This window comes from Psychrobacter aestuarii (genome assembly GCF_904846035.1).
Lineage (GTDB): Bacteria > Pseudomonadota > Gammaproteobacteria > Pseudomonadales > Moraxellaceae > Psychrobacter > Psychrobacter aestuarii.
Window position 1 is genome coordinate 173,014 of sequence record NZ_CAJGYT010000001.1, and the last position, 461,373, is coordinate 634,386.

The 461,373-nt window shown below is 50.3% G+C and carries 365 protein-coding genes, 5 tRNA genes, 1 other RNA gene and 1 CRISPR repeat array (2 of these 372 cut by a window edge); of the genes, 185 read left to right on the forward strand and 186 right to left on the reverse strand.

Annotation, left to right across the window (positions count from 1 at the left end):
• The 7 genes from prpF to JMW05_RS00720 form a co-directional block, all read right to left on the reverse strand.
• Positions 1 to 381, reverse strand: the 5' portion of a protein-coding gene (prpF, locus tag JMW05_RS00690; RefSeq protein WP_201503514.1) for a 2-methylaconitate cis-trans isomerase PrpF. Its footprint begins 807 nt before the window's first position; the window shows 381 of its 1,188 coding nt (coding positions 1–381); the start codon lies at positions 379 to 381; its stop codon lies beyond the left edge, outside the window.
• Positions 382 to 525: 144 nt separating this feature from the next.
• Positions 526 to 3,183, reverse strand: coding sequence for a Fe/S-dependent 2-methylisocitrate dehydratase AcnD (gene acnD / locus JMW05_RS00695; protein ID WP_227691381.1), 2,658 nt, complete (start codon positions 3,181 to 3,183; stop codon positions 526 to 528).
• Between the two features lie 64 nt (positions 3,184 to 3,247).
• The gene (locus tag JMW05_RS00700) at positions 3,248 to 3,718 is read right to left on the reverse strand and encodes a SecDF P1 head subdomain-containing protein (RefSeq protein ID WP_201503515.1); all 471 of its coding nucleotides are present in this window, start codon (positions 3,716 to 3,718) and stop codon (positions 3,248 to 3,250) included.
• A gap of 87 nt (positions 3,719 to 3,805) precedes the next feature.
• The gene (prpC, locus tag JMW05_RS00705; protein WP_201503516.1) at positions 3,806 to 4,933 is read right to left on the reverse strand and encodes a bifunctional 2-methylcitrate synthase/citrate synthase; all 1,128 of its coding nucleotides are present in this window, start codon (positions 4,931 to 4,933) and stop codon (positions 3,806 to 3,808) included.
• A 46-nt stretch (positions 4,934 to 4,979) separates the two neighbouring features.
• Positions 4,980 to 5,882 (reverse strand): methylisocitrate lyase, encoded by a 903-nt coding sequence (prpB, locus tag JMW05_RS00710; RefSeq protein ID WP_201503517.1) that lies wholly within the window; start codon positions 5,880 to 5,882, stop codon positions 4,980 to 4,982.
• 390 nt (positions 5,883 to 6,272) lie between these two features.
• On the reverse strand, positions 6,273 to 7,547 hold the full coding sequence (locus JMW05_RS00715) for an NRAMP family divalent metal transporter (protein ID WP_201503518.1): 1,275 nt from the start codon (positions 7,545 to 7,547) through the stop codon (positions 6,273 to 6,275).
• Between the two features lie 268 nt (positions 7,548 to 7,815).
• On the reverse strand, positions 7,816 to 8,799 hold the full coding sequence (locus JMW05_RS00720) for a LysR family transcriptional regulator (RefSeq protein ID WP_201503519.1): 984 nt from the start codon (positions 8,797 to 8,799) through the stop codon (positions 7,816 to 7,818).
• A 257-nt stretch (positions 8,800 to 9,056) separates the two neighbouring features.
• On the opposite strand from JMW05_RS00720, the gene JMW05_RS00725 reads away from it, so the two are divergent.
• The 3 genes from JMW05_RS00725 to JMW05_RS00735 all read left to right on the forward strand — a co-directional run bounded on the left by JMW05_RS00725 (position 9,057) and on the right by JMW05_RS00735 (position 11,394).
• Positions 9,057 to 9,848, forward strand: coding sequence for a hypothetical protein (locus JMW05_RS00725; RefSeq protein WP_201503520.1), 792 nt, complete (start codon positions 9,057 to 9,059; stop codon positions 9,846 to 9,848).
• Positions 9,849 to 10,039: 191 nt separating this feature from the next.
• On the forward strand, positions 10,040 to 10,792 hold the full coding sequence (locus tag JMW05_RS00730; RefSeq protein ID WP_201503521.1) for a type 1 glutamine amidotransferase: 753 nt from the start codon (positions 10,040 to 10,042) through the stop codon (positions 10,790 to 10,792).
• A gap of 176 nt (positions 10,793 to 10,968) precedes the next feature.
• Positions 10,969 to 11,394, forward strand: a complete 426-nt coding sequence (locus JMW05_RS00735) for a tetratricopeptide repeat protein (RefSeq protein ID WP_201503522.1) — start codon at positions 10,969 to 10,971, stop codon at positions 11,392 to 11,394.
• A gap of 60 nt (positions 11,395 to 11,454) precedes the next feature.
• On the opposite strand, the gene JMW05_RS00740 is transcribed toward JMW05_RS00735, so the two are convergent.
• Complete coding sequence (locus JMW05_RS00740; protein WP_201503523.1) at positions 11,455 to 12,759, reverse strand: flavin-containing monooxygenase; 1,305 nt, start codon at positions 12,757 to 12,759, stop codon at positions 11,455 to 11,457.
• Between the two features lie 300 nt (positions 12,760 to 13,059).
• Here JMW05_RS00740 and JMW05_RS00745 point away from each other — a divergent pair, with 300 nt between their 5' ends.
• The 5 genes from JMW05_RS00745 to JMW05_RS12120 all read left to right on the forward strand — a co-directional run bounded on the left by JMW05_RS00745 (position 13,060) and on the right by JMW05_RS12120 (position 17,930).
• Positions 13,060 to 13,467 (forward strand): RidA family protein, encoded by a 408-nt coding sequence (locus JMW05_RS00745; protein WP_201503524.1) that lies wholly within the window; start codon positions 13,060 to 13,062, stop codon positions 13,465 to 13,467.
• Between the two features lie 98 nt (positions 13,468 to 13,565).
• The gene (locus tag JMW05_RS00750) at positions 13,566 to 14,237 is read left to right on the forward strand and encodes a DUF1028 domain-containing protein (RefSeq protein WP_201503525.1); all 672 of its coding nucleotides are present in this window, start codon (positions 13,566 to 13,568) and stop codon (positions 14,235 to 14,237) included.
• 28 nt (positions 14,238 to 14,265) lie between these two features.
• Positions 14,266 to 15,243, forward strand: a complete 978-nt coding sequence (locus tag JMW05_RS00755; RefSeq protein ID WP_201503526.1) for a LysR family transcriptional regulator — start codon at positions 14,266 to 14,268, stop codon at positions 15,241 to 15,243.
• A complete protein-coding gene (argE, locus tag JMW05_RS00760) occupies positions 15,243 to 16,385 on the forward strand; it encodes an acetylornithine deacetylase (protein ID WP_201503527.1) in 1,143 nt (380 codons plus the stop codon). Before JMW05_RS00755 ends, argE begins: the two co-directional genes overlap by 1 nt.
• 33 nt (positions 16,386 to 16,418) lie before the next feature.
• Entirely contained in the window at positions 16,419 to 17,930 is a 1,512-nt protein-coding gene (locus JMW05_RS12120; protein ID WP_201503528.1) for an amino acid ABC transporter permease/ATP-binding protein, read from the forward strand.
• A gap of 258 nt (positions 17,931 to 18,188) precedes the next feature.
• On the opposite strand, the gene JMW05_RS00770 is transcribed toward JMW05_RS12120, so the two are convergent.
• Complete coding sequence (locus JMW05_RS00770; RefSeq protein WP_227691382.1) at positions 18,189 to 18,938, reverse strand: class II aldolase/adducin family protein; 750 nt, start codon at positions 18,936 to 18,938, stop codon at positions 18,189 to 18,191.
• 223 nt (positions 18,939 to 19,161) lie between these two features.
• Here JMW05_RS00770 and JMW05_RS00775 point away from each other — a divergent pair, with 223 nt between their 5' ends.
• Positions 19,162 to 20,016, forward strand: a complete 855-nt coding sequence (locus JMW05_RS00775) for an ABC transporter substrate-binding protein (RefSeq protein ID WP_227691383.1) — start codon at positions 19,162 to 19,164, stop codon at positions 20,014 to 20,016.
• Positions 20,017 to 20,065: 49 nt separating this feature from the next.
• The gene (locus tag JMW05_RS00780; RefSeq protein ID WP_201503529.1) at positions 20,066 to 20,935 is read left to right on the forward strand and encodes a phytanoyl-CoA dioxygenase family protein; all 870 of its coding nucleotides are present in this window, start codon (positions 20,066 to 20,068) and stop codon (positions 20,933 to 20,935) included.
• Positions 20,936 to 21,160: 225 nt separating this feature from the next.
• Here the strand turns inward: JMW05_RS00780 and JMW05_RS00785 are convergent, their stop codons facing one another.
• Both JMW05_RS00785 and JMW05_RS00790 read right to left on the reverse strand, forming a co-directional pair.
• On the reverse strand, positions 21,161 to 22,288 hold the full coding sequence (locus tag JMW05_RS00785) for a zinc-binding dehydrogenase (protein WP_201503530.1): 1,128 nt from the start codon (positions 22,286 to 22,288) through the stop codon (positions 21,161 to 21,163).
• A 37-nt stretch (positions 22,289 to 22,325) separates the two neighbouring features.
• The gene (locus tag JMW05_RS00790; RefSeq protein ID WP_201503531.1) at positions 22,326 to 23,003 is read right to left on the reverse strand and encodes a glutathione S-transferase family protein; all 678 of its coding nucleotides are present in this window, start codon (positions 23,001 to 23,003) and stop codon (positions 22,326 to 22,328) included.
• Between the two features lie 176 nt (positions 23,004 to 23,179).
• Here JMW05_RS00790 and JMW05_RS00795 point away from each other — a divergent pair, with 176 nt between their 5' ends.
• Entirely contained in the window at positions 23,180 to 24,109 is a 930-nt protein-coding gene (locus JMW05_RS00795; protein ID WP_201503532.1) for a LysR family transcriptional regulator, read from the forward strand.
• A gap of 166 nt (positions 24,110 to 24,275) precedes the next feature.
• Positions 24,276 to 25,181: a LysR family transcriptional regulator gene (locus tag JMW05_RS00800; protein WP_201503533.1), complete on the forward strand. Its 906-nt coding sequence runs from the start codon at positions 24,276 to 24,278 to the stop codon at positions 25,179 to 25,181.
• An 89-nt stretch (positions 25,182 to 25,270) separates the two neighbouring features.
• Here the strand turns inward: JMW05_RS00800 and JMW05_RS00805 are convergent, their stop codons facing one another.
• From JMW05_RS00805 to JMW05_RS00820, 4 genes are read right to left on the reverse strand one after another with little or no spacing between them, the layout of a single operon-like run.
• On the reverse strand, positions 25,271 to 26,593 hold the full coding sequence (locus tag JMW05_RS00805) for a DUF3100 domain-containing protein (protein ID WP_227691384.1): 1,323 nt from the start codon (positions 26,591 to 26,593) through the stop codon (positions 25,271 to 25,273).
• A 52-nt stretch (positions 26,594 to 26,645) separates the two neighbouring features.
• Positions 26,646 to 27,818: a M20 aminoacylase family protein gene (locus JMW05_RS00810; protein ID WP_201503534.1), complete on the reverse strand. Its 1,173-nt coding sequence runs from the start codon at positions 27,816 to 27,818 to the stop codon at positions 26,646 to 26,648.
• An 18-nt stretch (positions 27,819 to 27,836) separates the two neighbouring features.
• A complete protein-coding gene (locus tag JMW05_RS00815) occupies positions 27,837 to 29,375 on the reverse strand; it encodes an aldehyde dehydrogenase family protein (protein WP_201503535.1) in 1,539 nt (512 codons plus the stop codon).
• A 3-nt stretch (positions 29,376 to 29,378) separates the two neighbouring features.
• Positions 29,379 to 30,257 (reverse strand): NAD(P)-dependent oxidoreductase, encoded by an 879-nt coding sequence (locus JMW05_RS00820; protein WP_201503536.1) that lies wholly within the window; start codon positions 30,255 to 30,257, stop codon positions 29,379 to 29,381.
• 337 nt (positions 30,258 to 30,594) lie between these two features.
• Between JMW05_RS00820 and JMW05_RS00825 the strand changes: the two genes are divergently transcribed.
• Positions 30,595 to 31,368 carry a DarT1-associated NADAR antitoxin family protein gene (locus JMW05_RS00825; protein WP_406947434.1) on the forward strand — a complete coding sequence of 258 codons (774 nt, stop codon included), beginning with the start codon at positions 30,595 to 30,597 and terminating at the stop codon, positions 31,366 to 31,368.
• Between the two features lie 321 nt (positions 31,369 to 31,689).
• On the forward strand, positions 31,690 to 32,289 hold the full coding sequence (locus JMW05_RS00830) for a hypothetical protein (RefSeq protein ID WP_201503537.1): 600 nt from the start codon (positions 31,690 to 31,692) through the stop codon (positions 32,287 to 32,289).
• Positions 32,290 to 32,300: 11 nt separating this feature from the next.
• Here the strand turns inward: JMW05_RS00830 and JMW05_RS00835 are convergent, their stop codons facing one another.
• Positions 32,301 to 33,044 (reverse strand): M90 family metallopeptidase, encoded by a 744-nt coding sequence (locus tag JMW05_RS00835; protein ID WP_201503538.1) that lies wholly within the window; start codon positions 33,042 to 33,044, stop codon positions 32,301 to 32,303.
• A gap of 781 nt (positions 33,045 to 33,825) precedes the next feature.
• On the opposite strand from JMW05_RS00835, the gene JMW05_RS00840 reads away from it, so the two are divergent.
• The 4 genes from JMW05_RS00840 to JMW05_RS00855 all read left to right on the forward strand — a co-directional run bounded on the left by JMW05_RS00840 (position 33,826) and on the right by JMW05_RS00855 (position 47,888).
• Positions 33,826 to 37,137, forward strand: coding sequence for a BRCT domain-containing protein (locus JMW05_RS00840; protein WP_201503539.1), 3,312 nt, complete (start codon positions 33,826 to 33,828; stop codon positions 37,135 to 37,137).
• A gap of 69 nt (positions 37,138 to 37,206) precedes the next feature.
• A complete protein-coding gene (locus JMW05_RS00845) occupies positions 37,207 to 44,487 on the forward strand; it encodes a HEAT repeat domain-containing protein (RefSeq protein WP_201503540.1) in 7,281 nt (2,426 codons plus the stop codon).
• Positions 44,488 to 44,489: 2 nt separating this feature from the next.
• Positions 44,490 to 46,547: a hypothetical protein gene (locus tag JMW05_RS00850; protein WP_201503541.1), complete on the forward strand. Its 2,058-nt coding sequence runs from the start codon at positions 44,490 to 44,492 to the stop codon at positions 46,545 to 46,547.
• A 3-nt stretch (positions 46,548 to 46,550) separates the two neighbouring features.
• Positions 46,551 to 47,888 carry a reverse transcriptase family protein gene (locus JMW05_RS00855; protein WP_201503542.1) on the forward strand — a complete coding sequence of 446 codons (1,338 nt, stop codon included), beginning with the start codon at positions 46,551 to 46,553 and terminating at the stop codon, positions 47,886 to 47,888.
• Positions 47,889 to 47,948: 60 nt separating this feature from the next.
• On the opposite strand, the gene JMW05_RS00860 is transcribed toward JMW05_RS00855, so the two are convergent.
• A complete protein-coding gene (locus JMW05_RS00860; protein ID WP_201503543.1) occupies positions 47,949 to 48,587 on the reverse strand; it encodes a GDSL-type esterase/lipase family protein in 639 nt (212 codons plus the stop codon).
• Between the two features lie 253 nt (positions 48,588 to 48,840).
• Here JMW05_RS00860 and JMW05_RS12130 point away from each other — a divergent pair, with 253 nt between their 5' ends.
• From JMW05_RS12130 to JMW05_RS00875, 3 genes are read left to right on the forward strand one after another with little or no spacing between them, the layout of a single operon-like run.
• A complete protein-coding gene (locus JMW05_RS12130; RefSeq protein ID WP_201503544.1) occupies positions 48,841 to 51,135 on the forward strand; it encodes a circularly permuted type 2 ATP-grasp protein in 2,295 nt (764 codons plus the stop codon).
• Between the two features lie 54 nt (positions 51,136 to 51,189).
• Positions 51,190 to 51,975 carry a transglutaminase family protein gene (locus JMW05_RS00870; protein WP_201503545.1) on the forward strand — a complete coding sequence of 262 codons (786 nt, stop codon included), beginning with the start codon at positions 51,190 to 51,192 and terminating at the stop codon, positions 51,973 to 51,975.
• A gap of 34 nt (positions 51,976 to 52,009) precedes the next feature.
• Entirely contained in the window at positions 52,010 to 52,750 is a 741-nt protein-coding gene (locus tag JMW05_RS00875; protein ID WP_201503546.1) for a peptidase, read from the forward strand.
• A gap of 33 nt (positions 52,751 to 52,783) precedes the next feature.
• On the opposite strand, the gene uvrA is transcribed toward JMW05_RS00875, so the two are convergent.
• Complete coding sequence (gene uvrA, locus JMW05_RS00880; RefSeq protein WP_201503547.1) at positions 52,784 to 55,351, reverse strand: excinuclease ABC subunit UvrA; 2,568 nt, start codon at positions 55,349 to 55,351, stop codon at positions 52,784 to 52,786.
• A 500-nt stretch (positions 55,352 to 55,851) separates the two neighbouring features.
• Here uvrA and JMW05_RS00885 point away from each other — a divergent pair, with 500 nt between their 5' ends.
• On the forward strand, positions 55,852 to 57,939 hold the full coding sequence (locus JMW05_RS00885; RefSeq protein ID WP_201503548.1) for a WG repeat-containing protein: 2,088 nt from the start codon (positions 55,852 to 55,854) through the stop codon (positions 57,937 to 57,939).
• Positions 57,940 to 57,996: 57 nt separating this feature from the next.
• Here the strand turns inward: JMW05_RS00885 and JMW05_RS00890 are convergent, their stop codons facing one another.
• The 4 genes from JMW05_RS00890 to yghU form a co-directional block, all read right to left on the reverse strand.
• Positions 57,997 to 59,250, reverse strand: coding sequence for a DUF819 family protein (locus JMW05_RS00890; protein ID WP_201503549.1), 1,254 nt, complete (start codon positions 59,248 to 59,250; stop codon positions 57,997 to 57,999).
• 175 nt (positions 59,251 to 59,425) lie between these two features.
• A complete protein-coding gene (locus JMW05_RS00895) occupies positions 59,426 to 61,027 on the reverse strand; it encodes a DEAD/DEAH box helicase (RefSeq protein ID WP_201503550.1) in 1,602 nt (533 codons plus the stop codon).
• Positions 61,028 to 61,472: 445 nt separating this feature from the next.
• Complete coding sequence (locus JMW05_RS00900) at positions 61,473 to 62,588, reverse strand: DUF1176 domain-containing protein (RefSeq protein WP_201503551.1); 1,116 nt, start codon at positions 62,586 to 62,588, stop codon at positions 61,473 to 61,475.
• Positions 62,589 to 62,822: 234 nt separating this feature from the next.
• Positions 62,823 to 63,635, reverse strand: coding sequence for a glutathione-dependent disulfide-bond oxidoreductase (gene yghU, locus JMW05_RS00905; RefSeq protein WP_201503552.1), 813 nt, complete (start codon positions 63,633 to 63,635; stop codon positions 62,823 to 62,825).
• A 192-nt stretch (positions 63,636 to 63,827) separates the two neighbouring features.
• Here yghU and JMW05_RS00910 point away from each other — a divergent pair, with 192 nt between their 5' ends.
• Positions 63,828 to 65,204: a DHA2 family efflux MFS transporter permease subunit gene (locus tag JMW05_RS00910; protein ID WP_201503553.1), complete on the forward strand. Its 1,377-nt coding sequence runs from the start codon at positions 63,828 to 63,830 to the stop codon at positions 65,202 to 65,204.
• An 88-nt stretch (positions 65,205 to 65,292) separates the two neighbouring features.
• Here JMW05_RS00910 and bfr (JMW05_RS00915) read toward each other — a convergent pair whose 3' ends face one another.
• The 8 genes from bfr (JMW05_RS00915) to JMW05_RS00950 form a co-directional block, all read right to left on the reverse strand.
• Positions 65,293 to 65,769, reverse strand: a complete 477-nt coding sequence (bfr, locus tag JMW05_RS00915) for a bacterioferritin (RefSeq protein WP_201503554.1) — start codon at positions 65,767 to 65,769, stop codon at positions 65,293 to 65,295.
• 90 nt (positions 65,770 to 65,859) lie between these two features.
• Positions 65,860 to 66,348 (reverse strand): bacterioferritin, encoded by a 489-nt coding sequence (bfr, locus tag JMW05_RS00920; protein ID WP_201503555.1) that lies wholly within the window; start codon positions 66,346 to 66,348, stop codon positions 65,860 to 65,862.
• Between the two features lie 375 nt (positions 66,349 to 66,723).
• Positions 66,724 to 66,915: a (2Fe-2S)-binding protein gene (locus JMW05_RS00925; RefSeq protein WP_201503556.1), complete on the reverse strand. Its 192-nt coding sequence runs from the start codon at positions 66,913 to 66,915 to the stop codon at positions 66,724 to 66,726.
• A gap of 259 nt (positions 66,916 to 67,174) precedes the next feature.
• Positions 67,175 to 67,894, reverse strand: a complete 720-nt coding sequence (locus JMW05_RS00930) for a sulfate/molybdate ABC transporter ATP-binding protein (RefSeq protein WP_201503557.1) — start codon at positions 67,892 to 67,894, stop codon at positions 67,175 to 67,177.
• A 27-nt stretch (positions 67,895 to 67,921) separates the two neighbouring features.
• Positions 67,922 to 68,878 (reverse strand): sulfate ABC transporter permease subunit CysW, encoded by a 957-nt coding sequence (cysW, locus tag JMW05_RS00935; RefSeq protein WP_201503558.1) that lies wholly within the window; start codon positions 68,876 to 68,878, stop codon positions 67,922 to 67,924.
• A 1-nt stretch (position 68,879) separates the two neighbouring features.
• Positions 68,880 to 69,752 carry a sulfate ABC transporter permease subunit CysT gene (cysT, locus tag JMW05_RS00940; RefSeq protein WP_201503559.1) on the reverse strand — a complete coding sequence of 291 codons (873 nt, stop codon included), beginning with the start codon at positions 69,750 to 69,752 and terminating at the stop codon, positions 68,880 to 68,882.
• A 127-nt stretch (positions 69,753 to 69,879) separates the two neighbouring features.
• Positions 69,880 to 70,971: a sulfate ABC transporter substrate-binding protein gene (locus tag JMW05_RS00945; RefSeq protein WP_201503560.1), complete on the reverse strand. Its 1,092-nt coding sequence runs from the start codon at positions 70,969 to 70,971 to the stop codon at positions 69,880 to 69,882.
• A gap of 182 nt (positions 70,972 to 71,153) precedes the next feature.
• Positions 71,154 to 72,260 carry a sulfate ABC transporter substrate-binding protein gene (locus JMW05_RS00950; protein WP_201503561.1) on the reverse strand — a complete coding sequence of 369 codons (1,107 nt, stop codon included), beginning with the start codon at positions 72,258 to 72,260 and terminating at the stop codon, positions 71,154 to 71,156.
• Between the two features lie 283 nt (positions 72,261 to 72,543).
• Here JMW05_RS00950 and JMW05_RS00955 point away from each other — a divergent pair, with 283 nt between their 5' ends.
• Entirely contained in the window at positions 72,544 to 73,047 is a 504-nt protein-coding gene (locus JMW05_RS00955; protein WP_201503562.1) for a hypothetical protein, read from the forward strand.
• Between the two features lie 156 nt (positions 73,048 to 73,203).
• Here JMW05_RS00955 and sat read toward each other — a convergent pair whose 3' ends face one another.
• Positions 73,204 to 74,442, reverse strand: coding sequence for a sulfate adenylyltransferase (sat, locus tag JMW05_RS00960; protein ID WP_201503563.1), 1,239 nt, complete (start codon positions 74,440 to 74,442; stop codon positions 73,204 to 73,206).
• A 408-nt stretch (positions 74,443 to 74,850) separates the two neighbouring features.
• Between sat and JMW05_RS00965 the strand changes: the two genes are divergently transcribed.
• From JMW05_RS00965 to JMW05_RS00995, 7 genes are all read left to right on the forward strand, one after another.
• Positions 74,851 to 76,536, forward strand: a complete 1,686-nt coding sequence (locus tag JMW05_RS00965) for a nitrite/sulfite reductase (RefSeq protein WP_201503564.1) — start codon at positions 74,851 to 74,853, stop codon at positions 76,534 to 76,536.
• Positions 76,529 to 77,116 (forward strand): DUF934 domain-containing protein, encoded by a 588-nt coding sequence (locus JMW05_RS00970; RefSeq protein WP_201503565.1) that lies wholly within the window; start codon positions 76,529 to 76,531, stop codon positions 77,114 to 77,116. The genes JMW05_RS00965 and JMW05_RS00970 overlap by 8 nt, the downstream gene beginning before the upstream one ends.
• Before the next feature lie 78 nt (positions 77,117 to 77,194).
• Positions 77,195 to 77,833 (forward strand): phosphoadenosine phosphosulfate reductase domain-containing protein, encoded by a 639-nt coding sequence (locus JMW05_RS00975; protein ID WP_201503566.1) that lies wholly within the window; start codon positions 77,195 to 77,197, stop codon positions 77,831 to 77,833.
• Between the two features lie 167 nt (positions 77,834 to 78,000).
• Complete coding sequence (locus JMW05_RS00980; protein ID WP_201503567.1) at positions 78,001 to 78,774, forward strand: hypothetical protein; 774 nt, start codon at positions 78,001 to 78,003, stop codon at positions 78,772 to 78,774.
• Positions 78,775 to 78,944: 170 nt separating this feature from the next.
• A complete protein-coding gene (cysG, locus tag JMW05_RS00985; RefSeq protein WP_201503568.1) occupies positions 78,945 to 80,456 on the forward strand; it encodes a siroheme synthase CysG in 1,512 nt (503 codons plus the stop codon).
• A gap of 197 nt (positions 80,457 to 80,653) precedes the next feature.
• Positions 80,654 to 82,153 (forward strand): exonuclease SbcCD subunit D C-terminal domain-containing protein, encoded by a 1,500-nt coding sequence (locus tag JMW05_RS00990; RefSeq protein WP_201503569.1) that lies wholly within the window; start codon positions 80,654 to 80,656, stop codon positions 82,151 to 82,153.
• A gap of 59 nt (positions 82,154 to 82,212) precedes the next feature.
• Positions 82,213 to 86,130, forward strand: coding sequence for an AAA family ATPase (locus tag JMW05_RS00995; RefSeq protein WP_201503570.1), 3,918 nt, complete (start codon positions 82,213 to 82,215; stop codon positions 86,128 to 86,130).
• Positions 86,131 to 86,257: 127 nt separating this feature from the next.
• Here JMW05_RS00995 and JMW05_RS01000 read toward each other — a convergent pair whose 3' ends face one another.
• On the reverse strand, positions 86,258 to 91,102 hold the full coding sequence (locus JMW05_RS01000) for an NAD-glutamate dehydrogenase (RefSeq protein ID WP_201503571.1): 4,845 nt from the start codon (positions 91,100 to 91,102) through the stop codon (positions 86,258 to 86,260).
• A gap of 632 nt (positions 91,103 to 91,734) precedes the next feature.
• Between JMW05_RS01000 and purD the strand changes: the two genes are divergently transcribed.
• Positions 91,735 to 93,030 carry a phosphoribosylamine--glycine ligase gene (gene purD, locus JMW05_RS01005; protein ID WP_201503572.1) on the forward strand — a complete coding sequence of 432 codons (1,296 nt, stop codon included), beginning with the start codon at positions 91,735 to 91,737 and terminating at the stop codon, positions 93,028 to 93,030.
• A 281-nt stretch (positions 93,031 to 93,311) separates the two neighbouring features.
• Positions 93,312 to 94,715 carry an ABC1 kinase family protein gene (locus JMW05_RS01010; protein ID WP_201503573.1) on the forward strand — a complete coding sequence of 468 codons (1,404 nt, stop codon included), beginning with the start codon at positions 93,312 to 93,314 and terminating at the stop codon, positions 94,713 to 94,715.
• Positions 94,716 to 94,849: 134 nt separating this feature from the next.
• On the opposite strand, the gene JMW05_RS01015 is transcribed toward JMW05_RS01010, so the two are convergent.
• Positions 94,850 to 95,512 (reverse strand): class I SAM-dependent methyltransferase, encoded by a 663-nt coding sequence (locus tag JMW05_RS01015; RefSeq protein WP_201505466.1) that lies wholly within the window; start codon positions 95,510 to 95,512, stop codon positions 94,850 to 94,852.
• A gap of 89 nt (positions 95,513 to 95,601) precedes the next feature.
• On the opposite strand from JMW05_RS01015, the gene JMW05_RS01020 reads away from it, so the two are divergent.
• Together JMW05_RS01020 and JMW05_RS01025 are read left to right on the forward strand one after the other, a co-directional pair.
• The gene (locus tag JMW05_RS01020; RefSeq protein ID WP_201503574.1) at positions 95,602 to 95,793 is read left to right on the forward strand and encodes a DNA gyrase inhibitor YacG; all 192 of its coding nucleotides are present in this window, start codon (positions 95,602 to 95,604) and stop codon (positions 95,791 to 95,793) included.
• Positions 95,794 to 95,883: 90 nt separating this feature from the next.
• Positions 95,884 to 97,071: an aspartate aminotransferase family protein gene (locus tag JMW05_RS01025; protein ID WP_201503575.1), complete on the forward strand. Its 1,188-nt coding sequence runs from the start codon at positions 95,884 to 95,886 to the stop codon at positions 97,069 to 97,071.
• A 107-nt stretch (positions 97,072 to 97,178) separates the two neighbouring features.
• On the opposite strand, the gene JMW05_RS01030 is transcribed toward JMW05_RS01025, so the two are convergent.
• The 5 genes from JMW05_RS01030 to JMW05_RS01050 all read right to left on the reverse strand — a co-directional run bounded on the left by JMW05_RS01030 (position 97,179) and on the right by JMW05_RS01050 (position 104,904).
• Positions 97,179 to 98,078, reverse strand: coding sequence for a LysR family transcriptional regulator (locus tag JMW05_RS01030; RefSeq protein WP_201503576.1), 900 nt, complete (start codon positions 98,076 to 98,078; stop codon positions 97,179 to 97,181).
• 122 nt (positions 98,079 to 98,200) lie between these two features.
• On the reverse strand, positions 98,201 to 100,342 hold the full coding sequence (dnaX, locus tag JMW05_RS01035) for a DNA polymerase III subunit gamma/tau (protein ID WP_201503577.1): 2,142 nt from the start codon (positions 100,340 to 100,342) through the stop codon (positions 98,201 to 98,203).
• A gap of 152 nt (positions 100,343 to 100,494) precedes the next feature.
• The gene (lysS, locus tag JMW05_RS01040; protein ID WP_201503578.1) at positions 100,495 to 102,018 is read right to left on the reverse strand and encodes a lysine--tRNA ligase; all 1,524 of its coding nucleotides are present in this window, start codon (positions 102,016 to 102,018) and stop codon (positions 100,495 to 100,497) included.
• Positions 102,019 to 102,218: 200 nt separating this feature from the next.
• The gene (gene prfA / locus JMW05_RS01045; protein WP_201503579.1) at positions 102,219 to 103,310 is read right to left on the reverse strand and encodes a peptide chain release factor 1; all 1,092 of its coding nucleotides are present in this window, start codon (positions 103,308 to 103,310) and stop codon (positions 102,219 to 102,221) included.
• A gap of 448 nt (positions 103,311 to 103,758) precedes the next feature.
• Positions 103,759 to 104,904 (reverse strand): beta-ketoacyl-ACP synthase III, encoded by a 1,146-nt coding sequence (locus JMW05_RS01050; RefSeq protein ID WP_201503580.1) that lies wholly within the window; start codon positions 104,902 to 104,904, stop codon positions 103,759 to 103,761.
• Positions 104,905 to 105,172: 268 nt separating this feature from the next.
• On the opposite strand from JMW05_RS01050, the gene pnuC reads away from it, so the two are divergent.
• Both pnuC and JMW05_RS01060 read left to right on the forward strand, forming a co-directional pair.
• Complete coding sequence (pnuC, locus tag JMW05_RS01055; RefSeq protein ID WP_201503581.1) at positions 105,173 to 105,862, forward strand: nicotinamide riboside transporter PnuC; 690 nt, start codon at positions 105,173 to 105,175, stop codon at positions 105,860 to 105,862.
• Positions 105,813 to 106,400, forward strand: a complete 588-nt coding sequence (locus JMW05_RS01060; protein ID WP_201503582.1) for an AAA family ATPase — start codon at positions 105,813 to 105,815, stop codon at positions 106,398 to 106,400. The genes pnuC and JMW05_RS01060 overlap by 50 nt, the downstream gene beginning before the upstream one ends.
• Positions 106,401 to 106,418: 18 nt before the next feature.
• On the opposite strand, the gene JMW05_RS12080 is transcribed toward JMW05_RS01060, so the two are convergent.
• Entirely contained in the window at positions 106,419 to 106,544 is a 126-nt protein-coding gene (locus JMW05_RS12080) for a hypothetical protein (protein ID WP_265090590.1), read from the reverse strand.
• Between the two features lie 55 nt (positions 106,545 to 106,599).
• Here JMW05_RS12080 and JMW05_RS01065 point away from each other — a divergent pair, with 55 nt between their 5' ends.
• Positions 106,600 to 107,133 (forward strand): DUF2058 domain-containing protein, encoded by a 534-nt coding sequence (locus tag JMW05_RS01065; RefSeq protein ID WP_201503583.1) that lies wholly within the window; start codon positions 106,600 to 106,602, stop codon positions 107,131 to 107,133.
• A gap of 142 nt (positions 107,134 to 107,275) precedes the next feature.
• Here the strand turns inward: JMW05_RS01065 and JMW05_RS01070 are convergent, their stop codons facing one another.
• The 4 genes from JMW05_RS01070 to JMW05_RS01085 form a co-directional block, all read right to left on the reverse strand.
• On the reverse strand, positions 107,276 to 107,932 hold the full coding sequence (locus tag JMW05_RS01070) for a glutathione S-transferase (RefSeq protein WP_201503584.1): 657 nt from the start codon (positions 107,930 to 107,932) through the stop codon (positions 107,276 to 107,278).
• Between the two features lie 78 nt (positions 107,933 to 108,010).
• A complete protein-coding gene (locus JMW05_RS01075) occupies positions 108,011 to 108,847 on the reverse strand; it encodes a hypothetical protein (RefSeq protein WP_201503585.1) in 837 nt (278 codons plus the stop codon).
• 77 nt (positions 108,848 to 108,924) lie between these two features.
• Complete coding sequence (locus tag JMW05_RS12135) at positions 108,925 to 109,404, reverse strand: phosphatase PAP2 family protein (protein ID WP_227691532.1); 480 nt, start codon at positions 109,402 to 109,404, stop codon at positions 108,925 to 108,927.
• A 659-nt stretch (positions 109,405 to 110,063) separates the two neighbouring features.
• Complete coding sequence (locus tag JMW05_RS01085; protein WP_201503587.1) at positions 110,064 to 111,296, reverse strand: MFS transporter; 1,233 nt, start codon at positions 111,294 to 111,296, stop codon at positions 110,064 to 110,066.
• A gap of 259 nt (positions 111,297 to 111,555) precedes the next feature.
• On the opposite strand from JMW05_RS01085, the gene JMW05_RS01090 reads away from it, so the two are divergent.
• Positions 111,556 to 112,932, forward strand: coding sequence for an aminotransferase-like domain-containing protein (locus tag JMW05_RS01090; protein ID WP_227691385.1), 1,377 nt, complete (start codon positions 111,556 to 111,558; stop codon positions 112,930 to 112,932).
• 103 nt (positions 112,933 to 113,035) lie between these two features.
• Here the strand turns inward: JMW05_RS01090 and JMW05_RS01095 are convergent, their stop codons facing one another.
• From JMW05_RS01095 to JMW05_RS01155, 13 genes are all read right to left on the reverse strand, one after another.
• Complete coding sequence (locus tag JMW05_RS01095; RefSeq protein WP_201503589.1) at positions 113,036 to 115,396, reverse strand: TonB-dependent receptor; 2,361 nt, start codon at positions 115,394 to 115,396, stop codon at positions 113,036 to 113,038.
• A gap of 352 nt (positions 115,397 to 115,748) precedes the next feature.
• On the reverse strand, positions 115,749 to 116,435 hold the full coding sequence (locus JMW05_RS01100; protein WP_201503590.1) for an RraA family protein: 687 nt from the start codon (positions 116,433 to 116,435) through the stop codon (positions 115,749 to 115,751).
• Positions 116,392 to 118,527, reverse strand: a complete 2,136-nt coding sequence (locus JMW05_RS01105; protein WP_201503591.1) for an IucA/IucC family protein — start codon at positions 118,525 to 118,527, stop codon at positions 116,392 to 116,394. The genes JMW05_RS01100 and JMW05_RS01105 overlap by 44 nt, the downstream gene beginning before the upstream one ends.
• Complete coding sequence (locus tag JMW05_RS01110; RefSeq protein WP_201503592.1) at positions 118,521 to 120,392, reverse strand: IucA/IucC family protein; 1,872 nt, start codon at positions 120,390 to 120,392, stop codon at positions 118,521 to 118,523. Before JMW05_RS01110 ends, JMW05_RS01105 begins: the two co-directional genes overlap by 7 nt.
• A gap of 162 nt (positions 120,393 to 120,554) precedes the next feature.
• On the reverse strand, positions 120,555 to 122,003 hold the full coding sequence (locus tag JMW05_RS01115; RefSeq protein WP_201503593.1) for an MFS transporter: 1,449 nt from the start codon (positions 122,001 to 122,003) through the stop codon (positions 120,555 to 120,557).
• A gap of 49 nt (positions 122,004 to 122,052) precedes the next feature.
• Positions 122,053 to 122,655 (reverse strand): GNAT family N-acetyltransferase, encoded by a 603-nt coding sequence (locus tag JMW05_RS01120; protein WP_201503594.1) that lies wholly within the window; start codon positions 122,653 to 122,655, stop codon positions 122,053 to 122,055.
• A gap of 241 nt (positions 122,656 to 122,896) precedes the next feature.
• Positions 122,897 to 124,240: a lysine N(6)-hydroxylase/L-ornithine N(5)-oxygenase family protein gene (locus JMW05_RS01125; protein WP_201503595.1), complete on the reverse strand. Its 1,344-nt coding sequence runs from the start codon at positions 124,238 to 124,240 to the stop codon at positions 122,897 to 122,899.
• Positions 124,241 to 124,393: 153 nt separating this feature from the next.
• Positions 124,394 to 126,175, reverse strand: a complete 1,782-nt coding sequence (locus JMW05_RS01130; RefSeq protein ID WP_201503596.1) for an IucA/IucC family protein — start codon at positions 126,173 to 126,175, stop codon at positions 124,394 to 124,396.
• 88 nt (positions 126,176 to 126,263) lie between these two features.
• On the reverse strand, positions 126,264 to 127,736 hold the full coding sequence (locus JMW05_RS01135) for a pyridoxal phosphate-dependent decarboxylase family protein (protein WP_201503597.1): 1,473 nt from the start codon (positions 127,734 to 127,736) through the stop codon (positions 126,264 to 126,266).
• Positions 127,737 to 127,830: 94 nt separating this feature from the next.
• Positions 127,831 to 129,183: a diaminobutyrate--2-oxoglutarate transaminase family protein gene (locus JMW05_RS01140; protein ID WP_227691386.1), complete on the reverse strand. Its 1,353-nt coding sequence runs from the start codon at positions 129,181 to 129,183 to the stop codon at positions 127,831 to 127,833.
• A gap of 394 nt (positions 129,184 to 129,577) precedes the next feature.
• Positions 129,578 to 131,689 carry a Fe(3+)-hydroxamate ABC transporter permease FhuB gene (gene fhuB / locus JMW05_RS01145; RefSeq protein ID WP_201503598.1) on the reverse strand — a complete coding sequence of 704 codons (2,112 nt, stop codon included), beginning with the start codon at positions 131,687 to 131,689 and terminating at the stop codon, positions 129,578 to 129,580.
• Complete coding sequence (locus JMW05_RS01150) at positions 131,686 to 132,738, reverse strand: ABC transporter substrate-binding protein (protein ID WP_227691387.1); 1,053 nt, start codon at positions 132,736 to 132,738, stop codon at positions 131,686 to 131,688. Before JMW05_RS01150 ends, fhuB begins: the two co-directional genes overlap by 4 nt.
• Positions 132,739 to 132,859: 121 nt before the next feature.
• The gene (locus JMW05_RS01155; RefSeq protein ID WP_201503599.1) at positions 132,860 to 133,624 is read right to left on the reverse strand and encodes an ABC transporter ATP-binding protein; all 765 of its coding nucleotides are present in this window, start codon (positions 133,622 to 133,624) and stop codon (positions 132,860 to 132,862) included.
• Between the two features lie 178 nt (positions 133,625 to 133,802).
• On the opposite strand from JMW05_RS01155, the gene JMW05_RS01160 reads away from it, so the two are divergent.
• Positions 133,803 to 134,978, forward strand: coding sequence for a siderophore-interacting protein (locus JMW05_RS01160; protein ID WP_201503600.1), 1,176 nt, complete (start codon positions 133,803 to 133,805; stop codon positions 134,976 to 134,978).
• An 11-nt stretch (positions 134,979 to 134,989) separates the two neighbouring features.
• Here the strand turns inward: JMW05_RS01160 and JMW05_RS01165 are convergent, their stop codons facing one another.
• The gene (locus JMW05_RS01165; RefSeq protein WP_201503601.1) at positions 134,990 to 136,411 is read right to left on the reverse strand and encodes an aminotransferase-like domain-containing protein; all 1,422 of its coding nucleotides are present in this window, start codon (positions 136,409 to 136,411) and stop codon (positions 134,990 to 134,992) included.
• Between the two features lie 184 nt (positions 136,412 to 136,595).
• Here JMW05_RS01165 and JMW05_RS01170 point away from each other — a divergent pair, with 184 nt between their 5' ends.
• From JMW05_RS01170 to cas2, 9 genes are all read left to right on the forward strand, one after another.
• Positions 136,596 to 137,264 carry a LysE family translocator gene (locus tag JMW05_RS01170; protein WP_201503602.1) on the forward strand — a complete coding sequence of 223 codons (669 nt, stop codon included), beginning with the start codon at positions 136,596 to 136,598 and terminating at the stop codon, positions 137,262 to 137,264.
• 53 nt (positions 137,265 to 137,317) lie between these two features.
• Positions 137,318 to 138,178, forward strand: coding sequence for an EamA family transporter (locus tag JMW05_RS01175; protein ID WP_201503603.1), 861 nt, complete (start codon positions 137,318 to 137,320; stop codon positions 138,176 to 138,178).
• Between the two features lie 257 nt (positions 138,179 to 138,435).
• Positions 138,436 to 141,051 carry a CRISPR-associated helicase Cas3' gene (cas3, locus tag JMW05_RS01180; protein ID WP_201503604.1) on the forward strand — a complete coding sequence of 872 codons (2,616 nt, stop codon included), beginning with the start codon at positions 138,436 to 138,438 and terminating at the stop codon, positions 141,049 to 141,051.
• Positions 141,052 to 141,108: 57 nt separating this feature from the next.
• Complete coding sequence (gene cas5c / locus JMW05_RS01185) at positions 141,109 to 141,840, forward strand: type I-C CRISPR-associated protein Cas5c (protein ID WP_201503605.1); 732 nt, start codon at positions 141,109 to 141,111, stop codon at positions 141,838 to 141,840.
• Positions 141,837 to 143,891, forward strand: coding sequence for a type I-C CRISPR-associated protein Cas8c/Csd1 (cas8c, locus tag JMW05_RS01190; protein WP_201503606.1), 2,055 nt, complete (start codon positions 141,837 to 141,839; stop codon positions 143,889 to 143,891). Before cas5c ends, cas8c begins: the two co-directional genes overlap by 4 nt.
• A 57-nt stretch (positions 143,892 to 143,948) precedes the next feature.
• The gene (gene cas7c / locus JMW05_RS01195) at positions 143,949 to 144,842 is read left to right on the forward strand and encodes a type I-C CRISPR-associated protein Cas7/Csd2 (protein WP_201503607.1); all 894 of its coding nucleotides are present in this window, start codon (positions 143,949 to 143,951) and stop codon (positions 144,840 to 144,842) included.
• An 87-nt stretch (positions 144,843 to 144,929) separates the two neighbouring features.
• Positions 144,930 to 145,562 carry a CRISPR-associated protein Cas4 gene (gene cas4 / locus JMW05_RS01200; protein ID WP_201503608.1) on the forward strand — a complete coding sequence of 211 codons (633 nt, stop codon included), beginning with the start codon at positions 144,930 to 144,932 and terminating at the stop codon, positions 145,560 to 145,562.
• A gap of 67 nt (positions 145,563 to 145,629) precedes the next feature.
• On the forward strand, positions 145,630 to 146,661 hold the full coding sequence (gene cas1c, locus JMW05_RS01205) for a type I-C CRISPR-associated endonuclease Cas1c (protein ID WP_201503609.1): 1,032 nt from the start codon (positions 145,630 to 145,632) through the stop codon (positions 146,659 to 146,661).
• A 31-nt stretch (positions 146,662 to 146,692) separates the two neighbouring features.
• Positions 146,693 to 146,983, forward strand: a complete 291-nt coding sequence (gene cas2 / locus JMW05_RS01210; RefSeq protein WP_201505469.1) for a CRISPR-associated endonuclease Cas2 — start codon at positions 146,693 to 146,695, stop codon at positions 146,981 to 146,983.
• A gap of 251 nt (positions 146,984 to 147,234) precedes the next feature.
• Positions 147,235 to 155,551: direct repeats of the CRISPR family, unit length 32 nt; unit sequence TTCGCACCCATCGCGGGTGCGTGGATTGAAAC.
• A gap of 132 nt (positions 155,552 to 155,683) precedes the next feature.
• Here the strand turns inward: cas2 and JMW05_RS01215 are convergent.
• Together JMW05_RS01215 and glnE are read right to left on the reverse strand one after the other, a co-directional pair.
• Positions 155,684 to 156,613: a branched-chain amino acid transaminase gene (locus JMW05_RS01215; protein WP_201503610.1), complete on the reverse strand. Its 930-nt coding sequence runs from the start codon at positions 156,611 to 156,613 to the stop codon at positions 155,684 to 155,686.
• Between the two features lie 205 nt (positions 156,614 to 156,818).
• Positions 156,819 to 159,671 (reverse strand): bifunctional [glutamate--ammonia ligase]-adenylyl-L-tyrosine phosphorylase/[glutamate--ammonia-ligase] adenylyltransferase, encoded by a 2,853-nt coding sequence (gene glnE / locus JMW05_RS01220; RefSeq protein ID WP_201503611.1) that lies wholly within the window; start codon positions 159,669 to 159,671, stop codon positions 156,819 to 156,821.
• A gap of 329 nt (positions 159,672 to 160,000) precedes the next feature.
• Between glnE and tusD the strand changes: the two genes are divergently transcribed.
• The 4 genes from tusD (at position 160,001) to JMW05_RS01240 (ending at position 161,553) form a co-directional block, all read left to right on the forward strand.
• Positions 160,001 to 160,393 (forward strand): sulfurtransferase complex subunit TusD, encoded by a 393-nt coding sequence (gene tusD, locus JMW05_RS01225; protein WP_201503612.1) that lies wholly within the window; start codon positions 160,001 to 160,003, stop codon positions 160,391 to 160,393.
• A 79-nt stretch (positions 160,394 to 160,472) separates the two neighbouring features.
• Positions 160,473 to 160,796: a hypothetical protein gene (locus JMW05_RS01230; RefSeq protein WP_201503613.1), complete on the forward strand. Its 324-nt coding sequence runs from the start codon at positions 160,473 to 160,475 to the stop codon at positions 160,794 to 160,796.
• A gap of 86 nt (positions 160,797 to 160,882) precedes the next feature.
• The gene (locus tag JMW05_RS01235; protein ID WP_201503614.1) at positions 160,883 to 161,212 is read left to right on the forward strand and encodes a hypothetical protein; all 330 of its coding nucleotides are present in this window, start codon (positions 160,883 to 160,885) and stop codon (positions 161,210 to 161,212) included.
• Positions 161,213 to 161,214: 2 nt separating this feature from the next.
• On the forward strand, positions 161,215 to 161,553 hold the full coding sequence (locus JMW05_RS01240) for a TusE/DsrC/DsvC family sulfur relay protein (RefSeq protein WP_406947438.1): 339 nt from the start codon (positions 161,215 to 161,217) through the stop codon (positions 161,551 to 161,553).
• Positions 161,554 to 161,611: 58 nt separating this feature from the next.
• Here JMW05_RS01240 and JMW05_RS01245 read toward each other — a convergent pair whose 3' ends face one another.
• Positions 161,612 to 162,160 carry a tRNA (cytidine(34)-2'-O)-methyltransferase gene (locus JMW05_RS01245; RefSeq protein ID WP_201503616.1) on the reverse strand — a complete coding sequence of 183 codons (549 nt, stop codon included), beginning with the start codon at positions 162,158 to 162,160 and terminating at the stop codon, positions 161,612 to 161,614.
• A gap of 386 nt (positions 162,161 to 162,546) precedes the next feature.
• Between JMW05_RS01245 and JMW05_RS01250 the strand changes: the two genes are divergently transcribed.
• On the forward strand, positions 162,547 to 162,687 hold the full coding sequence (locus JMW05_RS01250) for an entericidin A/B family lipoprotein (protein WP_201503617.1): 141 nt from the start codon (positions 162,547 to 162,549) through the stop codon (positions 162,685 to 162,687).
• Between the two features lie 110 nt (positions 162,688 to 162,797).
• On the opposite strand, the gene hemW is transcribed toward JMW05_RS01250, so the two are convergent.
• Positions 162,798 to 164,057 carry a radical SAM family heme chaperone HemW gene (hemW, locus tag JMW05_RS01255; RefSeq protein ID WP_201503618.1) on the reverse strand — a complete coding sequence of 420 codons (1,260 nt, stop codon included), beginning with the start codon at positions 164,055 to 164,057 and terminating at the stop codon, positions 162,798 to 162,800.
• A 137-nt stretch (positions 164,058 to 164,194) separates the two neighbouring features.
• Here hemW and JMW05_RS01260 point away from each other — a divergent pair, with 137 nt between their 5' ends.
• From JMW05_RS01260 to accC, 4 genes are all read left to right on the forward strand, one after another.
• The gene (locus tag JMW05_RS01260; protein ID WP_201503619.1) at positions 164,195 to 164,677 is read left to right on the forward strand and encodes an EVE domain-containing protein; all 483 of its coding nucleotides are present in this window, start codon (positions 164,195 to 164,197) and stop codon (positions 164,675 to 164,677) included.
• Positions 164,678 to 165,031: 354 nt separating this feature from the next.
• The gene (locus JMW05_RS01265) at positions 165,032 to 166,438 is read left to right on the forward strand and encodes an MATE family efflux transporter (RefSeq protein WP_201503620.1); all 1,407 of its coding nucleotides are present in this window, start codon (positions 165,032 to 165,034) and stop codon (positions 166,436 to 166,438) included.
• Positions 166,439 to 166,666: 228 nt separating this feature from the next.
• Positions 166,667 to 167,101 (forward strand): acetyl-CoA carboxylase biotin carboxyl carrier protein, encoded by a 435-nt coding sequence (gene accB / locus JMW05_RS01270; RefSeq protein ID WP_201503621.1) that lies wholly within the window; start codon positions 166,667 to 166,669, stop codon positions 167,099 to 167,101.
• A 98-nt stretch (positions 167,102 to 167,199) separates the two neighbouring features.
• On the forward strand, positions 167,200 to 168,558 hold the full coding sequence (gene accC, locus JMW05_RS01275) for an acetyl-CoA carboxylase biotin carboxylase subunit (RefSeq protein ID WP_201503622.1): 1,359 nt from the start codon (positions 167,200 to 167,202) through the stop codon (positions 168,556 to 168,558).
• 152 nt (positions 168,559 to 168,710) lie between these two features.
• Here accC and JMW05_RS01280 read toward each other — a convergent pair whose 3' ends face one another.
• The gene (locus tag JMW05_RS01280; RefSeq protein WP_201503623.1) at positions 168,711 to 169,292 is read right to left on the reverse strand and encodes a hypothetical protein; all 582 of its coding nucleotides are present in this window, start codon (positions 169,290 to 169,292) and stop codon (positions 168,711 to 168,713) included.
• Between the two features lie 289 nt (positions 169,293 to 169,581).
• Complete coding sequence (gene leuA / locus JMW05_RS01285) at positions 169,582 to 171,348, reverse strand: 2-isopropylmalate synthase (RefSeq protein ID WP_201503624.1); 1,767 nt, start codon at positions 171,346 to 171,348, stop codon at positions 169,582 to 169,584.
• Positions 171,349 to 171,538: 190 nt separating this feature from the next.
• Between leuA and JMW05_RS01290 the strand changes: the two genes are divergently transcribed.
• On the forward strand, positions 171,539 to 172,027 hold the full coding sequence (locus JMW05_RS01290) for an Lrp/AsnC family transcriptional regulator (protein ID WP_201503625.1): 489 nt from the start codon (positions 171,539 to 171,541) through the stop codon (positions 172,025 to 172,027).
• A 9-nt stretch (positions 172,028 to 172,036) separates the two neighbouring features.
• Here JMW05_RS01290 and JMW05_RS01295 read toward each other — a convergent pair whose 3' ends face one another.
• The 5 genes from JMW05_RS01295 to JMW05_RS01315 all read right to left on the reverse strand — a co-directional run bounded on the left by JMW05_RS01295 (position 172,037) and on the right by JMW05_RS01315 (position 178,202).
• Complete coding sequence (locus tag JMW05_RS01295; RefSeq protein ID WP_201503626.1) at positions 172,037 to 173,266, reverse strand: YbfB/YjiJ family MFS transporter; 1,230 nt, start codon at positions 173,264 to 173,266, stop codon at positions 172,037 to 172,039.
• 77 nt (positions 173,267 to 173,343) lie between these two features.
• Positions 173,344 to 174,669, reverse strand: coding sequence for an ABC1 kinase family protein (locus JMW05_RS01300; protein ID WP_201503627.1), 1,326 nt, complete (start codon positions 174,667 to 174,669; stop codon positions 173,344 to 173,346).
• A gap of 133 nt (positions 174,670 to 174,802) precedes the next feature.
• On the reverse strand, positions 174,803 to 175,576 hold the full coding sequence (locus tag JMW05_RS01305) for a HesA/MoeB/ThiF family protein (protein WP_227691388.1): 774 nt from the start codon (positions 175,574 to 175,576) through the stop codon (positions 174,803 to 174,805).
• Positions 175,577 to 175,644: 68 nt separating this feature from the next.
• Positions 175,645 to 176,514, reverse strand: coding sequence for a peptide chain release factor N(5)-glutamine methyltransferase (gene prmC / locus JMW05_RS01310; protein ID WP_201503629.1), 870 nt, complete (start codon positions 176,512 to 176,514; stop codon positions 175,645 to 175,647).
• Positions 176,515 to 176,591: 77 nt separating this feature from the next.
• A complete protein-coding gene (locus JMW05_RS01315; RefSeq protein ID WP_201503630.1) occupies positions 176,592 to 178,202 on the reverse strand; it encodes an AmpG family muropeptide MFS transporter in 1,611 nt (536 codons plus the stop codon).
• A 636-nt stretch (positions 178,203 to 178,838) separates the two neighbouring features.
• Here JMW05_RS01315 and katG point away from each other — a divergent pair.
• The 5 genes from katG (at position 178,839) to JMW05_RS01340 (ending at position 186,635) form a co-directional block, all read left to right on the forward strand.
• Positions 178,839 to 181,031 carry a catalase/peroxidase HPI gene (gene katG, locus JMW05_RS01320; protein WP_201505470.1) on the forward strand — a complete coding sequence of 731 codons (2,193 nt, stop codon included), beginning with the start codon at positions 178,839 to 178,841 and terminating at the stop codon, positions 181,029 to 181,031.
• A gap of 376 nt (positions 181,032 to 181,407) precedes the next feature.
• Complete coding sequence (locus tag JMW05_RS01325) at positions 181,408 to 182,337, forward strand: LysR substrate-binding domain-containing protein (protein ID WP_201503631.1); 930 nt, start codon at positions 181,408 to 181,410, stop codon at positions 182,335 to 182,337.
• 304 nt (positions 182,338 to 182,641) lie between these two features.
• Entirely contained in the window at positions 182,642 to 185,194 is a 2,553-nt protein-coding gene (locus JMW05_RS01330; protein ID WP_201503632.1) for a membrane-bound PQQ-dependent dehydrogenase, glucose/quinate/shikimate family, read from the forward strand.
• Between the two features lie 250 nt (positions 185,195 to 185,444).
• The gene (locus tag JMW05_RS01335) at positions 185,445 to 186,446 is read left to right on the forward strand and encodes an LLM class flavin-dependent oxidoreductase (RefSeq protein ID WP_201503633.1); all 1,002 of its coding nucleotides are present in this window, start codon (positions 185,445 to 185,447) and stop codon (positions 186,444 to 186,446) included.
• Between the two features lie 48 nt (positions 186,447 to 186,494).
• Positions 186,495 to 186,635: a hypothetical protein gene (locus JMW05_RS01340; protein ID WP_201503634.1), complete on the forward strand. Its 141-nt coding sequence runs from the start codon at positions 186,495 to 186,497 to the stop codon at positions 186,633 to 186,635.
• A 106-nt stretch (positions 186,636 to 186,741) separates the two neighbouring features.
• Here the strand turns inward: JMW05_RS01340 and JMW05_RS01345 are convergent, their stop codons facing one another.
• The 5 genes from JMW05_RS01345 to ispF all read right to left on the reverse strand — a co-directional run bounded on the left by JMW05_RS01345 (position 186,742) and on the right by ispF (position 191,944).
• Positions 186,742 to 187,701, reverse strand: a complete 960-nt coding sequence (locus tag JMW05_RS01345; RefSeq protein ID WP_201503635.1) for an AEC family transporter — start codon at positions 187,699 to 187,701, stop codon at positions 186,742 to 186,744.
• 387 nt (positions 187,702 to 188,088) lie between these two features.
• Positions 188,089 to 189,987 (reverse strand): tRNA uridine-5-carboxymethylaminomethyl(34) synthesis enzyme MnmG, encoded by a 1,899-nt coding sequence (mnmG, locus tag JMW05_RS01350; protein ID WP_201503636.1) that lies wholly within the window; start codon positions 189,985 to 189,987, stop codon positions 188,089 to 188,091.
• A gap of 202 nt (positions 189,988 to 190,189) precedes the next feature.
• On the reverse strand, positions 190,190 to 190,741 hold the full coding sequence (locus JMW05_RS01355) for a hypothetical protein (protein WP_227691389.1): 552 nt from the start codon (positions 190,739 to 190,741) through the stop codon (positions 190,190 to 190,192).
• 194 nt (positions 190,742 to 190,935) lie between these two features.
• Complete coding sequence (gene grxD, locus JMW05_RS01360; protein WP_199507946.1) at positions 190,936 to 191,277, reverse strand: Grx4 family monothiol glutaredoxin; 342 nt, start codon at positions 191,275 to 191,277, stop codon at positions 190,936 to 190,938.
• Between the two features lie 172 nt (positions 191,278 to 191,449).
• Positions 191,450 to 191,944, reverse strand: a complete 495-nt coding sequence (ispF, locus tag JMW05_RS01365; RefSeq protein WP_201503637.1) for a 2-C-methyl-D-erythritol 2,4-cyclodiphosphate synthase — start codon at positions 191,942 to 191,944, stop codon at positions 191,450 to 191,452.
• Between the two features lie 221 nt (positions 191,945 to 192,165).
• Here ispF and mnmA point away from each other — a divergent pair, with 221 nt between their 5' ends.
• The gene (mnmA, locus tag JMW05_RS01370) at positions 192,166 to 193,380 is read left to right on the forward strand and encodes a tRNA 2-thiouridine(34) synthase MnmA (RefSeq protein ID WP_201503638.1); all 1,215 of its coding nucleotides are present in this window, start codon (positions 192,166 to 192,168) and stop codon (positions 193,378 to 193,380) included.
• 158 nt (positions 193,381 to 193,538) lie between these two features.
• The gene (gene purB, locus JMW05_RS01375) at positions 193,539 to 194,936 is read left to right on the forward strand and encodes an adenylosuccinate lyase (RefSeq protein ID WP_201503639.1); all 1,398 of its coding nucleotides are present in this window, start codon (positions 193,539 to 193,541) and stop codon (positions 194,934 to 194,936) included.
• A gap of 151 nt (positions 194,937 to 195,087) precedes the next feature.
• Here purB and JMW05_RS01380 read toward each other — a convergent pair whose 3' ends face one another.
• On the reverse strand, positions 195,088 to 195,273 hold the full coding sequence (locus JMW05_RS01380) for an NF038104 family lipoprotein (protein WP_199507950.1): 186 nt from the start codon (positions 195,271 to 195,273) through the stop codon (positions 195,088 to 195,090).
• A gap of 178 nt (positions 195,274 to 195,451) precedes the next feature.
• On the opposite strand from JMW05_RS01380, the gene JMW05_RS01385 reads away from it, so the two are divergent.
• Complete coding sequence (locus tag JMW05_RS01385) at positions 195,452 to 196,618, forward strand: ribosomal protein uL16 3-hydroxylase (RefSeq protein WP_201503640.1); 1,167 nt, start codon at positions 195,452 to 195,454, stop codon at positions 196,616 to 196,618.
• Between the two features lie 95 nt (positions 196,619 to 196,713).
• Here the strand turns inward: JMW05_RS01385 and JMW05_RS01390 are convergent, their stop codons facing one another.
• On the reverse strand, positions 196,714 to 198,135 hold the full coding sequence (locus tag JMW05_RS01390) for an SLC13 family permease (protein WP_201503641.1): 1,422 nt from the start codon (positions 198,133 to 198,135) through the stop codon (positions 196,714 to 196,716).
• 432 nt (positions 198,136 to 198,567) lie between these two features.
• Here JMW05_RS01390 and JMW05_RS01395 point away from each other — a divergent pair, with 432 nt between their 5' ends.
• Positions 198,568 to 198,729 (forward strand): hypothetical protein, encoded by a 162-nt coding sequence (locus tag JMW05_RS01395; protein WP_201503642.1) that lies wholly within the window; start codon positions 198,568 to 198,570, stop codon positions 198,727 to 198,729.
• A gap of 191 nt (positions 198,730 to 198,920) precedes the next feature.
• On the opposite strand, the gene JMW05_RS01400 is transcribed toward JMW05_RS01395, so the two are convergent.
• On the reverse strand, positions 198,921 to 199,607 hold the full coding sequence (locus tag JMW05_RS01400; protein WP_201503643.1) for a YoaK family protein: 687 nt from the start codon (positions 199,605 to 199,607) through the stop codon (positions 198,921 to 198,923).
• 186 nt (positions 199,608 to 199,793) lie between these two features.
• Positions 199,794 to 200,612, reverse strand: coding sequence for an enoyl-ACP reductase FabI (locus JMW05_RS01405; RefSeq protein WP_201503644.1), 819 nt, complete (start codon positions 200,610 to 200,612; stop codon positions 199,794 to 199,796).
• A gap of 392 nt (positions 200,613 to 201,004) precedes the next feature.
• Between JMW05_RS01405 and folE the strand changes: the two genes are divergently transcribed.
• The gene (gene folE, locus JMW05_RS01410) at positions 201,005 to 201,601 is read left to right on the forward strand and encodes a GTP cyclohydrolase I FolE (protein WP_201503645.1); all 597 of its coding nucleotides are present in this window, start codon (positions 201,005 to 201,007) and stop codon (positions 201,599 to 201,601) included.
• A gap of 83 nt (positions 201,602 to 201,684) precedes the next feature.
• Here the strand turns inward: folE and JMW05_RS01415 are convergent, their stop codons facing one another.
• The 11 genes from JMW05_RS01415 to ffs form a co-directional block, all read right to left on the reverse strand.
• Complete coding sequence (locus JMW05_RS01415) at positions 201,685 to 203,325, reverse strand: dipeptide ABC transporter ATP-binding protein (protein WP_227691390.1); 1,641 nt, start codon at positions 203,323 to 203,325, stop codon at positions 201,685 to 201,687.
• 1 nt (position 203,326) lies between these two features.
• A complete protein-coding gene (locus JMW05_RS01420) occupies positions 203,327 to 204,343 on the reverse strand; it encodes an ABC transporter permease (protein ID WP_201503646.1) in 1,017 nt (338 codons plus the stop codon).
• Positions 204,343 to 205,404 carry a microcin C ABC transporter permease YejB gene (locus JMW05_RS01425; RefSeq protein WP_201503647.1) on the reverse strand — a complete coding sequence of 354 codons (1,062 nt, stop codon included), beginning with the start codon at positions 205,402 to 205,404 and terminating at the stop codon, positions 204,343 to 204,345. Before JMW05_RS01425 ends, JMW05_RS01420 begins: the two co-directional genes overlap by 1 nt.
• Positions 205,405 to 205,470: 66 nt before the next feature.
• On the reverse strand, positions 205,471 to 206,250 hold the full coding sequence (gloB, locus tag JMW05_RS01430; RefSeq protein WP_201503648.1) for a hydroxyacylglutathione hydrolase: 780 nt from the start codon (positions 206,248 to 206,250) through the stop codon (positions 205,471 to 205,473).
• Between the two features lie 142 nt (positions 206,251 to 206,392).
• The gene (locus JMW05_RS01435) at positions 206,393 to 208,195 is read right to left on the reverse strand and encodes an extracellular solute-binding protein (RefSeq protein ID WP_201505473.1); all 1,803 of its coding nucleotides are present in this window, start codon (positions 208,193 to 208,195) and stop codon (positions 206,393 to 206,395) included.
• Positions 208,196 to 208,634: 439 nt separating this feature from the next.
• Positions 208,635 to 209,153, reverse strand: a complete 519-nt coding sequence (locus tag JMW05_RS01440; protein WP_201503649.1) for a LysM peptidoglycan-binding domain-containing protein — start codon at positions 209,151 to 209,153, stop codon at positions 208,635 to 208,637.
• Between the two features lie 339 nt (positions 209,154 to 209,492).
• A complete protein-coding gene (locus JMW05_RS01445; protein ID WP_201503650.1) occupies positions 209,493 to 210,239 on the reverse strand; it encodes a lytic transglycosylase in 747 nt (248 codons plus the stop codon).
• Between the two features lie 247 nt (positions 210,240 to 210,486).
• The gene (locus JMW05_RS01450; RefSeq protein ID WP_201503651.1) at positions 210,487 to 211,410 is read right to left on the reverse strand and encodes a LysM peptidoglycan-binding domain-containing protein; all 924 of its coding nucleotides are present in this window, start codon (positions 211,408 to 211,410) and stop codon (positions 210,487 to 210,489) included.
• Positions 211,411 to 211,540: 130 nt separating this feature from the next.
• Positions 211,541 to 212,650 carry a 3-phosphoserine/phosphohydroxythreonine transaminase gene (gene serC, locus JMW05_RS01455; RefSeq protein WP_201503652.1) on the reverse strand — a complete coding sequence of 370 codons (1,110 nt, stop codon included), beginning with the start codon at positions 212,648 to 212,650 and terminating at the stop codon, positions 211,541 to 211,543.
• Positions 212,651 to 212,981: 331 nt separating this feature from the next.
• Entirely contained in the window at positions 212,982 to 213,917 is a 936-nt protein-coding gene (locus JMW05_RS01460) for a hypothetical protein (protein ID WP_201503653.1), read from the reverse strand.
• A gap of 437 nt (positions 213,918 to 214,354) precedes the next feature.
• An RNA gene (gene ffs, locus JMW05_RS01465) (signal recognition particle sRNA small type) lies at positions 214,355 to 214,451 on the reverse strand.
• 365 nt (positions 214,452 to 214,816) lie between these two features.
• On the opposite strand from ffs, the gene JMW05_RS01470 reads away from it, so the two are divergent.
• Positions 214,817 to 215,548 carry an SIMPL domain-containing protein gene (locus tag JMW05_RS01470; RefSeq protein WP_201503654.1) on the forward strand — a complete coding sequence of 244 codons (732 nt, stop codon included), beginning with the start codon at positions 214,817 to 214,819 and terminating at the stop codon, positions 215,546 to 215,548.
• Between the two features lie 114 nt (positions 215,549 to 215,662).
• Here the strand turns inward: JMW05_RS01470 and JMW05_RS01475 are convergent, their stop codons facing one another.
• Together JMW05_RS01475 and glnA are read right to left on the reverse strand one after the other, a co-directional pair.
• The gene (locus tag JMW05_RS01475; protein ID WP_201503655.1) at positions 215,663 to 216,379 is read right to left on the reverse strand and encodes a DUF4124 domain-containing protein; all 717 of its coding nucleotides are present in this window, start codon (positions 216,377 to 216,379) and stop codon (positions 215,663 to 215,665) included.
• A gap of 298 nt (positions 216,380 to 216,677) precedes the next feature.
• The gene (gene glnA, locus JMW05_RS01480; RefSeq protein ID WP_201503656.1) at positions 216,678 to 218,087 is read right to left on the reverse strand and encodes a type I glutamate--ammonia ligase; all 1,410 of its coding nucleotides are present in this window, start codon (positions 218,085 to 218,087) and stop codon (positions 216,678 to 216,680) included.
• Positions 218,088 to 218,626: 539 nt separating this feature from the next.
• Between glnA and JMW05_RS01485 the strand changes: the two genes are divergently transcribed.
• The 4 genes from JMW05_RS01485 (at position 218,627) to JMW05_RS01500 (ending at position 222,184) form a co-directional block, all read left to right on the forward strand.
• Positions 218,627 to 219,250 carry an anthranilate synthase component II gene (locus JMW05_RS01485; RefSeq protein ID WP_201503657.1) on the forward strand — a complete coding sequence of 208 codons (624 nt, stop codon included), beginning with the start codon at positions 218,627 to 218,629 and terminating at the stop codon, positions 219,248 to 219,250.
• Positions 219,251 to 219,316: 66 nt separating this feature from the next.
• Positions 219,317 to 220,426: an anthranilate phosphoribosyltransferase gene (gene trpD / locus JMW05_RS01490; RefSeq protein WP_201503658.1), complete on the forward strand. Its 1,110-nt coding sequence runs from the start codon at positions 219,317 to 219,319 to the stop codon at positions 220,424 to 220,426.
• 73 nt (positions 220,427 to 220,499) lie between these two features.
• Positions 220,500 to 221,360 (forward strand): indole-3-glycerol phosphate synthase TrpC, encoded by an 861-nt coding sequence (gene trpC, locus JMW05_RS01495; RefSeq protein WP_201503659.1) that lies wholly within the window; start codon positions 220,500 to 220,502, stop codon positions 221,358 to 221,360.
• 89 nt (positions 221,361 to 221,449) lie between these two features.
• Entirely contained in the window at positions 221,450 to 222,184 is a 735-nt protein-coding gene (locus JMW05_RS01500) for a Smr/MutS family protein (RefSeq protein WP_201503660.1), read from the forward strand.
• A gap of 95 nt (positions 222,185 to 222,279) precedes the next feature.
• Here the strand turns inward: JMW05_RS01500 and JMW05_RS01505 are convergent, their stop codons facing one another.
• A complete protein-coding gene (locus tag JMW05_RS01505; RefSeq protein ID WP_227691391.1) occupies positions 222,280 to 224,175 on the reverse strand; it encodes a mechanosensitive ion channel family protein in 1,896 nt (631 codons plus the stop codon).
• Between the two features lie 475 nt (positions 224,176 to 224,650).
• Between JMW05_RS01505 and JMW05_RS01510 the strand changes: the two genes are divergently transcribed.
• The 8 genes from JMW05_RS01510 to JMW05_RS01545 all read left to right on the forward strand — a co-directional run bounded on the left by JMW05_RS01510 (position 224,651) and on the right by JMW05_RS01545 (position 239,109).
• A complete protein-coding gene (locus JMW05_RS01510; protein WP_201503661.1) occupies positions 224,651 to 226,549 on the forward strand; it encodes a TonB-dependent receptor plug domain-containing protein in 1,899 nt (632 codons plus the stop codon).
• A 306-nt stretch (positions 226,550 to 226,855) separates the two neighbouring features.
• The gene (gene ahcY / locus JMW05_RS01515) at positions 226,856 to 228,280 is read left to right on the forward strand and encodes an adenosylhomocysteinase (protein ID WP_201503662.1); all 1,425 of its coding nucleotides are present in this window, start codon (positions 226,856 to 226,858) and stop codon (positions 228,278 to 228,280) included.
• Positions 228,281 to 228,297: 17 nt separating this feature from the next.
• The gene (gene metF, locus JMW05_RS01520) at positions 228,298 to 229,146 is read left to right on the forward strand and encodes a methylenetetrahydrofolate reductase [NAD(P)H] (RefSeq protein WP_201503663.1); all 849 of its coding nucleotides are present in this window, start codon (positions 228,298 to 228,300) and stop codon (positions 229,144 to 229,146) included.
• 316 nt (positions 229,147 to 229,462) lie between these two features.
• Positions 229,463 to 230,299: a 16S rRNA (uracil(1498)-N(3))-methyltransferase gene (locus tag JMW05_RS01525; RefSeq protein ID WP_201503664.1), complete on the forward strand. Its 837-nt coding sequence runs from the start codon at positions 229,463 to 229,465 to the stop codon at positions 230,297 to 230,299.
• Between the two features lie 261 nt (positions 230,300 to 230,560).
• On the forward strand, positions 230,561 to 232,273 hold the full coding sequence (locus tag JMW05_RS01530; protein WP_201503665.1) for a putative bifunctional diguanylate cyclase/phosphodiesterase: 1,713 nt from the start codon (positions 230,561 to 230,563) through the stop codon (positions 232,271 to 232,273).
• Between the two features lie 395 nt (positions 232,274 to 232,668).
• A complete protein-coding gene (locus tag JMW05_RS01535; protein WP_201503666.1) occupies positions 232,669 to 234,462 on the forward strand; it encodes an acyl-CoA dehydrogenase C-terminal domain-containing protein in 1,794 nt (597 codons plus the stop codon).
• A 230-nt stretch (positions 234,463 to 234,692) separates the two neighbouring features.
• Entirely contained in the window at positions 234,693 to 236,477 is a 1,785-nt protein-coding gene (locus JMW05_RS01540) for an acyl-CoA dehydrogenase C-terminal domain-containing protein (RefSeq protein ID WP_201503667.1), read from the forward strand.
• Between the two features lie 235 nt (positions 236,478 to 236,712).
• Complete coding sequence (locus JMW05_RS01545) at positions 236,713 to 239,109, forward strand: site-specific recombinase (RefSeq protein ID WP_201503668.1); 2,397 nt, start codon at positions 236,713 to 236,715, stop codon at positions 239,107 to 239,109.
• Between the two features lie 119 nt (positions 239,110 to 239,228).
• Here the strand turns inward: JMW05_RS01545 and JMW05_RS01550 are convergent, their stop codons facing one another.
• The 3 genes from JMW05_RS01550 to pdxA form a co-directional block, all read right to left on the reverse strand.
• Entirely contained in the window at positions 239,229 to 240,071 is an 843-nt protein-coding gene (locus JMW05_RS01550; protein WP_201503669.1) for a symmetrical bis(5'-nucleosyl)-tetraphosphatase, read from the reverse strand.
• Positions 240,072 to 240,115: 44 nt separating this feature from the next.
• Complete coding sequence (gene rsmA / locus JMW05_RS01555) at positions 240,116 to 240,994, reverse strand: 16S rRNA (adenine(1518)-N(6)/adenine(1519)-N(6))-dimethyltransferase RsmA (RefSeq protein WP_201503670.1); 879 nt, start codon at positions 240,992 to 240,994, stop codon at positions 240,116 to 240,118.
• Between the two features lie 151 nt (positions 240,995 to 241,145).
• Positions 241,146 to 242,225 carry a 4-hydroxythreonine-4-phosphate dehydrogenase PdxA gene (gene pdxA / locus JMW05_RS01560; protein WP_201503671.1) on the reverse strand — a complete coding sequence of 360 codons (1,080 nt, stop codon included), beginning with the start codon at positions 242,223 to 242,225 and terminating at the stop codon, positions 241,146 to 241,148.
• A 340-nt stretch (positions 242,226 to 242,565) separates the two neighbouring features.
• Here pdxA and dnaB point away from each other — a divergent pair, with 340 nt between their 5' ends.
• The 3 genes from dnaB (at position 242,566) to argF (ending at position 246,211) form a co-directional block, all read left to right on the forward strand.
• On the forward strand, positions 242,566 to 243,969 hold the full coding sequence (gene dnaB / locus JMW05_RS01565; RefSeq protein ID WP_201503672.1) for a replicative DNA helicase: 1,404 nt from the start codon (positions 242,566 to 242,568) through the stop codon (positions 243,967 to 243,969).
• Between the two features lie 69 nt (positions 243,970 to 244,038).
• Positions 244,039 to 245,139, forward strand: a complete 1,101-nt coding sequence (alr, locus tag JMW05_RS01570) for an alanine racemase (RefSeq protein WP_201503673.1) — start codon at positions 244,039 to 244,041, stop codon at positions 245,137 to 245,139.
• A 151-nt stretch (positions 245,140 to 245,290) separates the two neighbouring features.
• Positions 245,291 to 246,211: an ornithine carbamoyltransferase gene (gene argF, locus JMW05_RS01575; protein ID WP_201503674.1), complete on the forward strand. Its 921-nt coding sequence runs from the start codon at positions 245,291 to 245,293 to the stop codon at positions 246,209 to 246,211.
• Positions 246,212 to 246,295: 84 nt separating this feature from the next.
• Here the strand turns inward: argF and rpiA are convergent, their stop codons facing one another.
• Complete coding sequence (gene rpiA, locus JMW05_RS01580) at positions 246,296 to 246,961, reverse strand: ribose-5-phosphate isomerase RpiA (RefSeq protein ID WP_201503675.1); 666 nt, start codon at positions 246,959 to 246,961, stop codon at positions 246,296 to 246,298.
• Between the two features lie 234 nt (positions 246,962 to 247,195).
• On the opposite strand from rpiA, the gene ilvA reads away from it, so the two are divergent.
• From ilvA to JMW05_RS01615, 7 genes are all read left to right on the forward strand, one after another.
• Positions 247,196 to 248,749: a threonine ammonia-lyase, biosynthetic gene (gene ilvA / locus JMW05_RS01585; protein WP_201503676.1), complete on the forward strand. Its 1,554-nt coding sequence runs from the start codon at positions 247,196 to 247,198 to the stop codon at positions 248,747 to 248,749.
• 122 nt (positions 248,750 to 248,871) lie between these two features.
• Positions 248,872 to 249,288 carry an RNA-binding S4 domain-containing protein gene (locus JMW05_RS01590; protein WP_201503677.1) on the forward strand — a complete coding sequence of 139 codons (417 nt, stop codon included), beginning with the start codon at positions 248,872 to 248,874 and terminating at the stop codon, positions 249,286 to 249,288.
• A 271-nt stretch (positions 249,289 to 249,559) separates the two neighbouring features.
• Positions 249,560 to 250,057: a low molecular weight protein-tyrosine-phosphatase gene (locus tag JMW05_RS01595; protein ID WP_201503678.1), complete on the forward strand. Its 498-nt coding sequence runs from the start codon at positions 249,560 to 249,562 to the stop codon at positions 250,055 to 250,057.
• 114 nt (positions 250,058 to 250,171) lie between these two features.
• Entirely contained in the window at positions 250,172 to 251,263 is a 1,092-nt protein-coding gene (gene murB / locus JMW05_RS01600) for a UDP-N-acetylmuramate dehydrogenase (RefSeq protein WP_201503679.1), read from the forward strand.
• On the forward strand, positions 251,253 to 252,020 hold the full coding sequence (locus JMW05_RS01605) for a YdcF family protein (RefSeq protein WP_201503680.1): 768 nt from the start codon (positions 251,253 to 251,255) through the stop codon (positions 252,018 to 252,020). The genes murB and JMW05_RS01605 overlap by 11 nt, the downstream gene beginning before the upstream one ends.
• A gap of 202 nt (positions 252,021 to 252,222) precedes the next feature.
• Positions 252,223 to 252,438 carry a cbb3-type cytochrome oxidase assembly protein CcoS gene (gene ccoS / locus JMW05_RS01610; RefSeq protein ID WP_201503681.1) on the forward strand — a complete coding sequence of 72 codons (216 nt, stop codon included), beginning with the start codon at positions 252,223 to 252,225 and terminating at the stop codon, positions 252,436 to 252,438.
• Between the two features lie 48 nt (positions 252,439 to 252,486).
• Complete coding sequence (locus JMW05_RS01615) at positions 252,487 to 253,380, forward strand: sulfite exporter TauE/SafE family protein (protein WP_201503682.1); 894 nt, start codon at positions 252,487 to 252,489, stop codon at positions 253,378 to 253,380.
• A gap of 103 nt (positions 253,381 to 253,483) precedes the next feature.
• Here JMW05_RS01615 and JMW05_RS01620 read toward each other — a convergent pair whose 3' ends face one another.
• Positions 253,484 to 254,662, reverse strand: a complete 1,179-nt coding sequence (locus JMW05_RS01620) for a DEAD/DEAH box helicase (RefSeq protein WP_201503683.1) — start codon at positions 254,660 to 254,662, stop codon at positions 253,484 to 253,486.
• Between the two features lie 207 nt (positions 254,663 to 254,869).
• Positions 254,870 to 255,085, reverse strand: a complete 216-nt coding sequence (locus tag JMW05_RS01625; protein ID WP_201503684.1) for a cold-shock protein — start codon at positions 255,083 to 255,085, stop codon at positions 254,870 to 254,872.
• Between the two features lie 594 nt (positions 255,086 to 255,679).
• On the opposite strand from JMW05_RS01625, the gene aroQ reads away from it, so the two are divergent.
• Positions 255,680 to 256,153: a type II 3-dehydroquinate dehydratase gene (aroQ, locus tag JMW05_RS01630; RefSeq protein ID WP_201505475.1), complete on the forward strand. Its 474-nt coding sequence runs from the start codon at positions 255,680 to 255,682 to the stop codon at positions 256,151 to 256,153.
• 84 nt (positions 256,154 to 256,237) lie between these two features.
• Positions 256,238 to 257,533 carry an ABC1 kinase family protein gene (locus JMW05_RS01635; protein WP_201503685.1) on the forward strand — a complete coding sequence of 432 codons (1,296 nt, stop codon included), beginning with the start codon at positions 256,238 to 256,240 and terminating at the stop codon, positions 257,531 to 257,533.
• Between the two features lie 90 nt (positions 257,534 to 257,623).
• Here the strand turns inward: JMW05_RS01635 and JMW05_RS01640 are convergent, their stop codons facing one another.
• The gene (locus JMW05_RS01640) at positions 257,624 to 258,454 is read right to left on the reverse strand and encodes an ion transporter (protein WP_201503686.1); all 831 of its coding nucleotides are present in this window, start codon (positions 258,452 to 258,454) and stop codon (positions 257,624 to 257,626) included.
• Positions 258,455 to 258,798: 344 nt separating this feature from the next.
• On the opposite strand from JMW05_RS01640, the gene JMW05_RS01645 reads away from it, so the two are divergent.
• Positions 258,799 to 259,548: a YebC/PmpR family DNA-binding transcriptional regulator gene (locus JMW05_RS01645; protein ID WP_201503687.1), complete on the forward strand. Its 750-nt coding sequence runs from the start codon at positions 258,799 to 258,801 to the stop codon at positions 259,546 to 259,548.
• A 113-nt stretch (positions 259,549 to 259,661) separates the two neighbouring features.
• Here JMW05_RS01645 and JMW05_RS01650 read toward each other — a convergent pair whose 3' ends face one another.
• Together JMW05_RS01650 and ftsY are read right to left on the reverse strand one after the other, a co-directional pair.
• Positions 259,662 to 260,258, reverse strand: a complete 597-nt coding sequence (locus JMW05_RS01650) for a methylated-DNA--[protein]-cysteine S-methyltransferase (RefSeq protein WP_201503688.1) — start codon at positions 260,256 to 260,258, stop codon at positions 259,662 to 259,664.
• Between the two features lie 32 nt (positions 260,259 to 260,290).
• Positions 260,291 to 261,199, reverse strand: a complete 909-nt coding sequence (gene ftsY / locus JMW05_RS01655) for a signal recognition particle-docking protein FtsY (RefSeq protein ID WP_265090604.1) — start codon at positions 261,197 to 261,199, stop codon at positions 260,291 to 260,293.
• Positions 261,200 to 262,104: 905 nt separating this feature from the next.
• Here ftsY and JMW05_RS01660 point away from each other — a divergent pair.
• The 3 genes from JMW05_RS01660 (at position 262,105) to JMW05_RS01670 (ending at position 265,409) form a co-directional block, all read left to right on the forward strand.
• Positions 262,105 to 262,251, forward strand: a complete 147-nt coding sequence (locus tag JMW05_RS01660; protein ID WP_201503689.1) for a hypothetical protein — start codon at positions 262,105 to 262,107, stop codon at positions 262,249 to 262,251.
• A gap of 75 nt (positions 262,252 to 262,326) precedes the next feature.
• Positions 262,327 to 263,820, forward strand: coding sequence for a M16 family metallopeptidase (locus JMW05_RS01665; protein ID WP_201503690.1), 1,494 nt, complete (start codon positions 262,327 to 262,329; stop codon positions 263,818 to 263,820).
• Positions 263,821 to 263,906: 86 nt separating this feature from the next.
• Complete coding sequence (locus JMW05_RS01670) at positions 263,907 to 265,409, forward strand: M16 family metallopeptidase (RefSeq protein WP_201503691.1); 1,503 nt, start codon at positions 263,907 to 263,909, stop codon at positions 265,407 to 265,409.
• Positions 265,410 to 265,485: 76 nt separating this feature from the next.
• Here the strand turns inward: JMW05_RS01670 and JMW05_RS01675 are convergent, their stop codons facing one another.
• Both JMW05_RS01675 and JMW05_RS01680 read right to left on the reverse strand, forming a co-directional pair.
• Positions 265,486 to 266,001: a hypothetical protein gene (locus tag JMW05_RS01675; protein WP_201503692.1), complete on the reverse strand. Its 516-nt coding sequence runs from the start codon at positions 265,999 to 266,001 to the stop codon at positions 265,486 to 265,488.
• A gap of 230 nt (positions 266,002 to 266,231) precedes the next feature.
• Positions 266,232 to 267,107 (reverse strand): D-Ala-D-Ala carboxypeptidase family metallohydrolase, encoded by an 876-nt coding sequence (locus JMW05_RS01680; RefSeq protein WP_201503693.1) that lies wholly within the window; start codon positions 267,105 to 267,107, stop codon positions 266,232 to 266,234.
• 267 nt (positions 267,108 to 267,374) lie between these two features.
• Here JMW05_RS01680 and rodA point away from each other — a divergent pair, with 267 nt between their 5' ends.
• Together rodA and JMW05_RS01690 are read left to right on the forward strand one after the other, a co-directional pair.
• On the forward strand, positions 267,375 to 268,508 hold the full coding sequence (gene rodA, locus JMW05_RS01685) for a rod shape-determining protein RodA (protein WP_201503694.1): 1,134 nt from the start codon (positions 267,375 to 267,377) through the stop codon (positions 268,506 to 268,508).
• A gap of 532 nt (positions 268,509 to 269,040) precedes the next feature.
• Positions 269,041 to 269,652: a septal ring lytic transglycosylase RlpA family protein gene (locus JMW05_RS01690; protein WP_201503695.1), complete on the forward strand. Its 612-nt coding sequence runs from the start codon at positions 269,041 to 269,043 to the stop codon at positions 269,650 to 269,652.
• 147 nt (positions 269,653 to 269,799) lie between these two features.
• Here JMW05_RS01690 and radA read toward each other — a convergent pair whose 3' ends face one another.
• From radA to surE, 13 genes are all read right to left on the reverse strand, one after another.
• The gene (radA, locus tag JMW05_RS01695; RefSeq protein WP_201503696.1) at positions 269,800 to 271,230 is read right to left on the reverse strand and encodes a DNA repair protein RadA; all 1,431 of its coding nucleotides are present in this window, start codon (positions 271,228 to 271,230) and stop codon (positions 269,800 to 269,802) included.
• 183 nt (positions 271,231 to 271,413) lie between these two features.
• Positions 271,414 to 272,163 carry an LPS export ABC transporter ATP-binding protein gene (gene lptB / locus JMW05_RS01700; RefSeq protein WP_201503697.1) on the reverse strand — a complete coding sequence of 250 codons (750 nt, stop codon included), beginning with the start codon at positions 272,161 to 272,163 and terminating at the stop codon, positions 271,414 to 271,416.
• 104 nt (positions 272,164 to 272,267) lie between these two features.
• Positions 272,268 to 272,750, reverse strand: a complete 483-nt coding sequence (lptA, locus tag JMW05_RS01705) for a lipopolysaccharide transport periplasmic protein LptA (RefSeq protein ID WP_227691533.1) — start codon at positions 272,748 to 272,750, stop codon at positions 272,268 to 272,270.
• A gap of 105 nt (positions 272,751 to 272,855) precedes the next feature.
• Positions 272,856 to 273,428, reverse strand: coding sequence for an LPS export ABC transporter periplasmic protein LptC (gene lptC / locus JMW05_RS01710; protein ID WP_201503699.1), 573 nt, complete (start codon positions 273,426 to 273,428; stop codon positions 272,856 to 272,858).
• Positions 273,425 to 273,973 carry a KdsC family phosphatase gene (locus tag JMW05_RS01715; protein WP_201503700.1) on the reverse strand — a complete coding sequence of 183 codons (549 nt, stop codon included), beginning with the start codon at positions 273,971 to 273,973 and terminating at the stop codon, positions 273,425 to 273,427. The genes lptC and JMW05_RS01715 overlap by 4 nt, the downstream gene beginning before the upstream one ends.
• A 133-nt stretch (positions 273,974 to 274,106) precedes the next feature.
• Positions 274,107 to 275,099 carry a KpsF/GutQ family sugar-phosphate isomerase gene (locus JMW05_RS01720; RefSeq protein WP_201503701.1) on the reverse strand — a complete coding sequence of 331 codons (993 nt, stop codon included), beginning with the start codon at positions 275,097 to 275,099 and terminating at the stop codon, positions 274,107 to 274,109.
• Between the two features lie 247 nt (positions 275,100 to 275,346).
• Positions 275,347 to 275,877: an RNA chaperone Hfq gene (gene hfq, locus JMW05_RS01725; protein ID WP_201503702.1), complete on the reverse strand. Its 531-nt coding sequence runs from the start codon at positions 275,875 to 275,877 to the stop codon at positions 275,347 to 275,349.
• Between the two features lie 331 nt (positions 275,878 to 276,208).
• Positions 276,209 to 277,345, reverse strand: coding sequence for a tRNA (adenosine(37)-N6)-dimethylallyltransferase MiaA (miaA, locus tag JMW05_RS01730; RefSeq protein ID WP_201503703.1), 1,137 nt, complete (start codon positions 277,343 to 277,345; stop codon positions 276,209 to 276,211).
• 88 nt (positions 277,346 to 277,433) lie between these two features.
• Complete coding sequence (mutL, locus tag JMW05_RS01735; RefSeq protein ID WP_201503704.1) at positions 277,434 to 279,185, reverse strand: DNA mismatch repair endonuclease MutL; 1,752 nt, start codon at positions 279,183 to 279,185, stop codon at positions 277,434 to 277,436.
• Positions 279,186 to 279,262: 77 nt separating this feature from the next.
• Positions 279,263 to 279,772, reverse strand: coding sequence for a tRNA (adenosine(37)-N6)-threonylcarbamoyltransferase complex ATPase subunit type 1 TsaE (gene tsaE, locus JMW05_RS01740; protein ID WP_201503705.1), 510 nt, complete (start codon positions 279,770 to 279,772; stop codon positions 279,263 to 279,265).
• Positions 279,765 to 280,367, reverse strand: coding sequence for a 6-pyruvoyl trahydropterin synthase family protein (locus tag JMW05_RS01745; protein WP_201503706.1), 603 nt, complete (start codon positions 280,365 to 280,367; stop codon positions 279,765 to 279,767). Before JMW05_RS01745 ends, tsaE begins: the two co-directional genes overlap by 8 nt.
• 298 nt (positions 280,368 to 280,665) lie before the next feature.
• Entirely contained in the window at positions 280,666 to 281,439 is a 774-nt protein-coding gene (locus JMW05_RS01750; RefSeq protein ID WP_201503707.1) for a M23 family metallopeptidase, read from the reverse strand.
• Positions 281,440 to 281,536: 97 nt separating this feature from the next.
• Positions 281,537 to 282,352, reverse strand: a complete 816-nt coding sequence (gene surE, locus JMW05_RS01755) for a 5'/3'-nucleotidase SurE (protein WP_227691394.1) — start codon at positions 282,350 to 282,352, stop codon at positions 281,537 to 281,539.
• A gap of 328 nt (positions 282,353 to 282,680) precedes the next feature.
• On the opposite strand from surE, the gene JMW05_RS01760 reads away from it, so the two are divergent.
• Positions 282,681 to 283,115 (forward strand): MCR_0457 family protein, encoded by a 435-nt coding sequence (locus tag JMW05_RS01760; protein WP_201503708.1) that lies wholly within the window; start codon positions 282,681 to 282,683, stop codon positions 283,113 to 283,115.
• 374 nt (positions 283,116 to 283,489) lie between these two features.
• The gene (locus JMW05_RS01765) at positions 283,490 to 284,671 is read left to right on the forward strand and encodes a D-alanyl-D-alanine carboxypeptidase family protein (RefSeq protein ID WP_201505478.1); all 1,182 of its coding nucleotides are present in this window, start codon (positions 283,490 to 283,492) and stop codon (positions 284,669 to 284,671) included.
• 79 nt (positions 284,672 to 284,750) lie between these two features.
• On the opposite strand, the gene JMW05_RS01770 is transcribed toward JMW05_RS01765, so the two are convergent.
• The 12 genes from JMW05_RS01770 to JMW05_RS01825 form a co-directional block, all read right to left on the reverse strand.
• A complete protein-coding gene (locus JMW05_RS01770; protein ID WP_201503709.1) occupies positions 284,751 to 286,643 on the reverse strand; it encodes a sensor histidine kinase in 1,893 nt (630 codons plus the stop codon).
• Between the two features lie 152 nt (positions 286,644 to 286,795).
• Positions 286,796 to 288,220, reverse strand: a complete 1,425-nt coding sequence (gene der / locus JMW05_RS01775; protein ID WP_201503710.1) for a ribosome biogenesis GTPase Der — start codon at positions 288,218 to 288,220, stop codon at positions 286,796 to 286,798.
• A 243-nt stretch (positions 288,221 to 288,463) separates the two neighbouring features.
• Complete coding sequence (gene bamB / locus JMW05_RS01780; RefSeq protein WP_201503711.1) at positions 288,464 to 289,654, reverse strand: outer membrane protein assembly factor BamB; 1,191 nt, start codon at positions 289,652 to 289,654, stop codon at positions 288,464 to 288,466.
• Between the two features lie 106 nt (positions 289,655 to 289,760).
• The gene (locus JMW05_RS01785) at positions 289,761 to 290,552 is read right to left on the reverse strand and encodes a YfgM family protein (protein WP_201503712.1); all 792 of its coding nucleotides are present in this window, start codon (positions 290,550 to 290,552) and stop codon (positions 289,761 to 289,763) included.
• Positions 290,553 to 290,708: 156 nt separating this feature from the next.
• Positions 290,709 to 291,995, reverse strand: coding sequence for a histidine--tRNA ligase (gene hisS, locus JMW05_RS01790; protein WP_201503713.1), 1,287 nt, complete (start codon positions 291,993 to 291,995; stop codon positions 290,709 to 290,711).
• 107 nt (positions 291,996 to 292,102) lie between these two features.
• The gene (ispG, locus tag JMW05_RS01795; protein WP_201503714.1) at positions 292,103 to 293,221 is read right to left on the reverse strand and encodes a flavodoxin-dependent (E)-4-hydroxy-3-methylbut-2-enyl-diphosphate synthase; all 1,119 of its coding nucleotides are present in this window, start codon (positions 293,219 to 293,221) and stop codon (positions 292,103 to 292,105) included.
• Between the two features lie 74 nt (positions 293,222 to 293,295).
• A complete protein-coding gene (locus JMW05_RS01800) occupies positions 293,296 to 294,132 on the reverse strand; it encodes a helix-turn-helix domain-containing protein (RefSeq protein ID WP_201503715.1) in 837 nt (278 codons plus the stop codon).
• On the reverse strand, positions 294,123 to 295,031 hold the full coding sequence (locus JMW05_RS01805; RefSeq protein WP_227691396.1) for a type IV pilus biogenesis/stability protein PilW: 909 nt from the start codon (positions 295,029 to 295,031) through the stop codon (positions 294,123 to 294,125). Before JMW05_RS01805 ends, JMW05_RS01800 begins: the two co-directional genes overlap by 10 nt.
• 169 nt (positions 295,032 to 295,200) lie before the next feature.
• Positions 295,201 to 296,460 (reverse strand): 23S rRNA (adenine(2503)-C(2))-methyltransferase RlmN, encoded by a 1,260-nt coding sequence (gene rlmN / locus JMW05_RS01810; protein WP_201503717.1) that lies wholly within the window; start codon positions 296,458 to 296,460, stop codon positions 295,201 to 295,203.
• Between the two features lie 320 nt (positions 296,461 to 296,780).
• Complete coding sequence (gene ndk, locus JMW05_RS01815; RefSeq protein ID WP_201503718.1) at positions 296,781 to 297,212, reverse strand: nucleoside-diphosphate kinase; 432 nt, start codon at positions 297,210 to 297,212, stop codon at positions 296,781 to 296,783.
• 295 nt (positions 297,213 to 297,507) lie between these two features.
• A complete protein-coding gene (locus JMW05_RS01820; protein ID WP_201503719.1) occupies positions 297,508 to 298,797 on the reverse strand; it encodes an adenylosuccinate synthase in 1,290 nt (429 codons plus the stop codon).
• Positions 298,798 to 298,928: 131 nt separating this feature from the next.
• On the reverse strand, positions 298,929 to 300,203 hold the full coding sequence (locus JMW05_RS01825) for an ATP phosphoribosyltransferase regulatory subunit (protein WP_227691397.1): 1,275 nt from the start codon (positions 300,201 to 300,203) through the stop codon (positions 298,929 to 298,931).
• Positions 300,204 to 300,729: 526 nt separating this feature from the next.
• Here JMW05_RS01825 and JMW05_RS01830 point away from each other — a divergent pair.
• Together JMW05_RS01830 and corA are read left to right on the forward strand one after the other, a co-directional pair.
• Entirely contained in the window at positions 300,730 to 301,119 is a 390-nt protein-coding gene (locus tag JMW05_RS01830) for a DUF2237 family protein (RefSeq protein WP_201503720.1), read from the forward strand.
• A gap of 255 nt (positions 301,120 to 301,374) precedes the next feature.
• Positions 301,375 to 302,421, forward strand: a complete 1,047-nt coding sequence (gene corA, locus JMW05_RS01835) for a magnesium/cobalt transporter CorA (RefSeq protein ID WP_201505480.1) — start codon at positions 301,375 to 301,377, stop codon at positions 302,419 to 302,421.
• Between the two features lie 81 nt (positions 302,422 to 302,502).
• On the opposite strand, the gene JMW05_RS01840 is transcribed toward corA, so the two are convergent.
• A complete protein-coding gene (locus tag JMW05_RS01840; RefSeq protein WP_201503721.1) occupies positions 302,503 to 303,003 on the reverse strand; it encodes a phosphate-starvation-inducible protein PsiE in 501 nt (166 codons plus the stop codon).
• Between the two features lie 99 nt (positions 303,004 to 303,102).
• Complete coding sequence (gene folD, locus JMW05_RS01845) at positions 303,103 to 303,978, reverse strand: bifunctional methylenetetrahydrofolate dehydrogenase/methenyltetrahydrofolate cyclohydrolase FolD (RefSeq protein ID WP_201503722.1); 876 nt, start codon at positions 303,976 to 303,978, stop codon at positions 303,103 to 303,105.
• A gap of 208 nt (positions 303,979 to 304,186) precedes the next feature.
• On the opposite strand from folD, the gene JMW05_RS01850 reads away from it, so the two are divergent.
• A tRNA-Cys gene (locus JMW05_RS01850) sits at positions 304,187 to 304,260 on the forward strand.
• A 115-nt stretch (positions 304,261 to 304,375) separates the two neighbouring features.
• Positions 304,376 to 304,462: transfer RNA gene (locus JMW05_RS01855), tRNA-Leu, on the forward strand.
• 144 nt (positions 304,463 to 304,606) lie between these two features.
• On the opposite strand, the gene JMW05_RS01860 is transcribed toward JMW05_RS01855, so the two are convergent.
• Together JMW05_RS01860 and JMW05_RS01865 are read right to left on the reverse strand one after the other, a co-directional pair.
• The gene (locus tag JMW05_RS01860; RefSeq protein WP_201503723.1) at positions 304,607 to 305,083 is read right to left on the reverse strand and encodes a DMT family transporter; all 477 of its coding nucleotides are present in this window, start codon (positions 305,081 to 305,083) and stop codon (positions 304,607 to 304,609) included.
• Between the two features lie 5 nt (positions 305,084 to 305,088).
• Entirely contained in the window at positions 305,089 to 305,523 is a 435-nt protein-coding gene (locus JMW05_RS01865) for a DMT family transporter (protein ID WP_201503724.1), read from the reverse strand.
• 106 nt (positions 305,524 to 305,629) lie between these two features.
• Between JMW05_RS01865 and JMW05_RS01870 the strand changes: the two genes are divergently transcribed.
• The 7 genes from JMW05_RS01870 (at position 305,630) to JMW05_RS01900 (ending at position 315,220) form a co-directional block, all read left to right on the forward strand.
• A complete protein-coding gene (locus JMW05_RS01870) occupies positions 305,630 to 306,565 on the forward strand; it encodes a LysR family transcriptional regulator (RefSeq protein WP_201503725.1) in 936 nt (311 codons plus the stop codon).
• 363 nt (positions 306,566 to 306,928) lie between these two features.
• A complete protein-coding gene (locus tag JMW05_RS01875) occupies positions 306,929 to 307,678 on the forward strand; it encodes a nitrilase-related carbon-nitrogen hydrolase (protein ID WP_201503726.1) in 750 nt (249 codons plus the stop codon).
• A gap of 25 nt (positions 307,679 to 307,703) precedes the next feature.
• Positions 307,704 to 309,026 (forward strand): APC family permease, encoded by a 1,323-nt coding sequence (locus JMW05_RS01880; protein ID WP_201503727.1) that lies wholly within the window; start codon positions 307,704 to 307,706, stop codon positions 309,024 to 309,026.
• 324 nt (positions 309,027 to 309,350) lie between these two features.
• Positions 309,351 to 311,162, forward strand: a complete 1,812-nt coding sequence (locus JMW05_RS01885) for an NAD(P)/FAD-dependent oxidoreductase (RefSeq protein WP_201503728.1) — start codon at positions 309,351 to 309,353, stop codon at positions 311,160 to 311,162.
• Positions 311,163 to 311,543: 381 nt separating this feature from the next.
• Positions 311,544 to 312,242, forward strand: a complete 699-nt coding sequence (locus tag JMW05_RS01890; protein ID WP_201503729.1) for a M15 family metallopeptidase — start codon at positions 311,544 to 311,546, stop codon at positions 312,240 to 312,242.
• A gap of 46 nt (positions 312,243 to 312,288) precedes the next feature.
• Positions 312,289 to 313,509 carry a DUF819 family protein gene (locus JMW05_RS01895; RefSeq protein ID WP_201503730.1) on the forward strand — a complete coding sequence of 407 codons (1,221 nt, stop codon included), beginning with the start codon at positions 312,289 to 312,291 and terminating at the stop codon, positions 313,507 to 313,509.
• Between the two features lie 214 nt (positions 313,510 to 313,723).
• Entirely contained in the window at positions 313,724 to 315,220 is a 1,497-nt protein-coding gene (locus JMW05_RS01900; RefSeq protein ID WP_201503731.1) for a PepSY-associated TM helix domain-containing protein, read from the forward strand.
• Positions 315,221 to 315,321: 101 nt separating this feature from the next.
• On the opposite strand, the gene JMW05_RS01905 is transcribed toward JMW05_RS01900, so the two are convergent.
• The 3 genes from JMW05_RS01905 to JMW05_RS01915 all read right to left on the reverse strand — a co-directional run bounded on the left by JMW05_RS01905 (position 315,322) and on the right by JMW05_RS01915 (position 317,715).
• Positions 315,322 to 316,488, reverse strand: coding sequence for an LD-carboxypeptidase (locus JMW05_RS01905; RefSeq protein ID WP_201503732.1), 1,167 nt, complete (start codon positions 316,486 to 316,488; stop codon positions 315,322 to 315,324).
• Positions 316,489 to 316,655: 167 nt separating this feature from the next.
• Positions 316,656 to 316,958: a hypothetical protein gene (locus JMW05_RS01910; RefSeq protein WP_201503733.1), complete on the reverse strand. Its 303-nt coding sequence runs from the start codon at positions 316,956 to 316,958 to the stop codon at positions 316,656 to 316,658.
• Between the two features lie 103 nt (positions 316,959 to 317,061).
• The gene (locus tag JMW05_RS01915) at positions 317,062 to 317,715 is read right to left on the reverse strand and encodes a hypothetical protein (RefSeq protein ID WP_227691398.1); all 654 of its coding nucleotides are present in this window, start codon (positions 317,713 to 317,715) and stop codon (positions 317,062 to 317,064) included.
• Positions 317,716 to 317,911: 196 nt separating this feature from the next.
• Between JMW05_RS01915 and dnaQ the strand changes: the two genes are divergently transcribed.
• The 3 genes from dnaQ to nudC all read left to right on the forward strand — a co-directional run bounded on the left by dnaQ (position 317,912) and on the right by nudC (position 322,311).
• Positions 317,912 to 319,441 carry a DNA polymerase III subunit epsilon gene (gene dnaQ, locus JMW05_RS01920; RefSeq protein ID WP_201503734.1) on the forward strand — a complete coding sequence of 510 codons (1,530 nt, stop codon included), beginning with the start codon at positions 317,912 to 317,914 and terminating at the stop codon, positions 319,439 to 319,441.
• Positions 319,442 to 319,532: 91 nt separating this feature from the next.
• Entirely contained in the window at positions 319,533 to 321,215 is a 1,683-nt protein-coding gene (locus JMW05_RS01925) for a hypothetical protein (protein ID WP_201503735.1), read from the forward strand.
• A 172-nt stretch (positions 321,216 to 321,387) separates the two neighbouring features.
• Positions 321,388 to 322,311, forward strand: a complete 924-nt coding sequence (gene nudC, locus JMW05_RS01930; RefSeq protein WP_201503736.1) for an NAD(+) diphosphatase — start codon at positions 321,388 to 321,390, stop codon at positions 322,309 to 322,311.
• A gap of 53 nt (positions 322,312 to 322,364) precedes the next feature.
• On the opposite strand, the gene JMW05_RS01935 is transcribed toward nudC, so the two are convergent.
• A complete protein-coding gene (locus JMW05_RS01935; RefSeq protein ID WP_201503737.1) occupies positions 322,365 to 323,297 on the reverse strand; it encodes a DMT family transporter in 933 nt (310 codons plus the stop codon).
• A gap of 90 nt (positions 323,298 to 323,387) precedes the next feature.
• Here JMW05_RS01935 and JMW05_RS01940 point away from each other — a divergent pair, with 90 nt between their 5' ends.
• The 5 genes from JMW05_RS01940 (at position 323,388) to JMW05_RS01960 (ending at position 327,891) form a co-directional block, all read left to right on the forward strand.
• Positions 323,388 to 324,278: a LysR family transcriptional regulator gene (locus JMW05_RS01940; protein WP_227691399.1), complete on the forward strand. Its 891-nt coding sequence runs from the start codon at positions 323,388 to 323,390 to the stop codon at positions 324,276 to 324,278.
• A 135-nt stretch (positions 324,279 to 324,413) separates the two neighbouring features.
• Positions 324,414 to 325,277, forward strand: a complete 864-nt coding sequence (locus JMW05_RS01945; RefSeq protein ID WP_201503739.1) for an RnfABCDGE type electron transport complex subunit B — start codon at positions 324,414 to 324,416, stop codon at positions 325,275 to 325,277.
• A 114-nt stretch (positions 325,278 to 325,391) separates the two neighbouring features.
• Entirely contained in the window at positions 325,392 to 326,087 is a 696-nt protein-coding gene (gene nth, locus JMW05_RS01950) for an endonuclease III (RefSeq protein WP_201503740.1), read from the forward strand.
• Positions 326,088 to 326,365: 278 nt separating this feature from the next.
• Positions 326,366 to 327,532 (forward strand): methionine adenosyltransferase, encoded by a 1,167-nt coding sequence (metK, locus tag JMW05_RS01955; protein WP_201503741.1) that lies wholly within the window; start codon positions 326,366 to 326,368, stop codon positions 327,530 to 327,532.
• Between the two features lie 20 nt (positions 327,533 to 327,552).
• Positions 327,553 to 327,891: a DUF3144 domain-containing protein gene (locus JMW05_RS01960; protein ID WP_201503742.1), complete on the forward strand. Its 339-nt coding sequence runs from the start codon at positions 327,553 to 327,555 to the stop codon at positions 327,889 to 327,891.
• Positions 327,892 to 327,991: 100 nt separating this feature from the next.
• Here the strand turns inward: JMW05_RS01960 and JMW05_RS01965 are convergent, their stop codons facing one another.
• The 4 genes from JMW05_RS01965 to JMW05_RS01980 all read right to left on the reverse strand — a co-directional run bounded on the left by JMW05_RS01965 (position 327,992) and on the right by JMW05_RS01980 (position 335,384).
• Entirely contained in the window at positions 327,992 to 329,620 is a 1,629-nt protein-coding gene (locus JMW05_RS01965) for a BCCT family transporter (RefSeq protein WP_201503743.1), read from the reverse strand.
• Positions 329,621 to 329,722: 102 nt separating this feature from the next.
• Positions 329,723 to 330,958 carry a PQQ-dependent sugar dehydrogenase gene (locus JMW05_RS01970; RefSeq protein ID WP_406947465.1) on the reverse strand — a complete coding sequence of 412 codons (1,236 nt, stop codon included), beginning with the start codon at positions 330,956 to 330,958 and terminating at the stop codon, positions 329,723 to 329,725.
• Positions 330,959 to 331,296: 338 nt separating this feature from the next.
• Positions 331,297 to 333,891, reverse strand: coding sequence for an ATP-dependent chaperone ClpB (clpB, locus tag JMW05_RS01975; protein ID WP_201503744.1), 2,595 nt, complete (start codon positions 333,889 to 333,891; stop codon positions 331,297 to 331,299).
• Between the two features lie 335 nt (positions 333,892 to 334,226).
• Positions 334,227 to 335,384 carry a DNA topoisomerase IB gene (locus JMW05_RS01980; RefSeq protein ID WP_201503745.1) on the reverse strand — a complete coding sequence of 386 codons (1,158 nt, stop codon included), beginning with the start codon at positions 335,382 to 335,384 and terminating at the stop codon, positions 334,227 to 334,229.
• A 213-nt stretch (positions 335,385 to 335,597) separates the two neighbouring features.
• On the opposite strand from JMW05_RS01980, the gene JMW05_RS01985 reads away from it, so the two are divergent.
• A complete protein-coding gene (locus JMW05_RS01985) occupies positions 335,598 to 336,050 on the forward strand; it encodes a GNAT family N-acetyltransferase (RefSeq protein ID WP_201503746.1) in 453 nt (150 codons plus the stop codon).
• Positions 336,051 to 336,156: 106 nt separating this feature from the next.
• Here JMW05_RS01985 and ppnP read toward each other — a convergent pair whose 3' ends face one another.
• The 4 genes from ppnP to JMW05_RS02005 form a co-directional block, all read right to left on the reverse strand.
• Positions 336,157 to 336,447, reverse strand: a complete 291-nt coding sequence (gene ppnP / locus JMW05_RS01990; protein WP_201503747.1) for a pyrimidine/purine nucleoside phosphorylase — start codon at positions 336,445 to 336,447, stop codon at positions 336,157 to 336,159.
• A 117-nt stretch (positions 336,448 to 336,564) separates the two neighbouring features.
• Positions 336,565 to 337,660 (reverse strand): peptide chain release factor 2 gene (gene prfB / locus JMW05_RS01995; protein WP_201503748.1). Its coding sequence is split into 2 segments (ribosomal slippage): positions 336,565 to 337,587 and positions 337,589 to 337,660, totalling 1,095 coding nucleotides; the frame shifts between segments, so codons are not numbered across the junction.
• A gap of 109 nt (positions 337,661 to 337,769) precedes the next feature.
• Positions 337,770 to 338,471: an HAD family hydrolase gene (locus JMW05_RS02000; RefSeq protein WP_201503749.1), complete on the reverse strand. Its 702-nt coding sequence runs from the start codon at positions 338,469 to 338,471 to the stop codon at positions 337,770 to 337,772.
• Between the two features lie 94 nt (positions 338,472 to 338,565).
• Positions 338,566 to 339,105, reverse strand: coding sequence for a gamma carbonic anhydrase family protein (locus JMW05_RS02005; RefSeq protein WP_201503750.1), 540 nt, complete (start codon positions 339,103 to 339,105; stop codon positions 338,566 to 338,568).
• Between the two features lie 238 nt (positions 339,106 to 339,343).
• On the opposite strand from JMW05_RS02005, the gene JMW05_RS02010 reads away from it, so the two are divergent.
• The 11 genes from JMW05_RS02010 (at position 339,344) to JMW05_RS02060 (ending at position 352,255) form a co-directional block, all read left to right on the forward strand.
• Positions 339,344 to 339,892: a phosphatase PAP2 family protein gene (locus JMW05_RS02010; RefSeq protein WP_201503751.1), complete on the forward strand. Its 549-nt coding sequence runs from the start codon at positions 339,344 to 339,346 to the stop codon at positions 339,890 to 339,892.
• A 259-nt stretch (positions 339,893 to 340,151) separates the two neighbouring features.
• Positions 340,152 to 341,393: a glutamine-hydrolyzing carbamoyl-phosphate synthase small subunit gene (carA, locus tag JMW05_RS02015; protein ID WP_201503752.1), complete on the forward strand. Its 1,242-nt coding sequence runs from the start codon at positions 340,152 to 340,154 to the stop codon at positions 341,391 to 341,393.
• Positions 341,394 to 341,547: 154 nt separating this feature from the next.
• Positions 341,548 to 344,802, forward strand: a complete 3,255-nt coding sequence (carB, locus tag JMW05_RS02020) for a carbamoyl-phosphate synthase large subunit (protein ID WP_201503753.1) — start codon at positions 341,548 to 341,550, stop codon at positions 344,800 to 344,802.
• A 476-nt stretch (positions 344,803 to 345,278) separates the two neighbouring features.
• Positions 345,279 to 345,755, forward strand: a complete 477-nt coding sequence (gene greA, locus JMW05_RS02025; protein WP_201503754.1) for a transcription elongation factor GreA — start codon at positions 345,279 to 345,281, stop codon at positions 345,753 to 345,755.
• A gap of 250 nt (positions 345,756 to 346,005) precedes the next feature.
• Positions 346,006 to 346,860, forward strand: a complete 855-nt coding sequence (locus JMW05_RS02030; protein WP_227691401.1) for a hypothetical protein — start codon at positions 346,006 to 346,008, stop codon at positions 346,858 to 346,860.
• Positions 346,861 to 347,084: 224 nt separating this feature from the next.
• On the forward strand, positions 347,085 to 347,648 hold the full coding sequence (locus JMW05_RS02035) for a hypothetical protein (protein WP_201503755.1): 564 nt from the start codon (positions 347,085 to 347,087) through the stop codon (positions 347,646 to 347,648).
• Between the two features lie 36 nt (positions 347,649 to 347,684).
• Entirely contained in the window at positions 347,685 to 348,077 is a 393-nt protein-coding gene (locus JMW05_RS02040; RefSeq protein ID WP_201503756.1) for a hypothetical protein, read from the forward strand.
• A gap of 44 nt (positions 348,078 to 348,121) precedes the next feature.
• Complete coding sequence (locus JMW05_RS02045; RefSeq protein WP_201503757.1) at positions 348,122 to 348,550, forward strand: hypothetical protein; 429 nt, start codon at positions 348,122 to 348,124, stop codon at positions 348,548 to 348,550.
• A gap of 190 nt (positions 348,551 to 348,740) precedes the next feature.
• Positions 348,741 to 350,009 carry a putative DNA modification/repair radical SAM protein gene (locus JMW05_RS02050; RefSeq protein WP_201503758.1) on the forward strand — a complete coding sequence of 423 codons (1,269 nt, stop codon included), beginning with the start codon at positions 348,741 to 348,743 and terminating at the stop codon, positions 350,007 to 350,009.
• Positions 350,010 to 350,145: 136 nt separating this feature from the next.
• Positions 350,146 to 351,000, forward strand: coding sequence for a TIGR03915 family putative DNA repair protein (locus tag JMW05_RS02055; RefSeq protein WP_201503759.1), 855 nt, complete (start codon positions 350,146 to 350,148; stop codon positions 350,998 to 351,000).
• 67 nt (positions 351,001 to 351,067) lie between these two features.
• Complete coding sequence (locus JMW05_RS02060; protein ID WP_201503760.1) at positions 351,068 to 352,255, forward strand: glycosyltransferase; 1,188 nt, start codon at positions 351,068 to 351,070, stop codon at positions 352,253 to 352,255.
• A gap of 84 nt (positions 352,256 to 352,339) precedes the next feature.
• On the opposite strand, the gene puuR is transcribed toward JMW05_RS02060, so the two are convergent.
• Both puuR and JMW05_RS02070 read right to left on the reverse strand, forming a co-directional pair.
• The gene (puuR, locus tag JMW05_RS02065) at positions 352,340 to 352,972 is read right to left on the reverse strand and encodes an HTH-type transcriptional regulator PuuR (RefSeq protein ID WP_227691402.1); all 633 of its coding nucleotides are present in this window, start codon (positions 352,970 to 352,972) and stop codon (positions 352,340 to 352,342) included.
• The gene (locus tag JMW05_RS02070; RefSeq protein ID WP_201503762.1) at positions 352,920 to 353,687 is read right to left on the reverse strand and encodes a gamma-glutamyl-gamma-aminobutyrate hydrolase family protein; all 768 of its coding nucleotides are present in this window, start codon (positions 353,685 to 353,687) and stop codon (positions 352,920 to 352,922) included. The genes puuR and JMW05_RS02070 overlap by 53 nt, the downstream gene beginning before the upstream one ends.
• A gap of 330 nt (positions 353,688 to 354,017) precedes the next feature.
• On the opposite strand from JMW05_RS02070, the gene JMW05_RS02075 reads away from it, so the two are divergent.
• The 6 genes from JMW05_RS02075 (at position 354,018) to JMW05_RS02100 (ending at position 361,993) form a co-directional block, all read left to right on the forward strand.
• Complete coding sequence (locus JMW05_RS02075) at positions 354,018 to 355,361, forward strand: glutamine synthetase family protein (RefSeq protein WP_201503763.1); 1,344 nt, start codon at positions 354,018 to 354,020, stop codon at positions 355,359 to 355,361.
• Position 355,362: 1 nt separating this feature from the next.
• Positions 355,363 to 356,730, forward strand: coding sequence for an NAD(P)/FAD-dependent oxidoreductase (locus JMW05_RS02080; RefSeq protein WP_201503764.1), 1,368 nt, complete (start codon positions 355,363 to 355,365; stop codon positions 356,728 to 356,730).
• Between the two features lie 117 nt (positions 356,731 to 356,847).
• Positions 356,848 to 358,341, forward strand: coding sequence for a Na+/H+ antiporter NhaC family protein (locus JMW05_RS02085; protein ID WP_201503765.1), 1,494 nt, complete (start codon positions 356,848 to 356,850; stop codon positions 358,339 to 358,341).
• A gap of 81 nt (positions 358,342 to 358,422) precedes the next feature.
• The gene (aguB, locus tag JMW05_RS02090) at positions 358,423 to 359,292 is read left to right on the forward strand and encodes an N-carbamoylputrescine amidase (protein WP_227691403.1); all 870 of its coding nucleotides are present in this window, start codon (positions 358,423 to 358,425) and stop codon (positions 359,290 to 359,292) included.
• Positions 359,293 to 359,366: 74 nt separating this feature from the next.
• Positions 359,367 to 360,473 carry an agmatine deiminase gene (gene aguA / locus JMW05_RS02095; protein WP_201503766.1) on the forward strand — a complete coding sequence of 369 codons (1,107 nt, stop codon included), beginning with the start codon at positions 359,367 to 359,369 and terminating at the stop codon, positions 360,471 to 360,473.
• Positions 360,474 to 360,607: 134 nt separating this feature from the next.
• The gene (locus tag JMW05_RS02100) at positions 360,608 to 361,993 is read left to right on the forward strand and encodes an NAD-dependent succinate-semialdehyde dehydrogenase (RefSeq protein ID WP_201503767.1); all 1,386 of its coding nucleotides are present in this window, start codon (positions 360,608 to 360,610) and stop codon (positions 361,991 to 361,993) included.
• A gap of 234 nt (positions 361,994 to 362,227) precedes the next feature.
• Here the strand turns inward: JMW05_RS02100 and JMW05_RS02105 are convergent, their stop codons facing one another.
• The 3 genes from JMW05_RS02105 to JMW05_RS02115 all read right to left on the reverse strand — a co-directional run bounded on the left by JMW05_RS02105 (position 362,228) and on the right by JMW05_RS02115 (position 366,708).
• Positions 362,228 to 363,667 carry an APC family permease gene (locus tag JMW05_RS02105; protein WP_201503768.1) on the reverse strand — a complete coding sequence of 480 codons (1,440 nt, stop codon included), beginning with the start codon at positions 363,665 to 363,667 and terminating at the stop codon, positions 362,228 to 362,230.
• Between the two features lie 234 nt (positions 363,668 to 363,901).
• On the reverse strand, positions 363,902 to 365,161 hold the full coding sequence (gene gabT, locus JMW05_RS02110; protein ID WP_201503769.1) for a 4-aminobutyrate--2-oxoglutarate transaminase: 1,260 nt from the start codon (positions 365,159 to 365,161) through the stop codon (positions 363,902 to 363,904).
• 92 nt (positions 365,162 to 365,253) lie between these two features.
• Positions 365,254 to 366,708: an NAD-dependent succinate-semialdehyde dehydrogenase gene (locus tag JMW05_RS02115; protein WP_201503770.1), complete on the reverse strand. Its 1,455-nt coding sequence runs from the start codon at positions 366,706 to 366,708 to the stop codon at positions 365,254 to 365,256.
• 299 nt (positions 366,709 to 367,007) lie between these two features.
• Here JMW05_RS02115 and JMW05_RS02120 point away from each other — a divergent pair, with 299 nt between their 5' ends.
• Positions 367,008 to 367,772: an IclR family transcriptional regulator gene (locus JMW05_RS02120; RefSeq protein ID WP_201503771.1), complete on the forward strand. Its 765-nt coding sequence runs from the start codon at positions 367,008 to 367,010 to the stop codon at positions 367,770 to 367,772.
• A 99-nt stretch (positions 367,773 to 367,871) separates the two neighbouring features.
• Here the strand turns inward: JMW05_RS02120 and JMW05_RS02125 are convergent, their stop codons facing one another.
• The 3 genes from JMW05_RS02125 to JMW05_RS02135 form a co-directional block, all read right to left on the reverse strand.
• Positions 367,872 to 368,909: a histone deacetylase family protein gene (locus tag JMW05_RS02125; RefSeq protein WP_201503772.1), complete on the reverse strand. Its 1,038-nt coding sequence runs from the start codon at positions 368,907 to 368,909 to the stop codon at positions 367,872 to 367,874.
• A gap of 37 nt (positions 368,910 to 368,946) precedes the next feature.
• Complete coding sequence (locus tag JMW05_RS02130; RefSeq protein ID WP_201505484.1) at positions 368,947 to 370,203, reverse strand: CaiB/BaiF CoA transferase family protein; 1,257 nt, start codon at positions 370,201 to 370,203, stop codon at positions 368,947 to 368,949.
• Between the two features lie 130 nt (positions 370,204 to 370,333).
• A complete protein-coding gene (locus JMW05_RS02135; RefSeq protein ID WP_201503773.1) occupies positions 370,334 to 371,518 on the reverse strand; it encodes an acyl-CoA dehydrogenase in 1,185 nt (394 codons plus the stop codon).
• A gap of 302 nt (positions 371,519 to 371,820) precedes the next feature.
• Between JMW05_RS02135 and JMW05_RS02140 the strand changes: the two genes are divergently transcribed.
• Entirely contained in the window at positions 371,821 to 372,651 is an 831-nt protein-coding gene (locus JMW05_RS02140; protein WP_201503774.1) for an IclR family transcriptional regulator, read from the forward strand.
• Positions 372,652 to 372,669: 18 nt separating this feature from the next.
• Here JMW05_RS02140 and dld read toward each other — a convergent pair whose 3' ends face one another.
• Together dld and JMW05_RS02150 are read right to left on the reverse strand one after the other, a co-directional pair.
• Positions 372,670 to 374,400: a D-lactate dehydrogenase gene (dld, locus tag JMW05_RS02145; RefSeq protein WP_201505485.1), complete on the reverse strand. Its 1,731-nt coding sequence runs from the start codon at positions 374,398 to 374,400 to the stop codon at positions 372,670 to 372,672.
• A 47-nt stretch (positions 374,401 to 374,447) separates the two neighbouring features.
• Positions 374,448 to 376,151 carry an L-lactate permease gene (locus tag JMW05_RS02150; RefSeq protein ID WP_201503775.1) on the reverse strand — a complete coding sequence of 568 codons (1,704 nt, stop codon included), beginning with the start codon at positions 376,149 to 376,151 and terminating at the stop codon, positions 374,448 to 374,450.
• A 195-nt stretch (positions 376,152 to 376,346) separates the two neighbouring features.
• On the opposite strand from JMW05_RS02150, the gene JMW05_RS02155 reads away from it, so the two are divergent.
• Complete coding sequence (locus JMW05_RS02155; protein WP_201503776.1) at positions 376,347 to 377,252, forward strand: LysR family transcriptional regulator; 906 nt, start codon at positions 376,347 to 376,349, stop codon at positions 377,250 to 377,252.
• Positions 377,253 to 377,341: 89 nt separating this feature from the next.
• Here JMW05_RS02155 and JMW05_RS02160 read toward each other — a convergent pair whose 3' ends face one another.
• The 4 genes from JMW05_RS02160 to JMW05_RS02175 form a co-directional block, all read right to left on the reverse strand.
• Positions 377,342 to 378,037 (reverse strand): haloacid dehalogenase type II, encoded by a 696-nt coding sequence (locus JMW05_RS02160; protein WP_201503777.1) that lies wholly within the window; start codon positions 378,035 to 378,037, stop codon positions 377,342 to 377,344.
• Between the two features lie 118 nt (positions 378,038 to 378,155).
• Entirely contained in the window at positions 378,156 to 378,953 is a 798-nt protein-coding gene (locus JMW05_RS02165) for a Hint domain-containing protein (protein WP_201505670.1), read from the reverse strand.
• Between the two features lie 18 nt (positions 378,954 to 378,971).
• Positions 378,972 to 380,633: an RNA repair transcriptional activator RtcR gene (gene rtcR / locus JMW05_RS02170; RefSeq protein ID WP_201505486.1), complete on the reverse strand. Its 1,662-nt coding sequence runs from the start codon at positions 380,631 to 380,633 to the stop codon at positions 378,972 to 378,974.
• Between the two features lie 41 nt (positions 380,634 to 380,674).
• Positions 380,675 to 381,511, reverse strand: a complete 837-nt coding sequence (locus JMW05_RS02175; RefSeq protein ID WP_201503778.1) for an alpha/beta hydrolase family protein — start codon at positions 381,509 to 381,511, stop codon at positions 380,675 to 380,677.
• A gap of 329 nt (positions 381,512 to 381,840) precedes the next feature.
• Between JMW05_RS02175 and JMW05_RS02180 the strand changes: the two genes are divergently transcribed.
• From JMW05_RS02180 to JMW05_RS02225, 10 genes are all read left to right on the forward strand, one after another.
• Positions 381,841 to 383,073: an RtcB family protein gene (locus JMW05_RS02180; RefSeq protein ID WP_201503779.1), complete on the forward strand. Its 1,233-nt coding sequence runs from the start codon at positions 381,841 to 381,843 to the stop codon at positions 383,071 to 383,073.
• Positions 383,074 to 383,171: 98 nt separating this feature from the next.
• A complete protein-coding gene (locus tag JMW05_RS02185; RefSeq protein ID WP_201503780.1) occupies positions 383,172 to 383,630 on the forward strand; it encodes a DIP1984 family protein in 459 nt (152 codons plus the stop codon).
• A 316-nt stretch (positions 383,631 to 383,946) separates the two neighbouring features.
• The gene (locus tag JMW05_RS02190; RefSeq protein ID WP_201503781.1) at positions 383,947 to 385,092 is read left to right on the forward strand and encodes an AAA family ATPase; all 1,146 of its coding nucleotides are present in this window, start codon (positions 383,947 to 383,949) and stop codon (positions 385,090 to 385,092) included.
• A gap of 48 nt (positions 385,093 to 385,140) precedes the next feature.
• Positions 385,141 to 386,298, forward strand: a complete 1,158-nt coding sequence (rtcA, locus tag JMW05_RS02195) for an RNA 3'-terminal phosphate cyclase (RefSeq protein WP_201503782.1) — start codon at positions 385,141 to 385,143, stop codon at positions 386,296 to 386,298.
• Between the two features lie 274 nt (positions 386,299 to 386,572).
• On the forward strand, positions 386,573 to 388,303 hold the full coding sequence (locus JMW05_RS02200; protein ID WP_201503783.1) for an FMN-binding glutamate synthase family protein: 1,731 nt from the start codon (positions 386,573 to 386,575) through the stop codon (positions 388,301 to 388,303).
• 69 nt (positions 388,304 to 388,372) lie between these two features.
• Positions 388,373 to 389,176, forward strand: coding sequence for a phosphodiester glycosidase family protein (locus JMW05_RS02205; RefSeq protein WP_201503784.1), 804 nt, complete (start codon positions 388,373 to 388,375; stop codon positions 389,174 to 389,176).
• Between the two features lie 151 nt (positions 389,177 to 389,327).
• Entirely contained in the window at positions 389,328 to 390,419 is a 1,092-nt protein-coding gene (gene ychF / locus JMW05_RS02210) for a redox-regulated ATPase YchF (RefSeq protein ID WP_201503785.1), read from the forward strand.
• Between the two features lie 354 nt (positions 390,420 to 390,773).
• Positions 390,774 to 391,343, forward strand: coding sequence for a hypothetical protein (locus JMW05_RS02215; protein WP_201503786.1), 570 nt, complete (start codon positions 390,774 to 390,776; stop codon positions 391,341 to 391,343).
• Positions 391,344 to 391,542: 199 nt separating this feature from the next.
• Positions 391,543 to 393,000: a deoxyguanosinetriphosphate triphosphohydrolase gene (locus JMW05_RS02220; RefSeq protein WP_201503787.1), complete on the forward strand. Its 1,458-nt coding sequence runs from the start codon at positions 391,543 to 391,545 to the stop codon at positions 392,998 to 393,000.
• Between the two features lie 111 nt (positions 393,001 to 393,111).
• Positions 393,112 to 393,804, forward strand: coding sequence for a TetR family transcriptional regulator (locus JMW05_RS02225; RefSeq protein ID WP_201505487.1), 693 nt, complete (start codon positions 393,112 to 393,114; stop codon positions 393,802 to 393,804).
• Positions 393,805 to 393,822: 18 nt separating this feature from the next.
• Here JMW05_RS02225 and gspK read toward each other — a convergent pair whose 3' ends face one another.
• The 8 genes from gspK to tsaA form a co-directional block, all read right to left on the reverse strand.
• Entirely contained in the window at positions 393,823 to 394,866 is a 1,044-nt protein-coding gene (gene gspK, locus JMW05_RS02230) for a type II secretion system minor pseudopilin GspK (protein ID WP_227691406.1), read from the reverse strand.
• A complete protein-coding gene (gene gspJ, locus JMW05_RS02235; RefSeq protein WP_201503788.1) occupies positions 394,863 to 395,729 on the reverse strand; it encodes a type II secretion system minor pseudopilin GspJ in 867 nt (288 codons plus the stop codon). The genes gspK and gspJ overlap by 4 nt, the downstream gene beginning before the upstream one ends.
• Entirely contained in the window at positions 395,726 to 396,151 is a 426-nt protein-coding gene (gene gspI, locus JMW05_RS02240; protein ID WP_201503789.1) for a type II secretion system minor pseudopilin GspI, read from the reverse strand. Before gspI ends, gspJ begins: the two co-directional genes overlap by 4 nt.
• A 12-nt stretch (positions 396,152 to 396,163) precedes the next feature.
• Positions 396,164 to 396,817: a prepilin-type N-terminal cleavage/methylation domain-containing protein gene (locus JMW05_RS02245; RefSeq protein WP_227691407.1), complete on the reverse strand. Its 654-nt coding sequence runs from the start codon at positions 396,815 to 396,817 to the stop codon at positions 396,164 to 396,166.
• A 46-nt stretch (positions 396,818 to 396,863) separates the two neighbouring features.
• On the reverse strand, positions 396,864 to 397,553 hold the full coding sequence (locus JMW05_RS02250) for a TetR/AcrR family transcriptional regulator (RefSeq protein WP_201503791.1): 690 nt from the start codon (positions 397,551 to 397,553) through the stop codon (positions 396,864 to 396,866).
• Between the two features lie 114 nt (positions 397,554 to 397,667).
• Positions 397,668 to 398,456, reverse strand: a complete 789-nt coding sequence (locus JMW05_RS02255; RefSeq protein ID WP_201503792.1) for a TatD family hydrolase — start codon at positions 398,454 to 398,456, stop codon at positions 397,668 to 397,670.
• A gap of 384 nt (positions 398,457 to 398,840) precedes the next feature.
• On the reverse strand, positions 398,841 to 400,616 hold the full coding sequence (locus JMW05_RS02260) for a GspE/PulE family protein (RefSeq protein ID WP_201503793.1): 1,776 nt from the start codon (positions 400,614 to 400,616) through the stop codon (positions 398,841 to 398,843).
• Positions 400,617 to 400,755: 139 nt separating this feature from the next.
• Positions 400,756 to 401,505, reverse strand: coding sequence for a tRNA (N6-threonylcarbamoyladenosine(37)-N6)-methyltransferase TrmO (gene tsaA, locus JMW05_RS02265; RefSeq protein WP_201503794.1), 750 nt, complete (start codon positions 401,503 to 401,505; stop codon positions 400,756 to 400,758).
• Between the two features lie 349 nt (positions 401,506 to 401,854).
• Between tsaA and JMW05_RS02270 the strand changes: the two genes are divergently transcribed.
• Together JMW05_RS02270 and JMW05_RS02275 are read left to right on the forward strand one after the other, a co-directional pair.
• Positions 401,855 to 402,628 (forward strand): ferredoxin--NADP reductase, encoded by a 774-nt coding sequence (locus tag JMW05_RS02270; protein WP_201503795.1) that lies wholly within the window; start codon positions 401,855 to 401,857, stop codon positions 402,626 to 402,628.
• A gap of 169 nt (positions 402,629 to 402,797) precedes the next feature.
• A tRNA-Leu gene (locus JMW05_RS02275) sits at positions 402,798 to 402,884 on the forward strand.
• Between the two features lie 142 nt (positions 402,885 to 403,026).
• On the opposite strand, the gene JMW05_RS02280 is transcribed toward JMW05_RS02275, so the two are convergent.
• Positions 403,027 to 403,407, reverse strand: coding sequence for a VOC family protein (locus JMW05_RS02280; RefSeq protein ID WP_201503796.1), 381 nt, complete (start codon positions 403,405 to 403,407; stop codon positions 403,027 to 403,029).
• Between the two features lie 37 nt (positions 403,408 to 403,444).
• Entirely contained in the window at positions 403,445 to 405,184 is a 1,740-nt protein-coding gene (locus JMW05_RS02285) for a potassium/proton antiporter (RefSeq protein WP_201503797.1), read from the reverse strand.
• 303 nt (positions 405,185 to 405,487) lie between these two features.
• Here JMW05_RS02285 and JMW05_RS02290 point away from each other — a divergent pair, with 303 nt between their 5' ends.
• From JMW05_RS02290 to infA, 9 genes are all read left to right on the forward strand, one after another.
• The gene (locus JMW05_RS02290; protein ID WP_201503798.1) at positions 405,488 to 405,961 is read left to right on the forward strand and encodes a MarR family winged helix-turn-helix transcriptional regulator; all 474 of its coding nucleotides are present in this window, start codon (positions 405,488 to 405,490) and stop codon (positions 405,959 to 405,961) included.
• Positions 405,962 to 405,966: 5 nt separating this feature from the next.
• Positions 405,967 to 406,719, forward strand: coding sequence for a siderophore-interacting protein (locus tag JMW05_RS02295; protein ID WP_201503799.1), 753 nt, complete (start codon positions 405,967 to 405,969; stop codon positions 406,717 to 406,719).
• Entirely contained in the window at positions 406,716 to 407,801 is a 1,086-nt protein-coding gene (gene dinB / locus JMW05_RS02300) for a DNA polymerase IV (RefSeq protein ID WP_201503800.1), read from the forward strand. The genes JMW05_RS02295 and dinB overlap by 4 nt, the downstream gene beginning before the upstream one ends.
• Positions 407,802 to 407,952: 151 nt before the next feature.
• Positions 407,953 to 409,089, forward strand: coding sequence for a tRNA preQ1(34) S-adenosylmethionine ribosyltransferase-isomerase QueA (queA, locus tag JMW05_RS02305; protein WP_227691408.1), 1,137 nt, complete (start codon positions 407,953 to 407,955; stop codon positions 409,087 to 409,089).
• Between the two features lie 226 nt (positions 409,090 to 409,315).
• The gene (locus tag JMW05_RS02310; RefSeq protein WP_201503802.1) at positions 409,316 to 410,656 is read left to right on the forward strand and encodes a type IV pilus assembly protein FimV; all 1,341 of its coding nucleotides are present in this window, start codon (positions 409,316 to 409,318) and stop codon (positions 410,654 to 410,656) included.
• 57 nt (positions 410,657 to 410,713) lie between these two features.
• Positions 410,714 to 412,531: a FimV/HubP family polar landmark protein gene (locus JMW05_RS02315; protein ID WP_201503803.1), complete on the forward strand. Its 1,818-nt coding sequence runs from the start codon at positions 410,714 to 410,716 to the stop codon at positions 412,529 to 412,531.
• Positions 412,532 to 412,665: 134 nt separating this feature from the next.
• Positions 412,666 to 413,745, forward strand: a complete 1,080-nt coding sequence (locus tag JMW05_RS02320) for an asparaginase (RefSeq protein WP_201503804.1) — start codon at positions 412,666 to 412,668, stop codon at positions 413,743 to 413,745.
• Positions 413,746 to 413,784: 39 nt separating this feature from the next.
• Positions 413,785 to 414,627, forward strand: coding sequence for a tRNA pseudouridine(38-40) synthase TruA (truA, locus tag JMW05_RS02325; protein WP_227691409.1), 843 nt, complete (start codon positions 413,785 to 413,787; stop codon positions 414,625 to 414,627).
• Between the two features lie 106 nt (positions 414,628 to 414,733).
• Positions 414,734 to 414,958 (forward strand): translation initiation factor IF-1, encoded by a 225-nt coding sequence (infA, locus tag JMW05_RS02330; protein ID WP_169391838.1) that lies wholly within the window; start codon positions 414,734 to 414,736, stop codon positions 414,956 to 414,958.
• A 237-nt stretch (positions 414,959 to 415,195) separates the two neighbouring features.
• On the opposite strand, the gene JMW05_RS02335 is transcribed toward infA, so the two are convergent.
• The 5 genes from JMW05_RS02335 to leuC form a co-directional block, all read right to left on the reverse strand.
• A complete protein-coding gene (locus JMW05_RS02335) occupies positions 415,196 to 416,470 on the reverse strand; it encodes a L,D-transpeptidase family protein (protein WP_201503805.1) in 1,275 nt (424 codons plus the stop codon).
• A gap of 306 nt (positions 416,471 to 416,776) precedes the next feature.
• A complete protein-coding gene (leuB, locus tag JMW05_RS02340) occupies positions 416,777 to 417,877 on the reverse strand; it encodes a 3-isopropylmalate dehydrogenase (protein ID WP_201503806.1) in 1,101 nt (366 codons plus the stop codon).
• Positions 417,878 to 417,928: 51 nt separating this feature from the next.
• Positions 417,929 to 418,570, reverse strand: coding sequence for a hypothetical protein (locus tag JMW05_RS02345; RefSeq protein WP_227691410.1), 642 nt, complete (start codon positions 418,568 to 418,570; stop codon positions 417,929 to 417,931).
• Between the two features lie 272 nt (positions 418,571 to 418,842).
• On the reverse strand, positions 418,843 to 419,493 hold the full coding sequence (gene leuD, locus JMW05_RS02350; protein WP_201503808.1) for a 3-isopropylmalate dehydratase small subunit: 651 nt from the start codon (positions 419,491 to 419,493) through the stop codon (positions 418,843 to 418,845).
• Between the two features lie 82 nt (positions 419,494 to 419,575).
• The gene (gene leuC, locus JMW05_RS02355; RefSeq protein ID WP_201503809.1) at positions 419,576 to 420,994 is read right to left on the reverse strand and encodes a 3-isopropylmalate dehydratase large subunit; all 1,419 of its coding nucleotides are present in this window, start codon (positions 420,992 to 420,994) and stop codon (positions 419,576 to 419,578) included.
• 373 nt (positions 420,995 to 421,367) lie between these two features.
• Here leuC and JMW05_RS02360 point away from each other — a divergent pair, with 373 nt between their 5' ends.
• The gene (locus JMW05_RS02360) at positions 421,368 to 422,252 is read left to right on the forward strand and encodes a LysR family transcriptional regulator (RefSeq protein ID WP_201503810.1); all 885 of its coding nucleotides are present in this window, start codon (positions 421,368 to 421,370) and stop codon (positions 422,250 to 422,252) included.
• 540 nt (positions 422,253 to 422,792) lie between these two features.
• Positions 422,793 to 424,295 carry a sodium/proline symporter PutP gene (gene putP / locus JMW05_RS02365; RefSeq protein ID WP_201503811.1) on the forward strand — a complete coding sequence of 501 codons (1,503 nt, stop codon included), beginning with the start codon at positions 422,793 to 422,795 and terminating at the stop codon, positions 424,293 to 424,295.
• A gap of 509 nt (positions 424,296 to 424,804) precedes the next feature.
• Here the strand turns inward: putP and JMW05_RS02370 are convergent.
• The gene (locus JMW05_RS02370; RefSeq protein ID WP_201503812.1) at positions 424,805 to 426,220 is read right to left on the reverse strand and encodes an outer membrane protein transport protein; all 1,416 of its coding nucleotides are present in this window, start codon (positions 426,218 to 426,220) and stop codon (positions 424,805 to 424,807) included.
• Between the two features lie 345 nt (positions 426,221 to 426,565).
• Complete coding sequence (locus JMW05_RS02375) at positions 426,566 to 426,916, reverse strand: SlyX family protein (RefSeq protein ID WP_227691411.1); 351 nt, start codon at positions 426,914 to 426,916, stop codon at positions 426,566 to 426,568.
• A 268-nt stretch (positions 426,917 to 427,184) separates the two neighbouring features.
• Between JMW05_RS02375 and JMW05_RS02380 the strand changes: the two genes are divergently transcribed.
• The 6 genes from JMW05_RS02380 (at position 427,185) to JMW05_RS02405 (ending at position 433,348) form a co-directional block, all read left to right on the forward strand.
• Entirely contained in the window at positions 427,185 to 429,110 is a 1,926-nt protein-coding gene (locus JMW05_RS02380; protein ID WP_201503813.1) for an ATP-binding cassette domain-containing protein, read from the forward strand.
• Positions 429,111 to 429,578: 468 nt separating this feature from the next.
• Entirely contained in the window at positions 429,579 to 430,163 is a 585-nt protein-coding gene (gene petA, locus JMW05_RS02385) for a ubiquinol-cytochrome c reductase iron-sulfur subunit (RefSeq protein WP_201503814.1), read from the forward strand.
• 22 nt (positions 430,164 to 430,185) lie between these two features.
• Positions 430,186 to 431,391 carry a cytochrome b gene (locus JMW05_RS02390; protein ID WP_201505491.1) on the forward strand — a complete coding sequence of 402 codons (1,206 nt, stop codon included), beginning with the start codon at positions 430,186 to 430,188 and terminating at the stop codon, positions 431,389 to 431,391.
• A complete protein-coding gene (locus JMW05_RS02395; RefSeq protein ID WP_201503815.1) occupies positions 431,391 to 432,107 on the forward strand; it encodes a cytochrome c1 in 717 nt (238 codons plus the stop codon). Before JMW05_RS02390 ends, JMW05_RS02395 begins: the two co-directional genes overlap by 1 nt.
• Positions 432,108 to 432,269: 162 nt before the next feature.
• A complete protein-coding gene (locus tag JMW05_RS02400; protein ID WP_201503816.1) occupies positions 432,270 to 432,884 on the forward strand; it encodes a glutathione S-transferase N-terminal domain-containing protein in 615 nt (204 codons plus the stop codon).
• 44 nt (positions 432,885 to 432,928) lie between these two features.
• Positions 432,929 to 433,348 (forward strand): ClpXP protease specificity-enhancing factor, encoded by a 420-nt coding sequence (locus JMW05_RS02405; RefSeq protein WP_201503817.1) that lies wholly within the window; start codon positions 432,929 to 432,931, stop codon positions 433,346 to 433,348.
• Positions 433,349 to 433,607: 259 nt separating this feature from the next.
• Here JMW05_RS02405 and dcd read toward each other — a convergent pair whose 3' ends face one another.
• Both dcd and apbC read right to left on the reverse strand, forming a co-directional pair.
• Positions 433,608 to 434,183: a dCTP deaminase gene (dcd, locus tag JMW05_RS02410; protein ID WP_201503818.1), complete on the reverse strand. Its 576-nt coding sequence runs from the start codon at positions 434,181 to 434,183 to the stop codon at positions 433,608 to 433,610.
• A 76-nt stretch (positions 434,184 to 434,259) separates the two neighbouring features.
• Entirely contained in the window at positions 434,260 to 435,444 is a 1,185-nt protein-coding gene (gene apbC, locus JMW05_RS02415) for an iron-sulfur cluster carrier protein ApbC (protein WP_201503819.1), read from the reverse strand.
• A gap of 430 nt (positions 435,445 to 435,874) precedes the next feature.
• Between apbC and metG the strand changes: the two genes are divergently transcribed.
• From metG to JMW05_RS02440, 5 genes are all read left to right on the forward strand, one after another.
• Positions 435,875 to 437,983 carry a methionine--tRNA ligase gene (gene metG, locus JMW05_RS02420; protein WP_227691412.1) on the forward strand — a complete coding sequence of 703 codons (2,109 nt, stop codon included), beginning with the start codon at positions 435,875 to 435,877 and terminating at the stop codon, positions 437,981 to 437,983.
• 240 nt (positions 437,984 to 438,223) lie between these two features.
• On the forward strand, positions 438,224 to 439,282 hold the full coding sequence (locus JMW05_RS02425) for an ABC transporter substrate-binding protein (protein WP_201503821.1): 1,059 nt from the start codon (positions 438,224 to 438,226) through the stop codon (positions 439,280 to 439,282).
• A gap of 60 nt (positions 439,283 to 439,342) precedes the next feature.
• Positions 439,343 to 440,371, forward strand: a complete 1,029-nt coding sequence (locus JMW05_RS02430) for an ABC transporter substrate-binding protein (RefSeq protein ID WP_201503822.1) — start codon at positions 439,343 to 439,345, stop codon at positions 440,369 to 440,371.
• A gap of 235 nt (positions 440,372 to 440,606) precedes the next feature.
• On the forward strand, positions 440,607 to 441,506 hold the full coding sequence (locus JMW05_RS02435) for an ABC transporter permease (RefSeq protein ID WP_201503823.1): 900 nt from the start codon (positions 440,607 to 440,609) through the stop codon (positions 441,504 to 441,506).
• A gap of 44 nt (positions 441,507 to 441,550) precedes the next feature.
• On the forward strand, positions 441,551 to 442,345 hold the full coding sequence (locus tag JMW05_RS02440; RefSeq protein WP_201503824.1) for an ABC transporter ATP-binding protein: 795 nt from the start codon (positions 441,551 to 441,553) through the stop codon (positions 442,343 to 442,345).
• Positions 442,346 to 442,433: 88 nt separating this feature from the next.
• Here JMW05_RS02440 and JMW05_RS02445 read toward each other — a convergent pair whose 3' ends face one another.
• A complete protein-coding gene (locus JMW05_RS02445) occupies positions 442,434 to 443,354 on the reverse strand; it encodes a LysR family transcriptional regulator (RefSeq protein WP_201503825.1) in 921 nt (306 codons plus the stop codon).
• A 121-nt stretch (positions 443,355 to 443,475) separates the two neighbouring features.
• On the opposite strand from JMW05_RS02445, the gene JMW05_RS02450 reads away from it, so the two are divergent.
• From JMW05_RS02450 to JMW05_RS02470, 5 genes are all read left to right on the forward strand, one after another.
• Positions 443,476 to 443,862, forward strand: coding sequence for a DoxX family protein (locus JMW05_RS02450; RefSeq protein ID WP_201503826.1), 387 nt, complete (start codon positions 443,476 to 443,478; stop codon positions 443,860 to 443,862).
• A gap of 23 nt (positions 443,863 to 443,885) precedes the next feature.
• Positions 443,886 to 444,764 carry a pirin family protein gene (locus JMW05_RS02455; protein WP_201503827.1) on the forward strand — a complete coding sequence of 293 codons (879 nt, stop codon included), beginning with the start codon at positions 443,886 to 443,888 and terminating at the stop codon, positions 444,762 to 444,764.
• 66 nt (positions 444,765 to 444,830) lie between these two features.
• Positions 444,831 to 445,817 carry a glutathione S-transferase family protein gene (locus tag JMW05_RS02460; RefSeq protein ID WP_201503828.1) on the forward strand — a complete coding sequence of 329 codons (987 nt, stop codon included), beginning with the start codon at positions 444,831 to 444,833 and terminating at the stop codon, positions 445,815 to 445,817.
• A gap of 183 nt (positions 445,818 to 446,000) precedes the next feature.
• Positions 446,001 to 446,681: a class I SAM-dependent methyltransferase gene (locus tag JMW05_RS02465; RefSeq protein ID WP_201503829.1), complete on the forward strand. Its 681-nt coding sequence runs from the start codon at positions 446,001 to 446,003 to the stop codon at positions 446,679 to 446,681.
• A gap of 82 nt (positions 446,682 to 446,763) precedes the next feature.
• Positions 446,764 to 447,612 (forward strand): LysR family transcriptional regulator, encoded by an 849-nt coding sequence (locus JMW05_RS02470; RefSeq protein ID WP_201503830.1) that lies wholly within the window; start codon positions 446,764 to 446,766, stop codon positions 447,610 to 447,612.
• Positions 447,613 to 447,646: 34 nt separating this feature from the next.
• Here the strand turns inward: JMW05_RS02470 and JMW05_RS02475 are convergent, their stop codons facing one another.
• The 6 genes from JMW05_RS02475 to msrB all read right to left on the reverse strand — a co-directional run bounded on the left by JMW05_RS02475 (position 447,647) and on the right by msrB (position 450,939).
• Positions 447,647 to 448,027 (reverse strand): RidA family protein, encoded by a 381-nt coding sequence (locus JMW05_RS02475; RefSeq protein WP_201503831.1) that lies wholly within the window; start codon positions 448,025 to 448,027, stop codon positions 447,647 to 447,649.
• A gap of 9 nt (positions 448,028 to 448,036) precedes the next feature.
• The gene (locus JMW05_RS02480) at positions 448,037 to 449,173 is read right to left on the reverse strand and encodes a threonine synthase (protein ID WP_201503832.1); all 1,137 of its coding nucleotides are present in this window, start codon (positions 449,171 to 449,173) and stop codon (positions 448,037 to 448,039) included.
• Positions 449,174 to 449,417: 244 nt separating this feature from the next.
• A tRNA-Asp gene (locus JMW05_RS02485) sits at positions 449,418 to 449,494 on the reverse strand.
• Between the two features lie 36 nt (positions 449,495 to 449,530).
• Positions 449,531 to 449,606 (reverse strand) — tRNA-Val (locus JMW05_RS02490).
• A gap of 304 nt (positions 449,607 to 449,910) precedes the next feature.
• Positions 449,911 to 450,402, reverse strand: a complete 492-nt coding sequence (locus JMW05_RS02495) for a glutathione peroxidase (protein ID WP_201503833.1) — start codon at positions 450,400 to 450,402, stop codon at positions 449,911 to 449,913.
• Between the two features lie 111 nt (positions 450,403 to 450,513).
• A complete protein-coding gene (gene msrB, locus JMW05_RS02500) occupies positions 450,514 to 450,939 on the reverse strand; it encodes a peptide-methionine (R)-S-oxide reductase MsrB (protein ID WP_201503834.1) in 426 nt (141 codons plus the stop codon).
• A gap of 332 nt (positions 450,940 to 451,271) precedes the next feature.
• Between msrB and JMW05_RS02505 the strand changes: the two genes are divergently transcribed.
• Positions 451,272 to 452,852 (forward strand): aminotransferase class I/II-fold pyridoxal phosphate-dependent enzyme, encoded by a 1,581-nt coding sequence (locus JMW05_RS02505; RefSeq protein ID WP_201503835.1) that lies wholly within the window; start codon positions 451,272 to 451,274, stop codon positions 452,850 to 452,852.
• A gap of 94 nt (positions 452,853 to 452,946) precedes the next feature.
• Here JMW05_RS02505 and JMW05_RS02510 read toward each other — a convergent pair whose 3' ends face one another.
• Complete coding sequence (locus JMW05_RS02510) at positions 452,947 to 454,557, reverse strand: inorganic phosphate transporter (RefSeq protein ID WP_201503836.1); 1,611 nt, start codon at positions 454,555 to 454,557, stop codon at positions 452,947 to 452,949.
• A gap of 409 nt (positions 454,558 to 454,966) precedes the next feature.
• The gene (locus tag JMW05_RS02515; RefSeq protein ID WP_201503837.1) at positions 454,967 to 456,688 is read right to left on the reverse strand and encodes an ATPase; all 1,722 of its coding nucleotides are present in this window, start codon (positions 456,686 to 456,688) and stop codon (positions 454,967 to 454,969) included.
• A gap of 340 nt (positions 456,689 to 457,028) precedes the next feature.
• Here JMW05_RS02515 and JMW05_RS02520 point away from each other — a divergent pair, with 340 nt between their 5' ends.
• The 3 genes from JMW05_RS02520 to JMW05_RS02530 all read left to right on the forward strand — a co-directional run bounded on the left by JMW05_RS02520 (position 457,029) and on the right by JMW05_RS02530 (position 460,990).
• Complete coding sequence (locus tag JMW05_RS02520) at positions 457,029 to 457,739, forward strand: FFLEELY motif protein (RefSeq protein ID WP_201503838.1); 711 nt, start codon at positions 457,029 to 457,031, stop codon at positions 457,737 to 457,739.
• Positions 457,740 to 458,046: 307 nt separating this feature from the next.
• Positions 458,047 to 458,928 carry a bifunctional demethylmenaquinone methyltransferase/2-methoxy-6-polyprenyl-1,4-benzoquinol methylase UbiE gene (gene ubiE / locus JMW05_RS02525; RefSeq protein ID WP_455233752.1) on the forward strand — a complete coding sequence of 294 codons (882 nt, stop codon included), beginning with the start codon at positions 458,047 to 458,049 and terminating at the stop codon, positions 458,926 to 458,928.
• A 403-nt stretch (positions 458,929 to 459,331) separates the two neighbouring features.
• Positions 459,332 to 460,990, forward strand: coding sequence for an ABC1 kinase family protein (locus tag JMW05_RS02530; RefSeq protein WP_201503840.1), 1,659 nt, complete (start codon positions 459,332 to 459,334; stop codon positions 460,988 to 460,990).
• 108 nt (positions 460,991 to 461,098) lie between these two features.
• Here the strand turns inward: JMW05_RS02530 and ruvB are convergent, their stop codons facing one another.
• On the reverse strand, positions 461,099 to 461,373 hold the end of the coding sequence (gene ruvB, locus JMW05_RS02535; protein ID WP_201505492.1) for a Holliday junction branch migration DNA helicase RuvB. Its footprint extends 703 nt past the window's final position; the window shows 275 of its 978 coding nt (coding positions 704–978); its start codon lies beyond the right edge, outside the window — the gene reads right to left on this strand; the stop codon is at positions 461,099 to 461,101.

The following is a 461,373-nucleotide window of genomic DNA, read 5'->3' on the forward strand; positions in this document are numbered from 1 at the left end:
CTCGGGCGCGACCAGCCCCATGTGAATGGCGCACGCACCGACCGCCGCGCTTAGATTGCCACAATTACCACTCCAGTCAATCATGGGCTTGGTGATATTGACTTGCCCAAACAGATAATTGACATCGTGCGCACCGTCAGGGGCGGGGGATAGGATGACCGCCTTTGAGGTGCTGGAGCTGCCGTTGCCAAGACCGTCGATTTGCTTGCCATACGGATCAGGACTGCCGACCACACGCAGCAGCAGTTTGTCCCGCGCCGCGCCAGCGACTTGGCAACGCTTGGGCAGGTCAGCAAGGTTAAAAAACGTACCCTTTGACGTGCCGCCGCGCATATAAATGGCGGGGATAGATATTTGAGGGGCTGGCGTGGTTTGGGGCATGGTAAATTCCTTTTAATTGTTTTTATGATAAGACAATCGAGCGATTAGCGTTTCCGTTTCCATTTCTTTGGCAAAACATGAGCATCATGAATAAAGCACCGTCCAACGCTCAACTTTTTATACCAACCATCCACAATCAACACCCTACGCCGCATCCGCCGCCTCAATAAACTCCTTAGCAAAACGCTGGAGCATGCCGCCCGCTTGGTACATTTTTAGCTCATCGGCGGTATCTAAGCGGCAAATGACAGGCGTTTTATCGACACTGCCGTCAAGACGATGAATAATGAGCGTCATCTCGCCGCCTGCTGAGACGTCCCCTTTAACATCAAACACTTCACTACCATCAAGCGCTAAGGTATGGCGGTTAACGCCTTCAACGAACTGCAAGGGCAATGCACCCATGCCCACGAGGTTTTGGCGGTGGATGCGCTCAAAGTCTTCGGCGACCACGCATTCCACACCCGCCAGCCGTACGCCTTTGGCTGCCCAATCACGGCTCGAGCCTTGCCCGTAGCCATCACCTGCGATGATAATCAGCGGCTGTCCGCGCTCTATATAGGTTTCTATTGCTTCCCACATGCGCATAATTTGCCCTTCGGGTTCGACGCGCGTATATGCGCCTTGTATGACCGTGCCGCGTGGGTCGCACGCCATCTCATTAATCAGCTTAGGATTGGCAAAGGTCGCACGGATGGCGGTCAGGTGGTCGCCGCGATGGGTGGCGTACGAGTTGTAATCTTCCTCGGGCAGTCCCATGCTGCGCAGATACTCGCCAGCGGCAGAGTCGGGCATGATGGCGTTAGAGGGTGATAGGTGGTCGGTGGTGATGTTGTCGCCCAAGATGGCTAACGGACGCATGCCTGTCAGGCGGTTTTGCCGCGCCATTTTGCCTTCCCAATAAGGCGGACGGCGGATATAGGTGCTTTGACTGCGCCACGGATACAGCGGGCTGACGCTCTTGTCATGGCTGTTTTTTTCGGCATCAAACATCGGGATGTACACGGCGTTAAACTGCTCAGGCTTGACCGCCTCATTCACGATGGCATCGACTTCGGCATCATCGAACCAAATGTCTTTAAGATAAATCGGCGCGCCTGTATCGTCATAGCCAAGAGCATCTTTTTCAATATCAAAACGGATAGTGCCCGCAATGGCGTAAGCGATGACTAAGGGCGGCGACGCCAAAAAGGCTTGCTTAGCAAAGGGGTGAATGCGCCCATCAAAGTTACGGTTGCCTGAGAGTACAGCGGTGGTAAATAAGTCGCGGCGGATGATTTGCTGCTCGATATCAGGGTCGAGCGCACCACTCATGCCGTTACAGGTGGTACACGCAAAACCGACCACATCAAAGCCAAGCTTTTGTAACTCGGGCAATAGATTGGCATCTTCTAAGTACATTTTGACAGTTTTTGAGCCAGGGGCGAGCGAGGTTTTAACCCACGGCTGACGCAGCAAGCCTTTTTGGTTGGCATTACGCGCCACCAAGCCTGCGGCAATCATATTGCGCGGGTTGGAGGTGTTGGTACAGCTGGTAATGGCAGCAATGATGACCGCGCCATCAGGCATGCTGGCAGGGTGAGTGTCGTCTCTATGCCCCTCAGTGACGCTGTGCGCGATGCCTGTACTCACCAAATCGGTGGTCGAGACGCGAGCGTGAGGGCGCGAGGGTCCAGCGATGCTGCGCACCACTTGGGATAGGTCAAACTGTAGCGTGCTCGTGTAAACCGCCTCGGTCATGGCATCCGCCCACAGTCCCGCCGCCTTCGCGTACTGCTCGACCAGCTGCACTTGCTCGCTGCTGCGTCCTGTCAGGCGCAGATAATCGAGCGTCTGCTCGTCAATATAGAACATCGCCGCGCTCGCGCCATATTCGGGCGTCATATTCGACACCGAAGCACGGTCGCCCACGCTCAGACTGCGCGCCCCTGCACCAAAAAATTCTAGATAGCTGCCGACCACGCCTTGCTCGCGTAAAAAGGCGGTTAAAGATAAGACCAAATCCGTACCCGTCACGCCTTTTTGCAGCTTTCCTGTCAGCTCGACGCCGATAATATCAGGCACGCGCATATAGGACGGATTGCCCAGCATGACGCTTTCGGCTTCTAGCCCACCCACACCGAGCGAAATCACGCCGAGCGCATCGACCATCGGCGTGTGACTGTCCGTACCGACCAAGGTGTCAGGAAAGGCAACGACATCGCCCGCGCTGTCTTTTGCTTGCTGCACTACAGGCGACATTTTTTCAAGGTTAATCTGGTGCATGATGCCGTTACCGGGCGGCACGACATTGACATTATCAAAGGCGTCTTGGCACCAATTGATAAAGTCAAAACGGTCTTGGTTGCGCCGCGCTTCGATGGCGCGGTTTTTTTCTAAGGCATTGTCCTCAAAGCCCGCGTGCTCGACCGCTAATGAATGATCAACTATCAGTTGGGTGGGCACAATGGGATTGACCTTGGCAGGGTCGCCGCCTTTTTCGGCAATCGCTTCGCGCAGTCCCGCCAAATCGACAAACGCTGTCTGCCCCAAAATATCATGACAGACCACGCGCGCAGGATACCACGGCCAGTCCATATCTTGCTGGCGGTTGATGTGCTGGGATAGGGCAGCGCTCAAGTCCTCAGGCGGGCAGCGGCGCACCAGATTTTCGCAAAACACCTTGGAGCAAAAAGGCAGCTTGGCATACGCGCCCGCCTCGATAGCGTCCACCGCCGCACGGGTGTCAAAGTAATATAGGTCGGTGTCTGGCAGCTGGGTTTTGTATTGATGGTTCATCGGTTGTACTGGGGTCTTGTCCATAAGTCACCTGTAGCGGTTGGCGGGTTGGCATGGGGGTGTTTTTAATTTACTAAAGACGTTTTTATTATTTGATATTGCACTTAATTTTCGAATATATTTGCTCGGCTTCTTGATTAGAATTGAATCTACTAAGAATAAAGCTTGTGTTTATAGCAGCTTGGATTTGACTGACATTTACTATCCTATTATCTAAAACTAAAGCCATATATTCAGAAATATGGCGTTGTGTTATCCCACTTAGCTTTATGCCTGTTTCAAAATCAATAGTAAAATAAATACTAAGCTGGTTATCTTCATCGGGGTATAACTCGACGCTTTCGATGTCACCATATTTAACGAGTGGGTCACCCACAACAACGGCTGTATTCTCAGTTTGCTCATGTACGGTTGAGTCTATAAGATAAATACCATCATTCGCTATTTCGTCATACGGACTAACATTTCTGCAATCAGTGCTCGCTTGTAGACTGTTAGCGCCTGTGCATGCTGTTAAAGCTAAAAAACACACTATAGTTAATGATATGGTTCTTTTCATAAGCTGAAATTCGCGAGATAGAAGCTGGACTCACCTCAATCCACTTTTAGTTTTGGCAAATTGAAGTGAGTGTGAAGTAATCTTAACTTAACGCGCCCTAATCTCAGGCACGCTACGGGCGTCCTCGCCAATATAGTCCGCGCTTGGGCGAATGATGCGGTTGTCCGCACGCTGCTCAAACACATGCGCCGCCCAGCCTGTCACCCGCGAACACACAAAAATTGGCGTAAACAGTTGGGTGGGAATGCCCATAAAGTGATAGGCGGACGCATGGAAAAAGTCGGCATTGGCGAACATTTTTTTCTCGCGCCACATGACGTCCTCAACGCGTACCGAGATGGGATACAGACTGTCATCATTCACCTCTGCTGCCAGCTTTTCTGCCCATTGTTTAATGACCACATTGCGCGGGTCGCTGTCGCGGTAGATGGCGTGACCAAAGCCCATGATTTTTTCTTTATTATCCAGCATTGTGAGTAGTGAGTCTTCGGCATGCTCAGGACTGTCAAAGCGTTCAAGCATCGCCATTGCCGCCTCATTGGCGCCGCCGTGCAAGTGCCCGCGCAATGTGCCGATAGCGCCTGTGATGCACGAATGAATGTCCGATAAGGTCGAGGCGCACACCCGCGCGTTAAAGGTCGAGGCGTTAAACTCGTGCTCGGCATAGAGAATGAGTGAGACGTTCATCACTTTTTCGTGTAGGGCGCTGGGCGCTTTGCCATGTAATAAATGTAAGAAATGCCCACCAATGGTCGCCTCATCGGTCTGTGTATCAATACGCACGCCGTCTGTGCTGTAGCGATACCAATAGGTAATGATGGCGGGGAACAGCGCCAACATACGGTCGGTCTTGTCTTGCTGCTGGCTAAAGTCGGTCTCGGTCTCAAGGTTGCCCAGCATTGAGCAGCCTGTGCGCAGTACGTCCATGGGGTGCGCGTCCGCTGGTACGTTTTCGAGTACGGTTTTTAAGGCGTCGGGCAAGGCGCGCAGTCCGCGCAGCTTGTCTTGATAGGCAGCAAGCTCGCTTTGGGTGGGCAAATCGTCGTATAGCAGCAAATAAGCGACTTCTTCAAAGAGACACTTTTCAGCCAGCTCGCTGATGTCATAGCCGCGATAGGTCAGTCCTGAGCCTGATTTGCCCACGGTGGATAAGGCGGTCTTGCCAGCCACTTGCCCACGCAGTCCTGCGCCTGAGAGTTGTTTTGTCGTTGTCATGCATCACGTCCTTGTTCAATGCAAAAAAAGGGGTTTGATAAGAATTTTATTGGTCTTGGTTCGGTTTGTCTTTAAATAAGGTATCGAGCTTTTCTTCATACGCGTGATAACCCAAGAAGTCATACAGCGCCATCCGCGTCTGCATCGTATCGACCACCGCCGCTTGCGAGCCGTCGGCTAAGATATGCTGATAGACATTGAGCGCCGCTTGGCTCATCGCACGAAATGCTGAGAGCGGATAAAGCACCATCTCGACGCCGACATCAAACAGCGCCTCGGTGCTGTACAATTCGGTCTGCCCAAACTCGGTCATGTTGGCAAGCACGGGAATGTCCAAAACCTCGGTAAACTTGCGATACATCTCGATATCGGTCAGCGCTTCGGCAAATATCATATCCGCGCCCGCTTCAGCAAAGGCAACGGCACGCTCGACCGCCGCATCCAATCCTTCGACCGCGAGCGCATCGGTACGCGCCATCACCACAAAGTCGGCGTCCGTGCGCGCATCCAGCGCTGCTTTTAAACGATCTGTCATCTCTGCAATGCTGACAATGGACTTGTTGGGGCGATGTCCGCAGCGTTTTTGTGCCACTTGGTCTTCAATGTGCACCGCCGCCACGCCTGCTTTTTCCATTTTCTTGATAGTTTGCGCAATGTTGAACGCACCGCCAAATCCCGTGTCAATGTCTACAAGTAGCGGCGTGTCTACCGCGTCGGTAATACGGCGGGCGTCCTCTAACACATTGTCAAGGCTGGTCATACCCAAATCAGGCAAACCAAAGGACGCATTTGCCACGCCTGCACCCGACAGATACAGCGCCTGATGCCCGACTTGGCTCGCCAGCATGGCACTGTAGGCGTTAATCGCGCCGACAATCTGTAATGGCTTGCCAGCCTTGGTGTGCTCGGTGAGGGTATGATAAAAGCGTGCGCCTGCAGATGCGGTCATGACATGTCCTTATGCGATGTAATCAATAATCAATAACAATCAATAAATGTGCTGTTCGTCAAGCATACGCCCAAAATTCACGCAGTTCAAAGCCAGAAAACAGGCTAAAAATCCACATTTAGCCAATAACAAACGCTACTATTTGTTTTTTACATACTCTTATGTGCAGGCTAAGTATTTTTGCATTTACTATTCATATTTAAAAAATACCCAAAAAACTAGGCGGTACATCACTTACACTTTTTTACATTACTTTTGGCATTAATTTAAAAAAGGACAATTAACAAGGGCAGGGCATTTGCTGATTAGCGTTATTTTTGGCAATAAAAAACCCGCTGGCAGGACGCTGGCGGGTTTTTATTTATAGGATAAGTCGTTACCGCGATGCGCTTACGCAAGCAGTCCTGTCAAGTTGGCTAGGAACAGCAGCGCAAAACCTGCCAAGAAGATAAGACCTGCGATAGACAACGCGTTCATACCAAAGGACAGCTTTTGGCGGTTTTTGACCAAGGAGTAGTTTAACCAACCAAAAATCGGCGCAGAAACGAATGCCGAAATCATAGCGAATTTAAGCATGGAACCCAGCTGACCTGTGAAGAAAGTAATAATCACTAAGCCGCCACCGATAGCGTAGGTCGTCCAAAAGGCAATTTGTTTTTTATTAATCTCCTCTTGTCCGCGTATCAAGCGCCAGCATTCGGCATTGGCGCGACCGTAGCCGTCAGCACAAGTGATGGTCGTGCCGAACATACACATAAAGGCGATAAAGGCGACGAGCAGACGCGACCAATCGCCGATGGTATTGGTATACATACCAATCAGCTGCGCGATGTACGCCCCGCCAGCGGTCTCAATCGGCTGCCCCGAGCCGTACTGTACGAAGACGCCCAACGATAAGAAAAACAGCGCCAAAATGGCCGAAATCAAATAGCCAACATTAAAATCCAGCAAGCCTTGGCGGTGGTTGGTATGGTCGGCTTTCACCTTGGCTGACGTCCACATCGAGGTAATCGCGGCAAATTCTAGCGGCGCGGGCATCCAGCCCATCAGTGCTACGATAAAGCCTAGCGTCGCCAAGTTCCAAGGCGAAGCCGCCACAAAATCAGGCGTCATCACCGCAGGCTTGCCCGCCGCAATCATCACCGCAATCACGGTCGCGGCGGTGAGCGATATCATAATCCACTTGGTGACTTTATCCAGCAGGCGAAAGTGTCCGCCAATCAAAAACACCCAAGAGACCGCCGTCACGATAAAGGCGAGCGTCATCGTCGATAAGCCCAACGACTCAGGCAGCATAAAGCCGAGAATCACCGCCGCAATCAAGGACACTGCGCCCGTGCTGATGACCGCAGAGAGGATGGACAACACAAAATATACCCACAGATAAGCGGGTGAGCGCTTAGCGTAGCCTGCAATCAGACTTTCATTGGTGTCATAGACATAATCGGTGCCAAAGCGAAAAAACGGATACTTAAACAAATTGGCAAGGACAATCATAATCGCCAGCTGCCAGCCGTATAGCGCGCCCGCCTGCGTCGATGAAATCAGATGCGAGCCGCCAATCGCTGCTGTCGCCATTAGAATGCCTGGACCAAAGATACGCCAGCTAAAGCCCTGCGGCTGTGCGTTATCGGCTTGTGCCGTGTCGGGGTAGGATGTACTCATAGAACCTCATTAGACTCTCTATCGTGTCGCCATACCAAAGATAATAAACGCGCTGTCCGTGTTATCAATGACTGTCAGACGTGCCCCAGCTCAGTCACCATACCGCAAGCTATGATGACGTGAGACTCGGCGTCCATTATCTTTGGCGAAAGAAAAGAGAAGACTGTAGCATAAAGTGCATAGAAAGTGAGCAAAAGCAGATGGGCGCGTGGGTCATTGGGTCGCCTGACAGCACCATTCATCGGACCGCCCATCAGGCAGCTGGAGGCTAAACAGGCAGCACCGACTGCTTACGATAAGTGATGCCGCGCTGTTCATACACCTGATAGATGGCGGACAGCAAGTCAGGCACGCGCGGATGTGGGCGGTCTTTGAGCGTTTGTAAATAAATGGGCGAAGTCACATCCTCATGCCACAGCGGTCGATAGGCAATCTGCGCGCTGCGTACGCTCTGTAGGCTGGCGGGGACGAGCGTTATGCCTTCACCTGCGGCCACCAAACCGAGCGCCACCTGCAAATCGCTGACCTTGGTCGTGAGTAATGGCGTTATCCCATATTGGGCAAAGATATGCAGCAAGGGCTCGGTCACAGGCGGCTCACTCACCAGACGCTCAGCATCCGCCTGCTGCGCCTCCGTGACGATGGCCTGACGGGCAGGCAGGTGCGTATTGTGATACAAAATCAAGTGCTGCTGCGCCAAATCACTCAAGCGCTGATATGCCGCGTTTGCCGCAGGATGCGCCTTGGGTAGCGCCACCATATAGCGCTCATGCCGCAATAATACCTGCTGTGTCCATGCGTCTTGATAAAAAAAGCGCCCAAAGCCCACATCAATCTCGCCCGATTTGAGCGCCTTTAGCTGCTGATACGAGCTGATGTCACACAAGCGCACCTCAATATCGGCATGCGCTCGCTTGAGCGTGGCGATGACCTCGGGCAGCAGCCCATATAATACCGAGGGTACAAAACCAATACGCAGCTCAGGGCTGGGATTGGCAAGACGCTGGGTCATACTGGTGATGGTCTGCATCTCAATGAGCAGCGTGCGCATTTTTTTATAAAAAAACTCGCCCGCCTCGGTCAGTTGTAGCGGACGGTGCTGACGCTCAATGAGCAGCACCCCCATGGTCGTCTCAAGCTGTTTTAACAAGCGACTGAGGCTCGGCTGCGAGAGTTGTGTGCGCTCAGCGGCAAGGCTAAAGCTTTGCGCCTCAGCGATGGCCACAAACGCTTTGAGCTGTTTGATATCCATGATTGTCCATAGCGATAAGTTATCGAGCGATGCCGCAACAGTAGCAAAAAAGCAGCACTTGTTCGGTATCTTTTTGGCGTATTTTATGCAAGATTTATAAGGTAACCATAGGGGTTAAGATACCGTATATTGAAAGTCTATGACATACAGGTATCAAAGTATTTGCCCCATTTTTGCTAAAAGGGTGACGCCTTTTGCAACAGATTGCCCCTATATCACAGGCTAAACATAGCACAGCGCATACGGCTCGGTACATTATGAATAATAATAATGATGACGCTCAAAGACACCCTCCTGACTTGACGACTGACACAAATGGTCGACAAGGTGACATTTATGAGCGTTTTTTAGAAAGAATGCAACAAATTGAGGGGGGTAATGCCTCAAGCACACCGCAAGACAGCGTGCTGGATCACGACGCGTTTGAGCCGTTAAGTGATGAAGAATTACAAATGTTTGCTGAATTTAATGAGCAAACCGAAGTCATTGCCGCGCGTTATGATGCCGAGCATCCCGAAGAAGTCGCTGCCGAGCATCAGCCGCCGCCCACCTTTGATAGGGTAGAGGCTGGCGGGTTTGAGGACGAAAACGCCGCACTGTCTTGCCCGCTGATGACCGTAGAGCCGCCAGAGCCTGCGCCGCACACCTTGCAAAAGAAAAAACCTGTAACCAAAACGTCAAAGCATGTATTGCGTGGTCTGATGCTACTCATTATTGGTATTGTCAGCGGTGTCATTATCAGTGCTTTGGCTATCTTTGCGCTCGACCCTGATGTGCTGACTACGGTGATGGGCGATGACAACGCAAATACCGACACGCCAGCAGTCATGACCACCGATAGCGCATCGACGCCTGCACCAGCCACTACCGCCACTCAAGCAGTAGCGCCTGAGAACACGACCACTGCCTCGGATACGGATGCAAGCACTACTGCCGCCAGTGACAATGCAGCAGCGCCAACACCTGTGACGGCGGACAACGCGCCCATCACTTACGAAGACTTCCGCGAAGAAGCACAGACGACGTTGTATCGGGATACGTCGAAATAAACCTTGCCTGTCTTTTCTTTTCGATTCTTCAATTTAGTGGCTATTGGTTGTTCGCCAGATGCGTAACTATCTGCCAAAGATAAGCGGCTTGATGATAAACACGCCCGTCGCATAAGCCATTCTTTTTTACATTTGACCGTGCCGCGTCAGCACTTTATGCTAATACGTTTTTGGCACACAGCGGGCACATTATGACATTACGTATTCACGCATTACTACACGTCGACTTTGAAGATTTGGGCATCATTGCCGATTGGGCGGACACGCAAGGGCATACCGTCAGCTACACGCGCTTTTATCAGGGCGATAGCTTGCCCGAGCAAGCGGATTTTGATTGGCTGATTGTCATGGGTGGTCCAATGAGTATCCATGATGAGAGCGAATACCCATGGCTCGTGCAAGAAAAGCCCTTTATTCAGCAAAGTATTGACGCGGGCAAGACCGTGTTGGGGATTTGCCTCGGCTCACAGCTTATCGCGCACGTGCTGGGCGGGCAGGTCGCGCCATCAGGGGTGAAAGAAATCGGCTGGCTGCCAATTACCCTCACGCCAGCAGCTGCAGTACATCCGTTGTTAAACGGCTTACCCAGCGAGCCCTTTACCGTGTTTCACTGGCATGGTGATGGCTTTAGCGTACCAAAGGGCGCAATAGCGATTGCCGAATCAGATGCGTGGATGAATCAAGGCTTTATTTACCAAAGCAGCGCGCAGCAAGACGCGGGCGCATATACGCTGGCGTGGCAGTGTCATTTTGAAGTGACTACCGATAGTATGAATAACATGCTTGCGCACGGCGCAGCAGAAATCCAAAGCGAGCACGATAATTATCCTGATAGCGTACAGTCTGTGGACGTGATTAAAACTGCTGCGCCTGCGCATATTAATGACAACAACGCATGGCTGATGACGATATTGAACAGGCTTGCTGGCAAGTGGGGCGTCTAATGATATCGCTGCTTCCATGTTTAAGATGGCAAGCTGTCCAATAAGCCTTTAACGCGTGGTATCTATTTTTATCGCGATTCACTATGATGGTCGCCCGTTATCTTTATACACCAACACCTTTATACATAAACGCTTGCTTATTGCTGATGAGCAGCAGTAACGCAGGGGAGTCTGCCATGATTAATACCAAAATATATAAGTCCATCTATAGTTTGGCGGAAGAGCTATTGGATGCCGATAGACGCGGTGACCAAGCGGCTTTTGATGCCCATTACGCTGTATTGCAGACCATCTGCACCGCTAACGAAGATACGGACAAAGACCATCCAGAGCAGTGGGAGACATTAGCCGACTTTACAGAATCGCGTGAAGACGCCCTCGCGCTCTATGAAAAAGCGCTTAGCAAAGCGGTCGCTATCAATGCAAAAGACCATATGGCCTCTATTGCGTTTTCGATGGCGATGCTACAGCTTGAGCTGGGACAGAATGAGGCGGCGATTGTGAACCTACAAAATGCCAAAGCCAGCGCCAATAAGAGTGATGACAAAGTACTCAAAGCAGAAATAGAGGAACAGCTTGCTCAGCAGTTGGCTGCTCGTTAATGCTGGCTGCCTGTTGATGAACTGACAACCGACAGGCAGGTTGTTTGGGTATTGAGCGCGTTATAAGGGGGCAGGACTGGCGAGATTTACCTCAACTGTGCGGTTATCGCTTTTATCAGCCGCTTGATAACGATGATAATGTCTTTGAATATCGATATATTCCGCGATGCGTTTGGCATCGTGCCACACGCCCCAAATAAAGCTTGAGCCTTTACCCGACAAATACGGCAGACCGACAAAATAAATGCCTGGCTCACTGGTGACACCACGGTTGTGTATCGGTGCGCCATTGTCCGCAAAGATATCAAAATCCAGCCAATGATAATCGTAGCCAAAACCTGATGCCCAAATGACACTGGTGATGTTGTCTTTGTCAAAATCTAAAGACAAGGTCGGCGCGTTCAGACACTCAGGCATGTCCATAAAGACTTTGGCTTCAGGCTCTTCGGGCAAGTCCAAGCCATTGTCCTCGATATACTTATCCATCTCATCCAGACTGGTTAGATAGTTTTTCTCGGCACTCAGTACATTGTCCACCAAGTCGTCATTAAACGTCACCGCGCTGTCAGTAAAGGCTTTGGTCATGCCGACCAGCGTGATGCCATCATGTCCCAGTTTGCGAAAATCAACGCTTTGTCCGCCGTTCATACCGCTGACCGCAAAGCCTTTAATTGGGCGCTGTGGCGGTGTGCTTTCATGCCACGTTCCCAGCACCCCGAGCCACCAGACATTATCGCGACCGCGATAGCTGCGTGGTGGGCGCTCATGTGGACCGACGGAGAGATAAACTTTTTTGCCTGCGTTATTGAGCTCGGTGGCAATTTGTACGCCTGATGAGCCTGCACCCACCACCAGTACTGCGCCCTCTGGCAACTGCTCAGGGTTTTTGTATTGGTCAGAATGGATTTGATAAAAGCTTGGGTTTTGTGGCGCGATAGCAGGAATGATGGGCTGCTGAAATGGCCCTGTGGCGACAACGATATTATTCGCGGACAGCGTTCCTTGACTGGTGGTGACGCTAAAGCCTTTTTGGCGCTTATTTTTGACAATCTTTTGTACCTCAACACCTGTCTCAATAGGCGCAGCAATCATTTTGGCATAATCTTCAAAATACTGCGCCACCTCATTGTGCGGCACAAAGCTGTCTGGGTCATGCGGGAAGTCCATGCTCGGAAACTTGTCGTGCCAGCAAGGACCATTAGCGACCAATGAGTCCCAGCGGCGCGTGCGCCATGCTTCGGCGATTCTGTCTTTTTCTAAGACCAAATGCTCAATGCCCAACTGACTTAAATGCTCGCTCATCGCGATACCCGCTTGACCTGAACCCACCACCAGCGTATCCACGTTTTTGTTATCGATTGACATAGACTTATTCTCTCTACAGAAGTTAAGGTGTTCACTCACGACCATGACCTTCATCATAGTTTTTCTTTATTTTTAATGACAATCGTATGTCCTGAAGACCTGCCTCAAAAAAACCGAATCACTCTGATACGGATAAGCCTAATCACTGGAAAGGAATTCTTAATTTGCCTTGGTTTTGAATTCCGACATACTGAATGTAAGGCGCAAAACCACGCTTTGGGCATTAAGAATAAAGCACTCCTACTTTGTCTCGCGCCTACTACTTCACATTTATCATCCGTCTTTAGCAAGAGGCAGTCTATGAAACACACCCGTATCCGACCGTTTAACACCAAAGACACGTACCCTGAACAAAACATCGATAACGACTTGTGCCAAGCCGTCGTTGCCAAAGGCAGCACTGTGTTTTTGCGCGGACAGATTGGTCAAGATTTGGACACCAGCGAAAGCGTTTGTATCGGTAATGTCAAAGGTCAAGCCGAACAGGCAATGCACAATATCAATATGCTGCTGGCTGAGGCGGGCGGTGAGCTTGCCGATATCTGCAAAATTACCATCTACATCATCGACCCGCGCTACCGCGAAGAGGTGTACCGCGTGGTCGGGCGCTGGCTCAAAGGCGTACACCCTGTATCGACAGGTATTGTGGTATCAGCGCTGGCACGTCCTGAATGGTTGGTCGAAATCGACGCCATTGCGGTGATTTAGGCCGCAGGCTTAGCGTTATGTTTGCTTTAACGCCAACAACGCCAATCCAAACAAGTACACGGTATTGATACTTTTATAACTAAGAATAAGGACAAACGATGACATTTTCTATTATCGCGCGCTGTGAAAAGACAGGTCAGTTAGGGGCTGCCATCAGCTCGTCGTCACCCGCAGTCGCCTCGCGTTGTATCCGCGCTAAAGCAGGCGTTGGCGTAGTCGCCAGTCAAAACATCACCGACCCCAATTTATCGCAAGTGCTTATTGAGATGATGCAATACAATCTCACGCCGACCGATGCAGGTCATGAGCTGGTTAAGAGCACGGAGTTTATTGAATACCGTCAGCTGATGGCATTGAACGCGACCAATCAGCCCTTTGTGTTTAGTGGCGCGCATACCCTCGGCACCTTTGCGACCGCCGAAGGCAAGTATGCCGCCTGCGCAGGTAATTTGCTGGACAATCCTTCTGTACCTGCCGCGATGCTTGAAACCTTTGAAAAAAGCAAAGGCGCGCTTGCCAGCCGCTTGCTTGCAAGCTTAGTATCGGGCTACCACGCAGGCGGCGAAGCGGGTGACGTGCATTCTGCGGGGCTACTCGTGGTGGACAAAGCCGCATGGCCGATTGTGGATTTGCGAGTCGATTGGTCAGATACGCCCATCGAAGACTTGCAGCAGCTCTGGGGTATTTACGAACCACAGCTAGAAGACTATATCGTCAGGGCAATCAATCCCACCATCTCACCGAGTTACGGGGTGCCTGGGGACTTGTAATTACAGACAAACAAACAAAGGATCTATCGTGTTAAGTCGCATTACTTTACGTCAAATGGAATATTTTGTCACAACGGCAGAGAGCGGTAGCATCATTATTGCCGCTGAAAAAATCCATATCTCATCGCCGTCTATATCGGCCGCCATCGCGCATATGGAAGAAGAGCTGCATGTTCAGCTGTTCATTCGTCAACATGCCAAGGGATTGCTATTAACTGAGATTGGCGAGCAGGTAAAAGAGGCGTGTAAAGTGATTTTGGCGCAGTCTTCTGATTTGTATTCGATGTCAGCCGACTTTACAGGCGTCATGCGCGGCAAGCTAAAAGTAGGCTGTTTTTCAGCGTTTGCTCCGCATATCTATGCCGACATCATTCACGGGTTTTCAAGCCTGTATAAACAAGTCGATTTAGAAGCGGTGATAGACGACCATCACAACCTATTACAAGGGCTGATGAACAACACCTTGGATTTGGCACTTTTGTATGACCTGCATATTGATGAAAACTTAATTAACTTCACACCCCTTGCTGACTTACCGCCGTATGTATTGCTCGCTGAGACGCATCCACTCGCCAAAAGCAAGGCGATAACACTCGAGGAGCTGACCGAGTACCCGATGATATTGCTCGATATGCCATACAGCAATGAATACTTTTTGTCCTTATTTAGAAATAAAAACCTACAACCAAACATCATCGACACCTGCAAATATGTGGACGTCATCCGCTCGATGGTCGGCAACAATATCGGCTATACCATCCTAAACGTGCGCCCAAAGAGCAATTATTCCAATGATGGCAAAAAACTGGTCATGGTCAGAATCGCAGGCGACACGCGCCCGATGAAAATTGGCATCGCCGCGCCAAAAAATGCCCGCTTGACCAACGTACAGCAAGCCTTTTCTAGCCGCTGTCAGGCCTTTATCTCAAACCAATACATCCCAGGTATGAGTGTGTCTTACTTTGCAGAAGCCCACATGAAAAGTCCAAACGATAAGGAAAGCTGATGAACGCTGCGCGGGAATATATCGACGTATTAACCACACTCATCTCGTTTGATACCACCTCTTATAACAGCAACTTGCCGCTTATTGACTACGTCAAACGCTATTTAGAACACGACAATATCGACATTATCAGCAACTACAACGACGCGCAGAACAAAGCCAATTTGTTTATCAGTACAGGCCCCAAAGACACCGCTGGCGTGTTGCTGTCAGGGCATACCGATGTTGTGCCTGTTGAAGGGCAAGATTGGGATACCGACCCCTTTTGCGCGGTGATAAAAGAGGGCTGCGTGTATGGGCGCGGTGCGGCAGATATGAAAGGCTTTATTGCTTGCGCCTTGGTCGTTATCAAAGCCGCTGCTGATAAGCCGCTACGTTATCCGCTGCATCTGTGCTTGTCTTATGACGAAGAGATTGGCTGTGTGGGCGTCAGGCATATTTTGGATCAAATTAAAGAATTAATCGTCCCACCCAGAGTAGCCATTATCGGTGAGCCAACGTTGATGAACGTGGCGACCAGTCACAAAGGCAAAGCGGTGTTTCAAGTGTGTTTTCACGGCACAGAAGGGCATTCCGCCCTCGCGCCTAACTATACCAATGCCATTCATGGTGCCAGTCAATTTGTCCAAAGCTTAATCAGCGCACAGAAAACGGTGCAGGCGACAGGGTATATTGATACAGGCTATGACATTCCTTATTCCACCATCCATGTGGGCAAGATTCATGGCGGCACGGCGCTCAATGTCGTGCCCAATCTTTGCCAGCTCGATTACGAAATCCGTAACGTCGCCGAAGACAGCATCTCTTTTGTACAAGCTGAGATTTTAAAACAGTTTTCATGCAGCCATGCCGATACGCAGCTTCACTACGATATTCAAAGCATCAATCAATACCCTGGGCTGTCTACCGATGCGGTACATAGCGAGGTTGTCAATTTACAAAAGCTGCTACCCAATGCTAAAACGACCAAGCTGTCGTTCGGTACAGAGGCGGGCTTGTTTCAGCAGCATTTTGACACGCCTATTTTGGTGTGTGGCCCAGGCGCTATTGATGTGGCGCACAAACCCAACGAACACATTGCCATCCGTCAGCTCGACGCGTGCCATGACTTTTTAAACCGACTTGTAGAAACATTGGTGTAGCCACATGCCTTAACCACACATAGAGGACAGATTATGCAATTTGACTGGGTATATACGTTTAGTTTATTAAAAGACAAAAACTTTTGGCAAGCCACCTTAACCGTCATTGAGCTAAGTGTCTTGGTTTGGTTGTTGGGTATTGTCTTAGGATTCGTCCTCGCCCTTGGTAAAAAATCCAAAGTAAAGCCTGTCTCGCTAGTGAGCCGCGCTTATATTTGGCTGTTTCGCAGTATTCCGCTGTTGGTGCTGCTGATTTTTATTTATAGTATGCCGCAGGTCTTCCCATCAACGAGCGTTATTCTAGCGTCGTCATTCGCGTCAGGTTTGATTGCGCTGACCTTGTGTGAGTCGGCGTATATCGCGGAGATTCATCGCGGCGGTCTCAATGCGGTGAGTAAAGCGCAGTTTGAAGCGGGCAAAGCGCTGGGGCTCAAGCCTGTCGGCATTCAGCGATTGATTGTTGTCCCGCAGGCGCTACGCATTGCCTTACCAAGCCTCAGTAACGAGTTTATCGTGATTGTAAAGCTCACTTCTTTGGTGTCTGTCATCTCCTTGACTGAGATTTTATTGGTCGGTCAGAGATTGTATGCACAAAATTTCTTGGTACTTGAGACCATGCTGGCGGTTGCGTTTTACTACATCTTAATTGTCACCGTGTTTGGGTTTTTAATTCAGCGCTTTGAAAAGTTTATTGATATCACCCAAAAAAATCCTGCCATCTTAGCTGAGGGGGAGCTGGTCGATAATATGGTCAGCAACAAATCCTTGAATAACTATAAAGACATCAATCAGGTCAAAAAAGGCGAGTATGCGCTCGAAGCCATAGATATTCATAAATCCTACGGCGAGCACCACGTATTAAAAGGCATTGATTTGCACGTCAAATGGGGCGAGGTGGTTTCTATTATTGGTCCTTCAGGTTCAGGCAAAACCACCTTTATCCGCACTTTAAACAGTTTGGAGACGCTAAATAAAGGCACGGTGAATCTGATGGGCAATCCCTTCTTAAAAGACACCACATTGACGGACAAATCAAAAGCCTTTAAAGAACAAATTATCCATATCGGCATGGTGTTTCAGAACTTTAACTTGTTTCCGCACAAGACGGTACTTGAGAACATCATGCTCGCACCGCAGTACCACAAAATGTACGACAAAGGCATCAATCAGCTGACAGCGATTGCGATGCTCGATAAAGTGGGTATGAAAGCGCATGCAAAAAAATACCCGCACCAGCTCTCAGGCGGTCAGCAGCAGCGTGTGGCGATTGCACGTGCGCTCGCGATGGAGCCGTCTATCATCTTGTTTGATGAGCCGACCTCGGCGCTCGACCCTGAGCTGGTCAACGAAGTCTTAAAAGTGATGGAGCAGCTGGCAAAAGAGGGACTGACCATGATTATCGTCACTCACGAAATGAACTTTGCCTTTAACATCTCTGATCGCGTCATCTTTATGGAAGGCGGGCACATCGTCGAGCAAGGCTCGCCAGCAGAACTAAAAAACAGCACCAACGAGCGCTTTAATCAGTTTGTAAAAAAACATTGATACTGCATCAATGCCAAAAGGTTCATTACCAGTCATGAGCCACTAAGAAATAAGCCCTCATGGCATCTCACATGAGGGCTTATTTCTTAGTGGGTTTTTAACGATTAAAAATGATATATCGTCATAGATAGACTTGATTAAACGGTATTTTTCTTGCTTGCTGTGACTTCGTCTCCAGAGGCTACGAAAAATACAGTTTAATCTTGCCATACCAGTTTTGTAGAAGATTAATTATAGCTAAGGAAACTGTTTTACTTCTTATTCAGCAAAGTCAGGTTCTTCTATCAGGAGCACGCGCTTAGTCTCAGCAAAGTGGGCTTCGCTAAAATCTTCAATCGATTCCCAGTCCTGCGCGGTTTTTTCAGCCATTGCATCAGGGATGAGGTTTAAGTCCTGATTAGTGGCGTAGCCGGTCGCCAGCACTTGGCAGGCGCGTTCAATGGTATACATATCATCAAAGGCAACGCCAATGCTGTGCGAGCCAATAAGCACCCCGTGGTTGCCCATCATTAGGCGACTGTGCGCGCCCAACAGTTCTGCTAAGCGCTTGCCTTCCGCATCGCTGTCAGCCATACCTTGGTAGCAATCGTCATAACTGACGCGGTTAAAATAACGCGCCGTGTTTTGGTCAATTGGCTTAATCGTAGGGTCTTTGAGCGTCGATATCGCGGTGGTATAGATGGGATGCAGATGCAGCACGCATTTGACATCAGGGCGCAGTAAATGGATTTGACCATGTATCGCCCATGCGGTGGGGTCGATTTTGGCAAGTAGCGTTTCATCGGGATTGTTGGTGTCTAGCACAATAAGGTCGCTTGCCTTAATGGTCGAAAAGTGCTGCCACTTTGGATTGATTAAAAACTTGCTGCCATCATCCGATATAGACGCACTAAAATGATTGGCAACCGCCTCATGCATACCCAAACGCGCAAACCAGCGAAAACATGCCGCAAGATCAACACGGGCATCCGCTTCGGTCGCGCTCATTGTCTTTGTTAACTCACTCATCACTCACCTCTATCGCCATAAAATTATTACTATACCGAGCGTACGCAAGACTGTGCCTGTTTTTAAATAGGATTTGCATTAGTAGTGGGTCGGTTTTTCAAAATTGCTTTCAATGACGTGGGTTTAGTATAACTAAGTCAAGGGATACAAAGGTTGCCAGCTTACCAAATATGGCTATCCGATACGGTTGTCCACGCTCACCACTCATTTAGGAATCAAGACGATGAAGCAATTAAAACTGATACTCCTCTCTGCCACCGCAGGTTTCATGTTGAATGCTTGTTCAGGTGAAGCGCCTGTCAGTCAAGAAAGCAGCGTGACGACTGCGGATGCTGGCGGGGATAAAAAAGTGCTGGCGATTGGCTCGGATATGACCTTTCCGCCTTATGAATATTTGGATGAACAAGGCAAACCGCAAGGCGTCGATGTCGAGATTATGGCTAAGATGGCGGAGCTAAATGGCGACTTTACGCCAGAATGGGAAGACACCCGCTGGGCGAACCTGATTCCTGGATTAAAAGGCGGCAAGTTTGATGTGCTGTATTCCTCGATGTATATCACCAAAGACCGCCTTGAACAGATTGACATGATTCCATATTACAAAACAGACATTTCACTACTCGTGCGTGGTGACTCCGACCTTGCTCCTAGAGGCGCGAACGACTTGTGTGGTCATAACATCGGCGCGATGAAAGGCACTGAGTTTGCTAACCAGCTGCGCGAAATTTCCAAAAAATGCGAGTCAGAAAATAAAGGGGCGATTACGATTAAAGAATACGAAACCTCGCCACAAACCACCCAAGCTTTGATGTCAAAAGCGGTGGACATTCAATATGACGATGCGGCGGTAATGACTGCGGCTGAGAGCAAACTTGGTGACCGCGTGAAAATTACCTCAACCGAGGAATTTTATCCTATCGTTGGCGGTATTGGGGTCAGAAAAGGCGATACCGAAACTTATGACATCATTAATGGCGCTATCGAAAAAATGAAAGCCTCAGGCGATTTGGCAAAAATCTTGGGCACATATGGCCTGACCGTACCCAGCCAAGCCGATATCGATAATGTAATGAACTGATTTTTGATAAACAACGGATTTTTGACAGACACATAGGGAAGGGCGCAGCATGTTAACCAATGAACAAATTCAGCATTATCATGATCATGGCTATTTGGTTGTAGAAGATGCGATTGACACCCGTGAACTGACCGATTTACTCAGTCAAATCCAGTCTTGGGTGGATGAGAGCAAAACCCATACCGAGGCGTGGGGCACGACGGTCGATGGGCGCGCGCGCTTTGACATTGATCCAAAAGACCATAGCGCAGAAAACCCATCGCTCAGACGCATCACCTCACCGACAGAAATCTCGGACGCCTTTGCCAATGCGGCGCTACAGTCAACCATGTCTGAGATGGCGAGCCAGTTAATCGGCGGGAAGGGCACGCGTTTTCATCACAGCAAGGTCAATGCCAAGCTGCCGAATACCTCAACCTCAGTTAAGTGGCATCAGGACTTTCCATTTACGCCGCATACCAACGATGACATGCTGACCGCATTGCTGATGATTGGCGAGGTGACGATGGAAAACGGACCACTGCTGGTCGTGCCTGAGAGTCACAAAGGCGAGCTATTTTCCCATTGGGAAGATGGCAAGTTCGTGGGCAAAGTCAGTGGCGCTATTGAAGCCAAAAAGTGTCAAGAATTCGTGCCATGCATCGGTAAACCAGGCTCGATTTGTTTTATGCACAGTCGCTTGCTGCATTCCTCAGGGCCGAATACCAGCGATTTGCCACGTTACTTGTTTATCTCAGTGTATAACGCAGAAGACGCACAGCCGCTCTCGCCAAACCCACTGCCAAGTAAACACGAAGGCGTCTTGGTCAGCGGTGAGCTGACGGGCAATGTACGCCTCACACCCAACACCCTAAAACTGCCAGAAGTGCCTGACGGTGCGTCTTTCTTTACTCAGCAAGAGATGGCAGCGATGGCCTAACCCGCTTTATTGCCGTATATCAAGACAAATCCTAGGGCGATGATTTATTTTGGTATGCGGCGATAATCTTTATATTAAAAACGTACGGTTAATAGTTAATCAAATACGCTTTGAGTCTTTGTTAAATAATTATTGAGCGCGGCTGGCTTTTGACAATCAGGCGCAAAAAAAGCAGACATCATCGACATCTGCTTTTTTATTTTCAAATAGCATCTTAACTTATGGTTAGCTCTGAGGTGTAATCAAATACTTTTCACCCGTCGCTTGTTTGCCATACGCTTTGATGGACTCTAATTGTAGGGCTTCTTCTAGCGTGACTTCATGGGTATAGCTGCTAGCAAAGGTGGTGGTGATCTCTGCCGCCACACGCTGACGCATTGATTTCACGGTCTCACTGCCAAGCTTACCGAGCGCATTGAATAATAAGAAGCCATTGATACCCCACGCAAACCCAAAATTGCGATTGATGGTAATCGGGCCACGATCTAATGCGCCATAAATATAGGCTTGTTTAAAGGTGTTTGAGCCATAGACGCTGTATTCTTCCACATCACGGGGGATGGCTGCTTCCATACAGTTTAGAATGTCGCTGGTCAGTTTGCCGCCGCCCACAGGGTCAAACGAAATGGTCGCGCCCGTTTCAACGATGGCAGCGGTTAAATCCTTGGTGAACGTCTCACTGCTTGAGTTGACCACGTATTTTGCGCCCATATCGCGCAGTAGCTTTTCTTGCTCTTCTTTACGTACGATATTAATAAGATCAATGCCATCCGCCATACAGATGCGGTTAAGCATTTGCCCAAGGCTGGACGCCGCTGCCGCATGAATAATAGCTTTGTGGCCTTCAGCGCGCATGGTTTCGACCATGGCGAGTGAGGTTAGCGGGTTGACAAAAGAGGAGGCCGCCTCTTTTGCGGTGGTGCCTTTTGTCATCTCTATGCAGGCTTTGACATTGACGCAGTGATACTTACGATATGTGCCGCCGCCGATGATTGCGACCATTTTGCCCATGAGCGCTTGCGCGGCTTCTGACGAGCCTGCAGCAACGACCGTACCTGCGCCTTCATTGCCGACAGGCGTGTCTTTGTTGATGCGGGTTTTAAGGGCTGGCATGAACTTGGCAGGCACATCGGCGGTGATAAGGGGGCTGTCATCGGTGCCTGATTGTACTGCGGTTGACATATCAGCGGCGCTGAACATCACGCCAAAGTCAGAGGGGTTCAATGGCATGGCTTCCATGCGCACGACCACTTCATCAGCATTCGGCTTTGGCATGTCGATATCTTTTAGCGACAAGGTGAGTGTGTTGTCATCACTGATGGTGGATACCAGTTGACTATTTTTATCAGTCATTATTTTGCTCCTAATGGATTGTATTTTATTCTCAGAGTCATTTAGATTGCGCCGCCTGTACTAACGCTTTTATGTGCGTCTTAAATTCAGGCATATTGGCGCGGCGATCGGCTTCGATTTTTTGGGCAATGTCAGATTGACTCATGGTCTCATTCCATTGTTTCATGCCGGGTATCTCTGCCAGTATGTCCCAATCAAGCTGCGTGGAGGCGCAATTAATCACCACGACGTTGACATAGTGCATGTAGATGTCCGCCATGGTGAATGTCTCGCCTGCAATCCAAGGAGAGAACTGACACAGGCGGTTCAAAGCAGGGATGCCACGTTTAATGACTTGGCGCACCTCTTTTTTGATGGCATCAGGGGCGTCAACGCCTGAAAACACGTAAGGAATCAATCGGCGGCTGGGCAATTCAAAGTACAGCTCTGCTATTTTCATAATTTGGCGCACCATCGCGCGTTTGGTTGCTGACTCTGGATACAGCGGGGTATCAGGGTAGGCTTCTTCGAGAAAATCGCAAATGACACTCGATTCTGAAAGCGTCACACCGTCCTCGGTTGTGATTGCAGGTACTTTTCCTACTGGACTGACAGCGAGTAATTGATCATTACCAGTAAAGATAAGATGTTCTTCAAAAGGCACGTCTTTGTATAACAGCGCGTGCTTGACGATGTTGTAGTAGTTACTTGCGGGAAAACCATGCAGAGTAATCATAAATAAAGTGTCCATTGTGGCGGTGAGTGTTGTTTTTAGTTGTCGTATTCAAGCTTTTCCATTATTACTGTTTTTAATACGGTGATATATAGCATAAACCGTGAATCACTATTGCCTTTTTGACAAAAATAAACTCAAAATACATCGCCATTCATCATTGACTGAGGAGAGCGGGTTTGGATCAGCTACGGGCAATACGGTATTTTAGTAAAGTGGTCGAGACAGGAAGTTTTACCAAGGCGGCAAAAGCGTTTGGGATACCGCCATCGTCGTTATCAAGACGTGTGTCCGATTTAGAAAAGAGTTTGGGCGCTACACTGCTCAAGCGCTCAACGCGTTTGGTAAAACTGACGGAAGTCGGGCAAGTTTATTACAATGACATGCAGCTCGTATTAAACCAACTTGAGCAAAGCAAAGAGACGATTCGTAGTTATCAAACCACACCGATGGGGCGTTTACGTATCAGCTCGATGGTGGGTTTTGGTGAAAAAATACTGTTGCCGCTACTCGATGAGTTTGCGGCGCTGTATCCACAAATCGTACTCGATGTCAGTTTGAGCGATGAGCTATCGACCCTTGAGCGCGATGATGTCGATATTGCTATCAGAGGTGGTTATGCGCCAAATGAGCGCGTACTTGCCATACGTTTGATGGACAATAGCTTTATTCCTGTTGCCGCACCGCGCTATCTGGATACTCATGGAATACCAAGCCATCCATTCGAGCTAAGAGCGCATAAGGGGCTATATTTTAAGACGCCATTAGGACTGACGCCGTGGCTGTGTCATATCGATAATCAGTGGCACGATGTCTCAGGGCCCGCAGTCGCCATCTCAAACAATGGTGCGTGGCTGACCAAAAAAGTGTGCGCAGGTGATGGTATTTTGATGTCTACGCGCTGGGCGTTGGCGTCACATCTACAATCAGGCGCTTTACAAGAGCTTAAATTTGAGCACCCATTAACCATCACGCAACATGCGGATATGGCGGTGTATTTACTCTATCAAAAACAGCGCTACGCTGTGCCCAAAGTCAAAGCGGCCGTAGATTTTTTGGTAGAGCGATTAAAAGCCGCTGACGCGCGATACATTAAAAACGATTATTAGTAAATTCCAATTAACTGATACCTCTATATATACGGTGTGCGCAGGGCTTTGTATTTGACCACTATCTGAGTGATACGCCGTTGTTCGATTACTATTGCGACTATTACCAAGCAATCAAAACATAACCACACTATCTCATCAAAACAAGGATGGGTTGGAGAACGTAGTGACAGAAATTAATACAAAGCGGCTGGCTTATCTTTATGAAGCGGTGACGATGGGGACGATTCGCGCCGCCGCAGACAAGCTGAATATCGCGCCTTCAGCCATCAGTCGGCAGATATCTTTGTTAGAGGCAGAATTGGCCTGTACGCTTATTGAACGCCACCGAAAAGGCATCACGCCGACAGAGGCGGGAAGCGTGTTATTACAGTTTTATCGAGAGTCGCTTTCTGCCGAAGAGGCGTGCCTGTCCGAATTGCAGGCGCTGCTTGGATTACAGCGCGGTCATATCAAGCTTGCGGTCGGCGATGGCTTTATTGGTGGTTTGATGTCAGGCCCCTTATCTGAATTTGCCCGTCTTTACCCTGAATTAACCTTGTCCATCAGTACAGGCGGCTCTAACGAGGTCATTCGTCAGGTTGAGGAAGATGAGGCGCATATTGGGCTGGTCTTTCATGCCAGCAGCCATCCCCGTATTCGCTCGCAGGTGGTTAGTCGTCAACCGATGTACATTATCGTATCGCCCGAGCACTCATTGGCGCAGCAGACCCAACCCATGCCCTTAGAGGCGCTTTTAGAGTATCCTGTTGGGCTTGCTGAGAGTCGTTTTGGGGTACGTCAGCTACTCGCTATGGCTGAATTTCAACAAAAAATCCGCTTTAATCCTGTCCTGACCACCGATTCTTTTAATGTTCTCAAAAACTTTGCCCTCTCAAACATGGGCTTTACCTTTTTGCCTTATTTTGTGGTGTCCCAAGAAGTCAAAGACGGGCAGCTGATAGCGATACCGATAGACCATCCGCTGCTGGCAAGTGGCGAAGCGCATCTGATTACGAGGCTTGGGCGGCAGCTCTCTCAAGGCGCCAATGAATTATTACAGTATATGAAAGTGTGGATGAAAACCCTATAAAAAACCCGCCAGCAACACACGTTTGCTGGCGGGTTTTGTCTATTAATTGTCCAAAATTTAATCGCTTACCTTTTATCAATGACTATCAATTACAACAAAGCTTGCGCCACGATGGCAGACCCCAAAAACGTACCCGTAAAGGTGAGTAGGGCGACCACGGCAATTTTAAACCCAGATTTTTTGAACAAGTTGACTTCCATCTGAGAAATAGCAAAGCCTGCATAAGCCAGTACAGGGGTAATAAGCTGCAAGACGCCCAGTTTGTCCGTTTCTGCCAGCACATACGCGCTCATGGGGAACTGCGGCAGCGATATCACAATCGCCACGACCGATATCCAAGCAATCGCGGGTATATTTATTGGAATGATTTCTTTTATTAAGATGCCAACGACACAACACGCAAATAAAATCAGCATGGCAGGTAAGGCCGATAGGGGGTCAACGCCTTGTCCTACCCAGTTACTTAGCAATAGCACCACGCAAATGACCGCCAATAAAGACAAAGACTGCTTTACTGATAACACCGATTGCTCAGGTACTTTTAAATCAGGGTCAGCAAGTGCGGTGGCAGCGTTGCCGTTTTTCTTCTTAAATTTGCTGGTGACTTTATATAAAAACTCAGTAAACGGCAGCGCAATGAACAAGCTCACGAACAGACCTGTCGCATACGTCAGCAGGTTGGAAGTCGCGGCAAAAGCGGTGATGGTTTCTTCTTGCGCAGGTACGGTTTCTGCGAGCGCCGCAGAACATGCGCCCATCATACTGCCACTACCAATACCGCAGGCCATCGCTAGGGCGCGAATGTCCATAATATTCATCGAGGCAATAATACCTGCCATCAATGAAAAGTAAATCGCGCCAAACAAAGTGCCCATCACATAGACGCCCATGACGCCGATGCCCTCAGGGCTTTGCAGACCGTATTTATCCGCAATCAGCGCGATATTCGGCTCGCGCGCAATGGAGTGCGTCGCGCCGACCGCCTCTCTACCCATACCAAAGACCAACACCGCCACAGGTAGGGCAATCAACGCTGTGGTGATGTTGCCCAGCTCTTGTAGCAATAGGGCGGGGCCTGCGGCGATGATTTCCTCGACTTTTGGCCCAACGCCCACACCGAACTTGGCAATAAATGGCATGATGCTCAGCAGTACCGCATAGCTGGCAAATTTTGTCTTATCCTTAGAAATCACCGCCGCCATTGATGGGATGACGTTGGGGTTGAGCAGTAGGGTAAAGATAAATGCATAGAGTAACGGCAGCAAAACCAGCGTGCCGATACCGATGGGTATCTTGATGATGCCTATCCACTCTGCCAGCAGTGAGGCCAAAATCACTAATATATGCAGCTTCCAATCAAACAAGTGCTTTATCATGGTACTGGGCAGTACGTTGACGTTGGTGTTATTCATAGCAACTCCTTTTGCCTATCATGATGTTACGTAATGACTGCCGCCTATTTTCTTATTGGGTAGATACAGCGCTGACGGGCAGTTGCGACTCTACCAACGACACCCACACCTTAATCCCTGTCTCGATAGCATCGTCATTAAAGTCGTAAGCCGCATTGTGTAGCGGTTTAGACGGGCGGCTGCCATCAACGCCCAACCAAAAATAAGCGCCTTTGACGACTTGACTCATAAATGAAAAATCCTCGGACGCCATAGACGGTTCAACATCGGTATTCACCTTGTCCGCACCCAGCGCGTCAGTCGCCGCTGCTTTGATATTAAGATAAGCAGCGCTGTCGTTGGTGGTGACAGGATAGCGAATGTGATACTCCATCTCGCCAGTAACGCCGTATAAGGGCGGTAAGGTGTTGACCATGTCTGTGAGCATATCCTGCATGGACTGGCGCACGTCCATATTAAAACTGCGCACCGTACCTTTTAAGATGGCACAGTCAGGAATGACATTGGTCGTATCGCCGCTGTTCATTTGCGTGACGCTGATGACGCCTGACTGCAATGGTGATATGCGCCGAGAGACAATAGATTGAATATTGGTAATCAATGCCGCGCCCGCTGCTATGGGGTCAGCGCCCAAATGCGGCATGGCAGCATGTGTGCCTTTACCCGTTAAGGTAATCTCAAAGGTATCAAAAGAAGCCATCATTGGCCCGTCATTGACCGCAATCTCACCCACAGGCAAACCTGGCCAATTATGCAGACCGTAGACGGCGTCCATAGGAAAGATATCAAACAAGCCATCGTCAATCATGGTTTTTGCGCCGCCCAAAACCTCTTCAGCAGGCTGAAAAATAAAATGAATGGTGCCGTTAAAGTGTTTATGCGCGCTTAAATATTTTGCCGCTCCTAGCAGTACCGAGGTGTGACCGTCATGACCGCAGGCGTGCATACAGTTGTCATGCGTCGATTTGTGCGCAATGTCGTTTTGCTCTTTGATGGGCAGCGCGTCAATATCTGCGCGTATCCCGATGGTCGGGCCTTCGCCGTTTTTGAGCGTACCGACAATGCCTGTGCCGCCCAATCCTTGATGCACCTCGATGCCAAACGACTGCAATTTATCGACAATAAATGCTGAGGTTTTAAACTCTTTAAAGCCAAGCTCAGGCTGGCTGTGTATGTGCTGGCGCCATTGTTTGACGTCATCGAGTAAGGTGTCGTTAATTTGCATGTGTTTTTTCCTTATCGCTTATTGAATAGAATAACCAAATTGGATAGCGGCATCTTTTGCGGTCTCGACCCAAACGCTTTTGGTTTGTGTGTATTCAAGCAAGCCCTCATAGCCGCTTGAGCGACCGTAGCCGCTTTCGCCAAAGCCACCAAACGGCGACATGACGTTAATCGACTTGTAGCCATTGACCCAGAATGTGCCTGCATTGACCTCAGCCGCCATACGATGCCCGCGACCACTATCGGCCGTCCATACTGCACCCGCCAAACCAAAACGGCTGTCGTTTGCTAAGGCAATGGCTTCTTCTTCGTCATTAAATGAAATGACCGACACCACAGGTCCAAAGATTTCTTCTTGGGCAACACGCATGTTGTTCTTCACATTCGCCAGTACGGTTGGCTGATAAAAATAACCGTTTGCACCGCCAGCAATAGCGCCTGCCGTACCACCTGCGGCAACGGTTGCGCCGTCAGCGATACCGTCTGATACCAATGAGTGGACGTGATTGAACTGTTTTTGATTGTTAATGGGTCCGACCATCGTATCCTCATGCCATGGCAAGCCGACTGCCAATTTTCGGGTGGCTGAGGCTACGCGCTCAACAACTTCGTCATAAACGCTTTGGTGCACCAATAATCGCGAGCCTGAGACGCAGCTTTGCCCAGCGGCGGAGAATACGGCGGCTTGTGCGCCGACAACGGCACGGTCTAAATCCGCATCTGGAAAGACGATATTGGCAGATTTGCCGCCCAGCTCCAACACGCAAGGAATGACGCGCGCCGCCGCTGCTGAGGCAATCTGTGCGCCTGTTTTGGGCGAGCCGACAAAGACGACTTTTTTGGTCGCGGGGCTGTTAATCGCCGCAGTGCCTGTCGTCTGTCCCAAACCATTGATGACATTGACCAAGCCACGCGGAATGCCTGCTTGCTCAAGGAGTTTGGCGAGTACGGTTGTGCTGAGTGGCGTGAGTTCCGATGGCTTGAGCAGCACCGCATTGCCCGCGCAGATGGCTGGCGCGATTTGCCAGCCGCCTGTGAATATCGGCGCGTTCCAAGGGGTGATTTGCGTGACGACGCCATAAGGCTCATGGCGTGTGTAGTTTAAGTGACTGGTCGGCACAGGGATAACTTGCCCCATAATCTTGTCACACCAGCCCGCATAATAATCAAACATATCGGCGACTTTTGCGACCTCAACGCGGCAATCACGAATCGGCTTGCCCGCAGAAATGCACTCTAAGCGCGCCAAAGACTCTGCCGCCGCACGTATGTTTACGCCGCACTGCCACATGAGTTGACCGCGTGCGCTGGCAGTCATCGACCACCATACCTTTTGCGCGTTTATGGCGGCATCGGCGGCATCTGCCACGATGGCTTTACCCGCATCGCGATAGGTAAGAAAGGCTTGCCCTGTTGCTGGGTTAATCAGATTAATCTCGTCGCCGTGACCTGTTACTACCTCGCCATTCACAAAGCTGCCAAAGTCAGAAGTACCCAACAGCTCCTGCAATAAGGCGGCAACTTGCTGTTCCCCATTATTTTCTACCACAAAACTCATGATTCATTCTCCCAAGCCCGCATTTTTGACAATGCAGTTAAAGTCCTTTTCATCAGCGATAGTGGTTGCACTTTGCGCCCACATCTCGGCAATTTGCTCAGCCACAGGTAACGCCAATCCCATATCACGCATCATATCTTTGGCCAAACGCACGTCTTTACGCATCAGTCCCATGGTAAAGCCTGAGTCAAAACTGTCACTTAAAATCCAGTGCGGAAAGTTGACTTCGCTGACAGCGCTACGACCTGAGCCTGCATTTAAGCCCGCAATCAAGCTTTCAGGATTCAGTCCTGCTTTAGCGCCCAGTGCGATGGCTTCGGCAGTAGTGACTAGATGGGCAGCGCACAGTAAATTGTTAATCAATTTAGCGGCATGACCACTGCCAGACGCGCCCATATGAACCACTTTTGCGCTTAAAGCATCCAGATACACCTGAGCGCGCTCTAAAGCGTTGGGTTCACCGCCTACGAGCATGACCATCGTGCCCGCCTTAGCGCCCGCTGGACCACCGCTGACAGGGCAGTCGAGCAGCCCATGACCGAGCGGCGCTAATTCTGCAGACAGCGCACGCGTGACGTCAGGCTCTGAGGTGGAGGTGTCAATGATGAGGGTATTAGGCTGCGCATGGTCGATAAGACCATCTTTGCCTTCGATGACCGCTTGGACATGTTTTGCCATGGGCAGGGATAGGAGGATGACATTAGATTCAGCGCACAGTGCCTTGATGTCTGAGACGACATGAACGCCGATTTCTGTAGCGGCTTGGCGCTGGGTATCGCCGACATCCGTGCCAAACACCTTAAACCCTTCACGAAGCAAAGACTGCGCCATACCGTTACCCATACGGCCCAATCCGATGATACCTACGGTTTTTTGAGTCATAACTATTCCATTAGTCTTGTATTATCAGTCCGTTTTATTATGACCAATAAACCATGAAGAAGAATGACAACAAATCATCTTTTATGTTCTAAAAAAGGCAACATACCTATGATTAATAACGCTGATGGCGCGTATTGATTCTGATTTTATGCTGGCAAGTCTTATTATGGGGTAGGGCAGCACGCATTTGTGTAGCGTGCAACCGCAGAAAATAGGGCAGATAAATGAGGCGTAATCATATACACTGTCGCGCGTGTGTTGGCTGGATTCAGCGCTTATCGACTGAGTAGCGGCACCTGCAAATTTATACAAGACGATTGATATAAGGCATCCTATCATGGAACAAAAAAAGCACCCTATGGCGCACAGACAAAATGGGGTAGAGCATAAGCCTGTCTTTATGCCTAGAGTCAACAGCGACAATCTGGTAAAAACAGACATGGTTCGATTCGAGCGTCATGTGGGCTTTGCAACCAGACAAAAGAAAAAATCCATCAACGATATGCATCAAGTCATTCGTAAAAAATACGGTTTTAAGCATGTGTTGGAACTCTCCAGCAAATCAGGCGAGAAGTTGAGCTTTTTACTGAATCCATCAAGCTTACAGCTGGCTATTGATGATGAGCAGACATACAGCGTCGAAAATGCCTTTTACGCCAGCAAAGTGTTTAAGCACGGCGGTCCTTATACAGATTTGCTGACCTCAGCACCAAGACAGGCGAAGAAAGATGAGCGACTCAGCCATTCAGGCGCGCTGTTTGGTTATGATTATTTTGGTATGGAATGGAGCGTAGAGCCGCTGACCGCGTTTTATGACTGGTTATATATCACTGCGCTCAAACAAAATGAAGCGCTGCATGAACAGGTGATGCAATACCAAGCCTTTACGGATCTTACGTTCAATCCCAAAAAATCAATTCATAGTGCCGCGTATGCGCTCGCGATGTTTGTGGCGCTTAGCAAACGAGAATTGCTTGATGTGGTAGAAGATCCTGGTGCATTTTATGATCTCTATCATGACTTTAAAGTCAGTAACACCGCACAGCTTTTGGAAGATGGATGGGTTAATAGATGCGTGACGCTGGAGCAAAAAAGTAGGGGAGCTCAATAATGCTTAGCGTAATCGCATAAAATTTATGCGCATCCATGATGCTATGACATGGGTGTGCATAAGAGCAATTAATGCTATGAGAACAGCCTTGGAATATACCTTATTTAACATAATATACATTATGCGAAAACATACCAATGGCTTTAAAGGAAAGTATGGCATGGTTTATCACGCTTATTACTGATGGATTTATACCATTAGCCAATTAGCTTGGCACAAAAAATCCCACTGCAACTTATTCAAAAACGCAATCACAAAATCATCCAAAGCCCATAGTAATCTTGCTATGCTAAAGCCATAACTAAAATAAGGATGAGAACAATGACAAAATATCTTTACGGTATGATGCTCGCAATGAGCGCGGTGCTGGCGGGTTGCCAAGCTGCGCCAATAGATAATCAACCTACAACTGAAATACCAGCCACACAAAATATCACTCAACAAGCCACACAGATTATGACCGAGCTTGAGCGCTCAGATTTTTTAGCCATCAAGAATGACATTCATCCGACGCTGGGATTGCGCTTTTCGATGTACGGTCATGTGCAGCCAGCCGACAAAATCTTTTCGCGCGCGCAGTTTGTGCAGTATGTCCGCGATGAGCCGAGCATTCGCTTTACTTGGGGTGCGCTTGATGGTTCAGGCAATCCGTATATCGTGTCACTGCCTGCCTATCTGCGTGATTGGGTCGCTGCGGGTGATTTTAGTGCCTCTGCGCCGAGTCTCAACCGCATCACATCGCATGGCAACACACTGATTAATATTCAGGACACCTATTCTGATGCGGACATTGTGCAGTTTTACACCGCTGGCAGCGAACACTATGGCGGACTCGACTGGCACGATGTGTTTTTGGTATTTAAGACCTATCAAGGACAGCGCTATCTGGTCGCTATCGTCAACGACCGCTGGACGACCTAACCCTGTCGAATCTATAGCGGCGTCTGGCGGAAAAACTTGACCATGATGTCATAAATATCGGGATACGCATCGACAAGCTTTTGCGGGGTTTCAAAAAACACCTCGCTAAGCACGGCAAAGAATTCCGCTGGATTGGTCGCGCCATAACGGTCTAGCCCTGATTTGCGGTGCGTCTGAAAATCCTCAAAATCGCGGGCCATAATCTCTGTCCAGCGTGCCGCGTCCATATCAGGATGCATCGGCGGAAAGCCATTTGCCCGACCATTCATCATATCGAGCTTATGCACAAACTCATGTATCACCACATTGTGACCGTCGCGCTCACCTGAGTGCTGCGCGTCTTGCCATGACAGTATCACAGGACCGCGTAGCCACGCCTCGCCGCTGCGATGCTGGCTGCCCTCATGTACGATGCCATATTCGTCCATGCTGGTTTGCTGGCTTTTATATGACCCGCGATAAATAATGACCGATGACCAGCCCTCATACCATTCAAGACTTAGATTTAATATGGGCAGGCACGCTTGTAAGGCAATGGATTGCTTTACCGCGTCGGTAACTTCAAAGCCTTGCGCGCCTGTAATGGATTTTTCTGCCAAAAATAGCGTCGCTAAGTCAAACAAATGGCTTAATTCATCATCACCCAGCCTATCAAGAATAGCAATGCGCGCCGCTGCCTGCTGCCAGTCCTCATGCGTATAGTCGCTATTGTCCAATATGCGCTGCTCACGCCACTCTTTAATGATATCAAACACGATACGTTTTCCTTATTTTGTTGTTATTTAACTCATTACAGCACAATTTGCGCTGTGGTCTGCTGGATAATCGTATCGTGTATACATCCGCCCTACTCGATTTTTACCTATTTACCTGACACACGACCTGCCATGTTATTAGAATAAAAATTATATTAATCAACAAATTACGATATTTTAAAAAACAACAGCCCAAAAAAATCGGAGCCAACCTATATAAACAGGTCGACTCCGATTTGGTTTTTCTTGTGCCTACATGCTTGATATTAATACAAAAACGCCTCTACAAATATCAAGCATGGTGTTGTTCAATCTACCTCATAACTTGGTACATGGAAGACTCACTGGACTGCACCTAGATAGTGCCCCTAGTGCATTAGCTCAATCACGATTGCGTGATTGCGCCAGCGAGCTAATGACACTAGGGGCACTATCTAGGTATTAGCAGGACTGAAACAGTCTTCCTTGTGTTACGTGTAATGGCTTGTCTCGTGGATGACGCAACATCATCCCTCACCGAAATTCGGTGAAACGCTAAATCTCACAACAAGGCTATTGTGCCCTAGCCTTGTTTTTTTGGCAATACTTATACATAAAATTTAGTTGGTTTTATTGATGAAAACGACAACTGGTGTCGCCTAAATCTAACTATTAGATAGCACGACAATATATGTCGTATTCTTTGAATTTAATTGACAAAAGTTCTTGATAAGCGGTCAAAAATGCGCTTTTATAAGGACTTCTTTTATTGGCAGATACCGTGATAGCAAAGGCATAGCGTATGTATTTATCATTTTCTTATATCTATCAGGCGTGGCAAGCTGAAGACCCCAACCTTATTGAAAAGCTTGACCAGCTCGCCCGCCAGCCCGACGCGCCGCGTGATACGCCGCTACCTGATGATGTGCTGACCTTTGAGAGATTTTTGGCGACGATTTTTGCGCCTGAGTTTCGCGCTTTGCCGCCTGAGGTGCAGTTTGCCAAGCGTGTGGAGTTGATGGCGCAGCTGGAGTCTGCTGACGGGTCATACACCCTGCCACCGCGCTATCAGACGTATGTGATTTTATTGGCATTGTGGGGGGACAATCGCCCGTATGCTAGAGCGATGCTGATACAAGCGATTGATACCCTGCCCTTAACCTATGGCGTGTGGCGCGGTCTAAAATATATTTACAAGCAAGCTGAATACCGCCAAGACTATGAGATTTTTGCGCATATTGCCGCCAAGGTCGATTTGTACCGTTTTGACCAGCATCTAAAGAACGCCGTCAGTCTGCGTACCAAGACCTATATCAGTCTGCGGGCGTGGCGTTATTTGCGCCATTTGGGTACGCATCTTCCGATATGTTATACCGACGCGGCGGTGCGTGTACTTGCCAGCATTGACGCAGAGATGACGCTTGGCAGTAGCGCACGCGTCAATAGCTGGGTACTCAATCACATTTGCTTTCACCATGAGGTACATTACGGAGTCAATCGCTTTGTCCATAATGCCCCGCGTAAGCTGTTTTCTGCCGAAGGGCGTGCCTTTGCCAGTGCATGGCAGCGCGATGAGACGCCTTTATTTACCTTACTTGCCAATGCAAAAAACGAAGCTATCCGCCAATTTGCGACCGACAGCCTCAAGCACGATTTTAAAATAAAACTCAAAGACACCGATGCACCCACCATTCAATATCTGTCGGCAGGTACACGCAGCTGTGCCCGTGACGAGCTAGTGACATGGTTACTTGAGCGCTCATCATCGCTAGAAAAGTCGCAATTTATGACATTGGGGCTGCATGATGTGGTGCTGAGTCTATTGCACTCAGACTACAGTAAGGCATATCAATATGCCATCAGCTATGCCACAAGCTATGCCAAGGATATTGATCTAGACACGTTGTTATTGCTCGCGGTATCTCGGCATGCATCTATTCGTGATTTTGCCATGCAGATGATACTTAGTCGCCATCCTATCAAAGACATCGGCGTACAAGGTTGGGGTCAGCTATTAGAAACGCCCTATCATTTTAAGACGGCGAGCAATCAGTTAACCGCGCATTTTACCCGTAAAGAATTAACGCCCGAGTGGTTCCGCGCGCGTCTGTTGGGCAATAGTCCTGAAGCCGTTAGTTTTGCTATACAGCAACTGCCAAAGCTCTATAGCGCCAAGACTTTGGGCGCTGATTTTTTTATTGATATCGCTCGCACGCTACTGCCTACCTATAGCCAGAATCAAGCAGCTTGCATGGATTTTGTGCTCGAAGAATTGCGCAAAACAGACCTCAGCACCATCGACCCTTCGGTATGGCAATATCTATTATTGCACCCACTCGCCCAAGAGACGCTAAGCGATTGGATAGATACTGATGTCATTGCCGCCACCCGCCTGCCCATGGACTATTGGCACGCGCTTGCCTATGAACCTGACTGGCAAGCGGGCGTGCAGCCTAATGGTGTGATTTACAACGCTGTATTTGACCAAGTAGATACCGCGATTAAAACCACCGTCTATCAAGACTGGTTCAGCTATTTAAGTTTTGACGTGTATTTCGCCACAGAATGGGTGCATCATTGGTTGTCGGATGTGCGCCGCTTTGTCCCAACTGCACTTGGCTTTGATTGGCTGTTGATGCTTGCCCATAGCGACACGGCGATGTACCGCAAGTTTGCGATTGATTGTATGAATAAAGGCTTTTTGCCCGCAGACTTTGCTGAACCAGAGACCAACCCTGCTACAAATATCAATAGCAACCAAAGTGGGGATAAGAAAAGCAATATCGATTTTGAGCAGCAGCGCTTTTTATTTACAGGAAAAATGCAAAGCATGAGCCGCAGTGCTGCTGAAGCCGAGGTCAAGGCACATAACGGTCTCATCAGTAGCGGCGTGAATAACAGTTTGGATTATTTGGTCATTGGCGATGAAGGGTCGCCATTTTACGGTCATGGACGCAAAGGCAGCAAGCAGCTAAAGGCAGAAAAGCTGATTGAGGCAGGCGCGAGCATGCATATCATCTCAGAGACGGCATTTTTACAGATGCTTTCGGGGACGACGCGTGAGGCTTCGACAGATGCCACCTTAGCAGGAACAGAGCGTCTGTGGTCAATGGCAACCGATGACCCGACAGCCCCCATCAGTGAACTTGCCATCTATTACATGAGCCATCATCACGACAGCATTCACATGAGCTTGACCGACCGTCCTGTCGATAGTAATGCAGCCATTCCAAATGCCTTTTTTAGTGCCGAGCGCGTTGTACCGTTATTATCGAGCGGGCATAGCAATCTGCGTGAGTTTGGCTTACTGCTTGCCCGCCATGAGCTGGCACGTTGGCAGTTGACGCCCAAGCTTTGGCTGTCGTTGGCCGAGTCTACGCATCAAGAGGTGCAACACTTATTACAACAAGCCTTGTTCGACAAACCTAATATCAGCAATCGTCTTTACCACATCGATAGCAGCCGATACAGCACAGCGATGATCAATGCCTTAATTAGCAGTAAGCAGACCCATGCGCGGCGTATTGGCATTGCCTTATTAAAGCAACATCCGCAGTTCCAAGACGTGCGGTTACTTTACCTGTTAACCCAAAGCAGTCATCGCGATATCCGCTATGCCGCCGTGTCCATGCTATGGCAGCAGTATAAACACAAAGCCGTCATTCCCAGCCGTCACCAATACACCGAAGATGGTAAAAATAAGGGGGCTGAAAACAATACCAAAAACGCCCCTCAGTCTTTACCCGCTGATATAGAGCAGCTGTTGCTGCTATTACGACGTGGTTTGTTTGAGCTGCCACCAGGGCGCATGAGAAATCCTGAGCAAAAGACCGCCGCAAAAAAACACAACAAGTACCGCACTGATGATCCTAGTACGCCCTCCGAGCTTAGCCAGTCGTTATTGTCTGCCAGCCAAGCCAAACTGGCACTGATTGAGACGTTTCGTGATATTGCTTTAACGGATATGTCCTTTGCTGCGCTGATTATCGCAGACCTATACACCTTTACGCATTCGGCAGGAAAAATGGAGCGCCACGCCAGCCTGACTGCGGTAACACGGCTGCTGCATCGTTATCCAACGCTGCGTGAGCATTTACTGCCTGCGCCTGCGTAAAAAACATGAACGGTTAAAACGGAACAAACGACATAAAACCTATAACACCTTATCGATTGAGACAGCCTTATGAAAACCAGCACCTTACCTTATTGGGGCGAGATTATCAGTATCATCAGCCAAGATGCTTGCCTGAGCCAATATCACGATAAAACCAACACGCCAATAACAAAAACGGGGCGTAGCCTATTTATTACTCGCCTGCCTGCGCGTGATGACCATGACAATAATGATAAGGAAAAAGAAGCCGCATCCGCACCTGACAACCGCTTATATATTTTGGACACCTTGGGAGAGCGTCCTAGCTTAACGACACTTGTGCTTCCTGTCGCTATGCAGTGTATGACTGCCAATGGCGATGAGGTGTTTTTATTGGGTGTCGACAATCACTTATACCAGACCGACTGGCACGCCAAGAAACTACAAAAAATCAGCACCTTGCCCATAGCCTCGCCGAGTACAAAGGACGCAGCACAGCAAATGGTCTGCTTGACAAAATCAGTCGCGATCTTATACGAACATACGCTCATTATCTGTCCTTACATGAATACCGCAAAGCGCTTAGCGGGCACGCCCATCATTCAGCCTCTTGCGCCGCTATTTGCTAAAGCAGCGACCGACTCAGACACAGGTACTTCCGATACTCAGGCGGTGAGCGTTGCCAGCAGCAGTGATGGACAATGGCTTATCATTGGTGATGACAAAGGCAATGTCGCCAGCTGTCAGTGGCGCTATGAGGCAAATAACGTCAGTCAAAGTCACATCCAGCCAAGCAGCACCCACCCCATGCACCAAGGGCGCGTGACAGCATTAGCGTTTGCGCCGCAGTCGCCTTACTTTTTTTCGGCAGGCGCAGATGCCAAGCTCTACCGCACCCATGTACAAGGCGACTTGCAGCCGACCGACCGTGCCAAATCCAGCGGGCACGCCAGCCATATCAATGCCTTGTGTGCGTCGGATACGCGCTTATTTAGCATAGGTGATGATGGCAGTATCAAGTCTTGGGCGTTAGATAAAGGGCAGCCCAGTAGCAGCAAAGACAGTGTACGTCACGCGCGCCATTTGGTATGGACGACCTATGCCGAAGCGCCTGCGCTTTTAACCGTTACCAAAGACAACAGCCTGCACATCATACCGATAAATACGGACAAAAACGGCAGCCTACAGACCGTTACTGGCCTCATTCGGGATGGCTATGCGCGTATCGAAGACTACCTAAGCGACAACAGCGCTGAGCGTGAGGCGCTGTTTTATGAAGCGCTGGCAATGCTTGAGCAGCAAAATGACCACCGTGCGCTAACGATTATTAAGACGGCTTTGACCAGTCAGCGGGCTGACAGCAACCGTGCGCGCGCTCTTATAAAAGTGCTTTCTCAGCTGTCATTAAAGGCGCGTATTGGCGTACTAGAGCAGCTCTTAGACAGCCCCATCAGTAGCCGAGTACGGCGGGCAGCGTTTGACGCATTGCAGCAGCAGTATCGACAGCAGCCACTTGCCAGCCAAGATTACTTAACCCAAGCGTTAGCCGGTCGCCATGATGAGGTGGTCGCTGCTGCCATCCAGCAACATCACATACAAGCCACTCGCCAGCCCCATGAGCAAAGTAACCAGTCCTACAGCCAAGCCGTCTTGCCCGCGCTGTTGTCTCATAATAGCCTGACCATTCGCCGTGCAGCATTAATCGCGCTTGAGACCATCTTTCCTGAAACCAGCATACAGGCAGATATGTTGGCACTACAAAGCCGCTATACCGACACCGTACAGGCAGGTTTGATTCGCCTGTATCAGCGCGATTTTTTGGCAGCCCCTGCTGTCAGTCGCCAGCTGATGCTGTTACAACATAGCGCCGATGCAGAAATACGCCAGACGGCATTTTTTGTGTCACTCATGACCCAGCCTACACTGATAAGTGCCTTAAAAAATGCCGCACACGAACAAGACGACAGCTATCTGCTGCGTACACTCTCAGATTTTGATGCTTTTTGCTTGAGCGAAGGGACGATAACGCACAGCGGCGCAGCGTCAGACAGTGCGACAAACTCCAGCAGCGACGTACGTCTTGCCTTACAGGTTGAAGACTTTCAAACTCCAGACGAAAAAACAGGCAGCAACGGTAAAAAGCCCAAAGCCGCCAAACGCATACAACCTACCAGCCCAGATGTGCCTATGCTGGACGATGCTACGCTTGCGCCTCTACTGCAAGCGCTGAGCAACCATCAGCAAGACATCAGCTTTCGCGCCGCCTATGCCCTCGCCTGTTTACAAGACCCACGCGCATTTGGTGTGCTGATTGGTTTTGCGCATAGTGATGATGCCGTCGTCCGTGCTGGTGTGGCGCGTGCCCTTGGTAATCAGCGCCTAGCCGATGGGCAAGCCTTGCTCGCCGCTATGCTCAACGATGACCACACCCAAGTACGCAAAGTTACCATGCAAGCGCTTGGTAAAGTCTGTAGCGATACGCAGACGTGGGCAGCGTTTGGCTTTGCCTCAGCGCATGCGCACATTCACGAGAGCGCTTTGGCGTTATTGCTACAACAAAACCTTGCCAAAATGAGCGATACGCGGTTGGTTGAGCAGTTCCAAGCGCTATTGGACAACCGCTTTCCCAGCGTGCGTCTAGAAGTGCTCAAGATGCTGGTTGCGCGCCTGCTAGATGGCAGTAGCGATTCACTGTATCGACTCTTACAGCTGATAGCCACCAGCCAATTTGAGGACATCCACCGTGCTGGGCTTGAAGAGTGGCAGCGGTTTTTATTGCAAAAGACACGAAAAGCAAATGCCCATGAGGATAATGCCAACGATGGCGCATTATTGGCACTGTTATTGTCTGACCCATTTCGCGCAATTCGCAGTGAGGCGCTGGAAACGGCGGGCGATTATCCGCAGCGATTCAACATTGAACAGGTGATAACCGCCGCACTCGCCAGCCCTTTTGAGGACATCGTTACCGCAGGGCTACAACGCTGTGGGGCACTGACTGATGATAAGGCGATTGCCGTGATTATGCCGTTGTTATTGCCACTATTCGCTGCCGAAGGCTTATCCATACGTAAAACCGCTCTAGATGTGGCGTTACAGCTGGTCACGCATGGCGGGCACATCAGCAGTGACAAACACACCAGCGATAACTACTTAGCATTGTTAAACGCAGGGGTACAAAGCCCCTACGCGGATATTCAATTAAAAATAGCGACCTTGCTGGCGCGTTACGCACAGCATATTGACGCGAAAGACGACAAGAATGCAGAGCAGGCGACGAGCTATAGCGAGCAGGCGTATGCGGTATTTGAGCGCTATTTACAGCAGGTCATGCCTGATAAAAAACAAGATAAGTCAGCCTACGACACGTGGCACGCTCAAGTGATACAGGCATTAATTGGGCTGACAGCACTCGCAGCGCCGCAAGCGGTCAATGCCTTTGGCTGGTATCAGCACTATCTAAACCACCCTGATGCGGACTTTAGCACCACTGCGCCACATGTCATGTGGGTTGCAAATGCCAATGACAAGAAAGATATTGAAGCATTACAACATTGGCAACGAGATGAGCGCTCTCTAGTGCAGCAGTCGGCGAGTATTGCCCTTGCTGTTTTGGGGAATACGGCAGGTGCGAAGCTGTACCAACAAACCGATACCGACTTATCCGTACTGCACAAAGACCTCTCGCCCATCACATGGCTACAAGGGCGCGCGGGCTTGGGTATGGATACGGCATGGGCATTAGCACCATTATTTGGTACGCCTGCCTACTTGCCAGCCGCACGCTGGACGCTGCTCTTCGCCGCATTGTCTGCGGACAATCAGCACGCAGGCGCAGCATTGTTGGTTAATGCGCTAAGCTTTGTTGATGCCCAAAGTGCGATTTTATACGCGCACAGTTTAGCGCGCTTCAATGCTGACGATAGCACGCATCAGTCGACTTGGGCACATATCAGTAGCGCGATTGGCGCAGCGCTACAAGATACGCTGACCGCGCTATTGCCGCAAAATAACGACCCACAAGCGCGACAGCTGTGTCATGAGGTACTGGCGTCGGTCAATGCCGAACAACTGCAGCAGCTTGCCGCCCTCATCCACGCGCCCACCTCATCCTTATCTCCACAAATCAAGGCAAAAGCCATACAAGCGCTGGGGCAGCTGTCATTAATCCTCACCAAGCCAAACTTGACGCACGTACAAGCATGGCTGAGCAGTATTGCGCAGCTCAAGACACACCCCGCCTTTATCAATAAAATAACGGATACGGATAATACACACGCGGACGCTACTGACAGCTATCATTATCAAAGCTTGGCCTTTGGCACATGGCTTGGGGTGATTCGTAATGCAGCTGAGCATAGCCTGATTAACCAAGCCATTCGCGGGCTGTTGTGGCTGGCGCAACAGTCTGAAACCACAAACCATACCCCATGGTCAGCAAGTGTGACCCAAGCCCTGTTGCCCCTACTCAATCATAGCCGTGCGGAGACGCGCGCATTGGTATGGGATGCGCTGCATCAACTGCCGATTACCCGTGATGCGCTGGCACAAGAGGCAATGGCGACCGAGCATCGTGATATGGTTGCGGCGGGCGTCAAAGTATGGGTGGCTGAGCACATTACGGACAGTACGTTGACGACGACGCTCAGCCAGCGTTTACGCGATGCCCATCCTTTATTAGCAGAAGAGATTTATCATTATCTGATTACTGCTATCGGGCAACTCCCTGCCAGCTTGGTGGTGCTGGAGTACGCCGATACACCGCTAGTACGTCAGGTCATCAATGCATGGCAACAGACAGGACTGCAAGATAAAGATGCGCATCAGCAGTTTTTACAGCGCGCCATTTATGTACATGATTGGCAGGCACGTTATCACGCATGGCAACAATTATTGGTACAGCCCGCGCTGTTAGACGCTGACCCTCAGCTATTAGAAGCATTACTGACGTACTTTATGCTCAGTCATAGCGAGTATGCCCAGCAGCAAGTATTAAAGCTGATAACCAAGGCAAGTCAGCATTATGCCGAGCAGCAGTCGCCCACCGCCATCGCACAACAAACCCGCCTGAACGAGTGGCTGTTTGCGCTGCTCGATGACCCGCGCTGCCGTATCAGTCGCGTGCTTATTTATCGCGCTCTTGCCAGTACCCGTTCGTTATCTGTGGTGACAGGCTTACAAGCGCGTTTAGCTTTGTCTTATCAAGACAGCAAGCATCAAGTCGAGCGTGCCGATATCGTGCAAGCATTGATAAAGGTCAGCGGCTTTGATCAGCCAATACACGATTATTTTTATGAGTATAAAGACACGCGCTGGCTGGACACGCAGTATCCACGCCACCCTGTCGTCCTGATGGATGTCTTTAGCCAGCTATTGCGCGTTCAAGACAGCAACTATTTGCTTGAGCTGGTCTCGCCGCTGGCATGGATTGGGCGTGAAAGTGATGATAAGACCGCAACGCCTACCGATACGCACATTGCCGAGCGTATTGATGCGTTACTGGCGCAAGCCTACGCGCAGCTGCCTGAAAAACGGAGGCTCGCTGTGGTCAAGGCAATCGCGTACCGCGCGCAATATCGACACGGTGATACGACCGTATTAAAACAAGCCTTATCCAGCCGTCAAGACATGGTGTCATTCATCGCTGCAGAGGCGCTAGCGAAAGTCGGCCTTGCCGATGGTGCGAGCCTCTTAATGGCAACAATGGTGCACCATACCGATGGCGATGTACGCCGCCGTAGCGTACTGGCGATGGGCTCACTGTTTGACACGCCTGAACATCCAGACGCCGCCCCTGTCTCGACCGATATGTTGTATCAAGCGTACGAGCGCTTATTACAATATGCCGAGGATGAGACGCATTACTTGCAAGATGTGGCGTGCGAGGCGCTCGGGATGCTCGCTGATGGCGGACGCTTTGAATACAGCACCCAGATTTTTGAGTTGTTGAAAGCGCAGCTGAATCAGCCCAATCTGTCGCTGTACCATCCAGCCATTTTGCATTGGCTACACGGTCTGCGCCGTTTAGGTACGCCTGCGGCTTGGGCAGAGATTCGCCAGTATATTAGCAAGTTAGTCATCGAGGTGACCTACAGCACGGTCTTACAAGACGCTCTATATTTATTGTCATTTGCAGGCAATGAGGGTAATAAAGCCTTGCTGCTTAAGCTGTTAGCCAATACCGAGCAGGCATATATCTTTGCCGCGACTTATCAAGCAGCACAAAAGCTGTGGGGTACGGATAAGACTTGCCAGCCTTATGATTGGGCAGCGGTACAAAACCGCCAGCAAGCGCTGGATAATGAGGATATGGCGCTGAGCCTCAAGCGCATTACTGAATGCAGTAGCGTGACTGCCATCATTGACTTTATGCTCACTCATGGCGAAGCCTTACCAGAACATATACGCGACGCGCTTGCTCAGCGTATCTTACAAGATGCCGATATGACGCCTGAGACACTAGCGCAGCTACTGGCGCACCCGAACGACAGTATGTTGTCTATTGCGCTAAGCTACCTAGGTCAGCATCAAAGCGCCATTACCAACCAAACCCTGAGCATCGTGGCATATCAGCTTACTGAGGCGCAGCAAGCATGGCAAGCGCTGATGCAGCGTATTGGTAGCGCAATCAACGACTATCAGAGCTACGAGACCCTCATTCATACCTTGGCAAAACAAATCGCCCTCGCGCTGTGGCTATTGTACCGCTATAGCGCGGCAACAAACGCGAATGCCGATAACCATATCCTTGTCACGTCATTCACGTGGCTCACACGCATCAGTCAGCTGCCCATCATTGCCAGCCTGCCCGCGCTTAGCGAGCACGTCGAGGCGTGGTGGCAGCAAGTGTGGCTAGCGCTGCTGGCACGTCCTGAATCGGGCATGACAGAGTTATCCGAGCTATTACCCACCTTGCAAGCCTTGCCGCCGCTCCGTGTGTTTACTGCCAAAACCAATGCCTTACGCGCCCAAGTCATTGACCGCTTAACACCGCCCGCCGTTGCCACGACAGCTGCCAGTGCGCCAAGCATCAGCCAATCTGACTTGCTAAGCTGGATACAAACGCAAAATACCGAGGCGCTGTATCACTGCGCAAGTGACGAAGCACAAACCATCAGCACACGCCTGCAAGCCATAGAAGCGTTAGGGCAAATGTTTGATACGCGGGTCAGTGCGTGGCTGGATAGTCTAATGCAGCATACCCAGCCTGATATCCAAAAAACCGCCTATAACGTCAAACGCCGCTGGCAGCGTGGGCAAAATAAGGCGAAAAACAAGCGCCCCATGCCTTATTTTGATACGCCACTTGCTGGCAGTAATGCGTGGCAGACAACCCACAATCCACAGCATCTGAGCCTAGGAGGTAAATAATCATGAGCACTAATAATCCCCTACCCACAGAGCGCACCGACAGCCCCCAAGAGGACGAGCGCGGCACACCAATGGCGCTGGACTATGCCAATGTCAGCCACGTCACCCCAACTGAGGCGCATCAGCAGCACGTGGCGCTGTTTACTGACCTACGCCGCGATGCGGTGCGCTTTGACGGCGTGGTCACCCAGCCGCTACTGTTTCGCGACAGCTTACTTGCGCTGTTTGATGTGGTTAAGAGCGACTATCGCTATGTGCCCAAAGACCGCGCCGCTTACGCTGTCTTTAGCCAAATGCGGCGGCAAAACCGCAACAAAAACCTATTCACCACCCAGCGCGATTATTTTAATTGGCTGCTGCATAATGACCCGCTGGCGTACTGCATCCTAGACCCCATCATCGAGGTACATCCTGACGGCGTCAGCTTTGAAGTGTTTGGACGCGATGAAGGCTGCTACGCGCAATTAACCTTAGCGCACGGTCTTTTTGCTACCAACAGCGCCAGCACCTACGGCACAACCAGCATTGACTATAGCGATACCTTAGCCAGCGCCATTGCCCGTATTGACGACAGCCAAGTGCCCAAGCTGAGCATTGGAAAAGACGCGTTGCAATTTAGCCGCCATTCATGCACGCCAAACCAATCAGAAAATAAAACGGACAATACCGAAGCAGCAGCCCAAAGCGCAGACTCACCTGATGATACCGTCATCGAAAAACGCATCCATGTGCCAAGCCGCTGGATACGCGGACTGCTGCAAATCCAAGCCGCCGCCCATCTGCCAATGGACAGTATCGCCCTTGACCCCATCGCCTTATATAACGTGCTGTTTGAATTACGGATGCACGCGGACATCAAAGGCAAGCGGCGCGGACTGGTCATTGAATTAACACCCAACCAGCCGCCAATGATGCTGCTTGAGCCGTTTAACATCAGTGTCAACTGCCAGCTCGGACAGGCGAAACCCTATAGCGGCAGCGAAGCAAAAATGATACGTCTGTGGGGTCGTCGCCGTTTGAGCTTATTAAAGCGTCTATTGCCGTATGCTAAGGACGTGACGGTACATATCTTGGGTCAAGGAATGCCCAGCTATTGGGTGATTGCTGGTGACGGGTTTGCCTTTACCTTTGCCATGACAGGCTTTAATAAAGACAACTGGTCGCAAGCGCTGAATTTTGATTTGCTGTTGCCCAAGCGACCACTCGGCGCGCAAACGAGCAGCCAGCAAAATACGATTGCCCATATCATCCAAGCGCTACAAGACGCGCCAAAGACGTTAGAAGACTTGTGCGCCGCCAAAGATAACGCACTCAGTACCAGTGAATGCCATGCCGCATTAATCAGCGCCGCCCAGCAAGGACTCGTGCGCTATGACATGCCCAGCCAGCGCTACCACTATCGCCCATTGACGCAGACTCCGTTAGATATGGCGCAGTTCGCTTATCATAACGATGCCGAAAAGCAGGCTTTTGCCATTTTTGCCCATCCAAAATCGTTCCATCATGTCAGCGTCAAAAGCGTCCTACCTGATGATGTCATGATCAGCGCAGATATCGAGGTCGCCGCTGACAGACGCAGTTACCACAGCCAGCTGACGCTTGGGCACGATGGCTTGGTCAAAAAAGCCGAATGCAGCTGCCCACAATATTTACAGCATCGCCTGAGCCACGGACCGTGCGCGCATCTGATTGCCCTGCGCCTGTATCAGCATACCGCACACACAGGCAGCGCCCCGCGCACGCGTATTTTCAACAAGCGCTTAACGGTGCCGAATAATGAACCAGCGCAGCCGTCGAAAAAAATCGTAGCAAATACAACCAGCGCCAACATTTGGGATTTGACCGCGCCCAGCATGCCTATTCACGCAAATAATCATACGCAAACCCACAGCACCCAACTGTCGGTACATGAGCGCACCTTAATCATTGAGCGCGAGCAAAACGGCAATACCCGCCGCCAGAAAATCTGCTTTAACACCGCGCAGCAAGCGACGGATGCCATGATGCAGCACGCCCAGCGTTTACAAGCCAAAGGCTATATTGAAGACAAAGGAATCTAACCGATGAGCAGCACAAGCACACAAAACCTAAGAGAACATTGGCAAACCCTTTGGCAAGACATCGAGCAGGCAGGCGGGCGCTATCAGTACGTGCAGCAGCAGCTGGTGACGCAGGGCTTTGTGGTTGAGCGTCGCCCGATTGATAATATGAGCAAGGCGGAGCGCCAGCGCTACAAAACCATGCTTAAAAAAGAAGCGGCTGAAGAAAAAAATCTCAAAAAAGACGCATGGCAAGCGTACAAGTCACAGCACATGGTCTATCTGGGTCGCCATGTCTACTGGTCGGATGACCACAGCGCGGACAAATGGGACGTGACCGATGGCGAGCGCCGCCGCGTCAGCAATCAGCTGCCCACCCTTACCCAACCAAAAGAGCTGGCAGCAGCGCTGAATCTGAGCATTGCGCAGCTTAAAGGCTTGTGCTATCAGCGTGAGGTGGCGACCTGCGTGCCCTATACCCATTTTAGTATTCAAAAACGCCGTGGCGGGACGCGTGAGATTTGGTCGCCCATCCCGACGCTTAAGACCGCGCAGCGCTGGATACTGCACCATATCTTAGATCAGTTGCCAACGCATGGCGCGGCGCATGGCTTTGTCAGTGGGCGCTCTATCGTCACCAATGCCGAGGTGCATCGTGACAGCGCGGTATTGATTAAGCTTGATTTGAAAAACTTCTTTCCCACCATTCATTGGCGGCGTGCTAAAGGCGTGTTTCGGCAGGCGGGCTACCCTGAATCTATCGCCACATTGCTCGCATTATTATGCAGCGAATCGCCACGGCAGATGGTGCAACAAAACGGCGTCACCTATTATGTGGCACTGGCAGACAGAGCCTTGCCGCAAGGCGCGCCGACCAGCCCTGCGCTATCGAACATCGTCTGCGTCAATATGGACAGACGCCTGACGGGACTTGCGGATAAGCATGGTCTGCGTTACAGCCGCTATGCCGATGATTTGACCTTTAGCATCCCAAGTAGCAGTGCTGCCAACAGCGATGCGCAAAATGCCCTTATTGGGCTGTTGCTCGGCTCGGTCTATAAGATTGTCAAAGAAGAAGGGTTTGTCTTAAATACCGACAAGACCAGCATCGTACGCACAGGACAGCAGCAAAACGTCACAGGGATGGTTGTCAATGGCGAGAGCGCGCCGCGTGTACCTCGGCGCATTAAACGCATGCTGCGCGCTGCGATTCATAACTTGCAACAAGGGCGAGCGCTGCCTGAGGGTGAAAGTCTGGCTACCTTATCAGGGTATGCTGCGTGGATTACCTCGGCAGAGCCTGAGCTGGGACGGCACTATCTCGAGCAGATTGAGGCATTGGCAAAGGCGACGCCTGCTTAATGGTTGCTTAAAAATTAGTAGTTAAAGTAGTTAAAAGTCTAACGACAAGCACATCGCCCATCAGCGCGCGATGTGCTTGTCTTTTAAATAGTTATAAAGCCCTTCGGCGAACTGTCGGTAGCCTGCGGCATTGGCGTGGATTTTATCGGATTTTAAATTGTCATCCGCCAGTATCTCCGACCAGCCGCGCTCATAAAGCAGCACATCTTCACTCTCAGCAACTTCCTCATAAACAGGATTGTCACTGACCCGCCCAAACAGCGCGCTGACGCTAAAATGCGGCTCAGCGATGAGTATCACTTGACTGTCTGCCGCTTTTAAAGCGCGGATAATGGCGATAAGATTGCTGCGCGTGGTCTCAGGGTTGATGCGCTGGAGCACGTCATTACCGCCCACGCCGAGCAGCACCAAATCAGGCTGCTGCGCGATGATGGCATCAAGGCGCGCCAGCACATCGGCGGAGGTGTCGCCATTGACACCCGCATTGACCACCGTCCAACCGCTTAGGCTGGCAAGTACCGCCGGATACGCCGTCTCAGAGCTTGCGCCATAGCCATATGTGAGCGAATCGCCGAGCGCCACCACAGTGCTGCCTGCGGCAACGGGCGTATATGTCGGCGCATCGCTACAGCCTGTCACCACCGCCATCATTGCTATGCCGACCAGTGATGCTTGATAATTCGCTCGTATTCGTCTCATGTTTACCCCTTTATGCGCCGTTTTTTTGCCGCGCGCCAGCCACTTGCCCCATAGTTTGTCTATAGTGTACAAAACTGCTCGAAATACACCAAAGGGTTTTAAACCGCTATTATTTAACTCTTGTTGTATGTTGCTCGATATCCGTTGTATAGTCTATAACATATAAATATGGCTTTAAGGCTTGCTATGCGGCCGCTGTCGCCTGCCAGCTGGTGGATTATTTGTTAGATTTTATAGGATATATGAGGTATTTATGGAACAAAAACCGTCTCAATCCCCAAGCGGACGCCCTACGGATGTCAATAAAAAACAAGACAACCATCCCAAAGGAAGCGCCAAAAAAACAGTAAGTAACGCGGCAAGCTTTGATGAGCTGCAAGATAGTGAGGGTCATTATCGCCCTGTGGCAAAAGCTGTGGGCGCATGGCTTGATGACATCAACTTTGATGCGTTAAATCACCTCAACGAACAAGCGGCAGACATTTTTTATCGTAAAGGCGTCACCTTTACTGTGTATAGCGACGCCAAAAACATCGAGCGCATGATTCCTTTTGATATTATTCCGCGCATCATCGCCGCGAGCGAGTGGCGTCAGATTGAGGCGGGCTGCAAGCAGCGCATTACCGCACTCAATGCCTTTTTGCATGACATTTATCACGATCAAGCCATCATGAAAGCAGGCATTGTGCCTGATGAGTATGTGTATGCTAGCGGCTGTTATGAGCCGTGGATGATGGGCATTAGCCTAGACAAACCCATTTATTCGCACATCAGCGGTATTGACTTGATCCGCGATGAGTCTGGTCAGTTTTGTGTGCTCGAGGACAACTTGCGCACGCCCTCTGGCGTCTCCTATATGCTTGAGAGCCGCAATATCTCAGAGATGCTGCTCTCTGATGTGTTCAGTCAAACGCCTATTTTGGGCGTCAGTGATTACCCCAAGCGCTTACAAGCCTGTCTTGCCAGCGCAACGAGCAAGTATGATCCGCAGATTGTTATCTTAACCCCAGGGCGTTTTAACAGCGCCTATTATGAGCATGCGTTTTTGGCGCATGAGATGAACGTACCGCTGGTACACGGTTATGATTTGGTGGTTGAGGACAGTAAGGTCTACATGCAAGGCACGCGTGGCAAGGTGCAGGTAGATATCATTTATCGCCGTATTGATGACCCGTATATTGACCCCTTAGCGTTTCGCTCGGATTCTATTTTGGGCGTATCGGGTCTGATGAGTGCGTACCGTGCAGGCAACGTGGTGATTGTCAACGCGCCAGGCACAGGCGTTGCCGATGACAAAAGCTTATACCCCTTTGTACCTGATATGATTGAGTTTTATTTGGGCGAAAAACCCATTTTGCCCAACATCAAAACCTATCAGTGCCGCAAGCCTGAGGACTTGGATTATGTGCTCAATCATTTGGGCGAGCTGGTGGTCAAAGAAACCCAAGGCTCAGGGGGTTATGGCATGCTGATTGGACCGACCTCCACCACCGCAGAAATTGAAGCCTACCGTGCGCGCTTGCTTGAGAATCCAGCAGGCTTTATCGCTCAGCCAACCATCTCATTATCCACAAACCCCACTGCCGTCAGCGATGGCATCGCCCCGCGCCATATTGATTTGCGCCCCTTTATTTTAAGTCATGGTGATGGCTCGGTGGATATCGTACCAGGCGGGCTGACGCGTGTGGCGATGGTCGAAGGGTCACTGGTGGTCAACTCCTCACAAGGCGGCGGTATCAAAGACACGTGGGTGATTGACGACAGCACATTGTCCGAGCCTATGAGCGGCACGCGCCAGCCATCAGAATACCAGCTCGACAGACAAGGGAATGACGCCATCATCGCAAGTCATGCCCACTATCATGACCCCATACAGCCACTTGAGGCGGGTTACGAGAGCCCTGAAGGTGCGCCGATGATTTTGCTGCTGTCTACCGCCAATCACTTGGTCTGGCTCGGTCGCTACAGTGAGCGGCTGTACTATTACGACAGCATTATCAAGCGGTTGGTCAAAGGCAATATTGAAAAATCCGAGCTACAGCACCTAATTACCCATTTGGGCTTTAATGTGGACATTAACCAGTCGTTCACCTGTATGAAAGCAAACCTGCTGAGCGACCTAGAACAAGACAAGATACCCAACGTGGTGCACTACATTGAAACCAATGTACAAGAGGCCAAAGGCGTCATTGGTAAAGACACCTCTGAGCTGTACAACCTTATCAAACGCCTCTCTAGCGCAGGCACTTATCGTGCTGCCACCTTGCAGCTACACGCGTGTAATGCTGCCATGGCGCAAGAGCATCCCGCGGTGACCAGCTTTTGGCAGCTAGGACGCCATTTTGAGCAACTAGAGCGCACGGTGTTTTTAAAAGAAGACTCCGCCGCCATCAGCCTTGAATTCAAACACTGGGTCAATCAGTTGCCAGAAAACACCCGCTGGCGTGAGCTGATTCGCCTTACCAACCAGATGATTAAGTCTCAGCAGCTCAGTGATTTTCAGCTGTTAAGCAAAGAGTGCAATATGATATTACAGCAAGGGGTATAACCATGCTGCGCGCAGCCCCCATAACACAATAACAATAAAATCACAGGACAGACTATGAAACTTCAAATCAGTCACCAAACGAACTATTACTATGATGAGATGGCACACCGCAGTGTGCAATATATCCGCATGACGCCCATGCAGCTGCCGCATCAGATTATCCATCAGTGGAATGTGATGCTGCCCAAAGTCGCCTTGAGTCAAAAGGATGGGTTTGGCAATGACTGGCTGACGCTAAGTCGTAAAGAGGCGCACAATAACCTACAAATGCAAGCCTCAGGCATCGTCGAAATCAATACCGACACCGAGCGCCTTGAAGACATGCCCCATGTGCCCTACTTGCTGTTCACGGTACAAACGCCGTTGACCGAGTGCTCTGAGGGTATGCGCGATTTTGCCGCGCCGTATCTTAAAAACCCAAGCCATGAGCAGCTAAAAGCCATGGCGTCAGCCCTACTCACCAAGATGCCGTACACCCCCAACGCAACGCATGTCGGAACCACCGCTGCCGAAGCTTTTGATATTGGCGCTGGCGTGTGCCAAGACCATACGCATGTGTTTTTGGGCTGCCTGCGCGATCAGCACATTCCCGCGCGCTACGTCTCAGGCTACCTGTATGACGACAGCGCCAACCACATGTCCAGCCATGCGTGGGCAGAAGCGTGGCTGGATGGCTACTGGTACACCTTTGACATCTCAAACCAGCTGTTTCAACCCAGCTCGCATGTGTATGTGGCGATTGGTCGCGACTATCTGGATGCCGCCCCTGTGCGCGGCGTGCGTATGGGCGGTGGCTACGAAAATCTTTACAGTCAAGTGCTGGTTTCCAGACTATCATAAGCTGTTTTTAACTAACGAGCGTTAAGGATTGTCGATGACTTATTGTGCTGCCATTCGCCTCAAAGAAGGGATGATTTTTGCCAGTGACACCCGCACCAATGCAGGCGTGGATCATATCTCAACCTTTAGAAAGCTGTATCAATACGGCGTTGAGGGCGAGCGTTTTATGGTCTTGCAGACGGCAGGTAGCCTTGCGACCTCGCAAGCGGTGTTTAACAAGCTACAAAGCGACATCAATTTGCGCGCTGAGCATAGCCTAAACACAGTGGCGTCTTTGTTTGATGCCGCGCAAATGGTGGGCGAATGCATGCGCAATGTCATGGCAAACGCGCAAAGGGTCGCTAATGACAATAACAGTGGCACCTTTACCAGCTCTTTTTTATTGGGCGGACAAATCAAAGGTCAATCGCCTGAGCTGTATATGATTTACCCAGAAGGCAACTGTATTAGAGCGACCCAAGACACGACATTTTTTCAGCTCGGCGAAAGCAAATACGGCAAACCCATTCTCGATCGCTCGGTCAAATACGACACCAATATCGATCATGCTGCCCAAGCCTTAATGCTGTCATTTGACTCTACCTTGCACTCTAACCTGTCGGTCGGCATGCCTATTGATTTTGTGATTTATGAAAATGACAGCCTCACCTTACCAAAAGGTCGCCGTATCGAAGAAGACGATGAGTATTTTAAGACCATCAGCCGCCACTGGTCAGCCGCGCTACGCAACACGCTGATTGAGTTGCCTGAGTGTCCTAAGGATTATTGGAAGTAAGGTTTGAGCCGTCTCACCCTTAAAAAAAACTTTTTACACCTGCAAAAAAGGCGCCGTGCGGCTGTCTTTGGATTGAGCAACCTCACTTGGCGTGCCTTGAGCGACAATCAAACCGCCCTCATCACCTGCACCTGGACCGATATCAATTATCCAGTCACTATAGCTCGCCACCTGCATGTCATGCTCAACCATGATGACCGTATTGCCTGCATCGACAAGACCGTTTAATTGAGCCATTAACAGGGACACATCAGCAGGATGTAGCCCTGTGGTGGGCTCATCTAGTATGTACAAAGTATCGCCTCGCTGCGTGCGCTGTAGCTCAGTTGCCAGCTTGATGCGCTGCGCCTCGCCGCCTGACAGCTCAGTGGCGGGCTGACCCAAACGCAGATAGCCAAGCCCAACCTGTAGCAACGCCTCTAAGGCACGCAAAATAGGTGTTTCATCTACAAAAAACTCATGAGCCGCCTCAACCGTCAAGTTCAGCACCTCAGCAATGTTTTTGTCTCGATACGTGATGGCAAGCGTCTCCTCATCATAGCGATCGCCATGACAGACCTGACACGGCGCATAGACACTGGGCAAAAACAGCAACTCCACACTGACAAATCCCAAACCTTCGCAATTTGGACAGCGACCTTTTTTGGTGTTAAATGAGAAACGTCCAGCGTCATAACCGCACGCTTTTGCTTGCTTGGTTGCCGCAAATAGCTTACGCACATCATCGAACAATCCTGTATAAGTCGCGAGATTGGAGCGCGGCGTCCGTCCAATCGCCTTTTGATTGATATTAATCAGACGACGTATGTGCGCCATGCCAGCAACAATCTCCCCGTCTGTGACCGTTTCAAGCTCTTGCTCAAGCAAATCAGCCTCACCTACAGGCGCTTCAGTAGCCGTTTTTTGTCCCAGTGCTGTATTGACCAGCTCAACCAATGCTTGGCTGACAAGGCTTGATTTGCCTGACCCCGATACACCCGTGACACTGGTCATGACCCCAAGTGGAAAAGTAACATCCAAGCCTGTGATATTGTTGCGTACAATGTTGGCAAGCTTAAGCCATGCTGTCGGCTGCCTTGTGTTAGATTCTGACTGATGATTCGCCGTATCGTTGGCAAAGAGATATCGACCCGTATGTGACCATTTAACGTCACGTAATCCCGCTATAGGACCACTATAGACGATCTCACCACCATGCGTGCCAGCCTGTGGTCCAACATCGACCACCCAATCGGCATGCTTAATGACGCTCACATCATGCTCAACGACAAACACAGAATTGCCAGACGCAATCAGCTCATCTAGCGCACCAAGCAGCGCTTGCGTGTCAGCAGGGTGTAGACCTGCGGAGGGCTCATCAAGGACATAGACCACACCAAACAGCTGCGAGCGAATTTGGGTCGCTAATCGTAATCGTTGCAGCTCACCAGGCGATAACGTTGGCGTGGTACGCTCAAGTGACAGATAACCGAGCCCAAGCCTTGTCAATGCTTCGATACGCGAAAGAATATCACTGGCAATACGCTGAGCAACCATGGCTTTTTCGCGGTTTGGTGTGTCATCAGCTATCTTGGTACGCGCTGTTTTTTCAAGTTTTTGTGCCATATCCGTTAATGTAAGCTGTGACAGCTCACCGATATCGAGTCCTGCAAACTTGACCGATAGCGATGCTTTCTTGAGTTTTTTGCCGTGACATTCTGGACATTCAGAGATTTGCATAAACTGAGAGACGCGTTTTTTGGTGCGCGGGCTTTGGGTGGTAGCAAAAGCATGCAAAACAAAGTTTTTGGCACTAACAAACGTGCCCATATAATTTGGCCTCTCCCCTTTTTCAATCGCCTCGCGTGTTTGTTCTATATCGTACTCAGGGTAAACAGGCACCGTTGGCGTCTCATCGGTAAACAAAATCCAATCGCGGGTCTTCTTTGGTAGAGTGTGCCAAGGTTTATCGATATCATAGCCAAGCGTGGTCAATATACGGCTCAGGTTTTGACCTTGCCACGCTGGTGGCCAAGCGGCAATGGCGCGCTCGCGAATGCTCTTGGTATTGTCTGGAACCAGCGACGCTTCGGTGACCTCAAACACACGACCGATCCCCGAACATCTTGGGCACGCACCATCTGGCGTATTGGGAGAAAACGCATCGGCATACAGCATTTTTTGGTCGGCAGGATAGACGCCTGCTCGTGAGTACAGCATACGCAGACCATTGGAAATGGTCGTCACACTACCCACGGACGAGCGCACCGATGGCGTACCTCTCTGCTGCTGCAATGCCACGGCTGGTGGCAGCCCTTCGATGGCATCGACATCGGGCTCATCAACCTGATCAATCAGTCGTCTGGCATAAGGTGAGACTGAGTCAAGATAGCGCCGCTGTGACTCAGCAAACAAGGTTCCAAATGCCAGTGAGGATTTTCCTGATCCTGATATACCCGTAAATACCACCAGTGCATCACGGGGTAAGTCAACATCGACATTCTTTAGATTATGAACGCGTGCGCCTCTGACTTGGATATGGTCTCGGTCACAATAAGGATGATCCTGTGTCGCCGTGTCTGTCTGATTTGGGGTTTCTTGTGATGTGTTTGAGTTGACCATGACGCTACTATTCCTAACGAATTTTCGGTTATTTTTATAATGGGTGCAAATGCTAACACGTACTGATGTCAGGGCTTGGCAAGGCTTACGTATCCATAGCATAGATAGACAAAAAATAACGTCATTAAACATCAATATAAATGCCTCAGCGCTATTGCTAACCAATCATTTATAGGGTAAATTCTATCGCCTAAAGTCAACTAAATTTGGTTAATATACCCATGGTCTTGTTTAAAACCAGCCGCACCGCGTCAGAATCTAAACAACAAAAGTCTTTTACTAATAAGTTAAGCACATTGAGCTTGTCGGTCTCTATCGCGCTGAGTACTTTGTTTATCGCCTCAGTCAGCACCAGCCAAAGCGCGCATGCAGAAGGATGCAGCTGTCATTCAGACGCGCTGTATACGATTGATATTGACACACTCAATGACAGCCATCCGCAGCAATTGACGCTCAAAGCCAATGACGCCTATTATCAACTGGTCAATGACAAAGGTGTTGTGATTCAAGACAAGCTTTATGACATCCATGCTTATGAAGATGGTCGTATCATCGCCAAGCGCAATGGTTTTTTTGGGGCGATTAATGCTGATGGCGCTGTGGTGCTGGATTTTAAATACGATGGCATTAAGGCGTTGGATAAAGGCTTTTATCAATTAAGCAAAAATTTTGGCAGCAAAGTCGCCACCGCGATTGCCACTGACGCTGGCAAGTGGCTGTATCCTGCCAGCCAGCGTTTTGATAAAAACACCCAAGCGGACTATCTTTATACAGATACGCTTAATCAGATTACCTACTTTAGCATCACCAAAAATGACAAGCATGGTCTGATGACCAACAAGGCGCAAACGATGATTGCGCCTATCTATGATGAGCTAAGCTTATTAGACACCTGCCCAAATGAGCGCTTGTTTATGAAAGCCGTCATGGGCGACAAAACAGGCTTGATAGACCAGTATCAAAAAGTCGTCGTTCCCTTTGCCAAAAACACAGTTATCGAAAATTTCAATGAAGACAAGCAAATCTTCAGCGTGATGACTTATAAGAATAAACCCGATGATAATGATTATAACAATGAAGGTCTGATCTCTGAGAAGCTGGTGACTGGCAAAGGTGTTTTTGTAATTGCGTCTGAGAGTCGAATTATTCCTTTAGAAGGTAATTTGTATCAGTATGAGAAAGCAGGCAAATACGGCATCATCAATGATAAGGGCGACGCTGTGTTGCCCGCGAACTTTGACGCCATATCTAATGGCTATAACGAACCTATTGTAGTGATGCAAAACCAAAAAACAGGAGTGTTAACCAAACATAAGGATGGCAGCCTCAACGTAGACGCTTTTTATGACCACCTTGAGCCTTACTATGGCAGTACATACACGTTAAGCGAGATAGAAAACCAAGCGGTAGCGGAGGAAGCGCACGATTATGACAGTGCCGACTATGAGGAAGTCGCAGACGCTACTGAAGAGACAGACGATACTACTGAGGCAATCCACTATGATCCAGAGGTACAGCGCTATATTGCGCAGCGCAATCGTAAAGTAGGTATGGTCGATAGCAACCATGACGTGTTGGTGCCATTTATTTATGACGAACTTGTTAAGTTTGACCATTTTATTAGAGTAAAAAAAGACCAAAAATATGGCTTAATTACTGACAAAAATGACATAGTAAAACCGCCTATATATGACGATATCATATCGCTCGATGACGCATATGGTGACAGTTTTGGCATGGTCTTTACCAAAGGTGATCAGCAACAACTGGTCGATCAATTTGCGCATCCCATCACTGAATTTTCTGACTACCGATTTGTCAGCGACAAACTTAATAGTCTAAAGGATATGACTGTCATCGAAAAAGAAGGTAAGTATGGGCTGTTCAGCTATAAAGACAAAAAAGTTACCGTCCCGCCTATCTACGAGGATATGTCTGGACAGGTATACAACGACACCATCTTAGCGCAGTTAGCGGGGAAAACCGTATTAATTGATACCTCAGGCAAGCTGTTGATTAAAAACTTATCCCAATATGCCTACACTTATCGCTCAGATGACAGTGACAAAATAGCAGTGGTCACGAAAGATGATAAATACGGACTGATTGACTATACTGGTAAGATCGTCATTAACCCCATTTATGATGCCTTAGACCTATTAGAGCTTTATGATAACTACACTGATTTATGGTCTGGTGATACCACGGAGCAAGCACGCTATATTGTAGAAACAGATGGTAAGTATGGTATTTTTGATGGAAGTGGTAAGCGCATCGTACCTATAGAATACACGCACATATCTTCTCTTCCTTACCCAGCCGCCCTCATTGTGAGTAAAGACAACGTCGACGATGAAAATGACAGTGCGACGGACTCCATGCACTTTGGCGTGCTAGATCCAGCAGGTAAGTTAGTATTGGAGATGAAGTACGATAAGATATTCAGCAATTATAATTATCCCAACGATAGATTCTATGCCATCAACATACGTGAAAATAGTGTCGATGCCTATGATAAATCTTTTCATTTATTAGAAACTCAAAACCTGACGACGTTTAAAGCCAACAATGAGTGGTATGATGAATAATGCCCAAAAAAAAGCGGTCACTATTAATGACCGCTTTTTATTAACATAAGGCAGATGCTACCCCACCACCAAGCGCATCAGCTGGGTGCTGACATAGCCACCAATCGTGCCGACCGCATAGCCCAAAATGCCCAAAAACACCCCGACAGGGGCAAGCGCAGGGTGAAAGGCGGTGGCGACGATGGGTGCTGACGATGCCCCGCCCGTATTGGCGTTTGAGCCGACACACAAAAAGAAAAACGGCGCACGAATCAGCTTGGCCACGATAAAAATAATTACCACATGCAGACTCATCCACAACAGCCCCACGAGCAGCAAACGCCACTGCGACATCACGCCCGCCAAATTAATCTGCATACCAATCGCCGCAATCAAGACAAAGATAAACACCGTGCCCATTTTGGATGCGCCCACATGATTCAGGCGGCGCACGCGTGTGAATGAAAACAGCACGCCAATCAACGTAATGATGACCACCATCCAAAAAAACGCGCTGGCAAGGCTGTATTGTACCGCCCACGCATAAGGCGCAAACTGCGCGGCAATCGCATCGCCGAGCCAGTGCGCGACACCCACCACAAAAAAGCACAGCCCGAACATCACCATCAAGTCGTTCAGCTTGGCGGGTCGCTCGTGCGCCTGCTCATAGTTTTGTGCCGTCACAATCAGCTTATCAATACTGCTGGTATCGGCTTTGAGCCACTTATCAATTTTACGGGCGTGCTTGGCAAGCAGCAAAATCACAAACAACCATAAGGATGCATTGGTGGCATCCACCAAAATCATCACGCCAAACAAGTCATCACTGACGCCGAACAGCTCTTTCATCGCCGCTTGGTTCGCCGCCCCGCCAATCCAGCTGCCCGCCACCGCAGAAAACCCGCGCCACAGCGTGTCATCAGCGAACATCTCAGGCGCAACTTGTTTGGACAAATACAGACTGATCGGACCACTGACAATAATGGCAAGACTCGCCGCAAAGAACATCGCCAGCGCCCGCCAGCCAAGTCCCAAAAGCTTGGGTACATCCATCGATAAGGTCATCAGCAGCAAACTGGCTGGCAGTAAATACCCCGCGCTAAAGGCATAAATCTGCGCGCCAATACCATCCGCAAACAGTCCTATACTGTTTAAAAATGCAGGGATAAAGCAGCACAAGACAATACCAGGCAGCAGCGTATAAAAGCGCCGCCAAAATCGGTGTGGCAAACTTTGGGTATAAAACACCAAGCCAATAATGCCCATAATGATGCCAAAGGCTAAGGGCACGCTCTCGATAGCCCCCTTGGCTGCCCATGCGGTCACGCTCATACGCACTCCTTGATTCACCGCGATAAAATCATACTCATAAAAAAAGCCAAACCGCAGTGCGTTTGGCTTTTTTCTTATACTTATTTAGCGGTCCGTGTGTTCGGTACCTGCCACCTCATCGGTAAGCAGGCACGTTACGGACGACTACCTGTTATGGGTAGCCATAAGCAATGGCTTACTGTGCGCCGCCTTTGCCACGACCGCCAGCGTTACCGCCGCGACCACGACCTGCGCCTGCTTTATTGCCGCCAAAGCGATTGCTTGGACGTGAAGACGATGGACGCGCGTCATCACGACTTGGACGGCTTGACTTACCTTTGTATGGCTTGCCCGCAGGTTTGCCTGAACGTGGCTTGTCTTCGCCAAAGGTTTTGCCTGCGCGTTTGTTTTCAAACGGCTTGCTTTCGCTGCTGCGACCCGCGTCTTGACGACCTTCGCCGCGGTAGCCTGCACTGCGACCACGACCTGCGCCGCCCGCGTTTGAGCGACCACGTCCACGACCACGCCCTTTATTTTCTTTTGGCGTATAGGTTTTGGTTGGCTCTAGACCTTCGATTTCAGCGATAGGCATATGGCGCTTTAGGTAGCGGTTGATGGCCGCCAACTGTGGACGGTCATCCATACTGCATAGGTTGACGGCAACGCCGCTACGACCTGCGCGACCACAACGACCGATACGGTGAACGTAATCTTCGGTTTGACGTGGCAAGTCATAGTTAATCACGTGTGACAAAGCTGGCACGTCTAGACCACGGGCAGCAACGTCTGTCGCTACTAGGATTTTGCATTTGCCTTTACGCACGTCTTGCAAGATACGGTTACGCTTGCCTTGTGGCAAATCGCCGTGCAAGAAGCTGGCTTTATGACCATCATCTGCCAAAGCGTTGGCCAGTTTTTCAGTGCTGCGCTTGGTGGCAGCAAAGATGATGACTTGGTCTACGTCTGGTTGGCAAATTACTTTGTCCAAGATTTTGTTTTTGTGGTCAAAATCATCACAGTAGTACGCGGTTTCATCGATGTGCGCTGATTCTACTTTGATAGACACACGCTCAGGGTTTTTGGTAAAGCTGGCAGCGATGTTGCCAACAGGACCGTCCCACGTCGCAGAACACATGATGGTCTGACGCTCAGCAGGTGCTGCTTTTAGGATGTCGTTGATGTCATCGGCAAAGCCCATGTCCAGCATGCGGTCGGCTTCGTCAAGCACCAAAATCTCAAGGTGAGACAAATCAACGCGACCTGCATTGATGTGGTCAAGCAAACGACCAGGGGTCGCAACCACAACCTGTACGCCTTTACGTAGGGCATTGATCTGACCATTGTATGGCGCGCCGCCAACCAAAGGTACTGCGAACAAACCGCGCATCTCTTTTGAGTAGTTGCGTACGTTGTCATGTACTTGCTGAGCCAGCTCACGCGTTGGCGCTAGGATAAGGGCTTTGATGTGCTTATCAAACGTGGTTGAGCGGCTAAGCTTGTCCAGTAGTGGCAAGACGAATGATGCGGTTTTACCACTGCCCGTCTGAGCCGATAGCAATAGGTCACGACCTGCCAATGCAAAAGGAATGGCTTGGGCTTGAATAGGCGTCGGACGCTCGTAGCCACTGCGTGCTAGCGCGGCAAGAATTGGCTTGGCAAGGTTTAGGTCGGTAAAGGTGATGCCGTTTTCGTCGGCTTGGGTATCTTGATTTTGTACAGGGGCGTTGTCTTGCGTAGAAGTATTGGCGTCAGTGTGGATGCCGTTTTGTGCTGCGATGGTCGATAAAATATCTGTCATGAGTATCCTTGGGTAGTATGGACTATTGAACATTCAATAGCCGAGTGCCTACCACTGATAACCGCATGACACCAACACTACGCTATCTGCATCATGCTTGCGCGTAAGTTGGTGTGTCATCACGTATTTTGGTGGTAGTGCCGAGTGTCTTATCTTAGGCAGTGGCTTACGCCAATGCAGTCAATCATGCATATGCTAGATAAGATATGAGTCAAAAATAATAGAATTATTTAAGAACACAAAATCATCGGCAACAATTACTCACGGTCATCCTAGACCCAAAATCGCAGGCGATGTTATCAATCTCATAATTCCTGTCAAAGGGGGTATTTATACGTATCCCCTTGAGCATGGCGAGGGAGTATAACACAGCCTATCTAAGATAGGCATGTATTTTGTACAAGTTTTTCTTATTATTGACAAGTAGCGCTGTATATACCGTGTATTAGCCTTTAATATCAGTCACAAAGGTCGGCATTTGCCATGCACCGCCCGCTTCTATCAAGCGGCACATGCCTGTGGTCGCCTCACGACTCTTCTCAAAACGCGCGCCCGTCCATACCCATTCGTCAATAGAATAGCAATCGCCAATGCCGCGTCCTTTTTGTTCTGCGCGGATGACACCTGCATGATAGTCGGTGGCGTCTGTGGTGACCAAGGTGGGTTTGTAAGGTTTGCTGTCATTCATAACCCACATGCCCGTACCTGCATTGTAAGCGGCAAGCCAGCAGCTGTGCTGTACGAGCAGCTGTGAGTCATTGAGACGACTGATGCGCCACGCGCTGTCGTCATTTAAGGAAGGACAAGTATCCGCCGCGTTTTTGGTCGCGCCCTTTACGATACTCGCCAGCTGAGAGGCTCTGATACGAAACTTGCGCGCATCGTTTTTTTCATTGGGCAGTACTTTATTAAGAATCGGTGCAGCACGTGGGTCTAAGACGCCTTGATTGCCCGCCGCCGCATTGGGATTGACCAATGCGCCACTGGTACCAACGCGACCTTGAACGTCGTCCGCCTTTAGCATCACTGCGGTTGCGCCTTTATCCGACAGCTGCCAGCGCGAGTTACGAAAGACGAATTCAATGGTGCTCGATGTGCCGAGCGCCTCTACCAGCGCATCCACTTGCGCGCGGGTCAGCTCCGAGTCTCCTGACTCATTAGACACAGGGCGCGTCTCCCCCAAGTCCTTGCCATTGATGCGCATGGTGATGCGGTGACGGTTGCCAAGCTTCATTAGGGCTTTGGCGGAGCTGTCTTTGGTGCCGCCCAGTTTGAGCTTACCTGTGGTTAGTGCGCCCTTACCCGCCCGCCGCGTCAGCAGTACCGATACGGGCATGTCGCTGTTTTTCTCGCTTTGATAGCCAGCGATACGGCAGGTTAATGTATTGTCGCATGCCACTTGCCAGTCTTGATATGAAAATGATGTGCCTGCTTGGCTGGTCATCGGCAGCCATGCCAGCGCGCCAAGCACGCCAATAGGTAGCCAGCGTGCAGCGCGTGTCTTGGTCTGTGCAGGCTTGCAATCTGTAGTAGCGGCTTTTAGTAAACGACGTAATGACATACTTATCCTTAATGGCAATCATTGACACCAAACGGTCTAAGCCTATCATAGCCTATCTATGTTTCTTTTTATTATGTAAATGTATCATTATGTAAAATAAACTTGTGGCTTTCTAATTGTATAGGTATCAACTGTGTGATTGAGCTTACTATAGGATAAGGTAGCATAAAAGCTGACTTTTATCAGCTTTTATGCTCAAATAGGCGGGCAGTAAAAGGAAGGTTAGATAAGCGCTTATTTAATGGCTGTTAATGACAAATCAACGGCGCGTTGCACGGCAGGACGCTTAGCAATGGCTTTTGCCCAGCGCTGCACGTGGGTGTAGCTGTCTGCCTGCAAAAAGGTCGCCGCATCGTCATAGAGCTTACCAAGTACCAGCTGACCATACCATGACCAGATAATCATATCCGCAATGTTGTAACTGTCCTCGCCATTGCCGCACATATACTCATTATTTGCTAAATGCTTGTCCAGCACATCCAGTTGGCGTTTGGTTTCCATGGTATAGCGATTGATGGGGTACTCCATTGGCTCGGGAGCGTAGGCGTAAAAATGCCCAAAACCACCGCCCAAATACGGCGCTGCGCCCATTTGCCACATGACCCATGACAGACAATCAGCACGCGCCTGCCCTTGCCCTGTAGGCACGAACTTGCCGTACTTTTCTGCCAAATACAGCAAAATCGCACCTGACTCAAACAAGGTCACAGGCTCATCTGTAGAGTAATCGACCAAAGCTGGGATTTTAGAGTTTGGGTTGATATCGACAAAGTCCGAGCCAAACTGGTCGCCCTCAGTGATGTCAATTTTATAAGCATCATATGCGGCATCGGTCACGCCGCACTCAGCAAGCTCTTCGAGCAAGATATTGACCTTGACACCGTTTGGGGTATTTAGCGAGTACAGCTGTAGCGGCGCATCGCCTTTGGGCAGTGTTTGCTCATGGCGCGCGCCTGCGGTTGGCGCATTGGTGCTGGCAAATTTACCGCCGTTTTCCTTATCTGCTGTCCATATTTTGGGCGGAGTGTAATTGTCGTCTTGAGACATGAGTGTTCCTTATTATTTAAGTATATAAATTTATTTAAGTGTATAAACGGTCGTGTACCGCTATTAGAGGACATTATTTGTCCAATTACTATATCGGCGCGTATAGAAAATACAGCGTTCTCGTGTAATCGGTTGTTCTTTTATGTACAAACGCCCTATGATGAGCGATGCAAATTTGATTTGGATACCAAAATGGTCAGCTTAAGTAAAGCGCAAAAAAAATATTTGCCCTATGTGTTGGCAGTTGCGCTGTTTATGCAAATTCTAGATGCTACGATTTTAAACACGGCACTGCCGCAAATGGCAATCGCGCTTGATGAATCACCGTTAAAGATGCAGTGGACGATTATCAGCTATGCGCTGACTTTGGCGATATTTATTCCGATCAGCGGCTTTTTGGCGGACAAGTACGGGACGCGGCGCGTGTTTTTGACCGCCATCATCATCTTTTGTATCGGCTCGCTGTTGTGCGCGGCGGCCAGCAGTCTGTCCTTTTTAATCGGCTCACGCGTGGTACAAGGGATTGGCGGGGCGATGCTGACCCCTGTCGGGCGTTTAATTCTTGTGAAGTCCTATCCGCGCAATCAGCTATTGACGGTGATGAACTTTGCGGTCGTGCCAGCCCTCGTCGCGCCTTTGGTCGGTCCCTTACTGGGCGGTTATCTGGTGGAGTATGCCAGTTGGCACTGGATATTTTTAATCAATATTCCGATGGGGATTTTGGGCTTTGTGATTGGCAAGTCCTTGATTCCTGATTTGTTCGATGTCGGTCAGCGTTTTGACTGGTCGGGGTTTTTCTTGTTTGCCGCAGGTGCGAGTATTTTAACCTTGGCAGTAGAGTTTGCCTCCAAATCAGGTCACGGTAGCAGCGCTGTGGTTTTGGCGATGTTGGCTGTGGTGTCGCTGGCAGGCTATGTGTGGCACGCCAAACACCGCGACGCTCCCCTATTTCCCTTACAGCTCTTTGATGTACCGACCTTTCGCATTGGCATTGTCGGTAACCTCTCGACGCGTATCGGCATCAGCGCCGTGCCCTTTTTGCTGCCGCTGTTATTGCAGGTGGTGTTTGAGTACTCACCCTCAGAGGCAGGATGGATGCTCGTACCGATTGCGGCAGGCGCGTTTGGGGTAAAGCCATTCGTCAGCCGCATCATTCAACGCTTTAGTTACCGCAAAGTGCTGGTTTGGAACACGTCACTATTGGGGTTTTCCATTATTTGTCTGGGACAATTCGCCGCCAATATGAATATTTTGGCGATGATGCCGTTATTGGTGGTGATTGGTCTGTGTAACTCTATTCAGTTTAGCGCGATGAACACCTTAACCATTGGTGATTTAGAAGGTCCACAGACCAGCAGTGGCAACAGCTTGATGGCGGTCAATCAGCAAATGGCGGTAGGCTTGGGCATTGCGCTTGGCGCAGCGGTATTGAACGTTTTGCGCGAGCGCTTTGATGTGGACACGCAGCACGCGTTTCAGATGACCTACTGGCTGCTTGGTGTATGGACGATTGTTGCAGGATTGGGCTTTTTACGCTTAAAACCTGATGATGGTGAAGGCTTGTATTAAGGCATCTATAAACAATAATGAATAGTGACATAAAAAAAGCCCAGCGTAATCATGTGCGCTGGGCTTTTTATATAGGCTTGCTTGATACTTAGTCGTGGTCATCCATTTGCGATTGGATGTAGTTCTGTACGCCGACATCACGGATTAGGTCGTGCTGCGTCTCTAACCAGTCGTCATACTCTTCGTTACCGTCTTTCAGCTTAGTGAGCAGCTCACGTGACACGTAGTCGCGCTTTTCTTCACATAAAGCGATGGCATCGCTGATGATGTCGTACTTTTGCTTCTCTAAGCGCAAGTTACAATCAATGATTTCAGGCACATCTTCCCCGATGTACAGCTTGCCCAGCTCTTGCAGGTTCGGCAGACCGCCGAGCAACAAAATACGCGCAATCAAATCATCAGACCATTTCATCTCATAGATAGACTGCTTGTAAAAGCCATCATTTAAGGCTTCAAGTCCCCAATGACGGGCAACGCGGGCATGCAAAAAGTATTGGTTAATGGCAATTAATGACTGACCCAAGACCTTGTTTAGGGCGCGAATGACCTCTTTATCCCCTTTCATAGTCGATTTCCTTTTTTTTATAATGAGTACGTGCCTGAAAATATATCATCAGCGGCACGCAATATGGGTGATAAGCAACAGCGTTTGCCATTAAACCAAATCAGGCGACACTTCGGCGATTTGGCTTTGCAGATAGTTCGGCAAGCCGACCATGTCAATCAGACGCAGCTGCTGCTCTAGCCAATGCGCGTGGTCTTCTTCGGTGTCTTTGAGCTGCTCGACCAGCATGTCACGCGTCACATAGTCACGCACTTCTTCACAGATGGCGATGCCTTCTTTTAGGTGCGCTTGTACCGCGTATTCTAAGTCCAAGTCCAGCTGTAGCATTTCAGGTACGCTGCTGCCGACATGAATCTCGTCCACAGTCATTTTTGGCGTACCGCCCAGCATGAGGATACGGCGGATGATGGCTTGCGCGTGCATGGTCTCGTCATCCATCTCGTGATGGATGCGATCGTAAAGCTTGCCATAGTGCCACTCGGCATACATCTCAGAATGGATAAAATACTGATCGCGGGCAGCAAGCTCGCCGCCCAATAGGAAGTTTAAATATTCGATAACTTTTTGATTGCCTTTCATCGTCTGCGCTCCTGTATGGTGATAAATCACTTAAAAGACGCTGCGTATGCACGGCGGCATACGGTCACAGCTGTCTACAATATAAGAATTTTGTATACCGCATAGGATAGCACACGACAAAAAAACGTCATGTAATATTATGAACTAAGAATGAAATGCAACTTGAGAACTATAATTAGCTCGCTGCAAGATAGGTAGGCAAAAAAGAGGGCAATAAAGAAGAAGGCTGTCTAAAAAAGCTGATGCCTTTATCGACAGGTTACCTAGAGAAGGCAAAATACTATAGAGGACAGTTATATAATACTTATAGCGTCATGGCAAGTGTCATCTTGTAGACGCTATACTCTGTGCTGATATGGATAGCGGGCGCTGGTATTACACCGCGTAAGCCAGCTCGTCGAGCTTGGCGTGATGCTCTTCGAGATAATCATTAACCATTGGCTCACAGCAGCCGCAGCATGTCGCCACATCCAAAGTGTCCTTGAGTGCGTCCAAGGTATCGACCCCTGAGGCAATCGCGGCTTGGATTTGCTTTTCTTTCACACTGTTGCAGATACATACGTACATGGATGGCTCCTGCTATTTGGCTAACGACGACATCAATGGTTGCTATAATAACGATAATTATTACTATTTACAATAACTTTTACATAGTTATCCGTCACTTACGTATATTATCGGCGCGCCTGCCCTGCTTTTTTGCCACTTATGCGCCCGAATATCAAGGCATAGCGCGTCTTACCCGCCTCCTTTTTTTAGCTATCTTTAGCATAAAAAAACCCACCGTCTGGTGGGTTTAATAACCGCATTTGCGTTATTTTGCTGCTTATACGTCCAAAAATTCGCTGACAAAGGGGCTGGCAGGATTGGTCAGCAGCTCCTCAGACGTGCCCACTTGCTCGACGATACCGTGATTCATAATCACAATCTCATCAGACACCGCGTGCGCTTCTTCTTGGTCATGCGTCACCATGATGCTAGTAATGCCCAGCTCGTGGTGGATATTTTTTAGCCATGTGCGCAGCTCTTTACGCACTTTGGCATCGAGCGCGCCGAAGGGCTCATCCAGTAGCAATAGCTTTGGCTTGACCGCGAGCGCACGTGCCAGCGCGATACGCTGACGCTGACCGCCTGAGAGCTGATGCGGATAGGCATTGGCGACTTGCGGCAGCTGTACCAGCTCTAACAGCTCGCTGACGCGCTTTTGAATCTCCGCCTTGCTTGGGCGCTTGTCTTTGGGCAACAAATTAAGACCAAAGGCGACGTTGTCGGCGATGTTTTTATGACGGAACAAGGCATAGTGCTGAAACATAAAGCCGATATGGCGTTTTTGTACGGGCACGTGCGTGACATCAATGTCATCGAATAAGATGTGTCCAGAGTCGGCGTACTCAAGCCCTGCGATAATACGCAGCAAGGTGGTCTTGCCACAGCCTGATGGTCCAAGCAGCGTGGTCAGCTTGCCCGTCGGTACACTGACGCTCACATCATCAAGCGCCGTAAAGTCACCAAACTGCTTATTTACATTGCGAATCTCAATACTCATAAAAATGGCTCTTTATAGTTTGGTCAATTAAGACGATGAACGGGCGTTGTCGGCAGCTTGCACCGCCCCTGCTTCGGCAGCGGTGTCTTTACTGGCAAGACGCAGTGGCGCGGCTGCCAGACGCTCAGACTTGGCAAATTTGCGCGTTTGCAGTTTGGTCATGATTTGCTGCACCAGTAGCGTCACCAAGGCAAGCGCCGCCAAGATACTGGACAAGGCAAACGCGGCGGTAAAGTTGTACTCGTTATAAGCAATCTCTACCAGTAGCGGCATGGTGTTGGTCTCACCGCGGATGTGCCCTGACACCACGCTGACCGCACCAAACTCGCCCATCGCCCGCGCATTGGTCAAAATCAAGCCGTACAAGAGCGCCCATTTGATGTTGGGCAAGGTCACGTGCCAAAAGGTCTGCCAACCGCTCGCGCCTAAGGTCAATGCCGCCTGCTCCTCAGAGTCGCCTTGGGTCTGCATCAAAGGAATCAGCTCACGCGCCACAAAAGGGAACGTCACAAACAAGGTGGCGAGCACAATTCCTGGCACGGCAAAGATAATCTGAATGCCCATGTTTTCTAAAAAACCACCGATGGCGGAGTTCAGACCAAAGAGCAGCACAAACATCAGACCTGCCACCACAGGCGACACCGAAAACGGCAAATCCAGCAAGGTAGTGACCAGCTGCTTGCCTTTAAAGTTATAACGCGTCACCAGCCATGCAATGGCAATACCGATAATCATATTAATTGGCAATACAATCGCTGCGGTCAGCAAGGTCAGCTTAATGGCTTGTAGCGCTTCAGGCTCAACGAGCGAGGCAACATACAGCTCCCAGCCACTTTTAAACGCTTCATAAAACACGGCAAGCAATGGGATAACCAGCATGACCACCATGAACAGTACGGCAATGCCAATAAACAGCCCGCGCACCCATGAGGGGTCTTTGGTCGCGGCATTGCTTTGATAGTTATAACTGTTAGATATCTGCATCTTAGCGTGCTCCTACGCGGCGTGACAATCGCCACTGCATGATATTGATGCTGAGCAAAATCACAAACGAAATCATCAACATAAACAGCGCCACCGCAGACGCGCCCTGAATATCAAACTGCTCAAGCTTACTGATAATGATGAGTGGTAAAATCTCCGACTGCATCGGAATGTTGCCCGCGATAAAAATAACCGAGCCGTACTCGCCTGTCGCGCGCGCGAACATCATGCCTGCGCCCATCAATAGCGCTGGGAACAGCTCAGGCAAAATCACTTTATTAAAAGTGGTTAAGCGGTTTGCGCCCAGTACCGCTGCCGCTTCTTCAAACTCCACCGACAGCTCAGCAAGCACTGGCTGCACCGCACGCACGATAAAGGGGAAGCTCACCACCACAAGCGCGAGCCAAATCCCCAAAGGCGTAAAGGCAACCTTAATACCAAACTGCTCAAACCATTGACCAATCAAACCATTGGGCGCGTATAGGGTAGCAAGCGAAATGCCCGTTACCGCTGTCGGTAGCGCAAATGGCAAATCCACCAAGGCATTGATAATCGACTTGCCCCAAAACTCATAGCGCACCAATACCCACGCAACCAGCGTACCGAACACCATATTGGTCAGCATCGCCAAAAACGACATCCATAGACTCAGCTTAATCGCGGCGGTGACCTGCGGCTGGGTAATGGTCTCCCAAAACCCCGTCCAGCCCATTTGCGTCGTGGTATACGCCATCATGGCAAAGGGCAGCACCACAAGCAAAGACAAGCTAAACACGGTAATACCCATGCTCAGCCCAAAGCCTGGCAGCACGTTGCGCTGGCGCAAACGTGTCAGCCAAGTGCGTTTTTGGGCAGAAGAAGTGGTTGCACTCATAGTGATGTCCTATTACCGATGGGGTGGCACGACTTTTATTATTGTTAAAAAGGTGGTGGAAACAGATAAGGACACAGCAGCCAACCATGTCCTTATCCCGCAGTCGACCGTCAAGGTCAGACTTGGTTTACTGTGGCGCGTTCACCGCCAACTGATCAAAGACGCCACCATCGCTAAAATAAGTGCTCATAATCTCATCCCACGAGCCAAAGGTATCGTTCGGGCGGAAAGTCTCTACAGGCGGCAGTTTGTCGCTGTTTTTCTCAAGCACACTGGCCACGCTTGGGCGTAAGTACAAGTCAGCGGCCAACTGCTGGGCAGGCTCGCTCCATAGATAGTCAAGATAAGCGGTTGCCGCCTCAGTCGTGCCTTTGTTGTCCGTCACTGAGTTGACCACAGCCACTGGACTTTCAGACTTGATAGAGTATTTTGGATAAACGATGTCCACTTGCCCTGCGCCAAATTTTTTCGCAGCGAGGTTGGCTTCGTTTTCAAAAGTGACCAGCACATCACCAATACCGCGCTGAACAAAGGTGGTCGTCGCCGCACGTCCGCCGTTTTCATAGACTTTGACGTTCTTTAGTAGCGATTTGACGTAGTCTTTGGCGGGCGCTTCTTCGTTGTTAAACGCGTGTAGACCATAGCCATACGCGCCTAAGAACGCATAGCGACCGTTACCCGTAACTTTTGGGTTCGCCATGACAATCTCAGTACCTGCCTTGGTCAAGTCTTGCCAATCGTTGATTTGTTTGGGGTTGCCTTTACGTACCAAAAAGACGATGGTGCTGGTAAAAGGTACGGCATTGTCAGGGAATTTGGATTCCCAGTCGCTGGCGACCAAGCCTTTTTTCTCTAAAAGCTCAATGTCTGAGCCTTGGTTCATGGTCGCGACATCTGCTTGCAAGCCGTTGGCAATCGACAGCGCCTGCTTACTTGAGCCGCCATGAGATTGCTTGATGGTGACATTGGCACCTGGATGCTCAGCTTTGTAATGCTCAACGAACATGGGGTTGTAGTCTTTATAAAAGTCGCGCGCCACGTCATAGGAGACGTTAAGCAGTTCAATATCCTGCCCGTCACCCGTGGCGGCAGCGCCGTCCGCCTCGGTCTGCTCATTACTGCTGCACCCCATCAGACCCAACGTCATAGCGATGCCAGCTGCACCAAAGATATGCTTTGCTTTGATGGTATAAGACGCAGGAGATGTCGATAATGTCATAGGTGCCTCAAAAGGTAATGAACGAAGTATATGAAGATACGGATAAGCCAGTATGCTAACAGTGACGGCTTATTATGTTTAATGACGAATATGCGTATGTTACTGCCAAAATGGAATATTAAGGCGTAAGCGATATGCCATACGCCTGTATGCACTGCGCATTTTGGTCATGGCTGCCGCAGTTAAGAGGCAGGTGATTGCGCTAGGGTGTCAAAACGACCGCCATCCACAAAAAAGGTGTCCATGATGGTTTCCCATGAGCCAAAGACGCCTGTCGCCTCAAAGGTGGTGATGTCGGGCAAGGTGTCTTTGTGCTTTGCCAAAATCTTTGGATTGCTTGGGCGCAGATACATGCTCGCCATCAGCTCTTGTGCGTCATCCTGCCATAGGTTGTCTAGATAGGCTTTGGCGGCTTCGGTGCTGCCATTTTTTTCAGTGACGGCAGTGACGACGGCCACGGGGTTTTTGATTTGGATAGAGTAGCTGGGATAAATCAGCTCAACCTGCCCTTTGGCGTATTTGCCTGCGACCAGATGCGCTTCGTTTTCGGTGGTGATGAGCACGTCGCCCAATTCACGCTGCAAAAAGCTGGTGGTCGCCGCGCGCGAGCCGTTGTCATAGGTCACAACGTTGCTGAGCAGTTTTTGCATATAGTCGTCGGTCTTCGCGTGTTCGCTGTGCGGGTCTTCTTTAAAGGCGTGCAGACCAAAGCCATACGCGCCCAAAAACGCATAACGCGCTGTGCCACTGGTCTTTGGGTTCGGCATGACGACTTTTACCCCAGCACGCGCAAGGTCTGACCAATCGCTGATTTGCTTGGGATTGCCCTTACGCACCAACAGCACCATGGTGCTGGTATACGGTATGGCATTGTCTGGGAAAGCTTGTTGCCAGTCAGCGCTGACCAATCCTTTTTTAACCAATAGGTTCATATCGGTGTTTTGGTTTAAGGTGACCACGTCCGCTTGTAGACCGTTGGCGACCGACAGCGCTTGCTTACTGGAGCCGCCGTGTGATTGATTGATTTTTACTTTGCTGTCTGGGTGCGTAGCCTTGTAGTCTTTGGCAAACAAGACATTGTAGTCTTTATAAAAGTCGCGCGAGACGTCATAGGAGACGTTGAGTAAGCGCACATCGCTGCTGCTGCCCGCGCCCTGCTCCGAGGCCGCTTGGTTACAGGCGCTCACGCTCAACGCGCCTACAAGGCAGGTGGCGGCTTTGATGGACCAAGCAAAACGCTTGGCGGGATGCTTTTGGGTGTCTTCCGTTATTATTGTTGGTGTTGGCATGAGTCATCTCTATATTCTGGCTGTCGATGGGACGGGCAAACAAAGCATGCGTGCCTGTCGATGTTGGTCATACTAACAGCTGCTATTTAAGATGCTTAGTGACAAATTTGCTTATGGTGTCTTGAACTTGGCATAAGTGAGGACGCAGGCGACTTTTTACTTGCTACTTTTGGGTATCTGTGACAACAATATGACACGAGCAGCACGCCTGCCTAAGCGCACAGGCATACGTAGGCAACAGGGACGTGCCCTTTTTGATCGCTTTACATCTAAAGGTAGATATATGAAAACATCCGCATTGGGGTTATTTTTTGTGGCAGGTACGGCGCTGCTGACGGGCTGTCAATCGATGACGCCGCCGCACGCTCAGCCTGCTGTAACGACGGCAGCGACCAAGGCGAGTGCTGCTGAGACGGTCAGTGGCGATTATCAGTTGACCACCACGCTAGACAACGTGCCTGCCGCGAGCGCCACAGGCAGCGCGTGGGTACGTGTACGCGCGGACAATGCTGAGCAAATCCATATCCAAGTGCGCGCCCGCCATACCCCGCAGCAAAGCTGTTATTTTGATGCTAAGGCGACACTGCTTGGCCAAGATGACGCGCACGGGATTTTGTTTGAAACCTCAGCGAACAACACGCGCACCTTTTTGCAGTTTAAAGAAGGCAAGCTGATGATTGACGGTCAAGACCGCTACGCCCTCGCCCATCTGTGTACAGGCGGCGCAACGCTGGCGGGCAATTATCAAAAATCAACCACGGCGCAGCCAAGCAATTCGTTGAGTTAAGCATAAGACAAGACGCTGTCTGCACGCTTTACTTTGCCACGTCTATATATCGTCAATCACAAAAACACCACGCCACAAAAAAAGGCGCTACCAAGATAGGTAGCGCCTTTTTTTAATTAACAATGAAGTTTTACTAGCAACGAAGCGAAGCAGCCATTATACCGCAGATGCGCCCGTTAGCTTAACCTCAGCGCGCTCTTCACGAGCGATGCTGCCGTAATAGGCACGCAAAATCTCAAGCACTTCAGGACGGCTGAAGTTATCTGGCACGTCAAGGTCTTCTGACAGCGCTTTACGCAGCTTGGTGCCTGAGACTTTAACATGATGTTCAGCGTCATGCGGGCAGGTTTTGCTCGATGCCATCGCGCCGCAGGCATTACACCAGAATGTCCAGTCGATTTTTAGTGGCTGGGTGATAAGCGCGTCTTTGTCAATCTCATCAAAGATGGTCTGCGCATCAAACGCGCCGTAGTAATCGCCCACACCCGCGTGGTCACGACCCACAATAAGGTGGCTACAGCCATAGTTTTGACGGAACAGTGCGTGCAATAGGGCTTCGCGAGGACCTGCGTAACGCATGTCTAGCGGATAGCCTGCCTGAATGACGGTGTCCTGTTTAAAGTAATTGTCAATCAAGGTCTTAATCGCGTCTTGACGGACTTCGGCAGGGATGTCACCAGGTTTTAGTGCGCCGAGCAGTGAGTGTACCAAGACGCCGTCACAGATTTCGATGGCGATTTTGGCGAGGTACTCGTGTGAGCGGTGCATTGGGTTACGCGTTTGGAACGCGGCAACGGTTTTCCAGTTTTTATCGGCAAAGATTTCACGTGTTTGCGCAGGCGTTTTGTAAATCTCAGGATACAGCGTTGGGAACTCGCCTTCGCTCAAGACTTGTACGCTGCCTGCGATGTTGACATCGTCTTGGCTTAAGACTTGCTGCACGCCTGGGTGCTCAGGGTCGGTGGTGGTAAAGACTTGCTGGCACTCGTGCTCTTTGTCGATGGTGTAGGTTTCTTCAACGGTTAAGACGCCCATGATTTCGCCGTCTTGGGCAACGAGCGCCACTTTGTCATTGGCGTTTAGCGTATCGGCGATGTCTTTTGGTGCAGACAAGGTGATTGGAATCGGCCAAAACAAGCCTGCGTTGTCGCCTGTTTTTAGACGCATCTCATCAACGACCCCTTGCCAGTCGGCTTGGTTCATAAAGCCATCTAGCGGGGTAAAGCCACCGATACCCAGCATAATCAAATCGCCGCGCTCGCGTGAGCTTAGGGTGATTTGTGGCAAGCCTTTTGCTGCTGCTAGTGCCTCGTCGCGCTCAGCGCCTGTCAGCAATAGTGGCTTTAGCGTGTCGCTGCCATGTGGCGGTACCAATTGGTCTACTGATGATGTCATAAAAACCTCAAGTGTTTGATGTTAAGATAGCAAAGCGTGTGGCGGATGGTCATCCGTCGTGGCACTCGCTATAATGATGGGGACACCCACGCAAATAAAAAATATGGGCACACCGACAATCTGTATTCTGTATATGGCATAGGCTACCTAACTTTCTTTATGAAAATTTATGCTGTCTTTGTATATGGATATGACTTAAATGAATTTATGTTTCTTGGGGTGAGCTTATATGATGTGAAGCCATGGTACGTTAAAGTGCCTTCTATATAAGTATGCCGCGACATACGACGCCGTTTTATCGCGTTTGTAGGTACACGGCACCTATAACAACACACGCAAATCATTTTCACCGCTAAAGCGCTTATTGGCTTTAGTGCATTTTTTGCCATTTGAAATTGAGATTACGTCATGTATCAATACAGCTACGCTGACCAAGCTTTGGTGGACGAACGGGTCGCGCAATTTCGCGACCAAACACGGCGCTTTTTGGCGGGCGAGTTGCCAGAAGAGCAATTTTTGCCATTACGCCTACAAAACGGGCTGTACATTCAGCGTTATGCGCCCATGCTACGTATCGCAATCCCTTACGGTTTGCTTGCCAGCCGCCAGCTGCGCGCTTTGGCAGACATTACCCGCACCTATGATAAAGGCTATGGGCACTTTACCACCCGTACCAACATTCAGCTGAACTGGGTCAAGCTTGAAGATGTGCCCGATATTTTGGCAAAGCTTGCTTCTGTACAGATGCATGCCATTCAGACATCAGGCAACTGTATCCGCAACACCACGACTGACCCTTATGCAGGTATCCACAAAGAAGAGATTGATGACCCGCGTCCGTATTGCGAGATTATCCGTCAGTGGTCAACCTTTCACCCTGAGTTTGCCTTTTTGCCGCGTAAGTTTAAGATTGCCGTTATCGGTACCGAGACTGACCGCGCTTCAACGCAAGTACACGATGTGGGTCTGCATATCGTCAAAAATGACGCAGGCGAGATTGGCTTTGAAGTCTTGGTCGGCGGCGGTTTGGGTCGTACGCCCATTATTGGTAAGACCATCCGCGAGTTTTTACCGCGTGAGCATTTGCTCAGCTACCTAGATGCCGTACTTCGCGTGTACAACTTGCACGGTCGCCGTGACAACAAGTACAAAGCACGCATCAAAATCTTGGTTGAGAGCCTAGGCGCGCGTGAGTTTGCCAAGCTTGTTGACGCTGAATGGGAAAAGCACACCAAAGACGGCTCGCTGACTTTGACCGATGAGAACTTTGCCGCTGCAAGCAGCTATTTTAGCGCCCCTGATTACAAAGGCTTTGATGCGCTACAAGTGCAATCAGACTTGCAAAAGCAATTGGATGCGGACAAGGCGTTTGCCGATTGGTATGAGCACAACACCGTTGCGCATAAAGTGGACGGCTACCGCGCGGCAGTGATTTCACTAAAAGCAGGCTTGGTCGATGGTCGTTACGTGCCCGCAGGCGATGTGACCGATACCCAACTTGATGCCCTCGCCGACCTTGCTGAGCGTTACAGCTTTGGTGAGATTCGCAGCACCTATCAGCAAAACCTTGTCTTTACCGATGTTGAGGTCAATGACCTATACACGCTATGGCAGGCGCTCAGTGAGCTGAACCTCGCGCGCGCCAACATCAATACCTTAACCGACATGATTGTCTGCCCAGGTTGGGATTATTGCTCACTGGCGAACGCCACCACGCACAACATCGCTGAGCAAATCGAAAAACAGTTCGACGACCTTGACTACCTCTATGACTTGGGCGATATTCGCCTCAACATGTCAGGTTGCATGAATGCCTGCGCGCATCACCATACAGGCGACATTGGCATCCTCGGTGTGGACAAAAAAGGCGAGCACTGGTATCAAATCAGCCTTGGCGGTAATGCCAGCAATGATGCCCGCTTAGGTAAGATTTTGGGTAAAGCGGTTCCTGCAGACGATGTCGCTACCACCCTACAGAGCATTTTGGACGTCTATCTTGAGCTGCGCGAAACCACGGAACAAGATGTTGAAGATTTTAGCGCCGTTGTAGAGCGCGTGGGTATCGCCCCATTCAAGGAGAAAGTGTATGGCTAATCATCATGTATTGAACGCGCATGGCAAGGACATTAGCCATGACGATACGTGGCTGGCGCTTGAGACGCCTAACCTGCCTGATGGTGTTGCTTTATCAACTGTATCTTTGATTGAGCTGCTAAACCGTCAAGAAAAACAAAGCGTTTTGGTACCGCTTGCCGATATGCTAAATGCCAACGGTCAGCTGGGCAATGGTCTGTTAGAGCAAATCTACAGCCTGCTCAAAGAGCACACCAGCCGTCTTGGCGTATGGATTACTGCCAACACCGATGCCGATGCGCTTGCAGACATGACTGACTTTTTGCTAGCGCAAGATTTGATTGTGCTGCATGTCCCAAGCTTTGTAGACGGGCGCGGCTTTAGCTTTGCTGAGACCTTGCGTCAGCTCGGTTATACTGGCGAGATTCGCATTGCAGGGGCGTTTGGTCGCGACCAAATCCCTTACCTATTGCGCTGCGGTGTAGACACCTTTGTGCTGCGCGAGCATGACATGAAAGGCGATATTGAACAGGCCTTTACCGCGCTAAAGAGCGCTTATGACGGACGCAACGCGCAGGCATTGCCCCTCTTTAGCCGCTAATTTTTATATCATTTTAAACAAAATATGGATTCACATTGCGATGAATCCTTTATAGACAACCCCTACTAAGGAAGCACTATGAGCCAGCTACACCCAGAACTGAACATCGACCAAGCCAACGCCGAACTAAAAGGCAAGTCACCAGAAGAAATCGTAGCGTGGGCACTGACCCAAGCCAAAAACCCAATCATCACCACCAACTTCCGCCCTTATGAAGCAGCGATTTTGCATTTGGTCGCCAAGCAGCGCCCTGACATCACCGTACTTTGGGTAGATTCTGGTTACAACACCGATGCCACCTATCAGTTTGCCAACAAAGTGATTCGTGACCTTAACCTAAACGTGGTGACCTACATTCCAAAACAAACCAGCGCCCACCGTGACGCGACCATGAATGGCATCCCAAGCATTCATAACCCACTACATGACGAGTTCACTGAGCAAGTCAAACTTGAGCCATTCCGCCGCGCTTTGGCTGAGCTAAAGCCTGACGTCTGGTTCAACGCGATTCGTAAAGATCAGACCGAATTCCGTCAAAACCTTGACGTACTTAGCCTATCAAAAGACGGCGTGTTAAAAGTTGCGCCATTGTTTGAAAAAACAGATGCAGATCTAGACGTGTACCTAGAAGAAAACAACCTGCCAAACGAGTTTGATTACTTTGACCCAACCAAAGTTGAAGAAAACCGTGAGTGTGGTTTGCACACGCAGCTGTAATATGCCCTAGAGATTAGAGCACTTATCAGTATAAAAAGCGATGATTTTGGTCATCGCTTTTTTTGTGCCTGTGACTTGTCATTATTATCAATAAAATGCTGGCTGGTTTGGGATGAATAGTTGGTTTACAATTATTGACTAATCATCGTTTATTTAAGTTTTTACTAATGAAACTTCTATTGCCCTCTTTTATTGCTGTTTTAGCCACGCTGTCTGTCGCCTGTAGTACGAACACCGATGCTGCAAAAATAAACACTATGTCTTTAATTGATTATATCAATCCTCAAGACTTAGAGCGCTATGGTTTTTCTAAGACGCAGCTCAACCAGCTTTTTGATAATGATGGCAATGTAAAAGACACTGCACTTGAGCCAATCTTGGGCAAGCATTATGTGCCCTACCATACCAATGGTTTTACGATTTTATCCAGTGCCCAACATCCCGATCGTATTTTTGTGATTAAAGACGAAAAATTTATTGCACAGCTTGATGACACAGACACGGTATTGTATGCAGACAGCGTGAACATCCCCGCCATCAATGATGAGTTGATCCGTTACCGAGCCAAAGACAAACAGCTGACATATCGTGCGGGTAATTTGCTATACGAAGATTTTGGTGTCAATGGTATTGATATCATTTCACAAATCATCCCTGAGAAAGATAGTGCTTTTGATTACTTTGCAACTGAAGGCTTTGGTTTCACCAATACCAATATTATCGATGCTCCAGTGACAGATAAGCAATGTAAACCGCTGGCTGGGAATTTTGCTTGTTGCCTGTCATCAAACACAACCTATACGCCATACCGTTTTACCATAAAATCGGGCTGGCAGCCTTTGCCTGATAATCAACAGATTACGCGCATTTGTAACAGCGATAATTTTGAGACAGAAAGGCAGGTATTAATAGATACATTATTTAATACAGCGTTTTCTTAAAAAATAATCGCTTACTATATCTATTCCTAATACCTAAAAATAATAGACTTATAATTACATATAAGAATATATTAATGCCAATTCATTAAGTGAGTCTGCATGTGCTATCCGCCATAATGATGCCATATCAGGGCATGTGTCTTGAATAAAAATAGAAATACGAGGCTGCTATGAATACTTTTCCGCTATTTTTCAAATTAACCGCACAAAAGGTACTGATTGTGGGCGGCGGAGAAGTCGCATTGCGTAAGGCTGACTTATTACAGCGGGCGGGCGCGCACATCACGGTCGCCTCTCAAAATATTAGCGAGCCATTGCACGCGCTATTAAGTGCACCTGAACACACGCGCCTGACCCAAAACTATAGCGCCGACTTGCTGGTCGGCTCACGCCTCGTCATTGCCGCGACCGACGATATGCCGCTCAATCAGCAGGTGTATCATGATGCGCACGCGCTTGGTATCCCTGTCAATGTGGTCGATACCCCGCCGCTGTGTGATTTTATTTTTCCTGCCATCATTGACCGCAGTCCGATTGTGGTCGGTATTTCATCGAATGGACAAGCGCCCGTACTTGCCCGCCTACTGCGAGCGCGCCTTGAGACATTGATTCCGCAAGGTTATGGCAAGCTGGCAGGCTTGGCGGGTCGCTTTCGTGATGAGGTCAAAGCAAACTTGCCGACCTTGACTCGCCGCCGCCAGTTTTGGGAACAGGCGTTTGAAGGGCGCGTCAGTCAGCTGGTTTTTGCAGGCAAAGAGCGCGACGCCGAAGCGCAACTGCGCGCCGATTTGAATGCCGCCGCCCAGCCTCAAGACGAGCACGCTGCCAGCACCAGCCAAGGCGAGGTGTATATCGTGGGCGCAGGTCCTGGCGACCCTGAGCTACTCACCTTTAAAGCGCTGCGTCTGATGCAGCAAGCGGACGTGGTGTTTTATGATGCGCTGGTGTCGCCACAAGTGCTTGATTTGTGCCGCCGTGATGCGGACAAAATCTACGTCGGCAAAAAACGCAGCAATCACGCGGTCGCACAGCAAGACATCAATGCCCTGCTCGTCAGTCATGCCAAAAAAGGACAGCGCGTGGTACGTCTAAAAGGTGGCGACCCCTTTATCTTTGGGCGCGGCGGTGAGGAGATTGAGCAGCTGCGCGCTCAAGGTGTGCGTTATGAGGTCGTACCTGGCATTACCGCAGCGAACGCAGCAGCCAGCTATGCAGGTATTCCGCTCACGCACCGTGACCACGCGCAATCGGTACGCTACGTCACAGGATTTTTAAAGGCGGGCGAGCCAAACCAGCAGTTTGAATCGCTGTTAAATCCTAATGAAACCGTGGTGTTTTATATGGGGCTGCACGCATTGCCACGCTTGATTGATGGACTGATTGGCGCGGGGCGCGACGCCGAGACGCCGATTGCGATTGTGTCCAATGCCAGTATGCCCAATCAGCAAGTACTGACAGGCACGCTAAATACCATCGTCGAGCAGCAGCAGAGCGCGCAGTTGCCCACGCCTGCCCTATTAATCATGGGCGATGTGGTGGCACTGCACGATACACTGTCTTGGTATGAGGCGCATGATGACCATGACGCCAGCAGCAATTGGCTGCGCGGTGGGCAGGCAGGCAATGCGGTATTGTCAGATGCGCACATTGCCCATGCCCTGTCGATGATTAATAAAGACTAAGCGTTTATTTTATCGCTTATCATTTTGTCAGCACCTCATTATCTTGAATCGCCCCATGTCCTTATGCGTACATGGGGTTTTTTATTGCCTTACGCTTTGCACAGTACAAAGCGCATTACACAAGCTTGCCAAATCAGACGTCAGTTGCCCAAATTCTTGTTACAATAGGCTTTTGTTTCCTGACGATATTGTGACCTATGCCGAATGCTGCTCCAACGCTTAACAAACCATTGACCGTATTACACACCTCCGACTGGCATTTGGGGCGCAGGCTGTATGGACAGATGCGCTATGAGGAATTTGCCGCGTTTTTGGCGTGGTTACAGGACGCCATGCACGCGCAGCAGGTGGATATTTTAATCGTGGCGGGCGATGTCTTTGATACCATGACCCCGAGCAATCGCGCGCAGGCACTGTATTACGAATTTTTGGCGGCGGTTGCCAAGTCCACTTGCCAGCATATTGTGATTGTCGCGGGCAATCACGATTCGCCGAGCTTTTTGGATGCGCCCAGTCAGTTTTTGCGGGCGCTAAACGTGCATGTGATTGGTACGGCGTGCGACGATGTTAAAGATGAAGTCCTCGTGCTCGATAACGCCGATGGGCAGCCGAGCGCCATTGTCGCGGCCGTGCCTTATTTGCGTGACCGCGACGTGCGCGGCTCGAGCGCTGGCGAGTCCATGGACACCAAGGATGCCAATGTCGTTAAAGGTATTCAAGCGCATTATGACCGTGTTGCTACTATTGCTAAAGAAAAACAAGCCGCGCTGCTGGCGAGCGACTCGCGCCACATCCCCATCATTGCCACAGGGCATCTGTTCGCGGCAGGCGGCAAGACCACCGAGGATGACGGCGTGCGTGAGCTGTATGTGGGCAATCTTGGCAAAGTCACTGCCGATACCTTTGGCGACAGCTTTGATTATGTGGCGCTTGGGCATTTGCACGTGCCGCAGCGCGTGGGCGGCTGTGAGCACATCCGCTATTCAGGCTCGCCGATTGCTATGGGCTTTGGCGAAGCACGACAACAAAAACAAGTGTTGCTCGTGCAATTTGGCAATGACATCGCACCGATTGACATGAACGTACAGTCCGCACCAACTGAACCAGCACCCAAAGCACAAACACCCGCGCCTGCGCCTGCGCCACAAAATACGCAAGCAGGCTTTACAGATGACTTGTTTGGCTTTGATATGCTGGATGATGACGAAGAAACAACCGTTTTAGACCAAGAAAAGCTGCCCGCCGATCCTGTGGCAATACCACCACAAATAACGCGCAAAAACGGCATACATATGCGTATCACACCATTAGCCGTGCCCACCTTCCAGCCTTTAGCCCAAGTCACAGGGGATATCCGCCACATCACGCGCGCTATCCAAGCGCTACCTGCGAGCCAAGCACACTGGCTAGAGGTCATCTATGATGGCAGCGACATCATCACCGATTTGCGCGAGCAGGTACAGGCGCTGGTTGCCGAGCTGCCGCACGAGGTGCTTAAAATCAAAAACAATCAGCGCTATGATAAAGTGATGAATCAACAACAAAGTACCGAAACTTTGCAAGATTTGAATGAAATGGATGTCTTTGAGCGCTGTTTGGCACTGCATGCCATCGCTGATGGTCAAAAACCCACACTGCGCGATGCCTACGCCCAGATACTGCACCAGTTGCATCATGACGACAAACACGCTGAATAATTAACATACTCATCCAGCACTTATTTTTATTCACCACTGACCAATTATAAGACCAACACATGCGCCTTATCGAACTCCGACTCAAAAACCTCAACTCCTTAAAAGGCGAATGGCACATCGATTTTGCTGACCCCGCCTTTGTCAATGAAGGCATCTTTGCCATTACAGGGCAGACAGGGGCTGGCAAGACCACGATTTTGGACGCCATCTGCTTGGCGCTGTATGGCGAGACGCCACGCATTAACAGTATCAGCAAAAGCAGCAACGAGGTCATGACGCGGCAGACGGCAGAATGCTTTGCTGAGGTGGTTATTGATTTAAATGGCTCGCACTACCGCTGCCGCTGGGGGCAGCGCCGCGCATATAACAAAGCGGACGGCAATCTACAGGACGCCACGCACGAGATTGCCAAGCTCAAACATGACGACAGCAGCGCAGAAGGGGTACTGTTAGAGAGCAGCCTAAAACACACCAAAAATAAAATTATTGAACTGACGGGGATGGATTTTCAACAATTCACCCGCTCAATACTGCTCGCACAAGGCAGTTTTTCAGCATTTTTAAAGGCAAAAGCGGATGAACGCGCAGATATTTTAGAAAAAATCACAGGCACGGACATTTACGCGACCATCTCCAAGCACGTCCATGAAAAAAAACGTGCTGAGGAAGACAAGCTTAAGGCGCTTCAGTCTGTCTTAGAGGGCTTACAGCTGCTTGACGTCGATACCGAGCGCCAACTAAGCGCCGACTTGCAAGATTATCAGCACCGCCAACAAGGCGCGCAGCAGACCTTAAAAACCCTAAGCGAGCAGCTGGCGTGGCTCGATACGGTCGATGCGTTACAAGAAAAATTGCAAAGCGCGCAACATGACTTGCAGCAAGCCAAGCGAGCTGATCAAGATTTTGTTGCCGATGCCGCCCGCCTCGATGCGGCGACCAAAGCGCTAGAAATCGACAGCCAGTATAGCCAGCTTACCCACACGCGCACGCAGCTGGCGCAACTGTCCGCAGAGGCAGCGCAGATGGCGCACGACTTGCCTGAGCAGCAATCACGCACGCAACATGCCAAAGCGCAGCTATCAGCGCAGCAGAATAAACGAAATGCGGCAGAGAATGCCCTACAAAGCGCCCTACCTCAGATTGCTGCGGCACGTAAGCTTGATAACGAAATGACCCAGCAGCGATACACCTTAGCGGAGACAAACAGCAGGCATGACACGCTACAGACTGACGTAGAGACGCTACGCCAAACACTCACGACATACCAACAAACGCTCGATGATAAGCAAAACCAGCTGGGGGCTTTAACGAGCAAACTTGCCCATGCAGGCGAGCTGACCCAGTTAGACAGCGATATTACCAATTTTGATAATCAATGCAGCCGCTTAAAATCACTATTGCAGCAAAACGCCACACTGGCGGACGACAAGACACGCCACACGCAGCAGCTAGACGAACAGCAAAGCGCCTTTGACAAACAACAGCAGCAGCAAGCGCAGCTCACCGCTAGGCATAGCGATGCGCAAACCCATATCAACGAGCTGCAACAATCACAAGACGCGCTCACCGAAGTACACGCCGTGGCGCAAATGCGCGTGCTACTAGAGCACATCGACCAGACCAGCTATCAGTTAACGCAGCTGTATTTTCATACCGAGCAGCGTCAGACATTAACCGTGCAGCATGCTCAAAATGAGGAAGAAAGCGCGCAGCTTTCCGAAGCACTGGCGCAGGTGCAAGCGCGTATTGACGACATTAACCAAGAGATTGACGCCAGTAAAGACAAACGCCAAGACAAGCACAACCAGCTGCAACTGCAACAAAAAGTCGCCGCGCTCGAGCACTATATTGCCGAGTTAAAGGACGGTCACCCCTGCCCGCTGTGCGGCGCGCATGAGCATCCTTATAGAAATGCGCATCCAAATTTGGTCGCTGACAGTGAAAATATGCAGCTACAGCAGCGCATTGATACCTTAGATGCGCATATTGCCAAATGCACGGCGGATGTCACTGCCGCAACGATTGAGCAGGCGGGTAAACAAAGCACGCTTACGGGCATCCATACACAGCAAGAAAAAATCCAAGCGCAAATCGAGCAGCACGCCAGCGCGATTGCGGCGTTGATGGACACGCTCATGCCCAGTGCACGTGACCGTGCGCAGATAACGTCACAAACGGCGGATACATCGACAGACCCAATAGACCCCTTATTACAGACGCTCGTACAGACCCTGCGCCACACCGAACACGACCGCGATGCACTCACGCACATCGCTACGAGCAAAGACAAGCTGGGGGCAATCAAAACGCGCATAAAACAAGACTTGGTGCATTATGACGAGCTTGGTGCGCGCCTCACCAGCGCCCGCCAAACGTTGACGACGATTGAGGCGTCCCAGCACGCGCTGGCAAGTACGCTGTCACAGTATCAAGCGGATATTAGCATTACCAATAGCGCGCTAAGCGCCGTTAACCATCAGCTGGCGGCGAATTTTGTAGAATTAAAAACCCTGCAATCAGACATTGTGCAGCGTTTGCATGTTTATGAAGGCATAGACTATCAGGCATCCGCACGCGCGACATTACAGCGCGCTGAGCAAGACATGCAGCCTTTAGCGGACAGTATTGATAACGAGCGCGCCTTAAGCGAAGCAGATTATCACCCCCATCTTGAGATATTGCGCGAGCAGCGCCGTGCCTTAATTGCGCTCAAACAGCAGTTCGCCGAAGACCAAGCCGCACAGCACAGCTTGCAGTCTGAGCTTGAGCGATTGCGCACGCATATTGATAATAAGAATGCGCAGCTGGACAAAGACGCGGCTACCCTCGCACAGCTGGCGCAAACCATCACTGAGCGCAGCGACACGCTGGCACGTCTACACAAGGAGCGTACCCAAGCCTTTGCGCCGACCGACATTGACGCCGCTGAGCGCGAATTGCGGGACACGCTGACGCAGGCGCAAGAGGCGCAAAGCAGCGCACAGCGCCAGCTGGATACGGCCGAGCACAGCACGCAGCAGCTGATAACGCGGCAAAACGCCTTAACCGAACAAATAACAACCGTTACGCAGGCACAAAAGACCCAAGAAACTGTGTTTCAAAATGCGCTTTGCGATTCTGATTTTGCGGATGAAGCAGCATTTATTAAAGCGCGCCTGCCGATGGATGAGCGTAACCGCCTAAAGTCTGCGCAAGCCCATATCGACTATGCGTTAAAACAAGCGCAAGTACTCGTCGATGAGCTGACGCATACGCTGGCTGAGACAACCGCAAACCCAGCCACGACGGAAGATAGAGACACCCTTGCTCACAAGCACCGTGCGGCGCAAGCCGACGTTACCCAGTATGCAGAGCACATGGGCGCAATCAGTCAACAGCTCAAAGACAATGACGCCAAAAAGATAAGCCAGCAAACCCAGCTGTCTGCCATGGCCACCCAAAAGGCGGCGCTGGATATATGGCTACAGCTGTATAAGCTGATTGGCTCAGCCGATGGTAAAAAATACCGCACCTTTGCGCAAGGATTGACCTTTGACATTATGATTGGGCACGCCAACAAGCAGCTGTATAAAATGAGTAGCCGCTATCTACTCACCCGCGACGACGAAAAACCGCTGGAGCTGAACGTCATTGACAACCACCAAGGCGGCGAGATTCGCAGCACCAAAAACCTATCGGGCGGCGAAGGTTTTATCATCAGTTTGGCGCTCGCGCTCGGACTGTCGCAGATGGCAAGTCAAAATATCCGCGTGGATTCACTGTTTTTGGATGAAGGTTTTGGCACACTCGATGAAGAATCTTTAGACATTGCCCTAGACACACTGACCAGCTTGCAGCAAGAAGGCAAACTTATCGGCGTCATCTCGCACATACAGGCGCTCAAAGACCGCATTTTGACACAGATTAAAGTCGAAAAGCGCTCAGGCGGCTTTAGTCGTATTGAAGGCGCAGGCTGTGCGCAGGTGGCTGGCGGGTAGCTGGAGACATTTAGGTTTTTGAGAGTACACATCCACTGTTAACAATGGTTATGATTACCCGTTAAACATCGTCATAAAAAAAGCCCATGAATCGTCATGGGCTTTTTTGTACATCAATGGGGTCGGTTTACTTGGTAATCAGACCACTGATTTCACTCATCAATACCGACAAGGTCGATAGACTGATGACGTCCTCATCATTGCTGCTGAGCTTATACATGTCCGCAGTCATCTCTTCAATCTGTGCGGCATGACGCTCTTGCCATTCTGCAAAGGCAGCTTTGGCATCAGGTTGTGACAACACACCATCCATCAACAGACGCAGGCTGCGTGACAGCTCATTGACGAGCGCGTGACGCGCGCGGCGGTCCCAGTAGTCGTTTTGTGGCAACTGGGCGATGTTGTCAATCATCCAATCAAGCTGTAGCACTTGGTACGCTTTAAAGTACAGCGCTGCAATCTCATCGACAGGACGCTCGTACTGCTCGGCGAGTAGTGCTGCATCCAGCGCATCCACACGGTATGGCAATACCGCAAACAGCGCCGCATCATCTTCAGACAAGCCATCAGCACGCAAGGCATTTGTGTCTTCTTGCAAGTAGTCAGCGAACTGCTGCTCAACAAAACCGCCCGCTTGGGTCAAGCGCTCAACGCTTGCGCCAAAGCGCTCAATCATATCCGCTACTTGTAGTTTTTGTCCAAAGGTATTGATGAACCACACCACACCGCGCTCAAGCACATCACGCAGACGCAGCTCAAGCTCTAGTAGCAAGGTTGCATCGACTTGATTGTCTAGGGCTTCTAGCTGTACCCACGCTTCGGTGACATTGAACACATCACGGGTGATGGCGTATGCACGGATGATGGTGGCAAGCGATTGATCCGTTTCCTCATAGAGACGGAACAGCGCTTCGATGCCCAGACGGTTGACCACACTGTTGGTCAAGTAGGTGCTGATAATCTCACGATGCAAGCGGTGCTCAGTCATCTCATCAAAGAAGCGACCGACCAGCTCATCTGGGAAGTACTTACGCAGCTCGTTGATGAAGTATGGATCATCTGGCAAGTCAGAAGACAATAAGTTGTCATAGACCCACATCTTACCGTAAGCGAGTACCACCGCCAGTTCAGGGTTGGTCAAGCCAGTGCCTGCTTTTTGGCGCTTGGCAATCTCTTCATCCGATGGCAAGTATTCAATCGCACGATCAAGGCGCTGCTCAGACTCTAGGAGCTGAATAAAGCGCTGATGGTCGCTTAGGTTTGCCGAAGCACGGATATGACTCAGCTCAATCGCTTGTGGCTGCAAGTAGTTTTGGCGCAGTACCAATTCAGCAACGGTATCGGTCATGCTCTCAAGCAGCTCATTACGCTGTTTTAACGTCATGTCGCCTTGCTCAACCACTTTACCGAGCAAGATTTTGATATTGACTTCGTGGTCAGAGCAGTTGACGCCGCCTGAGTTGTCAATTGCATCGGTATACACGCGGCCGCCTTTTTGTGCGTATTCGATACGCCCTTGCTGCGTCAGACCAAGGTTACCACCCTCGCCGATGACCGCTGCGCGCAGCTCATTGCCGTTGACACGTACGGCATCGTTGGCACGGTCGCCTACGTCTGCGTGCGTCTCGTTCACGCTCTTCACATAAGTACCGATACCGCCGTTCCAGATCAAGTCAACAGGCGCTTTTAGCAAGGCACTGATCAGCTCATTTGGCGTTAGGCTGTCGGCAGTGATGTCAAATGCCGCTTTCATCTCTTCGGTGATGGCAATGCTCTTGTCTTTACGAGAGAAGATGCCGCCGCCTGCACTGATAAGTGCGCTGTCGTAGTCTTCCCAAGTCGAGCGTGGCAAGGCAAACAGACGCTCGCGCTCAGCGTATGAGCTTTGGGTATCTGGTGTTGGGTCAATAAAGATGTGCATGTGGTTAAATGCAGCAACCAGCTTGGTATGCGTTGATAGCAACAAGCCATTACCGAACACATCGCCGCTCATGTCACCAATACCGACAACGGTAAAGTCATCACGGGTTTGGATGTCCATGCCGCGCATACGGAAGTGACGCTTGACCGACTCCCACGCACCGCGTGCCGTGATACCCATCGCTTTGTGGTCATAACCGACCGAGCCACCAGAGGCGAACGCATCATCGAGCCAGAAATTGTATTCTGCAGCCAAGGCGTTTGCGATGTCTGAGAAGGTTGCAGTGCCTTTATCGGCAGCAACGACCAAGTACGGGTCATCTTCGTCATGACGCACGGTGTTGGCTGGCGGGACGATGGTACCGTCAACGATGTTGTCTGTCACATCGAGCATACCGCGTAGGAATGTCTGATAGCAGGCAATACCTTCGGCTTGGAATGCATCACGACCGTCTGCCATAGTCTTGGTCTTGACGATAAAGCCACCTTTAGAACCAACAGGAACGATAACCGCGTTTTTGACCATCTGTGCTTTGACCAGACCCAAAACTTCAGTACGGAAATCTTCCATACGATCTGACCAGCGCAGACCACCGCGAGCGACCTTGCCGCCACGTAGATGCACCGCTTCAACGCGTGGCGAGTAAACAAAGATTTCAAACATGGGCTTTGGTTTTGGCAAGTTTGGAATGTCTGCCGCGCAGAATTTGAACGACAAGCGGTCTTTACGCTCGCCTTCTTCAGTACGCTGATAGAAGTTGGTACGTACCATTGCATTGATAAGGTCTAAGTACCAACGCAAGATGCGGTCTTCATCAAGGCTGTCCACTTTAGCCAGTGCCGCGGTGATTTTTGCTTCGATATTTTTGGTTTTTTCTTGACGCTCATCATCACCGTGCGCAGGGTTCATGCGCGCATCGAACAAATCGCACAATGCCACACTGATGTCGCTGTTCTTAACGACCGTTTGCTGGATATAAGTGCCTGAGAATGGCGCGCGGGCTTGTTGCATATAGCGCGACAAGGCGCGTAACACGACCACGTCATACGTATCAAGCTTCGTTGTGAGTACCAATTCGTTAAAGCTGTCACTTTCAATCAAGCCTGTCCAAATGTTGCGCAAGCTTTCTTCAAATTGACCACGTACCACGCGCATATCGACGGTATCGACGTGTTGCAAGGTCAGCTCGTACTCTTGCATCCAAACAGGATGCTCTGGCAAATCAAACTCATACGTCTGCGCTGAAACGACCGAGACACCAAAGTTTTCAAGAATTGGCAGTACTTTTGACAAAATAACAGGCTGATTCAGACCATACAGCTTGAGGTGCAACTGATTGCTGGCATCGCCAGTGGACTGATACAGATGCCAAATCAGACCGTTGTTTTCGTCCAATTTTGCAAGGCGCTTGGTGTCTTCAATCGCAGTACGCGTATCAAAATGCTCTTTATACGCGGCAGGGATATAGTTCAAAAAGCGGCGATTTAAAATGTTCGCTTGCTGCTCGCCGACATTGTCCAGCAGCATTTTTTGATAATGGTCGGTCCACGACTGCATCAGTGCGGTCAGTTTTTGCTCAAGCAGCGCGGTGTCGACCTCTTTTACTTCACCTGGCACGGTGCGAACGTGTACGTGGACGCGCGCGTGATCAGATTCGTTAAATTCTGTGGTAAAGCCTGATGACGTACCGCCGTAAGCGTCTTTAAGTAGGTTTTGTACTTTGATACGCAGTTCAGTGTTGAACTTATCACGTGGGATATACACCAAGCACGATACAAAACGCTGATAGTGGTCAACACGGCTAAACAAGCGCAAGCTCTTCTTGTCTTGCAGCTGGGTGATACCAGATACCACAGGGTACAGCTCTTCGATGCTGGCTTGGAACAAGTCATCACGTGGCAAGGTGTTAATCACGTGCATCATTTTGTGATACGCATGACCGTCACGTGGCAATTCAGCCAATGTCATGATTTTGTTGGCTTTTTCGCGCAGTAGCGGGATTTGCTGGACGCTGAGCTGATAGGCTTGTGAGGTGAACAGACCGATAAAGCGGTATTCGCCGACCAGTTTGCCATTGTCATCAAACTTGTGAATGCCCAAAAAGTCCATGTAAACAGGACGGTGTACAGGAGACACACGGCTTGATTTTGACAGCATCAATACGCGAGGCTCGGTAAGCAGGCGCTTTAACACCGTTGGCAGTTTGCTAAAGCTCTCAGACAATACGTCTTCTTCAGAGCCGCGCAACAGACCCAAACCGCTGTTACCGATGGCGTATAGGTTCAAATCGGTGTTTGCGTCAAGGTTGCCACCGACTTCTATACGCTCGCCGCCTTCTAAGCGGTATTCGCGGTAGCCCAAAAAGATAAAGTGGTCATCTAAAATCCAGTCCAAGAACGCTTGGATTTCTTCTTTAGAATAAAATACTTCAGGCAATGGTTTATTGGCAAGCTCGCCTTTTAGGTCAATCAGACGGTTACGCATCTGCTTCCAATCGCCAACCACAGTATCTAGGGTGTCGATTTTATCGAGCAAAATCTGGCGCAGCGCTGGCAAGTCTGCATTGTCTTGATACGCGATTTCGCAATGGATAAGTGATAAGTGACTGGTGTTACTCTCTTCCACGCGGCTTAGCTTTTCGATACCGCCATTGTCGTCGCGCTGGACGTTGATGATGGTGTTGTAGGTACGATGGACATCAATACCTTGGGCTTCAAGGCTCATAAGTAACGTATCGACCAAGAACGGACGGTCATACGCCACCATCTGGATGACAGTGTGTGAACTGTGAAAGTGCTGCTCTTCGGCAATCGGATTTATGATTTTTAATTGTGGTTTGCTGCCGTCGTAGGCTTTTAGCATCGTAAAGTGATGCAGCGCCATACCAGCAAGGTCTGCATTATCGATTTTTTCAGCGATTTCTTCATGCAGAGGATGATAATAGTTATGGATAAAATGATCTAATAGCGACTTGTCTTCTTGTACATAGCTTGTGGCAATATCGCTAATCTGACCAATACGCTCTTTTGTGATACTAAGAGAGTTGGGCATAGGTTTGTCCCTTTTATAAACGTGTTTTTTGAATTTAAGCGTGTACGAAGTAATAAAATTATTGTGAGTATTATGAAATAGCAATGCCAAGAGCGCGTCCTAGCCGCCCCCTCGTCTACCATCATGAATCCTATCACCAGCGACTTTATTAACTAATCATTTATTAACCTAATAAATTGTAACGCAGCCATCTGACTAAAACATACAAAATCATTTCATCAATGGCGAATCGGTCGATAACCTTTACGAATATGTCTATACATACCGCGTGCATCAACCAGATGACGCCCATTATACGCTTACCCTCGCCTGATTTTCATCTCTAGATTGGCATATTTTTATGCCCATTCACAAAACATGTCACAAAAACACAAGATTTATGCAAGATTCTGCACAAAGCCATCGATTGCGCCAAATTCAGGACGCTGAGTGCGCCTAAAAACAAGTACAACTGGTTTTCTTATGCCGTCGATGCTACTCACGGTAATACGCATAGTAATTGACGCCCGTTTTTTGTTAGAATAGTCGCGCACACGCATGACCATCGGTCGTGCGCTTTACTTTATTATTCATTATGAATGCATCACGCTCGCCTTGTGCGAGGGATTTAATACTAAGGAATAACACACAGCATGAATATTTTGGTGATTGGTTCAGGTGGTCGTGAGCACGCTTTGGCTTGGCAATGTGCAAAAGATGCAGACGTCAAGCAAGTCTATGTAGCGCCAGGCAACGCAGGTACAGCGCTGGAAGCCAAGTGCCAAAACGTCACGCTTGACTCAGATGAGCACGCGGCAGTGATTGCGTTTTGTCAAAACAACGACATTGACTTGGTCATCGTTGGTCCAGAAGCACCACTGGTTGCAGGCATTATTGATGCTTGCCGTGACGCGGGTATCAAGGCTTGGGGACCGACCGCTTACTGCGCGCAGCTAGAAGGCTCAAAGACCTTTGCCAAAGAGTTCATGCAAAAAAACAACATCCCAACCGCAGCTTATCAAGGCTTTACTGATGCCAGCCAAGCCAAAGACTACGTAAGCGAGCAAGGCGCGCCTATCGTGATTAAAGCGGATGGTCTTGCCGCAGGTAAAGGCGTGATTGTCGCAGAAACCATTGAAGACGCGCACGCTGCGATTGATGATATGCTGGCGGGTAATAAATTCGGCGATGCAGGCAGCCGCGTCGTGGTTGAGCAGTTTTTGACAGGCGAAGAAGCCAGCTTTATTTGCATGATTGATGGCGATAATGTCTTGCCAATGGCAACCAGCCAAGACCACAAGCGCGCCTATGAAGGCGACACCGGTCCCAATACTGGCGGCATGGGTGCGTACTCACCTGCGCCAGTTGTCACCCAAGATGTGTATGACAAAGTCATGAGCCAAGTCATCCATCCTGTCGTTGACGCCATGAAAGCCGAAGGTCATCCGTACACAGGCTTCTTGTACGCAGGGTTGATGATTGATGACAGCGGCAATCCTTTTGTGATTGAGTTTAACTGCCGCTTTGGCGATCCAGAAACGCAGCCTGTCCTTATGCGATTGCAATCGTCAATGGCAAAACTGGTCGCCCAAGGCGTAGACGGCAACTTGCCAAGCCAAGCACAATGGGACAGCCGTACCGCCCTTGGTATCGTTATGGCATCAAAAGGCTATCCTGAAACCTCGTCAAAAGGCGATGTCATCACAGGCTTGCCAGAGGCAGACGCGGACAGCAATGTCAAAGTATTCCACGCAGGCACAGCACGCAATGACGATGATGCTATCGTTACCAGTGGCGGGCGCGTCTTGTGTGTGACTGCCCTTGCCGACACCATCTCAGGCGCGCAGCAAGCCGCCTTAGTCACCACGGGCGCCATCTCGTTTGACGGCGCGCAGTATCGCCGCGATATTGGGCATCATGCTATCGCTCGTGAAAACGGTAGCAAGTAGCGCTTCTTTTAAATTGACCTTGATGCGCTATTGACTGTGATTACAGCGATAGTGCGTCCATCGCGCTTCTAAGATATATACAAATTCCTAAGGTCTGGCACGTCAGTGCTGGGCCCTTTTGTTCTTTTATACTTTGCAATCTACCGTATATCAAACCGTTACCATGTCTCTTAAGACTGTCACGCTTTCTATGGTACAATTTTATACCGAATACGCTTATTTCTTGGTATTGTCGGTCTTAGACCTGCAAGTCATTACTCACTTAATAAATGATTATATCTATGACATACGATACGTCTAAATCCCTTAACAAGAAAAAATCAATCGACAACTTAAAGACCTCAGGCTTTGAGCGCCGTCTATCGATTGCCAAAACCTCGTTAAATATTGGTCGTCGTTGGGCTGGTAATAGCGTCTCTGGTATGTTCATGGACAAGCAAGCCCGCGCTGCCCGTAACCAAGCATTTATGGAAACCCAAGCCAACTATATGGCAGAAGAGCTGGGCAAATTAAAAGGCTCTGTCGTTAAAATTGGGCAAATGCTGGCGATGTATGGTGAGCATATTTTGCCGCCTGAGATTACCCGCGCCCTACACACCCTAAATGACGATACCGCCACCCTCAATTGGTCAAAAATCGAAGAAACCCTTGCACACACTTTGGGTGATAAGCTGCACGAGCTGGACATCAACCCTGAGCCAATTGGTACCGCTTCACTGGCGCAAGTACACCGCGCTACCGTCAAAAGCACGGGTGAAGAGGTCGTTCTAAAGATTCAATACCCTGGTGTGGCTGATGCCATCGACTCTGACTTGGCGCTATTCAAGCACATGCTGAGAGTGAGCAACATCGTACCGCAAACGCGCGCCCTTGAAGCGTGGTTTGAAGAGATTCGTGACTTGCTGCATCACGAGGTCGATTACGAGGCTGAGGCAGCAACGACTGAGCGTTTTTATGAGCGCCTAAAAGAGGATGCGCGCTATGTCGTACCGAAAATCAATCGCCATTATTCCAGTAGCCGCCTTTTATGCATGAGCTACGAAGCAGGCGTCAGCGTCACCAACCCTACCCTACAAAACTTGTCTGACGAGCGCCTGAACCGTATTGGACAAGCAGCTATTGAAATCATCATGCAAGAGATTTTTGTATGGGGTGAGATGCAGACTGACCCAAATTTTGGCAATTATTTGGTACGCGTCGCCGATGATGAAGACGGCACAGACAAGTTGGTATTGCTTGATTTTGGCGCTATTCGCCAATTCGATGATGCGCTATTAACCATTGCACGCAATCTTCTGCTCGCAGGCTATAATCATGATCATGACGCCATGGCACGTGCCATGACAGGTTATGACTTTTTTGACACCATGAGCCCCAAAGTAAAAAGTGATGTGGCAAACTTGTTTTTGCTTGCTACCGAACCCTTTAGTGCCCCTGAGTGTAACCCTGATATTCCAGCGGACTGCTTAGATGATCAGGAGCGTTATATCTGGGCAAACAGCGTATTACATTCGCGCCTTGCTGAGACAGCACGACAAGCCATGCAGTCATTTGAATTCAATCTGCCGCCAAAAGAATTTATGTTTATTAGCCGAAAATTCATTGGCGCGTACACCTTTTTAACGGTAATCAACGCACATACGGATTCTAAACGCCTTGTGAAGCCGTTCCTACCTGCTATTTAATCTATAATTGTAAGCTTAATTTTTTGACCGCTCTTTAGGAGCGGTTTTTTGGTGTTTATTTCTACTTGCTTAGGCTATTTTTATTTAGTGTCAAGTGTTGCGAACACTGAGATTATTTTTCGCCTTATTTTTGCTTAGGCTATTTTATTGCTTTGCCAAGTATCAAAGCGCGTCTGATAACCTTCGGGTTTTTGCATCACCAACTCCCAGCAGGTTTCGCCGCGTGCTAAATACTTGATTTCAAAATGAGTGCGAGCGCTGTTTTGAGGCACTTTGTAGCGCATGGATGGCAAACACCAAAGAATGGTGGCTTGCTGCTCGGCATTGTCCATATAGCTCTCAATATTGGTCGCAAGGGTAATCTTGCCGCCAGACTGCAAACGCGACAATAAAAACTCAAAAAACGGCATGTTCAGCCACTGCTGATTGGGATTGTGCGCTTCAGGGTTTGGGTATAGCAGATAGATGTGCTGTAAGCTGGCTGGTGGCAGGGCGTGAACACTCCACGCGATGGCATCGGCATGGATGGGGGTTAGGTTCGGCAGTGCCTCTTTACTGGCAAGCTTATCAAAAGCTTCAAATTTGGTGCGTGTGCGCTCGATAGCAATCAGGTGGGTGTCTGGGTGCGCGGGCGCAAAGCCTAAAGCGTGTTTGCCCTTCCCCGCCCCAATCTCTAACGCAAGATTAGACGCGTTCTGCTGATGTACAATCTCAGGCACAAAAAAATCACGCGGCGCTTTGAGCATTTCTGGACGAAAAGCGCGGGTGTTTCGGTGGGATAATGCAGAGGATGACATCACAGGATTCCTTATTTGTCTTTTATAGGTCGCGTGCTATTATAACGATTCTAATTTGTGAATACACTGAGGATGCGCTCATTTCTACCATGACTTCAACGCCCGATACCACCTCGCCCAAACGCTACCCTTGCCCGCAGTGTGGTACCTTAACCGCGTGGCAAGACAATCCGTATAAGCCCTTTTGTAGCAAACGCTGCAAGCTACTGGACTTGGGCGCGTGGGCAGATGAGCAGTACAGTCTGCCTACGGAGTCTGACCCCTTCTCCGATGAGCTATAACCCAGCCCCCGCACATTATTCACCCGATTGTTTACTTATGATATGAACGGCATCTGACGTCGTTCATTATTTTTTTACAAGGATATGCTTATGTCAGCCAGTTATCTGATGCCCACTTATGCCCGTCAACCGATCAGTTTCACCCGTGGTGCTGGCAGCTGGCTATACACCGAAGACGATACCCCTTATCTTGACGCGCTAACTGGTATTGCGGTCTGCGGCTTGGGGCATTGCCATCCTACCATCACACAAGCGATTCAAGAGCAAGCAGCAACCTTAATACATACCAGTAATCTATTCGGTGTCGATTGGCAAGAGCGTGCAGGCGAAGCCTTGTGTCAAGCTGCGGGTATGGACAGCGTGTTTTTTGCTAATAGTGGCGCAGAAGCCAACGAAGCGGCGCTAAAAATGGCACGCCTGTATGCGAACAATAAAGGCTTTGCCCGCCCAAAAGTCATTGTGATGGAAAACTCGTTTCACGGTCGTACGCTATTGTCGGTATCAGCAACTGCCAATCCAAAGGCGCGCGAAGGCTTTTTTACCTTAGATGATGACTTTATCCGTGTGCCATTCGGCGATGTGGACGCTGTCAAACAAGCCGCCGAGCAGCATCAAGACATCTGTGCGATTTTGGTTGAGCCGATTCAAGGGGAAGGTGGTCTGAACACGCCTAAAAATGGCTTTACTTATTTAGAAGAGCTAGAAGCGGTCTGTGATGCCAACGATTGGCTGTTTATGCTGGATGAAGTCCAAACAGGCAATGGTCGTACGGGCAAATACTTTGCCTATCAGCACAGCAATGCGCGCCCTGATGTATTGACGACTGCAAAAGGCTTGGGCAATGGTTTCCCTGTCGGCGCATGCATGGTGCGTGGTCGTGCCAATGGTCTGTTTAGTGCAGGCAGCCACGGCTCAACCTATGGCGGCACACCGCTTGCAAGCCGCGTGGTGTACAGTGTGTATCAAGAACTCAGCAATACCGATGTCATGAGTAACGCTGTGACCGAAGGCGACTTTATCCGCAGCCAAGTGACCGACGCTTTAAAAGATTACGGCGTTAGCAGCCGCGGCGCGGGTATGATGATTGGTATCGTGCTGCCTGAGCACATCGATTGCAGCCAGCTGGTCAACCGTGCGCGTGATGAACAAAAACTGATTATCAATGTCACAGGCGGTCACGTCATTCGCTTATTGCCACCGCTAAATATGACCCGTGATGAGAGCACACAAGTGGTCGAGCGCTTGGTCGCCTTGCTTAAGCCCACCTTAGCACAATAGGTTATATGCGCTGCCCTTATGCTGAGCGATAAAAAAGCCCACTAACGCTGGTTGGTGGGCTTTTTATATACAGTGCTTAACTACCAAAGACTTGGTTAGAAGTAAGCTTAGTTGGTTTGAAAATACTTTTTGAGCACTTCAAGGCAGCGTACAATTTTTGCTGGCTGCTGCTCACGACTCAATGTGACGGCATACAGTACAAAACTTGGCAATTTATAACCCGTCAATACTTCGACCAATGCGCCGCTTTCTAGCTCTTTACGCACGTCCATTTCCATGACACGAATCAAACCATGCCCTTCTTTTGCCAGTGTGGTCGCCATAAATACGTTGTTGGTATGCATGCGCGATTGCATCTTAATGCGGGTTTTTTTACCCGTTTCTGTTTGCGTCAGCTCCAAAATGGCAGGGTCTTTTGTGAGTTCGATACAAATAAGATTGTGCTCACTTAAATCTTTTGGTGATTCAATCTTAGGGTGCTGGCGCAAATACTGCGGTGAGGCGACCAGCAGCTGACGCACGTCTGTCAAAGGATAACTGCTCAGCGCATGGTCATCAATGCTGGGGCTCATACGAACGGCAATATCGATGCGCTCATCAATCATATCGACATAGTGATTGTCCGCCAGATAGTTGATGCTCAAGTCATCGTGCGCCGCCATCCACGTCGATAATGCGGGCAAAATATGATGTACGCCAAGTTCAGGGGTGGTCGCAATGCGCAAACTGCCTGCCAATTCGTCACGCAGCTGATTGACCCTGATGCGACCTTGTTCAGCCGCACTGACCACATCTTTTGCCGCCTCGTAAAAACTCTCCCCTGCTTCTGTTAAGCTGAGCTTACGAGTCGAGCGGTGCAGCAACACCACGCCAAGCTCATTTTCTAACGAGCGAATCTGTTGGCTGACCGCACTTGTGGTAATGCCCAATTCTCTTGCTGAGCCACTAAATGAGCCGTGTCCAACAACACTGGCAAACACCGCCATACCGCGTAAATTATCTAACATACTCTCACCCAAGCTGTTGCACAATTTTTAATATTGCTTAAACATTATAACCCAATATCTACAATTTTAAAGGTTTTCATGTGTAGCTGAGCAAGATTCATGCCAAGAGTGTCAATAATGTGCTAGGGGGTTTCTATCAGCTGTGCTTTGCCCATTTTGCCTTCACCGCGCTGCTGTAGATACTGCATCACAGGCGACTGCTGCAGCTGCTGCTCAGCCTTTGCGACCGCTTGCACCTTTCTTGTGGCTTGGCGTAGGTGCGGCAATAAGTCGTCACTGTCTGCCAAAGTACGGTCAATCTGTAAGCTGATACTGGCATTCGTGAACTGACGGGTCAGCTTTTCTACCAGCTGCTCAAAGATGGAGTGCATGTGCGCGGTATCGACGGTGGTGACAAATACCGACTCGCCATCGCACAGCCCTGTCATCACCCCTTGTCTGGCAAGCGCGCGCTCATCCTCTGCCAACAGTGACTGCTCACGGGCGTTTTGTAGCCAGTAGTCCCATTTTTCAGGTGTCCACTGCCCTGTTAACGCTTGTGGCGGACAGCGCAGCAGTTGGCGTGGGTCGTCCGCATCAGCATTAGGCGTGACTGAGTGTGAGGGTAACTGAGAATCATTTTCGCTGGGTTCGGCAATTGGTTCGGCAATTGGTTCGGCAATTGGTTCGGCAATTGGTTCGGCAATTGGTTCGGCAATTGGTTCGGCAATTGGTTCGGCAATTGGTTCGGCAATTGGTTCGGCAATTGGTTCGGCAATTGGTTCGGCAATTGGTTCGGCAATTGGTTTCGGCAATTGGTTCGGCAATTGTTCGGCAATTGGTTCGGCAATTGGTTCGGCAATTGGTTCGGCAATTGGTTCGGCAATTGGTTCGGCAATTGGTTCGGCAATTGGTTCGGCAATTGGTTCGGCAATTGGTTCGGCAATTGGTTCGGCAATTGGTTCGGCAATTGGTTCGGCAATGTTTTGCGGCTCAGGAATCGGCGGCGCTTCTAGTGGTGATAACTCTTGGTTTTGCAGCGTATTTTCATCATAAGCATCAGCAAAACTGTCGTCATCCATTTCGCCGTCTTGACTATACTGCTCTGCATCATTTTCATGATAAGAATTGCTGTCATCATAAGGTGCATTGTCAGGCGGTGTTTGCGCGCCACCGAGCATCTTATCGGCAGGCAGTGGACGAAAGGCAAGCAGGCGCAGTAAGCACATCTCTAAAGCCTGCATCGGCGTATTGGCAAGTTTGATACCCTCGCGCGCTTGTACCACGATTTCATAATACAGCTGCAACACATCGGCGCTGATATGCTGCGCAAGCGTCTGAATATGCTGGGCTTGCTGCTCATTGACATTGAGCGATACTTGCGGCAACACCTGCATCAAAGCCAGCTGATGCAGCAGCTCTGCCAGCCCATCAAACATACTCGCGGCATCGACCATTTGCATACGCATCTGCTCGATATGCGCGGCAACCGCAGGTTTATCATCGTTATAAATATCGGTCAGCAAACTGACCAAATCGGCAGCGTCAATCAAGCCGAGCATGGCATTGACCGTGGCATCATCGAGCGCGCCCTGCCCAAAGGCAATGGCTTGGTCGGTTAAGGACAAGGCATCGCGCACCGAGCCTTTGGCGGCGTTTGCCAGTTGCCATAACGCAGGCTGCGTGTAATTCACCTGCTCTTTGGTCAAGATATCCGCCAAATGCTCGCTCAGCAGCGCTTGCGGCAAAGGACGCAGCACAAACTGCAAACAGCGTGAAATGATGGTAATCGGCAGCTTTTGTGGGTCGGTGGTCGCCAGCAAAAACTTGACGTGCTCAGGTGGCTCTTCGAGCGTTTTTAACAGCGCGTTAAAGCTGTGCGTCGAGAGCATGTGCACTTCATCAATCAAATACACCTTGTAGCGTCCTTGGGTCGGCGCATAGGGTACGTTGTCCAGCAGCTCACGGGTGTCTTCAACCTTAGTGCGCGAGGCAGCATCAATCTCAATGAGGTCAATAAAACGCCCTTGGTCAATCGCCACGCAATGCTCACACACCCCACATGGCGTACTGGTCACGCCCGTGTCACAGTTTAGGCACTTTGCCAAAATGCGCGCGATGGTGGTCTTACCCACACCGCGCGTCCCTGTAAACAAATACGCATGGTGCAAGCGCTCATAATCAATGGCATTAATCAGCGCCTGTGAGACGTGCGTTTGCCCAATCAGCTCGTGAAAGTTTTTGGGGCGATATTTGCGGGCTAAGACTTGATATTGCTGCGTCATATCCATCCAGTATGCCAAGTGATTTTAGGGGATTTATTATAGCAAAAAGCCAGCGCGAACGTCTGGCTTCTTGTGATAAGCGAATAAGGAGCGAATAAGGGTAAGCTCAACAGCATGCTGTATTTATAAGGCAATACAGCGTGCATCAATCCTTACTTACGGCGCATGTGCGGGAACAAAATCACATCGCGGATGCTTGCCGAATCGGTCAATAGCATGACCAGACGGTCGATACCGATGCCTTCACCAGCGGTCGGTGGTAAGCCGTAAGACAAGGCTTCGATATACTCTTCATCAAAGTGCATGGCTTCGTCATCGCCTGCGTCTTTTTCGGCGACCTGACCACGGAAGCGCTCGGCTTGGTCGGCAGGGTCGTTCAGCTCGCTAAAGCCGTTTGCCAGCTCGCGTCCACCCACGAACAGCTCAAAGCGGTCGGTAATCTCAGGATTCTCATCGTTACGACGCGCGAGCGGTGACGTCTCGGCAGGATACTGAGTGATAAAGGTCGGCTGACGCAGTTGATGCTCGGCGGTCTCTTCAAAGATAATGGTCTGCAATTTACCAATACCAAAGCCTTCTTTGACCTGCTGCTTGAGCGTGTTTGCTACGTAATCTGCTAAGTATTCGCGCTCATTGACACGCGCCATGTCAAAGCCTTCGGCGTATTGGGCAATGGCATCAGTCATAGACAGACGCGCAAAGGGCGCTTTTAGACTGATGTCTTCACCTTGATAGGTAATCTCAGTCGTGCCCAAAATATCGGTTGATAATTGGCTAAACAGACGCTCGGTCAAGTCCATCAAGTCATGATAATCCGCGTACGCCTGATAAAACTCAATCATGGTAAATTCAGGATTGTGACGGGTAGAGACGCCTTCGTTACGGAAGCTGCGGTTAATCTCAAAAACGCGCTCAAAACCGCCGACCACCAAGCGCTTGAGGTACAGCTCTGGCGCGATACGCAGATATAGTGGCATATCCAGCGCGTTGTGATGGGTCTCAAACGGACGCGCCACCGCACCACCTGGAATCGGATGCATCATCGGCGTTTCGACTTCCATAAAGCGCTCATTCAACATAAACTGACGAATACCGCTGATCACCTGACTGCGCACCATAAAGGTATCACGCGTAGTCTCATTGGTCATCAAATCAAGATGACGGTTACGATAGCGCGCTTCAACATCTGCTAAACCATGGAATTTGTTTGGCATCGGGCGCAGTGATTTGGTCAACAGACTAATCTCTTCGATATGTACGTACAAGTCACCTTTGCCTGAGCGACCAATATAGCCTGATACGCCAACGATATCACCCAAGTCCAGCCCTTTAATCAAGGCGCGGGTCTCATCGTCCAGCTCTTTACGCGCAACGTAAAGCTGAATGCGACCTGTCATGTCTTGAATGACCAAGAATGAGCCACGGTTCAGCATCACGCGACCTGCGATACTGACCTGTGTCTTTTCGCCATTGGCGACTTTTTCTTCGATTTCTTGTTTTGATACGCCATCAAACGCCTCTTGCAAATCTTTTGCATAATGGGTGCGTTTAAAGGTGTTTGGGTACGGCTGTTTACCTGAGGCAGTGATATCATCTAGCTTGGCTTGGAGTTGCGCGATCAGCTCATTGGTGTCTTCTGGCGCTTGGGTTTGGTCTTGGTTGCTTTGCTTTGACATAATACTCTCAATATTATTAGGTAAAAAGGTGAATAAAAAACAGAAAAATCGAATCAATAGTACGCTTATCAGCGGTCGTGATGAACAGCAAACACGGATAAAACAGTAAGAAACCATAAAAAATAATAAGTAGGCAGCACCCAAAGTGCCGCCCGTCATTATCTTATCATTTATTTATCGACACTGACCATCAGAGTGGCTTACATCTCGCCGCCAATACTTGCCATCAAGTCGGCTTGGTGCTCACGCAGTAGCGCGTCCAGCATCTCATCCAAGTCGCCTTCCATAATGCTGTCAAGCTTGTACAAGGTCAAGTTAATACGGTGGTCGGTCATGCGCCCTTGCGGGAAGTTGTAGGTACGGATACGCTCACTGCGATCGCCACTACCGACGAGGTCACGGCGGATAGAGTCTGCCGCGTCGACCTGCGCCTGTACTTTGGCTTGCTGGATTTTAGAAATCAGCATCTTCATCGCTTTGTCACGGTTTTTATGCTGACTGCGCTCTTGCTGACATTCCACCACGGTACCTGTCGGAATGTGCGTCAGACGTACCGCAGAGTCGGTGGTGTTGACGTGCTGACCACCCGCGCCGCTTGAGCGGAAAGTATCCATACGGATATCGGCAGGATTGATGGTCACGGTGTCGTCAATCTCAACTTCAGGCATGACCGCAACAGTACAGGCTGAGGTGTGTACGCGCCCTTGGCTCTCGGTTTCAGGCACGCGCTGGACGCGGTGTGCGCCTGATTCGAACTTTAGGCGACCATAGACGCTGTTACCTGACACGCGGCTGATGATTTCTTTATAGCCGCCGTGCTCGCCTTCGCTTGCTGATAGGATTTCGACTTGCCAGCCTTGATTTTGTGCGTACTTTTGGTACATGCGGAATAAGTCGCCTGAGAAAATCGCTGCCTCGTCCCCGCCCGTACCTGCGCGAATCTCTAAGAACGCAGGCACTTTGTCATTCGGGTCTTTGGGCAGCATCATGACGTTCAGCTCTTCTTCCATCTCGGCGATGGCGGCGCGTGCGGAGTCAATTTCGTCCTGCATCATCTCACGCATGTCAGCGTCGTCACTGTCCGCGAGCATGGCTTCGGCGTCCGCTTGATCGGTCTCGGCGCGCACGTAGTTTTGCCACAAGGTGGTGATGTCCATCAGGTCGCTGTGCTCAACCGACAGCTCGCGAAACTTATTGCTATCGCTGATGACCTCTGGGTCAGATAATAAGGCGGTGACCTCTTCATAGCGGTCTACCATCTGGTCTAAACGCAAGCGTAAGGATTCTTTCATAACAAGGCTTTCATCAGGTAATAGGAATAAGGGGGCGATTATAACAAATTTTTGCGGTGAAATTAAAACCGCTGCAGAAACTTCATAGATTTGTGGTATTTGTTGTTTCTTAGCAGTGCGTGTTAGGTGATTTGGCTGGGAGTTTTTATTTGCTTAGGCTATTTTTAGTTTTATCAGGCAAGACATAAGCCGTTTATTACGCAAGTTTTTATCATCAGTATTGAGTAAAAAAACCTGTCACACAACAGTGCGCTCAATTGAATCCTATTTTTCTTGCTTGCTGTGACTGCGTCACCAGAGGCTGCGAAAAATACCATTCAATCTTGCTATAGCTGATGTATAAACCCTCGGCTTTATAAACATAGAGCCAAAACCCGCACCGCAAAAACAACAATAGCCAAGACGACGCTCAGCTATTGTGTTGCTTATTAGGCGGTTGCGGTGGGTCTTAGACTTTGCGTACCAAGACTGAGCCGATTGAGTAACCTGCGCCGAATGAGCAAATCACGCCCAAATCGCCTGATTGCAAGCTGTCTTTGTAGCGGTGGAAGACCACCATCGGGCTTGATGAGCTGGTGTTGGCGAACTCGTCCAAGACACTTGGGACAATCGCTTTGTCCGCATCACGACCGACCACGGTGCGCAAGATGAGATCGAGCATATTGGCATTGGCTTGGTGTAGCCACATCATCTTAACATCGCTTGGCTGGATGTTGTTTTCAGTTAAGTGTTCAGTGATAATCTCTGACACCTTTGGACAGACTTCACGGAAGACTTTACGACCATTTTGTAAGAACAGCTTTGGCGTGACAGGCTGCTCGATATCATAATGAATGTCTTTTTGCGCCGCGAGATATTCTGAGCGGTCCATAAAACCATATTCATTGGTGATGTTGGTTGAGAACTGGGTGAACAGCTTTGAATTTAGGATTTCGTAGCCTTTTGGCGTGTCCAAATCTTCAACGATACAGGCGGTCGCGACATCACCAAAGATAAAGTGGCTGTCACGGTTGCGCCAGTTCAGATGCGCTGAGGTAATCTCGACGTTGACCACGGCGATGCGTTTTGCCATGCCCGAGGCGATTGAACCGACCGCTTGCGCCAAACCAAAAGTCGCGGCACTACAGGCGACGTTCATGTCATAGGCAAAGCCGCCAATCATACCAATCTCTTTTTGCACTTCGATGGCAATGGCAGGATAGGTGCGCTGGAAGTTTGAACACGCAAGGATGATGCCGTCCAAGTCATTTGCTTCAAGACCTGCGTCTTTGAGCGCGTCTTTAAGCGCTGCCGTACCCATCTCCGCCATAATAGATGGCTCTTCGTCCATGTTGCGATAAGCAATCACAGGCGCCATGATTTCTGGGTCTAGAATGCCATCTTTTTCCATCACATAGCGCGACTTGATGCCTGAGACTTTTTCGATAAATTCGGCAGAAGAATGCTGCAACGCCGTCACCGTGCCCGCTTCAATCTCGTCCGCATGTTGTTCATTGTAGTTGTCTACATAGGTGTTAAATGACGTTACCAGCTCTTCATTACTGATGCTATAAGGAGGAATATACAGGCCAGTGCCGGTGATACAAGTCGTCATAATACATATCCTTAATTGCTATAGCGCCTATGCACGCGCTATAGGCTAAAACTTGAAAAACAGCGAACCGCCATTTTCGGTGAATGAGTGTAAACTTAAAAAAGCGATGCCTCTATTATGCCTGAATCTGATTATTTTTCTAATGGTTTGTTACAAATAATCCGTTTCGGGTGTGCCTACTGCAAAAGAGTAAAAGGCACAGGCGTATCTGCTATATAATAGCAAGCATTTTATTTTCAAGTTTTTGCAGCGACATAAAGGAGCGCGTGTGGCGGAATTGATAGGGTGGCTGTTTGGGCAATATGCCGAGTATCCGACGTTATTTATTGTTCTTGAGCTGATTGGTGTAGTCTTTGGCGTTGCCAGCGTGCTGCTTGCCAAGCGCACGAGCGTGCTTGCCTTTCCGATTGGGCTGGTCAGTACGGCGATTTTTGTGTATCTGCTGTGGGAGTGGCAGCTGTTCGGCGACATGCTGATTAATGCCTATTATAGCGTGATGAGTATCTACGGCTGGATTAATTGGTCACAGCACAAGAACACACGCGAGGCAGATGCGGTCACTATCGAGCACGTCAGCCGCAAAGACATTCCGCTGATGGCGCTACTCTCTACGGTGACGGTGGCGTTTGTCGCGCTGATTTATTACTTTAGACCTGTGATTAATAATGACTTTAACTTTGCAGGTGCGGTGCTGGGTCTAGATTTATTTACGTGGGTGGACTACACCGACATGCTGACCACGGCGCTGTTTTTGATGGCGATGGTGTTGATGGCGCAGCGCAAAATCGAGCATTGGCTGTTGTGGATTGTCGCGGATGCCATCTCTGTGCCGCTGTACTTTTATAAGGGACTCAGCTTTACTGCGCTCCAGTATGTGGCATTTACCTTAATTGCAATGTGGGCTTATTATGAATGGCAACGACGCTACCAGCGCCAGCTTAGCGCAGCATACGCCTGACGGCGTGTTTAACGTCGCGGTATTGGGCGCAGAAAGCACAGGCAAAACGACCTTGTGCCAAGATTTGGCGGCGCATTTTGGCTGCCCGTGGGTGCCTGAATATATGCGTACCTATTTGCAAAAAAAATGGGACGAGCGCGGCGAGGTCTGCACGTGGGAGGATTTGCTACCCATCGCGGCGGGGCAAATCGACAGCGAAAATAAGGCGGCAGCAGCGGCGGTCACGCAGGGTCAGCACGTGTTTTGTGACACCAGCCTGACCGAGCTGTTTATCTATTCGCATTGGTATTATGGTGACTGCCCCGAGCCGATAAAGCGCGCAGTACAGGCGCATCATTATGATTTAATCGTCGTCACCGAAGTAGACATTCCGTGGGTGGCGGACGATTTGCGCGACAGTCCGCACTTGCGCGCTGAGATGTATGACTACTTTCTCGATTGGCTTGGGCGTTTGGGACTGCCCTACATCACCGTGGGCGGCAGCCGTGAAGCGCGGGTGGCACGTGTCGCGGCGTACATTGCTGAACAAAAAAGCTGAACGCGTAACTTTTAAGTTTTAAGCAAAAGCAAAAGCAAAAGCAAAAGCAAAAGCAAAAGCAAAAGCAAAAGCAAAAGCAAAAGCAAAAGCAACCTGAACCGATGCATCAAAAGGCGCAACAGCACTCGGCAAATTTGTTACCATAACGCATTGACCGACTGCCACACGCACGATGCACCACCAACAAGGTATTTTCATTATGAGTAAAAATGCTCTGCAAGCGCAGCTGCTAAAAGCTGGGCTAATCGACGATAAAAAAGCCAAAAAAATCAACAAGCAAGCCAAGCACGCCCAGCGTACAGGCGATAGCGATGCGGCTGAGCGCAAAAAAGCCCTTGCCAAAGCGCAAGCGGAAAAGCTGGAAAAAGACCAACAGCTGAACCAAGAGCGCCAACGCCAGCTCGAAGAAAAAACGCTAAAAGCCAACATCATCCAGATGATTAAGCAGCACCAAATCCCTGATACCGCAGGCGAGGTCAGCTATCAGTTTGTTGATAACAGCAAAATCAAAAAGCTGCACACCACGCAAAAACTGTATGACCAAATCGTCGCAGGTCACGTGGTCATCGCCCGCCTTGAGGACGGCTATGCGCTACTGCCCTACCCACTGGCGGAGCGTATCAACAGCAAGCAAGAAGGCTTTATCGTCGTGTCCAATGACAAAGACGCCAATGAGCTGGACGAGGACGACCCATACGCCGCGTACGTGATTCCTGATGATTTGATGTGGTAACTGTCGCCTGAGCGTTACCGTTAAAAATAAAAAACCGCCGTGGCAAATGCTGGGGCGGTTTTTTTGTTAATGCGATGCGTTATTGGCAGTGTTTATATGCTTGACAGACATATTGGCAATCGTCTGTTGTTTACCGTACGTCTTATTTTACGTTTTTCTCCCCAAATATCACCAACTCATCACCTGCTTGCCACGGCTGGTATTTTTTCATAGCGACAATAAATAGCGGGTGCTCAAGCCACGCCGTTAGCCAGCGCTGCACATTCGGATAAGGTAAACCATAAAACACCTCGCGGTCAACGTGGGCGAACTGGCGCACAAACGGCATGACGCCAATATCCGCCGCGCTGATGTCCGCGCCGAGCAAGTAGTTATTATCAGCAAGCAGCGCTTCTAGTTTTTGAATAAATATCTCCCCGCGCTCGCGATAGTCGCTTTGGCTCATCTCAGGATGACGGTCGGCGTATTTGTAGCGGTCGAGCCAGTGTTTAAATTCCTTATCATTTTGCGCTATCAGTGCCGCCGCCTCTTCAGGCGCATGGGTCAAGAGTCCGTGCGGGTCGTTTTGCTCAAGCGCCCACATCATTATCTCAACACTTTCTTCAATTATGGTTCCATCCGCCAACTGTAAAACGGGCACTGTACCTTTTGGGCTGATCGCTAGCATTTGCTCAGGTTTATTTTTCAACGTAATCTCGCGCAGCGCTACAGACAGCTCGGCAAATAGGATGCCAAGACGAGCACGCATGGCATAAGGACAACGACGAAAAGAATACAAGCGATGAAGCGGTGAAGTCATAGTGATTTTCCACAATTGAATAGGCATTAAATAGTAAGTCAAAAAAACCAGTAGGCTCAAATCTCTGGGTATCGATGCTTACAAAGGCGTTTTTGAATATTTTATCGATTGATAATTGGCTATAGCTTCTACCAGTGACTGCGATAGATAAGTATCTTTAAGATGGGCGTGCGGGTAATGCTGCTCAAGCCACGATTGGTAGTTATAGAGGGTTAGCGTACCACAATAGAGCGAATATAAAACCTGCACGCCGATGCTACGTGACAACCCCATAACGCAATGGAAATTGATAAGCGTGATAAAGCCATCTTCTATTTTATCTTTATGATTGATGATAAGTACCTCTGTCTCAGCAGATTGTATCAAGACGTCAATTCGCTCAAATAAGTCAATGTAGTCCTTGAGCACTACATCACTTAATGGTTGCAAGTCCAATAAGGGCAAATATAGATAATGAACAGGCGTAGACACGGTGTCTTTAGGGGTCATTGCAACTTTATTAACATGGCTAGATATTTCAGCAGCCAAATCAACAACGATAATTTGATAGCAAACTGAAGGCTTATTATTTTCAGGCGAGCGCAACCAATCTGTTAAATGAGTATTGATACCTGTCTGTGTCAATCGAGGTGAAGCCACAACGCTAACACTGTCACTAATAGCATATGGTGTCAGTGGATACTTTTGACCTTTTGAAAAAGCTTTAAAATACCACTGCCCCAACAATGACATAGCGTTGTACATAATAATGATGGGAGCAAACTTCATCCAAGTATATGCGGTAAGTCGTCCGCTACTGGACTTTTGAAACCAGCGTGTACCTTGCATTGATCTGGTTTGCTGATAAGCACAAGCCAACATCGCAAAACTAATCAGCCAGTATAGAGCGATGATAATAGCAAAGGTTTCTATCATTTCATTCGTTATCATACTCATATTAGCAAGGTAAAACCCTGCAATTGCTATCAACAGAAACCCGATACCGCCTATTGTCAGATGTTTAACCACCAATGCATACGGACTCGATTTGAAAGTATGAGCACCAATACGGCCAACACTACCCCGCCGAATATATCTAACACATGATGCTGATACGTCAGCACTGTTGAGAGACCAATCGATGTACATATACCCACCAGCAATAATCGATAAAGTATCAAAACCCATCGTTTTTTGGACTCTGCGACATCCCATAAAGATACACCAAGCAAGATGGCATAACTGACATGCAAAGAGGGTAGCTGATTAAATGGCTTGTCCACCAACTGCAAAAACTGATAGCCGAATTGTGTCCAATCATCAGATATCAGACGATGAAATGAGAACCGAGCAGGATAAACGTAAAAGATTAAGCAGGCGAAAACGGTCGCCAAAATTAGACGGTAGGACAGTAAAGATAATTGCGTAAACGTCCGTACTAAAAAAAAGCTCCCTACAAATAAAACCAGTGACCAGCTGTAAGGAACAATCATAGCGGGAATAAAAGGAACAACGCTATCGAACGGCGTAGCTAGGTTATGAACTTTCGATGGATAAAGCTCATATAAGGACACACTATAAAAAGTCGTCAAGTTGTAGAGCAGATAAAATATCGCTAACGCAAGACCTAGGTGTCTAAAACGTGTTGATGGATTTAGCAGCACCTAATACCTCGTTTATATTAAATAAAAATCACTTTCTACGTTTCAACGCTTTCAAACCACCGACCCATCTTATACCCAAACTTAATAGAGGCGATCGGCTTTAGGGCGAATCATATCCGTGATTATTGCATATTAATTTTAGAGGTTACATGTTGGGCTAAATACCTGTTTCTGATTAAACTAATTATTAGAGACAATACTATCTTAAGGTTCGGTCAAAGTTACTCCTTTATGATGCTTTCATGATGTTAATCGTGCTAGAAGCTTTTAACCCTTTGGAGACAGCTGATGTCATTACCTATTAATATAGTCAATACTTAATAAAAAAGATGCAACATGACAAACATGCTCGATTAAACGGTATTTTTCTCGCTTGCTGTGACTTCGTCTTTTGATGCTACGAAAAATATCATTCAACCTTTCTGTAACTTATTTATAACTAACCCACTAAATTGTGGTTTCGATTTTACGTATTATTTTTGCTTATGCTAAGTGGTTGCCGCTTCCATCACCGTGACAGGCTCGGCGGCGCGGATGACTGTCTTTTGTGTTGCCCACAGTAGCAGCAAACCTGTTAATAAAAACCCGCCAAAGACCACAAACGCCAGCGTCATGCCCAAACTATCGACCAGCAAGCCCATCATAATGACAGGTACACTCAAGCCGATATACGCCAGTAAAAAATAACCAGCACTGGCGCGGGCGGGTGCGTGCGGCGCAGATGCCATCACCCCTGATAAGCCGCCCAAATACACCAAGCCATAGCCGCAACTGCTGGTCAATAATGCCGCGACCATCACCGCAACAAACTGCCCTGATAGCGCGCCCCACGCGAGCAGCGCATAAGCGGGCAATAAAATGCTTAAGCCCAATGTGCTCGCCGCCATCGGTGATAAACGGCGCGCCAAAGGCTGAAACAACAAACCGCAGCTAATCGCCAGCATCGATGCAAAGCCTGCGTACTCTGCCAGTCCATGCGTGTTGAGGACCGACGGTATTACCGACAATACCAAGCCCGTCGTTGACCAGCACAGCAAAATCCCGCAGCCGTACCATACGGTGGTTTTATTAAAATAGGGCAAACGCAGCATGGGCGTGGCAGCGTTACCTTTCGTTGAGTTCGCCGTATTTAGTTTTGCTGTTTCGGGCAAACGCAGCACCAAAACAATAGACAATAGCAATCCGCCCAGCAGCGCGAAAAAGCTGGCGGGCGCATCTGTCGGATAAACGAGCAAGCACAGCGTGGTGAGCATCGGACCCAAACCAAAGCCCACACTGGTGCTCGCCGTCACCCACGCGGTCGCCTGCGTTTGCGCCCGCTGCCCAAACAGCTCAATCATATACACCGTGGCGGTACACGACATCAACGCTGTGCCAATACCGAGCAGCAGCCGCGCCACCGCCAGCGCGCGGATATACGGATAAAACAACATAATCACCGTGGCGATGGTAGACAATATCAGCGCTACCAGCATCACGGTGCGCCGCCCCAGTCTATCGGACAGCCCGCCCAGCGCCAGCAGAACAGGAATCACCCCAAGCACATAGCACGAAAAGGCAATCGTCGTCGCCAGCACGCCATAGCCATCATTGCTCGCATAGAGGGCGTATAGCGGGTTATGCACATTGACACTGATGGTAATCATACCGAGCGCGAGTGCTAAAGAAGCAGGCGCGGCGCTGGTGCTTTTAGAGGTTTTGGCAAATGAAGTCGATAACATAACAGCGCCTTAGCAATCAAAATGAGGTTAAGTATTAGGTTAAGAAAAGAAAGAACTGTCCGTCATTACAGCAAATACGCTGACCACCCGCTATATACAGTCCCATACAATTCAGGCAAACTGTTTACTAGGCACAACCCATACAATTTTGCTTAATTGTTTTGTATTATTTGCCATTTTTAAATTTTTCCTTTTATTGCGCTGATTTTTTCTCCTTTTCTTTTTACGAGATTTTCTTTTATCATTTTTGGAGCTACCCTTGACCCGCATTGACGCCATTATCCAAGACATCAAAGCCAAAATCGCCACCGTGACCTATACCGCAGGCACTCGCCTGCCCTCGGTACGTAAGGCAGCGGCGCTGTATGACTGTTCGCCCTCAACGGTGGTCGAGGCGTATGAGCGGCTGGTCAGTGCGGGTATTCTCTATGCGCGGGCGGGCGCAGGATTTTATGTGGCGGAGCGTACCGTGCCGTTGTCGCTCGCGGAGATTGCGCCTGATATTGAGCGCGAGATTGACCCCTTGTGGGTGGCGCGGCAGTCGCTGGAGACGCAGCAGCATACCTTGCGCCCTGGCTGCGGCTGGCTGCCTGCCGATTGGTTGTATCTTGAGGGCGTGCGCCGAGGAATGCGCACGATAGCCAAGGCAGAAGACGATGTTTTAAGCGATTACGCCACGCCGCTTGGCTTACCTGCCTTACGCCAGTTGCTGGCAAGACGGATGCACGGTCTAGGCATTGAGGCAAATCCTGCACAAATCATGCTCACTGAATCAGGCACGCAGGCGCTAGATTTATTGTGCCGTTTTATCTTACGCGCTGGCGACACGGTATTGGTCGATGACCCCTGTTATTTTAATTTTTATGCCTTATTGCGCGCGCATCGCGTCAAGGTGATTGGCGTGCCGTATACTCCGCAGGGCGTGGACACCGCTGCCTTTGCCGCGATGATAGATACGCACCAGCCGCGCCTATACATCACCAATGCCGCGATTCATAATCCGACGGGCGCGATTTTAACCCCAAGCACCGCCTATCAAGTGCTGCAACTGGCGCAGCAAGCGAACATGTATATTATCGAAGACGATATCTTTGCAGATTTTGAGGTCACGCCCGCCCCGCGTTTGGCAGCGCTCGATGGTCTATCGCGGGTGCTTTATATGGGCAGCTTTTCTAAGACCATTTCTGCGTCCTTGCGCTGTGGCTATATTGCTGCGCCCAATGAATTATTAGAAGACTTGCTGGATTTAAAGATGGCGACAGGCTTTGGCGGCGCGCATTTGGCAGCGCATGTGGTCATGCACGCGCTGATGGACACAGGCTACCGCAAGCACATGAGTATGCTGCACACACGGCTAGCACGCGCGCGGACATATGCCCTTGCCCAACTGGCAAAACTCGGTATTACGCCGTGGCTTGTACCCAATACAGGGCTGTTTTTGTGGTGTCAACTGCCAGATGGCGTGGACGCAGCAAAGCTGGCAAGGGACTGTATGGCAGAAGGCATGGTACTCGCACCAGGCAATGTGTTTAGTCAATCGACGGACGCGCACCGTTTTATGCGCTTTAATGTGGCGCAGTGCGTGGATGCGCGGGTGTTTGCGGTGTTAGAGGCGGTGATGGAAAAATGTAAATAGGTAAAATATGACTTCAAAAAACCCCGCCTAACATCAACGTTACGCGGGGTTTTCTTATGCTGGGTATGCTTTATTTTAAATAAAAGCGATTACATAAAAACGATTAGTAATCCACGGTGTAGCTCAAGCCATACGTCGTGCCTGTCGCGGGCAAACGGTTTAAATCGCCAAAGGTCGTTTGGTGATAGACGCTCTGATAGTCTTTGTTTAAGATGTTGTACACGCCATAGCCCATGCGTCCGACAGGCAGTTTGACTTGCCCAAGCACATCAAAGGTCGCATAGCCTGTCAATGGCTGCGCGCTCGCCTCTGGGTCGTTTTGTTGGTCTTCAAAGGCTTTGTCACTGCCGCCCACTGCCAGCGCTTGCAAGCGGATGTTGCTGTCTTCGCTAAAGTTGTACTGCGCGTATGCCGTGCCTTTAAGTGGCGTTAGGCGCACTGCGTCCAGCTCCAGCCAGTCGCCGTCTTTTTTGTATTGACCACGAGTATAGGCAAGGCTGCCACCAAACTGCCAGTCTTTATTCAGGTCATGCGTGACCGAGGCTTCAGCGCCGTAGATGCGCTCGTCCGTATCGACGACCTCAACGGTATAGTCTTTGGTAAAGCGTACCGTCTTGTCCGAATCGTTATAAAAACCGCTGACTTTTGCGCTGGTATCACCGCGCGTGCCCGCCCAGCCCAGCTCATAGTTATTGATAGAAATCGGCTGCACATTGTCCGAGTTGACCACATAGCCTGCGCGCACGTCACGTAAGGCGCGCTGCACGTCTGCGGTGGTAAAGCCTTGCGAAAAATTGGCAAAGACTTGGTCGTTATCGGTCAGCTGATAGCTGCTGCCAAGGTTGAAGAGCACCTTGTCATGCTCAGTACTGCCTGCCTCGACATTGCCCGCCTGATAGTCGATACCATAGGCATCCGCTGTGCCTTTGATGCGCGGGTCGGCAAAGTACTCTTCTAACAGCTGCTCATAAATCGGCACAAAGCGGTCAGTATCGGCTTTAAGGTTTTGATAGCGCACGCCCGCACTGGTGTGCCACTTGTCGCTCATGTCCACATCAGCATTGACGAACGCGCCCCATTTATCAATCGTGGTTTTTGGTCCACCGTTGTAGCTCAAGCCATTGTTTTTTGAAATCAGACCATTGCTACCGATAAAGGTATTAAGGTCTTGTCCATAATAGGTCTGTTCGCTTTCTTCGCGCTCAAAGTCCGCGCCGTAGCTGAACAAGGTATTTTTGCCCAGCATATCGGTTTCGGTTTGCATCGCGGCGCGCAGTCCCATCACGTCGATGTCGGCTTCTGATTGGGTGACGATGACCGATGCGCCGAGCAATTTTTTTAGCGCATTGGGGTCGGTCAAGCCATTGGCAATCCATGCGTCTTTGGCTTGACTGGTGAATGACTTGCCTGAGGGATAAAAGCGCGCCTTTTCGTTACGATAGTAGCTTGTCAGGCTTAAATTTGAACCAAAAAAGTCGCTGTCATTGTAGTTTAAATTGACCGAGCTTTTGGTGTTGTACGGCTGGTCTTCCACGTCCGCACCATCGATGGCACGTAGTGACGGCTTTGCGCCCGCCAGCAATACCGATAAGTTATCGCCATAATCGACGCCATAATCGGTGTCTTGCTGACTGTCATAATAGGTCGCCGCAAGGTTCACGGTCTTGGTGTCGCTGACATCAAAGCCGAGGTTGGCGTTGACGCTGATAGAGTCGGTGTCTTGGTTGTCGGTTTGGTTGGCATCGGGGCTGATGCGGTCGCCATGACTGTCGAACTTGCCGCCTGTGGTCTCGTAGTCTACATCAAGATTACCGTACACGCGCTCGCCGCCGTAGCCGAGGCTTTGTCCCACGTGGTAGCCAAGCGAGTCGGATTCAAAATCACGGCTGCTGTTGATGCCAAGGCGCGTTTGTCTTGTCAAACCATAGCCTGCCGTTGATTTGGTCACGATATTAATCAGACCACCCGCCGCGCCCGCGCCATAGATGCTGGTCGCGCCTGAGAGCACTTCGACGCGCTCGATTTGTTCAGGGTCGATGCTGTTTAGCTCGCGTGACAGACTGCGCGAGCCAGACAATGGCACACCGTTTAGCAAATACTGTACAGGACGCCCGTGCATCGTCGTGCCGTAGTTACTGACCGAGCCGCTACTTACGCCAAGGCTGGGCACGAGCTGGGCTAAGATGTCCCCGACCGTGCGATTGCCTGTCGCCTGCGCCTGAATGTCCGCCTCACGAATCACTTGCGTGACGGCGGGCATTTCGCTGATTTTTTGTGCCAGCGCCGTGCCTGTCTTGGCATTGGCTTTTACCGTGATGGCGTCAAAGGTGGCGGTTGGGGCATCACTGCTGACAGTGGTCGCGGTATCGTCCGCTGCGATGTCAGTATCGTTTGGGGCAGCGTATAGCTGCTGGCTGATGCACAAGGTCAATAAGGATAAGGCAAGGGGGTGACGACTTTTCATTATAGATTCACTTTGGTTGTGGCGTATTTAGGCACAAATACGTAAGAAAAAAATAACAAAGCGCCGCTGATGTGTGGCGCGTCCTACAAAATGTCTCTCATTTGTGAAAGGTATTGTAAATGATAATAATTAGCATTTCCATATTTGTTTACAAAACTTTGGCGGTGATGCGGTCGTTTTCACTCATTTTTAAAGGGATACTGCGCCGCTTTTCTTAACCTTATTAACATAAAAACGTATGCTGCCTGTCTTAAGCGATTGATTTGCCATAAAAAAGCCTTGCCCGTACTCATCACGGACAAGGCATTGATGCAACAATAAGAATCTTAAAATAAAAAATGACGCCGCAGTTTTAGGTCATTTCAGGCGGCAGTTTTGCCAATAACTGCGTCAGCGTATTGTTTTTATACGCCTCCATAAACAGCTGCAACTTGGCATCGTCTTGTTGGTGCTTGTCTTGGCACTCGGATAGCAGCTGGGCGGCAGCATCGGGCGCTAAGACAAACACGCCATCGGCATCCATCACCGCGATGTCGCCCGTCTGAATGCGCACGCTGTCCATATCAGGCGCAGGCTGATAGTCAATCGCGGCACCGAGCATGCCCGCTGGCGCGTCATTGCCTTTAGTGTTACTTGTGGTAATGGCACTGATGCCTTTTGCAAACACGGGCAAGCCCAGCTGCCTCATCTGCACTGAGTCGGTGACCTGCCCCAGTACAATCACCGCCGAGAGCTGCTCATAAATCGCGGCACAACTGCGCAGCGCACCCCAGCAGGCAGTATGCTCCAGCACCCGCGCATCAATGCACAACACGTCACGCGGGGCGGCATCCATCAGCGCTTGGCGTATCACATGGGTATTAGTTGATGTCAAGGTCACGGTCAATACGCGCCCTGCGACGGTATTGTCGCACGGGACCATCGGCTGAATGTCGGGCAGATAGCCTGCGTGCGTGAGGTGCCCAATGCTGGAAGTCGCCAGCTGCGCGTAAGCGTCAATCAGCGCGGCTGTATCGGTCGAGCAAGTGTCGATAGTCATAGCTGTCCTTGTTGTCGTTATCATCATTATTGTCGTTGTTTGGATTGGTCATCGCGGCGATGCTATTGATAGTAAGGGCTTGCACAAATGGATTGACGGTCGTGCTCTCGCCTGCGGGCATACTGCCGTGCGCATCCGAGCCGCGCTCAATCACAGGCAGCAGCATAGTTTTGTACGGATACGTCGGCGCGGTCAATAATAGCTCATGCAGCAAATTGGCTTGATCCGTATCAAAATCAATCACACTGATAGAGTGCTGAATACTTGCCGCCGCCGTCTGCCACAGAGAACTTTCAGGCAGCTGATAATGACTCGCCAGCGACTCGATAACGGCGCGCAGATTGACCAAAATCCCAAGTGACTGCATATAAAAAACCAGCGCCTCGGGCGTCTCGCGGTACAGACGGTTTTTAAAATCGGGCGGGCTTAAATACTCAGGGTCAGCCAAATCATGACGCACCAGCCACGGCAGATGGATACGCACCGAGTCATGGTCGCGCAGCAGCACCCCTGAAAACTGATGCTCAGTGACTGCCAGCACGATGTTTTGCCCATGCATTTCAGGCGCCAGTCCTAAGCGCAAGCAGCGCAGCATCGTGCCTAAAAACATATCGCAAAGATTATAAAAATACCCGAGCGCCACTTGTTGCATGCGGTCAAGGCGAGCAAACACGTATGCCGACTTATCGAGCTGCTTTGTTACTTTATCAATCATCAAATCGCGGGTATCCAAGCTGGCTGCCGCTATCAGCTCATCAAAGAGATGATAAGACGCGCCCGCCTGCTGCACGCACATCCCCAGACTTGCCATCGGTAACAGGCGCACATTTTCCGCGCTCAATGCTTTGGGCAAGGTACGCAGCATCGCGCCCAGATGCGTGGACTTTTCTTGATAAAAATAGGGGTTAATATTGCTTTTGTCTGCCGTGTGTTCAGGCGGCATATAGCCCCACCAGCGGCGCTCGTCCCACAAGTGCAGATGGGCATCTAAGGCGCGGTCTTTGGTTTTGGCTTGCGTGAGGAGCGCTTGGTTTTTTTCACCATTAATCAGCTTAAGCGCGGGCAGATAGCGCTTGGAGTTGAGCGCGTAGACGCCGAGCGGCAGCTTGATGCTGTGCGGGGTGACATCGCTCAGCAGCATACTGCGCAATGATGCACTGGCGTAGGTGGGCAGCGCGGCGAAATTCAGCACCACCACCGTGCCCGCCGCCATGTCATCGGCGTAGTGCGCGGGCAGCTCATGTTTTAGCTGCCACGGATGCACAGGCAGTGCGATGTGCGTCTCATCAAGTCCTCTATCCTGCATCTCCGCGGTGAGTAGCGCTTGCATGTCCTCATTCAGCACATAATGGGCGGGCGTGTCCGACATATCCTGCACCGCATCCGCGCACATGATATGGCTACGCGCCACCGCGACCCAATTTAAAAATATCGGCTGGTGAAACTCCGCCATATAGCGCGCATAGTCAGCGGCATTAAGCCCCAGCTTGCCCTTTGCCAAGGGGTGAAACGGTCTGTCCATCAACGACGCCCACGCCTCAGCGGCAATCAAGGTCTGATACGCGTGTGGGCGCGCATATACAGCAGTATGTAGCGGCGCTTGCGCGGATTGTTTGGCGGCTTCGATGGATGCGGCGAGGCTCTCTTGTAGCTTACTCACGCCCGCCCTACTCAGCTGCTCAGCATCCATAGCGCTTAAGCTATCATTTAATAAGTCATGCACGTTATCAATGATGTCGAGCCTGATGTTTTGGGTTTCTTCTGCACACAAATACAGTGGCAAACACGGTACGGCAAGTCGCCATGGCGCGCTATAGCCGTGCGTGACGGGCAATAGCAGCTGCGCGTTATCAGGTAAATTGACGACCAATAAAGTATTTTTGACCGCAAAAAAATCTTGAGAGTTGTCTCGATAACTGGCTGGCAAATTGGCTAATGGTTCCGCTATTTTTGGCGCATAAACTTCGGTGCTGCTGGTCTGTAGCTGTTCGGGCGTAAACCACCCCTCAAGCAGTAGACACTCGACCAGCTGCGCGAGCAGCGCGCCTTGACTCTGCTGCTCGGTGGCAGCGCTCGATAACACACTTAGCATGGCTCAGGTACTCGGCAGTTGGCTAATGGGTTGTTGATGTATTTAATCGGAAACACGCTGTCGCCAAACAAACGGCGCTTGGCAAGCGACTCAATACGCGTCTGCGGCGCAAAGACATCAAAGCGGGCAAACTGCTCGGCAAACTCAGGATGGCGCGCCTGATAATCACAGATACAGTCCGCCACCTGCTGCCAAAAATCCGTCTCCGCATACTGATACTCGCGCTGTAAAAAGATGGCAATATCAGCAAAGGCAACAAAGAACAGGCACGCCACGGTCATATCACGAATGCCGTCGGTGTCGTCGGTTTCGATAAAAGAACCACGGTTTAATGCCGCGTGTGCTGCGGGCAGTTGATGAAATTTAGGTATTAAGTCTTGGCGCGTTAAATGCTTGGGCGAATAGCGCACGCCGTCGTGTAAGTCTTTGAGCAGCACTTTGACAGGATAGCCGTCCTCATGCACCAAGACGATGTTTTGTGCGTGGCATTCGAGCGCTAGTCCATGCCCAAATAACAGATGTATAATCGGCGGCACGGTGACGGCAATCAATGCCTCAGTCCATGCCGCTACACCATGCGCCGCAAGCCACGGCGCAATCAGCGTTTGCCCATCGCTATGGACATAGCTGACGCCATTTAACGGTATCGCTTGCTGCCCTTTTGCTAAATAGTCGTCCGCATTGTCGCGCCAAATCGCCGCTAAGCCACCATAGAGGGCGGGATGCTGATAGCCGCGTGCGCGCAAGACTTCATGGTCGAGGCTAATGCCGACATTTTCGCCCAAAAAGGCAATTTGCGCTGCGTCACGGCTGTCATCTTCTGCCGCCAAACGCTTAAGCCACGCGGTCATAATCGCGGCGTTGAGCACCGTGTGCTTGGCTAAAATGCGCGTGCTTGAAGTGTTGACCAGATGCATGCTGAGCTTAAGATACGGCTTGCCATCCGTGTCAGCAGTCAGCGAGCGTATCGACTGCTGAGCGCGGTAAGTCTCGCCTGTGCCGCCCAAATAAATGATGTCCTGAGTCATCAATAACGGCTGCAATGCTTCAATCAAAGTCTGTTGCCATTGCCACGGATGCACAGGCACTAGCGTGTAATCGGCAGCGGTTTTGTTACTGTTCTCTAAGCGGTGACTTAATGTACTTTGCAACTTCTGATGCGCGCTTTCGCCCACATAATCCGCAACCCACTCGGACACATTAATCCCCGCCAGCGTGTTACTGGCAATCAGCGCTTTGTCTACTGCGAGCCACAATACTTCAATAGGATTGGCAAATTCAGGCGCGTAAGCGTAATTGTCTTCAATATCAAAGCCCAAGCGCGACTTAAAACACGGATGATACGGATGCCCATGCATCAGCACCCCTTCAAGCGCGCTGTAGCTTAACTCATCGACTGTCGGTAGCGACGTTGGCGCGAGGGTTTGCGCTTGGATTTCATTGGTTAAGGTATGGCGCAGCTCGTTGATAAAGCTGTCTTTGAGCGCTGCATCATCGAGCGGCAAGACAATATCGGCAATCACTTGCTCTAGCGTCGCGGTGTTCATGCTGCCATCTGACGCATGGCGCTGCACCGCCTGATGATTAAAACGAATGATACCAAAGCTGTGCTGTACTTGACCCTGTGCGTGGTACTCGACACCTGAAAGAGCAGGTATCACAAAATCAAGCACATCCTTATTGTCAAAATCAGCATCCGCCGCTTGAGTCGTAAACGCGATGATGTCTTCGAACAGTAAGGCTTGTAGTAGCTGTTTTATCACCCGCTGCTCGGCGCGCTGCACGATGTCTTTATTTACTGGCGCTTGCCACGGCTGCATTGCCTGCGCTGCTGTTGGTTGTGGGTTGGTTGATGATGCGGACATAAAAGCTCCTTATGGGTATTAAAAAAATAGACATTAAGAAAAACAGTTAAAAAATTAAAAGATAATGAGAATTAATTACGTTAATAAATTAAAAAAATATGGCGACAAAGGTAAACAGCGCGCCATTAATAATGACTTTTACGGCTTGTCTTTTACTTAAACTTATTGCGCCGCATGCTTGGGCAAACGGTACGCACAAAATAAGGTCGATAACAGCACCACTGCCAAGACGACAAAGACGTCTTGTATGGCAGCAGCGGTGGTCAGCGCGCCCAACGTCTGATGGGTAACCGACACCGCATCGCGCCCCGCCACATAGACAGTAACCAATGTAATCACGATGGTCGAGACGATGCGCCGACTGATGTTGTTCAGCGCTGCGCCCTCGGTCACCACCGATTTATCCAAGCTGCTCAGTCCCACCGAGGTGGTCGGTAGATACGCCAGCCCCACGCCGACGCCTTGCACGCTCATCACGATGAACAACAGCCACAAGGTCGGCTGATATAAACTTGCTGCGAGCAGCAACATGGAAAGCGCGCCAAGCGCAATGCCGACCAGCCCAATCGTGCGCGCCCCATGCTTATCTACCTGCCTGCCTGCAAAATGCGTGGTCACGCTCGATACTACGGTCGCCGCCATCAAAATCGCGCCCGTCCATAAAGCGCTACTGCCCATCACGTCTTGTACGATAATCGGTAGCAATAAAAGCCCAATCATCAGCCCGATGGTCTGGGTAATGCTAATCAGCGTGGTGTGTAAATAGGTGCGCTGGACAAATAGACGTACGTTGATGAGTGGCGTAGACTGCTTGGCTTCATAGCGCCACCAGAGCACAAAGGCAAATACAAACGCCAACGCAATCGCGCCTGTTTGCAAGGCATTTGCTGCATCCGTCTTTAGGCTTGATAACCATGCCATGAGTGCCAAGAGCCACAGCAGCAGCCCCACAAAGCCAAGCGTATCAAAGCGCGCTGGCTGATTTTTCTTAGCATTATCTTTGTCATTGACTAGCGCAGGCAGACGCCATGACAAGAGCAGCACCGCCACGCTTAACGGCAACGTCACCGCAAACAGCGTCCACCATGCAAAATGCTCGACCAAATACGCGCCCAGCAAAGGACCAAAGGCAAGCGCCATCATCACCACGATGCCCCACAGCGCCATCACCCGCCCATGCTTGGACTTGGGATACACTTGGTACAGCATGCCGATAGATAGCGGAATAATCAGCCCGCCGCTCAGCCCCTGCATGGCGCGGGCGGCAATGACCATCGTCATCGACTCGGCGAGCATCCCAAGCACAGACCCCAGCATAAAGCCGAACATGGCAAGGATATACACCCGCTTAAACACAAAACGCTTGCTGATATAGCCGCTGACCATCAGCCCAATACTCATCGCCAGCACATAAGCGTTCAGCACCCAACCGCCCGTGACAATATCGACCGAAAACACCGACATAAACACAGGAATGGCAGGGTTTAAGGCACTGTTGCTGATACTGACCACCGAGCCGCCAAGCAGCAACGTCCACAACAGCGGACGCAATGGCGCATCACTGATTTGGCTTATGGCATGGTCTTTGGACGACTCACAAACAGCGACCATAAAAAGTACCTTGTAGCGGGATTGATAAATGGTGAAGAAAAACAGACGGTTAAGCTGCCACGCCGTAATAATTTAAATAGCCACGCGACTCAAAAAACGCCTCACGATGGCAAAAGTACAGGGACGCTTTTTTTTCAGGCATCTCAATCAAGCGCTGCTCAAAATAAGCAAAGCTGTCCGCCACCCAGCGATAAATCTCAATCTCACTGTCAGGCTCGACCACGATTTTTTGTGCGGGGGTATTGTCAAAGATAAATTTGCTGACCATCATGCCGATGGGTTTGAGATAGCCGCGCCCGACTGCGGATGGCTCGCCAATCAGCATGTGCCAGCCCATGTCCTCAGGCTTGGCTTTGTAATATAGCGCCAAGCGGTCACGCGCCGCCTCATAGATTTCGGTGTAGCCAATCGCCTCATCATTGCAGGTGATGATGTAGAGACGCTGGTGGTCGTCCGCGAGCATCTTTTCAAAATGGGCGCGCAGCATCGGCATGGGCAAATGCAGCTGCCACTGGTCAACGACGTGCTCGGCATGCATCCATTTGTACAGCAGGCGCATGTCCTCAGGATAGCGCATGGCGCGAATGCCAAAGGTGCGGTTAATCGCCTCGACCTCAAAGTGGTCGGGCAGCTGACGGCTGATGGTTGTCATGGTGTGTCCTTAGTTTTGCGATTAATTTTTTAATTGGGTTGAAACTATTGATAAAAATATATGCGACGTTATAAAACGCTCGTTTCGCCACTATTTTTCTTGCTTGCTGTGACTTCGTCTCCAGAGGCTAAGAAAAATAGCAGCTCACATCGCTGTACCTTTTATATTGCAATTTATTCAGTAATTGGAGCCAGCGTATTGTTTTAAATATACTTAGGCTATTTTATTTACTTTTTGCTTATTACGCCGCGCCAAAGTCCTGGAACACTTCTAGCGCGTCGGTGTCGTATTTATTGACGCCGAGCAGCTCATTAATAATATAGCCCGCACGGTACGCACCCAGCCCCAAATCAGGCGCGCCTACGCCATGGCTGTGTACTTCTTGGTTTTGTACAAAGATTTTGCCCGCATGCGTGCGCGTGTCACGGTAGCTAAGCGTATAATCGCGCCCAATCTCAGGCTGCTGATAGGCATCATACGCCACGTCACCAAGCACGCCCGTCAAGCAATCAGGCAGCTGGTAGCGGTAGCCTGTGCCCGCGATGACGCAATCGTAATCCGCCATAAAGTGCTGCTGCTGCTCGCTGTGAGTAAACGCGAGCGTCACGGGCGCATCTGTGTCCGCCTGCTCTGCCGATATCAGCGCGCAGTTGGTACGAAGGTTTGACTGTAGCGGCTGATTGCGGATGCTGCGCTCATAGAGGCGGTGATAAATGTCGCGGATGGTGTCAAAGCCCATGCCTTTATACAGCAAGTCTTGCTTGGCGCTCACCGCTGCCTTTGTATCGCGGGGCAAGTGGTAAAAATAATCGGTATACGCGGGGCTAAAGTGCTCCAGTCCCAATGGCGAGTATTCCATCGGGAAAAACCCTGCTGAGCGCGTGAACCAATCGAGCATAAACTTGGGCGCGCCAGTATTATCCAGCTGCTGATCAAACAAGGCGCGGTAGACTTCGGCTGACGACTGCCCCGAACCCAGTACCAAAACTTTAACAGGCGTCTCCGCGTCCTGATGCGCAGCGGTCAGGGCGTCCAAATCAAAACGCTCGGCAAACTGCGCGGTGTGCATACAGCGGGCGGGCGCGTCTTTTGCCAAGGCTTGCAATGGCGCAGGCAAGGTCGGGCGTGTGCCTGTACCAATGACCAGATGGCGGGCGTGATAGGTGCGCGTCTCACCGCATTCATTCACCGTGACCGCAAAGCCCTCCTCACCCGCCTCGGTATAAAACTGCACATCCACAACGGTGGTTGCAAAGCGCAAACTGTCCAGCTGCCCTGCCACCCACTGGCAATAGTGGTTATACTCTTCGCGGTAGATTTTAAATTCTTCCAAAAAGTAAAACTTCAGCAGGCGCTTTTGCGTGTGCAAGTAGTTTAAAAACGAGTAGCGGCTGGTGGGGTCAATCATGGTCACCAAGTCCGCCATAAATGGCACTTGTAAAGTAGTCGCGGGCAATATCATGCCTTTATGCCAGTTAAACTCTGGTTTTTGCTCAAAAAATTTGGCGCGCACGTTGGTATTGTCGAGCAGCGCGGCAAGGCTTAGATTAAAAGGTCCTAAGCCGATACCGATGACATCAAGCATGGGGGTGTCCTTTCTATTGATAATAGTGATTTGAGTTTTGAATCAGCCTTAGCGAAATTTTAAATATAAAGCCGTTGATACTCGCTTTATGCTGCGTGTGCGCTTATAGCCAGTCACGTTACACAGCATAATTTACTTAGGCTATTTTTATTCTTATGCGCATAATGGATTGGGAATGTCCACGTAAATAGATTGCGTCTCCACAGGCGCGGTCAGCTCATCAAGCGCGTGCAGGCGGGTCAGCAGGTTGCCCTTAAACGGCAAGGTCGGGCTACGCAGCAGCAAGTCAAACAGCGGACGGTGCGGATAGCGGGTCTCAAGCGTCATCAAGCAGTCGCGGAACATATCAATCAGCGCCGCTTCGCTTACATATTGCGTGCGCGCAATCGCGGTAATCAGTCCAAAAATGCTGTTACCGACCAAATAATACGCCACTCGCGAATCGGCAAAGTCTTCAGGAATCACGCATTCACTCTCGCTAACCAGCTCAGGATAGGTGTCAATGAGCGGCGCGGCATACTCGGCAATGTAGCCAAAGCCTTGATTGTCACGCGCCCAAAACTTGCTCGGATAGCCGTCCGTCAGCTCAATCAGGCTGTTTTGCTGATGCACTTCAAAGCCAATGCCGTGCTGATAATACATGTGCATCAAAGGGATAAAGCCGACCTGTAAATAAGTGGCAAACCAGTCTTTGGCAATCTCCTCGAGCGGCGCGTGGGTGCGCGCATGGATGCCTTGGAATAAGGTGTTAAAGCGGTTGGTCACGCGGGTTGGGTGGTCTTGGCTCAGGCTCGCCAGATTGGTCACTTCCGTGTCTTGGTCAAAAGGATTGTCGCGCAAGATACAGATGCTCTCATCAATGATGCTGCCGTCTACTGTCAGCGCAATCCACGCAGGGTCGTTAAGCACCGCGATGGTGTCAAAGTCTTTGCCAAGCTGCTTGCCGTAGTCGCTGCGCCAGATGCGGCAAGCATGAATGCCGCGCTTGCATTCTTTGGGCAGGTTGATACGCACCGAATTGGTGATGGCGACCGACAGCGATAGCTTAAACATCCACGGCGCATCAAATGCCGCCAGCGTGCGCACCGAGGTCGTTGGATGCAGCGCCCAGCCCAGCTCGCCCATGTCAAACAGCTTACCCGCCGCTTGCAAACGCGCATACCACGCCTGCTGCTGTAAAAACTTGGCTTGCCATGGGTGCAGTGGCAGCAGTTTATAGTCAGCATTGTTGTTCATTAATTGCTGCTGATAGGCGTTCATCATGGGCGCAAGTTTGTCTTGCAATTCGGCAGTGATGCTCTCGCCGTCAACGAACTCTTCGACAATGTGCTTGGGATGCACCAGCCAGTAATGTAGCTTGGTTTTGCTGCTGGTCTCGGGCGCGTATTTTGCCCATTCTGCGCCATAAAAGCCTTGGCGACCTTTTGGTGTCGGGTGCATGGCGTGCCCGTAGATAAGGCTTTGCTCGGTTTGGATAAAGTTTTGTACCGCATCGACGATGTCGTCCACCTCATCGCTGCGATGCTGCAAGATAATCTGTAGTCCCTCATAGCTCTCAATCCAGCGTTTCAGCACGCCATTGGCATCAAGGGTTTCTGCGCCCTTATGCTGATGCACAATATCCTCAATCACGAGGCTGGCGATACTGACCGCCGAGGGCTGCAACCATGTCGGCGCGCCATCGGCTTGCCCTAAGACCGCAGGGGTGGCGGCAAAGCGATGTTGCCCCAGCTGACTGACGCGCTCAAGCGGCACGGCAACTTGGGTGTTGTGCGGCGCAAGGTGTAATACCAGTAGCGGCTTGTTTTGCGCGAGGGATTTTTGCAGCGCGTCTTGCGCGTCAATAGGCACGATGCTGCCACGGCGCGTCTCGAAGCAGTAGGCGTTAATCAGATTTTGCAAGGATAAGCGGTTGAGCGTATTGTCTTGTATCATTGCGATGTCCTTAAATGGGTGTTCTTAAAAATGAGTATTCTTAAAATGGTTATCGGTATGTTTAATGGATTAATTTTTTGCTAACTATTTATTCAACATCATTTGCCAAATACGCGTGCCCCAGCGCCGCTATCTGCTCGATGACTGGCGTCATGGCGGCTAGCGTGCTGTCGGGATTTAACAAGGTAAACTTTAAGCACAACTGCCCGTCATACTGCGTGGTGGCAATATTCGCCTCATTGTTAATCAGTAAATTTTGGGCAATATGGCGGTTGATTTTTGCCAAGCTCTCTGCGCTTAACTCGCTATCCTGCGGAGCAAAATAAAACAGGACGCTGCTCAGTATCGGCGGGCGCACCAAAACAAAATCAGGGTCGCTGTCCAACCGCTGCGCAATCTCCTTAGCATTATCGAGACCCGCATCAATCAGCGCGCCGTAAGCGTCTGTGCCCAGCACATCGAGCGCCATCGCCAGCTTGAGCGCGTCAAAGCGGCGCGTGGTCTGGAGCGAATAGGTCACAAGGTTGGGAATGTCGTCCGTCTCATCGTCTGAGGGGTTCAGATAGTCGCTGTGCAAACGGATACTGGCAAAGGTATCGGCGTCTTTGACCAAAAACGCGCCACAGCTGATGGGTAAGAAAAAATGCTTGTGAAAATCAAGGGTAATAGAATCGGCACGCGCGATGCCTGCCAGCATGTCGCGGTAGCGCTCGGAGAGCAGCAGCGCCCCGCCCCATGCGGCATCGACATGGAGCCAAATGCCCGCCGCTTGGCACACCTCGGCTATCGATTCCAGCGGGTCAACCGCGCCCAAATCGGTCGTGCCTGCCGTCGCCACCACCGCCATAATATTTTGCGCCCCAAGGCGGTCAATGGTGTCCTCTAAGTGCGCCATATCCATCGCGCCTGTGCGGTCGGTCGCGATTTTGACCACTGAGCGCTGTCCTAAGCCTAGCAGTGCGGCGTTTTTTTCAACTGAAAAATGCGCTTGCTCAGAGCATAAAATCCTGCCAAGCGGCTGCCCTGCCAAGCCGTCTTTTTGCACATCAACGCCCAAGGCACCATAAAAGCGATTGCGCGCCAGCAGCAGCCCCATCAAATTGCTTTGCGTGCCACCACTGGTAAACACCCCGCCCGCGTTTGCTTCAGCGTTGGCATTGCTAGAGACAAAACCACACTGCGCGCACAGCCATTGAATCAGCTCTTTTTCAATATAAGTGGCGGCGGGGCTTTGATTCCACGAGTCCATACTTTGATTGGTCGCGGCAATAATCATCTCCGCCACCTGTCCGACCCATAATGTTGGCGGATGTAAATGCGCGGCGCAGTGCGGGTGCGCGGTCGAGACGCAGTTGGGCAAAAACTGCTGTGCGATATCACCAAGTACCGCGTTAATATCGCGCCCTGTTTTACTGATATTTAGCGTCAGCTTGTCTTGTAATGCCGCAGGCGCACCGCCTTGATACAGCGATTCGGCGTCCAGCCACTGCTGAATCATGGCGCTGGTCTGCGCGCTGGCAGCCACATAGTCACGGCTGGTCTGTTGATTAAGAATGTACAAAATATACTACCTTACTGGGTAAGGTGCTGGTGTTTTGATACTCACGCCAGCACACTGCCTGTGATGAATACAACGAAAAGTTAAGATTAAAAGGTTAAGCCGCAAGCGCATTATCCAGCGCTAATGTCAGCCGAGTGAGCACCTCGTCCAGCTCCTCGCGGATGATGTTCAGCGGCGGCAATAGGCGCAAGACCGTGCCCGCGCGCCCGCCCTTTTCAATCACCAAACCCGCCTTAAAGCACGCCTGCTGAATACGCGCTGCCAAGTCGCTATCGGCAGGATAACTGCCATCGACATCCGCGCTCGCCTTTGGGTTAACAATCTCTAGCCCCAGCATCAGCCCGCGTCCGCGCACATCGCCAATTTGCGGATAGCGGGTTTGCAGCGCTTGCAGCTGTCCTTTAAACCACGTGCCGACCTCATCGACATACTGCGCCATGTCATTGGCGTCGAGATAATCAATGGTCGCCAATCCCGTCGCCATCGCCAGCTGATTGCCACGGAATGTGCCTGAATGGTTGCCCGCCTGCCAGACGTCGTACTGTTTTTTGATGCCCAGCACCGCCATTGGCAGCCCGCCGCCAATGGCTTTGGACATCACCACCATGTCAGGGTCAATCCCCGCATGCTGATAAGCAAACCAGCGCCCTGTACGGCAAAAGCCCGTCTGCACCTCATCGACAATCATCAAGATGCCCAGCGCTTTGGTCACGCGGCGCACCTGCTGTAGCCATTCGATGGGCGCGGCATTGACCCCGCCTTCGCCTTGTACCATTTCCAAAATCACCGCCGCAGGTTTGGTCACGCCGCTTTCGATATCGGTTAAAAAACGCTCAAAATAGGTGCTGTGTGCTTGAATGCTTTGTGTTTTTGGCAGACCAAAGGCGCAGCGGTAGCCGTTGGGATACGGTAAGAACTGCACCGACCCCATCAGCCCCTCAATGCCTTGCTTAGGCGACAGATTGCCCGTGACCGCAAGCGCGCCATGCGTCATACCGTGATAGCCACCACTAAAGCTGATGACGCCTGTACGCCCTGTAACTTGTTTGGCAAGTTTTAGTGCCGCCTCGACCGCATCTGCGCCCGTTGGTCCACAAAACTGCAAGCAATATTCATCATCTTTTGTTGATAATAGATTATAAATGCGCTCACTAAAGGCGTCTTTTAATGGCGTGGTGATGTCCAACGTGTGCATGGGCAGATTACTGTCGAGCACCTGCTGGATGCTGTCTTTGACCACCGCATGATTGTGTCCCAGTGCCAGCGTGCCCGCCCCTGACAAACAGTCGATATATTCATTGCCCTCGACATCGGTAATCCATGCGCCTTTCGCCGAAGCGATAGCAAACGGCAGCTTACGCGGGTAGCTGCGCACTTTGGATTCGAACTGGTCTTGGCGGTCAAGATAGCGCGTATTGGTGGCGCGCTCGGCAGTTGGTGTGTACATAAGACGTCCTTTATTGCTTATCGCGCGGGTGTTTATTAGCGCTTTAAGCATAAAAATAATGATAAATGGGGTTAATAAATTTAATTGATTTTTAATAAAAATGATAATCGTTATCATTTATAAAGCGTATTATTAACCAGCAAGTAATCTCTGTCAACCAAGCAAAACCGATTTATTGCGCCTTACTATAACTCGTCAACGCGCTCGCTTTTCTTCATATAAAACAGATGTTGACCTGAATAAAAACCTATACGCACAGGAATCCAAAGCCCGTAAAATGACCCTTTAAAATCAACAAAAGTTTATATTTTATATCGTGATTAATTTATTTTTCGTTACATCATATTTAATATTTTTTGGTTAAAAGTTGCGTTTGTCTTAGCAAAATTACTCTTTATCGTGCCGTCATCGGTACTTTACGAATCAGCCATAAGAAGTACGCGCCGCCAATCAAGGCAGCAATCGTGCCCGCTGGCAACTCATAGGGAAACATCACATAGCGCCCGAGCCAATCGGCAATGACCATCACGCCTGCGCCCAAGAGCGCTGCAAGGGGCAACTGACGCTCCAACTTGACCGCGCCTAAAGAGGTCGCCAAATGCGGCACCATTAAGCCCACAAAGCTGAGCGGTCCGACCGCGAGCGTACTTGCGGTACTGAGTAATGCCACCAAGATGAGCAGCGCCATGGTCACAGGACTCACCGCCACGCCCAGATTGCGCGCCACGCCAGCGCCCAATCCTAAAACACGTAGCGGTTTTATAATCAGTAAGCTCAGCACAAAGAGCAGCAGTGCAATGCCCATCAGATACCAGACGGTACTGGGCATGGCGCTATAGGTCGTGCCCGACAGCCAACTGAGCATCGCCTCCAAGCGCGGGTCGCCTGAGAGCTTGACCATATGCATCACGCCATCCATCATCGCCGCGATGCCCACGCCAACGAGCAGCAAATAGCCTGAACTGACCTTGCGCGCCAGCCAAATGACCAGCAACAATACGGCAAATGCGCCTGTCAAACCCGTCGCAAGTAACGCACCCGCACCAGCAGACAGCCCAAACATCGGCAAGAATAAAAAGCCGCCAATCACCCCAAGCGCCGCGCCCGAGCTGACCCCGAGCACTTCGGGGCTTGCCATCGGGTTACGCGTCAAGGTCTGTAGCAGCACGCCCGCCACTGCCAGCATCAGCCCTGTCGCCGCTGCACTTAGGCTACGCGGCAAGCGGTACTGCTCTGTGATTGTCCACTCCGTGCTCAGCGTCCAGCCGTGAATGTCTTGGACGATTAAGGACGCGGCGAGCAATAAACCAATAACGGCAAGCCCCCAGCGCCACAGATGTACAGGCGCGCGCGTACCGCTGATGGTCGGCGTCACCACCGTCTCGATACGCTCATGACGCTGGCGCAAAATCAGCCAAATAATCAGCGGCGCACCCAGCACGCCCGTCATCGCCCCCGCAGGAATGGGCATCCCCACGATAGGCTCAAGCAGCAGCGCGGCATTGCTGGTTAATAATAATAACAACGCGCCAAAACCAAAGGCGGCAGCAAGGCGCTTGCCAATTGCTGAGATACCGAGCGCATTGACGATACTCGCCGCGCCCAAGCCCACAAAGCCAATCAAGCCGACTTCACTGACCACCAGTGCGGTGACTGTCGCCACCAACAGCACGACCACCGCGCGGATGCCTTGGACTGGGACGCCCAAGCGCTTGGCTTGCCAATCGTCCAAGCTCATCATGCCAAGTGGCTTTAATAACGGCAAACAAGCGACCGTGAGCAGCACAGCGGTGAGTGCCAGCAGCACACTGGTGTGCCAACTGTTTTGAGTCAAAAAGCCCGCCGCCCATGACATCATGCCGTTACTTTGCTCAGCAAAAAACAGCACCAAGGTATTGGCGAGCGCGGCGAGTAAAATATTGACCACCAAACCTGCCAGCACCAAAATTAGCGCATTAAAGCGACTGGCAGCGGCTAAGGCAAACACCAGTCCCATACTGGCAACCGCACCAACAAAGGCAACCGCCATACCACCATGAATCGCAATGCTGGGCAAAAACAAGCTGACAATCAGTATCGCCAGCTGCGCGCCCACGCCGACACCCAGCGTGGTGTCTGACGCCAGCGGATTTTTAACCAGCTGTTGTAATAAAATACTGACCGCGCCCAACAGCCCACCTGCCAAGAGCGCCACCGCACTGGTCGCGACCAAGGTCAGCTGCGTCACCATACTGCCCATATCGAGCTGCATACTGGGCAACCATAAATCCATCAGCGGTCTTTGCCAATCACGCGCGAGCAGCGCCCAACTGCTGGCAATGACTAACAGTAATAGCCCGCCGAACAGTACCCACAGCCGCCATTGTCCTGCTCTAGCGCTCGATACTTGCGGCGCGTCAGGCTTAGGCGACTGTGGTGGCTTAGACAAATGGGACGGTTTTGTTAAAGAAGAAACGTCGGACGGCTTTTCATAGCTGCCGCCCGTGTGTGTGCTGCTGGTGCTCATGATGCTGCCCCGCCTTGTAGTTCTACTGCTGATACTTTATTTGCCAAACTGACGAGCGACGACATGCCGCCATAAATCCATACAGGCGACAGCTCGCCCACACAGCGCGTCTGCCCATAGCCCAAGCGCTGCCAAATCAAACTGTCCTCAACCTCAGCGCGGGTAATGGGGCTTAAGGGGTCAACGATGAGCAAACACACCTCGTCATCGAGCTGCGCCAAATCACCGACGCGCTTTGGCACAAAGCCATAACCATTGCCCGCGCCAAGTACCGCAAGTTCTTTGCCCATCGCGTCAAAGGCGGGTTTAAACAGGCTGTTATTGACATACATGCGTATGTTATTGGCGTCAGAAAATTGCACCACGGCGAATTTTTTGACCTTAGGATAGCGCGCTTGTAGCTGTACGCCCGCCTGTGCAATCGCGTGTTTGCTTTGCTTAATATAATCTTCTGCTGCCTGAGGCTGCCCAATCAGCGCACCCAATTTTCGGGTGGGCTCGCTATAGTCCGCCCATGTCGCAACCTCCCCCTTTGCGGCAAACATCACCGACTCGGCAGGTACATCGCCGTACAGATTACGCGCATGCTCATAAAACGGATTGTCAATCACCATATCTATCGGCAGCTGGGCAATCAGCTCGGCATTCGGCTGATAACGAATGCCCAAATCGGTGATATCGGCTGGCAAGTTCGGCGTATCGACCCATCTATGCCACATACGCACATCGCCCGTCGCCACAGGCGCGTAGCCCATCGCCGTCAAGGTCGCGGCGTTGCCCCAGTCGGGACTGACCACCCGCTTGGGCGTATTGGTATTAGACTGGGCGTGATGACCTTGGTCGGTTGCGCGCTCAGATGCAGCATGGGACGCAGGCTCGGACGCGCTTTTTGCTTGACCACAGCCGCTGATAGTGGCGCTCGTTATTAGTACGGTGGTCATCAGGGCAAGCGGCGCAGACGGTCTAGACGCAGGCGCACACAAAGAAACGCACGCGGTATCGAGTGACAAGCGTGCGCGTAAAGAAGCAAATATAGAATCGGCAAACATAGCGGATTGTCTTTTTTTGAAAGAAAAGAGAGGAGAAAGCGAGAAAAAACAGCGGCGCTAAACCCTAAAAACGGTCGTCAATGACCTAGCGTCTTAGCAGCGTGCTGAGCACGTACACCAGCTACGCCACTGCCACAGGTTGCCCTGTCACAGGGTGGGTCAACAGCTGCATGGTGACATTAAAAATATCGTGCAAAATGCTCGGCTGCATGGTGCTGGCAATGTCACCGTTATGGCAGATGCGCCCGCCTTTGAGCGCGATGATGCGATCCGCGTATTGCGCCGCCAGATTGATATCATGGATGATAATCACCACGCTCAAACCCTGCTCATCGACCAGACGGCGTATCAGCTCAATCACCTCAATTTGATAATGCATATCGAGCGCGGCAAGCGGCTCATCGAGTAGCAGATAATCGGTGTCTTGCGCCAAGCACATCGCCAGCCAAGCCCGCGCCCGCTCACCACCTGACAAGGTGCTGGTTAAGCGATCAGCAAAGCGCTCAACCTGCGTCACACGCATCGCCTCAACTACTTTTTCATGATCAAGGGCGCTGGGTTTTTGTAGCCATTTTTGGTGCGGATAGCGCCCGAGCATCACCAGCTCACGCACCGTAAAGCCCGCCGCCTCAGGCAATTGCTGCGGCAGATACGCCAGCTTACGCGCCAGTGCCTTACTGCCATAATCACTAATGGCACGCTCATCGAGACTGACCTCGCCTTTTGAGCTGCCCATCTCACCCGCCAAGGCTTTAATCAAGGTCGACTTGCCTGAGCCATTGTGCCCAATGAGCGCCACCAGCTGCCGCGCCGCGACATCAAAGCTGACATTATCAAGCAATGTGTTGCCTTGGCGATGAATGGTCATTTGATTGACACGTAACATAGCGACCCTTTTTTATACCCAAATATTTCAGCGCTTTATCGGTGTTAATAGCCTTTTAGACCCGTTTTGCGCCATGACTGTGACCGATTCTACTCGCAAATGATAACAAAAACAATTATCATTAACTAAAAAATTTGCTATTGTTCTTTCACACTTTTGATAATAAACGGCTACTTTTATGCGCCAATACCCCACCACGCCCGCATCCAGCAGCGCGCCGAGCACTTGCGACATGAGTCCTGCGCGCAGCCTACTGACCGACCCTGAGATTGCCCATATCGTCAATCATTTGAATGAAGAGCACGTCGATGAGCTGTGCGGATTTTTAACTGCATTTAGCCCATTAACGCTCGATAGCAGCGATGATATTGATGTCAAAATCCGTGAGATTTACCCCGAAGGCGTGGTGATTAAAGCCGCGCCGCTGTTAGAAAAGTCTACCGAAAGCGCCAGCAATCCTGCGCTATCGGACACTGAGGCGCACTTTATCGCCTTTGATGCGCCTGTCACGCAATTAAGCGATTTGCAGCATCAATACATCGTGCTTAAACAGCGCGCCGACAAAAAACGCGGCAAAAAAACCATTCAGCTGACCGAGCAGCATTTTACCGTTGAGGACAGCGCCTTTATCAGCGCCCATATGCTGCGCCTGACGCTGAGCAATACGCCCAACCCTACACTGCCCGTGCCACTTGAAGACGCGGGCTATGCGTATTTGTTTGATTTGGCGCACACGCAAGCGGCGCATCCCGAACGCTTTGTCGCCATTCACGAGCCGCGTGCGCATTGCTATTACACCTTGCGTAAGGCATGGCAGGAAAATGGCATAAACCAAGCATGGGTCGATGTGTTTGTACATGGCGACACGTCAGGGGGCACGTGGGCGGCAAGCTTGCAGGCGGGCGAATCCATCTACACCAAACGCGAGCTGCCTGAAAAAATAAGTCATTTACAAACAGGACAAGCGCTGTTGATTGCCGATGAAACGTCCATTCCGACGGTCGCCCGCCTCTTGGAGCTTTGGGACAATCCGCTTGCACCCATCGTGCTGTATGTCACAGGTGACGCCCGCGACCAAGAGTATTTGGAGAGTATCGAGATAACGCCTGAGTTTCGCGCGCGCTGCGCCTTTGTGCCACTGGTGACAGGAAAAATGAACGCGGGGAAAGACGTGGCGGCACAGATAGATGACGTGCTGGCGGCACATTTAGCAAACACGCCGACACCTATTGATAAGGTGTGGGGCGCACTAGAAGCGCAAACCGCCAAAGTCCTACGCGGCAAACTCAAAACCCGCCTGAATCTCGGTCGTAGTGACGTGGTGGTGAAGGTGTATTGGCGTTATGATGGTTAACAACACGCATTCTATTCAGCATTTGCCTTAACTTTTTGCTCCTTCAAATACTGCCCCAGCCAATCTAAAAATGCCGCACTGGTGGTGGCGACATTTAAGCGCAGATGCGTAGACATACGGGTATCGGGATAAAACAGCTGCCCTGGCGCAACCAGCCAGCTTGCCTCATACGCCGCCATGGCTAGTGGGGCGGTGTCGGTCTTGGTATCGACCCAGACGAACAGTCCCGCTTGCGTGTGCTCAGGATAGGTAAGCCCCATTGCGGGCAGAGCGATGCGCAATTGTTGATGCGCGGCGTACAGCTTTTCTTGTACCTTTTTGATTTGGCGGCGGTATTCACCATGCGTCCACAGCCGATGTATCACCCGCTCGCCAAACTCAGGCGTCTGCATACTGTTGAGCATTTTTACCCTGAGCATGCCCTCGACTAACGGCTCAGGACAAACGAGCAGCCCCACACGCCAGCCTGACGCCATAGATTTGGCAAACCCTGTGGCGTACAGCACCCGTTCAAACTGGTCTAAATTGGCATAGCGTAAGACGTTGTTCTGCGGCTCAAACGGTGCATAGAGGTCATCTTCAAAGATATAGACATCGTGTTGGTGCATGAGCTTGAGCACCTGATGAGCACGGGCGGGGTGCAGATGATACGAGGTCGGATTGTGCAGTACGCTGTTGGTCAGATACATTTTGGGTCGATGCTGCTGGCACAGGGCTGCCATTTGCTCAATATTTGGCCCTTCATGGTTGCGCTCAACCCCAATCACGCGCAAGCCCTGCTGCTGCAAACAGCTCGACAACCAAAACCAGCTCGGACTGTCCACCAACACCACATCGCCCGCTTGCGTCAACAGCTGCGCCGCCATCGTTACCGCTTGCGACACGCCCGCTGTGGTCACGATATGCGCTGCGTCCGTGTGCATGCCCATGCTGCTTAGCTGCTGCGTCAACTGCTCGCGCAGCGGCAAATAGCCCTGAATATCGCCATAGCCATAGATAAAATCGTCCGCCTGCTGGGTGATTTGGCGTATCGCCCACGCCATCTTGTCATTGCGTATCCACGCATCGGGCAGCATCCCAATCCCCGACGCACGCTCGTGCGGTATCTCGCCGAACATTCTCGGCACCAGCCAGCGACTGTCAATCACCGTCGGCGTGCTGCGCATCGCGTTTGCGCTTGGCATGGCGGACGCAGCTTGCGCGCTGACGTAATAGCCTGAGCTGGGCTTGGCGGTCAGCACATTGGTCGCGACCAGCTGCTCATACGCTTGCACCACCGTAAAGCTCGACACCCCAAGCGACTTTGCCAATTTGCGCACCGAGGGCACGCGCTGATTGGGCTGATACGTCTGCCAGTCGATGCGTTGCTGTATCCACTCGGCAACCGCTTCGGTCTTGGTCAGTTTTGGGTTTAATTGATACGTTTCAATCATTACGCGTGCGCCTATCTATACCGTTATAAAAACAATCGCTCATCACTAAAATACAAACAACTGTCCTGCCATCAGCAACTATACACTTTGTTCAGCGTTCTGCAAACTGTATCGGGAGTGTTATGGTCGCCTGCTCTATAGTGAATCACTCCTACCCTTAATAATAATAAAGGAAATACACCTTATGGGCGCAAACATCTCCCTCACAGGCAGTCTTGCCGCGTTGGCAGTCTTTATGACCATCAACTCCATCACCCCAGGACCGAACAACCTCATGCTGTTGCATGGCAGCATCAAGCGCGGATTTTGGCACTGTCGCTGGCATATTCTCGGCATCACCGCAGGCTTGGTCGTCATGCTGGCGCTCAGCTATTGGGGCATGGCAGCACTTATCGTGCGCGTGCCCGCACTCATGCTGGTGGTCAAAGTCTTGGGCACGCTGTACTTGCTGTGGCTCACCTACCAAATGGCAAAAAGCGACTTTGTGGCGATTGTCAGCACTGCACTTGCGCAAGAGCGTCAAGGACATACGCCAGTGCAAAAAGGCTTTGGCGAGCTGCCGCTTAACTTATGGCAAGCGGCGGCGTTTCAATGGCTAAACCCAAAGGCATGGACGATGACCATGGTCGCGCCCAGTATCGCGATGGTGCAAGTCAACCAAGCGGGCGGCTTGCCTCTCGCCACCGTCCTGCTATTGCTGCTTTGCGCCCTGATTAATATCGCCTGTATTAGCTGTTGGGCAGCGGGCGGGCATTGGCTGCGGCGGCTGATTCACTTTCCGCGCCTGATCCAAAGCATTCACGCGCTGATTGTGCTGATGACGCTGTATTGCGCGCTGGCGCTGTGGCTTTAATGGCTATGCGAATACTAATAAAAATAAGAAAAACACTATCGTAAGGAAAAACCATGACCCGCACCGCGCACGCACTCGCCTTTTTGGTGGTCTTTATATGGGGTTTTAACTTTATTGTCATTCGCTGGGGCATGGAGGCAATGCATCCGATGACCATGACCGCGCTGCGCTTTTTATTGACCGCTGTGCCGCTTGTCTTTTTTATTAAAAAACCTGATGTCCCCATGCGCTATGTCGTCATATATGGCGTGCTGTTCGGTAGCGGGGTGTGGTGCTTGACCAACTTGGCGATAGCGCTAGGCACGCCTGCGGGCATGGCGTCTTTATTGCTACAGCTCAGTCCGTTTTTGACCGTACTTGTCGCGGTGTTTGGCTTTGGCGAGCGTTTATCACGCGTGCAAATTTTGGGCATTATCATTGCTTTTATTGGCTTTATCACGATATGTCTGCCGCAGATTCAGCAGCCAAGCGCGCTTGGCATGGGCTTGGTATTGTTGGCGGCGGTATGCTGGACGGTGTGTAACGTCATTATTAAACACAGTAAACCCAAAAACGTCATCAGCTTTACCGTGTGGTCAAGTGTGTTTGTGCCTGTGCCCATCGTGGTATTGTCGGCGGTTTATGCGCTGTTTTATCCGCTAGATTGGCACACGTTTATCACTATCGACAATTATCAAGGCATCGTCTCGGTGCTCTTTCAAGCAGGTATCGTTACGCTGTTTGGCTATGGCGTGTGGACGCATCTTATCAGCCGTTATGGCTTGTCGGTTGTTGCACCGTATACTCTGCTTGTACCGATATTTGGGGTGTTTTTTGGTGGGCTGTTTTATGATGAGACGCTAAGTACGATAGAAATAGTAGGCGCAGGACTGGTGCTGGCAGGTTTGGTTTTATTAATGCGTAAATCGGCTTAGTCTTTTCTTAAATTTAATAATAAAAAACCAAGGCATCACACCTTGGTTTTTTTAATATAATCGGGCAAAGGCTTAGCCGATAACACGCTTTATAGATATACAGAACTATATTATAAAACATTTATTTACACTTTAGTTTGCTTACCTATGACATGAGATGTCGTATGTGGTATCTACCTACTTGTCATAATCCAATTACTCATCTATTGTTATCTTAGAATCCAACATTTGCCATCAATTTTCACCACGAGTTTTTTATGACTTTATTAAGGGACGATGCGCATTTATATTGCACGTTTATTGCTCATGTACGTCAGTCTGACGGCGCAGAGCAACCACTCTATGACCACTTAACAGGTACAGCAGCTATTGCTAAAGCATTAGCTGCTAAGATTGGCCTGCCATTATCAGGTGAGCTGATTGGGCTGGTACATGACCTTGGCAAATACAGTACAGCATTTCAAGAGTACCTTAAAAAAAGTGTCGCATATGATAAGTATCAGCATTTGGACGAAGATGAAGAAGCAGGACTGTTACTAGACAGCAAACCCAAACGCGGCTCAGTGGACCACTCCACAGCAGGTGCTATTTATCTTAATGAGCAGTTTAAGAAATTGAGCTCAAGCTATATACAAGCACATAGTCAACAAAAAATCCGCCGTTATGAAGGACAGCTTTTAGCGGATATGCTGTTCATTTGCGTGGCATCGCATCATAGCGGTCTAATTAATATCGTCGGACAAAATACCCAACCTTATTTATCTGAACGCAAAAACAAACCTGAAGAAAAAACGCACTATACCCAAGCACTAGAGCATGCACAACAAGAGCAGCTGTTTGCGCAATTGGGCGGCAGCTTTAAAAAAGACACGCTTAAAGAGTTTCAAAGCATTGTTAAAAAAATCATGACGGATAGTCGCGCCACGGACAAGCAAAAAGACTTTTATTTGGGGTTTTTGACCCGCTTGCTGTTTAGCTGTTTGATTGATGCTGACCGTAGCAATAGCATCGCCTTCGAACACCCAAACCAAGCTCATCTTTTAGATTGCAAACGCGCAGACTGGCAAATCGCGATAGATAAAGTCGAAACCCTCTATCAAGGCTTCGCTGATAAAGCAGAGCAAAGCCCGCCAAACCCAATCAATGAACAGCGCAACCATATCGCCCAAACTTGCCTACACGCTGCACAGTCTGACCAAGGTATTTTTACCCTAACCGTACCGACAGGGGGCGGCAAGACACTCGCCAGCCTGCGCTTTGCTGTGCAACATGCCAAGCGCCATAACCTTGAGCGCATTGTCTATATTATTCCTTTCACCAGTATTATTGAACAAAACGCTACTGAAGTGCGCAAAATTTTGGAAGAAGAAGGCTCTGACGGTATCTTTGATGGTCAGTGGGTGTTAGAACAACACTCAAACCTCGAGCCCGAGGTACAAACGTGGCAAAGCAAGCTGATTATGGATAATTGGAATGCACCCATTGTATTTACCACCATGGTACAGTTTTTGGAAAGCTGCTTTGGCGGCGGCACTAAGGGCGTCAGACGCTTGCATCAGTTAAGCCGTGCGGTGCTCATTTTTGATGAGATACAGACTTTACCAATGAATTGCTACTATCTATTTTGTAGCGCGCTCAACTTTTTGACCACCCACGCCAGCGCTACTGCTGTGCTATGTACCGCCACCCAACCCGTACTGGACAACTTACCGATAGCACATAATGGCAGCTTGAACCCTGCTACCGAAATTATTGGCGAGCGCGCTCAGCTACATAACCTGTTCGATACCTTGCAGCGCGTTGATATTCATGACCATACTGAAAAACCTCAAGATTTAGATGGTTTGACAAATTATGCTAGCGACAATTTTGCTAAATTTAGCAGCACTTTAGTCATCGTTAATACTAAGGTGTGGGCCAGTCAGCTTTATCAGAAACTATCAGAAACCGTACCCGAAGACGAGCTATATCATTTGAGTACGTCCCAATGCGCTCGCCATCGTAAAGATTTATTAGACCAAATTAGACACCGTTTAAAACAAGGCTTACCGACTTTAGTGATTTCAACCCAACTGATTGAAGCTGGTGTGGATGTGTCGTTTCGTTCCGTAGTACGCTTTTTGGCAGGGCTTGACAGTATCGCGCAGGCGGCGGGACGCTGTAACCGTCATGGCGAGATGCGTGACGACCAAGGGGCCTCTGTCAAAGGGCAAGTATTTATCATATGTCCAGAGAGCGAAAACCTGAATAAACTGCCCACCATCGCTCAAGGCAAGGCCATTATGAGCAATATTCTGTCCCAATGGGCGCATAACACGTATGGCGATGTACATTTGCTACACCCCGACATCATGCAGCAGTTTTTCCATCACTACTATCAGACCGAGCACGGCATCAAAGAAATGGCATACCCCATTAAAGACAGTAGAGGCAAGTCTACAGGCACAGAAACCTTATATAACTGGCTGAGCAGTAACAGCACCAATCCATTGACTAACAATAACAATACGCAGCGGCATCAAGCTGAGCAATTTCCGCAGCTTTGGCAGTCCTTTATGGACGCAGGGCGCACATTCAAAGCCATTGACGCACCAACCAAAGCCATTATTGTGCCGTATCTTGAGAAAGGACGGCACTTGATTAGTGCCCTTTGCAATACAAGCGTGAATGACAGCCACTTCTATCAGTTGGTGAGAGACGCGCAGCAATACAGTATCAATGTCTTCGCGCATACTTTTGACGCTCTGTTTACCGTAGGCGCGTTACATACCGTCAGAGATACAGGTATTTTCATCTTATCTGAGGCATTTTATGACGCACAAATGGGACTTAATCTTGAAGGAACGAGTGAATTGGATTTATTGGCGTTTTAGGACAGTCATGCAAACACGCATCGCACCATATCAGAATACAAAGCAAAAGGAGAAACCGTGAAAAACCAAATTGACTTTTTACTCACAGGGCGTCATGCCCTGTTTACCGACCCCATCACCCGTATTGGTGGTGAAAAAACCAGCTATCACCTGCCAACTTATGAGGCGTTAAAAGGAGTTTGTAAGTCTATCTACTGGAAGCCCTCCATCATCTGGTATATCGACAGAGTGCGCGTTATCAATCCTATTCGTACACAGACCAAAGGCGTCAAGCCGATTAAGTTTAATGAAAGCGGTAACGATTTGGCGTATTACACTTATTTGCATGATGTCGCCTATCAAGTACAGGCACATTTTGAATGGAACATGCACCGTCCAGAGCTTGAAGCGGATCGTATCGATGGCAAACATTACAGTATTGCTCAGCGCATGCTGGATAAAGGCGGACGCCAAGATATATTTTTGGGTACACGCGAGTGCCAAGGCTATGTCGAGCCTTGCGAGTTTGGTAGCGGTAAAGGTGCTTATGATGACGTTGATGAGCTGGGTTATGGCTTGATGTTTCATAGTTTTGCTTATCCTGATGAGACAGGTTTGGATGCACTGCACAGCCGATTTTGGCAAGCTGTTATGCGCTTTGGCATTATTGATTTTCCAAAGCCTACAGACAACTTAACACTAGATGCCCAAAACGGGATGCCAAGCCGCTTTGTTCGCAATATGAGTGCCAAAGACTTTGCGCTTGATAACAATATACAGTCAGTAAGTCAGACGGAGGCCTCTTTATGAGCTGGTTACAACGACTTTACCAAACCTATGAAGCCGCCAGTCAAAACGCCGACATCCAAGCGCAAGACCAGAAGCTGATGCCTTATTATCATGTCAATCAAAACGTGCAAATTATCGTCACCATTAATGACAAAGGTGACTTTGTCCGTGCTGAGGTGTGCCGCGATGGCAATGGCAAAGTTAAATCAAAATACCTTGCCATTCCTGCGACCAATGACTCTGCCACACGTTCAGGACAAATACCTCCACCTCATCCATTATCTGATAAAGTCCAGTATGTAGCTGGTGATTATTTTGAAGGGTATGCTGTTAACCCCAAACGAGACTTTCATCAACCCTATTTGGAGTTATTAAGTAGTTGGTGCGAATCACAATACGTTCACTCCAAAGCACAAGCCGTCTTAACTTACGTCAAAAAAGGTACGCTGGTCAAAGATTTAATCGACGCTCATGTTTTGATTGTTGACCCTGATGACAAAAGCAAGCTTGCCTACCCTGAACAAGCCAGTGATTATCCCGATAGTATTTTATCAGCACTCAATAAAAACAAAGGCGTCTTCGATCAAGGGGCAGCCTTTATCGCGTGGAATGTCATTGCCAGTAGTTTAGACACCCCTACTCAGCACGTCACCGAGACATGGCGTGATGACAGCTTGTTTGCCGCATGGCAGCAGTTCTACGCCACTTTAGACAGTACCGATGGCTTTTGTTACATCACTGGCGGCACCAGTCCGCTCGCCAGCAAGCACCCCAACCGCATTTTGCGCAGCGCAACCAATGCCAAACTCATCTCTGCTAATGATGCGACAGGCTACACGTTTCGCGGACGCTTTACCGATACAACAGGTATGCAGGCAGCGGGTATTAGCGCCGTGGTCACCGAAAAGGCGCACGCCGCGCTATCGTGGCTGCTGTCGCGGCAAGGACGCGAAGAAGCGGGACAAGCCATCGTCGCATGGTCAATATCAGGTATCGAAGTGCCGCAACCAACCAGCGTCGCCGCACCGCTGAACGTACTAGACGCAGCTAAGACATCTGGCAACGACGATGACGATGACGATGATAACTTTGAAGAATATGAAGATGAGGCAGCAGGCACAGAACCTACGTTTCAGCATAGCAACGACTTGGGTTATCGCTTTGCCACGCATTTACGCAATACCTTACAAGGCTACCGCCAACAACTGCCCGAGCATCAGCAAATCTCTATTATCACCTTAGAGGCCGCTACCCCTGGACGTATGGCGATGACGTACTACCATGAAAGTATGCCCAGTCAGTATATAGATGCCTTACAGACATGGTATACGCAGTTTGCGTGGTATCACACTTATAGAGATGATGACAGCAACCAACAACGACTGGGTATTCAATCGCCTACCCCAAAGCAGATTGCACAGGTCGCCTATGGCGCACGGCTGTCCGATGCGCTAAAAAAACAAGTGGTCGCTCAAGTATTGCCCTGTATCGTTGAGGGAGAAGCACGCTGCCTTCCTAGACAGCTGGTCGAGCTGTGCATCAAACGCGCTTGTAACCCGCTGGCACTTGAGCGTTGGGAGTGGGAACAAGCGCTAAGTACGGCATGTGCCTTATACCGTGGCTATTATTTAAGACAATCAGACAATAAAAAAAGGAGCTATACCGTGGCACTACAACCTGAGCTTACCAGCAGAGACTATTTATATGGACGTTTATTGGCAGTTGCTGAAGATATCGAAAGCCTCGCGCTATATGTCGCTGGAGAAAAGCGCAACACCACCGCCCAGCGCTATATGCAACAGTTCGCCAATCGACCTTTTACCACATGGCGCAACATTGAGCTGGCACTAAAGCCTTATGAAAACCGCCTAAAGTCCAATCGTGGCGGCTACTTGGCTAAAAAACAGCAGCTGATTGATGAAATCATGAGTGCGTTTACCAGCGACCGTTTTACCGATGATTCAGCATTATCGGGAGAATTTCTATTAGGGTATCACAGCCAAAAAATGCAATTTAAATTAGACAAAGAGCACGCGAAAGCCGAAGTAGAAAATGATAGCGATGCTGCATAACCCAATCAGTGTCCAACAACACCCTATTTTTTTTAATGACAAATAAGAGGAAACCTCATGAGCGCCAACGAAAATACCTTAAACCATAAAATTGATTTTGCCATCATTATTGAAGTGAATAATGCCAATCCAAACGGCGACCCCCTAAACGGCAACCGTCCTCGTACTGACTTTGCAGGGAATGGCGAAATCACAGACGTGTGTCTAAAACGCAAAATCCGTGACCGGCTACAAGAAGCGGGTGAAACTATTTTTGTACAGTCGGATGAGAAAAAAACGGATGGCATGACTAGCTTAAAAAATCGCGCTTATGACGAAAACGTTGGTTTAGGCAAAAACGCCTTTGAAGCCAACAAAAAAGAAAATATTGAAGCCAAACGTGATGAAACAGCGCAAAAAGCTTGTGAAAAATGGTTCGATGTACGCGCCTTTGGTCAAGTGTTTGCCTTTAAAGCGGATGCTAAGAATGCCGATGGTGTCTCTATTCCTATCCGTGGTCCCGTCAGCATTCAATCGGCCTTTAGCTTACAGCCTGTCGATATCACCAGTACCCAAATTACCAAAAGCGTCAGTGGTGAAGGTGATGGTACGAAAAAAGGCAGCGATACGATGGGTATGAAACACCGCGTAGATAAAGGCATCTACGTGACTTATGGTGCGATTACGCCACAACTGGCTGAACGTACAGGCTTTAGTGATGCTGATGCCGACAAGATCAAAGATATACTCCCTAAGCTGTTCGAAGGTGACGCTTCCTCTGCTCGTCCTGAAGGCAGTATGCAGGTCAAAAAGGTCATTTGGTGGGAGCATAGCAGCAAATCAGGGCAACACTCATCTGCTAAGGTGCATCGCAGTTTAAAAGAATTGCTCGACGATAATGGGGCGTTTGATGAAGCCACATTGAAATCAGCTTTAGCAGGATTAGAGCCTGAGATTATCGAAGGGTTTTAATCCTTGATTTTCTGTATCGTCATAGATATTGAGCAGGCGTAAACTATAAGCGCTTGCTCACCTTTTTAATTAAAAAGGCGGACCCAAATGCAAACCCTCTACCTATCCCGCTTGCAGCATTACTTATTTTGTCCGCGTCAGTTTGCGCTGATTGAGCTTGAATGCGCGTGGGCGGAGAATGTCTTTACTGCCGAAGGGCAAGTCATGCACGAAAAGGTCAACAGTGGCGGACACGATACGCGTGGCAACATAAAGACCGTACGCACGCTACCGCTTGGGCATCGCGCACTTGGCCTAGAGGGGGTTGCTGATGTGGTTGAATATCACACCGATGATACAGGCGCACAGATACCGTTTCCTATCGAGTATAAACGCGGCAAACCCAAATCGCACCGTGCCGATGAGGTGCAGCTTTGCGCGCAAGCGTTATGTTTAGAAGACATGCACGGCTGCACGGTGCCTCGCGGCGCCCTGTTTTATGGCAAAACGCGGCGGCGGCATTTGGTTGACTTTGACGACACCTTAAGACAGTTGACGTTAACTGCCATTCAAGAGTGTCGCCACATCATTGACAGCAAACAAACCCCGCCGCCCACCTACAGTACCAGCAAATGCCGCAACTGCTCCTTAAAAGACATTTGTCATCCTACAATCTTTAATAAAAATGCAGCAACTTGGCTCGCCAAAAAAATTAAAAACAGTATATGTGATGATGACTGAACTGATTAATAATCATTGACCAAATTAAAACTTTTTCTATTTGTCTTATTTATCAACAAGGAAAATTATGCGTCCCTTAAAAAACACCCTATTCATTCAAACACAAGGCGCATGGCTAAATAAGCAGGGCGAAAATATCGTCATGAACATTGATTATGAGGTCAAAGGACGCGTGCCCATTCACAAACTTGAGGCGCTCGTTTGTTTTGGCCAAGTGTCCATCTCCCCTGCCCTCATGGCACACTGTACAGATAATGGCATTACCATCACGCATTTAAACCAATATGGCAAATTTCAAGCCCGTATCGAAGGTGCTGTTAGCGGTAACGTGCTATTGCGCCGTGAGCAATACCGTATTAGCGATAATCCTGAACGGGTTCAGCCAATTTGTCACAGCATCATCTTAGGAAAAGTCCATAACCAGCGCCAAGTCATTCGTCGTTATTTGCGTGATTATAAAGCACAATTGGATGCAACCATCATCAATAGTTTGGACGCAGCGCAACAGCGCTTAGGCTATGGCCTCAATAAAATTCTTGCGGCGCAAAACCTACCTGATTTGTTAGGCCGTGAAGGTGAGATGGCCAGTATTTATTTTGGTGTATTTCCGCATTTTATTCGTAATACCGACTTTGAGTTTAAGAAGCGCACGCGCAATCCGCCGACGGATATGGTGAATGCCTTATTGTCCTTTTCTTATACCTTGATGACTCATGAGTGCCGAAGCGCATTAGAAACCATTGGACTTGATCCTGCTTGTGGTATGTTTCATCAGTTGCGCCCAGGGCGCGCTTCTTTAGCACTGGATTTGGTTGAAGAGTTTCGCCCGATGATTGACCGCTTTGTTTTATCTTTGATTAACAAACGCCAGCTCGGTACAAGCGACTTTAAACAAGAAGTCAATGGTGCAGTACATCTAAAAGAACAGTCGCGGCAGATATTTTTTAAAGCATGGCATGAGCGTAAGCAGCAAAGCATTTATCATGAATGGTTTGAAGAAACGGTACCATTCGGGCTGCTGCCTCATCTGCAAGCGACTATTATGGCGCGGCATATTCGTGGGGATATCGATGCCTATGTACCTTTTTTATGGAAATAGAGCTTTGAATCAGTATTAGGGAGTACGTGTGATGATGGTATTGGTTACCTATGATATTGCCACGAAAGATAAACTCAGTGCCAAGCGGCTACGTCATATCGCCAAGCACTGTCTAAATTATGGACAGCGCGTGCAATATTCTGTATTTGAAATCGAAGTCAATCCTGCTGAATGGACAAGGCTAAGAGCAATTCTTGAAGACATTATTAATCATAGTACAGACAGCTTACGTTACTACTATTTGGGTAAAAACTGGCAGCACAAAGTCGAGCATATTGGCGCAAAACCTGTGTTAGACTTAAATGATGTTTTATTGTTTTAACAGTAATCATATAGTTTGTGTGATGAGGCGTGGCTCAGTCGTCATGTGTCCAATGCGAGCCTATAGCGTACATAAAAATCCCAGTAGATTCGCATTATGCAATAACGCTATTTAACAACTTGATTTTAATGACTTTATTTTTTATAAGAAAATTTTGGTAAGTGCTATATTTGCCAAATTTGCCTATTATTCAGCTGTTCGCGGATTTATGGTTTTAACCATTGATTTATCAAACAGTTAAACAATGGGCTTTCGCACCCATCGCGGGTGCGTGGATTGAAACACAAAATCATCTATTAAGCATGAGTATTTTAAATTCGCACCCATCGCGGGTGCGTGGATTGAAACTTTTTCGGCGTCAGCTTTCGCTTGGGCTTCTTTTCGCACCCATCGCGGGTGCGTGGATTGAAACGATACGCGCCTTGGCCAGCTCTTTATCCGCGGTTTCGCACCCATCGCGGGTGCGTGGATTGAAACCATGTATAGAAACGCACTCTCGCCAAAACACAACTTCGCACCCATCGCGGGTGCGTGGATTGAAACATAACATCAATGGCAAACAATGCGCCTGCCTGCTTCGCACCCATCGCGGGTGCGTGGATTGAAACTGCTGTGCTGTTGTCTGCCATTATGTTCATAACTTCGCACCCATCGCGGGTGCGTGGATTGAAACCGCGATGCTCGCAGGCAGGTCGGTGAGTTGCTGTTTCGCACCCATCGCGGGTGCGTGGATTGAAACATCGTGTTGTTGTTGCCGCCCATGAATTTGCCTTCGCACCCATCGCGGGTGCGTGGATTGAAACGTTCTTGTTGCAGGTGTTTGGTTATCACGTCCAGTTCGCACCCATCGCGGGTGCGTGGATTGAAACACCTAATGGTTTTAATGATGGATCTCGCGCAGCTTCGCACCCATCGCGGGTGCGTGGATTGAAACTGAAAAGTCACCAAAGATATCAGGGTTCACGCCATTCGCACCCATCGCGGGTGCGTGGATTGAAACCTCTCCTATCTGACCTGCATGGGCTAGCTCGAATTCGCACCCATCGCGGGTGCGTGGATTGAAACATAAGCAAGGCGAGGGTGGACGGTCGATGTGGCTTCGCACCCATCGCGGGTGCGTGGATTGAAACGGTCATAGCTTGCTTGGCTTGCTGCCCTAATGACTTTCGCACCCATCGCGGGTGCGTGGATTGAAACGGATATGTTCGTGTTGCGGGTAGTCATAATCACCTTCGCACCCATCGCGGGTGCGTGGATTGAAACGCTGCTCTACCATTGAGCTACAAGTCCCAAAGAGTTCGCACCCATCGCGGGTGCGTGGATTGAAACCCTATCGTGGCATTGTCTTTAATCTCGATATGTTTTCGCACCCATCGCGGGTGCGTGGATTGAAACTACCAAGCTGCAAAAGATGCGGACCATGATTAATTCGCACCCATCGCGGGTGCGTGGATTGAAACCGTGAAAGCCAAGTTGCATCGCGACTGTATGACATTCGCACCCATCGCGGGTGCGTGGATTGAAACCCATGCTCGACAAGCTATACCCATCGAGCAAATTCGCACCCATCGCGGGTGCGTGGATTGAAACGTGCGGACTAAATTTTGCTAGCAGTGCGTCTATGCTTCGCACCCATCGCGGGTGCGTGGATTGAAACTCCAGTTTGGCGGTTAGTAAAAATAATGCGAGCTTCGCACCCATCGCGGGTGCGTGGATTGAAACACATGACGCACAAGTGATATCACTTGACCCGCCGTTCGCACCCATCGCGGGTGCGTGGATTGAAACTAATCTAGCGCCTGTTTCTGCGCTTTTAAAGTGTCTTCGCACCCATCGCGGGTGCGTGGATTGAAACCAACTGTGTGGGGTCGGACAAATAAGCGACCGTATTCGCACCCATCGCGGGTGCGTGGATTGAAACGCTGATGTAGCACTAAATACCTCGGCGGGTGCGATTCGCACCCATCGCGGGTGCGTGGATTGAAACTTGTGGGTCGTATGTCACCACATCAAGACCAGGTATTCGCACCCATCGCGGGTGCGTGGATTGAAACCCAGATGGAAGTAAATACGTCCTGCTTATTCCATTCGCACCCATCGCGGGTGCGTGGATTGAAACATTAGAACGCCGTTTTAACCCATTTGAACACTTTTCGCACCCATCGCGGGTGCGTGGATTGAAACAGTGCATGACAGTCTTTATCGAGCTGGTCTTGACGTTCGCACCCATCGCGGGTGCGTGGATTGAAACAGAATATAAATTAGATATAAATAGCGTAAGAGTTCGCACCCATCGCGGGTGCGTGGATTGAAACTATAACGTCTCCTTCATTGGCTGTAGGTGCATCTTTTCGCACCCATCGCGGGTGCGTGGATTGAAACTTAGATAGCTCTAAAGCAGGTCAAGGTAATGTAATTCGCACCCATCGCGGGTGCGTGGATTGAAACTCTGACCAAACGCCAACCAGCATAGTGCTGTCTTCGCACCCATCGCGGGTGCGTGGATTGAAACAGGCGGTTGGCTGTATGGATGTTGACCAGCTTTTTCGCACCCATCGCGGGTGCGTGGATTGAAACATGGCGGGCAACCGTGTCGGTAAAACGATTGCGGTTCGCACCCATCGCGGGTGCGTGGATTGAAACACGGCTTTGGTGATGCCGCTAAGAGTGTGGCTAATTCGCACCCATCGCGGGTGCGTGGATTGAAACATGGGCTTTAACCCTTACCTAATCAGTATGGGTTCGCACCCATCGCGGGTGCGTGGATTGAAACAGCATTAACAAGCTCTATAAACAATCTAACCACAGTTCGCACCCATCGCGGGTGCGTGGATTGAAACTGTACAGGACTTCTTATCTAAACACTTAAACATATTCGCACCCATCGCGGGTGCGTGGATTGAAACTCGCAATGCTTGGGTTTGTCTTGGAGAATTATCTTCGCACCCATCGCGGGTGCGTGGATTGAAACGTATACAGAGCGTGATGCTGTTGCGATGGCTCGTTTCGCACCCATCGCGGGTGCGTGGATTGAAACCTTATACTCGCCGCCTCACTATCACTGATTATTTTCGCACCCATCGCGGGTGCGTGGATTGAAACGAGCTACTCACAGGTAACGGCACATACGACATGGTTTCGCACCCATCGCGGGTGCGTGGATTGAAACCCTATTTTGGGACGGGACCGCGCAGCCAAGAACTTCGCACCCATCGCGGGTGCGTGGATTGAAACTTATCGCTGATTGGACGGTTGGCGATGGAAATGGTTCGCACCCATCGCGGGTGCGTGGATTGAAACATCAGCATTCATGATGCCGACATCAGCCACCATGCCTTCGCACCCATCGCGGGTGCGTGGATTGAAACGTGTAGAGCGTTATATCTCATGGACTAAGCGTAGTTCGCACCCATCGCGGGTGCGTGGATTGAAACTATCGGCTCTATAACTCTTTTATAATCACCTGTTCGCACCCATCGCGGGTGCGTGGATTGAAACTTTTAAGCCACTGATATAAGCCTGTATAAGTTCTTCGCACCCATCGCGGGTGCGTGGATTGAAACTGTCTTCGACAGTGTACTATACAGTGTACTTATATTCGCACCCATCGCGGGTGCGTGGATTGAAACCGAAGCTATCATGTAGTAAAGGATAAAGAGTCTAAATTCGCACCCATCGCGGGTGCGTGGATTGAAACGATTTCAGCGTGATATTTTTCAGTCGGCGTTTTACTTCGCACCCATCGCGGGTGCGTGGATTGAAACTTGCTTAACAGTTTAGACCTAATGATATAATGGATTCGCACCCATCGCGGGTGCGTGGATTGAAACATGAAAAGTGACCCATACCATTTTAAAATCGTGTTTCGCACCCATCGCGGGTGCGTGGATTGAAACCCTAACACGTCTTAACTCATTATTATAGTTAGCTTCGCACCCATCGCGGGTGCGTGGATTGAAACTTTTTATTAATCGCTAAGAAAAACAGTAAATCTTTCGCACCCATCGCGGGTGCGTGGATTGAAACAGGGTATAAAGAACCTATAACTGTAAAATGTAAATTCGCACCCATCGCGGGTGCGTGGATTGAAACACGTACACCTACAAAACTTCTATAACACCTGTAATTCGCACCCATCGCGGGTGCGTGGATTGAAACGTTACAGCACCTACTATGGGCACTCTTTTAATAACTTCGCACCCATCGCGGGTGCGTGGATTGAAACTGCATTATCTACTATCTTTTGTGCTTCAGCTACCTTCGCACCCATCGCGGGTGCGTGGATTGAAACCAGTTATTGAAGCCCAAGCGCTAGATATAGCTGTTCGCACCCATCGCGGGTGCGTGGATTGAAACAGAACTATACCCCTTAGCGCCTCTCTAACAGCCCTTCGCACCCATCGCGGGTGCGTGGATTGAAACTACCTAAGGAAAGTAGATAAACAAGATTTAAGACTTCGCACCCATCGCGGGTGCGTGGATTGAAACTAGGCTCTTAGGTGCTTCTAAAGCTTTAGATTCTGTTCGCACCCATCGCGGGTGCGTGGATTGAAACAGAACTATACCCCTTAGCGCCTCTCTAACAGCCCTTCGCACCCATCGCGGGTGCGTGGATTGAAACGGCTTATCATCGAATACATATGACATACGCGATGATATTCGCACCCATCGCGGGTGCGTGGATTGAAACAGCGCAGCAACGACAAGTGGTCAGAGTCTATGCTTCGCACCCATCGCGGGTGCGTGGATTGAAACTGCGCGGTCGAGTTTATGCTGTCTGTGCTTAAATTCGCACCCATCGCGGGTGCGTGGATTGAAACGAGCATTACAGTATCACGCTTGAGATTGAATGCTTCGCACCCATCGCGGGTGCGTGGATTGAAACAATACGAACAAAACCTGCGCCAAAACCGCCAGCCTTCGCACCCATCGCGGGTGCGTGGATTGAAACACCCCAAAGACTATATCAGCAAGACGAATTTTCTTTTCGCACCCATCGCGGGTGCGTGGATTGAAACGAGTAAACAAAAGTAGTTAAGTTTATATTGATATTTTCGCACCCATCGCGGGTGCGTGGATTGAAACTGCCAAAGATTCTAAGCTCGTGACCTCCGTCATTCGCACCCATCGCGGGTGCGTGGATTGAAACTTTTTAGATTGTCTCTTTAGAGCCTCCCTAAATTCGCACCCATCGCGGGTGCGTGGATTGAAACTAGGATATTCATTTGTATTTTAGTTTATATTAATTTTCGCACCCATCGCGGGTGCGTGGATTGAAACAGCTTGGCAAAAAGATTGCTGAGATACAAAGCGCTTCGCACCCATCGCGGGTGCGTGGATTGAAACTTGCCATCTACAAGCACGATCAACAAAAAAAGCTTCGCACCCATCGCGGGTGCGTGGATTGAAACATGTTCGCGGAATTCTTTAACGAACTGTTTTGATTCGCACCCATCGCGGGTGCGTGGATTGAAACTAAATCATTAGTCAAAAGCGTAGTAACATCAATTTCGCACCCATCGCGGGTGCGTGGATTGAAACGTACAATTTTGGTCGTTTACATCGTCCATATTGATTCGCACCCATCGCGGGTGCGTGGATTGAAACATCGTTGTTAAAGGCTGGACGGGCGACATTGCTGTTCGCACCCATCGCGGGTGCGTAGATTGAAACAGATTCATTATTAGGTAAAAGTTCAGTTAATGCTTCGCACCCATCGCGGGTGCGTGGATTGAAACCTTGCATAATCTAAGATATTCTTAAAGATTCCTTGTTCGCACCCATCGCGGGTGCGTGGATTGAAACGGCGGACAGATACGCTTTTACTTTGAGTCTGCTTCGCACCCATCGCGGGTGCGTGGATTGAAACTGCGTTGCAGATAACACAGGTACTTACAATATGGTTCGCACCCATCGCGGGTGCGTGGATTGAAACATGCTTTAAAAGTTGCAGTTGTAGTCGCAACAGTTTCGCACCCATCGCGGGTGCGTGGATTGAAACAATAATAGCGCTACGCTCTGACCATACCCCAACAATTCGCACCCATCGCGGGTGCGTGGATTGAAACTCGTCATAGGCTTGGATTAAGTGCGCGACTTATTCGCACCCATCGCGGGTGCGTGGATTGAAACAAAACAACCGACAGGCTTACAGATTGGTTCTCATTTCGCACCCATCGCGGGTGCGTGGATTGAAACTTCAATGGTAGGGTAGAAGATATCGCGTATCTGTTTCGCACCCATCGCGGGTGCGTGGATTGAAACCAAGCATACAAGATGACCGAGCGCGATATTTTGGCTTCGCACCCATCGCGGGTGCGTGGATTGAAACTAAGGTGATGGATAACTGCGCCAGAGGGTATAAGTTCGCACCCATCGCGGGTGCGTGGATTGAAACGACAGTCATTGTGCCTAACAGTGGATAGTAAACATTCGCACCCATCGCGGGTGCGTGGATTGAAACTCAGCAAAGCGCGAAGAAAATATGATACGCGTTGATTCGCACCCATCGCGGGTGCGTGGATTGAAACAAAACAACCGACAGGCTTACAGATTGGTTCTCATTTCGCACCCATCGCGGGTGCGTGGATTGAAACTACATATTGTCCAGTACAATTTTCTACTTCACATTTCGCACCCATCGCGGGTGCGTGGATTGAAACTGGGCGCTCAACGCGAAGTAATACGCTCGAACAACTTCGCACCCATCGCGGGTGCGTGGATTGAAACCGACATAACCTACACTGTAGAAATCCTTTGGAAGCTTCGCACCCATCGCGGGTGCGTGGATTGAAACACCTTTACCGTATACAACGGCGTTACCATATCGCTTCGCACCCATCGCGGGTGCGTGGATTGAAACTTGCTAATATCGAGGCTCTAATCGGGGTTTATCATTCGCACCCATCGCGGGTGCGTGGATTGAAACTGCCACGTATGAGCCAGTCAACACGACAAGCGATTTCGCACCCATCGCGGGTGCGTGGATTGAAACGTACCGAGCAGTCACGCGCGGGCGCTGAGAAGCTTCGCACCCATCGCGGGTGCGTGGATTGAAACAAGGGCTTTATCGCATCTTGCAAGGTGCCCTCTTTCGCACCCATCGCGGGTGCGTGGATTGAAACGTTGCCATCAAGCGTGTCATCACCGTAAGTACCTTCGCACCCATCGCGGGTGCGTGGATTGAAACCAACAAACAATCCATGACCGCGTGCGTGTCGTGTTCGCACCCATCGCGGGTGCGTGGATTGAAACAGGCGCTCGAATCGCAAGACGTGCTGACGGCTGTTCGCACCCATCGCGGGTGCGTGGATTGAAACACAGATGCGCCGTGACAGGCGTTTACCAGTATATTTCGCACCCATCGCGGGTGCGTGGATTGAAACAGCCCTGAGTGCAAGCCCAACGAGTGGGCAGGTCTTTCGCACCCATCGCGGGTGCGTGGATTGAAACCCCGGGCAAGTCGATTTGTATGTGGAAGCCACTTCGCACCCATCGCGGGTGCGTGGATTGAAACCACAGCGTTGGCGTTGGGTTTATAACTGTTATGTTTTCGCACCCATCGCGGGTGCGTGGATTGAAACAAGTCGTCAATGGTAAACACCGAACAACGATGATTTCGCACCCATCGCGGGTGCGTGGATTGAAACGCTGCCATTAGTGCCCGAGCCAATAGCCATTCGGCTTCGCACCCATCGCGGGTGCGTGGATTGAAACTGCTGCATTGGAGACAGGCAATCAAGACTTGCATTCGCACCCATCGCGGGTGCGTGGATTGAAACCCTTTATGGGGATAAATTGAATATATCCCATAGTTCGCACCCATCGCGGGTGCGTGGATTGAAACATCAATCACAGCTATTTCTATGATTTCATCATTTTCGCACCCATCGCGGGTGCGTGGATTGAAACTCGGTGGGGTTTACGCTCGATGAACTAGATTCGGTTCGCACCCATCGCGGGTGCGTGGATTGAAACTGATAGCTTGTTAAACATGGTTTTAACTCATTTGTTCGCACCCATCGCGGGTGCGTGGATTGAAACCATTTCTGCGCTACTTCCTTGACGTAGGCTTCTTTTTCGCACCCATCGCGGGTGCGTGGATTGAAACCGCCCAGCCAAACAGATGGTCGACCGTACGCCAGTTCGCACCCATCGCGGGTGCGTGGATTGAAACAACGCGGTCATGGGCGGCTATGTGTTTCAGCTCGTTCGCACCCATCGCGGGTGCGTGGATTGAAACTTGGATAAGCTTTGTTTAAATAATCACGAAGCCTTCGCACCCATCGCGGGTGCGTGGATTGAAACGTGATTGCTTTGCGCAAAGACAGGAAGGAGACCTTCGCACCCATCGCGGGTGCGTGGATTGAAACCAGTGCAGGACGATGTGGTCGGTGATGTGTCGTTTCGCACCCATCGCGGGTGCGTGGATTGAAACATAGTTTGCGCATTATTGGTTAGCGTGCTTTGATTCGCACCCATCGCCGGTGCGTGGATTGAAACGCATAATGTAGTCGTGATTATGACAAAAATACCCTTCGCACCCATCACAAGTGACTGGATTGAAAAGGTCTGAACTGTCGCAACTTTTGCGACAGTTGCTTCTTATCCATTATGGATGCGAAACTAAAATCCACTCTTACAAAACAAAAAAACCAAGGCATTGCACCTTGGTTTTTATTCATACAAATTGGCAAAGACTTAGTCAATAAAGCTGAGCCAGTCCATGTATTTTTCATTACGACCATGTACCACATCAAAGTATAGGGTCTGTAGTTTCTCAGTCAGCTCACCACGTCCACCATTACCGATGGTGCGGTCATCATATTCGCGGATAGGCGTGACTTCTGCCGCTGTGCCTGTCATAAAGATTTCGTCAGCAAGATAAAACTCATCACGGGTGATACGACGCTCAACGACTTTGATGCCCAAATCTTCAGCGAACTGAATGATGGTGCGGCGTGTGATGCCGTCCAGCGCGCCACCTGCCAAATCAGGGGTGTGCAATTCGCCGTTTTTCACGAGGAATAAGTTTTCGCCTGAGCCTTGGCAAACGTAGCCTTGTGGGTCCATCAAGATGGCTTCGTCATAGCCATGACGGGTGACTTCTTGGTTTGCCATGATTGACACAGGATAGTTGCTTGAGGCTTTTGCCTTACACATGGTCACGTTTGGCAAATGGTGCGTGTACGATGAGGTTTTGACGCGGATACCGTTTTGGATACCTTCTTCGCCGAGATACGCGCCCCAGTGCCACGCGGCAACCATCGCATTGATACTGTTGTCACGCGATGACAGACCGAGCTTTTCTGCGCCGACCCAGATGAGTGGACGGATATAGGCTTCTGCCAGACCGTTTTGCTTGACGACATCTTTTTGGGCTTGCTCCAGCTCTGCGGCATTAAACGGTACGTCCATTTGGAAGATACGCGCTGAGCCAAGCAAACGCTCGGTGTGCTCTTTTAGGCGAAAGATGGCAGTACGGTTGTCGGCAGTTTGGTACGCACGCACGCCCTCAAATACCGCCATACCATAGTGTAGGCTGTGGGTCAGTACGTGGATGTTGGCATCTGGCTGCTCAATAATAGTGCCATTCATCCAAAGTTTGCCGTCTTGTGTTGCCATGTTCATTGAATAATCCTTATGCTAGCGCGGGTCTAACTCTCTTGTGAAAATAAAAATAGGAATACGTCTTGGGTTTTAGCATGATAAATCAATCGCCGTTTGTATGCCATTCATCCTTGTTATGGTTCATGCCCAAAACCGCGTTTTCGATTATATCACTGGCAGCGCGGCAAAATACAATCTTTTGGTTTTGCCATGGCGTCGGTTTTGGTTATTGTCTGGCGCAGTCCTCCACGCCCATCAGATGTTGCCACTGCGCTTGTACCAAGGTGCGGGTGTTGTGCCATGGCATCTCATCGACCAGCAGCGGCTGCTTTGAGAGCGCCAGTTGATGGGTGGCGGCGCGGATATGCAAGTAGGCTTCGGTCAAGTCTTGGCACACCGCTTTGTCCCAAATGCCAAGCGCTGCCGCTTCAGCAAAGATACGCACATTGTCTGTCCACTTGGTCAGGCTTGGGTGGTCGTGCGAGTACGCTAAGACCACAAACTGCGCCAAAAACTCAATATCAATGACCCCGCCTGCGTCTTGTTTTAAGTCGAACTTGCCTGCCTGCTGCTGGCGCTCGCTGCTACCCAAATGCTTGCGCATCTTTTGGCGCATCTTAGTAACATCGGTACAGACCGCCTCAAAGGTACGCGCCTGGGTAAGCACGGTACGGCGAATCTCCTCAAAGCGTCTCATCACATACTCATCGCCGCAGATGGGTCGCGCGCGCACCAGCGCTTGATGCTCCCACGCCCACGCTTTTTCGAGCTGATAGGTTTCAAAGGCATGGCAGGAGACCACCATCATGCCTGCATTGCCAGAGGGGCGCAGACGCATGTCAATCTCATAGGCGCGGCCGTCGCGGGTCTGGGTGTTTAGATAGGTCATCAGCTTTTGTGCCAGACGCGCCGCGAACTTCATGCCGCTGACTGATTTTTCGCCTGTGGTCATGCCTTGCTCTTGGATTTGATGCAAAAACACCAGGTCAAGATCGGACGCATACGACATCTCAAGACCACCGAGCTTGCCATAACCGATGATGGCAAAACCGCAATGCGCCTCGGTCACAGGGTCGCCATCGCTGCCGATGGGATAGCCATAGCGTCTGACCATCTCATTAAAGGCACGCTCCAGCGCCGCCTCCAGCACCACGGCGGCGATATAGGTTAAGGAGTCCGAGACTTTCATAATCGGGCGCTCGGCAAGCACGTCACTTGCCGCCACGGCGAGTACTTGGTTCTTTTTAAACAGGCGCAGTGCGCTGAGCATCTCTTCTTCATCATCAGGCTCGACGCGCAGCAGCTGCTGGCGCAAAATGTCGCGCAGCTCGGCTTGGTCAGGCAAATGGCGGTAGCGCTGCTGCAAAAAGGTGTCGAGCAGAACAGGATACTGCGCAAGCTCGCTGGCAATCCACGGACTGGCGGCGAGCATCGGTATCAATTGCGTGGTGGCATTCGGGTTTTCGACAATCATCACAAGGTAAATAGAGCGGCGGCAAATCGCCTCAAGCAGCGCAATCAGGCGCGGCAACGCGGCGTTGATCAGTGGGCGCTTGTCCTCATAGGTCAATAGTGCATGGACAATCACAGGATAAGCGGCATCCAAGCGCTCCTTGGCCTCTTCGCTCAGATTGGTAACCATCTTTGATTGCCAAAACTGGTTAAGCTTTTCGCGGCTGTCATCGCTTAACACCGCATCGAGCTGACTGACTTGGGCATCAAAATCGCTCTCAGCACGGTTGTCCTCTTTGGTCGGCACTTGGCGCTCGGTGACCATACGCTCAAAGGGCACGCTGACATTGCTGCGGTGCTGATTGAGCGTTTTAATCAGCGCTGACCAATCGCTAAAGCTCAGTGTTTTTGCCAAATTATTCTGCCAATGCGTATCTTGCGGCAGACGTTGGGTCTGCTGGTCATTAATCCCTTGGATACCATGCTCAAGACGGCGCAAAAAGCGATAAGCGGCGCTGAGCTTTTGATAGGTATCTTCTTCGATATACTCAAGCTCAGCCAACACTTTCATCGCACCCAAGCAAGACTTCACCTGCAATTCAGGATGTCTGCCGCCATAAATCAGCTGAAATGCTTGGACAATAAATTCAATATCACGGATACCGCCCGCGCCAAGCTTAATGTTGTCCAAGTCCTCACGCTGCGCCACTTGGTTTTGAATCAAGGATTTCATCTCACGCAGTGCCGAAAAGGCGCTGTAATCGACGTAATAACGGAACACGAACGGCTTGATTAGCGCTTGCAGGCGCTCATAAAAGGTGTCATCGACATGACCGACCACACGCGCTTTTAACCACGCAAAGCGCTCCCACGCGCGCCCGTGCTTGGCAAAATATTTTTCTAAAGCGGATAAGTGAATGGCAAGGTCGCTGCCATCGCCCCACGGACGCAGGCGCATGTCCACACGAAACACAAAGCCATCCGCCGTGCCGTGGTCGAGCAGGCGGATGATGCCTTGTCCCAAGCGCGTCATAAATCGTTTGTTATCAATGCTGCGGGTGCCTTTCGCCTTATCCCCATCAGTCTCGCCTTGCGACTGATGCACAAAAATAAGGTCAATATCACTCGATAAATTCAGCTCCTGCGCGCCCAATTTGCCCATCGCCATCACCGCCATTTCATCGACGTGGCGCGCGCCCTCACTGTCAGTGAACATCGGGCGACCGTACTGCTTGACCAGCTGCGCGTAGCTGTAGTCTTTGGCAAATACAATACAGCCATCTGCAAACTCAGACAGCTCATCGGTCAGCTGCTCAAGGCGAATCAGCCCAAGCGCATCTTGCCATATCCAGCGCATCATTAAGAGCATACGCAGATGGCGCAGCCCTTTCATGACCAACGGCTCATCGCCCAGTTGGTAGTTGTCATCCAAGGTGTAGTCTTGAATCAAGTCGTCAATCTGCTGGCGGGTCAAGGTGGTCTCTAGCGGATAGCTGCGTAAAAACGTTTGGCACGAGGCGCTACGGTTTTCCCAAATTTGCGCAGCGAACTCGCTTGCCGTATACAGCACCTCGATTTGGGCGGCGGTCGGCTGATGGTTGGAGGCACTTGGCGTCGCAGATGACATAGTGGTATAGACTCCTTACAAAACGGCAAGACACCGTTATAGTGGCTCGCTATGGTGGTCTGAGGCAGCCTCAGCACAGCGATACATGAATATTATTAAAATTATAGATAACACCGTAAAATTACAAACAAAGCAGGCAGATATCGTAGCACAAAAACTCTAGCACAAACCTAGCGCATCAGGCAGTATCACGGGCACATATTCTTAGCCATTTTGTAATAACCTTTTTGTATGCGCGCTATCAAAGGTTGCGTCACGGCGATTTTTTGCCATAATACCTCATCGGCTGGACGACGCCGTCCTTGTTTTTTTGATGGGATACCACAGATATGACGCACCCCACTTTGTTGCTGCTGACCAAAGACCCAAGCCACCCGATGGCGATGCTGGCGCTGCGCTATGCTGAGGCATTTTTACAAGCCCATGACGCCAAACTGCTCTCCGTCTTTTTTTATGCCGATGCGGCAAGTATTGCCAATCGCTTACGCTGGCAAAGTGCAGAGCAGTTTAATATCACCGAAGCGTGGCAGAGTCTGGCGAGCGCGCACGGTCTGGATTTGCCCGTATGCGTCAGTACGGCGCTCAGTCGCGGTATCACCGACACCGATAATGGCACGCGCCATCAGTTAACGGGCGACAATCTGGCGGCAGGGTTTGATTTGGTGGGTTTGGGCGAGCTTGCCAGCCTTATGCAGGCAGAGGCGCGCATGCTGTCTTTTTAAAACCAAACAGGTAACGCATAAAGCTGCATTCAATTGACCTTACCGCTATTTAAGACCACCGCCATCTTCTGGGGAACTCATGAAACTACTCATTCAATTACAAGGCGCATCTGAGCTGCTCAGCTACGAGGGCTGCGCATTGGCATTGACGCTTGCGACCTTTGGGCACGAGGTGCAACTGTACTTAACACCCAATGTCTTTAATCAGCTGATGACGCCAACCTCACGCCTGCATGGTATGATACAGGCGCTCGACTTGTATGACTTGCCGCCCGCATGGTTACCTGATGACACCTTGAGCGGTTGGCTGGTGGGCGTCTTGCCTGCCGACGTCGCCAGCCAGTTGGTGCTCGCGCCTGAGCATATCGACACGCAGGCGTTTGACCAAGTCTTAAGCCTTTAAAACATATCAGCTTTGATAGCGATTGTACAATCGCTGCCATCGACCCACAGACACCGCCGCAAGCGACAGACAAATAACGAGGCATTATGGCGACACTCTATCAACTCCACACCACAGGCGCTGCGCTCAATGACAGCGTCGCGCACATGGCCTCGACATGGCAGGCGGGCGACAGCATCTTATTGTTGGATGCCAGCGCCGCTTATATCGACTGGTTACAGATGAGCATGAACGAGCACGACCTCGCCGACTGTCACGCCTTCTACGCCCTAGAGCAAGATATCAACGCGCTAGATGCGCAAACGCTCGAGCGTCTTAAACTTCATGATAAACTCACACAGACACTCAGTGACAGCGCGTGGGTAGACTTGACCCAAGATGCGCAGTTTCAACAAATTATCAGTATCGCCCTATGACTATGAATACAGATGCAGACGCCCTCGGCACGATTGCCCTCGATAGTGATGGACATCTTTGTGACCACACGCTATGGACGCCCGTGGTCGCGCAGCAGCTCGCCGATACCTTAGAGGTACAGCTGACTGATGCACACTTGGCGATTTTGACCCAAGTGCGGCAATTTTTTGATACCTTTAATCACCCGCCCGCCACGCGCCCGCTGATTAAATGGCTACAAAAGACCTTACCCGAGCACGACATCAGCAACCAAAAATTGCAGCAGCTGTTTAATACAGGCTTGGTCGCGCGCCACGTCAACCGCGTGGCAGGCTTGCCCAAGCCGCCCAATTGCTTATAAGTTTTTCGCTTTATTGATAAAAAAAGCCGTCTTGATACAGACGGCTTTTTACAGGATATTATTTTGGGTCGTAGACCGTCAGTGTTTCATAGCCCACACTGCGCCCTGTATCACCGCCAAAACCTTGCTGACGCCACACTTCATACAGACATATCGCCACGCTGTTTGACAGATTCAGACTGCGCGAGTCAGGCAGCATCGGCAGACGCAGCCAATTGCCCTCACCGATAGCAGCGCGTACCTCATCGCTCAGCCCTGCGGTTTCTGAGCCAAACACCAACGCCACCGATGGTGCCTCTGTTGCACCCGCCTCTGCTGCGCCAAAATTATACTCATAAAACGGCTGACTCAGCTTGGTGGTTAATGCCACGATGCGCGTGCAATTTGCCGCTTGTAGTGCGCTTTGGGCGGCTTGCCAATCTTGATGCACTTGCAGGTGCGCGTATTCGTGATAGTCGAGTCCTGCGCGGCGCAATTTTTTATCATCAAGCGCAAACCCCAGTGGCTCGACCAAATGCAGCTCTGCGCCTGTATTGGCACACAGACGGATGATGTTGCCCGTATTGCTGGGCATCTTGGGGGATACCAAGACAATATGAATGGTCATAACATTTCCAAAGACGAGAAATAATAAAAATTAAAAATAAATGCGTGCTCACGGCAGTCCGCGAACCCTACAGAATACCGTATATAAGCGGCGTTACATTACGTGATTGTACTTTAAAGTTACAGTTTCTTATCAATACTTACACTTTACTACTGGGCACAGATTTTATCTTTCACTATGATGAATCCAATAAAGGAGACACAAACGGCTCAGAATACGGACAAGATGTCCAAAACTGCTGCTTATTGTGCAATGTTATCCTATATGCGGTCAACGGTAGTAAAGTGCTTTGCTTTATATTGTGGCTACAAAGACGTTGTCGCTTTTATTATACGGTTATTTTTAACCATAAAGGCACAGCCTTACCATCATTTGAGGACGTTATTATGAAAAAACTTATCATCGCATCTATGGCAGCTATGTTTGTACTAACGGGTTGCAACACCTTTAAAGGTCTAGGCCAAGACGTGTCAAGCGCAGGCAACGCCGTTACTGGTAGCGCACAAGAAGTACAAAACAAAATCTAAGCTGTTTTCTAGCGAAAATCGCTTATATGCAATAAAAAAGGCTTACTTCATCGTAAGCCTTTTTTATTTCTGACAGTTAATCATCTTCGATGAACGGTCAATCAAAAAGGCTATAAAAAAGCATGCAGCACTTGGTTTAAGTAACGCAAACCAAGCGGACTTGGGATAATGCCCGCATCGCCCTGCGCTAACAGTCCTTGCCCTACCAGCTCAGTCACTGTCCCCTCAATCGTACTGCGCGGCAAACCTGTACGCGCCTCAAACAAGTCCCAAGATGCCCCGCGATGCAAACGCAAGGCGTTGAGCATAAACTCGCTGACCAGCTCCTCTTTATCTATCGCTTGCCAATTGACCATTTTTGGCGCGGCGCTTGTGGTGTGGGTCGTGTTTATAGAGGGGCTGTAGTCCTTTGGCAGTCGTGACTTGCTAAAGCGATATATTTGCCCTGCTGTGACCGATTCGGTCGTTAATAAGCGCGCCGCATTTTGGTCATTGCTATCAATACTCACTTTGCCATGCGCGCCCGCACCAATCGCCAAATAATCCCCAAATTGCCAATAATTGATATTGTGACGGCACGGCTGATCATCCGTGCCCGCCCACGCGGAGACTTCATAATTGTGATAGCCCAAGCGCGTGAGGAGCGCCTGTCCTGCATCCTCAATCGCTTCTAAATGCGTCTCGTCAGGCAAAACAGGCTGATTGCGATAAAAGACGGTGTTTGGCTCAATGGTTAGCTGATACCATGAAATGTGCGTCGCGCCTGCCGCGTGTGCGGTGTTGATGTCGTACAATGCCTCGTCCGCGCTTTGCTCAGGCAAGCCGTGCATCAAGTCCACATTGACCCGCGTAAAGCCTGCCGCGCGCGCTTGCTTAATCGCACTCATCGCCTGTTCAGGATTGTGAATGCGCCCAAGTTTGCTGAGCTTATCGGCATCAAAGCTTTGTACGCCGATAGACAGCCGATTGATACCCACCGCCAGATATTCGGCAAAGGGCGCGTGCTCGAGCGTACCTGGGTTCGCCTCCATCGTCACTTCAATGTCTGCCGCCCACGCAAAGCAAGCACGCAAGCCATCAAACAAGCGCTGGTACTCATTAATGGGCAATAATGAGGGCGTCCCGCCACCAATAAATATCGAGCTGATAACCCGCCCTTGCGCCAACGCCTGCTGCATCTTGGCATCTGCCAGCAGCGTGTCCACATATTCACGATACATGGCAGCATCGGCGTCAGGCTTTAGCTCATGCGAGTTAAAATCGCAATACGGGCACTTTTTGACGCACCACGGAATATGAATATAAAGCGCCAATGGAATCTGCGTCACATCTAGGCGGAGTGTACTGGGTAACGCATCGTATACAGGCATAACAATCACTTAGGCTAAAATAATAAAAACAATCAATACCCTAGCGCCTGACTATCAAAGCAACAGGGTGGCTGTAGGATAACGGCTTACATTGAAAAAGAAAACAACAAATACATGAAAAGCATAAGGAGTCATTAATGGCATATTGGCTGATGAAGTCCAATCCTGCATTTTTTGGGATTGAGGATTTGGCGCGTTTGGGCAGCGATACATGGGACGGCGTGCGCAACTATCGGGCGCGTAATTTTATGCGTGATGAGATGAAAGTTGGTGACGAAGTACTGTTTTATCATTCCAGTGCCCGACCCTCAGGCGTGGCAGGCATTATGCATGTAAGTAAAGCAGGATATCCAGACCCCTCGCAGTTTCATCCTGAGCACCGCCATTATGATCCGATAGCGACTGAAGACGACCCGCGCTGGTATATGGTCGAGGTCAGCTTTGAGCGCGCATTCGATGACGTACTCCCCTTAACGGCGTTAAAAACCTTACCTGCCCTTGAAGACTCCCTACTGCTTAAAAAAGGCTGCGAACAGCTGACCGTATTGCCCTTAGCGCCCAAGCATTGGCACGCGATTATGGGACTTGCCGAAGACAAGGGGCTGATTACGGCAGAGTGACCGTATGGCGACAGAGTCCTATGACTCATACTGGTAATGTGACTGAGGGGTAAGCGTTCGCCTTGTGCGGGCGGTTGACTTCATTTATACACTTGTTTACCATCTTAGCCAAAGCCCGTGCATTTTGTGATGTGCGGGTTATTTTTATGGTCACATTGTCAAACGATTGACGTGTTTTGCTGCGTGGGTGCATCGCTATTGTGTTCCCGCGCTTTTTTTATTTTTAGCAGCCACTGTTTTTACGTCACACGGACAAAAGCTTGCTTTAAAAACCACAACTGAGCGGTTTTTAAAGCAAGCGGTGTCATCGTTGTGTGCATATAGATCGGCGCTGCGCCTGTTTAGTTGTCTGTTATGATTTTTCCATTGTCTTTTCCCGAGTTTAAGTGTTATAGCGCCCGACTCGGTGTGTTGGTGTTGCCGATTTTGATTACCCAGTTTTGCCAAGCGGCGCTGGGTGTCGTTGATGCGATTATGGCAGGACGGGTATCCGCGCTGGATTTGGCGGCGGTGTCTATTGGCTCGGGCATCTGGTTGCCGCTGTTTTTATTGGCGACGGGTATTTTGATTGCCACCACACCCTTGATTGGCGAAGCAGTCGGGCAAAACCGCCACGACCACGTACCGCACATCACGCAGCAGTCGCTGTGGGCAGCGGGCTTGATTGGTATTATTGGCTTTATTGTGGTCAATCTGATGCCGCAAGTCTTGCCATTGATGGGCGTGCCTGAGAATATCCAGCCCAAAGCCGCACAGTACCTGCATGGGGTGTCGTTTGGCTTTCCTGCACTGGCAATCTATGCCGTGCTACGCAGTTATTGCGAGGCGCTCGGTCGCCCTGAGCCTGTTACTATTATCAGTATTGCAGGTTTGCTCGCGGACATTCCCTTAAACTATATTTTTATTCATGGACATTTTGGCATGCCCGCTTTGGGCGGCGCAGGCTGCGGGGTGGCAACGGCGATAGTCTTATGGATTAATGTGCTTTTACTTGCGGCATATACGGCGTTTTCTAAGCGCCAGCAATTCGCCAGTACGCGCTTTTTTTATGGCTTTGCCAAACCGAGCCGCCCGCAAATCAACAAGCTGTTAAAACTTGGTATTCCGATTGGTATCGCCATCTTTTTTGAGGCAAGCCTCTTTAGCCTAGCCTCCTTGGTCATCAGTCCTTTGGGTGAGCTGGCGGTCGCATCGCATCAAGTGGCACTGTCAATCACCTCGCAGCTGTTTATGATACCCATCTCAGTGGCGATGGCGCTGACGATTATGGTGTCGAACCGCTTTGGTGAGCAAAACCTTGAGGCGTTGCAAGGCGTGCAGCGCACAGGGCTGATTTGGACACTGATTATCGCCTGCTTGTGCATGATTGGCATTTGGCTGTTTCGCCCGCAGCTTGCGGCGGCATTTAGCGACGATGTGGCGGTGCAGCAGCAGGCCATTCACTTATTGATATTTGCGCTTGGTTATCAGCTGTTTGATGGCTGGCAGGTCAATATTGCAGGTATTTTGCGCGGTATGCAGGACACGACTGTGCCTATGTGGCTGACACTGTTTTGTTATTGGCTGGTAGCACTGCCGCTTGGCACCTACCTTGTGCGTTATACCGATGTGGGCGCGCAAGGATTTTGGATGGCGCTGGTGACAGGATTGTTTTTGGCTGCGGTACTGCTCACATGGCGTCTGCGTTATCAGCAAGCGCGCCTCGAAAAAGCGTGGCGCTCGGAGCCTGATTACCAATCGGCACTGACGTCGGGCGCATAAAGTCGCTAGACTGTGCGATAGACAAGATGGCGCGTCTTTTGGCTGTCAAATCCTTGCACAACTTTGCAACCTAAGTCAGTAATATGTAAAAATATTGAGTTCACAAGTGTACATTGATTGCTCATTTTGTTGAATGTAGGTATCATTAGCACCAACGAAACCATATTTTGTTACATTATTTGTCACGCAGACTGTTTCTCAATTTTACTATAAGGCATCATTACTATTATGGATATTGAAAAAATACGCACCCTCATCGACTTGATGGAAGAAAAAGAGCTGGTTAACCTTGAAGTCAGCTCAGGTGATGACTACGTAAGCCTAACCCGTCATTACGATCAGCCAGCGCCTGCTATGATGGCAGCACCAACAGCAGCGCCTGCACCAAGTGCTCCTGCTGCTGACAGCAAACCTGCGGCAAAAGCGGGTAGCGTTGAAACCTCACCGATGGTCGGTGTGTTCTACGCAGCGCCAACGCCAAATGACCCACCGTTCGTTAAAGTTGGTCAAAAAGTACAGGCAGGCGATACGCTTGGCATCATCGAAGCGATGAAAATCATGAACCCGCTAGAAGCAACACAAAGCGGCATCATCGCTGAGATTTTGGTAGACAACTCTGAAGTGGTACAGTTCGGTCAGCCCGTTATCCGCTATAAAGCCTAACGCTCACTGCCCAACTATTAGACATCAAAGGCGTGCGCCGTTATTGCAACTGGCAGACGCGCCTTTGATACCCCTGCCGCTTTGATGAGGATGACCCCATGATAAAAAAACTGCTTATCGCCAACCGAGGTGAGATTGCGCTACGTATCGTCCGTGCCTGTAAACAGCTGGGCATCGAGACCGTTGGCGTGTATTCCACCGCTGATGAGAACCTGATGCATCTGCGTTTTGTAGACGAAGCCATTTGTATCGGTAAGCCCAATGCTAACCAAAGCTATTTGGACATTAATACCATCTTGACTGCGGCAGAAATCACGGGTGCCGACGCCATTCACCCAGGGTATGGCTTTTTGTCAGAAAATGCTGAATTTGCAGAACAAGTCGAAGAAGCAGGGTTGACCTTCGTTGGTCCAAATGCCGACCACATTCGCTTGATGGGTAACAAAGTCTCTGCCATTAATGCCATGAAAAAAGCAGGCGTACCGACCGTACCAGGTTCTGTCGGCGCAGTAACCTTGCACAATGCCGAAGAGCAAGCGCGTAACATTGGTTTCCCGCTACTCATCAAAGCCGCTGCTGGCGGTGGTGGTCGCGGTATGCGTGTGGTTGAGCGTTTTGATGAGCTGATCGGTCAAGTCCAAGCCGCCAAGCAAGAAGCAGAGCTGTGGTTCGGTGATGACACCATCTATATGGAGCGCTACCTACAAAACCCACGCCACGTCGAAGTACAGGTCTTGGGCGACGGTAATGGTAACGCCATCCACCTATACGACCGCGACTGCTCATTGCAGCGCCGTCACCAAAAGGTACTAGAAGAAGCCCCTGCCCCAGACATCCCAGACGATGTGCGCGAGCCTATTTTGCAAGCGTGCGTACGCGCCTGTGAACTGGTCAAGTATCGCGGCGCGGGTACGTTTGAGTTCTTGTTTGAAAACAATGAGTTCTTCTTTATTGAGATGAACACTCGCGTACAGGTTGAACATCCCGTCACCGAAATGATTACTGGTGTTGACGTGGTGGTTGAGCAATTAAAAATTGCCGCAGGCTATGGTCTGTCCTACCGCCAAAGCGAGATTCAAATCCAAGGTCATGCGATTGAGTGCCGTATTAACGCCGAAGATCCAGCGACCTTTATGCCATCACCAGGTAAAGTGACTCAGCTGTTCACACCAGGTGGCGCAGGCGTGCGTTTTGACTCGCATCTCTACCCTGATTATGACATCCCAACCTACTATGACTCACTGATTGGTAAGCTGATTTGTCATGGACAGACGCGTCGTCAAGCAATTGCAAAAACCCTGCAGGCTTTGGATGAGCTTATCATTGAAGGTATCAAAACCAACATCCCATTGCACCGCGATGTAATTTTGTCAGACGATAAATTCTACAATGAAGCGCAAAACATCCATTACTTAGAAAAAGTATTGCTGGCACCAAAAGAAGACAAAAAAGCGTAAGGTTTGATGCGCGAGCGCATATTAGCCGAACACAAAAAAGCCGCTATAGGGATAGCGGCTTTTTTTATAGCGCATCATTTATACTAAACAGACGCTTACTGATAAACATTATTGAAACACAGTCTTTATCTGTGTGTCGATAACCAGCGCTGTTATGGCAATATCCGCTCAAAATGCATAAAGCAATCTGTGCCTTCGGCATCGGCACACCACTGCATTTGATTGTCGGTATGCTTGAGATACGCGATGACCGCCTCGCCTTTTTGATCCACCTGATTGCCTGAGCAGTCCATTTCGTTATTGTCATAGACGGTCTGGATAGCGATAAGCGGCAATCCTTCGTCAGGATGGGTAACCAGATATCGACCGTAGGTCCATTCTTTACCACTCACCGACCACATCTCGTTATCGGCAGCAAAGTTATACAGCTCGCGGCACTGGTCTTTGACCGTGACGGGCAGTACGGTGGCTTTGGTATCACCAATCGTAGCATAGCTGCGGCGCTCAGACAGCTGTGCGCCAGACTCGCTTTCGGTTTCAGTCTCGGCGGATGAAAGCTTTTCTTGTACCGCATCGCCCATCTTGGCGGTACGCGGCAAATCAAGCTCCCATTGACCAGCAATCGCAGGGCTGATGTGGGTGGTGATGACTGACTGACTGACCTGCTCATTGTCCGCCGGCAGTGACGCCAAGATGGACGCTAGGGTCACAGAAGCAATAGAAAGGGGTTCCATAATTAACCTTATATTATTATTGTCTACATTCGGGGCGATATACCGCCTGATTCCTCAAAACATGTGCCACACAGCACACAAGTGATACGCAATATTTATCGTATTAAAAAGTTTGGTATGATTTAGCCTAAATCGTCACTGTGAAAAACACAAGTAACAATATGCTATTACTGCGCTTATAAAGACAGCGGCAGCATGCTAGCAGCGCTTATTTCACCTGCCTTAAACGATAAAAAACCATGCCTTAGCATCACTAAAGCATGGTCGGCTACTTTATGTCAGTGCTTTTTTATGCAGCTTCGGCATCCTTTTGCGTGGCTTGAGCCAACGCTGACAATGCGCCTTTTAGCATCGCTGATACCGTACTGCTGCACGTGCCGATACCTGAGTAAACCTCGCCATCGACATTGAGCTGAATATAGGCGGCAGCATTGGCGTTGGTCTTATTGTCTTTGCTGCTGTCGTCATCAATACCATCAATGGTGCGGTGCTGCGGGTTAATCGCATGTTCTGCATAGTTGATGATATGTAGCGCCTTGCCTGTATGCGCGCTCAAGCCATCAATGAATGACGATAGCGGACCATTACCTGTGCCTGCGATACTGATGGTCTCTTCATCCACTTGCACTTGACCTTCAAAATACACCTCGCCGCCTTTATTGTTAACCGTGTAATCTAACAATTCAAAGCGATCTTGCTGTAAGTAGGTGGATTCAAAGGCGTCTAAAATCTCATCGTTCTGTAGCTCACGGGCGGCCGCTTCAGCACGGTTTTGCACTACGCGGCTAAAGTCAATTTGCATCCAGCGCGGCAAGTTAAAGCCGTAGTTGCGCTGCAAGATATACGCCACGCCGCCTTTGCCTGACTGGCTGTTGATACGCACCACGTCCTGATAGCTGCGTCCGATGTGCGCAGGGTCGATTGGCAAGTACGCCACGTCCCAGACATTGTCGGTCTCGTCGCGGTGCTTTTCGTTGTAGTCCAATGATTTTTTAATCGCATCTTGGTGCGAGCCACTAAAGGCAGTGAATACTAATTCGCCCACGTATGGATGGCGCGGATGCAATGGCAAGTTGTTGCACTCGCTGACCACCTGCACAATCTCGCTCATGTTGCTAAAATCAAGCTCAGGGTCGATACCTTGGCTAAATAGGTTCATCGCCATGACCATGATGTCCATGTTGCCTGTGCGCTCGCCGTTACCAAGTAGCGTGCCCTCGATACGATCTGCACCCGCCAATACGCCAAGCTCAGCGGCGGCAATCGCGCAGCCACGGTCGTTGTGGGTGTGCAAGCTGACAATGATGTGCTCACGATTGGCAATATTGCGACAAAAGTATTCGACTTGGTCAGCAAAGACATTGGGCATCGAGGCTTCGACGGTCGCAGGCAAGTTGATGATGACCTCTTGCCCATGTTGCGGCTGCCACACGTCACAAACGGCGTTGCACACCTCAATCGCATAGTCGGTTTCAGTCTGGCTAAAGCTCTCAGGCGAGTACTGGAACACCCACTCGGTCTCTGGATATTTAGCGGCATAAGTTTTTAATAGCGTTGCACCTGTCACCGCGATGTCTTTGATGTCGTCCAAGCTTTTGCCATAAACCTTATCGCGCTGGACACGGCTGGTTGAGTTATAGACGTGGACAACCGCGCGCTTTGCGCCTTTTAGTGATTCAAAGGTACGGGCGATTAAGTGCTCACGCGCTTGTACCAAGACTTGCAGGGTCACGTCTTCAGGCACATGATTTTCTTCAATCAATTTGCGGGTGAAATCAAACTCAACCTGCGCCGCTGACGGAAAACCGATTTCAATCTCTTTAAAGCCCACTTCGACCAAGGTTTTAAAGAAACGCATTTTTTGTTCGATGGTCATTGGATCAATCAGTGCCTGATTGCCATCACGCAGATCCACACTCGCCCAAATCGGGGCTTTGGTGATGGTCTTGCTCGGCCACGTGCGGTCGGTAAGCTTTGGCGCAAATGCGAACGGACGGTATTTGCGGTAGTCGAAAGCGACGTGCTTTGGCGTGATTTTGGCAGCATTCTGAGACATGACAGATCCTTACTCAATCGATAACGCTAAAAAAGCGCGTGTTTTTAGGTTGTTGTTGTATGAGTGATTATCATAGCAAATATTGTCCAGTGAAAATCGGCTTTATGTAAGATAAATTTGCTAAAAATGAGTGAATATTTCTACTTATTGACTTATTATGAGCGAAAATCACTTCAATTCTGCTTTTCTTATGCCAACATCTATTAAAAACAACCAGCTCCTACCCGATATTGACGCGACCGACAAAGCGCTACTGCGTCTGTTACAAAACGATGCGCGCATCAGTATCACTGAGCTTGCCGAGCGCGTGCATCTGTCCGCGACGCCTTGCGCCCGCCGCGTCAAGCGCCTAGAAGAGCTGGGCATCATTAAAGGCTATCACACCCAGACCGATGCTGAAAAACTGGGCTATCCCTTAGCGATTTTTATTGCCATCAGTATGGACAGGCACACCGCCGAGCGCTTTGCGCAGTTTGAGGCGCGTATTCAGAGCTTTGATGAGGTCATCAGCTGTAGCATCGTCACAGGACGTAGCGAGGATTATTTGATAAAGGTACGCGTGCGCGATATGGCGCATTATGAGGAGTTTTTATTGCACCGCTTAAACCGTATTGAAGGCGTGGCGCAAGTGCATACCAGCTTTGAGCTGCGCGAGGTGTTTAACCGCAGCGTGGTGTAAGCATTGCGCTTAGGCGGTGCGGATAGATACCCGCCAAAACCCAATGACCAGCAATAAACTCACAATAAGGGCAAATCCTGCTGCAAGCAGCCCTGCGTCAAAGTTGTCAGCCGCGCCCGCCAAGGCAACGGTGACCAAGGGACCGACAAACTGCCCAAACGCATAGGATACAGTCGCCAAGCCCATCAGCAGATTGGAATACTCAGGGTTGATATTTTTGATAATAATCAAGGTCATCGACACGATACCTGCGAAAGTCAGCCCCAAAATTACCGCATTGGTATACAGACCTACCGCATCAGGCAACCATAAGGGCAAAAACATGCCGAGCGCCTGAATGGCGGTCAGCCCCATCAAGGTTTTGGTCTCGCCAATGCGCTTTGCCAACGCGCCCCACACAGGGTTGGACAGCATGGCAAAAATACCAACCACCAGCCAAATCATCAGCCCTGCGCTCTGTGCGTTCTCCAGCCTTTGCGCTGCCATCACAGGCAAAAAGGTCGCCGACGTGATGTAGCCAAAGCCCGCCAAAGTATAGCTGAGCGCGAGTAGCGCAATCGCACGCCCATGCCCGACGCTCGCCTGATACAGCGCGCGTTTAAAATTATAATAGGTTTGCATGACAGAAAAACGCGGGCGCGGTGATGTCGCATCATCTGTAAGTGGACGGATGGCATAAATGAGTAGCAGCAAAGGCAAGCTCAGCACACCAGCGCTCAGCCAAATCACATCGAAATGCTGACCGATATGCAGCAGCTGCCACGTCAATAGCGCAGACGCGCTGATACCGACACCGATACCCGCATAATGCAGGGTCGAGAGCACCGAGCGCCGCGCCGCACTAAAGCTTTGAATCACCAGCGTCGAGCTGAAAATCATCGCAAGACCGCTCGCCACACCTGCCAGCAAACGGATGACGTACCATGCCTCAAGCGGCATATTGGGCACAAACAGGAGCATAGTAGTCAGTACGCTGACCACCGCCCACGCCATTAGCATTGACCACGTCAGGCGCTGCGGCACGAACATCGCCACAAACGCGCCAATAAAATAGCCAATATAATTCATGGATGCCAAAAATCCCGCCGTCGCGGTAGACATCGACAGCTGCTGCATCACATCAGGCAAGGTTGCGGTGAATAAAAAGCGCCCAAAACCAATCACCACCGTCAAAGCGTACAGCCCAACCCACGCGGTGGCAAGCTCATTGGTAATGCGAAAGTGACGAATAAAGCGCATAGTATGACCTAGGGACAGTGGCACAGCAGACAATGCTGCGCTAAAGATGTCCCATCATACGCCAATAATGCGCGCGGTTATAGCGCTTGGCTGCCTGCATCCTGCCCCAGCATCTGGACGCGCCCATCACTAAACATATCCATATCTGGCGCTAGGGTGCGCATAAAGCGATCAAAGTACAGCAGCTGCTTGGTCAAGAGCGCAAAGTCACGCGGGAAATGAATGCCGTGCGCTTTACCGATAAAGACAATCTCCAGCATCATCTTGTTCAGCTCGTCCGCTTGCTCTTTACTGTTAAAGGGCACACCGCTGGTAAAGGCGCGGTCTTCTGCCATAATCGACTGCATCATGCGCTCTAAATCGGCAGTCAATGCCTTAATATTGACCTCATGACGGGCATGGGTCATTTCCATATCGACCATCGCTTGCGCCATCACAGGATAGTTGTTGTCTTGCAGCGCTTGCACCATGGTCAAGCACGCGCGCCAGCTTTCGGCTTTCAGCTGTCCGACAATGCCAAAATCCAAAAAGCCAATGCGCCCATCGGTAAGCAGCATCAGATTGCCCGCGTGCAAATCGGCGTGAAAGCTGTTGCACAGCATCAGGCTGGCAAACCACGTGTTCAGCGTGTCGGTCATCACCTGCGCAGGGTCGTCACAATACTGGCGCATGGCATGGGTATCCACCATCGACACACCATACAGACGGCTCATGGTCAGTACGCGCTTGGTGGTCAAGGCATCATACACCTTTGGCGCGACCACTTTGTTATTGCCCGACATTGCCAAAAACTGCTGAAAGTCGGCAATGTTTTTGGATTCACTAATAAAGTCCGTCTCCGCAAGCATACGCAAGCGAATCTCATCAATGATGGGCGCGATACTGGCAAACTTCATCGACGGCATCATGACTTCGAGCAGCTTGGTCACCGCGTGCAGCACGCCAAGGTCGGTTTGCATGATGGTTTCGACATTGGGCTTTTGCACCTTGAGCACCACGTCATCACCATTGTGCAAACGGGCAGCATGCACCTGCGCGATGGAGGCAGACGCGAGCGGCGTGGGGTCAATATCCGCAAACAAGTCATCCAAACGCTGACCATCGACTTCCAGCTCTTCTTTGAGCACCCGCTCGATATAGCTGTATGACAACGGCGTCGTCTGGTCAAGGCAGTCCTGAAACGCCTCGACGTAAGCACGCGGGAACAAAGACGGCGTACTGGCAATAAACTGCCCGATTTTGATATACGTCGTGCCAAGCTGTTCAAAGGTCTCTTTTAACAAATACGCATCAGGCTTTTCGCCCTTAGCGACGCGCAGCGCCGACAGACCCGCCACACTGGCAGTCTGGCGCACGCGGTTAACCACATTAAAGGTATGACGCAACAAATGAGGACGCTGCATAACTGTTCACCATAATAAAAAATAAATAAAAAAGGAAATAAGCGCTAAAATTAAATGATAAAAAAAGACACCATAGCACAAAGCCACCCTCGCGATTGCTGGTGGCGTATTGTCGATATGTAGTTTATTGCTGCTACGAAGAATGATGACAGACAGGGCACGCGGGGTCAGGCTTATAGTTCATCATACGCTGCTGCATGCTGCGCCCATCCCATAGCAGCAGTTTGCCGCTTAATGGATTGTGTCCCAGCCCAAGATATTGCAGCGCGGTATTGGCTTGCAAATTGCCCATCACCGTGGTGGTACTCGCCAGCACGCCCGAATTGGCACAAGTGCGCGTGTCCTCATCATCGCTCGGCGCGCCGAACAAACAATGATAGCAGCCTGTTTGCTTGGCAGGCTCAAACAGACTCAGCTGCCCTGTCATGCCAATGGCGGAGGCGGAGAGCAGCGGAATCTTCAGCGCTAAGCTAATGCGGTTGATACTGTCACGCGTGGCAAAATTATCGGTGCAATCAAGCAGCAAATCAGGCAAGCCCGCACCGCTATCCAGCAAGTCTGCGGCATTGTCATCGCTTAAACGGTCTTTGATACCGACTGCCGCAATATAAGGGTTAATCTCCGTTAGGCGCTCGGCAGCACGCATTGCCTTAGACTGACCAATATCTGCCGCCACAAACAACGTCTGCCGCTGCAAATTACTCGCCTCAATCATATCATCATCAATCAAGGTGATGCGCCCAACCCCTGCCCGCGCCAGCGTCTCAGAGGCAGGACAGCCCAAACCGCCCGCACCGACGATGACGATATGCGCCGCTTTTAGGCGCAGCTGCGCGTCCATATCCCAGCCGTTTAATAAAATTTGCCGCGCATAGCGTAGCAGCTCATCGTCCGCCAGTTCTGTCATAGTCGTGCCTTGCATTGATATCTTGTTATGTATTCTGCGTGCGGCTGCGCGTCTGTCTTATGTATATTTTATACCGTTACATACTGACCCATGGTGACGCGGTCGCGCCCGCCATAGTCTTGCACGGTATGCACGTCGTTAAACCCCCACGCACGCATCAAGTCAGCGACCGCTACCCCTTGGTCATAGCCGTGCTCAATCGCCAGCAGACCGCCTGTTTGCAGATGCTGTGGCGCATGAGCAACGATATGCTCAATATCTGCCAAACCATGATTGGGCGCACTCAGCGCGCTGATAGGTTCAGCAATCAACTGCGCCAAGTGCGCGTCCGCCTCGTCGATATACGGCGGATTGGACACAATCACCTCAAAGCGCGCATCAGTGTCATCGAGCGCGTCGTACCAGCTGCCTTGTGCAAAAGTCACATTAGTGACTTTATTTAATGCGGCATTTTGCTTAGCGACCGCGAGCGCCCCTGTTGACATATCGACTGCTGTGACTTGCCAGCGGTTGCCCTGCGCTTGTTGTAGCTCATAGGCAAGGCTGATAGCGATACAGCCTGAGCCTGTGCCCAAATCCAACAGACGTGGCGCAGCATTTGCCGTTGGGTTTGCCGCCATCCACGCCAATACTTGCTCGACCAGCACTTCGGTATCTGGACGCGGAATCAGCGTGTGTTCATTGACCTGAAAATCAAGCGACCAAAACGCTTGCGTGCCTGTTAAATACGCAAGCGGCGTACCTGCCTGTATCTGCACCACGCCCTTATCAAAGCGCGCCTGCTCGTCATGATTTAGCACATAATTATCATTGGTAATCAAAAACAGCGGCGCTTGTCCTAAGACGTAGAGCAGCCAATCGGTCATCCAAAAGCTTGGGACATGATACGTCTCTGCCCATGTTACGCTTTGGCGTTTGATGTCTCTGACGCTGCTCATGTCTGGTTCGTATCCTTATCAAAACATTTAGCGCGCTGGTCTTTGTTACGCAGCGCTACTTTATTACCCATCTTCACTTACTCGCCAGCGCGGGGCGGCTCGTCGGTGCGGCTCATATTGGGATTGCTCGCAATCTCCGCCACGTCGTCATTTTCACCAATCACGATGTGTTTATCGACCAAATAAATCAATAACAGCACAGGAATACCAATCGCAAAGGTAAAGATAAAGAAGAACGGATAGCCCATATTGTCCACGATTGAGCCTGAGTAGCCGCCAAATACTTTGGGGAATAAAGTCATCAAGGATGAAAAAATCGCATACTGTACGGCAGTAAAGCGGATGGAGGTCAATGCCGATAAAAACGCGATAAAGACCGCGCTCGCAAGCCCTGCTGCAAGGTTATCAAACACCACCGCAAGGTACATATAAGACAGGCTACCAGGATGATACGTCAGCAGCACGAACAATAAGTTGGTCACACAAGCAAGGATAGCACCGACCATCATCGCCTGCATGATACGCAACCGCTGCGCCAGCAAGCCGCCCAAAAAGCCGCCTGCAATCACCATGATCACGCCGAACAGCTTCACCGCATTGGCGATATCGACTTTGCTAAAGCCCATGTCTTGATAAAAGACGTTCGAAATCACGCCCGCCACGATGTCTGAAACACGATACAGACCAATCAGCGCCAGAAGCAACAGGGCTTTTTTGCCATAGCGGCGGAAAAAGTCCGCAATCGGCGCGACCCACGTCGCCACCGCCACTTCTCGTTGTACCACACCAATCATGACCGACGCATAGCCCACCGCGATACCTACCGCGAGGCTGACGAACAGATGCACCGTCTCAAGCCCAAAGGCGAGCAAGACGCCGTCGGTTTCAGGCAACAGCTTGCCAAAGTTAATAAAGGTAAACACAAAAGCAGTCACCGCCAGCACAAACACCGCGACCAAACGCCCATAGTCGCTGGGTTTGCGCTCGATACGCACTTGCGTACTGATCGGCTCACGGATGCACAGGGTCGTGACCACGCCCGCGCCCATAATCGCCGCCATAATATAATAGGTATTGCGCCATGCCGCGTAGCTGTAGCTGGCTTCGGTCGAGCCAAAGCCCGCCGCCAAATACAGCGCGCCCGCCCCCGCGACAATCATACCGATACGGTAGCCTGCGCTATAGACCGCTGAGAGCACCGTTTGCAGCTCTACAGGCGCAAGCTCAATACGGTAGGCATCAATCACGATATCTTGGGTGGCAGACGAAAACCCAAGCAGCACCGCACCTGCCGCCATATAGGTCAGCGCATCAGCATTGATGGGATCAATACTCGCCATAATGACAATCGCTGCCATAATCAGCAGCTGCGCGACCAAGAGCCAAGCGCGGCGACGCCCAAGCAGACGCGTCAAAATAGGCACAGGCACGGCGTCAATCAAAGGTGCCCAAATAAATTTAAACGAATAGCCGAGCGCTGCCCAACTGAACAAGGTGACGACGCTACGCTCAATCCCCGCCTCACGCAGCCACAATGACAAGCTGGAAAAAATCAGCAAAATCGGAATGCCCGCAAAAAAGCCCAACAGCAGCATAATAATCGAACGGCGATCGGCATACGCCGCGAACGCTTCGCCCCATGATTTTTTTGGGGTGTCTTTAGACAAAGTGGGTGGTGTGGCAGACATAGCAACTCACTCATTTTTAAATAGCAGACAGCAGCGCACCCTTGGCGTGGCAATCGCTCATCATTGCCAAGTGGCAATCAGCGACACCCCATACAGATAGGCTGCAAAATGCAATTATGGTACTTGAGAACCCCTGCCGTGACCAGTCATTATCCGATTATTTTTATTCGCTTAGGCTAAATATTACTGCCAGCTCACCTTATCTTTTTTTATCGTAACTTTAGGTATCCAAACCTTACAGTACAGCGTAATTATCTGTTATAACTGACAATTATCGATAATAAATACAACCTGTTTTTCTTATATCTATTAATTATTTAAAACTTATCGTTCTTATAAATTGATTATTTAAATAATAAGAACTGCGCTATGCTCGTTTTATACCGCTTGATGGGCAGTGGATGCCCATATTAAGCATATGCCTCACAGCGTTTTATAGCACCGCCGTTTATTACAACAATCAAGGAGCAAACGATGTCACAAGACGATACCAACCAAAAACCAGCAACCTGCCCGCACTCAGGCGCAACCAGCGACCAGCCAGAGAGCAACACCGCCTATGATAAAGGCGATGGGCATGGTCCAACCATTCACAGCGAAAACGAAGACCAAGCACACACCCCTGAGCGCCCAAGCATGGGACGCTGCCCTGTTATCCATCAAGCGCACACCACGCACGCCTCAAGCAGCACCGACTGGTGGGAAAACGCCCTGAACCTCGATATTTTGCATCAGCAAGACAAAAAGACCAATCCGATGGGGGCAGACTTTAACTATGCTGAGGCGTTTAAATCGCTCGATTTAGAAGCCGTAAAAGCCGACCTAAAAGCCTTGATGAAAGATTCGCAATCGTGGTGGCCTGCCGACTGGGGACATTACGGCGGCTTGATGATTCGTATGGCGTGGCACTCAGCGGGTACCTATCGCCGTGCCGATGGACGCGGCGGCTCAAACACGGGCAACCAGCGCTTTGCACCCCTGAACAGCTGGCCTGATAACGTCAACCTTGATAAAGCGCGCCGTCTGCTATGGCCGATTAAGAAGAAATACGGCAACAAACTGTCATGGGCAGATTTGATGATTCTTGCGGGTAACATGGCGTATGAGTCGATGGGCTTTAAAACCTTAGGTTTTGCGGGTGGTCGTGAGGACATTTGGCATCCAGAAAAAGACATCTATTGGGGCTCTGAGCGTGAATGGCTGGCGGCCACCAAAAACCGCTATGAGGACGACAGTGAGCGCACGTCGCTTGAAAACCCACTCGCTGCGGTGCAGATGGGCTTGATTTACGTCAACCCTGAAGGCGTGGACGGCAACCCTGACCCACTAAAAACCGCGCAAGATATGCGTACCACCTTTGGACGCATGTCCATGGACGATGAAGAAACGGTCGCATTGACTGCTGGCGGACACACTGTGGGTAAATGTCACGGCAATGGCGACTCGTCACTCATCGAAGACGAGCCAGAAGCCGCCGATATCGCGCAGCAAGGCTTTGGCTGGCACAATCCTAAAGGCGCAGGGCGCGCAGGCGATACGGTATCAAGTGGCATCGAGGGCGCATGGACGACCAACCCTGCGCAGTGGGATCACGATTACTTCAAACTACTGTTCACCTATGATTGGGAATTGAGCAAAAGCCCAGCGGGCGCGTGGCAGTGGGAGCCTGTGGACATCAGTGAGGAAGACCGTCCTGTGGACGCGCACGACCCAAATGTGCGCCGCAACCCCATCATGACCGATGCGGACATGGCACTCAAAAAAGACCCAATTTATCGTGAAATCGCCGAGAATTTCCATGCCAATCCTGAATACTTTGAAGAGGTCTTTGCGCGTGCATGGTTTAAGCTCACGCACCGTGATTTGGGACCCAAGTCACGTTATCTGGGCGCGGACGTGCCAAATGAAGACTTTATTTGGCAAGACCCGATTCCGAGCAATGACACAACATTGAGTGATGACGACATCAACGCGCTCAAAACTGCCATCAACGACAGCGGCATCCCTGCGCGTGAGCTAATTATCACTGCATGGGACAGCGCACGTACGTACCGCGGCTCGGATTATCGCGGCGGCGCAAACGGCGCACGTATCCGCCTTGCCCCGCAAAAAGACTGGGCAGGCAATGAGCCTGAGCAATTACAGCGCGTATTGGATGCTTTGACACAGGTTCAAAGTGATTTTAAGAGCAGCCATAATAAAGACGTGAGCCTAGCGGATTTGATTGTGCTGGCGGGCAATACCGCGATTGAGGCGGCGGCAGAAGCGGCTGGCGTGTCGGTGAGCGTACCCTTTACCAGCGGGCGCGGCGATGCGACAGAAGACATGACCGATGCCGATGCCTTTAGCGACCTTGAGCCTGTACACGATGGCTACCGCAACTGGCTCAAACACGACTATGCGGTCGCGCCCGAAGAGCTGCTGCTCGACCGTACGCAGCTCATGGGCTTGACCGCGCCTGAAATGGTGGTGCTCATCGGCGGTATGCGCGTGCTCGACACCAACTATGCTAAGCGCCCACACGGCGTCTTGACCGAGCGTAAAGGCGTGCTCAGCAATGACTTTTTTGTCAATATCACCGACATGCGCTATACATGGCAGCCTGTGGGCAAAGATGGCAATAGCGATGTGTACGAGATACGTGAGCGCGGCAGTGATGCAGCAGCATGGCAAGCCACGCGTGTGGACTTGGTGTTTGGCTCAAACTCCATCTTGCGCGCCTATGCCGAGCTGTATGCGCAAGATGACAACCAAGAAAAATTCGTGCACGACTTCGTTGCCGCATGGAGCAAGGTCATGAACGCCGACCGCTTTGATGTGGCACAATAGGCGTATGTAGCTTCATTTTCTTTTGCTTTGCATCTTTATTTCATTGTTAAAGCAGTAGCGCCATTATCGTTGATACGGTAATGGCGTTTTTGTGCGTCTTTTTTTTAAAAAATCTCACGATCAGCCCTTGTTAAAAGCCACATATATGCTATCGTCATATACTTATTCTAAATAAATATAAATAAATCAGTATTTAGTATATGCAAGAATAAGAGCGCTATTTTACACTGTGCGCTTATAACGCTTGTTAGCAGACCTGTTAGAAACATGCGCGTCATTGATAAGATACCAACGCAGCAAAGGGTTTGTTAAAGAGGTACACACAGCGCCATGGCACGCTACTGGCATGGCGACTTTATTATATTAGGACAGCATTATGGCAATCGATGTGGTCGTCAATCAAAGACACCTACAAATCCAGCTTAAACAGTTAGAAACCGTCTGGCACACGGTGGTTAATGGCTACAACCTTAGCCAAGCTGCGACCGTCCTGCATACCAGTCAGTCGAGCCTATCCAAGCACATTGCTGCCTTAGAAAACCAGCTCAAAACCGAAGTCTTTGTCCGTCAAGGCAAGCGCCTCACGGGGCTAACGCCGATGGGTACGGCATTGATGCCGCATATTGAGTCTATCTTTGCTGAAATTCGTACCATTGAAAATCTCAGCCTTGATTTTAATAATCCCAACACGGGCACGCTGACTATCGCCACCACGCACACCCAAGCGCGCTATGTGCTGCCGCAAGTGGTCAAGGCGTTTAAGGCGCGCTTTCCTAAAGTGAATCTGATTTTGCAACAAGCCGACCCTGAGACCATCGCCCAAATGGTGATTCGCGGGCAGGCAGATATTGGCATCGCCACCGAGTCGCTGCTGCACAACAGCTATTTGCGCTGCTATCGTTATTATGACTGGTCACATCGCATTATTGTACCGAACGACCATGAGCTGGCTGGTATGGAAAGCATTGACTTGCCGACGCTCGCCAGCTACCCCATCGTCACCTATCATGGCGGCTACACAGGGCGCGGCGCGATTGACAAGACCTTTACCGCCGCTGGTCTTGAGCCTGATATCGTCCTTGCCGCACTCGATGCGGACGTGATTAGCACTTATGTGGGTTTGGGTCTTGGTATTGGCATCATCGCCGAGATGGCGTTTGAGCCCAGCCATTATCAGAACCTCACCGCCATTCCTGTGGATCACTTTGGACGCTTTACCAGCTGGATGGCAGTGCGCGATGATGCGGAGATTCGTCAGTACGGACGCGCATTTATGGAATTATGCCAGCAACAATTCGCAAATTAATTTCATATCAAAATACGCTTCTTATATTACTGATTTATCGCATAAAAATGCCAATACGTACCGTATATCCTGCGGTGCGTTTGTTTGCATTCGGTTTACTTAGCTTTACCCCTTTCCTGCATAAATGATAATATTACGCATTAGCCTTAGCTAAATCTTACTTTGTTTATTGTTTATGTGTGCTGATTGTAGGATGGTCTCATGCTAAGCTGTGTTGATGGCTGATTGATGTTGTCTGTTGTTTAGTAGTGATCGTCTGTTTAGTACCCACCCAATAGTGTTATCTGAATAGGTGGTACCATTCATGGAAAAAATAGTTGCCGTTGTTATGGCAATTTTCGCAGCGCCGTTATTGATCGGCGGCGCTTATCTGCTCTCCCTCGGGGGCAGTCCCTATTATGTCGTGGCAGGCATCATGATGCTTGGCGCGGCTTTTTTATTGTTCAAACGCCATTGGAGCGCTTACGGGCTGTATGCGCTGTTCTTGGTCGTTACTGTCGCTTGGGCACTTTGGGAATCGGGCTTTTATTGGTGGGCGCTGGCAACACGCGTTGGCTTCCCATTAATTTTTGGTCTGGTCATGCTGTTGCCTTGGGTGTTTCGCAAGATGCACGGCGGCAAACTCTCTGAAAGCACCACAACGACGGCAACGCAGCCGCGTGGCAAAAACCCTTTGTATTACTGGGGTCTGTTGGCCACCGTCGTGGTCGGTGGACTGCTGTCCTTTGGCAGTATCGCTAACAATGCCACGGACAAACTGGGTCAGTTAGATTTAGGCGCGACCGATGCCGCCAATGATGACGGCTTAAATCTAGGTGACCCCCTATCGACTGGACAAGACACGCCTGATGGAGAATGGAGCGCCTACGGACGCACCGACTACGGTCAGCGTTATTCACCTCTTGACCAAATCAATACCGACAACGTCAAAGACCTAGAGCTTGCTTGGCAAATCCAAACAGGCGACGTCAAAGGTCCAAACGATGTGGGCGAAACCACGTATCAGGCAACGCCACTTAAAGTGGGTAACGCCTTATTCATGTGTACGCCGCACAACTGGGCATTGGCACTCGATGCCGATACTGGCGAGCAGCTGTGGAAGTTTGACCCCAAGGTCGGCGAAAACTTGCAGCGCCAGCACCAGACCTGCCGAGGTGTGTCATATTATGCAGGTCAAGGCAATGCGCCAACGACGGACATTACCCGTGTCAGTGCTACAGCTGACAATACTGCCACCGCTACTGCTGCAACCAGCACCACAGCTGCAAACCGCAATGCAGCGGGTACAAACTTGGTGGTAGAAAAAATCGAAGGCAATACCTTTGAAAGCGACAGCATGCAGTGTGATGCCAAGATATTCATTCCATCATCAGATGCCAAGCTCTACGCGCTCGACCCAAAAACGGGCAAGCGCTGCGCAGAGTTTGGTGAAGATGGTGCGCTTGACCTTATGCACAACATGCCGTTTAAACAAGAGGGTTACTACTACTCTACGTCGCCACCAATCGTTGCAGGCGGCGTGATTATTGTCGCGGGCGCGGTCAATGACAACTATGATATCAACTCACCCTCTGGTGTCATCCGTGCGTATGATGTCAACACAGGCGAGCTAAAATGGAACTGGGATTCAGGTGCGCCTGAAGATACCGCGCCACTCGATGTCAATGACCCAACGCAAACCTATCGCACCAGCTCGCCCAACTCATGGTCGATTGCCAGTGCCGATGAAGAATTGGGACTTGCGTACTTCCCAATGGGCAACCGCGTACCTGACCAGCTTGGTAGCTACCGCACGCCCGCAGAAGAGAAGTACTCAACCTCTGTGGTCGCACTGGACTTAAAAACAGGGCAAGCGCGCTGGGTACAGCAGTTCGTACACCATGATTTGTGGGATATGGACACGCCAGCACAGCCAACACTGCTGGATCTAGATACCAAAGATGGCAAGCAGCCTGCATTGGTTGTACCAACCAAGCAGGGCGATGTGTACGTGCTTAACCGCGCAACAGGCGAGCCGATTGTACCGATTAAAGAGCGTCCAGCGCCACAAGGTCACTTGGTCGCAGGCGAACATGCAGCACCAATGCAGCCGTATTCTGGACTCAGCTTTACCCCTGATGATTTGACTGAAAAAGACATGTGGGGCGCAAGCTTGATTGACCAAATGATGTGCCGTATTGAGTTCAATAAGCTCAACTACGATGGTCGCTACACGCCACCATCAACCAATGGCACACTGGTCTATCCTGGTAACTTTGGTACCTTTAACTGGGGTAGCCTTGCGGTCGACCCTGAGCATGGCGTGATGTTCGGTATGCCCACCTACTTGGCGTTTACCTCTAAGCTGATTCCTAAAGACAGCCTAGGCGATACCGAAACCAACAAAGGCGAGCATGGCGTGAATGCCAATGAAGGCGCGGAATATGCGGTCGAGATGGGTCCATTCTTATCGCCACTTGGCGTACCTTGCCAGCAGCCACCATGGGGCACAGTTGCAGGTGCTGACCTTGCTACAGGTGATATCGCCTACCAACGCAAAAACGGTACCGTACAAGACTTGTCACCGCTTCCGCTCAAGTTTGAGCTGGGTGTGCCAGGTATTGGCGGTCCAATCATCACCAAAGGTGGCGTAGCGTTCTTATCGGCAGCGACCGAAAACAACTTCCGCGCTTATGACCTAAAAAATGGTGATGTGCTGTGGAATGTACGTATCCCTGCAGGCGGACAAGCCACGCCAATGACCTACCTCAACTCAAAAGGTGAGCAGATGGTCGTATTGGTTGCCGGCGGTCACGGCTCAGTCGGCACGAAGATTGGTGATTACGTGGTTGCATACAAGCTTAAAAACCAGCAGTAACCAGCTGCCAAGCGCTGTGCATCACTAACAGCGTTTGGCAACCTACTCATAGACGTGATACTAAAAAAGCAGATGACCGAGCGCATCTGCTTTTTTTTATGCGCGGAATCTTCTTAATATTCATCAATGTGGCGGCGATACATGGTGATTGATAATAAAGTTACTGAGTAGTCACTGGCACGTGGCTTGAAACTGCCGGCATGCAGGGTCATATCTATAGCCAATAATCATACAAACGATTGGATAATTTATGACAAACACCATTCCTTTATCATTTTTGGACCTCGCGCCCGTTCCTGAAGGCAGCAGCACCGCTGAAGGCATCGCACAGACCGTTGCCGCTGCCAAACAAGCCGAAGCTGTGGGTTTAAACCGCTATTGGCTCGCGGAGCATCACAACATGCCTGGGATTGCCAGTGCAGCAACGGCGGTGCTGCTCTCACACATTGGCGCACAGACTGAGCGCATCCGTATTGGCTCAGGTGGCGTGATGCTGCCAAACCATGCGCCACTGGTGGTCGCTGAACAGTTCGGCACTTTGCAAGCGCTGTATGGCGACCGTATTGATTTGGGTTTAGGGCGCGCGCCAGGTACTGATAGCGCGACGTTTCAGGCACTGCGCCGTCAGCATAAAGACGCTGAGCGCTTCCCGCAGGACGTGCAGGAGCTGTTACACTATCTCAACGACGATGGCACGCGTGGGCACGTGCACGCCTATCCAGGTACCGATTCTAAAATCCCTGTCTGGATACTTGGCTCGTCTTTATTTGGCGCAACCCTAGCCGCGCATCTTGGCTTGCCGTACGCCTTTGCCTCGCACTTTGCCCCTGATATGCTGACGCACGCCATTCAGACCTATCGCGAGCAGTTTCAGCCATCTGCCTACTTAGACAAGCCCTATGTGATGATTGCCGCCAACCTGCTCTTAGCAGATGATGACGATAGCGCGCACTATCACTTTACCTCCGCACAGCAGAGCTTTGTACGTTTGCGCCGTGGCGAGACAGGGCAAATTCCGCGCCCGACCAACGACATGAGCGCTATTTGGAGCGATGCTGAGCGTATGATGGTGGAACGTGCGCTGTCTGTGTCATTTATCGGCAGTCCTGAGACAGTACGTCCCAAATTAGAAGCGTTCATCAATACCCATCAGCCTGATGAGCTAATTGTGACGGCAAACGTACATGACCAAGCCGCTCGTCTGCGCTCCTTGGCACTCGTACCTCAGTTAAATTTGTTTACTTTACAATAGCGGGGTCGGCTTGCATAATAATAAAAAAACAACGATAGGATAATAATTATGGAAGCCTCCCCTTTTATTGGTTCGACCATCTTCTTTTATATTTTAGCTGTTCTTGTGGTCATGATTATCGGTGGCTATTTGACTTATAAAAGTGGTCAACGTAAAAAAATACAGCAAGACAAAGAAGACGGCTTATAAAATTAAGAAGCCTAGTACATAAAAAGCCCATGCTTTATTAAAAGCGTGGGCTTTTTTATTAATGAAAAAAGTAAATTTAGATTAAACCATAACAATCAGACTCTATTTATATTAAGCCCATTGAGCGCAATATCGCCGCACCAATCGCCATACCAAATAACGAAAAGATAGTCGTAAACGCCAAGATATTGGCTGCCAACACCTCATTGCCGCCCATTGCTTTTGCCATCACATAACTGGCAGCCGCAGCAGGTGATGCCACCATCAAGAACAACACGCCCAGATGCACCCCACTTAACCCAAACAATAAGCCGATAGCAATCGCCACCAAAGGCGCAATGACAATGCGACCGATGCTCGACTGCATGGACACGCCTGATAAATGCAGCATGGATTTGACATTGATGCTCGCACCCGCACAAATCAGGGCAAGCGGTAACGCCACGCCCGCCAGCAAGTCGCCTGTGGTATGAATCACGCCGCTAATCGGCGGTAATGGCAATGCCTTATACACAAACGCGGATACCAATGCGATAATCAATGGGTTGGTAAAGATTTTTTTGATGACCATAGTGCTGCGGCTGACCCATGTGTCCTCAGCACTTTTAGAGACGCGGCTTAGCGTAATCACCGCCAAGATATTAAACAGTATCGTCACCACACCCATATACACCGCGCCGATACTGAGTCCTGTCGAACCATAGGCATTGTCAATGGTTGCCAGCCCAATAATCGCCATGTTGCTACGGAACACGCCTTGGACGAATACCCCTTGATCCGCAGGGTCACGTATAAAGCGCTTGGCATACAGCTCGCCACCAAAAAACAGCAGCATGGTTACCAGCACCCCTGCAGCAATCAAGGTCAGCTGTTTGCCATAATCCACCTCGCTGTCCACCACGCTAAAGAACAGCAAACACGGCAAGCAGTAAGTGAAGACAAAGTTGGACGCTTGGTCAATAAAGGTGGGACCGACCTCGCCTTTTTTTTGCATAAACACCCCAAGCGCCATCAAAAACAGGTTGGGAAAAACAATGGTTATGGCAAAAATAATGGCTTCAGTCATAAGATACTCAAACGTAGCAGGCGGTCATCAAAAACGATACGGCAAGATATCGCGCGAAACTGCATCACCCACCCATTAAGAACGCATACAAGTATTCATAACGACCAAAAATAAAAAATACCCTGAAAAATTTTTAAAATAAAAAAGGCACAATAATTATTTATAAATTTAAATAACAGCAGCACAATATATTTTTATTAAAACAATAAAAAAAGGCATTCAAAGTAGCAGAAAAACAGCCTATCCTTGGTGTATATTTTCTTGAGGAGCAAGAAGATTGCAGTAAAAAATCAAAAAATAATGACCTGATACATGGAAATATCAGGTCATCACGATTGGATTCTTTTTAGTATAAGGCATATGACGCGCTCATGGGCGCGCATAAGTTTAGGAAGTTTGTAGCGCAGCCTTAGCTTTTTTGTGTTTTTTGAGGGTCATGGCGAGCAGCTGTACCGCCGCTGGCGTCACACCACTCACGCGCCCTGCTTGCGCCAAAGTAGCTGGGCGCACGTGGCTGAGCTTTTGTACGATTTCATTAGACAGACCAGATACGGCACTGTAGTCAAAATCAACAGGCAGCGCGGTATTCTCTAGACGCTTCATTTGCTCGATGTCTTCTTGCTGACGGTCGATGTAGCCTGCGTATTTGACAGAGATTTCAATCTGCTCGCCCACGTCATTTGCCACATCCGAATCGGTGATGCTGGCGATGTCGCTAAAGTTGATCTGCGGACGTTTGAGCAAATCATAGGCGGTCGATTCTTTTGACAACACTTCACCTGTGGTGTCGGTCAGCTTTGCCCCCAAGTCATTGCTTGGCGTCGCCCAGAGTGCTTTTAGACGCGCGGACTCATTGTCAATCGCGGTCATTTTGTCTTGATAGGCTTGCCAGCGCGCATCGTCCACCAAGCCAAGCTTGCGCCCAATCTCGGTCAGACGCTGATCGGCGTTGTCTTCACGCAGTAGCAAACGGTATTCAGCGCGGCTCGTGAACATACGGTACGGCTCATTGGTGCCGTGGGTGATAAGGTCATCAACGAGTACGCCCAAGTACGCTTGATCGCGGCGCGGCGTCCATGTGTCGTAGTCAGGATTGTTGGTGGTCACCAGCGCGGCATTGGTACCCGCCAGCAAGCCTTGAACGCCCGCTTCTTCATAGCCTGTCGTGCCATTAATCTGTCCTGCAAAATACAAGCGCTCAATCGACTTGGTTTCAAGCGTGGGCTTGAGGCTTTGCGGGTCAAAATAATCGTACTCAATCGCGTAGCCTGGGCGGGTGATGTGTGCGTTCTCAAGCCCTTTCATGCTATGAATAAAGTCAAGCTGCACATCAAACGGCAGGCTGGTCGAGATACCATTAGGGTACAGCTCGTGCGTGGTCAAGCCTTCAGGCTCGATAAAGATTTGGTGGCTGTCTTTATCAGCAAAGCGGTGAATTTTGTCTTCAATCGATGGGCAGTAACGCGGACCCACGCCTTCGATTTTGCCTGAGAACATCGGCGAGCGGTCGAGATTGTCACGGATGATGTCGTGCGTACGCGCATTGGTATGCGTAATGTAGCAGTTGACCTGCTGCGGGTGCATCTCGGTGCTGCCCATATAGCTCATGACAGGCAGCGGCGTGTCGCCAGGCTGGACGGTCATAACGCTAAAGTCCACGCTACGCGCATCGATACGCGCGGGCGTGCCTGTCTTTAGGCGACCGACGGGCAGTTTTAGCTCGCGCAAACGATCTGCCAGTTTAATCGCGGGCTGGTCACCTGCGCGACCGCCGTGCGAATTTTCTAGACCGATATGAATCACACCGCCCAAGAATGTGCCTGAGGTCAAGACGACGGTTTCGGTTCTAAAGACAATACCTGTCGAGGTCACTACCGCCACGGCTCGACCATTTTCAACCAAAATATCATCGGCGGCTTGCTGGAACAAATCAAGGTTCGGCTGGTTTTCTAGCGTATGGCGAATCGCCGCTTTATAGAGAATACGATCTGCCTGCGCGCGAGTGGCACGTACCGCCGCACCTTTACGGCTGTTCAATACCCGAAACTGAATGCCCGCCTTGTCCGTCGCCAGCGCCATTGCGCCGCCAAGCGCGTCAATCTCACGCACCAGATGCGACTTACCAATACCGCCAATCGCAGGGTTGCAGCTCATCTGCCCCAGCGTCTCGATATTGTGTGTCAAAAGCAGGGTCTGTGCGCCCATACGTGCCGCCGCCAGTGCTGCCTCTGTGCCAGCATGACCGCCGCCGATGACCACCACGTCATAATGTTTTGGGTATTGCATATCTGCCTCGCTTGTTTAAATGAGGTACGCGGCTATGCGCCCTTATTTAAGCTGATAAAAACCAATCGCCGCGCGTCACCACGCCAGCTTATTCCAAGTAACCGATTATTATAACAATTTTTATGACTGATAAACATAGCTTTGGCAAATATTGCGCTACGTGCTTTGCTTGTATCGCCACTTTATTTGGTTATCCAAAATATTACGCAGACGGCGTGTTTTGGGCATTGGGATCGCTTAGCGGCACAATCTGCTCTTCTTTAGCATTCATATAGGCGCTGCCCAATCCTTCTGGATTGTCTTTTAAGTAATCTTCGAGCACACGTGCGGCATCGGTATCACCGCTATCGACAATCGCCTTTTGAATCTCAGCGACAGGCGGTACAGGCAGATTTTTTAAGAGCGATAAGCGCTGATGGTTGTCGCCCTCAGCAATCACAATATCCACGAGCTGACGAATATCAATCGGCAAATCGAGCGCACTTTGGGCAATCAAGGTCAAGTGATACGCGCCCGCCGCATCTTGGTCGGTGACGATGCGCGAATGAATGGCGCTATACGTCTTTTCCGTTGCCCCGCCCGCCACGCTCAGTTTATGAATACATTTTAATGAGGAATGCGGCTCGTTTTCAGCAAGCTCAATAATGGCAGCAGAAGCATCTTGCATCCGCGCACGGCGCGCCGCCAAGAGTGCGTCTGCTTGATTGTCGTGGTCGGTGGCGTCTGGCTGGGTATTGGCAGTATCTTGTCTCATAAATCTCTCTTTTTATTCGTATGATCGGCTAACAAGAAGCGCGCGTGCCAAAAAATTGCTGTAAAAACAATCAGTAAGCATCGACGCTTGGCTTATTTGCTTTATATAAGGGCAGAGGTCACGAAAGGCAAGGCAATAAAAAAACCCAAGACGCACATTATGGCGACTTGGGCTTTTTATTAGGCTCGCGAATATTACGCTGCTGGGCTGTTTGCCTCAATCAATGGCTTTAGCTCGCCTGACTGATACATCTGCAAGATGATGTCCGAGCCGCCCATCAATTCGCCGTCAATCCATAGCTGCGGGAATGTTGGCCAGTTGCCGATTTGTGGCAAGGTGGCGCGGATTTCTGGGTTTTCTAAGATATTTACAAAGGCAAAAGGACGACCCACTTGAGTCAATACTTCAATCGCTTTGGCAGAAAAACCACACTGCGGGAACTGCGGCGTGCCTTTCATGTACAGCAATACTTTGTTTTCTTTGATTTGGTTACGAATCATTTGTTCGACGTCGGTGTTTGGCGTGTTATCGCTCATAAAAGCTCCTTAATGATGGCTTTTGGGTAAAACGTATCAAAAAATTGATAGTAAAAATGGGCAGTCTTACTGGCGCTGGCTATGCGTTACATGGGGCAGACGCCAAAAGATTACAAGGATACGCCGTTATAAAAATACAGAGACGGCGCAGCACGGGTACAAACCTGCCCGATTATACGGGTTTTGGCGTCAATAGTACCACGGCGCTCGCCATAATGCCTTCTTGGCGACCTGTAAAGCCCAGCTTTTCGCTGGTGGTGGCTTTGACGCTGATGTTACTGACATCGACTTGCAGGTCGGCGGCGATGTTGTCGCGCATCGCTTGATTGTACGGCGCGATTTTCGGACGCTCACACATGATGGTCATGTCAGCATTGCCAAGCACATAGCCTGCTTCTAATATTTTGCCATACACGTAGCGCAAAAGAATGCGCGAATCCAGCCCCGCGTTATTGGCATCGGTATCGGGAAAATGCTGCCCAATGTCGCCCATTGCCAACGCGCCGAGCAGTGCATCTGCCAAGGCGTGTAGCACCACATCGCCATCTGAATGCGCAAGCAAACTGTGGCTGTGCTCGATATGCACGCCCGCCAGCACCACGTATTGTTGCTGCTCGCCACTGTTATGAAAGGCGTGTACATCGATACCCTGACCGATTTTTATCATGGCAATTCCTCTTTTTGTTATTCCGTAACGGATGTTTGGCGTTAATGTACAAGCGTATGGCAGCAAAAACAGTATTGATAAATACATAGGACCGATACTGCGCCATAACAAAGTAAGCAGAAGCAAACGCGCACTCGCCGTAGCACGCTCGTCTGTTCAACACGCCTGCATTAACTGGTATAATAGGACGCTTATTTTATCATAAGTTGTTGAGCCAGTTTATGTCAGCTATCATCGCCGCGCAATCTGTAAGCCCCATCTCTGCCCGCCCCGCCCTCAATCTGTCTGATATCGCAAATCCGCAGCAAACACGCGTCATCGTCGGTATGTCAGGCGGCGTCGACTCTTCGGTCTCTGCTGTGCTATTAAAAGAAGCAGGCTTCGTGGTCGAAGGGCTGTTTATGAAAAACTGGGAAGAAGACGACGGCACCGAATACTGTACCGCGATGGAAGACTTGGCAGACGCACAAGCGGTGTGCGACAAAATTGGCATTCCGCTACATACCGCCAACTTTGCAATGGAGTATTGGGATCGCGTCTTTGAGCATTTTTTAGCCGAATACCAAGCGGGACGCACGCCGAATCCTGATATCTTGTGTAATAAAGAAATCAAATTCAAGGCGTTTTTGGATTATGCACTGACGCTAGGCGCGGATTATATCGCCACAGGTCATTATACCCGCCGCAGTACCAACGAGACAAATGATGACGTGACCACCGCGCAGCTGCTACGCGGACTTGATACCAATAAAGACCAAAGTTACTTTTTGCATGCGGTCGGCGGCGACAAAATCGCCAAAACTTTATTTCCCGTTGGCGAATTAGAAAAACCTGAAGTACGCAAGATTGCTGAGGCGCACGACTTAATCACCGCCAAGAAAAAAGACTCCACGGGCATTTGCTTTATTGGTGAGCGCCGCTTTAAAGACTTTTTACAGCAGTATTTGCCCGCACAAAATGGCGACATCGTCACTGATGATGGTCACGTGATTGGGCAGCATGACGGGCTGATGTATTACACACTCGGTCAGCGCGGCGGCATTGGCATTGGCGGGGTCAAAAATCGCCCTGAAGAGCCGTGGTTTGTGCTTGCCAAAGACTTGGAAAACAACCGCTTAATCGTCGGTCAAGGTCATGACCACCCAATGCTCCAAAGCACCGAGCTGACCGCCTATAAGATGGATTGGGTCGCGTGCCAGCCGCCAGCGGCTATCTTTAGCGAAGACGGGCTGTACTGCATGGCAAAAACCCGCTATCGCCAGCCTGACCAAGCGTGCCGCGTCTTTGCCCTTGATGACACAGGCAGCAATGTGCGGGTGGTCTTTGATGAGCCGCAACGTGCGGTCACCCCTGGACAGTCGGCAGTATTTTATAGGGGCGCAGTGTGCTTAGGCGGCGGCGTGATTTCTGATATTAATGCCCCGCGAACGTTATAAATACTGTTTCACGCTTTTTTGCCTATTTTTGGGCACAATAATAGGCAGACAATCCCATGATTGCTGCCTTTTTTGCGTCTTTTTTTGCTATAATTGCGCCGAAAAATCGTACCGTATTCGGCTTTCATTCATTTTTTTGATAATTCAAAGGCAATACCATGACCCCACTTACCGCACTCTCTCCCATTGATGGGCGCTATGCGTCTAAAGCTGACAGCTTGCGTCCTTACTTGTCTGAGTTTGGTCTGATTAAAGCGCGTGTGACTGTTGAAATTCGTTGGTTACAAGCCCTAGCGGACAATGACGCTATCGGCGAGTTGGCTGCATTTGATGACGAGACCAATACCTTTTTGAACCGTATTGTTGATGAGTTTAGCGAAGCGGACGCGCAGCAAATCAAAGACATCGAAGCGACCACCAATCACGATGTGAAAGCGGTCGAGTACTTTATTAAAGATCAGTTCCGTGGTCAGCCAGCATTGGTAGACTCACTAGAGTTCATCCATTTTGCCTGCACCAGTGAAGACATCAACAACCTATCATATGCATTGATGCTCAAAGACAGCCGCACTGTGGTACTACAAAAAATGCAGCAAATCACCGATGCCATCGCTGATCTTGCGACCACGCACGCAGCGCAGCCTATGCTGTCACGCACCCACGGTCAAACCGCCAGCCCAACCACGCTGGGTAAAGAGATGGCAAACGTCGCTTACCGCCTTGCCCGTCAAGTTAAGCAAAGCGCGGAAGTCGAATTGCTGGGCAAAATCAATGGCGCGGTCGGTAACTACAACGCGCACCTATCTGCCTATCCTGATGTGGATTGGCAAGCGCACGCCGAAGCCTTTATTACTGAGCGCTTGGGCTTGAGCTTTAACCCATACACCACGCAGATTGAGCCGCACGACTATATCGCGGAGCTGTTTGATGCGGTCAAGCGCTTTAACACCATCTTGATTGACTTTAACCGTGACGTTTGGCAATACATCAGCTTGGGCTATTTCAAGCAGCGCCTAAAAGAAGGCGAAGTCGGTTCATCAACCATGCCGCACAAAGTCAACCCAATTGATTTTGAAAACTCAGAAGGCAACCTTGGTGTCGCCAATGCGATGCTGGCGCACCTTGGCGAAAAACTGCCTATTTCACGTATGCAGCGCGACCTATCGGACTCAACCGTACTGCGTAACATCGGTGTGGGCTTGGCGCAAAGCATGATTGCCTATGACGCGTGTCTAAAAGGTATCGGCAAACTCGAAGTCAACCCAGCGCGCCTAAACGCAGATCTCAACGACGCGCAGGAAGTCTTGGCAGAGCCTATCCAGACTGTGATGCGCCGCTACCGCGTTGAAAACCCGTATGAGAAACTCAAAGCGCTGACCCGTGGTAACGCGATGACGCGTGAAGCGATGCTCGCATTCGTAGAAAGCGATGAGCTGTCAGCAGTCAGCGATGCGGACAAAATCCGTCTACGCGATATGATGCCTGCGACTTACACAGGTAACGCCGAAGCGCAAGCCAACGCTATCCATGAGTGGCTGGCTAAACTGAACGGCTAATCGCCAAAGGGTTTGTCATTGATGCTCGGGCGTGAATGTGCCGAGCATCAATGAGACTAAATAAGTAAAAGACAAAACGGGCATACCTGATTGGGTATGCCCGTTGTGATAAGATGGCTTAAAAATGTAGCGTATAAATAAAGATAAGGCGTTAGTCTTTGTCGTCGTCCTTATCATCACCGCCTGGGGTGACGGCTTTGGCGACCGCGACGGTGCCTTTGACCAGTCCTTTGCCTGTTTTGTAGGCGATTTTTACAGGGACGGTGACCACTTTATGGACACAGGCTTGTAAGAACAATGTGCTGACCAGCAGCATGACGACGGATACTTTTTTCATAACGATCCTATAAATAATGAAGTAACGCAGTGCGGGCATGACGCCGGCTATCAATCATAAACCATTGATACGCTTTTCTAAAGTGGCAAATTGCCCCGACTGCCCCTCTTTTTTATGCCCTATCTTTATTATCCCTTTGCCAGCTGATTTTTTATTTTGACCATTCATGGATATGACTATGACGACCTTTCCGCTATGTTTGCCCGATGGCATCACACCTGAGATTTTTTTACGTGACTATTGGCAAAAAAAGCCATTACTCATTAAACAAGGCTTGCCCCAACTGGCAAATATGTTTGAGCCTGAAGATGTCTTAGGCTTGGCAATAGATGAAGAAGCCAACGCACGTTTGCTTACCGAGCGTCAAGGTGCGGCAGATGGCGTTTGGCAAATGAAAAAAAGCCCGCTTGACGAGAGCGACTTTGATAACTTGCCAGCCACATGGACGGTCTTGGTACAAAATATGGAGCAGTGGTCGCCTGAGCTTGGCGCGTTGTGGCAAGCCTTTGACTACATTCCGCAGTGGCAGCGCGATGACATCATGGTGTCCTACGCACCAAAAGGCGGCTCGGTTGGCAAGCATTATGACGACTACGATGTGTTTTTGGCGCAAGGCTACGGGCAGCGCCGCTGGCAGCTGGGCAAATTTTGTGATGAAACGACCGAGTTTGTCGCAGGCGAGCCCATCCGCGTATTCGATGACATGGGCGAGATTATTTTTGATGAGGTGTTAGACGCAGGCGACGTGCTGTATGTGCCGCCCAAACTGTCACATTATGGCGTGGCAGCAGACGACTGCCTGACCTTTTCATTTGGCTGCCGCCGTCCGAACCTCATGCAGATTATCGACAGCTTTGCCGATATGGCGACCAACGACCCCAGCCTATTTGTGCCTATGCTATTACCGCAAAGTACGCAGCCCTCAGGCGTACTCAGTCAAAACAGCATTGACGCGATGCAAACGCAGCTCCTAGCCATGATGCAATCAGAGGCAGGACAAACGCTACTGCGCCAAGCCATTTGCGAAGTGGTGAGTAAGCGTGGCTATGATGTGCTCATTCCTGAGGAGATGCTGAGCAGCGATGAAGTCAAAGATACCCTTGCCGAGGGCGCTGTCTTACGTCCTGACTACAGCAGCCGCTTGCTGTACACACAGACAGACACGGGCGTGCAGCTGTATGCCAATGGTCAGCGCCTCGATGGGCTGGATGATACCGCCGCCGCGCTACTTCAGCGCTTAGCCGATGGTGACAGCCTCAACGCCAATGACGTTGCCACGCTCGACAATGACGCGCTCGATGAATGGCTCGAGAACGGCTGGATTTGGCTAGACGCGGGCGAATAACGCTCTCTGTCTGATTTAAGCCTTGCCCATAAAAAAACCGATAGCCATTTTGACTATCGGTTTTTTATTGCGTTATCGCGTTATGACTCAGCGGTTTAGAGCAAGAAGAAATATGCCCACATCCCGACGATAACTGTCGAGATGATATTCAATACCATACCGACACGCATCATCTCGCTTTGCTTGATGAGACCTGTACCAAACACAATCGCGTTTGGCGGCGTTGCTACAGGTAGCATGAAAGCACACGATGCACCGATACCAATAATCAATACCAACACTTCGCTTGGCAGACCCATATATTCTGCAATCGCGACGAATACAGGTACCAGTAGCGCCGCTGATGCGGTGTTCGACGCAAACTCGGTCAAGAAGATAATGAATGCTGAAATCGCGAGCATCACCACTAGTAGCGGCGCAGTTGACAGACCACTGGCAACCGTCTCGCCAAGTGCTAAAGACGCACCTGAGGTTTTCAAAATGTCTGAGAGCGCGATACCACCCCCGAACAGCATGAGCACGCCCCAGTCGGTATTGTCAGACACTTGCTTCCACGATACCAAGCCAAAGCTGACCACAGCAACGGCGGCAAGTAGCGCAATGATGGCATCGGTATCCGCGATATCAAACGCTTCGCCAATTTGCTTTGACAATATCCAGCTTGCGGCAGTGGCGACAAAGACAATAATCGTCACGACACGCGGCTTGTTCCATGGAATATGGTCATCCTCGACCATCTCCATCTTACGATTTAGATTGGGTTTTAAGACCACATACATCGCACCGAGCAATACAGGCAACAGCACCAGCATCATTGGGATACCAAACTTCATCCAATCGACAAAGGCGATATCCAGTGCCTTCGCCGCAATCGCGTTCGGTGGTGAGCCGACAATCGTACCCAAACCGCCCAAACTCGCCGAATACGCAATACCGAGCAGTACGAATACGAACGTGCCACGGTCTTTTTCACGGTCGACTTGTGTCAAAATACCGAGCGCCAAAGGCAACATCATCGCTGTGGTCGCCGTGTTCGATATCCACATGGATAAGAACGCCGTCACCCCAAAGATAAGCAGTACCGCTGTACTGAGCTTACCGCCTGCCATCGATAAGATTTTTAGAGCAATTTTTCTGTCCAACTGCTGTACGTGTAGGGCTGCAGCAAGTGCAAAGCCACCAAAAAACAGATAAATAATAGGGTTAGCAAAGCTTTGTAATCCTGTTTTGGCATCAAAATCAGGAATACCGATGAGTGCGCCGACCACGACCACGAGCAGTGCTGTGATGGTCACGTGCAATGCTTCTGTTAACCACAACGTACCAATAAATACCAATAGCGCCAGTCCCTTGTTGGCACTGTCTTCAAACGGCAAGACTTGGTATAAAACAACACTGACAATCGCCGCAATAATAGCGATGACCAGACCTTTAACGGTACCTTTTGGAAAGGTATCGGTAAACAAATACTCATTGCCATCGTCTGGCAAATGACTGTCTAATTTTTTTTCTGACATAGCATATCCTTATAGACTCAGAGTTTTCCCACTCTGCAAGAGTATCAACCCCTTTTTTATCAGTGGTTTAAAATGGCGTACAGTATGAGCAAGACGCATACAGCGCAATCAGCACGCAGTGTGGGTGCATCATCATATCAGAATTATGTTGACTGACGCACTACTTACATGTGTATGAATCTGCCCTATAGCCATATTTCATCCAAATGATAAAGGGTGATGTATTTTGTGACTGAATATCAGCCAAAAGTCGTACAGTTTATCGTTACATAAAGCTATAAAACAGCGCTTTTTTACCACTGTACAAGCAATTTAAGATAGCACATACTTAAATGGCTGATATATAAGCTGAAATTTTATGGCTTATATACTTCGATGCGCTTTGTACCACAAAGATACTGGCGCACTGACAATAATAATTAGGAGCCTCTCATGGACAACAAGACAGACCAAACCACCAAAATGGCACGCAAAGACATCAATCAAGACGGTTTGGCAAAAGAAGACCAGCAGCATACCCAAGACTCTGCCCTTGATATGATGCAAGGCATGCATGAGCATGAAGACCACAGCGACAGCGAAGATGAGGAATAATATTCCATCTTCATCTACTGAGGGTCAATAGCGTTTATTAAAAACAGCAACAGATTCAAAAGAAGTAGCGAGAAACGCTGTAAAGCTGTCCTTTCTCGCTATTTTTTATTGTCTATAATCATCAAAAAAGTAAAATTAACTTTATTATTTGACATTATAAATATTCGCTGTGGTCAAGCTAACTTGTACCATTAAGAAGATTTATTACGTGTGCGCGTTTCGGGTAAATGTTCAGACGCCGCGCTATATAATAGAGCCGCTATCAGAACAATGCTGCTGGGCACTAAAAGCGCAGCATAACCGATATGCGCGTACAAAAATGCGCCCAGCACCGCCCCTGCACAAAAGCAGTACCAAATGATGGTTTGAAATGCCAATGTCGGCTTGCTGATATCGCGCCCTGCCAGCCAGTTGCCAATCGCGGCGCCCATATCTGAGGTTAAGCCCGTCAGATGCGTGGTACGAATCACCGCACCGCTATAAGTGGCAATCATCGCGTTCTGTAGCCCGCACGCCATTGCCGCCGTCAATTGCCCCAAATAATCATGCTCTTGATACAGCCAATAGCTGATAAACAAAAGCAGCGCCTCGATATACAGTGCGCGCCCATAGCGGCGACCCAGCTTTAATGAAGTCTGCCCGATGACAAAGCCGCTGACAATTGCCCCTGTTAAAAATGCCAGTAGCGATGCGCCGATATACAATACGCTGTACACATCAAAGTGCGCGATAGCCGCTGCGAACAGACTGACGTTGCCCGTGACGTGTGACACTGAGAGTTTGGTAAAGCCCATCAGTGCGGCGGTATTCACGCAGCCTGCACTAAAGGCAAGTATCGCGCCGCCCCACAATATCCATCTTGGTAACTTTGTAATCATCGTGACCACCCTCAGGCATTGGTATACGCTGGACTAAACCGACACAGTATACCTTATTCTCACTAAGGGTTTTTGGTCTGATGGGTCGTGGCTGTACCTCAGTAGGCTTTGGTACTCAATAAATTGACAGGCAATAAAAAAGGCAAGCACAATGGCTGCCTTTTTTACATCACCAAACCTGCGCGCTTACTCTGCTGCTGGCTGTGCGTCTTCCATCATCATCAGCTGCTCGCTGATAGCAACGGTGTTAAAGCCTGCATCTACGAACAAAATCTCACCTGTGATGCCTGATGCCCATGGTGACAATAGGAACAAGGCAGCGTTGCCCACTTCCATTTGGCTCACATTGCGCTGTAGCGGTGCGATTTTTTCGCTGATGTCGAGCATTTTGCGGAAAGACTTGATGCCACTTGCCGCAAGCGTACGGATAGGACCTGCTGAGATGGCGTTGACGCGGATGCCTTCGCCGCCCATTGAGGCTGCAAGGTAGCGCACGCTGGCCTCTAAACTGGCTTTTGCCATGCCCATGACGTTGTAGTTTGGCAATACAGAGATGCTGCCTTCATAGGTCAAGGTCAGCATAGAGCCATTGCGTTTGGCAAGCAGCTCACGTCCTGCTTTTGCGAGTGCGACAAAGCTATAGCTTGAGATGTCGTGCGCAATTTGGCTGCCTTCACGCGTGGTGGCATTGGTAAAGTCGCCGTCCAGCTGATCCATCGGGGCAAAACCAATCGCGTGCACGACGCCATCGATCCCGTCACCCCAGTGACCCGCCACTTGCTCAAAGCACGCCGCGATAGAGTCGTCTGATGCCACGTCACATTCAAGCACCATTTCCGCTTCGAAGTGCTCTGCTGCCATATCGACCCGTTTTTTGATTTTTTCATTGGGATAGGTCAAGATTAAAGACGCCCCTTCACGGTGCAATGCTTCTGCAATCGCCCATGCGATAGAGAGTTTGCTGGCGATGCCTGTTACGACAAAACGTTGTCCTTGTAGTAGCATAATAGCTCCTGATTGACCGATAGCACAGCTTCGGTAAGCGGGTTAAAAATGAAAATCACGATAAAAAAACAAGTAAAAAGTACAACAATCTATCTATCGTTTCATGTGTAAGTCAACGCGCCCTATTATACACAAATTCAGTTAGGTAAACACTCGTAAACTGTACCTGCCAAGTTGCGCGCCGTTTTGTAGGCGTTACACACTCGCCTATCCAGCGCGCAGCGGTCTTCTGCCAAAGGCTGCACAGACAAGGGGGCGCACAGTGGTATGAAGTTGAGCAAATTTCAAGTATAATCGCCCTGTTCCGAAGCTTGCACAATTTTTACAAAAATCCTTTACAAAATAGGATTTACCGCTAAGCTGTACCCACATTTTGGATGGCTGCCAAACTTATGAGTAATACCCCAACAATCGCTTCAGATTATCAACAAAGTATTGAGTCTTATCGTCAGCTGATTGAGTCGACTGGCGAAGACTTAGAGCGCCCTGGTCTGCTAGATACCCCTGAGCGCGCGGCAAAGGCCTTTGGCTATCTGACTCAAGGCTATCATCAAAACCTAAGCGACGTGGTGAATGATGCGGTGTTCCCATCGAGTAACCGCGAGCTGGTTTTGGTACAAAATATTGAGTTTTATTCACTGTGTGAACATCATATGCTGCCCTTTCACGGTGTGGCGCATATCGGCTATTTGCCAAATGGTCAGGTTTTGGGTTTATCAAAGTTTGCGCGTATCGTCGATATGTACGCGCGCCGCTTGCAGATTCAAGAAAATCTTAGCGAACAAATCGCGCAGACTATCATGGATATCACGGGCTGTCGCGGCGTGGCGGTGGTCATGGATGCCGCGCACATGTGTATGATGATGCGTGGGGTCAACAAGCAGCACTCGACCACCCGTAGCACCGCGATGCTGGGCGAGTTCGTCCATGATGTGCAAGCGCGTAATGAGTTCTTAGGCGCGGTGCCTAAGCGTCAACCGTCACTGTAAGCGTTCCCTATTACGGTTAAATAAAAGCACAAAGAAAAAGGACACCACAATGCGTGTCCTTTTTTTATGGCAGTTTGTCTCATTTATGCGTTTTCAGGCGTGCTGCTTGCCTGTAGCAAGGCTTTGGTATAGGCGGCTTTGGGCGCATTAAACAGCGCTTCGGTCGTTCCTGCTTCTACAAGTGCCCCGTCTTTTAGCACCATGATATGCTGGCACAAAGCGCGCACCACGCTAAGGTCATGACTGATAAACACATAGCTGATGTTTTGCTCGGCTTGAATTTTGCGCAGCAGGTTGACGACAGTGACTTGCGTGCTGCTATCAAGCGCCGAGGTGGGCTCATCGAGTATCAGTAGTTTGGGCTTCATTACCAGCGCGCGTGCGAGCGCCACCCGCTGCCGCTGTCCGCCTGACAACTCATGCGGATAGCGGTGCCGAAACGCTTCTGGCAGCTGTACGGTTTGCAGCGCATCAATGACCGCTGTCTGGCGCATGGGTTTACTCACCCCGTGTACCAACAAACCCTCCTCGACAATCTGCGCCACCGTCATACGCGGATTGATACTGGCAAAGGGGTCTTGAAACACCATCTGCACGGTCGCGCGAAAGCGGCGCAAAGCCGGTTTGCTAAGCGCGGTCACGTCCTGCTGGTCAATAGCGACCTCGCCTGTGATGCGCGCTTGATTGCTGAGCAGGCGGCACAATGCCAGCGCGGTGGTGGTTTTGCCTGAGCCAGACTCGCCCACGATGCCCAGCGCACGCCCTGTGTATAGAGTCATATCCAGCCCGTTGACAGCCGAAAACCAATTGGAGACCGTACCAAACAGGGTCTTTTTGGCGGGGAATTTTACTTGTAAGTCTTTGGTTAATAACAGCGGCGCGCTGTGCGCTTCGGGTACGTCACTAAGCGCTAGCGCCTGCCCAAAATCTTGATGAATCAAGGCGCGCGTGTAGTCCGCCTGCGGATTGGCAAAGATACTTTTTGTAAGACCCGCCTCAACCACCGCCCCATCGCGTAATACCATCAGCGTATCGCTGTAATGACGCACGAGGTTTAAGTCATGACTGATAAGCAGTAGCGACATCTGATAGCGCGCTTTCAGGGTTGCAAGCAAGCGCAATATCTCGTGCTGCAAGGTCACATCGAGCGCGGTGGTCGGCTCATCCGCAATTAGGATATCGGGGCGTCCTGCCAGCGCCATCGCAATCATCACCCGCTGCCGCTGTCCGCCTGACAGCTCATGCGGATAGCGGCTTAGCTTGTCTGCGGCGTCACTGATATTGACGTCTTTTAAAAGCGCCAAAGTCTCAGCGCGCCACTCTTTTTTGGGCACGCCGCGCAGTCTTAGCGCCTCGGCGATTTGCTTTGCCACCGTATGCAGCGGATTTAGCGCCGTCATGGGTTCTTGAAACACCATCCCGATGCGCTGACCGCGTACCGACTTGGCAAACACATCTGCCCCTTGATTGCTGATGTCCACTGCGCCCACATTCGCAAGCGCAACGTGCCCACGCACTTGCAAGTCTTTGGACAACAGCCCAAGTAGCGCAAGGCTTGAGAGCGACTTTCCCGAGCCTGACTCGCCGACCAGCGCCAGCGTCTGCCCTGCCGATAGTGTGTAAGACAGCCCCGTCACCAATGGCTGCTGACTTGGTGTATGGATGCTCAGATTATCGACCGTCAGTACGACGGGGGATTTTGAAGTTGCCGCTTGCCTATTCATATCACATCCGCCTTGGGTCAAACGCATCACGCAATGCTTCACCAATAAAAATCAATAACGACAATACCAAGGTTAAACTAAAAAATCCTGACAGTGCCAGCCACGGCGCTTCAAGGTTGTCTTTACCCTGCACCATCAGCTCACCAAGCGATGGCGAACCAGGCGGCAAGCCATATCCCAAAAAGTCCAACGACGTCAGCGCGATGATATTGGCGGTCAAAATAAACGGCAGCTGCGATAAGCTTGATGCCAGCGCATTGGGCAAAATATGGCGGCGCATAATCTGAAAATCTGACACGCCCAAATTGCGTGCGGCGCGTACATAATCAAAATTGCGCGCGCGCAAGAACTCTGCGCGCACCAGACCGACCAGCCCCATCCAGCCAAACAGCAGCATCATGGCAAACAGCACACCGATACTGGGGCTAAACAAGCTGACCAAAATAATAATCATAAACAGCTGCGGCATCCCGCCCCAGACTTCCATAAAGCGCTGACCAATCAAATCTACCAGACCGCCATAATAGCCTTGTATCGCACCGATAATGATACCAATCACCGAGCCTGCCAGCGTCAGCGCGATGCCGAACAACAGCGAGACACGCATGCCATACAAGATGCGCGCCAGCACATCGCGCCCCATATCATCCGTACCCAGCCAGTTTTGTGCATTGGGCGGCGCAGGATACGTCTGCCCCAATGCCAGATTGGGCGTCTGGTCGCCAAAGGCAATCGGCGGCATCACATAGTAGCCATCGCTATTGATCAGGCTTTGCACCGCAGGGTCTTTGTAGTTGGCTTCGGTCTCAAATACCCCGCCAAACGTGGTCTCAGGATACGCCGTCATTACGGGGAAATAATACGCCCCTTGATACTGCACCCATAACGGCTTGTCATTGGCAATCACATTCACCGCCATACACAGCACAAATATCAGCATAAACAGCCCAAGGGAAACCATACCCAAACGGTTACGATAAAAGCGCTGACGGCGCGCCTGCCAGATTGGATTGGCCATCAGCGCTCCTCAAAGTCAATGCGAGGGTCAATCAAGTGATAGCTGACATCACTAATCAGCTGCAATACCAGCCCAACCAAAGTAAAAATAAACAGCGTGCCAAATATCACTGGATAATCGCGCTGTTGAATCGCCTCAAAGCCCAGCAGCCCTAAGCCATCGAGCTTAAAGATAATCTCAATCAAAAAATTGCCTGTAAAAAAGATACCCACAATCGCCGCAGGTACGCCTGCGATAATAATCAGCATCGCATTGCGAAACACATGCCCATACAGCACTTGCCGCTCGCCCAGTCCCTTTGCGCGCGCCGTCAGTACATACTGCTTGCCCAGCTCTTCTAAAAAGCTGAACTTGGTCAGATACGTCAGCCCCGCAAAACCGCCCACCGTACTGGCAAGTAAAGGCAGTGCCAAATGCCAAAAATAATCTTTGATTTTGCCAAGCACTGAGAGCTGATCGAAGTTCTCTGAGGTCAAGCCTTGTAGCGGAAACCAATTAAAATAGCTGCCGCCAGCAAAAAACACCAGCAAAATCACCGCAAACACAAACACAGGTATCGCATGACCGATAGCCAATATCAGCGCGCTCAGCTTGTCCATACTTGAGCCATGATGACAGGCTTTATAAATACCTAAGGGAATCGCAATCAAATAAATGAGCAGCGTACTCCACAGCCCCAAGGATATCGATACAGGCATTTTTTCTAAGATTAAGTCCGTGACGCTTTGCCCTTTAAAAAACGATGTGCCAAAGTCCAGCTGCGCATAGCTCTTGAGCATCAGCCAAAAGCGCTCAGGGGCAGGCTTATCAAAACCATATTGCGCTTTAATGCTCTCGACCATCTCTTCAGAGAGCCCGCGCGTGCCTTGATACGTCTGCTGCGCTGTGCCGCCGCCTGCACTTTTCATGCTCGCTTGCTGCTTTTGTCCCTGCTCAATCATCGCAATCTGCTGCTCGACAGGACCGCCAGGTGCGGCTTGTACAATGACAAAGTTTGCCAGCAATATCAAAAACAGCGTCGGCAGTATCAACAGCAGTCTTTTTATGACATAACGCCCCATCGCCTCTCACCTTATGTATGGTCTTTATTGTCTTATGGCCACGCGCGTAGCACTCGCCTTGTTTGCCTAAAAGTTGTCTTTGAGCGCCCGCAGTGCGGCAAATACCGTCACAGGACGGGTGTCGGGCAGCTGTGTTTTTGCCTCAACGCCCGCAATCACGCTGTCCTCGTCGGTGCGTAAAAACACATTAATCGCTTGCTCGTGCGCCACTGTCACAGGCAGCGTGGGGATATGCTGCTCGGTCTTTTCGGTCGCGTCGATGAGCGCTTGCTGTATGGCGGCGTTCTCAGGCTCAATCGTGCGACCAAAGCGCAGATTGGCAGCGGTGTATTCGTGTGCAGGATACAACAGCGCATCGTCAGGCAGCTCACTTAAGCGGCTCAGGCTGTTATAGAGCATCTCCGCCGTACCGCTTAATATACGACCACAGCCGCCACTAAACAGCGTGTCACCACAAAAGCAATGTGCGCGCCCATCCACATCTAGGATATAGCTGACGTGATGCTCTGTGTGCCCTTCTGTACCCCAGACCTGCGCTGTACGTCCCCACGCATTGACCGTGCTGCCATCTTTGATGGTCTGGTCGGCGGTGACTGGGTGCTCGCTGTGCGCGACCACATGAATCATGGGATAGGTCTCTTGCAGCTCAGCCACGCCGTCCACATGGTCGTAGTGACGGTGGGTAATCCAAATGGCGATAGGCTCCAAGCTCTGCTCGGTCAAATAGTTGATGACTGGCGCTGCCTCACCAGGGTCAATGATGATGGCTTGCCCATTGCTGTCATTAATAATAATCCAGATATAGTTGTCTTTTAAGGCGTTTACTGGCTGTATACGAATACTCATTTTAAAAAATCCTTACCCTTTTGATGTTTGCTGCCTACCCTAGCAAACTTTGGCGCACAGTACATTAGTAAATGGTATCTGGGCAGGCTGGTTTGCCGCTACTACTGGCATAGCAATAAGGCGGTATACGACAGGCTCAAGCTTAGCGTGTCAGATAATTATTCACGCGCTGCTCAGCTGCTTTATCTACCCACCAATAATCGATACCAATCGCGTTGGTCGGCAGCGTGTCGGGGTGACGGTACTCATCCCAATACGCTACCCGCGTGACAGGCGTGCCGTATAAAGGTACTAAGTAATACCCCGCGCGCAGCAAGCGATCTAACACGTGCGTGTATAAGACAATCTCTTCTCGCGTTTGCGCATGGACCAACTTGTCGATGACCGTGTCAATAGCAGGATTTTTAATCCCTATCGTGTTTTGGCTACCGACTTCATCTGCCGCTGGACTGCCCCATGTAGCAAATTGCTCCGCACCAGGCGAAAGACTTTGGGCAAAGACATCCACCGCCATATCATAATCAAAGCGGCGCATACGCTCGATATATTGCGGCTCATCGACTTGGCGCACCTTTGCATCAAAACCCAAACGTTGCAAATTGCGCACATAAAATAAAGCAACACGCGTTAATGTATCGCCAGCTAACAAGATTTCAATACTTGCCCGCGTACCATCAGGCTGATACAGCTTCATGTCTTGATAATAAAAGCCTGCATCAAGCAGCAACTGACGCGCCTCTAACAGCTGCTTGCGATTAAAGCCATCGCCCTCACTTTTGGGCAGCTGCCATTCTTTTAACACCGCCTGACGCTGAATCGGCTCAAGACTTGGCAACAGCGGCTGTAATACCACCATCTCTGCTGCTGAGGGTGTGCCTTTCGCTTCTAGTTCTGAGCCATAAAAAAAGCTCTGCAAGCGCTCATATTGATTGTGAAACAGTGCTTTGTTCATCCATTCAAAGTCGTATACCTTGGTCAGTGCTTGCCTAACGCGGATATCTTGGAACAAAGGGCGACGCTGGTTCATGATGATGCCCTGCATTGGCACAGGGTTATGGTCGGCTATCGGCTCTTTGACCACCATATTGGCGCGCATGGCAGGAAAGTTGTAGCCCGATGTCCAATTAGCCGCACTATTTTCGACACGAAAGCGGTATTGCCCTGATTTAAAACCTTCAAAGGCAACCTCATCGCTTTGGTAATAAACAAATTTAATCCTAGCAAAGTTATAGCGACCACGGTTGACCATCAAGTCTTTGCCCCAGTAGTTGGGGTCGCGCTCATAGCTGACCGAGCGCCCAACGTCTACCTTGCCCAAACGGTACGGACCACTGCCGAGTAACGGTGTCAACGTTATTTTTTCAAAGTCGGTATCAATCGAGCTTTTGGCAAAAACGGGAAACTGACCTACCGTTAGCGCAATCTCTGTATTGTCCGCCCCATTAAACACAAACTTTACTCGCTGCTTATCCAGCACTTGCACTTCTTTTACCGCGCTCAAATAGCTGCGCACGGACATCTGCCCTTGGGTGAGTAGCGCATCAAACGTGGCTTTCACATCCTGTGCAGTCACCGCACTGCCATCCCAAAACCGCGCTTTTGGGTCAATATGATAAATAATCCAACTGGCATCATCAGGGTCATAGGTGACTTTGTTGGCAAGCTGCGGGTACATCGTAAAGGCTTCATTGAGCGAGCCTGTCATTAAGGTGTCGTACAGATAATCCGTGCCAATCATTGCCACGCCGGTGGTCATCCACTTGTTGGCGCTATTAAACGTACCGCGCGCTTGCAACGACAATGTGCCGCCTTTTGGCGCATTGGGATTGGCATAAGGTAAATGCGGCGCGTTGGCGTATTCGGTGGTGCTGTTCAATGCCAAAACCGTGGTGGTGATGGGCGCAGCATGGACTGCCCCGCCAAACAATGCCCAGCCAAGTCCCATTGCCCACAAAAAACGTCGCCCATAATCTGTGAGCGACGTTTGTTTGGTTTTATTGGCTTGAACGTACACAGGGCGGGCAAGGCGCTTGCCAATAGCTTGGCGGGGGTTTGATGAGTAACGACTGCCGACAGCTGGGTGACGCTGCCTTGTCGCAAAAAAAAGCGTGGGGGTCATCATTGGCGTGCTTACCGTCCCTTAATCCATACAATCATTGATGAGACGTTTATCATAACAAACTTCGCTTTTATCGCCTACTGGCTTTATTGCTTTATCTGTCTGCTTAGGCTAATTATATTTAAACCTTAAAGCTATTTATCGTATAAAAAAAGCCAGCCTACCGAGTAGACTGACTATAAATCGTATCACATTGTCTTATCGCATCGCTATGTACAAGCCATCAAGCAGGGGGCTACTTATCGCATGTTTGCTTCTTTATTACTTATGGCAATACCAGCTGCTGTCCGACGTGCAAGGTGCCATTGACCGCGATGTTGTTGGCACTCGCCAAATCTGCGTATGCCATGCCATAACTGCGGGCGATGCTGCGCAAGGTATCGCTTGAGCGTACCGTATACGTCTTGAGTGCTTTTGCGCCATTGTTTAGCTGATTGACTGCAGCGCGGGCATTGGCGCGGCTGCTTTGTACCTGACCTTGTAGGCTGGCGCTGTCTGCAGCGACTGCGGTACGTGTATTGACGCTAGCACTTGGAATGTTTAAGTTGCTGCCCACCTGAATGCTGGCGGTCGGCAATAAGTTGTTGGCGGCAGCAAGAACGCCGACACTTAAGTCATTGTCCTGTGCGATGCGGCTTAGGCTGTCGCCTGAGACCACATGGTGCGTGCTAAGCTGCTGATGGCTGTCTATCTGCGGCGCAGCTTGTGCAGCACCGATACCGAATGCGGTCATTAAACCAAAAGCGCCGAGCGTTTTACATAGGGTGTTTGATAGGATGGTCATCGTTATGTCCTCTAATCTATACGTGTCTTATTATGCTGTGAGACAAAGGCTGCTTTATTAAAGCATGCAGCCGTCATACCATAAGGTTCACCGCGCTATCTCTGCGGATAACGCTATTGGTGACTATACACTTGAGACATTGCGTGTTGGTATACGGGATGTAGCCGAGCCTGCGAGGAATGTAGCGAGCGTTGCACGTTACTTGCGTAGTATTGCGCAACGACAAAGACGCGTGAGCACCTATCAAGGTATTGTTGCTGATACGGGCTTTATTGAACCAACTTTGAGTAAAAGGTCATAAAAACCATCTTTATCAGCATCACTTACTAGTAATGTATCTTAATAAATATCATCATCGACCATTGCCATAGCCGTGGTTTGTACCGCTGGCGCCAGTTTGAGACGCAACGTCTGCCCGATTTGCAAAGTAGCGTTCGCGTCAATGCCGCTCGCAGTGGCAATGTCTTGGTAGCTGATGCCATAGCGATTGGCAATACCCATCAAGGTGTCCCCTGCCTGCACGGTATAGGTGTCTGGCATCTCACGTGAGGTGGCAACAGCGGTCGCAACTGGTGTGCTGTTCGCGCTAGGCTGTGGTTTTGGGACAAGGGTTACCGCAGGGGTAACAGGTGCAGCTTTGGCGTTTTTTGGTAAGACAAGCGTGTCGCCTGCACGAATGATGGTGGTCGCGGTCATGTCATTTGCTGCGGTCAATGCCTCAACACTGACGTTGTAACGCTTGGCGATTGCCAATAGCGTATCGCCCGATTTGATTTGATATTTCGTGGTATTGGCAGTACTGGCTGCTGGCTGTGTTGGTATTTTTTTAGCAGCAGTAGTGTTAGCAGCGGGCATTGGTATGTTGAGCGTATCACCAATGACGATGGTGGTTTTTGGTGTGATGTTGTTGGCCTTTGCCAGCATATCTACACTCACATTGTAGCGTTTGGACAGCACGCTTAGGTTATCACCTGCCACTATTTGATGGGCGCGCGTTTGCGGCGCTGCGTGTGCCATACTTATACCGAATGCGAGGGCGCACCCAAGTAGGCTACCAATAGCGCCATCTCTATAACGGTTACTCATAATTACCTCCTGTAGTTATGTCTTCTATTTTTATTATTACCACCGCGCTTGACTCGCAGCTTATATATACAACGTAGGTACAATACGCGGCGGTACTTATCAGCATACAGATATGGCATCAGGTATCAATGTGCTTGTTGTAGCCGACCGATAACACACCTCTTGGCAATATGGTGGGTATTTTATGGATATAAAAAGTATTCGAATAAAAACAACGTCTTTATCGCTTTTTTACCCTTCTTTGCCATTAGCGGGTCGTGCTTTGCGCTACCAATGCAGCAGAGGGTGGCAGCGTTAACACCTGCCCGATTGCCAATGGGTCATAGGCTGAAATGCGGCTGAGCTTGGCAATATCCATGAACTTGACCCCATATCGGTTTGCGATACCCATCAAGGTATCACCAGATTGCACCGTATAGGTCTGCACAGCCGGCGCAGCAGCGGTTTTTATTGATGACTGTTGCGGCTTAGGGGCTGTCTGCGTAGGAATACTGAGCATCCGTCCAAAATACAAAGGGTCATCGATTGCCATTTGATTGGCGCTGGCTAACGTATTGATGCTTAAGTTGTATTTTTTGGCAATGCTGGAGAGGGTTTCACCGTATTCGATGCGGTGAGTAGTTACGGTTTGCGCGCTAGCAGATAGGCTGCGGGTGCGCGCGGTCTTACTTGGCGCATTATTGACAGCCACAGTATGGCTGGGTGCTGTTGTGTTTGCCGAGGTTTTTTTGGTGGTTGTGCTGGCAGCGATTGGCGGCGCGCTGGGCGTTTCTGCGGTTTTGGTCGCTACAGGAATGATAAGGGTGCTGCCAATCATCAATCCTGATTGCGGGCTGATACGGTTGATATGTGCCAGTTGCTCGATATCGATATTGTACTGCGCGGACAAGCTGCTTAGGCTATCGCCTGACACGACACGGTACATATTGTGCTGGGTATTGGGCTCGGGAATGTGTAGGACTTTTCCTGCACGCAGGGTGCTGGCTTCGAGTCCATTGGCATCAATCAGCGCGGTCTTGGTCAGTTGATATCGATTGGCAATGTCTGCCAATGTCTCACCGTCCTCTACGATATGATGGGTTGAAGCGTGCGCCAAGTGACCACTTAACGCCGCAATGCTGCATATCACCCACAATATCTGTTTACACGGTACCCATACGCGTGATGTCATTCCTAGCTCCTGTGTCTGTCATTATTGTCCAAGCGCAGTGGCAAAAAATATCAAATCACAAGAGCGTCACGGTCTATAAGCAAACTTAGCCACTCTTTTTAGTCACTAAGTCTGCGCGCCGTAACCTTTTTTAGGCATGCTTTTTTTCAAAGTCTTGCATAAAGTCCACCAGCTGCTGTACCCAATCAAGAGGTACGGCATTGTAAATACTGGCACGCATACCGCCCACGTCACGATGCCCTTTTAGGTTTAACAAACCTGCCTTTTCAGATTCTGTCAAGAACAGCTTGTCCAAGCTGCTGTCTGCTAAGGTAAAAGGAATGTTCATGATAGAGCGGTGCGCCTTGGCGACGGGGTTTGCATAAAAGCTGCTGTTGTCAATCGTAGCGTATAATAATTCAGCTTTTTGGCGATTGATTTTGCCAATAGCATCGACACCCCCTTGCTCTTCTAACCAATCAAATACCAACCCAGATAAGTACCACGCATAAGTGGCTGGGGTGTTTGACATCGATTCTTTTTCTGCCTGATGCGCATAATTCATCAGCATCGGGCACCATTCGCTAGCATTGTCTAACAAGTCCTCACGTATGATAACGATGACCAAACCTGCAGGCCCGATGTTCTTCTGCGCACCTGCATATATCATGCCAAAGTCAGAGACATTGATACGCTCTGATAATATAGACGAAGACATATCAGCAATCAGTGGCGCATCAACCTTTGGTGCATCAAAGATTTGTAGCCCGTGAATAGTCTCATTGGCGCAATAATGAAAATAGGCAGCATTATCACTGAGTTGCCACTCACTTTGCGCAGGCACGTCAGTGAAGTTACTGCCCTTGCCTGTCGCCACTTCAGCAATACGACCCAGACCCAGCTTTTCATAACGCTTGGCTTCTTTAACAGCCTTACCAGACCATGCCCCTGTGGTTAAATAGTCGCCTGCTTGATTGTTCAAAAGATTCAGCGGAATCGCTGAAAACTGCAAGCTTGCGCCACCTTGCAAAAACAACACCTTGTAATTATCAGGGATGTCCATCAGCCCGCGCAGCTTGGTTTCCGCCTTGGCAGTAATCGCCATATAATCGGCACTGCGGTGGCTCATCTCCATCACCGACATACCGCGACCTTGCCAGTCCAAAAGCTCCGACTGGGCGAGCGTCAGCACTTCAGTTGGCATGGTGGCAGGACCTGCACAAAAATTGGGGAGACGATGAAAATCCTGATGCTGCGTCATGGTAAAAATCCTAAATAGGGAAAAAAACATAGAACCCCCCTGATGCATTGCCCAAAGCTCTAAGACTGGGCGCATCACGCGGGACGAATCGGCTGAGACAAACAGAGACAGCCACACAACATTGGGTGGCGGCAATGCTGACAGACCAACATAAAAATAGACCTAAAAAAGGCCGATGGACGTTGACAGTATACGTAAATGCGCCGCTTACGAGAAGTACTGGACAATGATAATGACAAATTTTGTCTGACAGCTTACAAAATTTTGGCAAAATAATCATGCCTCAGTCATCACTTATAACCGCAACAGCACTATTGAAAGGCATTAATGCCTATAGCGAGGCGGCAGCGTCACTCAGCTGCTGCCAAAATACGCGCTTTTGTTCAGGCGCAGTCAGCATAGTCTCTAGTGTGGGTAGCGAATGTAGGTTTGGATGACTGACGCCCTCAGGCAGCGCGGTCAGTGCTGCCACCTTGATATGCTCTTGCCTGCCCAATCGAAACACGTAGCCTGCAACACTGGCATTGGCAAGCTCCGCCGTATCCATATTTGGACACAGCGGGAAGGCATTGTTTTCGCAAGATATACGCAGCGCTTGGGTGATGTTTTGCCACAATGCCTGCGTGTCGGGCGTCAGTTGACGCATATCTACCAGCAGCACCCAGCTTTGATAGCGCCCGCCTTGTAAATCAAAGGCAGCGACTTTTTGTTGGCTGGCCGCCGTGGGCACGGATGCTATCGGACGCGGAAAGCGGCTATCGGTTGCTGCCGTCTCTGATATTTGGTCGCTACTGTCCGTGATTAAACTGTCAAAATGATAAATCGTGTCGGCGGTTTCGCTATTGCTGATAGCGTCAGACTGAGGAAAGTCATCATAAAACGCATCCCCACTGTCAAAGTCATCATTATCAAAACTATCACGGTCAAAGTCGTCATCAGCGTAATCGGCATAATCGCTATTGGCACTATCAATTATTTCTTGCCCATCGGATACTTCATGAGTCTCGTTAATATCGGTATTTTTGCTTAGGCTATTTTGTTGATGTCGGTCTTTGGTGGTATGGATGTGTGCGGGCGTGTCTGTGTTGACTGGTGCGGTCGGTAAGATATTAGTAGGCTCGGTATCGCTCTGCTCGGCAATATCCGCCAAAGCCACTACAGGCGCATGCGGGCACACCCACTGGGTAATACCCATCATCTGTAGAATCTGCCGCTGCTGCTTACGCTGCTCAAGCGACGGCGAGGCTGTTGTATCGCATTGACTCATAGACCCACATTATCCCAATAAAAATAATCACAAACGCGTAATTATAAGGCGCTGTTTGATTCATCAACCTGTTGACACGCTTGCCGCCAGCAGTGTGCCAGCCCAATCAAACCGTCGTGCTTGTCTTGACCAATCATCGTATCGTGCCGCATTTCAGTATGCAAGGTACTGATGTCATGTACTGAGCCAGCATTGATAGGTATTATAATCTATCGGCGTGTTTTTTGCTGGCTTCGCTGCGGCGTATACCGCCTCTCTGTACAAGGCGCTGTGGTATTATTCGCGCTATATACTTTGATGATAGAGTTAAAGTAGATGCCTCAAAAAGACAGTTTGGCACTTGCTTGATACTTGATGGACAAATCTTATGCACAAAAAAGCCCAGCAAAACAGCTGAGCACATACGGCAAACAAAATACAAGCACAAAAAAAAGCGACTCCACCAGCACATCCTCGGCACACATCAAATCTACTACCGTTGCTACCTTCCGGTCCTGGCGGGATTCGTAGAGAAATGTTGCGAGGCTACCAGTGGAGCCACCAGTCACAAAGTATACGGATAACGTACCCAGATTGCAACCCCCTGCGCAAGATTCTTCCTATAAGTGGCTATCAAGACGGCAATATCGACGATGGTTTTTAGCCCATACCATTCGTCAGAAAGTCGTTAACAGTGCGTATGCAGCAATCTATTAAAAAACAAAAGCATAGCCCTTAGCTGGGAATTGTAGTAAGTATTGCTACACAAACCCGTAACCTATTGACAAAAGTCTTATAGATTCTTTCTGGGTATTTGCTATTTTGAATAAATAATAAATGTCTTAATGCTTTTTTGGTAAAAGCAAATTAAGCACAAGCAACACACTTTTTTTATATGTTTACCATCTCGAGGAAATCCCATGAACGCATTAACCACTCTACAAACTGCTGTCCGCAAACCTTTATTGACTGTATCAGGTGCGGCATTGTTGGCCGCCATGACGATGGGCAGCGCGCAAGCAGAAACCACAGGTTACAACCAAATCAGCTTTCAAAGTGAAGTCAAGTCTGAAGTCGCCAATGACGAAATACGCGCCAGCCTATATAAGCAAGCGCAAGCCACCAACGCCAAAAGTCTTGCGACCACACTGACCAACAGCATCAATAAGGCAATGATGATTGCCAAGCGCTACCCTACCGTCACGGTGACGACAGGTCAGCAGCAAACCTACCCACGCTATGACAAGAACAACAAAATCACTGGCTGGACAGGTCAAGCCAATGTCGAGCTAAAAAGCAGTGATTTTGAAGCCACCAGCCAGCTGATTGCCGAATTGCAATCAGACATGATGATGAATAATCTTAGCTTTGGCGTCTCTGACAGCAAAAAAGCAGAAGTCGAAAAGAAACTAATGGTCGAGGCGTCAAAAGATTTTCAGAATCAAGCGCGTGAGATGACCACCGCTTGGGGCGCACGCGGCTACCGCATCGTGTCGGTTAACCTAAACAAAGGCACCAATTACCCCGTACCTATGTATCGCTCAATGGCAAAAGCAGAAATGATGGACGCCTCTGTACCAAGCCAAAACTTTGAATCAGGCAACAGCACCGTATCGGTCACTGCCAATGGTACAATCGAGCTGAGCAAATAAACTGCCCTCTAAACGCAAAGCAAATAAAAAAGCAGCCTCTATAAAAGGGGCTGCTTTTTTTTGGTGCTGTCTTTGTTCCGTAGATACTGGCGCGATATCAGCGCGTTACCTGTCTTACTGATTAACGGCGTCGCTGCCCTGCATACGGACCAGCAATTTTTGGTGCCATGGCAAACGCTCATACGCCAAAAGCTGCGCGGCAAGCTTTTCTGCTGCTTGCTTTTTTTGTCGTAAGATTAAGGTGTTTTGAATCACATGTACCGTACGCTGTACGCTGGCACGGACATCCCCTTTTTCAGTGACCACTTCTGCCTTGATACGGTGCGCGCCTGGCGTTAAATCAACGGTCGGGATACTCATACTCAGCCCTTGTGCGCGGGCATTGCCATCGACATAGATGGTGACTTGATCGCCATTTTGTAGCTGAGGACTGACCTGTAGCACAATGTCCACGCTCTGCGCTGGGCGTTGATAAGCGCGCTCTGTGCTCGGCTCTAGAATCGATAATTGATAGTTGGTCTGTACAGGGGCGTCCGTTTTAATCGCAGCACTTGGCAGATCGGTCTGTCCACGCGCTGCTGTGTTGGTTTGCGTTGTCGCAGCGCGGGCTTGGCGGTCGCTCACGGTATTGATACTGGTAACACTCACCGACTGCCCTGCATGCTGGTAGCTGCTTGGGTTATCGGTATAGGTGACGCGTCCTGAATCATCGACCACCTTATAGACAGGCGCGGCGACCAATGCTGCACTGCTGAGCAAACACACTGCACCCACAGTCATCATCAGTGGCTTGGTCACGTGTCCGAACGCGTTTACAATCGTTTTTTTCAAGTTGGTCACCTGTGTCAAATCAGAAAAAAGGAGGTTGCCGCGCGCGGGTTATCCACTAATAAACACCTTTTCGCGCAAGCTATAGTTTTGATTATTTTTTGATAAAAATCAATAGGCTATCTGTGTGAACGGTTATAATCTTCCGATAATAATGACTTTGATTTTAATAACTTAAGACAAATCAAGCGCCTATGTGACAAAGTGACAAACGCAAAAAAACCCCAGCCAAGCGAGCCTGACTGGGTTTTGCGTGCTGTCAGTGGGTCAAGTAGCGTGGCTGGCTTGACCCGACGTCAGATTAGCAGCTGTAGTATAGGTCGAACTCTACAGGATGCACAGTGACGTTGACGCGCTGTACTTCTTCTTCTTTTAGCGCGATGTAGGCATCTAGCATGTCTTTGGTGAACACGTCGCCTTTTAGTAAGAACTCGTGGTCATCTTTTAGCGCTTGTAGTGCCACATCTAGGCTCTCAGCAACGGTTGGGATTTGTGCTTCTTCTTCTGGTGGTAGGTCGTATAGGTTCTTATCCGCCGCATCGCCAGGGTGCATTTTGTTTTGGATACCGTCAAGACCTGCCATCAATAGCGCAGCAAATGCCAAGTATGGGTTTGCCGTTGGGTCAGGGAAACGCGCTTCAACACGAATCGCTTTCGGGCTTGATACGTGTGGAATACGGATAGACGCTGAACGGTTACGCGCAGAGTATGCCAACTTAATCGGCGCTTCGTAGTGTGGTACTAGACGCTTGTAGCTGTTGGTCGATGGGTTGGTAATCGCGTTTAGGGCGCGTGCGTGATGGATGATACCACCGATGAAGAATAGTGCGGTTTCTGACAGACCCGCGTACTCATCGCCTGCAAAGGTGTTTTGACCGTCTTTTGAGATTGAGATGTGTACGTGCATGCCTGAGCCGTTGTCACCAACAATTGGCTTTGGCATAAAGGTTGCGGTTTTGCCGAACTGATGCGCGACGTTGTGAATCACGTATTTTAGCTGCTGTACTTCATCTGCTTTACGTACCATGGTGTTGAACGATACGCCGATTTCTGATTGGCAAGACGCCACTTCGTGGTGATGTACTTCAACGCGGTCTTCGCCCATGATTTCTTCTAGGCGCTCGCACATCACAGAACGCATGTCTTGTGAGCTGTCGATTGGTGGTACTGGGAAGTAGCCGCCTTTGACGCGTGGACGGTGCGCTTTGTTGCCCCAGTCGTAGCTTTCGTTGGTTGACCATGCCGCTTCTTCAGCAGTGATTTTGTGGCTGACGCCTGACATGTCGATTGACCATTTGACATCGTCAAAGATGAAAAATTCTGGCTCAGGACCAAAGAATGCGGTGTCGCCGATGCCCGTTGATTTTAAGTATTCTTCTGCGCGGCGAGCGATAGAGCGTGGGTCACGATCATAGCCTTGTAGCGTTGATGGCTCGATGATATCACAGGTCACGACAACAGTGGTCGCTTCAAAGAATGGGTCGATGAATGCGGTCTCTGGATCAGGACGCAAAATCATATCTGAGGCTTCGATGCCTTTCCAGCCCGCAATTGACGAGCCGTCAAACATTTTGCCTTCTTCTAGTACTTCTTCATCAATACTTGATGCAGGATAGCTGATGTGTTGCTCTTTACCACGTGTGTCTGTAAAACGAAAGTCCACCCATTTGGCATCAGAAGATTCGATAAGCTCTAGTAGTTTGTTCGACATGAATGTCTCCCTCATGGTTGTTATGTTCATTAAAGTGATGCAATCAGTAAATTACTGCGTTTGTCATCATAGCAGCTATCTTTTACTGCGGGTAGCTTATTTGCGCGCTCGCTACTCGGTATCTATTGTCTTTAAAACAATAGACATAAATCTGCAATCTACAGCATAAAGTGAGTTGCTGATGTTGGCTACTATGATGCAACGCCTGTGCCAATTTATAAAAACCGTCTGTTTTTCTGCTATTTTTGATAAAAACCTATAGATTCGTGCTTTTTTGATACGGTTTTACGGTATTTGTTTACCCAATGCATTTTATATCATGCGCTTCTTTGGTGCTTTTGATTCATGTTGGTGCAAAATATTTATTTTTGCGTTATATCGGGGCATCTCTTGCGTGCCAAGTTCTATATATTGTCTGTACTGGCTGCTTGCTCATGGGGTAAATAATGGTAAGATAACTTGTCTACCGCATGGGCGCAGCGCTATTGCAGCGTCATGGGCGGTGGCTTTTTTATTTATCCTATTAGGCTTAGCAGACCATGATTTTGATGATTGATAATTACGACAGCTTTACGTACAACATCGTACAGTACTTCGGCGAGCTACAGCAGGAAGTGACCGTCTGGCGTAATGATCAAGTGAGCATTAGTGATATTAAAGCGCTCGCGCCTGATGTGATTGTCATCGGACCTGGACCGTGCGACCCTGACCGTGCGGGGATTTCGCTTGAGGTGATTGAAACCTTTCAAGGCGTTATTCCGATTTTGGGCATTTGCTTGGGTCATCAGGCGATTGGGCAAGCGTTCGGTGGCGAGGTGGTCAAGGCAGGTCAAGTAATGCACGGGCGCTTATCAAAGGTGTATCACAACAATCAAGGCGTATTTGCCAACTTGCCCAACCCATCGACCTTTACCCGCTATCACTCGCTGGTGGTAGACAAGGACACGCTGCCTGAATGCCTTGAGATGACGGCATGGACGCAATATGAAAACGGCAGCATCGAGGAGATTATGGGCTTTCGCCATCGTACGCTCGCGATTGAAGGGGTGCAATTCCACCCTGAATCGATTTTAAGCGAAGCGGGCTATCATTTGCTGAATAACTTCTTGGCGGCGCATGGACTGGCGCGCTTGAATGACAATGAGTTGCCGCAAGTCGGCTAACGCTGAATTCCTGATAACAAACACAACTATTTTGCAAACAAAACTATTTTATAAGAAGAGATACTAATGACAGCAACCAATAAACGCCCCGAAGACATCACTGCCATGAGCGATGAGGACATTCATAAGCACTTAACCACGGCATTGTCGCGGATGTTTGACCATATTGATTTGACCTTTGATGAGATGCGCACGGTCATGCTGATTATCATGCAAGGGCGCTGTGACAGTGCCTTGATGGGCGCGATACTGACCGCGCTACGCATGAAGGGCGAATCGATTGAGGAGATTAGCGCAGCGGCAAGTGCTATGCGTGAGTTGGCGGACAAGATTGAACCGCAAGACTGCGCGCATTTGGTCGATATCGTGGGGACAGGCGGCGATGGCGCTAATATTTTTAACGTGTCTACCGCCTCAGCATTCGTTACCGCGGCGGCTGGCGCGCAGGTCGCTAAGCACGGCAACCGCGGCGTATCGACCAAGTCGGGCAGCTCAGACTTGTTAGAGCAAGTGGGCATCAGCTTGCAGCTCACCCCTGAACAAGCCAAGCTGTGTATTGAGAACGAAGGCATTGGCTTTTTGTTCGCGCCCAATCACCACAGCGCCATGCGTCATGCCAATCCGATTCGCCGTGCACTCAAATCACGTACCATTTTTAATATTTTAGGTCCTTTGACCAACCCTGCCAGCGTGCCCAACTTGGTAATTGGTGTCTTTACCGATGAGCTGTGCGAGCCACTGGCAAAAGTCATGCGTAATCTGGGCGCGCAGCATGTGATGGTGGTCGGCTCAAAAGATGGCTTGGATGAGATTAGCCTTGCCACCTCGACCACGGTTGCCGAGCTAAAAGACGGTGAAGTGTCGGTCTATCAAGTCACCCCTGAAGATGTGGGCATCGAATCGCAAACCCTGATTGGCTTGGATGTGGCCTCGCCCAGTGACAGCTTGGCACTAATACGCGCCGCACTCAGTGGCGACGACACCGACACCCGCTCGGTACTCAAAGCGCGTGATATGATTGCGTTAAATGCAGGCGCGGCAATCTACACCTCAGGCGTGGCGAGCAGCTACCGTGAGGGCGTAGACAAAGCCAAAGCCGCCATTCATGACGGCAGCGCGCTTGCCAAAATGGAATCGCTGGCGACCTATTCACAGTCACTTGCCAGCGCGCCGTAAACTTACTTGTTAGCTATTTTTTTAGCCGTCATTATTGAGCGGTTGTTTTTACATATTATTATTTGGATACCTGATGACCACTTCTTCTCACACTGCTGATATCCCCTCTGTATTGCAGCGCATCGTGCGCACCAAGCAAGACGAAGTTGCCAAAGCGCGCAGCGATCTGCCGCTGGACGCACTAGCCGAGCAAGCAAAAAACGATGACACACCAAGACGCGGCTTTGCCAACGCACTACGCAGCGCTGATATCGGCATCATCGCTGAGGTCAAAAAAGCCTCACCATCAAAAGGCATCATTAATCACAACTTTGAGCCTGCGCTGTTTGCTGAGCAGTATCAAGCGGCGGGCGCAAGCTGCCTGTCAGTATTGACTGACCGCGATTATTTTCAAGGTGATGATGCCTATTTACAGGCGGCGCGCGCGGCGACCACCCTGCCCGTCCTGCGCAAAGACTTTATGATTGATGCGTATCAAATTTATCAGTCTTACGTGCTGGGTGCGGATTGTATCTTGCTGATTATGGCGTGTCTCGATGATGCCACCGTGCATGAGCTGCACGCGCTTAGCATTCAGCTGGGCATGGATGTACTGATTGAAATTCATACCGAAGAAGAGCTACAGCGCGCCCTAACCCTGCCGCGCTCAACGCACAATATCTACGGCATCAATAACCGTAATTTGAATACCTTTGAGGTCGATTTGCAAAACACCTTGGCATTAAAGGCACAGCTGATTGCCGCATTATCTGCTGATGACAGCGCTGACAAACCGCTTATCGTGACCGAAAGTGGCATTCATAGCGCTGCTGACATTGAGCTGATGCTTGGGCAAGACATTCGCCACTTTTTGATTGGCGAGCAGTTTATGAAAACTGAGCATCCTGGTCAGGCGTTACAATCACTACTTGCGAGCGTGAACACAAGCGCGTAAAGTGTAGCTCATTATCCCAAGCATGAAGCCCCGAGGTGTTTTGGGGCTTTTCTTTTTTCATTTATCAATACAGTAATACACATATTGTTATGGCAAATTCTCTGTTTTCAAAAGAAATGCAAGACCAGCTCAAAGAGCTAAAAGGACAACTAAGCAAAGGGCGTGACACCACCGACGCCAATGGCGATGGGCAAAAACCGACCGAGCCTGTGTCACTACCGACGCAAAAACAAGTCAAAAAAACCGTCAAGCAGCTTGATAGCGAGCATATTGATGACGACAAAGTCTTGTTTATGCAAGCCATGCACGGCGTCAACCAGCTCAAAGACAAAAACACGCGCACGCCAACAGCAGCGGATAAGAGCACAACCGTAGACGCGGCGACCTTGTCAAAGCGTGCCGCAGCGCAAGGCGCGGACACAGGCGGTCTGGACGTGGGTCTGTCTGACATGAAAGCACTGCTCAGCCCTGTGGCGAGCGAAGCGTATCTGTCATTTAAGCAGCCAACGCTACAAAACAAAGTCTTTACTCAGTTAAAGCAAGGTAAACTGCGCTGGTATGATGCGGTCGATATCCATGGCTGCACCATTGAAGAGGCACGCGAAGCCTTGACCACTTTGCTTGTACAAGCCAAAAACAACAATGAAACCGTGGTTAAAGTCGTACACGGCAAAGGCAGCGAAGCCATTTTAAAAACTTGCGTCAACGGCTGGCTACGTCAGCTGCCTGAAGTACTGGCATTTTGCTCAGCGCCACCAAAAGATGGCGGCAATGGCGCGGTCTTGGTACTGCTTAAAAAAGCCAAAGACGACGACAAGCGTTAATACTGTCAGCTGGTTACCGCTTTGGTAAACCATACGACATAAAAAAGGCTGCACAACGCAGCCTTTTTTATGGGCTAAATTTTGCTAGCAGAAACCTAGTAGCCCAGCTTTCTTTTTAGCCCCCGAAAGTGATGCTTTGCCACGCGCTCTAGATTTGAGTTGCTGGCGGGGCTTTTCTTATCGGTAGGCGCAGCAGGCGTCTCGTCTGTTTCAGTCTCGGCGTCCGTCTCGTCTGGCGCATCGGCATCGTCTTTATTGAGTACCACAGCGTTGTCAGCGGGCGTAGCGGGTTCAGTCGCTGCTGGCATATTGGGGGTGTCGCTTACGTCTGGAGTGTCATTTACCTCTTGCATCAACGCGTCTTGGTCAACAATCAGCTGCTGCGTCGGCAAGGCATGCTCGACTTTATACTTTTCAATTTCGTTTAAAATATCGACGAACAGCACGTTTTGTTTGTCATAAAACTCAATGATACTGCCTGCATTTACGTAGGCTTGTAGCTGAATAACATAGCAGTCTTGGCGCAGCTCATTGATATTGGCCTGATTCCATTCTTGGTTGGTCAGCTCATGCTTTTCTATAAAGGTATTTAAGTCCTTGACCAGACGGAATATTTCATCAATCTCCGCATTGCGCTTTAGATAAATATTGTGCAAAAAGCGGAACATATCGCGCGCGGCGTAGTTTTCAATTTGCATGGACGAAAAATCGCCGTTCGGAATGGTGACGATGGTACGGCTAAGTGTACGCACGCGCGAGGAGCGAATGCCGATATCCACGACCGTGCCTTCATAAGTGCCAAATTTGCAATAATCGCCCACGCGCACAGGTGAGTCGGCGACCACCACCACACTACCGACCAAGTTTTCGATGGTCTTTTGCGCACCCAGTGCCAATGCCAAACCACCGACACCCAGCGCCGCAATCCCTGTGGTTAAGTCAAAGCCTAGGTTGCCAAAGATAACGATGACCGCAAAAATCAGCAGCAGCGCTTTAACGATTTTGCGCAGCAGTCCCAAAATCGATACGCGCTCAATATGATTACGCTTATAGCTCATGGCTTCGGCACGACCAAACAGCGCATCAATCACGCGCAGTAGCAACCACGTCATGGCAAGCCACGAGGCAATCTCGGTAAAGCGATTGACAGGCTCACGCAGCGTCACGGACACGCCCGCGTACACCATGACCTCGGAGAGCATTAACGCCATAATGACCACCGCCAATGGCAAAATCACCCTGTTCGGTAGTGGCAGCTGATGACCGCGCACACGCGGATAAATCAGCTTGAGCAAGTGATAGCACAGCCATACCAGCACATAGGTGAGTATGAAGCTGCCCACCGTCAACACCACGGCGGCGACGACATCGACGAGCTGATAGCCCATCAGTTTTTTGTCTTTTAACGCCTCAGAGGTATAGCGGGCGACCAGTGTTGGCTCGGTATTTTCCACCACTTCTGCTAATGGCTTAAGCGTTTCGCTTGAGAACTGCCAATACTGCGCGCCTGTCTTTGACACCACGCGCTCTAAGAGCAGCGGAATGTTTTTGTCCGCAATACGAATGTCCCCGACGCGCTCTTGGCTCGGTGGCAGCTGGTCGGTCAAGTTGCCTTCAGGTACATTGCTCAGCTGAAGGTCGGTCTGAAAGCGTCCGCCTGCATCGAGGGCTTGTTTGAACTGACGGATGACGGTCGCAGGGTTGTCGGCTTTGGAGAGGTTCAGATAATTACTTGCCAGCAAATAGTCGTTGTCACTGAGCGCGCTAATAAAGCCTTGTACTGCTTGGCGCGGGGTGTCGCGTCCGAAAGGATCAGGCATACTGACCTCAGCACTCGCCTCACCACTGCTGTCCCCAATACCAAGCACACTGCTCTCCGCCGACCATGCCAGCATCGGTAATGCGGTGCATAACAACAGCATCAGCCAGCGTATGCTACGCCCTATCGCCAGCCAGCGCCCATTGGCACGACCTTTACCTGTGTTCTTCAAACCTTACCCCTCACTCGTGTCTTTACCTTATGCGCATCTTAAGCCAATCACAGCCAAAGCAAAACCCTAGCCGCCGTTACTTTGTCGGCACTTTGTTGGTGCTTTGTCACCAAAGCTTGTCGCGTCATCTTTGATGACCGCTGGCTTTGGCGGCAGTCATGCGGTTGCTTGGTGCTCTATTGTACTTATAACGCCGAATGGTTCTATGAATTACTCATGTTTATTGCGTTTGTTATTTGTCGCCTATTGCTTAGTCAATACACCGCGTATGGCTTTGCTTATCGATTGCACTTAGGCTGCATCTGCCCCCTTTATTTACCATATTGAAAGATACTCACGACAGCGTGAATAAACATTGTGAAAAAAATGGTTTATAAATCTGTAATATTTCTAGATAATGTCCCCTGTTTGGTGTGTGCCAATTTTGTAACACATCCTTTCACTTATTTTTGATTTGATTCTTTGAGAATAGATTATGATGCTATCGCCTTCATCTTCAACCGCTTATCTTCGCCTATGTGTGCTGAGCGCCCTTAGTGTAGTGGCCCTGCAAGCCAACGCAGCGACCACCGACACGGCTGAAACCGACCAGCCTACCGCTGAGTTTGACGCCATTGTGGTCACCGCCAACCGCACACCAACCAAAGTCGAAAACACCATCGCCCAAACGCGCGTGATTGATGAAGAAGAACTCAAGCGCTATCAAGGTCAAAGTGCCCTTGATATCATCAAGCGTCAGCCAGGCGTGACCTTTAAGCAAAACGGTGGCTTGGGTACCGCATCTAACTTTTATGTGCGCGGTTATGATAACCGACAAATTCTGGTTTTGATTGACGGCATACGCTACAGCTCTGTCAGTCTTGGTGGTGCTGCCCTTAACCTACTGCCCGCCGACCAAATCGAGCGTATCGAAGTGCTGTATGGCGCATCAGGCTCAAGTATTTATGGCTCAGATGCGATGGGCGGCGTCATTCAAATCTTTACCAAAGGCAATAGCGTCTATAACAACAGCTTTGCTGTGACTGCTGGCGCGGGCTCGCACGACCACTACACCTATGGCGCGAACGCACAAGTGACCAATGGTGAAGGTACGAGCTTTAGCCTTGCGGCAAGCCATAACGAGACCAAAGGCATCAATGCCACATTGCCTAGTGCCGATGGCATTTATGGTTATCCTATATACAACAAAGACAATGATGGCTTCGAATCTGACAACTTTAGCTTTGCACTGAACCATCGTTTTAACAATGCGCTGATGATGGGTACCAGTGGTCTGTACAGCAAATCAACCACCGAATACGACGACGGCGCGCTTGATGACGTTTATGCTGACCAAGAAAATGGCGCGTTACAAGCCTATGTCGATTGGCAGTATATGCCTGATGCGTCAGTCAAGCTGCAATACGGCCGCTCTGTTGATAAGAGTACCTCTTTTGACAGCTTTCCTAGTGTCTTTGACAGCACCCAAGACCAAGTAACCTTGATTGGTAAAAACAAACTGGGCATGGGTCAAGGCGTTTACGGTGTAGAGTACTTAACGCAAGGGCTAGACAGCACAGGCTACAGTATTGACGACCGTGATGTTAAAAGCGCCTTTGCAGGCTACGTGCTTGCCAATGACCGCTTTGATGGTCAAGCCAACGTGCGTTACGATGACGACTCACGCTACGGGGACGAAACCACCTACAATCTAGGCGGCGCAGTACATCTCAGCCCCGATTTTCGTGTTGGCGCAAATTATGCCAAAGGTTTTCGCGCACCGTCTTTTAATGAGCTTAGCCCTGCATACGGTGGTGACTTAAACCTCAGACCTGAAACCAGCGACAACTACGAAGTATTCGCTCAATATGACGGTCAGTATGATCGCATGAGCCACAACACACGCCTGACAGGCTATCGTAATGATGTTGACGACCTGATTGCCTATTCTAACTTCCAAGCAAAAAACATCAATCAAGCCAAAATCGAAGGCGTGTCATTGACCTCTGATTGGGAAATGAACAATTACTTATTCGGTGGCAGCTACGACTACCAAAAGGCCAAAGACAACAGTGGCGGCAGCAACGATGGTAAGTTTTTGCCTATCCGCCCTGAACATCAAGGCTTGGTGTATGTCGGCTACCGTCTGCCAAGCTTAGATGTGCGCGCCGAATATCAGTACGTTGGCGATTACTACAGCGATGCTGCCAACACGGCTGCCAAAGAAGTTGAGCATTATGGCTTGCTAAACCTCAGCGGCAACTACGAGCTGTCAGACAATCTGTCAATGAGTGCGCGCTTAAACAACGTCACCAATAAAAAATACGTCACAGTTCCAGGTTACAACACCGACGGCACCAACTTCTTTACCTCACTCACGTACACGTGGTATTAAGTGCGGTTTATGAGCGCCCATTAAAGCGTATCCGTTATTAGTCGTTATAAAAAAGGTCGCCTACAGGTGACCTTTTTTTGTGCCTCTGTACTGCTGATTTGCCGCGCCCAACTTTATTGTGCTGGCTTTTTACATAGGTGACAAAGACCGCGCTATCCATTACAATAACCGCGCCGAGGGGTGTTGCGTCATAAAGCATGTTTTTATGTTAGGCTCGGTAGCACAAGTGACGTCATGTCACGTACTGCAAAACAACGGCACCTGCGTTTTTATTCTTTTTATCATACCAAGCGATAGGAGCATATCATGGACGCAGTGTCGACTACCTCATCTGCCCATACCATCGACCCTTCTTTTACCGATTATAAAGTTGCGGACATCAGCCTTGCCGACTACGGTCGCCGCGAGATTAGCCTTGCCGAAGCCGAAATGCCTGCCCTAATGGGTCTGCGTCGTCGCTATCAAGACGAGCAGCCATTACAAGGCGCCAAAATTCTTGGCTGTATCCACATGACCATCCAGACAGCGGTACTGATTGAGACCCTAGTCGCCCTCGGCGCTGACGTACGCTGGACCTCATGCAACATCTTTTCAACCCAAGACCACGCGGCGGCAGCGATTGCAGCAGCGGGTATTCCTGTATTTGCTTGGAAAGGCGAAACCGAAGAAGAGTACGAGTGGTGCTTGCGTCAGCAGCTGCATGTGGGCGGCGAAGACCCAGGCAAGCTATGGGATGCCAACCTTATCCTAGATGACGGCGGCGATTTGACCGCACTGATTCATAACGACTACGCACAGATGCTAGACACCATCCACGGCATCTCAGAAGAGACCACCACGGGCGTGCATCGTCTGATTGACATGTACAAAAAAGGCACGCTAAAAGTCCCTGCCATCAATGTCAATGACGCGGTCACCAAGTCAAAAAATGACAACAAATACGGCTGCCGCCACAGTCTAAATGACGCCATCAAGCGCGCAACCGACATGTTCCTAGCAGGTCGCCGCGCATTGGTCATCGGTTATGGCGATGTGGGCAAAGGCTCTGCGCAAAGCCTACGTCAGGAAGGCATGATTGTACGCGTCTCAGAAGTCGATCCTATCTGTGCCATGCAGGCATGTATGGACGGCTACGAAGTCCTGTCTCCTTACGTTGACGGCGACAGCACAAAAGGCGCTGACAGCATCAACACCCGCTTGCTAGAAGACACTGACCTTATCGTCACCACTACAGGCAACTACCACGTGTGTGACAAACACATGCTGGCTGCACTAAAACCAGGTGCCGTCGTGTGTAACATCGGTCACTTTGACACCGAGATTGACACTCAGTTTATGCGTGACAACTGGCGCTGGGTTGAGATTAAGCCGCAAGTACACCAAGTGTTCCGCTCAGATGACGACAACGATTACCTCATCTTGCTGGCCGAAGGTCGCCTTGTGAACCTCGGTAACGCCACAGGTCACCCATCACGCGTGATGGACGGCTCATTTGCCAACCAAGTCTTGGCACAAATGTACTTGTACGAGCAAAAATTCGCCGAATTGCCTGTTGATGAGCGTTTTGACAGCTTGTATGTTAAAGTCTTACCTAAGAAACTGGACGAAGAAGTGGCCGCCGCTATGGTTGCAGGCTTCAACGGTACCTTGACCAAGCTGACGCAGAAGCAGGCGGATTACATCGGCGTGCCTGTCGAAGGCCCATTCAAGCCTGATGAGTATAAATACTAAGACTAAGGAGCGCGACGGTGAGCAAGCCCGCTTTTTCTTTTGAGTTTTTCCCTGCAAAGACCGACCAAGGACACGACAAGCTCCTCAGTACGTATGATGAGCTCAATCAGCTGGCGCCTGCCTACTTTTCAGTGACCTATGGTGCTGGTGGTTCTACACGCAGCCGCACCATCAACATTGTTGAGGCCTTGTGCGCGCGCGGGGAGACCGAGATTGCCCCGCACCTATCGTGTATTGGTGATGATAAAGCACAAATCGCTGAGCTGCTTGAGCATTACAAAAGCTTGGGCATCAAACGCTTGGTCGCGCTGCGCGGTGACTTGCCATCGGGTCAGGTCGGCATGGGGCAACTGCCCTTTGCCCTTGACTTGGTCAAGTTTATTCGCGAAGAGACAGGCGACTATTTTCATATCGAAGTGGCGGCATATCCTGAGATGCACCCACAGGCACGCAACTTTGCCTTTGATATTGATAATTTGGTCAATAAGTATCAAGCGGGCGCAAATGCCGCCATTACGCAATTTTTTTATAATGCTGACAGCTATCTGTACTTACGTGATGCCTTAGAGCAGCGCGGGATAGATACCAATGCCCAGCCGCTGATTGCAGGCATCATGCCGATTACCAACTCAAGCAATATCTTGCGCTTTGCCGACAGCTGCGGCGCGGATATTCCGCGCTATGTGCGCAAACAGCTTGCCGACTTTGGCGATGACCGTAAGGCGATTCGCGAGTTTGGCTTTGATGTGGTGTATCGTCTGTGCGAGCGTCTGGTGAGCGAGGGCGTACCTGCGCTGCATTTTTATACCATGAACAAGGTTGAGCCAAACAAGCGCTTAGTACAAGCGCTTGGTCTGACGGACTAAAGCACATGCTGTTGTGATGGCATCGAAAAGCTGGCATTTTTAGCAATGCCAGTTTTTTTTGGTTTGGGGCAAAAGATACCACCTGTCCGCTTTACGCCTTATTGCGCGATAGTAATTCGCCGCACTGGTTGACGTATAAAAATGACTGCGGCGTATTTTTTTGTAGTAGGCTGTCTGCCAAAGCGGTGGCAATATAGTGCGCTTATTTTGCAGCGGTATTCGTAGCACGCATACTATTTCGTAAAAATCGCTAATTTTACTAACAAATGCTTGGTTATTTTGCTATTCTTTTTTTATTGTGACTCTTGGAGAAATTGTGCGACGTTTTTTTTATGCGCCTGACACTGAGGCATCGTTGACCACTACCGCGCTTGGTGAGGTCGTCACCTTACCTGAAAGCGTACAGCACCACTGGTGCCGTGTGCTGCGGGCCGCAGTCGGTGACCAAGGTATGTTATTCGATGGTTTTGGCGGCGAGTATCTGGTCGAGCTTGAGCAGATCAGTAAAAAAAGTGCCACCGTGCGCTTGCTTGAGGCGCACGATATTGAACGTACTGCGCCAATGCTCAGTAAAATTGCGCTGGTCATGAGTCGCGGCGACCGTATGGACTATGCGATTCAAAAGGCGACCGAGCTTGGGGTCAGCGCGATTCAGCTGTTAAGCAGCCATCATGGTGAAGTGACGCTAAAACCTGCGCAAGTCGAAAAAAAGCTGCTCCACTGGCAACAAGTGGCGCTCTCTGCCTGTGAGCAATGTGGTCTGAACCGCCCGCCGCTGATTATCGCCCCGCAGCCGATTGACAGCTGGCTGGCAGCTGACACGAGTGGGACGGGTTTTGCGGTCAGTGAGGTTGTCGCACCTTTGGCACCCTCGCCTTATTATCAGCAGCTGCTGCGACCAGCGGATATGCGGGTGCTACTGAGCGTGCCCGCCGCGGGCGCACCTGCCACGCCGCCGTCATTAAAAAGCCTTATGCAACAAGATACCCCTTATATTGAGCTGCTCATTGGCCCTGAAGGCGGTTTGAGCGAGGCTGAACATGAGCAAGCGTATGGCGCAGGCTTTGAGCCGTGGCAAATCGGCGCACGCGTGATGCGTACTGAGACAGCGCCTGTGGTGGCATTGGCCAGTTTGCAGGCATTATTGATATAAGTGATTGGTATACAATACAGATATAAAGTAAAACCACCTTGATGTTGCCTGATAGCCATCCGTTGTCTTATGACACACAGGCACAAAGTGGACTCCTGATTGATTTTTTTGTGACATTTTCGGTATTTTTATGAATTGTCAGCAATCGTTTGCGGCGGCATAAAAATACCCTAACCGTGCTGTTTTTACCTTGGTAAGGATGCAAAGGCAAAACCGCGCACGACAGATAAGCGTGTCTATTATCTTGTATGGGTTTATATTATGAAGGAATTCATCCCCCTCGCTGCCTCAACCAAAGAACAACTGCTCACTGCCTTATGCAGTCGTTTTGAAGATGCCATATTTATCTTAGATGCCAACTTGCGCTATATGTGGGTCAATGCCGCCTATGAGGTGATGATTGGTCATACTGAAACGTTTTTGGCAGGTCGCCCACTGGGTATTTACGCTCAAGAATTTTTGGGCGAAAAAGAGAGACGTATTTTGAAAGACATTGCCTACCGTTTGGATGAGCATGGTTATTATCAAAATAACTTGTCCATGACCACCCGCTACGGGCAGACTTTAGACTGTCATCTGACCTTTCGCCGTATCGAGCTTGAGGACAGCTATTATCATATCGGTATGGTCAAAGACACGTGCCCAAAAATCGAAACCACCGAGCGCGTCTCGCACTTGAGTAACTACGATGAATTAACGCAGCTGCCCAATCGTAGGGTGTTTTTGAGTCAAACCAGCGAGCTGCTTTTGGACAGTTACCGCGAGGTGGTGGTGGTACGATTGAACATCGACCACTACCGTATGCTCGCCAATACTTTGGGGCAAGACCACGCTGACGAATTGGTACAAGCGTTTGCCGCGCGCGTGAATGCTTTAAAATTGAACAATTTGTACTGTTTTTCACACTTTGGCGGCGATGATTTTGCTCTGCTCTTTGAGTTCACCGATGCCAACTTGGTGCGCAATGAGTTGGACGGTCTGATGCAGATGTGTGAGCGACCGTTCGTGACCAACAAGCATCCCATTTACCTCAAAGTCTCAGTCGGCATCAGCTACGCCCCCAATGACAGCAAGCAGATGCTGCAACTGCTACAGCACGCTGAGAAGGCAATGCAGTACGTCAAGCAGCAAGGCGGCGATGATATCTTTTGGTACAACCCGCAGCTGGATGTGGACAATGACCAGCGCTTGCAGCTGGAGGCGGAGCTGCGCGGCGCGATTCAAGGGGCGGAGTTTGAGCCGTATTATCAGCCCAAAGTGGACTTGATGACAGGTAATATTGTCGGTTTTGAGGCGTTGGTGCGCTGGCGGCATCCCACACGCGGTCTGCTAAAGCCGAACCACTTTATCGAAGCCATCATCAAGCACAAGCTGTCTTTTGATTTGTTTTCGCAGATGGCGATTCAGATTGCCAAGCAGCTCAATACCTGGCTTGGCATGGGATTTTGTCAGCATGTGTGTATCAATGCCGAGGCGGCTGAATTTAGCCAGCCGAACTTTTTTGATTTTATCAGTAAACTGCTGGCAGAATATCGCATCTACCCTGAGCAGCTGCACATTGAGATGACCGAATCATCCCTTATGCATCGACACAGCAGCGTACAGCATCAGCTGTCAAAAATTAAGAACTTGGGCGTCAAACTGGCGCTTGATGATTTTGGTACAGGTTATGCGTCGCTCAGCTACTTGCAAGAGTATGATTTTGACTTTATTAAAATAGACAAAAGTTTTATTTCAAAAATCATTTCTGATCCGACTCAGCATGCCATTGTAAAGGCGATTTTGGACTTAGCAAAAGCACTTGATATGGGTGTGGTTGCAGAAGGCATTGAGACCGAGGCGCAATACGCCCTGTTAAAAGACGTTGGCTGCCAATACGGGCAAGGCTACTGGTTTGGCAGACCTGTATCAGCGGCGACCGCCACACAGCTGCTCGAAGCACAGCACGCCGTGCCTAATCCAAAAGACACGTAAACGCGCACAGTCGCTATTTTGCTTGCGCGCTATAAAGCACTTTTTAAGCCGTATATCATTGCCATAATCGCTAGTAATCCTATGCAAGCGCAGTATCGCTCATTCGATACTGCGTTTTTTATAGAACTTTAGTTTGTTTTAAATAGCTTACCGCAAGACCAATGGTCACTTACGACAAAAAAATGCAATACGGTCGTGTGACTTATCAGTTTGGCGGCTCATCTTGCACCCGTCCTGCACAATGCCTATCGTTAATACAGATTTTTATGGCAGGTATGCCGCTTAGCGCGTGACTACGGTGCGCTTTTTTTGTCCTTACCTGCCCCACCCTCCACAATGCGCCACCTTATCATGACAACAATCACGTGGCGCTTTGGTACTTTAAGGATATGAGCATGCAGTACACCGCCCCTTTACGTGATATGAAATTTGTCATGCATGAGCTGCTTGAGAGCGAGCGCCATTACAGCAGCATACCTGATTTTCAAGACACCGACCGTGAGCTGATGGACAGCCTGTTTGAGGCGGGAGCGAGCTTTGCGCAAAAAGTGATTTCGCCATTGAACCAAAGCGGTGATGCTGAGGGCTGCACGTTTAATGATGGGCAAGTGACCACACCATCAGGGTTTAAGGACGCTTATCAGCAGTATTGCGAGCTCGGTTTTCCTGCCCTATCTGCCGAAGAGGATTTTGGCGGGCAAAACTTGCCTATCTCAGTATCTACGGTGATTAACGAGATGATGGGCACGGCGAACTGGTCGTTTTCGATGTATCCTGGGCTGTCGCACGGCGCGATACAGACCATCGAGCACCACGGCACCGATGCTCAAAAAGCCACGTATTTAGAAAAAATGGTCACGGGCGAATGGTCGGGCACCATGTGTCTGACTGAGGCGCAAGCGGGGTCGGATTTGGGCATCATCACCACCAAAGCCGTGCCCAATGACGATGGTACATACCAAATCACAGGGCAAAAAATCTTTATCTCCGCAGGTGAGCATGACCTAACGGACAACATCATCCATATCGTACTTGCCCGCCTGCCCGACGCCCCAAAAGGTACCAAAGGCATCTCGCTGTTTATCGTGCCTAAAGTCTTGGTCAATGAGGATGGCACGCTGGGCGCGCGCAATCAGCTGAGCTGCGGCGCGATTGAACACAAAATGGGCATCAAGGCATCGGCGACGTGCGTGATGAACTTTGATGGCGCGACAGGGTACCTTATCGGTGCAAAAAACCGTGGTCTGGCGTGCATGTTTACCTTTATGAACGTCGCGCGTCTGGGTACAGCACTTCAAGGCGTGGCAGCCGCAGAATATGCCTTCCAAGGGGCGCTGGCGTATGCTAAAGACCGCCAAGCCATGCGCGCGCTATCAGGGGCAAAAGCGCCCAAGCAGCCTGCCGACCCCATCATCGTCCATCCTGCAGTACGCGGTATGCTTTTGACTGCCAAAGCCTTTGCCGAAGGCGGACGCGCGTTGGTGTATTACTTGGCGCAGTTTGCCGATACGGTAGCCAAAGGCGATGACAAGGCGCGCCGTGAGGCAGATACCATGCTGTCCTTATTAACCCCGATTGCCAAGGCGTTCTTGACCGAGACGGGCTATGAAGCCGCCAACCATGGGGTACAGGTGTTTGGTGGGCACGGCTATATCAGCGAATGGGGTATGGAGCAAAACGTCCGCGATACGCGCATTGCTTGTCTGTATGAAGGCACAACTGAGATTCAAGCGCTTGATTTGCTAGGACGTAAAGTTATCGGCTCACAAGGCAAAATGCTGACCCCTTTTACCCGTATGATTGCTGAGTTTTGCGAGGCGCACGCGGACAATGATGAGATGGGACAGTTTATCCGTCCGCTGGCGCGTCTTAATGCCGAATGGTCAAACGTCACCTCACGCATCGCCATGCAAACGACCGAAACCCCTGATGCCATCGGCGGCGCGGCGGTCGATTATCTGTACTTTAGTGGCTATGTGACCTTGGCGTATTTGTGGGCAAAAATGGCGCTCATCGCACAAACGGCACTGGCTGAGGGCACGAGCGAAACAGGCTTTTATGATGCCAAAATTAAGACCGCGCAGTTTTATTTTGCCAAGCTGTTACCGCGCGCGCGTACCCACGTGCAGCGTATCGATTCAGGCGTCGAGCCGTATATGAGTATGCGCGTTGAGCAGTTCGCGTTTTAGTAGCGCCTATTTTTAGTACGCTTGGTATTTATCACAATAGCGGCACTCTAAATGGGTTGCCGCTTTTTTTCAATCAGCAAATGCGCGCGCCTCATTTATGCAAGCGATGATGTTTAATTATTAATGCACGCACGATTCACGAAGAGATACACAGGGTCTATTATGAATTTGCTAGACTAAATTTTGTGTCCCATCAAACAATAATACCATGACCCATCAAAGGATTGACTATGAGTACATACACTGCCCCACTTGCTGATATGCGTTTTATTTTAAATGACGTCTTTGATGCCCCACGCTTTTGGCAGTCGCAAGAGGCCTTGGCACACGTAGACATGGACACGGTAGACATGATTTTAGAAGAGATGGCGAAGCTGTCTAAAAACGTGCTGCTGCCCATCAACCAAAGCGGTGATGAGGAAGGTGCGGTCTATCAGGGCGATGGGGTGGTCAGCACACCAAAAGGCTTTAAAGAAGCCTATCAAGCGTATGCCGAAGCGGGCTGGATTGGTCTGGGCGGCAACCCTGAATACGGCGGTCAAGGTATGCCCAAGATGGTGACCATGCTGACCGAAGAGATGCTGTTCACCACCAACCAATCGTTTGCACTCTACCCCAATCTCACGGTCGGCGCGGCGTTGTGTCTGAACTCCGCCGCAAGTGAAGCACAAAAACAAAAATACCTTGAAAACATGTACGCGGGCATCTGGTCGGGGACGATGTGCTTGACCGAGCCGCACGCGGGTACTGACCTTGGTATTATCAAAACCAAAGCCGTGCCGAATGACGATGGCAGCTATCAGATTACGGGTACTAAGATTTTTATCACAGGCGGCGAGCATGACTTGAGCGAAAACATCATTCATTTGGTGCTTGCCAAAACACCTAATGCCCCTGAAGGCTCAAAAGGCATCTCATTATTTATTGTGCCAAAGTTTTTGGTCAATGACGACGGCTCACTGGGCGCGCGCAACCAGCTTGCCGCAGGTGCCATCGAGCACAAAATGGGCATCAAGGCCTCAGCAACGTGTGTCATGAACTTTGATGGCGCGACAGGCTGGATGATTGGGGAAGAGAATACAGGGCTTGCCTCGATGTTTATTATGATGAACTACGAGCGCGTGACCATGGGCTTGCAAGGGTTGGGCGGTACAGAGCTGGCTTACCAAAACGCAGCACGATATGCAGTGGAACGCGCACAAGGACGCAGTGACACCCAAATCCAAAGTCCCGAAGCGCCTGCTGACGCCATCATTCATCATGCCGATGTGCGCCGTATGCTGCTAAACGCCAAAGCGAACGCCGAGGCCTCACGCTGCTTTGCTATGTATGTGGCCAAGCAACTGGACACCGAAAAATTCAGCGCTGATGCCGAGGCGGCGCAAACGGCGGCAACACGGGTTGCCCTGCTCACCCCCATTGCCAAAGCCTTTTTGACCGATAAGGCGCTTGAGGCCACGGTCGACTGTCAGCAGGTCTTTGGCGGGCATGGCTATATCCGCGAATGGGGCATGGAGCAAATCGTTCGTGACACCCGCATTGCGCAGATTTACGAGGGCGCAAACGGTATTCAGGCGCTCGATTTGCTCGGTCGTAAGGTGGTGCGCAATGAGGGCAAATACATGCTTGCCTTTGTTGAAGAGATACGTGACTATGTCGCCTCGATGCAAAGCACGCATGCGATTAAAGAGGCGACGTTACGCGCCGCAACGCGTATCGCTGAGCTGACACACACCGTGGTCGATAACAGCAAAGCCCAACCAAGCGATGTCAATGGCTGCGCGGTCGACTACATGCATGCGGCAGGCTATCTGTGCTATGCCTATATGTTTGCCATGATGGTCGAGGCCGCGCATGACAAAACAGGGGACTTTTATACCCACAAAGCCAAACTCGCAGATTACTTTGTCGCCCGTATCTTGCCACGTTTGGAGGCGCACGCAGCGATGGTCGAGGCAGGCAGCGCGGTGATTATGGACTTTGCTGTGCCTTATTTTGACGAGAGCGCTTTGTAGTCCTTACCTTATGCAGCACCCCAAACAGTTACTTAATCAGGGCAGTATAGCAACTGCCCTTTTTTTATGGCACAGTAGCAGTCGCCCATCGGTGGTCCATGCCGCTAACAAAACGATGCAATATCTGAAGGCGGTTATGATTACAATACGCCAATAACATGACCGTTATACGCCACATCGATGCGTCATGTTATGATTTTCGCTTTTGTCTTACTAGAATAATAAAGGGTACGCTGTGTCAGATATAAAACGCATTTTGCAGCAGATTACTGCGTTGAGTGAGGTGCCCGAGGCCTCGGTACTGAAGCTTTTGATTGATGCGCTACGCGCAACCGAAAAAGAGCCTGCACTTGCCAACCAGAACATTCAACAGCTGATTGATGTACTGCGCCAGCACCCTGAATATGCGCGCGGGCTGTCGAGTTTTGTCTTAACCTTAATCATCCAATACCGCCAGATTAACCTGTATACCGATACAGGCATCATGTCTGACCAAGGCTTTTTTAGCAGTCTGCGCCGCTTGGTGGGACATCGGTTTTTGCCGTTATTGCCACAAGATGACTCGGTGGTTGAGCTGATTGGTTATCTGTTTCCTGACCGTCAAGACGAGCGCTGGCTCGCGAATATCGACAGTCAAAAGTGGGATGCACTGGTGGAGCTGTTACAGGTCGATGAGGCGCACTTGCATTTGGTCGCCACGGTCAAAAACAGCATTCTAAACGCCATTGTGATTTTGTCTTATCGTATCAGCGGTGTGGGACTGCATCCTGATTTGATGGAAGCCTACCCGCAGATTCTCAACTACTCCGCTGCCTTTGTCGCGCAAAACCAAGAAGCGGTCTTGTTCGTCAATCAGTATCGCCAAGCGCACGAGCTGGACACCTTGACCGACATTACCCCCGCGCAAGCGGTCGACCCTGCGCCCTTGTTTGTCATGCTTGAGCAGTGCGAGGACATCGTCGCCACAGTACGCAAACGCATTTATAAGACGGGCATTTCGATTCGCTTGACCAATATGATGCTGCGCCTTGACCAGAGTTTGCGCCGTATGCGCGTGCTGACCGAGCTGGTCGCCGATACAGGCGATAGGCGCGACAAAGCCTTGATTGAGCTGATTCAGACGCTGATTTTGACCGCCAACAGGCGCTATAGTATTGGCTATTTGATTGATAACAACACCAAGCTACTCTCACGCAAAGTCACCGAAAACGCCAGCCGCGTGGGCGAGCACTACATCAGTACCGACAGACGCGGCTACCAAAAGATGTTTAAAAAGGCATCGATTGGTGGCTTTTTCATTGCCTTTATGGCGACCACCAAGATTTTGTCTTACGAGCTGGCACTCGCGCCGATGGGTCGGGCGTTTATTAACAGTATGATTTATGGCTGCGGCTTTGTGTTTATTCACATCGTTCATGGCACGGTCGCGACCAAGCAGCCTGCGATGACTGCCGCTGCGATTGCCTCGACCATCTCAGAAGGCTCAGGCAAAAAGTCGCATCAGCTGACCAAACTCTCTGAGCTGGTGGTGGATATTTTGCGCACGCAGTTCGTCGCGATTATGGGTAATATCATGCTGGCGATGCCTGTGGCGCTGCTGATTTCGCTTGCGTGGTTTCAATATACGGGCGCACCGATGATTGATGCTGATAAAGCAACGCATCTGTTGCACGACCTTGACCCGTTCCACTCGCTCGCCTTGCCGCACGCGGCAATCGCTGGGGTGTATCTGTTCTTATCTGGTCTGATTGCAGGCTACTACGACAACCTTGCGGTGTATAACAAGATTGGCGAGCGTATCCGCCGACACAGATTTTTGCAGCGCATCATGCCTGCCTCTTGGCTGTCGCGCTTCGGCGGCTTTATCGAGGCGAACCTCGGCGCGATTATGGGTAACTTCTTATTCGGTGTGTTCCTTGGCAGTACCGCGACCATCGGTTATTTGTTCGGCTTACCGATTGATATCCGTCACATTGCCTTTGCTTCAGCCAACTTTGCCCACGGTTTATTCAACCTGCCCGCCGATGAAATCAGCTGGTCATTGATTTTGCTGTCTTTATTGGGGGTACTGCTGATTGGTGCGGTCAACTTGATGGTCAGCTTTAGCCTAGCGCTGTTTGTCGCACTGCGCTCTAAAGAAGTGCGCTTCTTTGAATGGGGGCGTTTGACGCGCTTGATTTTGGGTCACCTTGCCAGCCACCCCTCTGACTTTTTTTGGCCGCGTCCAAAACCGATGACGTACGCGCGTATTGACAGTCAAGGTCATATGATTTTTGATGACAACAGCGCACAAAAAGGCAATCAGCCTTTGCCCAACAAATACGTGGTCAGACGCTTGTCTGACGTGAAAGTGCTGCCAAAATCCATGCAAGCGGGCGAGCGCGTCAAAAACCCCGATACGCCCGTACACCATACCGCCAATAAGGCAGCAGAAAACGCGGACAAAGTGGTGGAGCTGGACGACGGCTTGTCCAATGATGTGATTGACGATATGCCGCCAGGCGATGACATTCGCTACGATAAAGCGACCAAAACGTTGGGCGCGCACGAGACCGAATCGACGGACAAAGCAGAAACAGAAGACAAAAATCATCTGCCAAAACCGAAAAAGCCACCCAACCTGCCGCATTAATCTGATGCTACACAAAAGCGGTCATTAAAAAAGCCGATTTGCCCTACTGTTTATAGGACAAATCGGCTTTTTGTATTCATAATGCTGTTAACAACTAAAACAACTAAGCTACGAATAAATTACGCTTCAGCCGCCTCACAGCTTGTCGATGAGGTAAACACCTGACTGTCGCCCAAACGATAGGCGAGTAAGTGATTGCCCCACACACAGCCACCATCGAGCGCACGCGCGTGCGGCAGGTCAATCTTGGCTTCGAGCGCTGCCCAATGACCAAACAGGATTTTGCGCGCGCGGGGCACTTGCCAAGAGAACCACGGGGCAAAGTCGGTCGGCATCTCATCGGTTAAGCTGGCACTAAAGCTGAACTCCAACAGCCCGTCGGCACGGCACAAGCGCATACGCGTAAAATAATTGGCAATCGCACGAATGCGGGCAAAGCCGTGCATGTCTTTGTGCCAGACGTCTGCCTGCTTGCGGTATAGATGCGGCAACATACGGTCAAGCTGCGGCAGACTGCTTTGTAATTGACGCTCAAGCTCGCGCGCGTAGCCTTCTGCCTCATCAATCTGCCAATGCGGCGGAATCCCTGCATGCACAAGCACACTGCGCGTGTCAGGATAGCTCAAAATCGGCTGATGACGCAGCCACTCGAGCAGCTCATCGCAATCAGGCGCGGCAAAAATGGGCGCGGTTTTGTCTTTCTTTTTGAGTTTCGCCGCACCGCGCCACACCGCAATCAGGTTTAAATCATGATTGCCCAGCACAGTCGCCGCAGCGCCTTGCTCGCACAACGACTTGACCATACGTAACGTGCTTAGCGAATCCTCGCCACGCGCGACCAAATCCCCTGCAAACCACAATTTGTCTTGACTGGCATCAAAATCAATCACCTCTAACAATGCTTGAAAGGCCGCATAACAGCCTTGCAGGTCGCCAATCACATACTGGTGCCGAAAACTCATAATCCCTCAATCATCACAATAGCTTGTCTTACTCGTATCTGGCATTACGCCTCATCATCGCCTGCAACCATTGGCTTGCTGTGGTTGCTCAGCGCCACAAAATCGGCGACGCTTAAGGTCTCAGGACGCGCCTGCGGATTGATACCACAGGCGTCAAAGTCGCTCTCAGCCAAAGTTGGTAGCAGGGTCGACTGTTTAAAAATCGCGCGCAAGGTCTTGCGGCGATGGTTAAAGGTCTCACGTACCACGATAGCAAAATAATCTTCATCTTCTGCCACAATGGGCTTGGTGGTGTGCGGGGTCAAGCGAAAGACCGCGCTCGTCACTTTGGGCGGCGGATTGAACGCGCCTTTAGGGACAGTCAACAGATAATCGGTGTCGCAGTAATACTGCATAATGACCGAGAGGCGACCATAAGTCTTGCTGCCCACATTGGCGGTGATGCGCTCAACCACTTCTTTTTGTAGCATAAAGTGCATGTCTTGAATGACATCGGCAAAGCTGAGCAAGTGAAACAAAATCGGCGTTGAGATGTTGTAAGGCAGATTGCCGACCACGCGCAGCTTGCCACGCGCTTCGCTATACAGCTCACGGTAATCGACATGCATGGCATTGTCTTTAATAATGGTAAAGCTGTCGTGACTGTTCGCGCCGATGCGGATACGCAAGCTGTCGGCAAGGTCACGGTCAAGCTCGACCACCGTCATCGCGTCCACTTCTGCAAGTAGCGGCTCGGTCAATGCGCCCATACCGGGACCAATCTCGACCAAATTGTCATCGCGGTTGAGATGAATGCTGTCCACAATCTGACGAATGATGCTGCTGTCGTGCAAGAAGTTTTGCCCAAAGCGCTTTCGGGGTTGGTGTTTGGCAGCGCGTAGGCTGGCACTGATGGACTTGGCGTCAAACGAGTTTGTGGACATAAACGAATCTTCATCAATAAAAATAACAATCAAGGGCTGCCAATATCGTATCTGGCATGGCTGGTGCGCGATTATAACACAGCTGGACGATGACGGATAAATCCTAAACGTCCATAGCCGCTGTGCTTATCTTATCTCACGCTGTGCTCAGCTATGCCACAGGACGCGCCTGCATCGCCATGTCGTGCGCCATCAGCACCGCTTGGTACAGACTGCTGGCGCTGGCAGCACCATGACCTGCCAAGTCCAGCGCCGTGCCGTGGTCGACTGAGGTGCGGATATAGGGCAGCCCTAGCGTTAAATTGACCGTATCACCAAAGCCGTGTGACTTGAGCACAGGCAAGCCTTGGTCGTGATACATGGCAATCACCGCATCACAATGCGCCAGATGGCGTTTGGTAAATAAAGTATCGGCTGGCATGGCAAGCGAGATATCAACGCCCATATCAATAAAGCGCTGCAACACAGGATTAATCACGCGAATCTCTTCGTCTCCCAAGTGCCCGCCCTCGCCTGCGTGCGGGTTGAGTCCGCACACCAAAATGCGCGGATTGGCGACACCGAATTTTTGCTGCAAGTCTTGTAGCACAATCTCAACCGTACGCTCGACATTCTCCGTGGTGATGGCGGCAGGCACGTCTTTTAATGGCAAATGCGTGGTCACTAGTGCCACTTTCATGGCAGGATTGGCAAGCATCATCACCACCTTGTCACAGCCACTTTGCTGCATAAAAAATTCGGTATGCCCGCTGAACATCGAGCCGTCGAGCAAGCGCAGCCCTGCGTCAATCAGCGCTGATTTTTGTAGTGGACCCGTCACTATCGCCGCTACCCGCTTGGTCATCGCCAACTGATGCGCCAGCTCAAGCTGGGTGAGCACCATGGCGGCATTATTGACATCAATCTGTCCTGGCACCACAGGCGCCGCGCACGGTACGTTAATCACCACAAACTCGTCATCCGCCTCGTGGTTTAATGTCCCTGCGTCGATGTCTTCTAGGTTAATGGTCGGGCGTAAAGTAGGCGTCATGACCTGCCATTTGAGCCCATGCGCAAGCGACCCATTTGCCAGTAGCTCGTCGGCACGCTGTTTTATCATCTGCGCATCTGCCAACACCCAAATCGGACGACCCAGCGCCCGCAGCTCGCCAGTCTGCGCCAGCATGAGGACGATATCCATACCGATACCCGCAGGCTCGCCTGTGGTGATGACCAGTGGTTGTTTTTGCATACGTATTCCTCCAATCGTGTTTTTTTATTATTATGATGATTCTACACATAAAAAAACGCACGGTTAGTCCTTGCCAATCGCGGTAGGTGTCTATGGTTGATGTGGTATTCCTGCATGGGCAGTATCAGTACACCCAAAAACCCGATGGCAAAAAACGGCGCATCAAGGGCATAATGTGATAGAATCTCGCTCTTGATTGTAGCATCAAAACATCCATATTCTGCGCGTATTTTGGTACGCGCATTGTTGTCCATGCTCAGGCGTCACAAACGCGCGCCTGAGCATGACAGCACTCATCTACCGCGTATTTTATTCACTGACACTGACTTTTTAGGCACTCATGGCAGATACCAGCAAAACTGACGACCTACTCAACCAGCAGCCCCCGCACAATATCGAGATTGAAAAGGCGCTCTTGGCATCCTTGATGAGTATTGAAGAGGCGTACGACAAGATTGCCGATATCGTCACCAAAGACGACTTTTATGCAGGACGACATCAGCATATTTTTGATGCCATCGCACATTTGGCAGCGGTCAACGAGCCTTATGATACGGTAATGGTACACGACTGGCTGGAGGCGCAAAAGCTGCTCAAAAGCGCAGGCGGTGACGGCTATCTGGCGGACGTGCTGAGCCAAAGCCCCGCAACTTTGTTTAACTTGACCGCCTACGCCCAGCGTGTGCGTGAGCTGTCCACTTTGCGCCAGCTGATTACGGCGGGCAACGACATGCTGAGCTTGGCATACAATCCCAAAGACCAAAGCGTCAGTGATATCTTAGACCGCGTGGAAGCCACCGTATTTAGCATCAATGAGCAGCACAACAAGCGCGCCGAGCAGCGCGGTCCTGTAGGCATTACCTCAGTGCTGACCAATGTCGTTGACCAGATTCAGGCGCTAAAATCCAACCCCGATGGCATGATTGGCTTGCAAACGCCGTTTACGGAGCTCAATAATAAAACCCAAGGCTTGCAGTCGGGCGATTTGATTATCGTTGCGGCGCGTCCATCGATGGGTAAAACCACCTTTGCCATGAACTTAGCAGAGGGCGTCTTGTTCAATGCTGACTTGCCTGTCGTGGTGTTTTCGATGGAGATGCCCGCTGAGTCTATCGTGATGCGTCTGCTGTCCTCTTGGGGCGCGATTAATCAGACGCACCTGCGCTCAGGGCAGATGAATGAAGACGAATGGGCAAAAATGATGAACGCCATTCAGCACTTGCAGTCCAAGCACTTATACATTGATGACAGCACCGCGCTGCCGCCCTCAGAGCTGCGCTCACGCTGTCGCCGTATCGCCAAAAACCATGATGGACGCCTCGGCGCTATCGTCGTCGATTACTTGCAGCTGATGAAAGTGCCCAGCCTCGATGGCAACCGTGTGGGCGAAATCTCAGAAATCTCGCGCAGTCTAAAAGCGCTGGCGCGTGAGCTAAACTGTCCTGTAATTGCGCTCTCGCAGCTGAACCGCAGTCTTGAAAACCGCCCCAACAAGCGTCCCATCATGTCGGATTTGCGTGAATCGGGCGCGATTGAGCAGGATGCTGACTTAATCATGTTTATTTATCGTGATGAGGTCTATAATGAAAATTCTGATGTCAAAGGGGTTGCTGAGATTATCATCGGCAAACAGCGTAACGGCCCTATCGGTACAGTACGTCTCGCCTTTGAAGGTCAGTTCACCCGCTTTTCTAACTTAACGCCTGAGTATTACCAAAACGCCAACTTTGATGACGACGAATAAGCCCTAGCGGCTCACGTATCGTATTCTGGCACGCTTTGGCGATATCAGCCAGATGACAGGACATCATATATGCGTACCGTAACCATCCACCCCGCCGCCATTACCCACAACCTACATGAGGTCAAGCGCCGCGCCCCACAGTCCAAAGTGCTGGCGATGGTTAAGGCAAATGCCTACGGGCACGGGGTGTCGGCGGTGTTGCCTGCATTGGCAGAGGCGGATGGTATCGGGGTGGCGATTTTGTCCGAAGCGCTAGAAGCACGGTCGCTTGGTTGGGACAAGACCATCGGTCTGATTGAGGGCGTGTTTAGCGAGGACGACTGGCACACTGCCATCAAACACGATATCGGCTGCGTGATTCATCATCAGCCGCAGCTCGACTGGGCACTTGCCAGCGCACCACCAGCAGACAGCGCCACGCGCACGGTATGGCTAAAATACAATACAGGCATGAACCGTTTGGGCTTTGATGATACGGCATTAATCAGTGCCGCGACCGCCTTGCACGCGGCAGGCTATCAGCTGATTTTAACCACCCACTTTGCCAATGCCGACGTCAAAGCGCACCCGCTAAACGCCAAACAAATCCAGCGCTTCACAGACATGCTCGCTTATTTACAAACGCACATCAGCGCAGACATTCAAGGCTCGCTGTGCAACTCCGCCGCCATCGTTAGCCAACCTGAGCACCATTTTGACTGGGTGCGCCCTGGCATCATGCTGTACGGCGGCAGCCCCATCACTGAGGCGAGCGCTGCCGAGCTGTCCCTACGTCCCGCCATGACCTTTGCCTCGCAAGTTATCGCTATCCATACCGTCAAGGCAGGCGATGCAATCGGCTATAGCAGCCTATGGACAGCATCCGTCGATACCCGCGTGGCGCTCATCAGCGCGGGCTATGGCGATGGCTATCCGCGCGTGATTGATAGCGAAGCTGACGTCGTGATTCATGGGCAAACCAAAGCGCACTGCTGCCCGATTCGTGGACGCGTGGCGATGGATATGATGGTCATTGATATCGAGGCGGCGGGCGATGACATTCGCCTTGGCGATACCGTAACGCTGTGGGGTGATGCGCCGCATGTCGATACGGTCGCAAGCTACGCGCACACCATCAGCTATGAGCTGCTCTGCCGTCTCAGTCCACGTGCCACGCGCCAAATCCATTAAGCGCATTTTTTCTTTACCAAAATTGGGCGTTTACATTAAAAGTAATTGCGATATACTAAAAGTTTGCTGTCGTCACAGTGCGCCTTGGGTGGGCGCGCTTATTCGTTGTGGCAGCTCCCTTTACTGACTGAGTTCGACTGCTAGGATTGCTATGAGTTTGCGCCATTTTTTGACATTATCTGATTTCACCAGACAAGAATTACAAGCGCTCATCCAGCGCGCCAGTGAGCTACGCCGCATGCAGCATGCAGGCGAGGTTTATCAGCCATTTGTGGGACGCACGCTTGGCATGATTTTTGAAAAATCATCGACCCGTACGCGCATCTCTTTTGAGACAGGCATGGGACAATTTGGCGGCAATGCCATTTTCTTGTCACCAAAAGACACCCAGCTTGGTCGCGGTGAGCCGATTCAAGACTCTGCTCGCGTCATCTCTAGCATGGTCGATATCATCATGATTCGCACCTTTGAGCACAAAAACGTCGAGACCTTTGCCGAATACTCAAGCGTACCGATTATCAATGCGCTGACCGATGAGTTTCACCCCTGCCAGCTGCTTGCCGACATGCAGACCTATTATGAGCATCGCGGCAGCATCGAAAATAAAATCGTGACGTGGGTCGGCGATGGCAACAATATGTGCTCGTCCTTCATGCAGGCGGCGAACCAGTTTGGCTTTGAATTGCGCGTCGCTGCGCCGTATGGCTTTGAGCCTGACCCTGTCTTGATGGAGCGCTTTTCGCATTGCGTGAGCCTCGTCGAAAACGTCCAAGACGCGGCAAAAGATGCGCACCTGATAGTCACTGACGTCTGGGCAAGTATGGGTCAAGAGTCTGAGCAGAACACCCGCGCCCGCCGTTTTGCGCCGTATCAAGTCACGCCGTCCCTACTCGATAAAGCCGACCCTGAAGTGGTGTTTATGCACTGCTTGCCTGCGCACCGCGGCGAAGAGATTTCGCACGACATGCTCGACGACCCACGCTCGGTCGTTTGGGACGAAGCAGAAAACCGCTTGCACGCACAAAAGGCACTGATGGAATTTTTGTTAAAAGACAAGATTAAACTGGCATAAGTGAATCATCTTTTAAGCATCATAAAAAAGGCAACGTACCAAACGCTGCCTTTTTTTATGCCAAGTCGTGTTTAGCGCAATCGCTTACACCTCACGGGTGATGGTTTCTACGCCCGCGCTGCTTGCTTTTAGCACAACGTCTGCACGATTGGCGGCAAAGATACCGTTACACACCACGCCGACGATGTTATTTAGCGTCTGCTCCATCGCTGCCGCATCACTTACGTCCAAATCATAGGTATCCAAGATAACGTTGCCATAATCGGTGACAAAGCCTTCGCGGTACACAGGCTCACCGCCGAGCGCGGCAAGCTGGCGGGCGACATACGAGCGCGCTTGCGGCAAGACTTCGATAGGAATCGGGAAGCCGCGTCCGAGCACATCAACGGTTTTGCTCTCATCAATCATGCACACAAACTGCTTTGACGCCGCCGCAACGATTTTTTCGCGGGTCAATGCACCGCCGCCGCCTTTGGTTAAGGCAAGCTCAGGATTGACTTCATCAGCGCCATCAATGTACACATCGAGCGTGCCTGCGACATTGAGATCCACAATCTCGATACCAAGCGCACGCAGCTTGTCTTCAGTGACTTGAGAGCTGGCAACCGCGCCTGCCAGATTGACACTGGGCAACAGCTCAATCAGACAGTTGACCGTGCTGCCTGTCCCCACCCCAAGAATCATATCGTCTTCGATGTACTGTAAGGCGGCTTTGGCGGCGGCTTGCTTTTGTGCTTGCTGATCACTCATCATAAATCCTTAGCAACATAAAATGAAAAATGCGTGACCATTATAACCAATGACGCGCGCATTCCTAGCCCATATTTTTATTCCCCTGCCATCTGATGCACTAACCATCGCCAAGTGCGGCAAAATCCACGCCTAACTTGCAATTGCTCCTTGCAAGATGGGCAAAATCAGCATAGGCTAATCTACTTTGTATACGAATCTTGACACACCCATTCAATCGCCTTAGGAGTTATTATGCTGTCACGCTGGGTCCGCGCTGTTTTGCAAGCCACTGTTTATGATGTCGCCATTCAAACCCCACTTGAGCCTGCACCCAAACTGACCCAACGCTTTGACAACGACATTCGCCTAAAGCGTGAAGACTTGCAGCCTGTGTTTTCATTCAAGTTGCGCGGCGCGTACAACCGAATCAGTCAGTTAGATGATGAACAAAAGGCACGCGGGGTCATTTGTGCCTCCGCAGGCAACCACGCGCAAGGCGTCGCTTTTTCTGCGCGCAAACTTAAACTGAACAACATCATTGTGATGCCGACCACCACCCCTGATATCAAAGTCAGCGCGGTCACGACCTTGGGCGGCAATGTGGTATTGCACGGCGACAGCTTTGATGAAGCCAACCGCTACGCCATCGAGCGCGCCGAGCGTGAAGGCTTGACCTTTATCCCGCCGTACGATGATGAGCTGGTCATCGCAGGTCAAGGCACGATTGGACTAGAATTGACCCAGCAATGGCGTGATGTCGATTATGTGTTTGTCGCGGTTGGTGGCGGCGGTCTCATCTCAGGGGTCGCGGCGTTTTTGGGCGAAGTTGCCCCACATGTCAAGGTCATCGCAGTCGAACCAGAAGGCGCTGCTTGCCTAAAAGCCGCACTAGAATCGGGCGAACGCGTCCGTCTGCCCCAAGTTGGCTTATTCGTCGATGGCGTGGCAGTGGCGCAGATTGGCAAGCTGCCGTTTGACGTGGTGCGCCTGCCCAAAAGCGATGGCTCAGGTGCGGTGGTCGAGCCCAATGTCGTCACTTGTAGCAATGACGAGGTGTGCGCAGCGGTCAAAGACGTGTTTGAAGAAAACCGCAGCATCGTTGAGCCCGCAGGCGCACTTGCCGTCGCAGGCATGAAAAAATACATCAGTGAGCACAACTTACAAGGCAAAAACTGCGCGGCCATCATCTGCGGCGCGAACATGAACTTTGACCGCTTGCGCTATATCGCTGAGCGCACCGAAATTGGCGAGAAAAAAGAAGCCATCTTTGCAGTCAGCATCCCTGAACAGACGGGCGCGTTCTTGAACTTTTGCCGCAGCCTGCGCGGACGCAACATTACTGAATTTAACTACCGCGCTAGCCATCCTCAGTCGCCAGACTCTATGGAGCCTGCCGCCATATTTGTCGGTATCGCGCTCAAAGAGGGCGACAAAGAGCGCAAAGTCATCAGCGAGCAGCTCGGTGACAATGGCTATGACGCCTACGACTTGACCGAAGACGACATTGCCAAGTCGCATATCCGTCACTTGATTGGTGGTCACGCCAGCATTGATAACGAACAGCTGTTAAAAATCAGCTTCCCTGAACGTCCAGGCGCGCTATTGACGTTTTTGGAAAAATTGGGCGATGACTTTAACATCACCCTTTTTCATTACCGCAACCACGGTGCCGCAGAAGGGCGCGTCTTGGTCGGCCTGCAGGCGACCGAAAGCAACTCACGCCAGCTCCAAGATGCCTTGCAAGACATCGGCTATGACTGCATGATGGTCACGGACAACATTGGTTATCAGTTGTTTTTAAAGTAGTCGTTTTGTCCCCTGCTTTGAGCGCTGATGACTTGAAAGCGGCTGTTTGCGGCGCTATATAACGTTTTAGACAATGGTTTAAAACGTTATGCAAACAGCGTTGCCAAATAAAAGAGGACAGCATGGGAAAACATACCGACACCGCAGCATTAGAGCGTATGCGCATTGACAAATGGCTATGGGCAGCGCGTTTTTTTCGTACCCGCTCACTTGCCAAACAAGCGATTGAGGGCGGGCGCGTCCATCATGCGGGCAGCCGCGTTAAGACCAGTAAAGAAATCAGCATTGGTGATGAGCTGACCATTCGTCAAGGCTCAGCGACCGCCATGACCGAAAAAACGGTCGTGGTCACTGCCCTATCAGCGCAGCGCGGCGGCGCAACTGAAGCGCAATTGCTGTATACCGAGACGGATGAGAGCGTATCACGCCGTGAGTACTATGCCGAGCAGCGTAAGCTCGCGAACCTTGCGCGTCCCGACCACAAGCCCAATAAAAAAGAGCGCCGCGACATTCAGCGTCTAAAACAGCGCCAAAGCTAAATGCCATAGCAAGGTCAACTGCTTAGCAAATGGTCACTGACAGCACGCTCATGCAGCCTATTACTGGTCGCGTCACATTCGCTTACCACTTCCTTTAAAAAAACACCTCAAAAGCGGCTCAGATGACGTGACTGTCTAAGTATGCCGCTTGTCATCGCGCAGCGAAAGCGTTACCCTACGCGCTCGATGCGGACACCCTGTACCTATGCCTGTGCTCATGCTGTGACACTCGGTGCTTGGTATGTTTTTTGCAAATCACAAAGGTCATATTATGCTGACAAAAGCGTCTACTCCCTCCTCTGTCTTATTGGTTTGTCTTGGCAATATCTGTCGCTCGCCGACCGCTGAAGAAGTGTTTCGTCAGCAGGTGGCGATTGCAGGTCTAAAAATCAAAGTCGACTCGGCGGGCACAAGTGGCTGGCACGCAGGTGACCGTCCTGATATCCGCGCGCAAAAGCACGCCAAAGCGCATGGCTATAACATCAGCAAGCTGACCTCCCGCCAAGTCAAGCCGCAAGATTTTTATGACTTTGATTTGATTTTAGCAATGGACAGCAACAATCTTGATGACTTGCATCAGCTAAAAGACAAGCTGGCTGACGATGATGATACGGTCGCGCGCCTTGCCTTGTTTAGTGAAGAAGACCCCATCTATAGCGGCGATGATGTGCCAGACCCCTACCAAGGCGGCAGCGATGATTTTGAAGAAGTCATCACCCGCATCGAGTCCAGCGCACAGGCGTGGATTGAAAGCTGGCGCATGCGCTAAGCAGTGCGCTGCCTTTATTATCTTGCGATGGTTTTGGTAATATGCGGACTACATTATTTGGGGACAGGCGTTTTATAATACCCTACCCGTATTTTTGATTTGATAGGTTGTTTTATGACCACAGCGCCCAGCCCAACCCTACATACCGATTATGACTTGTCACACACCAACACCATGGCGCTCGCTTGCACTGCCCAGCAGGTCGTTACGCTCAGCCAAGAGTCCGAGCTTGACGCTTTTATGGCAAGCAATGATGCCGATAAGCTGCCTTTGTTTGTGTTGTCAGGGGGCAGCAATGTTTTGTTGCCCAGTCATTTGGCAGCGACGGTCTTACGCCCACAGATGCGCGGCATTCATGTCATCGCACGCGGCGCTGATTATGTTGATATCGAAGTCATGGCGGGTGAAAACTGGCACGAGCTGGTGGTGTATACCGTCAACCAAGGCTGGTATGGTCTGGAGAATCTTGCGCTTATTCCAGGCTTGGTGGGCGCGTCCCCTGTGCAAAACATTGGCGCCTATGGCGTACAGCTTGAGGACACCGTGCAGTACGTACGTGCGTATCACTTAGAGACGCGCACTTGGCATACTTTTTCAAAGGCAGAATGTGAATTTTCTTATCGTGACAGCCGCTTTAAGCAAGCGCCCAATACGTGGCTGATTAGCCGTGTGGGCTTTCGCTTACACACCGACCCCACCCGCGTTTGTGCCAATTACGGTGATGTGCAGCAGACCGCGCACACCTACGCCAAGCAATCAGGACGCGATAGCGTGCATGCTATTGATGTGATGCACGCGGTCATCGATATCCGTCAGCAAAAGCTGCCCGACCCCAAAGTCCTTGCCAACTGCGGCAGCTTTTTTCAAAACCCCATCATTACCAAGGCGCAGTTTACCGAGCTGCAAGCCGACTATCCGAGCATCGTGGGTTATCCGATGCCCAATGATACGGTAAAAGTTGCCGCAGGGTGGCTGATTGAGCATGCAGGACTAAAAGGCAGCGGCGTTGCGCCCATTTTGACCCATACCAAACAAGCGCTTGTTTTAACAAATCACGCGCCTTATCAAGCAACACAGCACGATGTAGCAATAGCCCAGCAATACATCGCCGATACGATATACGATAAGTTTGCCATTACGTTGGCTCGCGAACCTGTTTGGGTTTGTGCCGACGCCAGTATTGGACATACTGAGCATGCACTCTAAACGGCTCTGGCGTTATTATTTGCGCGCCGCTGAGCGAACGCTTAAGGTTTTTCGTATTATCAATATGACATTTATAATCGGTTCGACGATGATCGTCATCGTGTTGGTCAGTCTGTTTACGCCACTGTTTTCAAAAACTGTGGTGTATCTGCTCATGCACTTGCCCCTACCTGATACCGATGGCGCAAACAACGACGCGCCGCCGACCGCTTATGTGGTCTTGGGCGGCGGTCTAACCAATGATAAGAACAACCGCACCATATTAAATGCCTATAGCCTAAACCGTGCGCGCGCGGCGGCAACCGCCTATCATGATGAGCCGCTACCGATGGTGTTAAGCGGTGCAGAAGCGCCATGGCTCAAAGCATGGCTGACCGAACACGGTGTCAAAGACATCATTAGCGAAAACGCCAGTATGAATACCTGCGAAAACGCACGCTTTACAGCAAAACGCGCTGACTTACAGCACGTCTATCTGGTGACAGATGGCTACCACATGACCCGCGCGCGCCGTCAATTTGCACTGAACAATATTCGCACCACACCCATCGTCGCACCTTTGCCTGTCTCGCGCAGCTGGTCAGCACCTGCGCACAATCTTAGCCATTCGCGTCGCTCCGTATATGAGGTGGTCGCCTATCTGCGCGATATTCTCCGTCCGCAGCCCAACTGCCGTGACGCGACCGATGTCAGTACGCGTGAGCTGCTCACCCCGCGTGGTCATGCGCACCAGCAAGACCCGAGCGACACGCCGTAATCCGCCTTTGCTGTCTTATCAGTGTGTCTATCGTTGAGTGATGATATCAATTTATTATCATCTTCTTCTTATCCTTTCGCGGCGTCGTCTGCGCTGGCAATACACTGCTCGTTTTACATCACAGCGACTTGCGGGCAGCAACGACCCATCCGTTCGATAATTGGCGTATAATAATGTGAAATTGACCGCCAAGAGGTTTATAATGCTCAGCATCTTTTTACTTATCCCACTGAGTCTCATGCTGTTCGTGGTCGCAATATGGGCGGTACGCTATGCTGTCAAGTCCAATCAGTTTGAAGACTTGGACAATGCCTCACAGCGCATCATCTTAGATGACCGTCAAGAGCGCCGCGCCACCGCACAGGCGCATGAGAAGCAGCCGCCGCACCATGCAGATGATGACGACACATCAGTATAAGGTCAGTTGGGCATAGTGCGTGGTACGGATGGACGATAGAGGGCGAGCATGACAGCAGCATTATTATTGGCAGCATTATCTATGGGCTTTTTGGGCTCACCGCACTGCTTGGGCATGTGTGGCGGCCTAGTGACCGCATTCGGTCTGTCTATGAAAGACGCAAGCCCCAATAAACGCCGCGCTTTGGTCGCCACGTATCATCTAGGGCGCTTGTCCAGCTATGCGTTTTTGGGTCTGATTGCAGGCTTTATCGGCACGACCGCCCTTGCCCCTTTTATGACAGACAATCACTTACCGCGTATCTTGCTCGGTTTGGTGCTGTTGTTTGTGGGCATGACCATGCTCGGCGCACCCTTTTTGTCCAAACTTGAAAAATTAGGCATGCGCTTTTGGCAGGCACTTGCACCACTGCGCCAAAAGGTCTTTCCATTAACCACCTTTCCGCGCGCACTTGCCGCAGGGCTACTGTGGGGGTTTTTGCCGTGTGGCTTGGTGTATGGCGCGTTACTGATGGCGGTCGTTGGGCATAGCGCACCGACGGGTGCGGCGCTGATGTTCGTCTTTGGCTTGGGCACATTGCCGATGCTGGTCGCTACGCACAGTACCGTCAGCTGGCTGCGTCATCATATCGGACGTCTGCGCTTGCGTCAGATGAATGGCGCGCTGATGATGCTCTCAGGCGTTGCGGTGATTGCCGTACCATTAGCCATGAGTGGTATGCACGGCGGTCATGGACATGGTGGACACGCGGCAATGATGGCGGATGAGGGTGCCGCGATGCACATGACGCATGACCAGCACAATATGTCTGAGATGAGCCATTCGGACATGACGCACGCAGAGATGAATCACGACGCTATGGATGCAGATGCCATGCACGACATGCACAGCACCCATGATATGGCTATGATGGATGATACGGACACGCAGCACGCGCACTAAAATAGGAATTATCCTGTCCTATTTCTTAATCATAAAAAAAGCCGACGTCATCTGACCTCGGCTTTTTTATTGTTTACGGTTTTAAAAATAAAAACCGATCGGATTAAGACGCGCTATCATCCGCTTCATTTTCTTGCCACTGCGACAGCTTAAATCGAGTGTCCAAATGCTTCTCTAGAGCAGGCAAGTTAAAGGCGTCATCTTCGCTCACAAAGCTGATACTGATGCCTGTACGTCCCGCGCGGCCTGTACGTCCGATACGGTGTACGTAATCGTCTGGCTGATCGGGCAGCGTGTAGTTCACCACATGGCTGACTTCATCGACATGAATCCCGCGCCCCGCCACATCGGTCGCCACCAGTACCGACACATGACCTTCTTTAAAGCGCTGTAGGTACTTTTCGCGCTTTTGCTGTATCACATCGCCTGAGAGCATGGCGACTTTGTGCTGCCCACGCAGCTTGTGATACAGGCGTTTGACTTGGTCTTTACGATTGGCAAAGACAATCACTTTTTCGACCGCCTCATCTGTCAAAATCTGATTGAGCGCGGGCAGTTTTTGTTCTTCGGTCAACAGATAAAACTGCTGCTCAACCAAGTCGCTGGTCTTATGCTCAGGCTCAATCTCTACAAACTGCGGCTCATGCAACCAGCGATATGCCAAGTTCATCACGTCTTGGTTAAAGGTGGCAGAAAATAGCAAGCTTTGGCGGTCGGTATTCGGCGGCATGCGTCTGACCAAGCGCTTGATATCAGGGATAAAGCCCATGTCGAGCATACGGTCAGCTTCATCGAGTACCAACACCTCAACGCGGTCCAGATACAGCATGTTTTTGTACATCAAATCAATCAAGCGCCCAGGGGTAGCAACCAAGATATCCACGTATTGACGCTCCAGCTCATGCTGCTGCGTCTCGTAGTTGGTGCCGCCCATGATGCATACGCTGTGCAGATTGGTATATTTGCTCAATGCTTGGCAGTCATCGAAGATTTGCTGCGCAAGCTCGCGCGTTGGCGCCATAATCACCGCACGCGGCTCGCCCAAATAGCGTGTCTCATCTTTGGTAAAAGGACGCTTTAACAACGCCTCAATAATGGTGATTAAAAACGTTGCCGTCTTGCCTGTCCCCGTCTGCGCCTGTCCAATGGCATCTTGGTTCGCAAGTGTGTACGGCAAAATCTGAGATTGAATGGCAGTCAGCTCGGTAAAGCCCAAATCCTGCACCGCGCGCAGCACGGGTCTTGATAATGGCAAATCGGTAAATGTCTTAAAGGGACTCAAAAAAATATCCTTCTATAGCAACGACGCAACAAGCCTTTGACCATCCCAGCTTATCGCCTTGTTAGCACGTTAAACGTCTAAAAACAAAAAAAGCCAAGCCTATTATCTGAACGTTAGGCACAATATGCCAATAGTATCAGATAGGCTTGGCTTACAATATAGCAGCAGTTTATCACAAGTGGTGACCTGCTGCGGTCATGTAACTGATTATGCGTCGAGCTTGGTTACTTCTTCAGCTTGTAGACCTTTTTGTCCTTCAACGACAGTAAACTCTACTTTTTCGCCGTCTTTTAGTGAGCGGTAGCCATCACCTTGGATAGCGCGGAAATGTACAAAGATATCTTCACCGCTTTCACGCTGAATGAAACCAAAACCTTTTGAGTCATTAAACCACTTTACAGTGCCTTGTTCACGAGCTGACATAATATTGCTTCCTAAAAATTACGTTTAGACCCAAGTCATGTTGCTACACGAGCAATAACAGGATACTAAGATTACGGGATTAGAATGTAAAAATAATGGACCAAATGCCGTTATTTGAAATACCCGCATCAACACATACAAATATTTCAGATATAAATCATTCAAGTCGACCATGACATTTGCTATCGCTCGTCTGCATACATCGCAAATGTAGCACGTGCATTCTAGCTTCTCGTAAGCGAGACGACCATGTCCTGCCGCATTCGTCACTGCAGTCTTTTGCGCGCTTGCGTGCGTTTTGACGTCTCAGTAACAAACTTGCAATATTTATTGCTTAAAAAATATCATAGCACGGGTTTTTAGCAACATAAAGCCTTTTAATACAATTTTGACGACTCTTAGGTTTTTTTCTATAATTTTTATTATACGGGCGGCAAGCTGCTATGATAAAGGGCTTGCGGCAAAAACTTAGGGCTTCTTCTATCGTTTTTTGCCGCCGCCTGCCCAAAGTTACCAAAAAACATCAATAAAGAGACGCCTATGCCCGCTTCTACCTCCGCATCTTCTGCCGCTCATCACGATACAAATGCACCTATGCCCCCACAGCGCACGCGCAAAGTGTTGGTGGTCAATGGCCCAAACCTTAACTTATTGGGCAAGCGCGAGCCTGAGATTTATGGACATACGACGCTCGCTGATATCGAAAAAACACTGGGCACGCAGGCGAGAGCACGTGACGTAGGTCTGATTTTTGTCCAGTCCAATCACGAGGGCGAGCTGGTTGAGCACATTCAGCATTATGGTCTGCTCGCAGACAGCGCCGAGCAAGTTGATGCCATCATCATCAATCCTGCCGCATTTACGCACACCTCTGTTGCGCTGCGTGATGCGCTAGCCGCAACAAAAAAGCCCTTTATCGAAGTGCACCTGTCTAATGTACACAGCCGCGAGCCGTTTCGCGCGCACTCGTACTTTAGTGATATCGCCACTGCGGTGATTTGCGGCTGCGGGCATTTGGGGTACGAGATGGCGCTCAATTATTGGCTGACGCATTTGTATACGGATTGATAATACCAAAGTCCCCATAAGCACAGTATAGTAAGGGCAGTTGGCTTTTTATGGCTTTTAACAGATAACAATACGGTGATATCTATGGCAAAAACTTCCGGAAAACGCTTTATGCGCCTCGCTGGCATGACCGCGAGCATTGCCGGTAAGGCTGCCAAAAACTCCCTGCGCCACCTCTCAAGCGATGAGGAAAAACGCATTCAAGCGCGCTCTGAGCTGATGCAAGATGTGGGCATTCAGATTGCCGAGACGCTCGGTGAGATGAAAGGGGCAGTGATGAAAGTGGGACAAATCGCCTCGCAATATAAAGACGTCTTTCCCCCTGAGGTTGCCGCCGCACTCGAAAAGCTGCAAAAAGACGCGCCGCCCATGCCCTTTGGACAAATCAAAGCTCAGATTGAGCGTGAGCTTGACGCACCGCTTGAGACCTTATTTATAGATTTTGACAAGACCCCATTTGCCGCCGCCTCTATCGGACAGGTGCATAAGGCTACGTTGCCCTCAGGACAAAAAGTGGTGGTCAAGGTGCAGTACCCTGACGTCGATGACAACTGCGAGAGCGATTTAAAACAAGTGCGGATGGCACTCAAAATCGCAGGCGTGCTCAACATGAACCGCAAGCTACAAGAACAGCTGTTCGATGAAATACGCCAAAGCCTACATGACGAGCTGGACTATACCAAAGAGGCGCACAACCTACGGGTGTTTGGCGCTTTTCATGCCGATGATGCAGGGCTAATCATTCCCAAAGTCATCAGCAGTCATTCGTGTCGGCGTATCTTAACGTTAACCGAAGAGATGGGCGAGACGTTGACGACCGCCGCGACGTGGGACAACGATATCAAACAAAAAATTGCGGAGCGCTTGTTTCACTTTAGCGCAGGGCAGCTGTTTGGCTTGTATCGTATGCACTGCGACCCGCACCCTGGCAACTTTGCCTTTCGCCCTGACGGTAGCGTGATTGCTTATGATTTTGGCAGTATTCGCAGCTATAGCGATGCCGAAGTGCAGCTGTTTCGCCGCTTTGCCCGTCACGCCATCAAAGGTGATGTGACCGCGCTTGAGCAAGATCTTGTGACGCTTGGGGTACGCCGTGAGGACGATACCAACATTCCTGGCGCGTTCTATACCACGTGGCTGTCTATTGGTCTAAAACCCTTGTCTATTGAGCCGTATCACAACGGCGCATTTGACTTTGCGCACAGTCAGATACATCATGAAGCCATCGCGCAGATGCGCAGCTCACTTAAATACTTTAATCAGTTTCAGCCGTCCGCAGTCACCATGATGCTTGACCGTACGGTATCAGGACAGTATTGGAACTTGGTCAATTTGGGCGTAAGTATTGACTTGTCACCGTTGGTCGCGCGTTATATTTAACATTGCCAGAGCGTGATTGGACACATTCTGCCCCATAAAAAACCGAGCAATTAAGGCTCGGTTTTTTGATATCACTTTTATTTTTAATCGTTAGACGTGCAAGGAATGACCACAGCGGTCGCAAAAGGTCGCGTTCACCGCATGACCGAACTTGCCGCAATTTGGACAAGTGATGGGCTGCAACTGCGGGCGCATGTTACGCGCCAGCTCAGAGGTGAAAATCCCTGTCGGCACAGCAATGATGGAGTAACCCGTTATCATCACCATCGATGCAATCGCCTGCCCGATGGGCGTTTTGGGCGACATATCGCCATAGCCGACCGTGGTCATGGTCACAATCGCCCAATAAATCGACAGCGGAATACTGGTAAAGCCGTTTTCAGGTCCCTCGACCACATAAATGACCGAGCCGAAAATCGTGACCAGCAGCACCAAAGATAAGAAAAACACGGTGATTTTTTGCTGACTGGTACGCAGCGCTGAAGCCAAAAAACCTGCCTGCTGCATATAGGCTTTAAGCTTGAGCACGCGAAACACACGCAAAATGCGCAGAATACGCACCACGAGCAGATATTGTACCCCAACGAACACGAGGCTCAAATAGCTCGGCAATACCGACAACAAATCGACAATGCCAAAAAAGCTAAAGATATAGCGCAAGCGATTGGGCGCAGAAAACAGTCTCAGCAAATACTCAATGGTAAATAAAATGGTAAAGAACCATTCGGCATAAAAAAACAGCGTGCCGTACTGCAAGCGCATGTATAGCACACTGTCCAGCATCACCACAGCCACACTCGCCAAAATGGCAATCAGCAATACAATATCAAACAGCTTACCCAAACGCGTGTCTGTGCCTTCAATAATGATATGAATGCGCTTACGCAGGTGAGTGATGGCTTCAGCAGTCGGTTGCTTCATAGCGGCAATAACATCATAAAATCAGCGACGATAGGACACATACACCGCAGTCAGATAGCGGTATACAGATGGGCTTGGGTTGGTATAACGGCTCAGAAGTGGTTTATAATACCTGCCACTGCTGATACCAAGTATGCATGCACAGACACAGTGTAGCAAAAAACCGCTGTCAGCAACATACCCAAGCGTAAACAGCGCCTGCTTATAATAACAGATACCGTGTATCGCATCAGTGGCGCTGAATATCCTATGAGCGTAAGGCGGCATTGCACGCCTTTCTTATTTTTTAGACAGCAGCTTACCGCGCTATAGGGCACAGTAGCTGCGAGCATTGAGGACAAGTTATGGCAGGTCATTCTAAATGGGCAAACATCAAGCACCGCAAAGCCCGTCAAGATGCGGTGCGCGGCAAGATTTTTACCAAAATCATCCGTGAAATCGTCTCAGCAGCCAAGCAAGGCGAGCCTGACCCCGAAAAAAACCCTCGTCTGCGTGCGGCCGTTGAAAAAGCGCTGTCCGCCAATATGACCAAAGACACCATCAAGCGTGCCGTCGAGCGTGGCGCAGGTGGCGGCGACAATGAAAACGTCGAAGAAATCACCTATGAAGGCTACGGTATCGGCGGTGTTGCCGTCTTGGTCGAGACCATGACTGATAACGTCAACCGTACCGTCAGCGAAGTGCGCCACGCCTTTACCAAATACGACGGCAATCTTGGCACTTCAGGCTCGGTGGCGTATCTGTTCAATAAGCGCGGCGAGATTAGCTTTAGCGATGTGAGCTTAGAAGACGACATCATGATGGCAGCGCTCGACGCGGGCGCAACCGACATCGAAAACGATGGCGAGAGCATTTTGGTCATCACCGAGATTGAAAACTTCGGTCACGTAAAAGACGCACTAAACGCCGCAGGACTGGTGTCTGATAATGCGGAGGTGACCATGTCGCCATCGACCAGCGCTGAGATTACTGATATTGACGATGCACAAAAAGTGATGAAAATGATTGATATGTTAGAGGACTTGGACGATGTGCAAGAAGTGTACAGCAACGTGCGCTTCTCTGATGAGGTCATGGCGCAGCTTGAGCAGTAAGTTAAAGCGGTACTAAGATGCGTTAATAACGCCAATCTATTGCTATAAAAAAAGCCAAACCATACGGTTTGGCTTTTTTGTGCAAAAAAAAATCATTTCTAACCCACGCTGATTTATATGCGCTGCCCTTCAAGCTGTAGCAAATATCTCTTTTTATCCAGTCCGCCCGTATAGCCGCCCAGCTGACCGCCACTATTAATGACGCGATGACACGGCACAATAATGCTAAAAGGATTTTTGCCATTGGCTTGCGCCACCGCGCGGTAGGCTTTGGGATTGCCGATTTTCGCCGCGATTTGCGCGTAGCTTTGCGTCTCACCATAACCAATCTTAGACAAGGCTTGCCACACGCGGCGCTGAAACGGCGTACCAAAGCTATCATCCATCAGCACAGTAAATGACGCGCGCTTGTCTGTAAAGTACGCTTGCAGCTCGGCCACCGCAGTGCTCAGCAGCGTTGCTTCAGGCACATCCGTTGTCAGTGCGTCTATCGGTACGATGTGCACATCGGCAGGCACACACTGGTAATGACGCATCAAGGCGCGCAGTTTGTTGTCTTCGCTATAGATATCTTCTAGTGCAACCGTTTGCCAATAGCAGCCGACGAGTTTCGCCTGACCTGCCAGCGTATGACTGACCAAAAGCAGCGCGCTGTCTTTGTCTAAAACAGCCTTGTTTGTATCGGCTACGGGCAAACGGGTTATAAGCATAAAGGGTCTCTATTTGTACTGTTATCCATCACTTACTTGTCATCGGTCTCAAACAATGCGGCAACGAACTGCTTGGGACTAAAGGCGCGTAAGTCATCAATCGACTCACCCACCCCAATATAGCGAATCGGCACATTGGTGGTCTCAGCGATGTTAAATACCACGCCACCTTTTGCCGTGCCGTCCAGTTTGGTGACTGTGATGCCCGTTAAGGGCACAGCTTGGTTAAAGATTTCGACTTGGTTAATCGCGTTTTGTCCCGTACCAGCGTCCAGCACAATCATGGCCTCATGCGGGGCGCTTGGGTCGGCTTTACGCATGACGCGCACCACTTTTTCCAGCTCCGCCATCAAGTGCCCTTTATTTTGCAAGCGTCCTGCGGTATCGGCAATCAGTACGTCAACATTTTTCGCTTTTGCCGATTGCATGGCGTCAAAAATGACCGAAGCACTGTCCGAGCCATGCCCTTGAGCAATCACGGGAATATTGTTGCGCTCGCCCCAGATTTGTAGCTGCTCGGTTGCGGCGGCACGGAAGGTATCGCCTGCGGCAAGCATTACCGATTTGCCCTCGCCTTGTAGACGTTTGGCAAGCTTACCGATGGTGGTGGTTTTGCCCACGCCGTTGACCCCGACCATCAAAATCACAAAGGGTTTTTTGCTGGTATCGATGAGCAAGGGCGCAACTTTAGGGCTTAAAATATCAACCAGCTCGCTTTGTAGCGCTTTATAGAGTGAGTTGGCATAAATCAAATCGCCACGGGCGGTCTGCTCGGTGAGGCTTTTGATGATGCGGTTGGTGGCGTTGACCCCGATATCAGCCACGAGCAGTTGGTCTTCGACTTCTTCTAACAGCTCATCATCAATCTCTTTGCCACCGATTAAGATATTGACCATGCCTTCTGCAAGGTTTTTACGCGACTTGGTCAGCCCTGATTTCATGCGGTTAAACCAGCTGCCTTTTTGCTCTTTTTCTCTTTCTCTGTCGTTTTGCTCGGCAGTGACGTGATTGGCAAGGACGGCTTCGTCATCATCGCTTGGGGCGCTAGGCGCGATGCTGTCACCGAGCTGGGCTTGTAGCGGCATGGCAGGCGCTTGCGGCGTATCCATGGCTGATGCAGCTTCAGGCGTCAGCGCATCTCCCGCCAGCGGCGTGCCTAGAGCGACGCTGTCTTGGGTGGTCTCAGTCGTGGTCTGCGCGTCAGGGGTCGCTGTACTGCGCTCGCTGTGCGGCGGCTCGTCAATAATAGCAACTTTTTCGACAGGCAGGCTGGGTAAGGTAATGTCGTCGTCTAAATCATCAAGGTCGCCATCTAGATTAATGACCACGCGGTTGGCATTGTTTGGATTATTCATATGTTCGCCCTAAAATAAATGCAAGAAGAACTGCAGGAAAATACGTGCGACAGTCGCATACCCACACGCATCCTCGTGTGCGGCGACCGTCATTATTGTCTTTTGCAATAGTTTAGCACAGTTCCAGACAAGCTCAGAGATTTGCGCAGCTCACGCATATTTTACCTTTATCTTGTTTTCATCATAAGCGCGCGTTCAGTCAGCATGTTGCCAAAGCGCTTGCGGCTGTGGTCAAAGTTATTGTTTAAGAATAAATACCACGTTTATGTAAGAAAGTTTGTCTTAAGATTTTGAAACAAATATAAGACGTTTATCTGCGCACAGTATCTATAGGCTTGCGTATGCTAAAGGGCGCAATTTGTCTGGCTTTGCTGACCATATACGCGTTCTACACGCTGCTTTTTATTGCGGGCGGCTGACTTGTTACGCGACGGGTCGCTTGGTTTTTCTTATTGTATATTCAGCTTTTCTTTTATGGTTATCGGAGAGATATGATGTCTTATTTGTCATCCCTACGCAGCAAGCATGGTTTTGCGGCTGCTTTTGTAATCGGTACGCTGCTGCTAACAGGTTGTAGCACCACGCATGAGGTACGCCCAACTGCGAGCGTCATGGTCGGCACGCAGCACCGTTTATAAAGATTGCGGCGTATGTCTTGATTAGGGACTTTTGTTCTGCCTATACTGTCGGCAGTATTTATTATTGAGAGTGTTATGTCATCGCTATCTGCTCGTTTATCTGCCCGTACCTTGGGTGTGCTGCTTGTGACAGGGGCACTATCTGCCTGCCAAAGCACCCCACTGGCGTCCGCCACACCTACCGCGCAAACTGGCGCATCTGCACCCAACAGTACAGCGGCTAAGCCTGCGTCTGCTGCACAGGATCTTACTATGGACTTATCCGGTCGCCACGAATACCAGCTGGAAAATGGGCTAAAACTGATCATAAAAGAAGACCACCGTGCGCCTGTCGTCATGACGCAGATTTGGTACAAAGTCGGCTCAACCGATGAGCCTATTGATAAAGGCGGCATGTCGCATCTGTTAGAGCATATGATGTTCAAGGGCACAGAGCGGGTCTCAAGCGATGACTTTGAGCGCTTGATTGCCAAGTTTGGCGGCACGAACAATGCCTTTACCAGTTATGATTACACTGGATACTACGAGCTGTTCCCTGCCAACTATATGCCGCTGGCATTAGAGCTTGAAGCCGATCGCATGATGAATCTGCATTTTGATGCCGCCTCTTTTGCCAAAGAGCATCAGGTGGTGATGGAAGAGCGCCGCCAGCGTACCGATGACAGCCCTTTGGCTAAGGCTTATGAGTCCTTTCGTTTGCATGCTCTGCCCGACAGCCCAAAAGGCGAGTCGGTCATTGGTCCTATGAGCGAGCTTGAGTCCATCACCCTTGCTGATTTGCAATCTTGGTATGACACGTGGTACGCGCCTAATAATGCAACTTTGGTCATCGTTGGTGATGTCGACCCTACAGCGACGCTCGCTGAGGTCAAACGCTACTTTGGGTCATTACCAAAACGTGCGCTGCCGACACGCCCATCAGTACGCCAAGACGGCTTTCGCGGTTATAAGCGTTTAAGTGAGCGTCAAGCGGTGCAAGTGCCTGTATTGATGATGGGCTACAATGTGCCGAGTCTGGTGACCGCAGGCACTGATGGCAAAAAACAAGCCTATGCCTTGTCGCTCGCACAAGACGTGCTGGATGGCGGGCTGTCGGCGCGTCTTGAGCAGCGCTTGGTGCGTGAGCAAGGGCTGTTGACCACGGTCGGCACATCTTATGATTTGTTAGACCGCGGCGATGGGCTGTTTTTTATTCAAGCAACGCCTCGTGAAGGCGTCAGCGTGCAAGAGGCAGAAACCGCCATTCAAGCGCAGATTGACAAGCTGAGCACAGACCCTATTGGTGATGATGAAATCACACGTGCCAAGACCAATACCATCACAGGACTTGTCTACGCGCAAGACAGCATGGAAGGACAAGCGCGCATGATTGGCTCATTGCAGTCGATAGGCTTAGACGACCGCATCCTTGCGCGCCTGCCTGCTGAGCTGGACACGGTGACCACCAAAGACATCCAAGCGGCGGCTCGCCAGTATTTGGTCAAAGACAACCTCACAGTCATGTATGTCTTGCCTGAGGCGGACGCAGAAGACCAAGACGACAACACGCCAGCTCCTGCCGCGCGCTAATGGCGTACGCCGCGATTTTTGGCAGTACCGCTTTGGGCGGTAGTGTTGATGTTTTGATACCGATATTGATATAGGCAACCCATACCATGATTGACCCCCGCTTGCGCTCATCCGCCCTATCCCGCTTACGCCTGCACTCTGTGGCGGCTGTAGGTTTTGCAATAAGTCTTGTCGCCGCCGCTGCCCCTGCATCAGCGCGTGATATATCGCCCACCACCAATGGTCACAGTACTATGCCCATAAAAGCCATGAGCGAGCTGCAAAGCTTGCAACAAGTAGCGCCGCTGTCGGTCACAGTGCCAAAGATTGAACGCTTTGTCAGCCGCTCGGGGGTGCCCGTTGCTTTTGTACGCGCCACCACCTTACCCATTGTCGATATTGATTTGCGCTTTAACGCAGGCAGCGCGCGTGATGAGAGCGTCCGCGAGCAGGGTTTTGGTATTGCCAATATGGCCGCCACCATGCTGACCCAAGGCACCAAGACACTCGATGAAGAAGCCTTTACCAAAGAGATGGAAATGCTCGGCATTGCGCTCGATAGCCGCGCTTATAAGGATATGTTTATCGTCTCTATGCGTAGCTTGTCAGATGATACCCACCTCGTCCCAGCGACGACCTTGATGACCCAAATGCTGACAGAGCCACGCTTTGATGACGCGGTGCTGGCACGCAATAAGGCGCGGTTACAGGTAGCGCTACAGCAGCAAAAACAAGACCCGACCAGCTTGGCAGGCAATGCGTTTGACAAGGCTTTGTATGGCAATCACCCTTATGCGCACCCAAGTGAAGGTACATTAGATAGCGTACCGAGCTTGAGCCAAAGCGATTTGCAACGCTTTCGCCAGCGCTATTTGGTGGCGAGTAATGCGTCATTGGCCATCACAGGCAATCTGACACTATCAGAAGCCCGTCAGCTTGCAGATGACCTGACCGCAAAACTGCCCAAAGGTACAGCCGCCCCCGCTCTGCCTGAGCCAAAACCGCCAACACAAGCGCAGCGCATTCACATCCCTTTTCCAAGCACACAGACGACGGTCGTCATGGGGCAACTCGGTGACAAACGCGCCACCACCCCAAGCGCGCAGCAACAGCAAACCAACTTTGCCGTTGGTAACGAGGTCATGGCTGGCAGTGATTTTAATGCCCGCTTGATGACTGAGATTCGCCAAAAGCGTGGCTACACGTACGGCATTTCAGGGGCGATGACGCCCATGCTCACGCGCGGACCGTATATGATTGGCTTTTCGACCCGCAATGACAAGGCGCGCGAGGCGATTGATGCCAGCTTGGCGGTGATTGAAGACACTGTGACCAAGGGCATCACTCAAGATGAGATGCAGCTGACCAAAGACAATCTAAAAAACAGCTTTCCGATGGGCTTTGCCAGTAATGCAGGGATAAATAACTTACTCGGTATGATGAATTTTTATCGTCTGCCAGACGACTATCTTGCCGACTATACCAAGCGCATTGAAAACGTGAATCTCAGCGGCGTCAACGATACCTTAAAACAGACGCTCACGCCTGAGCAGTTTATCATCGTCACTGTCGGTCAAGACGACCCATGGAAGCACAGCAAACAGCCCTAAATAGGCGCTGTATGTCACAAGCGGCCTTCGGGCTGCTTTTTTTTGGTGTGTCATGTGTGCGGTATGTGAGGACGACTTAATCTTTGACGGTAATGTCAACATCATAGGTGAGGTTTTCGGGACGGTAGGTAAAGCCATTATAAGACAGGCGAATCACGTGTTTGTCGTAGGATTTGACTTTATAATCACCATTGGCAAAGTCATGCATGGTTGGTACGACCAGCAAAATTTTTAAATCGCTGTTGTCCGTTGTGACGCTGATGGACTGACCCGCATTGGGATACAAAAAGTAATCGCAGTAGTCGCCGCTCATCACCTCTTGCGAGCGCTCAATGACATCGCTATCGACTTCGCGCTGGATGAGCTTGGGGCAGACATTGCTACGCTCGGCGGCCAGCTGGGCATGATAATTTTCGACATTTTCTTTGACCGCCTCGGCGTTTTTTTGCCGCTCCAGACGCTCTTTTGCACTGTCCATACCCTCAGGTGAGCTACAAGCCGTCAGCAGCAATGCCCCTATACTGACACCAATAGCGGTAATGGACGGTATGCTGGACAAGGTTATGGCGCGAAAACCCTTTATCATGACCACAGAATATGCTACCTATCGTTGCCTTTGACTTATATTGACAATGAATATACTCAATCAGATTTAACAATACAAATGGCATGTATAAATATCAGGCATTTTTTGCTTTACGGTCATATATGCAGATAACTGTCGCAAAACTCAGGCAAAATTATTCTGCCATTTTTAAAAAAAATAGCTTTATTGCTTCTATCAATGAATAGAGTTAATTTTGATAAATACGGTTATCGCTATCAGTAGCGACAAGTATTGTTATTGACCGCAAAGTTAAAGCCCCACTTGCGATAGCCTTGGGTGTCCAAATGAATCGCGCCTGTCGAATACAGCCCCAAACCAAAATTGTGCCCTGAGCCTTGGTATTGCCAAAACTCACACAAGCCATCTTGTACCCGACCGAGCTGCCAGCGGTTGTGCTCATACTCTGGTACCCAAATATCAATCGCGCCTGCACTCATGTGCTTGCTGCTGTCCGCGCCCCCTGCACAGGCGTTCAGCTCAGGGCTGCGGTAGACGGAGCGTATCTCGGTTGAGGCTGGCAAGATGCCTTGTTGTTTTAGCGTGCTGTATAGACGCAAGGTGGGTACGACGTTCGCCCACAGGTATTCAGGTGGCAGCTGATACGGCTCAAAGCCGCACTTCTCCCAGCTGCGTGCGGTGGTCAACAGCTGCTCAAGTGGCGGCACATTGTTTGCGCCCACACGCGCGTTCAGATATTGCTGATATTTCGCCACTTGCTGCGCGCGGTAGCTGCTGCTATTTAGCCATGATTGAAAGCTCGGCGCTGACTCGGTTTGCTCATGCGCACTGCCCGTGGCATAGGTGGTCTTATAGCGACTGGCAGGATTGACGCGCGTGTTCTCCTCGATAGACAGCTGTGAGTCATAAGGAAAGCTGCGCTGCTTTTCTTCAATCAGCGATTGCATGCGGTCGGTCGATGCGGACGCAGGTGCAGGCTGGATATAAGGGGTGTCACGGCGGATTTGAATACGGCGCTCGCTGCTGTTTTGCAAGATGGCAGCTTGTGCACTGATGCCAGTGATGACAAGACCCAATGAAAGCGTGGAGAGCTGTGCGGCGCGATGGCGCGCGAGAATAACCTTTGATGTCATGAGAAAAACGACCAATAAAAACACTGCTGCGATACTATCAAATTTTATATGGGCGGGCTAAACTATTGGCACCGACCACGTAGGACAAATGGCGTTATTAACATTTTTACTGAACATTGTTGATAATAAAGACAGGTTATTACGCCTCTGTTGCTGCTTTTTGTCTGTGGCTCTCTCTTTTGATTCAATAATACGATAATGCCTTGTTATACATGCTTTGGCGTTACTGCCGCTTTATTCACATAAGGCTTATCGGACTGTTTGTTTATGCGCTACCGCGACTTTTTTATTCCTGATAATGCACTGTTACCGCAGCAAACGCCTTGGCAGCGCTGGCACCTTGACCCGTGGTTGATTCTGCTTTTGTTGGCACTGTGTGTGCTGGGACTGACGGTGCTGTATAGCGCTTCTGCGCAAAACAGCGCGCTGGTACTGCGCCAAATGGTCAGTTACGGCATTGCCTTTATAGTGATGCTGATGATGGCGTGGATACCGCCCAGTGTTTATCGCGCATTAACGCCGCTGTTTTATGTGATGGGACTGGTGCTACTGGTCGCCGTTGCCGTCATCGGCGAGGTACGGATGGGCGCACAGCGCTGGATTCGTCTGCCAGGGTTTGGCAGCGTACAGCCATCGGAGTTTATGAAGCTGGGTATGCCCATGATGTGTGCGTGGTGGCTGTCCAAGCGTCCACAGCCTTTGTCTTGGGCGGCCATTATCGGCAGTCTTATGCTGATTGTGCTGCCAGCCGCATTAATCGCTAAGCAGCCCGATTTGGGCACGGCGCTCCTTGTGGCAGCAAGTGGGATGTTTGTGCTGTTCTTAGCAGGACTGTCGTGGTCGCTGATAGCGGGCGCGTTATTGCTGTCGATACCACTGGCCACGTTTGCGTGGTATTTTTTATTACACGAGTATCAGCATCAGCGCGTTTTGACGTTACTAAATCCTGATGCCGATGTGCAAGGCGCAGGCTGGAACATCATTCAGTCCAAAACGGCGATTGGCGCGGGTGGCGTTTTTGGCAAGGGCTATTTGGACGGTACCCAGTCGCATTTGGCATTTTTACCTGAAAGTCATACCGACTTTGTGATTGCGGCTTTTTCAGAAGAGTTTGGGTTGTTAGGCGTGCTGACGTTACTGCTGCTCTATGCAGGACTGTTGGCGCGGGCATTGTATATCGCCGCGCAGCATCCTGACAGCTATTGCCGATTGCTGGCAGGCGCGATTGCCATGTCTTTTTTCATTTATGTGTTTGTAAATATGGGCATGGTCAGTGGCATTTTGCCTGTCGTAGGTGTGCCCCTGCCTTTTATCAGTTATGGCGGTACGGCGGTCGTGACCTTGATGGCAGGGTTTGGCTTATTAATGTCCATCCATACCCACCCCAATTATCAAGAATAATCGCCCCTCTCCACCTATTTTTAACCTATTGATTTTATTACTATTATTCTTATGTAGTGTAGGTGTATGCAACGTACCTATTATTTTTAGCGCAAATATACGCGTTGGTATTAATCCTTGTTTTTTACAAAAATTTGCGGTACTCTCTTTTTACTGTGATTTAGATACACAACCAATACACAGCACCTAACAAAGTTAGCACACGCTTATATTTAAGTCGCAGCGTATCCGTATAGTGATTTTCAGAGTTGCAAAGGCACTACTTAATTAACGGATTTTAACAAAGCACACCTGAGCCCACTGTCGTTGTTGTACGCGGTGATTACTCAAAGTGACAATATGCGATGTTATTAAGCATATCCTCATACGTATGTGGTCTGCCTACTACATACCTATGACGAAACACTCATTTACCCATGCTGTATTGCACGGTGTCGGTCTGGCCAAAAACATAATGTATAGCGCCCCCGACAAGTCACTAAGTATTGATATCAGTGGCTGTGGTAATAAAGCATCTATAATAGAGGTATTTATGAATAAGCGTTTGTCTGGTTTACTGGCAATGTCAGTCTGTTTGTTCACAAGCACTGCGATGATCTCAAATGCTCAAGCAGTCGAAACAAAATCCATCTCGAGCTTATCTCAAGACAATTCTGCACATATTGATCGCGTTCTTAGCGAACTTACTCGTCAGCACGATGGCGCTTCAAGCCTCGTAAAATCAGCCCGCCAGCCCACTTCATTGGCACTTAACAGCTCACTGTTGGCACAAGACACCAGCACAGCGACCAATGATGAAGATGTGCTTGAGCGCTTAACTGCCGTTGCCTCAAACAGCGTCAGCAAATTTAAGCAAACAGGTCTTGCCTCTTGGTATGGTCGCAAATTCCACGGCCGCAAAACTGCCAGTGGCGATATCTTTGATATGAATGCCTTGACTGCGGCGCACCGCTCATTGCCACTGAACTGTTATGTAAAAGTGACCAATAAGAGCAATGGTAAGAGCGTGGTTGTTAAAGTCAATGACCGTGGTCCCTTCCATGGCAACCGAGTCCTTGACCTATCTTATGGCGCTGCCAAGCAACTGGGCATTACCAGTAAAGGTGTCGGCAACGTCTCTATTGAGCGTGTCTCTGGACCATAATTATAGCGTTCACCCTGTCATGTATAAAAAAGCCTGCTTCAATTGCAGGCTTTTTTATGTCTGTTGTTTATGTTCAGGCTATTGTGGCAACAGTGCCATCAAAAGCTTTAGCCGTGCATAACATCATAATAACCATCAAGCCTGTCTTTACAATTCAAACGCGCGGTGAATGGCGTCGTCCAAACGCTCGACCGCAATCACATTAATGCCCTTGAATGCCTTGCTATTGGCTGCAGGCGCATTGGCTTTGGGAATGATGGCATGTGTAAAGCCATGTTTCATTGCCTCTTTGAGACGCTCTTGTCCATTCGGCACAGGGCGAATCTCCCCCGATAGCCCCACTTCGCCAAATACCGCCAATGATGAGGGCAAGGGCTTTTCTTTAATACTGGACGCACAAGCGAGCAACACCGCCAAGTCTGAGCCTGTCTCCATGACTTTGACCCCGCCCACGACGTTGACATAGACATCTTGCCCACTGGTATGGATACCACCGTGCCGATGCATGACCGCAAGCAGCATCGATAAGCGCTGAAAATCCAAACCCAGCGCCATACGCCGTGGCTGCCCTTGTGAGTCGTCGACCAGCGCTTGCACCTCGACCAATAGCGGACGCGTGCCCTCGCGGCTGACCATGACGATTGAACCTGCCACAGGCTTGTCATAGCGACTCAAAAATATTGCTGATGGGTTGGCGACTTCTTTGAGTCCCAAATCAGTCATGCCAAAGATGCCCAGCTCATTGACCGCGCCAAAACGGTTTTTGACCGCGCGTATCATACGAAAACGTGAATCGGACTGTCCTTCAAAATATAAGACCGTATCTACCATGTGCTCAAGTACCCGTGGTCCTGCCAATGTGCCCTCTTTGGTCACGTGTCCCACCAAAAACAGCGCTGTCCCTGTTTGCTTGGCATAACGGGTCAAAATAGCAGCCGACTCACGGATTTGACTGACGCCGCCTGGTGCTGAGTTGATGGCATCGGTGTAGATGGTCTGGATAGAGTCGATGATAGCGATGGCAGGCTGCTCTTGGGTGAGTGCCGCGCAGATGGTCTCGACATTGGTCTCAGCAAGCACGCGTAAGCGGTCAGTCGGTAAGTCTAAGCGCTGGGCACGCATGGCGACCTGTGATAACGACTCTTCGCCTGTGACATATAAGGCGCTGCCTGCCAGTGAATCGGCACGCGCCATATTGGTAGCAGTTTGTAGCAAAATGGTCGATTTACCGATACCTGGGTCACCACCGATAAGTACCACCGAGCCTGCCACCAGTCCGCCACCCAATACCCGATCGAACTCGCCAATACCTGTGGGCAAACGCGCATCCAAGGTAACGCTCACTGCATTGAGTGGCATGACGGCACTTTGCGCGCCTGAATAGTTGGACGCGCCGCCTTTACTTGGTGCAGGACTGCGCGGACTGGCTGATTTGTTGGTTTTGTTATGATGCGGCATACTGACATTGGGCGCTTCGGTCAGGCTGTTCCATTCGCCACAGTCTGAGCATTGCCCAGACCATTTACCAAAGTGCGCGCCGCAGTTTTGACAGACGTAGCTGCTTTTACTTTTTGCCATAGATAAATGACCTGTGAATAGCGCATAAAGAAAATAGTATCAGTGTCGCAGATGACCGATGCCAAGACAACGCAAAAAAGCAAAGACACGTCATATACTGTCGTCTACAGTCATGACCCATCTTTGCCATATACAATATACTGATGTGATAAGTGGCTAAATTAGCCGAGCGATAATGCTTTATTAAACCTGAAAATCTTTACCCAGATAAACGTTTTTGACCAGCTCGTTTTCTAGAATGTCCTGCGGTGAGCCATCGGCGATAATCGCACCCTCAGACACGATGTAGGCTTTTTCGCAAATGGCAAGTGTTTCGCGTACATTGTGATCGGTAATCAATACGCCAATGCCGCGATTTTTTAAGGTTAAAATAACCTCTTTGATGTCACCTACGGAGATGGGATCCACACCTGCAAACGGCTCATCGAGCAAAATGAATTTAGGATTCGCCGCCAATGCGCGCGCAATCTCACAGCGACGGCGCTCACCGCCAGAGACGCTCATACCCAGCGAATGACGGACATGCTCCAGATGAAACTCGCCAATCAGCTTTTCTAGCTCAGCGCGCTGCTCGGCACGACTCAGCTCGCTGCGCGTCTCCAAAATCGCCAAGATATTGTCTTCGATAGACAGCTTGCGAAAGATAGAGGCCTCCTGCGGCAAGTAGCCGATACCTGCGCGCGCGCGTTCGTGCATGGCGTATTTGGATAGGTCCATGTCGCCGAGGCTGACCCGTCCTTTGTCCATATTCACCAAGCCGACCACCATATAAAAACTGGTGGTTTTGCCTGCGCCATTGGGACCCAGCAGACCGACCACTTGCCCTTGTGCGACAGAAAACGAGACGTCTTTGACCACCCAGCGTTTGCCATAGCGCTTGCCAAGGTGCTGCATCACCAGCTGTGTATCAGGGTTCGGGGTTACTGGATTCATAGCACTCTTATCTCATCTCGTATGTTGTACATCAATGTTTTACTTGCCGTGGGCAGCGTAGGCCGCGCATCACGCCTGCCTATGGTGGTCGGCGGCGCTTGCGATTAACGAACGCCTTGCTGATTGGCATTGCCACTTGGTGGGAACAACAGCTCAACGCGCTGACTGTTGCCTGCGGTTGCTTCCACATCGCCCGCTTTTAGGCTATAACGAATCACATTACCTGCAAAGCTTGCCCCATTTTGCGTCAGTTTGGCATTGCCTGTTAAGGTGATGATGCCTGTGACTGCATTGTATTCGATTTTATTGGCTTGCCCTTTCGCCAGCCCTTTTTCTTGGGTAATTACCTGCTGCATGGTGGCAGGTCGACCCGTAGCAACGGCAGAGTTGATACTGCGATTGGGCGATAGGTTCATCGTGATGTTATCTGCGGTCATCTTTAGCGTGCCTTGGGTAATGATGACATTGCCCGAGTAGCTGGTGACCCCTGTGCGCTCACTATAGGTGGCCTTGTCCGCCAACAGTTTGATGGGCTGATTGCCATCAGACGGCAAGGCATGGCTATAAAGTGGTAACGCCAACAGCATAACGGTAGAGGCTGTACGCAAATAACGTGCTAGCGAACGGGAGGATACAGACAAATCATCTTTCATAAACAAATACTCGCATCATAATAAAAATAGACCAGCTTATTAAAACAGCGCCTCATCTTTGCGCGCTGAGGGGTCAAAGCTGACGGCCACTTGCCCAAACTCATAATCACCCGTTGCCAAATCTGCCTGCATTGCTGCTGCTTCAAAACGGTTCATACCTTGCTCGACCTTGACAGGACGGTCGCTAATGACTTTTTTGGATTTGGTGTTGCCTGTCAAACGCTCCCCTGTCACTTTAATAGGGTTTTCGCTATCACTCTCACTCACTAAAGTAAAACCACCTGTCAGCTGTAGGTCACCAGTTTGCTGATTAATCGCCGCGCGTCCTGCTTCGATGCGGTAGCGCTGCGTCTCTGACGGCTCCCAATTCATGGTGATGCCTGACATCTCGTCTTGATTGGTCTCAGGGTTGTGCTTGAGCGCATCGGCGTTTAGCTCGTACTCAAGCTCCCCTTCCTCATTGGTCTGTACCGCTTTGATGTCCGCCGCTTCGTAATCCACTTCGGAGGTTTGGATTTTTACAGGGGGTGAGACCTCCCCTTGCTGATTAAAAAACCAAACGGCGATACCAGCGATGATTAAGGCGATAACAATTAAAATGCGGGTATTCACGACGGCGTGTCCTCAGTCGTATCTAAGGTATATTGAGCAATAAAGTCCTGATAGTGTCCATGACCTTTGAGTATCAAATCACAAATCTCACGCACCGCGCCGCAGCCACCTGCGCGCGTGGTCACCATGTGACTGCGATTGATGACCTCAGGATGCGCGTTCGGTACGGTTGGCGCAAAACCAACACTTTGCATGGCCTTAATGTCTGGCAAATCATCACCCATATAGGCGCATTCAGCAAGCGCGATATCTAGCTTGGCAAGCAGTTCAGTTAAGGCGACCAGTTTATCATCACGACCTTGTACCACATAGTCCACGCTTAGCTCTTGGGCGCGTTTTTCGACCATGGCGCTCTTGCGTCCTGTGATGATGGCGGTCTTGATGCCGTAACGTGCCAGCGACTTAACGCCCACGCCATCTTGTACCGAAAAGGCTTTGGTCTCAACGCCGTTTGCATCATAGATGATTTTGCCGTCAGACAAGATGCCGTCGACATCCATCACGAGCAGCTTGACCTGTCCTGCTTTTTTAATCAAATCTTGCATGGCGTACCTCTTATTATCGTTGTCGTGGTTGTTGTCATTCGTGTGGGCATGAATATAGGCATTGTCATGAGTCAGGTCGCGGTGCTGCCTGTTACCCCGCCCATTATCACACTGCCAATCGTTTTGCTTGCACTTATTTTACACCAGCTTGTAACAAGTCGTGCAGCGTAATCACCGCTTGCAAATGCCCATCATCGTCCATCACCAACAGCTGACTGATGCTGTTGGCATTCATAAGGCTGAGCGCATCGGATGCGCGCATGGTCTTATTCACATGGCGTGGCTGACGGCTCATCACATCGCGCATCGGGGTTTTTAAATCAATACCCTTTTCTAATACGCGGCGCAAATCTCCATCGGTAAAGATACCGACCACACGGTCTGAGTCGTCTTCGACCACCGTCATCCCCAGCCTGCCATTTGACATCACAAACAGCGCATCGTGCAACGGCGCATCCTCACGTACCCGCGGCAGCTGCTCTTGGCGCGAGTGCATCAAGTCCTCCACGCGTGTCAACAGCTGACGACCGAGTGCCCCAGCAGGGTGCGAGAGCGCAAAGTCCTCTGAGGTAAAGTTGCGCGCATGCACCAACGCTACGGCTAAGGCATCACCCAATGCTAAGGTGGCGGTGGTGCTTGAGGTCGGCGCAAGCTTGAGCGGGCACGCTTCTTCTGAATGTCCCAGCGTCAACGCAATGTCTGCCGCCGTTGGTAGCATACCGCGCTGATCGCGGCTGATGCTGATTAATGGAATGCCCAAGCGCTTAATCACAGGCAGCAGCATCTTAATCTCATCAGACTCGCCTGAATTGGAGATGGCAAGCAGCACATCGCCCGGTACGAGCATGCCAAGGTCACCATGACCCGCCTCTCCAGGATGCATAAAGAACGATGGCGTGCCCGTTGAGGCAAACGTCGCGGCAATCTTGCGTCCGACCAGTCCTGACTTGCCCATACCTGTCACCACAACCCGTCCTGCACAAGCCAATATGGCATCGCAGGCAGCGGCAAAACGCGCGTCTATTTGCTCGGTCAATAGCGTGAGTGCTGCTTTTTCGGTATTGATGGCGTCGATGGCGGTACGGATAAACTGCTCGTGACTGAGCGTTTGCTCGGATTGCTTCATGATAAAACCTGATCTATAAATAGGTAGAAGGTGTCTTTGGTTATATTACTATATTCCCTCGCATATTGATAATGGCGTACACATAAGATATCAAGCACGCCATCTGACAGCAGCATCAGAAAACTGAGGGTAACCGTAAATGTTCTGCCCCATCAGCACAGACTGACGCATACAAAAAAGACCCGCTAAATAGCAGGTCTGATTGTCTGTTACGGTATCAATAAATACGAGGTCAACAGCCGTACAATCAGTTGTCGTTGTTGTCGCTATCAGGGGCATTGTTGTCAAAATCGGTCGCGTCTGAATTGTCAAAACCGCGCTCTTGACCAAAGCCGCCACGCTCAAAACCGCGCTCTTGATTTTGACCAAAGCCGCCGCGCTCAAAGCCGCGCTCTTGGTTTTGACCAAAGCCGCCACGGTTAAAACCGCCACGATTTGACATAAAGTTGCGGTCATCAAAGCCGCCACCCATGTTGCCACCACGTTCAAAGCCGCCACCCATACCGCCGCCTTGATAGCCGCCAGCGCTGCCTTGTGACTGCATGCCGCCCGTCATTGAGCCTGTGCTGCCGCGTGGGTTGCGTGCAGGTACGACCGTTGAGATGGCATGCTTGTATACCATTTGGCTGACCGTGTTTTTGAGGAGTACCACGTACTGGTCAAACGACTCAATCTGCCCTTGCAGCTTGATGCCATTCACCAAAAAAATAGAAACAGGAATGCGGTCTTTACGTAGCGAGTTCAAAAACGGATCTTGTAAGGTTTGTCCTTTTGACATGAATTCTCTCCTAAGTATATATTTATATTATAAAAGTATGTGCAGTTATGATGACAGGCGGACATAGAATGTCGATATTATGTCTAAATAAGCGCCCTGTCTTATTACTTTATTGTACTTTGTGATCATTATTATCGACAGATAATACCGTCAGTTCGCGTACTTTCCACACCATAATAACAACATTATGGTAATAAACATCAGATAATTCGTGTCAACGGTCGCATCTTTGTATTATAACAGCGGCTATCATGACAATTTGCAACTTCTTGTCAGTGATTGTTTACCCGATAGTATCGATATGATGACCTTGTTTGCAGCGCCTATGCCGTTATCGGCGACGCAAATAATCAGCAGCTTCGGACATTTGGGTGACTGTCATAACAGCAGTGTTACTGTGCACAAAACCTTCTTGCCCGCCACTTGGCAGTTGACCGATTTTACGCAGCCAAGTGTATTGCCGCTTTGCAAGCTGTCTTGTGGCATATAATGCCTTATTTTGCATCTGATAACAAGCAAGCGCCTGCGCCTCAGTGCTTAGCGTATCAACGCTTTCGCTGTTTTTTTGGAACAAAGTCGACTCTTTATCTGTAATGATATTTGCCTCATCTGTTTGCAAAAACGCCTCATAAAACTGCGCTTTATCCAAGTGCGCAGCATCAAATATAGGGTGTCTGATAGCGACCAAATACTCAAGCACCTGTCGATAGCCAACGCAGCGCATGGCCGCCATATTCGGGGTCAATGAATAATTGTTCAATAACGTAAGCACCTCATCAACCAAGCCTTCTTGCCACATGATGTCCAATCGCTGTGCAATACGCTGATGCAGCCATGCTCTATCAGGCATGACCGCAATGTTGTGCCATACCTGCTCAGGATTGTCTGCTATGCGCTGCTTGGGCGTGCGCTGCCATTCGCTCAGCGGCACTTGTGTCTGTAAATGCACTTCGACAGCGCGGGTGATGCGCTGGGTATCGCTGTCGTTAAGACGCTGATGCGTCGTAGGGTCAACGCGCTCTAGATAAGCGTACAGTGCGCCGATGCCTTCAGCCTGTCGCCACGCATCAACGCGCGCGCGTACCTCAGCATCACTGTCAGGCACGGCGGACAGCCCATCGAGCAGCGCCATGTAATACATCATCGTACCGCCGACCAGTAGCGGAATTTTTTGAGCAGCATGCGCTTGGTCAATCAAAGCTCGAACATCGCTGACGAACTGCGCGACGCTATAGGTCTCGGTGGGGTCAATAATGTCTACCAAGTGATGTGGGTAGCGCTGTAGCTCAGCGGTCGTTGGCTTGGCAGTACCGATATTCATATCGCGATAGATTAAGGCAGAATCTACCGATATCAGCTCAAAGCGCCCTGTATCATACAGCTCGTAGGCCAGTGCTGTCTTGCCGCTGGCGGTCGGTGCCATCAAACACACCACACTGTTGTCAGATAAGGTATCGGCTGGGTGCATAGGTCTGCCTTGTCTATTATAAGATGAAAATAAACGCGCCGAAGGGCACGCTTTTGAGTCATGGATTTGCCATTTCGCTGACGCAGCGCTATTGCGCCGCATCACACGCCGCTGTTTGCTGCAGCATCACGCCTGCCAGCTCAGCGAGACTGAGTACAGCGTTACTGTGCGCCTTAATGTGCTGCCACAATGTCGCGTAGGCTGCCTCTTGCGCGGGCAGCTGGGCAATGGCAGCTTGTATCTGCTGCTCTATGGTATCGACCTGCCATGCATTATGCGCCGTATGGGCATTACCGCCGTCGCCCAGCGCTTCAATATCGGTCGATACGTCACTCATAGACTGCCAGACATCAAGCGATAGCAAACAGCATTCATCCTTTGACACCAATAGCAATAACGGTGTGTCGCACTCAGCAGATGCTGGCATCTCAGGCAACGCATCAATGACGCTAAGACAACGAATGGGAGGCACTGCGCCGTGATGCTGATTTAGATAAGTGGATGCGCGCGTTGGTAGGTTTTGCTGTACAGTCGTTTGCGCGGTTGGTGTGGTCTTATCAAGATATGCGCCTGCCTTATCCGTCTGCGTGCCCGTTTGATACGCGGCTTTCGGCGCTTGCACATTGCTGTGCGACTGCAGATACATCGGCGTGCGCACTGCATGGTCAGTCGATGCGTTGGCAGCGCATGCTTTCTTATCTATATTATCTGTAATATCCATATTGTGCAATTGTGCCGATTTTGGCTGCCCAGATGTTGACGTCGATACGGTCGCTATGGGCAAGGCACTGCGAACTGCATGGCTTAAATGCGCCAAAATATTGCTGATAGAGCCTATTTTGATACGTTGTTTGCTCGGATGCACGTTCAGGTTTAGCCAATGTACGGGCAACTGAAAATACAGCGCGTAGCCTGTCGCTTGCGGTGTCAACTGGCGCAACTGATTGCTGATAATCGGCTCTTTGACCAAACGACCATTGATATAAATCAGCTTTGGTGCAGGCATATTGCTGTCAGCATCCAAAAACAGCCAACCGTCGATACGGGCGCTCGCATCCCCCACCTGCCCTTGGGTAGATGTGGGCGCAGCTGCAACCAACAGGCTGGACAAATCCACATGCAAAGGCAGGGCGCTGGCACTCAATGACAGACCAAGCGCTTGCTCAAGGCGCGATAGCGGCGGATGATTCGTATCACTCGCGCTATCTTGTTGCGCTGCCAGTGACAGACGTTTTTTGTGGTCGTGAGTCAGCTGAATGCGGATGTCTGCACGCGCAAGCGCAACCTCACGCACCATGGCTTCGATATGGGCAAATTCAGTAGCCACTGATTTTAGATTGCCGCGCCGTGCAGGCACATTAAAATACAAGTCTTTGATGGTGACGGTCGTACCGCGCTCGTGTACCACAGGCGTCAGCGCTGGCGTATCTGCCAACACACCCGCCACTTGTATCTGTCGACCCACCCCATCATCGGTATGACTACTGATCAGCTGTAAGCGTGACACCGCAGCAATCGCCGCCAACGCCTCACCCCGAAAGCCCAACGTACGAATGCCTTGAAGCGTACCAATGTCTGCCACCTTACTGGTCGCATGCCGAGTAATCGCCATCACCATATCATCAGGATGGATGCCATGACCATTGTCACTGATTTGAATCATACCCATACCACCTTGGGTAATATGGATGTTGATATCTGTCGCTTCGGCATCAATCGCATTTTCTAGCAGCTCTTTGACCACGGCAGCAGGTCGCGTGACCACCTCGCCCGCTGCCAGCTGATTGATCAGTAGCGGCGAGAGTTTTTTGATGCGGGTGGTGGCGGACTCATCAGTCATGACATAAGGCTCGGTAACGGCTATAAAAAAATAATGATAAAAGAACAGCGATAAGACAAATCAAAAACGGCACAATGTTAAGACAAGCGCATACCCTCTGCTACCGCCTCTTTAGAGAGCACTAAAGTCACACTGCGGCTGCCGTCGTCCTGTTGCACCATACGAACGGTGAGTATAGGCGGCGGCAGATAACCCTCGGCACGGCTCGCCCATTCAATCAATATCAATGCCCCAGCCTCATCAAGATAATCATCAAAGCCAATAAATGACAGCTCCTCTGGGTCTTGTAAGCGGTATAAGTCGGCATGATAGACCGCGCGGCGCTGACCAGCATGCGTTATGTCATACGGCTCAACCAACGTATACGTGGGGCTTTTGACCGCGCCAGTATGCCCAAGCGCCCGTAACCAATAGCGGGTCAAGGTGGTCTTGCCTGCCCCCAAATCGCCCGATAGCCAGACACTGCCTGTCAGCGGCAACGCCGCCAACTGCTGCGCAAGCAAGGCGGTGTCGGCTTCTGAGTGCAAAACGTATTGCCAAGAGACAGTGCCCGCTTCATCTTCGGTGTGACGGATTGCTTTAAGCATTAGGGGTCACCTGCAAGGTTACCTCAGGGTTGATAAAGCGCTCGCCGCGGGTCAGCTTGTCATACATTTCAGAGTCGTGCCATTCTGCACGCACTTGCGGGCTAAACTCAAAGTCTGATAAAGCCAACGCGCCCATTTGTGCATTGTGTACATCTTCAGAAAAACACTGCGCGTAGCCTGTGGCCGTTTCATGCGCAATCACGGAGTACACGCTGACATCGGCTTCGCCATTTTGCATCTGTGTTTGCGCCAATATTTGCTCCGCCCAGAAAAAAATCACACGTGAAAACTGCTCGGCAGAGGGCGATACTGGCAGCGCAATCCAGCGGGCGCTGAATTTTTTGCACGCGTCAATATATTCTGGGTCGTCATCTTGCCAAAAACAGATGGCATGATCAAAGCTGTCAATCATGTCTTTAATCGACGATTTAAGCAGACCAAAATCATACACCATCTGACCATGGTCAAGACGCTGGGCTTCTAAAATCAGCTCAATCTGGTAGCTGTGCCCGTGAATAGAGCGCTTGCAGCGATCTGAGCTACAGTTACGCACGATGTGGGCATTTTCAAATTTAAACAGTTTACGAATACGCATATCAATCAACCAAAACCGTGACTACCACGGTATCCTTATTATCTTATCGTACGTGACCCTGACTGCCATCGTCAGTGGCGCATCAGCACTATAGTATAGCAAACCTGTCTCTATCCGTAAGCCTGTATCCATCAACTGCCCTGACACGTCATCTCGCGTGCGCGCGATGCGCCCGTTTTAATTATAAAAAATTGAGCACAAAAAACAAAAAGGACGCGACCTGTTGGTCTGTCCTTTTTGCGGATACCTCGGGCTTGTGCATGAGGAAGTTTAGCCGCCCATCACATGCTTGGTGCGATTAGCGCCCAAGTACGGTACGTGGGTCAATGGGGCTGCCACCCAGGCGCACTTGGAACTCAAGGGCGACTTGATTGGTCTGTCCTGTGCTGCCCATGCTGGCGATACGTTGCCCGCGTTGCACCGCATCCCCTTCTTTAACCAACAATTCGCTGTTGTGCGCGTAGGCGGTGATGTAGTCATTGCTGTGGCGAATCATGATAAGGTTGCCATACTCTTGTAGACCATTGCCTGCATACATAACTGTACCTGACTGGCTGGCATATACAGGGTCGCCACTTTGTCCTGCAAACCACATGCCCAAGTTGTTGCTTTGGGCATCAAAGTTACGAATGACTTGATTGCGCGAGGGATAGTCGTAGCCTGTCGCGGTGTTGCTGGGCGCATTATAGTCAGGGGTACTGCTGGCAGGTGGCGTGCTGGTCGCAGGTGCTGGCGTATAGCGCGGTGTGTTTTGTGCTTGCTGCGCACCACGGTCGTTGCCTTGCCACAGCTTGAGCATCTGCCCGCTATAGATGGTGTATTTGCTGTCTAGATTGTTCAATGCGCCGATTTGACGGTAGCTAAGATTGTAGCGTGACGCGATTTGGCTTACGGTATCGCCGCGCTTGACCTGATAGTAATTTGGCACCCCTTGCGCATTGGTAATGATGGTCGGGCCTGACATGTTCTGAGTCTGGTACGTCGGTTTGGTGGCACAGCCTGCCAGCGCAAGTAGCGCCGCACAAGTGGCACTGACAGCAGCAATTTTGGCAGCAGAGTTGAGTCGATTCATACTAGCATTCCTATCTTTAATGCAATTAACAAATATCAAAGCGGGCGGGTCGGCAATTATTATGCCACACACGCCTGCAACGCGCTTATGTGACCCGCTATAGGCTCAATGCGGCAAAAGCGCGGGTGGCTTCGGTTGAGGTGTGGTGCAATCTGACGGTAGAGAGGCTGATGTAACCTGCCGCAACGGCGTCATAGTCGCTCATTATCGCTGTATCCGCATCAGCGTCCGCCATCGCTTGCGGAGCGTCTGCCGTTGATTTGCGTAGAGACAACCAATAAGCATCACGGCCACGAGGGTCGGTGATGGTGTGTACAGGACGCAAAATCTCACGATGACCAAGGCGCGTCATACGAACGCCTTGTATCTGCGCTTGTGTCGCCACATTGGGCACATTGATATTGAGCACATGATACGGCAATCCTTTGAGCGTCGCCAACAGTTCTTGATTGCTGACCAAGCGGGCGATGTTCTCGGCAGCGAGCGCGTAGTTGCCATTTGGGTCTTGACCCGTACTATCAATCGCCGTACCGACCAACGAGGTGGCGATGGCAGGCACGCCAAACAGCTGCGCGGTCAGCGCCGCACCAAAGGTGCCTGAATACATGACATCTTGACCCATATTAGCGCCAGAGTTGATGCCCGTTATCACGCAATCAAACGTCGTGTCTTTATACAGTTCATGCAATGCCAAATACACACAGTCGGCGGGGGTACCATTGACCGCGACAAATCCTGATGCCAAGCGGTGCGTGTATAACGGCGCTGAGATGTGCAGCGCACTGGCACTACCACTTTGCTCGGTATCGGGAGCGACCACCACCACCTCGCCCAAGCGGGAGAGCGCCTCATACAGCGCCAGCAGTCCAGGCGCTTGCACCCCATCATCATTACTGATTAAAAATCTCATCATCGCGCAATCATCACTATAAAACGGGTATGGATACAGAGGTTATCTGTGTTGGCTGTCATCATTTTGGTTTTGATTATAGACCAATACGCCCATACCTTAAACCAAGCGCCGCGATGGCGCAACTGCCGACACACAGATACAAATCCTGCACAAGCTGCCAGCTTCGTATGAGGTGCGCGTAACCTTAGTACATTTATGCGCTTTATGTTGCTGGCGTGCAAAATTCAATCACAAGACCTCTACACAGAGGCCGATATTTTGTGTGACATTTAATTTCATTCCCATTACCATAACCGTATTAAATCATGTAAAGCGAGTGTGATACCGAATGACCAATCAATCGATATTATCTGTTGTTTCTGTTACCAAAAAAGCCTTAGCCAAAGTCGGTGTGGCAGGCGCAGTTTCTGCGCTGGCGATGCTGTCGCAAACCTCTAATGCTGCCAGCAACAACGCCACGACCATCCCACTAGACATGTCAGGGATGAACATTACCAAGCACGAAATTGCAGTGATGCAAGTGTTGTCTGAAATTTGTCCGTCTATGTTAAGCGGCAATCAAAAGCAGCGCTTTTATAAATCTTATAACACCCAACTGCACGAGCTGATGCCGACGCTTGAAGACCCCAAAGCCGCCATTCAGTATTTGTCAACGCAGCAAGACTATCGTCAGATTTTGCAAAGCATTCGCAGCTGGACGATGAGTTTTTCTAAGCAAGACAACAAAGCCTTGTGTGTTGACTTGGCGAACGCAGAGGTTTGATCGGTACGACTTCCCTATCAGACCCATCACACGCGCTTAATGGACTGATATGTTATTTGCTCTCATGATTTTTATATTGTATTAAGCGGTGTGTTTTTCTTAGCCATTTCGGTTTGTGCGTCTTTGATTTATTAACACCAACGTATAATGACAGACCCCACTCTTATCTTTTTGTTTGCGCCCATTGCCCTATCAGGCTGTGGGCGTTTTCTTGTGCCGATTCATTTGTATTTTGTGTAACGCTGGGCTAAGCTGATAGTCAAGCACAGCTCAGTACTTGTTGTAGAAACTGGGCAATTTGGCTGTGTGATGATTTTTATCGATGACTCTTTTGTTTTGACAATAAGCGCGGCGCTATGACCTTACTTGCTTGGATGGCTTCTTTTCGTTCTGCGTGCCTGCCGCGTTGGGCACTGCTTGTGGCGGTTGGCGTCAGCAGCACTTTGTCAGCACAAGCAGTGATAACGCCCCCTGATATCGATGCCAGCGCTTATGTGCTGATGGATTACAACACTGGTGAAATATTGGCACAAAAAAATGCCAATACGCCGCTGCCACCTGCTTCACTAACCAAAATGATGACCAGCTATCTGATTGAGCAACGTCTGAATGACAACACCTTGCGTGAGAATGACGCGGTGCTGATGAGTGAGCGCGCGTGGTGCCGTGGCAGCAGCAGCCAGTCCTGTATGTATGTGCCTGTCAATGAGACAGCGAGCGTCATCGATATGCTGCGCGGTATCATCATCCAATCAGGCAATGATGCCTCAAAAGCCATGGCCGAGCATCTTGCAGGTGATGAAGCCTCGTTTGCTGATTTGATGAATGAAGAAGCCAACAAGCTTGGCATGACCCAAAGCCATTTTGTCAATGCCACAGGCATGCCAGAGACAGGACATGTCGCCTCGGCACGTGACTTGGCCATCCTTGCCCGCGCTATCATAAAAAACAGCGGCGACTACTACCCGCTCTATGCTGAGCCGAGCTTTACCTATAACGGCATCACCCAAGGCAATCGCAATGCGCTCTTGCTGACTGATAGCAGTGTCGATGGTCTTAAAACAGGGCACACCAGTGCCGCAGGCTATTGCTTGGCGGCCTCCAGCAAACGCGAGCAGATGCGCCTGATTTCTGTGATTTTGGGCAGTAAAAGCGCGCAAAGCCGAGCAGATGACTCACGTGCTTTATTGAATTGGGGCTTTGGGCATTTTGTGACGGAAATAAAAGCCAGCAAAGGGCAAGCGGTGACCGAAATACCCGTCCGTTATGGGACAGCCGAACAAGTCGCTATCGTGACCAACGATACCTTGCAGGTCTTGACCACCAAAGCCGCCGCAGAGCGCATCACCACAGTACTTGAAGTGCCTGAGCATATCGAGGCGCCTATTGCATTGGGGCAACCTATCGGGCGACTGGTCGCGGTTATGGACGGTCAAGCTGTAGCGGCTGTGCCTGTGGTCGCAAGTGCGGCAGTGACCAAGACAGGCTGGTTCAGTACCTTGTGGCAACGCTTAGGCTATTGGCTAAAAGCCAAGCTACAAAGCAATGATGCTTAGCAATCGCTTAAGTTCATATTTTCGTTCTACGCTACTAAGCAATCTACAGCATCAAAACTCTAGCGCCAAAAACGCAGCGCTATAACCAGCCCAGCCATTTTTGTAGTAAAGTATAGAGCATCTCGCTACTCTCTGTTGACGCGTGGCAATAGTCGATGCCTTCTGACTTTAGCTCATGCTCGATATCGTTAAACGTCTGAAACTTGTATTCAGGATACCAATAAATCAGTAGCGGACGGTGATGCCGCTCTTGGTCGCGGATATGATGGGTAATATGAATGGCTCTGTCGGGCAGCACGTCCTCTGCAATCATCACCACATCGGCGTCCGTGGTTATCGACAGCGCCTGTTGCTGCTGAATCATGTCCACCTGCGCGCCCAAACGCTGTAGCACCTCGACCATAGCCACACTGTCCGTGCTTTCGTAGTAGTAGTGAATACTCAGCCCTGCAAAGCACTGCTGCATATGCACTGGCTGATAGGTGTTGCGTAGCGGCATCACGACCTTAAACTTACTACCCGCGCCAAGCTGACTTTTTACGTCAATTGATGCGCCCAGCAAGTGCAGGATTTGCTTAATCACAGGCAAGCCCACTCCCGCGCCTTCATGTTCACGTGTGTGCGTGGGGTCTACCTGAAAAAAGGGCGTAAAAATATCGTCCAGATACTTCTCTTCAATACCTATCCCCGTATCGGCAACCGTGACCTGCCAGCGAATGGTCTGGTCAAAATGCTTTAATTCTGATTCAACAACAATCTCGCCTGCATGGGTAAATTTCAGCGCATTCTCAAGTAAAGTACCCAAAACTTGCTTGATTTTTTCGACATCGCCTTCTAAGGCATAATCCACATGATGCACTTTGCTGATCAGCTCAAGCTGTTTTTGCTTCGCCTGCGGCTCAAACTCAGCAAAAATATCAGCAAGCAGCTGTAGCGGATTAAAAGTCGTCAAACGCACACTCACCTGCCCGCGCTCGATTTTATTGAGCTGAATAATCTGCTCAAGCGTACTGTCAAGATGCTGACTGCCTTTACGAACCATATTCAAAATGTCTTTTTGCTCGGTATTGAGATACTGCGGATTGAGCAGTTGCAGGCCGCCTGAGATGGCGTTGAGTGAGGTTTTTAGCTCGTGGGTAATCATGCTTTGAAAATTGTGCCGCTGCACATCAAGGGACAAGTCTTTATTACGCAGCTTTTCTTCCAAATCGGCAAAGTCTTCAATCTTTTTTTCTGCCGTTTGTAAGCGGTTAAACAGGTTAATAAACGCGCGGCGAATCTGCCGCAAGTCATCAAACTCCATGTTTTGCTGAATCACGGGCAGCTGCTTTAGTTCAGGGTTGTCGTTGACCACCTCACAGACACTTGCCAGCTCCGCGATGTTTCTTGTTGGCCAATTTAACTGCCGTATTACCAGCCAAATGAGCGCAACGCCAATCGCCATCAAGCCAAGCCACAGCAGCAAGTCATAACGTATCCAGTTGTAGCGCATCTGCTCTACATCTAAGGTGACATTGATATAGCCCTTAAGACGGGTTTCGCTCTCATCCGACAGCGCATTTTGTGTCTCTGCCAGCGCGTTATTGGTACTTAAGTCGCCTGCCGTCACCGCACGGTTAAAGCTGACATTGTGCGCGAACAAGGCCGTCGACCAATCGTTTCGACGCGGCATGCTTTCGCTGTCTTCAAAGGTGGTAACGGGGTAATCGGTAGAATAAAAAACAATGCTTTGGATATTGCTGTCATCTTCTAACAAGCGGCTGACCTGCTGAGCGACAATCTCAGCGCCATTCTCAGCCGCCGCACTGACCGCCAGCATTTCCGCCAATTCTTCAACATAAATACGTTTTTGTTGATAGTGATACACGCAGCCATAGACGATAGAAAACAAGGTGACTACGAGTGATGTCACCACCATAATACGGATGATTGTTTGCTGAATAAACGTGGATACGGTCTTATGTGTACGCATGCTGATTAATCATGTTAGAACGCCTGCATACTATAGTACATGATAAATACCGTGGCGGGTATCACCACATAATCTAATGATGCAGGTATTTTTGCTGAGATAAAACGACATAAGGCGTGATAAACACGCCTTATATTTGAATAGATACTGCTTTACTTGCGCTTTTTGGTCGGCTTTTTGCCGTCCTTTTTGTCTTGTACCCATTTGCGTTGACGCAGTTGTTGGTTTTTTGCCTTTACAGGCGTGTCATTGCGATTGGCATACGGGTTTTCATTCAATTTAAAGACCACGTTTAGCGGCGTGCCTTCAAGTTTAAATACCCCTCGGAACTGGTTTTCCAGATAGCGCTGATAGCTCTTTGGTAGTGAGCCTGTCTGGTTGCCATGAATCACAATCACGGGTGGATTGTGCCCGCCGATGTGCGCGTAACGCAGCTTGATACGGCGCCCTGCAACCGCAGGTGGCGGATTGGCGGTGACCGCGTCTTGCAAAATTTGCGTCAGACGACTGGTTGAGACGTTAAACATCGATGAGTCGTACGCGCGGCGAATCGATGGATATAGGTTGCCCACGCCTGTGCCATGCAAGGCTGAAATCAGATGTATTTTTACAAATGGAATAAAGCTAAAGCGGCGATCCATCTCAATCTTAATAAAATCTTTTTGGTCTTGGGTGAGACCATCCCATTTATTAATGGCAACAACCAGCGCGCGTCCTTTATTGAGCGCATAACCAATCATGTGCAAATCTTGATCAACGATGCCTTCTTGCGCGTCAATCACGATGACAGTGACGTTTGAGTCTTCGATGGCTTGCAAGGTCTTGATGACTGAGAATTTTTCAACTTTTTCATTAATACGTCCACGGCGGCGCACGCCTGCGGTATCAATCAATACATAATGCTTGCCATCGCGCTCATAAGGGATGTAAATACTGTCGCGAGTCGTGCCTGGCATGTCATAGACCACGACACGCTCTTCGCCGAGCAGACGGTTTACTAGGGTCGATTTACCCACGTTCGGACGACCAATAATCGCAAGTTTTAGACCATCTGGCTCTTCGATTGGGCTTTGGTCTGGCATATCTGCGGTGATGTCTTCAAGCAGATTGCCCAAACCGCGACCGTGGCTTGCCGCCATCGGGTACGGCTCACCCAAACCCAGCGCATAAAACTCTGCGGGCGCAGCATCATGCACGCCATCTATTTTGTTGGCAACCAGATAAACGGGTTTACCCAAGGTATGCAAAAATTTGCCAATCTCTTCATCTGCACCAATCAAACCTGAGCGCGCATCGGTCACAAACACAATGATGTCCGCTTCATGAATGGCGGTGTGCGACTGCTCGGACATATAGTCATCAATATTGCCACTGCCATCGTCCGCTTCACCGATGCCGCCTGTATCCACAACGATAAACGACTTGCCTTCATACTCGGCATCACCGTATTGACGGTCGCGCGTCAGACCCGACATGTCTGCCACCAAGGCCTGACGGCTTTTGGTGAACTGGTTAAATAAAGTGGATTTACCAACATTTGGACGACCAATTAAGGCAACCACGGGTTTGATACTCATGTGATACTCTCAGTGACAAACGATAATGACAGCAGGTACGCTGCTTTGAATGGATAAATAAAAATAAACCTGCGCCTATAATAACAGACCAGAAGTGGCTACAGTATCATTATGGCTAGGTGCGCATCATGGGCGCATAGATTACGTCAAATAAGCGCTTTCTACAAGGCATGAAACGCTGACTGAGCAGCGTTTTATGTGTCTTACCGATACGTTGTTTGAGATGACTGCAAATATTGCCGACTAGCGCAGCGACTGCCAGACACTCACTTGTCCTGAGCTGCTTTGTGTCAGCAAGCGATTGCCTACGACTTGCAAGCTGCTGAGCGCACCTTTGGTGCTGGTGCGGCTGATGATTTGTCCATTTGCTGGGTTAAACAGATGTACCACGCCGTCTAAGTCACCAACCGCGATATGACCATCGATCATCACAGGGTTGGTCAATTGACGATACATGAGCGAGTCATTCTCCCACAGCGTCTGACCTGTCTTGCGGTCATAAGCGACCACTTTGCCATCAAGGCTGGTAGCAATAACTTGTCTTGGGTTAACGGCCAATGATTTTAGGCTGGCAAGTTTGTTTACGAACATCACTTGGCTTGAAGCCATGTCGATGGCCAACAGCTGACCGCTGTAACTGACCGCAAACATCTGATTGTTATCGACAATCGGTGTGCCATCAACATCACTCATACGCTCAATTTCGCTGCTGCCTGTACCCACACCGACGCGGCGTGACCATAAAGGCAGACCGTTATCTATAGTGATGGCGTGCAGACGACCATCAGCAGTCGCGAGCAAAGCAGTTTTGTCATCTAGCAAGGTAGGTGCTGCGCCCCCACGGATACTGATAGCAGGCACTTGGGTGGCAAACTTCCAAATAGATTTGCCAGTCTGTAGCGACAAGCCATGCAAAAAGCCGTCATTGGCAGACAGGACCACGCGGTTGTTATGAATCAATGCAGGCGTCAAAACCGTGCCTGATAACTGCTGCGCCCAGCGCTGCTCGCCTGTGCCGCTATCGAATGCCACCACGCGACCTGAGCGGGTGCTGACCACAGCGGTTTGACTCAAGGCATCAAGCGCCACGCCGCCTGTGATGGGTGCGCCGACATCGACAGACCATAAGCGCTGACCTTGCGCATTATAACCTGTCACCTCACCACTGCGCGAAGCGGTGACCATCTGACCGTTTTCATAGCCGACCTGCAAGTCTAGCGGGTCTTTTTTAGCGCCTTTGTTACCCACATCGGTACTAAAGACAGGCTGTAACATCTGCATAGATTCAGACAAACCGACAAGCTTGGTCGGCTCATGAGTTTCAGGCTTAATGCCACGGTTACAGCCGACCAGTGTGGTGGCGGCCAGTGCCAAAACCGCTATCGGCATTAGGGTCGCTTTAAAGCGATTATTGGCGCGAATAGATTGGGTCATTGTATGTTCTCACTACGAATAAAGGGACAATCAACGAAGAAAAACGCTAAAGTCTGCAACTATAGGATGACTTTGTTGTTGAAAAACTACGCCTTTGTTGTTTTTATTATGCGCTTGGCGCACTATCAACCGCGATGTCCTGCGGCGCGGCAGGCGCACTTGCGGCTGGTGCTTGCTGAATCAGCGCTGGGGCGGATTCAATGGGCGCAACCGTCATACCAAGGCTTTCCATTTTTAATGCCAATACGGCACGGCTCTCTTGGCGCTTACGCAACAGCTCCCAAGCATTGTTATAAGATTTTTTGGCAGCGTCTTCATTTTTTTGTGCCATATAGATGTCACCAAGCAGCTCTTGCTGGCTTGCTTCAAAGGGGCTTGGCATGTCGCTTTTCGCTTCTGACAAGGCAGCGTCGGCATCACCTGCGGCAAGCAGTGTCTCTGCGTAACGAAGACGCGTGATGGCACTCAAGCCTGCATCGCCTAAGTCAATGGCGGCGGCTGTTTTTAGCGTTTCGCTCGCGCCTTCAAAGTCATCAGCATCCGCTTGCTCGCGCGCTTTAATCATTAGTGCCTGCCACGCATAGACCGAGTCGCCATGACTGCTGACAAGGGCATCGATATTTTGCGTCAGCTCGCCACGGCTTTTATCAAGGGCGGCGGTGGCTTCGGCATTCAAGTCAGGGTTTTGTGATGCCAAATTGATCTCTTGGTTGAGATTTTGGATATCGGCATAGTGATCAGCGGCCACAGTATCGACGCGGGCATGGTTGTTTTGCCAGTACGTCCAGCCAAAATAACCTGCAAGTACCAATAAAATGACAGTAATGATATAGCTGCCGTATTGTTTTAACGCATCCATGTTGCTGTCTGCTGATGGCGAGTTTGGGGTCTGAACCATATCTGTATCCTGATAAAACCAATCAATAGAAACCAATCAAAAATCACACGGTATGCTGTTGGTTATACGCTATAGACCATAAGTCTGATAAACCCACGCATACCGCAAGTGTTGTCAATATATCTGTATAGGCGGCGTCCGCCCACGTAGCGTCTGTTACGGGCGTAGGTTGCCTGCCTGCAACAGCCAGTCACGTCCAGCGCTGCTTTGCTCACCGCTTTGCATGTCTTTTAGGCTCACTGTGCCGTCCTCGATTTCTTGCTGAGCAAGGATAGCGGTCACTGCGGCACCTGACTTGTCCGCTTTTTTCATCTGTGCTTTTAGGCTCGTGGCGCTCGCCATTTTTACGCGCAGCTCTGGACGCTGTGCACGCAAATCTTGCGCGTAACGCATGCCAGCATCGTACACGTCAGGATGGGCAACGACGAACACATCACACGCCTGCTGCGCGTCAAAGGGCGCAACTGCTTCAATTAATAGCAACAAACGCTCAAGCCCCATGGCAAAGCCGACTGCAGGCTCAGACTTGGCAGGCTTATCGCCTTTTGCGCCAGCCGATTTGAGCTGACCGATCAGCCCATCGTAGCGCCCACCTGCACAGACTGTCGCTTGGCTGCCAAGCTTGTCTGTGACCCATTCAAAGACCGTTTTATTGTAATAATCCAAACCACGTACCAGATGCGGATTGATACGAAACGCGATGCCCAGTGCGGTAAGGTAGGCTTGGACTTGGACAAAGTGCTCGCGGCTCTCTTCACCCAAAAAGTCGGCAAGCTTTGGCGCGTCTTGTAGCAGCGCTTGCGTGCTCGCTTCTTTACTGTCGAGGATACGTAGCGGATTGGTATCTAAGCGGCGCTGACTGTCCGCATCCAGCTCAGATTTTTTATCCGTTAGATAAGTGACCAAGGCATCACGATAAGCGCGGCGCTCGTCAATCTCGCCCAAGCTGTTCAGCTCCAGTGTCAGCTCTTCTTTGATGCCAAGCTTGTCCCACATCATCGCCGTCATGGCAATCAGTTCGGCATCAGCATCAGGCAACGCGCTGCCAAAGCTCTCAACACCCAACTGGTGGAACTGACGGTAGCGTCCTTTTTGCGGGCGCTCGTAACGAAACATCGGACCCATGTACCACAGCTTTGGGGTGTCACCGCGCAGCAGGTTGTGCTCAATAACGGCACGCACCGCCCCTGCGGTACCTTCAGGGCGCAAAGTTAATGGCGTTGGCGGCTCAGATTTATCGGCAAAGCTGTACATTTCTTTTTCGACAATATCGGTGGCGCCGCCGATGGCACGTGCAAACAAATCGGTCTGCTCAACGATGGGCAAGCGAATATGTTCAAAGCCGTATCTGCCCAGCACATCAGCGAGTATCGACTCAAGCTTTAGCCACTGTGCCGATTGGTTGGGTAAAATGTCATTAAATCCTTTGATTGCTTTAATCATGATGCGCTTTCATCCTCAATGCTTACGTTGACGCTATACTCTTTGTTATGTTATTCATGTGCTTTATGCCAATAGCCGCTGATTGACGCAGCTATTGGCATACAGGTTTAGCCTTTGACGCGCAAAATCTCATTTTCACGGGCTTTTTCTAGCTCTTCGGCACGGGCGCGTACCATGCTCTCGATTTCATCCACCAAATCTTTGGTATCAATCAGATGGCTTTTTTGTCCCATACGGTACACAAGCGACTTTGGCGCCGCACCCACGATACCAATGTCGGCTTCTTTGGCTTCCCCTGGTCCATTGACTTTACAGCCAATGACCGATAAATCCATCGGCTCACGGATGTCCTCAAGACGCGCCTCTAGTGCGGTCATCACTTTAATCACATCAAACTCTTGACGCGAGCAGCTGGGGCACGCGATAAAGTTGACACCGTTTGAGCGGATGTTTAATGACTTTAGAATATCAAAGCCAATCTTAATCTCTTCTTCAGGCTCAGCGGCGAGCGAAATACGCATGGTATCGCCAATCCCTTCTAATAACAAGCCACCAAGGGCAATCGCTGACTTGACCGTACCCGTACGGTACACGCCCGCTTCAGTCACGCCCAAATGCAGTGGATTGTCAATCTGCGCTGACAACAAACGATAAGCATCCATGGTCAAAAACACGTTAGATGCCTTCACTGAGACTTTATATTGATCAAAGTTTAAGCGCTCTAAGATGTCAATGTGACGCATGGCGGACTCCAGCATCGCCTCACCCGTCGGCTCGCTGTATTTGCGCTGAATGTCTTTTTCGAGCGAGCCTGCGTTAACCCCGATACGAATTGGGATGTTATGATGGCGCGCGCACGCAACCACTTCACGCACCTTGGCATCACTACCGATATTGCCTGGGTTGATACGCAAGCAATCTGCGCCTGCCTCAGCGACCGCCAAAGCGATTTTATGATCAAAATGCACATCCGCAATTAAAGGAATATTGACGCGTTTACGAATCTCGGCAAAAGCGGCAACCGACTCCATCGTCGGGGTTGAGACGCGCATCAAGTCTGCGCCTGCGTCCACACAGCGCTCAATCTGAGCCACGGTCGCTGCCACATCGCACGTGTCGGTATTGGTCATACTCTGTACACTGATCGGCGCGTCGCCACCGATTGCGACATCACCAACATGAATTTTTTTGGTTAATCGGCGATTGATTGGCGATGATGTTGACATATAAAATCCTTATCGACAAAGTAAGCATGCAAAAAATGGGGCGTAGCGCGCAATATAGCACTATAGCGCCCTTATTATTCAGGCATTAATGTAAAATCAGCGCGGTTGTCTTGGCTATAGGCGCTCATATCTACAGGTGCGCCGTTCATCTGTAATGCAACCTTGTCGACCGCGTCAATTTGTATGTTAAAAGGGGGTGTGCCTTCAAAGCGGTACGTGCCTGCCGTCAAGCGCTTGGATACCAAAGCGGTATCGTCAGCATCGGTAATCGCTACTGTCGCGCCATCGGTCACCTCGACACTGAGCGCGGCAGATGAAGCCATACCGACACCCAGTGCTGAGCCGCTGGCACCAATAGCGCTGCCCGTGCTGTTAAGCGCCGCGCCTGCCTGCTGATCGGCGCTGTCCATCTCTATCACGGTCGGCGTCGCTGTCGGTGCAGGCGCGGTGTCGCTACTGCCACTGACCAGTGACCATAACGCCACTGCCCCAACCACTAACGCAATCAGTGCCAATAGCAGCCATGGGTTGATACGCACACGCCGCGTACTGCCCGACATGGCAGGAGATGCCACAGGCAAAGCGTTGATATTCTCTGGTGGCGTGCGATAGTGACTTGGGCAAGCGCGGTCAAAACGGGTGGCAAGCGGCTCGGCATCGAGTCCTAAAAACCGCGCATAGTTGATCAAAAAGCCGCGCGCAAACACCGCAGGCGGCATAGCATCAAAGTCCTCTGCCTCAAGCGCTGCCAAATATGGCGTCAAGATATACAGCTCATCGGACACCGCTTGTAAGCTCAGTCCCTTTTCCTCGCGCGCCTGACGTAACGGCGCGCCAAATGCTAGCGCAGGCGTATCGTCTGTACTGTCAGGGGCGCTGTCTGCGGTGGTTACGGATGGGGTCATTGCCATGGGGCCTCGGGGTGTTTGAGCCATTCTTTCACTTGTTTTGCCTCAGCACTGAGCGGATAGGCGGACAACAGCTGCTGTGCGAGCTGCTGACGGGTACGCGTGTCATTTTGCGCGTTGGCAAGACGAATCCCTTGCATCAATAAGCGCGGGGTCGTGCCCTGACCGCGAATCAATAGTAAGGTTTCATCATATAGATTTTGCGCTTGTACCACGCGTTTGGCATCCAGCAACAAATCGACAAGCTCAATATGGGCAATCAAGCTGTTGCGATTGCCCTCAAGCGCACGTAAAAAAGCTTTGGTCGCGGCAGGACGATCATTCAATTGCAAATACGTGCGCCCTAAGTTTTCCAGCGCACCGATACGACCATCGTAACCGAGCGCTGCGCCCGCAATCTCAAACTGATCCGCCGCCTCACGATAGCGCTGCATTTGCGACAGATACACGCCATAATTGTTGCGTGCCTGCTCAAACTCAGGATCAAAGCTGATGGCCTGCTTAAAGTAGCTTTCTGCTTTTTTTAAGTTACTCGCGCTGCCTTCTTTTTGCAGCAAAACGCCCATCATATCATAGGCAGGCGCGTATCGGCTATTGGCAGCAAACGCTTTTTCAAGCTGCTGCTGCGCGGCGTCAAGACTGTTTTCACGGATGTATTGCGCCGCCAGCGCGGTACGTACCCGCGCCACCTCCTCTTTATCCACACTGCGCTTGCCACTCGCTTGGGTCATGGTTTGCGAATAAACAGGCTCAATGACTAAGGCGTCTTTGTCGCTGGTCTGACAGCCTGAGAGCAACAGTGTGCCCAATGCTGCACCAAGCAGCACCTTTGCCTGCAAAGCGTGAGAAAAATTGGAAGTGACCTCTGTATCGTACTGTGCATGTTTAGAAATAAAAGTCATTATAGCCGCCATCATAAAACTGTGATTCAACAAATATCTGATTCAATGAGCCTTCAGTTTAATGGATTTTTTGCTTATAAGTACATTTTCGTGAGCATCGCTACACTTTTGTTACCATTCTGACGTAAAAACGACAACTTTTGCAGGTTGCCGTTTTTAACCATAATTCCTACTCTGCGACTGACTCACCTGCCGCGCTTTGCTGGCGCTCGGCAATGCTCTTTTGCCATGTCGCTTGGCGACGGGTACGGTCAGCGACTTGTCCCACGAGCTGCCCACACGCCGCATCGATGTCATCACCGCGCGTCTGACGTACCGTACATACAAAGCCCGCTTGGCTTAAAATATTGCTAAACGCATGGATGCGGTTATTGCTTGAGCGACCATATGGCGCATGCGGGAACGGGTTAAACGGAATCAAATTGATTTTACTGGGCAAGCCTTCTAACAGCGCGACCAATTCATGCGCGTGTTGGTCACTGTCATTGACGCCCTCTAACATGACATATTCAATGGTCACGTGTTTTTTGTGGCGCGGATTGATGTCGTTGACATAGTGCTTTGCCGCTGCCATCAGCTCGCTTAGCGGGTATTTTTTATTAATTGGTACCAGTTCGTTACGCAGCGCATCATTCGGCGCATGCAACGAGATTGCCAGTGCCACGTCAATATCTTTTGCCAAATCGTACATCTTTGGCACGACGCCTGAGGTCGATAAGGTCACGCGGCGCTTGGACAGTCCATAAGCGTGGTCACTGAGCATCAACTCCATGGCACTAACGACAGGCTTGTAGTTGAGTAGCGGTTCACCCATACCCATCATCACCACGTTGGTGACGTTGTTTTGCCATTCGCTGTGGTCGACGCGCTCAAGGCTTTCGTTTTCATCAGTCATATAAGAGGCATTCGCTACCCACAGCTGCCCAATAATCTCAGCGGCGCTCAAATCGCGCTCAAAACCTTGCTTGCCTGTACTGCAAAAGCTGCAATCGAGCGCACAGCCCACTTGCGAGGAGATGCACAGCGTCTTTCGACCGTTGGCTTTGCTGTCATCGGCAGGAATCAGTACCGTCTCGACCAATGAGCCGCCCGTTACTTCAAAAATCCACTTACGCGTGCCGTCATCGCTGTATTTGCGGTGCAAGACTTTAGGCGGGGTGACGCACGCATGCGCGCTTAGCTTTTCGCGCAATGATTTGCTTAAGTTGGTCATTTGCGCAAAATCGGTCACGCCGTATTGATAAATCCACTTAATGACTTGCGTCGCACGAAATGGCTTTTCGCCAATTTCTTTAAAGTACGCGGCGAGCTGCTCGGGTGTCATACCCAGTAAATTGGTTTTGGCTTGTGCTTCATCAACGATACGGATGCTCTCGCCCTTAGCAGTACGGGCAGGCTGTGATGAGACGGGCGTGGGTGCAGTTGACATAAGCAAAAACCTATCGACATAAACTATAAAGAGGGGTTATCGCATTTGGGCAATCGATTGCCAAACGACAATAACGAAGAAAATACAGCGCATCTGTGAAATGATGATGAACCAGACGCGCTTATTGATAATAAGTCTATGATAACAAAAACAACGACTTATCCGCATAAAAATAGCAATCAATCATAACTCAAACGGCCTATATCCTTGGGATATAAGCCGCTTGATGATGGCATTTGTCCAAATATCAACCCTTGTGACAGGATATATCACGCAATCAGCGAATACACCGCACGGTTATCGGGTCAATACGACAGCAATTAGCGTGTACGTGGGCAAACTTCGTCTTCATTGAAGAAGTAGCTGATTTCACGGGCAGCTGACTGTGCTGAGTCTGAGCCGTGTACCGCGTTTTCGTCGATGCTGTTGGCAAAATCAGCACGGATAGTGCCTTCTGCCGCTTCTTTTGGATTGGTCGCGCCCATGATGTCACGGTGCTTAGCAATCGCGTCTTCGCCTTCTAGTACCGATACCAATACTGGGCCTGAAGTCATGAAAGATTTTAGGTCGTTGTAAAATGGACGCTCAGCGTGTTCAGCGTAAAAGCCGCCAGCCTTTTCATCATCCAATTGCAACATTTTTGCGCCAACGATGCGCAGACCCGCTTGTTCAAAACGGTCATAGATTGCGCCGATGTGGTTGCCGCCAACAGCGTCAGGCTTGATGATAGATAGCGTGCGTTCGATAGCCATGAAAGACTCCTAATCCAAATAAAATAAACCAATTATAAAATCATTATCGCGCAAAATTATGATCGTTATATGTCATTGCTCACGGTAAAGCCGTTCGTGTGGCTGTCCCGCCATGACCCATAAGCTTGGCAAAATGTTGCCGAAGTGCGCTTGCTGCCTATTATAACCATTACGCCTATAAATGATAGGGGCAATTTACGCATAATCGACATGCCCGAAAGGTTGTAAAAAGCCCCAATGTTTCCATCGGGGCTTCATTATTCTCTGTGTGTTATCACAGACAATCTAAGAACAATTACGCGTCGTACGGGTCGCGCAGTACGATGGTCTCAGCGCGGTCAGGACCCGTTGAGATGATATCGATTGGGCAATCAATCAGCGCTTCGATACGCTTGATGTAGGTCTTCGCGTTTTCTGGTAGGTCGTCATAGTTGGTGATGCCAACAGTTGACTCGCTCCAGCCAGCCAAAGTTTCGTATTTTGGCGTGACCGTCTCATAAAACTCAGCGTCGTGCGCGCCTTCGCATTCGGTTTCTGGCAGCTCGTAGCCGACACCAATACGAATCTCGTCCAAGCCGTCCAATACGTCAAGCTTGGTTAAGCAAATGCCTGACAGTGAGTTTAACACCACCGCGCGGCGTAGTGCTTCGGCGTCGAACCAACCGCAGCGGCGCGCACGACCTGTGGTTGCACCAAACTCGTGACCGACTTTGGCAAGGTGTGCGCCCACGTCATCAAACAGTTCAGTTGGGAATGGACCACTGCCCACACGCGTGGTGTAAGCTTTAGTGATGCCCAGCACGTAGTCTAAGTATAATGGACCGATACCTGTACCTGTAGATACGCCGCCAGCGGTGGTGCTTGAGCTGGTCACAAACGGATAGGTACCGTGGTCGATGTCGAGCAATGTGCCTTGCGCGCCTTCAAACATCAGGTTTTTGCCCGCGCGGCGCAATTGGTCCAGCTCTTCGGTCACATCCGTCACCAAACCTTGCAGCTCCGCTTTCCACTCTTGGCACAGTGCCAAGGTGTCATCAAAATCGATGCCGTCTACTTTGTAGTATTCGGTCAACTGGAAGTTGTGGTATTCAATCAGGTTGCGCAGTTTTTCTTCTAAATCAGGGCGGAATAAGTCAGCAAGCTTAATCGCACGGCGTGCTACTTTGTCTTCATAGGCAGGGCCAATGCCGCGACCTGTGGTACCAATTTTGCCAGTACCGCGCTTGGCTTCACGCGCTTGGTCAAGTGCCACGTGGTACGGCATGATCAGTGGGCAGTTCGGTGACACGCGCAGACGCTCACGCACAGGCACTTGAGTGTCTTCGAGCTCTTTCATTTCTTTGAGCAGTGCGTCAGGGGCTAACACCACACCGTTACCGATGAAGCAAGTCACATCACCGCGTAAGATACCTGAGGGAATCAAATGCAAGACGGTGGTTTTGCCATCCACAACCAGCGTGTGACCAGCATTGTGACCGCCTTGAAAGCGCGCGACCGCCGATGCTTTTTCTGTCAGCAAGTCAACGATTTTGCCTTTGCCTTCATCGCCCCATTGGCTACCTAAAACTACGACATTCTTACCCATGTTAAGTCCTTACGATTGTGTATTAAGGTGTGTGCTCAAAAAAAATGATGCCAAAAACATGCATCAAAATCAGTATTGTCTTAAATAAAGATGGGCAGCGCCCAGCAGACTGCCGAGCGCGCCCGTATCGGTTATAGCGCAGCGAGCTGCCATGTGTCATTGTCCCACACGATGCGGTGCGTGGCATTGGCGGGCGTATCGTCAGCGCTCAGCGGTACAGTCACGCGCACGCCTGCATCGCGCAGCGTCTTGGTATACGCGGTCAATGCTTGCTTTGCGTTACTGTCAGCGCGGCTAAGCGCAGCATAGTCCACCACGGCAATACGCGCGGTCACAAGACTGATGTGCGCGAGCAAACGACTGATATCCATACTAAAACCTGTCGCCTCGCGCGTGCCTTCGCTATGGCGCTGCATGCCATCAAAACGTCCACCCCGAACGAGTGGCTGCGTCTCATTATGAATATAGCCATTAAACACAATGCCCGTATGGTAGTGATAGCCTGACAGCTCGGTGATATCGATGCTGACAGGGCACTGCCACTGGTCTTCTAAATGGGCTTTGATACGCTCAAGCGCTACGATGGCCTCAGTAATCTGGGCATCTTGCTGGGCGGCGGCTGAGAGTCTGGCGGGCAGCTGCGTCACATCATGACCATGACGCGCGAGCGCATAAAAATCGCTGCCCATTGGGATACTTTGGCAGGCGCGTTTAAGCTCAGGCAAGTTTTTATTGGCATATAGGTGCATCAGCTGCTCGGTATCTGCCTGTGATAAGTCCGCAAGCTCGGATAAGCGCTTAAAGATGGCCACGTGACCTAAGTCAATATGCAGCGCATCATTTAACTCTAAACGCCCAAGCATGCCAAACAGCACATCAATCAGCTCAATGTCGGCGCTCATCGACGCACAACCAAAAATCTCGGCACCCAGCTGTAGCGGCGTGCGTGAGCCAAACAGCCCTGATGGTAAGGTGTGAATCACGTGCCCTGCGTAGCAATAACGGGCGATGGCATCGCCGCCATGATGAGCATCAATGCGCAAAATCTGTGGGGTAATGTCCGCGCGCACGCCCATCAAACGACCCGTCAGCTGGTCGATGATTTTAAAGGTTTGGCGCTTTAGATCTTCTGAGGCGTCGCTTAAGAGCGACTCGGTATATTCAATCATCGGCGGGCTGACCAAGCGATAACCATGCAAAATCAAATGCTGGGTCAATTGGTAGCGTAGCAGCTCTTGTTTTTGCGCGTCTTCGAACAAGACATCCACCACCCCATCAGGCAGCAGCCAGCTGTTCGCGACCTCAGCCGCAAAGTTGCTCATCAAAGGCAAACCCTGATGCGAGGCTTGGGCAGGATTGGTGATAGTTAACGAATCAGAAGCAGCAAAATCAGAACTGGCAGACACAATAAATCCTTGTTTGGCGTATCGTTTGCCAAAAAATGTGGCGTGATAAGATGGTCGTCGCTCTTGGGCTGATACTGCGCTTTGCTTAGCAATACATTTTTAGCACGCAGCATCATTGACCCAATTATCACAAAACCAGGTAACCCAACGGGGTGTATAATAATTAAGTATGCGATTAGGATGCTAAAACGACGATATGAATATGACTACGGTCTAAGACACTTTATGACGCAGTTTAGCATAGCCGTCAGATTTCTCCTAGTCACAATTGGGCACAATTTTCGCGCAGTTTGCCCCGCCATTGCCGCGTCATTTGCCGCACAGGGTTTTCTTTTGTCTTTTCTTGCCCAAGCGTCTTATCGAGTACAATCGCCTGTCAGACTCATGTTACACTAGCGACTATCATGACAGCGCTGTGTACTTTAGCTTATCGCTGTCTTTTTATTTGATTACTTATTCAGTTTGTCTGAATCACCCAGCCCATTTGCCTTTCGTTGCCAATAGGGCGGTTATCCTTGGAGTCGCTATGTCGTTTGACCACCATCCCAGCCCTGAACTCAATCAAGCCAATGTCTTGGGTACAGCGCTTGCCAGCTGCTGCTTTGACCCGATTACTGGTTACTACCGCAATGGCTTTTGTCACACAGGTATGAACGATGGGGGACAGCATACGGTGTGCGCGAAAATGACCAGCGAGTTTTTAAATTTTTCATCCAGTCGTGGCAATGATTTGATTACGCCGCTGCCTGAGTATCACTTTCCAGGATTGCAGCCTGGGGATTATTGGTGCATCTGTGCGCTACGCTGGCTTGAGGCGCTTGATTTTGATGTTGCCCCGCCACTCAAGCTTGAGGCATGTCACGAGAGCCTGTTGGCGTTGGTAGACATTGAGACGCTCAAACAATACGCCTTATAACAGGCTGTAGCGCGTTAGACAGCGCATATCTGCCATAATCATTTTGAGTATTGGCGTGGTCAGACACTTTACGATTGAGGTATCAGCGTGAGTACACAGCACGATGACAAACAGCCCCTTGGCAGCGCCACGCGTATCGCCCCAGACTCGAATATCGAGCAGTTGAGCGACAGCCACATCAGCGACCAGCCCTACAGCCAAGACAGTTATATCTATGGCGATGCCAAAGCCTCACACGCCGACACGCTAGAGACCATGACCATCTATGACCCTGACGCTGAGCGTTACGAGGACATCGATGACTCAAGTCCCAATGAGGTGGTCAACTGCTACGCTTACTCGCGTAAAACAGGGCAACAGATTGGCGCGGTGGCACTCGATGATGTGAGTAAGGCGCTGAGTAACAACAATCAGTTCATCTGGCTTGGGTTGTATGACCCAAGCTTTCAGACCATCTCTGAGGTGCAAAATGCCTTTGACTTGCACGAGCTGGCGATTGAAGATGCCTTTGGCGACCATCAGCGCGCCAAGGTCGAAAACTATAACAACGACACCATATTCTTGGTCGTGCGTACCGCAAAGCTTGAAGACAATCTGATTCGCTATGGTACGACCGCTATTTTTATGGGCAAAAATTACATCATTACCATCCGTACAGGTCCCTCAAATTCCTATGCGCCTGTGCGTGAGCATTGCCATCGCCGCCCCGAAAAGCTGCGCATGGGGCCGATTTTTATTTTGCACGCCATTCTTGATTTTATTGTCGATAACTACATTCCGATTACCGACCGCTTGGGCAGCTATTTGCGTGAGCAAGAGCGCAATATTTTCACCTACGAGTTTAGCAAAAGCACACTTAAAAACTTATACGAGCTTAAATCACAGCTGGTACACATGCGCGCGGTGATTTTGCCTGTACAAGACATCTGTAACTTTTTTATCAATCATAAGAAAAACGATTTGCTCTCCTCTTTTCCCTATGCCGCAAAACCTTACTTTCGCGACGTCAATGACCACTTATTGCGCGCGCTGGACGCGGTCAACGGCATCAACGAGATGCTGAGCGTGGCGATGGACACCTATATGGCGATGGTCAATATGGGACAGAACGAGGTGGTACGTAAACTGGCGGCATGGGCGGGTATCCTCGCTGTGCCGACGGCGGTCGCAGGTATCTATGGCATGAACTTTGACTTTATGCCTGAGCTGCATTGGCAGTATGCGTATTTTGTGATTTTATTGTTGATTGCGCTCTTGTGTAGCTACTTGTATTACAAGTTTAAAAAAGCGCACTGGCTATAAGTGCATAAACGACAAATCATAAAAAAGGCGCTCATTGGGCGCCTTTTTTATCATTATATTTTATTGCGTAACATGCGCGCCCTACTCGCGGCGGCGCTTGGTATTGTCGTCCATCGAGTAAGTGCCTGCCTTGTGACTGGCGTGATGGTCGTCTAAGTAATCCTCAGGACGACCGAACATTCTTGCTGTCCACGTCAGTATCACGATAGAGGCACTGAGCGCCATAATGGCGATGGCAATCGTCGCCAGCAACCACAAGTGAAAATAGTCCGATACCGCCTGGACATCGACCACCAAATGGCGCGACAAGGCAGTAATGGCAATGAATATCAAAAACTGTACAGGCAAACGATGGGTCTTAAAATAAATCCCAATCATTGCCAAAAGCTCAAGATAAATAAACAACATCAGAATGTCTTTTAATTCTGCCGAGCCTTTGTAAATGATGATCAAAAACTCTTTGCCTGCCGTCCAAATGACCACCAGACCGATCAAAAACAAAATGATGTAATGAAAAACATCGACAATCTCTCTGCCAATGTACTGCAATCGCTCGTGGATATCGGTATATCTATTAGACATTTGAGAACCTATCAATACGTTGTGGTAGTTGGTAGATTGACACTGATGCCTAATGCAATCAGCACCTGCTTATGCAATCAAGCGACAACATACAAGACATTACGCCTCGATGCCTGCTGCTTTTTCTGCTGCTTCAACGGTCTGGCGAATCAAGGTGTTGATGGTCATCGGACCCACGCCGCCTGGTACTGGCGTGTAGGCGCTCGCAATGTTTTCTACGCCGCTCAGCTCAATGTCGCCCACACCGCCGTTGTCGGTTGGGTGAAAGCCTGCATCGACCACAATCGCGCCGTCTTTAATCCAAGCTGCTTTAATCAGCTCAGGCACACCTACCGCCCCAACCACAATATCCGCGCGCTTGACGTGGTCGGCAAGGTTTTTGGTTTTTGAATGACAGATGGTCACAGTACAGTTGGCGTTTAGTAACATTTGCGCCATTGGTTTGCCCAAAATCGCACTACGACCAACGACCACCGCTTCTTTGCCTGCAAGCTCGATGTCATAATGGTTTAGCAAATGCATGATGCCTTGCGGGGTGCAAGAACCATAAGCAGGCTCGCCCATGCTCATACGCCCAAAGCCAAGGCAGGTCACGCCATCCACGTCTTTATTCAGTGCGATACGGTCAAAGCACGCGCGCTCGTCAATCTGAGCAGGTACAGGATGCTGGAGCAAAATGCCGTGTACGTCTGGGTTGTTATTGAGCTCATCTATTTTTGCGAGCAGCTCTTCTGTGGTGGTCGCCTCTGGCATCTCTACGCGGATAGAATCCATACCCACGCGGCGGCAGGCATTGCCTTTCATACGCACATAGGTTGCCGATGCAGGGTCATCACCGACCAAAATGGTTGCAAGGCTTGGCGTGCGGTCTGTCTTGGTTTTGATGGCGTCTACACGCGCACTTAATGACTGCTCGATTTGTTTTGCGAGCGCTTTGCCGTCAAGAATGGTCGCCTGAGCAGGGTTAGACGTCATAATAACTCCATAGATTATGCAGATGAGAGAAAGTCCCTATTGTACCGTGCAGCGCATAAAAAGCCCAGTATTACTGGATGTCAGCTGCGTAGCAAAAATAAAGACTAAAAATCCTTAGCAAAATCAATGACCAATAAAAAATACGCGTCTTTTTGGCAAAAAGCACTTGTAATTTAAAATATCTTTGTTAATATAGGCGTCCTTGATTGGCTGGGTGGCAGAGTGGTCATGCAGCGGACTGCAACTCCGTGTACGCCGGTTCGATTCCGACCTCAGCCTCCAATTATTTAGTGCGAAAGTACATGTTAAAATCTAGCTTGCTTTATAAACACAATTGCTTATAATAGCGCCACTTATTTAACAGACAGTCACCACTGTCATTGAGTAAAAAAGTTTTGCCCGGGTGGTGAAATTGGTAGACACAAGGGATTTAAAATCCCTCGCTAGCAATAGCGTGCCGGTTCAAGTCCGGCTCCGGGTACCATTATATTAAAAGGCTTCCAAGCAATTGGAAGCCTTTTTCTTATGCCTGTATTTTTTAATCCGTTAATTATCCTGCTTTATTCACGTAGAAAAAAGCGGCTATTACCCAGCCGCTTTTATTGTCTAAACTTTTTTAAAACAAAACCTATTCTACCGCCACCTGCGCACGCTTGGTTGCCGCCTTATTACTGGCGTAAATAAAGTACAGCGCGATGGCCAAACACGCGATAGCAATCAGGCGGCTGCTCGATAGCGGTATCATCTCATTGCCAAACCAACCAAAATTGTCAATCAGCACACTCATCGTCAGCTGACCAAAGATGACCGCGACGGTCGCCACCGCCGTACCAATACGCTGCACCGCCACCACCATGATGACGATATAGGGCACGCCGCAAAATGCGCCCAGCAGCTGCCATTTGGGCACATCGAGCAAGGTGACGCTATGACGCGGCTCAAAGAACAATATCAATAGCGCAGTGACCAGCGCCCCGACCGAAAAGGTCAAAAACGCACTTTTAAACACCCCGACATTGTCGCCCAAGCGTCCGTTGAGCGCTGCTTGAATGCTCAATGCCGCGCCGCCAATCAGCGCCAGTACAATCATAAAAATCAATGTCATACTCATCACCCCTGTGCCATAAAAATTAATGCAACAATCATAAACACCAAGGCAATCACGCGCCTGCCATCAATTTTTCGTTGCTGGGTGGCAAACCAGCCATAGTGGTCGATGAGCAAGCTTTGTAGCACCTGCCCTGCCAAAATCCCTATCATCGTCAGCGCAATACCGATAACGGGCGTGACCACCGTCAAGGTCACCACATAGATAGGACCTAAAATACCGCCAACCAGTAGTAAAGGCGGCTGCGAGAAAAAAGAGGGACTGTTACGCGGACTAAAAAACAGCATTAATAAAAAGGTCAAAGCCGCGCCGACCCCAAAAATACTGAGCGTCGCCCACAGCTCTCCAACTTGTGCACCAAGGGGTCCGAGCAATCCCGCTTCAACGGAGAGCCCCATACCGCCGATGATGACGATAAGTATCAATAAAATCTGCATAGTGTTGCCTGCGTTTGGTTATGTATTGCAAGAGGCGCAGTCTATCGCAGTGCATTGCGTTAAAAAACGCTATAATGCACAAATCAGTTTTGCAAAAGTGGCACAAATGAAACATGCATCTAATATTAGTATCCGCACGCTGTCGTTGTTTATTGACGTTTTTGAAGCGCAGAGCTTTTCTGTGGTTGCTCGTAAAGAAGGCGTCTCTGCTTCTAAGATATCGCGGGTCATTAAACAATTAGAGGACGTGCTGGGTCAGCAGCTGTTTTATCGCAATACGCGCGCGGTGATACCCACTGAGGCTGGGCGGGTACTTATGGCGTACGCCGAACGTATCACTGAGCAGATGGATGCCGCGCAAAAGGCGCTACAAGCGCGCACGCAGACCCCGACAGGACTGCTCAGAATCAATGCGCCAGTGTTTTTTGGGCAGCGGCATATTGCGCCGTGGCTACCTGAGCTGAGCGCCCGCCACCCTAAGCTTGAGATAGATTTGACACTGACCGATGACTTTGTTGACCCGCATCACCATGCCACGGACATTATTTTTCGTATTGCCGCGTTGCACGATTCGGGACTGCATGCGCGTGTCTTTGGCACGCAGACCTACCATCTTGCCGCCGCGCCTGACTATCTGGCGCGTCACGGGGCTATCACGACCCCTGACGCGCTGCATCAGCATCACTGCCTGATGTATAAAGGCGCATCAGGCCCTAACCGCTGGCTGTTTAAAATCGGTGAGCAGCCGTGGACGCCCTGCGCTGTGCATGCACACATGATGTCCAACAATGCTGAGGCACTGCTTGCCGCGGCGCTCAAAGGCATGGGCGTGGTCTTGTTCCCTGATTGGTTGATCGGCGACCATCTCAAAAGCGGCGCGCTGGTCAAGCTGTTGCCCGGCTATCAGACGACCGTCAATGCCGACGCGCTATGCATCGCCGCCATCTATCCCAACACCCGCCACCCCTCCTTAAATGTGCGTGTATTGATTGATTATTTCTCCGAGGTGTATGGCAGCCCGCCTTACTGGCAATACAGCTGATAGCTCGCTGCCATATTTTTTATATCAAACAACAGCACGTTAACCCGTTTATAAGCTCGATAAGTTTTTCGGCTTTTAACCACACTTCATCGCCTTTATCTGCCCCTCATATCATCTGCTTTTTTAACAATTTGCTTAACAATAGCGGTTGCAATATAAAAAGATTGATTTCTATAATGTTTAGTAGGCAGAATTCTTGTTCATTATAGTGAACATTATTTTGATAAGGTGCGTGTCAGCATGCTTTGCCATTTGCAACAGACTGCTGCTTTATATCGCCATCGGACCATAAACCCCATTTACCCTATAAGCCGCAATCATCCACCTGCCACAGCCTCTCCCACCCATTGCACATAAGGGCACATGATGAAAATACTCCTCAATCAAATCGACATTACTGACTACGACGTCGCAACAAACGCGGCGGTCGTCCTAAGCGCCCTGCCCACGCATAAAGATGGCAATGATTTTATGATGTTCCCAGAGCTGACACTGACGGGCTTCCCCACCGCAGACAATATCGAGCAGCTGCACCAAGATGCCCTACCGCATTTTCAAGCCATCATAGACGCAAGCAAAGACACCGACGCCACCATCATCATCGGTCATATCGAAAAGGCGGACGACACGTTTTATAACGCCTGTTTTTTTATAAAAAACGGCGAGATTATCCATAAGCACAGAAAGTCCAAGCTGTGGCTCGATGACGTTGGTGTGTTTACACAAGGCAGCGACTTTGAGGTTATTGAGATTGATGAGGTGGTCTGCGGCGCGCAGATTTGTTTTGAGCTGGAGTTCCCAGAGGGCGCAAGAACGCTTGCTAAAAAAGGCGCGGACGTGATTTTTATGCCGAACGGCAACATGCACCCATATGCCAATGTGCATGCTGTGCTGACACAGGCGCGCGCGATTGAAAACCAATGCTTTGTCATTACCTGCAACAGTGTCGGCGTGGGACATGGCGGCGAATTCGTTGGCGAGAGTCTCGTCGTCTCCCCGACAGGCGAGATTATTAAAAAGCTCGGCGCTGGCGTAGAGACGGTCGCCGTTGATATTGACTTAAACGACATTCACAACGCAAAAAAGGATTATCAGTATTTAAACCTATTATAAAGACCATGAATTTAAGGAAAAAATCATGCAAAACAAGGACGTTGCACTCGAAAAAAACTTAGGCTTATTCGGTCTGATATTGTTCGGTTTGGCTTATATGACGCCGATGATTGTCTTTGGGACATATGGCGTGCTGTACGAAGCCTCGACGGGCAATGTGGCGACCGCTTATTTATTCGCCCTGATCGCCATGCTCTTTACCGCAGGCAGTTATGCCTTGATGGCGTACAAATACCCCTCTTCTGGCTCTTCTTATACCTTTGTCTCTAGGGTCTTTGGCGACAAAATCGGCTTTTTAACAGGCTGGACGATTTTACTCGATTATCTGTTTTTGCCGATGGTCATCTGGCTTATCGGTGGCATTTATTTAGAGGCGATGGCGCCGAGTATCCCTCTATGGTTCTGGATTGTGGCGTTTATCGTCTTGACCTCTGCGCTTAATTTTATTGGCTTTGGGGTCGCTAAAAAGGTCAACTTGGTACTGATGCTGATTCAGATTGGTGTGGTGATTGCCTTTTGCGCCTTAGCTCTGATGTACATCCAAGGCTCAAGCAACACGATTGCCACGCCGTCCTTGGACATTCTTGCCAGCGACAACCTTGCGCCCATTTTCTCAGGCGCAGCGATTGCCTGTTACTCTTTTTTGGGCTTTGATGCGGTATCGACCATGGCAGAAGAGACGGAAAACCCCAAGCATAATGTGCCAAAGGCGATTTTATTGGTCACGCTGCTCGGCGGTGTTATTTTTATCATTTCTTCATGGATATTGGGCAGTGCGTTTCCTGATATCAGCGTCTTTGCTGCCGAGTCAGCATCTGCAGACATTGCCAAGCAAGTCGGCGGCGTGATTTTTTCATCCGTTTTTATTGCTACGTTAGTCATCGCGCAGTTTACCTCAGGGGTGAGCGCGCAGGCGAGTGCGTCACGCTTGATGTTCGCAATGGGGCGCGATGGGGTGTTGCCGAGTGGCTTTTTTGGCAAGCTGCATGAGAAGTTTCGTACCCCTTATCTCAACATCTTTATCGTTGGCATCATCGGTCTGTTGGCGCTGCGTATGGACATTGCGACCTCGACCTCGTTTATTAACTTTGGCGCTTTTTCGGCGTTCGTCTTGGTCAATATGAGTGCTTTTAAAGAGTATTTTAGGCTGGATAACAGTGAGCGTACGCTAAAACAAAAAATACTGCATTTGGTGATACCCACCATCGGTGCGCTGTCTGTGTTTAAACTGCTGACCAGCTTGGATGCAAACGCGCTGATGCTTGGTGCGTTATGGCTTGCCATCGGCGTGTGTTATCTGATTTATCTTATTGTCAAAGGTAAAACCCTGACGTTGGATATGGAATAAAAACAGCGAAGCTGACCTGATATGCCGTCTTTGTCATTCGCGTGATAAAGGCGGTTTTTTTGTGGCTACTGCTTGCCTATAGCGTTATTGCTCCGCACAAAACACACCTACCCTATGCGTATTATCCCAATCAAAGTCTGTAGAAATATCAGAAAAATATTCAATAACCAAAATCCATCATTGTAAAGACAAACTATCGTTGACACTGCATCTTGCGCCTCGATATAGTCGTGAGAGGTTATCGGCTCTTTTGACCGTTAATCTTATTTTTATGGTTGCCTAGGGATTATCGCAACCACACCAACAACTAAGGAGAGGTGTGTCATGACGGCTCAAACATCAGAAAATCAATCGTCCGCCCAAGCGCAGGCATCCGAGTGGCTACAGCGCTTTGAACAGGCGCTCACAGACAAAGACATCGACAAAGCGGCAGACTGTTTTGAACAAGACGGCTACTGGCGCGACTTGATTGCCTTTACGTGGAATATCAAAACGCTGGAGGGGCAAGCACAAATCAAAGACATGCTCGCGCACACGCTAGACACTGCCGAGCCGCACAACTGGCAACTCGATGATGCGGCAGACAATGAGGGCGTGATTGAGGCGTGGATTCGCTTTGAAACCAAAGTAGCGACAGGCTATGGGCATCTGCGCCTGCGTGATGGCAAGGCGTGGACGCTATTGACCACGATGACTGAGCTCAAAGACTATCCTGAAAAGCGCAACAAAAAACGCCCGAAAGGTGCGGAGCATGGCGCAAACCCCGACCGCGTCACATGGCAAGAAAAACGCGCTGATGAGGAAGAAAATCTCGGCTACAGCGAGCAGCCCTACTGCCTCGTCATCGGCGGTGGTCAAGGTGGTATCGGTCTTGGGGCGCGCCTGCGGCAGCTCGAAGTGCCAACCATCGTCATTGACAAGCAGCCAAGAGCGGGCGACACGTGGCGCAACCGCTACAAGTCCTTATGCCTGCATGACCCCGTCTGGTATGACCACATGCCCTACCTGCCCTTTCCTGAGAACTGGCCTGTCTTTACCCCCAAAGACAAAATCGGTGATTGGCTTGAGATGTATACCAAGATTATGGAGGTCAACTATTGGGGCTCGACCGAATGCTTGAGCGCCAAATACGATAATGACGTACAGCAGTGGGATGTCGAGCTCGACCGCGACGGCGAGCGCCTAACTCTGCACCCCAAACAGCTCGTCTTAGCCACAGGCATGTCAGGACTGCCAAACGTTCCTGATATCGACGGTATGGAGGACTTTGAGGGCGAGCAGCACCATTCAAGTCAACACCCTGGTGGCGAGGCGTATCGCGGTAAAAAATGTATCGTGCTCGGCGCAAACAACTCAGCCCACGATATCTGCGCGGCGCTGTGGGAAAACGGCGCGGATGTGACCATGATACAGCGCTCATCGACGCATATTATTAAGTCCGATACCCTAATGAAAGAAGTCTTGGGCGGGCTGTATTCAGAAGAGGCGGTCGAGAATGGCATGACCACTTATAAGGCGGATTTAACCTTTGCCTCGATTCCCTTTAAAATCATGCCGCAGTTTCATGAGCCTGTGTACCGCAAGGTTGCCGAATTGGATGCCGATTTTTATCAGCGGTTAGAAGACGCAGGCTTTATGCTCGACTTCGGTGATGATTATACGGGGCTGTTTATGAAGTATTTGCGCCGCGGCTCGGGCTACTATATCGATGTGGGCGCATCTGAGCTGGTCGCTGATGGCAAAATCAAATTAAAATCTGGCGTCAGCATCGACCACATCAAACCGCATTCGGTGGTCTTGACTGACGGCACGGAGCTGGACGCTGACCTGATTGTCTATGCCACAGGCTATGGCTCAATGAATGGCTGGGCGGCAGAAATCATCTCGCAAGACGTGGCGGACAAGGTGGGCAAATGCTGGGGGATGGGCTCAGACACCACCAAAGACCCAGGTCCGTGGGAGGGTGAGCTGAGAAATATGTGGAAGCCCACGCAGCAAGAAGCGCTCTGGTTTCATGGAGGCAATTTGCATCAGTCGCGGCACTACTCACAGTACTTGTCCTTGCAACTAAAAGCGCGTATGGAAGGTTTGGACACGCCCGTCTATGGCATGCAAGAAGTGCATCATTTGGCGTAGTTTGTGCTGCATGATAACGGCTTATGATTTATCTATGTTATGGCGGTACTGACAACCTCAGTACCGCTGTTTTTCATGCGTAAAAACAGCCGCAATCAATACTCTGAGCAAAATCAATCATATACATATATATACCTCTTATCGCCTGCACCGCCCACGCTATATGGCGTTAATAATTACGATACATATACAGATTAATCATTGTCCGCTTGTTTTACTGGTAATGAAACGGTCTATAGGGCGGCGACTTTTGCCCTTGCATGACCATTTTATCCTTATACAACGAGTCACCACCGCTTTATGGCATAACGCGCTATTTTGCTATTGACTCGCTAGCAATAATGAGCGCCCATGCCCCGCAAATATGTATGTGAGAGACCTATGTTCGGACACCCTATCCCTAAGCTGCCACAGCACGACTGGGACGGCTTAGACGCCACGCATATTGTTCATGCTGATGAGCCATTACAGATTATTCCAACCAGCGACAAGTTAAAATCCTTTCCCTTTTATTTTGCCCACGACGTCAAGCATGCGCTCAATTTGTGCGTGGCGCGGCAGACGGTCGTACAAAAGCTGCAACAAGCCGCCGCCTTATTGCCTGCGCATATCGGCATCGTGGTGCTGGACGCGTGGCGACCCCGTGCCGTGCAGCAAGCGCTACAAGACGATATCGGTCATGTGGTCAAACAGACCTACCCCGAGCTGAACGAGCAAGAGCAACAAGCCCTGCTCGCGCAATTCGTCGCGCCAGCGGACAGCGACTTTATCAGTCCGCACCTCACTGGCGGCTCGGTAGATATCACCCTGTTTGATATCAATAGTGGCGAGTGGCTGGACATGGGCGCAGGATTTGATGAGCCAACCGAGCGCTCTTACACCCACTTTTATGAAGACCAACCTGAGAGCGCTGCGTGTGGCAATCGGCGCTTGTTGTACTGGGCGATGGCGAGCGTCGGTTTTAGCAATCTGCCGACAGAATGGTGGCATTTTGATTATGGCAATGCCTTATGGGCGCACTACGCAAACGAGCAGCACGCACTGTATGGCGCGATACAGTGGGAGGGCGCGGCATCGTAACCCTTTGTTAATAAAAAAATAATGGTTCTGTTCATGGAGGAACACTATGGAAACCTTGATTCAAGCTGATGACCACTTGGCGCTATGGACGTTTGTGCTTATTGCCGCCACATCCGCCATTTTTATTGAGCAGCGCTTTACGTGGGCGAGCAAAATACCAGGCGCGGTCATTGCACTTCTTATCGCCATCACGGCATCCAATCTAAAAATCATTCCCACCGATGCGCCCACTTACGATATTGTCTGGGGCTATATTGTGCCGCTTGCCATCCCGCTGCTGCTCTTCAAAACCAATATCCAATCGCTGGTTAAAGAAAGCTGGAAGCTGTTGCTGCTGTTTTTGGCCTCCTCGATGGCGACGATGGTCGGTACGGTCATTGCGTTTTTGGCGCTGCGCCATTACATTCCAGATTTGGACAAAGTCAGTGGCATGATTTCCGCCTCTTATAGCGGCGGCGGGGTCAACTATGCCGCCATGTCGGCCAAGCTGGAGCCCAGCGAGAGCATCAACGCTGCGACCATCGTTGCTGATAACATGATGATGGCGTTTTATTTTTTAATCCTTATCGGTCTGGCAGGGATTCCTATCATTCGCCGTATTTGGGGCTCGCCGCATACCGATGCGATTGAAAAAGACCCCGATATGCAAAACAGCCGTACGCTCTCAGAAGCGTACTGGAAGCCTGAGCTGATATCGCTCAGAGATATCGCTATTTGCTTGGCAAGCTCAATGCTGATTGTGCTGATTGCCTTTAAGCTGTCGGCATTTTTAAAGGCCTTGCTGGGTACCAGTGACAACATCATTGGTGACTTAATCATTAATTTGATTACCGATAAGTATCTGCTGCTCACCACCTTGACCTTTGTCGCGGCGTCTTTGTTTAAGGATTCGCTTGAAAAGCTGGGTGGCAGCCAAGAGCTGGGCACATATTGTATTTATCTGTTCTTTGTGGTCATTGGTATTCCCGCCTCTATTAGTCTGATTGTGACCAAAGCGCCCTTGTTGTTCTTATTCGTGTTTATCATTGCCATGGTCAATCTTGCCATCACCATGGGTATTGGCAAAGTATTTAAAGCGAATATTGAAGAGGTGGTACTCGCCTGTAATGCCAATATCGGCGGACCCACGACGGCGGCGGCACTCGCCATCAGTCGCGGCTGGACCAAGCTCGTCGGTCCTATCCTTGTTATCGGTACGGTCGGCTACGTGGTCGGCAACTACATCGGCACGATTATTTATTTTATCGTGACCCAAATTGGCGTCTGATACAGCAAGCGTTTTGCAAAAAAGTCGATACGCTCAGGTATCGGCTTTTTTATGCAATAACGGACACTGCCCGTCATGAATCAGGTAAGCGGCGGTATGGTTTATCGTCGTGACAGCCTTTATCTATAAAAACAACCACTTAATAACAACCATTAGCGGACGCCCCCTGCTTGTGCTTTAATAGCCACATTTTTTGGGCTGTGGAGCACAGACAATGTCGACATCAAGCAAACAAAACGCCAAGTATTTTCAGGTTTGGCGCTGGCATTTTTATGCAGGGATGTTCGTTGCGCCGTTTTTGATTGTCTTAAGCCTGACAGGGCTGGGCATGCTGCTGACTGCCAATACCACGGGGCGCGATTTGGACAGAATGGCAGTTGACGCGCCAGCGAATGTATCCCAGACCACGCCCGTCGCAAGCCAAGCCAAAGCCGCCCTGCAAGCGGTCGCTGATGGGCAACTGATTCAATACATCGCGCCGCGAGATGATAAGACGGTGGCGCTGTTTCGTGTGCAAAACTTAGATGATGTCTATATGGTGGCGGTGAACCCCTATGACGCGCACGTGGTCAAAACCTTTGCTGCCGACAGCAATCTGTACCATACCTTTGATGACATTCACAGCGATTTGCTGCTCGGGACGGTCGGTGATTATTTGCAAGAGACCGCCGCCGCGTTGACGATATTGCTGATATTAAGTGGAGGGTATTTGTGGTGGCAAAAGCGCCGTTCGGTGACGCGAATGCTCGTGCCTACTGCCACGCAGCCAACCAGCAAACGGCAGACTCTGCGCCTGATACACGCGACGCTCGGCAGTTGGGTATCTGTGGTGCTGCTGTTTTTTTGCATCTCTGGCATGGCGTGGGCAGGCATTTGGGGCGGTAAAGTGGTGCAGTCGTGGAGTCAGTTTCCCGCAGGGAAATGGGGCGTTGCGCCAATGCCGATGTCCATCGACCCAAACGCGCACGACATGCACGATATGGACATGAGTAGCGCTGCCCCGCACGTTCATGGCGCGGGCGCGGCACCGATGCCAATGCCAGCGCCAACGCACGGCGAAGCGCTCAATCACGGCAGCTCAAAGGACGTGCCGTGGGTGCTGGAGCTGACGCCGATGCCGCAATCAGGCACGACAATGGGCACAGACGGTATCAAAACAGGTTTGCCAATTGTGCTGGATACGGTCGATAAGTTCGCGCGCGAAAGTGGCTTTGTCGGGCGCTATCAGCTCAGCCTCCCGCAAGGGTCGATGGGCGTTTGGAGTATCAGCCAAGACTCGATGAGCCACGATATTAAGAACCCTTTTGCCGACCGCACCATGCATATTGACCGCTATTCAGGTAAGGTGCTCGCGGACATTCGCTTTGCCGATTACAATGCTTTTGGCAAATTTATGGCGGCAGGTATCGCGCTACATATGGGAACACTCGGCTGGTGGAGCGTGCTCGCGAACGTACTGTTTTGCTTGGCAGTCATTGCCATGTCGGTGCTCGGCTATGTGATGTGGTGGCAGCGCCGTCCACGCGATGCAGCAGGCACACTGGCGGCGCCCGCGCGCAATCAGCCCTTAGCCATCAGCAAGCCATTACTTGCGGTATTGCTCATCGTGGCGTGTCTGTTTCCGACCGCCATCATCGCGATTGTGGTGATGACACTGCTCGATGTTATCCTGATATCGCGTGTGCCCGCGCTCAAGCGTTTATTAAAATAAGCGCTTGAAAATACGGTAAATCTAAATGCGGTAAATCTGAATGATAAAAAAACGCGGATAGAGACCTGTCCGCGTTTTTTAATGCTACGTTATGCTTTAGTTTAGCCCTTTTGCCACAGTGCTGGTGGATATATCTGCTCGGCATCAAGCGTGGGATAGCCGCTAAAGCTGAGCTGATAGCCGCCTGCCGTATCGGGCTGAATGCGGCACAGCGCACCCAAAGGGAAGCTGCGTTTTTTGCCCACGTGACCGAACGGCATCCCTGTATAAATGGGCAAGCCTGTTAAATCGCGTAGCTGCTCGATGACCGCACGCGCGTCATAGCGCTTGTCATAGCTGTCCTCGCCCGTGCCTGACAGTGCACCGAAGACAATCGCTTGCTGCCCTTTGAACGCGCCTGCCAAATACAAGTCATACAGCATGCGCTCAACGCGGTACGACTGCTCGCCCACGTCTTCCAAAAATACAATGCCGCCATCAATACGCGGCAGATACGCACTGCCTGCCAACGCAGACACCACGCTCAGATTGCCGCCCCACAATGTGCCTGTGATGGACTGGCTGCTGTCTTTCGCCATGATGCGCGGTAAGGTGTCAAGCGCGCTATCCGCAGCAAGCGCAGGCACATCAATCGTTAACGCTTTGTCCGTCAATACGCTGACAAACTCTTGACTGCTCACGATATCAGGCTGCGTCTTGCCAAACTCGCTATAGAGCATGGGCGCAGCAAGCGAGCTCATGCCGCCTTTTGCCAGTAGCGCACACTGAATGGCGGTCACATCGCTAAAGCCCGCCAATATAGTGCCGCGCTCACGCATCAGCTGCCCAAGCGTCTGCCAATCGACGTTGGGCAAAATCCGCATCGCGCCATAGCCGCCACGCACCCCAAGCAGCACCTTGGGCGCAGCGATGGCCCCTGTGGCGATGTTTTGCAAATCAGCAGCGCGCTGGGCATCGGTACCTGCAAAGCGCAAATACTGCCGACTGACAATCTCAGGATTTTTGACATCAAAGCCTGCGCAGCGTATCCGTGCCAGTGCCAACGCATTGCGCGCTGTCTGCTCGCTGGCATTGGAGCTGGCAAACAGCCGCGTCTCAATCGTCGGATGATGACAAGTCGCCGCCAGCATATCGGCATTCGCATAGCTGCGGCGCACCCCTACCCCTGCACTGCCCAGCGCACCGACGCCAAGACACGCACCGAGCGCCCCCAAGAACTGACGGCGATTGGTCGGATTGGCGGGCGTATTGGCATTTGACTGCGACATAAGAGTCCTTGATACGGATGACTTAATGATTGAACACTGAGCGCGTTTAATTTGAGTGCTTTGCACTTTAGCCTTTTAAACATCGCTACTATAGCGAGGCGCTAAGTCATATTTTTATACAACAGCTTTGTTTAAAGCTAACAGCTTTGTAGGCAAAATATGACTGACTAATCGGGCAAGTCGTATTTTTTTTGGTCAGGATTGAGCCCAAAAGAATAGACGAAGGTCGCCGCGGCGCTATTGACCACCACAAACAACACGTCCAAACCCTCATGACCGAGCGCGTAGCGGCTAATCAAGGCTGAAATCGGCAGCATCAGCACAAAAAACGCCAGCATACACATCACAATCTTAGGATGGGTAAAGCTGTATGGCGCGTCCACATCTGCTGGCGGCAAGACATGCTTGCGCGTCGCCCAACCTGCGGCATAAGACAGACCACCTAAAACAAGATAGCTAAAAAAATTCATAACAACGGCTCAATCAGTAAAGGGTGCGGCACAGGTTGCAGCACCGCTATCATATGAAATAAAAAGATCTGCCGCGATGGGCAATGCGTGCAGCACGGCGAGGCTACTGCGGTTGTGTCTGCGCAGCGCTGTCCGTATCAGACGGCGCATTTTGGGCATCATTGCTCACTGGGTCAGCAGCAGATTTTGTTGGCATGGCCGCTGTGGCATCTGCCGCGTTGATATTGTCGATGACAATGTTTGATGTGCCATGCGGACTTGCCGTCATATCGACATTGACCGTGTCACAATCGACCTTATAAATGGTATTGGCACCGCGGTAGATATACGCCAGATATTGGCTATCGAGCAGCGGGTCGATATTGGCATAAGCGGAGGTGACATGCGCCATGACCATCACTTTATCAGGGCGTGCCAACAGTGCATCGACGTGCTTGGGGTCGATGGAAAAATACTTGGGTATCTCGCCGCGACCGATTTCTTCAAGCGCTGATGGCTCATCCCACACGGTTTTGGCGCCTACAGGCTCTTTCATTTGCATGACCCACTTACCAGCCTGTTCGCTGATGCGTATCTGCGCAGGCTCATCGTGGCTGACGGTATAGCAGCCTTCAAACACAGACAAATCTGTGGCATCTTTTGTTTTGCTGGTGGTGGTCGGTTCGCTACAGCCTGCAATCAATAGACTGCTAAGCAAAGTCCCCATCAGCAAGCCTTTTAGGCTTTTATCAACAGCATGTCTGGTCGTGCGCGTCATCGGATTGTCCTATCGCTATCGAAAACGCGCTTATTTTAGCAGAAAAAACCGACCAGCACGGCGCTGATATGACACGGTTTTTTGTTGCTGCCCCCTATCGGCAAACAGATTTGTTATAATCGATGACCGACAGACAGCCGCGATGAGATGCGGCGGTCTTTATGTCTTTGTCTTGCTACTTTGGGTATGGTGTCTTATGTCTGTTCTCTCCTCTGCCACATCGCTTACTGACCCCTTAGCCGCCAAAGCGGCGACCACCATTGCCTACACCGATGGCGCGTGTAAAGGCAATCCAGGTGCAGGCGGCTGGGGTGCGCACTTAATCTTTAGCGATGGCAGCACCCAAGATGTCTATGGCGGTGAAGCCAAAACCACCAACAACCGCATGGAGCTGATGGGCGCGATTCAGGCGATTGAGCACAGCCCTGCAGCGCACACCTTAGAGATTTGGACCGACTCCAGCTATGTACAAAAAGGCATCACCGAATGGGTGGCAGGCTGGAAGGCACGCGGCTGGAAAACTGCCAGTAAAAAACCTGTCGCCAACCAAGACCTGTGGCAGCAGCTTGACAATTTGTGCAGCAAACGCGATGTCAGCTGGCATTGGGTCAAAGGACACGCAGGGCACGCGGGCAACGAAAAGGCCGATGCCCTTGCCAATCTTGGTGTGCATGGCTCAAGCGCGGATGCTACAGATGCTAAAAAAAAACCACACACTGATGCCGTAGACGCGCCCGCAGCCGATGACTGGTTGACCAATGACCCCTTAGGATTCAATATGATGTCTGATAGCTTTATCGATGATATGCCCATGGACGATGCCAAAAGCAGCGCCGCGATGCACACAAGCCAACCTGCCAGCACAGAGGTATCTATGATGGACACGCCAGTAACTGCCAAGACCGTGACAGCAGATATGGACAATGAGACCGACAGCGTGCCCTTTGATGGCGACACCAGCCGTGCCAACCCGCACTTTAAGCCCTTACTGCCGCATCCTAAGCATCGCCACGAGAGCAACCGTCAGCTGATTATGGATACCGAGACCACAGGATTGGACGCACAAAAAGGCGACCGCGTGATTGAGGTGGGTATCGTGGAGCTGGTCGGACGCCGCTTTACGGGCGAAAAGCTGCACGTCTATATCAATCCTGAGCGCGGCATGGACGAAGAAGTCATTCGCATTCACGGTATCAGTGAGGCGTTTTTGGCGGACAAGCCTGTGTTTGCCGATGTTGCGCAGTCGCTATACGACTTTATGTATGGCGCCGAGGTCATCGCGCACAATGCGCCCTTTGATATGAGCTTTTTATTGATGGAATTTGATAGGGTCGGTTTGCATGACTTTGCTGCAAGTGTGCAAGTCACCGACTCTCTATGGCTTGCCAAGCAGCAATACCCTGGACAAAAGAACACGCTAGATGCGCTGGTGCGCCGCCTAAATGTGGGCAAGCAAGACCGTACTTTCCACGGCGCTTTGCTTGATTCTGAGATTTTGGCCGAGGTTTACCTTGCCATGACGGGCGGACAGGTGGCGCTCGCAATCGAAGAGGACACACAGAGCGAGCAAGGACAAAGCAGTCACCATCACTTTGCCGCGCTCGCGGACAAACTGGTACGCTCCTCACGAGATACCCACGCCCATCAAGACTGGTTTGCCAAACTTTCTGATGATTATCCAGAAATAAAAGCCGCAATGTCTCAGTGGTCGGTAGCGTTTGAATAGCAGATGTTGTATGTTATCTAAAAATCCGAATAAATCTTGACCTCGCTATTGTAAACTTACTTTATGATTGGCATTTTATGGAAGAATCGCTATGAGTCAACTTGAACCCATCACTCTACATACCCCAAGTTTGAGTATCACCAACTTTGGTCTGCCGTCATTGCACGTATTGCGTGATGAGATTGTGGTGACCCTAAAAGATACAGAGACCCACCTCAGTGAGTTTAATGACGACAGCGAACAAGCGCCCTTGCTGCTTGACTCGGCGAGTGTGTTAAAGCAGCTTGCGCGCATCTTTCAGCTGATTTCCTTGGCAGGTGCGCAGGTACTCAGCACCGCGATTGCCAACGGCTTACAAAAGCTGTATGACAGTGGTGACAATACCGATACCGCGCTGATTATGGACTTATCCGAAGCCATCATGACCCTTGACCGTTATATCGAGTTTGTCTTATTGACCGAGACGGTTGAGCCTTCTTTATTGCTGCCTATCATCAATACCTTGCAAAAAGCCACCGATCAGCCGCCAATGGATGCGGATTTTTTTGCAGAATTTGGCAGCAGCAGTGTGGTGATTGCCAACCCTGAGCAGAACTTCCAAGATTTGGGCGAGCTGAATGTCGACCGCGAGCTGTTAAGCCACGCTTATCGCAGTGGTCTGTTTGTGGCACTGACATCAGACGGTAAGGACTTGAGCGATACCGACCAGCAGCGCCTCAAGGCAATGAGCGCCGCCTGTATGGCGATTGCCGCGCAGACCAGCAGCCTTTTTTGGCAAGCCGCCGCCGCTGCCGTGATGAATATCGAAGAAATCATGCCGCTAAGCAGCATGCAAAAGCACACCCTGATTTATCTTGAGCAGCAGTTCCGCAGCTACTTGCCTGTGATGGACGCACGCTTTGCTGACTTGGTGACGCTGGCGTGTCAACGTCAAAACCCATTGGCAGGCGCGATTCGTGAGCAGTACTCGCACAACCAGCTAGAAACTGAGCAGCGCGATAAGATGCGCAGCTTTTTATTTGGTCCCAATCGCCAAATCACCGATACGCTCAACGATTTGATTCAAAACCAAATCAGCGACATCAAAGACAAAGTGGACGAGTACGCGCGCGGCGAGTCTATCCACGCGCCTGAAACCCAAGCCCAGCAGATATCTGATGAGCTGACTTTGCTAAAATCAACGCTACAGCTGCTGGGACTTGGCTCTACCGCCAGCGCCTTGCAAGCGGCTGCCGATGCGGTGATGACGTGGCAGACGCCGACGCCTGAAGACTTTGACATGCTGCTGCTTGCGCTGATGAGCGCTGAAAACGCGACCATCGCGATGGCGCGCTTACACACGCCAGGAACAGCGAACCTACCACTGAATAACCAAAACATCTCACTGCATCAGCTAAACACCGCGCATGAGACCTTGATTCAAGAGAGCCGCACCGCCATCGCCAGTGCCGAGCAAGCCATCTGTGATTACTTGGCCGATAGCAACCGCGAAGTGTTTAATATCGCCAACATTCCTGAAATGCTGCGTCAAGTGTCAGGGGCGGTGCGCTTTTTGAACTTGCCTGTTTCAGCGACTATGTTCAGCCAATTGGCAACGTATTTGGACACGCGCCTGGCAAGCGAGCAAGCGCTGGATGATGCGAGCTTAAGCCACATCGCCGATATCATCATGTCGGTGGACTACCGCTTAGACAGCTTTGAGCACAACCGTCCTGTGGGCAATCAGTCATTAAATATTGCCCAAAACAGCTTAAGCCGTTTGCTGGCTGCATAAGTATCATACTGCTATTGGCATAAAGCTGCTTTGGACACCATGCATTGACATTGCCGATAGCCGCACGCATATCTATAGCGATGGGTGACTGAGTCAAGTTGCCTGTCGCTTCTTTTTTTGTCTGTCTTAGCGCACGATATTAAGCACAGATACCGATTTTGGAAAATGTATTATGATGTCAGCTGCCCTGATTTTTGATGCCGATACCTTATTGTGCCGCCAGACCGAGACAGGCTGGCAACCTGTAACTGCCACCCTACCCGCATCGATGCAGGCGTGTGGCTATGAGCAGTTGGGCTGCGTGCTGCTATCGGCGGATAACCTTGTCAATCCCCCTGATGATACGACGCATCAAGCACAAACCCTCACTGCCGATGCGGCCATCAGTCATGCCTTTGCGACAGCGCACGCGCTATTACCCGCAGCGATAATGCCCGCGGACGACGCGCAGAACATTGGCGATTGTGCCTTTATTGCTTATCGTCAGCTTATCAGTCAGTTGTCCGCGGTGGATGTGGGACGCTTGAACCAAGCCTTGCAACTGCTACGCTGGCAAGCCGAGACGCAGTTTTGCAGCCGCTGCGGGCATGGCGTACACGCGCACCCAGCAGGCGAGCGCGCCATGGTCTGTGACCGCTGCAACCTGCATCAGTATCCGCGTATTCAGCCGTGTGTCATTACCGCCATCACGCGCCCAAACCCAGATACAGGCGCGATGCAAATCTTGCTCGCGCACCATCGCCGCTACGGGCAAAGCACCCAGCCCAAGCGTTATGGCTTGATTGCAGGTTTTGTCGAGGTTGGTGAGAGCTTAGAGCAGGCAGTGGTGCGTGAAGTGGGCGAAGAAGTGGCGATTGAAGTAACCAATATTCGCTACGTCAGCAGCCAGCCGTGGCCGTTTCCGTCTAATCTCATGCTTGGCTTTCGCGCCACGTATGCTCGCGGTGATATTGTGATTGAGGAAGAAGAGCTGACCGAGGCGAAGTTTTTTGATGTTGCCGATATGCCGCTGATACCGCCAATTGGCAGTATCGCGCGCGATTTGATTGAACAAGTCGCCGCTGAGCAGGGTATCGACTTGCGCCATCACCCTTAAATGCGGCTGATGGCGTCTGCTTTTATTTTTGGTCTATATTGCTTGTTTTTCACTTAGATTTTGCACGGTTCTGCAGCAGCAGCTTGCCGACGCGCCGAGAGCTGCGGCAACAGCAAGCCTGCAATCACCACCGCCATGCCCATCAGTTGTAGGGCGCTGGTGTGCTGCCCATAGGCGAGCGAGACGATAGCGGCAAAGACAGGCACAAAGTTAAAAAACAGCGCCGCTTTGGGTGCGCCCAGCTGATTGACCCCTGATATCCATAAAAAATACCCCGCGACCGTCCCCAAAATACCGATAAACAATAAGTCCGCCAGTACGCTTGGGCTGATGGCGAGGCTTTCTTGTATTGGCTGCGCGCTGTGGGTAACGTTTAAGACCACAAGCGTCATGATGACCGCCGACACCATGCCAATAAAGATGTACATCACCATCGGCATAAAGCGGCTGATATACTGAGTAAAATGGGTATATAAGCTCCAAAACAACATACCGAGCACAATCAACTTGTCCCCACGGTTAAACTCAAAAGCCAATAAGCGCGCAAAGTCGCCTTGGGTCAAGACCAATAGCACCCCAAACAAGCTGACCGCAAGGCTGACACACATGGCGCGTGTGGGCAGTTTTTTATCATCAACACAGCCAATCAGCGAGGTCATCAATGGACTGAGCGCCATCACCAGTGCGCCATTGTTGGGATTGGTCAGCTCAAGTCCTGTAAACAGGCAGATATTTAGCCCGCCGATACCCACCATCGATACGGTGATTGCCGCCAGCCACTGCCGAGCGCTCAGCTTTGGTATGGGTGTACGCCGCCACAGAAAATACAACCCGATAGAGACTGCCGCCAAACCAAAGCGCCATAAAATCAAGGTCAAGGCATGTACTTCTGTCAGCGCGTGCTTGCCTATTGGAAAGGTCGCGCCCCAAAACGCCGTGCAGATAAGCAGTAGGACGATGGCTTTGATAGTCTCTGAGAAGTACATCGTACCCTCCTTTCTTAACGTAGATGCCACCTAGTCTATAGGTTTTATTTATGATATAAATATGCAAAAATAAAATCATACCTTTTATATATGAAACTTAATTGCTCATTAGATGATTTATACAGCTTTTGCATGGTCGCTAAGTATGCAAGCTTTACCCAAGCGGCGCACGCTTTGGATATGCCGCTATCAACGCTCAGTCGGCGTATCGCACATCTTGAAAATCAGCTGAACGTCACCCTGCTGCACCGAGACGCGCACCGTGTGCAGCTGACTTATGAGGGTCAGCTGTATTATCAAAAGAGCACAGGCTGGTTTGAGCAGCTCTCAAGTACCGTCGGCTGCCTGCAACAAAACACGCAGCAAGCCTCGGGCTTGATTCGCGTTACCGCCCCGATTAACTTGACGCAAAGCAGTCTTGCGCCTCTGTTTAATGATTTTTTGCACACCTATCCTGACATTCAGCTCGATTTGCGCCTGTCCAATCGGCATTTAGACATCGAAGAGGACGCTATTGACGTGGCGTTTCGTGTCGGCGAGCATAGCCATGCTGACTGGGTCGGGCGCGCACTATACCCCATTCAGATGATTATTTGTAGTGCGCCGACGCTTATCAATGACCATCTGCGCGCCCCTGAAGACTTGGCAGCGCTGCCCAAAGTGGTGATGTATCCGATACTGCCGCGCCCGCTTGAGCATATCGTCTCAGGCGAGCGCTGCGCCTTTGCCAATACGGACAATGTACGGATGTGGGTCAATGACCTAGACGTCCTAACGCAAGCGGTCATTGCTGGCGTGGGCATCGGTCTGGTGCCCGACTACATTGCCAAGCCCTTGATAGCGGCAGGCAAGATGGTGCATGTGTTGCCTGAGTGGCGCAATCAGCCGCGCGTCTGTCATATGCTCTACCGTCATCGAGACCATATCCCGCACCGCGTGCGCCTGTTTATTGACTTTATACTTGAGCGTTTTGATGCCTGATGTGTTACCCTTTGCCGTAATCACGCAGGCCTTTGGCGTACAGCCGTGATGCTCTGACGCATCAGCATCCGTTACCCAAAACCGCCGCAACATCTGATATCCGCCCCTTGCACGAACGATAGGACAAAGACACTTATGGTAGCCGCTGCCAACCCTAATGGTCAGACCACAGACACCGAGACTGCGCCCGTACGCTTTATTGACATGCCCATTTTGTTTGATGCGCTTGCATTACAGACATTGCCAATCGCCATTCAGCAGCAGATTGCGGCGGTCGATGATTGCCTGCCGCAGACCCAATGCGGTCTGTGCGAGCATCCTGACGGCTGCTTGCCTTATGCTGCCGCCATCGTGACCGAGGGCGAAGTGCACAATAAATGCGTGCCGGGCGGTCAGCCTGTTACCGATGCCATCGCCCGCGTTCTAGACCGTGCGCCCACACTGGACGCCGCGCCCTCCAAGTGGTCTGTCGATACGGACACGGGTCGTCCGCACGAGGTGCGTGCCATCATTCGTGAAGATGAGTGCATCGGCTGCACCAAGTGCATCCCCGCCTGCCCAGTCGATGCCATCATCGGCACGGGCAAGCACATGCACAGCATCATGACCGACCTCTGTACAGGCTGCGAGCTGTGCCTTGCGCCTTGTCCTGTGGACTGTATCGACTTGGTGCCCATCAGCCGTGACCTCTCTTTTGAGGCGCGCCAAGCCGAAGAAGACGCGCTGCGCACCCGCTATCATACCCATCTGCGCCGCGTCACCGAGCAGCTCAGCGACCGCAGCAACACCAAGCCTGTGGTCAGTATGGTAGAAGCAAAGCTCAATAACGCCACCAATCAAAGCATTGATATCAGCGAAGAGGATGCGCGCAGCACTATTAAAGCGGCCAAACTGCGCAGCCAAATTAAAAAGCTAGAAAAGCAGCTGGCCGTGCGCGCCAACCCACAAAAGGCGCAGCAGCTTGCCGCCTTACAAGACGAGCTGGCACAAGTGACTTAAGCCGCTGACAACTTTAAAAGCCTTCTTGCATAAAAAAACGCTGATTTATCACGCCGTTTTTTATGCTATTTTTGACATACCTTATGATGAATAATAACCAAACAGCCCAATGCCATGAGTAAAACTGTCCGTCACAAAACCGCCGAGACCCCGCCATCACGCCGCATGCCCAATCGCGCAGTGACGCCGTTTTTTGAAAAGCTGGCCGCGACCATTGATGCGCCTGTCACCGAGCTTAATTACCACAGCAATTTTGAGCTGCTCATCGCCGTGATTTTATCCGCGCAAGCGACCGACGTCAGCGTCAATATCGCCACCGACCAGCTGTATCCTATTGCCAACACGCCTGAGGCGATACTGGCGCTTGGTGAAGACGGCTTAAAAAATTATATTAAAAACATTGGCTTATACAACACCAAAGCCAAAAACGTCATCAAAACCTGCCGCGACTTGATTGATAAGTTTGACGGCATCGTTCCTGATAACCGCAAAGACCTAGAGTCCTTGGCGGGCGTGGGACGCAAGACGGCAAACGTGGTGCTAAATACCGCCTTTGGGCAGCCCACCATGGCGGTCGATACGCATATCTTTCGCGTGGGCAATCGTACAGGACTTGCCACAGGCAAAACCGTACGCATCGTAGAAGACAAGCTGGTTGAGCGCATTCCTGAGGCGTACATGCTAGACGCGCATCATTACCTCATACTGCACGGGCGCTATACTTGCCAAGCGCGAACGCCCAAGTGCGGCGCGTGTCCTGTGTATATGGAGTGTATGTTCAAGGACAAAGCCGACTTTGCCACCCAATAAACCACGTGAGCTGAATCCTACTTAGCGTAAGCTAAAGGTTGCTCACTAGAGTTTTGCCCCGTTTCAAGGTAGAATAAGCCTATTTTTCTATTACAGTAGGTCGTCTGGGTCACCGCGCCACACCGACTCTGGCGCGCTCATATTGCCCCCAGTCACCTACGCTTGCAGTATCCACGAACACAACGTACCAAAGTCCCGACCTGCCGCGTCGCCCATCGGCGCTGCGTTTTTGTATCGTGTGTTTTTTCTCATTATTGATTCAACTAAGCGACTCCACTATGCGTGACTACAATCTATTTACTTCTGAATCCGTAAGCGAAGGTCATCCTGACAAAATGGCTGACCAAATCTCTGACGCCTTGCTTGATGCCATCTTGCGCGAAGATTTACACGCGCGCGTGGCCTGTGAGACGTTGGTCAAAACTGGGGCGGTGATCTTGGCAGGTGAGATTACCACCTCTGCCAACATCGACATCGAGCGTATCGTCCGTGACACGGTCAATGGCATCGGTTATCACCACTCAGACCTAGGTTTTGACGGCGAGACCTGCGCGGTGATTAATATGATTGGCAAGCAGTCGCCTGAGATTGCCCAAGGTGTGGATCGCAGCAAGCCTGAAGAACAAGGCGCAGGCGACCAAGGCTTGATGTTCGGCTATGCCAGTAATGAAACTGACGTCCTGATGCCTGCACCGATTGAGTTTGCGCATCGCTTGATGGAGCGTCAATCTGAGCTGCGCCGTTCAGGCGAGCTGCCATGGTTACGTCCTGATGCCAAAGCACAGGTCACCCTAAAATACGACGGCAACGCACCCGCCGCGATTGATGCTGTGGTACTCTCAACCCAGCACGACCCAAGCATCTCGCAAAAAGACTTGCAAGAAGCGGTCATGGAATCCATCATCAAACACGTGATTCCTGCCAACCTATTACACGCCGATACCCGCTATCACATCAACCCAACGGGCAAATTCGTCATCGGCGGTCCTGTTGGCGATGCAGGTTTGACAGGTCGTAAAATCATCGTTGATACCTACGGCGGTATGGCACGTCACGGTGGTGGGGCATTTAGTGGTAAAGACCCTTCAAAGGTTGACCGCAGTGCCGCCTACGCCGTGCGTTATGTCGCCAAAAACATCGTCGCCGCAGGTCTTGCTGAGCGCTGTGAAGTGCAAGTCAGCTACGCTATCGGCGTTGCTGAACCCACCTCAATCTCGGTCAATACCTTTGGTACGAGCAAAGTCAGCAATGACGAGATTATTCGCCTGATTCGTACGCACTTTGACTTGCGTCCTTACGGCATCACGCGTATGCTCAATCTCCTTCAGCCCATGTATCAAAAGACCGCCACGTTCGGGCATTTCGGACGTGTCGGCTCTGAAACTGAATTCACATGGGAAAAAACCGACAAAGCCGATCTCTTAAGAGCAGACGCTGGACTATAATCATCGCTTAGGAGCATGTTATGTCTCAAGACAACAACAGCAACATTGAAATCACCCCTGAAATGCAAGCTTTTTATCAGCGTGCTGATGCCATCATTGCTTTGGCGAACAATCAGCTTGGTCCTGATGCGCACTCAGGTCAAGTGGGCGCATCATTACTGTATGCCGCGGCACGCTACAGCGCTTCGGTTGCGTCTATCGGCTTTGTTAAAGGCGATGACTTTGCTAAAGAAAAAGAAGACATCATCGAGTTTTATGTCAAGCAGTATCGTCAAATGCTGAGCGACAACCTTACCGATTATGCGCAAAACTTTGAAAAGTACATCCAGCTGAATAAAGCGGATGGCGAGGCAGAATAAATAACGCTATTTGAGCAGCATTTGCCAAATACGTTATGCCCAACAAAAAAAGCCCCAGTTCTCGGACTGGGGCTTTTTTTATTTGAATGAATACAGATTATCAATCACCTTTCACAATCTTTGGTGGACCTTTAAGCAGATGCTCATCCACAAACTCATTGGCTGAGTTGTGCTCAGCAGACTCATCGGTAATATAGCGCTGCTGATTGCGATACAGTATCAATCGGTCACGACCTAAGCCGCGCAGCAAGGCATACATAATCACAAAGATAACCAAAGCGAACGGCAAGCCTGCGATAATCGCGGCGGACTGTAGTGCTGCCAAGCCCCCTGCCGCAAGTAAAATAGCAGCAATTGCGCCTTCGGTCAGTGCCCAAAATAGGCGCTGAATTTTTGGTGGATTGGTATCGCCGCCCGCAGTCAGCATATCAATGACAAAACTTGCCGAATCTGACGAGGTCACAAACCACAGAACAATCATGACCACAATCATCATCGTAATCGGCTGCGCTAGCGGATAGTATTCGACCAGCTTAAATATCGCGCTGCCTGTATCTTCTTGCACCGCCGCTATCAGACCAGGGTCACCGAGCAGTTCCATGTGGATGCCCACACCGCCGAACGTCGTGAACCAAAAGAACAAAATGGTCATTGGGATTAATAGCACACCCCAAATAAACTCACGGATGGTACGACCACGGCTGATACGGGCGATGAACACACCAACGAATGGCGACCAGCTGACCCACCATGCCCAGTAAAATATCGTCCATGCGCTGCGCCAATCGCTGTCGCCATACGCCTCACCCCATGTGCCGAGCGGGATAATCGAGGTCACATAGTTGCCGATATTCTCTAAAAAGCTGTCAAAAATAAACAGCGTCGGACCAAGCACCAGCATAAACAGCAATAAAATTACGGTCAGACCGATGTTGATATCACTTAAGCGCTTGATACCTTTGTCCAAGCCCATCATCACAGACATGGAGGCGAGTGCGGTAATAAAGGCAATCAGCGCAAACTGGATATTGAGGCTATCAGGAACGCCAAATAAATTGGTCAAGCCTGAGTTAATCTGCATCACACCCAGACCCAGCGAGGTCACAACGCCGAACATCGTACCGAACACGGCCAAGATATCGACCGTATGCCCCCAGCCGCCGTAAATCTTTTTACCAAGCAGGGGATATAAAGTTGAGCGAATTGATAACGGCAAACCACGACGAAAGTGAAAATACGCCAGTGCCAATGCCACGATGGTGTATAAACCCCAAGCGTGTAGCCCCCAGTGCATGAAGGAGATGCTCATGGCCTGCTTAGCAGATTCAATGCTTTCAGCCTCGCCCATGGGCGGTGCCATAAAATGATACAACGGCTCGGCTGTGCCCCAGTAAACGAGACCAATACCGATACCTGCTGAAAACAGCATCCCAATCCAAGATATCAAACTGTACTGCGGGGTTTCTGTCTGCGCCCCTAAGCGGATATCACCATAGCGACTCATCGCCAGGTAAATACATAAACCGAGCGCCACGTTGACTAAGATGACGAACAACCAGCCAAACTTGTGGGTAATAAAATTCTGTAACGCGTCAAATAAAGTCCCTGCCTGCTCTGTAAATAGCGCACCGAAAATGATAAAACCAACGATGACGATGCTTGAGACAATAAAGACAGGCTTGCTAACTCTTGGAAATGGTCCTAAGCGACCAACTTTGACATGATCCATAGCTTCTCTCTATTATGCGGGGGGACACCATAACAAGATAACCCAGAACTATCAAATTTGCTTAGGACTTGTAAAGCTTTAACAACGTTAGTTACAGTGCGTTTACTCAGGCAATAAACGAAGTAACCGACCATCAGAGCCGTCTTCTAGCACCCAGACCATGCCATCGACACTCAGTACACTGCGAATGCGCTCGCCCATATCGTAGCGATAGCGCTCTTTTGCTTGTGCATCTCGTGCATTCTCATCGGTTGGAATACTGACCACCACCAGTGATTTGGACGACAGTCCACTGATGAGCATGTTGTTTTGCCATGCGGGGAAGTCTTTTTGCGCACCTGCTTGATAAAAACTCATAGAAGCGGGCGAGATGACAGGCGTCCATGAAGTCTGCGGCGCGGTAAAATCAGGACGCGTACTGTGGTCAGGAATATCAATACCTGAATAATTGCGCCCATTGGACACCACAGGCCAGCCGTAGTTGTTGCCTTTTTCAATGAGGTTAAACTCATCACCACCACGCGGTCCCATCTCATGCGCCCACAATCGCCCTGCGTCATCAAACTGCATGCCCAAGACGTTGCGGTGCCCAAGCGTCCAGATTTGGGCACTTATTGATTGCGGCGTTGTACTCTTGTTTTTGTTTGCACTGTCAGCGTTTGCTTGCGCGTTACTTGCTGCTTTCACAAAGGGATTGTCCGCAGGAATACTGCCATCAGGGTTGAGACGGACAATTTTACCCAAGTTCGCGTTCATATCTTGTGCGGGGGTCTTTTTTTGGCGCTCGCCTGAGCTGATGTATAGGTATTGTCCATCAGGAGAAAACAGGAGGCGATGACTGTAATGCCCTTGTCCTGAGATTTTCGGCACTTGCTGCCAGATGCGGCGGATTTTGGTCAGCTTTGGAGAGGTGGTGTCCAAGTCGCTGAGCGTCGTTTTAATCACTACTGCGCCATATTTGTCATCATTAGCATCTTTTTCCACGTAGCTTAAATAGATGGCATTGGTGGTGGCGAAGTCTGGCGCGAGCGTGACATCGCCGAGTCCCCCTTGTCCACCATAGGCGACTTTAGGCACGCCTGCCACCCGATGCTTGACCCCTGTCGCGGTATCCACAACGAACAGGTTGCCACTTTTTTCAGTGACCAATAGCCTTGGCGCAGGGTCAGTGTCAGTAGGCAGGGCGGTCATTGCCCACGGCTCATCAAAGGTAGCAATGGCTTTGGTGGTAAAGGCGGGTTTTTGTGCCGTATCTTGCGCGCTACTCGTTTGCGCGTTGGCTTTGGTGCTGTTGTCGCTATTGCTGTCTGTGGCTGTCGCGGTGTTGGTATTCGTCATTGCTGCATCGGTGGTTGCGCGGCTTTGCGCATCTGTACTGCTCGCCACGCTACTGGCGGTACTCGCTTCACTGGGCGTATTGTTGGAGCAGGATAGAACGCCGAACAGCATTACCCCTACTGTCATACTTGCCAAAGGAAATTTTTGCGTTGCCATATCCTGCCCCTTATCCATAAAGTATTTTTCTTTTACGTATCATAGCCTTATTGCCTGCACCCTTTCATGCACGATGTCGTAGCCTACGTATATAAACGGTAACGAAAAAGCCCCTTATTCATGACGAATAAGGGGCTGCTTTGACAACAAGTGATAAGTTTAAAATAAGCGATCAAGGACGATTAGCTCATTCTGAGCTTGTTAAAGCTCAGTCTATCTTCGTTATCGACATCGACTTGGATGATGTCGCCTGCCACAAAGTCGCCTGCCAACAGCTTGAGCGACAGCGGGTTCTCAATCTCCTGCTGGATGGCGCGTTTGAGCGGGCGCGCACCATAGACGGGGTCGTAGCCGACCGACACCAGCTGATGCATCGCCGCATCGCTCAAGGTGATGTCCAGCTCACGGTCTTGCAGACGGCGGCGCAAGCGGTCGATTTGGATATCCGCAATGCCTGCCATTTGCGCTTGACCGAGCGCGTGGAAGACCACAATCTCGTCGATACGGTTGATAAACTCAGGTCTAAAGTGGCTGTTTACCGACTCCATCACCGCGCCTTTGATGTCCTCATACGCCTCGCCTGCCATCTCTTGGATGCGGTGCGAGCCTAAATTACTGGTCATGATGATGACGGTATTTTTAAAGTCCACCACACGCCCTTGTGAGTCAGTCAAGCGCCCATCGTCCAGCACTTGCAGCAAGATGTTAAACACATCAGGATGCGCTTTTTCGACCTCATCAAACAGCACCACGCTGTATGGCTTGCGGCGTACTGCTTCGGTCAAAGTGCCGCCCTCTTCATAGCCGACGTAGCCTGGAGGCGCACCAACCAAACGGCTGACGCTGTGTTTTTCCATATATTCGCTCATGTCGATACGAATCAGCGCATCTTCTGAATCGAATAAGAAGTTCGCCAGCGACTTGGTCAGCTCGGTTTTACCCACACCTGTTGGCCCTAAAAATAGGAACGAGCCTGACGGACGGTTCGGGTCAGACAGTCCTGCACGGCTACGGCGCACGGCGTTCGCCACCGCATTGACCGCTTCGTCTTGCCCAATCACGCGCTCATGCAATACCGACTCCATCGCCAGCATCTTATCGCGCTCGCCTTGCAGCATCTTGGTGACAGGAATGCCCGTTGCCGCGCTGACGACTTCGGCAATTTCATTGTCCGTCACTTTGTTACGCAGCAGCTTGACACCCGCGCTGCTGGTTTGCTCTTTTTGTTCTGCCAAATCCGACTCGTGAATACGGCGCTCCAGCTGCGGAATGGTCTCGTATTGCAACTTCGACATGGCTTCATAGTCGCCTTCACGGCTTGCCTTGTCATAGGCGATACGCGCTTTGTCCAGCTCGTCTTTGAGCTGCTGACTGCCTTTGACCAGTGCCTTTTCTGACTGCCAGATCTCATTCAGGTCAGCGTATTCTTTTTCCAGCTCGTCAATCTGCATGTTCAGCGCTTTGAGTTCCGCTTTTGCACCCGCGTCTTCTTCGTTCTTTAGCACTTCGCGCTGCATTTTTAGCTGAATCAAGCGGCTGTCCAATTTGCCAAGGGATTCAGGCTTGCTGTCCATCTCCATACGCAAACGGCTCGCCGCCTCATCGACCAAGTCAATCGCCTTATCGGGCAATTTGCGGTCAGTGATATAGCGATGGCTCATACGCGCTGCGGCAATGATGGCGCTGTCTTGAATGTCAACGCCATGGTGCAGCTCGTAGCGCTCTTTTAGCCCGCGCAAAATCGCGATGGTGTCTTCAACAGTCGGCTCATCGACCAATACCTTTTGAAAACGGCGCTCAAGGGCGGCGTCTTTTTCAATATATTGACGGTACTCATCCAGCGTGGTCGCGCCAACACAGTGCAGCTCGCCGCGTGCCAAGGCGGGTTTTAGCATATTGCCCGCGTCCATTGCGCCATCGCTCTTGCCCGCGCCGACCATGGTGTGCAGCTCGTCGATGAACAAGATGACGTTACCTTCTTGTTTGGCAAGGTCGCTCAGCACGCCTTTTAGACGCTCTTCAAACTCGCCGCGATATTTTGCGCCCGCAATCAGTGCGCCCAAATCAAGCGACAAGACTTCTTTGCGGCGCAAGCCTTCAGGCACATCACCATTGATGATTTTTTGTGCCAAGCCTTCGACAATCGCGGTCTTACCGACACCCGGCTCACCAATCAGCACCGGGTTGTTTTTGGTGCGGCGTGACAGCACTTGGATGGTGCGGCGAATCTCTTCGTCACGCCCAATCACAGGGTCGAGCTTGCCCATCTCCGCGCGCTCGGTGAGGTTGATGGTGTATTTGTTCAGCGCATCGCGTTGGTCTTCGGCATTTTGGTTGTTCACCGTATCGTTACCTCGTAGCTGTTCAATGACATTTTTGAGCTGGTCGGCTTTCACCCCTGCCGTTTCAAACAGTTTTTTGGTATCGCCCTGCTCGGCTAGGGTCAGCAGTACCCACTCAGTGGCGATAAAGTCATCGCCCGCCTTTTGTGCCTGACGGTCGGCGAGGTTTAAGATTTTCGCTGACGCGGGTGACAGATTGACCTCACCTGTCGGCTCGCCAATCACCGCCAGATTGTCCAGCGCTTTTGCCACGCCATTTTTGAGTGCGGCAATCGAGCCGCCCGCCTGTTGGCAAATGGACAGATTGGCTTCGTCTTGTAGCAAGACCGCCAAGATATGTACAGGCTCAATGCCCGTATGGTCACGACCCAGCGCTAGACTTTGCGCTTCTTGCAGTGCGGCTTGCAGCTTTTGCGTAAATTTATCAAATCTCATCATCGTATCCTTAGTTGCGTAAAGAAAAGCGGCAGATTGTTTTAGGTATGTCGCCGCTTGCTATCATGCTGGTTATATAAGGTAGGAGCAGATATGTTTCAAGTCGATTGACTTAAATTTATTAAGCTATAAAACATCGACTGTTAATATCTACTTATACCCCTTTTAAAACCATTGATATGCTTCTGTTCTTCTATATCGGCGCTTATTTATTCTTTTTCAAGTCTTTTTTGTGATTATTTATGCCATTTTTTCATGACAAGTTCGTGACCGATTGGCATGAGGAACACATTCGATGAAACGCTATTTTTTTAGTCGTTTAACTGTCATGGTGATTATTGTGCTGCCATATCTTCTAAAAAGCTGAGCAGCGCCTTTTCTTCGCATTGTTGATGGTTGCGCGTGCGTCCACGGCGGGCATTTTTGTAGGGCTCAAAAAATGTGCCCGCCAAGAATGATTCGATAATCACAGGGTGAATGTAGGAGGCGCGGCAGACCGCGGGCGTGTTGCCTAGCGCAGTGGAGACGGACTTGACCATATCGACCACCACTTGCTGGCGCAACTTGCTGTCAGGTTCGCTTGCCAGAATGTCACTGCCTGCGGGCGGGACGACTTTTTCGTCTATCGCATTTTGCTCAGTAGGCAGGTTGCCTTGGCAAGCGCGGTACAGATAATCGGCTGCCAGTACACTTGCCATCCATGTGCGAAAGTCTTTGGCGCTGTACAATACGCCCGTTTCGCAATCCAAATGCTCGCGCAGGTAGTCATTAATGTCGCCACTATCGACGACTTGCTTGTCGCCATCGTCATCAAGGTATTTAAAAATCTGATAGCCTGGCAGCTCTGAGCAGGCATGAACAATCTCAATCAAGCGCTCATCTTGCAGCTCAATGTGGTGCTGCTTGGCGCTTTTACCGACAAAATCAAACGCCAATCCGTCTTCGGTATCGCTTAAATGCTTGCTGCGCAGGGTGCTCAGCCCATAGCTTTTGTTTTGCTCGGCATAGCGACTGTTACCGACGCGGATTAAGGTGGTTTCTAACAGCTTAACCACTGCCGCTAAGACATTGGCGCGTGATAGTGCCTCTGCTTCCAAATCACGCTCGACCTGTGCGCGCAGGCTGGGCAGCCCATGCCCAAAGCCAATCATGGCATTGAACTTGGCTTTGTCGCGGGCGCTTTCCCAATTGGGATGATACAGGTATTGCTTACGCGCTTTGTCATCGCGTCCTGTGGACTGTAAGTGCCCGTCTTCATGCTGACAAATCCACACCTGCGACCACATCGGCGGGATGCCCAAACTATCAAAACGCGCCTTTAATGCCTTATCCTTGACCGTTTTGCCATTAACATCGCGGTAGCTAAACCCGCGCCCCCAACGGCGGCGGCTGTAGCCTGGCTCTTCGTCGCTGACGTAGCGTAGGTTGGCACAGCGTGCTAAATATTCGTAATCGTGTCGCGGGTCGGTGCTGTCAGGGGTAGTATGACTCATTGTGGCCTCATGGGGTCAGTGCAGTTATTATTTATATTGCTGTTTTTTTGCTCTGTTTGAGAGCATAAATAATGCGCGCAGGTTTTGCTGTGGGTTTGCCTGCGACAATGTGTAATACTGTGTAAGCTCGCTATAAATTTATGATATTAAATATGTTGTAAGTGCTCTTCAAAACAAAAACCGACCGCTAAATCGCCAACCAAGAGAAACGCCATGACTACCGCCACGCCTGAAATACACCCATTGACCGCTGATGATTTTGGGCTATGGCAGACACTGTGGCATGACTATTTGCGCTTTTATGATACCGACTTGCCAACGGATACGACGGTCGCGACATGGCGCAAAATATTGGATACGAACAGCGCTATTTTTGGTTTTGGCGCGTGGCAAGACGGTCATCTCGTAGGTATCGTGCATACGGTACTGCACCCGAACACATGGAATACGACGGACTGCTGTTATTTGGAAGATTTGTTTGTCACAGATGCGCTGCGCGGTCAAGGCGTCGGACAGGCGCTTATCCATCATGTGTACGACTTTGCCGCGCAGCAAGGCTGCAATCGCGTATATTGGGTGACGCAAGCAGACAACCTGCCAGCACACCAGCTGTACGAACGCGTGGCAAACCAAACCGAGATGGTGCAGTACCGCAAGGATTTATAATTAAGGCTTTGCGTTTATTAATCGGCATAAAAAAACGCCAAACCCATTGAGGTCTGGCGTTTTTTATTCACACTTTTGGCAACAAACGCGCTGCCTATATGTTGATTTAGGCTGATTCACCATAGGTACATAAGTAGGCGGCATCGGCATCCACTTTGACATCAAAGGTTTTGTTGGCTTCAATGCTGAACTGCTCACCGACTTCAAAGGTCTGCCAGTCGTCTGCATCAGGCAGCTTGACGGTCAACGCGCCGCTAATGACTTGAATGGTTTCAAATTCTTTGGTACCAAATTCGTACTCGCCCACGCTCATCACGCCGACAGTCGCTGGTTGGCTGATGGTTTTAAAAGCAATAGAGGTCACACGGTTGTTAAAATATTGGTTTACACTGGGCATAATCTTTCCTTAGATTGTCGGTGGTGGGGTGTGGCGCGCCGCACTCAGCGCACGCAATAGAGGCGCTGAGTGGCAACTGCCGTGCGTGGTTCTGTATATCAGAACCACGTGCGTTATTTACAGCCCTGCCTTGAGGCTGGCTTCAATAAAGGGGTCAAGCGCCCCGTCAAGTACGGCCGTGGTGTTTGACGTTTCAACACCCGTACGCAAATCTTTAATGCGCGAATCATCAAGGACATAAGAGCGAATCTGGCTGCCCCAGCCGATGTCTGACTTGCTGTCTTCTAATGCTTGCTGCTTTTCCATACGCTTTTGCATCTCAAGCTCATACAGCTTTGCGCGCAGCATTTTCATCGCGGTGTCTTTGTTGGCGTGTTGGCTACGCTCATTCTGACAGGCAACGACCACACCCGATGGCATGTGCGTGATACGTACCGCAGAATCTGTGGTGTTCACGTGCTGACCACCCGCGCCAGATGAGCGATAGGTATCGATACGCAAATCGGCAGGATTGATATCAATCTCAACATTGTCATCAATCTCAGGCGACACAAACACCGCCGCAAATGAGGTGTGACGACCGTTGTTGCTGTCAAACGGTGACTTACGCACGAGGCGATGCACGCCAATCTCGGTACGCAGCCAGCCAAAGGCATAATCGCCTTTAATCGCAAGCGTCGCCGACTTAATGCCCGCCACGCCCCCTGCAGAGACTTCAATCACATCGACCTTAAAGCCGTGCGCTTCCGCCCAGCGGGTGTACATACGCAGCAGCATCTCTGCCCAATCTTGCGCCTCAGTACCGCCACTGCCCGACTGAATGTCGAGGTAGCAGTTATTGGGGTCCATCTCGCCGCTAAACATACGGCGGAACTCCAGCTCCGCCAGCTGCGACTCTGCGCCATCCAGCTCGCTGTCCACATCGGTCAGTAGCGACTCGTCTTCGGCTTCGACCGCCAGCTCCAGCATGGCACTGGCATCGTTTAGGCTGTCTTCGAGCGAGGTCACCACACCGATGACGCCATCCAAATGACTTTTTTCTTTGCTGATTTTTGCGGCGCGCTCAGGGTCGTTCCACAGCTCAGGGTTTTCTAGCTCTAAATTGACTTCTTCTAGGCGCTCTTGCTTGCCATCTAAGTCAAAGATACCCCCGAAGATCCTGCCCACGGGCGCTCAAATCTTTAATACGTTCTTGATACTGATTGATTTCCATACTCTGTCCTACGCTCAGTCATACGACTGGTTAAAATAAAAATACACCGAAAAGGCTAAAAAAAGCAAACGCTATATGCAGGCAACCAAAAGGCAAGTGCATTCAGACGCTATATCGACCAGTCCTCGACCGCCCAGCGATGCGCTAAGGCGTGCGCGTGTAGCACCGCATCGGGTGACACACACACAGGCACATCCGCCCATTCTAGGAGTGCCATGTCATTTTTGGAGTCCGAATAGGCATAGGTTTTGGCGTATTGCACACCCGATGCGCGCTTATTGTCCAGCCATTTTTCTAAATGGTAAATCTTACCTGCCTGAAAATTGGGCTTATCGGTGAGCTTGCCTGTATAGCGGTCGTCTTTGATTTCAAGCGGCGTCGCCAATACATTGGCTGCCATAATATCAAAACGCGCCGCGATTGCCGATACCACAAAGTCATTGGTGGCAGAAATAATCACCACATCATGCCCGCGCGCTAAGTGACTTTGGATTGCGTCTAGCGCTTGCGGGCGGATATGCGGCTCAATATCCTGCTTGATATAGTCCTCACGCAGCTCGTGCAAGCGCGCCATCGGCAAGGTGGTCAAAAACTGCGCCACAAACTCATTGTACTCGGTCGCATCGAGCGTGCCCTCGATATACTGCTCATAAAAAGCTTGGTTGGCAGTGCGGTACTCGGCTTCGTCAACCAAGCCATTTTTAACAATATATTCGCCCCACAGATAGTCGCTATCGACATCTAATAAAGTATGGTCAAGGTCAAACAAAGCCAGCTCACGTTGGCGGTCTTGGTCGGTCGTCTGCGTCATAACAGTCCTATATAAACAGTGCAAAAATAAAAATCAGAATAAAATAAGAAAAAGATTAAAGGTAAAAAGGTATCGAATTAAGAAAAACGCCGCGCTATTCGTTAGGCAGCGCCACTTCACTCAAATGCACGCTAAAATCCTGCCCGCGCTTGGCATAGTGCGCAGCGGACAGCTTGAGCTGCTCGGCTTGCTCATCAGTCAAGGTTTTGACCACTTTGGCTGGCGCGCCCATCACCAATGAATTGTCAGGAATCGCTTTGCCTTCGGTCACGAGTGCCTTAGCGCCAATGATACAGTTTTTGCCAATCTTGGCGTTATTTAATATCACCGCCCCGATACCAATCAGGCTGTTATCACCCACCTCACAGCCATGCAGCATCGCCATGTGCCCAACCGTCACCCCTTTGCCAATCTGCATATCAATGCCAGCATCGGTATGGATGACGCTGTTTTCTTGGATATTGGTATTATCGCCGATATGAATGCGTGCATTATCACCGCGTATCACCGCCCCAAACCAAATGCTGACTTGGTGCCCGAGATACACATCACCAATCACGCGCGCGCTGTCTGCGACAAAGCCTTGAAACGGTGTGGCAAACTGCGGGGTCTTGTCCTTATATTGATATATCATAACCTGTCCTTATGTTTGAGTCGCGAAAGTCTACTTGCGTGTTTTGTGCATGACTGTGCTGCCTTTTCAGTGCAATGCTATCCCCGCAGGGTATGCGCGCTGACAGACAAGGCTTGCCATACTGCCTCACCTTTTTTTGTGCATTGTAGTACAATCGCGCCTGCTTTTATTATGCATGCGATTTAGTATAGCGCCATGCTATCACAGATGATAGAGACACCTTGACGAGCCTATAACGATGAGTACACGTCCCTTTTTATTGACGCTCTGCCCCCTTGCGCTGAGCGCCGCCCTACTTGCGCCAAGCGCACACGCCGCCTCAAATCTTGAGCGCGCAGGTGATGTGCTGGCGGTGGGCATTCCTGCCCTTGCCTATGGCAGCACCTACTATATGGATGATAAAACAGGACGCCATCAGTTTTATCAAGCACTCGCCACCAATGTGGCGACCACCTATACCCTAAAAACCTTGGTGGACAAAGAGCGCCCTGATGGCAGTGATAACGACTCGTTTCCTTCAGGACACACCGCGCTTGCCTTTGGCGGTGCCAGCTTCATTCATAGACGCTATGGGCTTGAGTACAGTATTCCTGCCTACGTGGGCGCGACCTTTGTCGGTTATAGCCGCATCCATGCGGACAGACACGACGCCACCGATGTACTGGCAGGCGCGGCGATTGGCGGTTTGACGAGCTTTTATGTCACGCCGTATGAGCATGGCGGGCTGAGCGTTGCGCCCAATATCGCACCCGATTACTATGGATTGATAGCCCATTATGAATTTTAGGGCGAATTTAACCTGTTAGCGCACCTTCAAAGCTAGCCCTAAACCCAAAAGTTTAGTATAATGCGCAAAATCTGTGCCTAAGCGAGCGGACATGATGCGATTTACTTCTTCACTATCTGGTGATTTTTGTAGTTCTCATTCAGATGTCTTCTCGCTTTTTTGTGGCAAATTTTTGCCTTTTGCGGGCATTTGACCCCTCAGCAGGTACGACATTTTGCGACAAATGGTGGGCACTCACCAATCATAACGGAGGCAAACCTTGAATTCATCGGCAGATATACAAGCAATTTTGGCACTAGCAGATGGTACAATTTTTCGTGGTGTGAGTATCGGTAGCCGTGGTCATCGTGTCGGTGAGGTCGTATTTAATACAGCCATGACAGGGTACCAAGAAATACTGACCGACCCAAGTTATGCCCGCCAGTTGGTCACCTTGACCTATCCGCACATTGGTAACACTGGCACCAACAGTGAAGACAGCGAATCTGGTAATACCCACAAAATCTGGGCAGAAGGTCTGATTATCCGTGATGCCACTATGGCAACCTCAAGTTTTCGTAACACCGAATCATTAACCGATTACCTCACGCGCAATGACACGGTCGCGATTGCCGACATCGACACCCGTAAGCTGACGCGTATCTTGCGTGATAAAGGCGCACAGCATGGCTGCATCATGACTGCCTCAGAAGGCAGCGCCATCACCCCTGATGACGAGCAAAAAGCGATTGAACTGGCAAAAGGCTTTGCGGGTCTATCAGGTATGGACTTGGCAAAAGAATGCTGCAACCCTGATGGCTTTGAGTGGACAGAAGGCACGTGGGAGCTGTCAGACACCCTACTTAACCGCGACGTCGAAGGCAGCTTTGATACTGGTACTGGCGGCTTCTTTAAACAGCTTGGCAAACACATCGACGAAAAATACAACGTCGTTGCCTATGACTTTGGTACCAAAACCAACATCCTACGTATGCTCGTTGACCGCGGCTGCCGCGTGACGGTCGTCCCTGCCGAGACGCCAATCGCTGACGTACTGGCGATGAATCCAGACGGCATCTTCTTATCAAACGGTCCTGGTGACCCAGCAGCATGTACCTATGCCATTGACAACGTGCGTCACATCATCGAAAACACCGATGTCCCGACCTTTGGTATCTGCCTAGGTCATCAGCTCGTTGGTCTTGCCAGCGGCGCGAACACCATGAAGATGAAAACGGGTCACCACGGCGCCAACCACCCTGTACAAGATGTGGAAGCAGGCACGGTGATGATTACCAGTCAGAACCACGGCTTTGCGGTCGATGAAGCGACTTTGCCAGACAATGTCAAATCAACGCACCGTTCATTGTTCGATGGCACCAACCAAGGCATCGAGCTGACCAACAAGCCTGTCTTTAGCTTCCAAGGTCACCCAGAAGCCAGCCCAGGTCCACACGACTGCGCGCCATTATTTGACCGCTTTATCACCTTGATGGAAGCAGCGAAAACAGCACAAGCATAAGCGTATGCGGTCATTATCTGCCTAGCGGATAAGACGACAGACAGGCGCGGTACACCCTATCGCGCCTGTTATGCCGCACCTAGCAGATAACCAAGTACCGTGACTTCTTTTTTCATACTTATTTTTTTAATATTTAACGAAGGTTGCCACAACTATGCCAAAACGTACCGACATAAAAAGCATTCTTATCATTGGCGCAGGCCCTATCGTCATCGGTCAGGCGTGTGAGTTTGACTATTCAGGCGCACAGGCGTGTAAAGCACTGCGTGAAGAAGGTTACCGCGTTATTTTGGTCAACTCAAACCCTGCGACCATCATGACCGATCCTGTCATGGCAGACGCCACCTACATCGAGCCAATCACTTGGCAGACGGTTGAGCAAATCATCGCCAAAGAGCGTCCAGACGCCATTTTGCCAACGATGGGCGGTCAGACCGCACTAAACTGCGCGCTTGAACTGGACAAGCACGGCGTATTGACCAAATACAACTGCGAGTTGATTGGCGCGACCAAAGACGCCATCGAAATGGCAGAAGACCGCGACCTATTTGATAAAGCAATGAAACGTATCGGTCTTGAGTGCCCACGCGCTGAAGTCGCTGAAACCATGGAAGAAGCCTTTGCTACCCAAGAAAAAATGGGCTATCCGTGTATCATTCGTCCCTCATTCACTATGGGCGGCTCAGGCGGTGGTATCGCGTACAACCGTGACGAGTTCATCGAGATTTGTGAGCGCGGCTTTGACTTGTCACCGACCCATCAGCTTTTGATTGATGAATCACTCATCGGTTGGAAAGAGTACGAGATGGAAGTGGTTCGTGACAAAAACGACAACTGCATCATCATCTGTGCCATCGAAAACTTTGACCCAATGGGCGTGCATACAGGCGACTCAATCACCGTTGCCCCAGCGCAAACCTTGACCGACAAAGAATATCAAATCATGCGTAACGCCTCACTCGCGGTACTGCGTGAGATTGGTGTCGAGACTGGCGGCTCAAACGTACAGTTCGGTCTGAACCCAAAAACAGGTCGTATGGTCGTTATCGAGATGAACCCACGTGTATCACGTTCATCCGCACTGGCTTCAAAAGCGACGGGCTTCCCTATCGCCAAAATCGCTGCAAAATTGGCAGTCGGCTACACGCTTGATGAGCTACAAAACGACATCACTGGCGGCAAAACCCCAGCGAGCTTCGAGCCTGCGCTTGACTACGTTGTGACCAAGATTCCACGCTTTAACTTTGAAAAGTTCTCAAAAGCGGACAACGTGCTATCAACGCAGATGAAATCTGTGGGCGAAGTCATGGCGATTGGTCGTAACTTCCAAGAGTCGATGCAAAAAGCCCTACGCGGCATGGAAACGGGCGCAAACGGTTTTGATGAGCAAATCGACTTTGCCAAAGTCAGCGTCGATGCAGCACGTACTGAAATCACCAACCGCCTAACCCTGCCAACGCCTGAGCGTATCTTTTACGTTGCAGACGCGTTCCGCGTGGGCATGAGCGTCGATGACGTGTTTAATTACACCAAAATCGACCCATGGTTCTTGGTACAAATCGAAGACATCGTAAAAAGTGAAGCGACTGTAAAAGCGCTTGGCTTTGGTGGTCTAAACGCAGACAACCTACGCAGCTTTAAGCGTAAAGGTCTGTCTGACTTGCGTCTTGCTGAACTGCTTGGCGTCTCGCAAAAGCAATTGCGTCAAAAGCGTTGGGACTTGGGCGTCTATCCTGTGTACAAGCGTGTCGATACCTGCGCCGCAGAATTTGCGACCAGCACCGCGTATATGTACTCAACCTATGACGAAGAGTGCGAAGCGAACCCAACCGACAAGAAAAAAATCATGGTCATCGGCGGCGGTCCAAACCGTATCGGTCAAGGTATCGAGTTTGACTACTGCTGTGTACACGCGGCACTTGCCATGCGTGAAGACGGCTTTGAAACCATCATGGTCAACTGTAACCCTGAAACGGTATCAACCGACTATGACACCTCTGACCGTCTGTACTTTGAGCCAATCACGCTAGAAGACGTGCTAGAGATTGTCCGTGTTGAAAACCCAGACGGCGTTATCGTCCAGTTCGGTGGTCAGACGCCGCTAAAACTGGCACGCGCACTGGAATCTGCGGGCGTAAAAATCATCGGTACCAGCCCAGACGCCATCGACCGCGCTGAAGACCGTGAGCGCTTCCAGCACATGATTCAGCAGCTGAACCTAACCCAGCCATCAAACGCGCTAGCCACCAGCTTTGAAGACGGCTTAGTAAAAGCCAAAGATGTGGGCTACCCACTCGTTGTCCGTCCTTCTTACGTCTTGGGCGGTCGTGCGATGGAAATCGTCTATAACGAAGATGAGCTAAAGCACTACTTACGCACTGCCGTACAAGCGTCAAACGAAGCACCTGTACTGCTTGACCGCTTCTTAGATGACGCTATCGAAGTTGACGTTGATTGCGTGAGCGACGGCAAAAACGTCGTTATCGGCGGCATTATGCAGCATATCGAACAGGCGGGCGTCCACTCAGGCGACTCAGCATGTTCATTGCCACCATACTCGCTATCAGACGAGCTGTGTGACGTGATGCGCGCGCAAACCGTTGCCATGGCAAAAGAGCTTGGCGTGGTTGGTCTAATGAACGTACAGTTCGCGGTAAAAGGCGAAACCGTGTACATCCTTGAAGTGAACCCACGCGCCGCGCGTACCGTACCGTATGTATCAAAATGCATCGGCACGTCACTGGCGCAGGTTGCTGCCCGCTGTATGGCTGGCTCAAGCCTAGAAGAACAAGGCTTTACTGCAGAAATCAAACCGTCGTTCTACGCGGTCAAAGAAGCGGTATTCCCGTTTGCCAAGTTCCCTGGCGTTGACCCTATCCTAAGCCCAGAGATGAAATCAACCGGCGAAGTGATGGGCGTGGGCAAAACCTTTGGCGAAGCCTTTTACAAAGCCATCATCGGCAGTAACGAGCGTCTGCCAGGCTTGCCTGTTGAGGGCGAGACCAAAACCGTCTTTATCTCTGTACGTGACAGCGACAAAGCGCAAATCCCAGCCGTTGCGAAGCAATTGGCGGATTATGGCTTTAAACTGGTCGCGACCGAAGGCACGCAAAAAGCCATCGAAGCCGAAGGCATCGAGTGTGCGCGTATCAACAAGGTCACCGAAGGTCGTCCACACATCGTTGACGCGCTGAAAAATGGTCAGATTGATTTAATCATCAACACTACCGAAGGCAAGCAAGCGCAAGAGGACTCGTTCTCTATTCGCCGCAGCGCGCTACAAGGTAAAGTGTTCTATGTGACCACGCTCGGCGCGGCTGACGCGGTATGTAAGTCATACGCCATTGACTTGCCATTTGAAGTGTACAAGCTTCAAGACCTACATCAGCAAGCACAAACGGCTGAATAAACCTGACTGGCTCATGTGCGCTTTGCATGAGCACACGGTTATTTAGCCATCTATGTTTTGTGTTGATACAAGCATAAACGCCATTTTTTAAGACAACAACGCGCCCTGATACCCAATTTGTATCGGGGCGTTTTTTATGCAAGGTATTACAATCTTTTACCCATATTCGCCTGCACCCCCTTGCCTATCGGCACTGCATACAGGTAGAATGAGATTATTGTTTCAAACGTTATTATGCAAGGCAAACCTGTATGCCGCGATAATCGAAGACCAAAACGCTTGTGTTTTTGCCGACAAAGACACGGACATAACGATTTTTTGACAACAAAAACGCCCAGTTTCTCGGGCGTTTTTGTTATCGTGCGTTTATAATTTTGGCTGCGGTTGTGCTGTTTGCTTATTGCCTGTTTGGTGCGCTGCCATGCCGCCAAACATTTTTATTCGTATCATAGAACCGACACATTAAAGGACATCATATGCAACGCTATCCCATGACTCCGCAAGGACACGCGACTCTAGAAGCTGAGCTAAAGCAGCTCAAAAGCGTCGATCGCCCACGCATCACCGCCGCTATCGCTGAAGCCCGCGAACATGGCGACTTAAAAGAAAACGCCGAATACCATGCCGCCCGTGAGCAGCAAGGCTTTTGTGAAGCGCGTATCCGCGATATCGAAGCCAAGCTTGGCGGCGCGCAAATCATCGATCCTGCCACTCTGCCAAGAGAGGGTCGCGTGGTGTTTGGCGTGACGGTAGTCATCGAAAACATGGACACCGAAGAAGAAAAGCGCTACAAAATCGTCGGCGATGACGAAGCGGACTTTAAAGCGGGCAAAATCTCAGTAAACTCGCCCATCGCGCGCGGCTTGATTGGTAAAGTGGAAGGCGATGAAGTACGCATCCAGACCCCAAGCGGCACGGTCGAATACGAAGTGATGGAAGTCGTTTACGAGTAGCCTTCCTCGTCTTGTCGGTTACATAATACTGCTTTTTTATCACGTTGAAATTGCTGCATAATTTGCGATACATACCGTGTTAAACGTCTTGTGACCACTGATGCTGTTCATCATCATCAGCTTTTACGCCCTCGTGTTTTGACATCGATATTGTCAAAACACGGGGGTTTTTCTGTGTCAATGTATGCAGATTTTTATCTTATTTACGTTGTTTTTCCATGATTGGTTATTCGTTATTTAGGAGTTTGTTATGATGATGTCTTCTGTTTTATCACGTTCTGCGAGTATCGCAGCCCCCTTAAGCGCCTTATTTGCCGCTATGCTCAGTATCAGCGCACACGCTGCACCTGAAGTTTATGTAACCCCTAATGTCGGCGGCACGACCACAGTGGTCGAGCAGCACTCAGACGGTTCGATCTCGACAATCAGCGCCTCACCCAGTGGTATCACGATGCGCGATGGCATGCCCTATTCGGTCACCACCGTCAACACCACACCGCGATATAGCATTCGTCAAGGGACAACAACGGTCACCACCTTGCCTGCGCCTGTCACCGTTGCGCCGACCGTGATTGCCGCTCCTGCAGTGACCGTCACGCCAGCCACTACCGTGGTGACACCCGCGCCGACGGTACTGACGCCTGTGACCACCGTTGCGCCGCCTGTCATGACCACGACACCTGCAGTGACCACCGTGTCTATTGACACTTTGCAGTTGCAGCCGACCTTTAGCGCGCCGAATGTCGTCAATGCCAATACCAAGATTATGAAAATCTTAAAAAACAGTGACGGACGTGATGTCGCTGTACCTGCCAATCACATCGCCCCTGGTGACGTGATTGAATACCGCACCACCTATACTAACACCAGCGCGCAGCCGATCAGCAATGTCAATGCGACCGTTGCGCTACCGAGCAATGTTCAGCTGGTCTCTTTAAACAGCCCGCTGCCGACCCTTGCCACCACGGGCAATGGCTATCAGACCATCCAGCAGATGGGCAACACCACTGTGATTCAAGAAAACTATTCTGGACTGCGCTGGGACTTGGCAAACGTGACCACGGACGCGCCGCAAACGGTTGTGATTCGTGCGAAAGTGCAGTAGGTTTTGCTGATTTAGCTTTGTCATTAAATCAATCATAGTGTACTAGAAGAAGGCTTTGTACGTTTTAAAATAACGGACAAAGCCTTTTTTGTTTGCTAGAAATACAGTTTTATCATCAGAATTTTGCTATAGTGCTGCTAATTAAAAACAAATATCTGGTTATCATTTGCATGTATAGAGTGACTTCTTTTTGTTCATTGATCTTCATAATTTACGGTTGTATTTTGAGTTCCACTTCTTGGGCGAAGTCCACTGAACCAGAATTTGACAATAGCTTTTATATATCAAAAATTTGCACTGCTTATATAACTCAAAATGATGCTGAATATTGCGACGATGGATATATTCTTAAAAGCGAAACATTAGCAAATGGTCAAACTAAAGAGACCGTCTTAATGGATGAAATTGGTGCTTACGGTTGGAATCATATTTCTATTAATAAAATTGACACTGAGACTTATCACGTCTATGTTGGCTGCGGTACTTCGTGCGGTGCAAATATGCTATTTGGTCGTGACAGTAAGGAGCAAGACTTTGGTCTATACTTTGATCGTCATGCAAACAGTCAATGTACTATTGAATACGATAATGAAAAAAAACAATGGGTTGCGCGTCGTTTCTTCTCTAATAAAGAAAGTTTATTGCCTTCGACCTATGACCCTGATGCATTTGCGTTTGCCGCTTATCCCAAATATCGTGTTGAGTTTGACCAAAAAGGACGTCTTATTGTCAAAGAAAATTTCTCAGATGAAGTGATTCAAACGTTGCCCAATCCCTGCGACCATTGACGCGATAGGATACGATGATTTGTAAATAGGAAACATATGAATTATTACTTATCCCAGTTAAAATGGATTATTAATGCTTTAGCTTTAGATCCAAAGCAGTTATATAAATTGTTACCAGTAGGGGATTTTGTCCCTCTTGAACTAGTACAACAATATGAAGGGGTGGTAGATGAAGACTTATCTAACATCCAATGTATTTTATCTGCTGATCAACTTAAGGGAATTGAACCTTTAAATACCTATCTATATACGATCATACAGAAAGAAGATTTAGCCGACGCTTGGTATGATAATGACTTTGTCTATAGTCCAGAATGGCAAGTCCTACATACGATGGCAAAAGATTTTGAACAGTATATGGGCTGGCAAATATCAGAGCCACTACCCCCATTGTACAGCCAAGTTATTGATATTAATAATGAATCATAAATCTAAAACTTAAAGCAAGTTACATCAAACCGTTCACCACTCTTATGAAGAAATTTTTTATTGTTCTTGCATTAGTGCTCACAGGCGCGACCATCACTTACTATTGGTATCCCATACAACTACTTGGTGATTTAAAAGCGCGCAATGCGTTTGGTGGTGGTCTATTTGGTGGACATACGCTGTATTTTCGAGGCGACAAAATCGGCTATCTGAACGGTTTAGACTCATGGTATATACAAGGCTCGGTAGCCTATGGCACGATGACGTATAACCAATGGCGAACCAATGAAGGGGTGGTTTACTTTTACATTGATGTCTGTACCGATGATGTGCTGCTAATAAAAAACCATTCTTTATTTGAAGACTTCTTAGACGCCCAAGGCATTGATAAAGACAAACGCAATTATATGAGTGGGTATAACTTTATTAGTATGAAAACGCGTGAATATTCTTCTTCTTACCGCTGTGTGTAATAATTTCTAGCTATTAATTTTATGCTAAATTGAGCGTCAAACACATTCGCTGCACCAAACCAATACGACACCAGATGTCGTTTTATTTTTGCCAATTTTTCTTATTTTACAATCACTTATCCTAAGTTTGTTAAAATAGAGGTCACAAAAACGCGAACAATCATGACCACTGACGCGATAGGATACGATTATGGCAGCCATCAATTACGAACGATTGCAAGGCAAGCTCAATATTTTGGCAGATGCGGCAAAATACGACGTGTCTTGCTCCTCTTCTGGCAGCACGCGCAAAAACCAAGGGGGCAGCTTGGGCAATGCCGCACAGTCGGGCATTTGTCACAGCTACACCGAAGATGGGCGCTGCGTCAGCTTGCTCAAGATTTTATTGACCAATCACTGTATCTACGACTGCGCTTATTGCACGTCACGGCGCAGCCATGACACGCCGCGTGCTGCCTTTACGGTCGAAGAAGTGGTCGAGCTGACCATGCAGTTTTATCGCCGTAATTATATCGAGGGGCTGTTTTTAAGCTCAGGGATTTTTAAAAATGGCGACTACACCATGGAGCGCTTGGTTGAGGTGGCGCGCCTGTTGCGTGAGCGCGAGCGCTTTAATGGCTATATCCACCTCAAGACCATTCCTGGTTGCTCGCCTGAACTGCTCAAACAAGCGGGACAATACGCCGACCGCTTGAGCGCCAATATCGAGATACCCACCAAGTCAGGGCTGGCACTGCTCGCGCCCGAAAAGTCACACGAGCAGCTCAAGCAGCCGATGGAAACCATCACTGAAGAAATCATCACCATCCGCGACAGCCAAAAAAAGCACAAAAAAGCGCCCGCCTTTGCGCCCGCAGGTCAGACCAGTCAGATGATTGTCGGCGCGGGCAAGGAGACGGATTTGCAGATTATCCAGCTCTCCAGCCACTTTTATCAGCGCTATGATTTAAAGCGCGTGTACTATTCAGGCTATGTGCCAATGCTGAGTGACAAGCGCTTGCCCGCCATTGGTACGCCTGTGCCGATGGTGCGTGAAAACCGCCTGTATCAAGCCGATTGGTTAATGCGCTTTTATGGTTTTGGCGCGCATGAGATTGTCGAGAGCGATGCGCCCTTTTTGGATTTGGACTGCGACCCCAAATTGGCGTGGGCGATACGTCACCGCGCGCATTTTCCTGTCCCTATTCAGACCGCGCCGTATGAGATGATTGTGCGTATTCCTGGGATTGGCGTAAAAACGGCGAAGAAAATCTTAAAGGCACGGAAGTTTAATCAATTGACGCTTGAGCATCTTAAAAAAATGGGCGCAGCGGTCAATCGTGCCAAGTACTTTATTGCGTTAACTGGCAAAAACGAGCATTTAAAGCACTTAACCCGTGAGAACTTTCGCCAATACGTGCTCGCGCAAACGCAGACCAAATTTGCCGACCAGCGAAACGGTCAGCTGGCACTGTTTTGATACAGTTATATTTTTACAAAATTGGCATAGCAAGATTAAGCGGTATTTTGCGCAGCCTCTGGAGACGTAGTCACAGCAAGCAAGAAAAATATCGCTTAATCGAGGATGTTTACTTAAGTGTTAGAAGGACGCGCGTATGACTGAACTGACCCACATCCAGCCGACCATCGTGACGTATGAGCCGTGCCTTGAAGGCTGGCTCAGCGCAGTATTTGCGGTATACGCCAATCACTGGCAAGACAATGAAGCGCTGCGTCTGATGACGCCTGATGACTGCGTACCATCCCTGCTCGATACCGTAACGCATATCCCTATCCATGAAGCGCACGCGGAGCGGGTATTTAAGCGCTTGGAGCAACAGCTCAAGCGCTCAGGCATGCGCCAGCTGCTGTGGGGACTGCTGTCCGAGCAGCCCAATATCGGAACGTGCTTGTTTCGTATTGTCAGCTATGCACTCGCCTACCCCAAGCGCGACATCATGCAGGACTTGGGCAATATGGACGTTTTGACCTTGGCGCAAACGGTCAAGTCGGTGGGACGCGAAAAGCACCGTATGGAAGCCTTTGTGCGCTTTGAGCACACCACCGAGGACATTTATTTTGCCCGTATTGATCCTGATTTTAATGTGTTGCCGCTGATTGGCAGTCATTTTCAAAAGCGTTATCAAGACCAAAACTGGGCTATTTATGACATCAGGCGCGGCTATGGTATTTATTATGACATGACGCTCGGCACGCCCACGCATCCCGCGCCACTACAAACCATCAGTGATATTGACGCGCAGGTATTACGCGTGCCGAGCAGCATTCATAGTGCAGATGAGGCGCGTTATCAGCGCTTTTGGCAAGGTTACTTTGCCAATGTGAATATCAAGGAGCGCAAAAACCCCACGTTGCACCGCCAATACTTGCCGCAACGCTACTGGCGCTACTTAAGTGAAAAGCAAGTTGCCCCTGATGCGGCGCACTTACAAAAGCGGCGTAACCTTTAAGGTTGAGTTTTTGCCACTTTTATTTGACAATAGCGGTTTGATATTCGTTATCTGAGATTTTGCCCTTATGAAAGTGATGCGCCTGTTATCGTCGCTAAAGCATGATGAGTCCGAACGCGGCATTTTTCATCTGGGGCGTGCCTTGGTAAAAAATGGTCATACCTCCATTATCGTGGCGAGCGCGGATGAGAATAACAATCTGGTCAAGCGCCTAGAGCGCGATGGCAATCTGTATCACCAGTTGCATATTGGCAAAAAGTCGTGGCTGGCGCTGATGCAAGTTGCGCCGCTGCGGCATCTGATTGAGCAGTACAGCCCCGACATCATTCACGTGCATTCGCGCACGCCTGCTTGGGTGCTGCATTTGGCACTGCGCCGCGCCCGCGTCAAACGCATGCCAAAGCTGGTCTCGACCATGTACGGCTTTTATCCGATTAATAAATACTCGCAAGCGCTGCTCGACGTCGATACGTTAATTACGGTATCCGACAGCGTGACACAGTATCTGTCCAAGCGCCTGCACCGTGAAGACGCGCCACCCAAACGCCTCAAGCACGTGCGGCGCATCTATCGCGGGGTGGACACGCGCCGCTATCCGTATCGGCACAATCCCTCGGTGTATTGGCTACGGCGTACCTTTGCCGAATATCCTGAGCTTGAGCATAAAAAATGGCTGGTCTTTCCCACCATCATCGGCGCAGAATATGGACAAGAGTGGCTGATTGATATTTTGGGCAATTTGCAAGAGCAGTTCCCCAACTTGCATGTGGTCATAATGGACGACGACCACCGTGAGGGCGATGTGGCGTATGAGGATTTTTATCAGCGTACTGCCGCGCTGGATTTGGACAAACGCATCACCTATGTCGGCTGCAAGCGTAATGACATGCGCGAATGGCTGGCAGCGGCGAACGTGGTGATGGCGCTCGCCAATCAGCCTGAGTCTATTGGCATCAATGCCTTGCAAGCGTTGCACTTAGGCACACCTGTCATTGGCTGGGATCAGGCGGCGTTTCATGAGATTTTGCAGCCGCTCTACCCGCAAGGACTGGTCAAGCAGTACAACGCGCAAGCGCTATGTAAAGCGGTCAAGCATCAGCTCGATGGCGTCACCCGCCCGCAGATGACCAACGAATTCACCATGCGTCAGATGATTGATGAGACGTTAGAGGTGTATCAAGACCTCTATCACGAGCTGCAAGACGAGGCGCAAGCGATCAAAGAGCAATACGCACTGCGGCGGCATAAGAAATAAAAAAAGCGGCTATTTTAAAAAATAACCGCACTTTATTGATAAGACATGCTGTGGCTACGCTTTACTATCGCAAGACCAATTGCGTTAATAGGTCGCAGGCGTGTGCGCACTGACAATGCGCGTGCGCTGATTGCTCGGATTGATAAAGGTGTGCGGGTGTGAGGTATTAATGACGTAGCTGTCGCCTTCGTTCAGCACATAGGTCGTATCATCGATACGAATCATAATCTGCCCTTCAATCACCGTGCCGATTTCTTCGCCTTCGTGAGTGATTTTTTCTTCTGTCGAGCTGTTTGGCTCATACATTTCAATCAAAAAGCCCAAATTGCGGCTGGGGCTGCAGTTATACACCTGCTTGAGCGACACGCGGCTGTTTGGCTCGCTAAGCTCAATCAAATCCTTTTGCGTCACCACCACTCTTGGTTTGCGCTCTTTCCACTCATCACTAAAAAACGTCGCCAAGTCAGAGCCCAGCACCGTTAAGATGGCTTTTAGCGTGTTGATGGCGGGGCTGACTTTGTTACGCTCAATCGCACTGATAGAGGTGTTGGTCAGTCCTGCCATACGTGCCAGCTTGCGCTGGGAAAATCCCTTAGCAAGGCGCAGCTGGTTGATTTTTTTACCCACGTCTTCTTCTTCAAACGCGGCGCGCTCTGCAGTCGCTTCAGGTTTGAGAGGCTTGGGCTTGGTAAGGGGTGTGGTGTCTTTTTCTGGCATGATTAATAAATTCTCTAAACAAAAATTTGGACAACTCATCATTATCATAACTGACTTCTGGATGCCATTGTACACCAATCATAAAAGGATGTTGTGACAAACTGATGGCCTCGACCAATCCATCAGGCGCGCGCGCCTCTATTTGTAAGCTGTCGCCGAGTCGGTCAATCGCTTGCTTATGCAAAGAGTTGACGTGCCACTTTTGTCCAAAGCTCGCCAAATAGCCGCCCTCTTCGATAAGCACATCGTGTATCGTCTGATACTGCTCCTCAATCGGTCTACTGCTGTCCTCTAAATGCTGCTCATAAAACAGACCCGTTGGACGCCAGTCAGGATGCAGCGTGCCGCCAAAATACACATTCATCTCTTGTAGACCGCGACATACCGCAAACAAAGGCACATCGTGCATTTTGGCATAGTCCAGCAGCTGGAAGCTCAGGGTATCACGGTTTAAGTCCGGCTTGTCTTCGATATGCGTCGCCCCATAACGTGCGGGCGCGACATTACTGTAGCTGCCTGTCAGTAGCACGCCATCCACCAGCGACATCAGCGCGCTAAAATTGCTGTCATCAGCGGCAGTATACGGCAGCAGTATCGCGTTGCCGCCATGGTATTGCACCGCATCGATGTATTTTTGGTACACCGCTTGGGTGGGCTGTCCATCGACAAGTTTGTGACAACATACGATAGCGATGATGGGTCTGGTGGGCTTCATAGTACATATCCTTTTGATTTATAAGCATTAACCGCTGATAAGGTGATGGCAAATCCTTTTGGCTGCGCTCGATATGCGCCGACCACCCTTAAAATCTACCACAGCCGCGCGTACGTTGTAAAATATAAGTAACGTTATTTTCTTAAATATGTGTTTATGACTGATATAAATTACTAATATGGGTTTTAAAATAAAAATTGACATATATAAATTTCACCCATATATTGGATATAAGCTTATGAGAGATGGCTATAACCGCAAGAGACCATGCGTTACGGCTCAAGGACAGACCGTCTCTATATACGGATTACCATAATAAGGATAATGGATATGCTAGCAGCCCATGGAATGGTCGATACGATTCGCAGTAGTGAGTACGTCTACGTTGCGGTGAGTGATATTAATGGCATTTTGCGCGGTAAGCGCATCCCCGCCAAACAATTTGAAAAAGTGACCGATGACGGCATCCGCTTGCCCTTGTCGGTACTGGGTGTCGATATCTGGGGCGCTGATGTGATTGAGTCCTCACAGTGCAATGGCGATATCGATGCCATCGCCAAGCCCACAGGTCGCGATGCTTTTCCCCTGATTAATACCAACAGCCCCTCTTCATTGCTACCCGTCTGGCTGTTTCATGAAAGCGGCGAGCCGTATTATGGTGATGCCCGCCACGTTTTACGCCACATTGCTGAGAAGTTCAAAGCGCTGGAGCTGACGCCTGTCATGGCGACCGAGCTCGAGTTTTATCTGCTGGACTACACCGAAGGCGAAACGCCAAAACCGCCCATTCGCCCAAAAAGCGGGCTGCGCCTGAACAAAACCTCTGTGTTAAGCATCAATGACTTGTTGCAATTCGATGACTTTTTGGACGATGTGTATACCGAATGCCGCAAACTTGATATTCCTGTTGATGCCGCCCTTGCCGAAAATGGCTGCGGTCAATTTGAAATTAATTTATTACACGTCAATGACCCCTTAAAAGCTGCTGATGACGCGATTTTGTTCAAACAAGTGGTCAAAGCTGTCGCCGCCAAGCGTGGACTGACCGCGACCTTTATGGCAAAACCTTTTGGCAAACAATCTGGTAATGGCTTTCATGTGCATTGCAGCTTGCTTGACAAAAACGGCAACAATATCTTTGATGACGGCTCAGACGAAGGCTCAGAGATTTTGCGTCAAGCAGTGGCGGGACTGGTGGCGACCATGTCGGCATGTACCCTGCTCTTTGCCCCGCACGTCAACTCCTATCGCCGCTTTATCCCTGGTACACTGGCGCCCAATAATATCTCGTGGGGGTATGAAAACCGCACGGCGGCGGTGCGTATCCCTGGCGGCGATACCAAAGCGCGGCGCATCGAGCATCGCGTCTCGGGTGCGGATGCCAACCCTTATCTGGTGTGCAGCGCGGTATTGGCAGGCATCTTATATGGTATTGAGAACCAACTGACGCCCCCATCGCCCATCAATGACATCACTTACGATGCGGACAACTTAGACACCTTACCCCTCGATTGGCTGTCGGCGATTCGCGAGTTTGAAGACAGCGATGTCATCCACGCGCTGTTCCCTGTTGAGATGATTGAGCTACTGATTGCGGTCAAAAAACAAGAAGCCAAACGTTTTGCGCAGCAAGTCACCAATCTTGAATACCTCACCTATTTACAGGATGCTTAATATGTCACATTCAGCCAATAGCGCCGCCCAAGAAAGCAACCATCAGCCCCGCGTCAATAACAACACGCGTCAGATTCCGCATTACTCTGACCATGGCACGTACCCTGACAGCTACTACGCGGCGAGCCGCAACCCAAAGCCTGACAGACTGACCTTGACCGATGACATCACCACTGAAATCTGTGTGGTCGGCGGTGGCTACAGTGGTCTGTCTACAGCGCTGCACTTATTAGAAACCGACCATGAAGTCGTGCTGTTAGAAGGCGCGCAGATTGGCTGGGGCGCATCAGGACGCAACGGCGGGCAAATCGTCAACGGACTTAACGCCAGCCTTGAAAAAATCAAAAAATCCTATGGTCAACACAATGCCGATTTTGTCGGTAAACTTGTGAGCCGTGGTGGCAAAATCATTCGCCGTTTTATCAGTGATTACGACATTGCGTGTGACTTAAAAGAAAAGAACGTCTTTGCTGCCTTTAACCAAGGGCAAATGAAAGACTTGCAATCGACCCACGCCTTGTGGGAGTCGCACGGCATGCACGAGCGCGAGATACTGGACAAGGCAGGCATTCAGCAGTACGTCAATACCGACGCTTATGTCGGCGGGATGATTGACCATTCAGGCGGGCACATTCATCCCTTGAACTTGGCGCTCGGTGAAGCGGCGGCGATTGAGCAAAAAGGCGGCACCATCTATGAAAATACCTTGATGGTGGATATTGAATATGGCGATGCGCATATCAAAATCATCACAGAGTTTGGCACAGTGACCTGCAAAAAGGCGGTCATCTGCGGCAATGCTTACTTAAATAAAGTCATTCCCAAGCTGACCGACCGCGTCATGCCGGTCTCAACGCAAATTATTGCCACCGAACCGCTTGGCAGTTTGGCCGATGAGCTGATACCATCGGACGTTTGCGTCGAAGACGTGCGCTATATCTTAGACTACTATCGCCTCTCGGCAGACAAGCGCATGCTCTTTGGCGGCGGTACGGTGTATGGCGGTCAAGACCCTGCGGACATCACGGCAAAAATCCGTCCGAACATGACCAAGATTTTTCCGCAGCTTGCCGATGTAAAGATTGATTATGCGTGGAGTGGCAACTTTGCCTTGTCGTTCTCGCGCGTGCCGCAAATGGGACAGCTGCATAAAAACGTCTATTTTGCGCACGGCTATAGCGGGCACGGCGTGACAGGCTCGCACCTGTTTGGGCAAATCCTTGCCAACGCCATCAATGGCGACACCAAAGAGTTTGACACCTTTGCCCAGATTCCTTGGATTCCCTTTCCAGGCGGGCGCGCGCTACGGGTGCCCTACTCGGTCATGGGCTCGTGGTGGTATGCACTCAAAGACCGTACAGGTTTGTAATTATTGATATCAAGGCTATGCTGCACCCTGTGGCATTGTTTTCCACAATCATAGCTGAGTCGTTGTGATGCCGCCTCTGTGCTGTCCATAGACTCCCTGTTTACAAGGAATGTAACTATGAAAATGAATCTCAACGATGCAGTTGAGCAGCAGTATGAGCCCAAGCGTTTTTTCTTGATGCTGCTGATAGGTATTTCCATTTATGTGGCATTCATTGCCTTATCTTATTTAAAAGGCGATAGCGGCTCTTGGGGCATCATGTCCTTATTGCCGACGCTATTGGTCTTGGTCGTGGCGGTGGTCTCACGGCGTCCCTTTGAGTCGATGATAGCGGGCTGTATCGCAGGGCTTGTCATGCTCAATCCCTTTGATTTGGTGGGTCCGTTTGCCGACAACATCTCCACCGTACTCGGTAATGAAACCATCATCTGGATTGTGCTGGTTTGTGGTTTGATGGGTGGTCTGATTCAGCTGCTTGAGATTAGTGGCTGTCTCAATGGCTTTAGCGAATGGCTACAGCGCGTCATCAAGTCGCGCCGTCAAGCGCTCGCCGCCACCGCAGGACTCGGTATCGTCATCTTTATCGATGACTATCTCAATTGTCTTGCCGTCTCGACTTCTGTCAAAAAACTCACCGATTTTTATAACATCTCTCGCGAAAAACTCGCCTATATCGTCGATTCGACCGCCGCGCCGATGTGTGTGATTGTGCCTATCTCGACGTGGGCAGTCTACTTTGCAGGGTTGCTCGAAGAAAATGGCGTCGCTGCCGAAAACGAAGGCATGAGCGTCTATATCAGTGCCATTCCTTATATGGCGTATGCGTGGCTCGCGCTTATCATCGTTTTCCTAGTGGTCTTTGGCATCATCGGCAACTGGGGTCCTATGAAACAAGCCGAAGAGCGCGCCGCAAAAGGCAATCCTGTGCCTGAGGCGTTCGAAGAGTCGGAGCTGATTTCAAACGTACAAGCCAAACGCACCGTGTCTTTTCGTGCCAACATCATCAACTTTTTATTGCCCATGATACTACTGATTGGCTCGACCATTTACTTCGATGTCGACTTGCTCAAAGGGGCGCTATTCACTTGTTTTGCCACCGTACTGCTGTATTGGGTGCAAGGGATTTTGAACTTTGACACTCAAGTTGAGGCGATTTTTAAAGGCTTTAAAGTGATGCTGTATCCGCTCTCAACGGTCATCGGCGGCTTTTTCTTAAAAGCCATCAATGATGAGCTGGGTATGACCAGTTTTGTGATTGAGAGCATCACCCCTTATATGACGACCGTGACCTTTCCAGCTGTTATTTTTGCGGTCATGGCGTTCTTAACCTTTGCCACTGCATCGAGCTGGGGGCTATATATCTTGGCAATGCCGATTGTATTCCCTGTCGCTGAAGCGCTGGGCGTCAGCACGCCATTGATGATTGGTGCCCTGTTGTCCGCCTCATCATTCGGTAGCCATGCGTGTTTCTTTAGTGACTCATCGCTCCTCGCTGCCCAAGGTGCTGGCTGCTCGCCCATGCAGCATGCGTTTAGTCAGTTTCCATACGCCATGCTCGGCGCGGTACTGTCTATCTTTACCTTTTTGGGCTTAGGATTTTTATTGGCGTAATGTCGTGCGCGTCATCATGACGATGGCGCTGCGTTGTTTGCTTACTCTTATTTATTATGGTTGTTTACCAAGGAATCTATTATGAGAAACGTCACTGTCGCTGCTACCCAAATCGCCTGCGGGTGGGACCGTCCAGAAAATATTGATAAAGCTACTCAACTGGTCACCGATGCGGCGAACGCGGGTGCCAATATTATTTTAATCCAAGAGCTGTTTGAGACGCCGTATTTTTGCCAAGTGCATGATTTTGATTATTTAGAATTGGCGACCTCGGTTGAGGACAATCCTGCCATCGCGCATTTTCAAGAAGTCGCCAAATCCCTAAACGTGGTGATTCCTGTCAGTTTTTATGAAAAGTCAGGCAATACCTTGTTCAATAGCGTCAGCGTCATCGATGCCGATGGCACGCTGCTCGGTACCTACCGTAAAACGCACATCCCTGATGGCATTCCCTATGCTGAAAAGTTTTATTTCACGCCAGGGGACACGGGCTTTAAGGTATGGGACACCCAGTTTGCCAAGATTGGGGTCGGCATCTGCTGGGATCAGTGGTTTCCTGAATGCGCGCGCAGTATGGCATTGATGGGCGCAGAGCTATTGTTTTACCCGACCGCGATTGGCAATGAGCCGACGCTCGATATCGACTCGCGCCGTCACTGGCAGCGCTGTATGCAAGGGCATTCGGCGGCGAATATGATACCTGTGATTGCCGCAAACCGCATCGGTACAGAGACCATCACGCACAAAGGCGCGGACAATACCATGAGCTTTTATGGCACGTCGTTCATCACCGATGGTCGCGGTGAGGTGATTGAAGAGGCATCGACGGACAAGAGCGAGTTTATTAGTGCGACCTTTGACTTAGAGCAGCTCGCTCGTGAGCGTATTCAGTGGGGCGTGTTCCGTGACCGTCGTCCATCCATGTATGCGGCTTTGCTGACGCACAGCTAACCCCGTATCACTGGTTTGTATATGTTGCCGTGCCCTCGTGGCACTGCACCCACTTTTTAGATGAGGCCGCGCTTATGTCATTATTGATTACCAAGACCACCCCAAAAGACGATGGCTTTTTTATGCCAGCCGAGTTTGCCCCGCAAGAGCGGGTGTGGATGATATGGCCATACCGTCTGGACAACTGGCGCGATGGGGCGCGTCCTGCGCAGGCCGCCTACGCAGCGGTCGCAACCGCCATCAGTCAGTTTTGTGACGTGACGATGCTCGCCACCGACGCCCAGTTTGATGATTGCCGCGCGCAGCTGCCCGAGGATATTGAAGTCATCAATATACCCAGCAACGATGCGTGGGCGCGGGATATCGTACCGACCTTTGTGATTAACCACAGCGGCGAGCTGCGCGCCTGTGATTGGCATTTTAATGCGTGGGGCGGCGACTATGATGGTCTGTATAGCCCGTGGGACGATGATGACAAGCTCGCTGAGCGCCTGTGTGCCCAGCGTGACATCGCCCGCTATCGTCCCGATAACTTTGTGCTAGAAGGCGGCGCGTTTCATGTCGATGGCGAAGGCACAGTACTGACCACGCGCATGTGCCTGCTGAGTGAAGGGCGCAACCCGCACCTAAATGAAGCAGAGATTGAAACTTATCTTAAAAACTATCTGAACGCGGAAAAGGTCTTGTGGCTCGATGACGGTATCGACCCTGACGAGACCACAGGGCACGTTGATGATTTGGCGTGTTTTGTGCGCCCAGGCGAGGTGGTGTGTCTGTATACCGACGACCCCGAGCATCCGTTTTATGACGCGGCGCAAAAGGCGTATCAACAGCTGAGCGCTATGACTGATGCCAAAGGACGCGCGCTCACCGTGCATAAGCTGTGCTGTACCAAAGACAATGTGACCTTGCCACAACATCATGACGTCACCAGCTCCGAGCAAGCCAAAGACCGTAACAGCGAAGAACTGTGTATCGCCTCGTATGCCAACTTTTTGATTTGTAATGAAGGCATTATCGTGCCACAGTATGATGATGCCAATGACGCGCTCGCCTTACAGCAGCTGGCGGCGATTTTTCCCAAGCATCGCGTGGTCGGCGTGCGTACCCGCGAGATTGTCTATGGCGGCGGCAATATCCACTGCATCACCCAGCAGCAGCCGCGCACCCAGCCAACATAACTGCTACAATACAAAGACACGAACACCATAAACCCAAGAACGTATAAGCGCTTTGCCCCAAAGCGCTTATCACCCATAAAAGTCGACCGACCGACTACACCCAACATGACTGATAATAAATAAAGGAATAGAACATGACACAGTATCAAGTAAACAACCCCGCCACTGGCGAAACCGAAGCCACATTTGAGACCGCAACCGACGCTGCCGTCACGCAGACGATTGCAGATGCGCACAGTGCCTATGCCGCGTGGCAAACCGTCTCGCTCGATGAGCGCAGCGCCCTACTGCATAAAATCGCCGACTTGTACATCGAGCGTCAAGACGAGCTTGCCAGCATCGTCACGCGTGAAATGGGCAAACCCATCGCGCAGGCAAAAGGTGAAGTCGCTTTTGTTGCTGATATTTACCGCTACTATGCTGACAATGCCAAGCAATTCTTAGCGCCCAACACCATCGAGGTGGACAGTGGCAGCGCCCGCGTTGAGAAGCGCCCTGTTGGTGTGCTGTTTGGCATCATGCCATGGAACTATCCGCACTATCAGGTCGCACGCTTTGTGGCGCCTAACCTGATGGCAGGCAACACCATTATCCTAAAACACGCGCCGCAGTGCCCAAGCACCGCTAATGCCATCGCCGAGATTATGGCAGCGGCTGACGCGCCCAAAGGCATTTATAACAATGTCTTTGTGAGCAATGACCAAGCCGCCGACATCATCCATGATACGCGCGTGCAAGGTGTATCACTCACAGGCTCGGAGCGCGCAGGACAAGCGGTCGCGAAAGAAGCGGGACAAGCGCTGAAAAAAGTGGTGCTTGAGCTTGGCGGCTCGGACCCGTTTATCGTCGCTGCGGATGCCGATATTGAGCTTGCGGTAGACAACGCCATCTCTGGGCGCTTTGGTAATGCAGGACAGGCGTGTAATGCGGCGAAGCGTTTGATTGTGGTTGATGACATTTATGATGACTTTATCGAGCGCTTTACTGCAAAGGTCAAAACCATGCATCCTGCCGACCCAATGGATGAAAGCACCAAAATGGGTCCACTGTCCTCAATCGCCGCTGCGGACAATCTGCAAAAGCAGCTTGAGTCTGCGATTGCCTCAGGTGCGACCGTCTTGGTCGAAGGTGGTCGTCAGACCGATAAAGCGGGCGCTTGGTTCGCTCCTGCGGTCATCACAGATGTCGATAGCAGTATGGAGGCGTATCGTGAGGAGCTGTTCGGTCCTGTCGCTATCGTCTATAAAGCGCGTGACATCGACCACGCGATTAGCATCGCCAACGATGTGCCCTTTGGTTTGGGGGCGTCAATTCAGACCCAAGACAGCGCCCTTGCTGAAGACATCGCCGAGCGTCTGGATGTGGGTATGGTCACCATCAACTCAGACTCAGGCAGCGAAGCAAACACGCCCTTTGGCGGCGTCAAGCGCTCAGGCTTTGGGCGTGAGCTTGGCAACCTTGGTATCACCGAGTTTTTGAACCATAAGCTTATCCGTGATAAGTCACCCAAAAGTGCGTAATCGCTAGCTTTCTTTGTATCAGATGCCGTCAGGTTTTTATAAGGTCGGTATAGCGAGATTAAATGGTGTTTTTCGTAGCCTCTGGTGACGCAGTCACAGCAAGCAAGAAAAACACCGTTTAATAGAGCGGGTTTATTAAGCCACATTTTAAGACTTAAAATACAAAAAAATAGAGCCACAACGCTTAAGTTGTGACTCTATCTGATGAGCAATTGGGGTCTAAATCAGTCGTACTTATTTATACCCTTGCTCTTTTAGCCATTCTTGGTTCATGGCTTTTAGCTCTACCAGCTCATGGTCCATGATTTCTTTACTCTTACCTGGATTTTTCATTGAGGCATACGCGTAAAGCGCGATACCCAATACTGTCCAGCCAAGGAAAATCCACCATTCAATCGGAACCAGCGCTGATGGCATACCTGGCAAGTACAAGACCACCATACCAAGGCTGAGTAAAATGGTGATAACACCAACCAATTTACCTGCAGGGATTCTAAATGGACGTACCATGTTCGGCTCACGATAGCGCAGTACTAGGAACGAGAGCGCCACACAGGTGTAAGCGATAACGATACCAAAACCGCCTGCATCGACAATCCAAACGAGCATCTTGCGACCAAACAGCGGTGCTAGCGTTGCCAAACCACCAATCAATAAAATAGCGTTGACCGGGGTGTTGTACTTTGGATGCAGTTTGCACAAAAACTGTGGCAGCATGTGTGTTTTGCCCATAGCGTATAGCAAGCGGCTACCACCGATAAGAAACGCATTCCAGCTAGACAAAATACCCAAAACACCACCGATAACCAGCAAGATACCTGCCCATTTGCCATTCCACGCATTGGTCATTGCATCTGCGGTAGCAAGTGTTGAATCTTGTGCTTGTAGTAGTGGCAAGGTTTTGCCCACACTCCACGCCACACCGATGTACCAAAGTACCGCGATGATGATAGAGACAATCAAAAACTTACCAATATTGGGACGGGTGAGGTTAATCTCTTCTGCTGCCTGTGGAATCACGTCAAAACCAACAAACAAGAACGGTACCATCACCATGACTGTCATGATGCCGCCAACACCGCCGATAAAGGCAGGGGCTTGGACAGAATCAGAATTCTCAGGGCTAAACATAACCGCCCCTACGAACAGCAAGATACCCACACAGAAGATACCGACAACGGCCAGCTTTTGGAACCACGCACTGACTTCCATACCACGGATGTTCAGCCACGTAATAACAATGGAGCCAAGCATCCCCACGGCGACCCATGTGGCGTAAACGTCCCAACCTGCGACATTCCACAGATAGCCTTGGCTATAATTGGGGACGATATACTCAACCACCGTCGGTAGTGCCACAGCCTCAAAGGCCACGACGGAGAAATAACCAAACAAAATGCTCCATGAGCAAATAAAGGAGGCATTCACACCCAGTGCTCGGTGTGTATACGTGTGCTCGCCCCCCGTGATGGGCATAGAGGCTGCCAGTTCAGCATATGTCACACCAATCAAGATAACAACGAGGCCGCCGATAATAAAGGCACTGACCGCGCCCCATATCCCCGCTGAGATGATCCAGCCACCTGCCAGTACCACCCAGCCCCAGCCCACCATCGCACCAAACGCCAGCGCAATGATATCGAATATACCTAATGATTTCTTTAATCCAGACATCGTCCTACTCCTTGTCCGTTAATCGTCCTATCTATCCGTCCTTGACCAATTCCCTTAACCCCCTTGGTCAAGACAATCTTTGCTACCTGCTTATCAAGTATAGCTTGATAATTTTGTTTAGGTACAATAAAAGCGCCTTTGGTAAAAGGCGCTTTGTTAAGGTGCTAAATCTCCCTCTAGCACCTGACAACTGACCTTACCTAAACAGCAGATATCCGTTGTTTATTGACACTATTAAGCCGTTAATATCTCTTTGATGATATCAAGGCCTTCTTGTAGCACGTCGTCTTCTACCGTTAGCGGTACCATCACGCGAATCGCGTTGCCATACATGCCGCAAGAGGCAAGTAGCAGACCTTTTTCAAAGGCTTTTTGCTTAAGATTCGCCGTCGCTGCCGCATCAGGTTTGCCTTCGCTATCGACCAAATCAAAGGCCAGCATCGCGCCTTTATGACGGATGTTACCGATGCTATCGAGGTTCAAGTCTTTTAAGAAGCCAGCAATCTTGTCGCCAATCTCAATGCTGCGCTCAAGCAGGTTTTCTTCTTCGATGACTTCCATCACCGCCAATGCCGCTACAGTGGCAATTGGGCTGCCTGAGTACGTACCACCAAGACCACCAACTTGTGGGGCGTTCATAATATCGGCACGACCGATAACCGCAGAGATAGGATAACCGCCTGCCAAGCTTTTTGCGGTGGTCATCAAATCAGGCTCGACGCCAAGCTGCTCGCCTGCAAACAGGGTACCTGTACGTGCAAAGCCGCACTGTACTTCATCAAAAATAAGTACGATGCCGTGCTCGTCACAAATCTCGCGCAGTGCTTTGGCAAATGATGGCGTGACTTGGTGGAAACCGCCCTCGCCTTGTACTGGCTCGATAATCATCGCCGCCACTTCGCTTGGGTCGATGTCCGCTTGGAAAATCATCTCAAGGCTGTGTAGCGCTTGCGCTTCGGTGACGTTCAGCTCTTCTGCTGGGAACAGCGCGTGGAATACAGGACCTGGCATTGGGCCAAAGTTCTTTTTGTAAGGCAGTACTTTACCTGTCAAGCTCATGCACATTAATGTGCGACCATGCCAGCCACCAACGAATGAAATCACACCAGGACGACCTGTTTTTGCGCGTGCAATCTTGATGGTGTTTTCGACCGCTTCTGCACCTGTGGTTAAGAACAAGGCGCGCTTGTCACCGCTGATGGGTGCTTTTTCGCACAGCTTTTCAGCCAGCTCAACGTAGCTCTCGTAGTTGATCATCTGCGCTGCGGTGTGCGTGAACTTGTCGATTTGCTCATGTACGCGCTGGGTGATTTTTGGATGGCTATGGCCTGTATTCAATACAGAGATACCACCAACAAAATCGATGTAGCGCTTGCCGTCAGCGTCCCAGATTTCTGAGTTCTTGGCTTTTTCAGCAAAGATTGGAAAAGCCACGCCCAGTCCTGTTGGTAGGACGGCTTTGCGGCGCTCAAGTAATGATTGATTGGTAGTCATAAAAATATCCTTGTCTTTATCGTTAACCCGTCTTTATCGTTGATACCAGAGGTGTGACTGGCAGCGCACGAAGGCTGCCAGCACGCCCGATTCTAGCGGACGTCAGAGCACCAGTACTTGATGGCGACGTAGTCCTCTATACCATACTTTGAGCCTTCACGGCCAAAGCCTGATTGTTTTACGCCACCAAAGGGCGCAACTTCGGTTGAAATCATACCTGTATTGTGGCCGACCATGCCGTATTCTAAGGCTTCGGTCACGCGCCACGCTTGGGCAAAATCGGTACTGTAAAAATAAGCCGCTAAGCCATAGATGGTATCGTTGGCTTCTTTGATGGCTTCTGCTTCATCATCAAAGAAGAAAATCGGTGCCACTGGGCCAAAGATTTCTTCTGTAGCGATGTCCATCTCATCGGTCACGCCGCTGATGACGGTCGGTTGATACGTCAGCGCTGAGGCGTCATGACGTGAGCCACCTGCCAATACGGTCGCGCCTTTGTCGGTGGCGTCTTTGAGCAGTTTTTCGACTTTATCGAGTGCGTCTTCGTTGATAAGTGGTCCGATATCGGTGTCTTTGTCCATACCGTTACCGACTTTGAGCGCTTCGACTTTTTTGGTAAAGATGTCTAAGAACTTGTCTTTGATGCTGGCTTGTACATAAACGCGGTTGGCGCAAACGCACGTCTGACCTGCGTTACGGAATTTTGAAGCGATTAAGCCATCCGCCGCTTTTTCAAGATCAGCACTTTCAAAGACGATGAACGGTGCATTGCCGCCCAGCTCTAGTGACAGCTTTTTGATGGTAGGCGCACACTGTGCCATCAGCTTGCGACCAATGTTGGTTGAGCCTGTGAATGACAGCTTTTTGATGCGCTCATCTGAGGTCAAAATATTACCAATCATCGCTGCATCGCCTGTGACCACTTGAATCACGCCAGCAGGGATGCCTGCTTTTTCGGCCAAGGCGACCAGTGCTAAGGCAGAATAAGGGGTCTGCACCGCAGGCTTGATAATCATGGTACAGCCAGCAGCCAAAGCGGGTGCGGCTTTACGCGTAATCATTGCCGCAGGAAAGTTCCATGGGGTGATGGCGGCGCACACACCGATGGGCTGTTTTAGGATGACATGACGCAGCTCAGATTTGGTCGCGGGTATCACGTCACCGTAGACGCGCTTGCCTTCTTCAGCAAACCAGCGGATAAAGCTGTTACCATAGCCAATCTCACCACGCGACTCGGCAAGAGCTTTACCCTGCTCTTTGGTCATGATGATGGCAAGGTCTTCTTTGTTTTCGTCAATAAGATCCGCCCATTTTTGCATCAACGCACCGCGCTCTGCGGCGGTCTTTGCCGCCCAGCTGATTTGCGCTTCAGCAGAATGGGCAACGGCGGCATTGACGTCGTCTTCAGTTAAATCGGGCACATGACCGATGACGCTGTCATCAAAAGGATTGGTCACTTCAATACGTGCGCCATTACTGGCATCTTGCCAACGGTCATTGATAAGGCACTGTTCTTTAAACAGCTCAGGGTTGGTTAACGATTGCATAAAACACTCCTTGTGATGTCGTTAGGCCGTGATAGGGCATCCACGCTATCCGTCGGGATAACTTTTCTGTCTTTATTTGTTCTGTGATGATTGATGCGATGTTTCTTGTTCAGTATAATGAACATTGATTCAACATATGAGACACTATTATAGAAACAACAGATTCTATTTTGCAACCTTTATTACGCGTTAAAATGACGCTAAAACGCCTTTTATGTGCTTTTTTGTACTAATTTTTGATGATTCGTCTCTGTAATACCTGTTTTTCTGCTTCTTTTTCATTTTTTTAAGAGTCCCTTATGAGTACCACGACTGTTCCTGCCCTAGATAAGACGTTTGAAATCTTAGACTTAATCACTGCGCACCCGCAGCCCATGAGCGCGGCGCAAATTGCCAAAGCGCTCGGCTTTGCCCGCAGCTCAACGCACAATATCTTGCAAAGCCTGCTCGATAAGCACGTCATCTATAAAGATACGGACAATCGCTTTCATCTTGGCTCGTACCTGCTGTATTGGGCGGGTAAATATGAGCAGCAGCATGGGGTGATTGAGCTGTTTAAGGATTTAATTGTGCATTACCCTGCCCTGCGTCAGCATACCGTGACGCTCTCTAAGCTCGATGTCGGTGAGGTGGTGTTTTTGACCTGTCATGAGACGCCAGCGCCGCTGGGCTTTACGTTTCGCGCAGGCGTGCGTATCCCTGCGGTGTTTTCAGCGACGGGCAAGGCGATGCTCTCGACCATGTCGATGCCCGCGATTAAGGCGTTGTACGGCGGCGTGTTCCCAACCCCACTTAATCACAATGGGGTTGCCAGTTTTGAGGCGTTAGAGGCGGAGCTGGCTGATGTGCAAAAAACGCGCATCTCGCTCGATGATGGGCAGCTGCGCGATGGCATGTATTGCATGGGCACGTATGTGCGTAATGCCTCAGGGCACGCGGTGGCGGCGATGGCGGTGAGCTTTTTGCAAGCAGAATATGAGATGAAACGCGAGGAAGTAAGCGCAATGCTGATTGATTTGGCAAAACAAATGGAGCAGCGTTTGGGCTTTGGTCACAGTAGCTAATAGGTGTGTTGAAACATGGCGGAGCGGTTTCCGCCATGGTTTTAAATAAAAAATAACCAGTAAAAACAGTATTGATTTTCTTTAACATTTATCCGTGACTTATTCGTCAATAATAAGCCCTGACAAAAACGCTTGTAGATTGTCATTCAGCTTGGGCAAATAGTAACCGCCTTCGACCAAGATGATAATGGGTTTACCTAGCGCGACCATCTTTTGTGCCAAAGTTTTAAAGCCTTCGGTACTGACGCTGCACAGCGCCTCAGGGTCAGACTCATAGACATCAAAACCCAAAACGTGAACAATCACATCGGCATCAAACAGGGCAACCGTATCCAATGCCTTATCCACGTAGGTAAAAAATCCTGCCTCGTCCGTGCCATGCGGCATGGGATAATTGACATTGTAGCCCTCGCCTGCACCTTTGCCTTGTTCAAACTCGTGCCCTGTGACCGCAGGATAAAAGTTAACGGGGCTGCCGTGTACCGAGGTGTAGAGCACATCGCTGCGCTCATAAAAAATCTCTTGAATACCCTGCCCATGGTGCATGTCGGTATCAATGATGGCGATTTTGGCGTATTTTTGCCGTAGATGCTCGGCGATGATGGCAGCATTATTCAGATAACAAAACCCGCCCGCCGCGCTTTTGCGCGCATGATGACCAGGCGGACGCGAAAAGCACAGCTGAATGTGCGTGTCTTTATCATCGCTATGGTTTAATAAGGCTTCAGCGGCGCCCAATGCCGTTTGTGCCGACCAATAAATCGACGTCCACGAATGCTCGCTGATAGGCGCGCTGTCATCGGCTTGGTACTTGGCGGCTTTTGCCATAATGCCGATGGCTGGATTGTCGTAAGGCACAAAAATGCCTGTCTGCACCTGTGCGCCCAAGTCTTCTTCCAGCGCCATCCATTCGTGATAGCCGTTTTTTAAAAAGTCCACATAACCAAAATCATGCACTGCCAATATCGGCGCCATGCCAATGTCTATGGCGGTGGTCACGTCTATGCCAAGCGCGGCGGGCGCTTTTAACAGCTCGGTCATGCGCTCGGGTATCTCTAATGGCTCAAACATTTTGCCATAAGAATAATACGGCAGCGGACGGTGCAAGCTTAAATTGTCATGGCTATAGATTTTCATGTGGGGCATTCCTTTGCGTGGGTTTTTTATGAATCAATTATACAATACCATCCGCTTTAAGCTTAGCAATGGTAGCAGCGTCATAGCCGAGCGCTTGTAATGTACTGTCGGTATGCTCGCTTAGGCGTGGCGGTGGGCTACGGTAGGTGACGGGCGAGGCTGAGAGTTTAATCGGATTGCCAAGTGCGCGCACGGGGCTGCCGCTGTTGGCAAAGTCCACAATCATCTCCCGCGCTTGTAATTGCGGCATGGCTAAGGCCTCGGCGACGTTATGAATCGCGCCGCATGGCACGCCCGCGGCATTGAGTTTGTCTAGCCAATAGTCCCGCGGCTGCTGGATAAAATGCTCGGCAAGCAGCTTGGTCAATGGTTCGCGCTGTGCCACGCGCGCAGGATTGGTGGCGTAGCGCTCATCGTGATACAGATCAATGTTAAGCAGCTGGCAGAGCTTGGCAAACTGAGCATCGTTACCACAGGCTAAAATAAAATACCCCCCATTCGCCGCAGCAAACACTTGATAAGGCACGATGTTCGGATGGTCGTTACCAAGGCGCGGCGGCACATCGCCTGTCGCCAGATGGTTCATACCGACATTGGCAAGCATGGCAATAGCGCTATCAAGCAGCGCCACATCGACGTGCTGCCCCTCACCTGTGCGCGTGCGCGCAATCAGCGCCGCCTCGATGCCAATGGTCAGCTGCAAACCTGCAAACAAGTCCACCACCGCGACGCCGACCTTGTGCGGTGCGCCATCGCTCGGACCTGTGATGCTCATCAGCCCTGAAAGTCCTTGAATAATATAGTCGTACCCTGCACGGCTGGCATCGGGTCCTGACTGCCCAAAGCCTGTGAGTGAGGCGTAAATCAGACGCGGATTGATGGCTTGCAAGCTGGCGTAATCCAAACCGTATTTTTTTAGACCGCCGACTTTGAAATTTTCGACCAGCACGTCACTGTCTGCGGCGAGCTGCTTGATGATGGCTTGTCCCTCAAGGGTGGTGATGTCTACGGTAAGGGACTGTTTGTTGCGGTTGATGGTGGCGTAATAGGCGGAGGTGTCGTCACTAAAGGTCGGTGGCGCCCAATGCCGCGTTTCGTCACCGATATTGGGGCGCTCGATTTTTATCACTTCGGCGCCTAGGTCTGCCAATACTTGCGTGCAGCTTGGTCCTGCAAGGACGCGGGATAAATCCAGCACTTTAATGCCATGCAGTGTACCTTTGGCAGGGTTATTCGGTTGTTCGCTGTACTCGCCTGCCTGCGCCGCGTGGGTTGTCTGCTTGTTGTGCGCCATGCTCATGATTGTCCCTTATCGCTGATGGTTTGCCATTTTCCTTGTGCCGCTTTTTTGCTGCTGTGCTTTGTTGTCCATGACTGCCCGTTGCGTCCTGCTTGGGGCGGTCTGATAGTGTGGCTAAAAAGGGTTAATAAAACGCCTGAATACCCGTCTGCGCACGACCCAAAATCAGTGCGTGGATGTCGTGCGTGCCTTCATAGGTGTTGACGGCTTCTAGGTTCATAACGTGGCGGATGATGTGGTACTCGTCCGAGATGCCGTTGCCGCCGTGCATGTCTCGCGCCAATCGTGCGATATCGAGCGCCTTGCCGCAGTTGTTGCGCTTAATCATCGAAATCATCTCAGGCGCGGCTTTGCCCTCATCCATCAAGCGACCGACGCGCAGCGCGGCTTGTAGACCAAGCGTGACCTCGGTTTGCATATTGGCAAGCTTTAATTGCACCAGCTGGGTGGCAGCCAGCTGGCGACCAAACTGGGTGCGCTCAAGGGTGTACTGGCGCGCCGCTTTCCAGCAAAATTCTGCCGCGCCCATACTGCCCCACGCGATGCCGTAACGCGCTTTGTTTAGGCAGCCGAACGGTCCTTTGAGACCGCGAATGTCAGGAAAGGCATTGGCTTCGGGCACAAAGACTTTGTCCATGACAATCTCGCCTGTGACTGAGGCGCGTAATGAAAACTTGCCCTCAATCTTGGGCGCGGACAGCCCCTTCATACCTTTGTCTAAGATAAACCCGCGAATATCGCCCGCATCGTCCTTTGCCCAGACCACAAACACATCGGCAATCGGACTGTTGGTAATCCACATTTTCGAGCCTGAAAGCTGATAGCCGCCATCCACCGTGCGCGCACGCGTTTTCATCGACGCAGGGTCAGAGCCAGAGTCAGGCTCGGTCAAGCCAAAGCAGCCGACATACTCGCCACTTGCCAGCTTGGGCAGGTATTTTTCTTTTTGCTCCTCAGTGCCATACGCCCAAATCGGATGCATCACAAGGCTCGATTGCACACTCATCGCCGAGCGATAGCCTGAGTCCACCGCCTCGACTTCTTTGGCAATCAAGCCATAAGCGACGCTGGATAGCCCCGCACAGCCGTAGCCGTCAATGGTCACGCCGAGCAGTCCCATCTCGCCCATTTCGCGCATGATATTGCGGTCAAAGTGCTCGTTGCGGTTTGCCTCAATGATATTGGGCATCAATGATTTTTGAAAAAACTGATGCGCGCTGTCGGTGACCATGCGTTCTTCTTCAGTCAGCTGCTCGCGTAATAAGAATGGGTCTTGCCAATCAAACTGTGCTTTGTCGTGCTGTGCCATGTCGTGCCCCTTGTCCTTGGTGTGCGTGTCATAGATAAATACGATTGATATAGCATAAGACACACGCTCGATTAAAGGCTATTTTCCTTGCTTGCTGTGACTTCGTCTTTTGATGCTACGAAAAACAGCCTTCAATCTCGCTGTAACATTTTTGAGTTAACTGTCTTTAGCTTACTGCTTTTGCTTGATAAACTTCTTATTGCCAATTCAGTTCCATTATGCGAAACTAAGTTTCACATTACAAAACCATTTAAGCAGAATCCCTGTATCTTGTAAACCCATATCCACTATTTGGCGATAAAATGAGCGTATCTAATCAGCACCCGACCCCCTTACTTGAGACCTTAAACATCCGCCTTGCGGACAGTAAAGACAATGGCGACCGCCAGTTTGTGACCGCACTTGGACGCGGGCTTGCCTTACTTGCCGCCTTTGAACATCAAGATCAGCTGAGCCATCAGGCATTGTGCCAAGCCGCTGCTTTGCCCAAAGCCACGGTAACGCGCCTGATTCATACCTTGACGACGTTGGGATTTTTAACGACCACTGCAGACGGGCAATACCGTTTGGGCAGCAGTGCGCTGCGCCTGAGCATGGCGGCGTGGGGGCGGCATGATATGGTGGCGCTCGCTGAGCCGCTGCTGCGTGAGTTTGCGCGCACGCATGAAGTGTCGGTCAATCTGGCGACCGAAGTGGATGGCGAGATGCGTTATTTGGCGTGTTGCCGTAGTCCTGCTCGCCTGTCGGTCAATCTGCAAGTTGGCTCGGCAGTGCCCGTTGCCGATACGGCGATTGGACGTGCGTTTTATGCCATCAGTACGCCAAGCAAGCGCACAGACATCGAAGCAAGATTACAAGAGCACTTGCCCGCCCCTGCCTTTACCAAGGCGCAGCAGCAATTATCAGACGCCGCCGTGCATTATCAAACGCACGGCTATACCTTGTCCGATGGCGAGTTTTCGCCCGATATTCTTGCGGTGGCGGTGGGGGTATATGATGTGGTGACAGGCGCGTACGCTTATTCGCTGAACGCCAGCGTGCCGCGTGCCAGCCGAGACAGCGATGACTATGCGGCGCTGATTGTGCCCAAGTTGCAAGCGTTGGCTGAACGCATTGGGCGCGGTGAAGCGTAAAAAATGATCTTTAAAAGGTTATAAACAACACGAGCAATTGCGCTTGGTTTTTGGCATTAGGCCAATACCTGGATTAAAGCTATTGGTCGGGTCAAGGCGCTCATAAAACTGCTGCAAGTCAGGCTCAGCTTCGTACAGATGCCCGACATTATGCTCGGCGGGGTATTTTGCGCCGCGCTCGTTTAATCGTTTAAGCATCATTTTTTTGACCATTTTGGCATCGCTGCCTTTTTTTAGGATATAGTCTTGGTGAAAGACATAACAAAAAAAGTGTCCGTAATACAATCGTTTTTCTAAATGCTGAGTAATGGACTCGGGTAAGGTTTCCAGCCAGTCGAGTTCGTTACGCGGGATGGCAATGTCGAGTGCCAGCATCTCCCCGACCTCTTCCTCGTGCATGACTTCATAGCGTATCGCCGCGCCTGCAGCAGCAAAACGATGCAAAAAGGCGCTTTCGGACTCTTTGGGCGTACAGACAAAATAACTGCCCGTATCTGATGCGGCAAAAAACTGCTGTAAAAAGTGCGCCGCCTCATCAATCCCCGCATCGCTCATTTTAATCATCAAATGATGCTCATATTGGTTGCGGTACTCGAGCATGCGCTTTGGCAAATGCTGCGGCAAGACTTGTGCTGCCATCTGCATCAGCTTATCGGTCAGATGGTTGGGCAGCCACGACCACTTATGCAGCTTGGCATCGATGCTGCCTTTGATGGCAAACAGTTTGGGCAGCGCATCCGTGCCCAGATGCTTGATGCTCAAAAAGGTGTCTTTGCCATACTTTGCTGACACATCAAAAATATCGCGGTGCAGGTATTCGCCCACTTCGGGCATATTTTTAAACGTTGACAATACTTGCCGTCTTAATTCGGCAAGCTCGCGCACGCTGTGACTACCGACATAAAAGGTCTGCTCCGCCTGCGCTGTGGGATACGTGTCCAGACGCACGGCAAATACCGCAATCTTACCCGCACAGCCGCTTGCTTCATACAGTCTGCGCTTATCGGCATTAAAGCGGCTCGGCGTGCTGGCATCAATGTCGCGGATGCGCTCGATATATGCTTTGTCCGACGCCAGCTTGTCGCTGCTTGGTACGCCATGCATATCAAAATGCCCGTGCTGCAAGTTGGTCAATATCTCTTCAGGCGAGCGTCCGAGCCGCATGCCCAAATGATTAACCAGCACCAGCTGCCCGTGCCGATTGATTTGCGCAAATAAAGACAGCTCAGTATAAGCAGGTCCGCGTTTGACCAGCGCACCGCCTGAATTGTTAGACACGCCGCCGACGATAGACGCGCCCAGCGTGGAGGAGCCGATGACCGAATGCGGTGCACGATTGACCGCTTTGAGTTCATTTTGCAACTGATGTAGCGTCGCGCCAGGTAGGCTGATGATTTGCTCATTGTTATTAATCAAATACAGCTGATTGACCGCGAGCGTATTGATGACCACCACAGGACGGTCATAGTCATTGCCACTGGGCGTCGAGCCTTCGGTCAGACCTGTCTTTGCTGCCTGCATGATGATAATGCAATCGCCTGCAACGCAAACCTCAAGACAACGCCAAATCTCAAATAAGGTTTGCGGAAATAGTACCGCAAGCGCACTGCCGCCACCTGAGCGCCAGCCTGTGCGATAGTGCTCGTTTTTCTCAGGGTCGGCTTGCACATGGTCTGCGCCCAATATCTCGGTAAAGCGCGCCAATACCGCAGCCGCACTGAGCTGACTGCTGGGCGTAGCGCTGGACATATAGTGCTGCTCGCCTTGTCTTACCCGTTGCTGAGTCATTACGTTCGTCATGCCAAAGGCCCTTGAAAACCAAAAATATAAATCGCTGCCATCACAATGATGCCACTAAAGGTCACATAATAGATGGTCGGCAAAATGGTCTTGCGTAGTGTCGCGCCCTCCATACCGAGCAAGCCCACTGTCGCCGATGCCGCCACCACGTTATGAATCGCAATCATATTGCCCGCCGCCGCACCGACCGCCTGCGCCGCGATGATGATAGAGGGCGAGATATTGAGGCTCATCGCCGCCTCGTATTGGAATTGGCTAAACATCATGTTCGACACCGTGTTTGAGCCTGCGATAAATGCCCCAAGCGCGCCAATGGTCGAGCTGACCAGCGGGAACGCATTGCCAAAGGTGCTGGTAAACAGCTCGGCACTGGCGACAGGCATACTCGCCATGTCGGACATATTCACGCCCGAATTGATAAAAATACGCACCATCGGAATGGTAAAAATCAGCACAAATCCCGCGCTTAATACGGTCTTGGCAGACTCGCCAAAAGCATCGCCAAGCGCCTTGGTGGGCTTATTGGTCTGTGCAAAGGCAGCGACCAACGCACTGATAAGCAATAAACCACCAGGCAAGTATAACGGACTAAAGCTTGCGCTAATATCCGCCTCACCCAGAATGGACATAAAATCAAGAGTCGCACTGTTTAATAGCGCCTTAAAACCTGCAAACATACGCGAGCACACAAGCAGTGCTGCCACCAGCAAATACGGGAACCACGCCATCACCGCCGACATAGGCTTGCTGTTGTCATCGATGACCACGTCTTCTTTTTTCACCACCAAGTTGCCCATCCAGTCGCTTGGCCAAAACTTTTGTGGCTCAAAGTCCCATGTGGTCTTGGGCAACAAAAAGCCCTTTTTGGCGGCCTGAATCACAACGGCAATACTGACCAAACCACCGATTAATGACGGAAATTCAGGACCGAGCAGCACGCCTGTCAACACATAAGGGATGGTAAAGGTTAAACCTGCAAAGATGGCAAACGGCAAAATCTCAAGCCCCTCTTTCCAGCTCTTATTTTTACCAAAAAAGCGCGTCAGCATCATCACCATAAACAGCGGCATAAACGTACCAATAATGCCATGAATAATGGCGACTTGACTGGTAATCAGCTGCAAAAACATCGCCCAGTCCATACCTTGCTGCGCCAGCTGCGCGCTAATGGCGGTCGTGTCCAAGCCCTTTTCGACACCAATCACAATGGGCGTCCCCACCGCACCGAACGACACAGGCGTGCTCTGTATCATCATGCCCATCAGTACTGCCGCCAGCGCAGGAAAACCAATCGCCACCATAAGCGGTGCGGCAATCGCGGCAGGCGTACCAAACCCTGATGCGCCCTCTAAAAACGTACCAAAGCACCACGCAATAATAATCGCCTGTACGCGGCGGTCAGGCGACACATGAATAAAACCTGCGCGAATCACCCCGATTGCGCCTGTGTACTTGAGCGTGTTTAACAAAAACAGCGCACCGAACACAATCCACAGTACCGAGACGGTAATCACCACCCCTTCTAAAATAGAAGACGACACGCGATTGAACGTCATATTCCATATCAATAGCGCAATCGCCGCCGTGACTGCCAGCACAATTGGCATGGTCTTTTTTGCCGACCACTGCAAACCAATCAAAAAAATACCACTAAGTACAATCGGCAATAGAGCAAGCAGCCCATAGATTGTCTGATTCACATCCCTTCTCCCTGTTATCGTGTGTGCTTCCTTGACCTTGCCACCCAATCCTTTACCTTGATGCCTTCATGGTAATCTGGGCAGAACCATCACACTCTACGCCTTGTCGATAACAAGATAAATGCCAACAAAAGACAATGTTTTTTTCTTTTTTTGCTATAATCAAAAACTCATTACACCGATTAAGGAACGGATATGGCGAAGGCGGACGACATGGTTTTATTCGTTTTGGTGGTGGATGAAGGCTCATTTTCTCGGGTCGCCGAAAAACTGGCGCTCACCAATTCGGTCGTCAGTAAGCGCATTGCCCGCTTGGAGTCCAGCCTAAATGCCCAGCTGTTTTATCGAACCACCCGCAAACTGAGCCTCACCGACGCTGGTAGGACGCTATACAACAAAGCCAAAATTGCCAAATTGGCATTCCAAGATGCGGAGAACGCAGTCACTGGCTACGGCGAAAACATGACAGGTCATATCCGCATCACCACCCCTGTGGTCTCGGCAGATTTATTATTAAGCCCAGCGATTGCCGAGTTTTGTAAAAAATATCCTGAAATCACCGTTGAGCTGAACATCACCAATCGCATCGTGGACTTGGTCGAAGAAGGCTTTGATTTGGCAATCAGAACCGCCGAGCTTGAGGACTCCTCCTTAATTGCCAAACGCCTGATTGACAGTCAATGGGTCATTTGCGCCACGCAAAACTACCTCAATCAGCACGGCACGCCAAAGACCCCAAAAGCCCTGCACAACCACGAATGCTTGATTTATAAGTTTGATAACACCAGCAGCGATTTATGGCCACTTTATGAAGATGGTGCAGAATTGCTGCTGCCTGTGCATGGGCGCTTTTATAGCAATCATTTGAGCGCCATCAAACACGCGGCATTGGCAGATTTGGGCATTGCCTTTTTGCCGCAAGCCTTGGTCTATAATGCCTTGCAAGAACAGCGCCTTGTTCAGATTTTGCAGCCCTTCACGCGCAAGCGCATGGGCATGTATGCGGTGTACCCAAAAGCGCGCCAGCCCGACCAAAAGCTCAAACAACTGGTCACGCATTTGCAAACGTCACTCGAAGCCAAAAAAGACTATTATTATTAAGCAATTCATCTGCGTCCTGTTTTAACAGCGCAAAAAAAGCCACCCGCTTGGATGGCTTTTTTGGTGTTTCTTTTTGGATGTTTGTGACGTTATGACGCGGCGTTTTGCGCAATGATTTGCTGCGCCAGTGTGCGTAAGTCGTCCGCCATATAATCGGGCGTTGGTACATGGTTGGCGGGCAATAACGCATTGTGCGGACGCAATAAAAACGCGCCCTGACAGCCTGCTGCCTGCGCGCCTATCGTGTCCCACAGATGGCAGGCGACCAAACACAGCTCGGATACAGGCACAGACAGTGCCTCGGCGACCAAATGATAAGTCGCGGGTGCGGGTTTAAACTGACGCACCGCCTCAACGTGAAATGAGCGCTCAAAAAAATCGCTCAGTCCCGCCTTTTCTAGCGGTGTCGGCGACTCGCTGGACTCTGAATTGGTCAAGGTCACCAGTCGAAAGCCTGCCTCTTTAAGCAGCGTCAGCGCGGGCACGACATCGGCATACGCGGGCATCTTGCCCATGCGCGTCTTTAGCTCGTCAATATCGGTATCGGCAATCTCAACGCCATGAATATCAGCAACCATCCGCAGCGCGCCGACCCCAATCTCACCAAACGGCGTATACAGTCCTGATAAGGTCAGAGTTTGCGAGTACAGCACCAGCTGGGCGAACCATTCGCGCAGTATGCTGCCATCATTAAAAAGGCGGCTGAATAAAGGCGTTAAGGTGCTAATATCGAGCAAGGTTTCATTGACATCAAAAACGAGAATCGGGCGGATGTCGGTGGGCATGCGCTTTCCTTATTGTTGTTGTAGTTTGGGTTAGGTTAGCATGGATACACATCAACCCGCTGTCACTTGATAGTAACGCGGTCTTACTCAGGCGGTATTATTAATTTGATTGGTTACTTTAACTGGCATCATGTACCCATAGTCCTGCTTGATCAATAAAACAAGTATGATTGTCTGCCACCTCAAAGTTATAGACGGTTGTGTTATAAGGGATAGGCGCGCCTTGATCATTCGTTAAATGATTTAGTATTCGTGGATTACCTTCTTTATCTAGGATACCAATATCAAAGTAACCATGTCGCTGATAATAGCTAATATCATTAACATAGCCTATACCTTTATATTCTGCCTTACTATAGTCGAGCATGTGCGCTTCGGCATCTTGTACGTAATCATCGTAGTAGTCTTCATGATAATGCTTTTGATACCAAAAATAGTTTGGGTTACTCTCCAAATCTTCATGAGCGATTTGATAGGTAGGTTGCACACGCTCAACGGTATACATTACGCCATCGGCATTCACAGCAATCTCATACTGTTGTAGTTCGTCCACACGTTTAAAGTGAGGCTGGTCATAGAACTCAATATCTTCTTGCGGGTTTTCCATGGCTCCGACCACCCAAACAGGGTGATTGGGCGTCGCTAGAAAATCACTGAAGCGACTAGCTGACTTGTATGTTTGATAATCAATCATCTCGCGATCTTTATTAAACTTCTCAATATTTTTCTCTAAACGCACGATCCACATCTCTTTGTCTTCATACACAAAGGTCTTAACCACAGGCTTATACTCTATGTCACCGCTACCGTCTTCTGGTCTCGTTAAAATCAAGTCGCCCACTTTAATGTCCTGAATCGGTACTAACCCTTTATCCGTATGAACCAATGTTCCTGCGACAAATCCTTTGTTGTTCATATCCTCTCCTTTTTAATCTTATTGTTTTAACTCATCAAACCTCAGCCCAAACTTTATTAAATACTTACGCAGTCGGTCGCTGTCATTGTTACTTTTTAGCTGAGTTCTGGAGTTGGCGTACAGATAGCGCCCTGCCGCCGCTTGGCTGCTGTGCTGATAGCAAACCTCAATCACATACGCCAGCTGCACCGCGTCAAAGGGATCGAGCGCGTCTTTGTCGTCGCTTGATAGATGACGGCTCAGCACCGTATGCGCGTGCGCTTGCTGCTCGGTTAGGTTAGGCGCATACGCCTTATCCGCCTGATGCTGCGCGCTATTGGGTAATGCCCACAGATGCTTAAGGCGGGTGATTTCTGCCTTAACATCGGGCATACGAATCACTTTGCCTTCGCACAATGTCGTTAAGCGCGTCATGCTGGCGCTTAAATCACGAAAGTTGCCCTGCCACGTCGCCTCAGAACTTGTGGCAAAGGCTTCAAAGTACGCCCGCGCCGCTGGCTCAAAACGGTATTGGTACTGCTGTTCACTGCCCAGACGCGCCAGCTCGTAATCAATATTGGCGGGCAAGTCCTCGATACGGTCTTTTAGCGACGGTAAAAAAAACGTCCACGTGTTCAGGCGCGCAAACAAATCGGCGCGAAACTCCCCATCCGCGACCGCTTGGCGCAAGTCCTTGTTTGTCCCCGCCATCAGCTGAAACGACACATCAATCGGCGTATCGCTACCGAGTGGATAAAAGCGCTGCGCCTCAAGCGCGGTCAAGAGCATCGCTTGCTCGTCCAGTCCCAGCTCGCCGATTTCATCCAAAAACAGCAAGCCACCGTCCGCCGATTTGAGCAGACCCTCACGGCTCGATGCCGCGCCTGTAAACGCGCCTTTGACATGACCGAACAGCACGCTCATTGCCGTATCGCCGCGCAAGGTGGCGCAGTTGACCTCGACGAACGCGCCGATCGCCTGTTTGTTTTTGGCTTTGTTTTTCTTGAGCGCGTAGATTTGCGTTGCCAGTTGCGACTTACCCGCCCCTGTCGCGCCCATCAGCAAAATCGGCGCGTTGGAGCGCGTGGCGACCTTTTCAATATCAGCTATCAGCTGTTGATACGCGGCATTTTGGGTGACGAGATTGGCTTGGAGAGTTTGCCAATGCTGGGCTTTTTCTGCCTCAAAACGCGCGCGCAAACTGTCATAACGCGACACGTCCAAGTCAATGATTTGGTAGCGCCCTTGTGGGTCGGTTTGGTCAGGCTTGGGACAAGGTGAGGTTTGAATCAAATCGGCAGGCAAAAACCCCGCCTCGACCAGCAAAAACCAGCAAATCTGCGCCACATGCGTGCCTGTGGTCAGATGCAGCAAATAGTCGGTGTCCTCACGAAAAGCAAACCCTGTGACAAAGTCATACAGCTCGGCATAGACATCGGCAAAATCCCACGGACTCGCCAGCGTCACCCGATGCCCAATGACTTTGGTATCGGCGCTGACCTGCGCCACATCATCAACGATGACGTTAAAGAGTCGCTTATCGCGCTTGCTATAGAGGATATGCAGCTCATCGACCAGCAGGTCATCATGCAGGCACAGGCTAACGCTCGGACGCCAGCGCTGCCAACGCTTGTCATTAAAGCCGTTGTCCAAGGTCGTTCCGAGAAAGCCGATGACGGCGGTTTTATGACGTTTAATCATGTTGTTTTTACTCATAATGATGCGCTATATTTTTTATTATTTTACTTTTTGATTGTCCACGACTTGGTACTGTCAATAGACAGCGGCTCGTCTGCCATAATTTGCTGCGCAAGGTGACGATTCAGCGGATACAGCACGCTAAAGTGGTCGTGCCGCGCGATAAACGCACAGTGCAGCATGGGGTTTTTATTGTTATCACACATCGGCTTTAGGTCGCGATAGTTACCGTCACGCTTGCCCTCAATAATCCACGTTGGCATGCGAATATCATTCGTCCAGTTTGCAGGCGCACGCAAAGCCATTTCGCGTTGCTCATCACGAGCAAAGTCAACGTCTTGCAAAAACATCGTCTCTTGCGTAGCGCCAAAGCTAATCACTCCTTTAAATAACTTAGGCTGCGTGCTGCTCGCCACCTCACTGACCAGTAGCGCCAGCGTACCGCCCGTACTGTGCCCGCCCAAATAGATGCGGCTGCTATCGACATACGGCAGGGTCGCCAAATATTCTGCCGCTGCGATGACATCATCGACCTCACCATAGTTCACCTCGATATTGCCTGCATTGTCATTGCCGCCGCGCAAGGTGGGAAACATCATCATCACACCAGCATCACGATATGGGCTGGCGGTTTGGTCGTTTTGCCTTGAGCCTTTGCGCCAAAAGTCCGCCAATGTGTTGGACTCACCGCCCGTTATCCAAACAATAGCAGGATGCTTGTCGCCGTCGTTTGGGTCGGGCGTGACAAAGGCGGCGAGCGACATGCCGTCACTGTCATAGCGCACACTATCAAATAGGGCTGCGGGCGGCTTGGGCAATGGCATTTGCATGGTGGGCGCGACTTGTACCGAGGTCTGATAATTGCCGCTTAGCGATGCCAAAGATGGCGCTGCAAAACAACTGCTGATGCTCACGCCTAGTAAAATCGCCGTGCTTAATAAGCGTTTGTTAGAGACAACTTTATACCTTGTTTTACATTGAACCTTCGCCATCACACACAATCCTTTTATAGAATAAAACTATATTTATAGAATAAATTATATCTTTATTTACTTGATTAAAGTTCATTATTTTATAAAAAAGAATTTAAAATATTTTTTATCCTTCAATATCAATCACTTATAAAAATAAAATTTATCTTTACCAAAAACTGGCACACCTTTAGCAACCTATAAAGTACAGACAAAAAGACATTCGCTAAGGAGACACTATGCAGCCTATCAATCACAACATCATTCAAGACGGTGGTACCCCTATCCGCCTATGGACCAAAGGCGTGCCTGTCGACCCAAAAGCCCACGACCAGCTGATTAAAGCCTCAAAAATGCCCTTTATTTATAAGTGGCTCGCGGTGATGCCTGATGTGCATGTCGGTATTGGCGCGACCATCGGCACGGTGCTGCCGACCAAAGAAGCAATCATCCCTGCGGCGGTCGGCGTAGATATCGGCTGCGGCATGATGGCGGTGCAAACCACCCTAACCGCCAATGATTTGCCCGACAACCTGCACGGACTGCGCACAGAGCTGGAAAAAGCCATTCCACATGGACGCAGCAAGACACGCGGTCGCGGCTCACGCCGTGATGTCGGCGCGTGGGCAAACCCTGATGATACCGTGATGAATGGCTGGGGTACGCTGGTCGATGATTTTAATTATCTGACCCAAAAGCATCCCAAACTAAAAAACACCAACAATCTAAAACACTTGGGAACGCTGGGTACAGGCAATCACTTTGTTGAGGTGTGCCTTGATGGGACCAATCAGGTGTGGATTATGCTGCATTCAGGCTCACGTGGCGTCGGCAATGCCATCGGGCGCTACTTTATCGAGCTGGCGCGCGAGGACATGCGCAAATGGTTTATTAACCTGCCTGATAAAGACTTAGCGTACTTTGCTGAGGGGACTGAGCATTTTGACGACTATTGGTTTGCGGTTGGCTGGGCGCAGCGCTTTGCCTTTAAAAACCGCGAAATCATGATGGAAAAAGCCATCCAAGCGCTACGCACCATTGTGCCAAAACCGTTCGATGCCGCAGTCAAAGCGGTCAACTGTCACCACAACTATGTGGCAAAAGAAGAACACTATGGCGAGGAAGTCTTTGTCACGCGTAAAGGCGCGGTACGCGCACGCGTCGGCGAATACGGCATCATCCCAGGCTCCATGGGCGCAAAATCCTTTATTGTCAAAGGTAAAGGCAACGAGGAGTCGTTTTGCTCTTGCTCGCATGGCGCAGGTCGCGTGATGTCACGCACTGAGGCGAAAAAAGTCTTTACTATTGATGACCAAATCGCCCAAACCAAAGGCGTAGAATGTCGTAAAGATGCCGACGTGATTGACGAAATCCCAGCGGCGTACAAAAACATTGAAGACGTGATGAGCGCCCAAAACGATTTGGTGGAAGTGGTACATACCTTGCGGCAAGTGGTTTGTGTGAAGGGGTGAGCATCATTGCTTTGTAATATGTATAGCCACTTAAGGACAGTATTGGTAGCCTACTATGTCTAAGCTACAACTAAAGACAATAAAATAAGGACAAAACAATGAAACTCGCAGAAGCTCTACTTATCCGTAGCGATATGCAAAAAAAATTGGCGCAAATCAAAGGACGCATTCGCAACAATGTCAAAGTCCAAGACGGCGATACGCCAAGCGAAGACCCCAATCAGCTGTTAGTGGACGCGAGCCAGCTGATTACTGAGCTGTCCGCGCTTATCGCCCGCATTCAGCGCACCAACGCGGTGGCGATGACAGACAACAATCAATCAATGCTGGCGCTGCTCGTTGAGCGCGACACCCTTGAGATGCGCCACAAGCTGTTGACCGAGTCGATAGCGGCGACCGAAACCGAGGTCGATCGCTATAGCCCGCGTGAGATTAAGTGGCAAGTGATGGTCTCGGTCGGCGCATTGCAAAAGCAAGCGGACGATATCGCCATGAAGCTGCGTCAGCTTAACATTGTCATTCAAGCCAACAACTGGCAAATTGACCTTGTGGACTAGCTTGTTACACCCTTTTTTAGCTTTGTCTGTCTGATAATAGACAGACCACCCTTTTGAAATCGACTGGGCGAGTGTCAGACCCCGCGACCCACAGCAGGGGGTTGAAAACATACTGTCGTGGCTGCCGCGCGTTGTGGGCAGGCGCATTTTTTACCACTTATGCCCCGCACATGGCACTTGGCACAATGTACCATTTAGACCTTAGCACCAGACACTGACAGTCGGTTTCAATCTTATTTTCTGGCGGTATGGCTTGGATGCTTTGCCGCCCCTTTATTGATAATAATTTTAATATTTTCAGGACGCTTTTATTGTTATGAAACTGATGCAATCGCGATTTTATAAGCCGCGCAAGATTTTGAGTATTGAGGGCGACGGCGCAGAAGTCAAAGTCATTGATGACGAATATTATTATCGCAGCAGATCCAACCCTTTTGAGTCTGTGCTGGACAATATTTTGTCAGGCATTTATCTGTCCAATAGTGAGCTGGTGATTAGCGAGCATCACTTACAGGACTTTGAGCGCTGCACGGATTTTTATTCTGTAAAATACAACAAGAACACCAACCAAAGCTACGCCTCTGAGCTGTGCTACTTTCACCCGACGCTAGAGATTTTTGTGCTCGCAGACACCAATCTGTCGGACGAATATGACAAGCATATTATGGAAGATGGCTTGCTGCGCGTGAGCAATGTCTATTACGAGTCAAGCAATCCCGACGCGCCAGCCAATATCGAAACGCTGCTGGCAACCTACTTGCAAAAGTACCAATCCAATGACGCCAAAGTGTCTATTTTGCTCAAAGACACCGACGGGCTGGTGTTTAAAACGCAACGTATCAAGCCGCGTCCGATAGACCTTGAGCTGATGTATAACGACGACTTTTTGCCCGTGCATAAGCATATCAAAGACAGGCTGACCCATCACAGCAAAGGCGTATTGTTGCTACACGGCGTGGCAGGCTCAGGCAAGACCAACTATATCAAATGGCTGACCGCACAAGTGCCAAACAAGCAGTTCGTCTTTGTGCCGACCAATATGATTAACTCCTTGACCGACCCTGGGTTTATGTCGCTACTGATTGACAATAAAAACGCCATTTTGGTGCTCGAAGATTGCGAAAACTATATTGCTGAGCGTACCGTCGATGACGTCAATACCGATGTGGTGGCGTCGATTTTGAATATCGCCGACGGCATGCTGTCAGATATTTTGGAGTGTCAGTTTATCTGCACCTTTAACTCCGACCTCTCCAAAGTCGATAGCGCGCTGCTGCGTAAAGGGCGCTTGATTGCCGAATATCAATTTGCGCCACTGACGACCGACAAAGCCAATGCTTACTTGCGCTCTATCGGGCATGAGCAGCGCGTCTCTGTCCCCGCGACACTCGCCGAGCTAACCAATATGGACGAAAACAGCTATAAAGCGGTGGTCAAAGAAACCAAAATCGGCTTTGTTTAAGCTCATAAAAATTTAAGTCATTAAAAACATATAAAAAGGCGCAGTATCATGCCCAAAATAAAACCCTTAACCATTGACGGCAGCACAGGCGAAGGCGGCGGACAAATCGTGCGCAGCGCCCTCACCTTGTCCATGCTGACAGGCACGCCGATTCAGGTGCGTCGTATCCGCGCAGGTCGCGCCAAGTCAGGACTGATGCGCCAGCATCTGATGTGTGTGCAGGCGGCACAGGCGATTTGTAATGCCGAGGTTTCAGGCGCGGCGCTTGGCAGCGATGCCTTTAGCTTTACGCCGCAAGCGGTGCGCGCAGGCGATTATCATTTTGATATTGGCTCGGCGGGCAGCACCAGTCTGGTACTGCAAACGATTTTGCCCGCGCTACTGTTTGCAGAAAGCCAAAATGCAAACAATCAGGATGCTGACAATAAGCACAGCGACGCCTCATCGACCGTAACCATCATCGGCGGCACACACAATCCCTTAGCACCGACCACCGACTTTTTGCAGCACGCCTTTGTACCGCTACTTGCCAAGCTCGGCATGCAGGTGGAGATTGAATGCTTGCAAGCGGGCTTTGCCCCTATCGGCGGCGGTGCGATTACCGCCCGCATCACGCCCTTTTTGCGTCGGGCAGGGATGCCGCAATTTAACTTAACCGAGCGCGGTGCATTACAAAGTATTGTACTGTGCGCGAGCGTTTTAAACTTAGACTACAGCATTTGTACCCGTGAGCTTACCAGTGCCAAGGCGTCATTACTCGAGGCTAATATTGATGAAGTGCTGATGAATACGCAAAGCAAACGGCTGAATGGCATTGGTGAAGGCAATACCTGCTTTGCCATCGTCACGCACCAGCTTGGCGATAAAAATGAGTCTAAAACGACTGCTAAGACAAGCAACAGAACAGACACTCACCAAGAAGTCTTTAGCCTGCTTGGAGAAAAGCGCAGCTTGGCAGAAAATATCGGCAAGCGCTTGGCGGGACACATCAGGCGCTATCTGTATGATACGGATGCGCTGCTTGATGAGTATCTGACCGACCAGCTGTTATTGCCTTTGGCGCTGGCGGGTGGCGGCGCGTTTACGGCGCGTGTGATGAGCGAGCACAGCAAAACCCAAGCGTGGCTGATTGCGCAGTTTTTACCTGTTGAGATTCGTTTTGATAGCAGTGGCGATCACGGTATTTTGGTACAGGTGATTTGCTAAGTTTTGGCACATCGCCAATTATCGACAAGATATAAACGTATAATCGCTAACAGCGCATCGCTACTGAGCGATAGCTGCCCGACTATAATTACCCAACCATCGTTAGCAAGCCGTTACGTAATTTGTTCATGGCCCATGCTATGATAATCGCTTTACAGACGCGCTGCGCTGATGATATTGCCAATTTAAGTGATTGGCAATGTCATTATTTTCATCTGCTTTCGGGCAGGATTGCCGCGTTATCACCTTTATTTTTTTATCGTTGAGCGCTGCTATGCCCCAAACGCAACCCCATCATCACAACAGCTCCAAACCAAAACCCAAAAAACCTTTGCCCTACGCGGTCGGCTTATTGCTGCGTTATAGTACCTTTGCCGCCTCCATCTGTCTGCTGGGCGCGGGTATCTTACTCATGCATTGGTCGCTGATTATTATCGGCGGACTTGCCACAGCGCTCGGCATTTATGATTTGTTTCAAACCAAGCACTCCATCCTGAGCAATTATCCTGTTGCAGGGCATTTGCGCTTTTTGTTTGAAGATTTTCGCCCTGAGATTCGCCAATATTTTTTAGAAGATGAAAAAGAAAAAGTCCCGTTTTCGCGCCAGCAGCGCACTTTGGTGTACCAACGCGCCAAAAACATCAGTGATACCAACGCCTTTGGCACGCTCGATGACTTGTACAAGCAAGGTACCGAGTGGTTTTTGCAATCGGCGGTCAGTGCGCCTTTAAAAAACAAAGACTTTCGTATTGATGTCGGCGGCAAGCGCTGCAAACAGCCGTACAATATGTCGGTATTTAACATCTCAGCGATGAGCTTTGGCAGTTTGTCTGCCAATGCCATTATGGCGCTCAACCACGGCGCAAAAATCGGCAACTTTACCCACGATACAGGAGAGGGCGCGATTAGCCCCTATCATCGCAAGTTTGGTGGCGATTTGATTTGGGAGATTGGCACTGGCTATTTTGGCTGCCGCGATGACGATGGCAACTTTGATGCCGACAGCTTTGCCGAAAAAGCGGTCGATGACCAAGTCAAAATGATTGAAATCAAGCTGTCGCAAGGGGCAAAACCCGGCAAAGGCGGCGTGCTGCCCTCCAGCAAAATCACCGATGAAATCTCTGAAACCCGCCAAGTGCCGAGAGGTCAAGACTGTGTGTCGCCCGCCTCGCACAGCGCTTTTAGCACGCCTTTAGAGCTGGTCGAGTTTTGGCAAAAACTGCGCGATTTATCAGGCGGCAAGCCTGTGGGCTTTAAGCTGTGTATCGGTCAGCCATGGCAGTTTATGGCGATTGTTAAAGCCATGATTGAGACCGACAATTATCCTGATTTTATTGTTGTCGATGGCGCGGAAGGCGGTACGGGCGCAGCGCCTGTGGAGTTTATGGACAGTGTCGGCATGCCGCTGATTGATGGCTTTTTATTGGTGCACAATACCTTGGTCGGCGCGGGTATCCGCGACAAAATCAAAGTCGGCGTCAGTGGCAAGATTGTCTCAGGCTTTGATGTGGCGCGTATGCTGGCGCTCGGCGCAGACTGGTGCAACTCGGCACGCGGCTTTATGTTCGCGGTCGGCTGTATTCAATCGCGCTCATGCCATACCAATACGTGCCCAACGGGGGTTGCGACCCAAGACCCCTACCGCCAGCAAGCGCTCGATGTGCCCACAAAGTCTGAACGCGTAGCGAACTTTCACAAAAACACCCTCAAATCGCTCGGCAGTATCGTCGGTGCGGTCGGTCTAAGCCACCCTGATGATTTGATGCCCTATCATATCGCGCGGCGTATGCATGATGGGCAAATCAAGCTGCTGTCAAAGTTTTATTACTTTGCCGACAAAGGGGCGCTCCTCGAACAAAGCGCGCGCTCTGATGTGTACAATCAGATGTGGGTCATGGCCACGGCTGAGAGTTTCTTAGCAGACAATGATGCCTTGATTGCTTATAATGTGGACTCACGCGACAAAGGTAAAAGCACCAAAATCCCCGCTTTTGAGCTGCCCTAATCTCCGCTTTGTTTACAGCACACCCGATGGCGTCTTTGGCGTCATCAACCGATAGAAGATGCACCCGTCATGTACCGCTTTATTTGTTTTTCTCTGCTAAGTGCCCTTGGCGTCTCTTTGAGCGCCTGTAACGCCAGCAGCTCAGATCCCGTTGCCACAGATGCCGAATACTGGTCTTGCCAAAAAAGTGAGCAGCCCTTTGCTTATAGTGCCTGCCATATTGACCAGCGCGCCTTGGCTGATGGGCGCAGCGCCCTCAAGCTGTTTTGGCAACAAGACAGCGCCTCAACGCCTTTATTGACCTTTGATGCGTTATCAGAGCAGCTGCCCGAGGACAAAACCCTCGCCTTTGCCATGAATGCAGGCATGTATAACAAGGACTACGCGCCGATTGGCTATACCGTCATTGAAGGTAGAGAAATCAAATCCTTAAACCTAAAAGACGGCGGCGGCAATTTTCATTTGTTGCCAAATGGCGTGCTGTGGTCGGACAAGGCAGGCACGGTACATATTGATGAAAGCCACGTGTTAAAAGACAAGCTCGATGACGGCAGTGCCAAGCCGTGGTACGCCACGCAATCAGGGCCGATGCTGGTCATTGATGGCAAGATTCACCCCAAATTTGACCCGAACAGCAGCTCGCGCAAGATACGTAACGGTGTCGGTATCTGCGCGGACAATCGCCTACAGTGGGTGGTCAGTGACACGCCTGTGACTTTTTATCAATTTGCTGAGCTGTTTAAAGACAGTTTGCAGTGTGAAGATGCGCTGTTTTTGGATGGCGGTATCGCTTCCGCCTTTTATGCTCCAAGCATTGAGCGCCACGATAAAAAACAGATGGGCGTGATGGTCGGTGTGGTGCAGCCTGAATAAGTGCCTATAGCATCAGTACGCCGTCAGCCTACGCCGCGCGCTTGAGAAGCAGCGTACAAACTTTGCAGAATAAGCCGCAGCGTCATGGGTGAAATTTTGCTACAATACGCGCGATTTTATTTTATACCCTTCACCAAATTGAGAGATGATTATGGGCTTTAATTGCGGCATCGTCGGTTTGCCTAACGTGGGCAAATCCACCTTATTCAATGCATTGACCAAGGCAGGTATTGCCGCGGAAAACTTCCCATTTTGTACCAAAGACCCCAACACGGGCATCGTGCCTGTGCCTGACCCACGCCTAAAGGCACTGGCAGACATCGTGAATCCTGAGCGCGTCATGCCAACCACCATGGAATTTGTGGACATCGCAGGCTTGGTCGCAGGCGCGTCACAAGGCGAAGGCATGGGCAACCAGTTCTTAGCCAACATCCGTGAGACGGACGCGATTGCGCACGTGGTACGCTGCTTTGATGATGACAACGTCGTCCACGTTGACGGTCGCGTCAGCCCGATTGATGACATCGAAACCATCAATACCGAGTTGGCATTGGCTGACCTTGACGCGGTGACCCGCGCCATCACCAACCTGAACAAAAAAGCCAAAGGCGGCGACAAAGACGCGCAAGCCATGCTTGCCGTATTTAACAAAATTGAGCCCTTCTTAGCAGACGGCAAGCCTGCACGCGCGGCAAATCTCGACGCTGAAGAAAAGCATCTGATTAAAAGCTACGGTCTTATTACCCTAAAGCCGACCATGTATATCGCTAACGTCGCCGAAGACGGCTTTAGTGACAACCCTTACCTAGACGCGGTACGCGACTATGCCAAAGGGGATGATGCTATCGTCATCGCACTGTGCAACCAAATCGAAGCCGAAATCGCGCAATTGGACGACGCTGACAAGCAGGACTTCCTAGACGAGATGGGCATGGAAGAGGCAGGTCTTGACCAAGTGATTCGCGGCGGCTATGACCTGCTTGATATGCAAACGTACTTTACCGCTGGCGTCAAAGAAGTACGCGCATGGACGGTCAAAGTGGGCGCGACTGCACCAGAAGCGGCAGGCGTGATTCACACCGATTTTGAGCGCGGCTTTATCCGTGCCGAAGTCATCGCCTATGATGACTTTATTGCATACAATGGCGAAAAAGGCGCTGCCGCTGCGGGTAAATCTCGTCTAGAAGGCAAAACCTATATCGTCCAAGACGGCGATGTGATGCACTTTAGATTTAACGTGTAAGGCGCTATTGCTGATACTTAATAAAGAAGATACGCCATAACACACGCGCTCGATTGAACGGTATTTTTCTTGCTTACTGTGGCTACGCTGCCAGAGGCTACGAAAAATACCATTCACTCTCGCTGTATCGTATTTATAAAAAATCGACCATCAGCCAAAGATAAAACCGTCAAATAACGGCTGGTTTTGTCTTTTATGAATAAAAAACCAAGGTAACGCGCTTACTTTGGTTTTTTTTCGTTGATAATTGTTATATTATAACATTCCTGTTATCAGCCAAGGCGCGGTACTTAATCTCCAATGCCACGCACTGGCTGATACTTTAATATTTGTTGATTTTAAAAAGGGCTTTTCATGACCGCGTTGACTTCTTTAAAAACCGCGACCGCTATCGGCATTTTAACTTTAGGCTTGGTCGGCTGTAGCCAGCCGAGCGATGAGGCGAGCGCTGCGCCAGATGCCGCAGCACAGACCGACACCGCCGACACGCATGCAGATGAACACGGCGCACATGAGGGTGAAGCAGAACATGGCGCACATGAAGCGCATGGCGAGCACGAAGGTCATGATGAGCACGGCGCACATGAGGGGCACGAAGGTCACGACCACGGTCATGCCGATATGACCAACTATGCGTGCCAGCCTGAGCAACGCATCGGCGCGCATTACGACGAACACGATGGCAAAATGAGCGCGCATCTATTGATTGACGGTGTCGAATACGATTTGCTGGCGACCAGTGGCGAAAACACCGACCCTGCTATCGGCGGCATTTATGACACGGATATTGGCTTGAGTGATGATGCGGGTATGCGCTGGGAAGTGACGGCGGACAAGTCGCAAGCCACGCTGGTGAGCTTGCCTACAGACGCCCAAGGCAGCGATGAGAAGGTCTTGTTTGAGTGTGACGTCACAAAAGGCTAGGTTTTTTTAACCACTCCCCGCCTCGCGTTACGCTGATACGTGCCGATGGCAATTACTGATAATGAGAAAGCGATAAACAGATAAGACGGTTGCGCCGCGCTTGACTTACAACCGTCATCTGTTGTTTGCTATGCTAAAGACGCAAGCGTGTTGATACACGTTTGCCTTTTATTTCATTATCATAATAAGCATGGACACAATGACAATAACAACATCAATACAGCAACCAAACTCCAGCACCGAACATTGGCAGCGCCTGCTCAGCCCGCAGCGCTTGGGCGCAAAAAAACCACCGAGCAGCAACCCTGCCAACCGCTCGCAGTTTCATAAAGACTATGACCGCTTGGTCTTTTCGCATTCCTTTCGCCAGCTCAATCAAAAAACCCAAGTCCACCCGCTGAGCAATCAGATGGGCATCCATACGCGCTTGACGCATTCGCTTGAGGTGTCCTGTATCGGACGCTCGCTTGGCACGATGGCAGCCGAAAAGCTACATGATACGCTATCAGGCGGTCTGCCTGCGGGTATCGGCGCGGCAGATGTCGGCGTTATTATTCAGGCGGCGTGTCTCGCGCACGATATTGGCAATCCGCCGTTTGGGCACGCGGGCGAATACGCCATTCGCGATTGGTTTATGCACCCTGCGCGCCAAGTTCACCTGCAGCAGCTGAGCGCCAACCAGCGTCTTGACGTCCTCGCTTATGAAGGCAATGCCCAAGGCTTTCGCGTTTTGACGGCCAACGAGCACCATCCTGACAAGGGCGGCATGCGCCTGACCTGCGCGACCCTCGGCGCGTTTATGAAATATCCATGGCTCGCAAGCCATGCCAACCCCAGTGCCTACCAAGCGCTCAGCGCCGATGAGGCAGGCTTAGCAGGCAGACCGCCGCTTGGCGCACAGAGCGCACTGCGTAAGTTTGGCTGTTTTGATAGCGAGGCTGCGCAATTAGAAGAGCTGGCGCACGTCTTGGCATTGCCGCGCGCCCGCACGCACGATGGCTTTGCCCGCCACCCACTTGCCTACCTACTTGAGGCTGCCGACGACATCTGTTACGCGCTGATTGATTTAGAAGACGGCATCAATCTAAACATGCTGAGCTACCCTGAGGTCGCTGAGATTTTATACACGCTTATCGGTGATGTGCCCGAGACACTGGTGCCGCCGCATTATGCCTCAGTGCGTCAGCATCTGGCGGGACTGCGCGCCCGCGCCATGATGCGCTTGGTCAATACCGTTACCGATGCCTTTGCCGATAATGCCAAGGCGCTACTGGCGGGCGAGCTGGACGGCAGCCTATTCACGCACTGTGCGCCCGATATCCAAGCGGGCATCTACGCGGCAAAAAAACTGGCGCAAGACAAAATCTTTAACCACCCAAGCAAGGTGCGTATGGAGCTGATGGCGAATCAGTGTTTGCATCGTCTGCTTGATGCCTTGATGCCGCTTGCCTGGCATGGCAGTGAGACACACAATCTGTTTGAGCAGCAGCGGCTTTTGACTTTATTACAGCCACACCTTGATGAACATCGGCGCACACTCGGCAGCGATATTTATGCCAATATTTTGACCATTTTGGACTTTATCACAGGCATGAACGACCACGAGGCCTACCGCCTTGCTCAAGAGTTGCAAGGGCACTGGAATACGATGGTATAAGGCAATCAGCCGATAAATGCGAGATAAAGGATGAGAAATCGTGCGTTTTTATTCGTAATTTGCCGATGAAATGCGTATGATAAAAATTTTATGACTGATATAAACATCCCTATGAGCAGCCGCGAACAAAAAAAACTCCAAACCCGACATGCGTTTTTTAATGCCGTTTTAGACTTGGGCATGGCAGGACAGTCCTTTAGTGCCATCAGCCTGCGCCAAATCACCCGTGAAGTGGGCGTGGTACCGACTGCGTTTTATCGCCATTTTGATGATATGGAAGCGTTAGGGCGCGCCTTGGTGGTCGAAGAGCTGGGCAGCACCATGGCGATTTTGCAAGAGCGCTTACAAATCGGGCGCAAGCGCAGCTTTGATAGACAGATTGCCAAGAGCATTCAGCTGTTTTTGCACACGGTCAGCGCCCAGCCACGCTATTGGCAGTTTTTGGTCAGTGAGCGTTTTGGCGGCTCAGAAGCGGTGCGCCGCGCTATCAGCAACCTTATCAAAAGTTCAGGCAAAGTCTTGGGCGATGACTTGGGCTTGCAGCCTGCCTTTTCACACATCAGTAATTACGACCGCGTGCTGCTGGCTGAGGCGGGGATTAATCTGTTCTTTTCTTGGATTATCGATTGGCTGGAGCTGACCTATTCAGAAGATCACGATGACGAAGTCGATCTCGATGAGATTGAACAAAAAAAGCAGGTCATGCTGCACAACTGTACCCGTCAGGCGCAGATGCTGTTTTATGGCGCGTACAATTGGAAATCGAGTGAAGAGACGCGCTTGTCAGATGACGCGCCGCAATAACTGTATATTGCATAGCGCTTAAAACAGCGGTCGAAACGCCCACAAGCGCTGGGATACCACACTGACCACCCGTGCGCGCTCATCGCTCGCATTTGTCCCCGCTCCATTGATGCCCGCCCCTTGTTGCGCGGGTTTTTGTTTGGCAAGCAGTACGGTGGCAAAGCGTTGGCGCGTATTGGCATCGCGGCTGCCTGCTTCTCTGACGTTAATGAGTACCATAAAGGCACTGCTCTCTACTGACAATAAAGACGCGAGCGCTTTTTTGTTCTCATCATTGACCCCCACAAACAGCGGCTGTGACCACAGCATATCGACCGACTCAAAGACGGGACGTGTGGCTGGCTGCATCAGTGTCATGAGCGCGGACGGCTCACCACCTGCTACCAGCGCAGCGAGCAGTTCAGGACTGGCGGTATTGATATTAATGGGCACATAGTACGGCACCGCACTGATAAACGGCTGCAAGCGGGCAAAGCTGGCATCGTCCATCATCGGCAGCGATTGCAGCTCAGTGATATGGGCAAAGGACTGATTGGTAATCATGCTGTTGACGCTGCCCGTACTGCTGGCGGCTTGATATATTGCCTGTTCGTCGGCGCTATCGTTATGCACTTGGCTGTCGGGATCTTGGTAATCAAGGATGACAGTGGCAAGCTCAGGGTCGATGTCCAGCTGCTGCAATAACCGCTCAAGTACCGCCAGCGCGGCTGTGTCTGCCTGTCCATCATGGTACAGATTATTGATATTAAAGCGGCTGCTCTCATCACGAATCTGAACCCCAATACGATGCTCGCCCAGCGGATAGTCATTGATTGGCTGTGCCCATGCGTCGGTGGCGCTGTCGGTCTGGTTCAGCTCGCTATCAGCACGTATCAGCGTTTGCGCGAGCACCGTACCTGTCTGAATGTCCGCCTGCATCTGGTCTTGGGTGAACACTAAGGCACTGCGGCGAATGACGATTTTTTGACTGGCGAGCATCGCGCCTGCCACCACAGTGATGCTGACCACCAGTAACAATACCGTCAGTAGCGCCATGCCGCGCTGATGACTGGGTGCGTTCACAAGCCTGCTCCTTGCGCGTTTTGCTCACGCACGATGCCGCCTGTATTATCCGTACTGTTTGTGGCTGGCGGCGCTGGGTTTGTGCCGCTAGTTCCATTTGTGCCACTGTTTGGCGCGCCGCTAGGATTGTTATTGCCAGCGTTATTTTTACCATTACCGCTATTGCCATTACTGCCGTTAGCATTCGGCGTATTGCTGACGATTTTAGGCACTTGTACAGGCTGCGGTGCTAGTGCCCAGCGCCATGTCAGCGGTAAGTTTTGATAGGTAAAAGACACGCCAATCCCTTGGGGCAATAGGATACGTTCGTTATTATTATCATCTTGCGCAGTATTGGCAGTGCTTTCGTCAGGAAAACGCTCGCTCGCCTCAGGCACGTAGGCTTGCCAGCGTCCCTCACTGACGGCGGACAGCAGCACGCTATCAATGCTAACGTTATTATTCGTATCTAGACTGACGTACTGATGCCGTACCAACCGATTGTCCTCAAACGCATACGCCACGCGCTGCAGTGTCGGGCTGCTGCGATAGCGCGGGTCAGGGTCGGCAAAGCGTATGAACTCAACGCGGGTCGTATTCAGGGTTAAAAAAGGCATGGGCGCTATTTGCTTCGCGGGGTCAGGCGTACTGCTGGTCAGGGTATCCTCAGCCGTTAAAGCAGGATACGGCACCAGCTGCGCCATGTCTTGTTGCATCTGTAGATGACTGTATTGCACTGCTGCCAAGATATCGGCCTGTACTTGCGCCCGCTCGCGTGCTTTACTGACGCCATCAAATACCTGCCAGCCTGCCACCGCCAGCATGGAAAATATCACCATGGCGACCAGCAGCTCCAGTAAAGTAAACCCGCGCTGCTGCCTCATGGCGCTGCCTGCTGCGGCAGAGTCACCGTGCCGATGGCTTGTTGGTCATTAATAAGAAGGATATTCAGCTCACTTGCCACGCTGCCCACTTGCCCATTGTCAATCGGCGCGACCGCTATCGTAACGGTTTTGACCGCAGGCGAGATGCTGTCTGCCGCACGAATGGTGGTTTGCCAGTTGCGCCCTTGCTCAGTGACTTGTTTGCTTTGGTTGCCTGTGATGGGTGTTTTTTGCATGCGCAGGTCAGCTGCGGTATTTTGTGCCACAAAATGTGCCAAGGTCTGCGTGCGCAAGCGGTCAACCGAGAGCAAATAGGCACTGCTGGCACGCGATGCTGCCACAGCGACCACCGCCAAAATAGCCAGTGCTACCATCACTTCAATCAAGGTAAAGCCGCGTTCGCGATTGCGTGTCTGCATCATACCGCCCCCAAGCTATTCTGCGCCCACATGCACGCGCCCATCGGGCAAGATGCGTATAACCTCGCCGACCAGTCGCGCATTGTAGCGTATCTCAATCGTCACAGGCGCCGCCTGCCCAGTACCGAACCACAAGACCTCAGGCACGCCGCTGGTAAACCAAGGCTGCAGCGTTTGCCCTTGTGCTGCGTTGGCGGCTGTCTCAAGAGATTGAACGCTGAGCGTCACGCCTTCAGGCAGCGGTGGCAAGTGAACATCAGGCGTCACCTGCCACGTGGGTTTGATGTCCTCTAGACCGCGCCCGCTGATATCCGCCGACAGCTCCATATTGTTTTTCGGCGGCTGTACTTGCGGCGTATGTTGATAGGCAGCATACGCATTGTCCAGCTGCACGATGACGGGTACGGTCTGCCCTTGTTGGTTTTGCAGCTGCATGCCCATCGGCTGCATGCGCTCGGCGGAGAGCAAGCGCACATAGTCCAGCGTGTCGGTCACGTGCTCATAAAACGCCAAGTTTTTGCGCGCTTCACTGCTGCCCACCGACAGCCCCACCACCGATGCAAAGACCGCCAAAATCACCACCACGACCACGACCTCCACCAACGTAAAGCCCGCCTGTGTGGCGAGCGGGCTTTGGCGGGCGATAGAGGGACGGCGTGCTGCATACATGGGCGGATACATCGCAGTTAGAGGGGGCTCAATCCTTAGGTATCGCTTAATAGGTGGTATTGCGGTGCGCTTCAGACTCGGTCTCGATTTGCTCGACCAGCTCTTGTATGTCGCTGTCCTCAACCGCCTCATCATGCGCGTAGGTGGGATAATGGCTTGGCAACTCAAGGATTTGCATAATAAAGGCATAGCGCAGTGTGTCGCGGCGTCCCAGATAGCGCTGATAAAAGCTGGAATTGAGCAGACCTGCGCCACCTTGCCCCAGCGCCCAAATGGAAGACAAGTAGTCGCGCGTACTCATGCTGCTGCGCTCGTCTTGCAAATAAGCGCTTGCGATATCAATGAGGCGCTTCATACGCTGGCGGCGAATGTCATACAGCTCGCCGAACAAGCGGTTCAGCCCCGTCACAGAGGCGGCAAGGCGCTCTTCGATTTGGTTTAGCAGCATCGCCTTTTGCGGGTTTAGCAGCTGCTGAAAAATCATCCGTGCCACCCCTGCTGAGGGCGAGTCGTCAATATTGTTAATGGCGAACAGCTGCTCTTCGTAGCGAATGATGATGCGCAAATACAGCTCATCTTTGCTCGAAAAATGCTTATACAGTGTGCCTTTTGCCAAGTCGAGTTGCTCTGCCAAATGGTCCAAAGTAATGTCGCCATCGCCTGAGTCTAATAACAGCTGCTCAGCGGTCGCTAAAATGGTTTCTTCACGGATTTTAAATTGTTGTTGACGACTCATAGGTTCTCCTAACGCCCCTCAATACCAAGTGGGCAGATGCAGCTTTTATTGTCCATAATGGCCGCTTTTGTTATCGGCTCTATAAAATGACTGGCTAGTCATAGCATAGCGATTCTAGGCATATTGCGCCAGTAGATTCTCAAAGTTTTTTGTGGTCAATTGTCCAATCTCTTCTTTGCTACAACCGAACAAGTCGCCAAGGCACGCCGCCACATATGGCACATACGCAGGCTCATTGGGCTTGCCGCGTTTGGGCACTGGCGCAAGATAAGGGCTGTCGGTCTCAATCAGTAGGCGGTCTTTGGGCACTTGTCGTGCCACATCGCGCAGGCTTTGTGCTTTTTTAAAGCTGACAATGCCCGAAAACGAGATATAAAAACCCAAATCCAGCGCCGCTTTTGCCGTTTCCCAATCTTCGGTGAAGCAATGAATGATGCCGTGCTCCGCTTTTTCGGCGCGCAAGATATCAATGGTATCGTGCTTGGCTTCACGGGTATGCACGATAAGCGGTTTTTTAAGGGTTTGGCTGGCATGAATGTGACGCGCCAGACTTGCTTGCTGCTCGCGCTTGTTGTCCTCCGACCAATAATAATCTAGCCCCGTCTCGCCGATGGCCCAGACGGTATCGCTTGCCGCCATGTCGGTTAAGCGCTCATGGGTCGCCGATTGCAACACACTGACATCCTCGCACGGATGAATGCCCACGCTCATACCCAGATTCAGCGTCTCATCGCCATAGGTATCGACGATGTTTTTGATGGTGTCGTGCTCGGCAAAGTCGCACATAATCGCCATCGCACGGCTGACATTGGCGGCTTTCATCGCATCGATAACGCGTGATAGCTCGCCATCATGCGCGGTCAAATCCAAATGGTTTAAATGACAATGACTGTCTGTAAACATAACTGCTCTCGTTGCTTATTTAAAAATGAAATCAAAAGGCTAAAAAAACATGCTTAACGCCTCATAGCCAAGATATATACTCAAAAAGATGACTGGTCTAATACATCAGCTGCCGATACTAAGCGAATACTGAGCGAAAACGTGCGGGCAAACCGTACTGTCTGCCCGATTCTCTACCACGCACATCAGCGACTGTTATGTGCCAATCTTATGATAATCGCCGCTTCGCTGCCCTGCCGTATGTTACCACTTTGGCAAGTTTCATTGTGCCCACTCAGCAAATTTCAAGCGCGTCGCCAGTATTTACATAGCTTGCTCGATGAATCCATATCTGCCAGCCAATGACCTTGCCTGCTGACAGCATACCTATCGTGGGTGTCCCTATTATGTCAGCGGTACGACACGCAGCACCTCTTCGATGGTGGTGACGCCCTCGCTGATGCGTTTTGCGCCCGACAAACGCAGCGGCTGCACCCCTTCTTTGTATGCCTGCTGCTTGAGCGTATCGACACTGGCGTCTTCGGCCACCAGTTTTTTGAGCGTATTGGACAGCGGCATCATCTCATAAATACCCACCCGCCCTTGATAGCCTGTATTGCGGCACTGCTCACAGCCGACCGCCTGATAGATTTGCGCAGGCAGCGGCGCGCGCCATGGCTGGGTCAGCTCTTGCCACTGAGTCGCAAGCTCACTGTCAGCGCTCAGCGTCACCGCCGTTTTGCAATGCGGGCACAATGTGCGCAGCAAGCGCTGCGCCATCACCCCAAGAATGGTGGCAGAGGTCAAAAATGGCTGCACGCCCAAATCATGCAGGCGCGTCAAGGAGCTGGGCGCATCGTTGGTGTGTAGTGTGGACAGCACCAGATGCCCTGTCAGCGAGGCTTGTACCGCCATGTTCGCCGTCTCGCTGTCGCGAATCTCACCAACCATAATGATATCAGGGTCTTGACGCATTAAGGAGCGAATACCATCGACAAAATGCAAACCAATGCTGGGGTTGACCTGCATTTGGTTAAATGACGGCTCAATCATCTCAATCGGGTCTTCAATCGTGCAGACATTCACCTGCTCGGTCGCCAGCTGCTTGAGCGTGCTGTACAAAGTGGTCGTCTTGCCCGAGCCCGTCGGTCCTGTCACCAGAATAATGCCGTTTGGGTGCGCGGTCAGCGTGTGCCAAGTCGTCAGCTGCTTGCCTGACAGCCCCAGCTGCGCAAACGAGCGCACCAATACTTCAGGGTCAAACACACGCATCACCAGTTTTTCACCAAAGGCGGTGGGCATGGTCGACAGACGCAGCTCGGTTTCCATGCCGTTTGGCATGCGTGTTTTTAGGCGTCCATCTTGCGGTTTGCGCTTTTCAGCGACGTTTAGCCTGCCTAAGATTTTAATACGCGCGGTCACCGCAACGATAATGGCTACGGGCATTTCATACACCGTATGCAGCACGCCATCAATCCGAAAACGCACCTTGCCCGTATCGCGGCGCGGCTCTAAGTGAATGTCACTTGCCCGCTGCTCAAAGGCATATTGCAAGAGCCAATCCACCACACGCACGATGTGCTGATCATTGGCATCGGGGTTGGTGTTGTCACCGAGCTGCAACAGCGCCTCGACGTTGGTCACATCGGCGGCGGCCTTTTTGTGCACGTTGGTCGCATTGGCGATGGCTTGGGTGACTTGATAAAACTCTTGGCGATAGCGATTGATTTGTAGCGGGCTGATATACACCGTACGGTACGCACGCGCGCCGATGATTTTTTCGATATTGGCATGCCAGTCGGTATAAAACGGCTGGTCAGTACCGATTAACACCTCTTGCGCGTTGATGGCGATGGGTAAGATATATTGCGAGCGCGCGTATTCAAAGGACATCACCTGCGTGATGGCAGGCACATCGACCTTGAGCGGGTCAATCCGTACCACGGGCAGATTTGCTTTTTTTGCCAGCCACTGGTTGAGCCACACCAGCGTCAGCTTTTGCTCAGGCTCATACGGATTTGGCAGTCCAAAATCACTGATGGTAATCAGCGGATGCTGCCCTTTTTCGCGCCGACTGGTCATCACCAGATTGTAGCTGCGGTGGTCAATCACACGCTCTGCCAACAGCTCATCCAAGCACCAACGCAAATCAATCAGCAATGAAAACTCAGGCGCTGCCATAGCGGTCCTTAATCATGATAATAAAGCCCTATGATGACGCGCAGGCGCTTGAATTGCAATCACTCGCACGCCATCTGAACGCGTTGAAATGCACTTTTGTGCAATATACCGACAGTTGGTTAATAAGAATACATAAGCATCAATACAAGCCGATGGCATCAATGACAAGCGCGCCATCGTCCGCTTGGCAAAACTGCACATCCACGCATTTATAACGCATCACAAACAGGCTGCCGACCTCATCGCGGCGATACGCGGGGCGCGGGTCTTGCGCAATCAGCGCGGTAATGTGCGCCAAATCTGCGGCGACTAACGGCACCTGCGTGGGCATCGTCTCGGCAGGTGTCTTGTGCAGACAGGCTGCAAACTGCTCTTTTGCCTCAAAAGAGACCCGTACCGCGTGCTGCGTGGGCGGCTCTGGCGCAAAGCCGCTTACGGCATCGCCAATAGCATCGCTATAGCGAATGTATGGCTTGATATCCACAATCGGCGTGCCCTCAATCATATCTGCGCCCTGAAGATGCAGCTGCACGCGCCCATCGACCACTTGCACGGATGCAAGCGCCACCACCGACAGCCCAAGCCCTGAGGGGCGATACATACTGCGACTGGCGAACACGCCGATTTTTTGATTGCCGCCCAGTCTTGGCGGACGTACCTGACTGCGAAACGGCGCATCCGCCGCTTGCGGGCGGTTTTTATGAAACTGCCAACTGACCCAAATGTGCGAAAATGCCTCTAACCCCACGAATGCCGCTGGGTCTGCATACGGCGGCAGCATCTCAATGATACTGGGCACAGCCACCAGATTGGGCTGTCTTGGCGCGCCGAACTTTTGTGACAATGGTGAGCGATGATAACCGATAATCGGCAGCGCATGGCTTGGCATGACGTATCCTTGTGTGACTCTGTTGTATAATCGCGTCAATGCACCATAATGACACATATCTCGCTAACGATATTCCATTTTATCATGCCGCTTGCGTCTCGCTTGGCGGATTTTTATTTTAAAGTTTGTTATGATGAGCGGGAATATCTATTGAGAACGACTCACATCTGCCAAACGGTATGTCCTATTGATATGCCGCGCAGGTGTGTCGGCTGTGTAAGGTCAACCCCCTATTGGCGTACTGGGCAGCGTCCCTATGCAAATCCTTTGCCCGACGCATCTTCTTGACCTTAATCATACGCAGATACCTTTTTATTTTATACCATAACAGGTCATTAACGAGGACTTTATGTCAAAACTTCGCACCGAAACGGTTACAGAGGTTCACCACTGGAACGACTCTTTATTTAGCATCAAAACCACCCGTGATGACGGTTTGCGCTTCCGTAATGGCGAGTTTGCCATGATTGGTATCGTGGTTGACGGTCGTCCGCTATTACGCGCGTACTCTATCGCGAGCGCCAACTACGAAGAGCATTTAGAGTTTTTCTCAATCAAAGTACCTGATGGCCCGCTCACCTCACGCTTGCAACATATCAAAGTCGGCGATGAGCTGTTGGTCAGCAAAAAACCAACGGGCACCTTGGTACTTGACGACCTATTGCCAGGCAAACACCTATATATGCTCTCAACGGGTACTGGTCTTGCGCCGTTCTTAGCCCTTGCCCGCGACCCTGAGGTCTATGAGCGCTTTGAAAAAATCATCCTCGTCCACGGCGTGCGCCACACCAAAGACTTGGCATATCGTGACATGTTCGAAAATGAGCTGCCAAATGACGAAATCTTTGGCGAATGGTACCGCGAAAAGTTCATCTACTACCCAACCGTAACCCGTGAAGAATTCCGCAACCAAGGTCGTATCACTGACCTTATGAAATCAGGCAAATTCTTTGAAGACATCGGTCTGCCACCAATCAATAAAGAAGACGACCGCGTGATGCTGTGCGGCAGCATGCCGTTCAACGCTGAAGTCTCAGAGCTGCTTGACGGCTATGGCTTGACCGTATCACCACGTATGGGCGTGCAGGCAGACTACGTGGTTGAGCGTGCGTTCGTTGGTTAATCAGGAAATATCAGGGCTGGATGCGCCGCCAAGTAAAAAATATAAATTTTTTATAAAAAATGCTTGACGGTCCAAAATATTCTGCTAGAATACGCAACCTATACAGCGAACACTGTAGCCCAATTAAGTAATCAAAACGTCTTTTGACAATAATGATTACGCCTTACATGCCAGTGTGATGGAATTGGTAGACATGACGGATTCAAAATCCGTTGCCTTTAAAAGCGTGTCGGTTCGAGTCCGACCACTGGTACCATTTGAGAAAGCCCCGAGCGATGATGCTTGGGGCTTTTTTTTGGCTTATCGTAGCGCTAACGAACACTTATTCTTATCGCGCTTGGCAATACCCTACCACCAAACGCTATTTCTTAGCATCTTGTCCTACTTTCTTATATCACTTACAGCGTGCAAGCCACGCACAGCTTATTACCTGTCAAATCACGCACGTGCGCTACATAAATATCCGCCATGCCATTGTTGCGCTGATTCGGCACCGTCTCACTGACTGCACCGAGTCTCATGGCGGTATGATAAAAGTCATCTACTGCGGCAGCACTTTGCGCTCTAAAGCCAATGGTCATGCCATTACCAAATGTCGCAGCCTCACCGTCAATCGGACGCGTCACCACAAAGAACTGTCCGTCCTGCATATAAATCACGCGACCGTCTGAATTATCCTTGACCACTCCCGCTTTAATGCCCAGTGTGCCTAAGACGGCATCATAAAACAGCTTGGCGGCAGTAATATCATTGGTACCAACGACGACATGGGTAAACATAATGACTCCTTATAATAAGTTAAAAAAGTAATCAATCCTACGCCGTCTTTGGCTGATGATGTTTTAGCCCAATACTGCGCAGCATACCGCCACTATCGACTTCTTTAATGACCAGTGACCATTCTTCATTAATCACCACGGTGTCGCCTGATACAGGGTTGGCATCCAGATTGCTCAGCACAAATTCCGCGACCGTCTGCTGCCAAACCACCGAAGACTGGACGTCTTTAAAAAAGGGCAAATCGGCAATTTTGACATTGGGCGATAGCAGCCAATCGCCATAAAAATCGTTCATTTTTTGACGGTTAAATTTGGTATTGTTAAAGATTTTGGCAATCTCTGTGGCGTGATCGCCGCGCATGGCGTACCACACGATATCATCGTACTCAAGCTGCGTGTCTGGCTCAACCACAATCAGCTGCTCATCACGCACTAAGGCAAAGACGTGGATTTCATTGACATTGACGCTGTTGGAGATGTCTTTTGGGTGTCGCCCGATGGCAAACGCGCCCTCTTTGACCTCAAACTCATAGAGGGTGATGCTCGCGGCATCCGACACCCACACCTCATGCTCTTCTTTGGGCACATCATGGCTGGGGATACGCACGCGAAACCAGTCCGCCATCATCGGGATGGTCATACCTTGCAAAATCAGCGACACCACCACCACACCAAAGGCGATATCAAACAACAAAAATGCGCCTTGTACCGAGGACATGACGGGCAAAATGGCAAGCGTAATCGGCACAGCCCCGCGTAAGCCGACCCACGAGATAAAGCCTGCTTCGCGGTTTTTAAATTTAAAGGGTTTGACGCTACTAAAGACGGCAATAGGACGCGCCACAAAAATCATAAAGGCGGCGATGGCGACGGAATAATGCCAGACGTTTAGCACATTAGAGGGCGTGACCAGCAGACCGAGCACCACGAACAATACCGCTTGCGACAGCCATGCAAAGCTGTCCATCACACGCAGCACATGTTCAGTCGCACGCACTTTGGTATTACCAATAATGACGCCTGCAAGATAGATGGCCAAAAAGCCGCTACCGCCTATCAAATTGGTCGCCGCAAATACCGCCAAACCTGCTGATAAGATTAAAATCGCGTACATACCTTCTGCCAAATGCAGTTTGGGCATCAGACGCGCCAGTAAGTAGCCAGCAAGCAGCCCAAATACCAAGCCAAAGCCAATCTGCTGTGCCAACAACCAAACAAAACCAAACACTGTCTGCCCATCAGGGTCGACATTCAAGGCAATCAGTCCTGTGACGAGCAAAATCGCCAAGGGGTCGTTCGCGCCTGATTCTAACTCTAAGGTCGCCTGTACCCGTGCATTCAGCTTGACCCCGCCATGACGCAACAAGGAGAACACCGCCGCCGCATCGGTCGAGCCGACAATCGCTGCCATCAGCATACCGATGCGCCAATCGACGTTTAGCAGCCATGTCACAAACGCGCCGAGCACCAGCACGGTAGCCAACACGCCCCACGTCGCCAGCACCACCGCAGGCTTAAGCCCCACGCGAAACGAGCGAAAGGAGGTGCGCAGGCCACCATCCAACAAAATACACGCCAGCGCCGCCTGCCCAATAAAGTTGGCCAGCCCATATTGTGAAAAATGGATACCCAAAATGCCCTGCTCGCCTGCCAACATACCCACAGCCAAAAACAGCAGCAACAAAGGTATACCTAAACGTGCAGAGACGGTACTGGCTAAAATACTTGCAAATATCAACAATGCCCCTACCAAGTAGAGAACATTTAAGGTATCCATGGTTTGTTATCCTTGTATCACATCGGCCGTGGTGCGCCTTGCGCGTCCTTGACGAATAAACGAGCGGTTATAAAGCGGCGATAAAAAAAGACACGATGGATTTTATCTACAAAATCCATCGTGTCTGCCCTTTTAATATAACTGCCAGCGCGCGCCAGCACAACCGCAAAAACATCATAAATGTCATTTAAATGTGCCACTTATGCCATAAGTTGCTGCGTTTGTCTTTGGTTTGTATAGTTGACACTATCAACCAATATTTATATAGTAAGCACGACTGTTTTTATCAGGTGCGCCCGCTTTATGTCGTTTTTATCGTTAAGTGATACCTTGCATCAACTGATGCACCGTTATACCCATTTGCTGCGCACAGGCATTCATCAGCAAGGGATAGCGCTACCCATCACCCAAATCCGCACGCTCAAAAGCATTCGCCATCGACCGCACAGCACCGCGCAGTCCATCGCCCAGCACATCCAGCGGGACAAAGCGCAAATCACCCGCGCGCTAAATGCGTTACTCAGCGAAAAGCTGATTTATAAAACGACCAACCCACACGACCAGCGCAGTACCTTATTGTCACTCACCACTCAAGGTGATGAGGTCATCGCCAAGCTGGAGATTGCTGAAGCGTGGGCGGCAGAGGCCATCACCGAGCAGCTTGATGATGAGCAACTGGCGCTTTTTTTACAGCTTTCACAGCGTATGCTGCTGCCCCACGCAGGCACGTTGGCTCATGACCGCACGCCTTTAGCCGCACCGACCCATCAGGAATGACCCTTATGCCAAAACCTGCCCCAAGAACGCTCCAAGTCCTACATGCCGAGCAAATCACCCCGCACATGCGCCGCATCACACTGGGAGGCGCAGAGATGCACGACTTTCCAAAAGACCAAGAAAGCGCTTATATCAAGCTGTTATTTGATCAAGCAGGCAGCGAGCGCCCATTGATGCGTACCTATACCATCCGCACCCAGCGTGATACCGAGATTGATGTGGATTTTGTGGTACATGAGCAGACGGGCATTGCCTCACAGTGGGCATTGGATGCGCAAATCGGCGATACCATTCGCATCGGTGGTCCAGGTCCTGCCAAGCTGATGACGCTTGATGCTGACTGGTTTTTGCTCGCAGGCGATATGACCGCGCTGCCTGCGATAAGCGTTAATTTAGAAAAACTGCCAGCGGATGCCACAGGCTATGCAGTGATTGAAATTGCCTCTGAAATGGATAAACAAGATTTAGTCAAGCCCGCAGGCGTAGAGGTGATTTGGGTCATTAATGCTACTACCAGCGCCACGCACAGCCCACTGCTTGAGCAAATACGAGCGCTGACATGGCAAGACGGGCAGCCAAGTGTATGGGTAGCGTGTGAATTTCATAGCATGCGCCAGCTGCGCGATTATTTTAAACACACACGCAGCGTGTCAAAGTCTCATCTGTATGTCTCAAGCTACTGGAAAATTGACCGTACCGAAGATGAACACAAGGTGGACAAGCGCCAAGACAGCGATGCCCATGACGCGTCATCATGACTGAAAATAGTGCGCCCCTACTACGTAAAATCATCCATATCGACATGGATGCTTTTTATGCCAGTGTCGAGCAGCGGGACAACCCCAGCTATCGCGGACAGCCGCTCGTGGTCGGTGGCGATCCTGATGGGCGCGGCGTGGTGGCGGCTGCCAGCTACGAAGTACGCGCCTTTGGTGTGCGCTCGGCAATGTCTTGTTTTGAGGCACGCAAGCGTTGTCCGAATGCTATTTTTGTGCGTCCGCGCTTTGAAATTTATCGCGCCATCAGTGCTCAGATTCGCGCATTAATGCATGAATTAACATCGCTGGTCGAACCGCTGTCCTTGGACGAAGCCTATCTGGACGTCACGGGACTGGAGAGGTACCAAGGCTCGGCAACACTTATGGCAAATCATCTGCGCGCACAGATTAAAGACGTGACAGGACTTAATGCCTCGGCAGGTGTATCGTTTAATAAAATGCTCGCCAAAATCGCCTCAGACATTAACAAGCCCAACGGCATTGCCGTCATCACGCCTGCGGATGCACACGCCTTTATCAGCAGCCTACCCATTGAGCGCTTTCACGGTATTGGCAAGGCGACCGCCAAGCGTCTGCATGAGATGGGCGTACATACAGGGGCGGACCTACGCGCGATAGAGGCGGCGACGCTGGTGCAGACCTTTGGTAAGCGCGGACAGTTTTATCACGATATCGCGCATGGTATGGACAATCGCCCTGTCAAAGCCACCCGCCAGCACAAGTCGGTCGGTGCGGAGACCACCTTTCATCACAACTTAAATGACAACGCGCAGCTGATGCAGCATATCTACGCGCAAAACGCCGATGCCTTTCATCAATTACAAAAAAAGCAACTGACCGCTTTTACCGTCACCTTAAAAGTTAAATACGCAGACTTTAGCCAAGTCACCCGCGCGCATACGGCGTCGTCTGCTTTTTTGCAACTGACCGACGCCCATCATTGGCTCGATAAGCTGTTTACCAGCATTCCCCGTGAACTACCGATTCGTTTGGTCGGCGTGACTTATTCTTCACTACAACCGATGCAAGAGGTTTACAGTCAGCCAAGTTTGTTTGAGTAGCGAGCTTTGTTTGGTGTTAGAGTTTAATTTTACTTAGGCTATTTTATGCCCTTAGCTCCTTTCCTTTTAGTAAAGCAAAACATCACTTTTTTGCCGCTTTCTGCTACACTAGCGCCAAAATATTAACACCCTTTAATAAGTTATGACTGCTATGACCGATGCTGCCCACACGCCTACAGACACCACCAGCGATTACCTAAGCGTAAACGACTATGATTACGAGCTGCCCGATGCGCTGATTGCACGCTATCCATTGGCTCAGCGCTCTGCGTCAAGGTTGCTACACTTGCCCGCTGGCGGTACGGCTCAGGATTATCAGTTTACCGACTTGCCTGACCTGCTCGGCGAAAATGACTTGATCGTTTTTAATGATACTAAGGTCATGAAAGCGCGTCTGTTTGGACAAAAGGACACAGGCGGTCGTGTGGAAGTGCTGGTCGAGCGCTTATTGACCGAGCTGCCTGACACTATTGCCGCAGACGATAGCCACTCAGCAACCGAGCATTTGGCACTGTGCCACATCAAAGCCAGCAAAGCGCCCAAAGTCGGTCAGCGCATCCTATTGGCAGACAATCAGATGGGCGCGGTCGTATTGGGTCGTCAAGAAAACTTATTCGTGGTGAGTTTTGACGCGCCTGTCCTGCCTGATTTGGAGCGTTTTGGCGAGCTGCCGATACCGCCTTATTTTGAGCGCCGCGCCGATGAGACAGACAATCAGCGCTATCAGACCGTCTTTCATGACCCAAGCAAACTTGCCAGCGTCGCCGCACCGACCGCGAGCCTACACTTTGATGATAATGTGCTCCAAAAACTTGCCGATAAAGGCATACAGACCGCCTTTGTGACCTTGCATGTCGGCGCAGGCACGTTTGCCCCTGTGAAAACAGACAACTTATTAAACCACACCATGCACAGCGAATACGCGCACCTACCGCAAGATACGGCAGATATGATTAATGCCACGCATGCCAAAGGCGGTAAGGTATTGGCGGTTGGCACGACGGTCACGCGCGTGCTCGAGACGGCATATCAAAAGACCGCACGAGATGGCGCGATGCTGAGCGCATGGTCGGGCGATACCGATATCTTTATTTACCCTGGGTTTAAATTTGGGGTGATTGACCGCTTATTGACCAATTTTCATTTGCCAAAATCGACCCTTTTGATGCTGGTTGCGGCATTTTCAGGCAAGGCAGAGATTGAAGCTGCCTACGCACACGCGATTGCCAATGAGTACCGCTTTTTTAGTTACGGTGATGCGATGCTGCTGGAAAAAAAGACAAACTAACGGTTAAAATTACATGCCAATCTCTAGCCAACAAAATTTGGTTATAAATAAGCTGGCAAAAGATGGTGTATTTTGTTATAAAAGTGTCAATGCCTTGCGTATTTGTACATAATCTGTGAAGTAAGATTGTCTTATCTGTCACTTATGTATGGACGTGATGATTATTTTTTTGACCCTATCTTTTGATGGTCGTTGGTATTTTATCAGCTCTTATAAGGGACAACCCATGTCTTGGTCGGTAGCGCATCCTTATCGTTTGAACAGCGTGTCTTATGCGGTATTTATTGCCCTGTGTACTTATGGGGCAACGGCATCCCTCTCATCACAAGCCGCCAATTTTGGTAGCTTGCAAATACACTCTACGCAAAACGAGCCACTGTCGGCCAGTATTGGGGTGAGTGACGTTGATGTAGCACATTTTTCTGCCTATTTGGCGAGCGATGTGCTGTATCAAGAGATGGGACTGACGCACAACCCGACCATATCAGCGCGATTCGTCGCTGATTCAGTGGACTATGGTCGCATCGTACTGACCAGCACTCAGCCGATTACCATGCCTTTTGCGGATGTGGTGCTGACGGTTAATAATAATGGCGATCGTGACATCATTCCTAAAACCCTGCTGATGCCTTTGGTGCGTCCAGCTTTGATGCACACGCCACTGATGGTACAAAATAGTGCGCCGCCACCGCTGAGCGCTGCGCCGATAACATCGCATACGCCCGTACATACGCCATTGATGGCGCAGCAAGTTACAGCGATTCAGCCGTTAGCCGTTATCGCAACCGATGTGATGCCGCCGCTACCAAGTGCAGCAAAGACCCGCATGCCTGACGCGCCACTCCTTGCACAGCAAGCGCTGACGCAAACGCCGCTATTGGTCAAGACCATCACCCATATGCCGCCGCTGCCCAGTGCGCAACCAAGCGCCCCGATAAGCACCAATGCTAATGCACCATTACTCGCGCAGCAAAACGTACATCAAGCGCAAACCGAGCGCAGCGCCATCACGGTGCAGCAGCCCGTTGACTTAGCGCAAGCACTGGATACTGTACTGGTTCGTCAAACGACAGCACAGCCCTTAGCCGCACAGCAAGTGACCGAGCTGCCTGCACTACCGCGTAGCCAGCCGACAGCCACAGTGATAGAAGCGCCTTTGCAGGCAGCTACAGCGTTGCCATCTGCTGCCACGACGAACATCCAAACGACGCGCCGCATGTTACGACGCGCACAGCCCGACACGCCAGCTGAGCAGCTACAAACCGCCGCCAAGCCAAAACTGACGCCTGTACACATACAGACCACCCGCCGCATTCAACGCACCGTCCTCCCTGAGCGTCCGCAGTTTTTGGATGACACCCGTGCGAATAATAATATCGCGCTTAACAGTAGCCATGATATGCTAGATGATGCTATGTTATCTGACCTAACGGGCAGCAGCCACACCGTGGTACGGACACAGACCATTGCGTCCTTGCCTACTGCCGCTTATCAGCGCGCAGAGCTACCAATAAAAAATCAAAAAGCTATTGAGCTAGCGGCTCATTTGCAAGAATTAAGTAATTGATAATCGCATCAAATGACTGAACGATTATAAACAGGACACGCAGGCGCGGGAGTTTTTATGGACAATATGCTATACATCATTGTGGGATTGGTCATCATTGCAGGCATCGCTTTTGTCGTGATGCGTGGCAAAAACAAGCCATCACAAGCACCAAGTATCAATAAACCAAGCACACGCAGTGCAGATACCAGCAGCGCCGCACCTCAGCGTACCAATGCCACACCTGAGCCTATCACTAAGTTTGACAACCTCACCGTCGCTCAGCGCTTTATGGATCAGCAGCGCTATGACAAAGCCATCGAAGCGATTGACCGTGGTCTGGCTGCCAACCCGACCGACAGCGCCTTATTGCTAAAGCTGCTCCAAGTCCATAATGCAACGCAGCAGCCAGAGGCTTTTTATCAGACTTACGCCAAGCTTGAGACGCATGCCGACCCTGTCACGATGGTGCAAGCGCAGCAGCTCAAAGCACAGTTTGATGAGACACGTGCACCAGCGCCAGTAGCTGCGCCCATATCTACGCCAGCACAAAGCGACAATAGCAGTGACTTTGGTGGATTGGCTTTTGAGATTGAAGAAGACAAGCCTGTCGCCGCTGCTGCGCCCGCTAAGGCAGCTGCACCAACGCAGCAAACAAGTGCCCCTACCGCAGCGCCTGTGGCTGATACCAAGGATGACAATGACGCGTCATTTGATTTAATTTTAGATGATTTAAACCCAGCAACCCGCACTACCGACGCACCGACGCAACCTGCATCACCAGCACCGATACAAAGCTTTGAGCAGCGCTCAGACGATACGCTTGATAATGACAATGATTTTGTACTGGACTTACCCCCGTCAACAGATGCGCAAACACCAAGCAATCAAGCATTAGATGAGGCAGCCACACCCGCAGAAGCTGTAACACTGACCCCTATTACGCAAGATGATGCCATCGATAACGACACAACGGACGCGCTGAGTCTGGACTTTGATGCCCCTGAGCACACGTCTACAGCGCCAGTAACGCGCGATGCTGATACAGCAAACACTGAGCAAGCGGACACCCCTGCGCCGAGCACGCTAGATGATGACTTTACCCTCGACTTTGATTCATTGCTGCAAGATGCGAATGCCGATGACATCCATCGCACATCAAGTGCAGACAGCGATGTCACTGCGCACATCGATGATGACTTTACGCTAAGCACAGATGACAGCCGTACTGATGACAATGCTATCAAAAACGATGACGCCATTGACTTTGGTTTTGAGGATGTGAGCGCGGCGCAAGACAATACCGATGCCCTCATATTGGACACAAAGACAGTCAGCGAAGCAGATAAAGCAGCGCCAACTGCGGCACCACAAGCAGACGCACAAGACGACTTTGCGGACTTTACGCTGTTTGACAGCAATGAAGCAGCTGACGTGACAGAACCCACTACAGACAGTACTGATGAACCTGCACAAACACCTGTGTTTAATCTTGAAGAAGAATTTGGCATTGTAGACAACAGCAGTACACCCGTAGCGGCTGAAACAGAAACTGCACAGCCCGCAGCTGAAGAGCCTATGCTCTTTGATGATGATTTTGACATCGATGCGCTCATTTCCGATGAGTCTCCTGTCGTAGAGGACGCCACTGAGGATGCCTCTGCCATCATGCCGACCTCTGATGCGCCAACAGATGACAGCTTGCTACCACCAACAGATAATGCCTTTGATTTTGTCAAAACCTTGGACAGCAATCAGACCACATTGGCACTTGCTGAGCAATATTTCAGCATCGGTGAATACGATGGTGCCAAGCGACTGTTAAAAGAAGTAGTGTCACAGGGCAATAGCGAGCAGCAGCAGCAAGCAAATACGCTGCTAGCCCGTATTGCTTAGTTAATAGTAATAGGCACTGCCCCTTTTTTATTATTCACTGTTGATAGCAATTTTTTCTCTTTCTTATGGTTTAACATGCGTCTTGTAAGCAGCAATGCTTATAGGACGTATGTGTTTTTGTTATAGGCATTTTTATGCAGCGATCTACCTCTGATTCTAAGCACGGTACAGATGTAAAACTCATTTACGCAGGCGGCACGTTTGGCAGCTATGGACAACCCTTGGCACCACTGGATGTCGATGTGTTTTTACCGGTATTGCAGTCGTTTTTGACCGATGAGCTGCCTTATTTTTCATGGCTTGAGAACAGCTTGATTAAAGACAGCAGTCAGCTCCATGCCTGCGACTTTATGCATTTTTATACCTTAATACTAAAAGCGTATGAACAAGGGCAACGTCAGTTCGTATTGATTACAGGTACCGATACCTTAAGTTACTTGGGCGCTTTTTTGGCGGAAGCCTTTGCAGGCAGTGACATTTGTATCGTCTTAACTGGCAGCATGCGTCCCCTACTCGACAGCAACATCGTCAGCCACTACCAGCGCGACACTGACAGTGATGCGTGGGACAACTTTTCTGCCGCGCTGCGCTTAGCGGCCTATGGCAACAGCGGCGTACAGATATGCTTTGGCGGCGAGTCTTGGCCTGCGCAAACCGTACAAAAAATTCACAGCCACGACTTAATGGCGTTTACAGGGCATGGGCGCGCTGCCTACCCTGCCAGCAGCTATGCAAAAGATCTACCCGTCGCACGCCGCCAGCACTGGCTTGATGACAGAACTGCTGCCCTCAACGCGACTCAAGCGCGTGCAGAAAAGGCAGTCGTACACGCACTATACTGCCTGCCTAACGATGCTGATGTGTTGTGTCAACAACTAAACGCCTTATCCAAAAAAGCGCCATGCGGCATCATCCTTTTAGGCTTTGGTGCTGGCAACCTGCCACATTCGCAAGCCTTAGCTGACGCCTTGGACCAAGCGTATGCCCAAGGTCATATGGTGGTTTGCGCCAGTCAATGCGCCTTTGGCGGCGTGAGTGCCAGTTATGCTGCAGGCAGCTGGCAATACGAGCATCATGTCATTGCAGGTGAGCGCCTGACCATCTCAGCAATTTACGCGCGCTTGCTGTGGCTGTTGCTACACTACGACACACCGACCCGTCGCCGTCAGCGCTGGAGCTATACCATCAGTCAAAATACCAGCACGCGGCACTGATCATTGTTTTACTTGTTTTTGTTTTTATGGTGACCCCTTATGTCGATGACCCCTACCACATCCGCCCTAACTGCAGCGCCCACTTACACCTTGGCGATTGCGGTTGAGTTTTTAGGGACGCATTATCGTGGCTGGCAGCGGCAAAAAGAGGTCACAGGCGTACAGGCAGTGTTGGAGTCAGCCATCAGCAAAGTGGCGAACGAGACTATCGAGGTGGTCGCGGCAGGACGGACGGACGCAGGCGTGCACGCCAGCAATATGATTGCCCATTTTGTTACCACCGCCTACCGCCCTACCAACAATTGGCTGCGCGGGGTCAATAGCCTACTGCCCGATGATATTGCGCTGCGCTGGATTCAGCCGATGCCTGAGGACTTTCATGCGCGCTTTAAAGCCATTGCCCGCCGGTATCGTTACATCACGCTCAATCAGCCGCAGCGCCCTGCCATATTAAAAAATCAAGTCACCCATATCTATGAACCGCTTGATTTGCCTGCGATGCAGCAAGCGGCAGCATATATCACAGGTACGCACGACTTTAGCAGTTACCGCGCCGCCGCCTGCCAGTCCAATCAGCCTGTACGCACCGTCAGTCATGCGCGTCTTTTTCAACACGGCGCGTTCATTGTCTTCGACATTCAAGCCGATGGTTTTTTACATCATATGGTGCGTAACCTGATGGGCACGCTGCACGCCATTGGCAAGCATGAGCTACAGCCTCATGATTTTTTAGAGATTTTGGCAAAAAAAGACCGCACCATAGCCCCGCCGACCGCATCAGGTGATGGCTTGTACTTTATCAACGCCTATTATCCACACATCTATCAAGATCTGTTGCCAGAAGCGCCTTTAACCCCCGTTTGGATCAACTTGCCTGAGTGATATACATAACCATTACACGCTGTCAAGTAAAAATCAGGTTTTTGTTGCATGAATGGCAAAACTTGCGTATAATGTCGGCTTATTTTTCTATTGATTGAAACAGGTTATGGCAAAAAAAGACGATATTATTGAATTCGAAGGTGAAGTTATCGATACTTTACCGAACACGCTGTTTAAAGTCCGTCTAGAAAACGGTCACGAAATCATCGCTCACATTTCAGGCAAGATGCGTAAGCACTATATCCGCATTCTGACAGGCGATAAGGTTAAAGTTGAAATGACCCCTTACGATTTATCGAAAGGTCGTATCACTTACCGCGGTAAAAACTAATTTTTATTGCGATAAGTGGGTTGGTCGTTGTTTTTATCAATACGCATAACAATACTGACAATCCATTTTGACATGTATTGCCAAAAACGCAGTGATTCATGATGGGCGTTTTTGATAAGATTGCCAATCAGCTCAAACAAAAATACCGCTTATCACAAGCGGTATTTTTTTGTCTTCACTTTTTTGTTCTTCTTCTAAATAAAGCGCGAATAAGCATCTTTTAACGATGCGTCGAGCTTAACGAAACTCAACCGTAGCGCCATCTTCGATCGTACCCAGTAGCGCGAGTGCATCCCAGTTGGTCAAACGCACACAGCCTGCTGAGGCTTGACGACTGATACGCTCAGGGTCAGGCGAGCCATGGATGCCGTATGAAGGCTTGCTCAGACCAATCCAGACGATACCGACAGGGTTGTTCGGACCTGGAGGTAGAATGGATTTTTTGCCCTCATCACTGGTATACGTATAGTTGGGTTTGTGAATTTTTACCTTGACGTCATGCGTGCCTGTCGGCGACGGTGTCGAGGTACTGCCGACCGTGGTCGGATAGCTGGCAACCATCTTGTCATTGCTGTCATAAGCATAGAGCGTCTGCGCAGCTTTGTCCGCAACCACACGGCTGACAGGGGTAGTATTGGGGTTGCCAGGGTTATAAACGACAATGCTGTCACCTGCAGCAAAGTTGCTATCAGGATTCAGTGCTTTTAGGTAGTCGGTATCGATATGGAACTTTTCACCGAGCGCTTCGATGACGCTCTCATAATACATGGCTTCTAGCTTGGCTTTTTCTTCTGCACCACTTGGTATTTTGGTGGTTTTGACATTGATATCATCATCGGTCAATTGATAATCGACCAGTACTGGCTGCTGCATCAATGCGCTGTCTTGGGTTAATGCCTGCCACGTATCCGTATTCATGCTGTCAGTCACAGGCAAATTGTTCGCTTCTTGGAACGCTTTCATCGCTTTGATGGTATTTTTGCCCCAGCGACCGTCGACCGCGCCGACGCCATGATGATTCCAGTTTAATAAGGCTTGAATCTTGGTGCCCAAGTTTTGGTCAATCTTAGCGCCCTCAGTCCATGTTGCTTCGTTGGCTTTGGTGGCACGCTCTGAGAGATTGTCCGTATTGTACTCAATCTCTGGTAGCAGCTTGCTCAATGCCGTTTCGGTCTTACTGTTGCCATCGAGCTTTTGGCTGATACCGCGAGTCACTGGGCTGATGTCGTCGCCACTTTCAATCAGACTCTTATCAATATCGCTTGGCATGTCATTTGCACTGTCGTCCATGCCAGCGTTAGCGTTCATCGCGGCGTCATCTGTTGCCATCTCGCTGTTTGCGTTCATATCGTTCTGATTGGCAGATGTTTCAGCCGTAGTGCTTTGCTCGGTTGTATTGTCTGTCGTTTGCTGCGCATTGGCATCGTCGTTGCTGCCGCCGCAGCCTGTTAGTAATACTGCGCTGGTACCCATCGCCATCATAATTTGGCTTAATTTATTCAATTTATACATAATGCTTCCTCAAATGTTCAATGGTGCAGCGCCTAGCTTATCCCTGACTGTTATAGTTTTACCGCTAATGAAGGCACAAACGTCAGCACTGCGTTTGCTTTGTCGTTATGTGCTCATCATGCCACACTGATGCCATGGGCGCTGACGGCTTTGTGTTACCAAGCATAGGCAGTTGCCGTTAGTTTGTTAATGATTGGTAGCCAAGAGCAGATTTTTTTACAAAACTGCGCTGCAAATAAAAAACCCACCTGCCAGTACGGACAGATGGGTTTTTTATGTGATAAATGTGGTGCGTATTTTTGCGGCTTATAGTTTTGCCAGTACCGCCTCACCCATTTGCTGACAGCCGACTTGGGTCAAGCCCGCTTCGGTTTTATCCAAGATATCAGGCGTACGCAGACCATCGTCCAGCACATCACTGACCGCTTGCTCAATGGCTTGCGCCGCGGCTTCTTGCTTAAAGGTATAGCGCAGCATCATGGCTACTGACAAGATGGTCGCTAGGGGGTTGGCCTTGTCTTGACCAGCGATATCAGGCGCTGAGCCGTGGCATGGCTCATACATGCCCTTGCCTGCCTCATCAAGGCTGGCTGATGGCAGCATGCCGATAGAGCCTGTGAGCATGGCGGCTTCGTCAGACAAGATATCGCCGAACATGTTGCCTGTGACCATCACGTCAAACTGCTTGGGATCACGAATCAGCTGCATGCAGGCATTGTCCGCGTACATGTGCGACAGCGCCACATCGCTATAATCCGCTTGCTGCATTTTTGTGATGGTCTGTTTCCACAGCTCGGTCACTTCTAATACGTTGGCTTTGTCCACTGAGCAAACGCGCGCTGGATTGCCTGAGGCGGCAGTACGGGTTTGCGCCAGCTCAAAGGCAACCTTGCCAATACGCTCAATCTCACTGGTGCTATAGACCATTGTGTTATAGCCTTGCTGCTCGCCATTTTCTAGCGTGCGGATACCGCGTGGCTCGCCAAAGTAGATACCGCCTGTCAGCTCACGTACGATAAGTAAATCCAAGCCTTTGATAATCTCAGGCTTGATGCTTGACGCATTGGCGAGCTGCGGGTAGAGCTTTGCCACGCGCAAGTTGGCAAACAAGCCTAATGCACTACGGATTTTTAGCAGTCCACGCTCAGGGCGCTTGCTGCGCTCAATGGCATCCCACTTAGGTCCACCGACTGCGCCTAACAGTACCGCGTCTGCTGCACGGGCGCGCGTGAGTGTCTCTTCGGGCAATGGCTCACCTGTGGCGTCAATGGCCACACCGCCAATCAAACCCTCTTCTAAGGTCAGTCCCAAATCAAACGTCTCATTAACCCGTTTTAGCACATTGATGGCCTGCGCCATAATCTCAGGGCCAATACCATCGCCTGCTAATGTCAATACGGTTGCCATAAAAATCCTTGTTGTTGTCAATCAGCGGTGTGCATCAATCATGCACGGTTATTATGAATGGGTGTGTTCGTGAAGCTGGTCGAGGGCATGTACGCGGGTTTCGATAAATTCGCCTTGATGCTCAGGATGCATGTCTTGGCAAAAGTGGCGCAGTACTTGGTTTTGATGCACAAGGTCAATACACAATGGCTCAGGTGACGCGCTGTCAAGCAGACTGCCACTTGAGGCTTTTGTCGCTTGACGATAGGCCTTTAATTGATACACGCCAGGCTGCGTAAACTCATGAATCATCGCAAAGCGCTCAGTGTAGTTTAAATTGGGCTCTGGATAAAAATTGACATGCACTTCACGTTTTTTGGGCAGCATGCGTACGTAGTAGTTATTTAGCGGCGGCAATCCTGAAGCGCTTGCCAGCGTCGCCTTGACCGCGTATGGACTACTTAATGTGCTCATATTGCTGCCAGCATCACTACGCGGCGCTTCAATCGTTGCCATAGGCACATGCGTGTCGGTGCTGACCACCAGTGTTTTGTCAATCTGCGTAAACTCACAGTGGTAAGTACCTGCACAGGTCAGGCTCACCTCACCTGCGGTCGAAGGGACGTCAACCGCCCATGTTTTTGTCGGTTTTTGCTCAATGGTTTGGTAGCCACTGAGTAACTGACATCCTGACAATCCAATACTGGTACCCATAACGACACCAGCAACAACAAAACCACGCGGTATATTTATCATGATGATGACTACTATAAAGTGAAAAGAAGGCGAAAACGTGACAAAAAATCGGGCAATGGCAGGCGCTGACCACGCTGGGCGGTCAAGCGCTCATATACGCGCCACCTGCCGTCATAACTGCCAAAACGCCATTTATTTTAGCCACTTCATCACCATAACTCAACGCTTGCGCCCTACCCAAATAGACCAGAAGGTCAATATTTGGGTATAAACCGCGTCACCATGCCAGATTACGCATGCACAGGATTAAAAATCCATGGCGTCTTTTGTTGCATGGTCTCTTCGTAAGCCTTGATGGCATCGCTTTGCTGCAAGGTCAAACCAATATCATCCAGACCGTTTAACAAGCAATGCTTGCGAAAGGCATCAATCTCAAAAGGATAGCGCTCGCCCGTTGGGGTAATGACCACTTGCGCTTCTAAATCTGCCGTTAAGGTATAGCCTTCTTCAGCCACGACCGCTTTCATCAATGTATCGACGATGGCTTCATCAAGCACGATGGGCAGCATGCCGTTTTTAAAGCAGTTGTTATAAAAGATATCGGCAAAGCTTGGCGCGATGACCGTGCGAAAGCCATACTCTGATAAAGCCCATGGCGCGTGCTCACGGCTTGAGCCGCAGCCAAAGTTCTTGCGCGTCAATAAAATGGTCGCGTCTTGATAACGTGGCTGGTTCAGCACAAAATCAGGGTTGATGGGGCGTTTGCTGGCATCTTGACCTGGAAAGCCTTCGTCCAAGTAGCGCCACTCGTCAAACAGATTGACACCAAAGCCTGTGCGTTTGATAGATTTTAAGAACTGCTTGGGAATGATTTGGTCGGTATCGACATTTGAGCGATCAAGGGGGCACACGATACCCGTTTGAATGTTATAAGCCTGCATAAGATATCCTAGTGTTAATGAGTAAAGACAAACAAAATCCTATCGACCTAAAGCGTGAACGCATCACGCTTTAGATGCTCGATTAAAACGTGCGCACATCCACAAAGTGACCTGCAATGGCAGCAGCAGCGGCCATGGCTGGGCTGACCAAGTGCGTGCGTCCGCCATTACCTTGACGTCCCTCAAAGTTGCGATTCGAAGTCGAGGCGCAGTGCTCTTGTGGCAACAGCTTGTCAGCGTTCATCGCAAGGCACATTGAGCAGCCAGGCTCACGCCACTCAAAGCCCGCTTCAGTAAAGACTTGATCCAGTCCTTCTTTTTCCGCCTGTAGCTTCACCTGTCCTGACCCTGCCACGACGATGGCTTCTTTAACGCTCTCGGCCACTTTGCGCCCTTTGATGACTGCTGCAGCATCGCGTAAGTCTTCAATACGTGAGTTGGTGCATGAGCCGATAAAGATTCTGTCCAACTGAATGTCGGTGATTTTTTGACCCGCTTCTAGACCCATATAAGTGTAGGCACGCATCCAGCCTTCTTTTTGTGTGTCGTCTGCCGCTTGGTCTGGCGTCGGTACACTCTCAGTGATGTCAACGACCATCTCAGGTGAGGTGCCCCAAGACACTTGCGGCGCAATCTCATTTCCATCGAGCTCAATGACGGTATCGAACACCGCATCAGCGTCTGAATACAGCGTACTCCAATAAGCTTCAGCAGCGTCCCACTGCTCAGGCGTCGGTGCGTATCTGCGACCTTTAACATAGTCAATAGTGATGTCATCGACAGCGACCATACCGACGCGAGCACCCGCTTCAATCGCCATGTTACAGACGGTCATACGACCTTCCATGCTCATCTCTTCAAACACTTGCCCTGCAAACTCAATGGCGTAGCCTGTACCGCCTGCTGTACCAATACGCGCGATGATGGCAAGTACCACATCTTTTGCGGTCACGCCAGCGCCGAGCTTACCGTTTACACGGATTTGCATGTTTTTCATTTTCTTTTGAATGAGGCACTGCGTCGCTAACACGTGCTCCACCTCAGACGTACCGATACCGTGCGCCAAGCAGCCCAATGCGCCGTGCGTTGCGGTATGCGAGTCACCACAGACCACAGTCATGCCTGGCAATACCAAGCCTTGCTCAGGACCGACGACGTGCAAGATACCTTGACGCGCATCATTAATCGTAAATTCTGCGATGTTAAATTTGGCGCAGTTGTCATCTAAGGTGACGACCTGCAAGCGCGATACTTCATCCTTGATGCCTGACACGCCTTGCGAGCGCTCTGTGGTCACCGTCGGTACGTTGTGGTCGGGGCTGGCGATGTTTGCTGACAGACGCCACGGCGCGCGATTGGCAAGCTCTAGACCTTCAAAGGCCTGCGGGCTTGTCACCTCGTGCAGTAAATGACGGTCAATGTAGATTAAGCTTGAACCGTCGTCACGTTTGGTGACTTCATGCGCGTTCCAAAGTTTGTCATATAAAGTTTGACCGGCCATAGTGTTGTCCTTTTTGGTTGCTAGTAATGTGCTGCCCCTCATGCGCTATCGGCGCTGGCGTCACATGTTGGCGATGAATGGCGATACCGTTTTTCTTCTTAACGTATTGTGTATCAGCGTATCACTGCTTAGCGCTTCTTGGGTGATGGTGTGTATCGCCGTGATAGTCAATCCACCCCCGTATGCGCTGAAAAAGTGCGTTCATGTCTTGTGATTATAACAGGCTAATTCTATAATAATAATTGATGATTTTTATCTGTTCACAAACTTTTTTTTCTCATTCCTAATAAAGAAGACGGTTTTTCTTTAATTAATGATGGGTTGTGATTGGATGCTTTGATAACAACTGCCAAGCTATGCTAAGGATATCGGTGTGAATACAACCAATTTGACAACCTTTGTGACCGTCATGCAAACCGGCAGCATCTCAGGTGCTGCCGAAAAGCTGTTCATCACCCAGCCTGCTGTCAGTAAACGCATTAAAAATCTAGAAGATGAGTTTAACATCACCTTATTTGATACGGTCGGGCGCGGTATCGTACCCACCCAAGCCGCCAATGAAATGCTGCCGCATGCCAAGCGCTGGCTTGAAGATTACAAGAACTTTAAGATTAATCTGCAAAACAATCAGCAAACCGTCTCAGGCAAGCTGGTCATCGGCACCAGTCATCATATCGGTCTGCACCATCTCGCCCCCGTGCTCAAGCACTTTATTCAGCAGCACCCTGCCGTACAGCTTGAGGTGCACTTTGTAGACTCTGAAGAGGCGCACAAGGCGGTCATCGATGGCGATTTGTCTTTGGCGTTCTTAACGCTACCGCCTATTTATGACAAGCGCTTGACCTACCACACGTTATGGTCTGACCCTTTGTACTTTATGACCGGCGCATTGTCACCACTTGCCAAAAAAACCAATGTCACCTTAGAGCAGCTTGCGCATTATCCAGCGATTCTGCCCTCTGCCAACACCTTTACCAGTCAAATCACCTTGTCAGAATTTGCCAAGCACAATCTAAAACCCTACGCCACCATGAGCACCAACCCGCTAGAATCCATACGCATGCTGGTGTCTATCGGTCTTGGGTGGTCGGTATTGCCACAGACGCTTATCAGTCAAGATTTGGAGCGTATTGATATGGCGGATAACATTGAGCTGCAGCGGTATTTGGGGGTGGTCATCAATCCAAAACTGACCCCCTCTAGCAGTGTTGAAGCTTTATTGAAAATGCTTGCTCCGATTGATTATGTGACGAAATGAGACACTTGGTAACTGTATGGTTGCTTTGTTCGCAATCGGTTCACCTATACGTTATAATGCCGTCTAATTTGTATTTATAACATACAGTTACTATAAACACACTAATCAACATATAGCGCATTAATATAGTAAGATAGATTGGTTATATGACTGTGACTACAATTTTTTCTTGTTTTGGATTGGTTTGATAAACTTGTTCTTGCCAGATTGTGTTGTTGTCATATATATTGTGCGTTGACAGTATTACGTTTGTTGATGTTATTAGAGTCAATGGTTAATTGTGTTTGATTGGTGCTTTGTTACTTACACAAGTGCAAAAGCACGCTTAACAGTTTTACATGATTGATTTTATTTGTGGTGTCCCGCGTTGCGGTGGTCTCTATCTAGTATTAATCATCTAAAACTAAACACAACAGCTTACCTGTAGCGTGGCTAGGGTAAGCGCCTTGATTTCCTTCTCAATGTATCACCTTTTTTTATCTGTGGGTGGTCGTATTGATACTTTTATAATAACCAGTAATTTGGTTAAGGACAGGTTTTATGAATGGAATTTCAAGTGGTGTGCTTATATCGCTAGCCGCCTATTTTCTAGTGATGATTGGTATTGGCGTTTATGCCTATTTCCAACAAGCTAATGATTCAGAAGGGTACATGCTCGGTGGACGTAACCTAGGTCCAGCCGTTACTGCACTGTCTGCAGGGGCATCTGATATGTCAGGCTGGCTATTGCTTGGTCTACCTGGCTATATGTACAGTGATGGTGTGGTCAGTGTGTGGATTGCCATTGGTCTGACCGCTGGTGCGTTTTTGAACTATCTTATTGTTGCACCGCGTCTTCGTGTTTACACTGAAGTTGCAAACAACTCAATCACCCTACCCGATTATTTTGCCAACCGCTTTGAAGATAAGTCGCACATGCTGCGCGTTATCTCAGCGATTGTTATTATTTTATTCTTTACCGTATACACCGCAGCGAGCTTGGTCGGCGGCGGTAAATTGTTCGAAAGCTCACTCAACATGTCATACTCAACAGGCCTGTGGGTCACTGCGGGTGTGGTTGTTTGCTATACCTTGTTCGGTGGTTTCTTAGCGGTATCGATGACCGACTTTGTACAGGGCGTCATCATGTTGTTTGCGATGGTTATCGTACCTATCGTTGCCTTCACTGACTTGGGCGGTATCTCTGCGACCACCACTGCGGTCAGCAACATCGACCCAACCTTGTTGAACATCACACAAGGCATGAGTGTTATCGGCATCATCTCGTTGATGGCGTGGGGCTTGGGCTACTTTGGTCAGCCGCACATTATCGTACGTTTCATGGCGATTCGTTCACCAAAAGACGTACCAACAGCACGTAACATCGGTATGAGCTGGATGATTATCAGCCTTATCGGTGCGTTGATGACTGGTTTTGCTGGTCGTGCGTATGTACAAAAAACTGCCATGACACTAGATGACCCTGAGACCATCTTCCTTGTATTTACTCAGTTCTTGTTCCATCCGCTGGTATCTGGTTTCCTACTTGCTGCTATCTTGGCTGCGATTATGAGTACCATTTCATCACAGCTACTGGTGGTATCAAGTTCATTGACAAAAGACGTCTATCAGTTGTTCTTCGACAGAGAAGCACCAGAAGCGCGTCAGGTATTGGTTGGTCGTATCTCAGTTATCGTCGTTGCCGTTGTTTCTATCCTACTGGCTTCTGATCCAAACAGCTCAGTACTTGACCTAGTATCGAACGCTTGGGCAGGTTTCGGTGCAGCATTCGGTCCACTCGTTATCTTCAGCTTGACTTGGAGACGTATGAACCGTAACGGTGCAGTTGCAGGTATGGTTGTCGGTGCGTTGACCGTTATCATCTGGATCTATGGCGGCTTCACGCTAGCTGACGGTACTGCACTAAACAGCTGGTTGTTCGCTATCGTTCCTGGCTTCATCCTAAGTACCATTGCCATCTTTGCTGTAAGTATCATGACTGGTGGCCCGCGCGCTGAAGTTGAGCAGCAGTTCACCGAAATGGAAACGTTGCTAAAGAAATAAGCTAAGCAAATACCCTACTTCGTTATTAAAAATCCCGCCACACTGGCGGGATTTTTTTGGTGTCATATATAGTCAGTCGTCAAAACCGTAGCTGTAGCAACTATGGTTTGATGATACATATCGATACTAGCAATGGTAAAGACAATAGATACAGAGCATATGACACAGCTGTATAATGCGTGTCACCGTGGTTGATTCACTGCCGTTCGTCTCATTGTTTCTCGTTTTACCATGCAGGCGTGTATAAAAATCAGCTTGTGTTCTATGGCTAGGGCTGGTCATGGTTTGATACGTGAGCGGCAATGCATAAAACTCAGTGGTGCAAGGGTATATCACGCATACCGTTATCTGAATACCAAGGATGCGCGTTTGTATTTGCACTGTTATTGTATAACTTGCACATGATTAAGCACACCTTATTGACTCGCTATCTAACAGACAAGACAAACCCTATTTGTCAGGCATAAAAAAAGCGACCCATCATCGGTCGCTTTTTTATCATCTAAGCATTATTTGTCTTGATAAGAGACTTTCACCCCTAAGATATAGCCGTCATTATCTGAAAAATCGCTCACGATTTTGTCTGTTGGGATTTGACCTTGTGCATCACCGAACCACAAATATTTACCACCTGCGGAGACTGCCCAGTTTTCGGTCAGATTGTATTTGGCACCAAGTCCTGCACTATAGTAGCCTTCGACAGGACCGAGTGAGGTGGTTGGGTTGCCCGCACCACTGTCCCAACCGATATTGCCCGATATGGCAAGTGCTGGGGTCACGCGTTTGGCTAAGCCCAGCTCAACCAGCCACTGGTCTTTATCATAATCGACCAACGCCAGTCCTTTATCGTCTTCGGTGACGCGTTTACTGACCTGGTTATACAGTGGCGGTACGATTTCAAAGTCGCCCCATGGCACGTAACGCACGCGAGCGGTGGCCAATGTCGTTGGGTTGATACCTGTCTGGAAGTCTAGGTTGACCGACTCAGGCGTGGTGATATCAATCGTACCACTTTGAGCTGGGTTACCGCCCAAAGCGGCTACCAATGGGTACATTTCAGCAATATCAGCCTCATGGTCAATCTCTGAGCGATAGGTTAATGCCGCTTTTAGACCAATCTCAGGCTTGCTATACGCCATACCAGCCAGCCAGCCATAATCTTGGTCAGGGCTGATGTGTGCGGTATAGCCTGTTGCGCCGCCGTATGCGCTACCACGCAGTTTTACATCTGCTTTTAGACGCTGCGCGACAGGGCCACCATAGACTTGGAAGTTTTTATTTTGACCAAACTTCATACCGAGGATGCCCGTGATGCTCTCGGTACGCACTTCAACTTGTGTGCCTTCGCCTGCAGTACTGGCTTCAGCTTGAGCGCTAGCAACCGCAAGACCCAAACGCTCTGCGCGTGCTTTAAGTGCGGCAGCAGTGGTGGCGTCTCCCGCCTGTACTGCTTGACCAGCTAAAAATTTTAAAGTGTCAATACTTGCGTTTGCCTGCGCCAGACTGGTCACTTGCCCGCCTGTCAATCCGCTGATACTGGCATCCACATCCCCTTGCGCAACAAAGTTATTGTCACCGACATAGTCTGCTGCTGCACCGAACGGCTCATCGTACAGTACACCAACGCTAAAAGTATCATCGATATCGGCTTTGACGCCATAGCGGAAAAAGTCATAAGACTCGGCAATATCATCAATCTTATCGCCTCTTACGTACTCGTTACTGTCCGAAACACCATTGGCGCTGTCATAGCCTGTAACGTCGGCATCAATATAAGTATAAGACGCTTCAGCGTAGAGACCATCTTGTAAAAAGGCAGTGATGTCTTGACCTGAGCGGTCGAGTGCCGCTGCGTGTGTAAGACTGGCTGCAGATAGGCTGGCGACGGCAATGGCGAGGGTTTTTAGGTGAAAGATAGGGCGCATGATATATCTCCAAACATCCTTGTTATTGTTATCTCATATCCTGATAAACCCGTTCTTATAAGCAACTTTTTTATCTAAAAATGAGCATCCTGTTAATAGGATATTAAAGTCTTTTGCACCCCAAAACAACACTAGGAACATAATATTGTTCATTTGTGACTGTTTGGTCACATAACGCTACCCAAATTTATCTTGATACGCACAAAAAAATAAACGCCACTTGTAAGACGGCATCTGCCCTCTCATCAAGTGACGTAAATACACTGTTAATAAGAACTAACTGACCTATTTTAAAGAAAAAACCGCCCACCCTACTCTTTATTGCCGACCCGTTTGTTTGCCGTCCTAATAATGTGGCGGCTTGTCTGCCAGCACGTCAAAAGGCGCAATGCCATCATCAGGCTGCTGATTTTCAATGTGCTTATACATCAGCTGTAATTGACGCTGCATGGTCTGAATATGCTTGTCTTGCTTAGCAACCACGCTATCGAGCTGCTCTAAGCTCAGCTCAAGATGCGCAACCGTCATCTGCAAATCAATGACTTGGGCGGCGATATCGGCCTGCGTCACGCTGTTACTGTCTAGCAGCGTGCTGATACTGGCGACTTGCTCGCTTAGCTTAATCGGACAAATGGGCTCGCCTGAACGAATCTCTGGTACTTTTTCATTTAGGCCATTTTTGGGTGTCATAGTCATAGCTTTCTCGGATATAGGTTATAGGTGGGGGCTTCCCATTATAGGCATCAAGGATTTATCAAAGCGAGAATATACAGGATGTAGTGCTGATTTATGGGTGTCAGTGGTCTGATAAGCACAACTTTAAGAAAGTCATGGATGTCTTGTCGCATGGCAATCGCTGCGTGCTATACTGCCAAACAAAATAGGCAAGCGCCACGGCAATTGACCGTGCGCCTGTAGCCGACCGCATATTTTTATTTACTTTTTTATAAGCTGACGACACATTATGGCACTGATACACCTTAAGAATATTCATCTCGCATTTGGCGTCGCTCCCATCTTAGACGGTATTGATTTTAGCATCAATGAAGGTGAGCGCGTCTGTCTCATCGGTCGTAACGGTGAAGGCAAATCCACGCTGTTCAAGCTCATCAACGGCGCGCTGCACCCTGACAGTGGCGATGTCATCATCAACAAAAGTGTCCGCGTGGCCATGCTTGAGCAGGATGTGCCTGAGACTTCGGGCAACATTTTAGAGATTGTGATGGGTGGCAGCCGACAGACGGCAAATTTGTTGCAAGAATATCACAAGCAGGCTGATTTGTGTGCGACAGGTGATATGGATGCTTGCGAGCGTATGGCGACCTTGCAGCACGACATCGATGCCGTGCATGGCTGGGATTTGGAGCGCGAAGCCACGCGTTTAATCACCACCATGGGTCTCAATCCTGATGACGACTTATCCGCCTTATCAGGCGGGCGTAAGCGCCGTGTGCTGCTCGCGCGGGCGCTGGTGACCAAACCTGATATCCTGCTCCTTGATGAGCCGACCAACCATTTGGACGTCGACAGTATTGAGTGGCTAGAGCGCTTCTTATTGGATTGGCAGGGTCTGACTCTACTGTTCGTAACCCACGATAGAGCGTTCGTGGATAAGCTGGCGACGCGCATTGTTGAGCTGGACCGCGGTCAGCTCTCAAGCTATGACGTGACCCAAGGCGCGACAGGCTACGCCCGCTATCAAGAATTAAAAGAGCAACAACTGCTCGCTGAAGAAAAGAACAACGCCAACTTTGACAAAAAACTGGCGCAAGAAGAAGTTTGGATTCGTCAAGGCATCAAAGCGCGCCGCACCCGTAACGAAGGTCGCGTTCGTGAATTAAAAGCCCTGCGTGAAGAGCGCAAGCGCCGCCGTGAGCAAGTGGGCAATGTCAACATCACCATGGGTGAAGGCGAAAAAAGCGGCAAGCTGGTCTGTAAGGTTAAAAACCTGCATCTGGAATATGAGGGCAACGTACTGGTACACGGCTTTAATACCACAGTAATTCGTGGCGACAAAATCGGCATCATCGGCCCCAACGGCGTGGGCAAAACCACACTTATCAAGGCGCTTTTGGGCATGTCTGACGATGAGGTGACCCAATCAGGCAGCGTCACCTTGGGCACCAACTTGCAAATTGCCTTTTTTGACCAGTTGCGTGACCAGCTCGACCTTGAAGCCAGCGTGGCACAAAACGTCTCTGAAGGCTCCGATTACATCGAAGTTGCGGGCAAAAAGACGCACATCATGAGCTATCTACAAGACTTCTTGTTCGCCCCTGAGCGTGCGCGCACCCCTGTCAAAGCCCTATCAGGTGGTGAGCGTAACCGTGTGCTGCTCGCCAAGCAGCTGCTCAAACCTGCCAACATCTTGGTACTCGATGAGCCGACCAACGACTTGGATATGGCGACCCTTGAGCTGTTAGAAGAGTCGGTCAGCAGCTTTAATGGCACGATTTTGCTCATCAGTCACGACCGTTCATTTATGGACAACGTGGTCACCTCGACGTGGGTCTTTGAAAAAGATGACGAAGGGCGCGGCGTGGTACATGAATACGTCGGCGGCTACCAAGAATACTTGGTACAAAAAGCGCGTATCGATGCCAACAATGCAGACAAAGCTGCGCCAAAGCCAAGCGCCAACAAGGCTGCGCCCAAAAAGCCTGCCAAACCTAGCAAAAAGCTCAACTACAACGAGCAGCGGGAGCTTGAGCGCCTGCCAAAAGAGATTGCCGAGCTGGAGGCTGAGCATGCCGATTTGACCGCAAAACTGGCGGATGGCTCATGGTTTAATGACGACATGGAAGCGGCCACCAAAGGCAGTGAGCGTATTGCTGAGATTGACGAGCTGCTCCTTGAAAAGCTGGAGCGCTGGGAGTCTTTAGAAAACTAAACAACAATGAAGCGCAGTAGCGGCGCAAGCGCATGAGGCATCTTTTTGGGATGTCTCATTTTTTTGTCTGTATGTTACTTTATGATGCGTGTACAATACGCACGCAAAGTGAGCAACAATGCTGAAAGTTAGTGAACATTGTCTAAATTTCAAGTATCATGCTTTATTGCTCAATACCCTTATTATTTTTAAGGTTATAATACAGTACGCTCATTCGAGCACGCTCTAATGTCGCTTTTTAGTAAGCGCTAAGGCCTATAACAGAGCACTGTTGCCCCCTGCAGCACCACTGTCCAGACGGCCTTATTTTTAACACAATAATTTATTTTATGACCAAAATAGCTTAGAATAGCAACAATTAGCAAAATTAGGCACAGCTAAAGTGGCTTACCTATTGGTATTGTAACCGTTCTAAGCCACAAACCCAGTGTGGGATAATCCCATTTCATTCACCTGGAGGAAGTATTAATGAGCCATGCCGAAGGCGTTAATGTACAACGCCGTAGAGTTCTGATTGCCTCGACTGCCGCAATTGGTGCAGCTGGGGTAGCTGCGGTGGCTACACCTTTTGTTCGTTCTTGGTACCCAAGTGCCAAGGCAGAAGCTGCGGGCGCAGCGGTTACCCAAGACATCAGTAGTATCGAAGCAGGACAAATGATTGTCGTAAAATATCGCGGCAAACCCATCTATGTGGTTAAGCGTACCGACGATATGGTTGCAGGATTAGAGTCTGTAACCCCACTACTATCAGACCCTGAGTCTGCAGCATCCGTGCAACCTGAGTACTGCAAAAACGCCACTCGCTCTCGCGACCCCTCTGTGTTGGTGGTAGAAGGCGTGTGTACGCATTTGGGCTGTGCGCCAAACTACCGTCCTGAAGTCGGTGCTGCCGATTTGGGTGGTAACGACTGGTACGGTGGGTTTTTCTGCCCATGCCACGGGTCAAAGTATGATTTAGCAGGTCGCGTCTATAGTGGCGTTCCAGCACCGCTTAACCTACCTGTCCCAGAATATAGTATGGATGGTACTATCCTAACGGTTGGGGAGGCTTAATATGAGTATGGGCAAAAAATTAATGGGTTGGGTGGATGCGCGTTTTCCTGCCACCGAAACCTACGAATACCATATGTCAAAATATTACGCACCAAAGAATTTCAACTTTTGGTATTTTTTTGGCGTATTATCGATGGTCGTATTGGTCAACCAATTGGTGACTGGTATTTGGCTAACCATGATGTACAATCCCAGCGCAGAAGGGGCATTCGCTTCTGTTGAATACATCATGCGTGATGTAAAAGGCGGTTGGCTCATTCGTTACATGCACTCTACAGGCGCATCAGCGTTCTTCGTGGTCGTGTACTTGCATATGTTCCGCGCGCTACTGTACGGATCGTACCAAAAGCCACGTGAGCTGATTTGGCTCATCGGTATGGGTATTTATCTGGCATTGATGGCGGAAGGCTTCTTCGGTTACTTGCTTCCTTGGGGCAACATGTCATTCTGGGGTGCGCAGGTTATCTTGAACTTGCCAGCAGCACTGCCTGTGATTGGCGATGGTCTTGCTGAATGGGTACGTGGTGACTATATCATCTCAGGCATTACCCTAAACCGCTTCTTTGCGCTACACGTGGTTGCGATTCCACTGGTGCTCGTTGGTTTGGTATTTATGCACTTGGTTGCACTACACCATGTGGGCTCAAACAACCCTGATGGTATCGACATCAAGAAGCTAAAAGACAAAAATGGCGTGCCTTTAGATGGCGTTGAATTCCACCCCTACTACACTGTGCATGACATGGTTGGTATCGTGGTGTTCTTCATCTTCTTCTTTGCCGTGGTGTTTTTCTTCCCAGAAGGTGGCGGTTTCTTCCTTGAGCCACCAAACTTTGAGGTTGCCAACTCACTAAAAACCCCAGCACACATTGCGCCTGTATGGTACTACACACCGTTCTACGCCATCTTGCGTGCCGTTCCAAGTAAGCTTGGCGGGGTCATTGCGATGGGTGCAGCGATTGCGGTATTGTTTATCATTCCATGGTTAGACCGCTCGCCAGTACGCTCGATTCGCTACAAAGGTATTTTGTCTAAGATTGCGCTTACGATTTTCGTGATCAGCTTTATCGTTCTAGGCTACCTAGGTGCGACACCTGCGACACCGACCGCTACGATTATGGCGCGTGTCTTTACTGTCCTGTATTTCTTGTTTTTCTTACTGATGCCTATTTACACTGCGATTGAGAAGTGTAAGCAGCCACCAGAACGCGTTACCGGAGGTCACTGATGAACATGCTCACAAAATCCTTAGCTGGTTTGGGCTTAGGCGCGGCATTGACCTTGTTTTCAAGTAGCGCAATGGCAGCAGGCGGTCACGGCTGTGGCACATTCACCAATGCTGAAGGTGAAGACGTCCATTTGGCGTGTAGCGAAGCGCCTGTTGATTTTACCAATAAAGGCTCGCTACAAAACGGTGCTAAGCTGTTTATGAACTACTGTGCTGGCTGTCACTCAGCCAAGTACGTACGTCATTCACGCATCGCCAAAGATTTGGAGATTCCACCTGAGCTGGTCGAAAAGTACCTGATGGTCACTACCGACCAAATCGGTGACCACATCGACTCTGAGATTGATCCTGAGATTCAGGCGTCATGGTTCGGTGCTGCACCGCCTGACTTGTCACTTGAGACGCGTCTGCGTGGTGATGACTGGGTATACACTTACCTGTTGTCATTCTACGAAGACCCAAGCCGTCCTTGGGGCGCGAACAACTTGGTACTTAAAAATGCTGCTATGCCGCACGTGTTGAACAACTTGCAGCAAGACTTGAGTGAAGAAGAATTCCGTAGCGAAGTCGGCGATTTGGTCAACTTTATGGCGTGGATGGGCGAGCCTTCTCGTCATGACCGTCAAGTGATTGGCTTCTTTGTCATCTTGTTCTTATTGGTGCTACTCATCCCTGTATATCTGCTTAACAAAGAGTACTGGAAAGACATCAAATAAGACCCGATACGGTATGTATCGTAAGATTAAGGGCGCTACTTCGGTAGCGTCTTTTTTTATAGGCAAAATAAGCGCTGTACAAGGGCTGGTTACGCTTGCTCCCTTGATAATGCGGGGCACATTGTTTACGATGGCACTCTTTAACAACAATAATAGGCTTTCATGATTGACGCCAATGACATCCCCAGCAGTCAACTGATTTTGTATGCCGATGACGGTTACGACAGTCATGTGGTGCGCTTATTATTAGAAGAAAAACAGCTGGAATACTATCTGTCGCGCCTGCATTCTGAGCGCCCCGAAGATTTGACCGAATTGAACCCCTATCACACCTTGCCTGTATTACAGCAGCGCGAAGTCTCGTTATACGAGATTAATGTGATTTTTGAGTATTTAGAAGAGCGCTACCACAGCCACAAGCTATTGCCCGACACGCCAAAAGCGCGTGCCCAATTTCGCCAGCTCGCTTGGCGTATTCAGCACGATTGGCTCGCGCTGGGACGGCAGCTGCTTACCCACCCTGACAGCTTTGATAAAAAAAGCGCCGCACAGGCACGCAAACAGCTCGCCGACTCGTTGATTACTCTATCGCCACTGTTTGCGCACAAATCGTATTTTATGGCCGATACTTTTGGCTGGTGCGATGTGCTTTTAGCGCCGCTATTGTACCGCTTGGAGTCTATGGACATCGTGCTGCCGCGTGCCATCAGTCGCCCACTTTATGAGTATATGACGCGGCTGTTTGAGCGCGATAGCTTCAAGCAAAGCATTCGCTAATGTTAAACTTGTAACCATCATAATGATAACGAAGGACACCGATTATGAGTGAGAATATCACTGTCACCCCAACCCGCCCTTATATGGTGCGCGCCTTGTATCAATGGATTGAAGACAATCAGCTGACGCCGTACCTGATGGTCGATGCGACCTTACCGAATGTCAGTGTGCCCGTCGAGCACATACAAGAAGGGCGCATTGTGCTCAACATCGCCAGCCGTGCAACAGGCAACATGACCATTGAAAACGACTTTATTCATTTTAATGCGCGTTTTGGTGGGGTGTCGCGGGAGATTTGGGTACCGATGCCAGCCGTTATGGGTATCTATGCCAAAGAAAATCAGCAAGGCATGTTTTTTGACCCAAGTGAATACGCCAACTATACGCCAGAAGCAGACGAAAGCAGCACCCCTGCCAATAAACCAAAGCGTGACAACAAAGCAGGTTTGAAGGTATTGAAGTAATATCGGGCGTGTCATCAATTAGCCCATGAAATCATTTAGCGGTCTTAAACTGGCTAAATCTTGCCAAACAGCGTCAAAAATCTTGTGAATATACCTATATTCTCTGCAATTTTTTCCTTGTTTGACTACGATTTATCTCATTTTAAGCCTCGCTATCTAAATGATGACACGCCCTAGCCACTGTATAAAAATAAGACCAATAAAAAAGCTGGGCGTACGATACGTCCAGCTTTTTTGTTTTTAAAATATCATTGGCATATTACGTACGCGGCAAGGTCACACCGCGTTGTCCTTGGTATTTGCCGCCACGGTCTTTGTAGCTGGTCTCGCAGACGTCGTCTTTGTCACTTTGGAAGAACAGCATCTGTGCCACGCCTTCGCCCGCATAGATACGCGCAGGCAGATTGGTGGTATTACTGAACTCTAGCGTGACGTGCCCTTCCCACTCAGGCTCTAGCGGTGTGACGTTGACGATGATGCCGCAGCGCGCATAGGTCGATTTGCCAAGGCAGATGGTCAATACATCACGCGGGATGCGGAAGTACTCCATGGTGCGTGCCAGTGCAAACGAGTTCGGCGGAATGATGCACTCATCACCAACGATGTCGATAAAGCTTTTGTCATCAAAGTTCTTTGGATCCACGATGGCAGAATGTACGTTGGTAAAGACTTTAAATTCACGGGCGCAGCGCACGTCATAGCCGTAGCTTGAGGTGCCGTAGCTGACCAGTCTTTCTCCTGCTTCATTAAATCGCACTTGTCCCGCTTCAAACGGTTCAATCATGCCATGCTCGGTGGCCATTTGACGAATCCAGCGGTCAGATTTGATAGACATGGGTATTCCTTTGTAAATATAAAGTGGCAGTGATTATACGAAATTGTCCGAAAAATTGACAGCTTAGCAAACGCGCTTAAAAAATACGCGTCTCATCGCTTGGCTTGGCAAATTTATCAATATTGCTTTCGATGTTTTTTGCGATATTGACATAATACTCAGCAAATTCATCGTTGGCTAACACGCTCGGCGTACCGCTATCGACCTGAGCGCGGATACCACTGGCTAACGGCAGCTGCCCAAGTAACGGCACGTGGTACTGCTCAGCGATGCGCTCGCCGCCGCCTGTGCCAAAGATGGCTTCGGTATGGTTGCAGTTGCTGCAAGTGTGTAGCGCCATGTTTTCGACCACGCCCAATACAGGGATATTCGTTTTATTAAACATCTCGATGCCTTTTTGCGCATCCAACAAAGCGATGTGCTGCGGTGTGGTGACAATGACTGCGCCTGTGACGGGGATGCGCTGCGCTAGGGTCAACTGAATGTCCCCTGTACCAGGCGGCATATCAATGACCAAATAATCAAGCTGTGGCCAGTTGGTTTGGTTAAACAGCTGCATCAGTGCGCCCGTGGCTTTTGGTCCACGCCACGCCACAGGGGTGTTGTCTTGCCCAAGCAGACTGCCGATAGACAGCATCGCCATGCCATGCGCATCAATCGGTACGAATTGTTCGTTCTCAAGTTCAGGGCGCTTATCCGCCACGCCCAGCATGCTCGGCACACTTGGACCATAAATATCGGCATCCAAGACACCGACGCGATGCCCCAACTGCTTTAATGCTAAGGCAATATTCACGGTGGTGGTCGATTTTCCCACGCCGCCTTTGCCTGAGGCAACGACGATGATATGACGAATACGCGGATGCGCGGCGATGTCGCTTTGCTTGGGCGCGCCTTTGGTGATGGGTGCTTTTTCGTCTTGCGGATCGCTTGATTGCGGCATGGCGTTGGTGGTCTTTGGTAGGCTATGACCTGCGCCTTTTTTGGCAGCTTGCAAGCGCACATTCATGTGAATCACTTGGATGCCATACGGCTTTAACAATTGACCCAGCTCTGATTGGATACGCTCAGGCTCGCTGTCCTCAGGCAAACGCAGCTCCAGCGTCAGCTCGTTCCCGTTGCGCTCAAGTCCCGTAAGCATTTGCGCGATGCTCGTACCCGCGACTTGGTAGTCTAATAAAACAGTGTCAATATGCTGGTCAATCTCAGCATCGTGCGGCATGTCGGTCTTGTTGCCGCGTTTTTTCATAAAATCAAACATGATGGGCTATCGCTATGTGGTTCGTATTATAAGTGCGTGACGCGCCAGAATCGTGCGGCGCGCAAGAATGTGCCTAGTGTAGCCCAATTGAGGGTATAAAAAAACCACAATGCCTGTCTGTACTTACCGTCTCGTTGGTGCGGACAGCGCAGACTTTTTATCGAGCACGCGGCGCTATCTTTTTTACCGTGGCATAAGCCTTTGCATCAATCACGGTTGGTTTGGTGCCTGTCAGCTGCATCACGACAGCGCGCGTCAGTAGAATTTGTTAGTCAGTAACCAAAATCCGTCTGATTTACGGTATCATAGAGCCAATTTTTAGCCTTTTGGGACGTACGCGGTCTTTTAGCCATCAGCATAAATTTGTTATGGACAGCCAAGAGCACGGCGGCGCAAACCATTTTTTATTCTTTTATTCTTATTATAGGTGATGAAAGTGCGTGAGATTCTAGTAACCAGTGCCTTACCTTATGCCAATGGCGATATCCATTTGGGGCATCTTGTCGAATACATCCAAACGGACATTTGGGTACGCGCAATGAAGGCGCAAGGGCATCAGGTGACCTACGTCTGCGCCGATGATGCGCACGGTACGGCAATCATGCTCAAAGCCGAAGACAACGGTGTCACCCCAGAAGCACAAATTGCCAATGTCAAAGCGGCACACGAAGCCGACTTTGCCAAATTTTTGATTGATTTTGACAATTATCATTCCACCCATTCAGAAGAAAACAAGCACTTTTCAGAATTGATTTACCGCCGTTTGAACAGCGCAGGTCATATCAGCACCAAAGACGTCGAGCAATTATTCGACCCTGAAAAAAAGCTGTTTTTAGCCGACCGTTTTGTTAAAGGCACCTGCCCTGAATGTGGCGCTGAAGACCAATACGGCGACAACTGCGAAGTCTGCGGCACAACTTACAACGCGACTGAGCTAAAAGACCCGCGCTCAACCCTTTCAGGCGCGACACCTGTTCTCAAAACGTCAAAGCATTATTTCTTTGATTTGCCTGAGTTTGAGCAATTTTTGCAAGACTGGACTCGCAGCACCGACCGTTTGCAGCCGTCTATTGCCAATAAACTGCAAGAGTGGTTCGACTCTGGTCTTGCCAGCTGGGACATCTCGCGTGACGCGCCGTATTTTGGTTTCCAAATCCCTGACACCCCAAGCGATGAGCCAGACAAGTATTTTTATGTGTGGCTGGATGCGCCTGTCGGCTATATGGCGAGCTTTAAAAATCTGTGCGACAAGCGTGCGGGCACGGACAAGGCGCTCGATTTTGACCGCTACTGGGCGCAAGAGAATGAGAATAAAACCGAGGTTTATCATTTTATCGGTAAAGACATCGTGTATTTCCACGCGCTGTTTTGGCCTGCCATGCTCGCAGGTAGCGAACTGCGCACGCCAACAGGCGTTTTTGCTCATGGCTTTTTGATGGTCAATGGCGAAAAAATGAGCAAATCACGCGGTACGTTTATCAAAGCGGACACCTATGCCCAGCACTTACAGCCTGAATACTTGCGCTATTACTTTGCCAGCAAGCTGTCGGACAAGGTCGAAGACATTAACCTTGATTTAGAAGACTTTATGCAAAAGGTGAACTCTGACCTTGTGGGTAAAGTGGTCAACATCGCCAGCCGTAGCGCGGGCTTTTTGGTCAAAAAATACGACGGCAAATTGTCAGAAACGTGCGCTGAACCTGCGCTATTAGAAGACATCACCAAAACAGGTGACGACATCGCCGCCGCGTACGAAAACCGTGAGTTCTCACGCGCTATGCGTTTGATTATGCAGTGTGCGGACAAGGCAAACGAATACATCGACACCAAAAAACCGTGGTCACTGGCAAAAGAAGAAGGCACGGAGCAAGAAGTCCAAGACGTCTGCTCGGTCGCTATCAATATCTTCCGTCAGTTGATGGTCTATCTTGCGCCTGTGTTGCCTGAGCTGACCGAAAATTCCAAAGGCTTCCTAAACCTAGACGATTTGAGCTTTGCCAGCCGTAGCGAGTGGCTGCTGGGTCATCAAATCAATAAGTTTAAGCCATTGATGCAGCGTATCGAAAAAACATCTATCGACGCGATGGTTGACGACTCTAAAGCCTCACTTGCCGCTGCTGAGACCACAAAAGACGACAGCAAAAAAGGCGATGATAAAGCGAAAGATAAAAAGGCGGACGCAAAGTCTGCTGATAATGCAGACGCGGGCGACTATATCGGTATCGAAGACTTTGCCAAAGTCGAAATGAAAGTGGCTAAAGTGCTTGCGTGTAATCACGTTGAGGGCGCGGACAAGCTGCTACAGTTCACCCTTGATGTTGGTGAAGACAAGACGCGCAACGTGTTTAGCGGTATTCGCAAGTTTTATGAGCCTGAGCAATTGCAAGGCAAAAAGGTCATCTGCGTGACCAACCTTGCGCCGCGCAAAATGAAATTTGGCATCTCTGAGGGCATGATTTTATCCTCAGGCGACCCAAAAACAGGATTGACCGTAATTACGCTGCCTGATGCGGCAGCTGTGGGCGATACGCTCGCTTAGTTAGCGAGTTATCTAGCGCTTAACATATTGTTTATAGTGACTTTAAAAAGACGTCCTCGTGGCGTCTTTTTTGGTATAACCAAAAGTTTGCGTGACGCATCGAGTTTATTTTTTTATTGCGATATATGACAGTGCTGTCATAATATAGCTGGTTTATTTATCGACTGATAACCTTTGTATCTCGGTGATGGCGCGCGCCGCTGTCCGACTTTGTACTTTTTAACCTATGAGCCCATTATCATGATCATTGCCACCACGCTACGTCTGAGTCTTTATAGTGTTGCCCTTAGCGCCATCAGTACCTTAGGACTGGTCGGCTGTTCAGACACCACCTCTGAGACCAGCAGCACTGAGCAACCTGCTACTGACAGTGGCAAGCCCGCAAAGACCCTTGCCATTACCCAAATCGTTGAGCACCCCTCGCTCGATGATATTCGCCGTGGTATCGTGGACGAGCTGGCAGACAGTGGCTATGCTGAGGGCGAAAACCTCACGGTAAATTTCCAAAGCGCGCAAGGCAACACCGCGACCGCAGGGCAGATTGCCAAGCAGTTTGCAGGGGATAAGCCTGATGCCATCGTGGCTATCTCGACCCCGTCGGCACAGTCGGTAGTCGCAGCCACCAAGCAGGTTCCTGTGGTATATACTGCTGTCTCTGACCCAACCGCGGCCAAACTGCTCAATGCAGACGGCACGCCGTTTCAGGACAATCTAACGGGTTTATCCAGCCAGCTGCCACTAGAGCCGCAACTTGATTTGTTGCAACAAATCAAGCCTGACGCTAAGACCGTTGGCTATGTATACAGCCCAGGCGAGGCCAACTCTGTCGCCCTACGCGACCGCCTAAAAGAAGCCCTACCCAAGCGCGGTCTGTCACTGCTTGACGTGCCAGCCAACCGCCCAACCGATATCGGTATGGCAACGCGCAGCCTACAAGGGCGCGCGGATATCATCTACACCTCGATGGACAACAACGTCGCCTCGGCATTCGAAGCGATGACACAAGCCGCCAACGAGCTAAAAATCCCTATCGTCAGCTCCGATGAATTCAGTGTGCGCCGCGGCGCAACCGCTGCTCTTGGGGTCAATGACTATAACTTTGGTCGCACCACAGGCAAGATGGTTTATCGCATCTTAAATGGCGAAGCGGTCAATACCATCAAGCCAAGCGTGATGAACACCCTCACCTTGTACGTCAGTCCTGAACACGCGCGCGCCCAAAACGTCAGCTTGTCAAAAGATATTTTGGACCGCGCCATCAATGTTGATGACACCCCAAGCAGCACTGACAAAAAATAATTCGCTATAGGGTGCGCTAGGATAGCCCCCGCTTACCATTACTCTTTAGGAGTCAGACTCATGTTATACCAAAAACGTTTTGCTAAAGCATTATTATGGGGCGGCATCTGTACGGCCGTACTTACTGGCTGTAGCCAGCCTGCTAAAGACGATGGCAGCGCGGAGACAACCGCCGCCGCAGAAGGCAGCGCTACCGATACCAAAACGGTTGCTATCACCGCTATCGTTGAGCACCCTGCCTTAGACAGCGTACGCAAAGGCGTGATTGATGAGCTAAAAGACGAAGGCTTTACCGAAGGGCAAAACCTCACCATCAACTTCCAAAGCGCGCAGGGCAATACCGCAACCGCAGGACAGATTTCGAAGCAGTTCGTCGCCGACAACCCTGACGTTATCGTTGCGATTGCCACCCCATCAGCGCAGTCTATGGCAGCGGCGACCAACAGTATTCCTATCGTATTCTCAGCGGTCACCGACCCTGTAGAAGCCAAGCTGGTACCGAAACTTGACGGCTCAGGCACCAACGTGACAGGCGCATCAGACGCGCTACCGTACGAGCCACAAATCGAGCTGATGCGTCAGATTATCCCCAATCTAAAGAACGTCGGTTACGTGTATAGCCCAGGTGAAGTGAACTCCACCATCACGCTAAAAAATCTAAAAGAAAAACTGACGCCGATGGGCATTCAAGTCCACGAAGCGCCCGCCCAGCGTAGTAATGATATTGCTATGGCGGCGCGTAGCTTGCAGGGTAAAGTCGATATGATTTACACCTCAACCGACAACAACGTGGTATCTGCCTATGAGTCACTGTTCCAAGCGGCAAAAGAAGGCAAAATCCCATTAATCGCCTCAGACACCAGCTCAGTTGAGCGTGGCGCGGTGGCAGCACTCGGCGTAAACTACTACGACCTAGGACGCGAAACAGGTAAAATCGTGGGTAAAATCCTAAAAGGTGAAAAAGCAGGCAACATCCCTGTTTACACCCCGCAAAAGCTTGATTTGTACGTCAGTCCAAAAAATGCACAGTCACAAGGGGTGACCTTACCACAAGCGGTTATTGATAAAGCCAAAGAAGTGGTAGAATAACCCCTACTGCACGGCAGCAGCACCCTTTTGCTGCCGTACTGAACAGCCAACAGCCTCTGTGCTGATGCCTTTTGTACTCGATAGCAGTCACACACCAGCGCTCACCCAGCGCTGGTCTTACTTTAACTGCAGATGCTTGTATCTGTTAAATTTACCACCCAGTAGTCTGTCAGCCTGCGCCTTGTAGTAGTGAGCCGCCCGCTGACCATGCTAGGTTATGATGTATTGATGTCCTATGTCTTTAATCTCTTTTTTTGCGGCGCTTGAGAGTGGTCTGATCTACGGTTTGGTTGCGCTTGGGGTACTTATCTCCTTTCGCACCCTCGACTTTCCTGATTTGACCGCCGATGGTAGCTTTCCTTTAGGTGGCGCAGTGACCGCTGTGTCTATCGTTGCTGGGGTTAACCCATGGCTTGCGTGTTTGTTTGGCATGCTGGCAGGCTCAGTGGCGGGCATCGTGACCGCATGGCTACACGTCAAGCTGGGTATCTTGCAGCTGCTCGCCAGTATCTTGGTCATGGTCGCGCTGTACTCGGTCAACCTGCGTATCATGAATGCGCCCAACCTCTCCTTACTTGGGGAGACGACCGTCTTTAGCAGTCTTGTGACCGACAGCAATGGGGCGTGGATGCGCTGTATCGTCATCGGTGCGGTGGTGCTGGTCGCAAAATTGATGCTCGATTGGTTTTATAACACCGAGTCGGGGCTGTCGATGCGTGCAACAGGCTCAAACCTACGTATGGCACAGGCGCAAGGCATCAATACCTCACGCATGACTGTGGTTGGTATGGCCATCTCTAACGGTCTGATTGCGCTCGCAGGTGGTCTGTTCGTACAGACACAGGGCGGCGCGGACATCTCGATTGGTATCGGTACCATCGTTATCGGTCTGGCGGCGGTGATTATTGGTGAAACCATCATTCCTGCCAAACGCATTTGGCTCATCACGCTTGCCGTTATTATCGGTGCTATTTTGTACAAACTCTTTATTCAGGTGGCGCTATCGAGCAACGTACTGCGCAGTATTGGTTTTGGTCCACAAGACTTGAACTTGGTGACGGCGCTACTGGTTGTCTTTGCCTTGGTATTGCCCAAAGCAAAATCCAAAGTTTTGAGCCGAAAGATGCGCGTCTAACGCAGGCTTTGTCACCAATTTAAAGAGAATAAGGAACCGTAACCATGATGCAAGCCAAAGACTTACGTCTCACCTTTAACCCTGGTACGCCCATCGAAAACCCTGCCCTACGCGGCATTGACTTAAATATCGCTGATGGCGAGTTTGTGACCGTCATCGGTACCAATGGCGCGGGCAAATCGACGTTTTTGAATGCCGTCAGTGGTACGACGCGTGTCGATAGTGGCTCAATCTTATTAAACGGTATTGATGTCACCAAAAAAACCGCGCATCAGCGTGCGCACTGGGTAGCGCGAGTCTTCCAAGACCCGATGGCGGGCACGTGCGAGGCGCTGACCATTGAAGAAAACATGGCGCTCGCGTACAAGCGCGGTGGCAAACGCGGCTTGAGCTTTGCTCTAAATGGCAACAACCGTGAGCTGTTCCGCGAAAAGCTCTCGGTGCTCAAATTAGGACTAGAAAACCGTTTGACCGACCGTATGGGTCTGCTCTCAGGTGGTCAGCGCCAAGCGGTGAGCCTGTTGATGGCGTCCTTGCAGCCGTCCAAAATCTTGCTGCTCGATGAGCACACCGCCGCCCTTGACCCAAAAACCGCCGCCTTCGTGCTTGAATTGACAGACAAGATTGTCCATGACAATCAGCTGACCACCATGATGGTCACCCACTCTATGCATCAAGCCCTAACCCACGGCACGCGTACAGTGATGCTGCATCAGGGACAAGTGGTGCTCGATGTCGCTGGTGAAGAGCGCAAAGGCATGACGGTCAATGACTTGCTCAATATGTTTGAGCGCACGCGCGGCGAAAAGGTCGAAGACGACAGCTTGATTTTAAGCTAAGCCTGCGGGTATCTGTCTGTATACATAGCGCCTGTCACTTGTGTGATAGGCGTTTTTTTACGCCCTTAGGCTATCCTCTCCTCTGAAATTAAGATTGCGGCGCTGTGAACGTGTCCCAATACGGCGCATCGCCAAAACGCTCGGCAAGAAAGTCAATCAGCAATCGACAGCGCTGCGATAAGAATCGATTTTTTGGGTATACCGCATAGGCGTTTAGTGTTGGCAGATGATACTCAGGCAGCACAGACACCAGCGCACCGCGTGCCAGCGTCTCATACACGATAAAGGTCGGTGCGGCAATGATACCGTGCCCCTTAACCGCCATATCTCTTAAAAACTCACCGTTATTGGCTTTCATTTTGGAATCTAGGCTGACCTTGTGCGTGCGGTTTTGTGCATCTATCAAGGTTAGGTCAGTGGCTTTACTGAGCCCATATTGCAAAAAGCTGTGCGTGGATAGGTCACTTGGGCGCTTTGGTGCACCCATCTTGCGCACGTAGTCGGGACTGGCACACAGCGCAAAGCGTATGGGCGTCAAGCGCTTGGCTTGGGCGCTGGAGTCGGACAGCTCACCGATACGAATCGCCAGCTCATAGCCTTCTTCGATTAAATCCACGCGCCGATCTGAAAAGTCCAGCTCAATCTTCAGCTGCGGGTGCGCGCTGGCATACGTGTCTATCAAGCCGCTAAGATGCATCAGCCCAAACGATAGCGGCGCGGTCATCTTGAGCGTGCCTTCGATGCTGGTTTTGATGCCGCTGGTTTGCTCATTGAGCGCATCGACCGCGCCCAGAATATTGCTGGCGCGTTGATAGTAGCGCATGCCCGCTTCGGTCAAGCTCGATTGCCGCGTGGTACGGCTCATAAGCTGAATGCCAAGGCGCGTCTCCAAATCTTTTAAACGGCGACTGACCGCCGATTTGGCGATGTTCAGCTGATCTGCCGCTTTGGTGATGCTGCCCGCTTCAACCACACGCACGAACATCGCCATGTCCTCGAGTTGCCCCATGATTGTTCTCCATATCAGAACTTACATTTGCAATTATTCATGTTTATCTATTTTTTATCAACAATTAAAATGGTGACATTAAATAAGCATTGACCCCGATACGGTCTTTATGGAGACACCGATGACACCACTACAAGCACTGAGCGCCCCTGTTGGGCGATTGTTACTGGCATTGATTTTCATTGTCTCAGGCCTCAATAAGGTGACAGGCTACGCAGGGACTCAAGGCTATATGGAAGCGATGGGTATCCCAGGCGCGCTACTACCACTTGTGATTGCCCTTGAAGTGCTGGGCGGTCTTGCCATCGTTGTTGGCTTTCAAGCACGTTTGGTTGCGCTGGCGCTTGCTGTCTTTAGCGTCGTGTCTGCCGCGATTTTTCATGCAGACTTTGCCGATCAGACGCAAATGCTGATGTTTATGAAAAACATTGCCATCGCTGGGGGCTTTTTGATGATTGTCGCTCATGGCGCTGGGGCTTACGCGCTAGACAACCGTCGTCACGTTTAATCATTGAATCAAGGAGTACCGTTATGAGTACCGAATACACAGCGACCAACAACAACACACAACGCGTCGTGCTAAAACAAGTGCCTGGCGTGGCGACCTCTGATGGCGATGGCGTAAAATTAACACGCATTATCGGCTCGCCTTACTTGGACATGCTCGACCCATTTTTGATGCTCGATTGCTTTGAGAGTGATGACGCGAGCGACTATATGGGCGGCTTTCCGACCCACCCGCATCGCGGCTTTGAGACCGTGACCTATTTGCTAAACGGTCGCATGCGTCACAAAGACAGCGCAGGCAACGAAGGTGTGATTGAGTCAGGCGGCGTACAGTGGATGACGGCGGCGCGTGGTATTTTGCACTCAGAAATGCCTGAGCAAGAAGAAGGCTTGATGAAAGGCTTTCAGCTGTGGGTCAATTTGCCTGCGACAGAAAAAATGAAAGACCCCACCTATCAAGAGTATTCGCCAGAAGCCACGCCGTTTGAGACACGTGACAATGGCACACGTATCCGCGTGATTTCGGGCGAGACGGACGAAGGCACTAAGGGTCCTGTCATCAATCCGCATACCACGCCGACCTATATGGACGTGACGCTGCCTGCCGATACCGAGTTTACACAAAGCCTGCCTGCTGAGCACAACGCCTTTGTTTACGTGGTAGAAGGCACTTTGCAGCTGACCAATGTGGATGGCAAAACCATGAGCGTCAGCGCCAAAAACTTAGCGATATTGAGCCAAGGCGAGCAGCTGTCTGTCAAAAGCGGCGATGGCGAGACGCAATTTTTATTAATCGCGGGCAAACCCTTAAAAGAGCCTGTGGTACGCGGCGGACCATTCGTGATGAATACCCGCGCTGAGCTGATGCAAGCGTTCGATGATTATCGTAACGGTAAATTTTAAGACTTATAAGCGTTAAGACTGAACCGTCTTACGGATACCGCATTTTTTTATAATAAGGAGAAAGATATGGGCTTACTGGTTGATGGTAACTGGCAAGACAAGTGGTACGACACCGACTCAAATGGCGGACGTTTTAAACGTCACGAATCCAGCTTTCGTAATTGGGTGACCAAAGACGGCAGCGCAGGACCGACGGGCAAAGCAGGCTTTAAGGCAGAGGCAGGTCGTTACCATCTGTACGTCTCGCTTGCTTGCCCGTGGGCGCACCGCGCTATCATCTATCGCAAGCTCAAAGGGCTTGAAGATATGATTAGCATGTCGGTGGTCAATCCCTTTATGGGCGATCATGGCTGGACGTTCGCCCCTGATGATGGCGTGGTTGCCGACCCGATTTTTGATGCCGATTATATGTATCAGATTTATACCGCTGCCAATAGCGAATACACAGGTCGCGTGACCGTGCCTGTATTGTGGGACAAGCAAACCAATACCATCGTCAACAACGAATCTGCGGAGATTATCCGTATGTTTAATGAGGCGTTTGATGACATCGGTGCAACGCCACTCGACTTTGTGCCTGATGATGTGCTCGATGAGATTGATTCGTTAAACGAATTTGTCTATCCCAACATCAATAATGGCGTGTACCGTGCAGGCTTTGCCACCACGCAAGAAGCCTATGAAGAAGCGGTGACCGATTTATTCGATGCGCTCGATAAGCTTGAAGCGCGCCTTGCTGACAAGCGCTATTTGACAGGCGAGCGCATCACCGAAGCCGACTGGCGCTTGTTCACCACGCTGGTGCGTTTTGATGCCGTGTACTTTGGGCATTTTAAATGCAATATCCGCCGTATTAGCGACTACCCGAATCTATGGGGCTATCTGCGCGACTTGTATCAAGTCGATGGCGTCGCCGAGACGGTCGACCTATCGCACATTAAGACGCATTATTACGCCAGCCACGATATGATTAACCCCACGCGTATCGTTCCTGTCGGTCCTGATATTGACTTTGACGCCCCGCACGAGCGCGCAAAACTGTCAGAAGCATAATCAATAAACTACCAAATAATAAATTTATCCTACCCCGAATCGCAGCAGCTGCGGTTCGGGGCTTTTTTATGCTGGTCATTATTGGTTACTTACTTCAAGCCTGCGCTTTTATAAATCGCTTGGTTGACTGCTCCTCGGTCATGATTTATGTTGAATAAAAAACAATACATAGGCAAAACCATAATGACTCCTGATTTTTGGCAAAATGCTTGGCAAACTCAGCAAACAGGCTTTAATCAAAGCAAACCCAACGCCATGCTAAGGCAGCACTTTGATAAATTAAACGTGCCTAAGCAAGGGCGCGTATTTGTGCCCTTATGCGGCAAAAGTGTCGATATGCTGTGGCTTTTGTCCCAAGGCTATCACGTGGTCGGTGTCGAGCTGCATGAGCAGGCGGTCAAAGAATTGTTTAATGAGCATGGACTCTCCGCAACCGTCACCGCGCACCCGACCCAGCCGAATTTAAAACAGTATCGTGCCGACTACCAAGGGCAAACGCTAACGATTTGGGCGGGCAATCTGTTTGATGTGCAGCCTGACGATATTGGGCAGATTGATGGGATTTATGACCGCGCCGCACTGGTCGCCCTGCCCGATGACGCGCCCGAGCGCATGCGCTGGCAGTATACGCAGCATTTGGGCACGCTCACTGGTTATGCCCCTCAGTTGTTGCTCGCGTTTTCTTATGATGATGACAGTGGCATCACTGACAAAGCGCTGCCGCCGTTTTTGGTGACAAGAGAGGCGCTGGATGATTACTACGCCGCGCATTACGACATACAACTGGTTGCCAAAGAAAAAGCGGAGTATGTGTCCACGCGAGCCGATTCGGGCTATAGGCTGGCGTATGTCTTGACGGCATAAACGCTTATGGGAATGTTGAGGCTCATCTCTTCATTACAAACACGCTCAGCCCGTCGCAGTATTCAACACTAATAGGTACATTATGTTGTTAGAAGGGATTGAAACCTTATTGGTATTGTCCGAAGCAAAGACCATGAGCAAGACAGGCAGCCTGCTATTTATCAGTCAATCAGCGGTCAGCAAACGCATCCATAAGTTAGAAAAAAAGCTCGGTAAGAAGCTCATCGAGCCGCAAGGGCGCTATGTGCGCTTGACTCATGACGCTATGGCATTGATTGAAAGCGTCGGTCCGACTTTTAACGAATTGCGCGGGCAAATCCATGACCAAAGCATGATGGATAATCATAAGACACCCATCCATATCGACTGCTCGGAGACGCTGATTTTTGGTTATTTTAGTGACTTGCTTGCCGCTGCCATTCAGCAAGACAAACACCTTATCCTCTCCACCAACCACACCCCAATAATCCTCGAAAATGTCAAATCTGGCAAAGCAACCATCGGACTGAGCGCAGGTCATTTGCCCAATCATACAGGGCTGCTCACCTTTCATTTATTCGACGAGCCGTTTTATATCATCAGCCAGCAGCCCCTTACAGACTTGCCTGCCACTTTAATAACCACCGATTTGAGCAACCCCGCCAATGCGTACCAGTCGGCGGTGCTCGATACGCTTGGTATCACGCCGCTCATGCAGCTCGACTCTTATCATGCCGCCGCGCGGCTGGCACTAAGCGGGGCTGCCGCCGCATTGATGCCGTTATCCATCATTCGCGGTCTTGGCATTCACAGCGCGCATACTCATAGCTTTTCAGCCTTAGATGCGCTGGTGCGCCCCGTGAGCGTGTGTGTGCGGCAAAAAAACTACAGCATTAACCGTGTACAGCAATTGGTAAAAACGCTGTGTGATTATAAGCCCCCGCTCCTATAGCCAACCCAATAACCAGCCACCAAAGTCATTGCTTTTATTCATCGCATACTGCCATACAATCAATCTCAATCCCAAAGCCAAAATGCAGCGCGCTGACAGGCACTATCGTGCGTACGGGCTTGTGATGGATAAAGTACTCAGCACAAATGGCATTCACCTGTGCCCAAAGCCCCACATCCGCAATATAAATTACCAGCTTAATGACTTTATCCAGTGACGTCCCCGCTGCTTGCAAAATCAGCGCGATATTGTCAAACACGCGCCTTGTTTGCGTCTCAAAGTCCTCTATGACGTGCGCCCCTGAGTCAGGGTCAATCGGCAGCTGACCTGAGATATACAGCACGCCCGCATGGTTGATGGCTTGGCTGTAATGCCCAGCGGGCTTTAACGCATTGTCCGTTTGTATGTATTGCATATATGCCCCTTACTCCCCGTCCACACCATCAGCCATCAGCGCTTGTAACGTTTGGGTCGCCTTTAGCCCATTACCCGTGATAATGCCAACTGTGACTTGTCCTGCAAGGATTTGCTGCATTTCTAACAAGCGCTTGATACCCGCAAAAGCAACTGCGGATGTCGGTTCGATAAAGAAGCCTTGCTTGCCCATCATATGTAGCGCTGCTTTGATTTCTGGCTCGCTCACAGTAATAAAGCCGCCTTTGGACTCACGCACGAACTCAATGATTTCAGACATTCTTGATGAGCGCTGGATTTTGATGCCTTCGGCAAGGGTATCGGTCGCGTCAATGGTAATTTTTTCATTATTAAACTGCTGCACAAAAGGCTGAATGCCTGTCATTTGTACACCAAATAGCCGCGGTAATTTGTCTATAGCGCCGCCGCGCAGCAATTCTATAAAACCCAAATAAGCACCCGCTAATAAACTGCCATTACCTGCAGGTACAATGAAATTATCTGGCGCTCGGTAGCCGCACTGCTCCCAAATCTCATAAGCAATGGACTTGACGCCCTCAATAAATAGCGGATGCCAATTATGACCCACATAGTGGCTGTCATGGGTTACGCTACTGTTCATCGCCGCCTGCGCCACGTCCTCTCGCGTGCCTGCGACCTCAAAACAGCGCGCGCCATACATGCGCGTTTGCACCGTTTTTCCCAATGACGTTCCTGCGGGCACAAAAATATTGCAAATCAAGCCGCCTTTTGCCGCGTAGCCTGCATACGCTGAGCCGCCATTGCCGCTTGAGTCCTCGGAGATGTTGCGAATGCCTTGTGCGTATAAATGGTTGATGACCATTGCCGCGCCACGGTCTTTAAAAGAGCCTGTCGGCATGAGCGAATCCATCTTGACCAAAATATCCACCTGCCCAATTTTGGCAGTGGCTAGAGGCGTGATGGTCTCATTAAAGGCAATGTTGATTTCTGCTTTATCAATCGGATAGGCTTTGGCATAGCGCCACATGGTGAAATCATGGGCAATAATATCGGCTTTAGAAAAGCGTGGTTTTGCATCGATCCACAGCGCCCCACCGCAATCACAGCGGATACGCTGCGGTGTCGGGGTGTACTCTTGCGTGCATTGCTTGCATATATATTTCATGGTTATCCCTCTATATTGTGATTACAGATAGGATATAAGCGATAGTGGGAATGGATAAGCGAAAGGTAAAAATACGTTGTATGCCTGATTGGCATGGGTTGGAATCATAGCTGGATTTGAATGCCGTAAGCTGCAAGCGCTTGTAAAAATAGAATTAGAAAATTCAGGCACAAAAAAACCCCAAACAATTTAATGCTTGGGGCGAAACTTGTATAAACTTTGAAGTCTAAATTCGTTTTAAATATGGCGCAGCGGACGGGACTCGAACCCGCGACCCCCGGCGTGACAGGCCGGTATTCTAACCAACTGAACTACCGCTGCTTAGGTCGTCTAGCTTTTTTACCACAAGCTAATAAGTGGTGGGTGATGACGGATTCGAACCGCCGACATTCTGCGTGTAAGGCAGACGCTCTACCAACTGAGCTAATCACCCTGAGCGAGGATATAGCGAAGCACTGCTTCGTCCGAGCGCAAGAGAATTTACATTTTCGTAAATTCTAAAAACTCGATAACTATATGTATCGCGAAAACCCTTAAAAGATTTTCTTAGTAAGCTATCATCAGCTGTCACACTCGATGTTAACTTAATCAGCTGGGCTTGTTTTGTTTAGCCCCTTGCTGTGGGTGTGTATTATATAGATTTACATACCCCTGTCAAACACTTTTTGCAGTTATTTTGCCCTTTTTTTAAAGTTTTTTATAAGATATTGTTTTCGCTGTGATTATTTAGCACTACTTTACACACTTTTTTGTGCAAGCTGTGCTTCGATGTCGTCAGCCAAGGCTTTTGGCTCGGTCGTTGGGGCGTAACGCTCGACCACTTGACCCTCACGATTGATTAAAAATTTGCTAAAGTTCCATTTAATCGCATCCAGCAGGACGCCACCTTTTTGTTCTTTCATCCATTTGTAGATGGGATGTGCGTCACTGCCGTTAACGTCAACCTTTGCCATCATAGGAAAGCTGACACCATAGTTCTTTTGGCAAAACTGCCCAATCTCTGAGGCATCGCCCGGTTCTTGATGCCCAAACTGGTTGCAAGGAAAGCCGATGATGACCAACCCTTGGTCTTTATACGTCTGATACAGCTGCTCTAGCCCTTCGTATTGCGGCGTCAGTCCACATTTGCTGGCGGTATTGACGATGAGCAGTACTTTGCCTTTGTAGTCTGCGAATGACTGCATGCTGCCATCCAGGCGCTCGGCTTCAAACTGATAGATGTTGTCCATGATTCTGTCCTTATTTGTTTTGGCTGTTATGGTTTTTATATTGCTGCGAATATTAATGGGCAAAGCGCGCTTTTATCACGCGCTCTGCTTTTATAGATTTAATGTCGCTTATTATTTCGCGTCTTTGTCCAGCTCTAGCGCCACTGAGTTGATGCAGTAGCGCATGCCTGTGGTCTCGCGTGGACCGTCTGGGAAGACGTGACCCAAGTGCGCGCCGCAGTTGCTACAAGTGACTTCGGTACGGCGCATGCCGAGTGAGGTGTCTAGGTGTTCGTCAATGGCGCTGTTGTCGATGGTTTGGTCAAAGCTTGGCCAGCCGCAACCTGCATTAAACTTGTTGTCCGCGTCAAACAGCTTTGCGCCGCAGCCTTTACAACGATAGACGCCGTCGTCAGTGGTGTCGTTGTATACGCCAGTGAATGGACGCTCTGTGCCTTTCTCGCGCATGATTTGGTATTCTTCTGCACTTAGGCGCTCTTTCCAATCGGCGTCGGTCAGTTGGGCGATTTCTTCTTTGGTCAGTTGATTGTCTTGCATAAGGTGTCCTTAATCTTGTGATGTATTCGTTATCAATGGTTATCAGATAAAGCGCAATCGTTGCTCTAGTCTGCGCTTTTAATATGGCGATAACCAGTGGCTTTTGCTAGTGTTCCTGCTACGAAATGTTGATGTCTGGTCACAATATGCTAATGGTGCGTAAAATCAACCCTATTTTGCAAGATATACTTGCAAAATATCTGTGTTTACTAAAAAGTCAAAAACTCCGTTTGCCATCCACCTTTTTTTGCAATAATATCTTGCATTACCCTATGTGGATACAGATTATGCCTTTGACCTTATAAAGGCTCTATCAAGGATGCAGTGTCACTATGACAGATCAGACAAGTAAAGACCGACTGGCGCAGGCGGCACGGTTGGTGCGCCTACGCCGCAACCAAGGTCTGACCGCCGAACAGCTGGCGCAAGCGATGACTGAGGCAGGCGCAAAAGTTAGTCGCGGCGCTATCTCTAACTGGGAGCGCGGTACCAATGGTATCGTTTCCTCAAAGCTGCCCACGCTTGCGCGTATTTTGGGCTGCACAGAAGGTTATCTGCTGCGTGGTGAAGATGCCAACGAGGCATCGAACGCACCCGCCAAGCGCGCGCCCGCGTCCTCTATAGCCGCCACTACCACAACGCCCCCTTTATCCTCCCAATCGACTGCAACGGGTCATGCTATGAAACCATTAACCAAATCGACCAAACTTAAAAACGTCTGCTACGACATCCGTGGCCCTTTATTGCAAACGGCCAATCAAATGGAAGCCGATGGTCACCGTATTATTAAGCTCAATGTTGGCAACCCTGCCCCATTTGGTTTAGAAGCGCCGCATGAGATTTTGCGTGATGTGTCGATGAACTTGACCGAAGCGACAGGCTATTCAGACTCGCAAGGGATTTTTTCGGCGCGTAAGGCAGTATTGCAGTATTATCAGTCTAAAGGCTTGCTCTCAGCGGTCGATGTGCGCGATGTGTATTTGGGCAATGGCGTGTCTGAGCTGATTGTGATGACCATGCAAGCGCTGATGAATGATGGTGATGAGGTGTTGATTCCGATGCCTGACTATCCTCTTTGGACAGCTGCCGCCAACCTATCAGGCGGTACAGCGGTACATTATCGCTGTAATGAAGAGGACAACTGGCAACCTGATATTGAAGACATCAAGTCAAAAATTACCGACAAAACCAAAGGTATTGTGGTTATTAACCCCAACAATCCGACAGGCGCGCTGTATTCGACTGAGGTGTTAAAACAAATCGTAGATTTGGCGGTGGAGCACGATTTGGTGATTATGGCGGACGAGATTTACGACCGCGTGCTTTATGATGATGTGGTACATACGCCGATGTGTACGCTGACCGATGACGCGCTGGTCTTGTCTTACAATGGCTTGTCCAAGTCGCACCGCATCGCAGGTTTTCGCGCAGGCTGGATGCTGGTCTCAGGCAAAAAACAACACGCCAGCGACTTTATCGAAGGGCTAGACATGCTTGCCTCAATGCGCTTGTGTGCCAACGCGCCAGCGCAGCACGCCATTCAAACGGCAATGGGCGGCTATCAAAGCATGCAGGAGCTGACGGCGGAGACAGGACGCTTGTACAAGCAGCGTGAGATGGCGATTTCGCGTTTGAACGCCATCAAGGGTATTTCTTGCACCAAGCCGCAAGGGGCGTTTTATTGCTTTCCAAAAATGGACCCTGAGGTCTACCCCGTCAAAGACGACATGCAGTTTATGATGGACTTACTTGTCGAAGAAAAAGTGCTCATCGTCCAAGGTACAGGCTTTAACTGGGACAAACCCGACCATTTTCGCGTGGTGTTCTTACCCAATCTGTTAAATCTTGAAGATGCGATGGACCGTTTGGACCGCTTTTTTGCCAAAAAACGCCAACAGTTCGGCACCGATTGATTGTATTAAAACATAAGCGCCATATAAAAAAAGCGTACTGCCAATCGGGAGTACGCTTTTTTAGTGCTTGTGTTTGGTAATTGTCTGTTACGACTTAACCAAAAATGTTGTTTAAAACCACAAAGCTGATGGCAGACATTGCCGCAGCAGCAGGCAGGGTAATGACCCATGCCAAGCCGATTGGCTTCATCAGTGCCCAGTTGGTGTTTTTATTGACCATACCGATACCCAGTACCGCACCAACCAAGGTATGCGTACTTGAGACAGGCAGACCCATGGTTGACGCGCCCATGACGACCGCAGCGGCAGCAAGCTCGGCTGAAAAGCCTGAGGCTGGGTGCATTTTGGCAAGGTTGGTACCGACGGTCTGAATGACTTCTTTACCAATAAACCAAAGACCGACAATCAGCGCCACACCAAAGGTGAGCATCACCGCTGAGGGTACAGCAGCTTGCGCAGCGATGCTGTTGTTACGAATCACGTCCATAATCGCAGCGAACGGACCGACCGCGTTGGCGATATCGTTTGAGCCGTGACTAAAGGCAAAGGCTGAGGCGGTAAATACCTGCATCCAGCTGAACATAATAAAGGTGGCTTTGCTCAAGTCTTCTTTGTGCTTACCACGGATACTCTTGGTATAGATAAAGGTCGCAAGCCACACCAGCGCACCAATCATACCCATGATTAAGAAGGCATTGAGGTTGCTCAATGAGCTGTTGACGTTCTTTAAACCTTTAAACACGACCAAAGAGGTCATGACCACACCACCGCCCGCAGCGATAAGCGGTACCCATTTTTTGAGGGCTTTTAGCGTGTCTAGGTCGTTACGCTCACGCTCGATGTCATATAGGTTTTGATAATAGTCGGTTTCTAGGTCTTCACGCGAGCAGTCGTCGTCTTTATAGATTTCTTGGTCGCGTAGCATCGCTGAGGTGTATGACAGCTGTAGTGACTCTGAGAGCTTGTCAAAAAATTCTTTGTGGTTTTGCTTGAGCGCTTTTTTGGCTTGCTTCAAATCATGGATACGCGCTTCGGTCATGTCATTGTAGTCAATGATGTTCTTTTTAATCTGACCGTAAAGAATGTACGATAAAATACCACCCAAGACAGGCGACAGTACCCATGAAATAGCGATTTGACCAATGGTGCCCCAATCTACGGTAGACAGTGCCATGTCGGTACCGCCGACATAAATACCAAGGACAATCGAGCTACCAATCACACCGCCAATAATCGAGTGCGTGGTCGAGACAGGCAGACCTTTGCGCGTGGCGTATAGCAGCCATAATGCGGCTGCAATCAAGGCTGAGAGCATCACATAGATGAACTGGTTGGGCGTCACCGACAGACCGTCCAAATCCACAATACCCTTACGAATGGTGTCGGTCACCTCACCACCTGCCAGCACCGCACCAGACACTTCAAAAATCGCCGCCACGCCTAAGGCTTGGGGAATGGTCAGTGTTCCGGCACCAACGGACGTACCAAACGAGTTGGCGACGTCATTACCGCCGATATTAAACGCCATGAAAATACCAAAGGCGGTGGCAACGACAAACAGTAACGTCTGCTGATGCAATGTGTAGCCAATACCCCACCATAGGAAGTAAATGGTCATTACAATCAGAAGAATGGCAAAGAAGAGATTCACTCTCATCGAACCGACTTTTTTGGTCGGTTGCGTAGAACTGCTGCTAATACCCATAGGTTGATATGCCCTGCGTCAGCTTATGAAAAAATAGTGCGAATAAACACCTGAGCCAATGCGCCACGCTTGATGTCAGCATGGGGTGTCAGCACAAGTGGGGATGTTGGGCATCATACTGCGGCTAAGACGCGTCTGTCTGAATTGACCAAAAAGGTGCTAGACGCGAAATGCTAAAGCTGTCAAGAGGATGATGCGCCGCCTATTATATTAGATATGTATCTAGAATGCATGGTTCTGTGTCGATATTTACCGCCATGTTGATACATTCCAAGATAAGATTGAATAACTGCCGCGCTGGTTGTACATCGCGGCAGCCCTATTATGGTGACTCTTGCGCAATTGTCAAAGACAATCGTGAGTATGACAAGTCATTTTACATTTTATATTTTTATGACGATTCAAGCAGTTAGCGCAAACCCTTAGCGCTCTCCAGCTGATTGATCGCATGCTCGAGCACTTGTAGGCGCGCGCGGCGCTTATCATTGGTGGCAATGATATGCCACGGTGCGGCATCGGTATTGGTGCGCGCCAGCATGTCCGCCGCCGCTTGTACGTAGTCGTCCCACTTATCACGGTTGCGCCAGTCGTCATCGGTCAGCTTGTATTCTTTATGCGGTGTCTCCTCGCGCGCTTCAAACCGCTCAAGCTGTGTCTTTTTATCAATCGCCAGCCAGTATTTTAAGACCGTCGTCCCTGACGCTACCAGCTGCGCTTCAAAACGGTTAATCTCACCATACGCGCGCTGCCATTCATGGTCTTTGGCAAATCCCTCGACCCGCTCTACCAGTACCCTGCCGTACCATGTGCGGTCAAAAATAGCGACGCGGCTGATGCGGTCGGTACGGGTGTTGGGCAAACGCGTCCAAAAACGCCACAGATACGGATGCTCAAGCTCGTAATTCATGGGCGCGCCGATGTTATACACTTGATATTCACGCGGGTCGAGCGGCGCAACCAAGCGCTTGATTGCGCCGCCCTTGCCCGCCGCGTCCATGCCCTCAAAGGCAAACACCACATGCCTATCCCCACGCGCGCGCAGTAGCGCTGCCAGACGGCTTTGCTTGTCCGCCAATGCTTTATGGTAGTCATCCTTGTCCATATCGGGGGCGCCAATATCGGTCAGCACTTCAGGAATGGGCGCACACACGAACTCGCTGGCGTCTTTGCTATTTATTTCTTCGTCCTCGGCAGCTTTGTCCTCTGCCTTTTTATTATCTGTATCGTCTTGGTTTACTGGCAATGCTTTGCTGTCAACGAGCGTGTGCTGTATGGCGTGCAAGACTTCATGACAAAAGCGGTTGGTCGCGCGCGGCTTGTCGGTGCCATCGATGATGACCCAATCGCCTTGCTGCTCAATCAATAGCGTGGCAACTTTATTAAAGGCTTTGATTACGGCTTGGTCATCCCAGTCAATTTGATACAAAAATTCAGGGTCGGCATCATCATCGTGCAGTCGGTCTTTTAAGGTGTCGGCATCAATATGAAACCAGCATTTTAACAGTTTGGTTTGGTTGGCTGCCAAGTCGCGCTCGAAGTCACTAAGCTGCGTTAAAGCACGCTGTAAATAGTCGCGCCATGCTTTTTTGGCGTGTTTTTTAGCAGATTTGTTCTTACCCTTATCTCCTTTGGCGTCTTTGTCTTTACTGTCGCTGATAAGGCGCATCACCTGATAAATCAAATCGGCATACCAGTTACCAAAATACACCATCACCTCGCCTGTACGCGGCAGGGTGTGGGTGTGCGTCTGCCAAATCGGCTGCGCAGGTTGCGGCGCGGTACCGATGGTCGCCTCGACCTTGAGCAATCTTGGGTCGACCCATTCGCGCAGCTGTTTGACCGCTGCGCCTTTGCCCGCCTGCTCCATCCCATTGACCAGCACCAACAGACCGTGCGGCGTGGTGTTATATTCTGCTTGTTGTTGGCGGGTCGCACGCAGCGCATATTGGGCGGTAATCAGTGCCAAGCGCAGCGCATCATCATCAAATGAAAACTGGCTGAGCGGATTGGGCGTCAATAGCGCACGGTGACTGTCGTCCTCACTTGGGAGGGTACGTGTGGTTGTCTTTTGCGGTTTTTTGGCGGGTTTATCGCGGTCTTTTTCATCTTTTTTTGCTTTACTTTTTGCCATGAGGAATGTCCTTATTGCTGTTGTTATTTTTGCCTTAAAAGCATAGCATTTGCGCTTGCGGCATCATGTAACCGTTTGCATTTGTATTTTGTTTGCTTTTCTTTTAAGGTGGCGGTCGCTGAATAATGGTATGCTTGACCAGCATGCTTGTCTGATGGGCGGCTTGGGACAATCGGTATCGGATAGGGTCGCCTTATTAAGCATATGGGCGGCGCACCTATTTTATGATGACCCGCGCAAAGACACCAAAAAGCAGCAACCGCTTTTGTATTTTTTTATAAGCTCGAACGGATGGTTTTACCGTGTTCGACATTGGATATTTGATAGAGGATAGCTTGTCATGGCTGCGCTGACTGAACTACAACGACACATCACCCACTACTGGTCTTTGCCTTATCATCAAGATGAGGCGTTAAACTATAAGCTAAACGAGGTGCAGGCGTGGCAACGTGAGCGCATTCGCCACACGCATCGCCAGATGTTTGAGCAGCCAAAAAACAAACCAATGGCGAACTATTTTTTAAACAAGCTCTATGGCGGCGCAGAATTTGGTTTGCTTGCCAAACAGCTTGAGCGCATCTTGCCAAAGACCAAAAAAATCGAAAAACTGGCTAAAGAGTCGGCATTAGAAGCAGGCAGCCTTGCCATTCAAGCGTCCATCCTCGCCATTGAGCTGGACATGCACTTGGCAGAATGGCTGTTAAAAGAAGACTTGCCTGTCAATGATGACAACATGCTCGCCGCCTATCGCGCCGTCGATGAAGCGGACAAGCGCCGTACACAAATTCGCAACCTAAAAGAAGTCTGCTACCGCACCGATAAAGATTTAAACTCGTTTATGCTAAGAAAGGCATTTGCCTTAGCCAAAAGCACCGCCTATCGCCGCAACTATCAGCCTTTATACGACTTTATCGAAGCAGGTTTTGAGGCGATGAAGCCGCTAAAGAGCGTGGGCACGTTTATCGACCCATTTTGTGAGCGTGAACTGGCGTTGATTGAGCGTGTACATCAGCCGCAAGCGACCGACAGCAAAAGCGCGTTTGGCTTATAACAATCAGCACGACAAAAGACCACCGTCAGCGCGGGCGCGAACGACCGTATGATTCAGCAGTTAAACCCTGTCAGTACGCGCACCGCCCTACTGACCCACTAAAAAAACGGATAAGACAATGAGCAACTCAACAAAAACAACGACCGACACCACCGACAACGTACAAGACAAGCTGGTGCAAGACAGCCTAGACGCGCAAAAAGCCTTAAATGAGAAAACCAAAGGCGCACCAAAAGCGGACGCGCCTGTTGCGCCAGCAGACAAGGCAGCAAACCCGTCAACAAAAGAAGACGAGACTTTTACTGATGTGACCGACTTGCCAGCGGGCGCGCCACAAGGTCAGCAGCAACCCCTTGCCGCACCGAGCGAAAGCCCAACCATCAATAGCCAAACTACCTTTCACCCACGCGACGACATCAACAACCCACACACGCCAGACACCGACGGTTTAGAAGACACGCATTTTGGCTATCAAACGGTTAAAAAGTCTGAAAAACAAGCGCGTGTGGCAGACGTCTTTACCTCAGTCGCCAAAAAATACGACATCATGAATGACTTGATGTCATTCGGTATCCATCGTCTGTGGAAGCGCTACGCCATCAGCCTATCTGGCGTGCGTAAAGGTCAACACGTGCTTGATATCGCAGGCGGCACGGGCGATTTGGCAAAAGTATTCAGCCGTGAAGTCGGTCGTACAGGTCACGTCGTGCTCTCTGACATCAACGCAGCAATGCTTGAAGTTGGTCGTGAGCGCCTGATTAACGCGGGCTGCAACAATGTGGACTTCGTCCTTGCCAATGCCGAAACGCTTGCGCCGTTTGAAGACAACAGCTTTGACTTGGTGACCATCAGCTTTGGTCTGCGTAACGTGACCGACAAAGACGCGGCACTGCGCGCTATGTACCGCGTATTGAAGCCAGGCGGACGCTTGCTGATTTTGGAATTCTCAAAGCCTATCTTTGAGCCATTATCAAAAGCCTATGACTTATACTCATTCACTGCGCTGCCATTGATGGGCAAAATCGTTGCCAATGATTCTGAGAGCTATCAGTACTTGGCGGAGTCGATTCGTATGCACCCTGACCAACAAACGCTGAAACAAATGATGCAGCAAGCAGGCTTTGAAAACTGTAGCTTTAACAACCTAACCGCAGGCATCGTTGCTGTACACCGCGGCTTTAAAGCGTAACGGATGTAGGGTGCGTCATCAATTAGCACATGAAGTCATTTAGCGGTCTTAAACTGGCTAAATCTTGTCAAACAGCGTCAAAAATCTTGTGAATATATCTATATTCTCTGCCATTTTTTCCTTGTTTGACTGCGATTTATCTCACTTTAAGCCTCGCTATCTAAATGATGACACACCCTAGGTTTGGTTGACAGCGTCTATATTGCTTAGGCTATTTTAAAAGGCGTGTTAAATCACTATACATCTTTCAATGCTCTTAAGCTTTAAAGATATTAATGCCCAGCGATGGTAATGTCTGTCGCTGGGTTTTTTATGCGTTAAAAACGCTTGCCCGCAGTAGCGGTCATTTTGGCTGGGTTCATGCTATGATAATGCGTGTTTTTTGGCAATATGACGACCGACCATGCTCCTATCCCATCAAAAGCGCCTGCGCGAGCTGTGGCGCATTGCCGCGACCTACCGCATCGACACCCATTTACCGCTCGAAGACATGCCGCAGCTTGCGCCTATTGCGCGGCTGATTCGCTTGCACCCTGCTGCGTGGGGCAAAAAGCATCAGCAGGATGCCATCAAGTACGCGCTTGAGGACATGGGTACGCTGTTTTTAAAATTGGGTCAGCTGCTCTCCACGCGCCGTGATCTTGTGCCGCCCGAGATTATCGAGCAGCTCATTAAGCTACAAGACAAGGTCAAGCCCTTTAGCCCTGATATTGCTATCGCACAAATCGTCAAGCCGCGTACAGGCTTGGGGCAGCCGCTGGATACCTTGTTTGCCCGCTTTGATAGCAAGCCCCTTGCCGCAGCTTCTATCGCGCAGGTGCATACTGCGGCGCTGCCAGACGGACATGAAGTGGTGGTCAAGGTAGTGCGCCCTGAGATTCGCGCGACCATCGTGCGCGACTTTGAGCTGCTGCGCGGCGTTGCTGATTGGGCATCGGCGCGTATTGAAGCGGCGCGGGCGGTACACATCATCACTATTGTCGAAGACTACCGCCAAGTGATGCTCAATGAGCTGGACTTGACCATCGAGGCGGACAACACCACGCAGATGCGCAATAACTTTTTAGGCTCTCCGCTGATGTACGTGCCTGAGGTGTATCTGAGTGCCAAGAACGTCATGGTCATGGAGCGCATCCAAGGCGTGCCCATCTCGCAGACGCACGTTTTTGACCAGCTTGGTTACGACCGCGCCACGCTGGCGGAAAAAGGACTGACCATCTTTTTTACCCAAGTGTTCCGTGACAACTTTTTTCATGCCGACATGCATCCTGGCAATGTGTTTGTTGAGACACCGCCGCTTGCTGAGCTGAGCGCAGGTACTGCTGCACCCCTGCCGCACCCGCCGCGCTATATTGGGCTGGACTGCGCGATTATGGGCTCACTGTCGCCTGATGACCAAATGCTGGTGGCGCGTTTGCTGCTCTCAGTGATGAATAATAACTTCGAAGCGCTGGTGACCATCGTCAGTCGCGCAGGCTGGATACCGCCCAGCGCGGACAAGCACGCCTTGCAGCGCGATATGCAGCGCAGTATCGGACCGATGCTCAACAAGCCGATTAATGAGATTGATTTTGCGGGTGTGCTCGTGCAGATACTCGACATTGCGCGCAAACATCACATGACCATACCGCCGCAGCTGATGCTACTGCTCAAGACGTTGGTACACGTCGAGGGACTCGGGCGCGACCTCTACCCCGCGCTTGATATTTGGTCACTTGCCAAGCCCATTATTAACGATTGGGTACAAACCCAACTCGACCCCAAACGCAAGCTCAAACAACTGCGTGCCCAACTGCCTGAGCTGCTACTCTCTGGCGCCGAGCTGCCCAAATTGCTCGATAAAAGCGTGCAAAGCCTCGCGGCTCAAGGCGCTCGCCAAGACCAACAGATAAGGGAAATCCAGCAAATACGCGCCGATATGCTCAACACGCGCCGTAATGATTGGCTGGCGCTCGCTGTCTTTGCCATCGCCATCGCTGCCGCCATACAGATTGACGGCTGGGTATCACTCATCTTTTACATGCTTGCCGTCATCGTGGTGGTCATTCGCCTGCTGCCATAAATAAAATTAAAAAACTGCAATGCTTAGACAAAAAAAGGCTTACCCCAAATGGTAAGCCTTTTTTTCATTTCATAACTGTTTTTAAAAAATTATCTTATTTAAAAACCATCAGATTTGGTCAATCGCCATTTGCGTCAACACCCGACCACGTGCGGTACGCAGCACATAACCTTGTTGAATCAAATACGGCTCAATGACGTCCTCTAGCGTGCCTCTGTCCTCTGCCATCGCAGCGGCAACCGCTTCCACACCCGCAGGACCGCCATCAAAGCGCTCATGCAAAATCTCAATATAGCGTCTGTCTAAATGATCGAGTCCGCGTCTATCGACCGCGAGCATATCGAGCGCACTGCTGGCAATCTCACCCGTCACGTGACCATCAC

What these genes read in the sequence shown, in the direction of transcription:
- JMW05_RS01290 (WP_201503625.1), top strand. Translation starts at nt 171,539, where the DNA reads ATGCCAACATCTATTAAAAACAACCAGCTCCTACCCGATATTGACGCG.
- JMW05_RS01425 (WP_201503647.1), bottom strand. Translation starts at nt 205,404, where the DNA reads ATGGGGCGTTATGTCATAAAAAGACTGCTGTTGATACTGCCGACGCTG.
- JMW05_RS02055 (WP_201503759.1), top strand. Translation starts at nt 350,146, where the DNA reads ATGACTGAACTGACCCACATCCAGCCGACCATCGTGACGTATGAGCCG.
- JMW05_RS02320 (WP_201503804.1), top strand. Translation starts at nt 412,666, where the DNA reads ATGCAGCGATCTACCTCTGATTCTAAGCACGGTACAGATGTAAAACTC.
- katG (WP_201505470.1), top strand. Translation starts at nt 178,839, where the DNA reads ATGGGACGCTGCCCTGTTATCCATCAAGCGCACACCACGCACGCCTCA.
- queA (WP_227691408.1), top strand. Translation starts at nt 407,953, where the DNA reads ATGACCGATGCTGCCCACACGCCTACAGACACCACCAGCGATTACCTA.
- prmC (WP_201503629.1), bottom strand. Translation starts at nt 176,514, where the DNA reads ATGAGCAGCGTCAGAGACATCAAACGCCAAAGCGTAACATGGGCAGAG.
- JMW05_RS01805 (WP_227691396.1), bottom strand. Translation starts at nt 295,031, where the DNA reads ATGACTTTTATTTCTAAACATGCACAGTACGATACAGAGGTCACTTCC.
- JMW05_RS00945 (WP_201503560.1), bottom strand. Translation starts at nt 70,971, where the DNA reads ATGACATTATCGACATCTCCTGCGTCTTATACCATCAAAGCAAAGCAT.
- ilvA (WP_201503676.1), top strand. Translation starts at nt 247,196, where the DNA reads ATGCTGTCACGCTGGGTCCGCGCTGTTTTGCAAGCCACTGTTTATGAT.
- JMW05_RS01340 (WP_201503634.1), top strand. Translation starts at nt 186,495, where the DNA reads ATGGAAGCCTCCCCTTTTATTGGTTCGACCATCTTCTTTTATATTTTA.
- JMW05_RS02160 (WP_201503777.1), bottom strand. Translation starts at nt 378,037, where the DNA reads ATGCCCACCGACATCCGCCCGATTCTCGTTTTTGATGTCAATGAAACC.
- argF (WP_201503674.1), top strand. Translation starts at nt 245,291, where the DNA reads ATGAGTTTGCGCCATTTTTTGACATTATCTGATTTCACCAGACAAGAA.
- JMW05_RS01910 (WP_201503733.1), bottom strand. Translation starts at nt 316,958, where the DNA reads ATGAATTTTTTTAGCTATCTTGTTTTAGGTGGTCTGTCTTATGCCGCA.
- JMW05_RS01015 (WP_201505466.1), bottom strand. Translation starts at nt 95,512, where the DNA reads ATGTCATCCTCTGCATTATCCCACCGAAACACCCGCGCTTTTCGTCCA.
- JMW05_RS01875 (WP_201503726.1), top strand. Translation starts at nt 306,929, where the DNA reads ATGATGAAAATACTCCTCAATCAAATCGACATTACTGACTACGACGTC.
- JMW05_RS01395 (WP_201503642.1), top strand. Translation starts at nt 198,568, where the DNA reads ATGGACAACAAGACAGACCAAACCACCAAAATGGCACGCAAAGACATC.
- JMW05_RS01120 (WP_201503594.1), bottom strand. Translation starts at nt 122,655, where the DNA reads ATGACAACCATCAGCCGTCAGCTGCCCGACCACTTTGAGGTCGAGGCG.
- JMW05_RS01660 (WP_201503689.1), top strand. Translation starts at nt 262,105, where the DNA reads ATGATGTCTTATTTGTCATCCCTACGCAGCAAGCATGGTTTTGCGGCT.
- lptA (WP_227691533.1), bottom strand. Translation starts at nt 272,750, where the DNA reads ATGCTGTTGGCGTTACCACTTTATAGCCATGCCTTGCCGTCTGATGGC.
- JMW05_RS02245 (WP_227691407.1), bottom strand. Translation starts at nt 396,817, where the DNA reads ATGTATGCAGCACGCCGTCCCTCTATCGCCCGCCAAAGCCCGCTCGCC.
- JMW05_RS01400 (WP_201503643.1), bottom strand. Translation starts at nt 199,607, where the DNA reads ATGATTACAAAGTTACCAAGATGGATATTGTGGGGCGGCGCGATACTT.
- JMW05_RS02030 (WP_227691401.1), top strand. Translation starts at nt 346,006, where the DNA reads ATGATGATGTCTTCTGTTTTATCACGTTCTGCGAGTATCGCAGCCCCC.
- JMW05_RS01860 (WP_201503723.1), bottom strand. Translation starts at nt 305,083, where the DNA reads ATGACATTGATTTTTATGATTGTACTGGCGCTGATTGGCGGCGCGGCA.
- tsaE (WP_201503705.1), bottom strand. Translation starts at nt 279,772, where the DNA reads ATGCTTAAAGCAATCCGTCACACCGAAGATGAAGCGGGCACTGTCTCT.
- JMW05_RS00815 (WP_201503535.1), bottom strand. Translation starts at nt 29,375, where the DNA reads ATGAGTTTTGTGGTAGAAAATAATGGGGAACAGCAAGTTGCCGCCTTA.
- JMW05_RS02255 (WP_201503792.1), bottom strand. Translation starts at nt 398,456, where the DNA reads ATGTTTACAGACAGTCATTGTCATTTAAACCATTTGGATTTGACCGCG.
- JMW05_RS01935 (WP_201503737.1), bottom strand. Translation starts at nt 323,297, where the DNA reads ATGTACTTCTCAGAGACTATCAAAGCCATCGTCCTACTGCTTATCTGC.
- JMW05_RS01330 (WP_201503632.1), top strand. Translation starts at nt 182,642, where the DNA reads ATGGAAAAAATAGTTGCCGTTGTTATGGCAATTTTCGCAGCGCCGTTA.
- JMW05_RS02060 (WP_201503760.1), top strand. Translation starts at nt 351,068, where the DNA reads ATGAAAGTGATGCGCCTGTTATCGTCGCTAAAGCATGATGAGTCCGAA.
- uvrA (WP_201503547.1), bottom strand. Translation starts at nt 55,351, where the DNA reads ATGGTCAACTCAAACACATCACAAGAAACCCCAAATCAGACAGACACG.
- apbC (WP_201503819.1), bottom strand. Translation starts at nt 435,444, where the DNA reads ATGTTTGATTTTATGAAAAAACGCGGCAACAAGACCGACATGCCGCAC.
- JMW05_RS01030 (WP_201503576.1), bottom strand. Translation starts at nt 98,078, where the DNA reads ATGTTAGATAATTTACGCGGTATGGCGGTGTTTGCCAGTGTTGTTGGA.
- JMW05_RS01965 (WP_201503743.1), bottom strand. Translation starts at nt 329,620, where the DNA reads ATGGATCATGTCAAAGTTGGTCGCTTAGGACCATTTCCAAGAGTTAGC.
- folE (WP_201503645.1), top strand. Translation starts at nt 201,005, where the DNA reads ATGAGTAATACCCCAACAATCGCTTCAGATTATCAACAAAGTATTGAG.
- JMW05_RS01385 (WP_201503640.1), top strand. Translation starts at nt 195,452, where the DNA reads ATGACGACCTTTCCGCTATGTTTGCCCGATGGCATCACACCTGAGATT.
- rlmN (WP_201503717.1), bottom strand. Translation starts at nt 296,460, where the DNA reads ATGTCAACTGCACCCACGCCCGTCTCATCACAGCCTGCCCGTACTGCT.
- JMW05_RS01890 (WP_201503729.1), top strand. Translation starts at nt 311,544, where the DNA reads ATGTTCGGACACCCTATCCCTAAGCTGCCACAGCACGACTGGGACGGC.
- JMW05_RS02285 (WP_201503797.1), bottom strand. Translation starts at nt 405,184, where the DNA reads ATGGATACCTTAAATGTTCTCTACTTGGTAGGGGCATTGTTGATATTT.
- JMW05_RS02270 (WP_201503795.1), top strand. Translation starts at nt 401,855, where the DNA reads ATGTCAAAACTTCGCACCGAAACGGTTACAGAGGTTCACCACTGGAAC.
- JMW05_RS02460 (WP_201503828.1), top strand. Translation starts at nt 444,831, where the DNA reads ATGGGCTTACTGGTTGATGGTAACTGGCAAGACAAGTGGTACGACACC.
- lptB (WP_201503697.1), bottom strand. Translation starts at nt 272,163, where the DNA reads ATGAATCCAGTAACCCCGAACCCTGATACACAGCTGGTGATGCAGCAC.
- JMW05_RS01650 (WP_201503688.1), bottom strand. Translation starts at nt 260,258, where the DNA reads ATGCTTATAACCCGTTTGCCCGTAGCCGATACAAACAAGGCTGTTTTA.
- JMW05_RS01390 (WP_201503641.1), bottom strand. Translation starts at nt 198,135, where the DNA reads ATGTCAGAAAAAAAATTAGACAGTCATTTGCCAGACGATGGCAATGAG.
- JMW05_RS00785 (WP_201503530.1), bottom strand. Translation starts at nt 22,288, where the DNA reads ATGACTGATAAAAATAGTCAACTGGTATCCACCATCAGTGATGACAAC.
- bfr (WP_201503555.1), bottom strand. Translation starts at nt 66,348, where the DNA reads ATGAAAGGCAATCAAAAAGTTATCGAATATTTAAACTTCCTATTGGGC.
- rpiA (WP_201503675.1), bottom strand. Translation starts at nt 246,961, where the DNA reads ATGAGTGATCAGCAAGCACAAAAGCAAGCCGCCGCCAAAGCCGCCTTA.
- JMW05_RS00875 (WP_201503546.1), top strand. Translation starts at nt 52,010, where the DNA reads ATGACTTATTGTGCTGCCATTCGCCTCAAAGAAGGGATGATTTTTGCC.
- fhuB (WP_201503598.1), bottom strand. Translation starts at nt 131,689, where the DNA reads ATGAGCACCAGCAGCACACACACGGGCGGCAGCTATGAAAAGCCGTCC.
- hemW (WP_201503618.1), bottom strand. Translation starts at nt 164,057, where the DNA reads ATGCCTGTATACGATGCGTTACCCAGTACACTCCGCCTAGATGTGACG.
- ftsY (WP_265090604.1), bottom strand. Translation starts at nt 261,199, where the DNA reads ATGAAATCAGGGCTGACCAAGTCGCGTAAAAACCTTGCAGAAGGCATG.
- JMW05_RS02200 (WP_201503783.1), top strand. Translation starts at nt 386,573, where the DNA reads ATGCCCCAAACGCAACCCCATCATCACAACAGCTCCAAACCAAAACCC.
- JMW05_RS01550 (WP_201503669.1), bottom strand. Translation starts at nt 240,071, where the DNA reads ATGAGTTTTCGGCACCAGTATGTGATTGGCGACCTGCAAGGCTGTTAT.
- JMW05_RS01110 (WP_201503592.1), bottom strand. Translation starts at nt 120,392, where the DNA reads ATGTCCGCATCATCAACCAACCCACAACCAACAGCAGCGCAGGCAATG.
- cysT (WP_201503559.1), bottom strand. Translation starts at nt 69,752, where the DNA reads ATGAGTGCAACCACTTCTTCTGCCCAAAAACGCACTTGGCTGACACGT.
- JMW05_RS00820 (WP_201503536.1), bottom strand. Translation starts at nt 30,257, where the DNA reads ATGACTCAAAAAACCGTAGGTATCATCGGATTGGGCCGTATGGGTAAC.
- dinB (WP_201503800.1), top strand. Translation starts at nt 406,716, where the DNA reads ATGACTGAAAATAGTGCGCCCCTACTACGTAAAATCATCCATATCGAC.
- JMW05_RS02205 (WP_201503784.1), top strand. Translation starts at nt 388,373, where the DNA reads ATGTACCGCTTTATTTGTTTTTCTCTGCTAAGTGCCCTTGGCGTCTCT.
- JMW05_RS02005 (WP_201503750.1), bottom strand. Translation starts at nt 339,105, where the DNA reads ATGATATATCAATATAAGGACAAGACCCCGCAGTTTGCCACACCGTTT.
- ppnP (WP_201503747.1), bottom strand. Translation starts at nt 336,447, where the DNA reads ATGCCCAGTGTAAACCAATATTTTAACAACCGTGTGACCTCTATTGCT.
- JMW05_RS01605 (WP_201503680.1), top strand. Translation starts at nt 251,253, where the DNA reads ATGCACTCTAAACGGCTCTGGCGTTATTATTTGCGCGCCGCTGAGCGA.
- JMW05_RS02075 (WP_201503763.1), top strand. Translation starts at nt 354,018, where the DNA reads ATGCTAGCAGCCCATGGAATGGTCGATACGATTCGCAGTAGTGAGTAC.
- JMW05_RS00715 (WP_201503518.1), bottom strand. Translation starts at nt 7,547, where the DNA reads ATGAGTACATCCTACCCCGACACGGCACAAGCCGATAACGCACAGCCG.
- gloB (WP_201503648.1), bottom strand. Translation starts at nt 206,250, where the DNA reads ATGAGTATTCGTATACAGCCAGTAAACGCCTTAAAAGACAACTATATC.
- JMW05_RS02070 (WP_201503762.1), bottom strand. Translation starts at nt 353,687, where the DNA reads ATGAAGCCCACCAGACCCATCATCGCTATCGTATGTTGTCACAAACTT.
- JMW05_RS02125 (WP_201503772.1), bottom strand. Translation starts at nt 368,909, where the DNA reads ATGAAAATCTATAGCCATGACAATTTAAGCTTGCACCGTCCGCTGCCG.
- JMW05_RS01870 (WP_201503725.1), top strand. Translation starts at nt 305,630, where the DNA reads ATGAAACATGCATCTAATATTAGTATCCGCACGCTGTCGTTGTTTATT.
- JMW05_RS01880 (WP_201503727.1), top strand. Translation starts at nt 307,704, where the DNA reads ATGCAAAACAAGGACGTTGCACTCGAAAAAAACTTAGGCTTATTCGGT.
- JMW05_RS01450 (WP_201503651.1), bottom strand. Translation starts at nt 211,410, where the DNA reads ATGACATCACGCGTATGGGTACCGTGTAAACAGATATTGTGGGTGATA.
- JMW05_RS02130 (WP_201505484.1), bottom strand. Translation starts at nt 370,203, where the DNA reads ATGGCGCACAACAAGCAGACAACCCACGCGGCGCAGGCAGGCGAGTAC.
- JMW05_RS00825 (WP_406947434.1), top strand. Translation starts at nt 30,595, where the DNA reads ATGGAACAAAAAAAGCACCCTATGGCGCACAGACAAAATGGGGTAGAG.
- JMW05_RS02520 (WP_201503838.1), top strand. Translation starts at nt 457,029, where the DNA reads ATGGCTGCGCTGACTGAACTACAACGACACATCACCCACTACTGGTCT.
- ispG (WP_201503714.1), bottom strand. Translation starts at nt 293,221, where the DNA reads ATGTCAACATCATCGCCAATCAATCGCCGATTAACCAAAAAAATTCAT.
- JMW05_RS01140 (WP_227691386.1), bottom strand. Translation starts at nt 129,183, where the DNA reads ATGTACACACCAACTGCCGAGCGCGCCACCAATACGCGCTATCTTGAC.
- JMW05_RS02470 (WP_201503830.1), top strand. Translation starts at nt 446,764, where the DNA reads ATGTTGTTAGAAGGGATTGAAACCTTATTGGTATTGTCCGAAGCAAAG.
- JMW05_RS01665 (WP_201503690.1), top strand. Translation starts at nt 262,327, where the DNA reads ATGTCATCGCTATCTGCTCGTTTATCTGCCCGTACCTTGGGTGTGCTG.
- metG (WP_227691412.1), top strand. Translation starts at nt 435,875, where the DNA reads ATGAAAGTGCGTGAGATTCTAGTAACCAGTGCCTTACCTTATGCCAAT.
- JMW05_RS01245 (WP_201503616.1), bottom strand. Translation starts at nt 162,160, where the DNA reads ATGACCATTCATATTGTCTTGGTATCCCCCAAGATGCCCAGCAATACG.
- JMW05_RS00870 (WP_201503545.1), top strand. Translation starts at nt 51,190, where the DNA reads ATGAAACTTCAAATCAGTCACCAAACGAACTATTACTATGATGAGATG.
- JMW05_RS01895 (WP_201503730.1), top strand. Translation starts at nt 312,289, where the DNA reads ATGGAAACCTTGATTCAAGCTGATGACCACTTGGCGCTATGGACGTTT.
- prpB (WP_201503517.1), bottom strand. Translation starts at nt 5,882, where the DNA reads ATGACCGCATCTGCAGGCGCACGCTTTTATCATACCCTCACCGAGCAC.
- JMW05_RS00745 (WP_201503524.1), top strand. Translation starts at nt 13,060, where the DNA reads ATGAAACACACCCGTATCCGACCGTTTAACACCAAAGACACGTACCCT.
- JMW05_RS01280 (WP_201503623.1), bottom strand. Translation starts at nt 169,292, where the DNA reads ATGGAACCCCTTTCTATTGCTTCTGTGACCCTAGCGTCCATCTTGGCG.
- rsmA (WP_201503670.1), bottom strand. Translation starts at nt 240,994, where the DNA reads ATGTCCACAAACTCGTTTGACGCCAAGTCCATCAGTGCCAGCCTACGC.
- JMW05_RS02335 (WP_201503805.1), bottom strand. Translation starts at nt 416,470, where the DNA reads ATGTATAAATTGAATAAATTAAGCCAAATTATGATGGCGATGGGTACC.
- JMW05_RS02515 (WP_201503837.1), bottom strand. Translation starts at nt 456,688, where the DNA reads ATGGCAAAAAGTAAAGCAAAAAAAGATGAAAAAGACCGCGATAAACCC.
- JMW05_RS00845 (WP_201503540.1), top strand. Translation starts at nt 37,207, where the DNA reads ATGAAAACCAGCACCTTACCTTATTGGGGCGAGATTATCAGTATCATC.
- dnaX (WP_201503577.1), bottom strand. Translation starts at nt 100,342, where the DNA reads ATGACGCAGCAATATCAAGTCTTAGCCCGCAAATATCGCCCCAAAAAC.
- JMW05_RS01670 (WP_201503691.1), top strand. Translation starts at nt 263,907, where the DNA reads ATGATTGACCCCCGCTTGCGCTCATCCGCCCTATCCCGCTTACGCCTG.
- JMW05_RS00955 (WP_201503562.1), top strand. Translation starts at nt 72,544, where the DNA reads ATGAAAACATCCGCATTGGGGTTATTTTTTGTGGCAGGTACGGCGCTG.
- purB (WP_201503639.1), top strand. Translation starts at nt 193,539, where the DNA reads ATGACCCCACTTACCGCACTCTCTCCCATTGATGGGCGCTATGCGTCT.
- pdxA (WP_201503671.1), bottom strand. Translation starts at nt 242,225, where the DNA reads ATGCAAAAACAACCACTGGTCATCACCACAGGCGAGCCTGCGGGTATC.
- JMW05_RS02105 (WP_201503768.1), bottom strand. Translation starts at nt 363,667, where the DNA reads ATGTCTGGATTAAAGAAATCATTAGGTATATTCGATATCATTGCGCTG.
- JMW05_RS01865 (WP_201503724.1), bottom strand. Translation starts at nt 305,523, where the DNA reads ATGCAGATTTTATTGATACTTATCGTCATCATCGGCGGTATGGGGCTC.
- purD (WP_201503572.1), top strand. Translation starts at nt 91,735, where the DNA reads ATGAATATTTTGGTGATTGGTTCAGGTGGTCGTGAGCACGCTTTGGCT.
- JMW05_RS01750 (WP_201503707.1), bottom strand. Translation starts at nt 281,439, where the DNA reads ATGAATCGACTCAACTCTGCTGCCAAAATTGCTGCTGTCAGTGCCACT.
- JMW05_RS01985 (WP_201503746.1), top strand. Translation starts at nt 335,598, where the DNA reads ATGACTACCGCCACGCCTGAAATACACCCATTGACCGCTGATGATTTT.
- JMW05_RS02450 (WP_201503826.1), top strand. Translation starts at nt 443,476, where the DNA reads ATGACACCACTACAAGCACTGAGCGCCCCTGTTGGGCGATTGTTACTG.
- dld (WP_201505485.1), bottom strand. Translation starts at nt 374,400, where the DNA reads ATGTCCAGCGCTACGCCCAGCAGTCAGCTCAGTGCGGCTGCGGTATTG.
- JMW05_RS02505 (WP_201503835.1), top strand. Translation starts at nt 451,272, where the DNA reads ATGACAGATCAGACAAGTAAAGACCGACTGGCGCAGGCGGCACGGTTG.
- JMW05_RS01715 (WP_201503700.1), bottom strand. Translation starts at nt 273,973, where the DNA reads ATGCAAGATTTGATTAAAAAAGCAGGACAGGTCAAGCTGCTCGTGATG.
- JMW05_RS02345 (WP_227691410.1), bottom strand. Translation starts at nt 418,570, where the DNA reads ATGGGTACCAGTATTGGATTGTCAGGATGTCAGTTACTCAGTGGCTAC.
- truA (WP_227691409.1), top strand. Translation starts at nt 413,785, where the DNA reads ATGTCGATGACCCCTACCACATCCGCCCTAACTGCAGCGCCCACTTAC.
- JMW05_RS01235 (WP_201503614.1), top strand. Translation starts at nt 160,883, where the DNA reads ATGGCGACACTCTATCAACTCCACACCACAGGCGCTGCGCTCAATGAC.
- JMW05_RS02190 (WP_201503781.1), top strand. Translation starts at nt 383,947, where the DNA reads ATGAAACTGATGCAATCGCGATTTTATAAGCCGCGCAAGATTTTGAGT.
- JMW05_RS12080 (WP_265090590.1), bottom strand. Translation starts at nt 106,544, where the DNA reads ATGGTAACAAATTTGCCGAGTGCTGTTGCGCCTTTTGATGCATCGGTT.
- JMW05_RS01590 (WP_201503677.1), top strand. Translation starts at nt 248,872, where the DNA reads ATGGGAAAACATACCGACACCGCAGCATTAGAGCGTATGCGCATTGAC.
- JMW05_RS12135 (WP_227691532.1), bottom strand. Translation starts at nt 109,404, where the DNA reads ATGATTGTTCCTTACAGCTGGTCACTGGTTTTATTTGTAGGGAGCTTT.
- JMW05_RS02445 (WP_201503825.1), bottom strand. Translation starts at nt 443,354, where the DNA reads ATGGGGCAACTCGAGGACATGGCGATGTTCGTGCGTGTGGTTGAAGCG.
- JMW05_RS00810 (WP_201503534.1), bottom strand. Translation starts at nt 27,818, where the DNA reads ATGCAAATTAACGACACCTTACTCGATGACGTCAAACAATGGCGCCAG.
- JMW05_RS01315 (WP_201503630.1), bottom strand. Translation starts at nt 178,202, where the DNA reads ATGTCTGCCACACCACCCACTTTGTCTAAAGACACCCCAAAAAAATCA.
- JMW05_RS02400 (WP_201503816.1), top strand. Translation starts at nt 432,270, where the DNA reads ATGATTGACGCCAATGACATCCCCAGCAGTCAACTGATTTTGTATGCC.
- JMW05_RS00930 (WP_201503557.1), bottom strand. Translation starts at nt 67,894, where the DNA reads ATGAGTATTGAGATTCGCAATGTAAATAAGCAGTTTGGTGACTTTACG.
- JMW05_RS00725 (WP_201503520.1), top strand. Translation starts at nt 9,057, where the DNA reads ATGAATAATAATAATGATGACGCTCAAAGACACCCTCCTGACTTGACG.
- JMW05_RS01640 (WP_201503686.1), bottom strand. Translation starts at nt 258,454, where the DNA reads ATGAAGCAACCGACTGCTGAAGCCATCACTCACCTGCGTAAGCGCATT.
- JMW05_RS01250 (WP_201503617.1), top strand. Translation starts at nt 162,547, where the DNA reads ATGAAAAAACTTATCATCGCATCTATGGCAGCTATGTTTGTACTAACG.
- JMW05_RS01615 (WP_201503682.1), top strand. Translation starts at nt 252,487, where the DNA reads ATGACAGCAGCATTATTATTGGCAGCATTATCTATGGGCTTTTTGGGC.
- petA (WP_201503814.1), top strand. Translation starts at nt 429,579, where the DNA reads ATGAGCCATGCCGAAGGCGTTAATGTACAACGCCGTAGAGTTCTGATT.
- bfr (WP_201503554.1), bottom strand. Translation starts at nt 65,769, where the DNA reads ATGAAAGGGGATAAAGAGGTCATTCGCGCCCTAAACAAGGTCTTGGGT.
- ychF (WP_201503785.1), top strand. Translation starts at nt 389,328, where the DNA reads ATGGGCTTTAATTGCGGCATCGTCGGTTTGCCTAACGTGGGCAAATCC.
- JMW05_RS02115 (WP_201503770.1), bottom strand. Translation starts at nt 366,708, where the DNA reads ATGCAATCGTTAACCAACCCTGAGCTGTTTAAAGAACAGTGCCTTATC.
- mnmA (WP_201503638.1), top strand. Translation starts at nt 192,166, where the DNA reads ATGTCAGCTATCATCGCCGCGCAATCTGTAAGCCCCATCTCTGCCCGC.
- JMW05_RS00750 (WP_201503525.1), top strand. Translation starts at nt 13,566, where the DNA reads ATGACATTTTCTATTATCGCGCGCTGTGAAAAGACAGGTCAGTTAGGG.
- JMW05_RS02315 (WP_201503803.1), top strand. Translation starts at nt 410,714, where the DNA reads ATGGACAATATGCTATACATCATTGTGGGATTGGTCATCATTGCAGGC.
- cas4 (WP_201503608.1), top strand. Translation starts at nt 144,930, where the DNA reads ATGCAAACCCTCTACCTATCCCGCTTGCAGCATTACTTATTTTGTCCG.
- JMW05_RS01925 (WP_201503735.1), top strand. Translation starts at nt 319,533, where the DNA reads ATGAGTCAACTTGAACCCATCACTCTACATACCCCAAGTTTGAGTATC.
- JMW05_RS02260 (WP_201503793.1), bottom strand. Translation starts at nt 400,616, where the DNA reads ATGGCAGCGCCTGAGTTTTCATTGCTGATTGATTTGCGTTGGTGCTTG.
- JMW05_RS02405 (WP_201503817.1), top strand. Translation starts at nt 432,929, where the DNA reads ATGAGTGAGAATATCACTGTCACCCCAACCCGCCCTTATATGGTGCGC.
- JMW05_RS01785 (WP_201503712.1), bottom strand. Translation starts at nt 290,552, where the DNA reads ATGGTTCAGACCCCAAACTCGCCATCAGCAGACAGCAACATGGATGCG.
- JMW05_RS02185 (WP_201503780.1), top strand. Translation starts at nt 383,172, where the DNA reads ATGAAACTCGCAGAAGCTCTACTTATCCGTAGCGATATGCAAAAAAAA.
- gabT (WP_201503769.1), bottom strand. Translation starts at nt 365,161, where the DNA reads ATGACTACCAATCAATCATTACTTGAGCGCCGCAAAGCCGTCCTACCA.
- JMW05_RS00910 (WP_201503553.1), top strand. Translation starts at nt 63,828, where the DNA reads ATGGTCAGCTTAAGTAAAGCGCAAAAAAAATATTTGCCCTATGTGTTG.
- murB (WP_201503679.1), top strand. Translation starts at nt 250,172, where the DNA reads ATGACCACAGCGCCCAGCCCAACCCTACATACCGATTATGACTTGTCA.
- cas1c (WP_201503609.1), top strand. Translation starts at nt 145,630, where the DNA reads ATGCGTCCCTTAAAAAACACCCTATTCATTCAAACACAAGGCGCATGG.
- JMW05_RS01720 (WP_201503701.1), bottom strand. Translation starts at nt 275,099, where the DNA reads ATGAAGCAATCCGAGCAAACGCTCAGTCACGAGCAGTTTATCCGTACC.
- aroQ (WP_201505475.1), top strand. Translation starts at nt 255,680, where the DNA reads ATGCCCCCACAGCGCACGCGCAAAGTGTTGGTGGTCAATGGCCCAAAC.
- gspJ (WP_201503788.1), bottom strand. Translation starts at nt 395,729, where the DNA reads ATGAGGCAGCAGCGCGGGTTTACTTTACTGGAGCTGCTGGTCGCCATG.
- JMW05_RS00840 (WP_201503539.1), top strand. Translation starts at nt 33,826, where the DNA reads ATGTATTTATCATTTTCTTATATCTATCAGGCGTGGCAAGCTGAAGAC.
- argE (WP_201503527.1), top strand. Translation starts at nt 15,243, where the DNA reads ATGAACGCTGCGCGGGAATATATCGACGTATTAACCACACTCATCTCG.
- prpC (WP_201503516.1), bottom strand. Translation starts at nt 4,933, where the DNA reads ATGACAACGACAAAACAACTCTCAGGCGCAGGACTGCGTGGGCAAGTG.
- cysG (WP_201503568.1), top strand. Translation starts at nt 78,945, where the DNA reads ATGAATACTTTTCCGCTATTTTTCAAATTAACCGCACAAAAGGTACTG.
- JMW05_RS02395 (WP_201503815.1), top strand. Translation starts at nt 431,391, where the DNA reads ATGAACATGCTCACAAAATCCTTAGCTGGTTTGGGCTTAGGCGCGGCA.
- ccoS (WP_201503681.1), top strand. Translation starts at nt 252,223, where the DNA reads ATGCTCAGCATCTTTTTACTTATCCCACTGAGTCTCATGCTGTTCGTG.
- JMW05_RS00895 (WP_201503550.1), bottom strand. Translation starts at nt 61,027, where the DNA reads ATGACAGATATTTTATCGACCATCGCAGCACAAAACGGCATCCACACT.
- JMW05_RS01105 (WP_201503591.1), bottom strand. Translation starts at nt 118,527, where the DNA reads ATGCTAAGTGTGTTATCGAGCGCTGCCACCGAGCAGCAGAGTCAAGGC.
- mnmG (WP_201503636.1), bottom strand. Translation starts at nt 189,987, where the DNA reads ATGCAATACCCAAAACATTATGACGTGGTGGTCATCGGCGGCGGTCAT.
- JMW05_RS01760 (WP_201503708.1), top strand. Translation starts at nt 282,681, where the DNA reads ATGACCAATCAATCGATATTATCTGTTGTTTCTGTTACCAAAAAAGCC.
- JMW05_RS00790 (WP_201503531.1), bottom strand. Translation starts at nt 23,003, where the DNA reads ATGATTACTCTGCATGGTTTTCCCGCAAGTAACTACTACAACATCGTC.
- JMW05_RS02180 (WP_201503779.1), top strand. Translation starts at nt 381,841, where the DNA reads ATGCAGCCTATCAATCACAACATCATTCAAGACGGTGGTACCCCTATC.
- puuR (WP_227691402.1), bottom strand. Translation starts at nt 352,972, where the DNA reads ATGCCAGAAAAAGACACCACACCCCTTACCAAGCCCAAGCCTCTCAAA.
- JMW05_RS01830 (WP_201503720.1), top strand. Translation starts at nt 300,730, where the DNA reads ATGTCGTTTGACCACCATCCCAGCCCTGAACTCAATCAAGCCAATGTC.
- JMW05_RS01440 (WP_201503649.1), bottom strand. Translation starts at nt 209,153, where the DNA reads ATGACCATCCTATCAAACACCCTATGTAAAACGCTCGGCGCTTTTGGT.
- JMW05_RS00965 (WP_201503564.1), top strand. Translation starts at nt 74,851, where the DNA reads ATGTATCAATACAGCTACGCTGACCAAGCTTTGGTGGACGAACGGGTC.
- sat (WP_201503563.1), bottom strand. Translation starts at nt 74,442, where the DNA reads ATGACATCATCAGTAGACCAATTGGTACCGCCACATGGCAGCGACACG.
- JMW05_RS02295 (WP_201503799.1), top strand. Translation starts at nt 405,967, where the DNA reads ATGCCAAAACCTGCCCCAAGAACGCTCCAAGTCCTACATGCCGAGCAA.
- JMW05_RS02465 (WP_201503829.1), top strand. Translation starts at nt 446,001, where the DNA reads ATGACTCCTGATTTTTGGCAAAATGCTTGGCAAACTCAGCAAACAGGC.
- JMW05_RS01680 (WP_201503693.1), bottom strand. Translation starts at nt 267,107, where the DNA reads ATGACATCAAAGGTTATTCTCGCGCGCCATCGCGCCGCACAGCTCTCC.
- ndk (WP_201503718.1), bottom strand. Translation starts at nt 297,212, where the DNA reads ATGGCTATCGAACGCACGCTATCTATCATCAAGCCTGACGCTGTTGGC.
- JMW05_RS02455 (WP_201503827.1), top strand. Translation starts at nt 443,886, where the DNA reads ATGAGTACCGAATACACAGCGACCAACAACAACACACAACGCGTCGTG.
- JMW05_RS01460 (WP_201503653.1), bottom strand. Translation starts at nt 213,917, where the DNA reads ATGAGTCAATGCGATACAACAGCCTCGCCGTCGCTTGAGCAGCGTAAG.
- infA (WP_169391838.1), top strand. Translation starts at nt 414,734, where the DNA reads ATGGCAAAAAAAGACGATATTATTGAATTCGAAGGTGAAGTTATCGAT.
- glnE (WP_201503611.1), bottom strand. Translation starts at nt 159,671, where the DNA reads ATGTCATCTGCGACGCCAAGTGCCTCCAACCATCAGCCGACCGCCGCC.
- JMW05_RS00700 (WP_201503515.1), bottom strand. Translation starts at nt 3,718, where the DNA reads ATGAAAAGAACCATATCATTAACTATAGTGTGTTTTTTAGCTTTAACA.
- JMW05_RS01335 (WP_201503633.1), top strand. Translation starts at nt 185,445, where the DNA reads ATGACAAACACCATTCCTTTATCATTTTTGGACCTCGCGCCCGTTCCT.
- radA (WP_201503696.1), bottom strand. Translation starts at nt 271,230, where the DNA reads ATGGCAAAAAGTAAAAGCAGCTACGTCTGTCAAAACTGCGGCGCGCAC.
- JMW05_RS02425 (WP_201503821.1), top strand. Translation starts at nt 438,224, where the DNA reads ATGATCATTGCCACCACGCTACGTCTGAGTCTTTATAGTGTTGCCCTT.
- JMW05_RS02045 (WP_201503757.1), top strand. Translation starts at nt 348,122, where the DNA reads ATGAAGAAATTTTTTATTGTTCTTGCATTAGTGCTCACAGGCGCGACC.
- leuA (WP_201503624.1), bottom strand. Translation starts at nt 171,348, where the DNA reads ATGTCTCAGAATGCTGCCAAAATCACGCCAAAGCACGTCGCTTTCGAC.
- JMW05_RS01770 (WP_201503709.1), bottom strand. Translation starts at nt 286,643, where the DNA reads ATGCGTACACATAAGACCGTATCCACGTTTATTCAGCAAACAATCATC.
- JMW05_RS01025 (WP_201503575.1), top strand. Translation starts at nt 95,884, where the DNA reads ATGTCAGCCAGTTATCTGATGCCCACTTATGCCCGTCAACCGATCAGT.
- clpB (WP_201503744.1), bottom strand. Translation starts at nt 333,891, where the DNA reads ATGAGATTTGATAAATTTACGCAAAAGCTGCAAGCCGCACTGCAAGAA.
- greA (WP_201503754.1), top strand. Translation starts at nt 345,279, where the DNA reads ATGCAACGCTATCCCATGACTCCGCAAGGACACGCGACTCTAGAAGCT.
- cas8c (WP_201503606.1), top strand. Translation starts at nt 141,837, where the DNA reads ATGAGCTGGTTACAACGACTTTACCAAACCTATGAAGCCGCCAGTCAA.
- JMW05_RS02050 (WP_201503758.1), top strand. Translation starts at nt 348,741, where the DNA reads ATGGCAGCCATCAATTACGAACGATTGCAAGGCAAGCTCAATATTTTG.
- JMW05_RS01325 (WP_201503631.1), top strand. Translation starts at nt 181,408, where the DNA reads ATGGCAATCGATGTGGTCGTCAATCAAAGACACCTACAAATCCAGCTT.
- JMW05_RS02390 (WP_201505491.1), top strand. Translation starts at nt 430,186, where the DNA reads ATGGGTTGGGTGGATGCGCGTTTTCCTGCCACCGAAACCTACGAATAC.
- leuD (WP_201503808.1), bottom strand. Translation starts at nt 419,493, where the DNA reads ATGCAGGCTTATAACATTCAAACGGGTATCGTGTGCCCCCTTGATCGC.
- JMW05_RS01765 (WP_201505478.1), top strand. Translation starts at nt 283,490, where the DNA reads ATGGCTTCTTTTCGTTCTGCGTGCCTGCCGCGTTGGGCACTGCTTGTG.
- JMW05_RS00730 (WP_201503521.1), top strand. Translation starts at nt 10,040, where the DNA reads ATGACATTACGTATTCACGCATTACTACACGTCGACTTTGAAGATTTG.
- JMW05_RS01900 (WP_201503731.1), top strand. Translation starts at nt 313,724, where the DNA reads ATGTCGACATCAAGCAAACAAAACGCCAAGTATTTTCAGGTTTGGCGC.
- JMW05_RS01100 (WP_201503590.1), bottom strand. Translation starts at nt 116,435, where the DNA reads ATGACTATCGACACTTGCTCGACCGATACAGCCGCGCTGATTGACGCT.
- JMW05_RS01070 (WP_201503584.1), bottom strand. Translation starts at nt 107,932, where the DNA reads ATGACTTCACCGCTTCATCGCTTGTATTCTTTTCGTCGTTGTCCTTAT.
- JMW05_RS02475 (WP_201503831.1), bottom strand. Translation starts at nt 448,027, where the DNA reads ATGCAATACATACAAACGGACAATGCGTTAAAGCCCGCTGGGCATTAC.
- JMW05_RS01260 (WP_201503619.1), top strand. Translation starts at nt 164,195, where the DNA reads ATGGCATATTGGCTGATGAAGTCCAATCCTGCATTTTTTGGGATTGAG.
- JMW05_RS00830 (WP_201503537.1), top strand. Translation starts at nt 31,690, where the DNA reads ATGACAAAATATCTTTACGGTATGATGCTCGCAATGAGCGCGGTGCTG.
- JMW05_RS01485 (WP_201503657.1), top strand. Translation starts at nt 218,627, where the DNA reads ATGATTTTGATGATTGATAATTACGACAGCTTTACGTACAACATCGTA.
- cas7c (WP_201503607.1), top strand. Translation starts at nt 143,949, where the DNA reads ATGAGCGCCAACGAAAATACCTTAAACCATAAAATTGATTTTGCCATC.
- JMW05_RS00775 (WP_227691383.1), top strand. Translation starts at nt 19,162, where the DNA reads ATGAAGCAATTAAAACTGATACTCCTCTCTGCCACCGCAGGTTTCATG.
- rtcA (WP_201503782.1), top strand. Translation starts at nt 385,141, where the DNA reads ATGCCCAAAATAAAACCCTTAACCATTGACGGCAGCACAGGCGAAGGC.
- JMW05_RS01420 (WP_201503646.1), bottom strand. Translation starts at nt 204,343, where the DNA reads ATGGCCAATCCAATCTGGCAGGCGCGCCGTCAGCGCTTTTATCGTAAC.
- JMW05_RS01295 (WP_201503626.1), bottom strand. Translation starts at nt 173,266, where the DNA reads ATGCGCTTTATTCGTCACTTTCGCATTACCAATGAGCTTGCCACCGCG.
- JMW05_RS00975 (WP_201503566.1), top strand. Translation starts at nt 77,195, where the DNA reads ATGAGCCAGCTACACCCAGAACTGAACATCGACCAAGCCAACGCCGAA.
- bamB (WP_201503711.1), bottom strand. Translation starts at nt 289,654, where the DNA reads ATGACCCAATCTATTCGCGCCAATAATCGCTTTAAAGCGACCCTAATG.
- dcd (WP_201503818.1), bottom strand. Translation starts at nt 434,183, where the DNA reads ATGTCTATCAAATCTGACCGCTGGATTCGTCAAATGGCCACCGAGCAT.
- cas3 (WP_201503604.1), top strand. Translation starts at nt 138,436, where the DNA reads ATGACTTTATTAAGGGACGATGCGCATTTATATTGCACGTTTATTGCT.
- JMW05_RS00970 (WP_201503565.1), top strand. Translation starts at nt 76,529, where the DNA reads ATGGCTAATCATCATGTATTGAACGCGCATGGCAAGGACATTAGCCAT.
- ahcY (WP_201503662.1), top strand. Translation starts at nt 226,856, where the DNA reads ATGGACGCAGTGTCGACTACCTCATCTGCCCATACCATCGACCCTTCT.
- JMW05_RS01500 (WP_201503660.1), top strand. Translation starts at nt 221,450, where the DNA reads ATGGCAAATTCTCTGTTTTCAAAAGAAATGCAAGACCAGCTCAAAGAG.
- JMW05_RS02280 (WP_201503796.1), bottom strand. Translation starts at nt 403,407, where the DNA reads ATGTTTACCCATGTCGTCGTTGGTACCAATGATATTACTGCCGCCAAG.
- gspI (WP_201503789.1), bottom strand. Translation starts at nt 396,151, where the DNA reads ATGATGCAGACACGCAATCGCGAACGCGGCTTTACCTTGATTGAAGTG.
- JMW05_RS02430 (WP_201503822.1), top strand. Translation starts at nt 439,343, where the DNA reads ATGTTATACCAAAAACGTTTTGCTAAAGCATTATTATGGGGCGGCATC.
- JMW05_RS00950 (WP_201503561.1), bottom strand. Translation starts at nt 72,260, where the DNA reads ATGCCAACACCAACAATAATAACGGAAGACACCCAAAAGCATCCCGCC.
- JMW05_RS02000 (WP_201503749.1), bottom strand. Translation starts at nt 338,471, where the DNA reads ATGACGCAGACGACCGACCAAGACCGCCAACGTGAGCTGGCTTTGTTT.
- JMW05_RS02165 (WP_201505670.1), bottom strand. Translation starts at nt 378,953, where the DNA reads ATGAACAACAAAGGATTTGTCGCAGGAACATTGGTTCATACGGATAAA.
- JMW05_RS02530 (WP_201503840.1), top strand. Translation starts at nt 459,332, where the DNA reads ATGCTCCTATCCCATCAAAAGCGCCTGCGCGAGCTGTGGCGCATTGCC.
- JMW05_RS00850 (WP_201503541.1), top strand. Translation starts at nt 44,490, where the DNA reads ATGAGCACTAATAATCCCCTACCCACAGAGCGCACCGACAGCCCCCAA.
- cas2 (WP_201505469.1), top strand. Translation starts at nt 146,693, where the DNA reads ATGATGGTATTGGTTACCTATGATATTGCCACGAAAGATAAACTCAGT.
- hfq (WP_201503702.1), bottom strand. Translation starts at nt 275,877, where the DNA reads ATGTCAAAAGGACAAACCTTACAAGATCCGTTTTTGAACTCGCTACGT.
- JMW05_RS02435 (WP_201503823.1), top strand. Translation starts at nt 440,607, where the DNA reads ATGTCTTTAATCTCTTTTTTTGCGGCGCTTGAGAGTGGTCTGATCTAC.
- JMW05_RS01980 (WP_201503745.1), bottom strand. Translation starts at nt 335,384, where the DNA reads ATGAGTCATACTACCCCTGACAGCACCGACCCGCGACACGATTACGAA.
- JMW05_RS01940 (WP_227691399.1), top strand. Translation starts at nt 323,388, where the DNA reads ATGAAACTTAATTGCTCATTAGATGATTTATACAGCTTTTGCATGGTC.
- accB (WP_201503621.1), top strand. Translation starts at nt 166,667, where the DNA reads ATGGATATTGAAAAAATACGCACCCTCATCGACTTGATGGAAGAAAAA.
- JMW05_RS01905 (WP_201503732.1), bottom strand. Translation starts at nt 316,488, where the DNA reads ATGTCGCAGTCAAATGCCAATACGCCCGCCAATCCGACCAATCGCCGT.
- der (WP_201503710.1), bottom strand. Translation starts at nt 288,220, where the DNA reads ATGAGTATCAAACCCGTGGTTGCCTTAATTGGTCGTCCAAATGTTGGT.
- JMW05_RS12120 (WP_201503528.1), top strand. Translation starts at nt 16,419, where the DNA reads ATGCAATTTGACTGGGTATATACGTTTAGTTTATTAAAAGACAAAAAC.
- JMW05_RS01595 (WP_201503678.1), top strand. Translation starts at nt 249,560, where the DNA reads ATGCTGACAAAAGCGTCTACTCCCTCCTCTGTCTTATTGGTTTGTCTT.
- rodA (WP_201503694.1), top strand. Translation starts at nt 267,375, where the DNA reads ATGCGCTACCGCGACTTTTTTATTCCTGATAATGCACTGTTACCGCAG.
- trpD (WP_201503658.1), top strand. Translation starts at nt 219,317, where the DNA reads ATGACAGCAACCAATAAACGCCCCGAAGACATCACTGCCATGAGCGAT.
- JMW05_RS01885 (WP_201503728.1), top strand. Translation starts at nt 309,351, where the DNA reads ATGACGGCTCAAACATCAGAAAATCAATCGTCCGCCCAAGCGCAGGCA.
- JMW05_RS01230 (WP_201503613.1), top strand. Translation starts at nt 160,473, where the DNA reads ATGAAACTACTCATTCAATTACAAGGCGCATCTGAGCTGCTCAGCTAC.
- JMW05_RS01000 (WP_201503571.1), bottom strand. Translation starts at nt 91,102, where the DNA reads ATGCCCAACTCTCTTAGTATCACAAAAGAGCGTATTGGTCAGATTAGC.
- JMW05_RS00860 (WP_201503543.1), bottom strand. Translation starts at nt 48,587, where the DNA reads ATGAGACGAATACGAGCGAATTATCAAGCATCACTGGTCGGCATAGCA.
- tsaA (WP_201503794.1), bottom strand. Translation starts at nt 401,505, where the DNA reads ATGCCAAGCCATGCGCTGCCGATTATCGGTTATCATCGCTCACCATTG.
- JMW05_RS01050 (WP_201503580.1), bottom strand. Translation starts at nt 104,904, where the DNA reads ATGACGACTTGTATCACCGGCACTGGCCTGTATATTCCTCCTTATAGC.
- JMW05_RS00890 (WP_201503549.1), bottom strand. Translation starts at nt 59,250, where the DNA reads ATGAGCGTGACCGCATGGGCAGCCAAGGGGGCTATCGAGAGCGTGCCC.
- nth (WP_201503740.1), top strand. Translation starts at nt 325,392, where the DNA reads ATGAGTAAAACTGTCCGTCACAAAACCGCCGAGACCCCGCCATCACGC.
- JMW05_RS01130 (WP_201503596.1), bottom strand. Translation starts at nt 126,175, where the DNA reads ATGATACAAGACAATACGCTCAACCGCTTATCCTTGCAAAATCTGATT.
- serC (WP_201503652.1), bottom strand. Translation starts at nt 212,650, where the DNA reads ATGACGCAGCATCAGGATTTTCATCGTCTCCCCAATTTTTGTGCAGGT.
- JMW05_RS01530 (WP_201503665.1), top strand. Translation starts at nt 230,561, where the DNA reads ATGAAGGAATTCATCCCCCTCGCTGCCTCAACCAAAGAACAACTGCTC.
- JMW05_RS01435 (WP_201505473.1), bottom strand. Translation starts at nt 208,195, where the DNA reads ATGGGACTTGGCTGGGCATTGTTTGGCGGGGCAGTCCATGCTGCGCCC.
- JMW05_RS02250 (WP_201503791.1), bottom strand. Translation starts at nt 397,553, where the DNA reads ATGAGTCGTCAACAACAATTTAAAATCCGTGAAGAAACCATTTTAGCG.
- metK (WP_201503741.1), top strand. Translation starts at nt 326,366, where the DNA reads ATGCGTGACTACAATCTATTTACTTCTGAATCCGTAAGCGAAGGTCAT.
- JMW05_RS01840 (WP_201503721.1), bottom strand. Translation starts at nt 303,003, where the DNA reads ATGTCTAATAGATATACCGATATCCACGAGCGATTGCAGTACATTGGC.
- JMW05_RS02290 (WP_201503798.1), top strand. Translation starts at nt 405,488, where the DNA reads ATGTCGTTTTTATCGTTAAGTGATACCTTGCATCAACTGATGCACCGT.
- JMW05_RS12130 (WP_201503544.1), top strand. Translation starts at nt 48,841, where the DNA reads ATGGAACAAAAACCGTCTCAATCCCCAAGCGGACGCCCTACGGATGTC.
- JMW05_RS01540 (WP_201503667.1), top strand. Translation starts at nt 234,693, where the DNA reads ATGAGTACATACACTGCCCCACTTGCTGATATGCGTTTTATTTTAAAT.
- JMW05_RS02375 (WP_227691411.1), bottom strand. Translation starts at nt 426,916, where the DNA reads ATGACTATGACACCCAAAAATGGCCTAAATGAAAAAGTACCAGAGATT.
- JMW05_RS02310 (WP_201503802.1), top strand. Translation starts at nt 409,316, where the DNA reads ATGTCTTGGTCGGTAGCGCATCCTTATCGTTTGAACAGCGTGTCTTAT.
- JMW05_RS01155 (WP_201503599.1), bottom strand. Translation starts at nt 133,624, where the DNA reads ATGTTACGTGTCAATCAAATGACCATTCATCGCCAAGGCAACACATTG.
- JMW05_RS01355 (WP_227691389.1), bottom strand. Translation starts at nt 190,741, where the DNA reads ATGAGACAAGATACTGCCAATACCCAGCCAGACGCCACCGACCACGAC.
- JMW05_RS02440 (WP_201503824.1), top strand. Translation starts at nt 441,551, where the DNA reads ATGATGCAAGCCAAAGACTTACGTCTCACCTTTAACCCTGGTACGCCC.
- JMW05_RS02100 (WP_201503767.1), top strand. Translation starts at nt 360,608, where the DNA reads ATGACACAGTATCAAGTAAACAACCCCGCCACTGGCGAAACCGAAGCC.
- JMW05_RS02140 (WP_201503774.1), top strand. Translation starts at nt 371,821, where the DNA reads ATGAGCGTATCTAATCAGCACCCGACCCCCTTACTTGAGACCTTAAAC.
- JMW05_RS01800 (WP_201503715.1), bottom strand. Translation starts at nt 294,132, where the DNA reads ATGGCAATGACCCCATCCGTAACCACCGCAGACAGCGCCCCTGACAGT.
- alr (WP_201503673.1), top strand. Translation starts at nt 244,039, where the DNA reads ATGCGTACCGTAACCATCCACCCCGCCGCCATTACCCACAACCTACAT.
- nudC (WP_201503736.1), top strand. Translation starts at nt 321,388, where the DNA reads ATGATGTCAGCTGCCCTGATTTTTGATGCCGATACCTTATTGTGCCGC.
- JMW05_RS02215 (WP_201503786.1), top strand. Translation starts at nt 390,774, where the DNA reads ATGACCGCGTTGACTTCTTTAAAAACCGCGACCGCTATCGGCATTTTA.
- JMW05_RS02085 (WP_201503765.1), top strand. Translation starts at nt 356,848, where the DNA reads ATGAAAATGAATCTCAACGATGCAGTTGAGCAGCAGTATGAGCCCAAG.
- JMW05_RS01065 (WP_201503583.1), top strand. Translation starts at nt 106,600, where the DNA reads ATGAGTAAAAATGCTCTGCAAGCGCAGCTGCTAAAAGCTGGGCTAATC.
- JMW05_RS01300 (WP_201503627.1), bottom strand. Translation starts at nt 174,669, where the DNA reads ATGCAGCGTCCTCATTTGTTGCGTCATACCTTTAATGTGGTTAACCGC.
- rtcR (WP_201505486.1), bottom strand. Translation starts at nt 380,633, where the DNA reads ATGATTAAACGTCATAAAACCGCCGTCATCGGCTTTCTCGGAACGACC.
- JMW05_RS01510 (WP_201503661.1), top strand. Translation starts at nt 224,651, where the DNA reads ATGATGCTATCGCCTTCATCTTCAACCGCTTATCTTCGCCTATGTGTG.
- cysW (WP_201503558.1), bottom strand. Translation starts at nt 68,878, where the DNA reads ATGCAGATATCTAACAGTTATAACTATCAAAGCAATGCCGCGACCAAA.
- carB (WP_201503753.1), top strand. Translation starts at nt 341,548, where the DNA reads ATGCCAAAACGTACCGACATAAAAAGCATTCTTATCATTGGCGCAGGC.
- glnA (WP_201503656.1), bottom strand. Translation starts at nt 218,087, where the DNA reads ATGTCGAACAAACTACTAGAGCTTATCGAATCTTCTGATGCCAAATGG.
- JMW05_RS02225 (WP_201505487.1), top strand. Translation starts at nt 393,112, where the DNA reads ATGAGCAGCCGCGAACAAAAAAAACTCCAAACCCGACATGCGTTTTTT.
- leuB (WP_201503806.1), bottom strand. Translation starts at nt 417,877, where the DNA reads ATGGCAACCGTATTGACATTAGCAGGCGATGGTATTGGCCCTGAGATT.
- dnaB (WP_201503672.1), top strand. Translation starts at nt 242,566, where the DNA reads ATGGCAGATACCAGCAAAACTGACGACCTACTCAACCAGCAGCCCCCG.
- JMW05_RS01415 (WP_227691390.1), bottom strand. Translation starts at nt 203,325, where the DNA reads ATGAATAGGCAAGCGGCAACTTCAAAATCCCCCGTCGTACTGACGGTC.
- aguA (WP_201503766.1), top strand. Translation starts at nt 359,367, where the DNA reads ATGTCATTATTGATTACCAAGACCACCCCAAAAGACGATGGCTTTTTT.
- JMW05_RS01960 (WP_201503742.1), top strand. Translation starts at nt 327,553, where the DNA reads ATGTCTCAAGACAACAACAGCAACATTGAAATCACCCCTGAAATGCAA.
- JMW05_RS00855 (WP_201503542.1), top strand. Translation starts at nt 46,551, where the DNA reads ATGAGCAGCACAAGCACACAAAACCTAAGAGAACATTGGCAAACCCTT.
- hisS (WP_201503713.1), bottom strand. Translation starts at nt 291,995, where the DNA reads ATGATTAAAGCAATCAAAGGATTTAATGACATTTTACCCAACCAATCG.
- JMW05_RS00780 (WP_201503529.1), top strand. Translation starts at nt 20,066, where the DNA reads ATGTTAACCAATGAACAAATTCAGCATTATCATGATCATGGCTATTTG.
- JMW05_RS02220 (WP_201503787.1), top strand. Translation starts at nt 391,543, where the DNA reads ATGACAATAACAACATCAATACAGCAACCAAACTCCAGCACCGAACAT.
- ispF (WP_201503637.1), bottom strand. Translation starts at nt 191,944, where the DNA reads ATGATAAAAATCGGTCAGGGTATCGATGTACACGCCTTTCATAACAGT.
- JMW05_RS01945 (WP_201503739.1), top strand. Translation starts at nt 324,414, where the DNA reads ATGGTAGCCGCTGCCAACCCTAATGGTCAGACCACAGACACCGAGACT.
- JMW05_RS01745 (WP_201503706.1), bottom strand. Translation starts at nt 280,367, where the DNA reads ATGCGTATTCGTAAACTGTTTAAATTTGAAAATGCCCACATCGTGCGT.
- JMW05_RS01635 (WP_201503685.1), top strand. Translation starts at nt 256,238, where the DNA reads ATGGCAAAAACTTCCGGAAAACGCTTTATGCGCCTCGCTGGCATGACC.
- JMW05_RS01405 (WP_201503644.1), bottom strand. Translation starts at nt 200,612, where the DNA reads ATGCTACTACAAGGACAACGTTTTGTCGTAACAGGCATCGCCAGCAAA.
- JMW05_RS01690 (WP_201503695.1), top strand. Translation starts at nt 269,041, where the DNA reads ATGAATAAGCGTTTGTCTGGTTTACTGGCAATGTCAGTCTGTTTGTTC.
- JMW05_RS01085 (WP_201503587.1), bottom strand. Translation starts at nt 111,296, where the DNA reads ATGTTATCGACTTCATTTGCCAAAACCTCTAAAAGCACCAGCGCCGCG.
- putP (WP_201503811.1), top strand. Translation starts at nt 422,793, where the DNA reads ATGAATGGAATTTCAAGTGGTGTGCTTATATCGCTAGCCGCCTATTTT.
- JMW05_RS01150 (WP_227691387.1), bottom strand. Translation starts at nt 132,738, where the DNA reads ATGTTTGCCGATTCTATATTTGCTTCTTTACGCGCACGCTTGTCACTC.
- JMW05_RS00980 (WP_201503567.1), top strand. Translation starts at nt 78,001, where the DNA reads ATGAAACTTCTATTGCCCTCTTTTATTGCTGTTTTAGCCACGCTGTCT.
- JMW05_RS01265 (WP_201503620.1), top strand. Translation starts at nt 165,032, where the DNA reads ATGATTTTTCCATTGTCTTTTCCCGAGTTTAAGTGTTATAGCGCCCGA.
- JMW05_RS02010 (WP_201503751.1), top strand. Translation starts at nt 339,344, where the DNA reads ATGAGTACACGTCCCTTTTTATTGACGCTCTGCCCCCTTGCGCTGAGC.
- JMW05_RS02480 (WP_201503832.1), bottom strand. Translation starts at nt 449,173, where the DNA reads ATGAAATATATATGCAAGCAATGCACGCAAGAGTACACCCCGACACCG.
- msrB (WP_201503834.1), bottom strand. Translation starts at nt 450,939, where the DNA reads ATGCAAGACAATCAACTGACCAAAGAAGAAATCGCCCAACTGACCGAC.
- JMW05_RS02040 (WP_201503756.1), top strand. Translation starts at nt 347,685, where the DNA reads ATGAATTATTACTTATCCCAGTTAAAATGGATTATTAATGCTTTAGCT.
- dnaQ (WP_201503734.1), top strand. Translation starts at nt 317,912, where the DNA reads ATGTCTGTTCTCTCCTCTGCCACATCGCTTACTGACCCCTTAGCCGCC.
- JMW05_RS00990 (WP_201503569.1), top strand. Translation starts at nt 80,654, where the DNA reads ATGCCGAATGCTGCTCCAACGCTTAACAAACCATTGACCGTATTACAC.
- JMW05_RS01470 (WP_201503654.1), top strand. Translation starts at nt 214,817, where the DNA reads ATGAACGCATTAACCACTCTACAAACTGCTGTCCGCAAACCTTTATTG.
- JMW05_RS02120 (WP_201503771.1), top strand. Translation starts at nt 367,008, where the DNA reads ATGAGTACCACGACTGTTCCTGCCCTAGATAAGACGTTTGAAATCTTA.
- JMW05_RS02155 (WP_201503776.1), top strand. Translation starts at nt 376,347, where the DNA reads ATGGCGAAGGCGGACGACATGGTTTTATTCGTTTTGGTGGTGGATGAA.
- JMW05_RS00805 (WP_227691384.1), bottom strand. Translation starts at nt 26,593, where the DNA reads ATGAATAACACCAACGTCAACGTACTGCCCAGTACCATGATAAAGCAC.
- tusD (WP_201503612.1), top strand. Translation starts at nt 160,001, where the DNA reads ATGACGCACCCCACTTTGTTGCTGCTGACCAAAGACCCAAGCCACCCG.
- JMW05_RS01020 (WP_201503574.1), top strand. Translation starts at nt 95,602, where the DNA reads ATGACTTCAACGCCCGATACCACCTCGCCCAAACGCTACCCTTGCCCG.
- JMW05_RS00720 (WP_201503519.1), bottom strand. Translation starts at nt 8,799, where the DNA reads ATGGATATCAAACAGCTCAAAGCGTTTGTGGCCATCGCTGAGGCGCAA.
- trpC (WP_201503659.1), top strand. Translation starts at nt 220,500, where the DNA reads ATGACCACTTCTTCTCACACTGCTGATATCCCCTCTGTATTGCAGCGC.
- JMW05_RS01305 (WP_227691388.1), bottom strand. Translation starts at nt 175,576, where the DNA reads ATGACAGAACTGGCGGACGATGAGCTGCTACGCTATGCGCGGCAAATT.
- JMW05_RS01160 (WP_201503600.1), top strand. Translation starts at nt 133,803, where the DNA reads ATGCGCCAATACCCCACCACGCCCGCATCCAGCAGCGCGCCGAGCACT.
- JMW05_RS01445 (WP_201503650.1), bottom strand. Translation starts at nt 210,239, where the DNA reads ATGAGTAACCGTTATAGAGATGGCGCTATTGGTAGCCTACTTGGGTGC.
- JMW05_RS02510 (WP_201503836.1), bottom strand. Translation starts at nt 454,557, where the DNA reads ATGGGTATTAGCAGCAGTTCTACGCAACCGACCAAAAAAGTCGGTTCG.
- yghU (WP_201503552.1), bottom strand. Translation starts at nt 63,635, where the DNA reads ATGTCTCAAGACGACAATTACACTCCGCCCAAAATATGGACAGCAGAT.
- JMW05_RS01165 (WP_201503601.1), bottom strand. Translation starts at nt 136,411, where the DNA reads ATGATTGAAACGTATCAATTAAACCCAAAACTGACCAAGACCGAAGCG.
- JMW05_RS01215 (WP_201503610.1), bottom strand. Translation starts at nt 156,613, where the DNA reads ATGAACATGGCAACACAAGACGGCAAACTTTGGATGAATGGCACTATT.
- JMW05_RS01820 (WP_201503719.1), bottom strand. Translation starts at nt 298,797, where the DNA reads ATGGGTAAGAATGTCGTAGTTTTAGGTAGCCAATGGGGCGATGAAGGC.
- JMW05_RS00995 (WP_201503570.1), top strand. Translation starts at nt 82,213, where the DNA reads ATGCGCCTTATCGAACTCCGACTCAAAAACCTCAACTCCTTAAAAGGC.
- JMW05_RS02370 (WP_201503812.1), bottom strand. Translation starts at nt 426,220, where the DNA reads ATGCGCCCTATCTTTCACCTAAAAACCCTCGCCATTGCCGTCGCCAGC.
- JMW05_RS00900 (WP_201503551.1), bottom strand. Translation starts at nt 62,588, where the DNA reads ATGTCATTACGTCGTTTACTAAAAGCCGCTACTACAGATTGCAAGCCT.
- JMW05_RS01115 (WP_201503593.1), bottom strand. Translation starts at nt 122,003, where the DNA reads ATGGTCGCTGTTTGTGAGTCGTCCAAAGACCATGCCATAAGCCAAATC.
- grxD (WP_199507946.1), bottom strand. Translation starts at nt 191,277, where the DNA reads ATGAGCGATAACACGCCAAACACCGACGTCGAACAAATGATTCGTAAC.
- JMW05_RS02135 (WP_201503773.1), bottom strand. Translation starts at nt 371,518, where the DNA reads ATGGCACAGCACGACAAAGCACAGTTTGATTGGCAAGACCCATTCTTA.
- accC (WP_201503622.1), top strand. Translation starts at nt 167,200, where the DNA reads ATGATAAAAAAACTGCTTATCGCCAACCGAGGTGAGATTGCGCTACGT.
- JMW05_RS01095 (WP_201503589.1), bottom strand. Translation starts at nt 115,396, where the DNA reads ATGAAAAGTCGTCACCCCCTTGCCTTATCCTTATTGACCTTGTGCATC.
- JMW05_RS01625 (WP_201503684.1), bottom strand. Translation starts at nt 255,085, where the DNA reads ATGTCAGCTCGTGAACAAGGCACTGTAAAGTGGTTTAATGACTCAAAA.
- folD (WP_201503722.1), bottom strand. Translation starts at nt 303,978, where the DNA reads ATGACGTCTAACCCTGCTCAGGCGACCATTCTTGACGGCAAAGCGCTC.
- JMW05_RS00770 (WP_227691382.1), bottom strand. Translation starts at nt 18,938, where the DNA reads ATGAGTGAGTTAACAAAGACAATGAGCGCGACCGAAGCGGATGCCCGT.
- JMW05_RS01175 (WP_201503603.1), top strand. Translation starts at nt 137,318, where the DNA reads ATGACCCGCACCGCGCACGCACTCGCCTTTTTGGTGGTCTTTATATGG.
- JMW05_RS01170 (WP_201503602.1), top strand. Translation starts at nt 136,596, where the DNA reads ATGGGCGCAAACATCTCCCTCACAGGCAGTCTTGCCGCGTTGGCAGTC.
- JMW05_RS00740 (WP_201503523.1), bottom strand. Translation starts at nt 12,759, where the DNA reads ATGTCAATCGATAACAAAAACGTGGATACGCTGGTGGTGGGTTCAGGT.
- acnD (WP_227691381.1), bottom strand. Translation starts at nt 3,183, where the DNA reads ATGGACAAGACCCCAGTACAACCGATGAACCATCAATACAAAACCCAG.
- JMW05_RS01380 (WP_199507950.1), bottom strand. Translation starts at nt 195,273, where the DNA reads ATGAAAAAAGTATCCGTCGTCATGCTGCTGGTCAGCACATTGTTCTTA.
- JMW05_RS01125 (WP_201503595.1), bottom strand. Translation starts at nt 124,240, where the DNA reads ATGCTTGATGTCATCGGTATCGGCTTAGGACCTTTTAATCTAAGCCTT.
- JMW05_RS01240 (WP_406947438.1), top strand. Translation starts at nt 161,215, where the DNA reads ATGAATACAGATGCAGACGCCCTCGGCACGATTGCCCTCGATAGTGAT.
- mutL (WP_201503704.1), bottom strand. Translation starts at nt 279,185, where the DNA reads ATGACTGATGAGTCCGCCACCACCCGCATCAAAAAACTCTCGCCGCTA.
- prfA (WP_201503579.1), bottom strand. Translation starts at nt 103,310, where the DNA reads ATGAAAGAATCCTTACGCTTGCGTTTAGACCAGATGGTAGACCGCTAT.
- JMW05_RS01010 (WP_201503573.1), top strand. Translation starts at nt 93,312, where the DNA reads ATGACATACGATACGTCTAAATCCCTTAACAAGAAAAAATCAATCGAC.
- JMW05_RS02495 (WP_201503833.1), bottom strand. Translation starts at nt 450,402, where the DNA reads ATGGACAACATCTATCAGTTTGAAGCCGAGCGCCTGGATGGCAGCATG.
- corA (WP_201505480.1), top strand. Translation starts at nt 301,375, where the DNA reads ATGACCATCTATGACCCTGACGCTGAGCGTTACGAGGACATCGATGAC.
- lysS (WP_201503578.1), bottom strand. Translation starts at nt 102,018, where the DNA reads ATGTCAAAGCAAAGCAACCAAGACCAAACCCAAGCGCCAGAAGACACC.
- JMW05_RS01060 (WP_201503582.1), top strand. Translation starts at nt 105,813, where the DNA reads ATGAATGGCAACGACGCTACCAGCGCCAGCTTAGCGCAGCATACGCCT.
- JMW05_RS01075 (WP_201503585.1), bottom strand. Translation starts at nt 108,847, where the DNA reads ATGATAGAAACCTTTGCTATTATCATCGCTCTATACTGGCTGATTAGT.
- JMW05_RS02380 (WP_201503813.1), top strand. Translation starts at nt 427,185, where the DNA reads ATGGCACTGATACACCTTAAGAATATTCATCTCGCATTTGGCGTCGCT.
- JMW05_RS01535 (WP_201503666.1), top strand. Translation starts at nt 232,669, where the DNA reads ATGCAGTACACCGCCCCTTTACGTGATATGAAATTTGTCATGCATGAG.
- JMW05_RS00925 (WP_201503556.1), bottom strand. Translation starts at nt 66,915, where the DNA reads ATGTACGTATGTATCTGCAACAGTGTGAAAGAAAAGCAAATCCAAGCC.
- JMW05_RS01915 (WP_227691398.1), bottom strand. Translation starts at nt 317,715, where the DNA reads ATGACGCGCACGACCAGACATGCTGTTGATAAAAGCCTAAAAGGCTTG.
- JMW05_RS01345 (WP_201503635.1), bottom strand. Translation starts at nt 187,701, where the DNA reads ATGACTGAAGCCATTATTTTTGCCATAACCATTGTTTTTCCCAACCTG.
- JMW05_RS01970 (WP_406947465.1), bottom strand. Translation starts at nt 330,958, where the DNA reads ATGACGAATACCAACACCGCGACAGCCACAGACAGCAATAGCGACAAC.
- JMW05_RS01645 (WP_201503687.1), top strand. Translation starts at nt 258,799, where the DNA reads ATGGCAGGTCATTCTAAATGGGCAAACATCAAGCACCGCAAAGCCCGT.
- aguB (WP_227691403.1), top strand. Translation starts at nt 358,423, where the DNA reads ATGAGAAACGTCACTGTCGCTGCTACCCAAATCGCCTGCGGGTGGGAC.
- miaA (WP_201503703.1), bottom strand. Translation starts at nt 277,345, where the DNA reads ATGCACCCAGCCGATACCTTATCTGACAACAGTGTGGTGTGTTTGATG.
- surE (WP_227691394.1), bottom strand. Translation starts at nt 282,352, where the DNA reads ATGATGAGATTTTTAATCAGTAATGATGATGGGGTGCAAGCGCCTGGA.
- leuC (WP_201503809.1), bottom strand. Translation starts at nt 420,994, where the DNA reads ATGGCCGGTCAAACTTTATATGACAAACTTTGGAACGCGCATGAAGTC.
- JMW05_RS00735 (WP_201503522.1), top strand. Translation starts at nt 10,969, where the DNA reads ATGATTAATACCAAAATATATAAGTCCATCTATAGTTTGGCGGAAGAG.
- JMW05_RS02080 (WP_201503764.1), top strand. Translation starts at nt 355,363, where the DNA reads ATGTCACATTCAGCCAATAGCGCCGCCCAAGAAAGCAACCATCAGCCC.